This is a genomic window from Streptomyces sp. NBC_01304 (assembly GCF_035975855.1).
Classification (GTDB): domain Bacteria; phylum Actinomycetota; class Actinomycetes; order Streptomycetales; family Streptomycetaceae; genus Streptomyces.
In genome coordinates this window covers 7563268-8018327 of the sequence record NZ_CP109055.1, presented here as the reverse complement: position 1 = coordinate 8018327, position 455060 = coordinate 7563268, and the positions used below count along the sequence as shown (strand labels likewise).

Here is a 455060-nt window from a genome sequence, read left to right as displayed (position 1 = left end):
ACGGCGGCGGTGGGGCCTGCCAGGGGTCCTGCGGCTGGTTCGGCGGCGGCTGGTGGGGCGGCGTATGCGGTGCGGTCACTCTGCCATCGTGCCAGGCCTGCCCGGCGGGCCCTGGGGTGGGACCGCCGATCGGGTCTGTCAGCGCACGGCCGCTCGGCGGTACGCCCAGGTCGCGACGGCCAGCGAGGCCACGCCGACCCCCGCGCAGATGGCGAGGTCGAGCGCCACGGCCGACCAGTCCGGGTGGGCGTCGAAGGTGCGGGCGAAGGCCTCGACGCCGTACGTGGAGGGCAGCAGATCGCGCGCGTACCCGATGGCCTGCGGCATCCGGTCGGCCGGCAGCACGCCGAGCAGCAGCGCCGCGGACATGCCCAACTGGCCGAGCAGCGTGGCCAGTTCGGGCCGCGGCGCAAGCAGCCCGAGCGCGGCACCGAGCCCGGCGAGGGCGGCGCCGGCGAGCGGGACGACGGCGAGAAGGACCCACAGATGCGTCAGCGGCAGCCCGAACAGCACGCTGCCGAAGACGGCGGTCACGAACGTCCCCGGCACGGTGAAGGAGGCGTACGCGCCCGCCGCACCGAGCACCACGGCCGCGGGCGGCACGGGAAGCGTCGCGTAGTGATCGAGCCCGCCGCTGCCGCGCAGCTGTCCGAAGTACTGGGCCAGCAGATTGAGCGCCACGAAGGCCACGACGAGGACGGACGACCCGGCGACGACGGCCCGCGCCTCGCCACCGCCGTCGACGACGCCGCGCATCAGGACCATGATCCCGACGGACTGGAAGGTCGCGACGAACAGCAGCGGAATCCGGGCGACCCGGGCCCGCGACAGCTGGGCCCGGTAGACGGCGCCGAGCGAGGGCAGCAGCCGGGCACGGGGAGCCAGGGGCGCCGCCGCGACGTCGTCCGCGGGGCGCGGGACGGCACCGCGTCCGCTCACGGCCGCCTCGGCAGGTACGTAGCTCGTCACGCCTTGACCAGTCCCTTCGCCCGCCCGCCCAGCGCGAGGTATACGTCTTCCAGGCTGGGCGTGGCCAACGTGAAGTCGTCCAGCGCGGCGAACGCCGCGCCCCCGGTGACCGCTCCCACCGCGGCCCGCGCCTCGTCGGGCGGCAGCCGGAGCACCCAGCGCCGCCCGGACTCCTCCGCGGACGTCCGCAGCGCCGCCACCTCGGGCACACCCAGCGGCGCCCGCTCGCGCCACACCAGCTCGAGCCGCACCTCGGACGCGACCTGGCTCTTCAGCCCGGCCGGCGTATCGCAGGCGATGACCCGCCCGCACTCCAGGACGGCGACCCGGTCGAGGACGGTCTCGGCCTCGATGACGTTGTGCGTGACGAGCAGCACGGTCGTGCCGCGCTCGGCCCGGCGCCGGTCGACCGCGGCCCACACGGCGCGCCGCGCCACGGGGTCCATGCCGGTCGTCGGCTCGTCGAGGACGAGCAACGGCCGCTCCCCGACCAGCGCGGTCGCGAAGCAGGCGAGCCGCCGCTGACCGCCGGAAAGCTTCTTGAGGGGCCGCCCGGCCAGCTCGACGAGCCCCAGTTCTTCGAGTACGTCGTCCCGCTCGGCCCGTGCCTGTCGCACGTCGAGCCCGCGCAGCCGCCCTGTGGTCTCCACCGCGAGCGAAACGGTCAGCTCGTCGAGGGCGGTCGACTCCTGCCCCAGATAGGCAAGCAGCCGCGCGGCCCGCTCGGGATGGCGCACGATGTCGTGCCCGAGAATCTCTACGTGCCCGGAGTCGGGCCGAAGGAGCCCGGTGAGCTGACGTACGAGCGTGGACTTGCCCGCACCGTTCGGCCCGAGCAGCCCGAAGATCTCCCCGCGCCGCACCTGCAGCGCAAGCCCGTCGGTGGCCCGCACGGCGGGCGTCCCGGGCGCACCGCGCCTGCCGCGCGCCGCCGGATAGGTCTTGACCAGATCACGCACCACACACACGACGTCGTCGCCGTGTACCGCTTGTCCCGTGCGCGTACTCACGAGGGAGGAGCCTACGGGGTTCCGCAGAGCGAAATGCCGCCGGGGCCGTTCTTTCAGTCGTCCGCATCTCTCCCCGGCCGTCGGGCATCCTCATTCAGCCCGTCCGGCGTTTGAGGACACCGCCCGGAGGGCGGAAAGCTCCGCAGGATTTGGGGAAGGGGCGGGGAGGGGCAAAAGACAGCCCGTCCGGCGAGGACCGGGGGCCCGGGGGCAGCGCCCCCGCGACCCCAGCCACGTCATGGCCGGCCGAGCTCACTCACTCGCCGACAGGCGCATGCTCCGCAGCCGTACGCACATCGATCTCCCGCCAGAACCCGGCCCGAATCGCATACCGATCATGCTCATCGATCTGGTCGTCCTTATGGGCCAGCAGCCCAAAGCGTGCGGCGTACCGCAAGAGCTCACCATCGATCCGATGCGGCACCCGCGGATACAGCGTGGACAACTTCTGCAACCCCGCAGGGTCCGGCAACCGAGCCATCCACCGCCGAGCGAAAACCTGCCCCACCTCGTACGGATCCCCACCCACCGTGGTGATGTCCTCCTCACGGTCGGCCCACCGCTGCTCGGCCGTGGTCAGCTGGGCAAGCGTCGGCAGGGAGGCGGCCTCGGTGGGCTCCGCCGTGGCCCCGGGCCGCTCGATCCACCCCTTGTCGGACGACCAGCGCAGGGTCGCATTGGTGTGCTCCTTGCCGACAGCACCGGCACCGGCCTGCACTCCAGGGGCCCGCAGCGCGGCAAGGTCCTTGGGGGTGGGCACCCCCTTCGCGGCGGCCCGCTCGGCCCCGCTGTGCTCGTCCCGATCCCCGGCAGAGCCGTTCTGCGCCCCGATGGCCGGCTCGCGGGCCGCCTCGCGGGACTCCTCGTCGGCCCGCTCGACCGCCGCCGCGGCCATCGCGGACTCGGGCAGCGGCGCGGAGAGGATCGCGGCGATCTCGGGCCGCGGCACGGGCTGCGGCGCACAGGGACCGCCGAGCTCCTTGGCGCGTACCGACTGGGTGATCCACGCGCGGTCGAGTACGCGGCGCTCGTCGGCCTCGGCGACCAGGTCCTCGGACTGGTTGTAGTCCCCGTCGGCGGCCTGCACGGCCCACAGGTGGACGGCGACGCCGTGCTCCTTCGCGGACATCAGACCCGGCAGCAGATCGCCGTCACCCGTCACCAGGACCACGTCCGAACAGGCGCGGTTGCGGGCGAGTTCGGTGAGCTCGGCGTGCATCGCGGCGTCCACACCCTTCTGCGCCCAGCGTCCGTCGCTGCGGGTCAGGGCGCCGAGCCGGACGGTGACGCGGGGCATCACGCGCAGCCTTCGGTGTTCCGGCTGCGGTACGCGGTCGGGGGCGCCGTCGAACCAGTAGATCCGCAGAAGTGGTTGCTCGGTGTCCGACTCGGCGAGGGCTCGCAGGCCGTGGATGAGTGCGGTGTGATCGACGGCGATCCGCGACCGGGAGGGTTCTCCGGCGAGCAGGCTCGCGGCGGCGCCCAGCAGATAGCCGGCGTCCACCAGGACGACGCAGCGGTCCACGGTTCCACCCTCTTTCCCTATGGCTCCCCGAAATCAGAAATCGGGGGCGGGTTTGCTTCGGGTTACCTTCGAGTCTGCCCGAAGCGACGGGGGTTAACGGCCGGAACTCGATCTTCGGCGTGGCGTATCGAAACATCACTCCTCGACGGGTCGGCGCATCACTCCCCGACAGCCCTTATTACGCACGGTAATTCTCCAAAATGCGGCATTTGCCCCAATGTGTGAATCTGGTCGCGGCCCTGGCCCCTAGACACCCCTCAGGAGGCAGTCACCATGGCCAAGAACAAGAACCGCCAGAACCGCGACCAGCAGCAGCGCGGCCAGCAGCAGGAGTCGCAGCGCGGCGCCGAGCAGGCCGAGCAGGCGGGCGAGGTCCAGAACGAGGCCCCGAGCAACTCCGGCTTCTCGCCCTCCGGCGGCAAGCGGCAGAAGAAGTTCGGCCACAACTAGGCGGCCTGGCACCCCTATTGGGCACACGCGAGGGGCGCGCCCTGTTCGGGCGCGCCCCTCGGCGTATCTCCTGCGAAGGCTCTCCTGTGAAGGTCAGCCCGCCAGGCAGGACGGCCCGAGCAGCACCTTCAAGTCTCCGAAGAGCGCCGGGTCCGGCTGTACGCGATGCCGGTCGAGGCGCAGCACCGTGGTCTTGCGGGCGCCCTGAAGCTTGATCCGTACCTCGGAGTTGCCCTTGTGGTGGCCGAGGATCTCACCGAGCCTGCTGACCATCGGCGGCGTCACCTTGACGGTCGGGATCGTGATGATCACCGGGGCGTTGGTGCCCGCGTTGGACAGGTCGGGGACCTGCAGTTCCATGGCGACGAGCCGCGGCACGTCCTCGCGCTTGTCGAGGCGTCCCTTGACGAACACCACGGCGTCCTCGACGAGTTGGGTGGACACCAGCTGGTACGTCGCCGGGAAGAACATGCACTCGATGGAGCCCGCGAGGTCCTCCACCGTGGCGATCGCCCAGGCGTTGCCCTGCTTGGTCATCTTGCGCTGCAGGCCGGAGATGATGCCGCCGATGGTGACGATCGAACCGTCCGAGTAGTCACCGCCGGTGAGCTGACCGATGCCCGCGTCGGCCTTGTCGGAGAGCACGTGCTCCAGGCCGAACAGCGGGTGGTCGGACACGTACAGACCGAGCATCTCCCGCTCCTGGGCAAGGAGATAGGTCTTCTCCCACTCGTCGGTGGAGAACTCGACGTCGAGCCCGAAGCCCGGCTCGTCGCTGCCGCCCTCGTCGCCCATGCCGCCGAAGAGGTCGAACTGCCCCTCGGCCTCCTTGCGCTTGACCGCCACCACGTTGTCGATCATCGGCTCGTACTGCGCGGTGAGGCCCTTGCGGGTGTGGCCCATCGTGTCGAAGGCGCCCGCCTTGATGAGCGATTCGGTGGTGCGCTTGTTGCAGGCGGCGGCCTCGACCTTGTCGAGGTAGTCGGGGAAGGAGGCGTACTTCCCCTTGGCCTTGCGGCTGCGGATGATCGACTCGACCACGTTCGTACCGACGTTGCGCACCGCGGAGAGGCCGAAGAGGATCACGTCGTCGCCCTGCGCGGCGAAGTTCTGCTCGGACTCGTTCACATTCGGCGGGAGCACCTTGATGCCCATGCGCCGGCACTCGTTCAGATAGACGGCCGACTTGTCCTTGTCGTCCTTGACCGAGGTGAGCAGCGCCGCCATGTACTCGGCCGGGTAGTTGGCCTTGAGGTACGCGGTCCAGTAGGTGACCAGGCCGTACGCGGAGGAGTGGGCCTTGTTGAACGCGTAGCCGGCGAACGGCACCAGGACGTCCCACAGGGCCTGGATCGCGGCGTCCGAGAAGCCGTTCTTCTTCGCGCCCGCCTGGAAGATGGTGAAGTTCTTCTCCAGCTCCTCGGGCTTCTTCTTGCCCATCACGCGGCGCAGGATGTCGGCCTCGCCGAGCGAGTAACCGGCAATGATCTGGGCGGCCTTCTGCACCTGCTCCTGGTACACGATGAGGCCGTAGGTGAGGCCGAGGGTCTCCTTCAGGGGCTCCTCGAGCTCGGGGTGGATCGGGGTGATCTCCTGCCGGCCGTTCTTGCGCTCGGCGTAGTTCGTGTGCGAGTTCATGCCCATCGGGCCCGGCCGATACAGGGCCGAAACGGCGGAAATGTCCTCGAAGTTGTCGGGCTGCATCTGGCGGAGCAGCGAGCGCATCGGGCCGCCGTCGAACTGGAAGACGCCCAACGTGTCACCGCGGCAGAGCAGTTCGTACGTCGTGGGGTCGTCGAGCGGCAGCGCGAGCATCTCCAGGTCGACGCCCTTGTTGGCCTTCACCATCTTGACGGCGTCGTCCATGATCGTCAGGTTCCTGAGGCCCAGGAAGTCCATCTTGATCAGGCCGAGCGACTCGCACTGCGGGTAGTCCCACTGCGTGATGGTGACGCCGTCGGTGTGCCGCACCCAGATCGGGGCGTGGTCGATGATCGGCTCGCTGGACATGATGACGCCGGCGGCGTGCACGCCCATCTGCCGGACCAGGCCCTCGACGCCCTTGGCGGTGTCGATGACCTTCTTCACGTCCGGCTCGTTCTCGTACATCCCCCGGATCTCGCCCGCCTCGCTGTAGCGCGGGTGCTTGGGGTCGGTGATGCCGGAGAGGTCGATGCCCTTGCCGAGGACGTCGGCGGGCATGGCCTTGGTGAGGCGGTCGCCCATCGCGTACGGATATCCGAGCACGCGCGCGGAGTCCTTGATGGCGTTCTTCGCCTTGATCTTTCCGTACGTGCCGATCATGGCGACCTTGTCGGCGCCGTACTTCTCGGTCACGTACCGGATCACTTCGACGCGCCTGCGCTCGTCGAAGTCGATGTCGACATCGGGCATGGAGACGCGCTCGGGGTTGAGGAACCGCTCGAAGATCAGGCCGTGCGTGATCGGGTCGAGGTCGGTGATGCCCATCGCGTACGCGACGATCGAGCCGGCCGCGGAACCTCGGCCCGGGCCCACCGCGATGCCGTTGTTCTTGGCCCACATGATGAAGTCGGCGACGACGAGGAAGTACCCCGGGAACCCCATCTGGATGATGATGTCCATCTCGTACTCGGCCTGCTTCTGCCGGTCCTCGGGGACACCTCCGGGATAGCGGCGGTCCATGCCGCGCCGCACTTCCTCCTTGAACCAGGTGGTGTTGGTGTAGCCGTCCGGGATCTCGAACTTCGGCATGAGGTCCTTGGCCTCGAACATGCCGGTGGTGTCGATCTGTTCGGCCACCAGGAGGGTGTTGGCGCAGCCTTCCTGCCAGGCGTCCGACGAGTCGATGGCGTACATCTCGTCGGTCGTCTTCAGGTAGTAACCGGTGCCGTCGAAGCGGAAGCGGTCGGGGTCGCTCAGGTTCTTGCCGGTCTGGATGCAGAGCAGGGCGTCGTGCGCGGTCGACTCGTGCGCGTACGTGTAGTGCGAGTCGTTGGTGACCAGGGGCGGGATCCCCAGCTCCTTGCCGATCTTCAGGAGGTCGTCACGGACCCGGCGCTCGATGTCGATGCCGTGGTCCATCAGCTCCAGGAAGTACCGGTCCTTGCCGAAGATGTCCTGGTACTCGCCCGCCGCCTTGCGCGCTTCCTCGTACTGGCCGAGGCGAAGGCGGGTCTGCAGCTCGCCGGAGGGGCAGCCGGTGGAGGCGATGAGCCCCTCCGACCACTGGGAGATCGTCTCCTTGTCCATGCGCGGCCACTTCGTCAGCCAGCCCTCGGCGTACGCGTCCGAGGAGAGCTTGAAGAGGTTGTGCAGTCCGGTGCTGTTCGACGCCCAGATCGTCTTGTGGGTATAACCACCCGAACCGGACACGTCGTCGCGCTTCTGGTGCGGCTGACCCCACTGGATCTTGCGCTTGTTGCGCCGCGACTCCGGGGCGACGTACGCCTCGATGCCGATGATCGGCGTGACGCCCGCCTTCTTCGCCGTGTGGAAGAAGTCGTACGCCCCGTGGAGGTTGCCGTGGTCGGACATCGCGATGTGCGTCATGCCCATCTCATTGCAGGCATTGAACATGTCCTTGAGCCGCGCGGCACCGTCCAGCAGCGAGTACTGGGTGTGGACGTGAAGGTGCGTAAAGGGCGGCTTGGTCACGACGAAAGACCTCCGGGGAACACGCGGCGACAGGATGGGGGGACAGCGTGGAAGTCTACGTCGCACGACTGACAGCCGTCGGGCACTCACGGGTACGGTCGGGCGTTGGTAGGGACGGAACACCTGTCCCAAATGTCATGCACCAGGAGGCACCCAGCGATGTCGGTCCCGCAGCCCAGCGCTGATGAGCGTGGCGAGCAGATCCTCGCCGTCTTCGACACCGCGTTCGGCGAGCTCCTCGCCGCCGACCCGGCCGCGTTCCGCGTGAAATTCCGGAAGATGGCCGCCTCGGCCTTCGCCTTCTACCGCGGCACGGCCTGCCTCTTCTACCACGACCTGGAGCGCGAGCAGCACGGCGGACCGTACCTGGACGACCGGACCGGCCGGGTGTGGATCCACGGCGATCTGCACGCCGAGAACTTCGGCACGTACATGGACGCCCAGGGCCGGCTGATCTTCAACGTGAACGACTTCGACGAGGCCTACGTCGGCCCCTTCACCTGGGACCTCAAGCGCTTCGCCGCCTCCGTGGCCCTGATCGGTTACTCGAAGGCGCTCAGCGACGGACAGATCAGCGACCTTGTACGGACGTACGCGGCCGCCTACCGCGAGCGCGTCCACGCCCTGGCGACGGGCGCCAAGGACGACGAGGTGCCGCCCTTCACGCTGGACACCGCCGACGGCCCGCTGATGGACGCACTTCGCTCGGCACGCGCGCGTACCCGCTTCTCGCTGCTCGACTCCATGACGGAGATCCGCGACTTCGAGCGCCGTTTCGCGCCGGGCGGCGGCTCCATCGAGCTGGACGCGGCCACCCGGTACAAGGTCCTGGCGGCCTTCGACGGCTACCTGGAGACCCTGCCCGAGTCGTCGCTGACCCGCCCGGACTCGTACCGCGTGAAGGACGTCGTGGGCCGTCGGGGCATCGGCATCGGCTCCGCGGGCCTGCCCTCGTACAACATCCTTCTGGAGGGCAACAGCGACGCCCTGGAGAACGACGTCGTGATCTACATGAAGCAGGCGCAGACCCCGGCGGTCTCCCGGCACATCACGGACGGCGCGATCCGCGACTACTTCCAGCACGAGGGCCACCGCACGGTCATCTCGCAGCGCGCGCTGCAGGCGCACGCGGACCCGTGGCTGGGCTGGACCGAGCTGGACGGCTCCGGGCAGCTGGTCGCCGAGGTCTCGCCGTACGCCGTCGACCTGGACTGGTCGGACATCGACGACACCGAGGAGATCGCGGCCGTGGTCGCCGATCTGGGCCGGGCGACCGCGGCCATGCACGCGGCGGCGGACGACGAGAGCGGCTACTCGGGCCTGGTGCCGTTCTCCACCGAGCGCGCCATCGACGCCGCCATCGCGGCCGACGAGGACGGCTTCGCGGGCCTCCTTGTGGACTTCGCGCATGAATACGGCGCGCGGGCCCGCCAGGACCACCAGATCTTTGTGGACCTTTTCCGTAACGGTCGCATTCCGGGTCTATAGCGGGTCTGCAGCGGGTGCGCTGTTCATAGGAACCCTTGAGGGGGCCCTTACTTATCCCCGTGGCACACTCTCGGACGATGGGTATATCCGGGACGCAGCTGAGGATGTTGCGGGCGGCGCTTTTCACGGCTCTGGTCGTGACGCTGTCCGCCGCGTCCCATGTGCTGCTCTCGCAGGTTCCGCTGCCCCTGGCGACCATGGCCCCGGTCGCCGCGGGCGTCTTCCTCATCGCCTTCGCGCTCGCCGGGCGTGAGCGCGGGTTCTGGCGGATCTCCTCGCTCCTGATCCCCCTGGAGCTGGCCGCCGACACGGTCTTCACCACCGGCCAGCACGTCTGTTACGGACAGGCGGGCGGCCCGGTCGCCGGTACGTTGCGCTCCTTCGGCTTCGACGTCCTGTGTGGCGGTACGAGCGTGGGGGCGCCCCTGGTCCGCGCGGCCGGCGGTGACCAAGGCGCCGCCGACCTCCTCGACGCCTCGGGACCCGGCACGGCCTGGCTGCTGCTCGCCTCGCACGTCGTGGTCGGTCTGCTCGCCGCCGCCTGGCTGCGGCGCGGCGAGCGCGCCCTGGCCCAGCTTCTTCGCGCGGTGGCCGCGCTCGCCTTCCGGCCGCTGCTGATCGCGGTCGCGTCGGTGACGGCGCATCCGAAGCCGGTCCGGAGTGCGGCGCTTCCCACGCTCCGGATACGTACGACCCGCACCCGGCTCTTCGCCCACTCCGTGGGACGGCGTGGACCGCCGTGCTCAGCCCTCGTCTGAGCACGTACGTCCCCCACAGCCTTTTCACACGGAGAAGAAGACCATCATGAGCAAGCGGAACAGCCAGCAGGCGAAGTCGGCAGCGCGCGAGCGGCTGCGCATCGAGCGGGAGCGGCAGGCCAAGAAGGACCGGGCCAGGCGGCAGATAGTCGTCGCGGCGGCGGTCGTCGGCGTGCTCGCGGCGGCCGGCGGCATCGGGTACTGGGTGGTGCAGGCCAACAAGCCCAAGGAGCCCACGCAGTGGGAGAAGGCCGCCAAGGCGAAGGTGGTCACCCCGGCGAACTCCTCGGGCAAGAACGGCACCACCGTCACGATCGGCAAGTCCACCGGCAAGAACACGGTCCACCTGTACGAGGACCCGCGCTGCCCCGGTTGCGCGGCCATGGAGCAGTCCATCGGCGAGGCGGTCAACAAGGGCATGGAGGACGGCGACTACAAGCTGACCTTCACCATCGGCACCTTCCTCGACGGCAACCTCAAGGGCGAGGGCTCGAAGAACGCCCTCAGCGCGCTCGGCGCCGCCCTGAACGTCAGCCCCGAGGCGTTCGTCGAGTACAAGACCGCGCTGTACTCGTCGAAGTACCACCCCTCGGAGTCCACCGACGACTTCGCCAAAGACGACTACCTGATCAAGGTGGCCGACACCGTGGACGCCCTCAAGGGCAACACCAAGTTCCAGAACGCCGTCAAGAAGGGCACCTTCGACCCCTGGGCCATGAAGATGAGCGACTCCTTCAACTCGGCCGAGGGCGTGGACTCCACTCCCACCATCAAGATCAACGACAAGGTGGTCGAGACTCCGAAGACCGCCGACGCCTGGAAGGCTGCGCTGAAGACGGCGGGCGTCACGAAGTAGCGCACCTGATACCTCTTGCCGAAGAGCGGGCGAACTTTTCCGAGTTCGCCCGCTCTTCGTTCGTACTGGTCAGTAATGTGATCGCTTGTGACCAGTCATCTCCCTGCCGCACCTTCAGGTGCCTCAACTCCCAGCCGCCGCACGGTCGTCAAGGCCGCTGCCGCCACCGCGGCCCTCGCCGCCCCGCTCGCCGCCATGCCCCTCGCTCACGCCGCCGAGGGCCCCGCATTCCTGCACGGCGTCGCGTCCGGCGACCCGCTGCCCGACGGCGTCCTGCTGTGGACCCGGATCACGCCGACCGCCGAGGCGATACCCGGATCCGGCAAGGGGCCGGACGTGACGGTGAGTTGGGAGGTCGCCGAGGACAAGGACTTCGCCAAGGTCGTCGGCAAGGGCAGCACCACCGCCAAGGCCGCCTCCGACCACACGGTCAAGGCCGACGTAAGGGGCCTTCGCCAGGCGACCGACTATTACTTCCGGTTCACCGCCGGCGATGCGGCCTCGCCCGTCGGCCGCACCCGGACCACCCCGGCGCACGACGCCGCCGCCCCGGGCGTCCGCTTCGGCGTGGTCTCCTGCGCCAACTGGGAGTCCGGCTACTTCGCCGCGTACCGCCATCTCGCCGCCCGCGCGGACCTCGACGCGATCCTCCATCTCGGCGACTACATCTACGAGTACGCGACCGGCGGCTACCCGGCCGAGAAGTACGTCGTACGGCAGCACGAGCCGAAGAACGAGATCGTCACGCTCGCCGACTACCGCACCCGGCACGGCAAGTACAAGACGGACGCCGATCTGCAGTCCCTGCACGCCCGGCACCCCGTGATCGCCATCTGGGACGACCATGAGATAGCCAACGACACCTGGTCGGGCGGCGCCGAGAACCACACCCCGGGCGCCGAGGGCGACTGGGCGGCCCGCCAAACGGCCGCCAAGCAGGCCTACTTCGAGTGGATGCCGGTCCGCCCCGCCACCGAGGGCACCGTCTACCGCCGCATCCGCTACGGCAAGCTGGCCGATCTGCACCTGCTCGACCTGCGCTCCTTCCGCGACCAGCAGGCGGGCGTCGGCAGCGGCAAGGTGGACGACCCGAACCGATCGATCACGGGCCGCGCCCAGCTGGACTGGCTGAAGCAGGGCCTCACCCAGTCCCAGGCGCAGTGGAAGCTGGTCGGCACCTCGGTGATGATCTCGCCGGTCGCCTTCGGCTCCGTACCGGCCGAATTCCTCGCCCCCCTCGCGGAGTTGCTGGGCCTGCCCAAGGAGGGCATCGCGATCAACGTCGACCAGTGGGACGGCTACACGGACGACCGCAAGGAACTCCTCGCCCACCTCACCGGCAACGGCATCAAGGACACCGTCTTCCTCACCGGCGACATCCACATGGCCTGGGCCAATGACGTACCGGTGAAGGCGGCGACGTACCCCTTCTCGCAGTCCGCGGCGACGGAGTTCGTGGTCACGTCCGTCACCTCGGACAACATCGACGACATCCTGCATGTCGCGCCCGGCACGCTCTCGCTGGTCGCGGCCGGCGCCATCAGGGCCGCCAACCGCCATGTGAAGTGGGTCGACATGGACAACCACGGCTACGGCGTCCTGGACGTCACGGCCGAGCGCTCGCAGATGGACTACTACGTCCTGTCGGACAAGGCAGACGCCGACGCCAGCGCCAAGTGGGCGCGTTCGTACCGCACGGCCAGCGGCACGCAGAAGGTCGAGCGGGTGGACCGGCCGGTGCGCTAGGCCGACGCCCTGGGCCGAGGGGCCGGCCGGTGCGCCAGGCCATGCGGCCAGGGTCGAATTCCGGCCACCGCACGGCGCGTTAAGAACAGATCACGCCGTCACGGCGGGTGGTGAGGGCCGGGGACTTAACCCGGACACACCACCCGCCCCGGTGACGCCTCTCGTTACATCCGTCTCCCAAACCTCATGCGGGACCGCAGCATTTCCCCCCGTTGACCCGATTCACCAGACGATTGATTGGGCCTGATCGACTCTCCTCGGCATCTGACATGGCCACGTAATCTCCCCGCGGTGGCGGGGAAGTTGCTCCCCGCCCATGTCCGCGAGGAGTCCTCCATGCGTGCCCTTGCCCGAATATCGCCGCGTCTGCGCACCCGCTTCCTCGGCGCCGCCGTGGTGGCCGGAACTCTGGCCTTCGCTCCGCTCTCCGCTCCCACCGGTGTGGCCTCCGCCGCACCGAAGGACACCAAATGCGCTGAAACCGACGCCAGTTCGGCCCGGGTGAGCCGTGCGGGCGCGGGGCACACCGACGAGCCCAACGCGATCAGCGCGACCAAGGCCAAGGCCATGGACGCGGACCTCAAGCAGAGACTCGACCGGCTGCGCGCGAGCGGCAGAGGGCTGGGCACGCAGGCCGTGACGACCGTCCCGGTCTACTTCCACATCGTCCACGACGGCGCGACCGGCAAGCTGACCAGCACCGACATCAGCAAGCAGATGGCGGTCCTGAACGCCGCGTACAGCGGCCAGGGCACCGGGAACAACGACTCCGGCTTCCAGTTCTCGCTGGCCGGCACGGACTACACCGACAACGCCTCCTGGTACAACGGCGTCTCCCCCGGCTCCAGCGCGGAGAAGGCCATGAAGTCCACCCTGCGCAAGGGCGGCGCGAACGCGCTCAACTTCTACACCGCGAGCCTCGGCCAGGACCTGCTCGGCTGGGCCACCTTCCCGTCGTCGTACAACTCGAACCCGAAGGACGACGGCGTGGTCGTCCTCGACACCTCGCTGCCCGGCGGCTCCGCCACCAACTACAACGAGGGCGACACCGGCACCCACGAGGTCGGCCACTGGATGGGGCTGTACCACACCTTCCAGGGCGGCTGTAACGGCAAGGGCGACTACGTCGACGACACCCCTGCCGAGAAGAGCGCGGCCTTCCAGTGCCCCACCGGCCGTGACACCTGCGCCAGCAAGCCGGGCGTCGACCCGATCCACAATTTTATGGACTACACGTACGACAACTGCATGACGCAGTTCAGCGCGGGCCAGGCCAAGCGCATGCAGGACAGCTGGGCCGCCTACCGCGGCTGATCAGCCCTGCGAGACCTCTGCACTCGATGCCGTCCCCCCTCTACCCTGCTCCTCAACGCCCGCAGGGTGGAGGGGGATCGGCGACATGAGCACGCCCGGCGACATCATCGACGGCCGCTTCGAGCTGCTCGCGCGGCTCGGCAGCGGCGGCATGGGCACCGTGTGGCGGGCCCGTGACACCGCCCTGCACCGCGAGGTCGCCCTCAAGGAAGTGCGGCCCCCCGACCCGGCCCTGACCGGCGCCTGTGGGGACGTGCTGCGCGAGCGGGTACTGCGCGAGGCCCGCGCGCTGGCACGGCTCAGCCACCCGCACGTGGTCACCGTCCACCACATCGTGGACGTGGGCCCGCACCCGTGGATCGTCATGGAGCTGCTGGCAGGACCGACGCTCCAGGACCGCCTGAACCAGGGCCCGTTGAACGCCCGGGACACCGCCCGCATGGGCCGCCAGATCCTCTCCGCCCTGAGCGCCGCGCACGCCGCGGGCATCCAGCACCGCGACGTCAAGCCGGCCAACGTCATGCTGCGGGCGGACGGCAGCGCGGTCCTCACCGACTTCGGCATCGCCGCCCTGCAGGGCTCCACCTCGCTCACCGCGACGGGCGATCTCATCGGCTCCCCCGAGTACATCGCGCCGGAACGCATCCGCGGCACCGACGACGATCCGGCCTCCGACCTGTGGTCGCTCGGGCTCGTCCTGTACGTCGCCGTGGAGGGCGTCAGCCCGCTGCGCCGGGCCACGACCCTGGCCACGCTCGCGGCGGTGCTCGACGATCCGGTACCCCCGCCGGTGCGTTCGGGCCCGCTCGCCCCGGTGCTCGGCGCGCTCCTCGTGCGGGACCCGGCGGCGCGGCCCGACGCGGTCCGCCTGGACGCGATGCTGGCGCAGGTGGAGGCGGGCACCTCGCCCCAGTGGGCGCAGCCGACACAGACGGCGCATGGACCGTCGCTGCCGCCACCGCCGCCCCGGCCGGACGAGCCGCGCCCGGGGGTGCCGCCCATGCCACGCGCCTCGTCGGAGACCCGGCCGCAGCATCAAGGCCACCCCGAGCCCCGGAACCGTACGCCGGTGATCGTCGCCGTGATCGCGGTGGCCGTCGCGATCGTGGCGGCCACCGCCCTGGTGTTCGTCCTGCGGAACCCGGACGGCGACGGCAAGGAGGCGGGCAGCAACGGCGACAAGGGCAACGCGGCCTGCCCGAGCGGCCCGGACTGCACGACCGGTCCGCCGCAGGACCCGCCCACCACTCCGCCACCCACCACTCCCCCGACGACCACGCCGCCGACGACCACACCGCCGGAGTCGAGCCCGCCGCCCGTCGACGAGGTGGCGAACACCTGGGTCGCCCAGCTGGGCTCCTTCCCCAAGGCCTCGGGCACCGGCCCCCGGGACCGGGCAGCTGCGGCACTGCGCGCCAAGGGAGCCGAGAACGTCCGGCACCTGGACAGCAGCGCCTACGGCTCACTGCAGCCGGGGTACTGGGTGCTGTACTCCCCCGGCTTCGGCAACGGCGAAGAGGCCGTCTCGTACTGCCAGGGCATCGGCCTGACGAGCCGTGACCAGTGCGTGGGCCGCTTCATCAGCAAGAGCGGCACCGACTTCAAGTACCAGTGCTACCCGACCCCGTCCGGCGGCACGACGGGCCGCTGCACCCGGCCCTGAAGCTCCGCGCGCGCCTGGGGCGTGTGTCGAAAGTCCTCCTGCCCCGCGACTTCCGACGTACTCCCTTCCGACGTACTCCCTTCCGACGTACTCCCTAGTCCAGCGAGTCCAGGAACCCGAGCGCCTGCTTCCAGGTCGCCTCGGCCGCCTCCTCGTCGTAGTCCTCCGTGTCCGGGTCGGTGAACAGATGGCCGGCCCCGCGATAGCGGAAGATCTCCACATCTGCGCCCGCGCGCTGCATCCGCAGATACCAGGTGTCCAGCCAGTCGCCCGGCTCGAAGGCGTCCGGGTCGGCGACGTGCACCTGCACGGGCAGGTCGTCGACCTTCGCGTCCTCGTCAACATCCGACGTGGCGTGCAGCAGGAGCAGCCCGCGCGCCTTCACGTCCGCGAGGGCGAGATTGCCCGCGAGGAAGCCGCCGAGCGAGAACCCCGCGTACACCAGTCCGCTGTCCGAGAGCGGTGCCGCGGCGGCGATGGCCCGCCGGTGCAGCTCGTCCATGCCGATCTCGTCCCGGATCGCCAGGCTCTCGTCGACGTCGTCGGTGGTGCGGCCGTCGTAGAGATCGGGCACGTGCACCACATGGCCGGCGGCGCGCAACCGGTCGGCCGCCGCGTGCACCGCGGGGCGCAAACCCCGGGACGAATGAAGCAGGAGAATATTCATGGGGCCATGGTGCCAGCAGCCACTGACAACGTTACGGTCGAACGCATGGAGACCGTTCTGCGCCCGCTGATCGTCGTCGGCAGCGCGGTCGTGCTCACCCTGGTCATCGGCTGGCTGGTGGACCGACTGCTGCGGCGCGCCGACGCACGGCACCGCGAGACCCCGCTCTGGGGCCTGCTGCGCCGCTGCCGCCTCCCGCTCCAACTCGTGCTCTGCACCGCCCTGCTGAGAGGTTCGTACGAGCAGGCGAAGGTCCTGGAGGACCACTCGGAGGTCGTCGGTCAGGTCCTCACCCTGATCCTGATCGCGTCCGTCGCCTGGCTGATCGTGCGGATCGCCGCGGCCGTCGTCGAGGCGTCGTACGCGCGGTACGCGGCCACGAATCGCGATCCCGCGCGGGTGCGCAGAGTGCGTACGCAAGTCACGCTCATCCAGCGCGTGGTGACGGCGATCGTGGGCGCGGTGGCGGTGGCCGCCATGCTCCTGACGTTCCCCGCGATGCGCACGGTCGGCACCTCGATGCTCGCCTCGGCCGGACTGCTCGGCATCGTCGCCGGTATCGCCGCCCAGTCGACCCTTGGCAATCTCTTCGCCGGCATGCAGATCGCGTTCGGCGACATGGTGCGGCTCGGGGACACCGTCGTGGTGGACGGCGAGTGGGGCAAGGTCGACGAGATCACGCTGACCTTCCTGACCGTCCGCACCTGGGACGAGCGGCGGATCACCATGCCGGTCTCGTACTTCACGTCGAAGCCGTTCGAGAACTGGTCGCGCGGCGGCGCCCAGATGACCGGCACGATCTTCCTGCACCTGGACCACAGCGCGCCCGTGCACGAGATGCGCGAGAAGCTGCGCGACATCCTGCGCGAGTGCCCGGCCTGGGACGGCCGCGACTGGGGCCTCGCCGTCACGGACACCACACCGAGCACGATGCAGGTCAGGGCGTTGGTCACGGCGAAGGACGCGGACGACATCTGGACGGTGCGGGTGACGGTCCGCGAGCAGCTGATCGGCTGGCTCGCCGACCACCATCCGTACGCACTGCCCAAGGTGAGCACCGCGACCGCGCCCCCGCCTCCGGACGGCTTCCACCCCTCGGCCCCCGACGGGACGGCACCCAAGACGGGGCGCGGCTAGCCCCCGTCAGCAGCGGTCAGCTGCGATCAGCGAAGGCTGCGCACATCGAGCTGCCGCAGCACCCGGTCCACGATCTCCGGATCGGCCCCCGGCTCGCTGCGCGCCGCGAGGACCTCGTGCCGGGCCGCGGACATCATCTCGCTCTGGATGCGCCGGACCCGCTTGAGCATCGCGGCCCGCTTCCCGAAGAGCGCCCGCCGTTCGTCGTCGGCCAGTTCGGGGCTGATCCGCAGCCCGATGTCGTACGCCCTGCGCATCAGCTGCTCCATCAGTTCCTCCGGCAACTCCTCGACCTGCTCGATCTCCTTGAGCCGCGCCTTGGCGGCCTTGGCGGCGCGGATCGCCAGCGCCTTCTCGAAGGCCTCCTCGATCTCCGCGTCGGCCTCCACGCCGAGCATCTTCACCAGCCACGGCAGGGTCAGCCCCTGCACCACGAGCGTCGCCATGATGACCCCGAAGGCGATGAAGACGATCTCGTCGCGGTCGGGAAACGGAGACCCGTCCTCCATCTTCAGCGGAATGGCGAGGGCAAGGGCGACGGACGCCACGCCCCGCATCCCGGACCACCACATGACGACGGTCTCGCGCCAGGTGGTGGGGATCTCCTCGTCGTAGTCGCGCTTGCTGTGCAGCCGCTTGGCCAACCATGTCGCCGGCAGCAGCCACAGCAGTCGTACGAGCACGACGACGGCCACGATCGCCGCCGACCAGCCGAGCAGCTCGCCCCAGCGGCCCGACGCGGTCTTGATCGCGTTGTGCAGCTCGAGTCCGATCAGGCCGAAGGCCACACCGGTGACCAGGGTGTCGACGATCTCCCAGAAGGTCCGGTTGGCGATCCGCCCCATGACGTCGTCCGCGTCGCTGGCGTACTCGGCGAGGAAGAGCGCGGTGGTGAGCACGGCGAGCACCCCCGACCCCATGAGCTCCTCGGCGAGTACGTACGACACGAAGGGCACCAGGACGGTCAGCCCGACCTGCAGCGTGGCATCGCCGAGCAGCCCGATCAGCTTGTTGGCGGCCCAGCCGAGCGCGAGCCCGACGACGACGGCCACGACCGCGGACAGCACGAGCTCGATCGCGGCCTGCCCCACCGAGAAGGTCCCGCTCACCGCTGCCGCGATGGCCACGTGGTAGAGCACGATCGCGGTGACGTCGTTGAACAGCCCCTCGCCCTCGAGGATCGACACCAGCCGTCTGGGCAGCCCCAGTTGACCCGCCACCGCGGTCGCGGCCACCGGGTCGGGCGGCGCGACGAGCGCCCCGAGCGCGATGGCTGCGGCGATCGGCAGCCCCGGCACGATCGCATTGGCGACCACCGCGACGGCAACAGTAGTAACAAGCACCAGCGCCACCGCGAGCAGCAGAATCGGCCGCACGTTGGCGGTGAACTGCCGCCAGGAGGTCCGCTGCACGGAGGCGTAGAGCAGGGGCGGCAGCACGAGCGGAAGAATGTAGTCGGGCGGAATATCCACGTTCGGCACGAACGGCAGCAGCGCCAGCACGATCCCGGCAAGCGTCATCAACACCGGCGCGGGCAGCCCCAGCCGCTCCCCCACGGGCACACTCAGCACGGCCCCCAGCAACAGCACGAACAGCAGGGCCAACTGATCCACGGGACGCCTCCGGCAGCTCACAAAGCAAGATCACCGCAAGAGTGCCACGCAAACCTAAGAAACCACCCAAAACTCCCTTATGGGACCGACGGGGGTTCGTCCGTGCAGCCCGGCCACACCTCTCGGCCCGCGCGGATCTCTCTCCCCACCCGCACCTCTCGGCTGACCGGATCTCTCTCCTCGCCCGCACCTCTCGGCCCGCCCGGATCTCTCGGCCCGCCCACATCTCTCCAGCCCGTCCGGCGTTTGAGGACGAGCGCGAAGCGCGAAAGGGGGCCCGGGGGCGGCAGCCCCCGACCTCTGCCCCATCCACCCCGGGCCGGCCCTTCAAAGCCGGCCGCAGGCCTTAAGGGAAGGGGCGGGGAGGGGAAAAAACCCACCCACCCACAGAACCGCCCCCACAACCTCAAACAGAACGGCGCATGGCCCGATGCGCAATCCCCGCATCATCGAACTCGGGCCCATAAGCCACATATCCCAGCCGCTCATAAAACCGCAGCGCATGGGTCTGCGCCCCGAGAACAACCTCCGCACACCCCAGCCGAGCCGCCTCCGCCTCGAGCCCCCGCACCAGAGCCACCCCCACACCCAGCCCCCGCGCAGCGGAACGCACGGCCAACCGCCCAAGCTTCCCGACGGAGTCCCCGTACCCCTCGGCCCCCACCACCAGCCGCCCCGTGCCGAGCGCCCCGTCGGGCCCGACCGCAAGCACATGCACAGCAGACGAGTCGTACGCGTCGTACTCGAGCTCCTCGGGCACACCCTGCTCGGCGACGAAGACCTCCTTGCGCACAAGGAAGCACGCCTCGAGATCGGCGGCCGACTCCACCGCCCTCACCTCGAACCCAGCAGACCCAGAGGACCCGGCAGACCCGGCGGACCCGGGAGACCCAGCGGAGCTCACCCGTACGTCTCCGCCGCAATCGCATCCAGCGCCTTCTGGAGATCGGCCGGATAGGTGCTCGAGAACTCCACCCACTGCCCGTCCGCAGGATGCTCGAACCCGAGCCGCACCGCATGCAGCCACTGCCGGGTCAGCCCGAGCCGCTTGGCCAGCGTCGGATCGGCGCCGTACGTCAGGTCGCCCACGCACGGGTGCCGATGAGCCGACATGTGCACGCGGATCTGATGCGTACGCCCGGTCTCCAGCTTCACGTCGAGCAGCGAGGCGGCCCGATAGGCCTCGATCAGGTCGTAGTGCGTGACGGACGCCTTGCCGTCGGCGGTGACCGCCCACTTGTAGTCATGCTGCGGATGCCGCCCGATGGGGGCGTCGATCGTCCCGCTCATCGGATCCGGGTGGCCCTGCACCAGCGTGTGGTAGCGCTTGTCGACGACGCGCTCCTTGAACTGCCGCTTGAGCGAGGTGTACGCGCGCTCCGACTTGGCGACGGCCATCAGCCCGGACGTACCCACGTCGAGGCGGTGCACGATGCCCTGCCGCTCGGCGGCACCCGAAGTCGAGATCCGGTATCCGGCGGCGGCGAGCCCGCCGATCACCGTGGTCCCGGTCCAGCCGGGCGACGGATGCGCGGCCACGCCCACCGGCTTCACGATCACGACGATGTCGTCGTCGTCGTGCACGATCTCCATGCCCTCGACGGGCTCGGCCACGATCTGCACGGGCGCAGCGGCCTGTGGCATCTCGACCTCGAGCCAGGCCCCGCCGTGCACGCGCTCGGACTTGCCGACCACCGCGCCGTCGACCTGAACCTTCCCCGCCGCGGCCAGCTCGGCGGCCTTCGTACGGGAGAAGCCGAACATCCGGGAGATGGCGGCGTCGACGCGCTCGCCCTCCAGGCCGTCGGGCACGGGCAGGGTTCGGATCTCGGGAACTGTGCTCACTCAATGAGTATGCCGGACCGGTCGGACACCGCCCGACCCGAGCCCTCCCGCGCAGCCCCGCAGCGAACCGCTCAGTCCTTGTGGACGGTCCCGTCCGGGTCCAGGCCGCGGAAGGAAAGGATCACGATCAGGATGCCGCCGCAGACGATCGCCGAGTCCGCCAGATTGAACACGGCGAAGCCCTTGGGCGCGATGAAGTCGACCACGGCGCCCTCGAAGACGCCGGGCGCCCGGAAGATCCGGTCCGTGAGGTTGCCGAGCGCACCGCCGAGCAGCATGCCGAGCGCGATGGCCCACGGCAGGCTGTAGAGCTTGCGCGCGAGGCGGGCGATCACCACGATCACGGTCGCGGCGATACACGTGAAGATCACGGTGAAGGCCTCGCCGATCCCGAACGCGGCACCCGCGTTCCGGATCGCCTCGAACCGCAGCAGGTCACCGATGACCTGAATCGGCTCATGGTGCTCGAGCTTGGCGACCACGATCATCTTGCTGACGAGGTCGAGGAGGTACGCGAAGACGGCGACCGCGAACAGCACGGCGATCTTCCGCTTGCCCTTGGGCTGCTCGGCGTCGGCCGCGGCCGAGTCCGTCGCGTCCGAGGCCTCGACGGCCTCCGAGGTACCGGCCGCGGCCGCCCCGGACGCGCCTTCGTCGCTCTGCTCCGGTTCCGCGTCCGCAGCTCCGGGGATATCCGGCGTACCGATGATCCGCTCCGCCTCTGCCACGTGAGTCCCTCAACCTAGATGCCTGACTGAGGATGAGGGTACGGCACACCCGTACGGGCACCGACGGCAAGGACCGCCCGGTGGCGCCGTCGTCGCTTCCTAGTAGCGCCGTTCCTGCTTCTGCTTGCACTCGACGCACAGGGTGGCCCGCGGGAAGGCCTGCACCCGCGCCTTCCCGATCGGCTGTCCGCAGTTCTCACACAGTCCGTACGTCCCCGCGTCGAGCCGTTCCAGGGCCCGTTCGGTCTGCTCGAGCATCTCCCGGGCGTTGGCGGCGAGCGACATCTCGTGCTCGCGCGTGATGTTCTTCGTGCCGGTGTCGGCCTCGTCGTCGCCGGCACCGCTTCCCGAGTCCCGCAGCAGGCCCGCGAGGGTCTCCTCGGACGTGACGATCTCGGTACGCAGCTTCTCCGCCTCGTCCTTCAGACCTGCGCGGGCTTCCTTAATCTCGGCGGGGGTCCAGGGGTCCTCACCGGGGCGGACCGCCAGCTCGCCGGGGGCCGTCGCCGCGACCGCACGTGCCTTGGGTACCGCGTGGGCGGCCGTCTCTGCCGTCGCCGCCGTGCCCCGAGTCTTCTTCGCAACCACCGACTTGGCTCCCGTCGTCTTCTTCGCGGAATTGCCCGCGCCGTCGGCCGCCGCAGCGGCCGTCTCCTTGGTTGCGCCGTTCTCCTCGACGGGGGCCGCGGCACTGTGTGCGCCGCCGACCTCGGCCTCCGCCATCGCCTCTTCCCACTGCCGGTCGGCCTCCAGGGCCTCCTCGGCAGCGGTCTCGGCGGCCGTCTTCTTCGCCGCGCTCTTCGTCGCGGCGGCCTTCTTCGCCGCCGTCTTCTTCGCCACCGTCTTCTTGGCCGGAGCCGTCCCGGCAGGCGCGGCCTTCTTCGCGGCCGACTTGCCGGCCGCCTTCTTCGTGGTCTTCGCAGCGCCCTTGGCGGCGGTCTTCGCGGTGGCGGGCTCGGCCGCCGCCGTCGTCTCGCCCGGCTCGGCCGTCTCCTCCTCGGGTGCCGCCGCGGCCTTGGCTGCCGTCTTCTTCGCCGCGGCCTTCTTCGCCGGGGCCTTCTTGGCAGCCGCCTTCTTCGCGCCGGCCGCCGTGCCGGGTCTCTCGGCCGCGGCGGACTCCGCCGCCTTCGCGGCCTTCACTGCCTTCTCGGACCCCGCGGATCCACCGACGGTGCTCTTCTTGCCGTTCACTTCCTTGGCCGCCGCACCAGTGGATCCAGCGGACGCCGACTTCTGTACGGCGGTCTTCTTCGCCACCATGGCCGCGGCCCCTTCACATATCGTGATCTTGCTCGCGAATCGTGCTGGGACGATAAATCGACTCCAGGCCCGCGGCAACGGGGCACGCCGCCCTTTCCACCCGCCCCGCGGGCACGGCACGGCGGGCTTGCATCCGTTGTGCCCAGCTCCCCGCCGGGTAATCCGCCGCATGGGGCGAGCCCCAAGTCCGACCGAGCGCGTATGCCCATTCGGGTCACTCCGCGCACCCTCGCCCCCGCCCCGCCCGGGCCCCGGAAAACCGGTCGGCCGGGCTCGCCCGGGCGCCGTACACTGGGCGCAGCGAAGAGGCTTGGATGGGGACGAGTAGCGTCCGTACGCAGCCATGAGCGACCCGGGGACGGTGAGAGCCCGGGGGCGAGCGCGAACGTGAAGATCACCCCGGAGCCGCCGGAAGAAAGCCGCGTGCGAGCGCGGGCCAGTAGACCCGGCATCGCGACCCCAATGAGGGGGCTCACCGGCGCACACCCCGCGCCGAGGGGCCAAGGAGGGTGGTACCGCGGGAGCGCGCCGCACACGGCGCGGCAGTCTCTCGTCCCTCCGACGGAACCAGCTGTGTCCGCCGGAGGAAGTTCGTTGAATACGCAGCCGCAGTACCGCCAGGTGCCCGCGCAGGTCGATCTGCCCGCCCTCGAGCACGCCGTGCTCCAGTTCTGGGACGACCAGAAGATCTTCGCCAAGACCCTCGACCAGTCCGAGGGCCGCCCCGAGTGGGTCTTCTACGAGGGCCCGCCCACCGCCAACGGCATGCCGGGCGCCCACCACATCGAAGCCCGCGTCTTCAAGGACGTCTTCCCCCGCTTCCGCACCATGCGCGGCTACCACGTGGCCCGCAAGGCCGGCTGGGACTGCCACGGCCTGCCCGTGGAGCTCGCGGTCGAGAAGGAGCTCGGGTTCAACGGCAAGAAGGACATCGAGGCGTACGGCATCGCCGAGTTCAACGCCAAGTGCCGCGAGTCCGTGACCCGCCACACCGACGCCTTCGCCGATCTCACGACCCGCATGGGTTACTGGGTCGACCTGGACGACGCGTACCGGACGATGGACCCGTCGTACGTGGAATCGGTCTGGTGGTCCCTGAAGGAGATCTTCAACAAGGACCTCCTGGTCCAGGACCACCGCGTCGCCCCGTGGTGCCCGCGCTGCGGCACCGGCCTCTCCGACCACGAGCTGGCGCAGGGGTACGAGACGGTCGTCGACCCCTCGGTCTTCGTCCGCTTCCCGCTAACCTCCGGTCCCCTCGCGGGCGAGGCCGCCCTCCTGGTCTGGACGACTACGCCCTGGACGCTGGTGTCCAACACCGCGGTCGCCGCGCACCCCGACGTGACGTACGTCGTCGCCACGGACGGCACCGAGAAGCTCGTCGTCGCCCAGCCGCTGCTCGAAAAGGCACTGGGCGAGGGCTGGGAGGCCACCGGCCAGACCTTCACGGGCGCCGAGATGGAGCGCTGGACCTACCAGCGCCCCTTCGAGCTCGTGGAGTTCCCCGCCCCGGCGCACTTCGTGGTCAACGCCGAGTACGTCACCACCGAGGACGGCACCGGTCTGGTCCACCAGTCCCCCGCGTTCGGCGCCGACGACCTCCTGGTCTGCAAGGCGTACGACCTGCCGGTCGTGAACCCGGTCCGCCCCGACGGCACCTTCGAGGAGGACGTCCCCCTCGTCGGCGGCGTCTTCTTCAAGAAGGCCGACGAAAAGCTGACGGCGGACCTCCAGGACCGCGGCCTGCTCTTCAGGCACATCGCGTACGAGCACAGCTATCCGCACTGCTGGCGCTGTCACACGGCGCTGCTCTACTACGCGCAGCCGTCCTGGTACATCCGTACAACTGCCGTCAAGGACCGCCTCCTTGAGGAGAACGAGAAGACCAACTGGTTCCCGGAGTCCGTCAAGCACGGCCGCTTCGGTGACTGGCTGACCAACAACATCGACTGGGCCCTGTCCCGCAACCGCTACTGGGGCACCCCGCTGCCGATCTGGCGCTGCGAGGAGAACCACCTCACCTGCGTCGGCTCCCGCGCGGAGCTCACCGACCTGACCGGCACCGACCAGTCGGCGCTCGACCCGCACCGCCCGTACATCGACGACGTGACCTTCACCTGCACCCACGAGGGCTGTGAACTCACCGCCGTCCGCGTGCCGGAAGTCATCGACGCCTGGTACGACTCGGGCTCGATGCCGTTCGCGCAGTGGGGCTACCCGCACAAGAACAAGGAGCTCTTCGAGTCGCGCTACCCGGCGCAGTTCATCTCGGAGGCCATCGACCAGACCCGCGGCTGGTTCTACACGCTGATGGCCGTCGGCACCCTGGTCTTCGACAAGTCCAGTTACGAGAACGTCGTGTGCCTCGGCCACATCCTCGCCGAGGACGGCCGCAAGATGTCCAAGCACCTGGGCAACACCCTGGAGCCGATCTCGCTGATGGACCAGCACGGCGCGGACGCGGTGCGCTGGTTCATGGCGGCCGGCGGCTCCCCGTGGGCGGCCCGCCGCGTCGGGCACGGCACCATCCAGGAGGTCGTCCGCAAGACGCTCCTCACGTACTGGAACACGGTCGCCTTCCAGGCCCTGTACGCCCGCACCTCCAACTGGGCGCCCAGCGCGGCCGATCCGGCCCCGGCCGACCGCCCGCTGCTCGACCGCTGGCTGCTCAGCGAGCTGAACGCACTGGTCGACCAGGCCACCGAGGCCCTGGAGTCGTACGACACCCAGCGCGCCGGCAAGCTGCTCTCCGGCTTCGTCGACAACCTCTCCAACTGGTACGTCCGCCGCTCCCGCCGCCGCTTCTGGCAGGGCGACAAGGCGGCGCTGCGCACCCTGCACGAGGTCGTCGAGACGGTCACGCGCCTGATGGCCCCGCTGACCCCGTTCATCACCGAGCGGGTCTGGCAGGACCTGATCACGCCGGTCACGCCGGACGCCCCCGAGTCGGTCCACTTGTCGACCTGGCCGGAAGCCGACATGTCGCTCGTCGACCCGGAGCTCTCCCGTCAGATGGCGCTGGTACGCCGCCTCGTCGAGCTCGGCCGTGCCACGCGCGCCGAGTCCGGCGTGAAGACCCGCCAGCCGCTGTCCCGCGCACTGGTCGCGGCGGCAGGCTTCGAATCGCTCGGCGAGGAGCTGCGGGCCCAGATCACGGAGGAGCTGAACGTCTCCTCCCTGGCGTCCCTCTCCGAGGTGGGCGGCTCGCTGGTGGACACCACCGCCAAGGCCAACTTCCGCGCCCTGGGCAAGCGCTTCGGCAAGGGCGTCCAGGCGGTCGCCAAGGCCGTCGCGAACGCGGACGCGGCCGCGCTGTCCCTGGCCCTGCGCGAGGGCACGGCCACGGTCGAGGTCGAGGGTGAGACGGTGACCCTGGCCCCGGACGAGGTGATCATCACAGAGACCCCGCGCGAGGGCTGGTCGGTCGCCTCCGACTCGGGCGCCACGGTCGCGCTCGACCTGGAGATCACCGACGAGCTCCGCCTGGCCGGCCTGGCCCGCGACGCCATCCGCCTGATCCAGGAGGCCCGCAAGAACAGCGGCCTGGACGTGGCGGACCGGATCGCGGTCCGCTGGACGGCCACGGCAAAGGACACGGTCTCGGCCCTGACCGAGCACGCCCCGCTGATCGCGGACGAGGTCCTCGCCCTGGACTTCGCCACGGGCGCCCCGGACGCCACGTACGGCGACGCCTTCACGGACGAGGGCCTGGCCCTGACCTTCCACCTCCGCAAGACCGAGGCGTAAGCCTCACCGGCAACACGAAGGCCCGGCGTCGCCCGATCCAGTGGATCGGGCGACGCCGGGCCTTCGGCGTTGTGTACAGGCGCACAACTGACCGCCACCGCCGCTACCGCTGTGGGCAATCGTTCCGCAGGGCGGAACGGGTGGGCACAGCCGAAGGCGCCGAGTGCGCTGAACGCAGGGCTATCCCCACCCCGGCACCGCATGCCGTAAACCCGGGCCCTGGCCCAAGCCCAAGCACCGCACACGCCACAACAAAGGGCCGGGCCCCGGGGACGTATCCCCAGGGCCCGGCCCTACAAGCCGCCGACGGCTACGCGCTCAGCGCGCAATACCGCCTCAGTTGTCGTCCTCGTCAATGAGGAACCCGCGCATCGGCGAGGGAGCCTGCTGCATCGGCGAAGGCCCCTGCGGCCGCACCGGCGCCATCGGCTGAGTCATCGCCGGCGACATCTGCTGCTGGCCACCGTACGAGGGCGCTCCGCCCATCGACTGCTGACCGCCCATGGACTGCTGGCCACCCATGGTGTGCCCGCCCATCGAGGGCGCGCCCGCACCAGCGGGCTGCATCGAGGGCGACGGCGGCAGCGAAGCGGTCGCCGGGGTCCGCGGCGGAGCCAGCGAGTCGTCGGCCTGGGTCTCCAGCTGACGCAGCTGCGACTCCAGGTAGGACTTCAGACGCGTGCGGTACTCGCGCTCGAAGCCACGCAGGTCCTCGACCTTGCGCTCCAGCGTGGCGCGGGCGGACTCCAGGGAGCCCATCGCGACGCGGTGCTTCTCCTGCGCGTCCCGCTCCAGGGCGTCGGCCTTGGCACGGGCGTCACGCTCGAGGCCCTCGGCACGCGAACGCGCCTCGCCCACGATCTTGTTGGCCTCGGAACGGGCCTCCGCGATCGCCTGGTCGGCGGTCTGCTGAGCCAGCGAGAGCACACGCGCGGCGCTGTCGCCGCCGGGGCCCTGACCGGGCTGCTGCATCTGCGGGCCGTGGCCGCCCATGGGGCCGCCCATCGGGCCGCCCTGCATCGGGCCGGGACCCTGCGGGCCGTGCCCACCGGGGCCGGGGGGCAGCTGCGGTGCGCCGCCGGGCAGCTGGGGCGGACCGCCCAACTGGTGCTGCTGCGGCGGGACCGGCTGCGGGCCCGATATTGCGGCGGGCACCGGGGCGCCCGGACCGCGCTGGTCCTGCGGCTCCGGCTTGCGCATGCCGCCCTGCTGCTGGTTCTGAGCAGCGGCACGGGTGGCAGCGGCGAGCTTCGCGCGCAGGTCCTCGTTCTCGCGGAGAAGGCGGGTCAGTTCAGACTCGACCTCATCGAGAAAGGCATCGACCTCGTCCTCGTCATAGCCTTCTCGGAGGCGGACGGTCGTGAACTGCTTGTTCCGCACATCCTCGGGGGTCAACGGCATCTCTTCACCTCAACGTAGTCGTCGGCATTCGGCAAGACCGTATCGTTCACAAGCCGCTCACGACGGTGATCAGGATGTAGACGATGATCATCAGTACGAAGAAGGACAGGTCGAGCGCCACGCCCCCGAGACGCAGCGGCGGAATGAACCGCCGCAGAAGCTTGAGCGGTGGATCAGTGACAGTGTAGGTGGCCTCCAGAACGACCACCATCGCCTTGCCGGGTTGCCATGAGCGGGCGAACTGGAAGACGTAGTCCATGACCAACCGGAAGATCAGCACGATGAGAAAACAGAACAACGCGATGTAGAGCACATCCCAGACAACGCTCATGACTCGCGCTTCCCTCTCCCCATGTCTCGTGCTTTGTTCTCGGTGTTGCGTCTCAGCTCTGGTTGAAGAACCCGCCCTCTGCGATGCGAGCCTTGTCCTCCGCCGTGACATCGACGTTAGCAGGCGACAACAGGAACACCTTCTGTGTCACCCGCTCAATGCTGCCGTGCAGTCCGAAGACCAGACCGGCCGCGAAGTCGACAAGTCGCTTCGCGTCCGTGTCGTCCATCTCCGTCAGATTCATGATCACCGGAGTGCCTTCGCGGAAGTGTTCCCCGATGGTACGGGCCTCGTTGTAGGTCCGGGGGTGCAACGTCGTAATGCGGTAGGGCTCCCGCTCGGACACAACCTTGGGCATGATCACCGGTGAGTTCTTCTCCAGGCTCTGACGTTCAGGTGTGATGGATGCCACGGGGGCGATACGCGCCGGACGTCCAATTTCAGCGGGTAGCGAAGCCGACGCGGCCAGCGGCTCTCGAGGCGCGGGCGTCTGTACCTTTCGTGCAGGTTCGTCCTGCTGCAACTGATGTGACGGTTCGTGCCGTCGGCGGTCCCGCTCGGGTTCCGGGTCCAGCTCGGGCTCGAACTCGTCGTCGGGGTCGAACCCCCGGCCGTCGTAACCGTCGTCCTCCACGAGGCCGAGGTAGACCGCCATCTTGCGCATCGCGCCGGCCATGCTCTGAGTCCTCCGCTCTGTGGTGGATCCGCTGACGCCAAACAAGTGCCCGCGATCCACTCGGCACCCCCGCTGAACTGCGGGAATGACCATATTTTGTGCTGTGGTCCGACTTGCTTGGCGACGTTACCCGAGCCGGGGTCGGACTCCGAGTACCGCAGTGCCGACGCGCACATGTGTCGCCCCTGCAGCCACGGCCTGTTCGAGGTCCGCACTCATCCCCGCCGACACCATGTTCGCAGCCGGATGGGCCACGCGCAGGGCAGTCGACAAATCCATCAGCCGCTCGAACGCCGCCAGTTGCCGTCCCGCGTACGGTCCCGTGAGCGGTGCGACGGTCATCAGCCCGTCGAGCCGAAGCCCCTCGGTTCCGGCCACGAGTGCGGCCAACTCCTCGATTCCGTCAGGTGCCACGCCACCCCGGTCACCCCGTCCGCCTTCCGCGGCATCGAGGGCGACCTGGATCAGACAGCCCAACTCACGCTCCGCCCGTACCGCCTGGGCGGAGAGAGCGGTGATGAGCTTCGGGCGGTCCACAGACTGCACCAGATCGGCATAACTGACCACAGACCGCACCTTGTTGGTCTGCAGCTGGCCGACAAAGTGCCAAGTGAGCGGCAGATCCGCACATTCGGCAGCCTTGGGGGCCGCATCCTGATCACGGTTCTCGGCAACGTCGCGTACACCGAGTTCCGACAGGATCCTCACATCGCTCGCCGGATAGGTCTTGGTGACCACGATGAGGGTCACCTCGTCCCGCTCACGGCCCGCCGCGGCGCATGCCTTGGCGATACGTTCCTCAACCTTCGCCAGATTGGCGGAGAGTTCAGCCCTACGGTCCGTCATGCCCTATCAGTCCAGCCAGACATAGCCCGCCAGCCGACCCGTGATGCGGTCGCGGCGGTAGGAGAAGTGGTCCTGCGACTCCAGCGTGCACACCGGCGACTGCTCCCGGTCACGCACCCCGAGCCGCTCCAGCTGGGCGTGCACCCCCGCGGTCACATCGACCGCCGGCGTACCCCAGCTCGTCTCGGCGTACGCCGCAGGCTCGACCGCCGCCACGTCGGCCCGCATGTCCGCCGGGACTTCGTAGCAGCGCCCGCAGACCGCCGGGCCGGTGCGGGCCACGATCCGGCCGGGCTCGGCACCCAGGCCCACCATCGCCTCGACGGCGGCCGGGACGACCCCGGCCACCATGCCCGGTCGTCCGGCGTGTGCGGCGGCAACAACTCCCGCCACCGGATCGGCGAGCAGCACCGGCGTGCAGTCGGCGGTGAGCACGGCGAGGGCGATGCCCCGACGGGCGGTGACCACCGCGTCCACGGCCGGCACTTCGGCGCCGGGCCCCCAGGGCCCGTCCACCACCGCGACATCGCGCCCGTGCACTTGGTTCATCCAGACGACGAGGGCCGGGTCGATGCCCAGCTCCTTGGCCGCGAGTTCGCGATTGCGTCGTACGGCGTCCGGGTCGTCGCCGACCGCGCCGCCGAGGTTGAGCTCCGCATACGGAACGGCGCTCACTCCGCCCCACCTGTCGGTGAAGGCGAAGTGCGCGCCATTCGCTGAGCCCGTCACAGAGCCCTTCGCAGACAACACAGTGTCGTGCTCGGCTATCACTTCAGGAACGTCACTTCAGGAAGTCCGGGACGTCGAGCTCCTCGGCCTGGCTGTCCTGGTAGGGACGGGCCGGCGGAACCTGCGGCGGCGAGACCGGCGCGGACGGGATCTCGCCGGCCGGGGCGGATTCCGCGACCGGCTCCGGGGCGTCCTCGCGTGAGGTGACGCTGCCGAGCGATCCGAAGGCGGGGCGCGACTCGCTGCGTACCGGCGTCGGCTCCTCGCGCTTGCTGGAGGAGGCGCCGATCACGTTGTCCCGCTTGGCCGGTGGCTGGCCACCGTCGAAGCCGGCCGCGATGACCGTGACCCGGACCTCGTCGCCGAGGGCGTCGTCGATGACCGCACCGAAGATGATGTTCGCCTCGGGGTGCGCGGCCTCGCTCACCAGCTGGGCGGCCTCGTTGATCTCGAAGAGACCGAGGTCGCTGCCGCCGGAGATGGAGAGCAGCACACCGCGGGCGCCGTCGATGGACGCCTCGAGGAGCGGCGAGGAGATCGCCATCTCCGCGGCGGCCACCGCGCGGTCGTCGCCGCGGGCCGAGCCGATGCCCATGAGGGCCGAACCGGCCTCGGACATGACCGACTTCACGTCGGCGAAGTCGAGGTTGATCAGGCCGGGCGTGGTGATGAGGTCGGTGATGCCCTGGACACCCGAAAGCAGCACCTGATCCGCGGACTTGAACGCGTCCAGGACGCTGACCTGACGGTCCGAGATGGACAGCAGGCGGTCGTTGGGGATGACGATGAGGGTGTCGACCTCTTCGCGGAGTTCCGCGATGCCGTCCTCGGCCTGGTTGGCGCGGCGGCGGCCTTCGAAGGTGAAGGGCCGGGTGACCACGCCGATGGTGAGCGCGCCGAGTTGGCGCGCGATGTTGGCGACCACGGGGGCGCCGCCGGTACCGGTGCCGCCGCCTTCACCGGCGGTGACGAAGACCATGTCGGCCCCCTTGAGGACCTCCTCGATCTCCTCGCGGTGGTCCTCTGCCGCCTTGCGGCCGACTGCCGGGTTGGCGCCTGCGCCGAGGCCGCGAGTGAGTTCGCGGCCGACGTCGAGCTTGACGTCGGCGTCGCTCATCAACAGAGCTTGCGCATCCGTGTTGATCGCGATGAACTCGACGCCCTTGAGGCCAACCTCGATCATCCGGTTGATGGCATTGACACCACCGCCGCCGACACCGATGACTTTGATGACTGCGAGGTAGTTCTGCGGTGCTGCCACGTCGAAGGCCTCTCGCCTCGAGTTACGTGTCGCCGCCTCGCCGTGCGTGCGCTGCGACGACTGATGCCGAATGGGACGGTCCGAACGCCGACCCGAACCCTAACGCTGAAGTTTAGGGTTACCAGTGTGTCTGTTCCCTGGACTCTTCCGAACAGGACACTAAGTCGACAAGTGGCGCACGTTCAACGAACACGCCGAACCTCCCGTTTTTCTTTTCACCCTATGTGATCAGCCGTTGCGCTGACCAACCAGGGTGCTGGCCAGGAAGGATGCGCGTCAACTCCCTGACGCGGCAGGGGCGGTGGGCGCGCTCACATCGAAGTGGCTGGACTTCGACGCGGCTTTCATCAGGGCGGCAAGTGCCGCGGCCTTCGCGTCACCCTTCTCGCCGCTTCCCCAGTCGACGGTGCGACCGCCGCTCAACTCCAGGGAGATGGAGTCATATGAACGCACTTCGATGACGCGGGCGTCCCGGGCGACCGCATCGGGAAGGTCACCGGCCACGCGCACCGCCTCGTGCAGCAGACGATCGGCGCCGAAACGGCTGAGACTCGGCGACGAGCCGGCGTTCAATTCGAGGAGCGGAACGCCCTTCGGCGCACGGGCGACAGTGGCGAACCGCACTCCCCCGGCGTCGACTTCGGTGAACTTCCCGCCCTTTTCAATGAGGAGGACCGGCTTCCGCTCGGTCACCTTCAGGCCGATTCCGTGCGGCCAGGAACGTACGACATCAACGGAGTCGATACGCGGCAGCCGCTGCCTGAGTCGTTCCTCAATCCCGTCCGTGTCGACGGAAATCAGCGGTGCGCCGACCGGAACCTCGGCCGCCGTGCGGACCTCGTCGGGGGTCAGCACCTCGGTGCCCGAGGTGCTGACGCGCTCCACGCGCAGCCACTGCGAGCCGTAGAGCACCCACACGGCACCCGAGCCGAGGAGCACGGCCAGGACCAGACACAGGATCAGCGTGCGCCGCTGGGGCAGCTTCAGGCGTCGCCCGGACTGCGCGGGGCGGGGTGGGCGGGCCGGTGCGTTCCCGCGTTGACGTTCGCCGCTCTTGACGGCGCCGGGACCGGCCACGCTCCCCTGCCTTCTCACGCCCTGTGGCGTGCCGCAATCGCCTCGTAGACCATGCCGACGAGGAGGTCGTCGGCGTCCCGGCGGCCGAACTCGGAGGCGGCGCGGGACATCTCGTACAGCCGGTGCGGATCGGCGAGCACCGGCAGCACGTTGTGCTGGACCCACTCCGGGGTCAGTTCGGCGTCGTCGACCAGCAGTCCGCCGCCGGCCTTGACCACCGGCTGGGCGTTCAGCCGCTGTTCACCGTTGCCGATGGGCAGCGGGACGTAGGCGGCCGGCAGTCCGACGGCGGAGAGTTCGGCGACGGTCATCGCGCCCGCGCGGCACAGCATCATGTCGGCCGCGGCGTAAGCGAGGTCCATCCGGTCCACGTACGGTACCGGGATGTACGGCGGCATCCCGGGCATCTGCTGCACCTGCGGCAGTTCGTTCTTCGGGCCGACCACGTGCAGGATCTGGATGCCGGACTGCTGCAGCAGCGGCGCGACGCGCTGGACGACCTCGTTGAGGTGCCTGGCGCCCTGCGAACCGCCGGAGACCAGCAGCGTCGGCAAGTTGGGGTCGAGGCCGAACGCGGCGCGCGCCTCGGGGCGTACGCGAGCCCGGTCCAGGGTGGCGATGGTGCGGCGCAGCGGGATGCCGATGTAGCGGGAGTTGCGCAGCTTGCTGTCGGGCGTGGAGACCGCGACGGCGGCGGCGTACCGCGAACCGATCTTGTTGGCGAGCCCTGGGCGGGCGTTGGCCTCGTGCACGATGATCGGCACGCCGAGCCGCTTGGCGGCCAGGTAGCCGGGCAGCGCGACATAGCCGCCGAAGCCGACGACCGCGTCCGCCTTGGTGCGCTCGAGGATCTGCTCCGCCGCCTTGATGGTGCCGCGCAGCCGTCCGGGGACGGTGATCAGCTCAGGGGTGGGCTTGCGGGGCAGGGGTACGGCGGGGATCAGCGCGAGTTCGTAGCCACGCTCGGGGACGAGCCTGGTCTCCAGGCCCTTCTCCGTGCCAAGGGCCGTGATGCCCACGGTCGGGTCCTGCCTGCGCAGGGCGTCCGCGAGGGCAAGCGCGGGCTCGATGTGGCCGGCGGTCCCCCCACCGGCGAGTACGACATGCACCGAAATTCACCGCTCTCCGGACGGTCGCGCCTTGACGCGCCGCCTCATCGTGTTCCATCTCACCGCAGCCCGCTTCCTACCAGATGCGGATGACCGCAAGGCAAGAGCCGCTCGCGCCCCGGGCTCCTCACGCGCGAACGCGATGAGCAGCCCGATGGCGAACATGGTCGGCAGCAGGGCGGAGCCTCCGTAGGAGAACAGCGGGAGGGGGACACCGGCGATCGGCAGCAGGCCGAGCACCGCACCGATGTTGACCACGGCCTGGGCCGTGATCCAGGTGGTCACACCTCCCGCGGCGTACCTCACGAAGGGGTCCTCCGTGCGTCCGGCCACGCGGATACCCGCATAGCCTAGAGCCGCGAACAGGGCGAGCACCGACAGCGTCCCCGCCAGGCCCAGTTCCTCCCCGGTGATGGCGAAGATGAAGTCGGTGTGCGGTTCAGGGAGTTGGCCCCATTTTTCCACACTTGCGCCCAGACCGGAACCGAAGAGTCCGCCTGAGGCGAGGGCGTAGATCCCGTGCAGTGCCTGCCAGCACTGGTCGCCGGGACCGGGGTCGGAGGCCCCCATGCACGCGAGGCGGGCCATGCGGTTGGGACTTGTCCTGATCAGGATGAAGCCGATGACCCCGGCGACGGCGAGCACACCGCCGAAGAGCCGCGTCGGCGCTCCCGCGAGCCAGAGCAGGCCGAAGAGGATGGCCGTGAGAATAATCGCGGTTCCCATGTCGCCGCCGAGCATGATCAGGCCGAGCAGCATGAAGGCGACGGGCACGAGCGGCACCAGCATGTGCTTCCACTGGGTCAGCAGCCGCTTGTCCTGCTTGCGGGCCAGCAGGTCCGCGCCCCAGAGCACGAGCGCCAGCTTGCCGAACTCGCTCGGCTGGAGCTGGAACGGGCCGCCGAGCGAGATCCAGTTCTGGTTGCCGTTGACCGCATGCCCTATCCCCGGCACCTGTACGAGGACCATCAGGAAGACGCTGCCGACCAGGATCGGATAGGCCATCGCGCGGTGCAGCTTCACCGGCATCCGCATCGCGACGATCAGCAGGATGGTGCCGAGCACGGCCGCGAGGAACTGCTTGCGGAAGAAGTACGAGGCGGGCAGGGCGTACTTGAGCGCCGTGATCTGCGAGGCGGAGTACACCATCACCAGGCCGAGCGTGGTGATGAGCAGGCTGCCGCCGAGGATCAGGTAGTACGCGGTGAGGGGCCGGTCCCAGGCGCGGCGGGCGCGGGCGTAGAGCCGCCGCACCGGGTTGTCGCCGGGCGGGCGCGCCCCTGGTGTCGGTCGCGCCCGGCCGGAGGGCCGCCGCGCCGTGCTGATACGGCTCGCACCCATCTCGTGTCCCCTCCAGTCGTGCCCACCGCCACTGGCCGTGGTGCCCGGCCGGTGGACTAGGGGCGTTCCGCGCCGAGTGCGCGGACCGCGTCCGCGAAGGCCTCGCCGCGCTTGTTGTAGTTGGTGAACATGTCCATCGAGGCACAGGCCGGGGCCATCAGGACCGTGTCGCCCGGCTCCGCGAGCCGAGCCGCCTCCTGGACCGCCGCGGACATCGCCCCAGTGTCGGTCCGCTCGAGGTCGACCACGGGCACCTCGGGCGCGTGTCGCGCGAGGGCTTCGCGGATCAGGGCGCGGTCGGCGCCGATGAGGACGGCACCGCGAAGTCGCTTTGCCGACTTCTGCACCAGTTCGTCGAAGGTCGCACCCTTGGCGAGACCGCCGGCGATCCACACGATCGATTCGTACGCCGCCAACGATGCCTCTGCGGCATGGGTGTTGGTGGCCTTGGAGTCGTCGATGTACGCGACTCCGGCGACATCCGCGACGTGCGCGATGCGGTGCGCGTCGGGCTGGAAGTTGCGCAGACCGTCGCGCACGGCGGCCGGTTCGACGCCATACGCGCGCGCGAGGGCCGCCGCCGCAAGGGCGTTGGCGATGTTGTGCGGCGCGGGCGGGTTGACGTCGGAGACCTCGGCGAGCTCCTGGGCCTGCTTCTGCCGGTCGGCCACGAAGGCGCGGTCGACCAGGATGCCGTCCACGACGCCGAGTTCGGAGGGGCCGGGCGTACCGAGGGTGAAGCCGATGGCGCGGCAGCCCTCCTCGACGTCGGCCTCGCGAACCAGGTTCTCGGTGGCCCGGTCGGCGACGTTGTAGACGCAGGCGACCTGATTGCCCTCGTAGATGCGGCCCTTGTCGGCGGCGTACGCCTCCATGGAGCCGTGCCAGTCGAGGTGGTCGGGCGCCAGGTTGAGGACGGCGGCCGAGTGGGCCCGCAAGGAGGGCGCCCAGTGCAGCTGGTAGCTGGAGAGTTCCACGGCGAGGACGTCGTGCGTCTCCTCGCCGAGGATCACGTCGATGATCGGGGTGCCGATGTTGCCGACGGCGGCGGTACGCAGCCCGGCAGCCCGAAGGATCGAGGCGAGCATCTGCGTGGTCGTGGTCTTGCCGTTGGTGCCGGTGATGGCGAGCCAGGCCGCCGCGTCCGGGCCGCGCAGGCGCCAGGCGATCTCCACGTCGCCGACCACGTCGACGCCCGCCTGTGCGGCGGCGGCGAACAGCGGTGACTCGGGCTTCCAGCCCGGCGACGTGACGACGAGATCGGTGCCTTCCGGGAGCGTGACCGCGTCCCCGAGACGTACCGAAATGCCGTCCTTCTCGAGCGGGACGGCACGCTCGCGGTGCGCCTCGCTGTCCCCGCCGTCGACGACGGTCACCGAAGCGCCGAGGCCGGCCAGGGCGCGGGCGGCGCTGATGCCGCTCACGCCGAGACCGGCGACGGTGATGTGCTTGCCCTGGAACTCCGAAGGCTCAGCGGAGGTCACTTGTCAGCTGCCCATCCTGCGTAGAAGAGACCGAGACCGACGATCACGCACATGCCCTGGATGATCCAGAAGCGGACCACGACAAGGACTTCGGACCACCCCTTGAGTTCGAAGTGGTGCTGCAGCGGCGCCATGCGGAAGACGCGCTTCCCGGTGAGCCGGAAGGAGCCGACCTGGATGACGACCGACATGGTGATCAGGACGAAGAGGCCGCCGAGGAGCGCGAGGAGCAGCTCCGTGCGGGAGCAGATCGCGAGGCCGGCGAGTGCGCCGCCGAGGGCCAGCGATCCGGTGTCGCCCATGAAGATCTTGGCCGGCGAGGTGTTCCACCACAGGAAGCCGAAGCAGGCGCCCATCAGGGCGGCGGCCACGATGGCGAGGTCGAGCGGATCGCGCACTTCGAAGCAGGCCGACGGGTTGGTCAGCGTCGCCGCGTTGGCGCAGGACTCCTGGAACTGCCAGACGCCGATGAACGTATAGGCGCCGAAGACCATCACGGAGGCGCCGGTCGCGAGACCGTCCAGGCCGTCCGTGAGGTTCACGCCGTTCGACATGGCGAGGATCATGAAGAGCGCCCAGACCACGAACAGCACCGGGCCGATCGACCAGCCGAAGTCCGTGACGAACGACAGCTTGGTGGAGGCCGGGGTGTTGCCGCGGGCGTCCGCGAACTGCAGCGCGAGCACCGCGAAGGTGATGCCGACGATCAGCTGACCGGCCATCTTGGCCTTGGCCCGCAGACCGAGCGAGCGCCGCTTGATGATCTTGATGTAGTCGTCCAGGAAGCCGACCACGCCCATGCCCGCCATGAGGAAGAGCACGAGCAGACCGGAGAACGTCGTCGGCGCTCCGGTGATCAGCTTCGTCGCGAAGTACGCGATGATCGTCGCCAGGATGAAGGCGATGCCACCCATGGTCGGCGTACCGCGCTTGCTGGCGTGCTCGCGCGGGCCGTCGTCCCGGATGTACTGGCCATAACCCTTCTTGGCCAGGAACTTGATGAGCAGCGGGGTTCCGACCAGGGTCAGGAAGAGCCCGATCACACCCGCGAAGAGGATCTGCCTCATCGGCCGGAGACCTCACCCTCGAGCAGCGCGAGCGCGACCTGTTCCAGGCCCACCGACCTGGAAGCCTTCACGAGCACGACGTCTCCCTCGCGCAGCTCGCTGCGCAGCAGGTCGACAGCCGCCTGTGTGTCGGACACGTGCACCGACTCCTCACCCCACGAACCCTCGTTGTATGCGCCCAGTTGCAGCCAGGACGCTTCCCTGCCCCCGACCGCGACGAGCTTGCTCACATTGAGCCGGACGGCAAGGCGTCCGACCGCGTCGTGCTCGACGAGCGCCTCGTCCCCGAGCTCGGCCATCTGTCCGAGCACCGCCCAGGTCCGCCGCCCCTTGCCCATCGCGGCGAGCGCACGGAGCGCGGCACGCATGGACTCGGGGTTCGCGTTGTAGGCGTCGTTGACGATCGTCACGCCGTCCGCGCGCTCGGTGACCTCCATCCGCCAGCGGGACAGGTTCCCCGCCTCGGAGAGCGCCACGGCGATCTCGTCCACGGACATCCCGATCTCATGGGCGACGGCGGCCGCGGCGAGCGCGTTCGACACGTGGTGCTCACCGTACAGGCGCAAGGTCACGTCACTGCACCCGGAGGGTGTGTGCAACGTGAAGGCCGGGCAGCCCTGTTCGGTGAGACGGACGTTCGTGGCGCGTACGTCGGCGTCCTCGGCCTCTCCGAAGAGGGTCACGCGGGCCTTCGTACGGGAGGACATGGCGCGGACGAGCGGGTCGTCGGCGTTGAGCACCGCAACCCCGCCGAGGTCAGCTGCCGGCAGGGCCTCGACCAGCTCGCCCTTGGCCTGCGCGATCTGCTCGCGGCCGCCGAACTCGCCGATGTGCGCGGTGCCGACGTTCAGCACCAGGCCGATCTTCGGCGGGGTCAGGTCGGTGAGGTAGCGGATGTGGCCGATGCCGCGGGCGCCCATCTCGAGGACCAGGTGCCGGGTGTCCTCGGTGGCGCGCAGCGCGGTGATCGGCAGGCCGATCTCGTTGTTGAGCGAGCCCGGCGTCCACACCGTGGGCGCCTTGCGCTGCAGGATCTGCGCGATCAGGTCCTTGGTGGACGTCTTGCCCGCCGAGCCGGTGAGCGCGACGAGGGTCGTGCCGAGGCGGGCCACGACGGCGCGGGCCAGCGCGCCGAGGGCGACCTCGACGTTGTCGACCACGATCGCGGGCACGCCGACGGGCCGGGTGGCCAGGACGGCCACGGCGCCGGACGCGACGGCGCGCTCGGCGTAGTCGTGACCGTCCACGTGCTCGCCCGCGAACGCGGCGAACAGGCCGCCGGGCTCGACCTGGCGGGAGTCGATGACGACGGACCCGGTGACCTGCTGTCCGGTGTCCGGTATGTCATGGGGCTGCCCGCCGACGACGGTGGCGATCTCGGCAAGGGAGAGGGCGATCACTGCTTCATCCCTGGGTGGTCTCAGTGGCGGTGCGGCGGCTGTGCTCGATGGCGGCCCGCAGCACGGCACGGTCGTCGAAGGGGCGTACCACTCCGTTGATGTCCTGTCCCTGTTCGTGGCCCTTGCCCGCGACGAGCACGGTGTCGCCGGGCTCGGCGCGTGCGACGACCGAGGCGATGGCGGCGGCCCGGTCCTCGAAGAGCACGACGTCGCCGCGCTCGTGGACCGGCACCTCGGCGGCGCCCGCGATCATCGTGGCGAGGATCGCGAGGGGGTCCTCGGAGCGCGGGTTGTCGGAGGTGAGCACGGCGGTGTCGGCGAGCCGGGCGGCCGCGGCGCCCATCGGGGCCCGCTTGGTGGTGTCGCGGTCGCCGCCGCAGCCGAGCACGATGTGCAGCTTGCCCTCGGTGACCTTGCGCAGGGCGCGCAGGACCGATTCGACGGCGTCGGTCTTGTGGGCGTAGTCGACGACGGCCAGGTAGGGCTGGCCCGCGTCGATGCGCTCCAGGCGGCCCGGGACGCCGGGGACCGCCGCGATGCCGTCGGCCGCGGTCTGCGGGTCGATGCCGGCGGTGGCGAGGGCGACGATCGCCGCGAGGGTGTTGGCGACGTTGAAGGGGCCGGCCAGCGGGGACTTCGCGGAGATCCGCTCCCCCTTGGGACCGACCGCCGTGAAGGTGGAGTCCATCGGGCCGACCACGACGTCCGAGGCGCGCCAGTCGGCGTCCGGGTGGCCCTCGGCCGAGAAGGAGATCACCGGCACGGTGGCCTCCTTCACCAGGCGGCGGCCGTACTCGTCGTCGAAGTTGACGACCCCGAGCTTCGACCGCTCCGGCGTGAAGAGCTGCGCCTTCGCCCGGAAGTAGTCCTCCATGTCGGAGTGGAACTCCATGTGCTCCGGGCTGAGGTTGTTGAAGACGGCGATGTCGAAGACGCAGCCGTCCACCCGCCCGAGCACCAGGGCGTGGCTGGAGACCTCCATGGCGACCGACTCGACGCCGCGCTCGCGCATCACCGCGAACAGGGCCTGCAGGTCGGTGGCTTCGGGGGTGGTGCGCTCCGACTTGATGCGCTCGTCGCCGATGCGCATCTCCACGGTGCCGATCAGACCGGTCTTGCGTCCGGCGGCCTGCAGCCCGCCCTCGACGAGGTACGCCGTGGTGGTCTTGCCGGACGTGCCGGTGATGCCGATCTGCAGCAGGGCCCGGCCCGGCCGCCCGTAGATACGTGCCGCGAGTTCGCCCATGCGGCCGCGCGGGTCGCCCACCACGAGGACCGGCAGGCCCGTCGCGTTGGCCCGGTCGCGGCCGGCCGGGTCGGTGAGGATCGCGGCGGCACCGAGGTCGGCTGCCTGCGCGGCGAAGTCGGCGCCGTGCAGCCGGGCTCCGGGCAGGGCGGCGTAGACGTCGCCGGGGCGTACCGCGCGGGAGTCATGGGTGATCCCCGTGACCTCTGCGCTGCCTGGGGCGTCGACACCCAGCTGCTCGGCGAGGGCCGCGAGCGGCGTCGCCTCGACCTGGTCCGGCCGGGGCGGTCCCGGATAGGTCACGGGAACGCCCTTCTGGGTGGTTTGGGACTGATCAGCTTGTGGCACGGCGGTGAGCGTACCCGCCGACCCCGGCGTGTTGCGAAATCCGGTACCGGGGTTCCCGGGCGGGGGGATGTTCATTGTCACTGCCTTACCTGCTCAGTCTTCCGGTTCGAAGGTGACCGGCAGCCCGGGGGCCTTGCTGCCGGTGGGGGCCACCTGCAGGGTCTTCAGGGCGAATTCCATGACCTGCTTGTAGATGGGGGCGCAGATCTGGCCGCCGAAGTAGTTGCCCTTGGTCGGGTTCTGGATCGCGCAGTAGACGGCGATACGAGGCTTGTCGGCGGGCGCGAAGCCGGCGAAGGACGAGGTGTAGCCCTTGTAGCGGCCGGTCTTCGGGTCCACCCGGTTGGCCGTGCCGGTCTTGCCCGCGACCCGGTAGCCCTCGATCTGCGCCTTGTTGCCGGTGCCCTCGGGGTCGTCCACGACCGACTGCAGCATCTCGGAGACCGACTTGGCCGTCTCCTCGCTGACGACCCTGCTCTTCTTCGGCGCGGGCGTCGGGGTGAAGCGTCCGTCGGGGCCCTTGGTGCCGCGTACGAGACTGGGCTCCACGCGTACGCCGCCGTTGGCGATCGTCGAATAGAGGGACACGGCCTGCACCGCGTTCAGCGAATATCCCTGGCCGAAAGGCACCGTGTACTGCGTCGATGTCGACCAGGTCTCGGGCTTGTGCAGGATGCCGTCGTTGTCGCCGGGGAAGTCGAGGCCGGTGGGACTGCCGAGGCCGAACTTGCGCATGTACGAGTAGAGGACCTGATTGGCCTCCGCCTGCGTCTTGCCCAGCTGCTGGGTGGCGAGGATCGTCCCGATGTTGCTGGACTTCGCGAGTACGCCGCTGAGCGTGAGGTACCAGGTGCGGTGGTCGATGTCGTCCTTGAAGAGCCGGTCGCCGCGGTGCAGCCGGTTGGGCACCGTCACATGGGTGTCCGGCGTGGCGGCCTTCTCCTCGAGGACCGCGGCCATCGGGACGATCTTGCTGGTGGAGCCGGGCTCGTACGCGTCGTGCAGCGCGGGGTTGCCCAGGGCCGCGGGGTCGGCCTGCGACAGGTCGTTGGGGTCGAAGCCCGGGGCGCCCGCGAGGGCGAGGATCTCGCCGGTCTTCGTGTCCTGGACGACCACGTAGCCGCGGTCCGCCTTGGACTTCTGGACCTGCGCGGTCATGGCCTTCTGGGCGACCCACTGGATGTCACGGTCGATGGTGAGCTCGATGTCGGAGCCGGGCGTCGCGGGGTTCTCCCGGCCACCTGCCGTGGGCACCCTGCGGCCGCCGGACTGGGCGTAGGTGATCTTGCCGTCCTTGCCGGCGAGATCCTTGTTGAACTGGTACTCGATTCCGCCGCCGCCCTTGCCGTCGGCGTTGACCCAGCCCAGTATCCCGGCGGCCAGATCGGCGTTCGGGTAGATCCGCTTACTGCTGGGCTCCTGGAAGATCCCGGCGAGGACGTTGGCGCCGCCGGTCTTGTTGGCCTTCTCGCCGAGCGTGGCCTTGAGGTCCTTGATCTCCTTCCAGACCTGCGGCGTCTGCCGGCGGGCGAGGAGCGCATAGCGGCTGTCCGGCTTCTTCAGCTTCTTGGCGAGCTCCGCCGCGTCCTGGTCGACGATGGGGGCGAGCAGGGCCGCCGCCTGTTCGGGCGCGTCCTTGGTCTTGCTCTCCTTCGCCGTGAACATCGACGGGTCGGCCGTGATGTCGTACGCGTCGACGCTGATCGCCAGCTCGGAGCCGTTGCGGTCGGTGATCCCGCCCCGCTCTGCGGTCAGGGTGTGGCTGAAGTAGCGGTTCTTCTCGGCCTTGGCGGCGTACGTACTCGCATCGACGGCCTGCACCTGCAGCAGCCGTACGACGAAGGCCAGCATCACCAGGGTCAGGCCCAGACTCACCAGGCGTAGCCGCGGGCGCGGGGAGCCGAGGCGGATGGTGCGCGCCGGGCCCGCGGGCCGCGGACGCTTGGCGGCGGGCCGCCCGGAGGGGCCGGAGCCGGGCCTGCGCGGGGCGCCGGGGCGGGCGGAGCGCTCGGGCTTCGCGGGGCCGGGCACGCGGCGGCGCGGCGGTTGCCTGTCGGTCACGGCGTCACCTCGCGGGGGTCGAGGGGGCGGGCGCCGACGCCGGCTTCGGCGAGGGGCGCACCGGTTGCGGGGCGAGCGGGGTCCGGGCTGCCTGCGGGGTGGCCGAGGCGGGTGTGGAGTCGAGTGCTGAAGCGGGGGCCGACGCCTTGGTGAGCGGCTTCGCCGAGGCGGGCGGGGCCGACGCGATCGGAGCCGCAGCGGGGGCCGAGGGCGTACGCATCGCGGAGGGGTCGGCCTGGGCCGCGCCCGGCGCTCCACGGACCGTGCCGTCGGGGTTCAGGAAGGCCGGGCTGCCGCCGGGCACCATGCCGAGCTCGCGGGCCCGGCGCTCGAGGGCGTCGGGCGCGGAGTAGCCGTCGACCTCACGCTCCAGCTCCTGCTGGGTGTCGGTGAGTTCGGTGGTCTCCTTCTTGAGCTTGCTGAGCCGGAACGACCCCTCGTTCAGGGCGGAGTTCAGCACGAGCAGCGCGATCAGGCCGCCGCCGAGCAGCAGCACGACCAGGAGCACGAAGGGCGTCCGCGCGGCAGTCGCGGGCCCGGCCGGGAACAGCCGCGCGAGCCGCGCCGCTCTCCCCCGCATCGGCGGGTTGCCGCTCACGAGTTCTCCTCCCGGCGCAGGCTCACGCGCTGTCCTCCTGGCTCACGCAGTGCACTTCCGGCTTGTACGTCCTCGGCTCACGCGGCCCGTACGTCCTCGGCTCACGCTGTGTGTCTCGCTCACACGAGGGCCTCCCTGATGCGCTGCGCCCCGCGCAACCGGGCCGGGGCCGCCCTGCGGTTCTCGGCGACCTCCTCCTCGGTGGGGAGTTCGGCGCCGCGGGTGAGCAAGGTCAGGCGCGGCTGGTAGCGCTCGGGCACGACCGGCAGTCCGGGCGGCGCGGTGGTGGCCGCGCCGGCCGCGAAGACCTGCTTGACCAGGCGGTCCTCGAGCGAGTGGTACGACAGGACGGCGATCCGGCCGCCGACCGCGAGGGACTTCACGGCTGCGGGGATCGCCCGCTCCAGGACGGTGAGTTCGCCGTTCACCTCGATGCGCAGGGCCTGGAAGGTGCGCTTGGCCGGGTTGCCGCCGGTGCGCTTGGCCGCCTGCGGCAGCGCGTCACGGATGAGCTCGACGAGCCGGGCGCTGTTGCTGAACGGCTCCTTGTCGCGCTCGCGCACGACGGCCGAGACGATCCGCTTGGCCTGCTTCTCCTCGCCGTACGCCCGCAGGATCCGCACCAGTTCGCCCGGCGGATAGGTGTTGAGCACCTCGGCGGCGCTCATCCCGGTCGTCTGGTCCATGCGCATGTCCAGCGGCGCGTCCTGCGCGTAGGCGAACCCCCGGTCCGCCTCGTCGAGTTGCATCGAGGAGACGCCGAGGTCGAAGAGGATGCCCTGGACGCTCGGGATGCCGAGGCGGTCCAGTACGTCGGGGAGTTCGTCGTAGACCGCGTGCACCAGGGTGGCCCGCTCGCCGAAGGGCGCGAGGCGCTCGCCGGACAGACGGAGCGCTTCCTTGTCGCGGTCGAGGGCGACGAGGCGGGCCTCGGGGAAGCGGGAGAGCAGGGCCTCGCTGTGTCCGCCGAGGCCGAGGGTGCAGTCGACGACCACCGCTCCGGGCTTCGCGAGTGCCGGGGCCAGCAGGTCCAGGCACCGGTGGAGCATCACCGGAACGTGTCGGGTCTCGCTCAATGCACCCTCTCAGGTCCGGCGCGGGCGCGTACGCGACGGCCGGGTCCCCGCCCGCTCGAAGGGGAGGCCTGCCGGCGCCGGGAAAGTGGCGTCAGCCGACCGGGAGCGGGAGGAGGCCGAGCCGTACGTACGCCTCGCGCACGTGGCGGAGATCCGCTGAGAATCTCCGGGATTTCGCGTCACTTTAGTCCACGCTGTCCCCCGGTCAACGTCCGGCCGTCGATCGGAAGCGCGCGTCGCGCGAGCGCCGGTTCACCCGACCGGACGAGTCCGAACCAGGCCTGTGCGTTACCTCACAACAACGCTTGTTGACGTTCTTTGTCCGCTCTCACAGCAGGCTGTGGGCCTGTGTGCGCACTACCGTCGGAGTCATGACGACTTCCGCTTCGCTGCCCACGGAGCCCACGGACCCCGCCGGCGCCATATCCACCGGTGGCACCGTCACGGATCGCCTCGTAGACGCGAACCATCGGTACGCCGCCGGCTTCTCCGACCCCGGCATGGATGCCCGCCCCGTACTGAAGGTCGCCGTCGTCGCGTGCATGGACGCGCGCCTCGACCTGCACGACGCGCTCGGCCTGGAACTGGGCGACTGCCACACCATCCGCAACGCGGGCGGCGTGGTCACCGACGACGTGATCCGCTCCCTGACCATCAGCCAGCGCGCGCTCGGCACCCGCAGCGTCGTGCTCATCCACCACACCGGCTGCGGTCTGCTCACCCTGACCGAGGACTTCCGGCACGAGCTGGAGGACGAGGTCGGTCAGCGGCCGGCCTGGGCCGTCGAGGCCTTCCGGGACGTCGACCAGGACGTACGGCAGTCCATGCAGCGCGTGCGGACCTCGCCGTTCCTGCTGAACCGGGACGACGTACGCGGCTTCGTCTTCGATGTGAAGACCGGTCTGCTGCATGAGATCGATCCCGCCTAGCAACCCGCCCAGCACCCGGAAAACCCCCTAAGACCCGACATATCGCCGCCAGTTATCCACAGGCGAGTGACACAACGCGGTGGCGGCAACAAGAATGCGGGTGGGACATCCCGTCGGAACCATTCGGCGGTGGTGTCCGTGTTTCGGGGTGGGCCGGGTCGAACGGATGGCGTCGGCCTGGATGGAAAGGGCCGAGGAGGGCCGGGTGACGACCTATGAAGATCGAGCGAGCCTCACTGATCTGACCACCACTGTGGAGCGAGTGCGCAGGTCGGTGGAGGGTGTGATCGAGGGCAAGCCGGAGGTCGTACGGCTTTCGCTGACGGTGCTCCTCGCCGAGGGACATCTGCTGATCGAGGACGTGCCGGGCGTCGGCAAGACCATGCTGGCCAAGGCGCTGGCACGGTCCATCGACTGCTCGGTGCGGCGTATTCAGTTCACGCCGGACCTGCTGCCGTCGGACATCACCGGTGTGTCCATTTTCGACCAGCAGCGCCGGGACTTCGAGTTCAAGCCGGGCGCGATCTTCGCGCAGATCGTGATCGGCGACGAGATCAACAGAGCCTCGCCGAAGACCCAGTCGGCGCTGCTCGAGTCGATGGAGGAGCGCCAGGTCACCATCGACGGGCAGACGTACGAACTGCCCAATCCCTTCATGGTGGTGGCGACCCAGAACCCGGTCGAGATGGAGGGCACCTACCCGCTGCCGGAGGCACAGCGCGACCGTTTCATGGCGCGTGTCTCGATCGGCTACCCCAGCGCGGAGGCCGAGTTGCAGATGCTCGATGTGCACGGCGGGGTCTCGCCGCTGGACGACCTGCAGCCGGTGGCGCACGCGCACGAGATCGTGAAGCTGATCGACGCGGTGCGCTCGGTGCACGTCTCCGACGCGGTGCGCCGCTATGCGGTGGAGCTCGTCTCGGCCACCCGTAACCACCCCGACCTGCGGCTCGGCGCATCCCCGCGCGCGACGCTGCACCTGCTGCGTGCGGCCAAGGCCTCGGCGGCCCTGAGCGGGCGCGAGTACGCGCTGCCGGACGACATCCAGGCACTCGCCGTCGCCGTCCTCGCGCACCGGCTGCTGCCCACCGCGCAGGCGCAGTTGAACCGGCGTACGGCCGAGCAGGTCGTCCTGGAAATCCTGCAGCGCACCCCGGTGCCGGCCACCCAGGCCCCCGGCGGCGCCTACGGCACGGGCCGGCCCGCGGCTCCGTCGTACAACCACCAGCCGCCCGGCCCGCGAGGTCTGTGATGACGGCCGGGGGGCCGCCGCACCGACCCGCCACGGCGGACGGTGAGGGTGCGAAGGGCGGTCTGCGCACGGCGCTTTCGGGGCTGACCACGCGCGGACGCTCGTTCCTCGCGGCCGGGGTCGCGGCCGCCGTGTGTGCGTACGTCCTGGGCCAGAGCGATCTGCTCCGGGTGGGGCTGCTGCTCGCGGTCCTTCCGCTGGTCTGCGCCCTGGTGCTCTACCGCACCCGGTACCGGGTGGCCGGCAGTCGCCGGCTTGCGCCCGGCCGGGTGCCCGCGGGTTCCGAGTCCCGGGTCCATCTGCGGATCGACAACGTCTCGCGGCTGCACACGGGGCTGCTGATGCTGCAGGACCGGGTGCCGTACGTGCTCGGTCCCCGGCCGCGCTTCGTGCTCGACCGGGTGGAGGCGGGCGGGCGTCGCGAGGTGTCCTATCGCGTACGTTCCGACCTGCGCGGACGCTATCCACTGGGGCCTCTCCAGCTGCGCCTGACCGATCCGTTCGGCATGTGCGAACTGACCCGGTCCTTCAGCGCGTACGACACCCTGACGGTCATCCCGCGCGTGACGCCGCTGCCCGCGGTGCGGCTGTCCGGCGAGTCCCTCGGGTACGGCGACGGACGGCAGCGTTCGCTCGCCCTGGCCGGCGAGGACGATGTGATCCCGCGCGGCTACCGGCACGGCGACGATCTGCGCCGGGTGCACTGGCGCTCCACCGCGCGGTACGGCGAGCTGATGGTGCGCCGCGAGGAGCAGCCGCAGCGCGCCCGCTGCACGGTGTTGCTCGACACCCGGCGGGCCGCCCATCAGGGCGCAGGACCGGACTCGGGCTTCGAGTGGGCCGTCTCGGGGACCGCCTCCGCGCTGGTGCACATGCTCGAACGGGGTTATTCGGTACGGCTGTTGACCGACACGGGCAACTCCGTGCCGGGTGAGGGCTCCGACGGTTTCGCGGGCGCCAGCCAGGAGTCGGCGGACGCGGCGGGGCTGATGATGGACACCCTCGCGGTGATCGACCACTCGGACGGCGGGCCCGGCCTTTCACCTGCGTACGACCTGCTGCGCAGCGGGAACGAGGGGCTGTTGATCGCCTTCCTGGGCGATCTGGACGAGGAGCAGGCGGCCGTGGTCGCGCGGATGCGGCAGCGCAGCGGGGCGGCCGTCGCCTTCGTGCTCGACAGCGATGCGTGGGGCGGCGCCCTCGGTACCTCGGCCCGGCTCGAGGAGCGGTTGCGGCTGCTGCGCGAGGCGGGCTGGACCGCCGTCGGGGTGCAGCCGGGGGACACGCTGCCCGAGCTGTGGCAGCTGGCCGACCGGCAGCGCACGAGTGCCGGTCCCGCACCGGTGGGCGGAACGACAACAGGGGGATGGACATGAGCGGTCGCGCGCGCCTCGCGCTGTGCGCGATGGTCGCCACGATGCTGGCGGCGTGCGCGATGCTGCCGCTGGTCGACAAGGGCACCTGGATCCTGCAGGCCGCGTTTCTGCTCGCGATCCAGACCGGGGTCGGGGCGGCCGCCCGGCGGGTGCCGCTGGCCCGGCCGCTGACCGTGGTCGTGCAGGCCGTGGTCACGTTGCTGCTGCTCACGCTGGTGTTCGCGCGCGAGCAGGCGATCGCCGGCCTGGTGCCCACGCCGGACGTCATCGAGCGGTTCGGCACGCTGTTGCAGGCCGGGACCGACGATGTGAGCCGGTATGCGATTCCGGCGCCGCTCGTGGACGGCATCCGGTTGATGCTGGTCGGGGGGGTCCTGGTGATCGGGCTCGCGGTGGACGCCCTCGCGGTGACGTTCCGGACCGCGGCCCCGGCGGGGCTGCCGCTGCTCGCGCTGTACTCGGTGGCCGCGGGGCTTTCCGACGGCGGGGCGGGCTGGCTGTGGTTCGTGCTCGCCGCGGCGGGCTATCTGCTGCTGCTCCTCGCCGAGGGCCGGGACCGGCTCTCGCAGTGGGGGCGGGTCTTCGGCGGAGCCCCGCGCAAACCGAGCGCGGTGGCCGCGTCGATGGAGACGCCGAGCGGGTCGGCGATCGCACCGGTCCGCACGGGCCGGCGCATCGGCGTCGTGGCCCTCGGCATCGCGCTCGCGGTGCCCGCCCTGCTGCCCGCCATGGACGGCGGCCTGCTCGACAGCACCGGGAACGGCTCCGGCACGGGCCCGGGCGGCGGCACCATCTCGGCGGTCAACCCGCTGGTCTCGCTGCAGAACAGCCTGACCCAGCCGGAGGACCGCGAGGTGCTCTCGTACCGCACCAACTCCAAGGACACGCAGGACCTTTATCTGCGGATCGTCTCGCTCGACCAGTTCGACGGCACGTCCTGGAAGCCGGCCGAACGACGCATCGAGGGTGTGCCGTCGCCGTTCCCGGACCCGGTGGGCCTCAGCCCCCAGGTGCGCAGGGCCGAGGTCAAGAGCCGGATCACCGCGGACGACCAGTACGCCCAGGACTGGCTGCCCATGCCCTATCCGGCAACCCGGGTCGCCATCGACGGGCGCTGGCGGTTCGAGCCGATCGGGCGGGCCCTCGTGGGTGACCGCGGGGAGACCACGAAGGGCAAGACGTACGAGGTCGAGAGCCTGCTCGTGCAGCCGACCGCGGAGCAGCTGGCGGCGGCCCCGCCCGCGCGCTCCGCGATCGCCAAGGAGTTCACCCAGGTCCCCGACTCTCTGCCGCGCGACGTGTACACGGCAGCCCAGAACGTGACCGAGGGCGCGTCGAACGACTACGAGCGCGCGATGAAACTCCAGGAGTGGTTCACCAACACGGGTGGCTTCACCTACAAGACCGACGTGGACGCGGGCAGCGGTTCGGCGGCGATCAGCAGCTTCCTCAAGCAGAAGGAGGGCTTCTGCGTCCACTTCTCGTTCTCCATGGCGGCGATGGCCAGGACCTTGGGCATTCCGGCCCGCGTCGCGGTGGGCTTCACGCCCGGCACGTCGCAGTCGGACGGCAGCATGTCGGTGGGGCTGCGGGATGCGCACGCCTGGCCGGAGCTGTACTTCGAGGGCGTGGGCTGGACCCGCTTCGAGCCGACGCCCGGCCGTGGCAACCTGCCCGACTACACGGCGGTGGACACCCCCACCGACAACCCGAGCGACGGCGTCGTCCGGCCGCAGCCCTCGGAGTCGGCCGCGCCGTCCGGTGAGCCCTCGGCGCAGCCTTCGCAGAGCTGCAGCCCGCAGCAGCGGAAGCTCGACGGCTGCCCGGCTGCCGCCGACCCGAACGCGGGGGCGGGTGGCGGCGACGACGGGTTGCCGTGGGGCACGATCACGGCGGCGACGCTGGGCGGTCTGGTGCTGCTCCTCGTGCCGCTGCTGCCGCTGTTGTGGCGCACGCGGGTACGGGCGGTGCGCCTCGGCTCGGGCGGTCGTACGCCGGATGAGGTGTCCGGGCGGACCCTTGCGGCCTGGCTCGAGGTGACCGATACGGCGTGGGACCACGGCATCCTGCCGGACGAGTCGCTGACGCCCCGGAAGTCGGCCGCGCGGATCGTGCGGATCGGCCGCCTTGACCCGGCCTCGGCGGAGGCCGTGCATCGGGTGGCGGCGGCGGTCGAGCAGGTGCTGTACGCGCCCGAGCCGCGTCCCACGTCCGGACTGGCCGAGGATGCCCGGCGGGTGCGGGCCGGACTGCGGGCCGACTTGAACGGTGGCGGACGGCTGAGGGCGTCGCTGCTGCCTCGTTCGGCTGTCCGGGTGGCGTGGGCCTGCTCGGCCCGGTGGGCGGAGCTGACCGGCGGTCTCGGTGACCGGCTGGCGGGGATGGTGCGGCGGCCCGGCAAGCAGGAAGGCTGATCCCCCCGCTCGGCCCCCGCGGGGGCCGAGCGGGACAGCACATGGGTGAGGGGCGAACACCTTGCGGTGTTCGCCCCTCACCCATGTGCTTGGAGTGTGAGCGCCGGTCGGCCGGCCATCGCGTGTGCGTGCCGGCTGTCGTGGCGTGTGAGCGCCGGTCAGCCTGGTTCTACCCGGGCTGTACCGGATCTGTCTCGACTTTGGTGCTCGGCCCTGGTGCTACTGGCCTTGCTCGTCCCGGCGGCGCTGCCAGCGCTGCTCGATCCGGTCCATCATCGAGCGGCGCTGCCGGCCCTGGCGACGGGTCTGAGTGGTGCCGGGCGCCGCAGCACCCGGGGCCTGCTCGCCCGGCTTCGGGGACTTGCGCCAGCCGGTGACCGCAAGCACGGCGCAGCCCAGCATGACGAGGAATCCCACGACGCTGATCCACCACTGCTTACCGCCGTCGGCGATCATTCCTGCCATGAGGAGCGTGATACCCACCAGAAAGCCCGCGACCGCTTGGTAGACCCGCTTCCGGGTGTACGTACGCAGCCCGCTTCCCTCAAGCGCTGTCGCGAACTTGGGATCTTCGGCGTACAGCGCTCGCTCCATCTGCTCGAGCATTCGCTGCTCGTGCTCCGAGAGCGGCACGGAGTCCTCCTCATCGTGCAGTCGCCGGGGCGACCGGGGGTCCCCTTCAGGATAGGCAGGGAATCGCCCCCGTGAAACCCGCCCCTCTACGCCAATTCGCCATTCCGAGCCGCCATGGAGGTCCGGAGTGCTGAGGCGTGCATTCCCCAGTCGCCGATCCGTCATGCCGGACGGTGCCCCTCGATCATACGGGGAGTGGCGGCTGATCGGGGGGCCTGTGGCGTACTCCATCTGCGGCTGCGGGCCTGATCAGGGGGACCACACAGGATCCGGGGCTTCCGGATCCCCCCGTCTCGTACTTATCGCTGAACTTCGCCGAACTTCTCGCCCAGTACGTGCAGCTGGGTGGCGACGGAGTGGAACGCGGGCAGTTCGGCGGCCGCGGCCTCGAGCTTGATGAGTGCGTCCAGGGCGCCCGGCTCGGTGTCCACGAGGACGCCGGGGACCAGGTCGGCGAAGACGCGCACGCCGTGTATGGCGGCGATCCGCAGGCCACGGGCCGTGACCAGCTCGGTCAGTTGCTCGGCGGTGAAGCGGTGCGGCACCGGGTCACTCTCGCCCCAGCGGCCGTCCGGGTCACTGAGCGCCTGCCGGGCCTCGGTGAAGTGGCCGGCCAGGGCCCTGGCGAGCACCGCGCCGCCGAGACCCGCGGCGAGCAGGCTGAGGGTGCCGGCTTCGCGCAGCGCGTCGACGACGTTGCGTACGCCGTCGGCCGGGTCGTCCACGTACTCGAGGACGCCGTGGCAGAGCACCACGTCGTACGCACCGCGCTCGACCACGTCGAACAGGCCGTGGGCATCGCCCTGGACGCCTCGCACCCGGTCGGCGACCCCGGCCTCGGCGGCGCGGCGCTCGAGAGCGAACAGCGCGTTCGGGCTCGGGTCGACGACGGTGACGCGGTGGCCGAGACGGGCGACGGGCACGGCGAAGTTGCCGCTGCCGCCGCCCGTGTCGAGTACGTCGAGGGAGCCTGACTCCTGCCCCGTCGCCTTGACCTGACGGTCCAGGGCGTCCTTGAGGACCTCCCAGACCACGGCGGTCCGGAGAGAAGCGCGGGGGCGCATCGGGTCCGACACGGCAGTTGACTCCTCGGGCAAGGCGGAAAGTGCGGCCGTTCCCACCCTAATGGGCGCTGGACGGTGCTCAGCCATCCTTCACTTCCGGCTCGATCACACCTGTCCCGGCCGTGGCTGCGGCAGGACCGGCTGCAGGACCAGCATCCGCTCGACCAGGCGCAGGAACATCGCCACGTCCCGCACCAGATCGTCGGCGTCCCGGGTGGTCGCGGCGCCCTGGATGCCGGCTTCGGCCCGGGCCCTGCGGCGGGCTCCCGAGGCGAACAGGGCGCTCCACTCGGTCAGTTCGGGCGCTATCTCGGGGAGCACTTCCCAGGCGCTCCGGATGCGCTGGCGCCTGCGCTCGCTGGTCTCCGGGCGGCCGCGGGCGGCGAGCACCGCCGCGGCGGTGCGCAGGGCGGCGAGGTGGGCGGCGGCATACCGCTCGTTCGGCGTCTCGAGGACCGCCGCCTCGTCCAGGCCCGCGCGGGCCTGGGCGAGCAGGTCGAGGGCGGCCGGCGGGGCCGTGGCCCGGCGCAGGACCGGGTGGATGTCGCTCGCCGGGCCGGTCAGTGAGGGGGCAGGGCCGGTGGCGCGGTGCCGACGTGCGGCTGCTGCGGACGAACTGGCCATGACGAACCTCCTGTCGTCGTGTGACGGCGCAGTGGCCGTATGACACCCATCGTGAAGTACGCCACTGACAATCGGCCCTGACCTGCACTTTCGCTTCGATCAGGGGTTCGGATCAGGCGCACGGGCGTCGCGAGTGGGTTGCGGGCGAAGGGAGTTGAGGGGGCGCCTGTAGCGGCCGTCGAGGGGCACGGCATACTTTTGAACTGACCAGTCAGTTCAAAAGGGAAGAGGGGGGTCGGGCTGTGGGCACATCCGTCACGGCCGAAGGCTTCGGGCTCAAGGGGCCGCGCGGCTGGGCGTTCCGGGGCGTCGGCATCAACGCCGAGGCCGGTGCGCTGATCGCCGTCGAGGGCCCGTCCGGATCGGGGCGCACCTGTCTGCTGCTCGCGCTCACCGGCCGGATGCGCGCCACCGAGGGCCACGCGAGCATCGGCCGGCTCCGGCTGCCCAAGCAGTTGGCCGCCGTACGCAGGATCAGCGCGCTCGGCCCGGTGTCGGGCGTGACCGACCTCGATCCGGCGCTGACCGTCGGGGAGCACCTACATGAACGCGCCCTGCTGCAGCGGCGGTTCGGGGGTTCCCTGCGCGCACTGCTGCGGCCCCGGGCCGAGCGGGTGGCGGCGGCCAAGGAGCGGATCGACGCGGCACTGCGGGCCGCCGGGCTCGACACGGGTGACCTCCCGAAGGGGCGACGCACGGCGGTACGGGATCTGGAGCGGCTCGAGGCGCTGCGCCTCTCGGTGGCGCTCGCGTTGATCGGGGAGCCGCGTCTGCTCGGCGTGGACGACGTGGACCTCAAGCTCTCGGACGCGGAACGGGCCGAGGCCTGGGCGCTGCTCAGGTCGGTCGCCGCGAGCGGCACCACGGTGATCGCGGTGTGCACGGATGCGCCCTCGGGGTCGGTCGTGGTGTCCACCAAGTCCCGGAACGACGACAGCGAGAACAACGACAAGAAGGGGGCGGCGAATGCGCTCGCCGAAACTGGCCGCGCTTGAGCTGAAGCGGTTCGGCAGGGGCAAGCTCCCGCGGGCCGCCCTCGTCGCGCTCCTCCTGCTGCCGCTGCTCTACGGGGCCCTGTACCTGTGGTCGTTCTGGGATCCGTACGGCCGTCTCGACAAGATCCCCGTCGCGCTGGTCAATGACGACAAGGGCGCCCAGGCGTCCGGCAAGAAGATCGCGGCGGGCGACAGCATCGCCCAGGGGCTGCGGGACAGCCGCACCTTCCAGTGGCACGAGGTGAGCGCCGAGGACGCGCGCAAGGGCGTCGAGGACGGCACGTACTACCTGTCGCTGACGATGCCGTCCGACTTCAGCAAGCGCATCGCGTCCAGTTCGGGCGACTCCCCCGAGACGAGCGCACTTCAGGTGCGTACGAACGACGCGAACAACTACATCGTGGGGCAGATCTCGCGGACGGTGTTCTCGGAGGTGCGGTCCGCCGCGTCCACGAAGGCGTCGCGAGGCTTCTACGACAAGATCTTCATCTCCTTCTCGGACATCCACGGCAAGACCCAGGAAGCCGCCGATGGCGCCGACAAGCTCAAGGACGGGGTCGGCAAGGCCAAGAAGGGCTCCAAGGACCTCGCCGACGGCCTGAAGAGCGCCAAGAAGGGCAGCGGGGACCTCGCGGGCGGCATGAAGAAGCTGGACAAGGGCGCCGGTGACCTCGAGAAGGGCGCCGGGCAGGTCGCCGATGGCACCCAGACGCTCGCCGACAAGGTCAACGGAGCCGCGGGCAAGGTCCGTCCGTTCCTGAAGGACAACGAGCAGGCGATCGGCGACACCGCGCGGCTGGTCTCCGACTCGACCTCGGTGATCCGCGATCACCTCGGCACGCTGGTCGAGCGGGCGCCGGTCGCGGCCTCCGGGGCGCGTACGGCCTCGGACACCCTGAACACCGTGTACACGGCGCGCTGCGAGGAATCCCCGCTGCCCGACCGGCACTGCCCCCAGTTGAAGAAGGCGAAGGACGCGGCGGCCGACGTGTCCAAGATCGCCGATGACCTCAATGAGGTGATCAAGGACTACGACGGGGACGTCGCCAAACTCGACGGTCACCTCGCGAAGCTGCAGAAGCAGGCCGACGCGCTGGCCAAGCAAGCGCCGCACCTGAGCGAGGACCTGGACGCCGCCGTCGCCAAGATCAACAAGCTCAACAAGGGCGCCCACCAGGTCGCCAAGGGCGCGGACCAGCTGCACACCGGGCTGACGACCGCCAAGGGCGGCTCCTCGGAACTCGACTCGGGCGTCGGCCGGCTCAAGGACGGCGCGAACGAACTCGACGGCGGGATGTTCAAGATCGCCGACGGCTCGGTCAAGCTGGCCGGCGGCCTGCACGACGGTGTCGACAAGATCCCCGATTACAACAAGGAGGATCGCGATCAGCGCACCGACGTGATGGCCGACCCGGTCCAGCTCGCCGCCAAGTCGCTGCACAAGGCGCCCAATTACGGCACCGGCTTCGCCCCGTACTTCATCCCGCTGTCCCTCTGGGTCGGCGCGATGGTCGCGTACATGCTGATCCAGCCCCTCAACCGGCGGGCCCTCGCCGCTGGTGCCTCGGCCTGGCGGATCGCGCTCGCGGGCTGGCTGCCGGTGGCGGCGCTCGGGGCGCTGCAGACCGCCGCCCTGATGTCGGTGCTGCACTGGGGGCTCGGCCTGCAGATGGCGCACGCGGCCGGGACGGTCGCCTTCCTGCTCCTGGTCACCGGTTGTTTCGCGGCGATCGTGCAGTGGCTGAACGCCCGCTTCGGGGCCGCGGGCCGCATCCTGGTCCTGGCGTTCCTGATGCTGCAGCTGACGTCCGCGGGCGGCACGTATCCGGTGCAGACGAGCCCCGGGTTCTTCGAGGCCATCCACCCCTTCCTGCCGATGAGTTACATCGTCGAGGCACTGCGCCGGCTCATCAGCGGCGGCGGTCTCGGGCCCGTCTGGCAGGCCTGCGCGGTCCTCGCGGCCTTCACCCTGGGGGCACTCGCGCTCACCGCGGTATCCGCCCGGCGCAAGCAGGTGTGGACCCTGGACCGGCTGCACCCCGAGCTGAGCCTGTGAGCGGCGCGACCGGTTCCGGTTCCCGTGCGGCGGCCGGTTCCGGATCGGGTGCCGTGGCCAAAGCCGGACCTGTGAGAATCAAGGCCATGGACAGCAGCAGCACCCGCCGCCAGGCCACCCGGCAGAAGCTCTACGAGGCGGCCGTGACCCTGATCGCCGAACAGGGCTTCTCGGCCACGACCGTGGACGAGATCGCCGAACGCGCCGGGGTCGCCAAGGGCACCGTCTACTACAACTTCGCGAGCAAGACGGTCCTCTTCGAGGAGCTGCTGCGGCACGGCGTGGGGCTGCTGACCGCCTCCTTGCGGGAGGCGGCCGAAGGGACCGAGGAACGCGGCGGCTCCAAGGTCGACGCCCTGGACGCGATGATCCGCGCCGGACTGGTCTTCATCGACCGCTATCCGGCCTTCACGCAGCTGTACGTCGCCGAGCTGTGGCGCACCAATCGCGCCTGGCAGTCCACTCTCCTGGTGGTACGCCAGGAGGCCGTCGCCGTGGTCGAAGGGGTACTGCGCGAGGGCGTCGAGGCGGGCGAGCTCAGCGAGGAGATCGACATCCCGCTGACCGCGGCCGCACTGGTCGGGATGGTCCTGGTGGCCGCCCTGGACTGGCAGGCCTTCCAGCCGGAGCGGTCGATCGACGACGTCCACTCGGCGCTGTCCCGACTGCTCCAGGGACGGGTGAGCGGCACGCGCGCGTAGCGGCCGATGCACGGCACGCGCGCGTAGCCGCCATCGGGCACCAGGGGATGCCCATCCCCCCGTACGCAAAAACGCACCGGGTCCGGCACGGTTCGATCCCCTCGAACCGCACCGGACCCGGTGCTCATTCCCCCGTGGGCTCCCTGGTCGTCGGGAGCTCCCCGTTCCGTCGGGGGAGCCGCACCGTTCCGCCGCCCCGTGTCGTCGGTGCCGGTGCCGCGCCCCTTCCGTGGTGCCCACTCTTCCGTCTACGCGGGTTGCGGCCCATCCGCTCGCCTACTCATCTCACCCTCTAGGTACGGATACTCAGTCGTACGCACTCATGCCCAGGCCGAACCGGGCCCGTCTGGTTACGATCGCGTCCGTGTCCGTACTCCCCCTGGTGTTCACCAGCGGCTGGGCCAGCGGGGTCAACGCCTACGCGGTGATCCTGCTCCTCGGCATCTTCGGCAGGACCGGGCTGACCGATGAGGTGCCCGCGTCGATGGAACGCACGGACGTCCTCGTGGCGGCCGGTGCGCTCTTCCTCTGCGAGGCGGTGGCCGACAAGATCCCGTACGTGGACTCGGTGTGGGATGCCGTGCACACGTTCATCCGGCCGGTCTCCGGTGCGGCGGTCGGTGCGCTGCTCGCGGGGCAGAGCGGCGACTCGATGTCCGACCTGACGGCGGGCGCCGTGGGCGGTTCCACCGCGCTGGCGAGCCATTTCGTGAAGGCCGGGACTCGGATGGCGATCAACACGTCGCCCGAGCCGTTCAGCAACTTCATCATGAGCACGGCCGAGGATCTCGGGGTCGGCGGCCTCGTCTCCTTCGCGATGTTCTATCCGGAGGCGGCCGCGATCATCGCGGGCGTACTGCTGCTCCTCGGCCTGGCGCTGATCGTGTTCCTCGCCCATCGCATCCGGCGCTTCCGCCGCCGCAGAGCCCAACGCCGCGAGGAGAAGCGGCTCGCCGCAATGGCCAGGCGACCACCGGACTGAGTGGTCGACGCACCGGACCGGGAGCACCTGACCGGGTGCCCGCCGAGGCCGCGGGCGGGCCTGTCAGTGGGGGCGGATAAGGTCCCTGACATGGCACGGATTGCGGTGATCGGCGCCGGGATGGGCGCGATGGCGGCCGGTGCCCGGCTGGCCGTGGCAGGCCACCGGGTGACGGTGTTCGAGCGCGCTGAGACATATGGCGGGGCTCTGGGTCGCTTCGAGCGGGACGGGTTCGCGTTCGACACGGGTCCGGGACTGCTGCCACTGCCCGCGGTCTACCGCGACCTGTTCATCAAGACCGGCAAGCAGCCCCTCGAAGAGTGCGTGGAGCTGGTTCAGGTCGATCCGGCGGTACGCCACGTCCTCGCGGACGGCACCACGGTCACGTTGCCCAACGCCTCCCGCGCGGGCTGCGTCGACGCCTTCGAGGAGGCGCTCGGCCAGGGCGCGGGCGAGCGCTGGAGCGCGTTCCTGAACCGTGCCCGGGAGGCCTGGGACCGCACCCGTCGGCCGCTGCTCGAGGAACCCTTGTGGCCGAACTGGGAGGTTCTCGCCGACCGCGACCCCTACCCCGCCGTGCGCCGCAGCGGGCTGCTCCGGCGCAGGCCCCCGACGTTCGCCGAGGCGGCGCGGCGCGAGCTGGTCGATCCCCGGCTGATCGCGATCGTCGAGAGCTCCGTGCGCGCGTACGGCCTGGATCCGCACACCGCACCCGCGAGCGCGGCCGTACTGCCGTACATGGAGCAGGCCTTCGGCACCTGGTATGTCCGGGGCGGCATGCGGCAGTTGGCGCAGGCGGTGTACGAGCGGTGCCTGGCCCGGAAGGTGGAGTTTCGCTTCGGCGCCGAGGTGACGGGCATCGCCGAGAAGGACGGCCGGGCTGCCGGGATCGTCCTGTCGGACGGGACGCAGGAGGAGGCCGACCACGTCGTGGCAGGCGTCGACCCGGCCCGGCTGCGGAGCCTCACCGGCGACCTGGTGCAGGGAGACGTCCGAGTCGGACCCGAGGCACCGGTCCTGCCCAGCCGGTGCACGGTACTGCTCGCGCTGCGCGGCGGACCCGAGGAGGGGGCGCCGCACCACACGGTGGTGCATCTGCCCGGCGGACGCACGGTCGGCGTGCTGCGGCCCGGCGACCCGGCGCTGCGGCCGGACGACGCGCACGACTCGATGGTGCTCACGACGGTCGTACCGGCCGGGGATTCCTCTTTTCCGCCCCTGGGAGACGACCGGGTGCGGGAGCCGGCGGACGAGATGCTGTCGGCCGCCGCGTCCGCGATCCCGGGACTGCGCGAGCGCCTCTTGTGGCGCGAGGTCCGCACCCCGGCGCACATCGAGGCGGCGACCGGCGCGACGGGCGGCGCCGTGCCCGCACCTGCCCTGGCCGGAGCGGGCGGGCAGCTCTTGTACCCGTCGAACGGCACCGGACTGCCGGGCCTCTACTCGGTGGGCGGCTGGTCCCACCCCGGCGGCGGGCTGCCGCACGCGGGGATGTCCGGCGCGCTGGTGGCGGGGCTGATCGTGGAGGGGCCGGGGTTCCGGGGCTCGCAGTGAGCTGGGGCGGGGGCCGGGAGGCGGGGCCGGGGGGCGGGGCCGGAGGCCGGGGAGCGGGAGGCGGGGCAGCCGGAGGCCGGGGAGCGGGGAGGCGGCACCGGGGAGCGGCGGCTCGCAAGTGGGGGAAACGGGGCACTGGAACCAGGACAAAACCGGCGCGATTCCGCCCCTTTCCCCCCACTTGCACTGCACTCGCTCGCCGGCCGCCCTCGCCGCCGACCCGCCGCCGCGACCCCCGGCCCCACGCCCAGACCCAGCCCCAAGGCCCCCCGAACCGGCCCCGAGCCTCAGTACCGGTACTGCTGCTGCTCCCCGCTGTACCCCGCGTCGTACCCGCCGTTCTGGTACGGGTACTGCTGCTGCTCGGGCGGGAGTTCGCCGCCGAGCAGGTCGTCGCCGGAGCGCTGCTGCGGGACCCAGACGCCGCCGGCCGGGGTCTCTCCCGGGGGGTACTGGGCCGCGTACGGATCCTGGTAGCCCTGGTCGTAGCCCGGCTGCTGCCCGCCGTACGTCGCGTACTGGCCGGTGTCGTACGGCTGCGCGCCCTGCTGCCCGATGTACGGGTCGGAGTATGCCGCGTACTGCTGCGGGGCGGGCTCGTACCCGTACGACTGCTGGTCGTAGCCCGGGTTCGCGTAAGCGTCGTAGCCGTACTCGCCGGAGGGTGCGGCGGCGGGCTGGGGCGGGACCGCGCCCGCGCCGTACACGCCGTACTGGCCGGTGTCGTCCGGCATCGGCTCCGGCGCGTAGACCGGGGAGCCGACGGGTTCCGGACCGGCGAAGTCGGCGGGGTAGCCGGAGTCGTGCCCGGCGTCGTACTCCCGGCCGTACTCGGCGTCGTACTCCAGATCCGAGACCTGCAGCGTCGGGTCCTGCTCGACCGGCTCAACGCCCTTGCGGCGCCGGCTCTCCCCCGGGTTGCCGCCGAGCGCCCAGCCGGTGGAGAAGCCGCGGCGGAACGACAGCGTGACGTACGTCTGCCCGACGGCGAAGAGGATCGCGCCGAAGCCGATGACCACAACGCTGGGCATCAGCACGCCGATCACCACGCCGACGAACCCGACGAAGGCCAGCATCCGCCAGCGCAACCGCGCCTTGTACTGCAGCAGTACCTCGCCGAGCAGCCACAGCGCGACGATGCCGAACGCGGCATACAGGAGCCACCAGCCCATGTCCGCCCCTCTCGTACGGCCGCCGCGCTCAAGCGAACGCAGCTATGCCGATCAGGCCTGCGGTGGGTGATGCAGGCCTAGATTTTCGTAGATTTCCAGCGTCGCCGTGGAGTTGTTCAGCGTGATGAAGTGCAGTCCGGGCACTCCCTCGGCCAGCAGCCTCGCGCAGAACTCCGTCGCGAACTCGATGCCAATGGAGCGTACAGCGGCGGGATCGTCTTTGGATGTGAGGATCCGCTCTTTCAGCTCCGCAGGGAACGAGGCGTTGCTGAGCTCGGCGAAGCGCGTGAGCTGCTTGACGCTGGTCACGGGCATGACCTCGGGGATGATCGGGGTCTCGCAGCCCGCCGCCTCGACCCGGTCACGAAGACGCAGATAGTCGTCGGCGTCGAAGAACATCTGCGTGATCGCGTAGTCCGCGCCTGCGCGGCACTTGTCCACGAAGTGCTGGATGTCCGTGTCCCAGTCGGTGGAGCGCGGGTGCTTCTCCGGGAACGCCGCGACGCCCACGCAGAAGTCGCCCGACTCCTTGATGAGTTGCACCAGTTCGGCCGCGTACGTCACACCCTGCGGGTGCGGGACCCACTCGCCCATGGGGTCGCCGGGCGGGTCGCCGCGGACCGCGAGCATGTTCCTGATCCCGGCGTCCGCGTACTGCCCGATGATGTTGCGCAGTTCGGCGATGGAGTGGTTGACCGCGGTGAGGTGGGCGACCGGGGTCAGGGTGAAGTCGGCGACGATCTGCTGGGTCGCCTTCACCGTGCCCGCACGGGTGGAGCCGCCCGCGCCGTACGTCACGGAGACGAAGCTCGGCGTGACCGCTTCAACTCTGCGCAGGGCGTTCCACAGGTTCTGCTCGCCCTTCGGGGTCTTCGGCGCGTAGAACTCGAACGAGTACGAGGTCTTGCCGGTCGCGAGCATGTCGCGCACGGTGCGTGCGCGGTCAGTCCTGGTGGACGCAGTCCCAGTGGCCATACCGGCAGGTTAGCCAGGGCTCCCCCGCACCCCAACCAGGCCTTGCCCTTATGCCGGTTATGCCCGTTTCTTGTCCACCCTTCGGACAAAAGTGCCGACCATGGAAGTCAACGAGCGAGTACGCCCGCCACTCAGGCCCCGCGCACCCGCCTGGCCAGATCAACCGCCGCGGCCGCCGGGTCGTCGGCCTCCGTGATGGCCCGGACGACGACCACGCGGCGGGCGCCCGCATCGAGCACCTCGTCCAGGTTCTTGGCGTCGATCCCGCCGATCGCGAACCAGGGGCGGTCGGTGCCGAGCGAGGCGGTGTAGCGCACCAGGTCGAGCCCGGGCGCGTACCGGCCCGGCTTGGTGGGGGTGGGCCAGCAGGGGCCCGTGCAGAAGTAGTCCACGCCCTCCTGGACGGCGGCCGCGGCGGCCTCCGACTCCGCATGCGTGGAGCGGCCGATCAGCACGTCCTCGCCGAGGACGGCGCGGGCGGCGGGGACCGGGAGGTCGCCCTGGCCGAGGTGGAGGACCTCGGCGCCGATGGCGTGCGCGACGTCCGCGCGGTCGTTCACCGAGAGCAGCTTGCCGTGCCGCTTGCAGGCGTCGGCGAAGACGGCGAGGTGCTCGAGCTCCTCGCCGGCCTCCATGCCCTTGTCGCGCAGCTGGACGATGTCGACACCGTGCGCGGGAGCGAGCACCGCGTCGAGGAACTCCGGCAGGTCGCCCTGGCGCTTGCGCGCATCGGTGCACAGGTACAGCCGGGCGTCGGCGAGCTGGGCGCGAGACATGGAGCATTCCCCCGTGGTGCGGTGGTGTGCGGGGCCACGGCCTGCGCCGGGCCCCGTACACCGTCGGTTGTCGTCGGGCGGCTGCCGTCGGACGGGTGTCGTCAGGTCAGACGGCGAGCGCCTGGGCGCGGCGCTTCACCTCCGTGCCGCGATTCTCGCTCAGGGCCTGCGCGGGGGTGCCGGGCAGGGTCGGGTCGGGAGTGAAGAGCCACTCCAGCATCTCTTCGTCGGAGAAGCCGTCGTCCCGCAGGAGGGTCAGGAGCCCGGGCAGGCCCTTGACGATCTTGTATCCCTCTTCGGCGTCGCCGTCGATGAAGGCGGACGGCACGTGCAGCGCCCGGTTCTCACCACGGCGCACGGCGATCAGCCGGCCTTCCTTGACATGCTGTCGCACACGCGTCACCTCGACGCCGAACATTTCGGCGATCTCGGGGAGGTTCAGCCACGCGGGGACGAGAGCATCGGTCTTTGCGTCAATCTCGGTCACATGGACAAGACTGCCATCCCGGACTGACAGTCGGTACCTGGCAGCCGTCCACAGGCCGTACGACAGCCACCCGACCCGGCTCCCCGAAGGCCCGAAGGCCGTGCCGCCTAGCTTTCCAACGCGCTCTTGAGCGGCACCGAAGGATCGGCCAACCGCTCCGCCGACAGCTTCGCCCCCGACTCGATCAGCCGACGCCCCTGCGCCAGGTCCCGCGGTCGCCCCACCGCAAGGACGCCGACCAGGGCGCCCTCGCGCAGCCAGCACACCGACCAGGCGGGGGTCGCGGGGTCGCCGCGCCACACCTGGGTGTCGGCGGCCCCGTGATGCCCTGCGTACTGGACGAAGCGGCCGAACTGCTCCGACCAGAAGTACGGGACCGGGTCGTACGTCTCCGGCTCGGGCCCCGTGGCGCCGACGATGTTCGCCGCGACCGTGCGCGGCCCCTGCAGGGCGTTGTCCCAGTGGTGGACGAGCAGCCGCTCGCCGTAACGGGCCGAGGGGAACGAGGCGCAGTCGCCGACCGCGTAGACGTCGGGGGCCGAGGTGGCCAGGGAGGCGTCGGCGACGATCGCTCCGTCGGGGCCCAGCTCGATGCCCGAGCCGTCGAGCCAGCCGGTGGCGGGGCGGGCGCCGATGCCGACGACCACCGCGCCGGCGGGCAGCCGGGTGCCGTCGTCGAGGATCACGGCGCCGGGCTCGATGCCCTGCACGCGCGCGAGAGTGCGCAGTTCGGCTCCCGCCCCCGCGTACCAGGCCGCCATCGGAGCTGCGACCTCCGCGGGCAGCGCCCCGGCGAGCGGCCGGTCCGCGGCCTCGACGACCGTGACGGCACACCCCGCCTCGCGCGCCGCGGTGGCGAATTCGGCGCCGATCCAGCCCGCCCCGACGACCACGATGTCGTGCTGCTCGGCGAGCACGGGCTTCAGCCGCTCCGCGTCGTCGAGGGTGCGCAGCAGGTGCACCCCCGGCACACCCTCCGTGCCCGGCAGCCGCAGGGGCTCGGCCCCGGTGGCGGCGACAAGGACGTCGTAGTCGACCGGGCCCTCAGGGGTGTCCAGCTGATGCGCGGCGGGGCGTACGCCCGTCACCTCGCGCCCCAGCCGCAGCTCCACGCCGAGCTGCTCGAAGTCGACGTCGAAGGCGGACCCCTCGGCCTTGCCGAGCAGCACCGCCTTGGACAGCGGGGGCCGGTCGTAGGGCTGGTGCGGTTCGGCGCCGATCAGCGTGACCGCGCCGGTGAAGCCCCGTTCGCGCAGGGCCACCGCGGTCTGTACGCCGGCCATGCCCGCGCCGACGATGACCACGTGCCGCGCGTCCTGCCGCTCGCCTTGCTGCGTCTGCTCGCTCACCCGATCACCATAAACAACTGACGGTCCGTCAGGTAGGGGAGTTGCCCGAGGTCGGGGCGTGACCTCCTGCACACCACCCGGCGATCGCCCCCGGCGACCGTCATCAGCTCGGCAGCTCCTCCACGACACTCGTGCCGCTGCCCTGCCGCGACTCCCACTCCCAGGTCTCGTCGAGCCGGATCCGCCCGTCGGGAAGCTCCACCACCTCGGAGACGCAGTGCCCGGACGCGGTCTCGCCGTCGCGCTTCAACTGGACGTACCGGAAGTCGATCCGGTCCCCCGCGCGCGTGCCGACGAGATGGCCGCGTACGACGTCACCACCCGCGTACTCGGCCCAGATCGCGCCGTCCAGCTCGTGGTACGTGAACCGTGTCCGCGTACCCACCTGACCAGGCGCTTGGTCGGCGACCGGGGCCAGGACGAGTCCGTCCAGCGAGCGGGCCATAGGGGCTGGCTCCCTTCAAGGGGGCAAGGGCGACGGGCTAGGGTGGCCAACGTAGACCACACGCGGGAGCCCGGAAGCACCGGGCTGAGAGGGAGGCTCGGTCGCCTCCGACCGTACGAACCTGATCCGGGTCATGCCGGCGAAGGGAGGGGCTGGACACCCATGCATCCACGCACCACGACAGAACGCACCACGACGGACGCCCTCGTGCTCGGGGGCGGCATCATCGGCCTGGTCACGGCCTGGCGGGCGGCGCAGCACGGGCTGCGCACCGCGATCGTCGACCCGGAGCCCGGCGGCGGTGCCGCACAGGTCGCGGCGGGCATGCTCGCCGCCGTCACCGAACTCCACTACGGCGAGCAGACGCTGCTCGCCCTCAACATCGCCTCCGCCGAGCGCTATCCGGCCTTCGCGGCCGAGCTCGAAGAGGCCAGCGGCCAGGAGATCGGCTACCGCGCGTGCGGCACATTGGCCGTCGCCCTGGACGCCGACGACCGCGCCCACCTGCGCGAACTACACGCCCTGCAGCGGCAGTCGGGCCTCGAGTCGGAGTGGCTGTCGGGGCGCGAGTGCCGACGCCTGGAGCCGATGCTCGCTCCGGGTGTACGCGGTGGTCTGCGGGTCGACGGCGACCATCAGGTCGACCCGAGGCGGCTCGCGAAGGCCCTGGTCATCGCGTGCGAGCGGGCCGGTGTCACCTTCCACCGGCAGTGGGCGGACCGGCTGACGGTCGTGGGCGACCGGGCCCGCGGCGCCGTTCTCGCGGACGGCACCGAGCTGAGCGCGGACCAGGTCGTCCTCGCGGGCGGCAGCCTCAGCGGCAAGCTCGCCGGGGTGCCGGCCGAAGTCGTCCCGCCCGTGCGCCCGGTCAAGGGCCAGGTGCTCCGCCTGACCGTGCCGCCGTCGTACGCGCCCTTCCTGAGCCGGACCGTGCGGGCCGTGGTCCGCGGCAGCGATGTCTATCTGGTGCCGCGCGAGAACGGCGAGCTGGTCGTCGGCGCCACCAGCGAGGAGCTCGGCTGGGATACCACGGTGACCGCGGGCGGCGTCTACGAGCTCCTTCGCGACGCCCACGAGCTGCTTCCGGGCCTCACCGAACTCCCGCTCACCGAGACCCGCGCGGGCCTGCGCCCCGCTTCCCCCGACAATGCCCCCCTCCTCGGCCCGACCGCGCTCCCCGGACTCCACCTGGCCACCGGCCACTACCGCAACGGCGTGCTGCTCACGCCGGTCACCGGGGACGCGATGGCCCACGCCCTGACGACGGGCGAACTCCCCGACGCCGTACGCCCGTTCACACCGCGGCGTTTCAGCGCTCTCGAGGTCCTCCAGGAGCAGACCGCATGAACACCGACACCACAGCCGTACACACCGGCTCCACAGCCGCCGCGACCGTCTCGGTCAACGGCGAACCCCGCGCCCTCACCGAGGGCTGCACGCTCGACGCCCTCGTCACCACATTGACCGCCGCGGCCGCCGGAGTGGCCGCGGCCGTCAACGAAACCGTCGTCCCGCGCGGGGCGTGGTCGCGCACCACGCTGCGCGACGGCGACCGCGTCGAAATCCTCACAGCGGTCCAGGGAGGCTGATCCCCATGGCAGACGATCCCCTGGTCATCGGCGGTACGACGTACTCCTCGCGGCTCATCATGGGCACGGGCGGCGCGCCCAGCCTGGACGTCCTGGAGCGTTCCCTGACCGCGTCCGGCACCGAGCTGACGACGGTCGCGATGCGCCGGGTCGACCCCGGCGTGAAGGGCTCCGTGCTGTCCGTCCTCGACAAGCTCGGCATCCAGCTGCTGCCCAACACGGCGGGCTGTTTCACCGCCGGGGAGGCCGTGCTCACCGCCCGTCTGGCGCGCGAGGCGCTCGGCACCGACCTGGTCAAGCTGGAGGTCATCGCCGACGAGCGGACCCTGCTGCCGGACCCGGTCGAGACGCTGGACGCCGCCGAGACCCTGGTCGACGACGGCTTCACCGTCCTTCCCTATACGAACGACGACCCCGTCCTCGCCCGGAAGCTGGAGGACGTGGGCTGCGCGGCGATCATGCCGCTCGGCTCCCCCATCGGCTCCGGGCTGGGGATCCGCAACCCGCACAACTTCCAGCTGATCGTCGAGCACGCGCGCGTGCCCGTCATTCTGGACGCGGGCGCGGGTACGGCCTCGGACGTCGCCCTCGCGATGGAGCTGGGCTGCGCCGCGGTGATGCTCGCCTCGGCGGTGACCCGGGCGCAGGAGCCGGTCCTGATGGCCGAGGCCATGCGGCACGGGGTCGAGGCCGGCCGGCTCGCGTACCGCGCGGGACGCATCCCGCGCCGGCACTTCGCGGAGGCCTCGTCGCCCACGGAGGGGCTCGCCCGCCTCGATCCGGAGCGGCCCGCGTTCTGAGCACGGCCGTGCGACCGGATACGGGAGTAGGGACCGGGTACAGGAGTAGGGACCGGGTGCAGGGGGTGGGGCAGGTCACAGCTCTGCTTCAGTCCTGCCCCGGATTCCCCCGGCCGGTAAGGGGTGTCAGCGCTCGCTCGTAGAATCTGCGCGTGGACACGACCCTTCAGGACCCGCTCGTCGGCCAGATACTGGACGGCCGCTACCGCGTCGACGCGCGCGTAGCCGTCGGCGGCATGGCCACGGTCTACCGGGCCGTGGACACCCGCCTCGACCGGGTGCTCGCCCTCAAGGTGATGCACCCGACGCTCGCCGCTGACGTCTCCTTCGTGGAGCGCTTCATCCGCGAGGCCAAGTCGGTGGCGCACCTCGCGCACCCCAATGTGGTCGGGGTGTACGACCAGGGCGCGGACGGCGCGTACGTCTATCTGGCGATGGAGTACATCGCCGGCTGCACCCTGCGCGACGTGCTCCGCGAGCGCGGCGCCCTGCAGCCGCGGGCCGCCCTGGACATCCTGGAGCCGGTGCTCGCCGCGCTCGGCGCCGCCCACCGCGCGGGCTTCGTGCACCGCGACATGAAGCCGGAGAACGTCCTGATAGGGGACGACGGCCGGGTCAAGGTCGCCGACTTCGGTCTCGTACGCGCCGTGGACACGGTCACCAACACCACCGGCGCCATCCTCGGCACGGTCTCCTACCTGGCGCCCGAGCAGATCGAGCACGGCGTCGCCGACCCGCGCGTGGACGTGTACGCGTGCGGTGTCGTCCTCTACGAGATGCTGACCGGCGCCAAGCCGCACTCCGGCGACTCCCCCGCGCAGGTCCTCTACCGGCACCTTCATGAGGACGTCGCCCCGCCGTCGGCCTCCGTGCCCGGCCTCCCGTACGAGCTGGACGAGCTCGTCGCGAGCGCCACCGCGCGCAATGCCGAGCTGCGCCCGCACGACGCGGTGGCGCTGCTCGGCCAGGCCAGGCAGGCCCGCGCCGCCCTGACCGACGAGCAGTTGGACGCCATACCGCCGGGCGCCGTCGCCGACGACCACAGCAATGCCGAGGACCGTACGAGCGTGATCCCGCGCGTGGGCGCCACCACCGTGCCGCGCCCGCTCCCCGGCGAGCAGCCCGCACAGTCGGCTCATGCCCAGGCCCAGGCCCAGGAGCAGCAGCTCAACCGCACCAGCCGCCTGGAGATGCCGCCCACCGCGCCGCCCGGAGCCCCCACCGCCGCGCACGGCGCACCCACGCGACGCGGCCCCCGTCGGTCCGTGCTCGCGATCATCGCGGCGGTCGTCCTGGCGCTCGGGATCGGCACCGGCGTCTGGTACATCAACTCCGGCCAGTTCACCCAGGTCCCGTACCTGCTCAGCAAGAGTGAGGCCCAGGCCAGGCAGCAGTTGGAGAAGGCCGGCCTCGACGTGCGCGAGGTGAAAGAGGCGTTCAGCGACACCTACAAGCCCGGCACCGTCATGGACAGCGACCCCGGCCAGGGCGCCCGCATCCGGGACAACGGCAAGGTGACACTGACGCTCTCCAAGGGCCCGGAGATCGTGCCCGTGCCGGAGCTGAAGAACGTCCCGCTGGACAAGGCCAGGAAACAGCTCAAGAGCAAGGGACTCGCACCCGGGAAGGTGACCCGCGCGTTCAGCGAGGAGATCCCGCAGGGCTCCGTGATCAGCACGGACCCGCCGGTCGGCACCAAGCTCAAGGGCGGCGCCGCGATCGCTCTGGTCGTCAGCAAGGGCGCCCCGATCGAGGTGCCGGACGTGATCGGCGAATCCGTGGAGGACGCGAAGGCGGCCCTTCAGGAGGAGGGCCTGAAGGCCGAGGTCGAGACCGAGCGGGTCTTCTCCGAGGAGGAGGCCGGCACCATCGCGCGCCAGCACCCCGGTGAGGCCGCCCAGTTGGCCCGTGGCGACAAGGTCACGCTGACCGTCTCCAAGGGCCCGCGGATGATCGAGGTCCCGGACGTGGTCGGCAAGTCCAAGGACGACGCCACGGCCGAGTTGACCGCCGCGGGCTTCAAGGTCGACATCGACCAGAGCTTCCCGTTCCTCGGTGACGAGGTCACCGGCCAGTCCGTCGAGGGCGGCGAGGAGGCCCCGGAAGGCAGCACGATCACCCTGAAGATCAAGGGCATTTAGCGAGGTCAGGGGGCGCGGCGCGGGCACGTCCGGCGCCGTGCCACCCTTGGCGGCGTGAGCAGCAAGAGAACCCGTAACCCCGTCGGCGGCCATGTCCCCGTGGCCGGCGGACTGTCCAAGGTCGGTCTGTCGTACGCGCGTGAAATGGGCGCCGAGACCGTCCAGGTCTTCGTCGCCAACCCGCGCGGCTGGGCCACACCCGTGGGCAGTCCCCAGCAGGACGAGGAGTTCCGCGCGGCCTGCGCCGCCGAACAGATCCCGGCCTGGGTGCACGCCCCGTATCTGATCAACTTCGGTTCGCACACCGAGGCCACCGTCGAGAAGTCCGTGGAATCGCTGCGCCATTCGCTGCGCCGAGGCCGGGAGATCGGCGCACTTGGGGTAGTCGTGCACACCGGCTCGGCGACCGGCGGCCGCGACCGTAGTATCGCGTTCCAGCAGGTACGCGACCACATGCTGCCCCTGCTGGATGAGCTGACGCACGACGACGATCCGTTCCTGCTGCTCGAGTCGACCGCCGGGCAGGGCTTCTCGCTCTGCTCCCGCACCTGGGACTTCGGCCCGTACTTCGAGGCGCTCGACTCCCACCCGAAGCTCGGCATCTGCCTCGACACCTGCCACATCTACGCGGCGGGCCACGACCTGGCCGGGCCCGGCGGGATGAAGCAGACCCTCGACCTGCTGGTGGACACGGTCGGCGAGGGACGCCTCAAGCTGATCCACGCCAATGACTCCAAGGACGTGGTCGGCGCGCACAAGGACCGCCACGAGAACATCGGCTCCGGCCACATCGGCGAGGCGCCCTTCCGCGAGCTCTTCGAGCACCCCGCGACCGTCGGCGTACCGCTGATCATCGAGACGCCCGGCGGCAAGGCCGGGCATGCGGCGGACGTGGCCCGGCTGAAGGAGCTCCGCGATCACTGAAGGCCGTCGGGCCAGCCCTTGATAGGTACCCCCAGGGGGTATATGGTTCTTGCTGTCGGCAGGAACCGCTACCTGACGTTGGGGGCTTTCTCATGCAGCACGAAACGCACACCGAGCACACGAACCACGCGGGCCACGGAGACCACACCGCTCACGAGGGCCACGAGCACCACGGCCACGAAGGTCACGAGGGCCACCACGCCCACCACGGGGCGGAAGGCGGCAAGGTCAGCTGGCGCATGGCCGCCCAGGCGACCCTGCACTGCCTCACCGGGTGCGCCATCGGCGAGGTGCTCGGCATGATCATCGGCACCGCGCTCGGCTGGAGCAACATGCAGACGATGATCCTCGCGATCATCCTGGCCTTCTTCTTCGGCTACGCCCTCACCCTGCGCGGCATCCTCAGCGCAGGCGTCGACTTCAAGACCGCGTTCCGGGTCGCGCTCGCCGCGGACACCCTGTCGATCGCGGTGATGGAGCTGATCGACAACGGGGTGATCGCGCTGTGGCCGGGCGCCATGGACGCCCACCTCGCGGACGCCAAGTTCTGGATCGTCCTGGCCATCGCACTGGCCGCGGCGTTCGTGATCACGACCCCGGTCAACAAGTGGATGATCGGCCGCGGCAAGGGTCACGCGGTGGTCCACCAGTACCACCACTGAGGAACCGCCAGGAAGACAGCTTCACCGGCGTGCCGACCAAGGCCCGGGGCCACTACGGCTCCGGGCCTTCGCCATGCCTACAGCTCGGGGCCGTCGCCCGGCTCCTCCTGATAGGAGTACCGCTGCTCACGCCAGGGGTCGCCGATGTTGTGATAGCCGCGCTCCTCCCAGAAGCCCCGGCGGTCGGCGGTCATGTACTCGATGCCGCGCACCCACTTGGGGCCCTTCCAGGCGTACAGGTGCGGCACCACGAGCCGCAGCGGAAAGCCGTGCTCCGCGGTGAGCAGCTCACCGTCCCGATGGGTGGCGAAGATCGTGTGCTCGGCCGCGAAGTCGGCGAGGCGCAGGTTGGAGCTGAAGCCGTACTCGGCCCAGACCATCACATGGGTGACATCGGGAGCGGGCGGCGCCAGGTCGAGCAGTGCGGCGGCCGGTACGCCGCCCCATTCGGCGCCAAGCATGGAGAACTTGGTGACGCAGTGGAGATCGGCTAGAACCGTGGCGTACGGCAGGGTCGAGAACTCCTCGTGCGTCCAGCAGCGCTTGTCCCCGTCGGCGGTCGCGCCGAAAACCCTGAACTCCCAGCGCTCCGGGCGGAACTTGGGCACCGGGCCGTAGTGGGTGACCGGCCAGCCCCGCTGGATCCGCTGTCCCGGAGGAAGCTCCGACTGCTCCGATTCGCGGCTTTCCGGCTGACCCATGTCTCCATGATGACAGCCCCCGGAGGGTGGACGTGACCAGGTCTGCACCGATTCGGGCAACTCCTACTAAGCGTGCACTTACTGGACGCCTCTTGGGGCCGGTGCAAAGATTCGGCGCACCTGCCCCCGTTACGTACTTGGAAGGAGCCTCTGCGATGCAGGGCGACCCCGAGATCATCGAATTCCTCAACGAGCAGCTCACGGGCGAGCTCACAGCCATCAATCAGTACTGGCTGCATTACCGGATCCAGGACAACAACGGCTGGACCAAGCTGGCGAAGTACACCAAGGCCGAGTCCATCGATGAGATGAAGCACGCGGACCGCCTCATGGAACGCATCCTGTTCCTCGACGGCCTGCCGAACGTTCAGCGGCTGTTCCACGTGCGCGTCGGGCAGACGGTCACCGAGATGTTCCAGGCGGACCGACAGGTCGAGGTCGAGGCCATCGACCGGCTGAAGCGCGGCATCGATGTGATGCGCGGCAAGGGCGACGTGACGTCGGCCCGGATCTTCGAGGACATCCTGGAAGACGAAGAGCACCACATCGACTATCTCGACACCCAGCTGGAGCTGATCGAGAAGCTCGGTGAGCCGCTGTACATCGCCCAGCTGATCGAGCAGCCGGAGAGCTAGGCCGCGCCTTCCAGCGCTTCGAGTTCTTCGAGTTCTTCGAGCTCCACGGCCGCGGCCAGCGCGGGCTTGCCCTGGTCAAGGAGCTCACGGCGCGGGCACGTGCCCCTGCCGAGCAGGGCCTGGATGCTGCGTACGCAAGAGCCGCAGTCGGTGCCGGCCTTGGAGGCGGACGCTATCTGCCGCGGAGTGCAGGCTCCGTCAGCCGCGTGCTGCTTGATCTGCTGGTCGGTGACCCCGAAGCAAGAGCAGACGTACACGCGGTTCACCTCCCGGCAAGGCAGATCAGGGCAGATCAGGAACGCCGTCCCCGATGTTTCGGTGAGGCTAACCTAACCTTACCCGGCGCAGCCGGAGTACAAAAGCAGTGTGGGGCGCGGATCACATCGATCCGCGCCCCACAGCTGCGTACGAACTCATCAAGAAGTCATGCGGACCTACTGGTCCCGGTACATCTCCGCCACCAGGAACGCCAGGTCGAGCGACTGGCTGCGGTTCAGGCGCGGGTCGCAGGCCGTCTCGTAGCGCTGGTGCAGGTCGTCGACGAAGATCTCGTCGCCGCCGCCCACGCACTCGGTGACATCGTCACCGGTGAGCTCGACGTGGATGCCGCCCGGGTGGGTGCCGAGGCCCTTGTGGACCTCGAAGAAGCCCTTGACCTCGTCGAGCACGTCGTCGAAGCGGCGGGTTTTGTGGCCCGAGGCCGCCTCGTAGGTGTTTCCGTGCATCGGGTCGGTGATCCAGGCGACCTGGGCGCCGGAGGCGGTGACCTTCTCGACCAGCGTCGGCAGCTTGTCGCGGACCTTGTCCGCGCCCATCCGCACGATGAAGGTGAGACGGCCGGGCTCCCGGTCCGGGTCGAGGCGCTCGATGTAGGTGAGCGCCTCCTCCGGGGTGGTGGTCGGGCCGAGCTTGATGCCGATCGGGTTGCGGATCTTCGAGGCGAACTCGATGTGCGCGCCGTCCAGTTGACGGGTGCGCTCGCCGATCCAGACCATGTGCCCGGAGACGTCGTAGAGCTCGCCGCTGCGGGAGTCGACCCGGGTGAGCGCCGACTCGTAGTCGAGCAGCAGCGCCTCGTGGGAGGCGTAGAACTCGACCGTCCGGAACTCGGCAGGGTCGGTGCCACAGGCGCGCATGAACTTCAGCGCGTTGTCGATCTCGCGGGCGAGCTGCTCGTAGCGCTGGCCGGACGGGGACGACTTCACGAAGTCCTGGTTCCAGGCGTGCACCTGGTGCAGGTCGGCGTAGCCGCCGGTGGTGAAGGCGCGCACCAGGTTCAGCGTCGAGGCGGAGGCGTGGTACATCCGCTTCAGGCGCTCGGGGTCCGGGATGCGGGCCTTCTCGTTGAAGTCGAAGCCGTTGACGGAGTCGCCGCGGTACGTCGGCAGGGTCACGCCGTCGCGGGTCTCGGTGTCCTTGGAGCGCGGCTTGGAGTACTGCCCCGCGATGCGGCCCACCTTCACGACGGGCACGGACGCGGCGTACGTGAGTACGGCACCCATCTGGAGCAGCGTCTTCAGCTTGTTCCGGATGTGGTCGGCCGAGACGGCGTCGAAGGCTTCGGCGCAGTCGCCGCCCTGGAGCAGGAACGCCTCGCCCCTGGCGACGGCTCCCAGTCGGTTACGCAGCTGGTCGCACTCGCCGGCAAACACGAGAGGCGGATAGGACGCGAGCTCTGCCACGACATCGCGCAGGGCCTCGGCATCGGGGTACTGGGGCTGCTGCGCCGCGGGAAGGTCTCGCCAGGTGTTGCCACCGTGATCGGTGGTCTTAGCGTTGACGGTCACGTCGTCAACATTACGGGGTCATTGCCCCGGTCCATTACGCGGCCCATTTGCTGAGACGGCCCTCCCCGCCACCGATCCGGCCCGCTCTCCCGCGCTCGCGACGGCCAGCGCGAGGCGGCGATGGGTGCGCCGCAGCATGGCCTTGGCCATGACGGGGTGACCCCGCCGGACCACCCCCCAGTAGAGCCGTCCGCGCAGGCTGTCCGCCCGGACGACCGTGCTGAGCGTGACGTATCGCTCATCCACCAGGATCGATGCCCGTGCCGTGAGCCCCGCCGTGTCCACGGCGAGCAGCAGTTCGCCGTCCTCCTCGGCGAGCACGGGGAAGGCATCGCGCAGGATCCCGGTCCAGGCGGCCGGCTCGCGGGGCATTCCCGGTCGCAGCTCCATGCGGTACGCGTCCGCGTAGCCGGGGCTCTCGATCGCGGCCGCGATCAGCCGGGCACTGGACGGGGTCTCGACCGTTTCCGTACGGTCCCAGGTCAGCCTGTTGAGCAGCCGCACCCAGCGTGACCACCGGACGGGCCGCGCGCAGCTGCCGGTGGCGGCCCGCTCGGCGTTGTCGAAGATCTCCTCGACCATCGTCCGGTGCACGGGCATCACGGCGACGGCCCACAACAGGCGCTCCCACCCGCCCACTTCCACTGCGAGTTCGTGCCGCACCAGGCACGCCTCCCCGCGCGGCTCGACCGTCAGCTGGTGGAACCCGACGAGCGGCGGCGTCCCGCCGAAGCGGACGCGGCGGCCGGGCTCGTACTCCGTGACCGCGTACCGCACGGACCCGTGCCCGCCACCGGCGCCCACGCCGAGCGGCCGGTCGAGCCGCATCGGCCCCCAGGCCGGCGTCGGAAACAGCGGGTCGTCGGCGCCCGCGATGCGGTCGAGCAAGGCCCCCACGACGTCGGCCGGAGCCTCGACGATCCGCTCGTGAACGTCCCGTATCGCACTCATGACGCACCTCCATACGCTGGCGTATTGTCAACCGTACGGTACCGTACGGTCATGGCGCAACGGCAGCAGAAGAGCCCCTCGGGCAAGCCCCGACTGACCGCCCAGGACTGGGCCGACGCGGCGCTCGCCGCGATCGCCGAGGGCGGCCTCGCGGCCGTCGCGGTGGAGCCCCTGGCCAAGCGGCTTGGCACCACGAAGGGCAGCTTCTACTGGCACTTCAGCAATCGGGACGCGCTGATCGAGGCGGCCCTGGAGCGCTGGGCGGAGACCAACACCGAGGAGATGATCACCGGCGTCGAGGCCGAGCCCGACCCCGGGCAACGCGTCCGGCGGCTCTTCGCGGACGCCATCAGATCCGCCGCGTCCGACCCCCTGGAGGTCACCCTCCTCGCCACCGCCGCCCACCCCCAGGTGGCCTCGGCCATGCGCCGGGTCACCGAACGCCGGGTGGAGTACGTCGCGAAGCTCTTCGCCGACCTCGGCTTCCCCGCACCGGAGGCCCACCGGCGCGGACTGCTCGCCTACACCGTCTACCTCGGGCATGCCCAACTGGCGCACGCGGTGCCGTCGGTCCTGCCCGCCGAGGGCGAGTTCGGCGCGTATCTCGACGAAGCCCTTGACGTGCTGATGATGCGCTAGGGTCGACGGCATGTTCACGCAGACGACCCAGATCCAGAACTGGTGGTGGCCCGCTCATCCGGCGGCCCACTGACTGCGCGTACTCACTGAAGAACTCGCGAAGGCCGCCCGAGGGGCGGCCTTCAGTGTTTTCCGGACCAGGTTCCGGACCGGGCCGTTCCTCCCTCTCGTACTCGTACGACTCCACGGGAAGGAACCACCCGATGAACCCGATGAACCACTCGACGCTCGTCCAGCGACTCCTCGAAGCCGACTGCCCGCCCTTCGCCCTGCTCCGCCGCCGCACGCCCGGCCGTTCCGCCGAAGAGGGCGACACGGTCGAGGTCCTGATCGGCGAGGTGCACGAGGCGGAGCGGCTCGCCGACATCCCGGACCGGGAGCTTCCGGTGCTGGCCCTGGTGCCCTTCCGGCAGATCAGGGAGCGCGGTTTCGACGTACGCGACGACGGCACTCCCCTGACGGTCCTGGCCGCCGAGGAGACGTATCAACTACCGCTCCAACAAGCCCTGTCGGAGCTTCCTTCCCATGACGTACGGGTCGAGGGCGGGGGCTTCGACGTCGACGAAGAGGCGTACGAGGGCATCGTCGAGCGCGTGATCCGGGACGAGATCGGGCGCGGCGAGGGTGCCAACTTCGTGATCCGCAGGACGTACACGGGTGAGATCCCCGGCTTCGACAAGGCGGACGCGCTGGCCCTGTTCCGGCGGCTGCTCGACGGTGAGCGCGGGGCGTACTGGACGTATGTCGTGCACACCGGGGACCGGACGCTGGTCGGGGCGAGCCCCGAGGTGCATGTGCGGATGTCCGGCGGGACCGTCGTCATGAACCCGATCAGCGGGACGTACCGCTACCCGGCCGAGGGCCCGACCCCCGAGAGTCTGCTCGACTTCCTCGGCGACGGGAAGGAGATCGCGGAGCTCTCGATGGTCGTCGACGAGGAGCTCAAGATGATGTGCACCGTCGGCGACATGGGCGGTGTGGTGGTCGGGCCGCGGCTCAAGGAGATGGCCCATCTCGCGCACACCGAGTACGAGTTGAGGGGGAAGTCGACCCTCGACGTGCGCGAGGTGCTGCGCGAGACCATGTTCGCGGCGACCGTCACCGGGTCGCCGGTGCAGAACGCCTGCCGGGTCATCGAGCGGTACGAGCCCGAGGGGCGCGGCTATTACGCGGGGGCCCTCGCGCTGATCGGCCGGGACGCGGGCGGCGCGCAGACGCTGGACTCCCCCATCCTGATCCGGACCGCGGACATCGACGCGCACGGGCGGCTGAAGGTGCCGGTCGGGGCGACGCTGGTGCGTGACTCGACGCCGGCGAGCGAGGTCGCCGAGACGCATGCGAAGGCGGCGGGGGTGCTGGCGGCTCTGGGCGTACGTCCCGGACGTCCGCGGCGCGAGGAGGCGCGGCCCCGCCTCGCGGACGATCCGCGCGTGCGGGCGGCGCTGGATGCCCGGCGGGCGGACCTCGCGCCGTTCTGGCTGCGGATGCAGGAGCAGCACGCCGTGGTCGAGGGGCATGCCCTGGTGATCGACGGCGAGGACACCTTCACGGCGATGCTGGCGCATCTGCTGCGCTCGTCGGGGCTTGAGGTGACGGTGCGGCGCTATGACGAGGCGGGGCTGCGGGAGGCGGCGCTCGGGCATGACGGGCCGATCGTGCTCGGCCCCGGTCCCGGCGATCCGTCCGACGCCGAGGACCCGAAGATGCGGTTCCTGCGCTCCCTCGCCGCCGAGCTGGTACGCGGCCACCGGGGCGGTCTGCTCGGAGTGTGCCTGGGCCACGAACTCCTCGCGGCGGAGCTCGGGTTGGACATCGTGCGCAAGCAGGTCCCGTACCAGGGAGCCCAGACGGCGATCGAGCTCTTCGGGCGCGCGGAGACCGTCGGGTTCTACAACAGCTTCACCGCGGTCTGCGACGACGACGCGGCCGTCGAACTGGCCGCGCACGACGTGGAGATCAGCCGCGATGCGGCGACCGGCGAGGTGCACGCCCTGCGTGGTCCTGGCTTCGCGGGCGTGCAGTTCCACCCGGAGTCGGTGCTCACCCTGCGCGGCACCGCGATCGTCGGGGAGCTCCTGGCTCAGCTGGCCTTGGGCTCCGCCGGGACCAGCACGTTCTCGCTGCGGCGGCCCTCGGTGTAGTCGATGACGTTCTTGAGGGTCGTATCGATGATCGTGCCGACCGCGTCCACCGTGTAGTACGCCTGGTGGGACGTGACAAGGACGTTCGGGAAGGTCATGAGCCGGGCCAGGGTGTCGTCCTCGACGCCCTGGATCGACTTGTCGAGGAAGAAGAGCCCGGCTTCGGCCTCGTACACATCGAGGCCGACGCCGGCGAACCGGCCCAGGCGCAGCTCGGCGACCAGGGCCTCCGCGTCGACGAGGGCGCCGCGGCTGGAGTTCACCAGGATCGCGTCGTCCTTCATCATCTTCAGCGCCGCCGCGTTGACGATGTGCTTCGTCTCCTCGAACAGCGGCACATGCAGGCTGATCACGTCGGACTCGGCGAAGAGCTGGTCCTTCTCCACGTACTTCATGCCGAGCTCGACGCAGGCCGGGTTCGGGTAGGGGTCCCAGCCGAGCAGATTCATGCCGAAGCCATGGGCGATCCGGGTGAACGCCTCGCCGATCTTGCCGGTGCCGAGCACGCCGACGGTGCGGCCGTGCATGTCGCGGCCCATCAGGCCGTCCAGGCGGAAGTCGAAGTCGCGGGTGCGGTTGGAGGCGCGGACGATGCGGCGGTTCGCGGCCATCAGCAGGGTCCAGGCGAATTCGGCCACCGAGTACGGCGAGTAGTACGAGACGCGGGCGACGGTGAAACCGAGGCGCTCGGCGACCTGCAGATCGATGTTGTTGAAGCCGGTGGAGCGCTGGGCGATCATCTGCGTGCCGCCCGCCGCCAGGGTCTGCAGGACCCGGTTGTTCAGGTTGGCGTTGACGCTGGTGGAGATGATCTCGTAGCCGGCCGCGATGGGGGCCGTGTCCTCCGTCAGGAAGACGTCGAGGCAGCGGACGTCGTGGTGTCCCTCGAAGGCCTTCTCGATCAACGGCTTCTCGTCGGCCTGCACGCCGAATGCCAGGATTTCCACGACTTTCCCCTAAAGAACAGAAAAGAGCTATGGGCCGGATATCGCGAATATACGGCCCACAGCTCACGACTGCCCGGCAGGAGACCCGGGGGCTCAGCCGAAGAAGACCCCGACCTCCTTGTACAGCTCCGGGTCGACCGTCTTCAGCTTCGCGGTGGCCTCGCCGATCGGGACGCGCACGATGTCCGTGCCGTGCAGGGCGACCATCTTGCCGAAGTCGCGGTCCCGCACCGCGTCGATGGCGTGCAGTCCGAAGCGGGTGGCCAGCCAGCGGTCGAAGGCGCTCGGGGTGCCGCCGCGCTGGATGTGGCCGAGCACGGTGGTGCGGGCCTCCTTGCCGGTGCGGGACTCGATCTCCTTGGCCAGCCACTCGCCGACGCCGGAGAGCCGGACGTGCCCGAAGGAGTCCTGGGTGCCGTCCTTCAGGACCATCTGGCCGTCCTTGGGCATGGCGCCCTCGGCGACGACCACGATCGGCGCGTACGAGGCCTTGAAGCGGGAGGTGATCCAGCCGCAGACCTGGTCGACGTCGAAGCGCTGCTCGGGGATGAGGATGACGTTGGCACCGCCCGCGAGCCCGGAGTGCAGGGCGATCCAGCCCGCGTGCCGGCCCATGACCTCCACGACGAGGACGCGCATGTGCGACTCGGCGGTGGTGTGCAGGCGGTCGATCGCCTCGGTGGCGATGCCGACCGCGGTGTCGAAGCCGAAGGTGTAGTCGGTGGCCGACAGGTCGTTGTCGATGGTCTTCGGTACGCCGACGCAGGGCACGCCGTACTCGTCGGAGAGCTTGGCCGCGACGCCGAGGGTGTCCTCGCCGCCGATCGCGATCAGGGCCTCGACCTCGTACTTGGCGAGGTTCTCCTTGATCCGGCGGACGCCGTGCTCCTCCTTGAACGGATTGGTGCGCGAGGAGCCGAGGATGGTGCCGCCGCGCGGCAGGATCCCCCGCACCTGCGGAATCCCCAGCTCGACGGTGTCGCCCTCGAGCGGCCCGCGCCAGCCGTCCCGGAAGCCGACGAAGTCGTACCCGTACTCCTGCACGCCCTTGCGGACGACGCCCCGGATGACGGCATTGAGTCCGGGGCAGTCGCCGCCTCCGGTCAGTACTCCGACCCGCATGGAATCTTCCCTTCACCACATGGTCCTTGTGACCGCCACGCTAATGGTGATCCAGGTCACTCAGGGATGGGTGAAGCGTCAATTCCGGTGAATTACAGGGGAGTTGATCAAGTCCGTTCACTCTTAAGGGGGTTATTGAGGCAGTTATTACGGGAGTCGGGCGGCCCCGGGCGCCGGCCTGGACGTCGTCGAGGCCGAGCCTGGGCGTCGTCGAAGCCGAGCCCTAGGCGTCGTCGAGGCCGCGCTCTATCGCGTACCGCACGAGCTCCACGCGGTTGTGCAGCTGGAGCTTGCCGAGGGTGTTCTGCACGTGGTTCTGCACGGTGCGGTGCGAGATGACCAGGCGCTCGGCGATCTGCTTGTAGCTCAGGCCCTTGGCGACGAGCCGCAGGACCTCGGTCTCGCGGTCGGTGAGCTGCGGCGCGCTCGGCTCGTCCGGCGTACTGGGCGCCGGCTCGGAGGCCAGACGGCGGTACTCGCCGAGGACCAGGCCGGCGAGGCCCGGCGTGAAGACGGGGTCGCCCACGGCCGTACGACGGACCGCGTCGATCAGCTCCTCCGTGGAGGCCGACTTCAGCAGATAGCCGGTCGCGCCGGACTTCACCGCCTCCAGTACGTCGGCGTGCTCGCCGCTCGCCGAGAGGACGAGGACGCGCAGCTTGGGGTTGGCGCCGACGAGCTCCTTGCAGACCTGGACGCCGGGCTTGAGCGGCAGGTTGAGGTCGAGCACCAGGACGTCCGGGGCCGCGGCCTTGGCGCGGCGGACCGCCTGCTCGCCGTCGCCCGCGGTGGCGATCACGTCCAGGCCGCCGGCCTCGGCGAGGTCGCGGGCCACGGCGTCGCGCCACATGGGGTGGTCGTCGACGACCATCACCTTGATGGACTGCTGCTCGGCCGGCTGCTGTCCGGTTGCTTCTTCGGTCACTTCTTCTCCGCCTTCCCCCGTGGGACTTTCAGTTCTACTTCCGTGCCCTGGCCCGGCACCGAGATCAGCTCGGCCGTGCCCCCGATGTCCCGCAGCCGGCCGCGGATCGACAGGGCGACCCCGAGCCGCCCCTCCCCCTCGGCCTGGGCGAGCCGGCCCTCGGGGATGCCGGGGCCGTCGTCCCGCACCGTCACGATCACTTCGTCCGGCCAGTCCTCGATCAGGATCCAGGCCTGGGCGTCTTCTCCCGCGTGTCTGCGGACATTGTCCAGGGCGGCACTGACAGCGGCGGCCAGCTCGCGTGCGGCGGCCGGCAGGAGCAGCACCGGGGCGCCCGGCTCGGAGAGCGTCACCTTGGACCCGGCATGCGGCGACAGGAGCGTGCGCAGGTCGCGCGGGCCCCGGTCGTCGGGGTCCGAGTCGGGCTCGTCGACCTCGCGGACCAGGGCGCCGAGCGAGGCGTCCTCCGAGGCGCGGGACGCGGGCACCAGGCCTCCGGCCACCAGGGTGCGCAGCGCGACCTCCTGCTCGCCCGCCATCCGGCCGAGCTCGGCCGCCTCGCCGCCGATCGCGGTGCCGCGCCGCTGGACCATGGCGAGGACCTGCAGGACGGAGTCGTGGATGTCGCGGGCCAGGCGTTCGCGCTCGCGGGTCGCCGCCTCGATCTCGAGGGCCCGGGCGAGGGTCGCCTCCGAGGCGCGGGCCACTTCGACGACGTACCCGATCGCTATCGACGCGACCCATACGAGCAGCACGTTGTGCAGCGTGTCCTGGCTGGGCGCGCCGCGCTGGACGATGTTGGCGACGCCGACGAGCGCGGACGCGACCGCGGCCCAGCGCCAGCCGCCCTTGAGCGCGTAGGCGAGGACGGCGCCGGCGGTCCAGATGGACGGCAGGGTCGGGCCGTCGCCGTGGCCCGGGTCGGCGACCGGGGTGAGCAGGATGCCGGTGAGGGCCACCGCGAGGTCGACGGTGAGGAAGCGCTTGGTGCAGGTGGCTGCGCCGGCGACCCGAGGGAGCGTGGCCAGGGTCCATATGGCCAGGACCGCGAAGTAGGCGATCGCCACCCAGGGGCGCAGGTATTCGTCCCTGGCCTTCACGAAGAGGCCTATGGCGTAGAGGAGGGTCAGTACGCGGTACCCCGTCAGAGCGCGCCAGAGGGGCTGTTCGACGGACATGCGCATCACACGTTCGCGTTTGGGCATTGCTTCTCCCCCACCCCGCCCCTTCCCGAAAGTCTTGCAGACAGCTTCGGGGCTCCGCCCCGGACCCCGGATCGGCCTTCGGCCTCTGTCCTCAAACGCCGGACGGGCTGATTGATCCCCGGCACGGGCTGAAGATTACGCGGCCTTCTTCTTCCCCTCGGCCGCCTTCTTCTCCGCATCCGCGATCTGCCGCTTCGCGGCGGTCGCGTAGATGTCGACGTACTCCTGGCCCGAAAGCTTCATGATTTCGTACATGACCTCGTCGGTCACCGAGCGCAGGATGAAGCGGTCGCCCTCCATGCCCTGATAGCGGCTGAAGTCGAGCGGCTTGCCGATCCGGATCCCGGGGCGCATCAGCTTGGGGAGGACCTTGCCGGGGGGCTGGATCTTCTCCGTGTTGATCATCGCGACGGGGATGACCGGGGCGCCGGTGGCGAGCGCCACGCGCGCGAGGCCGCCGGGCTTGCCGCGGTACAGGCGGCCGTCCGGGGAGCGGGTGCCCTCCGGGTAGATGCCGAAGAGCTCGCCGCGCTCGATGACGTCGATGCCGCTCTTGATGGCCGCCTCACCCGCGCCGCGCGCGCCCGAGCGGTCCACGGGGAGCTGGCCGACGCCCTTGAAGAACGCGGCCGTCAGCTTGCCCTTCACGCCCGGCGAGGTGAAGTACTCGGCCTTGGCGATAAAGGTGACCTTGCGGTCGAGGACGGCCGGCAGGAAGAAGGAGTCCGAGAACGAAAGGTGATTGCTCGCGAGGATCGCCGGTCCCTCGGCGGGAATGTTCTCCAGCCCCTCGACCCAGGGCCGGAAGACTGTCTTCAGGCTCCCGCCGACGGTGAGCTTCATGACGCCGTAGATCAACGCGGTGCCTTTCTCTTCAGTCGAACAGACCTTAACCCGTGCCGGGCGCGCGCTCTCTCCGGGCGCCCTGCACCGGCGGCATACGACCCTGGTCGGTGTCAGTCCGGTCGCGTACGGTGAACGCATCCCGTTCGGCCGAGCCCCGAGCCCTGTCCGAGCCCCGTGTCCCAGCCCCTTGAAGGAGACCGAAGGTGCCGGTACTCCCCGGAGCCGAGCCGTACCGCCACGAGGGCGGCGAGGTCGGCGTCCTCCTCTGCCATGGCTTCACCGGATCCCCGCAGTCGCTGCGCCCCTGGGCGGAGTTTCTGGCCGACCGCGGTCTCACCGTCTCCCTGCCGCTCCTGCCGGGGCACGGCACCCGCTGGCAGGACCTGCAGGTCACGACCTGGCAGGACTGGTACGCGGAGGTGGACCGGGAGCTGCGCGCCCTCCTGGACAGCTGCTCCCAGGTCTTCGTCTTCGGCCTCTCCATGGGCGGGGCGCTCGCCCTGCGGCTCGCCGCCAAGCACGGGGACGCCGTAAAGGGCCTCGTCCTTGTGAACCCGGGGAACAAGGTGCACGGCCTCGCCGCGCACGCCCTGCCGGTCGCACGTCACTTCGTCCGCACCACCGGCGGCATCGCGAGCGACATCGCCAAGGAGGGCAGTGACGAGATCGGCTACGACCGGGTGCCGCTGCACGCCGCGCACTCGCTGCGGAAGTTCTTCCAGCTGGTCGACTCCGAACTGCCGCAGGTGACCCAGCCGTTGCTGCTCCTGCACAGCCCCCAGGACCATGTGGTGCCGCCCGCCGACTCGGCCCGTGTCCTCAGCCGGGTGTCGTCCACGGACGTCACCGAGCTCCTGCTGGAACAGAGCTACCACGTCGCGACGTTGGACCACGACGCGGACCGCATCTTCGAGGAGAGCCACGCCTTCGTCGGGCGGCTCGCCAAGGTCGGCGAAGGCATCGGTGAAAGCACCGGCAAAGAGGGGACGTCCAGCGGTGACTGAGCAGGGGCAGCAGGATCAGCAGGAGCCCGAGCAGGAGCCCGACCGCGACAAGAGCCGGGACGCGGAGGCGGACGCGGCGGGCGCCGACACGGGCCGCGCCGGCGAGCCGGGCCCCGGCAAGCCCCTCGACGAGGACGCGGCCTGGGCCGCGATCGTCGCCGGGTACGGCGAGCAGCCCGTGGACCCGCCGGGCGCCAAGCCCTTCAAGTCGGTGGAGGACCTGGCGGGACTCGTCGCCGAGGCCAACGGCGTGAAGGAAGCGGTCAACGACGCCCCGGAGCCGGAGCCCGCCCCCGACGACGACGCCTCCAAGCCGGTGGCCGGCTCGATCACCTTCGCGCCGGGCGTCGGCCCGCGCGACTACGAGGCGCCCGAGGCCTCCGACGACGACCTCGGCTCGGACGACGAGGGGCACTTCGTACCGCCGGAGCCGCCCCCGCTGCCGCCCACCGACGCCACGGCCAGGTTCGCCTGGCTCGCGGTCATCGGCGGCCCGCTGCTGCTCCTGCTGGCCGTGCTGCTCGGCTGGGAGATGACCTGGTGGCTGACCACGCTCGGCATCGGCGGCTTCGTCGGCGGCTTCGCGACGCTGGTCATGCGGATGCAGGGAGACGACGAGGACGACGACGACCCGGGGCGCGGCGCGGTGGTCTGACCGACCGCGAACCGGCCGCTCTTGATCGGAGTTGACCGAGTTGCTTCGACCCAGGGCCGGGTGGGGTGGGCCGTACGGGCGACGGGTAGTGCTCGCCCGTACATGATCGCCTGCGCGCGATCGACCACCCCTGAAAGGCCTGGTGCGCATGGCGCAGCCCTTCGAACTCCCGGACTTCTACGTGCCCTACCCGGCACGCCTCAACCCTCATGTCGACGATGCGAGAACGCACACCACACAGTGGGCGCGCACCATGGGGATGCTCGAGGGATCCGGGGTCTGGGACGAGCGCGACCTCGAATCCCATGACTACGCGCTGCTGTGCGCGTACACCCACCCCGACTGCGGCAGCGAGGCCCTTTCGCTGGTCACCGACTGGTACGTGTGGGTCTTCTTCTTCGACGACCACTTCCTGGAACTGTTCAAGCGCACCCAGGACCGCCAGGGCGCCAAGGCCTACCTCGACCGGCTGCCCGCCTTCATGCCGATGGACCTGGCGGACGGTTTCCCCGAGCCCACCAACCCCGTCGAGGCGGGCCTCGCAGACCTGTGGGCGCGCACGGTCCCGAGCATGACGGAGGGCTGGCGGGCCCGCTTCAGGGAGAACACCGAGCACCTCCTCAACGAGTCGATGTGGGAGCTCTCGAACATCAACGAGGGCCGCATCGCCAACCCCGTCGAGTACATCGAGATGCGCCGCAAGGTCGGCGGCGCCCCCTGGTCCGCGGGTCTCGTCGAGTACGCGGCGAACGCCGAAGTCCCGGACGCCGTCGCCCACTCCAGGCCGCTGCGCGTCCTGCGCGACGCCTTCTCGGACGCCGTGCATCTGCGCAACGACCTGTTCTCGTATCAGCGCGAGGTCGAGGACGAGGGCGAGAACAGCAACGGCGTCCTGGTCATGGAGCGCTTCCTGAACTGCACCACCCAGGAAGCCGCGGACGCCGTCAACGACCTGCTGACCTCGCGACTGCACCAGTTCGACAACACCGCCCTCACCGAAGTCCCGTCCCTGTGCGTGGAGAAGGGCCTCGATCCGGCGGGAACCGCCGCGGTGGCCGCGTACGCCAAGGGACTTCAGGACTGGCAGTCCGGCGGTCACGAGTGGCACATGCGCTCCAGCCGCTACATGAACAAGCGCGCGGCCGGCCAGGAGGCGGGCGGCTTCTCCGTCCCGCAGCTCGGCCTGCGCTTCACCCGCCGCGCCGAGCAGGCCCGGGTGCGCAGCCACACCCATGAGCCGTACCGGCACGTCGGGCCGTCCCTGCTCCCCGAGTTCAAGCTGCCGTACGCGCTGAAGCTGAGCCCGCACCTGGAGGGCGCCCGGCGCCGCTGTGTGGAGTGGGGGCACCGGATGGGCATCCTGCAGCCGCAGCCCGGGAAGCCGCACTCCGACGTCTGGGACGAGCAGCGCCTCATCGGCTACGACCTGCCGCTCTGCTCGGCGGGACTCGACCCGGACGCCACGCCGGAGGAGCTGGACCTCTCCTCGCACTGGCTGACCTGGGGGACGTACGGCGACGATCTCTGGCCGGTGCTCTACGGCCGCACCCGCGACCTGGCCGGTGCCCGCGCCGCCAACGAACGGCTCTCGCTCTTCATGCCGCTCGACGGCGCGGAGCCGCCCGAGCCCGCCGATGCCTTGGAGCGCGGCCTCGACGATCTCTGGAAGCGCACCGCAGGGCCGATGACCGAGCGCGACCGGGCCGTCTTCCGCAAGTCGGTCGAGGACATGACGGCGAGCTGGCTGTGGGAGCTGGCCAACCAGGCGCAGCACCGCGTCCCCGACCCGGTGGACTACATCGAGATGCGCCGCTTCACCTTCGGCGCGGACATGACGATGCGGCTGTGCCGGATCCGCAACGGCGACCAGGTGCCGGAGGAGATCTACCGGAGCGGGCCCATCCGTTCGCTGGAGAACTCGGCGGTCGACTACGCCTGCCTCCTGAACGACCTCTTCTCGTACCAGAAGGAGATCGAGTACGAGGGCGAGGTGCACAACGCCGTCCTCGTCGTGCAGAACTTCTTCGACGTCGACTACCCGACCGGCGTGGCGATCGTGGACGACCTGATGAACTCCCGGCTGCGCGAGTTCCAGCACGTCGTCAAGCACGAACTGCCGCAGCTGTACGAGGACTTCGCGCTCGACGGCCCGACCCGGAAGGTCCTCGACGGCTATGTCGAGGAGCTCCAGGACTGGATGACCGGCATCCTCAACTGGCACCGCAAGGTCCGCCGGTACCGCGAGGAGGACCTCAAGGGCGGCACCGGCGGCTCTCCTTGGCGGCTCGGCGGACCCGTCGGCATCGGCACCTCCGCGGCCCGCATCACGGAGCTGCTCGCCGGCTAGCGGCAAGCTCGGCCGGGCGGCAGGCTCAGCCGGCGGCAGGCACCCTGAGGGCGGCAAGGAGCGGAAGGTGATCCGTGGCCGCCCTCAGGTCCGCGTCCACCACGCCGGGATGGTTCATCGGGACGCCGCAGCCCAGGACTTCGATCCCGGAGGTCGCGAACAGAGCGTCGATGCGCTGGTAGGGGTTCTCGGGCACCGAGGTGTACTCGCCGCCCCACGGCTTGGCCGCCCAGCAGTCCTGGAGGTTCTTCGCGAGCAGCCGGAAGGTCCGCCCGCCCGGGTTGTCGTTCAGGTCGCCGCCGCCGACCGCGTGCTCCACGCCCATTCCCGCGAGCCGGTCAAGGAGCATCCCGCCCTGCTCGTACCGCTCGGCCGCCTGCAGGCTCAAGTGGCAGCTGAGGACGCCGAGCCGGGCCCCGCCGAAGCGCACCACCGCGGTCGCGAAGCCCCGCCGGTGAAGGCCGGGGGTCAGCGGCAGCAGGACGTCCTCCGTACGCTCGACGGTGGCCCGCAGCGAGCAGAGCAGCGCGGGCCCCGAAGCGGTCCCGCCGCCCGACAGGATCACCAGATCCGAGGCGGCGGCCAGCCTCGCCAGCTTCTTGCGCCAGCGGAAGAAGCGCGGTGCCTCCTGGATGAGCACCAGGTCGGGGGCGCACGCGGTGATCACGCGGGCCAGCGCGTCGGTGTCGTCGCGCATGGAGCGGATGTTGTAGCTGAGGACCCGGATCACGGCCGAACCGTCCGGCTCCGTGCGGGAGTTGGGAAGCGTGTCCATCGCCATGACGATCAAGATACGGCAGCGCCCGCCGTCCCCCGAGGGGGCGCGGCGGGCGCGATGCGCGACGTACGGAAGTGCTACATCGGCGGGTCGGGCTGGCGCGCCAGGTCGGCCGCTCCGACCAGCCCCGCCTTGTTTCCCAGCTGGGCGGCGATCACATCGGCCACCGGGCGCCAGTTCCCGCCCACCAGCCAGCGCTTGTACGACTTGCGGATGGGGTCGAGGACCAGCTCGCCCTCGTCCGAGAGGCCGCCGCCGACGATGAACGCCGACGGGTCGAAGAGCGAGGCCAGGTCGGCGAGGCCGGCACCGGCCCAACGGGCCAGCTCGCGGTAGGAGTCCACGGCGACCGGGTCGCCCTGGCGGGCGGCCATCGAGATGTGCTTGCCCTCGATGCCGTCCGGGGTGCCGTCGCCGTAGCCGAGCAGGATCTCGGCGTTCTCCGGCGTCGCGTTGGCGCGCTGCTTGGCGTAGCGCACGAGGGCGGAGCCGGAGGCGTACTGCTCCCAGCAGCCCTGGCTGCCGCAGCCGCACAGCAGGCCGTCCGGGACCATCCGGATGTGCCCGAACTCGGCGGCCACGCCGAAGTGTCCGCGGCGCAGCTTGTTCCCGATGATGATGCCGCCGCCGAGGCCGGTGCCGAGCGTGATGCAGATGACGTTGCGATGGCCCTTGCCGGCGCCGAACCTGTACTCGCCCCAGGCGGCCGCGTTCGCGTCGTTCTCGACGACGACCGGCAGGCCCACGCGCTTTTCGACCTTTTCCTTCAGCGGCTCCTGCCGCCAGTCGATGTTCGGCGCGAAGTAGACCTTGGAGCGCTGGCGGTTGACGTAACCGGCCGCTCCGATGCCCACGCCGACGATCTCGTGTCCCACCCGGGCGCCATCGACGGCCGTCGCGATGGCATCGACGATGCCATCGGGCGTGTGGGGGGTCGGCACCTTGTGGGTGGAGAGGATGGCGCCTTCCTCGTCGACCACGCCGGCCGCAATCTTGGTGCCGCCGATGTCGACGCCGATGGTGAGTCCCATGTGTCCCTCAGTTTCGGTCGAGCCCCGCTGCCGCCCAGCCTAACCGAGGGGGGCGTCAGTCCAGGTCGATGTGCTCGCCGCTGCCGGGGCCTTCGCCCTTGTCGTCCTTCGGCTTCTGCTCGCCGTTCGTCCAGCGCTGCTCGTGGCCCTGGACCACCGAGCGGTAGGCGGCGAGCAGTTCGGAGCCGGCGTTGGCGAGGTGGTCGAAGACCTCGGGGTTGCGCTGGATGACCGGCTCGACGGCGGACTTCGCCTGGTTGATCAGCTGGTTGACGGCGCCCTGGGCGGCCATGCCCGCGAGCGGCGTGTTCAGCCCGGACAGCTTGTCGGCGACGGCGTCCATCAGTTTGCGCAGTTCCTCGGCGGCGCTGCCGGGCGGCGTGCCGTACTCGGCCCGGCGGCGGGCCTGCTCCGCGGCGAGGTCCTCGGCGCAGGCTTTCTCCCAGGCGTCGGAGTCCGTGGCCTTGGGGGCCTCGGGCTCGGGGCGCTCGGGGCGCTCGGTGTCGCTCATGGGGGCTCCTGCGGAGTGCTGGCGCGGTGTGTAGGTGTACCTACGACGGTACCCGAACGGCGGTACGGGATTCACTGTGTGGGCTCGCGTCGGCATGCGGCTCGACCGACCGCGAGGTCATGGGGCGCAGCCCCGGTCCCCCTGGCCCTCTGGCCCCCAGACCTCAAACGCCGCACGGGTTGGATTCGGCCCCGCCCGTCACACGGACTTCGGCCACAGCCCGGGATCCGGCGCGAACCTGACGCGCAGCTCGCCCTCCTTCAGCCCCGCCCCCGCCACCGTGCAGCGCCGCAGCGCCGAGGGCAGCGGCACGATGCGCCTGAACTTGCCCGCCGCGACGACCAGTTCGTCGTCCCGCCGGATCAGGTCCAGCTCTTCGCGTACGGCCCCCGGCAGCGGAATGTGCCAGACCAGCACGCCGTCCTCGGCGAGGCGGTCCTCGACGGGCCACCGCACGGCCCGCCCGGCGCCCGGTTCGGCGACCGCGAGCTCCGCCAGATCGTCCGCACCGCGCGGGTCGCGCCCGAGGTGCCGGACCTCGTGGATGTCGTACGTACCCGCCGCGGCCCACTCCCCCAGGGCCTTGCCCTGCTGGGCGGCGAGCGTGGTGAGCCAGGGGTCGGCCGAGTCGCCCGGCAGCACCCGGTTCGCGGTCAGGGACTCCAGGCGGAGGCCCTGCAGGGCAAGGCCGGTGACGGCGCTGCGGACGGCGTCGGCGCCCGCCGGTCCCGGCTCGGCGACCAGGCGTACGACGGTGCTGTCGGCCTCGATCACGGCCTGGACGGCGGCCAGGTGCTCGTCCCAGTGCACGGCACTCTCGTACAGCCACTGCGCGGGCATCGGGACCCCGGCGAGCTGGGCCAGCATCGGGCGCAGCGCACGGGCGGCCTGGCGCTCGGGCGGGAGCAGGCGGCGGACGTAGCGGCGCAGTTGCTCGGGGAGGGCGAGGAGGGCCAGGGCCTGTGGGGCGGGCGGGAGGTCGACGACCACGAGGTCGTGGCCGGCCGTGTCCCGCAGTGCCTTGAGGAGGGCCAGTTGTTCGGCGCCGGGCAGTTCGGTGAGCTCCTCGCCGTCCAGGCGCTGGGCGCCGAACAGGTCGAGGGCGGTGGAGGCACGTTCCTGCAGGGCGAGCAGCTCGTCCCGGAAGTGCGCCGCCGGGTCGACCCGACGGACGGTGAGCCCGGCCGGGACCGCGCCGAGGACGGCGTCCAGGGCCGGGTCCGCGGAGAGCAGCAGCGTGCTGCGCCCGGCGCGGACCGCGGCGAGGGCGGTGGCGGCGGCCACGGTGGTGCGGCCGGAGCCGCCCGGCCCGGTGACGAGGAGCGTACGCATGAAGGGTCTGCGCCTAGAGGGTCTTCTCGGGCCCGGCCGCGGAGTCCTTCGGGCCGGACTCGACGCGCTTCTTCAGGCCGGCCAGGGCGCGGTCGATGATGACCTTCTCGGCCTTGCGCTTGATCATGCCGAGCATCGGGATCTTGACGTCGACGGTCAGGCGGTACGTGACCTCGGTGCCGCCGCCCTTGGGCGCGAGCAGGTACGAGCCGTCGAGGGCGCGCAGCATCTGGGACTTGACCAGGGTCCAGCTGACCTCGTTGTCGCCGGTCCAGGTGTACCCGAGGGTCTGGTCGTCCTTGATCGCGCCCGCGTCCATGACGAGCCTGACCTGCTCGGCGCGGCCCTGGGAGTCGGTGGCCAGGACCTCGGCCTCCTTCACCTCGCCGGTCCAGTCCGGGTAGCGGGCGAAGTCGGCGATCACCCCCATGACATCGGCCGGCGCCGCCTCGATCGTGATGCTCGAGCTGGTGTGTTCCGCCATCGCCGTGGCTCCTCCAGTACAGACCGGTCGGGGGGTGACTGTGGCGTAGGACCGCCGCTGGAAGGCTACCGCGCGTCAGGTCGCTACCACTCCAGGGCCCAAGGCCTGGACGTACCGGCGAAGTGCCCGACATTCACGCATTCCGTGGCGCCGATGCGCATGCGGGCCGCCAGCGGCTGGTGGACATGGCCGAAGAGCGAGTAACGCGGCCGGGTGCGGCGTATCGCCTCCAGGAGCGCGCGGCTGCCGCGCTCGAAGCGGCGCGCGACCGTGTCGTAGACCAGCTCCGGGACCTCCGGCGGGATGTGCGAGCAGAGCACGTCGACCTCGCCGATGGCCTCGATCTTGGCGGCGTACTCCTCGTCCGAGATTTCATACGGCGTATTCATGGGCGACTTGAGCCCGCCACCGACGAAGCCGAAGACGAGGCCGCCGATCTCGGCGCGCTCGCCGTCCAGGACGGTGGTGCCCTCTCCCGCGTACTCCGCCCACAGGGCCGGGATGTCGACATTGCCGTAGGTGGCGTACGTCGGTGTCGGGAAGGCGGCGAACAGCTCGGCGTATTGCTTGCGCACGGCCTTCTCGATCGCGGCGCCCCGGTCCATGCCGACACCGGCCCAGAGCGAGGCGCCGAAGGTCCGCGCCTCCTCGTAGCGGCGTGCGGTGCGCAGCTCGACGATCTTCGAGGCGTTCTCCGTCCCGAACAGGTCCGGGAAGATGCCGCGCGAGTGGTCCGCGTAGTCGAGGAAGAGCACCAGGTCACCGAGGCAGATCAGCGCGTCGGCGCCCTCGCCCGCCCGGGCGAGACCCTCCGTATTGCCGTGCACGTCGCTGACCACATGAACCCGCATGGCGATCACCCTAGGACGCCCTGCGCAAAGTGGGTAGATCGCGGCCAGATCCTGCCGGACCTGCGGTTACTTCCGAGTCGCCCAAAGCGTGGATTACTGTGCGTGAAGCAACGCCCGCCCGTCTCCCGCCACCGCCCTCAATCGAAGGCCCTTCGGGCCACCCCTCCCGTTCTTGACGTGTGACGCAGCGAACATCTGGCCCGGCCCCCCTATCGAAGAAGCAGTACCGGTGGGTAACGTCCGAGCAGTCCATAGTGCTCAGCCCTGTTTCGGGAAGCGGTTCAGGGAGCCTGAGTACCTGCCCGATCTTGGACCGCACCGTCGCATCACACAGAGTCGTGGCGCCGGCGCCCTATGAGGAGCAGCAGTCTTGCGCGAGTTCAGCCTTCCGGCCCTGTACGAGGTCCCCGCGGACGGCAATCTGACCGACATCGTCCGCCGCAATGCCGCGCACCACCCGGAAGTGGCCGTGATCGGCCGCAAGGTGAACGGCACTTGGCAGGACGTCTCCGCCAAGGCCTTCCTCGCCGAGGTGCATGCCGCGGCCAAGGGCCTGATCGCCTCCGGTGTCCAGCCGGGCGACCGGATCGGCCTGATGTCCCGCACCCGCTACGAGTGGACGCTGCTCGACTTCGCGATCTGGAGTGCGGGCGCGGTCACGGTTCCGGTGTACGAGACCAGCTCGGCGGAGCAGGTCCAGTGGATCCTCGGCGACTCGGGCGCGGTGGCCTGCCTGGTGGAGCTGGACGCGCACGCCGCGGCGGTCGCCTCGGTGCACGACCGGCTGCCCGCACTGAAGAACGTCTGGCAGATCGAGACGCACGACGGCCCCGGCGCGATCGAGGAGCTGCGGCGCCTCGGCGCGGACGTCGGCGACGAGACGGTCGAGGAGCGCGGCTCCCTCGCGAAGGCCGACGACCCGGCGACGATCGTCTACACCTCGGGCACCACGGGCCGCCCCAAGGGCTGTGTGCTGACCCACCGCAGCTTCTTCGCGGAGTGCGGCAACATCGTGGAGCGCCTGCGCCCGCTGTTCCGTACTGGCGAGTGCTCGGTGCTGCTCTTCCTGCCGCTCGCGCACGTCTTCGGCCGCCTGGTGCAGGTGGCTCCGATGATGGCGCCGATCAAGCTCGGGCACGTACCGGACATCAAGAACCTCACCGATGAACTGGCCTCCTTCCGGCCGACGTTGATCCTCGGTGTGCCGCGCGTCTTCGAGAAGGTCTACAACTCGGCGCGCGCCAAGGCGCAGGCCGACGGCAAGGGCAAGATCTTCGACAAGGCGGCGGACACGGCGATCGCGTACAGCCGCGCGCTCGACACCCCCTCGGGCCCGTCCTTCGGCCTGAAGCTCAAGTACAAGACGTTCGACAAGCTCGTCTACAGCAAGCTGCGCGCGGTGCTCGGCGGCCGTGGCGAGTACGCGATCTCCGGTGGTGCGCCGCTGGGTGAGCGGCTCGGGCACTTCTTCCGCGGCATCGGCTTCACCGTCCTGGAGGGCTACGGCCTGACCGAGTCCTGTGCGGCCACGGCGTTCAACCCGTGGGACCGGCAGAAGATCGGCACGGTCGGGCAGCCGCTGCCCGGCTCCGTGGTGCGGATCGCCGACGACGGCGAGGTGCTGCTGCACGGCGAGCACCTGTTCAAGGGCTACTGGAACAACGAGGCGGCGACGGCGGAAGCGCTGGCCGACGGCTGGTTCCACACCGGGGACATCGGCACGCTCGACGAGGACGGCTACCTCGCGATCACCGGCCGCAAGAAGGAGATCATCGTCACCGCCGGCGGCAAGAACGTCGCCCCCGCGGTGATCGAGGACCGCATCCGCGCGCACGCGCTGGTCGCCGAGTGCATGGTGGTCGGCGACGGACGGCCGTTCGTCGGCGCCCTGGTCACCCTGGACGAGGAGTTCCTGGAGCGCTGGGCCGCCGAGCACGGCAAGTCGGGGACCACGGCGGTCGAGCTGCGCGACGACCCGGAGCTGCTTGCCACCGTCCAGAGCGCGATCGACGACGGGAACGCCGCGGTGTCCAAGGCGGAGTCGGTACGCAAATTCCGCATCCTGGCCTCGCAGTTCACGGAGGAGTCCGGCCACCTCACACCGTCTCTGAAGCTCAAGCGGAATGTGGTGGCGAAGGATTACGCGGATGAGGTCGAGGCGCTCTACCGCGGCTGATCCCCCGATACCGAGGCTGATCCCCCAGTACCGAGGCTGAACGCAGTAAGGGGCTCACGCCATTGGCGTGAGCCCCTTACGCATGGCTGAGGCAGCGCCTCGCACAGGGCTAAAGCAGCTCCTTCAAGCGCTCGGCCAGCAGATCCCAGCGCCACTTCTCCTCGACCCACTCCCGGCCCCGCTCCCCCATCCGCTTGCGCAGCTCCGGGTCCCCCAGCAGGGCCACGATCCGCTCCGCGGACTCCTCGGGGTGTCCGCCGCGCACCACCCAGCCGGTCTCCCCGTCGAGCACCGCGTCCGGCGCCCCGCCCGAGTCACCGGCGACCACGGGCAGCCCGGTCGCGGACGCCTCCAGGTAGACGATGCCGAGCCCCTCGACGTCGAGCCCGCCACGGCGCGTACGGCAGGGCATGGCGAAGACGTCACCGGCGCCGTAGTGCGCGGGCAGCTCCGCCCAGGGCACCGACCCGGTGAAGCGGACCGAGTCGGCGACTCCCGTCTCGGCGGCCAGCTTGCGCAGGTCGTTCTCGTACGGCCCGCCGCCGACGATCAAGAGCACCGCGTCCGGCACCTCGGCAAGGATCGCCGGCATCGCCTCGATCAACGTGTCCTGCCCCTTGCGCGGCACAAGGCGGGACACACACACCACCACGGGCCGGTCGCTGAGCCCGAGCCGCTCCCGCACCTCGGCGCCGCCCGACCCCGGGTGGAAGGTCTTCTCGTCCACGCCGGGCGGCAGTTGGGCCATCCGCGCGGCAGCCTCAGGGCTGAGTGCCGAGGCGATCCGGGACCGCGTGTACTCGCCGAGATAGGTGATGGTGTCGGTCGACTCGCCGATCCGGCGCAGGAGTTGCCGGGCCGCGGGCAGCTGCGCCCAGCCCGCCTCGTGCCCGTGCGTGGTGGCGACGAGCCGCGTCGCGCCCGCCTTGCGCAGCGCGGGCGCCATCAGGCCGAGCGGCGCGGCCGCCCCGAACCACACCGACGTACAGCCGTGTTCCTTGAGCAGCCCCACGGCCCGACGCGTGACACGGGGCGTCGGAAGCAGCATGGTCGTGCGGTCGCGCACGACGGTGAAGGGCTGCTCCGCGTCGAAGGCACGGGTCGCCTCGACGCCCTCGCGGCTGCGCTTCCAGGTGGAGGCGTAGACGACGAACTGCTCGGGGTCCAGGCGCAGCGCCATGTTGTGCAGGAAGGCCTGGATGCCGCCGGGGCGGGGCGGGAAGTCGTTGGTCACGATCAGGGTCTTGTGCATCGCCACCGACAGTACCGGGCGGCAGCGGACGGCACCCAACGGCCGCGCCTCACGCCGACGCCGAGGGGTCCCCGGCATCATGACGTCCGCCAAGCGCGTACTAATCGGACGAGGTAACTCATGGCGGGCGCAAGGGGCGTAAGGCTCGATACAGCGGACAGCGGGATCCTCGCGACGTGGGTCGCCACCAGAGCCCTGTTGCTGCTCTGCGTCTTCAAGGTGTTCACGCTCCCGGGCCCGGACGTCACCAGCGATGTCGAGGTCATCTACCAGGGCTGGTTCGAGATCCTGCGCACAGGAACGTTCCCGCTCGACGACGTCACCTGGCAGTACCCGCCGGCGGCCGCGCTCGCCGTGCTCGCCCCGGGCGCGCTGCCGTTCCTCGCCTACACGTCCGCCTTCTTCGTCCTCACCCTCCTGTGCGACGCCGCCGTCCTCGGCTTCCTCCGGTACGCGGGCGGGCGCCCCGGCAAGCAGCGGACGGGCGCCTGGGTCTGGGTCGGGGGCGTGCCGCTGCTCGGGCCGACGGCCTATGCGCGGTACGACCTGCTGGTCACGGCGGTCGCGGTCCTGGGCCTGCTCGCGGGCGCCCGCCGGGCCCGCACGATGGGGGCGCTCGCGGGGTTCGGGGCGCTGCTCAAGATGTGGCCGGTGCTGCTCCTGATCGGCACGCCACAGGGGCGGGCCACGCGCCGGTCCTGGGTGGTGGCGGCCGCGACGGCGGGTGGCCTGCTCGTCGCCTTCACGGCGGCGATGCCGGGGGCGCTCGCCTTCCTGGACTTCCAGCGGGACCGGGGCACCGAGGTCGAGTCCCTGGGCGCCCTGGTGTTCCACGTCGCGCGGCACTTCGGCTGGCAGGGCTGGATGCAGCTCAACTACGGCTCGGTGGAATTCCTCGGCCCGTACGTCCCGTTGGTGAGCGCCCTCGCCCAGGGCCTTTCGGTGCTCGCCTTCGGCTGGCTGCTGCTGTGGCGGCTCAGGGCGCGGGCGTGGGCGCCGAGCACGCCGTGCGACGCGGCGTTCGCGGCGGTGCTGCTGTTCACCGCCACGAGCCGGGTGATCAGCCCGCAGTACCTGCTGTGGCTGGTGGGGCTCGCGGCGGTGTGCCTGACGTTCCGGGCCGGGCGGATGACGCGGCCGGCGGTCCTGGTCCTGGGTGCCACCGCGGTGACGTTCCTGGAGTTCCCGCTCTTCTTCTCGCACGTGGCGGTCAGCGATCCGCTGGGCGTCACGCTTCTGCTCGTACGCAACGGGCTCCTGGCCGCCGCGGCCCTGATCGCCTGCCGCACCCTGTGGCGGCAGACGGTCACCGAGCCGCGCCTGAGCGAGCGCCGGGTGCCCGCTCAGGCCGCCCGGGACAGCGCCCTGCTCGGCTCCTGACGCGGGACGCGCCGCAGCAGGAGCCCCAGTGCGGCGCACTGGACGGCCATCGCGAGCGCCATCGCCAGGCACACCCCGGGCAGCCCGAGCCCCGACAGGGCGTACGCGAGCGGGAGTTGGAGCACCGCCCCGAGCACGGTGATCCGCAGCAGCGCCGGACCCCTGCCGCTGCCCTCGAAGACGCCGCCGAGCGCGATGAAGCAGGACAGCAGGATCAGGTACGGGCCCAGGCAGCGCAGGAACACCGCCCCCGCCCCGGCCACTTCGGGCGCCGCCCCGAAGGCCCGCAGCACCACGGGCGCGCCCACCAGTAGCAGCCCCGCCGCTCCGACACCCAGCGCGCCGGACACCGTCAGGACCTGTCGCCCGATGGCCCGCCGCTCGTCGCGGCCGGCCCCGAGTGTGTGCGCGGTGTGGAGGGACGCCGCCTGCCGCACCGCGTAGAACGCCATCGTGGCGACGTACATCGCCTTGGTCGCGATCCCGTACGCGGCCAAGGACGTGGCCCCGAGCCGCCCCACGACCCCGACCAGCGCGAGCGTCGCCGCCATCCGCACCAGGAAGTCGGCCCCCAGCAGCAGCCCGGTCCGCAGCGTCCGGCGCGCCGCCGCGAAGCCCCCGCGCCCCACCCGCAGCAGCCCCCGCCTGCGCAGCACCAGGATCCCCGCGCACAGCGCCACCGCCCGGCCGATCACGGTGGCGAGGGCCGCGCCCCGGATGCCGTACGCCTGGATCAGCAGCGGATCGAGCACCAGGATCAGCCCGTTGGCCAGGAACGCGAGCCGCATCGGCGTCCGGGTGTCGCCCGCCCCCTTGAGCACGCCGTCGAGCTGGATCTGCGCGAAGTACACGGCCATGCCCGGCAGCGAGATCGCGAAGTACCCGGCCACGAGCGCCACTTCGGGCCCCGCCGATCCCCCGAGCACGAGCCGGGCGAGCGGCTCCCGCACCAGGAACCCGCCGCAGGCCACGACCGGCGCGAGCACGCCGCACAGCACCCAGCCGCCGCGCACCGCCGAGCGCAGCGCCCCGGGATCGCCCGCCCCGCGCGCCCGCGCGACCAGCACGGTCGTGCCCGAGGCGGCGATCAGGGCCACCCCGAGCAGCAGGTTCTCCACGTTCGTCGCGACCGCCACCGCGGCGACGGACGGGCCGCCGAGCCGGGCCACCCAGACCATGTTGATGATCCCGGCGGCGACCCCCGCGAGGAGCTCGAAGTAGACCGGATACGCCAGCGCGACAAGCCGCTTGCGGTGCTCGGCACCTGTCATGACTCCCCCTCGTCACCCGATACCTCGATTCGAGGTACCACGAACAGAGGTATCATGCCGGTACGCCGCCGACAAGGCCGAGAAGAGGGAGGCGCGACGAGTGCTGGAGCTGACGATCCTGGGCTTCCTGTACGAACACCCCCTGCACGGATACGAGTTGAAGGCCCGCATCCAAGGCCTCAGCGGCCACGTCCGCCCGGTCAGCGACGGCGCCCTCTACCCGGCCCTGACCCGCCTGGTGAAGGCGGGCAAGCTCGACCAGCGCACCGAGCCGGGCACCGGCGCGGCGCCCCGCCGCATCCTCTCCCTCACCGATGCCGGCAGGGCCGCCCTCCTCGACCACCTGCGCCACCCCAAGGACGCCGACATCACCGACGGCCAGCGCTTCTTCACGCTGCTCGCCTTCCTCGGCCACCTCCCGTCACGGGCCGAGCAGGCCGCGGTCCTGCGCCGCCGCCAGGAGTTCCTGAACGCGCCGGCCAGCTTCTTCTACGAGGAGGGCAGGCCGGTACGCGCCGAGGACGAGCCCGACCTCTTCCGGCAGGGCATGCTGCGGATCGCCAGAGCGACCGGGAACGCCGAGAAGAAGTGGCTCACCGAAGCGATCGCCACGCTGGAATCCTGAGACCCGGGCCTCAGCCGATCCCCGACCCCAACTCCGCCCGCAGATAGGCCTGCCAGCGCGCCCGGAACTTCTCCGGCGACGTCTTCAGCACGTCCCGCAGCGCACCCTCGACCGCGCCCGCCCGCCGCTTGTGCCCGCCGACCGCCCGGTAGAAGTCGATCAACTGCCGCTCGCCCCACTGCTCGGCGATCATCCGGCAGGCCAGCCAGCCGCCCTCGTAGGCCTGCGCGAGCTTCCCCGCGTCCCCGGCGAACCCGAAGTCGTCGTCCCCCGGCAGCGCGTCCGGTGCCTCCCCGCGCTGCACCGCGCGCCGCAGCTCGGGCGCCGCCTGCACGGCCGTGCGGCCCGAACCCCGGTAGCCCACCCAGTCCGCGAAGCCCTCCGAGAGCCACAGCGGCGTCGCGGCGGAGGTCGCGGCCCGGGTCGCCACATGGGTCGTCTCATGGGTGAGCACGACCTGCTTGCCGAAGTCGCCGAGCACGTCGTACGCGTCCGGGTTGACGATGATCCGGTCCGCGGGGGCCTTGTTCGAACCGCCCGCCTCCCCCGTGGTCACCGCGGCGATGCCCTGGTAACTCGCGGCCGACGCCCCGAGCAGCCCCGCCATCCCGTCCACCGAACCGGGCACGAGCACCACCACGCGCCGCGCCCAGTCCGGCCCCCAGGCGTCCTGCACGGCGGGCACCGCACGGTCGGCCAGATCCGCATAGCCGCGCAGCTGCTCCGCGGAACGGCCGACGCCGAGGACGAGGCTGCGTTCACCGCGTACCGCCGTCACCTCGCCCTGCTCCCACAGCTGCTGCGTGGCCTTGTCGGCGGGGCGCTCGGCGGCCACGTACCAGCGGCCGCCACGGCGCTCCAGATCGAGGGTGCGCGACGCGACGACGGGGGCACGGTCGTAGCCGTCGAGGCGGTAGCGGAGCTGGACCGCGGCCGTCGCCCTGGTGCCCTTACGCGTCAGGTGGTCCAGCTGGTAGTCCCACGAACTCAGCGGGACCTGCTCGAGGTTCTCGAAGGCCTCGTCGCGGCGGGCCAGGGGTCCCGAGTCGGTGGCCCGGTAGGCCGCCCCGTCCCGGTCGAGCACCGCGTCGGCGCGCCGGTCGAGCAGCCGCTGGACGGCGGTGGAATCGCGGTCCGGGGGCTTCTCGGCGGAACAGGAGGTGCCGAGCAGCAGGACGCTCAGACAGAGCCCTGCTGCTCCTGCACGCACCCGCCACCGGCCAGACATGTGCTCGATCGTACGAGGTCCGGGCCGGGGTTCGACCCGATCGGCGGGGGACTCGCGATCAGACGCGGGTGACCGAGGAGATCGGCATCATGCCCACCGGGTCGTAGCGCACCGGCGCCCCGGGGTAGGGCGCGTGGACCACTTGGCCGTTGCCCATGTACATCCCGATGTGGCTGGCGTCGTCGCGGTACGCCACGAGGTCGCCGGGCTGCGCCTCGGAGAGGGACACCTGCTGCCCGGCGTACCGCTGCGCCTGCGAGGTGCGCGGCAGGCCGACGCCCGCCTGGCCGTAGGCCCACTGGGTCAGGCCCGAACAGTCGAAGCCGGAGGGCCCGCTCGCGCCCCACACGTAGGGCCGCCCGACCGCCTGCCGCGCCGCGGCGATGGCCGCCGCGGCCCGCGCCGAGGAGGGCACTCCGCCGATCGCGGGCATGTCAGGGCGGCCGGAGCGCGAGGCCCGGTCGTAGGCCGCGCGGGCCTCGGAGGGCAGCGAGTTGAGCAGCCGCTGGGCCTCGGCGAGCTTGCGCTCCACGGACCGCTTCTGGGTCGCGACCATGGTGCGGGACCGCTCCAGCTCGGCGAGCTTGCGGGTCGCCTCGGCGCGCTCCTGGTCGAGCATGCGCTGGGCCTGCTGCAGACCGGCCAGTTCACCGGCGTGCCGGGAGCTGATCCGGTCCAGGGTCGAGGCCTTGGCCAGGTAGCTGTCCGGGTTCTCGGAGAGCATCAGGGCGAGCGTCGGGTCGATGCCGCCCGAGCGGTACTGGGCCCCGGCGAGCGAACCGAGCGCGCCCCGCATGGTGTTGAGGCGCTCCTGCCCGCGGGCCACGCTGTCCTTGGCCGCGGAGACCTGGCGGCGCAGCTGGTCGGCGCGCTCGTCGGCCTTGTTGTACGTCTCGGTCGCGCGCTCCGCCTGCTCGTAGAGCCGGTCCACCTTGGACCGGGTCTCGGACGCGGTGTCACCCGGGTCCGCGGTGGCCGGTGCGGCGCCGAGCGCGGCCGCGGCGGTGGCCGCCGCGGCGGACAGGACGGTGACGCGGGTGCTCCGGTCGGATCCGATGAGGCCGATCAGACCGGCGGACTGCGAAGGACGGCGATGGGACGCCACGGGCAGCCGCTCCCTTCCGCTGACAGGTCCCCCGACAGCTCGGGGGAATCAGCGGCAGACAGTAGCCGTACGACTACGAGGCGACCAAAGACCCCGGCATGCGTACAAACGGCCGCCCCGCCGTCGACGCAGGTCGGCAGCGGCCCCGGGGGTCAGCACACGATCCTCGAATTCGCCCGTTCGGAGGGCATGTTGACGGGCATACGAAACCCCCTCGACGGGGAAGCCGAGGGGGTTCGTACGCACTCCGGTGGGTCCGTCAGACGCGGACGCCGAACTGGAACGGCATGTTGTTGATCGACTCATAGCGCACGCTGGCACCGGGCTTGGGGGCGTGCAGCACCTGGCCGTTGCCCGCGTAGAGGCCGACGTGGTGCAGGTCGCCGTAGAAGAGCACCAGGTCGCCGACCTGGAGTTGGCTCTGCGATATGCGGGTGCCGTAGTTGGCCTGGGCCTGCGAGGTCCGCGGTATGGAGGCGCCGGCCTGGCCGTACGCCCACGAGGTGAGGCCGGAGCAGTCGAAGGAGCCGGGGCCGGTGGCGCCGTAGACGTACGGCGTACCTATCTTGCTCTGGGCAGCGGCGAAGGCGTCACCCGCGACACCCTTGCCCGTGCCCACCTTGCCGAGGTCGGCCCGGTCGCCCGCGTCGCGGCTTGCGCGGTCCTCGGCGGCGGCCATGGCCGCGCGCTCCTTGGCGGTCAGGGTGTTGAGCAGCTTCTGCGCCTCGGCGAGCTTGCCCTGGACTTCCTTCTTCTTGTCGCCCAGTTCCTTGCGGGTGTCCTCGAGGTCCTTGAGCTTGTCCGCGGCCTCGGCGCGCTGCTGTGCGAGCGTGCGCTGCTTGGACTGGATCTTCTTCAGGGACTCGGCCTGCTTGCCCGTCAGCTGGTCGAGCGAGGAGGCCTTGTCGAGGAAGGTGTCCGGGTCCGAGGAGAGGAAGAGCTGCACGGAGGGGTCGATGCCGCCGGTCCGGTACTGGGCGCTGGCCAGCGAACCGATGCTGTCGCGCAGGGTGTTGAGCTCGTCCTGGCCGCGGGCGACCTTGTCCTGCAGGTTGCCGACCTGGTCCTCGAGCTTGTCCTGCTGCTCCTTGGCCCCGTTGTACTTCTCGGTGGCCTGCTCCGCCTCTTCGTAGAGCTTGTCGACCTTCGCCTTCACTTCCTTCTTGGAAGGCTTCGGGTCCGCGTGCGCGGCCTGCGAGGTGAGGGCCACGGCAGCGGCGGCAGTCGCGGTGAGCACGGTCACGCGGGTGCGGCTCGGCTGCTTCGGTCGACGGTGGGACGCCACGAAGGCGGCTCCTTCTTCCTCGGCCGCCTACCGAGCCCCGGTCTGCTGAGCTGGTGGGCGGGACCCTCGCCGCCACCCCTAATGGGTGATCAACCGAGCGAAGGTTCGAGCCCAGACATTAGTGACCGAGTTGTGATCGTTCAAATCTCGGCGGGAAAAATCTCGCCGCCGGGCGCATCTTTTACCAACAACGCACAGGCCGTGATGACCACTTGACGCTACGTCGCGTGAAGGTCTCGCGAAATCGGGCATACCGCCCAGGAGTTGACTACTTGCCCATTAGCGTCACGGAAGCTACCTGATCAGCCGCGCGTGAGCCGCTTGATCAGCCGCGCGTGAGCCGCTTCAGGAGCACGGCGGACGCCACCGGTCGCGCCCCCGCCTTCGCGATCCCGTCGGCGACCTCGCGGTCGGTCGAGACGACCGTGACGGGCCGGCCCGGCGGCTCGGCGCGGACCAGCTGACGGATCAACTCGTCGGCCGTGACACCCGCCTTGGAGAACAGCACCCGCACCCCGCGCGGCGGGGCGAGCAGCACCGGGGCGGCCAGCTCCGCGCCGTCGAAGACACAGGTGACCTCGGCGCCCGTCTGGGCCGCGAGGGCGGACAGCGAGCCGAGCAGGCGCAGCCGCTGCTTCTCCAACGGCATGGTCGGATAACCGGTCTTGGTGACGTTGTAGCCGTCCACGACGAGATGGGCCTGCGGCAGCGCGAGCAGCTGGTCCAGGATCGCCGGGTCGTTCTCGGACAGGGCGCGGGCCGCGATGTCCTTGGGGCTCATCCGCCCCGGCTCGACCGCGTCCACCGTCTCGGCGGGCCGCACCGACACAGGCGGCAGGGCGAGTTCGCGGCGCAGCCCCTGGGCCGACTCGAGCACCGTGTCGAGCAGCAGCCGGACCCGCATGTCCTCGATCGAGCGGCCCTCGCGCACCGCCTTGCGGCTGGCCTCGAGCGCCGCCTCGGCCTCGCTGAGGCGGGCCTTGAGCCGTCGTGTCTCGCTGTCGGCGGCCGACAGCTGGGTCTGGCTCTCGGCGCGCACGGCCTCGACCTCGGCGAGGGCCTTCCGGGCGGCCGCCTCGCCGCGCTTGGCGTCGCTGAGGGCCCCGCGCAGCTTGCGGTGAAGCGATTCGGCTTCCTTCTTCACCGACTCCAGCTCCGCGCGCAGCCGTTCGGTCTCGGTACGGGTCTGACCGCGCGCCTCGGCCAGTTCGGCGCGCAGCCGCTCCAGCTCGACCTTGGTCTCCTCGCCGACCCGCTCGGCGTCGGCACGCTGAGCCTCCTCGCCCGCGGCGGTCACGAGCTTGACCCAGCCGGCCGGGCGCAGCACATAGGCCGCGGCCGCCACATCGAGCGGATCCGCGGCCGGCGGCGGCGCACCGGAGTCGAGGGCCCCGGTCAGCTCCGACTGGGCCGCTCTGAGGCGTTCGCCGATGCGCTGACGGAAGAGCGGGTCGGTCTCCAGGGCCGCCGCCATGGCGTTGCCGGCGAACTTCAGGCGCCTGGTGGGGGTGAACCGTGCGTACTGGCGCAGCTGCGCGGGCAGTTCGGACACCGTCAGCCCGCCGAAGCCGTCCGAGACGATCTGCACGACCCGGCGGCGTACGCCTTCGGGCAGCGGGCGGTCGAGTGCCTCGGCCGCGTCGGACGCCTCGTGCGCCTCTGCGACCTCGGACGCCTCCGCGGCATCGGACACCTCTGCGGCGCCAGGGGCCGCTACGGCATCGCGCGTCCCGGCGGAGCCGTCGGCCGCACCGGCGGCCGGCTCACCGCTGCCACCTTGTGGAACCGCCTCCACAATCGGTCACCCCTTGCTGTGCGGGCCGGCTCCCTCAGGAGCCCGCGCCCGGCCTGTCCACGAGTTCCACCTGGTCCATGGCGTTGCACCAGCGGCAGCGCACCGACTCGATGGTCTCACTGACCACCTCGCGCTCCTCGACCTTCGGGTCTCCGGCCAGGTCGAGATGGACGTACTCCACCACCTTGGAGGACCGCGTCACGTCGAAACGCGTGAGATTGCCACACAGCGTGCAGCGCCACCGGGTCTCGGCGGTCGGCAGGGGAACCGTCATGGTCGCAGTGCGCCTTTCTCGTATTCCGTACCCGCTGTGTCGCGTATTCCGTACCCGCTGTATATCGGGTTTCCAGCGCTGGTACTCCCCGTAACCCTACGGCCTGCCGAAGCGCCTCATGGACGCCACCGGCACGGCGAGGCGGTCTATACGGATGGGTCCCGTTACGTCAGGATCTGTTCATGATCGATAAGCCGCGCCCCCTGGTGACGTACGGCCTGATCGTCCTGTGCTGTGCCGCCTTCCTGCTCTCCCCCGCCGCCGGCTTCAACCCCGTGTACGGCACGGGCGAGCACCTCGTGGCCGCCCAGCGCGCCTACTTCGAGCGCTGGGGCGTGATCCCCGCCGAACTGCTCGCCGGCTCACCGCGCGCGGCCCTCACCCCGGTCACCGCCCTGTTCGTGCACGGCAGCTGGCTGCATCTGCTCGGCAACATGCTCTTTCTGTACGTCTTCGGGGCGATGACCGAGCAGCGCATGGGCCACGTCGAATTCGCCCTCTTCTACCTGGGCTGCGGCGCGCTGGCCCTTCTGGTGTACGCCATCGCCAACGCGGACTCCGAACAGACCCTGGTCGGCGCCTCGGGCGCGATCTCGGCGGTGCTCGGCGCGTTCCTCTACCTCTTCCCGAAGGCCCGCGTCACGAGCCTGTTCCCCTTCCTCTTCTTTCTGCCGCTGCGCTTTCCCGCGTGGCTGGTGCTGCCCTTCTGGGTCGCCCTGCAGTGGCTGGCGGCGCAGCGGGCCACGAGCGGCCCGGGTGTCGCCTATCTGGCCCACCTGGCGGGCTTCTCGCTCGGCTTCCTCTACGCATGGGGGCGGTATCTGCGTACGGCTAAAGTGAAAGTCCAAGGGACGGCCACCGAGGGAGACAGCCAGCCGTGATCACCGCGATCGTGCTCATCAAGACCAGCGTCGACCGGATCCCGGAGATCGCCGAGTCGATCTCCTCGCTGGAAAGCGTCAGCGAGGTGTTCTCCGTGACCGGTACGTACGACCTGATCGCCATGGTCCGCGTCACGGCCCACGACGACCTGGCGGACGTCATCCCGGGTCAGATCAGCAAGATCCCCGGCGTCCAGGCCACGGACACCCATGTCTCGTTCCGGACCTACTCGCAGCACGACCTGGAGGCCGCGTTCGCGATCGGCCTCGACTCCTGACCTCTGCGCACTGATGCCCCAACGAGTCGTACTCGTTGGGGCATCCGTGCGTTGAGGCCGGTTCGGGTCCGTCAGGCGGAGGTGTCCGGGACGCAACGGCCGTCCTCGGTGCGGTAGTTCCAGCGGGCGCCGTCGCGGACGAGCTCACCGACGGCGCGCACGAAACGCTCGACGTGCTCGTCGGGGGTGCCCGCGCCGAAGCTCACGCGGATCGCGTTCAGCGACTTCTCGCCGGGCGCGGCCTCCGGGGCGCCGCACTCGCCCTGCTCCTGCGGGTCGCTGCCGAGCAGGGTGCGCACCAGCGGGTGGGCGCAGAACAGGCCGTCGCGTACGCCGATGCCGTACTCCGCGGAGAGCGCGGCAGCGAAGTGCGAGCTGTTCCAGCCCTCGACGACGAAGGAGATGACGCCGACGCGCGGCGCGTCGTCGCCGAAGAGCGAGAGCACCTTGACCTCGGGCACCTCGGCGAGCCCCGCCCGGACCTTCGCGATGAGCTGCTGCTCGCGCGCCACGAGCGAGTCGAAGCCGGCCTCGGTGAGGGCCTTGCAGGCGGAGGCGATGGAGTACGCGCCGATGACGTTCGGCGAACCGGCCTCGTGGCGGGCCGCGGTGGTGTGCCACTCGACGTCCACGCCGCCGTCGGTGCGGCGCGCCACGGCCTTGGAGGCGCCGCCGCCCGCGAGGTACGGCTCGGCCTCCTGCAGCCAGTCGGCACGGCCCGCGAGGACGCCGGAGCCGAAGGGCGCGTAGATCTTGTGGCCGGAGAAGGCGACCCAGTCGACGTCCAACTCGCTTACCGAGACCGGGTGGTGGGGCGCGAGCTGCGCGGCGTCGAGCACGATCCGGGCGCCGTGCGCGTGCGCGGCGGCGGCCAGTTCCTTGACGGGCCACAGCTCGCCGGTGACGTTCGAGGCGCCGGTGACGCACACGAGCGCCGGGCCGTACGGGTCGCGGTCGGCGAGCGCGCGCTCCAACGTCTCGACGGCCTGCTGCGGGGTGCGCGGCGCGTTCAGGTAGGTGACGCGGGCGTCCTGCCAGGGCAGCAGCGAGGCGTGGTGCTCGGTCTCGAAGACGAAGACCTGGCAGTCGGCGGGCAGCGCGGCGGCGAGCAGGTTGAGCGAGTCGGTGGTGGAGCGGGTGAAGACGAGCTGGTCGCCGGGGCGGCAGCCGAGGAACTCCTCGATCGTCTTGCGGGCGTTCTCGAAGAGGTCGGTGGAGAGCTGCGAGAGGTAGCCGGCGCCGCGGTGCACGCTGCCGTAGTAGGGCGCGTACGCCGCCACGTCGTCCCACACCCGCTGCAGGGCCGGCGCGCTGGCCGCGTAGTCGAGCGCCGCGTAGGTCACTTCGCCGCCGGTGACAAGCGGGACGGTGACATCGCGGCCGAGGACCGCGAGCGGCTCGCCACAGGCGGGCTCCGCGGAGTCGACGCAGGCGGCAGCGGAGGTGGCAGAGGTGGAAACAGACATGGCGAACTCCCGTGTGAGGCAGGCGAATTCGCTGCACCGGGGGCTGCGGAGCCACGCGCCGGCGCAGGAACTGAAGAGAGAAAAGGGTGTGCGGAAAAGGGGCTTTGAAAGCCCTATCGCATTCGCTTGCTCACGAGACTGCTCCCTTGAGGACCAGGACCCCAGGGTGTGCAGGGGTCCGCGCTTGCCGCAGACCTCGCTGCCTACGGCCTGGTCTTCACCCGGGGCACCCCGCCACGGACGGAGGGTTGCCGGACAGCGGGCCGGGGCCTTAACCGCTGTCACTCATGACCTGTGCAGCATCTTGCCAGAAGATCTTGCACGCGCAAGGCGCAGTCCATAATCCGGACTGCGCCCTGCGTCACACGGTGCTGAGGTTTCAGGCGTTGCTGGCCGCCACCCACCGGTCCAGCGCCCGCTTGGCAGCCCCCGAGTCGATGGCCTCGGCGGCCTTGGCGATACCGGCCCTGATCTGCTCGGCCAGCGGCGCGTCGGTCGGCGCCAGGGCGACGAGCGCCGCCGCCGAGTTGAGCAGCACCGCCTCACGCACCGGCCCGGTCTCCCCCGCGAGCAACCGCCGGGCCACGTCCGCGTTGTACGAGGCGTCCGCGCCCCGAAGCGCGTCCACGGGCACGATGTCGAGCCCCACGTCCCGCGGGTCGAAGGCCTCCTCGCGCACCGCCCCGTCCCGCACGACCCATACCCGCGACGTCGCGGTCGTGGTCAGCTCGTCCAGGCCGTCGTCGCCGCGGAACACCAGCGCGCTGGAGCCGCGTTCGGCGAGCACTCCGGCGACGATGGGCGCCATCCGGGCGTCGGCGACGCCGGTCGCCTGCGCCTTGACGCGGGCCGGATTGGTCAGCGGGCCGAGGAAGTTGAAGGTCGTCCGGATCCCCAACTCCTTGCGGGCCGCGGCCACATGACGCAGCGCGGGGTGGAACTTCACCGCGAAGCAGAAGGTGATCCCGGCTTCCTCTGCGACCTCGGCGACGCGCTGCGGGGTGAGCTCCAGATTGACGCCGAGCTTCTCCAGGACGTCGGAGGCACCGCTCGCGCTGGAGGCCGCGCGGTTGCCGTGCTTGACGACCTTGGCTCCGGTGCCGGCCACGACGATCGCGGACATGGTGGAGATGTTGACGGTCTTGGCGCCGTCCCCGCCGGTGCCGACGATGTCGACGCTCGGCCCGGGCACCTCGATGGTCCGGGCGTGCGCGTACATGGTGCGTACGAGACCGGAAATCTCCTGCACCGTCTCGCCCTTGGCCCTGAGCGCCACCGCGAACCCGGCGATCTGGGCGTCGGTCGCCTCGCCGCGCATGATGCGGTCCATCGCCCAGGCGGTGTCGTCGGCGCTCTGGTCCCGGCCGTCGAGCAGGCCGTTGAGTACGTCGGGCCAGGTACGGCCCGCCGCGTGGTCGCCTCCAGCGGGGGTCGCAGCGCTCATGGCAGCTCCTGGTCTCGTACGGCATGAAGTGTCCCGCTCAGCCTAGCCGCGCCCGGCGACAGCAAAGGGCCCCGTCCAACGAATGGACGGGGCCCCGAGCTGTGGCGAACAGGTACTGCGGGTGACGCAGGTGCTGCTAGCGGCGATCAGTGGTGGCCGTGGCCACTGGTGATCTCCTTGTACTCCTCGGTGGTGGGCTTGGGGATCTGGTTGTCCTCCCCGTAGTAGCCCTGCGAGAGCTTGGCACGCAGCTTCTCCGTGCCCTTCACCTTGCGCTCGACACCGTTCTCGTCGACCGTCGGGCCGATCTCGACCGGCTTGTACTGCTCGTGCGCCGTGAGGGTGTGCAGCTTCTCCGCGTCGAGCGGCTCGTGCACCTCGATGAACTCACCGTGCGGCAGGCGCTTGATGATGCCGGACTCGCGTCCGTGCAGCACCTTGTCCTTGTCGCGCCGCTGCAGACCCATGCAGATCCGCTTGGTGGCGATGAACGCGATGACCGGTCCGACGAAGAAGAAGATCCGGACGAACCAGGTGATCGAGTTCAGCGACAGGTGGAAGTGCGTGGCCCAGAGGTCGTTTCCACCACCGACGAGCATGATCATGTACGCCGTGATCCAGGCGACGCCGAACGCGGTACGCGTCGGGGCGTTGCGCGGACGGTCCAGGATGTGGTGCTCGCGCTTGTCCCCGGTGACCCAGGACTCGATGAACGGGTAGACCGCGAGCGCGACCAGGACCAGCGGGAAGATCGCCAGCGGGATCATCACGCCAAGGACCAGCGTGTGGCCCCAGGCGTTGATCTCCCAGCCCGGCATCACACGGATCAGGCCTTCGGCGAAGCCCATGTACCAGTCGGGCTGGGCGCCGGTGGACACCTGGTCCGGGCGGTACGGGCCGAGCGCCCAGATCGGGTTGATCGAGGCGATCGCCGCGATGACCGCGATGACACCGAAGACCAGGAAGAAGAAGCCTCCGGCCTTGGCCATGTAGACGGGGAGCAGCGGCATGCCGACGACGTTCTTGTTCGACTTGCCGGGGCCCGCGAACTGCGTGTGCTTGTGGTAGAAGACCAGGATCAGGTGCGCCACCAGCAGGCCGAGCATGATGCCCGGCAGCAGCAGGATGTGGACCGAGTAGAACCGGGCCACGAAGTCGCCGCCCGGGAACTCTCCGCCGAACAGGAACATCGACAGGTACGTACCCACGACGGGCACGGACAGGATCGCGCCCTGCATGAAGCGGACACCGGTGCCGGAGAGCAGGTCGTCCGGGAGCGAGTAACCGGTGAAGCCGGTGAACATGCCGAGGACGAACAGCAGGAAGCCGAACAGCCAGTTGATCTCACGCGGCTTGCGGAACGCGCCCGTGAAGAACACGCGCATCATGTGCACGAACATGCCCGCGAGGAAGATCAGCGCCGCCCAGTGGTGGATCTGCCGGATCAGCAGACCACCGCGCACATCGAAGGAGATGTGCATGGTCGAGTTGAACGCCTCGGACATCAGCTGTCCCTGCAGCGGGACGTAGCTGCCGTGGTACTCCACCTCGTTCATCGACGGGTGGAAGAACAGCGTCAGATACACACCCGTGAGGATGATGATGATGAAGCTGTAGAGGCAGATCTCGCCCAGCATGAAGGACCAGTGGTCCGGGAAGATCTTGCGCATGTTGGCCTTGGCCAGGCCGTAGATGCCGAGCCGGCCGTCCGCCCAGTCGGCCACGCGCTCGCCGGCTGGTGCTTTGCGCTTGCTGTTCTCGTTCTCGTTGGTGCTCATCCGCGCTCCCAGAAGGCAGGACCGACGGGCTCTTCGAAGTCGCCGTGCGCCTCGAGGTAGCCCTCCTCGTTCACGCCGATCTTCAGCTGCGGAAGAGCGTGACCGGCGGGGCCGAAGATGACTCGGGCGCCGTCGGAGAGGTCGAAGGTGGACTGGTGGCACGGGCAGAGGACGTGGTGCGTCTGCTGCTCGTACAGGGAGATCGGGCAGCCCACGTGGGTGCAGATCTTGGAGTACGCGACGATGCCCTCGTGCGACCACTCGAGCTCGCGCTTGTCCTTGATGTCCTCCGGCTGAATGCGGACGATCATCAGGGCGGCCTTGGCGATCTGCGTCTGGAAGTCGTGGTCGTGCTCCGACATGCCCTCGGGCATGGCGAACGTCAGCGAACCGACCGCGACGTCGGACGGGCGAAGCGGCTCATTCGTGTTCATGTTCATGAGCATCTTGCCCTTGGCCCAACGGGTGTGCCGGAGCTTGTCCTCCGGCAGCGGGCCCAGGTCGCGCAGCAGGACGACGGCGGAGAGCGGCAGCAGGGCCATCGCTCCGAACATCGTGTTGCGGATCAGCTTGCGCCGGCCGAAGCCGGACTCCTCGGCACCCGCCTTGAAGTCGGCCATGACCTTGGCCTTGACCTCGGGCTCGGCCGCGATCGCGTGCCGCTCGTCGGTCATCTCCACGTCGGACATCAGGGTGCGGGCCCAGTGGACCGCGCCCGCGCCGATGCAGAACAGCGCGATGCCCAGGGTCAGACCCAGGAAGAAGTTCAGCGCGCTGATGTGACCGATCGGCCACACGTAGATGATCTTGTCTACCGGGAAGGCCACGTAGCTGGCGATGAAGCCAACGGTGGCCAGCATGGACAGCGTGAACAGGAACGCGACCGTGCGCTCGGAGCGCTTGGCGGCCTGCTCGTCGATGTCCTGGATACGGTGCTCGTGGGGCGGCAGCCCGGGGTCGGCGAACGGGTTCTCCGCGCGCTTCTCCAGGTCGTGCGCCTGGTCCTGCTCGCTCGGCAGGTTCTCTTCTGGAATGTCTTGGCTACTCATGACTTCTTGGCCTTTGCGGTCCGAGCGGCTACCCACACGGCTACTGCGATCAGCGTGCCGAGACCGAAGATCCAGGCGAACAGACCCTCACTGACGGGCCCGAGGCCACCCAGCTTCAGCCCGCCCTGACTCGCGGTCTTCTCGCCATTGACCGCGTCAAGGTACGCGATGATGTCCCGCTTCTCCTTCTCCGGCATCGTCGTGTCGGGGAAGGACGGCATGTTCTGCGGGCCCGTCTGCATGGCCTCGTAGATGTGCTTGGGGTCCACACCCTCGAGGCTGGGCGCGAACTTGCCGTTCGTCAGCGCGCCACCTTCACCGGTGAAGTTGTGGCACTGCGCGCAGTTGCTGCGGAACAGCTCGCCACCCTTGCCGATGTCGGCGCCGTCGGGGCTGTACTGCTTCTCCTCGGGAACGGCCGGACCGGCACCGAGCGACGCGATGTACGCCGCGAGCTGGTCGATCTGGGCCTGCGAGTAGATGTTCTTCTTCTTCGGCACCTGGGCGCCGGGCTGCTGGGCCGGCATCCGGCCGGTGGCAACCTGGAAGTCGACGGCGGCTGCGCCGACGCCTGCCAGGCTCGGGCCGTCACTGGTTCCCTGACCACCGGTGCCGTGGCAGCTGGCGCAGCCGACGGCGAAGAGCTTCTTGCCCTCGTCGATGGCAAGGGACTGGGAAGTTTCTTCGGCCTGCGCCTTGTCCGCCGGCGCGAACGCGGCGTACAGCCCCCCGGTGGCCGCCAGCGCGAGGAGTAGGACGACGACCGCCGCCAGCGGATGGCGTCGTCGTGCGGAGAGCTTTTTCACGGATTACCCCGGTGTCAGGATCTTCTGCGTCGATGCTTCTGGACTGTGTTCGGAACGATTGCCCGGTGTCCGGGCGGACGGCCCGATTACTTGATCATGTAGATCGTGGCGAAGAGGCCGATCCAGACGACATCGACGAAGTGCCAGTAGTAGGACACGACGATGGCGGCAGTTGCCTGGTCATGGGTGAACCTCTTGGCCGCGTATGTCCTGCCGAGAACCAGCAGGAAGGCGATCAGACCGCCCGTCACATGCAAGCCGTGGAAGCCGGTCGTCAGATAGAACACCGAGCCGTACGGGTCGGACGAGAGCGAGAGACCCTCGTGCTTGACCAGCTCGGTGTACTCGAAGACCTGACCTCCGATGAAGATCGAACCCATGATGAAGGTCACGATGAACCACATCCGGAGCTTCTTCACGTCCCCGCGCTCGGCGGCGAAGACGCCGAGCTGGCAGGTGAGCGAGGAGAGCACCAGGATCGTGGTGTTCGTCGCCGAGAACGGGAAGTTCAGGCTCGAGGCCATTTCCTTCCAGTGATCGGGACCCGTAACCGATCGCAGGGTGAAGTACATCGCGAAGAGGGCCGCGAAGAACATCAGCTCGGAGCTCAACCAGATGATGGTTCCGACGCTGGTGAGGTTCGGTCGATTGACCGACGGGTGCGCGTGACCCTTGTCTACTGTCATTGCTGTCGCCACGACCGACATTATGTCGGTCGCTTATCCCGCCCTCACTCCGGGGGGTGCCGTTCGGAGTGTTCGTGCCCCATGTCCAGCCCGGATGGCCCATCGAAGGCCTGTCCATACCGGTGTTGACGGGGTGTCGGACGGAGTAGCATCCGGCCAGCGGTTCAAGACCCAGCACGCCCCGATAGACAGCGCAGTCACGGAGGAACCATGCAGCCGACCGCCACGGTCCTGGTCTACAGCGACGACGCCAACACCCGCGAGCAGGTACGGCTTGCGACGGGGCGCAGGCCGGCCGCGGACGTCCCCCAGGTCGAGTTCATCGAGTGCGCGACTCCGGCGGCGGTGTTCAAGGAACTCGACCAGGGCGGCATCGACGTCTGCGTACTGGACGGCGAGGCCGTGCCCATGGGCGGCATGGGCGTGTGCCGGCAGCTCAAGGACGAGATCTTCCAGGCCCCGCCGGTGCTGCTGCTCATCGGGCGCCCGCAGGACGCCTGGCTGGCCACCTGGAGCCGCGCCGAGGCCGCGGTGACGCTGCCCGTCGAGCCCGTGGAGTTCGCGGCCGCGCTCGCCGCTCTGCTGCGCAGCAGGCTGTCCGTGGAGGCCTGAGCCCCCAGCCGCCCGCGTACCGGACTCACCGAAGTCCTTTGGGATGTTGACCACACCTCTGAGCCCGTACCGCCTCCTCGGCGCGTACGGGCTCAGTGGCGAACGCGGTGGGCTCAGATCTGCGGGCGGAGCCGCGCCATGTCGACGGGGCTCTGGCCCTCCCGGGTGCCGGCGAGCAGGGTGCTGCCCTCGCGCCACTCCTTCCAGGGCATGTTCCAGTCGCCGAGCCCGTTGCCGAAGGCCGGCATGTCCTCGCCGTAGCTGTTGATGACCTTCACCAAGTCGCCCTGCTTGACCGTCTCGTAGAACCAGGCGGCGTCGCCCGTGCTCATGCCGGTGCAGCCGTGGCTGACGTTCTCGTAGCCCTGCGAGCCGACCGACCAGGGCGCGGCGTGCACGTACTCGCCGCTGTCGGTGAGCCGGGTCGCGTAGTAGACCTGCTTGTCGTAGAACTCCGCGGCGCCGATGGCGGAGCTGGTCATCCGGACCACGTACTCCAGGCCGAGGACCACCTTGACGCCGTTGCGCGTCTCCCAGCCGGGCTTGCCGGTGGTCACCGGCATGGAGTTGATCTCCTCGCCGTTGCGGTAGACGGTCATGTAGTGCGAAGAGGCATCCGTCACAGCCTCGATCCGGTCACCGGTCTTCAGCTGCAAGGGCTTCGACTCGCCGCCCCACAGCTTGTCGTTGACCTTGATGCCGTCGAGGTGCGAGCTCACATTGATGCTGGCGTTGGCCGGCCAGTAGTCCTTGGGCCGGTAGTGCAGCGTCTCGCTGTCCACCCAGTGCCAGGCGCCCTGCGTCGCGGGCTCCGAACGCACCGTCAGGGAGCGCTCGACGATGGCCCTCGCCTCCTTGCCCTTGACGGGCTTGGAGAGCTTCGCCGTGACGGGCTGTCCGACGCCGTACGTGCCCGACTCAGGGCCGAACTCGACCTTCAGGGCCTTCTTGGCCGCCGTGGTCTCGAAGTTCAGGAGCTTGCGGCCCGGGGAGCCCTCCTCGTCCTCGGTGGAGACCTTCACCGTGTAGTGGGCGCCCGCGGCGAGCGGGGACGTGGTGTGCCACCGCTTGCCGTCGGCGGACAGCTCGCCCGCCACGTAGCGGCCGAGGGTGTCGGTGGCCGTGACATCGGTGATGCGCCCGTGCTTGCCCTGGGCGGTCACCTCCAGGGGCTTCTCCGGATCCGCCTTCTGTGTCCCGGCAGGGCCGTTGAAGGCGATCTGGCCGGCCGCGTCGTACGGCTTCGCCGAGAGCGGGTGGCCGTCGGAGCTGCCGCAGGCCGTGGCCCCCGCACCGAGGGCGACCACCAGCGAGGTGCAACTCACAACCGTGCGGATTCGCGGTGAGTGATTCATGATCACACGGTATGAACGCCCGTCAGTTCCAGCGCGGCGAGTGACCCGTACGAGGGGCATCGAGTGCGGCAAAAGAGGGACCCGGACACATCTGACGGTGTGTCCGGGTCCCTCTTCGATACTGCGTGTTAACGGGTCAGCGGCTCACTGCGTCTGGTTCTCGCCGCGGTAGTACTCGAAGACCCAGCCCCACAGGCCGATCAGGATGATCGGCGCCGAGAAGTACATCAGCCACCAGCCGAAGATGACGCCCATGAAGGCGAGCGCGCCACCGATGGCCAGCGCGAGCGGCTGCCAGCTGTGCGGGCTGAAGAAGCCCACCTCGCCGGCCTCGTCCGCGACCTCGGCCTCCTTGTTGTCCTGCGCCATGGCGTCCACGCGCCGGGCCGTGAAGGCCAGGTAGTAGCCGATCATGATGCAGAGACCGAAGGCGAGGAAGAGCGCCGTGGTGCCTACCGGCTCCTTCGACCAGACGCCGTAGACGATGGCCATGGCCAGCACGAAGACGGCCAGCCAGATGAACATCTTGCCTTGGACCTTCACTTGCCGGCCTCCTTGCCACCGGCGAGCGCCTTGTCACCGTGACCGGCGTCGAGCTGGTCGATCGCCGAGATCTCAGGGTGATGCAGGTCGAACGCGGGGGATTCGGAACGGATCCGCGGCAGCGTGAGGAAGTTGTGCCGCGGCGGCGGGCAGGACGTCGCCCACTCGAGCGAGCGGCCGTAGCCCCACGGGTCGTCGACCTCGACCTTCTTGCCGTACTTCGCCGTCTTCCAGACGTTGTACATGAAGGGGAGCATCGACAGACCGAGCAGGAACGAGCTGATCGTCGAGATCGTGTTCAGCGCGGTGAAGCCGTCCGCCGCGAGGTAGTCCGCGTACCGACGCGGCATGCCCTCGGCGCCCAGCCAGTGCTGCACCAGGAACGTGCCGTGGAAGCCCACGAACAGCGTCCAGAACGTGATCTTGCCGAGCCGCTCGTCCAGCATCTTGCCGGTGAACTTCGGCCACCAGAAGTGGAATCCGGAGAACATCGCGAACACCACGGTGCCGAAGATGACGTAGTGGAAGTGCGCGACCACGAAGTACGAGTCCGAGACGTGGAAGTCCATCGGCGGCGAGGCCAGGATGACGCCGGTCAGACCACCGAAGGTGAAGGTGATCAGGAAGCCGACGGCCCAGAGCATCGGTGTCTCGAAGGACAACGAGCCCTTCCACATCGTTCCGATCCAGTTGAAGAACTTCACGCCCGTCGGCACGGCGATGAGGAACGTCATGAAGGAGAAGAACGGCAGGAGCACGCCGCCGGTGACGTACATGTGGTGCGCCCACACCGTCACGGACAGACCGGCGATCGCGATCGTCGCGCCGACCAGACCGATGTAGCCGAACATCGGCTTCCGGGAGAAGACCGGGATGACTTCGGAAATGATTCCGAAGAATGGTAGGGCGATGATGTACACCTCTGGATGGCCGAAGAACCAGAAGAGGTGTTGCCATAGCAAGGCCCCGCCATTGGCGGCGTCGAAGACATGCGCACCGAACTTGCGGTCCGCCTCCAGGGCGAACAGCGCGGCCGCCAGGACCGGGAAGGCGAGCAGGACCAGCACACCGGTCAGCAGCACGTTCCAGGTGAAGATCGGCATCCGGAACATCGTCATGCCGGGAGCGCGCATGCAGATGATGGTCGTGATGAAGTTGACCGAGCCGAGGATCGTGCCGAAGCCGGAGAAGGCCAGACCCATGATCCACATGTCGGCGCCGATGCCCGGCGAGCGGACGGCGTCCGACAGCGGGGAGTAGGCGAACCAGCCGAAGTCGGCCGCACCCTGCGGGGTGAGGAAGCCGGCCACCGCGATGATCGAGCCGAACAGGTAGAGCCAGTAGGCGAACATGTTCAGCCGCGGGAACGCCACGTCGGGCGCACCGATCTGCAGCGGCATGATCCAGTTCGCGAATCCGGCGAACAGCGGCGTCGCGAACATCAGCAGCATGATCGTGCCGTGCATCGTGAACGCCTGGTTGAACTGCTCGTTCGACATGATCTGCGTGCCGGGACGGGCCAGTTCGGCGCGCATGAAGAGCGCCATCAGACCGCCGATGCAGAAGAACACGAACGACGTGACCAGGTACATCGTGCCGATGGTCTTGTGGTCAGTGGTGGTCATCCACTTGATCACGGCAATACCGGGCTGCCTGCGCCGAACCGGGAGCTCGTTCTCGTACGAGTCGTCAGCTGCGGCTACACCCTTGGGTTCATTGAGGATGCTCACAGTTGGTTCTTCTCCGCATTCCTGGCCGGGTCCGTCTGCTCAATGCCGGACGGGATGTACCCGGTCTGACCCTTCTTCGCCAGGTCCTCGAGGTGCTTCTGGTACTCCTCGGGGGAAACGACCTTCACGTTGAAGAGCATCCGGGAGTGGTCCACACCGCAGAGCTCGGCGCACTTGCCCATGAAGGTGCCCTCCTGGTTCGGAGTCACCTCGAAGACATTGGTGTGGCCGGGGATGACGTCCTGCTTCATCAGGAACGGCACCACCCAGAAGGAGTGGATGACGTCGCGCGAGGTCAGGACGAACCGGACCTTCTCGCCCTTGGGCAGCCACAGCGTCGGACCGGGGCTCTTGGCGCCCGTTTCCTTGCTGCCGCGGGTGTCCGTGCCGGGCGTGCCGACCTCGTAGACGCCGCCGGCGTTGGCCGGGAAGTCCTTCTTGAACTTGTCCGGGATCGCTCCCAGATCCTTGTTCGTCTTGGCGTCACCCTCGGAACCGGGGACGTCCTCGACGTAGTTGAAGCCCCAGCTCCACTGGAAGCCCACCACGTTGACCGTGTGTGCGGGCTTCTCGGAGAGGCCGAGGAGCTTCGATTCGTCTCGTGCGGTGAAGTAGAACAACACCGAGACGATGATGAGCGGAACCACCGTGTACAAGGCCTCGATGGGCATGTTGTACCGGGTCTGCGGAGGTACCTCGACCTTGGTGCGGCTGCGCCGGTGGAAAATGACACTCCACAGGATCAGGCCCCACACGAGCACGCCCGTGGCGAGCGCGGCGGCCCAGGAGCCCTGCCACAGCGAGAGGATCCGAGGAGCCTCTTCCGTGACGGGGGTGGGCATTCCAAGGCGGGGGAAGTCCTTGTATGCGCAACCGGTAGCGGTCGCAAGGATCAGGCCCGCAGTCAGCACCTGCGGCAGCTTCCGCCGCATCGGGCGCCGCGACGAGCGGTCGGAGCCGTTGGGACTCACGTAGCGCCTTCCCGAGAGTCTCGCCCGATCGGCCGGGCTCGGCCGTTGGCGGGTCGGGCTCCGGTCCCTGTACGGGCAGGGGTTTGGATGTTTATGCGGACCAAACCCTACTGGACGCTATTTGGGGTCGCGCGGGGAGGGTGCCCAACGCGCCGAGCAGCGACCCGAAGGGGTGGAATCCGGCCTGAATCCCGCGCTTGAGCAGGCAACTGACGGTCCCTTGATTGATACCGACAGTAAGTCGGCGAAGGCCTTCGGGCGGCCCGGGCCGGCGCTCCGCGACGCCCGGTAGCGTGACGGCGTGCCCTACTTCGACGTCGCTTCCTCCGCTCCCCTGCACCCCGTTGCCCGCCAGGCGCTGCTCGCCTCGCTGGACGAGGGATGGGCCGATCCGGCCCGGCTGTACAAGGAGGGACGGCGGGCACGGCTGCTGCTCGACGCCGCCCGGGAGGCCGCCGCACAGGCGGTGGGATGCCGCCCGGACGAGCTCGTCTTCACCTCTTCGGGGACGCGCGCGGTGCACTCCGGGATCGCGGGCGCGCTCGCGGGACGGCGGCGTGTCGGGCGGCATGTGGTGGTGTCTGCGGTCGAACACTCGGCAGTGCTCCATTCGGCCGCCGACCATGAGAGCCGGGACGGCGCGGCGACACAGGTGCCGGTGGACCGGTCGGGCCGCGTCAACGTGGCCGCGTACGCCGAAGCCCTGCGCGCGGACACCGCGCTGGCGTGCCTGCAGAGCGCCAACCACGAGGTGGGCACGGTGCAGCCGGTCGCGGAGGTCGCCGAGGCGTGCCGGGCGGCGGGGGTGCCGCTCCTGGTGGACGGGGCGCAGTCGCTGCCGTGGGGGCCGGTGGCCGGTGACTGGTCGCTGCTTGCCGGGAGTGCCCACAAATGGGGCGGGCCCGCGGGCGTCGGGCTGCTGGCCGTACGCAAGGGAGTGCGGTTCGCCGCTCAAGGGCCGCTCGACGAGCGGGAGTCGGGGCGCGCGGCCGGGTTCGAGAACCTGCCGGCGATCGTGGCCGCCGCGGCCTCGCTGCGGGCGGTGCATGCCGAGGCCGCTCAGGAGGCGGTGCGGCTGCGGGAGTTGACGGAGCGGATCCGGGCGCGGGTGCCGCAGCTGGTGCCGGACGTGGCGGTCGTGGGCGATCCCGAGCGGCGGCTGCCGCACCTGGTGACCTTCTCGTGTCTCTATGTCGACGGGGAGACCCTGCTGCACGAGCTGGACCGGGCGGGTTTCTCCGTGTCGTCCGGTTCTTCCTGTACGAGTTCGACGCTGACCCCGAGCCATGTGCTGAAGGCGATGGGGGTGCTGAGCGAGGGGAATGTCCGCGTTTCGCTGCCCGTGGGGACCTCGGCCGAAGTGGTCGAGGAGTTTCTGGCCGTACTTCCGGGAGTTGTCGGGTCCGTACGGGAGAAGCTCGGGGCGCCGGTGGCGGCTGTCCGGCCGGCGCGGGCCCAGTCGCTGGTCGTGGACGCGCTCGGGGAGCGGTGTCCGATTCCGGTGATCGAGCTGGCGAAGGTCATCGGTGACGTGCCGGTCGGCGGCACGGTGACGGTCCTGTCCGACGACGAGGTCGCCGAGCTCGACATCCGGGCCTGGTGCCATCTGCAGAACCAGGAGTACGTCGGCGAGGAGCCGGCGGACCAGGGGTGGGCCTATGTGGTCCGCCGGCTCTCGTAGTCACGCCGGTTACGCCAGGTGCTCCTGGACCTCGGTGGCGGCCTCGAAGCCGTACGCCTTGGTGAAGCGGTCCATGAAGTGGGCGCGGCGCAGGGTGTACTCCTGGGTGCCCAGGGTCTCGATGACCAGCGTGGCCAGCATGCAGCCGAGCTGGGCGGCGCGCTCCAGGCCGACGCCCCAGCCGAGGCCGGTGAGGAAGCCCGCGCGGAACGCGTCGCCGACGCCGGTCGGGTCGACCTTGGCGTCCTCCTCGGGCACGCCGACCTCGATCGGGTCCTGGCCGACGCGCTCGATGCGCACGCCGCGGGAGCCGAGGGTGGTGACGCGGTGGCCGACCTTGCCGAGGATCTCCTTGTCGGTCCAGCCGGTCTTGGACTCGATGAGGCCCTTCTCGTACTCGTTGGAGAAGAGGTACTCGGCGCCGTCCAGGAGGATGCGGATCTCCTCGCCGTCCATGCGCGCGATCTGCTGCGAGAAGTCGGCGGCGAACGGGATGTTCCTCGAGCGGCACTCCTCGGTATGGCGGAGCATCGCCTCCGGGTCGTCGGCGCCGATCAGGACGAGGTCGAGGCCGCCGACGCGCTCGGCGACGGTCTGCAGCTCGATCTGGCGGGCCTCGCTCATGGCGCCCGTGTAGAAGGAGCCGATCTGGTTGTGGTCGGCGTCCGTGGTGCACACGAAGCGGGCCGTGTGCAGGGTCTCGGAGATCCGGACCGAGGTGGTGTCGACGCCGTGCCGGTCGAGCCAGGCGCGGTACTCGTCGAAGTCGTAACCTGCGGCACCCACCAGGATCGGCTTGCCGCCGAGCTGGCCCATGCCGAAGCAGATGTTCGGGGCGACGCCTCCCCTGCGGACGTCGAGGTTGTCGACCAGGAAGGAGAGCGAGACCGTGTGCAGCTGATCGGCGACCAGTTGGTCGGCGAATCGGCCGGGGAAGGTCATGAGGTGGTCGGTGGCGATGGAGCCGGTGACTGCGATACGCATCGCGGAGGTCTCCTGCGGAGAGGCTGCGGGGGAGATTGACACTCCACGCTACCGGGTCGGGCCAGTATCGCTGAACTGGCAAAACTACCCGATAGTAGACCTTTTTTATCTTGGTGAGGCGTGCGTACGGTGCGTACATGTCGAAGCACATCGCGCTGCCCGAGCCCGCTCTGACCGCTGATTTCACGCTGAAGCAGCTGCAGGGGGACTGCGCCCGGATGGTGCCGCACTGGACGCCCGCTCGAGAGGCCACGCCCGGCCCCGTCTCCCCGTCGCGCATCCACGGTGTCGTCGTCCCGCCGACGTCGGCGCGGATCGTGGACGGCATGAACGACTTCGGGAACTGAGGGGCGCAGAAGAAGGGAACCGCACGCTCCCCCGGTTCGTCCCATGGCCAGTCCCCCCGAAAGGGGATAGGACATACGGCAGGACGACCGTCGTTGGTGAAGGAGTGACGCGGTGACTAGCGAGCAGACCCCAGAGGAACCCCGCAGGCGGCGTTCCCCGCTGGCTGTCGCCTCCGTCGCGGCCGCGGTGCTGATCGCGGGCGGCGGGGGCGCGTACTTCGCGGCGAACGCCGCCGGCGGTGGCGGACGGCCGGACTCCGGTGCCCCGGCGGGCGACGGCACCCCTCCCCCGCTGGTGCTGGACGGCCACACGGAGGGCATCGCGCCCGGCGAGCCCGACCCGAGCGGGGCGCGCTACCGGGCGGACGGCGAGCTGCCGGACGGGCCGGACTCCGCCGCCGTGTACCGGCCACAGGGTGAGGTGACCGCCGAGCAGGTGTCGGCGCTGGCCAAGGCCCTGAAGGTGTCGGGCACGCCGCGCTCGGACGGGACCAACTGGACGGTGGGCAAGCCGCAGGACGGGCCGGTGCTCACCGTGACCCGGCAGGCGCCCGGGAGCTGGACGTTCAGCGCGTTCAAGGGCGGCGCATCCGACAACTGCAAGCTGGGCGACGAGCGGTGCTATCGCCCGTCCATTGCTCTGGGCGCCGGCCAGAACCCGGTGAGCGAGGCGGTCGCGAAGGCCGCGGCGGCACCCGTGCTCAAGGCCGTCGGCCAGGACGACGCGAAGCTGGACGCGACGCAGACCACCGTCGCGATGCGGGTGGTGAACGCCGACCCGAAGGTGGGCGGGCTGCCCACGTACGGCTGGTCGACCGGGATCCAGGTCGGCCCGGACGGGCAACTCGCGGGTGGCAGCGGCCAGTTGACGAAGCCGGTGAAGGGGGCGACGTACCCCGTCATCAGCGCGGAGAAGACGCTGGAGCTCCTGAACAAGTCGGCGACGGGTGACGGGCGCGTGGGCATCGGCGGCTGCGCGAGCGCCGTGCCGCACGACGATCCGGCGATCGCGCCCGGCGAGGGCAAGGACGAGGCCTGCCCGCCCGATACGGGTACCACGGCGCCCAAGCCGGAGCCGGTGACCGTGTCCGGTGCGACGTTCGGGCTCGCGGTGCACTTCGAGGAGGGGCGGCAGACCCTGGTGCCGTCGTGGCTGTTCGAGGTGAAGCCGGCCGGGGCCGAGAAGGCGTTCACCATCACTCACCCGGCGGTGGACCCCAAGTTCCTTGCCGCGCCCCAGAGTTCGACCACGGGGCCCTCCCAGCCGCCGACGAGCGGGCAGCCGGGTGACACCCCGCCGGATACCCCGCAGCACCGCAGCGTCAAGGTCGAGTCGTACGGCACGAGCGAGAAGTCGGACGGGAAGTCGCTGACCGTGAAGTTCTGGGGCGGCGCGTGCAACGAATACACCGCGAGCGCCAAGGAGAGCGCGGACGAGGTCCAGGTCATGGTGGACGAGGCCCCGATGAAGAAGGGCACCTACTGCATCATGATCGCGAAGGAGCACACCAAGACGGTGTCGCTCGAAAAGCCGCTGGGCGACCGCAAGGTGGTCGGCTCCGACGGAGCTGTGGTGCCTCGCAAGTGAGGCCGTAGAGGGACGCGAGGCATACGCGAAAGCGGCGGCCACCCGGTGCACGGGGGCCGCCGCTTTCGTGCGTACGCGGCCGCCGTGGGCCGCGTACGCGAAAAGGCTTAGCTGAACGAGTCGCCGCAGGCGCAGGAGCCCGTGGCGTTGGGGTTGTCGATGGTGAAGCCCTGCTTCTCGATGGTGTCGACGAAGTCGATCGAGGCGCCGCCGAGGTACGGGGCGCTCATGCGGTCGGTGACGACCTTGACGCCGTCGAAGTCCTTGACGACGTCGCCGTCGAGCGAGCGCTCGTCGAAGAAGAGCTGGTAGCGGAGGCCGGAGCAGCCGCCGGGCTGGACGGCGACGCGCAGCGCGAGGTCGTCACGGCCTTCCTGGTCGAGCAGGGCCTTGACCTTGCCCGCGGCGGCCTCGGACAGGAGGATGCCGTCGCTGACAGTGGTCTTCTCGTCCGATACGGACATCTGCTTGTCTCCCGGGTTGTTCGGACTGCTTGCCGACTGGTTGAACCGTCGGGGCCACGGATTCATTCCGGGCCTGGCGCGCTGATTCTGCTGCAGCTTTTCCTGCACCTTCATGCTCGCACACTGCGCCGCCGGAACGTCCAGGCCGGTGCGCCGGGGAATGCGTCACATCGACACGATGGCCATCGTCAAACTGACGTGAAGCAGTTATGATAGATAACGTCAATTCGACGAAAAGCATGCCCAGACCATGGGTGTGCCCGCGGAAGAAGAAGAAAGGGTGCGTGTCGTGACCACCGCCCAATCCCCCGTAGAGCTTGACGTCCAGCCGACTCCGCTCGCCCTGCTCCTGCTCGGTCGCGAGGCCGACCCGAAGAGCGAGCGCGGTGTCGACTGCCCTGGTGACCTGCCCGCCGCATCCGACCCGGACCTGGTGGAGCGCGCCCGCGCGGCCAAGGAGAAGCTCGGGGACAAGGTCTTCGTGCTCGGCCACCACTACCAGCGCGACGAGGTCATCCAGTTCGCCGACGTCACCGGGGACTCCTTCAAGCTCGCGCGTGACGCGGCCGCCAAGCCGGAGGCCGAGTACATCGTCTTCTGCGGTGTGCACTTCATGGCCGAGTCCGCGGACATCCTGACGACGGACGACCAGAAGGTAGTGCTCCCGGACCTCGCCGCCGGCTGTTCCATGGCCGACATGGCGACGGCCGAGCAGGTCGCCGAGTGCTGGGACGTGCTGACCGAGGCCGGCGTGGCCGAGCAGGTCGTGCCCGTCTCGTACATGAACTCCTCCGCCGACATCAAGGCCTTCACCGGCAAGCACGGCGGCACCATCTGCACCTCCTCCAACGCCAAGAAGGCCCTGGAGTGGGCCTTCGAGCAGGGCGAGAAGGTGCTCTTCCTGCCGGACCAGCACCTCGGCCGCAACACCGCCGTACGGGACATGGGGATGTCGCTCGACGACTGCGTCCTCTACAACCCGCACAAGCCGAACGGCGGGCTCACCGCCGAGCAGCTGCGCGACGCGAAGATGATCCTGTGGCGCGGGCACTGCTCGGTGCACGGCCGGTTCTCGCTGGACTCCGTGGCTGACGTGCGGACGCGGATCCCCGGCGTGAACGTCCTCGTGCACCCCGAGTGCAAGCACGAGGTCGTGGCGGCCGCGGACTACGTCGGGTCGACGGAGTACATCATCAAGACCCTGGAGGCGGCCCCGGCCGGCTCCAAGTGGGCCATCGGCACCGAGCTCAACCTGGTTCGCCGCCTCGCCAACCGCTTCGCCGCCGAGGACAAGGAGGTCGTCTTCCTCGACAAGACGGTCTGCTTCTGCTCGACCATGAACCGGATCGACCTGCCGCACCTGGTGTGGACCCTTGAGTCCCTGGCCGAGGGGAACCTGGTCAACCGGATCGAGGTCGACCGGGAGACGGAGCAGTTCGCGAAGCTGGCCCTTGAGCGGATGCTGGCGCTGCCGTAGGGACGTAGGGACGTAGGGACGTACGAAATTACGTTTCGGGGCTTCGGCGTTGTCCGTAGCTTGAGGGCATGATCCTCAGGCCCATGCGGGACACCGCCGAAGACCTCGAAGCCGTACGACTGATCGCCACGGCCGCTTTCGAGTCCCTGAGGGCCTCGCTCGGCGAGCCACCGGATCCCGAGCCGGCTCCGGAGAGCATCGCCCGTGAGGTCGCCCTGAACCGGCACTTCGTCCGCACGGACCCCGGCGGCTGCTGGCTCGCCTTCGACGAGGAGGGAGAGCCCCTCGGTGCCGCGCTCGCCTCGAAGCGCGAGGGCACCTGGGGGCTCTCCCTCCTCGTCGTGTCACCGGCCGCGCAGGGCAAGGGAGTTGGGCGGGCACTACTGGGGCGGGCCGTGGCGTACGGCGCCGACTGTCCGCGCGGGATCATCTCCGGGTCCCCCGATCCCCGGGCCGCGCGCGCCTACCGGGGTGCCGGGTTCACGCTGCATCCGGCGATGCGCTTCAAAGGGACCCTCGATCCGGCGGGACTCGCCGCTCCGGACGGGCCGGTGCTGGTGGGCGGTCCCGAGCACCGGGAGCTCATGGACGGCGTCGACCGGCTCAAGCGGGGCGGGGCGCACGGCCCCGACCACGACGAACTCCTGCGCCGCGCCGGCCTGTTGGTCGCGGACGACGAGGCGGGCAGTGGCTACTGCTACTTCGACAGGGCCGACGGGAAGGTCCTCACCGTCGTCGCGACCACCGAGCAGGTCGGCGCCCGGCTGCTCACCTCGGCGCTCCTTCGTCTCGACGCGGGCACCACGGTGACGGTCGCCAATGTCACCGCCGAGCAGGAGTGGGCGGTGGACGTGCTGTTCGCCGCCCGCCTCGAGGTGACCGCCGGGGCCTATGTGTGTCTGCGCGGGATGCGGCCGCCGACCGCGTTCGTGCCGTCGGGCATGTTCCTGTAGGGGCCGTTTTGCGGATACGTCGATGGGGCGTCCCCCTCTCCAAGAGGGGGACGCCCCATCGACGTACTGCCCACTAGACCTGCGCGGGCTCCGCCTCGGTCTGCTGGGCCGGGATGCCCAGCTTCTTGGCGCGCTTGGCCGCCTTCTTCTTGGCCCGGCGCTCCTTGCGGAGCTCGAGCATCGCGTACAGCGTCGGCACCAGGAGGAGCGTCAGCAGGGTCGAGCTGATCAGGCCGCCGATCACGACCACCGCCAGGGGCTGGCCGATGAAGCCGCCCTCGCCGGTGATGCCCGCCGCCATCGGGAGCAGGGCGAAGATCGTCGCCAGGGCCGTCATCAGGATCGGGCGCAGGCGGTGCCGGCCGCCCTCGATGACCGCCTCGACCACGCCGTAACCCTTGGCCCGGTACTGGTTGATCAGGTCGATCAGGACGATCGCGTTGGTGACCACGATGCCGATGAGCATCAGCATGCCGATCATCGACGGCACACCCATCGGCGTACCGGTGGCGACAAGCAGGCCGATCGCACCGGTGGCCGCGAACGGGATGGAGACCAGCAGGATCAGCGGCTGGAGGAGGGAGCGGAACGTCGCCACGAGCAGCATGAAGACGATCGCGATCGCCGCCAGCATGGCGAGGCCGAGCGAGGCGAAGGCCTCGTCCTGGTCGGAGGAGACGCCGCCGATGGAGACCGTGGCGCCCTCGGGCAGCTTCTTCTCCAGCTCGTTGATCTTCGTCTGGAGCTTGGCGCTGACCGCGCCCGTGTTGTCGCCGGTCGGCTTCGCCGTGATGGTGGCGGCCCGGGAGCCGTCGATCCGGGTCATGGAGACCGGGCCGTCGACGAGCTTGACGGTCGCGATGTCGCCCAGCTTCACCGGGCCGAGCTTCAGGTCCTTCAGCTCGTCCAGCGTCTTGGCGGGCTTCGCCGACTTCACCAGGACGTCGCGCTCGGTGTCGTCGAGGATCGCCTTGGCGCTCGTGGTGCCGCGGACCGCCTGGGTGACGGCCTGGCCGAGGGTGGTGTCGTTGAAGCCGGCGGCGGCCGCCTTGTCGTTGGCCCGGACCGAGATCCGGGGCACGGACTGGGCCAGGTCGCTCTGCACGTCGGTGACGTCGTCGAGCTTCGCGATCTCGTCGCGGACCTGCTCGGCGGCCTTGTTCAGTACGTCGGCGTCGGCGGCCTTGACCACCACGCTGAGGTCCTGGTTGCCGAAGCCGTCGCCGGCCGCGATGCGGGTGTCGCCGATGCCGTCGAGCTTGGCCAGCTCGTCGTCGATCTTGTCGCGGGTGTCCTCGTACGACGCCGAGTCGGCGAGCGTGATCTGGTACGAGGCCTGGTTGGTGTCGGTGCCGCCGCCGAAGGCCGCGAGCCAGCCGGAGGAGCCGATGGTGACCTGGTAGTCCTTGACCTCGTCGAGGCCGGAGAGGACCTTCTCGATCTTCTTGGTGGACTCGTCGGTCGCGGCCAGGCTGGTGCCCGGCTTCAACTCCTGCTTGATGGAAAGGACTTCCTGCTCGCCCTGGTCGAAGAAGTTGGTCTTCAGCAGGGGGGCCATGCCGAACGTGCCGACCAGGACGACGATCGCCAGGGCCACGCTGGTCAGGCGACGCCGGGTGGCGAAGCGCAGGACGGGAACGTAGATCCGCTGCAGCCTGGAGCGGTTCTCCTTCTCCTCCGCGAGGCGGCGGGCCTCGTCGGCGTCCTCGGGGGTGCCCTTGGGAGCCCGCAGGAACCAGTACGAGAGCACCGGGACCACGGTCAGCGAGACGAGCAGCGACGCAAGGAGCGCTGCCGTCACGGTGAGGGAGAAGGAGCCGAAGAGCTCGCCCACCATGCCGCCGACCAGGCCGATCGGCAGGAACACCGCGACCGTGGTGAGCGTCGAGGAGGTGACCGCGCCCGCGACTTCCCGGACCGCGGTGAGGATCGCGGACTCGCGCTCCTCGCCGTAGGAGAGGTGGCGCTTGATGTTCTCCAGGACCACGATCGAGTCGTCGACGACCCGGCCGATCGCGATCGTCAGCGCGCCGAGGGTGAGCATGTTGAGGGAGAGGTCGCGGGTCCACAGGACGATCAGGGCCAGCACGACCGAGAGCGGGATGGAGACCGCGGTGACCAGGGTCGAGCGGATCGACGCCAGGAAGACCAGGATCACCAGGACCGCGAAGGCCAGGCCGAGGGCGCCCTCGGTGGTCAGGCCGGAGATCGACTTGGAGACGGCCGGGCCCTGGTCGGAGACCACGGTCAGGTCGGCGCCCTTGCCCAAGTCCTTGCGGAGGTCGGGCAGTTGGTCCTTGACCCCGTCGGAGATCGCGACCGCGGAGCCGTCCTTGTCCATGGTGACGACCACGGCGAGGCTGGGCTCGCCGTTGGTGCGGGTCAGGGAGTCGGCCTTGGCCTCCTCCTGCTCGACCTTCGCGACGTCACCGAGGCGGACGGGCTTCGCGGGCTTGCCCTTCGCGGCCCCCGGCTTGGCCTCGGGGGTGATGCGGAGGTCCTCGATCTGCTGGAGCGAGGTGAAGCCGCCGCCGACCTGGACGGTGCGGTTGTTGCCGTCCTCGTCGAAGGAGCCGGCCGGCATGGTCCCGCCGCCCGCCTGCAGGGCCTGGCCGAGCGCGGCCGAAGTCAGGCCCGCCTTGGCCAGCTTGGCGTCGTCCGGGGTGACCGCGACCTGGAGGTCACGGACGCCGTCGACGGTGACCTGGGCGACGCCGTCGATGTCCTCGAGCGCGGGGACGACGGTGCGGTCCAGCTTGTCGGCGAGCGCCTGCTGGTCCTTGCCCTCGGTGGACGCGGCGAGCACGACGGTCGGGATGTCGTCCGTGGAGCCGGCCACGACCTGCGGGTCGACGTCCTCGGGGAGCTGGGCGCGGGCCCGGTTCACGGCCTGCTGGACGTCGGCGACGAGCTGCTTGGAGCCGGGGCCGTAGTCGAACTGGGCCATGATCACGGCGTTGCCCTCGCTCGCCGTGGAGGTCATGCCGGTGATGCCGTCGACCGCGTCGAGGGTGGATTCGAGGGGCTCGACGACCTGCTTCTCGACCACGTCGGGGGAGGCACCCTGGTACGGCGCGATGATCGACACCATCGGAAGCTCGATGGAGGGGAGCAGCTGCTGCTTGAGCTGCGGGATGGCGATCGCGCCGAAGACGAGCGCGACGATCGACATCAGTCCGACCAGGGCCCGTTGGGCGAGGCTGAATCTGGACAGCCAGGACATGGGTGGGGGTCTCTCTTCTGTGGCATGAGCGGCAGGAGGCGCCGTCCGGTGCGAAGTCCGGTGCGGAGTTCGGCGCCCCTACACCCTCAGCCATGCGCGAGGCACAATCCCTAGCTCCCAGGTGCCTTTCCTTATCCGGCGCATACTGCGGACGCAGTACGCAGGGTTCGGGATCGGTCCACCCTTCGGTGTACGCAGACCGCGCGGGGGCGTTCGGTCCACGCCGGGGCGGGTGGCGTTCAGTCCGCTCGCGGGTGAACAAGGCCCGATTCGTAGGCAATCACCACGAGTTGCGCCCGGTCGCGGGCGCCCAGCTTCGCCATCGCGCGGTTCACATGGGTCTTCACGGTGAGCGGGCTGACCGTGAGCCGCTCGGCGATCTCGTCGTTGGACAGGCCTCCGGCGACCTGGACCAGGACCTCGCGCTCCCTGCCGGTGAGCGCCGCGAGCCGCTCCGCGTGCGCCCCGCTTTCGCCACTGCCGTCCGAACTGTCGCCCTGGGCGAGGAACTTGGCGATCAGCCCTTTGGTCGCGGTCGGCGAGAGCAGCGCCTCGCCCGCGGCGGCCACCCGGATGGCGTTCAGCAACTCCTCGGGCTCCGAGCCCTTGCCGAGGAATCCGGAGGCGCCGGCCCGCAGCGACTGCACCACGTACTCGTCGACCTCGAACGTCGTCAGCATCACCACGTGCACCTGCCCGAGCGCCGGGTCCTCGCTGATCATGCGGGTCGCGGCGAGGCCGTCCGTGCCGGGCATCCGGATGTCCATCAGGACGACATCGGCGCGCTCGTCCTTCGCGAGCCGGACCGCCTCGGCGCCGTCCGAGGCCTCGCCGACGACCTCCATGTCGGGCTCGGAGTCGACCAGGACCCTGAAAGCGCTGCGCAGCAGGGCCTGGTCGTCCGCGAGCAGCACCCGGATCGTCATGTCTTCTCCCCTGTACGCGGCTGGAGGGGCAGGATCGCATGCACCCGGAAACCGCCGCCGTACCGGGGGCCGACCGCGATGCTGCCGCCGAGCGCGGTGGCGCGCTCGCGCATGCCGAGGAGGCCGTGGCCGCCGCCGGGCTCGGGCTCCGCTTCGGCCTTGGCGTCGGACTTGGCGTCGCTCTTGGCTCTGGCCTTCGGATCCGGTTGCGGGCCGTCGTCGAGGATCGTGACTTCTACGTTCGGTCCTACGCGTATGACGCTGACCTCGGCCTTCGCATCCTGGCCCGCGTGCTTCTGCACGTTCGTCAGCGCTTCCTGGATGACGCGGTACGCCGCCAGGTCGACGGCCGCCGGAAGCGTCATGCCGTCGTCGGCGCGTACGACCTCCACAGGGAGCCCGGCGTGTCGGAAGGTGTCCACCAGGTCGGCGAGGCGGGCGAGGCCGGGAGCGGGCTCGGTGGGGGCCTCCGGGTCTCCGGACTGGCGCAACAGGCCGACGGTGGCGCGCAGTTCGTTGAGCGCGGACCGGCTCGCCTCGCGTACGTGCGCGAGCGCTTCCTTGGCCTGGTCGGGGCGCTTGTCCATCACGTGCGAGGCGACGCCGGCCTGGACGTTGACCAGGGCGATGTGGTGGGCGACCACGTCGTGAAGATCGCGGGCGATCCGCAGCCGCTCCTCGGCGACGCGGCGCCTGGCCTCCTCGTCGCGGGTCTGCTCGGCCCGCTCGGCGCGCTCCCTTATGGCGTCGACGAAGGCCCGGCGGCTGCGGACCGCGTCGCCCGCGGCGGCGGCCATGCCGGTCCAGGCGAAGACGCCCAGGTTCTCCTGCGAGTACCAGGGCAGCGGGCCCGCCAGCATGGCGACGGCGGTGAGCACGGCCATGGTGGCGAGGCCGACCCGCCAGGTGGTGGGCCGGTCGGTGGAGGCGGCGACGGTGTAGAGCGCGATGACCGCGGACATGGCGACCGGGGCTCGGGGCTCGCCGGTGATCAGCTCGATGACGGTGACCGCGCTGGTCGCGGCGAGTACGAGCATCGGGGCGCGGCGGCGGTAGACCAGGGCGAGCGAGCCCAGCGCCATCAGGACGAGGCTGAGGCGGTCGGGGGCGCGGCCGAAGTAGGGGCCGTTCGGGCCGTGCGGCTCCACGAAGGAGCCGGTGACCATGCAGGCGAGTACGCAGGCCGCGAGGGTGGCGTCCAGGGCGAGGGGGTGTGCCTTGAGCCAGCTCTGGGGTCTCGCGAGGGTGGTCACGGTGTGCAACGTTAGCCTCCGGCTGGTGGCTGGACTGTGCCGGCTTGGGTCGCGGGGGCGCCGCCCCCGGGCCCCCGGTCCTCGCCGGACGGGCTGATTTTGCCCCTCCCCGCCCCTTCCCGTAAGGCTGCCGCCGGCTCGAAAAGATTGTCCTCAAACGCCGGACGGGCTGAAAGGAAAGATGTGTGCCCCGCTCTCCCTGTCGGGAGAGCGGGGCACACGGTGCTGGTGTGGGTCAGCCCGGGATCAGGCCGTCGTCGTTCAGCAGGGCACGGACCTCTTCGATCGTCGCGTCCGGGGACGGGAGGATCAGTTCCGACGGCTCAAGCGCGTCGTCGGGCAGTGGAGCGCCGAGCTCGCGGACCTTGTCGAGGAGTTGGGTCAGCGTGCGGCGGAAGCCTGGCCCGTCGCCGTTCTCCATCTCCTCGAGAAGCTCGTCGTCCAGCTTGTTCAGTTCGGCGAAGTGGCTGTCCGCCAGCTTCACCTGCCCCTCCCCCATGATCCGTACGATCACGACGCTCTCCTCAGAGTCAGGGACGTGCAAGAACCTTCAGGGACTACTGCTTGTCGAAGCGCGGGGTGTCCTGCTGCGGCTGAGCCTGAGTCTGGCCCGCGCCGCCCTCGATCGCCTGCTGGCCACCGGTCGGGCCACCCGCCAGCTCGGCCTTCATGCGCTGCAGTTCCAGCTCGACGTCCGTACCACCGGAGAGGCGGTCCAGCTCGGCCTGGATGTCGTCCTTGGCCATGCCCGACTGGTCGTCGAGCGCGCCGGAGGCGAGGAGCTCGTCGATGGCGCCGGCCCGGGCCTGCAGCTGCGCCGTCTTGTCCTCGGCACGCTGGATCGCCATGCCGACGTCGCCCATCTCCTCGGAGATGCCGGAGAAGGCCTCGCCGATTCGGGTCTGGGCCTGGGCGGCGGTGTACGTGGCCTTGATCGTTTCCTTCTTGGTGCGGAAGGCGTCGACCTTGGCCTGCAGTCGCTGGGCCGCCAGAGTGAGCTTCTCCTCCTCGCCCTGCAGCGTCTGGTGCTGCGTCTCCAGGTCGCTGACCTGCTGCTGCAGCGCGGCACGGCGGGACAGGGCCTCGCGGGCCAGGTCCTCACGGCCGAGCGCGAGCGCCTTGCGGCCCTGGTCCTCCAGGGTCGAGGACTGCTTGTTCAGCTGCGTGAGCTGCAGCTCCAGGCGCTTGCGGGAGGTCGCCACATCGGCGACGCCGCGGCGCACCTTCTGCAGCAGCTCCAGCTGCTTCTGGTACGAGTAATCGAGGGTCTCGCGCGGGTCCTCGGCCCGGTCAAGGGCCTTGTTCGCCTTCGCGCGGAAGATCATCCCCATACGCTTCATGACACCGCTCATGGGCTTCGCGCGCCCCCTTCTGACAGTTCCCGACGACGTTCCAGCTCCAGCACTGCAACAGAACCCAGCGTACGGGCCCTGCCTCTATTACCGCACTGTTCGAGCGCCGATGCGCTCCTCCCCAAGGACGACTGGCGTCCCGGCGGCTAGGGCCCAGGGTGTAGATGACCATCGGGGAGACCCTGGGGGGAAACCCGCGATCCCTTGGGAACAACCGCGACAACCACCCTTGTGTCCCGTTAAGGACACCCCTGTGTCCCTGTAAGGACGACTGCCGTTGCGGGATCGTTCCCCCGTGGGCTGCAGTCCACACCCCGCACCCCGTACCCTTGGGTTTTGTGTTCAGTAGCCGTTCCAAGGACGAGAAGGCCCAGGCCGCCAAGGCGCCGGTGACCGACTCCACTCAGCCCCGCGACCCCGAGGCTCCCAAGGGCCGCCCCACCCCCAAGCGCAGCGAGGCCCAGTCTCAGCGCCGCAGTGTGGCCAGCACGCCGACCAACCGCAAGGAGGCGGCGAAGCGGCAGCGCGACGCCCGCCGTGCGGACATGGCCAAGCAGCGTGAGGCCCTCGCCAGCGGTGACGAGCGCTATCTGCCGAACCGGGACAAGGGCAAGGTCCGCAAGTTCGCGCGCGACTTCGTCGACTCGCGGTTCTGCATCGCCGAGTACTTCCTGCCGCTGGCCGTGATCATCCTCGTGCTGAGCATGGTCCGGATTCCCCAGCTGCAGAACATCGCGCTGCTGCTCTGGCTCTTCGTGATCGTGCTGATCGTCGTCGACTCGATCGGCATCGCGATCCGCCTGAAGAAGCAGCTCCGTGAGCGCTTCCCGGACGAGCCCAAGCGCGGCGCCGTCGCCTACGCCCTGATGCGGACGCTCCAGATGCGTCGACTTCGCCTGCCCAAGCCGCAGGTCAAGCGCGGAGAGCGGCCCTGACCGCAAGCGGCTTCACGGGGGGTGCGGACAGCTGGCTGCGTGGCCTCGGAGGGCTGCGTAACGTCGTACGCCAGGAGCTGGTGGCCCGGCAGCTGGACGAGCAGATCGCGGGCCGCTTCCCGTTCGGGCAGCGGCTCCGCGTCCTCGACGTCGGGGCCGGGCAGGGCACGCAGGCGCTGCGGCTCGCGCGGGCCGGGCACCAGGTCACCGGGATCGAATCGGATGCGGAGATGCTGGCCGCGGCCCGTTCCGCGCTGGCCGGCGAGCCCGAGGGCATCCGCAAGCGGGTCCGGCTCGTGCTCGGTGACGGGCGTGAGACGGGTGTGCACTTCCTGCCCGGATCCTTCGATGTCGTGTTGTGCCACGGCGTACTGATGTACGTCGAGGAGCCGGACGCGATGCTGGCGGGGCTGGCGCGGATGCTGGCCCCCGGCGGGCTGCTTTCGCTGCTCGTACGGAACGGGGATGCCCTGGCCATGCGGCCGGGGCTGTCCGGGGACTGGGCCGGTGCGCTCTCCTCGTTCGACTCCGTCGCGTACACGAATCGGCTCGGGCTGCCGGCCCGGGCCGATCGGATCGAGGCGCTGATCTCGACGCTCGCGGGGATCGGGGCGCCGCTTGCCGTTTGGTACGGAGTGCGGGTCTTTTCGGACCTGGCTCCGGACTCGGCGGAGCTTCCGCCTTCCGGTGAGCTGGAGGTGCTGCTTGCGGCTGAGGAGCGGGCGGGGCGGATCGAGCCTTATCGGCGGGTTGCCGCGTTGATGCATCTTTGTGGGGTTCGGGGCTGATTTCGCGCCCCGGACCCCCGTCGGCCTTCGGCCTCGTCCTCAAACGCCGGACAGGCTGAAGAGATGCGGACGGGCCGCAGATGTCAGGCAGATCCCCCGCTTTCCGCGTCCTGTCCCACGTGACCCCCGACTCCCCCGAAAAGCCCCCGAAGCTCTCCGCCCGCGAGACCTGGCGGGCCCTGTACCGGCACTTTCGGCCCCATCGGGGTGTCGTCGCGCTCGGGGCCCTGTTCACTCTGGTCGGTGCCGCCACCGGGCTCGCTCAGCCGTTGGCCGCCAAGGCGTTGGTGGATCGGCTCGGTGGGGGTGATTCCGTTGCCGGGATTCTGGTGGTGCTGACCGGGCTCGTGGTGCTCGGTACCGCGATCGAGTCGGTCGGCGCGTACATCCTGGAGCGCACCGCGGAGTCCGTCGTGCTTGCCGCGCGGCGGTCCCTGATCGGGCGGTTGCTGCGGCTGCGGCTGCCGGAGGTGGAGCGGACCCAGCCGGGCGATCTGATGTCCCGGGTCACCTCGGACACCACGCTCCTGCGGGCGGTCACCACGCAGTCCGTGGTGTCGGCGGTCTCCGGTGGGCTCACCTTCCTCGCGACGGTCGTACTGATGGGGCTGATGGACGCCGTGCTCCTCGGCGTCACCCTCGGGGTGATCGTCCTGATCGGGGGTGCGGTGACCCTGGTGATGCCGAAGATCGCGCAGGCCACCGCGCGGTCACAGGAGGCGGTCGGCACCATCTCGACCGCCCTGGAGCGGGCGTTCGGCGCCTTCCGCACGGTGAAGGCCTCCGGCGCCGAGCAGCGCGAGGCCGCCGTGGTGCAGGACGCGGCGCAAGAGGCGTGGCGGCACGGGGTGCGGTCCGCCAAGTGGCAGGCGGTGGCGTGGAGTTCGGTCGGGCTCGCCGTGCAGGTGTCGTTCCTGGCGGTCCTGGGGATCGGCGGGGCCCGGGTCGCGTCGGGGGCGATTTCGATCTCGACGCTGGTCGCCTTTCTTCTCTTTCTCTTCTACTTGATCGATCCGGTGTCCCGGCTCGTGGAGGCGGCCTCGCAGTATCAGGTGGGGTCCGCCGCCATCGCCCGGATCGTGCAGGCCGAGCGGCTGGAGATCGAGGACACGCAGGACGGCGATGAGGTCCCCAAGGGTGAGGCGGCTGCCTCCGTCGTCTTCGAGGACGTGACCTTCCGGTATCGCGAAGGCCTTCCGTACGTCCATCACGGGGTGAGCTTCGAGGTGCCGGGGCCCGGGATGACCGCCTTCGTCGGCCCTTCGGGCGCGGGCAAGACCACCGTGTTCGGCCTGATCGAGCGGTTCTACGAGGCGACGGGCGGGCGCGTACTGGTCGACGGCAAGGACGTGCTGGAGTGGCCGCTCGCCAACCTCCGGGGCGCCATCGGCTACGTCGAGCAGGACGCGCCCGTGCTCGCCGGCACCCTGCGCGAGAACCTGCTCTTCGCGGCGCCGGACGCGACCGAGGCCGACATCGAGGACGTTCTCGTACGGGCCAGACTCGATGCCCTGGTCGAGCGGCTGCCCGACGGACTGGAGACGGTGGTCGGGCATCGCGGGTCCAAGCTGTCCGGCGGGGAGCGGCAGCGCGTGGCGATAGCCAGGGCACTGCTCAGGAAGCCCCGGCTGCTGCTGCTCGACGAGGCGACCTCGCAGCTGGACGCGGTCAATGAGCTGGCGCTGCGCGATGTGGTGGCCGAGGTGTCCCGGGAGGTGACGGTCCTGGTGGTGGCGCACCGGCTCTCGACGGTGACGCTCGCGGACCGGATCGTGGTGATGGACGCGGGGCGGGTACGCGCGGTGGGGACCCATGCCGAGCTGGTGGCCGGCGACCCGCTGTACGGGGAGCTGGCGGCGACGCAGTTCCTGGCCACGGCACCCGCCGCGACCGGCATCCGAGCCGCCGTCACCGGCACCTGAGCCCTCGTCACCCGCACCCTGACCGGCACCTGATCGGCCCCTCACCGCAGGCCGACCCCGGGGCGCGAAAGTGATACTCCGGACATGGATCGATCTCGCGCGCGTCATGTCCGCATGCTGGCCTCCCTCACCGCAGCCGCCCTCGCCACGGCCCTGCTCGGCGGCTGCTCGGACTCCGGTTCGGGCTCCTCGGCGACCAAGGCCACCACCCAGGCCGCCGCGGCGCGCAAGGACGCGAGCGATGTCCAGAGCGACTACCAGAGGGTGATCAAGGACGTGCTGCCGTCGGTCGTCCAGATCGATGCCGCCGACAGCCTCGGCTCCGGGATCGTCTTCGACGACAAGGGCCACATCGTCACCAACGCCCATGTGGTCGGCGAGGAGAAGGCCTTCAAGGTCACCGCCGCCACCGGCGAGCAGGCCCTCACCGCCAAGCTGGTGTCGAGCTATCCGGAGCAGGACCTGGCCGTCATCAAGCTGGACGAGCCGCCGAGCGGGCTGAAGGCCGCGAAGTTCGGCGATTCCTCGAAGGTCGAGGTCGGCCAGCTGGTCCTGGCGATGGGCTCGCCGCTCGGGCTGTCGTCCAGCGTCACCCAGGGCATCGTCTCGGCGACGGGCCGGACCGTGAGCGAGGGCCGGGCCGGCGGGGGTACGGGGGCGACCATCGGCAACATGGTGCAGACCTCCGCCGCGATCAACCCGGGCAACAGCGGCGGCGCCCTGGTGAACATGGACAGCGAGGTCGTAGGCATCCCCACCCTCGCGGCCACCGACCCCGAGATGGGTGACAGCGCGGCGCCCGGCATCGGCTTCGCGATCCCCGCCTCGATGGTGAAGACGATCGCCGACCAGATCGTCAAGGACGGCAAGGTCACCGACTCGGGCCGGGCCGCGCTCGGCATCACCGGACGCACCGTGCTCGGTGGCGACGACTACCGGGCCGCCGGCGTCGCGGTGGTCGACGTCGTCTCGGGCGGGGCCGCGGACAAGGCGGGCATCAAGGCCGGCGACATCATCACCAAGCTCGGCGACACCACCATCACCACGATCACTTCCCTGTCGGAGGCGCTCGCCGCCGACCAGCCGGGCCAGCAGGTCCAGGTCGGCTACTCCCGGGACGGCAGCGGCAAGACCGCCGAGGTCACGCTCGGCGAGATGTAACCCGTTCGGCTTCTCGGCAGAACAGGACGACCGGCGCCCATGGCGGGCGCCGGTCGTCCTGTTCTGCTGGGGCCGCTCGGTGCGGGCGCTATACGTCCGCGGCGGCGCGCAGACTCATCTTGTAGATCTCGTTGTCGTCCTCGAAGAGGCGGACCTGCTCCGCGCCGCCCTCGAGAAGTTCCTTCCACTGCTCACCGATCCAGGACTCCGCGTCGCCCTGGGTGGTCCAGTCCTCGGGCTGCACCGCGGGCTGGACCTCCGTCCCGTCGGAGTTCTCGAACCGCCACGTCCACGCCGCCATGTCCGCCTCCCAAAGATCCGCAAGATCCACCCGAAGCCGCGAGCCAGGCCCCGGCCGGAGCCGCGATCTGGATCAACCTGCCGGTTGCAGCCTATCCGGGCGCGCAAGACCTGCGCCGACGCGGGAGGATCGTCCCCGTGGAACTGACTCTGCTCGGCACCGGCGCCCCCGCGGGCCTGCCCCGCCCCGACTGCCCCTGCGCCACCTGCGCCGCCTGCCTCGGCGAGGCCGTACGGGCGGCGACCGCGCTGCTCGTGGACGGCGTGCTGCTGCTCGACCTGACCCCGGGCGCCGCGTTCGCCGCCGCGCGCGCGGGGCACACCCTGGGCGGCGTACGGCAGGTGCTCCTCACGCATCCGCACGACGGGCCCGCCCTCGAGCACCCCGTCGGGCTGCCCCCGGCCGGGCGGGTGCCGGACGGGCGGGAGTTGGCGCTGCTCGGCGGGCACCGGGTGCGGGCGGTGGCGATGGACCATCCCGGCACGGGCTATGCGGTGACCGGGCCGGACGGGGAGCGGCTGCTCTATCTGCCGCCGGGGGCGGCGCCGGCCGGGCTCGAGGACTCGGAGCCGTACGACATGGTGGTCGTCGACGTCGTCGGACGGCCCGACGCGCTGGCCCGGCTGCGCTCCGTGGGCGCGGTGACCGCGACGACGGACGTGGTGGCGGTGCACCTGGACCACGACGTGCCCGCGGGCCCCGAACTGCACCGCAGGCTCGCCGCGGTGGGCGCCCGCGCGGTGCCCGACGGGACGACCCTCGTGGTCGGCGAGTACCACGAGGTGCCCGATGTGCCGCGCCGCACCCTGGTGCTCGGCGGCGCCCGCTCGGGCAAGTCCGTCGAGGCCGAGCGGCGCCTGGAGGCGTTCCCCCAGGTGCTGTACGTCGCCACCGGCGGCAGCCGCGACGGCGACGCGGAGTGGGCGGCGCGGGTCCACCTGCACCGCGAACGCCGGCCCTCGTCGTGGCGTACGACCGAGACCTGCGACCTCGTGCCGCTCCTGGAGGACAGCGGGCCCCCGCTGCTCGTGGACTGCCTCGCGCTCTGGCTGACCGACGCGATGGACCAGGTCTCCGCGTGGGACGACGACAAGTGGGCGGCGGGTGGCGAGCGGGCGCTGCGGGAGCGGGTGGAGCAGCTGGTCGGCGCGGTCCGGCAGACCCGGCGCACGGTCGTCGCGGTGTCGAACGAGGTCGGCTCGGGGGTGGTCCCGCCGACGGCGGCCGGGCGGCGCTTCCGCGATGAACTGGGCCGACTGAACGCGGCATTCGCCTCGGAGTGCGAGCACGTCCTGCTCGTGGTGGCGGGCCAGGCGCTCGCCCTGCGGGGCTGAGGTGGGCGAGCTCGAAGTTCCGGCGAGCACCGACGTGGTGGCGTACGCGGCCGAGTACGGCGCGGCGCTGCGCGCGGACGTCGCGGAGTTCGGGCGCGAACTGCGCGCGGGGACGGCCGAGTACGGGCACGAGGTGCGGACGTACGCCGCGGAGTTCAGGCTGCAGCTGCAGACCGAGGTGGCGGCGTACGCGTACGAGCTCGTCCACGGCGAACGGGCGGCCCTCGAAGCCTGAGCCGCGCGGCTGACACCCTCCCCCGCCTGCTCGTGTCGGCTTGCCCGGTGGGCGCCCTTGGCATGGGCTGCTCTGCATGACACTCACCGAGGAACGCGTACGGCCCCAGCTGGACGGCGTGCCGGAGACCCTGCTGTGGACCCTGTGGAACCGGGCGTGCGAGGCGCGCAGGCCCGATGCCGTGCTGCGCGATCCGCTCGCCGTGCAGCTGGTGGACAGCCTCGACTACCCCTTCGAGGAGAAGCTGGGCCCGCCCCATCCGCTCTTCGCGCAGACCCAGGGCCTGCGCTCGCTCTGCTTCGACCGGTCCGTGGCCAACTACACGGCCCGCCGCCCGGAAGCGACCGTCGTCGCGCTCGGCGAGGGCCTGGAGACCAGCTTCTGGCGCGTCGACAACGGGACGCTCGACTGGCTGAGCGTGGAGCTCCCGGACGGCGCCGAGCTGCGCCGCCGGCTGCTGCCCGCCGACCCCCGGCACCGCGTGGTGGCGCGTTCGGCGACCGACCTGTCGTGGCTCGACGAGATCGAGGACCCCTCGCGCGGCACGATCGTCACCGCGCAGGGCCTGATGATGTATCTGAAGCCCGCCGAGGTACGGGAGATCATCGCGGCCTGCGCCGAGCGGCTGCCCGGCGGTGTGCTCGTCCTCGACTCGATGCCCCGCTGGGTCACCTCGCTCGCCCGCGAGGGCAAGCTGCGCATCGGCAGCCTGACCATCCCGCCGATGCACTGGTCGATGGCGCCCGACGAGCGACAGAAGCTGCACTCGGCGCACCCGGGCATCGCCGAGGTGCGCGCCCTGCACATGCCACCGGGACGCGGCACGCTGGGCCGGCTCATCCAGCACCAGCACCGCGTCCCGGTGTACCGCTCGTTCTCGCCGGCGGTGACCCTGATCAGGTTCCGGTAGGGGCCTGGCGGCGGTTCTTGCGCGCGATCACCCGGTACGCGTTCGAGAAGCCCATGCGGGTGATGAGGGGCGGCAGGACCATGTCGAGGCCGTAGGTGACCGCGAGCAGCGGCAGGGCGGCCCACCAGGCCACCTTGCGCACCTTGAGCTGGGAGGCCGTGGCCGCCTTCGCCCGCCAGGGCAGGTCCGCCTTGGGGAAGCGGCAGTTGAGCCAGAGGGCGACCGCGGTGGTCAGGTCGAACGGGATGTGCGGCTCGCGGCGCTCCACCCCGACGACCGTGAAGCCCGACTTCTCCAGCTCCTTGCGGAGGTTGGCGAGCGGTACGAAGTGCAGGTGCTGCGGCTGGAAGTACGAGCACCACCACTTGCCGAGGAGCTTGGCGTAGCGGCTCTCGGGGTCCGGCACCTCGATCATCAGGTGGCCGCCGGGGCGCAGCACCGTCTTGGCGGCCTCGAGTTCGGCGCGCGGGTCCCGGCTGTGCTCCAGGTAGTGGAACATGCTGACCGCGTCGTAGCGCCCGGCGAGCGAGGCCGCGAGCTCGGGGAAGAAGCCGCGGTGTCCCTCGCGGATCCGGCCCTCCGTGACGGCCTCCTCCACGCCGTCGCTCAGGTCGAGGCCGTCGAAGTTGGTGTGCCGCAGGAGCGTCTTGGCCACCGAGGGGAAGTGCCCGTGTCCGGTGCCCACGTCGAGCCAGCTCTGCGGCTCCATGTGGGTCCGCATCGCGCGGGTGCTGGACAGGTACCGCTTGGTGCTGGACTCGGCGCCGAACAGCTTCTCGGCCTCCTTGCCGCCGAGGCCGTCGTAGAAGTCCCGGTAGTAGAAGTCCAGGCCCTCCGGGGTGAGCCGGGGGTTCTGGAAGGAGTGGTCGCAGTCGGCGCACCGGTCGACCGTGAACGTGCCCGGCTTGTGCTGGATCAGATCGGTGGTGCGCAGCCGGACACCGAGCCGGTGCGAGCCGCACCAGGGGCAGTCGGCGCGGCGCGGCTCGTGGAAGCGGTCGGTGCCGCGGGCCAGTTCGCTGAGGTAGGCGGGGCGCTTCCTGGCGACGTCCTGGGGCGCGGGGGCCGCGGACGCGGGGGCGGCCTGCTCGGTCTGTGCCATGGCGGGGGTCTCCTGTCGCTGTACTTGGCTGGGTGGCGGGTCGTCCGTGGCTGATCGGCCGGTCGTACGCGGCCGGCTGGTGGGCCGGCCCGGTTCAGAGGGCGAGCTTTTCGAGGTGGGAGGCCGCCGCGGCGGCCCCGCCGGCCCCGCGGAAGGAGTCCCCGATGCGCCGGGCGGCGGCGCGGTAGCCGTCCTCGTCGAGTACGGCGTCGAGCGCGGCCCCCACCGTGCGCCGGTCGCCCCGCCCGAACCGGACCCGGACGCCCGCCCCCGCCGCGACGACCTGCCCGGCGATGAGCGGCTGGTCGTCGCGGATGGGCGCGACCACCAGCGGTACGCCGTGCCACAGGGATTCGGCGACGGTGTTGTGGCCGGCGTGGCTGATGACCGCCGACGCCCTTTCCAGCAAGGCGAGTTGGGGGATCAGGGGCAGCACCAGGACATCGGTGTCGGACTCGTCGGTGAGTACGCCGCCGGGGTCGGCGATCACCGCCTGGATCCGCCTGCCCCGTGCGCGTACGGCCGCGGCGCACTCGGTCAGGAAGCGGGCCCCGACGTCGGTGTTGGCCGTGCCGAGCGAGACGAGGACCGTGGCGCGGGACTCGTCCAGCCAGGCCCAGGGGAAGTCGGGTGGCGCCGGCCGGTGGGTGAGGGCCGGGCCGACGAAGTGCACCTGCGGCGGGATCTCGCAGTCGCCCGCCAGCTCCTCGCTGGTGAAGGCGAGGACGAGGTCGGGCGAGAGCCGGGGGTCGTGGCTGCGGGCGGGATCGCCGAAGCGGCGGCGCAGGTCCGCGGTGAGGCCCGCGATCCACTCCCCGATCTTCGGCATGCTCGCCAGGGCCTGGCTGAACTCCGCCGACGTGGTCGACGACGTGGCCAGCGGGATCCCGAGCCGCTCCGCGACCAGCGCGCCCGCGAGGGTCTGCTGGTCGGCGACGATCACATCGGGCCGGAACTCCCGCGCCGCCAGCTCCACTCCGGGCACCATCGCCTCGGCCAGCGGCACGAAGAACTCCTGCCACAGGAACTGCAGCGCCCCGGCCCCGCGCAGCTCGGCCGGCCGCTCCACCACACCCGGGATGTCACAGGGGAAGACCTCGGCCTCGGGCCCCGCCAACTCCTCGACCAAACGCGGCAGTCCGGCCCAGGCGACCCGATGCCCACGCGCCACGAGCTCGGCGGCGACGCTGACGGCGGGGTTGATGTGCCCGACGAGGGGCGGCACGACGAAGAGGAAGCGACTCATCGGACGCCCCTTTCCGCCGCGCCCACCAGCTCCTTGTGGGAGTCGCGGACCCAGTCGAGGAGCAGCGGCCCCACCGTCTGCGGCGTGCCGACGAGGACCGAGTGGCCATGGCCCTCGACTTCGAGCGTGCGGCAGCGTGGCAGCAGCGATTCCAGCCAGGGGGCCATCTCGGCGAGGTCCGACTCGGCGCCGTACACCGCGAGCACCGGCACGTCGAGCGCGCGCCAGCGGTCCTCGTCGGGGATGCGGCTGGCCGCGATGTCCTCGGCGACGCTGGTGCCGTGCAGGAGCCGCATCGCCCAGCGGACGAGGCGCGCCTCGTGGCGGCCGTACGTCTCCTCGATCCAGGGCAGCGTGCGCTCGTCGTGCAGCTTGTACGCGGACCCGGCGAGCAGGCCGCTCATCTTCTGCGCCCAGGCCGCGGTGGGTGGCTCCGACTCGACCATGAGGACGCTGGCGACGCGGTCCGGGTGGTCGAGGGCGTAGTCGAGGGCGACGGTGCCGCCGAAGGAGTTGCCGACGAGGTGGACGGGCCGCTGGATGCCCAACTCGTCGAGCAGCGCGCGGAGATCGCCGCTGAAGGCCTCGATCGTGTAGCCGTGCGGCGGGCGGGCGCTGCGGCCGTGGCCGCGCTGGTCGTACATCACGACGTCGTAGCCGGCCTCGGCGAAGTGCGGGGCGACGGTGAAGTAGTAGCTGGTGAGGTTGTCGGTGGCGATGCCGTGGACGAAGACGACGGTCTCGGCGCCCGGCCCCGCGTCCCCGAGGCGTTCGACGTTGAGCCGGGTGCCGCCCGCGTCGACCTTCGTCACTGCAGGCGCCCCGCGATGTAGCGGACCAGCTGCCCGACGGTCAGGCCGATGATCTCGGACAGGTCGAGCGAGGCGAACCAGCCGGGGAAGTCGACGCGTTCGCCGTAGCGCTGCCTGAGCTCGCCAGTGAGGGTGACGAGGTCGATGGACTCCAGGTCCAGGTCCTCGACGAAGCGGGTGTCGAGGGTGATGGGGAAGTCCTCGTCGATCTCGACGTCGTCGAGGACCGCACGCAGGGCCTCGGTGATCTCGGCGAGTACGGCGTCTTCGCCGACGACGGAGTGGGTGGTGCGGGTCGCGGGGCTGGTCATGGGGCGGTGTTCTCCTCGGAGTCGGCGGAGTCGGCGGAGTCGGCGGGATCGGTGGGGGCATCCGGGGCGGTGGTACCGACCGTCCAGGCGACGGCGTACGTCCTGGCGGGCAGGCCGGGCGGGTTGGCGGTCACCGTGTGCCGTACGCGGCGTACGCGGCCGGAGGGCGTACGGACATCGAGGGCGTCCCCGGTCACCGCGACGACGGTGAAGTCCCGGGGCCGGCCGCCCATCCCGGTGCCCTCGGCCTTGGCCGCGGCCTCCTTGGCGGCCCAGAACCGGGTCAGCCACTCGGGCCCGCCGCCGAACTCGCGGAACAGGGCGCGTTCGGCGGGCGCGAGCACGGCGTCGTACGTCGACTCCGGGCGCTCCACGATCTCCTCGATGTCGATGCCGACACCGACGCCGTTCCCGGCGGCGTCGTGCGGCCGCGCCAGGGCGACGGCGGCCTCGCCGCAGTGCGCCAACGAGAGTTCCAGCGGCGGCAGTTGCCGCCGGTGCACGCCCTCGGGGCGCGGCCGGCCGCTGGGCTCGTTGACGACCCGGACCTCGGAGGGGTAGATCGGCCCCGGCTCGCCGTGGGCCCACAGGTGGCGGCGTACCGCGTCCTTGGCGGCGATCCGGCCGAGCAGCCACTGGCGCTTGCCGCGCGGGGGGTGCTGGGCGTACTGGGTGCGCTCGTCGCCGGCCAGCTGGTTGCGCATGAACAGCTCGCGCGAGGCCGGGTCGGGCCAGTACTCGAAGACGAGCTGCCAGTCGCCGGGCTGCGTCTCGGACAGGGTGTGCTCGGCGGGCTTCCGCTTGACCGCCTCGGTCTGCTCCGGCGAGTCGAAGCGCCGGTCCTGCCAGCCGCGGATCTCGGCCCAGACCTGGCCGTCGCGGACGAGCTGGACGTCCGCCTCAAGGACGGTCTCGGTGAGCGCGGTGACCCGGATGTGGCAGTCGAGCGCGGTGCCGGGGGCGGGGTGCGGGCCGTGCAGGCGGAGCTCCTTGATGCCGACCGGGAAGACGACGGTGCGGTCGCTGCGGGAGGCCATCAGCCAGTACCCGAGCAGCTGGCCCACGTTGTCGAGGAGTGCGCCGGGCGCCGGGGGCGCGGTGAGCACGCCGCGGACGTGGCGGTCGCCGAGGGCGGTGATCCGGGTGACGCCGCGGAAGAGCGGGCCGTGGAACATCCAGCGCTCGTCGTACATCTCCTCGGCGGAGACGGTGGGTTGCCGCTCGTCGCCGGGGACCGGCCAGGGGGCGCCGGCCGGTTGCTGCTCGTACGTTGCCGCCGTACGCAGCGTGGCGCGGGCGTGGCGGCCGAACTCGACGGTGTGCCTGCCGGGGCCGGCGGGGTGCGTCTTGATCTCTACGTCGACGGCGGGTTCGGCGACGACCCACTCCAGGAACCGCGCGTCCTCGACGGCGACGGTGACGCCCTCGCGCCCGCCCTGTCCGGGCACGGCGTCGATCATGAGCTGGACCATCGTGGTCGCGGGGAGGACCGGCCAGCGGTCGGCGAGGTCGGGCCAGTCGGGGGGCTGCTGGAAGAAGCAGTGGTCGAGGAGGTAGGGCATGGTCGTGGTGGAGATGTGGAGGGGGCCGGCGGGCCGGGGCCGGCTTTCGGGGCGGGGCGCCGGTGGGGCCGGCGGGGCCGCGAGCACGGCTGGGGGCCGGCCCTGATCCTGGCCCTGGCCCTGGCCCGCGGCGAAGAGGGCCGCTGCGGTCTGGGCCGTCTCCGTGAGCAGTGCGTGCAGTTCCGCCGCGGCCGGGAACTTGGCCGCCACGGCGGCGAGTTCGCCCTGGGCGCGGTCTGCGGGGGCGCTCCTCGCGAGTGCGCCGCGCAGGTTGTCGCGGGTCGCCGTGTCGAGGGAGACGAGGCTGGAGCCCAGGGTGATCGGTACCGCGCGGGTCGGGTCGGGCCTTCTTGTTCCCCTCCCCGCCCCTTCCCGAGATTCTGCGAAGCCTTCCGCCCTTCGGGCGGTGTCCTCAAACGCCGGACAGGCTGAGTGAGGAGCCGGACGGGCTGAATCAAAGGTCGGATCGAGCGCGTCGAAGTCCGGGGCCTCGCCGTACGTCCACAGGCCCGCCGCCACCCGGAGAAGTTGCGAAAGCCCGCTGTGGCGGGGCGAGTTCGCGGTCAGGGACAGGTGGGGCGCGTCGGCGAGGGTGTCGCCGACGAGGGCCGGGAGCTGGCCCGTGCCCAGTTGGACGAAGGCCCTGAAGCCGGCGTCGTACAGGGACCTGGTGAGGCCGCGGAAGCGGACCGGTTCCAGGAGGTGGCGCAGGAACAGGGCCCGCACGGCGGCGTCGCCCTCCGGGAAGGGGGCCGCGGTCGTGCCCGACCAGACCGGCACCCGCGAACGGCTCAGTGTGAAGCCGAGCGAGGCCTGCTCGATCGGGCCCAGGTACGGGGCCAGCATCGGCGTGTGGAAGCCCGACTCGAAGGGCAGCACCTGGCCCAGGACGCCCTCGCCGCGCAGCCGTTCCGCGAGGGCCTCGACCTGGTCGCGGGGGCCGCAGGCGATGGACTGGCGCGGGGCGTTGTCGTGGGACAGGACGGCTCCGGGGAACGCGGGCAGCGCCGCCTCGACCTGCTCGGCGGGCGCGCCGAACGCGGCGAAGGCGAGGCCCGGTACGCGCAGCACGGAGGGGTCGAAGTCCCTCAGGAACGCGTCCACTTCGGCGTCGTCGAACATCCCGCCGACCACCATCGCGGTCCACTCCCCCACGCTGTGCCCGGCCACGGCGTCCGGGGCGATGCCCGTCCGGGCGAGCGCGTCGGCGAGCAGCCGCCCGAGGCCGACGACGGCCGCACCGTGCTCGGCCACATCGCCGACGCGGGCGTCCTGCCAGTCGGGCCGGGCCAGCCCGAAGTGGGCGGCGATGTCGTCCGCGCGCGGCTCGAAGTCGGCCTCCAGGCCGGGGAAGAGGAAGGCGGTCTTCCCTCCGCCGGGTCCGAGCAGGGGCTCGGGCGCCAGCCATACGTCACTGCGCCCACCCCAGGCACGGGATTGCGCTGCCGCTTTCCGGGCCAGGGCCAGGCGGCGGGGGGTGGGGTCCAGGATGGCGACCCGAGAGGGGCCCGCGTCGGCGCCGGGAGCGGGCATGGCCCGCAGCGCGGCATCGTCCGCGTCGAGGAGCCGGGCGAGCTCCTGCGGGGTGGCTGCCGCCAGGCGCAGAAGAGCCGGAGGCTCGGCCACCTCCATGGGCTTTGTCTGCCTCAGCGTCACGGGGCTCCGCCCCGGACCCCGCTCCTCAAACGCCGGAGGGGCTGATTTTCCCCCTGCCACCCCCTCCAGCACGACGTGAGCATTGATCCCGCCGAAGCCGAATGCATTCACCGCCGCCCTGCGGACCTCCCCCTCCCAGGGCCGCGCCTGCGCAGCAGGCCTGAACCTTGTCTCCAGCAGCGCCGGATGCGGATCCTCACAGTGCAAGGTGGGCAGCAGTACGCCCCGATGGATCGCAAGGGCCGCCTTGACCAGACCCGCCACGCCCGCCGCAGGCATCGTGTGGCCGATCATCGACTTGACCGAGCCGATCACCGCGTCCGGGGACGAGGAGCGCCCGAACACCTCGGCCAGCGTGGCCATTTCGGCCCCGTCCCCGCTGGGCGTACCCGTGCCGTGCGCCTCCAGGAGGCCCAGCGAACCGGGCGCCGAAGGGTCGAGGCCCGCCGCCGCCCAGGCGAGGCGGACCGCGCGGGCCTGGCCGCCTGGGTCGGGGTTGACCAGGGAGGCCGCGCGCCCGTCACCGGCGACGCCGACACCGCGTACGACCGCGTACACCCGGTCCCCGTCGCGCTCCGCGTCCGCGAGCCGCTTGAGGACGACCACGCCCGTGCCCTCACCCATCAACACGCCGTCCGCGTCCCGATGGAAGGGGCGGCTGCGCCCGGAGGGCGAGAGGGCTCGGAGCTGGCTGAAGACCGACCACAGGGTGATGTCGTGGCAGTGGTGGACACCGCCCGCGAGCATCACGTCGCAGCGGCCCGCGGCCAGCTCCGCGATGGCCTGGTCGAGGGCGACCAGGGACGAGGCGCAGGCCGCGTCGACCGTGTAGGCGGGGCCGCGCAGGTCGAGGCGGTTGGCGATGCGGGATGCGGCGAAGTTGGGCACGAGGCCGATCACCGACTCGGGGCTGTCCGCCCCGCCGAGCGCCGCCGAGAAGGCCGTACGGACCTGGTCGAGCCGCTCCTCGCCGAGCTCGGGCAGCAACTCCCGGAGCGTACGCACCAGTTGGCCGGACGTACGGACCCTCTGATCGAGCCGCGCGAGCCCGTCGGTGAGATAGCCGCCTCGGCCGAGGACCACACCCACCCGGGAGCGGTCGTCGGGCAGCGAGCCACCCGCGTCGGCGAGCGCGGCCGCGGCGGTGCGCAGGGCGATCAGCTGGTCGGGTTCGGTCCCGGGGACCGAGTCCGGCATCACGCCGAAGGCCGTCGGGTCGAAGTCGGCGAGGCCGTCGACGAAACCGCCGCGCCGGCAGTAGATCGCGTCGGGCCGCCCGCCCGCCGGGTCGTAGTACGTGTCCGCGTCCCAACGGGCCTTCGGCACCTCGGAGATGGCGTCCACGCCGTCCACGAGATTGCGCCAGTACGTCTCCAGGTCACCGGCGCCGGGCAGCGTCACCGCCATCCCGACGATGGCGACGGGTTCTTGAGGTCTCACGTCGACAGGTCCCTATCGGCAGGTCTCGCATCGGCAGGTGTCATCGCGGCGGCTCACCAACCCGAAGCGGTGTAGACGACCTCGTCCTCGTACCCCTCGCCCCAGGCGAGCTCCCGCAGCAGGGCGAGCACGCCCTCCTCGGGGTCGATCAGCTCGATGCCGCGGCGCGCGTACTCGCGGCCCAGCTCCGGGCTGACCATGCCGCCGTGCGCGCCGGTCGGCGCCCAGGGCCCCCAGTGGACGGTGAGCGTCCGGCTCCCGGTGGCCTCGCGCCAGCGGCGGCCCAGACGGGCGAGCGCGTCGTTGGCGGCGGCGTAGTCGATCTGGCCGCGGTTGCCGTAGACGGCCGAGATGGAGCCGAACAGGACCGCGAAACGCGGGAGTTGGGGCAGTCGGTGCAGGGCGGCGAGGAGGGTGCGGGCGCCGTCGACCTTGGTGCCGTAGACCCGCTCGAAGGAGTCGGGGTCCTTGTCGGCCACCAGGCGGTCCTCGATGACGCCGGCCGCGTGGACGACTCCGTCGATGCGCCCGTACGTCGCGTACGTCTCCTTGACCGCCTGCTGGACGGCCTCCGCGTCGCGCAGGTCGACCGCGCGGTAGCCGGCCTGGCCGCCCACGTCGTGGATCTCGGCGAGGGTGGAGGCGACCTCGCGCTGGGCGAGGATGCGGGACGCGGTGCGCTCGATCTCGGCGGGGCGCATGCCGCCGCGGGCGGCGAGGGCGGCGCGGAGTTCGGGCTTGGTGCGGGCGTCGGCGAATTCTTCGGGTCCGTCCGGGAGTTCCGTACGCCCGAGGAGTTCGATGCGGCAGCGGGCCGCGGCCGCGAGGGTGATCGCGAAGCGGGCGGTGATGCCGCGGGCGCCACCGGCGAGGACGACGACAGACTCCGGGCCGAGCCCGAGGACGGCGGCCTCCGCGATGCCGGTGCCGGCCGGTCCCGAGCCCGCGGTGGCGAGCAGTCCGAGGTGCGTCTCGTACGGCTGAAGACCGCGCCTCGTGCCGTCCGTGCGCAGGACGACCGGCTCGCGGTCGGGCGCCAGGAGCTCCTCGACGAGGGCCTCGGCCTGGTCGGCGGGGCTCCGGGCGGGGTCGAGTTCGACGGTGCGGGCGACGGTGTCCGGGTACTCGCGGGCGACCGTACGGAAGAACCCGGCGAGGCCGCTGGTGTCCCCGGTGTGCGTGGCGGCGAGCAGCCAGCGGGGGCTGCGCCGCAGCGCGTCCTTGAACACGGGGAAGGCGGCGGGCAGGGCGGGCTCCTGACCGGAGAGCGCGCCGAGGTGGATCAGCCCGTCGAGGGCGCCTTCGTCGGGCTCTCCTTCGCCGCGCCTGGCGAGCGCCCCGAGGACGGTCAGCCGGGTGACGACGGCCTGCGCGACGGGGGTGCCGTCCCCGACCACGAGGAACCGCTTGCCGCGCAGATCGCGGGCGGCGTGGGCGCCGGGGGCGGGGGCCGGGTCGAGGGGGACGGGGCGAAGGAGGAAGCGCTTGGGGGCCCGGCCGTAGAGGGGTTCGGGGGCGGGCTCGGGCTCCGGCTCGAACGCGGGGGCCTCCGGCTGGGCGTCGACCACCGGGGCCGGGGCCGGGGTGAGCGTCGTCGGCCGGAGGAGCTCGCCTGCGACGGGCGTGTCCGCGACCGGTGGCAGTTCAGCGTCCAGCGGCGGCTGCAGCGCGAAGTCCGTGTCCTGCTCCGGGGCATCCGCGAAGATCGCCTCCGGGACGATCTCGACGGGCTCGTCCGGCTCGAACCCGATGTGCTCCTCCGGCTCGACCAAGTCGGCCTCGAACTCGAAGAGTTCGTCCCGCTCGACCGGGTCCGACGCGAACCCGCCGGACTCGGCCCGCTCGAACCCGCCGGGCTCGGCCGGCTCGACCACGGCCGGGGCCGCGACCTCGGGGAGCCCCTGCACCGGGATGCTTTCGGGCTCCCCCGAGCCACGTACGACCTCGACAGCGGGAGCACCACCGCCCGGCACCCGGGCCCGCAGCCACTCCGTGATCCCCGCAGCCGTACGCGCCCGGGTCAGCTCCTCCAGCTCCGCGTCCGGCAACGACCGAAGGTCCACCCCCGACCCGAGCAGCCGCCGCCCCAACTCCCCCGCGATCTCGGTCCGCTTGATGGAGTCGACACTCAGATCCGCCTCCAGGTCCAGATCCGGCTCGATCATCTCCACCGGATAGCCCGTACGCTCCGCGATCACCGCGAGCACGGTCTGCGCCACATCGACGGGCGCATCGGCCGGGGGGACCTCGGGTGCCGCCAGGGCCACCGGGCTCGACTGCCCTGCCCCCGCGTGCTGCGCGAGCACCGCGAGGACGGTCTGAGCCTCACCCGAGACCGAGCCCGAGACCGGTACAGGAGCCGGAGCCCCGACCGGCGCCGCGACCGGGGCGGAAGCCCCGCCCACCCGAGGCCGCAGCCACTGGGCGATCCCCTCCGCGGTACGCGCCCGGGTCAGCTCCTCCAGTTCCGCGTCCGGCAACGACCGAAGGTCCACCCCCGACCCGAGCAGCCGCCGCCCCAACTCCCCGGCAATCTCCGTCCGCTTGATGGAGTCGACACTCAGATCCGCCTCCAGGTCCAGATCCGGCTCGATCATCTCCACCGGATAGCCCGTACGCTCCGCGATCACCGCGAGGACCGTGGGCAGCACGTCGACCCGGGCCGGCTCCGGCGCCGCGACCACGGCCTCGACCACCGCGGGAGCCACCGGCGCGGCCTCGACGACCGTCGCCACCAGCTCGGGCATGACCGGCGCAACCGTTACGGCCGACACCACCTGCCCCGGCGGAGCCACCCCCGCCGACCCCCCGAAGTACGAGATGAGCACGTCCCGCTGCGCCGCCACCATCTCGCGGCTGTTGCGCAGGAACTCGTGGAGCAGGGCGTCCCGTTCGTCGACCGGGCCTCCGCTCGGGGTCGTACCTTGGCCGTTCCCGTTCGTACTGTTCACAGTCGTCTCCGGAGTGCGCATGAGGGACGGATTGATGCGTCGGGCGGGTTGCAGCGCGCCGGGCAGCGGGGCGCCGTCGGCGGTGCGTACGAGATGGCCGTCGACCGTCCAGCCCGGCAGCTTCGGCACCGCGTTCGGGTCGGCGAGGACCGCGTCGCGCCCGGCGAAGAGCCGGCCCGCGGCGACCGGGACCCCGGCCGCCACCAGGCGGGCGAGGGCCTCCAGATGGCCGCGAAGACCGGCGTCGGGGCGCGGCTCGAACGGGATCGCGGTGTAGGGGCGGTCGCCCAGGACCTGTCCGACCAGGCCGGTCAGGACGGTGCCGGGCCCGGCCTCGACGAAGACCCGCGCCCCGGCGTCGTACATCGCCTCGATCTGCTCGGTGAAGCGGACCGGGGACCCGATCTGCTCGGCGAGGTGGACGCGTACGCCGGCGGGGTCCGAGGGGTAGCGGGTGCCGGTGAGGTTGGCCCAGACCGGGAATTCGGGGCTTCGGACGGTGTACGTCGACAGGGCGCCGGCGAAGCGCGGTACCGCCCCGGCGACGAGCGGACTGTGGAAGGCACAGGCCACGGGGAGCGGGCGGGTCGAGAATCCTGCGTCGCCCAGCGCGTCGACGGCTCGGGCGACCGCTTCCGTGGGGCCCGAAATGACCGTCTGGGCAGGCGCGTTGTGGTTGGCGGGGACCACTTGGTCGGCGAGGCCGGTCTCAGCGAGGACCCGGGACACCTCCTCGGCGGAGGCGAGGACGGCGGCCATGGTGCCGGGGTCCGCGCCTTCGGGACCGGTCGCCGCGAGGATCGATTCGGCGCGTTCCCGGCTCAGGCCGCCGAGCGCGGCGGGGTCGAGGGCGCCCGCCGCGCAGAGGGCGACCAGCTCGCCGTAGGAGTGGCCGGCCGCCATGTCGGGGCGTACGCCGAACCCGGTGAGCACGTCGTACGCCGCCAACGAGACTGCGCCGATGGCGGGTTGGGCGCACCGGGTGTCGGTGAGCCGGACCCGCTGGGCGAGGCGCTGGGCGTCGTTGAAGGCCATGGGCGGGAACAGCGCGTCGGCCGGGATCCCGCGCAGGTGCCGCTGTGTCTCGGGGAAGGCGGCGAACAGCTCGGCGAGCATCCCGGGCCGCTGGCTGCCCTGGCCGGGGAAGAGGAAGGCGACCTTGTTCTCGCCCTGCTCCGGTGCGGGCTCACCGGCCGGGAAGACCCCGGCCGCCTGCTCGCCGTCGATCAACTTGCGTACGAGGACGGGGAGTTCGTCGAGCGAGTCGGCGACCACCGCGCCGAGCATGCCCGGTCCGCCGGGCCCTTCGGCCCGTCGTGCCGCAGTGAGCGCCAGGTCGCGCAGGCGCCAGGGGCGGCCCGCCTGGTCGTTCTTCGCGCACAGCTTGAGGAGCTCCTCGGCGGCGGCGCCGGTGCGGAGCACGAACAGCTCGGCGGGCCAGGCGTCCGCGCCCTGGCGGGGCGGCGCCCCGGCCTCGTACCCGCGAAGCACCACGTGGAAGTTGGCGCCGCCGAACCCGAAGGCGCTGACCCCGGCGATGCGCTGCCCGGCGGGCTCGGCCCAGGGCAGGGCCCGCTGGTGGAAGGCGAAGGGGCTGCTGGTGGCGGACCAGGCGGTGTTGGGCTCGCGGACGTGCAGGGTGGGCGGGCGGACGCCGGTGTGCAGGGCCAGGGCCGTCTTGATGAGCCCGGCGAGTCCGGCGGCGCACTTGGTGTGCCCGATCTGCGACTTGACCGAGCCGACGACGCACTTGCCGGGCTCGGCGCCCGCGTCCTCGAACACCTGGGAGAGCGTGCCGAGTTCGGTGCGGTCGCCGACGACGGTGCCGGTGCCGTGCGCCTCGATGAGGCCGACCTCGGCGGGCGAGATGCGGGCCTGTGCGTAGGCGCGTTCCACTGCGGCGCGCTGGCCCTCGGGGCGGGGCGCGGTGAGGCCGAGGGAGCGGCCGTCGCTGGCGGCGCCGACGCCCTTGATGACGGCGTAGACGCGGTCGCCGTCGCGCTCGGCGTCGGAGAGACGTTTCAGCACCACGCAGGCGACGCCCTCGCCGAGCGCGATGCCGTCGGCGGAGGAGTCGAAGGTGCGGCAGCGGCCGGTCGGGGACAGGGCGTGCACGGAGGAGAAGAGCAGGTAGTCGTTGATGCCGTTGTGCAGGTCGGCCCCGCCGCACAGCGCCACGTCGGCGGCGCCGCTCATCAGCTCCTTGCAGGCCACGTCGACGGCGGTGAGCGAGGAGGCGCAGGCCGCGTCGACGGTGTAGTTGGCGCCGCCGAGGTCGAGGCGGTTGGCGATGCGCCCGGAGATGACGTTGGCGAGCATCCCGGGGAAGGAGTCCTCGGTGAGCTTGGGGAGCTGGGCGGCGATCTCCTCGGGGAGGCGGCCGACGTAGGAGGGCAGGACGGTCCGCAGCGTGGTGGCGTTGGAGGTGTCGCTGCCCGCTTCGGCACCGAAGACGACGCAGGTGCGCTCGCGCGGGAAGTCCCGCTTGTCGAGCCCGGCATCGGCGAGGGCCCGGCGGGCGGCTTCGAGGGCCAGCAGCTGTACGGGTTCGATGCTGGCCAGGGAGGTCGGCGGGATGCCGTAGGCCAGCGGGTCGAAGGGGATGCGGGGCAGGAAGCCGCCCCACTTGGAGGCCGAGATGTCGTGGGCCTCGGCGTCGTCGCCGTAGTGGAGCGTGGCGTCCCAGCGGCTGTCGGGGACCTCGGTGACGGCGTCGGCGCCGCTGAGGATCTGCTGCCAGTACGCGGGCAGGTCGGGGGCGCCGGGGAACATGCAGGCCATGCCGACGACGGCGATGTCGAGCGACTCCGGGGTCGCGGGAACCTCGGCCTCGACGGCCTGCTCGGCCTCGGCACGGAGCACCAGGGCGGTCCGCCGCTTGTAGAAGTCGGCTGCCCGGTCGGCGACTTGGTGGTGCAGATCCGCGATGGTCGTGGTCTCGGAGCGGAGCACGGCGACCTCGCCGGCCATGAACATGCCCTCGCTGAGCTGGCGTTGCTCGTCGACGTCGACGAGTTCGTCGCCGACGCGCTCGATGCCCTTGCTGGCGATGCGCAGGCGTCCGACGTTGAGCCGCTCCAGCTCCTCCCAGGCCTGCCGCTCGGGCACGCCCTGCTCCCGGAGTTCGTCCTTGAGCTGCTGGTACGCGTCGCTGAAGGCGCTCGGCACACAGCGGGTGGCGTGGCCGGGCGCGGTGTGCAGCAGAGCGGTGCTCTCGGCGGCAAGGACCGCTCGCTGGAAGAGCGGCCGGATCGCACCGCAGTCGACGGCCTCCTCGGTGAAGAGGTACGCGGTCCCCATCAGGACGCCGACCGCGACGCCCCGCCCGGTCAGCGAGGTGGCGAGGGCGGCCACCATCGCGGCCGAGCGCTCGTCGTGGATGCCGCCGGCGAAGAGGACCTGCAGGTCCTGCGGGTCGACGTCCGGCGTGGCATCGAGGAAGTCCTCGAGGACGGCGAGCTGCGCCTCCCACAGCGGGAAGCTGTTGCGCGGCCCGATGTGCCCGCCGCACTCGGCCCCTTCGAAGACGAAGCGCCGCGCCCCCGCCGACAGGAACTGCCCGAGCAGTCCGGGCGAGGGCACGTGCAGGAACGTACGGATGCCGTCGGCTTCGAGATCGGCCGCCTGCGAGGGCCGCCCGCCCGCGATGATCACGTGCGTGGGCCGCAGTTCGCGTACGGCTTCGAGCTGGGCGGTACGCACCTCCTCGGGCGCGAAGCCCAGGATGCCCACGCCCCAGGGGCGTTCGCCGAGCGCGGCCCGGGTCTGCTCCAGGACGGTCCGGGTCTGCGGGGCCCCGGCCAGGGCGAGCGCGATGAACGGCAGTCCCCCGCCGTCCGCGACGGCCGAGGCGAACCGCGCCTGGTCGCTGACCCGGGTCATCGGGCCCTGAGCGACGGGCAGCGCGGTGCCGAGCGCGCGGCACATGGCCGAACCGCCGCGCAGGGCCGAGCCGTCGGACCGTACGGCCGCGTCGATCCCCGCCTCGACGGCGGCGAGCGCCCGGCCCACCGTGCCGTACCGGTCGGCGAACCGGGCGGCGAGGAACGCGTCCTGACCGAGCGGCAGGCGGGCCTCGCGGAGTTCGGCGGCGAGGCCGGGGCGGCGCCGGTCGAGCTGGCGGCGGCCGTCCACGACGACCGTCTCGGAGCCGTCCGCGGTCCGCAGGAGCGCGCCGACCGCGGGCTTGACCTGCGCCTCGTCGAGGAGCGCGAGCTGCACGTCGAGGACGACGCCCCGCGCGCCCGCGACGACGGCCGCGGCCGCGGTGTGCGGGCCGATGCCGCCGCAGGCCCAGGCCGGGATGTCGGGCACGGCGTGCAGCACCCGCTGCAGGAGCACGAAGGTCGACAGCTCGCCGCACGGGCCGCCGCACTCGCTGCCGCGCACCACGAGTCCGACGGCGCCCTCGCGGGCCGCGGCAAGGGCCTCGGCGGAGCTGCGTACCTCCGCGAACACCCGTACGTCCGGGAGCTCGGCCTTGATCTGGCCGATCGGCCAGGGTGCGTCGGGGGCGAGCAGGACGGTGTGCGGTCCGTCGGGCGAGGCCAGCTCGGCGGGCGGCAGGGCGCAATGGGCGGGGACGCGGACGCCGAACGCTCCGGGCGCCCACTGGCGGGCCAGGGCGAGCGCCTCGCGGGCACGGCGGTCACCGGCGCCCAGGTCGAGGAGGCCGAGCCCGCCGGCCCGGCTGACGGCGGTGGCAAGGCGTGCGTCGGGTTCGCCGAACGGGCTGACGCCGATGACGGTGTGCGTCACGGAAGGTGGCTCCTCTGAGTGCGACACGGGCAGCTAGGCGCAATTCACGCAGTACGACAATCCGATACAAACCGGAACGTAAGGGATCGCCGAGCGAGGTGCAATGACGCTCCGGAGTCAGTGCATCGCATGGCGTAACACTCCGTCAGATTTCACCGACCCTTGACTGACGACCCGTCAGATCCCTAGTTCGATTCACCCCGGTACTGTTCGGCGAATGAGCTCGCTGAATCTCGACGACTTCTCCGATCTGATCGAGCGCCCCGACGGCGGCGTTCGCCGTGACGCCGAAGCCCGCAGGGAGCGCCTGGCCGTGCCGCCCGGCGCGCTCGGCCGGCTCGACGAGCTGGGCGAGTGGCTTGCGGCCGCGCAGTCGTCAGTTCCGGTCAAGCCGATCGCGCGCCCGCGCGTGCTGCTGTTCGCCGGCGATCACGGGGTGGCGGAGCTCGGGGTGTCGGCGCGGCCGCAGGGCAGCGCGCACGAACTGGTCCGGGCGGTCCTGGAGGGCGAGAGCCCCGTCGCGGTCCTGGCCCGCAGAATCGATGCGCCCGTACGCGTCGTGGACATGGCCCTCGACTGCGAGCCGGACGCACTGCCCGCCGAGGTGGTCTCCCACCGGGTGCGGCGCGGCTCCGGGCGCATCGACATCGAGGACGCGCTGACCCGCGAGGAGACCGAGCAGGCCTTCCAGGCAGGCATGGCGATCGCGGACGAGGAGGCGGACTCCGGCACCGATCTGGTCGTCCTCGGCGATCTCAGCGTGGGCGGCACGACGCCCGCGGCGACCCTGATCGCCGCCCTGTGCGGCACCGACGCCTCGGTGGTCACCGGGCGCGGCGGGCGGCCCATCGACGACCTGGCCTGGATGCGCAAGTGCGCGGCGGTCCGCGACGCGCTGCGCCGGGCCCGCCCGGTGCTCGGCGACCAGCTGGAGCTCCTGCAGACCGTGGGCGGCGCCGACCTCGCGGCCATCACCGGCTTCCTGCTGCAGAGCGCGGTGCGCCGGACCCCGGTGATCCTCGACGGCGTGGTCTCCGCGGCCTGCGCCCTGGTCGCCCAGCGCGTCGCCTTCCGGTCGCCCGACTGGTGGCTGGCCGGGCACACCAGCGGCGAGCCCGCACAGGCCAAGGCCTTCGACCGGCTCGCGCTCGAACCGCTGCTCACCCAGGGCGTCACCGCGGGCGAGGGCACGGGCGCGCTGCTCGCGTTGCCCCTGGTGCAGTCGGCGGCGGCCCTGGCGGCGGAGCTTCCCGAGGCGCCCGCCGCCGAGCCGGAAGCCGAACCTGGGGATGAGTCGGAGCCCGAGGTAGACCCTGAGGCTGACCCGGAAATCGCCCCCTAGGCGGAAGGCGGCCCGCGCCGGGCCGCCATAGGATCCCATTTCATGGGAGACGTCGGATTTGCGGCCGGGGAAACCGACAAGCGCGAGCAGCAGGACCGTCACGACAAGGACGTCCGGCGCGAGAAGCACGCCGTGGCGAGCAGACGCGGCGCCGCCTTCGCCGTCTGGTACTTGCGGGCCGTCGCGTTCATCAATTTCCTCAGCGCCGTCTGGGTCTCCCTGGGCCAGGATCTGCGCCGCCACAACACGGAGAACTACTTCACGCCGTACATGCTGACGGCGGGCTTCGCGTCGGGTCTGTTCACGCTGTTCCTGGCGATCACCATGCGGCGCCGCAAACGCGCCGCATGGATCCTCAACTTCGTGCTCGGCGGCCTGTTCCTGCTGCTCTTCACCTTCGCCATGTTCTTCGCGGAGATCCGGCAGTACGCCCAGAACTGGATCTCGCTGGGACTCACCGCGGCCTTCGTGGCGGCCCTCCTGATCGGCCGTCACGAGTTCTACGCGAAGGGCGACCGGTCCAACCCGAAGCTCGCCGCCGCGGTCGCGGCCGGCGGGCTCCTTGCGACCTCCTTGTTCGCCGCGTTCCTGGTGACGGTCACCAACCACGCGCACGACGGCCACCACTCCACGTTCCTGGACCGCTGGCGCTACGGCACCATGCGCCTCGTCTCGCTCGCCACGAACGACAAGCACTTCGCGGGCATCACCACCCCCGGCTGGGTGAACGTCGTCATCAACGTGCTCAGCACGCTGCTCCTGCTCGCCGTCCTGTACGCCGCCTTCCGGTCCCGCAAGGCCGTCGACCCGCTCACCGAGCAGGACGAGCAACAGCTGCGCGCCCTGCTCGACAAGCAGGGCGACCGGGACTCGCTCGGCTACTTCGCGCTGCGCCGCGAGAAGAGCGTCGTCTGGTCCCCGACCGGGAAGGCCGCGGTCACCTACCGCGTGGTCGGCGGCGTCTCGCTCGCCTCGGGCGACCCGATCGGCGACCCCGAGGCCTGGCCCGGCGCCATCGAGCCCTGGCTGGCCGAGGCCCGCGAGCACGGCTGGGCGCCGGCCGTGATGGGCGCGAGCGAGGAGGCCGGCACGGTCTACGCCCGGCACGGCCTGGACGCCCTGGAGCTCGGCGACGAAGCGATCGTGGAGACCGCCGAGTTCACGCTGGACGGGCGGGCCATGCGCACCGTCCGCCAGGCCTACAACCGGGTCAAGCGGGCCGGGTACGAGGTGCGGATCCGGCGCCACGAGGACATCCCCGCCGACGAGATGACGTACCTCCTGAAGAAGGCGGACGACTGGCGCGACGGTGCCACCGAGCGCGGCTTCTCGATGGCCCTGGGAAGGCTCGGCGACCCCGGCGACGGGCGCTGTGTGATGCTCGAATGCACCGACGGCGACGGCGAGTTGAGAGCGGTGCTCTCCTTCGTGCCGTGGGGCCCCAAGGGGCTCTCCCTCGATCTGATGCGGCGTGACCGGGACTCCGAGAACGGCCTGATGGAGTACATGGTCATCGAACTCCTGCAGCGCGCCGAAGAGATCGGGATCACTCAGGTCTCACTGAACTTCGCGATGTTCAGGTCGGTCTTCGAACGTGGCTCGCGGCTCGGCGCGGGCCCCGTGCTCCGGCTCTGGCGCTCCCTGCTCAGCTTCTTCTCCCGTTGGTGGCAGATCGAGTCGCTGTATCGCGCCAACGCCAAGTACCGGCCCATCTGGGAGCCGCGGTTCCTGCTCTTCGAGAAGAGCGGCGATCTGCTGCGCATCGGAATCGCCTCCGCCAGGGCCGAGGGCTTCCTCGAAGCCCCCGGCCTGCCGAAATGGCTGCACCGCAGACACCTGGAGTCACAGAGATGAGCACGCTGGTCAGGCTGGCCAGGGCGGAGTGGGGGCCGCTCTTCAGAGCCGTACGGAACGGACTCGTCGCCAAGAAGTGGCGGGCGATCCCGATGACGATCGGCGCGGTCTGCCTGACCTCGCTCTTCCAGTTCATCCAGAACCAGCAGTGGGGCTACCAGTTCATCCAGAACATCGGCTCCGTCCGCGCCGAGGACCCCCTCTGGCTGGCCCTGCTCCGCACCCCGCTGTCCCTCTTCGTGCCCGCACTCGACCTCCCGGTGATCGGCGCCCTCGCCCAGATCCTGCTTGTCTTCGGCATCGCGGAGATCTGCCTCGGCTGGTGGCGCACGCTTCTCATCGGGTACGTCGCCACGCTGGCCGGCACCCTGTACGCGCGCTTCGGCATCTGGCTGGGCTTCGACAACCCGCTCGGCCTGCCCGCCTCCGACGCCCAGGTCATCGACACCGGCCCGTCGGCGGCGGTGGTCGGGCTCGCGGTCTACGTCTGCTGGAAGTACCGGGCCTGGTTCACCGGGGCCCTGGTCGTGATCGTGATGGTGATCGAGGTCCTGTTCAAGGACAACCTCGCGGGCAAGGAGCACCTGGCGGCGATCGCGTCGGTGCTCGTGCTGTGCGGGCTCGCGGCGCTGCGGCACCGGCGCTCGGGCACGCGGTCCGGGGGCGAGCCGGTCAGCGGGAGTCCGGCCGGGTGAGCTCGGGGTCGGGCTTGCCCCCGATCAGGTCCTCGAGCTTGCGCCGCGGACGGGCCCAGCGCTTGTCGTGGTGGTACGCCCGCAGGCCCGACTTGGCCCTGGCCCGGGCACGGTTCTTGTAGAACATCCGCCACCAGGGCGAGCCGGGCCGGGCAAGGCGGATCGCGCCGAACATCGCCACGAACGGCACCACCGTGCCGAGCAGCGCCATCCGCCCCTTGCCCTTTGCCAGCGCGACCAGGGCGAAGAAGAAGTTCAGGGCGGTGTTCATGACGACGATGCCGCGGTTGTGCCGCTCGGACTCGGTCAGTTCATTGACCCCGAAGGGCAGGAAGCCGCCGAGCACCAGGGCCACCAGAGCCGTGGTGAGCACCACGAGCTCCACGCTCTGGCGGCCCTGCTCGGTCCAGTAGACGTCGTCGAGGTGCAGGACGAGCGCGAACTCGTCGAGCACCAGGCCCGCGCCCAGGCCGAAGATGACCGCGGAGAGCATCGAGGCGAAGCTGTGCCGGCCGCTGCCCACCGCCCCGAAGCCGCCGATGATGGTCAGCACGATGCCCGGCACCACGTGGTGGATGTGCATCCCGCCGGGCGTGATGTTCCTGAACGGTCCCCTGCCCGCCCGGATGAGCCGGGTGATGGTGCGGGTGACCAGGAACGACGTCACGAAGGAGAGCAGGGCGAGCAGCAGCGGCAGCTTGCCCGGCTCGACGATGTTGCGGTACCACCAGTCACCCATGCCCGCGCTCCCGAAATGTGGGTTATGCGTAATTTACCGGGTAGGCGGCCGGGATAGCCTGCGCACGATGACCACGAAGACTCCGTCGGGCGGCCTGGCGCACGGCATACGTTTCGCCTTCGGCACCCTCACCGTCCTGCCGGTCCGGGTGACCCGCTGGGACCGGGACGCCGCCCGCGCCGGCATGCTCTGCGCCCCGCTCGCGGGCCTGGTCGTGGGCCTCTTCGCCGCCGCACTCGGCGGACTCCTCCTGCTGCTCGGCGCGGGCCCGCTGCTCGCGGCCGCCGCGACCGCCGCGGTGCCCGCCGTGCTCACGCGCGGGCTTCACCTGGACGGCATCGCGGACACCGCGGACGGCCTCGGCAGCGCCAAGCCCGCCGAGGACGCGCTGCAGATCATGAAGCGCTCGGACATCGGCCCGTTCGGCGTCATCACCCTCCTGTTCGTCCTGCTCGCGCAGGTGGCGGTCCTCTTCCAGCTGTACGAGGAGAGCTGGGCGCTCGGCGCGGTCGCGGCCGCGATCTCCGCGGTGGCCGCCCGCACCGCCCTCACCCTGGCCTCGCGCCACGGAGTCCCGGCGGCCCGCCCGGAGGGCCTGGGCAAGGCGGTCGCGGAGACGGTGCCGGTCCGGGCGGCACTGCTCGTACTGCTCGCCGCGACCGGGGCGGCGGCCGCTTCGGGGGCGCTGTTCGGAACGTACGACGTGATCCGTTGCGCAGTCGCGGTCCTGGCCGGCGTCGGGGTGGCGGAGCTGCTGCTCCGGCACTGCGTGCGGCGGTTCGGCGGGGTCACGGGCGACGTGTTCGGGGCACTGGCCGAGACGGCGGCGACTGCCGCGCTCGTCGTGCTGGCGCTGGGCTGACGTGCCCGGCTTCAAGAGGCTGGCCCTGTGGGCCGGGCTCGTGCTCTGCATCGCCTTCACGGCCTGGGTGGTCTGGGGGTTCCTCCAGTTCGACGAGGACATCGAGCGCCCGCGCGAAGGCGGCTTCTCCGGCTGGCAGTGCGACGCCGGCCCGGACTGCCAGGACCGCTAGACCCGCCAGACCCGCCAGACCCGCCAGACCCGCCAGACCCGCCCTAGGGCTTCCCGCAGGGCGAGCGCCACGCGTCCAGTTCGTACCGCTTCAGCATCGAGCTCAGGCCCAGCCGCTTCGCCTGGCCGCAGAAGCGCCGGGTCGGCAGTTCGTACTCGACGTGGAAGACCGCCTTCCCGGCCGCGATGAACGGCTTGAGCAGGTGGCACTCGCCGAACTCGGCGCACTGCTCGTTCACCGCGAAATCGAAGTCCCGCACCAGGGTGGGGATCTGCTCCAGGTCGTTCTTGAGGCCGACCGCCAGGCCGCGTTCATGGGCGAGGCGGGCGATGAGGCGGTTGTAGCGGAGCTGGTCGGCGGCCTTGAGCGGGAAGCCGGTGCGGTTGAGGTGGCCGTCCATGTTGTCCGGCTCGACCGCGTCGAAGCCCTTCTCGCGGCACATGTCGATGCGCTCGGCCATCAGGGGTTCCAGGACGTCGGTGCGGCGGATGTCGAGCCAGCGCTCGCCGGGCCAGCCGTTGGACCGGCCGATGACCGCGCGCGGGAAGCGGCCGGCGTCCGGGCGGAACTCCTCCCAGGCCCCCGTGGACAGGTAGCAGATCACCTTGCGGCCGCGCCGGTGCAGGTCGGCGACCGTGCCGGCCGAGTGGTCGAAGCCGTCGATGTCGTAGACCGGGACGTCGACGGCCGGGTCCAGCTTTCCTCTGAGCTGCCACTGCCAGGGGGTGCCGGGGCGGGGCTGCCAGCGCTTGCCGGTGGGCTGCGCGGGGCCCGGATCATCCTGGCGGGCCGAGGTACAGCCCGCGAGGAGCAGGGCCAGGAGCAGCACGAGTACACGTCTCACCGGGCCACCGTACGCAGCGCGTGCGGGAGCGTCCCCCACGGGTGCGCACCCGCGCCCGGCACCGCGCAGTGCAGGTCCGCCGTGACGAGGGCGTCGGCCGGGGCGTCGTACACGAGGTGGCACAGGAGCGTGCCCGGCCGGGTGCCCGGTGGGCGTTGTCGGGTGTACGTCTCCCAGGTGCCCTCGAACGTGACCAGTACGTCGGCGAGTTCGGCGTACTCCGGGTGCGGGGCCGTGCCGTGGTTGAGCACGAGCGTGCGGGCCCCTGCCGCGCGCGCGGCCAGGGCGAGGCGGCGGTAGTGCGGCAACCGGTGGTGTTCCGTGGCCACTTGATCGAGGAACGCACCGTCGGCGCCGTACCACTCCTGGTGCCGCAGCAGGTCGGCGACGACTTCGGCGTGCGGGCGGCGGGCGTAGTCCGTGTCGGTGTAGCCGAGCACCCGGACGCCGGCCCGCCGCAGCTCGGCCGCGACCTCGGCGAAGGCCGGGTCGGGGGCGCGGCCCGGGCCGCTCGCGGGGTTGAGGACGACGCCGTACAGGTGGGGGGCGGCCTCGATGAGCGCGGCCCACTCGGCGGGGCGGTGGGCCGGGTGCTCGTAGTACGGGACCAGGAGGTTGGTCATGAGCGGTGTGCCGTGGCCCTTCCTAGGAGGAGGCACACCAGGGTGGCGAGCACGAGCGCGGTGGCACCGGGGACGATCAGGGCCACTTGTCGGGGGGTGCCGGTGTCCGTGAGGACGGCGGCGGTCTGGACTGCGGCGGCTGTGGCGCAGACGGCTGCGGCGCGGTGTGCTTCGCCGAATGCCTGCAGGAGAAGGCCGGTCCACATCGTCGTGCCGAGCAGGAGCAGGGCGGCGGTGCGGGTGGGGCTCATCTCTGGGGAGTTGGGCCAGGCTGCCGTGCCGGCGGCGTACAACAGGCCCAGGATCAGGACGTACGCCGTCAGGCATTGCACCAGAGTGCCCGTGGTGGACCGCCAGAAGGCTCCTGGGGTGCCGGTCCTTCGCAGGCCTGTGAGGCTCTGGCTGCGGAAGCGGTACAGGAGCCATTCGGCTGGGCCCATGCTGATGGTCAGGGCTACTGCTGCCGGTGCGGCGATGGCTGCCGCTGCCCCTTCTGTGAACACTTCGCCCAGTGCTGCGTGCAGGACAAGGGCGCCTGTGGCGAGGCCGAATACTGCGTACGGAATCGACGCGGTGATCCAACTGCCCACAGAGGTGGGGGTAGCGGTGGAGGGAGCTGAAGCAGCGCGGCGGCTCGCAGGGGTGGCGGGCAGCTCCCGTGCTGCCAACACCACCACCGCCCCCAACGACCCCACCAGCAGCCCCACCCGTACCCACCCCGCCAGGTCCGCCCCCAGCGCCAGCACCGCCCCCGCCGTCATCGGCAACAGCGCGTACAGCAGGGCCCGTTCGCGGCCCAGGACCAGCAGGACCGTCGCCGCACCCAGATAGATCGCCTGGCCCGTGGCGAAGAGGACCGCCGGGAGATCGCCCGACCGGGAAGCCGCCAGGGATACGAGCGCGCCGAGGCCCGCGCCCACCGGAGCGCCGAGCAGGAGCGCACGCCCCGCCGCGGCGCGGTCGCCCAAGCCGAGCCAGGTGTAGGCGCGGTGGGCCACGCCCTGGTTCCAGGACCAGCCCACCAAAGCGCCCGCGAGCAGCGGCACCGTGCCCGCGGGCAGGCCCCAGGGGCCGGGGGCCGTGGCGAGCAGGGGTGCGCCGAGGACGTAGGCGAGTCCGGGCAGGGCGAAGACCAGGCCCCGCAGGAGGCAGCCGAGCAGGCCGGTCCGCCAGGGGTCCGGGGCCCGCTCCGGCTCGGGGAAAGCGCGCTCCACGCGCGCGTAGAGGTCTTCGGCGAGCGAGAAGGAATCGTCACGGCCGAAGCGGAGCCGGATCTGTTCGTCGGTCAGGCCGTCCGATTCCAGGAGGGCCGCGATCTCGTCGGGGTGCACTGCGGCGCCGATGAACTCGCGCAGCCGCTCGGCGAGTTCGTCGAGCGGGTCGACGGCCCAGGTAGGGCTCTGTCGCGGGATCGCGGGGAGGGCGCCGCTCGCCGGGCCGGAGGGCGGCGGCAGCCAGAGGGAACCGCTCACCAGGCGGCCCCGTCCAGGGCGGAGTCGTGGTGCCAGGGGTCGCGGTACCAGGGGTCGCGCAGCTCGACGGTCCAGTCGGCGACGGTCTCGACGTGCGGCTCGTACACGACGTCGTCGATCCCGGCGAGCTCCAGGTAGATCTGCCGGAAGCCGTCGACGGAGCGGCGCAGCGTGAAGCGGTCGATGACGCGCTGGCGCGCCAACCGGCCGAGCTCCGCCCGGCGCTCGGCGTCCGCAAGGAGCGACAGCGCGGCCGCCGCCATCTTCTCCGGCTCGCGCGGCGGCACCACCAGACCGGTGTCGCCGACCGCCTCCCGCACCCCGCCGACGTCCGTGGAGACCGTGGGCCGGCCGCAGGACATGGCCTCGATGAGGGAGAACGGGAAGCCCTCGCTGATGGAGGAGAGCATCACCACGCTGCCCGCCGCATAGGCGCGCGCCACATCACTGATGCGCCCCTCGTAGCTGATGCCGTCGGCGACTCCGAGCTCGGCCGCTAGCTTCTCGAGCCGCGTCCGGTAGCCCTCTCCCCCGGCGGGCACGCCGCCGTACAACCGCAGCCGGGTCTCCGGGAGTTCGGCCCGCACGCACGCGTAGGCGCGGATGAGCGTCTCCAGGTCCTTGATCGGGTCGATCCGCCCGGCCCAGCTGAGGGTGGGCGTGGCGGGTTCGGGTCCGGCGTGCGGGAAGGCGTACGGGTCGACGCCGTTGTAGACCGTGCGGATCCGCTCGGCCGGGGCGCCGCCGCGCTCCTCCCAGCGGCGGTTGTACTGGTTGCAGGGCGTGATCAGGTCGGCCTTGCGGTAGCCGAGCGTGTTCAGCTCCCGGTAGAAGCCGAGCATGAAGGCCTTCACCGGCCAGCGCTGGGCCTCGGTCCGGTAGCCGAGGTAGCGCTCGCGCAGATAGATGCCGTGCTCGGTGAGGAGGAAGGGCACGCCGTCCAACTCCCGTGCCGCGAGCGCCGGAAGGGTCGCAAGGCCGCTGCTCACCGCGTGCGCCACCGAGTCCTCGGGGATGCGCACGCCCAGCGGGCGCAGCGCGTGTTCGAGGAGGTCGGTGGCGGTGAGCGCGTCGTGCACGGTGGGCCGGGCGGCGGCCGTCGTCAGATGCGGCATGGTCCAGATCCACATCAGGGTCCGCAGCGCCGACTCCGTACGCAGCGCCGCGGAAAGCTTTCCCTGCCGGGCAAGGAGGGCCAGCTCCCGCAGCCCCGTCCCGAAGTCGCAGTGCGCCTGCGGGTCCAGGAAGGAGAGGAGGAACTTCTCGTACGTGTGGAGGAATCGGCGCCGCGAAGTCCCGAGCGGGGCCCGCCCGCGCGGGCGCGGGCCCCACAGCGGCACCGAGGTGTGCCGGTAGGCGTTGGGCGGCAGCTCCCAGGTGACGGGCTCGCGGCCGCTGCCGGTGAGGGCGACCACGTTGAAGGACACCTCGGGCATCCCTCGTACCAACTGGTCGCACCAGGTGCTCACGCCGCCGTGGGCATGGGGATACGTCCCCTCGGTGAGCAGCGTGACATGGCGTCCTGAACCAGGCATGACTTCGTCCCCCCTGGACACGTACAGATGCGGAGAGTTGCTGGTGGTGCTCAGCTCGGCAGGCGCAGCACGACGGCCGTCTGCAGCGCTTCCGGCTGGGTCCAGTCCGAGCGCCGGCCCGCGTACGGCGTCCCGAACACGGCTGTTCCCAGGAGGAGTTGCTTGCGGGTGCCTTCGGGCGCGGTGACCGGGATCTCCACGCCCGAGGGGGCCTTGACGGTGACGGTGGTGCCGATCCGGTAGGCGCTGACGGTGCCGTCGGCCACGGCCTTGGTCCAGCTCGCCCGGCGCTTCAGCTCCTGGCCGGCCGCGCTCTGGCGCGGGTTGACGAGCGGGGTGTTGTCGGCGAACAGGGCCCGGTAGCCGTCGAGCACCCGGTCGAGGACCGGGTACAGGAGCCGCTCCTCGGCGAGGTTGGACTGGTGGACGTAGTGCGGGCGCGGGTCGTTCGCCAGCACGTGGCCGAGTGCGGTGCGCGCTTCCCGCGGGACGATGTACGAGCCGTACCCGGTGGTCACGTCGAGCGGCTCGTCGAGGCAGGTGGAGGTGGAGGCGTTGTCCTCGCAGACGCCGCTGCCGCCGTCCCCCTTCGCCGTGTAGATCCAGTTGTACTCGTCGGTCATCTCGGCGGCCGTGCCGACGTTGTAGTACACGTTCATCGGGTGCCGCGGCACCGTGCGGGAGGTGCCGACCGTCCGCTGGGCGGGCTCGCGGGAGTTGTCGCTCGCGAGCCACTGCACGCCGTTGTCGGCGAGGGCCGGGCCGAGGTTCGGGTTGTCGTCGGGCTGCTGGGGGAGCCTCTTGAGGCCCGAGTGCTCGCCCGTGACGAGTTCGGCCCGGTTGACCGGGAAGCCGCGCTGCGCCGCCCAGTTGTGGTTGTTGCCGATCTCCGCGGAGATCGTGGCCCGGCTGACCCAGACCACGGCGTTCGTGGCGGTGCGCTGACAGCTCCACGGCACGGTCGAGGTGTTCTGGGCGCAGCCGAGGAACGGGTGCGTATAGGTGTGGTTGACCCACCGGTACTGGGCCCGGTCGGCGGTGAGCCGGTCGGTCAGCGGGTCCGTGCCGCCGTGCTCCTGCTTCCACAGTTCGCCCTGGCCGGCGTTGTAGACCATGTCGAGCTGGAAGCCGGCGGCCGTCGGGGACTTCTGCCACTGGGCGGCGTACGCCGCGTCGGCCGCGGTCATCCGGACGGGGGCGGCGCCCCCTTGGTCGCCGTCGGGGCAGTCGAAGTCGCCGGGGGTGCAGTTGCGTGCGCTGTCCCAGCGGGCGTCCGGGGCGAACACGTCGTCGACGTGCACGGAGAAGTACTGCCTGCTCTGCCCGAGATGGACGCCCTGGGTGAGCCATTCCACGATGCCGCGGGCGAGCACCCGGAACTGCTGCTGGTACTGGTTGGCGGCGAAGGTCACCACCAGCTCGCGCCGCCCGTCATGCGCGTACTCCCCGAGCAGACTGGCCCGCCCGCCGTCGGGCACGGCCAGGTCCAGATAGGGCGTGAACCCTTCGCGGGGCCGGCCCGCGTAGCCGTAACTCTCGCCCACCGTGGGGTCGTTGTCCTCGAACTTCACCGGCCCGTCCAGATACCCGAAGGGCCCGGCCTTCCCCGCGGCGGTCAGCGCGGACTCCTTGCCGTCGAGGGTCCCGGTCCAGCCGCCGTTGTTCGTGTAGTCGAGCCCGACCCCGGGGTGCGCCCAGGTGTACGCGTCGACCTGGCGGATCCCGAATGCCTTCTCGTACGCCACCAGGGCGGCCTGTTCCGCGAGGCCGGGGGCGTCCGTGCCGAAGGGCGCCTCGTGCGGCAGCACCACGCCCTGGAACTTGGCACGGGGTGTCCCGGACACCGTGTCGCTCAGGTAGGCGGCGTCGACGCGCGGGCGCCCCGCGTCGCCGAGCTTCAGCGTGCTGTAGGGAATCCCGGTGTTCTTCAGCTCGGCGGTGACGGCCTCGACGCTGCTGCCCCCGTCGTCGACCACCAGGACCTTCAGGTCGATCCGGGGCTCCGCCGCCGCGTCGGCCGACGGCACCGCTCCCCAGGGCGTGCCCAGCGCCAGGAGTCCGGTCGCCGCCGCGAGCACGGCGGCGTTCCTGAAGGTTCTGGTCGTGAAGGTTCTTGTCGTGCGGAATTCCAGCGCCATACAGCGCCCTCCCCCTCGGAGACCCTCGCGTCGGGCATTTCCGAGGAGGATGTGTGGAAGATCTGCGAAAACGGTCGCACTCCGGCGTCCGATTCAGCCGATTCTGGCCGACGGCCCACCCGACACACCGGGTGGTGGACAAAGACTCCACGGACGAGTGAATGGCCGCTGACGCGGGCGAAACCCCTGACCCCGCGTAGGCTCACTGATGGCGCTCCTCCGGCCTGGCACACCGAGCCTGGACCCGGTCGACCCACCCACAATCGGCCACGTACAAACGGAAGAGGGAACTCACCACCGTGACTGCTCTGACTCTCAGCACCGCCGCGGCTGCCGGCCTGCGCGCCGACGTCGTCGTCGTCGGTGTCGCGAAGGGCGACAAGGGCCCCGTCGTCGCGCCGGGCGCCGAAGCCGTGGACCAGGCGTTCGACGCCAAGCTCGGCTCCGTCCTCGAGACCCTGGGTGCCTCCGGCGGTGACGGCGAGGTGACGAAGCTGCCCTCGCCGGCCGGCGTCAAGGCCCCGGTCGTGCTGGCGGTCGGACTCGGCGCGCTCCCCGAGAAGGACGAGACGTTCGCCACGGACACCCTGCGCCGCGCGGCGGGCGTCGCCGCCCGTGCGCTGAACGGCACGAAGAAGGCCGCGTTCGCGCTGCCCGTCGAGGACGCCGAGGACGTCGCCGCGATCGCGGAGGGCGCCGCCCTTGGTGCGTACGCGTTCGTCGCGTACAAGGAGAACGGCAAGGACGCCAAGGCCAAGAAGGACGCCAAGGGTCCGCTCGCCGAGGCCGTGATCCTGGGCGGCAAGCCGCGCGACAAGGAATACAAGGCCGCGATCGAGCGCGCCACCGCGCTGGCCGAGGAGATGAACCGCGCCCGCGACCTCATCAACACCCCGCCGAACGACCTCGACCCCGAGGCCTTCGCCGCGGTCGCGCAGGCCGCGGCCAAGGAGCACGGCATCAAGGTGCAGGTGCTCGACGAGAAGGCGCTCGCCAAGGGCGGCTTCGGCGGCATCCTCGGCGTCGGCGTGGGCTCGGACGCCCCGCCGCGCCTGGTGAAGCTGACCTACACGAGCTCCAAGGCCAAGAAGTCTCTGGCATTTGTCGGCAAGGGCATCACCTACGACTCGGGCGGCATCTCGCTGAAGCCGGCCGGGCACAACGAGACGATGAAGTGCGACATGGCCGGCGCCGCCGCCGTGTTCGCCGCCGTCGTCACCGCGGCCCGCCTCGGCCTCGAGGTGAACGTCACCGGCTGGCTCGCGCTCGCCGAGAACATGCCGTCCGGTTCGGCCACCCGCCCCGGCGACGTCCTGCGGATGTACAGCGGCAAGACCGTCGAGGTCCTCAACACCGACGCCGAGGGCCGCCTGGTCCTGGCCGACGCGCTCGCCAAGGCCTCCGAGGACAAGCCGGACGCGATCGTGGACGTGGCCACCCTGACCGGCGCCATGATGCTGGCGCTCGGCAGCCGCACCTTCGGGATCATGGCCAACGACGACGCCTTCCGTACGTCGGTGCACGAGATCGCCGAAGAGGTCGGCGAGCCCGCCTGGCCGATGCCGCTGCCCGAGCACCTGAAGAAGGGCATGGACTCCCCGACCGCCGACATCGCCAACATGGGCGAGCGGATGGGCGGCGGCCTGGTGGCCGGCCTGTTCCTGCAGGAGTTCGTGGGCGAGGGCATCGCCTGGGCGCACCTGGACATCGCGGGCCCGGCCTTCAACGACGGCGGCCCCTTCGGCTACACCCCCAAGGGCGGCACCGGCACGGCGGTCCGCACCCTGGTCCGCCTCGCCGAGCGCACGGCCGCGGGCGACCTCGGCTGACCGTTCCCTGTGGACGGGCGGGACCCTGAATGACTTACGGCCCCGGGCTTGCCGCCCGGGGCCGTACGCATGCGCCGGGACCTCGATCCCACCCGTCCCGGGGATTTCGCCCTGGACGAAATCCGTACGTACATACGCAGCACTGATCCCGTCCTGTGATCGATCAGACGTCTCACAGCCCGGCCCGACGTCCCGCTCCCCGCCGACAAGTGCGAAGATGGCCTGTGGCAGGACAGGGCCCCCACCAAAGGGCCGAAGGACACAGCGGCCGTACACCAGCCGACCGGGCGGTCACACCCCCACGAAGTGGGAAAGCCGGCCCGGCGACCGGCGCACATGCATGGAGGACGTGACGTGGCGAACGACGCCAGCACCGTTTTCGACCTAGTGATTCTCGGCGGCGGTAGCGGCGGGTACGCCGCGGCGCTGCGCGCGTCGCAGCTGGGTCTGGACGTCGCTCTGATCGAGAAGAACAAGCTGGGCGGCACCTGCCTGCACAACGGCTGCATCCCCACCAAGGCGCTTTTGCACGCCGGTGAGGTCGCCGACCAGGCGCGCGAGAGCGAGCAGTTCGGTGTCAAGGCCACCTTCGAGGGCATCGACATCGCGGCCGTCCACAAGTACAAGGACGACGTGATCTCCGGCCTCTACAAGGGCCTGCAGGGCCTGGTGGCCTCGCGCAAGGTGACGTACATCGAGGGCGAGGGCCGCCTGTCGTCCCCGACCTCCGTCGACGTGAACGGCCAGCGCATCCAGGGCCGCCACATCCTGCTGGCGACCGGCTCCGTGCCGAAGTCGCTGCCGGGTCTGAACATCGACGGCAACCGCATCATCTCCTCGGACCACGCGCTGGTCCTGGACCGGGTCCCGGAGTCGGCGATCATCCTGGGCGGCGGCGTCATCGGCGTCGAGTTCGCCTCGGCGTGGAAGTCCTTCGGCTCGGACATCACGATCATCGAGGGCCTCAAGCACCTCGTCCCGGTCGAGGACGAGAACAGCTCCAAGCTTCTTGAGCGCGCCTTCCGCAAGCGCGGCATCAAGTTCAACCTGGGCACCTTCTTCCAGAGCGCCGAGTACACCGAGAACGGCGTCAAGGTCACCCTGGCCGACGGCAAGACCTTCGAGGCCGAGGTCCTCCTGGTCGCCATCGGCCGTGGCCCGGTCTCGCAGGGTCTCGGGTACGAGGAGCAGGGCGTCGCGATGGACCGCGGCTACGTCCTCGTCGACGAGTACATGCAGACCAACGTGCCGACCGTCTCGGCCGTCGGTGACCTCGTCCCGACGCTCCAGCTCGCGCACGTCGGCTTCGCCGAGGGCATCCTGGTGGCGGAGCGTCTGGCCGGTCTCAAGACCGTTCCGATCGACTACGACGGCGTGCCGAAGGTGACGTACTGCCACCCCGAGGTCGCCTCCGTGGGCCTCTCCGAGGCGAAGGCCAAGGAGATCTACGGCGCGGACAAGGTCGTCGCTCTGAAGTACAACCTCGGTGGCAACGGCAAGAGCAAGATCCTGAAGACCTCGGGCGAGATCAAGCTCGTCCAGGTCAAGGACGGCGCTGTCGTCGGTGTCCACATGGTCGGTGACCGCATGGGCGAGCAGGTCGGCGAGGCGCAGCTCATCTACAACTGGGAGGCGCTGCCCGCCGAGGTCGCGCAGCTCATCCACGCGCACCCGACGCAGAACGAGGCGCTGGGCGAGGCCCACCTGGCTCTGGCCGGCAAGCCGCTGCACTCCCACGACTAGTAAGCCCTCGGGCCCGTATGGCCCCCCTGAACTTTCCGCACTTTCGTAAGGAGCAACTGAAACCATGGCGGTTTCCGTATCCCTTCCGGCGCTCGGCGAGAGCGTCACCGAGGGCACTGTCACCCGCTGGCTCAAGGCCGAGGGCGAGCGCGTCGAGGCCGACGAGCCGCTGCTCGAGGTGTCGACCGACAAGGTCGACACCGAGATCCCCTCCCCTGCTGCCGGCATCCTCGCGTCCATCAAGGTCGCCGAGGACGAGACCGTTGAGGTCGGCGCCGAGCTGGCCATCATCGACGACGGCTCCGGCGCTCCTGCCGCTGCCGCCCCCGCCCCGGCTGCCGCCGAGGCCCCTGCCGCTCCGGCCGCTCCGGCTCCGGTCGCCGAGGCCCCCGCGGCCCCGGCTCCCGCCGCTGCTCCGGCCGCCCCGGCCGGTGGCGCCACGGGCACCGACGTGACGCTGCCCGCCCTGGGCGAGTCCGTCACCGAGGGCACCGTGACGCGCTGGCTCAAGGAGGTCGGCGAGTCCGTCGAGGCCGACGAGCCGCTGCTCGAGGTCTCCACGGACAAGGTCGACACCGAGATCCCGTCGCCGGTCTCCGGCGTGCTGCTCGAGATCGTGGTCGCCGAGGACGAGACCGCCGAGGTCGGCGCCAAGCTGGCCGTCGTCGGCGCTGCGGGTGCGGCTCCGGCCGCTGCCCCGGCTCCCGCCGCCCCGGCCCCGGCTGCCGCTCCGGCTCCGGCTCCGGCCGCGCCTGCTGCTCCGGCTCCCGTTGCCCCGGCTCCGGCCGCCCCCGCGGTCCAGGCTCCGGCCCCGGTCGCGCCTGCCGCTCCGGCTCCGGCCGCGCCCGCTGCTTCGTCCCCCGCGGACGACGGCGCGTACGTGACCCCGCTGGTCCGCAAGCTGGCCTCCGAGTCCGGCGTGAACCTCGCGGACGTCAAGGGCACCGGCGTCGGTGGCCGCATCCGCAAGCAGGACGTCATCGCCGCCGCCGAGGCCGCGAAGGCCGCCGCTCCGGCGCCGGCCGCCGCTGCCGCCGCCCCGGCTGCCGCTTCGAAGGCTCCGGCCCTCGAGGTGTCCCCGCTGCGCGGTCAGACGGTCAAGATGACCCGCATGCGCAAGGTCATCGGCGACAACATGATGAAGGCGCTGCACTCGCAGGCCCAGCTGACCTCGGTCGTCGAGGTCGACATCACCAAGCTGATGAAGCTGCGCAACAAGGCGAAGGACGCCTTTGCCGCCCGTGAGGGCGTCAAGCTGTCCCCGATGCCGTTCTTCGTCAAGGCCGCTGCCCAGGCGCTGAAGGCCCACCCGGTCGTCAACGCCCGGATCAACGACGACGAAGGCACCATCACGTACTTCGACTCGGAGAACATCGGCATCGCCGTTGACGCCGAGAAGGGTCTGATGACGCCGGTCATCAAGGGTGCGGGCGACCTGAACATCGCCGGTATCTCCAAGAAGACCGCCGAGCTGGCCGGCAAGGCCCGTGGCGGTGGCCTCACCCCGGACGACATGTCGGGTGCCACCTTCACGATCTCCAACACCGGCTCCCGCGGCGCCCTGTTCGACACGGTCATCGTGCCGCCGAACCAGGCCGCCATCCTGGGCATCGGTGCCACCGTCAAGCGTCCCGTGGTCATCAACCACCCGGACCTCGGCGAGACGATCGCGGTGCGCGACATGACCTTCCTGTCGCTCTCCTACGACCACCGTCTGGTGGACGGCGCGGACGCCGCCCGCTACCTGACCACGGTCAAGGCGATCCTGGAGGCCGGCGAGTTCGAGGTCGAGCTCGGCCTGTAGTCCGTCTTTCGGTGAGGCTGTAACGCTCGTCTCATCAGCGCATACGCCCCTGTCCGGTCTCCACCGGGCGGGGGCGTAGCCGTATTGTCTAGTGGTCACAGCCCTGCCTGAGGAGCCTCCATGACCGCGCCCGTCATCCACTCGCTGCGCGAACAGATCCGCGAGCACATCGTGGAAGGGATCGTCAGCGGCCGCTGGAAGCCGGGCGAGCGCATCGTGGAGCGCCGGATCGCCGTGGAGCTGGAGGTCAGCCAGACCCCCGTCCGGGAGGCGCTGCGCGAGCTGGAGTCGCTGCGGCTGATCGAGTCGGCGCCCAACAAGGGTGTGCGGGTACGGAACTTGACCGCGGCCGATCTGGAGGAGAGCTATCCCGTTCGGGCGGGGCTTGAGCAGATCGCGGCGGAGCTGGCGGCGGACCGGCTGGCTGATGACTGCTCGGCTCTAGAGCCGCACGTTGCCGCCCTTTACGAGGCCGACCGCGAGTCGGACGGCACGGGGCAGGTACGGCACACCGTGGGCTTCCATCGGGAGATGGTGCGGGCCGCCGGGAACTCCGTGCTGCTGCACACGTGGGAGGGGCTCGGGATCGAGGTCTTCACCGCGCTGTCGATCCGGTGGCTCGGGACACAGCAGCAGTCGTACGCGGAGGAGCACGAGGAGCTCGTGGCGGCGTTCCGGCGGCGCGATCCGCAGATCGGGCAGCTGGTCAAGGAGCACGTGCTCGGGTGCGCGCCGCGGGCTTCTTAGTCCTGATCGATCAGGGCTGAAAAACCAGTCAACACCCGCCCAAATTGCCCGTTTTGCCCCGGCACGGGGTGCCTGCGACAAAGGCACGCCGTGCCAATTTCTCGATATCGAGAAGTTTTTCGCTTCAACCCTTTGATCGATCATCGATCAATTGCTTACAGTCGACGACGGGCTGCACCCAGCCCCCGCCCTGTCCTGCCAGTCAGGGACCATCTCCACCCCCTCTCCCCACGCCGGGAGATCCTGTCCGGAAGGCGTCGATCATGACCGACCCCGTAGGCAAGCTCCCGAGCCAGCTCGACCAGCTGCCGGACCGCGACCCCGAAGAGACCGCCGAGTGGGCGGCCTCGCTGGACGCCGTGAGCGAGCACGCCGGTGCGCACCGCGCCGAGTACCTGCTCCGTCGCACGCTGCACCACGCCGAGCAGGCGGGCCTCGCCCTGCCCCGGCTCCTTGAGACCGACTACGTCAACACCATCCCGACCTCCGCCGAGACCCCGGTCGACGGCGACGAGGAGCTGGAGCGCAAGATCACCGCGTGGAACCGCTGGAATGCGGCCGCGATGGTCACCCGGGGCTCCAAGCACGGCGTCGGCGGCCACATAGCCACCTTCGCCTCCGCCGCCTGGCTCTACGAGACGGGCTTCAACCACTTCTTCCGCGGCAAGGAGCAGGACGGCTCCGGCGACCAGCTCTACATCCAGGGCCACGCATCGCCGGGCATCTACGCCCGCGCATTCCTGGACGGCCGCATCTCCGAGCAGCAGCTCGACAACTTCCGCCAGGAGTCCGGCGGCAACGGTCTCCCGTCGTACCCGCACCCGCGCCGCCTGCCGTGGCTCTGGGAGTTCCCGACGGTCTCCATGGGCCTCGGCCCGCTCTCCGCGATCTACCAGGCACGGTTCAACCGCTACCTGACCAACCGCGGCATCAAGGACGTCTCCCAGTCCCACGTGTGGGCCTTCCTGGGCGACGGCGAGATGGACGAGCCCGAGTCGACCGCCGCCCTCGCACTGGCATCGCGCGAGGGTCTGGACAACCTGACCTTCGTCATCAACTGCAACCTGCAGCGCCTCGACGGCCCGGTCCGCGCCAACTTCAAGATCGTGCAGGAGCTGGAGGCCCAGTTCCGCGGCGCCGGCTGGAACGTCGTGAAGTCGCTGTGGGGCAACGCCTGGGACGAGCTGCTCCAGCTCGACACCACCGGCGCCCTGGTCCGCCGCATCCGCGAAGTGCCGGACGCGCAGATCCAGACGTACCAGACGCGTGACGCCGCCTACATCCGCGGCCACTTCTTCGCGGGCGACCCGGCGCTGGTCCAGCTCGGCGCGCAGCTGAGCGACGACAAGATCATCGAGTGCTTCCAGCTCTCCCGCGGCGGCCACGAGCCCCGCAAGGTCTACGCCGCATACAAGGCCGCGCTCGCCCACAAGGGCGCGCCGACCGTGATCCTCGCGCAGACCGTCAAGGGCTTCACCCTCGGTGAGGGCTTCGCGTCGAAGAACGCGAACCACCAGATGAAGAAGCTGACCACGGACGAGTTCAAGCAGATGCGTGACCTGCTCGAACTGCCCATCAAGGACAGCGACTTCGTCGACGGCCAGGTGCCCTACGGCCACCCCGGCGCCGACTCCCCCGAGGTCCGCTACCTCCAGGAGCGCCGCGCGGCCCTCGGCGGCCCGGCCCCGACCCGTCGCGTGCACCCGGTCGAGCCCCTGCCGGCCGCGGCGGACAAGACCTTCGCGGCCTTCGACAAGGGCTCCGGCTCGCAGTCGATGGCGACGACGATGGCGTTCGTCCGGCTCGCCAAGGACCTGATGCGGGACAAGACCACCGGCAAGCGCTGGGTCCCGATCGTCCCCGACGAGGCCCGTACCTTCGGTATGGAGTCCCTCTTCCCCTCGCTCGGCATCTACTCGCCGAAGGGCCAGACGTACGAGCCGGTCGACCGCGACCAGCTCATGTACTACCGCGAGGCCAAGGACGGCCAGATCCTCAACGAGGGCATCACCGAGGCCGGCTCCATGGCCGACTTCATCGCTGCCGCGTCGGCGTACTCGACGCACGGCGAGACGATGATCCCGTTCTACATCTTCTACTCGATGTTCGGCTGGCAGCGCACGGCCGACCAGATGTGGCAGCTCGCCGACCAGCTCGGCAAGGGCTTCCTCATCGGCGCCACCGCCGGTCGTACGACGCTGACCGGTGAGGGGCTGCAGCACGCCGACGGCCACTCGCCGGTGATCGCGGCGACGAACCCGGCGGCGCTGACGTACGACCCGGCGTTCGCGTACGAGGTCGCGGCGATCGTCAAGGACGGTCTGAAGCGGATGTACGGCGAGCAGCCGGAAGACGTCTTCTACTACCTGACCGTCTACAACGAGCCGATGCCGCAGCCCGCGAAGCCCGAGGGCGTCGACGAGGGCATCGTCAAGGGCCTGTACCGCTTCAACACGGCGGAGTCCGCGGGCGTTTCGGTCGCCGCCGATGCCGCCCGTACGCAGCTGATCTCGTCCGGCACCGCGATCCACTGGGCCCTCAAGGCCCAGCAGCTGCTCGCCGCCGACTGGGGCGTGGCCGCCGACGTATGGTCCGCGACCTCCTGGACCGAGCTGCGCCGCGACGCGCTGGAGGCCGACGAGGCGCTCCTGCGCGGCGAGCAGCGCACTCCGTACATCCGCAAGGCCCTGGAAGGCGCCGCCGGCCCGGTCCTCGCGGTCAGCGACTACATGCGTCAGGTCCCGGACCAGATCGCGCAGTGGGTCGAGCAGGACTACACCTCGCTCGGCGCGGACGGCTTCGGCCTGTCCGACACGCGTGACGCGGCCCGCCGTCACTTCGGCATCGACGCGGAGTCGATCGTCGTCGCGACGCTGGCGCAGCTCGCGCGTCGGGGTGAGGTTTCGGCTTCCGCGGTGAAGGAAGCCCGGGACAAGTACGGGCTCTGATCGTCCGTACGGCCTTGCACGGCGGCCCGCACCTCCTTCGAGGTGCGGGCCGCCGTCGCTATTGCTGGAACGACCCCTGTGACCGGACGTCGTCGTTGCCCGCGGTGAGGACGGTCAACATCTCGTGGATCCCGATCAGTTGGGACACGGTGCGCGCCGCCTGCCGCTCGCCCGCCGGGGTGAGCGGCGTTCCCAGGACCGCTCCCAGCGCATCGCGTACGTGCGCCAACTGGGCCTGGATCGAGCCGCGCCGGCCGCTCAGCTCGGCCAGTTCCTGCTGCGACTCCTCGTACTCCTGGTCGGCCTTGGCGTTCGCGTCGGCCACGATGTCCGCGGCCTGCTGCTGGGCGGCCCCCACCGTCTGCCGGGCCCGGCCCTCCGCGTCCACCCGCAGTTTCTGGGCCTCCAGGCGCAGTTGCTCGGCCCGGTGCTCGATCTCCGTGAGGCGCTTCTCGGCCAAGGCCTGGCGCTCGGCCAGGTGCCGCTCGGCCTGCACGCGGCGCTTGTGGATGTTCGTCTCGAAGTCGGCCGCGGCCTGGGCGGCCTTGCTGCGGGTCTCCTCGAACAGGGCGTCCGCCGCGTCTCGCTGCGAGCGGACGTACTCCTGCGCCTGCGCGACGATCCGGTCGGCCTCCGCCCTGCGCTCACTGACGTAGGCGTCGACCGGACCGGGCAGCTGCCGCTCCAGGGCCCGCAGCCGGAACCCGACCTCCGCCGCCGACTCCGGGCGGCGCCCCGGTTCGTGCTCCAGGAGCGCCAGGACGAGCTCTTCCAGGGCCGCCGGGATTCCCTCGGCCAACTCGCTGGGCGGAACGACCGGTTGGGCCTGCCGGTAGTGGAACGTCACCACGTTGTCCGCCTCGAACGGCGACTCCCCGGTGAGCATGAAGTACAGCACACAGCCCAGCGAGTACAGGTCGGCCCGGTGATCGATGGTCCGCTCACCGCGCGCCTGCTCCGGCGACATGTAGAGAGGGGTGCCCACCTGCTTCCCGGTGCGGGTGATGCTGCCCCCGAGCACCGTGTCGCCGAGGAACTTGGCGATGCCGAAGTCGAGCACCTTGAGCTCGCCGTCGGCCGAGAACATCACGTTGTGCGGCTTGATGTCGCGGTGCACGATGCGCCGTGCGTGCGCGGCCGTGAGCGCGGTGGCCATCTGCCCCGCCCAGGCCACCGCCTCGGCCGGGGACGGCCGCCGCTCCCTGACCGTCTCCAGGAGCGTGCGGCCGGTGAGCAGTTCCATCACCAGATACGGCTGCCGCGCCCCGTCGACCGTCGCCTCGCCGCAGTCGTGCGCGATCACGGTGTGCCGTCCGGGCAGGTCGGCCGCGAGACGGATCTCCCTGCGGAAGCGTGCGAACAGCTCGGCCTCGTCGGCCCCGTACAGCCCGGTGACCACCTTGACCGCCACCTCGCGCTGCATCCGCTCGTCCCAGGCGCTCCACACCTGCCCCATGCCGCCGTCGCCGATCAGCCGGTCCAGCGCATACCGGCCGTCCAGCCGCTCCCCCCGCCTCATCCACCCCTCCAAGCCGCGTTTCGGCCCAGTATGGGCCGCCGCGGCCGCCGTACGGCAGGGCAGCGCGAACTCCCTTACGGATCAGTCGCTTTCGCACTCGTACGTCCCCGGCCACGCCCCGCCGTCCAGGGCGCGGCGGCCCGGCCACGGTCGGCCGGCACGCCCGCCATGGCACGCTGAGAGCCATGCGCGCAGCCCGCCTCATCAAGCTGGTCCTCCTCCTCCAGTCCCGCCCCTCCATGACCGCAGCCGAGCTCGCCCAGGAGCTGGAGGTCTCCGAGCGCACCATCACCCGCGACGCCCAGGCCCTCTCCGAGGCGGGCATCCCGGTCTACGCGGACCGGGGCAGGCTCGGCGGGTACCGGCTCATCGGGGGGTATCGCACCCGGCTCACCGGCCTCGGACGGAGCGAGGCCGAGGCGCTGTTCCTGTCCGGAGTGCCGGGCGCGCTGCGCGAGATGGGGCTGGAGGACACCGCCTCGGCCGCCCGGCTCAAGGTCTCGGCCGCCCTGCTGCCGTCGCTGCGGGGCGCCCAGGAGAGTGCCGCCCAGCGCTTCCACCTCGACGCGCCCGGCTGGTTCGTGGAGCCCGAGACGCCCGAGCTGCTGCCCGCGATCGCCGACGCGGTGTGGGACGACCGGGTGATCGAAGCACGGTACGGCCGCGAAGGGGCCGAGGTGGAGCGGGAGTTGGAGCCGTACGGGCTGATCCTCAAGGCCGGCGTCTGGTACCTGTGCGCCCGCGTGGCGAAGGACCCGCCCCGGGCGCCGGACGCCGACTTCCGGGTCTACCGCCTGGACCGGTTCGCCGCCGTGTCCGTCGGCGAGGACCGCTTCGTGCGCGAGGAGGCGTTCGACCTGCCGGGCTTCTGGGCCGAGCGCGCCGAGGAATTCGCGCGGTCGATCCTGCGCGCCGAGGTCGTCGTGCGGCTCTCCCCTTCCGGGGTGCGCCGGCTGCCGCACGTCACCGACGGTGCGGCCGCCCGTGCGGCACTGGATGCCGCGGGCGAGCCGGACGGCGAGGGATGGGTGACGGTCACGCTCGCGGTCGAGGCCGCGGAGGTGGCGTACACCCAACTCCTCGGCCTCGGACCGGAGGTGGAGGTGCTTGAGCCCACGGGCCTGCGCGAACAGTTCGCGCAGGCCACGGCCCGGATGGCCGACCGCTACCGGTAGTCCGCGAACGCGGGGTCCTCCCCCGCCTGCTCCGCCGCCATGAAGCCCCAGATGTCCGGCCGGCTGCCGTCCGCGTCCGTGAAGCCGTACTCCTTCGCCAACTGGCCGCTGGAGAGCGACTTTCCGTTCCAGCGGGCCCGCTCGGGGTCGCCCGCGACGGCCGCGACCGCCCGGCCCGTGTAGACGGGTGACTCGGCGAGCGCCCAGTGGTGCGGCGCCTTCCCGATGCCCTCGCGCCAGGTCTCCTCGGTGAGCTGGAAGGCGTCCAGCATCTCCTCGGAGCGGATGAAGCCGGGAGTGACCGCCACGGCCGTGGCCCCCACCGTCTTCAGCTCCTCGCCCAAGGTGAACGCCATCCGGATCGGGCCGTTCTTGGCGAGGTCGTAGTAGAAGTTCTCGCGGAACCCCTTGTTGGACTCGGCCGTGCCGTCCGTGACCTCCACGACCAGGCCGCCCGGCTGCCGCACGAGCAGCGGCAGGGCGATGCTCGCCGTGATGATGTGGGTCTTCACGCCGAGCTCCAGCATGCGCAGGCCGCGCTCCAGGTCGACGTCCCACATCTTGGTGTCGAAGTCGAGGAGGTAGTTGCCGCCCCAGATGTCGTTGACCAGGACGTCGAGGCGCCCGTGGTCGCGGTCGATGCGCTCGACCAGCTCCCTGACCTGCGCGATCTCCAGGTGGTCCGTCGGGACCGCGATCCCGTTGCCGCCCGCCGCCGTCACCAGCTCCGCGGTCTCCTCGATCGTCTCGCCGGCCCGTCCGACCTCGCTGATCCGCGTACGAGTCGTACGTCCCGTCACATAGACCGTGGCCCCGGCCCGCCCCAGCTCCACCGCGATGGCCCGGCCCGCGCCCCGGGTGGCGCCCGCGACCAGGGCGATCTTGTCCGTCAGCGGTCCGTGCCGCACCGTGTTCTCATCCATGAATCGAGCGTCCCAGCCAATCCGGACATCTGCTGTCGGGTATGCCGGGTAACAAGAGCGCCACTCCGCGTGCGTCTCTCCCCGCCAGGACCGATGCTTGACCCGTGATGGACGAGACGGAGTTCTGGGAGATCATCGACAGCACCCGCGCGGCCGCCGAGGGCGACCCCGAGGACCACGCCGACCTGCTCGTGGAACGACTGCTCCAGTCCGATCCGGACTCCGTCCTGGACTTCGCCAGGCACTTCGAGGCCCGGTACAACCGCTCCTACCGCTGGGACCTGTGGGGCGCCGCGTACGTCCTGCTCGACGGGGCCAGCGACGACGCCTTCGACTACTTCCGGTGCTGGCTGATCGGCCAGGGCCGGGAGGTCTTCGAGGGGGCCCTGCACGAGCCGGACTCCCTCGCCGAGCTCCTCGACTCCTTCGACGACGAGATCGACGGGGACGGCGAGGAGCTCGGCTTTGCCGCCGACGAGGCGTACGAGCAGCTCACCGGGGTCGTCGCCCCCGACCTGGGCATCCCGGCCGCGCCCGCCGAGCCGGAGGGGACCCCGATCGACTTCGAGGACGACGCGAAGCTGGCGATGTACTACCCGAGGCTGTGGGACCGGTTCGGGGACGACGGCTGAGCGGAGCGCCGGACGTCTGCAGGCCGCCGAAGGTCAGTAGTGCGTGCCGCCGTCGATGCGGATCTCCGTACCGGTGATGAACTTCCCGTCCTCGGACGCCAGCATCGCCACCACCCCCGCCACCGTCTCCGGCGCCGCGAAGCCCTGGCCGAGCGCCGGGGCCAGCTTGGCGAACAGGCTCCAGTCGGTGTCCTCGGGCAGGCCCGGGCCCGAGCCGTCCGTCATGTCGGACGAGATCGAGCCGGGCGCCACGCACACGGCCCGCAGGCCCTGCTTGCTGTACTCGGCGGCGATGGTGTGGGTCATGGACTGGATGCCGCCCTTGCTGGCGGCGTACGCGGCCATGTACGGGTGCGCGAAACTCGCCGACGTGGAGCTGAAGTTGACGATCACCGGCGACTCGCCTTCGAGGAGCGCGGGCAGTGCCTCGCGGATCATCAGGAAGGTGCCGGTGAGGTTGACGCCGATGACCTGGTTGAACAGGTCGAGCGAGGTCTCGTGGGTGTGCGCGGAGCGCAGGATGCCGGCCGCGTTGACCAGGACGTCCAGGCCGCCGAGGGTCTCGCGTGCGGAGGCGACGCCGGCCTGAACGGCCGCCTCACCGGATATGTCGAGCGTGAGGGTGGTCAGCCGCTCCCCGTGGCCGGCCTCCTTCGCCGTCCGTGCGGTGGCCGCGAGGCCCGGCTCGCTGACGTCGGCCGCGACGACCCGGCCGCCCTCGGCGAGGATGCGGTGGACGGTGGCCTGCCCGATGCCGGAGCCGGCTCCGGTGACCAGGGCGCGGCGTCCTTCGAAGCGGTTCATGGTCCCCTCCAGGTGCCCGGCGGCCCTTGCGGGGCGGGCTAGATGATCACTCCGGCACAGACGGTACGCAGCCGTCCCCGCCGGTACGCCATCGCCCTCGCCCTCGCCCGTACGCAGCCGCCCTCGCTCAGTCCTGAGAGGGGCCCTCCAGGGCCAGGACGAGGAGTGCCACATCGTCCTTGAGCTCCGGCGAGAACCGCTCCAGGTCGGACCAGACCGCCTCGATGAGGGCGGCCGGCTCCCCCGTCGGCATCCCCACGGTCCGCTCGCCCAGCGGGTAGTACGCGCCCGCCTCGTCCCGCGCCTCGATCACACCGTCGGTGTACGCGAGCAGCAGGTCCGCCGGGTCCAGGGCGACGGTCAGCACCTCGGGCGCCGCGCCGCCCGCCAGGCCGAGCCCCAGCGGCTGCCCCGGCTGCACCGCCGGCTCCACCACGGAGCCCGCGTGGAAGAGCAGCGGCGGCGGATGGCCGCAGGAGACGACCCGTACGACCCGGGCGCCCGGCGGGAACTCGAACAGCAGGGCCGTCGCGAACATCTCGGCGTGCTCGACCGGCGAGGAGTCGATGACCAGGCGGCGGTCCAGGCGGGCCGCCACCGCTTCCAGGTCCGGATCGTCCAGCGCCCCCTCCCGGAACGCCCCGAGCAGCGCGGCCACCGTGCCCACGGCTTCCAGGCCGTGCCCCTGCACATCGCCCACCAACGCGCGTACGCCATAAGGCCCTTGCTGCACGTCGTACAGATCGCCGCCGACCAGCGCGTCCCGCTCGGCCGCCTGGTAGAGCCCCGCACAGCGCACCTGCCCGACCCGCTCCGGCAGCGGCGGAAGGACCGCGAGCTGCGCCGCCTCGGCGACGGTGCGGACCGTGACGAGCTGGGCGTCGCGGCGGGTGCGTACCCAGGAGATGACCACGCTGAGGGCCACGACGAAGGAGATCGTCAGGAGGTCGCCGTTGCCCGGGTGGTTCCAGCTCATGCCGGGCACGGAGAGCAGGATGATCACCGCCGCACCGAAGACCGCGGTGAGCGCGGGCCGGTACGAGAGCGCGGCCAGCGGCGGCATCGCCGCGAGCAGGAAGCTGACCTCGATGTCCTTCGGGGTGGCCAGCTGCAACACGGAGAGCGTGACCAGGAGGACGAACGGCAGCACGCGCAGCCAGGCGGCCGGCGGGGCACCGGGCAGCCATGCCCCTTCCCAGCCGTTCCGGCGTCCGCCGTCCCGTCGGGTCACCCTCTGCGGCATATCCCTCAGCCTGCGCCGGGGACCGCCCGGCCGCACTCCGGGCGGTGCGTACGGCGGTTTCGCGGGCGGACTGCGGGCAGGATGGGCCCATGAAGCGCTCACGAATCGCCGTAGCGGGAGCGTCGGGCCTGATCGGCTCGGCGCTGGCGCGTTCCCTGGTCGCGGACGGACACGAGGTGGTGCGTCTCGTACGGCGCCCAGCGCAGGGCAAGGACGAGATCGAGTGGGACCCGCGGCGCCAGTACGTCCACACCGCGGCCCTCGCCGGCTGTGACGCGGTGGTCAATCTGGCCGCTGCCGGGATCGGCGACCACCGCTGGACGGACGCGTACAAGAAGGAACTGCGCGACAGCAGGATCCTGGGCACGGCGGCCCTCGCGGAGGCGGTGGCCGCCCTGGACGAGCCGCCCCGGGTGTTCCTCAACGGCAGCGCGATCGGCTACTACGGCGACACCGGGGACCGCGCGGTGGACGAGTCGGCACCGGCCGGGGACGGCTTCCTGCCCTCCATGTGCGTGGAGTGGGAGGAGGCGGCGGGCGCGGCGGTCGAGTCCGGGGTGCGTACGGTCTTCGCGCGCTCGGGCCTGGTGGTGGCGCGCGAGGGCGGCGCGTGGGCGCGGCTGTTCCCGCTGTTCAAGGCGGGGCTCGGCGGCCGGCTCGGCAGTGGCCGGCAGTACTGGAGCTTCATCGCGCTGCACGACGAGGTGGCCGCGCTGCGTCATCTGCTCGACTCGGCGGACCTGTCGGGTCCGGTGAACCTCACGGCCCCGCACCCGGTGACCAACCGCGAGGTGACGGCGGCGATGGGCCGGGCCCTGCACCGCCCGACCCTGTTCCCGGCCCCCGCGCCGGCGCTGCGGGTCGCCCTCGGCGAGATGGCGGGGGATGTGCTGGTGAGCCAACGGGTGCTGCCTGCGCGGCTGTTGGAGTCGGGGTTCGGGTTTGCGTTTCCGGGGATCGATGAGGCGATCGGGGCGGCGCTGGGCTGAGCTCCTCCCCTTTTGGCCGCTGTGGGCAGGCGTGCCGCAGGGCGAGGGGGGTCCCCCCTGCTCGAGCGAAGCCGAGAGCTTGGGGGAGGGTGGGCACAGCCCGAAGGTGCCGCACACGGCTGAATCGGGGCCTGGGCCAAGACGACCCGAAGCCCGACCCCGGCGCCGCACGCCAAAAATCCGTGCCGCCGCGCAAGCCCTGGCACTGCGTGCCGCAATCGTGCGACCACCGTGCCCCCGTGTCCGTCGGCACGCGACTCCCCCCACTCGACCATACGTTCATACGCTCGACCCGAACTCGGGTATTCCCAGCGCCCGTTGGGGGCATCAGCACTCCACCGGCCGCGCAACCTCGGGGAGGGGCACGTGCTTGAGTCCGCGGATCATGCGGAAGCGGAAGTCGTCATCGTGGGAGCGGGCATCGCCGGGCTCTCCGCGGCGCACCAGCTGACCAGCGCAGGGGTAACAACCGTCGTCCTGGAGGCCGCCCCTTACGTCGGGGGCCGCATGTCCACCGAGGAGCTGGACGGCTTCCGGCTCGACCGGATCGGGCAACTGCTCTCCACCTCGTACCCCGAACTCCGTCGCACCCCGGGCCTCGGCGCACTCGTGCTGCACCCGCTGTCGCCGGGCATCCTCGTGCACAGCGAGGGCCGCGTCCGCCGGATCTGGGAGCCGGGCGGTGGCTGGGGTTCCGCCCGGGGCCCGGCCCGGAGCGCGAGGGGCGCACTCACTGCGGCACGCGCCCTCGCGAGCGCCCCCTCGGGGTCGGGCCGCCCCGCGATGGGCGCCGCCCTCGACCAGGCCCGCCTCGGCGCGGCCCTGGCCCGGCTCGCGGCGACCCCGGCGCGGCGCGTCCTCGCCCGCCCCGAACTCCCCGCAGCCCAGGCCCTGTCGACGCGCGGGCTGCCGCCGCGGACCGTCGACGGATTCCTGCGCCCTCTCCTGTCGGCGCTGCTCTGCGACCCGGATCTGACGGCCACCTCCAGCCGCGTCGCGGACCTGGTGCTGCGCGGCTTCGCCCGGGGCCGGCTGTGCTTACCGGAGGGCGGCGCCGCCTCGCTGCCCACCCTGCTCGCCTCGGCGTTGCCGCCCGGGACGGTGCGTACCGGAGTCAAGGCCGTGGAGGTCTCCACCTCCGCGGTGCGGACCGCCGACCATGGTGAACTGCGGTGCCGCGCCGTGCTGTTGGCGACGGGGGCGCGGCAGGCCGCCGAGCTGCTGCCCGGGCTGCGGATGCCGTCGTTCCACCCGGTGACGGTGGTCCACCACACCGCGCCCTCCTCGCCGCTCGCCTCGCCCGCGCTGGTGCTTGACGCGGACCGGGTCGGGCCCGTCTCGCACACGGCCGTGATCAGCGAGGTCGATCCCTCGCGCGCCCCTTCCGGCCGCCCCCTGATCTCTTCGGTGATCCTGGGGCCGCCGCCCTCGGAACCCGCGATCCGTTCGCACCTCGCGCGCCTGTACGGAACGTCCACCGCCGACTGGGAGTTGCTCGCGGTCCACCACGACCCGGAGGCCGTCCCCGCCATGCCTGCGCCGCATGACCTTCGGCGGGCTGTGCGGCTCCTCGCCGGGTTGTACGTGTGTGGCGATCACCGGGATACGAGCACGGTGCAGGGTGCTCTGCACTCGGGGCGGCGGGCCGGGCGGGCGGTGCTGCGGGATTTCGGGGTTGAGGTGGCGGGCGGCGCGGATCTGCTGGTGCCGGTGGCGGCTTAGATTTCCCCCACCCCGCCCCTTCCCGAAAGTCCTCAAGCGCCGGACGGGCTGATAAATCAGCCCGTCCGGCGCTTGAGGACAGTCTTTGAAGCCGTCCACAGGACTTTCGGGAAGGGGCGGGGTGGGGAAAAGAACCCGCCTCACCCCAGCGCAGCCACCCGATCCCGATACCCCCGCACAGGCCCCGCATCCCGATACGGCTCGAGCCGCCGCTCGAAGTCCCGCACATACTCCAGCGCCCGCGCAGACCGCATCTCAGAAGCCTGCTGCGCAGCCTCCGCCCCCAGGGCGCAGGCCTGGTCCAGCTCGCCAAGGCCGAGCCGGGCAGAGGCAAGCACGACCCGGCAGAACAGCCGGGACCGGGCGAAGGCCGGCGCCCGCAACTGCAGCGAGCGCTCCGCGTGCTGTGCCGCGGCCCGGTACTGCTGCAGATCCCGGTGGCAGTGCCCGAACTCGTCCGCCAGCTGCGCCTCGTCGAAGAACCGCGCCCAGTACGGCACATCGTCCCCGGGCCGCGCGGTCTCCAGCGCCCGCTCGGCCCGCACCAGCGAGGCGGTGCACGCCCGGACCTCGCCGAGCACCCCGTGCCCACGCGCCTCGACGGAGTGCAGGAGCGACTGCACCAGCGGCGGCGCCGCCGAGCCGACGCCCTGCTGGGCGACCCGCGCCAGCTGGACCGCCTCGCGGCCGTGGCCCAGATAGACGGCCTGGCGGCTCATCGTGACCAGGACGTACGAACCGTAGGCCCGGTCCCCCGCCGCCTGGGACAGCCGCAGGGCCTGCACGAAGTAGCGCTGGGCGAGGCCGTGCGCCGCGATGTCGTACGACGTCCAGCCGGCCAGCCGCGTCAGATCGGCGGCGGCACCGAAGAGCCGCCGCCCGGTCGTCTCGCCGTACGTGCCGCGGAGCATCGGCTCGGCCTCGTGCTCGAGGTAGCGGACGAGCGCCTGGCGGGCGTGCCCGCCGCCGTAGGCGTGGTCGAGGGCGCGGAAGAGCTCCCCGACGGAGCGGAGCGCCGCGATGTCGCCCGCGCTGACCTTCTGGCCGGGGCCGCGCTCGGTCTGGGTGCGCTGGCGTGGCACCGCGGGCCGTCCCTGCACGGGCACGCGCGCGCCGGCCGCCGGTTCGCCGTGGCCCACCCGCTCGTCGGCCCGGCCGATCAGCCAGTCCCGGCTCGGCACGACGAGCCCGGCCGGGGTGAAGGCGATCTTGCGGAGTTCGGCATGGCTGCCGGAGTCCTTGCGCCACAGGCCGCTGACGATGTCGACGGCCTCCTCGGGGCCCGCCGCGAATTCCAGGCCCGCGTAGACCGGGGCGCACGCGTCGAGCCCCAGGTCCTGCGCGGACAGCCGCCGCCCCAGGCGGCGGGTGAAGACCTCGGCGATCAGGGCGGGGGTGGTGCCCCGTGGCTGCTGGCCGCGCAGCCAGCGGGTCACGGAGGTCTTGTCGTAGCGGAGGTCGAGACCGTGCTCCAGTCCCAGCTGGTCCACCCGGCGGGCCAGCCCCGCATTGGAGAAGCCGGCCTCTGCGATGAGCGCGGCGAGCTGGCGGTTGGGCGTGCGCTGGGGAGGTCGTTCCGTCATCAGCTCTGCGGTCTCCTGCCGTTCCGGGCCCGGGAGCAGCCCTCATGTCCTGCCGCCGAACGGCGCGAATGTAGCGGCCACAACTGCCCCCAAAGCCACCTTCGCCCCCTATTCATCCGATCGTGTGAGGGAACGTGTGAGGATTGGGCGGAGAGATGACGCACGCGGCTGCCGACGCGGACGTCAGAGGGGCCCCGTACAGTTGCGTACGGCGTGAAACATGCACTGTGAACGTGTTTTCAGGGAGGACCGCCGTGAGTGACCTGCAGTTCGTCCATCTGGGCTTCGGCCCGGACCAGGTCGAGTACCAGCAGGCGTGGGACGAGCAGCGCCGGGTGCACGCGGCCCGCTTCGCGGACGAGCTCCCCGACACCTGCCTGCTCCTGGAACACCCGCCGGTGTACACGGCGGGGCGGCGTACCGCCGACAGCGAGCGCCCGCTGGACGGCACCCCGGTCGTGGACGTGGACCGCGGCGGCAAGATCACCTGGCACGGCCCCGGCCAGCTGGTGGGCTACCCGATCCTGAAGCTCCCGCGCCCCGTCGATGTCGTCGCGCATGTACGCCGCCTCGAGGACGCCCTGATCCGCACGTGTGCCGAGTTCGGCGTGGAGACGAGCCGGGTCGAGGGCCGCAGCGGGGTGTGGGTCCTCGGCGATCCCGTCGAGCAGCGGCCGTCGATCGGCGGCCTCTCCCTCGACTTCGACCCCCGCCTGCAGGACGAGGAGTTCGACCCCCGGCTCAACGGCCCGGAGTACGCGCCCTCCAACGCCGGCCAGCGCCGCGAGGACCGCAAGCTCGCCGCGATCGGCATCCGCGTCGCCAAGGGCGTCACCATGCACGGCTTCGCGCTGAACGTGAACCCGGACAACACCTACTTCGACCGCATCGTCCCGTGCGGCATCCGGGACGCGGGCGTCGCCTCGCTCGCGGGCGAGCTGGGCCGGGACATCACGATCGCCGAAGTCCTGCCGGTGATCGAGCGCCATCTCAAGGACGTACTCGAAAATGCAGAACTGAAGCCGCGCGAGGTCGAGAAGTCCTCCGTCTGAGGGAATGCGGACCTTCGGCCAGAGGTTGGCTGGTCGTAAGGCCGTGCAAAGAACGGGCGTACCCTGGTGGACGCCGACGAATCGAAGCTGTAGGGAGCCCGACGTGTCCGCTGTCGCACCCGACGGACGCAAGATGCTGCGCCTGGAGGTCCGGAACGCCCAGACCCCCATCGAGCGCAAGCCCGAGTGGATCAAGACCCGGGCGAAGATGGGTCCCGAGTACTCGAAGATGCAGAGCCTCGTGAAGAGCGAAGGCCTGCACACCGTGTGCCAGGAAGCGGGCTGTCCCAACATCTACGAATGCTGGGAGGACCGCGAGGCGACCTTCCTCATCGGTGGCGACCAGTGCACCCGGCGCTGCGACTTCTGCCAGATCGACACCGGCAAGCCCGAGGCGCTGGACCGCGACGAGCCGCGCCGCGTCGGTGAGTCCGTGGTCACCATGGACCTGAACTACGCCACCATCACCGGCGTCGCCCGCGACGACCTGGAGGACGGCGGCGCCTGGCTGTACGCCGAGACGGTGCGCCAGATCCACGCGATGACGGCGGAGCGCGCCGAGGGCTACACCAAGGTCGAGCTCCTCATCCCCGACTTCAACGCGGACCCGGACCAGCTGGCCGAGGTCTTCTCGTCCCGCCCCGAGGTCCTCGGGCACAACGTCGAGACGGTGCCGCGCATCTTCAAGCGCATCCGCCCCGGTTTCCGCTACGAGCGCTCCCTCGAGGTCATCACCAAGGCCCGCGAGGCCGGCCTGGTCACCAAGTCCAACCTGATCCTGGGCATGGGCGAGGAGCGCGAAGAGGTCAGCGAGGCGCTGCGCCAGCTGCACGAGGCGGGCTGCGAGCTCATCACGATCACCCAGTACCTGCGCCCCACGCCGCGCCACCACCCCGTCGAGCGCTGGGTGAAGCCGGCCGAGTTCGTGGAGCTCAAGGAGGAGGCCGAGCAGATCGGCTTCTCCGGCGTGATGTCGGGCCCGCTGGTCCGCTCCTCGTACCGCGCGGGCCGGCTGTACCAGATGGCGATCGAGAAGCGTGGCGCGTACGTCGCCTCGCAGGCGGTCTGAGCTCTCGCGGGCCAGGACCGTGTGAATTCACGCACAAGTACTTACTGATCGGTAACAGCTGCGACGACGCGGCCCGTACGGTCCCCGCAGGTCGGGGTGCCCGTACGGGCCGCGTCAGGTTTTTACGGCCTCGCGCCAAGGGTTCATCAGGCTTCATCGGCGTTTGACCGGCCGGTCACGCGCTGGTAACACCATTCAGTGACGCTGGCTTTACGCCACGTCGTCACTTCGTCCAGAGGGGGACCACGACCATGCAGGCCGCGCCCGTACGCGCCACCGCCATCCCGTCCGTCACCGACGCACTGCGCGCTGTCGAGTCGCTCCTGATGAGCAGCGGCCAGCGCACCGCACGCCGCAACGCCTGGTCGTCCGTGCTCGAGGACCGGCGCCGCGCGAAGGACCGGGTCGAGGCTCAGCGGGTCATCGAGGCGGTTGGTCCGGCCCGCACGTCGTAGTCCGTTCGAAGGGCACGTAAACTTCCAGTCATGGCGAGGAAGGACAACGCAGCAAGCGCTGCGAACCCAGGGCGACTCAAGCAGATTGCCCTCACGTACAAGATGACCAGCAAGGCCGACCCCAAAATCGGTCTTGTCATCGCCGCTGTGGGAATCGTCACCTTCGGTGTCTTCCTCGCGATCGGCTTCCTGATCGGTCACCCGGTCTATCTCGGAATTCTCGGCTTCCTGCTCGCCTTCCTTGCGATGGCGATCATCTTCGGGCGCCGGGCCGAGCGAGCGGCGTTCGGACAGATGGAGGGGCAGCCGGGAGCTGCGGCCGCCGTTCTGGACAACGTCGGCAAGGGCTGGACGACGACCCCCGCAGTCGCGATGAACCGCAACCAGGATGTCGTGCACCGCGCGGTCGGCAAGGCCGGCATCGTGCTGATCGGCGAAGGCAACCCGAACCGGGTGAAGACCCTGCTCGCGGCCGAGAAGAAGAAGATGGCCCGCATCGTCATCGATGTCCCGGTCAACGACTTCATCGTCGGCAACGACGAGGGCCAGATCCCCCTCAAGAAGCTCCGCACCACCATGCTGAAGCTCCCGCGCACCCTCACCGGCCCGCAGGTCACGGCGACCAACGACCGGCTGCGCGCGCTCGGCGACCTCATGAGCAACATGCCGCTTCCCAAGGGCCCGATGCCCAAGGGCATGCGGATGCCGCGCGGCGGCCAGAAGGGCTGAGCCCCCGGCTCCCGCTTTCTTCCTTCTGCGTCTTTCTCCTTCTACGTCGATGGGGCGTCCCGAACCGAGAGGTTCGGGACGCCCCATTCGCGTACGTACGAAAAAGAGAGCCGCGCCAGAGCTGCTGGAGCTAGATGCGGACCTGGACGGCGCGGGCGAGGCGGTCGTGCAGGCCCCGGCCGTCGCGGTCCCAGATCAGGGCGGGGATGGCGAGGCAGAGCAGCACGCTGCGGACCAGGACCCGGCCGATGCCGAGGCGGCCGCCGCCCTCGGCGACGACGCGGAGGCGGAAGAGGCGCTTGCCCGGGGTCGAGCCGATCGTTCCGACCGTCAGGACATTCAGGACGAGCAGCAGCAGAAGGGCCCAATTGCCCATCGCCTGACGGTCACCCTGGGCGAGGAGTCCGTATGCGATGAGCATGCAGAGCGCCCAGTCCACGGCGAGCGCGCCGAAGCGGCGGCCGGTCGGGGCGATCGCGCCGGGGCCGTCCTGCGGCAGGCCGAGCTGCTTGCCGCGGTAGCCGAAGTCGGCACCCATGTCCTCGGCGGCCTGCTTGGGGCCGGAGAGCCACGATCCGATTGCTTGTCGGTTGTCCACCCGAACACGGTACTGCGCCCCTTGCCCGGACCCACAGGCCGGGGCGTGCCCGGGAACGTACGAGAGGCGCATTGAGACGGCTGTCACGCCCGGGGCGGTTAACTTCCGCGAAACAAATGGGTCATGCTTGAGAAATCCCCCGTCCCTATGGTCGGGTCCAGCGTGTGCCACCGCACTGGCCGCACCGAGAGCGACACGTCCCCGGCTCCACCCCGGACCGGGAGTAGGAGGAGCTGGATGTTCCAGAACGCCGATGACGCCAAGAAGTACCTCGCGGATGAGGACGTCAAGTTCGTCGACGTCCGCTTCTGCGACCTGCCGGGAGTAATGCAGCACTTCACGGTGCCGGCGGCGGCGTTCGACCCGGACGAGGAGCTCGCCTTCGACGGTTCGTCGATCCGTGGCTTCCAGGCGATCCACGAGTCGGACATGGCGCTCCGTGCGGACCTGTCGACCGCTCGTCTCGACCCGTTCCGGCGCGACAAGACGCTGAACGTCAACTTCTTCATCCACGACCCGATCACGGGCGAGCAGTACTCCCGTGACCCGCGCAACGTGGCCAAGAAGGCCGAGGCGTACCTCGCCTCCACCGGCATCGCCGACACCGCGTACTTCGGCCCCGAGGCCGAGTTCTACGTCTTCGACTCGGTGCGCTTCGAGACCTCCGCCAACCGCTCGATCTACGAGATCGACTCCGAGGCGGGCGCCTGGAACACCGGTTCGGAAGAGAACAACCGCGGCTACAAGGTCCGTTACAAGGGCGGCTACTTCCCGACCCCGCCGGTCGACCACTTCGCCGACCTGCGCGCCGAGATCTCCCTCGAGCTGGACAAGCAGGGTCTGCAGGTCGAGCGCCAGCACCACGAGGTGGGCACCGCCGGCCAGGCCGAGATCAACTACAAGTTCAACACGCTGCTCGCCGCGGCCGACGACCTGATGCTCTTCAAGTACATCGTGAAGAACGTCGCCTGGCGCAACAACAAGACCGCGACCTTCATGCCGAAGCCGATCTTCGGTGACAACGGCTCGGGCATGCACGTCCACCAGTCGCTGTGGCAGGGCGGCATCCCGCTCTTCTACGACGAGCAGGGTTACGCGGGCCTCTCGGACATCGCCCGCTACTACATCGGCGGCATCCTCAAGCACGCCCCTTCCCTCCTCGCCTTCACCAACCCGACGGTGAACTCGTACCACCGCCTGGTGCCCGGCTTCGAGGCCCCGGTCAACATGGTCTACTCGCAGCGCAACCGCTCCGCGGCCATGCGCATCCCGATCACGGGCTCCAACCCGAAGGCCAAGCGCGTCGAGTTCCGCGCGCCGGACCCGTCCTCGAACCCGTACCTCGCCTTCTCGGCGCTCCTGATGGCGGGCCTCGACGGCGTCAAGAACAAGATCGAGCCGGCCGAGCCGATCGACAAGGACCTCTACGAGCTGGCTCCCGAGGAGCACGCCAACGTCCAGCAGGTCCCGACCTCGCTCCCGGCCGTCCTGGACGCGCTCGAGGCGGACCACGAGTACCTGCTCGCCGGCGGGGTCTTCACGCCCGACCTGATCGAGACGTGGATCGACTACAAGCGCACGAACGAGATCGCACCGATCCAGCTGCGGCCGCACCCGCACGAGTTCGAGCTGTACTTCGACATCTAAAGATCAGGTCCGGGTGATCTGGGCGGATTCCTGGAAGCATGCGTTGACCTGCGAAAACACTGTTCAGCAGTGCTCGTTGTTGCCGCTTGCTTTCCGCCCTCTTGTGCACCGTGTGTGCACCGCTCGGCCGATTCTCTGACGTAGCGTCAGTAGCAGTGAGGCCGCCACTCCCCCTTGGGGTGGCGGCCTCACTCGTTATGGGGCGGCCCACTCGAGACGTACGTATTGCGAGGGTCTGCAAGATCGTGCTTCCCTGTCCGCTCACGCACGGCGTGGACCGGTGAGTTCGGAAACCCGGTGTTCAGGCGGGCGCCTGCGATCATCACTGCACTGATGAGCAGTCCCTACCCGTGTCCGTGCTGTGGGCATCGTGTCCTTCCGTCTGCTTCTGGGAAGACGACCTGCACCCGTAGGCGATCGCTGGTCAGGGCGTCTCGTTCGGATCATCGTGCGGACCGGGCGGTGTGCGCTTCGATAGTGTCGCCGCATGCAGGTTCGATTGATCGGCGCCAATCCGTTTCTGACCCTCTACCGCGAGGGGCAGCCGGTCGCGTATGCGTCTGTCTGGCGGGTGGATTGGTCGGAACGGGGCTCTGGCCGTGCCCTCGTGTACGGCGACGCCGAGCGGGTTCAGGTGATCGGCCCGGATCCGGACCTGGGTCGGTGGCTGGCGACGTCGTTCAACCGCCATTTCGCAGATGTGACGGCTGGCTTGCCCTGGCGTGAGCCTCAGGTGACGTCGGCATCCCTCGACTGGAGCCTGGACCTGCGAACCGGTCTGCGGGCGGCGGCAGGGGGCATTGAGGTCGTGGTGGCCGATCCCCTGGACCGCCAACTGACCCGCAACGACACGTATGACCTGGGCGGCGAGCCGAACGTGCTGTCCACGGTGTGGATACCGTGCCGCACCGGTTCAATCTCGGTCGACGGACGCCGTGTCGAGGGCCTGCCACGGATCACTCAGGATCCCCTGTACTCATCGGCCGCGATTGCAGAGGCCGAGGTCTGGTGCCGACCGGACGGACCCTAAGATCTGGCCGGCCCAGACCCGCACAGGCCCGTCCGGCATGAACTCGTAAGCCATGCATGCCAGTTGATCGCTCTACCTACCCGTGTTAGAAACGGATCGGTGCGATTCCAAGGTGCGGCGGTGACAGCCCGCCGGTTCTGCCGGTTGCGGTAGGACGATCCGGTGTGATTCCGGGGCCACGCGGTGATACCCCGCCACCTCTCGGGCCTGACGTGGGCCCCTGTTTTCTCCGTGCGGTCAGGGTCGTCCTGCCGTCGTTGAGAGGGGTGGAAGATGTTCACCGGACATATCCATGAGATCGGCACGGTCATGGCCGTCGACCAGCACCAACTCACCATCGGAGCCCCCGAAACCACCCTGCGCGCGCCTGGTGTGATCTGCGTGAACGGTGTGGGGCTCACCGTCGCCCGGGGCGCCAGGGAAAGCGGTGTCGTCCTGGAGGCAGGCATGTCGGCCGACACCCGCCGCAGGTCGACGCTTGGCCAGATCCAGCCGGGGACACGCGTCAACGTCGAGACTCCGTTGCGCGTCGGTGATCCGTGCGCCGGGCATCTGGTGCAGGGAGATGTCGAGGCCGTGGGGAAGATCGTACGGATCGACGACGAAGGATCCATGCGGCGGATGTGGATCAAGCCGCCCGAGCGCTTTCACCCGTTGATCGTGGCCAAGGCGCAGATCGCGGTGGACGGAGTCAGCCTCACCGTCGCCGAAGTGGCCCGTGACCGGTTCGCCGTCGCGCTCGTCCCGCTGACCCTGCGCGCCACCACCCTGGCGGACCTGTCCGTCGGGGACCGGGTGAACCTGGAACCCGACCTGGTCACCCGTCTCGCGCGCCGCTGGCCATCCGATCCGGGCCAGGCGGTGACCGAGGTGGTTGCGGCGCTGCCCTGGGCAGGACGGTTGACCGGCGCCCGAGGCGTGCAGCAGGCAGTGGCGCAGATCGCGGCCGGCGGAGCCGTCGTCGTCTGGGACCCCGACAGGGAGGGCGAGGGCGACGTGGTCTTCGCGGGGGCACGGCTGCGGCCGGAGGCCTTCACCTTCATGCTCACCCAGGTCTGCGGGCACCCCACCGTGCCGTGCGCGCCCGAGGTCCTTCGGCGGCTGGACCTGGAGCGCGTTCCCGGTGCAGGCGACCGGCACGGCACCCGGCCGCACGTCCCGGTGGACCTCACGGCCGGTACCGGTACCGGGGTCTCGGCGGCCGAACGAGCAGCCACCGTACGCCGGTTGGCGCATCCTGATGCCCGCCCGACAGACTTCCTGCGGCCAGGGCACGTCTTCCCGCTGGCCGCTCGCCCCGGAGGTCTGGCCGAGCGGGCCGGTCACACCGAGGCGACCGTGGCCCTGTGCGTCGCGGCCGGGCTGCCTCCCGTGGGGGTGTGCTGCGAAGTCATGAACCCCGACGGCACGATGGCCAAGGCTGCGGACCTGGAGCTTGCCGCACTGCGCTGGGGCCTGCCCCTGGTTGACGTAGCCGACCTGGCAAAGCACCTGTGATGCCGGTCAGCGGCCGGGACCTCTACGACGACCCGCGCTTCTTCGAGGGCTATCACCGCCTCCGGCAGACCGGGACAGGAATCAACGACGCCATCGAGATCCCCGCCCTGGCCCGGTTGCTTCCTCCGGTCGAGGGCGCATCGGTCATCGACCTGGGCTGCGGCGCGGGGGCACTCGCCCGCCGCCTGGCCGCCGCGGGAGCCGAGGACGTCGTGGCCGTCGACGCTTCCGAGCGGATGCTGGAGGCCGCCGCACCGCACCCCAAGGTCCGCTACGTTCGAGCGGACCTGGAGACACTCACCCTGCCCTCCAGCTGCGCCGACCTGGCCGTCAGCAGCATGGCCCTGCACTACGTCGCCGACTATCCCGGCCTGGTGCGGCGCATCGCCGACTGGCTGCGCCCCGGCGGAAGGCTGGTCTTCTCCCACGAGCACCCCGTCTGCACGGCCCACCGGCTGATGCCCGGGTGGATCCCGACCGGCGACGGCACCATCTGGCCACTCGACGACTATGCCGCCGAAGGGCCACGGACCCAGAACTGGATCATCGAGGGGGTCGTGAAGTACCACAGACACACGGCCACGTTGATCAACGCTCTGCTCGATGCCGGCCTGGAACTGACCGGCATCAGCGAACCCGCCCCCGACGCAGCCGCGCTCGCGGCCCGCCCTGCACTGGCCGAACACCTCAGACGCCCTCCGATCCTGGTACTCGCTGCCCAGCGGGCGGCGCCGTGACTCCCGAGGATCAGGTCAACCCGGAAGTACGGGCCCGCATTCAGGCGAGCTTCGACCGACAGGGCCTCATGCGTCATCGCTACGGAGGCATACGGGGAGTCCCAGGGCTACGCGTCCATGGGGACAGCAGGCGGTTGATACTCAACGACGCTCTCAGCCCCGCACGTGTCAACCCTCGTACGCGCCGATCTGGGCCCTATGCGCCTACCTTCCGCACGCGATGGCGAGGCGCTTGTGTGGAAGCAAGCACCTGGCAACCTCACTCACGACGAGGGACAGAACGCTGAGAAGTGGGTGAGCTCAAGAGGGATTCGGGACTTACAAGTACGCGGCGTGCTGTTGAGCCGCATTCTGCGCCGTCCGCGGCTGGTCAACAGGACAGCGGAGCCTCACGGGTTCGCCAACTGCTACACACACCACTCTGGCGACCTTGTGATCGAGTGGTGCTGCGGTGACACAGCAAAAGCCCTCTGCGCCAACCTCTTGTCTCACGGCTTCATCGACGGATTGCCGCGGGATAAGGCAATCGAGCTGATCTCCGCTCGTTCCGCACATTTCGGCGATCGCACAGTGATGCTGTGTCAGCGTGCGCAGTCCTGGGTGTCGTCGTGCGCTACGGACGAGATTTAGCGGTGCTTCGCCGCCTGGAGCGGCTGCTCGAAGGTTGCGATGAAGGTCAGCGAGTCGAGGTGTGCCGGATCCTCGCCGCCTCGTTGCATACACCTGGCGCAGCGGAGACTCAGGGCTCGCCATCACCCCAAAGTCCAGCGGCGGAGTGAGGCCCCAACCTCAGGGCTGGGAAGGAGGTCTCCGTGTGCACCTATTGTGCACCGACTCCTCCTCGATCCTAGGAAGCTTGCAGTTCAGGGACCTTTCCCATCTCTATTTCGACATCTAGACCGCAGGGGGGCGGGCGACCTGGGACGAGGTTCCGGGAAAACCTGCTGTGACTTGCGGCGAGCTTGTGCTGTTGAGGGCCGCCGTCCCGAACCCCGGGGCGGCGGCCCTCAACGTTCTTGTGCACAGTTCGTCAGGCCCTTTGCTGATCAGGGTTCGAGTGAGGGTGCCCGTCCGTCAGAGGCACTCGGCGACGACCTGGTAGAGGCCAGGGCTGGCGACGGCGATTTGTTCGGCCTGGGAAACAGACGCGAGCACGGTGGGGTTGGCGCCGGCGGCCTCGCAGGCTTCGGCGCTGTCCCAGTGTGCGATGTTGACCAGCTGGAATCGCGCGTCCGGCAGCAGCGCGCGGTGCAGCCGGACGTCGCGAAACCCAGGCGCCGCACTCATCAGGGCCACGCGTTCGCGCCATTGCTCGATGAATTCGTCGACTTGGTCGGCGGATATTTCGATGACGTTGATGAAAGTAACGGCCTGATCAGTCATAGGAGGATGGATTCCTTTTCTGTGATGACGCCCTGCCGGCGCTGTCTGCTCACTGCTGCACGGATCCCCTCAGGCGGAGGATCTCGTCCGGCAAGATCCGTCGGGACCGCTACGCGGAGGAGGTCGTGCGGAATCGCGCGCGGTACGTCGCGGGCGGTGCCCCGAGCACGCGCAGGAACACCCGCCGCATCGTCTCGTCCGTGCCGAACCCGCAGGTGCGGGCAATGGTGTTCACACCGGCGTCGCAGGATTCGAGCATCGCCTGCGCCGCCTCCACGCGGACGCGTTCCACGTACTGCCCGGGGGTGCCGCCGACTTCGCGGCGGAAGAGCCGGGTGAGGTGCCGTTCGCTGACGGCGAGCCGCTCGGCCATGGCGGCGAGGGTGTGGTTTCCGCCGGGGTCGGCCACCACGGCATCCAGTACCCGCCGCAGCCCGGCGTTGCGGGGCGGGGTCACCGCGCTGCGCACGCTGAACTGCGACTGGCCGCCGGGGCGTTGGAGGAAGACGACGAGATGCTTGGCCGCGGTACGCGCCACCTCGGGGCCGTGGTCCTCCTCGACCAGCGCCAGTGCCAGGTCGATGCCCGCCGTCACCCCAGCGGAGGTGATGACCGGCCCGTCACGTACGTAGATGGCGTCGGGCTGCACCCGCACCCGCGGGAAGCGTCTCGCGAGGGTTTCACACTCGGCCCAGTGCGTCGTGGCCCGCCGGCCGTCGAGCAGCCCGGCCTCCGCAAGGAGATACGCGCCGGTGCAGGCCGACGTCGTACGCCGCGCGCCCGTGCCGAGGCGGCGTACGTGCGCTACCAGCTCCGGCGGATGCCCGTGGCCTTTCATTGTCGGATAGCCCGGCACCATCACCGTGTCCACGGTCTCGGAGACGTCCTCCAGCGCCAGTTCGACCCCCAGCGGGATCCCCGTGTCGCTCACCACCGCACGCCCGGAGGGCGAGGCGAGCCGGACCCGGTAGCCGGTCCCGTGCAGGACCTGCACCGGACCGGCCACATCGAGCAGCACCACTCCGTCGCCCACGACCACGACCACATCGCTCTCGGTCTTCACGCTCCTCAGTCTCGGTGCCCGGCCGGTACGTCCTCAAGGACAAGCGGCCCACACATCCGGACATCCCCTTCCACCCGCCTCCGGCCCGAGGGGACAGTCATCTGGCCCGCGTTCCGCAGCCCGGAACCAGCGCATTCCTGACGCTGAATGCCGGCCAGTTCACTCCGCCACCCCCCCGGCACCGACCGACCTACCGACCTACCTACCCAAGGAGCACACGACATGCAGCGCCGACACGTTCTCCGTACGGGCGCCGCGGCCACGGCCGCGACCGCGCTCGGCCTCGGCACCTCCTCCACCGCCGCTTCTGCCACCGCCCCCGCCGTCGAGCAAAAGCGCGATCGCACCCGCGAACTGCGCGTGCACACAGTTCTGTTCGACGCGGTCGAGGAGCAGGACTTCGCGGGCCCCATCGAGGTGCTCGGCATCCTCGCGGACGCCGACAAGCGCCCGATCAAGCAGAGCTTCGTCACCGCCGACGGCCCCCGCACCGTACGGACGTCGTCCGGAATGCACATCGACGTACGCGACCCCTGGGCCCCTCAGGACGCGGACGTCCTGCTCGTGCCGGGCGGGGGCTACGGGAAGGGGTCGGGGGTCGATGACGAGATCAAGCGCGGCGTACTGCCGCGCGCACTGGCCAAGGCCGAGCGGCCCGGGCTGATCATGGGCGGGATATGCACCGGCGTCATGGTCATGTCGGCGGCGAAGATCACTCGTGGCAGGCCGTGCACGACGCATTTCGCCGCCCGCGAGGATCTCGCCAAGGAGGGCGGGAAGCTCACGTACGGGCGTGTCGTGGACGACGGGGACCTGATCACCTGCGGCGGCATCACCTCGGGCCTCGACCTGGCCCTCTGGCTCGCCGAGCGCCTCTACGGCCCACAGGCCGCGTTGCGCGTCGAGATGATCCTGGAGTACGAACGCCGGGGCACCGTCTGGCGCGCGAAGAGCTGACCGCGGCGGGCAAGATTTCAGGAGAAGGCATGTCCGACGACTACTTCGGGATCGAGGGCTACGAGCCCGCTTGGCAGTGCGGTGTGCGGGCGGTCTCCGCCACGCACGGCGTTCGGCTGGCCTCGCTCGTGGGGCGGACGCTGACGCGGGCCGCGCTGCTGTGGGACGTCGAGGACGACGAGTGGTTCGCGGACGCTCCTGTGGTGCTCGACTTCGAGGGTGAGCAGGTGGAGCTCCAGCATCAGAAGTTCGACGATCTGTCGCTCACCTGGGGCTCGGTCGACCCCGGTCGGCCGGTCCGGTTCCTGGACTTCGCCCTGCGTTGGCGTGACGATGCGGTCGCGGAGCTGGCCGCGCTGCAGGGGCAGCCGCTGTGTGAGGTCGAGCTTCTTGAGTGGCGGGGCCAGGACGCGGCGTACGAGATGGTCGCGGTCGGGTTTCGCTTTCCGCAGGGGCGGGTGACCGTGCAGAACGGGCTCGACGAGAACGACCTCTCCTTCGCTCCGCCCGAGCCCGAGTACCGGCGGCATGCCTTGGGCTAGGCGCCGGCCCCGTTCAGGAGTTCCTCCGCCACCCGCGTACGCGCGTACAGCACCACCCGCCCGGCCCGGTGGGCCGTCACCAGGCCGCTCGCGCGTAGTGCGGTGAGGTGTTGGGAGGTTCCGCCCGGAGTGAGGCCCGTTCTTCTGGCCAGGTCCGTCGTCGTGGCCGGGGCGGCGAGTTCGGTCAGGAGGCGGGCCCGGGAGCGGCCGAGGACGCCTGCCAGGGCCGGGGAGGCCGGAGACGGGCGGGTCTCCCACAGAGTGCCTATGCCGCGCGGTGGGTAACGCAGGACGGGCAGGTCGGCGGGGTCGGTGGTGGAGAAGACGCGGGGCCAGACGAAGGCCGAGGGGACCAGGATGAGGCCGCGGCCGGCGAGGGTGTGCACGCCTCGGACATAGCGGTGGGCGATCTGCAAGGTGCCGTCGTCCCAGCCCAGTTGGGGGTCCAGGTCGTCGAAGAGGAGGCGAGTGCCGCCCTCGGCGAAGCGGCGGGCGCGGTAGAGGATGTCGCTCTCGAGGAGGGTGCGGATACGGGGCCAGTACGGGGCCATCGCGATCTCCCAGTACGCCTCGATCAGGTCCGCGAGCTCGCCGAGTCTGCGGTCCGGGTCCGCGAGGATCGCGTCGACGCCGGGCCGGGCGTGGGGCGAGAGCGCACGCAGGAGCTCGCGGGGGGTGCGGCGCAGAGCCGTGAGTTCCACCTCGAGGGAGGGCCAGGGTGTGGTCGGCGGCGGGCAGATGAAGCCCGGGACGGAGGGGCTGGGCGGCGGGACCAGGGCGGCCAGGGGTGTCAGGTCCAGCTTCGCGGCGGCGATCCTGGCGCGTACCGGCTCGGCCCAGCGGCGGTGCAGGCCCTGTTCGTCCGCGCCGAGGAGCACGCGCAGGCCGGCCACGACTTCCCAGAGCGGGGAGATGGCGAAGCGCGTACGGGCCATGTCCTCGGCCGTGAATTCGAGCTCCAGCATCGTCGTACGCCTCCCCCGGTGGATTTAGTTGAGGCTAAATCATTGGTGAGACTTCGGGGCGGCCGGGCACCGTTCTCGCCATGCCCACGCAATCACCTTGGCGGATACGCGAGTTCCGTACCCTTTTCTCCGCTTCGGCGGTGAGCATGCTCGCCACGAACATCAGCTATCTGGCCATGCCGCTGATCGCGATCCTGGCGCTGGGCGCGGGTGCGGGTGAGGTGGGGCTGCTCGCCACCCTGAGCACGGTCGCGTTTCTGCTGATCGGGCTGCCGGCCGGGGCGTGGGTCGACCGGCTGCGGCAGCGCGAGGTGCTGATCGTGGCCGATGTGGTGCGGGGGCTGCTGCTCGCGTCCGTGCCCGTGGCGTGGTGGCTCGACGTTCTCACGCTCGGGCAGCTGTACGCGGTGACGCTGCTCAACGGTGCCGCGACCGTCTTCTTCGATGTGGCCTCGCAGAGCGTGCTGCCCCAAATCGTCGGCAGGGACGGCCTGGTGCCGGCCAATGCGGCGATGGTCGGCATGATGGCCGGGGGCAATGTGGCGGGCCGGGGCGTGGGCGGCGGCCTCGCGCAACTGCTCGGGGCACCGTTGGCGGTGGCGTGTGCGGCGGTTGGATATCTGCTGTCGGGGCTGCAGTTGACTCGGATGCGGCGGGGTGGGGGCGGCGGGGACGTGGGGGCTCGGGCAGCTGCGGATCCCGTCGCAGAAGCGACAACGGCTGCAGGTCCAAGCCCGGAAGCAACAACGGCTGCAGGTACGAGCACGGAAGCAACAACGGCTGCAAGTACGAGCACGGAAGCGGCAGCGGCTGTAGGTACGAGCACGGAGGCAACAGCGAGCCCCGCCACAGCCGCGGCAGTCACCCCCACCGCGACGCCGGCCGATGACCCGCCGCCCGCCGAAGCCGCGACCCGCCCCGATCCCCTCCACGCCCAGATAGCCGAAGGCCTCCGCCATGTTCTCGGCCATCGTGAGCTGCGTGCGCTCGCGTTCAGTGGGGCGCTGGGGAATCTGGGGATGAGCTTGGTCAACACCCTGTTGCCCGTGCTCTTCGCCCAGGAACTCGGGCTCTCTCCCGTCGCGTTGGGGCTGTTCTGGGGGGCCGGCGGGCTGGGGATCCTTCTCGGGGCCACCTGCGCGCGGGGCATCGCGGCGCGGCTCGGGTTCGGGCGGGCCATCGATCAGCTGGGGCTCTGGGTGGCGCCCGGCGGGCTGCTCGTGCCGCTGATCGACCGGGGGGCGGGGCTGTGGCTCGCCGGGGTGGGGTGGTTTCTGTTCACGTTCCGGACCGGGCTCAACAACGTGCTCGGCGTGAGCCTGCGCCAGCGGCTCACGCCCGCGGCCATGCTCGGCCGCATGAACGCCACCTTCCGCTTCCTGCTGATGGGCGCCCTGGCCATCGGCGCCGCGCTGGCGGGTCTGATCGGCGAGTACGTCTCGCTCGACGCGGCCCTGTGGACCGGCGGGGTCCTGCTCTGTGTGGCGTTCCTGCCGGTGACCCTGTCGCCGATCCGCCGGCGGCAGAGCCTCTCCGAGGCATACGCGGCCCCGCATGCTCCGCTCGCCCCGACGGGACGTACCGTGGCCGCGGCACATGAGGGACTCCAGGACCAGCGGCAGCGGAAGGCGGGCAAGTGAGCGTCGCACTCTTCACCCTCGGCGGGACCATCGCCATGGCGGGTACGTCAACGGGCGGTCCGGGCGGGCCCGTTGTGGCCCGCCTCACCGGGGCGGACCTGGTCGCCGCCGTCCCCGGGCTCGACACCCTCGGCGTTCCCCTGGAGGTGCAGGACGCGCAGGCCGTGCCCAGCGCGAACCTCACCTTCGCCCAACTGCTCGACCTGGTGGACGCGGCGGCGAAGGCGGTGGCCGCGGGTGCGCACGGCGTCGTCGTCACGCAGGGCACCGACACGATCGAGGAGTCCGCCTATCTCGTCGACCTGGTCTGGCCGCACCCGGAGCCCTTCGTGCTCACCGGCGCCATGCGCAACCCGACCCTCGCGGGCCCGGACGGTCCGGCCAATCTGCTGGCCGCCGCCCGCGTCGCCGCGTCGCCCGCCGCCCGTGAGCTGGGCGCGCTCGTCGTCCTCAACGACGAGGTGCACGCGGCCCGTTGGGTGCGCAAGGCCCACGCCACGAGCACCGGCGCCTTCGCCTCCCCCGACACCGGCCCGCTCGGCCACGTCATCGAGGGCGAGGTCCGCATCCTCACCCGCCCGCCGCGGCGCACGCCCCTGCGCACCGACCGGTCAAGGGCGCCGCGCGTGGCCCTGCACACCGTCACCCTCGACGACGACGCGGCACTGCTCCCGCGCCTTGCCGACACCCACCAGGGCCTGGTCGTGGCGGGCTTCGGCGTCGGCCACGTGCCCTCCGAACTCGCGCCGGTTCTGGGTGATTTGGCGACCCGGATGCCCGTCGTCCTCACCTCCCGCACCGGCGGCGGCTCGGTGCTCCGGCACACCTATGGGGCGATCGGCTCCGAGACCGACCTGCAGCGGCGCGGCCTGATCAACGGCGGGTTGCTCGACCCGTACAAGGCCCGGATCCTGCTGCGGCTGCTCCTGGCGAGCGGGGCGGGACGGGACGAGATCGCGGCCGCCTTCGCCGAACACGCCTGATTCTGGCGGCAGTTCGGGCCACGGCTCGGGTTGCCGTTCCCTCACCGGTTCAGGCGGCGGTTCAGGCGGCGATTCAGGCGGCGATTCATCAAGGCCGTCCACCCGCCCGGGCCCGCGTACCGCTCGGCGGTGGCGCGCGCGGCGGTGAGGTCTGCGATGACCTCGTCCCGCCGGAGCCCCTTCAGCAGGGCGAAGGCCCGGGCGCGGCTGTCCTCGTCGTAGCCGAAGGCGGCGCGGCGGTCGTGGCGCCAGTAGAAGTCGGGGGCGAGGGCGGCGTAGCCCTCGGCGGCCAGGCGCTCGCAGATCGCCTTCAGGTGGGCCGGAACGCCGAACATCTCGCCGCCCACGACGGCGCCGCGCGACGCACGGTCCTCGGGGAGTACGAGGTAGCCCTCGGGGCCCTCGTCGTCGGTGAGGCGTATCCACTCGACGGTGGTCGAGTGCGGTGCGGGCTGTGCTGCGGACATGGTGTGCCGGTCCCCCTGCGATCGGTCCTGCTGTCGTCGTCGCGCCGCGCGGGACTACGGCGGCCGGCTGCTCGACGGCGGCCTCCCGCTCGCCGACCCCGAACCGCCCGTCACCAAGGGCGCGGCCATCGCCAAGAACGCCGGCTTCCTGCTCGCCTTCTTCGGCGCGGACGACTTCGTGATGTCCCTCGACGAGTGGCACCGCATCGGCGATGCCTTCCGCTCCGCGGGAGTGGTGCACGAGCAGGTGACGTACGACGGCGTCGGTCACGGCTTCTTCAACGACGAGCGGCCCGAGACCTACGTCGCCGAAGCGGCCGGGGACGCGTGGCAGCGGACCCTCGCCGCGCTGGCCACGCACGTGCGCGACAGCGGTTCCGCCGGGCGCGTCAGCCGTTCTGCGTGACGTTCTGCGTGAAGGAACGCGTGAAGGAACGCGTGAAGGAACGCCGGTAGTCGCGCGGCGGTACTCCCCGGCGGAGCACGAACTGCCCGCGGAGTACCGCCGCGCTGCCGTAGCCGACCCGTCGGGCGATCTCCTCGACGCTCAAGTCCGTGCTCTCCAGGAGCTGTTCGGCCAGGTCGAGGCGCCCGGCCAGGAGCCAGGCGTGCGGGGTGGTGCCGGTCGCGGACTTGAAGCGGCGGGCGAAGGTGCGCGGGCTCATCAGGGCCCGCTCGGCCAGTTCGTCGACGGTGATGCGGCGGTCCAGGCGGGTGCGGGCCCAGGTGAGGACGGCGGAGATGCGTTCGTCGTCGGCGTCGGCGGGGACCGGTGTAGCAACGTACTGGAGCTGTCCGCCGTCGCGGTGCGGGGCGGTGACCAGGTCGCGGGCGATGTCATTGGCGGCACTCGCGCCCAGTTCGCGCCGGATCAGATACAGGCAGAGGTCGAGGCCGGCGGCGGCGCCCGCGCCGGTCACGACAGGACCCTCGTCGATGTAGAGCGCCTCGGGGCGCAGCCGTATCTCCGGGTGGCGGACGGCCAGTTCGGCGGCGAAGCGCCAGTGGGTCGTCGCCTCCCGGCCGTCGAGGAGTCCGGTCGCGGCGAGGGCGTAGACGCCGACGCAGTGGGCGGCCACCAGGGCGCCCCGCTCGTGCGCGGCGCGTATCGCCTCGACGGTGTCCGGCGGGGGTGCGTCGCGGAAGTCGAGGCCGGGCAGGAGCAGGACCAGATCGGCCTCGGCCAGCTTGTCCAGGCCGTGCTCCGCCTGCAGGGGCAGGCCCAGGTCGGTGCGGAGCGGGCCCGGCCGGTCGGCGCAGAGGGCGAAGTCGAAGGAGGGGCGCGCGAAGACCTCGTTGACGATGCCGAGGCCCAGGCCGGTGGCGCCCTGGGGGATGTACGCGGCGACCTTGCTGATGCGGCTGGGAGGGCCGGGAGGACTGGGCATCGGGCCACGATAGTTCGGCGCCGCACGCCCGTCCTCGTACGAGTGGCAGAAAACCCGCGATGAGCGGCAGATCCGCCACTTTCCGCATGATCGCTGCAGCGCGAGGCTTGAGCCATGACGAACACCGAGAACACCACCACCGCAGCCGACACCGACACCCCGCGCGGTCGTTCCGCCGTCCACCACGTCCTGGCCACCGGCTACACCGGCTCGACCGGCCCCGGCGTCGCTGCCACGATCTCCCTCGTGATCGACGGCGACGCCCGGATCGTCTTCGACCCGGGGATGGTGTCCCACCGGTCCGTGATCACCGACGCGCTCGGCGAACTCGGCCTGAAGACCGACGACATCACCGATGTGGTGCTCAGCCACCACCACCCGGACAACGTCATGAACGCGGGCCTGTTCACCTCGGCCCGCGTCCACGATCACAAGGCGATCTACGACGGCCACGGCTGGACCACCCGCGACGCCGAGGGCCACGAGTTCACGCCCTCGCTCCGGCTGCTCGAGACCCCCGGGCACAGCCACGAGGACATCACCCTCCTCGTCGGCACCGCCGACGGCCTGGTGGCCCTCGTCGGTGACCTGTGGTGGCGCGCGGACGGGCCCGCGGAGGACCCGGTGACGGTCGACCGCGAGCTGCACCGGGCAAGCAGGGAGCGGGTGTTGGGCCTTGCCGACGTGATCGTGCCGGGGCACGGGGCGCCGTTCGTGCCGGATGCGACGACGCCTCGCTGACGGCCAGGGCCCTTCTGACGGATCTCCGCGGCACAAGGAGCGGCGTTCGGTGCGTGCGATCGGCGTGCGGCGGAAAGGGTCATGTGGCGGAGCCACCTGTCCCTTTCCGCCGTGCGGCGAGCGTGCGTGCCGGGCGTCGCGACGCCGCGGAGATCCGTCAGAAGGGCCCTAGTCCCCGCCGGTGACGGCCGTCCGCTCCGCCGAGAACGCCCCCCAGTTGCCGTCGGGCAGCCGTGCCCGCAGCTTCACCCGGTACGTCTCCCCCGCCTCCCGCGTGATGAAGAAGCTGTGCTTCGCCCGGCCCTCGGGCGCGCCGGAGCCCCACATCAGGGTCGTGGTCTGGCGTCCGTTGAGATAGATCTCGTACGCGGACACGTCGCCGCCCGTCTTCGGCGGGTCCCAGGACAGGTCCAGGTAGTACGCGCCGTCGTCGTCGTGCGTGCGCACCTGGAGGTCGGCGGGGGCGGTGGAGCCGGTGGCGTTGTCGTCGGGGGCGGAGGCGGTGGTGAGGTCGACGGCCCCGCTGGGCTTCGAGGAGTTGTCGGCGGCGTCGCGGGCCTTGACCGTGAAGGTGTAGGCGGTGGCGGGGCGAAGTCCCGTGATCAGGGCGCCGGTTGCGGTGCCCTCGACGCTGTGGATCTTCGTGTCGCGCTGGTAGATGTCGTACGAAGTGATGTCCTTGGCGCTCTTGGAGGCGTCCCAGGTCAGGGTGGCGGCACGCGGCCCCGACGCCTTGGCGCGCAGCCGGGTGGGGGCGGCCGGCGGGGTGCGGTCCTCGGGGGCCGGGGGCCGCATGGTGACGGACACCGGGCTGCCGACGGGTGAGCGATTGCCCGCGGCGTCCTTGGCCCGGACGCTGAAGCGGTAAGTGGCCTTTGGCGTGAGGCCGTTGAGATCGACCATGTACTGGGTGGCGGCCGCCTTCTTGACCAGCTTGTTGCCGCGGTAGATCTCGTAGCCGGTGATGGCCACGTTGTCGGTGGCCTTGTTCCACATGACGTGGACCGAAGTCGCGCTGGAGGCCTGGACGGTGAGGCCGCGCGGGACCGAAGGGGGTTCGCCGTCACCGGAGCCGGATTCGCCGGCGCCGCATCCCGTGAGGGCGAGGAGGGCGGCGGTCAGCAGGGCGGCGAGCGTGGGGGTGCGTCGCACGGTGGGGCCCTTCCACGGAGCCGGGAATGGTCTAGACATTGATGGCATCAGGTATGGCACAGGTGACGGGTCCACTTCAAGAGGCGCGCACCCGAGAGGCGCGTGCTCAAGAGGCGCGTACCCGTGAGGCGCGTACCCGTGAGGCGCGCACTCAAGAGGCGCGTACGGTCCGGGGCGTTGTCAGTGGGCTGCGTCATCATGGCCGCCATGAGCAGCCTGCGCAGGACCATCGACCACGCCGAGCGCCGGGCCCGGCTCGGTCTGCGGCACCGGCTCGCGGGCGAGGCCCGGGCGGACCGCGCCGAGGAGGTGGCGCGCTCCCTGGTGGCGCTGCACGGGACGGATCCGGCGAGCGTGTACCTGGCCGTGGGGGCCCGTCTCGCGGGCGGGGGCGGGCCGGTGGCGGGGCTCGAGCGGGCGCTGTACGAGGACCGGTCGCTGGTGCGGATGCACGGCATGCGGCACACCGTCTTCGTGTTCCCGGCCGGGCTCGCACCGGTCGTGGAGGCCTCCACCGCGCGGGCCGTTGCCGTGCGGGAGCGGGCCTCGCTCATCAAGAACCTGCGGGCCGGGAGCTCCTTCGACGCGGACTGGCTGGCGTCGGTGGAGGCGGGGACGCTGGCCGCGCTCGCCGCGCGCGGGGAGGCCACCGCCAATGAACTGGCCGAGGACGAGCCCCGATTGCGCGAGCAGTTCGTGTACGCGCCGGGCAAGAGCTACGAGACGCGGCAGTCGGTCTCGTCCCGGCTCCTTCGCGTGCTCGGCACGGAGGGGCGGGTGGTGCGGGGGCGGCCGCTGGGCTCGTGGACGTCCAGCCAGTTCCGCTGGGCGGTGGCGCCCCCGATGCCCGAACTGCCGCTCGCCGAGGCCCAGTCGGAGCTGGTACGCCACTGGCTGGGCGCCTGCGGTCCGGCCACGGAGGCCGACCTGAAGTGGTGGACGGGCTGGAAGGTCAGCGACGTACGCAAGGCGCTGGCCGCGGTCGGCGCGGAAGACGTCGCCCTGGAGGACGGCGGTGTGGGCTTCGTCCTGCCCGGGGACGCGGAGCCGGTCGGCGAGCCGCCCGAGCCTTGGGCGGCGCTGCTTCCCGCGCTCGATCCGACGGCGATGGGATGGCAGGGGCGGGACTGGTACGTGGCGCCCGGGCTGCGGGCCACGCTGTTCGACCGCAGCGGCAACATCGGGCCCACGGTGTGGTGGGACGGCCAGGTCGTGGGTGGCTGGGCGCAGCGCGGCGACGGCGAGATCGTCTGGCGGGCGCTGACCGACGTGGGGACCGAGGCGCGCGCGGGCGTCGAGGCGGAGGCGGCGCGGCTCGCGGGGTGGATGGGGCAGGTGCGGTGCACACCTCGGTTCCGGACACCGCTGGAGCGGGAGCTTGCGGGGTAGCCCGGCGCACCCCACATCGCCGCACCCGGGCTCGCGGTTCGCGGTTCGCGGTTCGCACCAAGGACCGTGCCGCCGGGCCGGGTTGAGCCCTCACGGAACCCGGCCCGGCGGCACGGGGCCGCCTCAGCGGCGCCGACGCATCGCCGTCGTCAATGCGTCGCCGTCGCCGATGCGTCAGTCACCACCCGCACCGCGTCACCGGCTGTAGCGCATCAGCGCGCGCACCATGTGGCAGGTGATGTCCGACGGCGGATGTACGCCGACGAGCTCGGCGGTGGTGCGTATCTTGCGGTTGTCCGCCTGGTCCGCACGCCAGACCCCGGAGTCGAGCAGGGCGATGGCGAGGCGCATGGCCTTCAGCCGGCGGTTGTGGATGATGTACCACTCGCGCGGCCGGCCTGCGGGCAGCGGCTTCTTCACCAGCGGCATGTACGGCAGGTCGATCGGCAGCGGTTTCATCGTGAAGGTGGCAGCGGCCATAAGCATCCTCCTGGGGTGATCGAAGGCTGCGCGACCCCCACGCAACCCGTCTCGAACACTGCTTCTATTCTACTGCCCACCACTGACAAAAGCCGCTGGCCAGAAGGGCGTTGAGTGGTTTTCAGGAGGGGCGTGAGCGGCCCCTGAGGCGCCCGGGACCTACGCTTGCGACATGGAGATCTGGATCAACCCGGCCTGCTCGAAGTGCCGCAGCGCACTCACCCTCCTCGACGCGGAGGGCGCCGACTACACGGTGCGCCGCTACCTGGAGGACGTACCGACGAAGGACGAGATCCGGGACGTGCTGCGGCGCCTCGGGCTCGAGCCGTGGGACATCACCCGCACCCAGGAGGCCGACGCCAAGGCCCTCGACCTCAAGGACCGCGAGGCGTGGCCGCGCGACGCGAGCGGGCGTGAGCGGTGGATCGCGGCGCTCGCCGAGCATCCGAAGCTGATCCAGCGCCCGATCATCACGGCGGACGACGGCACGGCCGTGGTGGGGCGCACGGAGGAGGCGGTACGGGACGCGCTGGGCCGGTGAGGTCGGGGCGCGGGGACTGGGTTGCGGGGGTCGGGGCGCGGAGGCTGGGCCGCGGGGGTCGGATCGCGAGGGCCGACGCGCCTACTTGATCAGCGCGTTGGCCCCCGCGATCAGCAGCCCGATCGCCGCGTCCGCGCTGCCGATGGCCACGGCCGAGCGGCGCCGATAGCCCTGGGACAGCGCCGCGAAGGTGCCCCAGCCGAGCAGCAGGCCCGCGTTCAGGCTGAGCGCGATGGTGGTCACGTCGCTCTCGGGCCAGTCGAAGAACCCGGCCGCGACCAGGAGCAGCACGGTCGGCAGGCACGCCACGACCATGGGCCACTCGGCGACCAGGGTGCGGCACAGCTGTCGCCAGCGGTGCCCCGCCGAGCCCTGCTCGTGCGTGGACATGTGGTGGGCGTAGCCGTGCGCGAGGGCCGCCGTGCCGGCCGTGACCATGATCCAGGCGGCGTCGTAGTACGGGGTGTAGCCGCCGCCGTCGCGCTGCAGCGCGGCGAGCAGGGCGCTGGCCAGGACCGTGCCGTACACGCCCCCGAACAGCCAGTTCTCTTTACGCACGACGCTCCTCCCGGCCTTTTGGCAGTAGATGAAGCACCCCACGTTATGGGCCGGTACGGGCCCATTTGCTCATCAATAGGGCCTATTTACCCTGGCCGAAAGTACGAGACGCCTCCGCCAGGATCTCCGTCACGCGCAGCCCGAACCGGACGTCACAGGGATGCGGAACCCCGGTCCGTGCCGAAGTGAGGAGCGCGTCGATCGCCCGCCCGTAGGCGTCCAGCGGGCCCTCGCCCCACACCTCGGGCAGCGTCGCGACCCCGCTCTCGCCACGCAGTTCGACGCTCACCCCGCCCGCCTTCTCGGGGGCGGTGAGGCTGAGTGTCGCCACGCTGGAGGCGCCGGAGGCGTGGCGAAGGAGCAGGTGGGTGGTGTCCTCGGGGCCGCGGGCCGCCGTGACCTCGGTGACATCGCCGAGCACCGGCAGCAGCACGGACAGGGCGTGCGGCCCCACGTCCCACAGCGCACCCTTCTCGTGCCGCCAGGGCGAGGCGGCGTACGGGCTGCTCCCGCCGGGAGCGTAGATCGTGCCGAGCCACTGGGCGCTCGCGGTGAACCAGCCGTCCACGCCCGCCTGTTCGTCGATCCAGGGGGCCGCGGCGCTCGAGAAGCGCAGGGTGAAGAAGACCACGGAGGCGACCTCACCGGCCGCCTCGGCCACCTCGCGCGCACCCTCCACGGTCGTCGCCACGGGCTTGTCGAGCAGCAAATGGCAACCCGCGCGTGCGGCCCGTACGGCCAGCGGCGCCTGCACGTCCGGCGGCAGCGCGACCGCGACGGCGTCCACCTCGGCGAAGAGCTCGTCCACATCGGCGTACGCGCGCGTGCCCAGCGTCTGCGCCAGCTCCCCGGCCGCCTCGGGCCGGCGCCCCCACACCCCCGCGAGCTCGACGCCGGGGTGCGCGGCGAGGGCGGGGCCGTGCACGCGCTGGGCCCAGGGGCCGGTGCCGAGGAGTCCGATGCGCGGCTGTGCTGTCCGAGTAGTCATGGAAAACCATGATGGGGCACACCGCGTCCGGTGTTACGTTCGACTGCCGGCCGCGGGACTCCGGTGCGACTTCCGACTCTTGCCTGTACAGCAATGCATTCGCTGCTCGCGCCCCCATTCCCCGGCCGGCTCCGACCACCTTCTGCAGCTGGAGCCCGGCATGGAGACGCCGTCATGGAGACGTACGCGGACCTGATCGCGGCCGAGGACGTGCTGCTCTTCGTGAACGCGGCGATCACCTCCACAGGACAGCGCGAGTTCCGCTCGGACGCGGACGAGCAGCGGATGTCGCTGGACTTCCTGCACGAGTACGTACGCGTCAACTACCGCCCGCTGTACGCCGCGACGCTCGCCCTCGACATCAACGACCACAACGCCGCCCGCATCATCGAGCAGCTCCTGGTCACCGCGCGTGAGGCCGACGCGGAGCAGCGCCGCGTCGAGGGCCGGCTGATCGCGGTGCGGCTCGCGGCGCTGCCGCCGCAGCGTGTGTACAAGGTGTTCGCGGCGCTGCGCCGCGCGGGCGTCAACAACCGTCGCACCCGGGCGATCGTCCGGGACTGGCTGGCGGGCCGGAAGGACCCCGGGTTCGACGCGGTGAAGTACCGCAGCGGCCTCAAGTCGGCGGTCCGGCACGCACACACGCGGGTCGACGACGAGCTCGGCGACTTCCTCTTCGCGCCCCGCGCGCGCGTGCGCTACGACCATCCGCTGCTCGACACCCACCGGCGGGCCCGCTACGAGCAGGCGGCGCTGTACGAGCTGCCGTTCACGGTCGCCGAGGGCTTCGCCGCGCAGCACGGCATTCCGCGTGCCCGCTTCCTGGAGCGGATCGCGCCCCGCATGACCCGCCTGGAGCGGCTGCGCCTGCAGGGGGCCGCCCAGACGCACAAGGCGCGCGTGGACATTGACCTGGCGACGATGCCGCTGACCCGGCTCGCCTCGTACGTGCTGTCCCTGGACCTCAGCGCCCGCTCCGCCCGTCGCACCGAGCTCACCGACGCGCTGCGGGCGGCCGCCCGCCGGATCGCGGGGCCGCACGCGGGGAGCTGGGGCAAGGTCGCGGCCGTCCTGGACGACAGCTTCTCCGCGTCCGGCTCCGCACAGAAGCGCCGCCGCCCGCTCGCAGTGGCTCTGGCCTGCCATTTCCTGCTGGCCGAACTGGCCGATGGGTACGTGCCGTTGTGGACGTCGGGCCGCCACGACGCCCTGCTCACCTACCCGTACGGCCCGACCCCGCTCGGCACCCGCGTGCTGGACGCGCTGGACCACTCCCCCGAGCGCCTGGTGATCGTCTCGGACGGCTGGGACAACGCCCCGCCGGGCCTGGCCGGCGAGGTCCTCCGGGTGTGGCGGACCCGCCTCGACCCGGGGCGCCGCACCAGCGTCGTGCACCTCAACCCCGTATACGACGCGGCCGACTTCGACGTGCGCCGGATCGCCCCGAGCGTGCCGACCGCGGGCATCCGCGACGCCGAGGACCTGCCGGCCCTGGTGGAGCTGGCGCAGTTCGCGGAGGGGCGCACGGGGCTCGCGGAACTGCGCGCCTATATGGACGACCGCATCAAGCTCTTCATCAACGGCGAGCCCTTCACCAAAGACGGCACCGAGGACTCCACCGAAGACTTCGCCAAGGAAGCGCCATGACCCGCCTCGACCTCACCGGGCTGACCACCCGGCCCGCACAGGTCTGGGGCGGCGTCCGGCTCGTACCCCTCGTGCGCGAGCAGCCGCTCACCGATCTGCGGCTGCGCCACGAGCTGTTCGAGGACGCCCTGCTCGCCGTGGAGGCGGACAAGAACAGTTACTACACCGCGTACATCCCGCACGGCTTCGTGGCCGACTGGACCAAGGACGGCTCCCCGGCGGCGGCGTACGGCACCCAGCTGTGCGACGACGAGCCCGTGCACGCCGTGCCGATGCGCAGGCTCGTCCAGCGCGCCGGCTCCCAGCGCCTGCGCTTCCTTCCGCTGCACCTCGCCCTGGAGGGCTATCTCGCCCTGCACTTCGGCGGCCCGTCCGTCCTGTGGGACGAGTGGTCCCGGCGGGCGATCCGCAAGGGCCTCACGCCGCGCGCGGAGATGGCGTACGCGGGCAGCCAGGTCCAGGGGCTCGACGACGCCCTGCGGATCTTCGAGATCCACCCCGGCCAGTGCGGACTGATGCTGTACGTCGCCGACGCGCTCGCCGCCGCGTTCGTCGTGCCGCACCCGGACGACTACCGGGCCCTGCACGCCACGCTGCTGCAGGACATGTACGGGGAGCTCGTGTACCAGCACGCCCACTACGGCGGCCCGGTGCCGGAGTTCACCGCGAAGATCCCCGACTCGCCGCAGCTGACCACACTGGCCGCACTGCGCGAGGCCGCGCGGGGCCAGGAGCGGGCCTGGGCGACGGCGCACGACACCCAGCTGGCGAACGGGCTGCTCGACGAGTCGTACGAGTTCGACCGGCTCCGGCGGATGGGCCGCTACCGGCTCGCCCGCTTCCTGCCGCCCTTCGAGCGGCAGCGCGAGCAGCACATCGGCGAGGTCATCACCGACCTCAAGGGCCGGGTCGCGTATCTGAAGACGATCCGGCTCACCGAGAACCAGATCAGGCGCGGCCACCTGCTCTCCCAGCTGGCCCGGCACGACTGGAACCTCGCCGACACCGCGCACGCCCTCGGGGCCACGCCCGTCGAGCTGGTGCGCCGGATCAGGGCCGCCGGATTCGACGGAATGCTGAAGCGGCACGTGGTCGAAGCGGCGCAGCGCGGGCACTGGGAGGGCTGACCGGGCGGGGCCTCATGGCTGGCCCGCCGGGCCTCATATACGAGTGAGGCCGCTGAGCGAGGTGCGTAACACGGGGTTCACAGACGGGCAACGGTCGGGAAATCGCGGATTGCCAAGCTGCGCGTACAGCAGGGAAGGCCCGCACAGCCCGCCCGCGCTCCACCCGCGTGACCGCCCGCATCGGCATGCAGAGCCCGCAAAGGATGACGCCCGTGACCTACAAGGCCGAATACATCTGGATCGACGGCACCGAGCCGACCGCCAAGCTCCGCTCGAAGACGAAGATACTGACGGGCGCTGTCGCGGGCGTGGCCGAGCTGCCCATCTGGGGCTTCGACGGTTCGAGCACCAACCAGGCCGAGGGACACGCCTCCGACTGCGTGCTGAAGCCGGTCGCGTCCTACCCGGACCCGATCCGTGGCGGCGACGACATCCTGGTGATGTGCGAGGTCCTCAACACGGACATGACGCCGCACGCCACCAACACGCGGGCGGAACTGGCCGAGGTGGCGACGAAGTTCGCGGCCCAGGAGCCGATCTTCGGCATCGAGCAGGAGTACACCTTCTTCAAGGGCGCGCGTCCGCTCGGTTTCCCCGAGGGCGGCTTCCCGGCGGCGCAGGGCGGCTACTACTGCGGTGTCGGCGCGGACGAGATCTTCGGCCGTGACGTCGTCGAGGCGCACCTGGAGAACTGTCTGAAGGCCGGTCTCGGCATCTCCGGCATCAACGCCGAGGTCATGCCCGGCCAGTGGGAGTTCCAGGTCGGCCCGCTGGCCCCGCTGGAGGTCTCCGACCAGCTGTGGGTCGCCCGCTGGCTGCTCTACCGCACCGCCGAGGACTTCGAGGTCTCCGCGACCCTCGACCCCAAGCCGGTGAAGGGCGACTGGAACGGCGCAGGTGCGCACACCAACTTCTCCACCAAGGCGATGCGCGAGGGCTACGACGCGATCATCACCGCCTGCGAGTCGCTCGGCGAGGGCTCCAAGCCGCTCGACCACGTGAAGAACTACGGCGCGGGCATCGACGACCGCCTGACGGGCCTGCACGAGACGGCCCCGTGGAACGAGTACTCGTACGGCGTCTCGAACCGCGGCGCCTCGGTCCGCATCCCTTGGCAGGTCGAGCAGGAGGGCAAGGGCTACATCGAGGACCGCCGTCCGAACGCGAACGTCGACCCGTACGTCGTCACCCGCCTGATGGTCGACACGTGCTGCGAGGCGCTGGAGAAGGCCGGGCAGGTCTGAGCCACGGCTCTCCCGCAGAATTCGTACGTTGCCCAGGGGGCGCCCGCCGAATCGGTGGGCGCCCCCTGGGCGTTGGGGCTTGGCGGCGTCGGAGGCTTGCGGCGTCGGGGGCTTGGCGGCGTTGTCAGTGGCGTGTGTCACGGTGGGGTCATGCTTGCGATCACGGTGAACACAGAGCGCGGGGAGCGCCTTGCCCGCGTTTCGGCGGACAGGCTCGGGGAGTTGGTGCGGCGCATCGGGGACGAAGGGGACCGGTTCCTGGTCGTCGAGCGGATACCCGAGCTGCCGGACGTCTTCGCCCAGGTGTGGCACGAGGTCGGCGGGGACTATCAGGTGGAGTACCGGGCCGGATCGGCCGACCGGCACTTCGGCGCGAGCGCTCCGGACCCCGGGCGGGTGGCGGAGTTCCTGCTGCGGTGGTCGCGCGAGGAGCGGGACTGGGACGCCGGGCTCGCCTGGGAGCGCGTCGACTTCGGGCCCGCGGCCGATCCCGCGCCGGAGCTGCCCGAGGACATCCGGGGCGAAATGGAGGAGTACGTCCGGGGGTTGATCGCCTGTGGCTACGACGGCCGGGCCGTGCTCGCCGAGTCCGCCGAGGAATGGCTCGTGGACGGGGACGTACGGCCGGTGTCCCCCGCACAGGCCCGGGCCCTGGTGGACCGGCTCTGGCTGGAGCGGCTCGACGAGCAGAAGCTCTGGGCGGGACGCACCGACCCGGAGCGGATCAGCGCGGCGTTCGCGGCGCTGGAGCAGCGGGGCATCACCGCCCGGGAGCACTTCACCTGCTGCCGGACCTGCGGCACGGCGGAGATCGCCGGCGAGGCGGCCGAGGGGGCGCGCGGCTTCGTCTTCTTCCACTCCCAGTGCACGGAATCCGCCGCGGCGGGGCACGGGCTGATGCTGCTGTTCGGCGCGTACGACGGGACGGATGCCGCAACGATCTCAGTGGGGTGGGACGTTGCCGGCGCCCTGGCGAAAGCCGGGTTGCAGCTGGAATGGGACGGTTCGGCCACGCAGGCGATCAAGGTCACACCGCTGGACTGGGCGAAGCGGCTCACGGGGTGAGGCGGGGACGGCATACCGGGTGCGGCGGGCCGGCCGGCGCACGGTTCGCGCCAAGAGCGCTCAAGAACGCGTATCAACCTGCGAGAGCACTCTGCTGCCGCGTGCGGACGTCTGCTTGAATAGGGACATGGACAGCCACCAGAACAACACGCCGGGTCGCCACGACCTCGAGCCGTTCTGGCCTTCCCGTCAGCACCACGACTTCGACCGGGTGTGTTGCCGCGCGCAGAACGCGCCGGCCCTCTAACGCCGTTCACTGAAGCAGACCTTCACTGAGCACGGCCTTCGGTCGACGCGGATCCGTACGTTCCCGAGTTCCCGAGCCTTCGAGCTTCCGAACTTGCGAGTTTCGAGACGCCCACTCCGCGCGAAAGAGCTGACCACTCATGGCACACATCGCCCATTCCCGTACATTCACCACCGCCGCCAACGCGACCGCGCCGCGCCCCGCGCACCCCTCCAGTACCGCCCGGCACCGACTGCGGGCCGTCGACCGGGACGAGGTCGTCGGGTTCCCCGAGGCCCCGGACTTCCTTCCGCCGGGCGCCACTTGGCTGCCCGCGCCGCAGCACACCCTGCCCAGCCTGCCGGGCCACCCGCCGATGGTCGGCTACCTCGTGCTTGTCCCCGCCGACCAGCAGCCGGTGCTCGTCCCCGATCCCGTACCGGCGGGCCGCGATGCCGATGACGCGCTCGTCAGCATCGACCCGGTGCAGCGCACCGCCGCGGTCGAAGGGCGGGCGCTCGATCTGACCTACCTGGAGTTCGAGCTGCTCGCGCATCTCGTCGCCCACCCCAACCGGGTGCACACCCGCGACCAACTGGTCACCACGGTGTGGGGCTACGGCCACGTGGGCGACGGCCGCACGGTCGACGTCCACATCGCCCGGCTGCGCCGCAAGCTGGGCGCCGAGCACCGCGGGACGATCCAGACGGTGCGGCGGGTGGGGTACAAGTACACGCCGCCGCAGGCGCGTTGAGCGATGCCGTCAGTACGCCGCCGGTTTCGGGCGTACGCAACTGAAAGGGGCCGCACCTTCGCAGGTGCGGCCCCTTCCGGCATCAGGCCGCCGTGCCGGCCCGCGCCCGTCCAATCAGCCCGGCCACCGCGTCGAGCACCAGGAACGCCACGAGGCTGATCCCGAGCAGCGGCACGAACCACGCCACCACGGCGCTCACCGCGAGCAGCGGAAGCAGCACCACGAGCGGCACCTTCCGCCAGGCCCCGCGCGGCATCGGCCGCCCGACACCGATCCGGCCCGACCTGGCCGGGCGGCGCTGCCACCACATGCGGTAGCCCCAGACGATCAGCAGGATCGTGCCGAGCATCAGCGCGGCGAGGGCGAGCTGGTTGACCAGGCCGAACAGGACGCCCATGTGGGCGTCGATGCCGACCCGGGTGAGCTTGGCGAGCAGCGGATAGTCGGCGAAGCTCACGTGGTCGAGGACCTTGCCGCTCGCCGGGTCGATCGCCACCGAGTCCAGATGGACCGGGAATTCGGCATCGGTCTGCTTGACCACATAGCCCTGGCCCTCGACCGGCAGGATCACCGAGACCTTGCCGTCGATGCCCTCGCCCCGGGCGATCTTGAGGACCCGGTCGAGGCCGATGTCCGCGCCCTGGTGCGCGCCGGAATGTCCGCCGCCGTGCCCCTCGTGCCCGCCGCCGCCTGAGCCGGCGCCTTCGCCGACCGTCGCGTCCACCACCGGAGTGGCGCCGCCCAGCTGGGACTTGAGCACGTCGATGTTCTCGCCCGCGTACTTCGACCAGGTCAGGCCGGTCGCCGAGAGCAGCACCAGGCCGAGCACGGCCCAAAGGCCGACCGAGCCGTGCCAGGACAGAGTGCGGCCGCGACCCTTCTTCTGGCCCTTGGCGGGCCGTACGAGGTCGCGCTTCCGCTTGCGCCGACGACCGAACCACAGCAGCAGCCCGCCGAGCGCGACGACCCAGAGCCAGCTGGCCGCCAGCTCGCTGTAATGGCGGCCGGTCTCACCGAGGTGCAGATCGCGGTGCAGTTCGTCGAGCCAGGTGCGCAGGGGCAGGGCGCCGGAGCTGCCGTAGCTGGTGAGTTCGCCGCGGACCTCGGCGTTGTACGGGTTCACGAAGACGGCGAGCGAGCGGTCCTCGGGAACTTCGGGGGTGGCTAGCAGGACGCGGGTGGTGGCCCCGTCCTCGAAGCTGGGCCACACGGCGGTGACGGTGGCGTCGGGGTGGGTCTTCCTGGCGGCGTCGACCTGCTCGCTCAGCGGGACGGTCGCGTCGCCGACGGGCACCTCCAGCTCGTGGCTGTAGACGACCTTCTCGGCCTGGAAGGACAGCGAGTAGAGCAGCCCGCTCACGGCGGCGACGAGCAGGAACGGGGCGATGAGCACGCCCGCGTAGAAGTGCAGGCGCAGCAGGAGGGGGCGCAGGGCCGACCAGGCGCCCGGCTTGGCTTCGGGGTCGGTTTCTGGTGCTGCTGGCGATTCTGGTGTTTCGGGTGTTTCGGGTGTTTCGGGTGTTTCGGGTGTCTCTTGTGCCTCTGACGTTACGGATTCTTCGTCTATGTCCGGCGTGGGCCGGTCGTCAATGGCCATGACGTCCTTCGGAGTTCAGTGCGTTGGCAGGGGTGAGCACACCCACGGCCACGCCTGATGTCGCGAAGGCTCAGGCCACGGTGGGTGCGTAACGACGGGGTCGTACCTGCCGGGGTGGTCCGCGCCGGGACACCGCGTGGGCGAGTTCGGCGGTACGCGGACGGGCCTGCCGGCGCCGTGGCGGCGGGCCCTGGCGGGGCGCGGCGGGCGGCTCGACGACGGCGTGCAGCAGCCGGAGCGGGGTGAAGGCCAGGGCGCCCAGGGCGCGCAGGAGTTGGAAGAAGGCCCGCTCGCCGCGGGCCAGCCACAGGGCACAGACGAGTGCGGCGAGGAGGTGGGCGGCGAGCATGCCGAGGGAGCTGTGCAGGAGGGAAGCCTCGTCCGCCATGGGCATGGACATGGGCATCGGCATGGACGTGGGCTCCGACCCGGGCATGGCCGCCGCGTCGGACATCGGCATGTCCATCGCGGCGTGGTCGTGCCCCGGGCCCCCCGATGAGCCGTGGCCCATCGCGCCCGCGAACATCAAGTGCAGGGCGCCCTGCACCCCGAGGAGCCCCGCCCCGATGGTCCAGACCCCACGACGACGGCCGCCTGCGAGCCAGGCGAGGGGGCCGGTGACGCCAAATGACCCCAGAAGGGCGGGGGTCGGGATGTCATGCGCAGACATGGACGAATGCCCCACCGCGGCCAAGGTGACGCACACCGCCGCGAAGAGCGCGGCCCGCAGGGCGCGCATCGGCGACCGGGCATGAGTCATGGCGGGCCATCGTGCCAGTTGCCGGCGGCGGTGGACAGGGCGGGGGTATGCCCGGCTGGGCTCGCTTGGTCGAGTCGTGGCAGGTCGCGGGGCTGCGCCCCGGGCCCCATCCGGTTCGGCTTCTCGCCGTTGCACGACTTCTCGCCGTTGCTGGGGGCGCTGCCCCCAGGCCCCCGCTCCTCAAACGCCGGAGAGGCTGGATTTGGCCTGATCTCCGGAGGGGCTGATTTCGGCCGGTCTCCGGAGGGGGCGAGTTGGAGCTGAACTCCGGATGGGCCGACTTTGGCCCCGCCTCCGGATGGGCCGAGTTGAGCCCGATGCCCAAAGGGGTTGATCTTGGCCTGTGTCCGGAGGGGTCGAGTCGAGACCGATCTCCCGAGGCTCTGATCATGGCCGGTCTCCGGAGGGGTCGAGCTGGGCCTGATCCTCGGTGGGGCTGGCTTTGGCCCGGTCTCAGGAGGGGCCGAGTTGAGCTCGATGCCCAGAAGGGCTGATCTTGGCCGGTCTCCGAAGGGGCCGAGTTGAGCCCGATCCGCAGAGGGGCTCGGCCTGGAACCTCAGATCGGGTGGCGGTAGCCAGGGTTCCGCTTCCCCTGGGAGCGGACGGATTCTCCCGGGAGCGGAATCGCGTTCCGTGAGTGGGCGTCGGGCGGGCAGAGTCCCTCGCATGAGACTTCTGCTTCTTGGTGGTACGGAATTCGCAGGTCGCGCGGTCACCGAGGCGGCCCTGGCCCGGGGTTGGGAGGTGACCGTCTTTCATCGCGGGCGGCATGAGGCGCCGGCCGGTGTCACCGCGCTGCACGGTGATCGCATGGCCGAGGGCGGGCTCGGCGCACTGGCCGACGGCGAGTGGGACGTGGTCGTCGACACCTGGTCGGCGGCACCCACCGCGATCCGGGACGCGGCACGGCTGCTCGCCGGGCGGGTCGGGCGCTATGTGTATGTGTCTAGCAACTCCGTGTACGCCTGGCCGCCCTCGCCCGGCTACGACGAGAGCGCGCCGGTGACCGAAGGGTCGGCCGACGCCGAGCAGGTCGCCTACGCCGAGGACAAGCGGGGCGGTGAGCTGGCCGTGCTGAGGGAGTCCGGCGAGGAGCGTTCGCTGCTCGTGCGGTCGGGGCTCATCATCGGGCCGTACGAGAACATCGGGCGGCTGCCGTGGTGGCTGAACCGCGTCGCCCGCGGTGGTCCGGTCCTCGCGCCCGGGCCGCGCGATCTGGCGCTGCAGTACATCGACGTCCGGGACCTCGCTGAGTGGATCCTGGACGCGTCCGAGGCCGGGCTGAGCGGCCCGTACAACCTGGCCGGCCCGCAGGGGCACACCACGATCGGCGAGCTCCTGGAGGCGTGCGTCCAGGTTGCGGGGGCGGCGGACGCGGAGCTGCGGTGGACCTCGCCGGAGGTGATCGCTGCCGCGGGGATCCAGCCTTGGATGCAGTTGCCGGTGTGGGTGCCGCCCGGGGGTGAGCTGTATGCGGCGCTGCACAGTGCGGACGTGGGCAAAGCGGTCGAGGCGGGGCTGGTCTGTCGGCCGGTGCGCGACACCGTGGCGGATACCTGGACCTGGCTCCAGGCCATCGGGGGTACGCCTCCGCAGCGGCCGGACCGGCCCGTCGTGGGGCTTCCGGCCGACCTTGAGGCGAAGGTTCTGGGTGGCTGAGGGCTTTTAGTTCCCCACGCCGGACGGGCTGATGAAATCAGCCCGTCCGGCGTTTGAGGACACAGCTCCGCAGGACTTCGGGAAGGGGCGGGGAGGGGAAATGGGGTGTACGTAGCACCACCCCCACCCCGGGTGCCGGACCCAATGCCCCTGCGCCCCCCGACCCGCGACACTGGTCACATCACAGCGGGACGTAGGAGGAACACCATGGCCGGGACGAAGTCGAGGGTGCGGGAGGCGGGCATCGCCGCCGCGCAAGGGCTTGCCCTGGGACTCATGGCGCTCGCAGGGTCGATCACCCTGTTCGTGCTGTCCGTGGTGTCGATCGCCCTGATCCCGATCGGGGTCGGGGTCGTCACCACGCCCTTGGTGACCCGGCTCGTACGGGCCCACGCGGGCCGGCGCCGCGAGCTCGCCGCCCAGTGGTCGGGGGTCGACATCCCCGTGCCCTACCGCCCGCTCCCGGCGGACGCCCGCACCGGCGTCACCGGCGTCGTCGAGCGCTGCGTCCATCTCCTCAAGGATCCGGCGACCTGGCGCGACCTGCAGTGGCTGCTGACCGACATGACGGCCGGCGCGATCACCGCCCTGCTCGCACCCGGCCTCATCGCCGAGGGCATCTTCGGGTTCGCGATCTTCGCCGGACTGTGGATCGTCCTGACCGCGGACGGCGGCGCCTGGTGGTACGCGTTCATCCCGGTGACGGGCTGGGCCTCCGCGTTCCTCGCCGCCCTGCTCGGCTGCGTATGGATCACGGTCGACCTGTACGCCGCCCGCCACCTGGTCCGCGCCCACTTCAAGGTCGCCGAGGCCTCCCTCGCGCCGACCAAGGAGGCCGCCCTCGCCCAGCGCATCGAGCGCCTCACCGAGACCCGGCACGACGCGGTGGACTCCTCGGCCGCCGAACTGCGCCGGATCGAGCGGGACCTGCACGACGGGGCGCAGGCCCGCATCGTCGCCATGGGCATGGACCTCGGCACCATCGAGGCGATGATCGAGAAGAACCCGGCCAAGGCCAAGCAGCTGATCGCCCAGGCCCGGCAGAACTCCGCGGAGGCCCTGACCGAGCTGCGCGACCTGGTCCGCGGCATCCACCCGCCGGTGCTCGCCGAGCGCGGCCTCGGGGATGCGGTGAAGGCCCTCGCGCTGCGGCTTCCGGTACGGACCGAGGTGGATGTGGAACTCCCCGGAAGGGCGGACGCGCCCGTCGAGTCGGCCGCGTACTTCGCGATCAGCGAGGTGCTGACCAATGCCGTCAAGCACGCGGGGGCCGACCGGATCTGGGTCGACATCCATCACAGCCCGGAGGCCGGGGGCATGCTGCGGATCGCGGTCACCGACGACGGCAGGGGCGGTGCGGCGATCGGCGCAGGCTCGGGGCTGAGCGGAGTCGAACGGCGGCTCGGTACATTCGACGGCGTACTTGCCGTCAGCAGCCCCGCGGGCGGCCCCACCATGGTGACCATGGAGATCCCTTGCGAGTGCTCCTAGCCGAAGATCTGTTCCTGCTGCGCGACGGCCTGGTGCGGATGCTGGAGGCGTACGACTTCGAGGTCGTGGCGGCCGTAGAGTCGGGCCCCGAACTCACCCGGGCCTTCGCCGAGTTGGAGCCGGATGTCGCCGTGTGCGACGTCCGCCTGCCGCCCTCGCACACCGACGAGGGCCTGCAATGCGCACTCGCCGCACGCCGTGCGCGGCCCGGCCTTCCGGTGCTCGTACTGTCGCAGCACGTGGAGCAGTTGTACGCGCGCGAGCTCCTCGCCGACGGGAACGGCGGGGTCGGGTATCTGCTCAAGGACCGGGTCTTCGACGCGGATCAGTTCATCGACGCGGTGCGGCGGGTGGCGGGTGGCGGTACCGCCATGGATCCGCAGGTCATCCAGCAGCTGCTGTCGCGGCGGGCGGACGACAAGCCGCTGGGCGGGCTCACCCCGCGTGAGCTGGAGGTGCTGGAGCTGATGGCGCAGGGGCGGTCCAACGCGGCGATCGCGGGGCAGCTGTTCGTGACCGAGCGGGCGATCGCGAAGCACACGTCCAATATCTTCGGAAAGCTGGATCTTCCGGTGTCCGATGACGACAATCGCCGGGTGCTCGCGGTCATTGCCTATCTGGACCAGGGACGTTGATGATTCTCGCGGGAATCCTCCGCCGGGATTGAACACGGCGGGCTCGTGTTGCGTACGTATCCCCATGGGACGCACCTCACGAAAACGATCAAAGTTGGCCGGCCGGGCGATCGCCGCTTCGGCGGCATTGATCCTGGGCGGCGGCGGTCTGGCTGTGGTGAATGTCTACGCTTCGGCGGAGGAAGGCATCGAGCAGCCACCCGCACCCCAGGAAAGCCCGGAGAATTCCGGGCAACAGCTGTCCACCATCGACTGCCCCGAAGTCGGCAATGAGCTGACGGATGTGCCCGAGGGGGCAAGGGCAGAAGTCGACCGCCAACTCGCGGCCCTGGACACGCAGATCAGCGAGGCGTACGAGAAGTTCGCGGAAGATCCGAATGCCGCGCAGGATGCCGTACTCGGGCCGCTGGAGGAACAGCGCCGGGCATCCATCGAGGGCATCACGGGCGCCATCGAGCAGGCGGGCGGCACCCCGCCCGAGGTGTTGGACGGCCTGGCCCCGTGCACCTTACGGGCCGACGGCAGCGGCAGCGGCAGCGGCGACGACGCCACCGCACCGCCCGTCGAGGGCAACGGCCCCGCCCCCGAAGACTTCGTCGACATCAAGTCCGTCCGGCCCAATGTCCAGCTCCCCCGCAATCAACGCGGCGCATCCCGCGGCAACTTCACCACGAAATGCGGCACGAACGAGAACGGAAAGCGCAACCCGGACAATGTCATCGTCGCGCCGGGCGTGAGCAACGGCGCCCACCATATGCACGATTACGTCGGCAATCAGGCCAATGACGCCTTCGCCAGCGACGACGATCTCGCGAACGGCCAGACCACCTGCCGCAATCGGGGCGACAGGTCGACGTACTACTGGCCGGTGCTCCGGGTCCGTACCGGTGAGGACGAAAGCGATGTCGGTGCGGACGGCGGTGGAAAGGACCAGAACACCGGGAAGATCCAGACCCCGGCCACCGTTTCGCTGAAGTTCGTCGGAAGTCCGGCCGGAAAGGTCACCGCCATGCCGCGGCTCCTTCGGATCATCACCGGGGACGCGAAGGCCTTCGTCAATGGAAACGCCAATGCGAATGCCTCCTGGAGCTGCACCGGATTCGAGAACCGCCAGCTCAAGGACAAATACCCGCTGTGCCCGGACGGCAGCAAGGTCGTACGGACCTTCCGCTTCCAGAGCTGCTGGGACGGCCGGAACACGGACAGCGCCAACCACCGCACGCATGTCGCGTTCGCCGATCCGCGCAGCGGGGCCTGCCCGCAGGGGTTCAAGGCGATTCCGCAGCTGGTGCAGCGGATCGTCTACGACGTGGACGCGGAGCCGAACTTCGCGCTCGACTCGTTCCCCGAGCAGCTGCACAAGCCGGTCACGGACCACGGTGACTTCATCAATGTCTTCGATGCGAGGCTCATGAACCGGATGGTGTCCTGCATCAACCGCGGCGACCGTTGCCGCTGAGCCGAAGAGAACCCCCTGAACCTGCGCGGTCAGCTCGCGTGGTGGCCGGAGTGGTCTTCCTCCTCGTTCCCCCCACCACTGCCCATGTGGTGCGAGGAGTGCTCCACGTCGCCACCGAGCTGGCCGCGCAGCGCCATGACCACCTTCTCGTCGCCGACCGCCACCCAGCGGGCACCGACGCCGACGAGGTACGTGCCGCCGTAGTCGTTCGCCTCGTCCAGCCACTCGCGCTGGCCCCTGGTCGTGCGGAAGGTGGCCAGGACGAAACGTCCGGCAGCCGTGGTGCAGTTCGCCTGGCGCAGCTCGTCCGCGTCCGTCTGGATGTTGGGCTCGCACGCGACCTTGGCGGCCAGCTGCTCCAGGCTGCCGCCGGCCGTGTCCGGCACGCCGTCGTCCGGTGTGCCGCCGTCCGGCGTCCCGCAGGACACGAGGGCCAGCAGCGCCGCCGTCCCGAGGGCAACTCCCGAGTACCTGAGCCTCATCGTTCTCCTTCGTTCCCACGGGGCCGACACGAACGCGCCAGCTCCGTAGGCACCATTGAGACCTGACGGCCTCTCCAGTTAGCGTGCGCCGCACCAGCCGACACAGGGGGGCACCCGCATGTCTGATCCGTCGCGACGCAGAGTCCTGGGCACCGCCGGTGCCCTCGGCCTCGGGACCGCCCTGGGGACGACCACCCCTTCATTCGCCGCCGAAGGAGCCCCGATGGCCCCCGCCTTCGATACGGATCCCGCGCGCCGCGCGCTCAACAGGCTGCTCCCCGATCACGCGGGGCAGTTCACGCTCACCGCCCTCGACGGCGGCAAGGAGCGCTTCCGGGTCACCGGGTCCACCGGCCGCATCACGGTCGCCGGCACCGGGCCCGCCACGATCCTGACCGGCGTCCACTGGTACCTGAAGTACGTCTGCGGGGCGCACATCTCCTGGTCGGGCACCCAACTCGACCTGCCCAAGCGGCTTTTGAAGCCCGGCAAGGCGATCGAGCGCACCGCGACCGTCCCGCACCGCTTCGCCTTCAACGACACGCACGACGGCTACACGGCACCGTACGCCGACTGGGCACGCTGGGAACGCCTCATCGACGTACTCGCCCTGCACGGCGTGAACGAGGTCCTGGTCACGGCCGGCCAGGAGGCCACGTACCACCGGCTGCTCCAGGACTTCGGCTACTCGGACACCGAGGCCCGCACCTGGCTGCCCGCGCCCTCGCACCAGCCGTGGTGGCTGCTGCAGAACATGAGCGCGTACGGCGGGCCGCTCAGCCCCGAACTGATCGCCAAGCGCGCCGAGTTGGGCCGGAAGATCGCCGACCGGCTGCGCGAGCTCGGCATGCACCCGGTGCTGCCCGGCTACTTCGGGACCGTCCCGGACGGCTTCGCCACGCGCAATCCGGGGGCCCGGACCGTCCCGCAGGGCACCTGGTCGGGCCTGAAGAGACCCGACTGGCTGGACCCGCGCACCGAGTCCTTCGGGCAGGTCGCCGCCGCGTTCTACCGGCACCAGGCCGAACTCTTCGGCGCCATCGGCCACTTCAAGATGGACCTCCTGCACGAGGGCGGCGACCCCGGCGACGTGCCCGTGCCGGATGCCGCCCGCGCCGTGGAGAAGGCCCTGCGGACCGCCCGCCCCGGCGCGACCTGGGAGATCCTCGGCTGGCAGGAGAACCCCCGCCGCGACCTGATCGACGCGCTCGACAAGAAGCATCTCCTGGTCGTCGACGGCCTGTCCGACCTGGAGACGGTCACCGACCGCGAGAAGGACTGGGGCGGCGTGCCCTACTGCTTCGGCACCATCCCCAACTTCGGCGGCCGCACCACGATCGGCGCCAAGACCCACATGTGGACCGAGCGGTTCACGGTCTGGCGCGACAAGCCGGGGTCCACGCTGGTGGGCACCGCGTACATGCCGGAGGCCGCCGAGCGCGACCCCGCCGCGCTGGAACTCTTCTCCGAACTGGCCTGGCGCAACGAGGCAGTTGACCGTACGGAGTGGTTCGAGGAGTACGCGGATCTGCGGTACGGCGGCCGGGACGGTCAGGCCCGCGCCGCCATGGCGGCCCTGCGCGACACCGCGTACAAGATCACCAGCAAGGACGGCCGCCCGCACGACTCGATCTTCGCGTCCCGGCCCAGCCTGACCGCCGCCTCCGGCACCGTCTACGCCACGCACACCCCCGCCTTCTCGCCCGGCGGCTTCGACAAGGCCTTCGCCGCGCTGCTCGGCGTGCGCGAGCCGCTGCGCCGCTCGGACGCGTACCGCCACGACCTCACCGATCTCGCCCGGCAGGCCGTGGCCAACCGCTCCTGGCAGCTGCTGCCGCAGATGAAAGCGGCGTACGCCCGGGGGGACCTGCCCGCCTTCAAGACGATGGCCACGCTGTGGCTGAAGCTGATGCAGCTCAGCGAGGACGTCACCGGCTCGCACCGCGCCTTCCAGCTCGGCCCCTGGCTCGACGACGCCAAGCGGATGGCGTCCTCGCCCGAGGAGTCGGCGCAGCTGGAGCGCACCGCGCGCGTGCTCGTCACCACCTGGGGCGACAAGGTCACCGCGGACGGCGGCCGTCTCGCCAACTACGCCAACCGCGACTGGCAGGGCCTCGTCGGCGACTTCCATCTGCCGCAGTGGAAGGCCTACTTGGAAGAGCTGGAGGACGCCCTCGCGGCCGGCCGGGAGCCGCGGACCTTCGACTGGTACGCCATCGAGGAGCCCTGGACCCGGGAGCGCAAGGAGTACCCGTTGCGGCCGGTGAACGACGCCCACCGCACCGCGCGCCGCGCCCACGACGTGCTCGCCGCCGCGCCCTACCAGGGCACGGTCACCGTCGCCGCCGAGCCGTCCGCCTTCCCGCCGGGCGGGCACGCGCGCGTGACGGCCGCTTTCACCAACGTCAACGGGCTGCGCGCGACGGGCCGCGTGGACTTCGCCCTGACCGGCCTGGACGTGTCACCGTCCGGCGAGGCATCCCTGCCCTCCGTGCCCGCCGCCGGGGCCGGGACCGTCTCCTGGCAGGCCAAGGCCCCCGACGAGCCGCTGACCGGCCCGCTCAAGGAGCTCCCGTACGAGCTGCGCACGCAGTACGGGCCCGCGGGTGCGGAGCGCGTCGCCACGGTGCTGCGGGACAGCCTGTACGTCGCCGGACCGCTGGACGCGGGCTGGAAGACGTACACGAACAGCGGGGCCGTCTTCGGGCAGCTCGGCCCGCGCCTCGCCATCAACGGCGGGGGCCAGGACCTGTGGCGGGCCACGACGGAGTTCGGTGCGGCCTATCGCGAGGGCGGGCTGCGGGACGGCGTCTCGGTGACGGTGAAGGTCGACGCCCAGGCGGTCACCGGGCCCTGGGCCCGGGCCGGGATCATCGCGCGCAACTCCCTTGCCACCGCCGGGTCTCAGGGCTTTGTGAATCTGTCCGTGACTCCGGCGAACGGAGTGGTCCTTTCGTACGACACGAACGGGGACGGGACGCTCGACACGTACAAGCGGATCACCGGGGTCAAGGCGCCGGTGCTGCTTCGGCTTTCGCGGGCGGGGGCGTCCGTGACGGGCTCGTGCTCCGTCGATGGCGGGGCTTCTTGGCAGACGGTCGCGACCGTGCCGCTCGTGGGGGCCGCGGCGTCGCAGGACGTGGGGCTGTTCATGTCGGCGACGCATGGGGGGAGCGGGGCTCGGGGGACGGTGGAGTTCAGCGGGTGGGTTCTGGGCTGAGGTCTTTCTCTTCCCCGCCCCGCCCCTTCCCGAAAGTCCTGCGGACGGCTTCAAAGACTGTCCTCAAACGCCGGACGGGCTGATTTATCAGCCCGTCCGGCGTTTGAGGACTTTCGGGAAGGGGCGGGGCGGGGAAGAAATCACTTGGGTGACCATCCGACGATTCGCTCGTTCTGCTGAATGTGAGTTCACCGGACGTAGCCACTCGCCCCGAGCCCAACCCCGTGGGCCCCGCAGTCGACTTGGAGCAGGCCGAAGCCGCCATCGTCGAGCACTACCCCCGACTCGTGCGGATCGGCTACCTGGTCCTGCCGCCCTCCCTGGGCCGCAACCGCAGGGTGCTGACCGCTCACTCGCTCACCCAGCGCGCCCTGCCGAGGGGCCGCACCCCCGGCGAGGTCACGGCCGTCCCCGCCCCCCGCGGCCAGCGGCAGGCCGACCCCGGGTACGCGTACGTGCGCATGCGCGTGCTGCGCAGCGCCCTGGAGGCCGGCCTCCCGCTGCAGCGCAAGGCCTGGCCCAAGCGGGCCCAGTTGCCGCCGCTGCTCCCCCAGGTGTGGGGGCTGCGGCTCTTCCCCCGCTCGGGCGGCGCCGATGAACTCGCCCTGGACCAGCGGCTTTCCGCGCTCAGCGGGCCGGCCCGCGCCGCGTACGTGCTGCGCGGCCTGGAGCGGCTCCCCGACGCCGACGTACGCAAGGTCCTGGAGGCCGCCGGGGTCGAGGACCCGCACGCCGCGCTCGCCGAGGCGGACGGCGTAGAGGCGATGTACGCCCTGCTCGACTCCCCCGAGTTCGACCCGTGCTCGCTGCAGGCCCGCCCCCCGGACCTGATGCGCCGCCGCCAGCACGCCAAGGCCGCCCTCGCCGCGGCCGCCGCCGCCCTCGTGTGCGGCGCGCTGCTCGGGCTGCCCGGTGACGGCTGGGGCCCGGACGGCGCGGCCGCCCCCGCCTACGCCAAGAACCCGGCGGCCGAAGCGGCCCTGGACCCCGGCCAGTTGGCGAAGGCCGGCCCGCAGGACTGGCGCCGCTCGGCCCGTACCGACTTCTCCGTCTGGCCCGCCCGCGGCGCCCTCACCGGCGACCAGGAGCTGCTGCGCCGCGCCCTCGCGGTCTGGGCCCGGCCCGGCGAGTCCGTCCAGGTCTCCGCGACCCCGGGCACCCCGGCGGGCGCCCCGCCCGGACCGGCCCGGCTCCTCTACGCGGGCGAGGTCGACCAGGCCCGCGTGGTCCTCCTCTACGACGGCCTGCGCATCGTGCGGTACGCCGAGCCCAAGGAGGGCACCAGCGGCGCCGCCCTCGACTTCGCCCGCGTGGACGGCGCCGACCCGGCCGGATCCGGGGCCCTGGTGGTGGGCCGTACCGACGGCAACGTCCGCTATCTGACGGCCCCTTGGGTGCAGGGCGCGACCGTGCGCGACCTTCTCAAGCCGGACGCCGAGCCGGTCGCCCTGCACCGCTCGGCCGACGGGGTCACCGACCCGTTCGCCAGTCCCGCCCAGGCCCGCGACTGCCGCACCTGGAAGGCCCTGGAGCTCCGCGACACCGCCACCACCCGGCTCATGGCCGACCTCGGCGAGCTCGCCCCCGCGCATCTGACCGCGGGCCGCCCCGAGGCGCCGCGCGAGGTCACCGGGGGCCCGGCGAGGGCGAGTTGGGCGCGTACGGCCTGTCTGCTGCCGGCCGTACGGGCACACGGCGTGCGGTCCGTGAACTCCTGGGCGTACGCGAACCAGCGCCTCCCCGAGGCCAACGGCACGGCCACCTGGGTCTGCACCCGGGCCGAGACCTGGCAGGGCTCCGGCAGCCGGGTGCTCGCCCAGTTCCAGGCGCCGGGGAAGGCGACCGGGGCGATCGCGGCGAAGGCGCAGGACTCGCCCGCTTGCGGAGTCCGCGATCCGCGCGTGGTCGCGGGCGTCCTGTGGAAGTCGCGGGGAGGGAACTGGTACGTGGTCGCGGCGGGCAGCCGCCAGATCACGTCGCTCGCCACGTCGGGCGGGGTCCAGGGCAAGGCGACGGGCAATCTGCTCGCCGTACGCGCGAAGAAGGGGGCACGCGCCGAGCTGACCGGACGGCTCGGGGACGGGGCGCGGGTGGACGCGCTGCACTAGCGCAGCGCGGTGGTCGGCCCTGGGACAGCACACCCGCCCAGGGCCTCCGCCACCCGCCTCCGCCGCCCGCCTCCCACGGCCTCCGCCGCGCGGGGGAGGCCGCCCGGCCCGGTCGGTACCCCCGGACGAGGACCCGCCCCGGCCGCCTGCCACATGCTCATGCCATGACCTCACAGACGCGCCCCACCACCGCCCGGACCCTCCCCACCACCGTCCGCCCGGCCACCACCCCGCTCGCCGCCGCTGCCGCGAAGGGCGCCGTCGCCTGGTCCCTCCTCTTCGGCGTCTTCCACTTCTACTGGGCCCTCGGCGGCAGCCTCGGCCTCGGTGACGGCGCGCAGGTGGAGGCCGGGCTCAGCGGCGGCATGCTCGCCTACGACCTGGTCGTGGCCGTGCTCTGCTTCGTCGGCGCCTGGGTCGCGTACGCGCTCGGCCGCGCCCCACAACTGCCCCTCCCGCGCTGGATGTTCCTCACCATGGCCTGGACCGCGGCCCTCGCCCTCGTCGCCCGCGGCGGCATCGGCGTCGTCGACGACATCCTGCGCTCCACGGACGTACTCGCGGGCGGCCTCAGCGGAATGCCCGTCGAGGACGTGTACGGCGAGCCGCACCCGTCCTCCTACACCATGTGGTCCATGCGCGTCGTCGACGGCTTCTTCGTCCTCGGCGGCCTGCTCTTCGCGACGGCCCTGCGCGGCTACCTCCGGAAGACGGCCACGTCCTGACGATGGCCACGTCCTGACGACGGCCACCTCCAGAAGACGGCCACCTCCGGAAGACGGCTACCTCCTGAAGACCAGGAAAGCCTGCTGAGTCGACTCGGACTCCAGCGGCTCCCGCACCAGGCGTGCCGTCTCCGTGAAGCCCGCCGCACCCGCCAGTTCCGCGATCCGCTCCGGCCGCAGCCGCCGGAAGTCCAGAGCCACCGGATGCCCGAACGGATCCACCAAGTGCAGTGGCTCGTCCCCCACTTGGAAGGCGACGAGCAGCTGCCCGCCCGGGGCCAGGACCCGGGCGAACTCCGCGAACACGTCGGGGAGCGACCCCGGCGGCGTATGGATGCAGGAGTACCAGGACACCAGGCCGCCCAGGGACCCGTCCGGCACGTCGAGCGCCAGCATCGAGCCTTCCTCGAACCGCAGCTCCGGATACTCCCGCCGGGCCACCGCCACCATCTCCGGCGACAGGTCGACCCCGGACACCGCGAGCCCGTGCCCGGCGAGCAGCGCCGTCACCCACCCCGGCCCGCTCCCCACTTCGAGCACCGGCCGCTCCCCCACCAGCTCCGCGAACCCGGCGAGGAGCGCCCGGTCCAGGGGCCGCTCCGCCCAGGAGTCGCGGAAATGGTCGAAGTAGTCGGCGGCGATGGCGTCGTAGAAGGTACGCGTGGTCCGCAGAAAGTCAGCCTCAGTCACGGCCAGCGACCCTACCCAGCCGCACCCGCGCCCGTACACGCACCCCGGAAGCCGTCGTAAGAACCCGCTGCACAGGGGTGTTGCGACCCGCGTACCCGTCAGTACATTGACACCATGTCTAATACGCAGGCCCGGCTTCCCCAGCCCGTCGCGTCCGAGCACATAGCGCTCAAGGCACGCAAGGTGTCCTTCGCCTGGGACCGGACACCGCTCCACTGGGTGCCGGACGATCCCTTCGCCACGCACACGATCAACGTGCTGCATCTGCTGCTTCCGGCCGGCGAGCGCTGGTTCGTGCACGTCTACAAGCAGGTCCTGCCGTACATCAAGGACGACAAGCTGCGCGAGGACGTGATCGGGTTCATCGGGCAGGAGGCCATGCACTCGCAGGCCCATGACGAGGTGCTGCCGCACCTGAGGGAGCAGGGCCTCGACCCGACCCCGTACACCGCGCAGGTCGACTGGCTCTTCGAGAAGATGCTCGGCGACCGGACGCTGCCGCCCGGCAAGGCCCGCAAGTGGTGGCTCCTGGAGCGGGTCGCGATCATCGCGGCGATCGAGCACTACACCGCCTTCCTCGGCAACTGGGTGCTGAACGCGGAGGAGTTGGACAAGCGAGGCGCGGATCCGACCATGCTGGATCTGCTGCGCTGGCACGGGGCGGAGGAGGTCGAGCACCGGTCGGTGGCCTTCGAGCTGTTCATGCACGTCGACGGGAGTTACGGGCGGCGGGTGCGGACCTGGGCGACGGCGTTCAGCGCGCTGGTCTTCCTGTGGCAGCGCGGGGCGCGCTTCTTCATGGAGAACGACCCGACGCTCGACGACGGCAAGGCCTCGTTCAAGGCCTTCTTCGACGCGGGCAAGCAGGGCGTGCTGCCGACCACGGGCGCCATGGTGAAGTCCATCCCGCGCTATCTGGCCCGCGCCTACCACCCCTCCCAGGAGGGGTCCACCGCACAGGCCATGGCCTATCTCGCGTCGTCGCCCGCCGCGAGCGCCGCCGAGGCCCGCGAGAAGGGTGCCGCCTGAGATGCCGCGGATCCGTACCGTCGTCGCCGTCGCCGGCGCGGCGCTGCTCGCCAAGCGGGCCCTGCACCGGCGCATCCGGCGCTCCCCGCTGTGGCCGCTGCCCGCCCTGGAGAAGCCGGTCTCGGGCCGCCCGCGCGGCCGGGCGATGCGCCTGCGTATCGCCGGGCGCACGGAGCTCGCCGACGGCGTCGTCCAACTCCGCCTGGAAGGCGCCCACTTGCCGGACTGGGAGCCGGGCGCGCACCTGGACGTGGTGCTCCCCTCCGGGCTCGTACGGCAGTACTCGCTGTGCGGGGACGTCGCGGACGCCTCCGCGTACACGATCGCGACCCGCCGTCACGAGGACGGCCGGGGTGGTTCGCGCGAGGTGCACGACGAGCTGCGCGAGGGCGTGGAGATCGAGGTCCGCGGCCCGCGCAACCGCTTCCCGCTCGTCTCCTCGCACGCGTACGTGTTCGTCGCGGGCGGCATCGGGATCACTCCGATCCTGCCGATGCTGTACGCGGCCGAGGCGTCCGGCGCCGAGTGGCGGCTGCTGTACGGCGGGCGGTCGCGGGCCTCGATGCCGTTCCTCGACGAGATCGAGAAGCTGGGCGGGTCCAGGGTCACGGTCGTGCCCGAGGACGAGGCGGGACTGCCGGACCTGGCGGCGCTGTTCGCGGGGGTGCCGGCGGCCGCCGCCGTGTACTGCTGCGGGCCCGAGCCGCTGATGGACGCGGTCGCCGGGGTACTGCCCGGAGGCTGCACCCTTCATCTGGAGCGGTTCACACCGGCCGCGTCCGTCGAGGGAAACACGGCCTTCGAGGTCGAACTGCGCCGCAGTGGGCGGACGTTGACCGTACCGGCCGACGAGTCGGTCCTCGAAGCCGTGCGCAAGGAACTGCCGAACACTCCGTACTCCTGCGAACAGGGCTTCTGCGGGACCTGCCAACACCGCGTCCTGGAGGGCGAGATCGACCACCGGGACGAACTCCTTGTGGACGCGGAGCGGGTGGACTCGATGCTCATCTGTGTCTCCCGCGCGCGCGGCGAGCGCCTCACCCTCGATCTGTGAGGGACCTGCCAGGTCAGGTTCGCAGCCTGGCCGGTTAGGGTGTTGGTATGACTACCGGGGTGCGCCGCAGGATGGGCGTCGAGGAGCGACGGCAGCAGTTGATCGCCGTCGCGCTCGAGCTGTTCAGCCATCGCTCCCCCGACGACGTCTCCATCGACGAGATAGCGGCGGCGGCGGGCATCTCGCGCCCGCTGGTCTACCACTACTTCCCGGGCAAGCTGAGTCTGTACGAGGCCGCCCTGCGCCGCGCCGCCGAGGACCTGGCCGAGCGGTTCGTGGAGCCGCGCGAAGGCCCGCTCGGGGCGCGGCTGCTGCGGGTGATGGGCCGCTTCTTCGACTTCGTTGACGAGCACGGTCCGGGCTTCTCCGCGCTGATGCGCGGCGGCCCGGCGGTGGGCTCGTCGGCGACCAACGCGCTGATCGATTCGGTCCGGCAGGCGGCGTACGACGAGATCCTCAAGCACCTGGGCAAGGCGGCCTTCGGCGACAAGGCACCGCCCGCCCGCCTTCAACTGGTCGTACGCTCCTGGGTCTCGCTCGCCGAGTCGACGGCCCTGATCTGGCTGGACGGCCGCCGCATCCCGCGCGCCGAGCTGGAGCTGCAGCTGGTGCACGACTTCGCGGCGCTGACCGCGGTGAGCGCCGCGTACGACCCGGAGATGGCGGCGATCCTCACCCGCGTCCTGGCCGACGAACCGGCGGACGGGCCGTTCGGCGACCTGGTGGAGCGGTTGATCGCGCTGGCGCCGCAAGGGGCCTGAGGGCCGGACCGCGGGAGCCGAGGCAGCCGCGCTAGGCCTTCGTGTAGGACGCGTCGAGGTCGCGGACCTCCGCGGAGAGGTGCAGCTGCTCGGCACTGTCGTCCAGGTACTTGGCGACGAGTTCGAGGACCGCGCCGGTCAGGGTGGCCTTGACCTCGGGCGTACGTCCGGCGAGCAGGCCGATCTCGATGTGCACGACGGCGTGGCCACGGTCGGCGCCGCCCGCCACGTTGTCCTCGGTGCGCCGGAAGCGGCTCTTGCAGGTATCCAGCTTGGCGTCGGCGAGCTCGACCACGAGCGGGTGCAGGGCACGGGCGAAGCCGCGGCGGTCGAAGGCGTCGGCAAGGGTGTCGGGGTAGTCGACGGTGATCTGCGGCATCGCTGGCTCCGGTTCGCTCGGCTCGGGCACCCCTGCCGGGGCGGCCACCAGCATCGCACTCGATAATCGGGCCATGAACATCACCTTCCGCACGGCCGTCGACTCGCCCGCCGACCTCGCCGCCCTCGTCGGCCTGTACGACGCGGCCGCCCGCTGGATGATCGAGCAGGGCATCGACCAGTGGAAGCCGGGCGAGAAGGACGAGGAGCACTTCCGGCGCTGGATCAAGGAGGGTGAGGTCTGGCTGGCCGAGGCCGAGGGGGACGAACAGCCCGTCGGCGCCTGGGAGTTGTGGTGGGACGACGTCCCGGCCTGGGGCGAGCAGCCGCCGGTGGCCGGCTATGTGCACCGCCTGATGGTGCGGCGCGGCGCCCCCGCGGGGACGGGCCGGGCGATGCTCGCGCAGGCCGAGCGGCGGATCGCCGAGGCGGGCCGCCAGTGGTGCCGCCTCGACTGTGTGTCGACCAACGCACGGCTGCGGGACTACTACGAGGGCTCCGGGTACACGGTGGTGGGCGAGCAGCCGTTCAAGGTCGGCGCGGGCGGCAGCAAGTACAGCGTGACGCTCCTTGAGAAGCGGTTGGCGTGACTCGGCAACGTAAGGCTGCCTGCACCCGAAGAGACTCCTCCTACGCCCGCATCTGCAGCGCGAGCAGCGCGATGTCGTCCTCGCGGCCGTGCCCGAAGCAGTCGAGGAGCGTGTCGCACAGCGGTCCCACACCGGTCGGCGCCTTGGCCGCGACCGACTGGAGATGTTCGAGGGACACCGCGAGGTCGGTGCCCCGCGTCTCGATCAGGCCGTCCGTGACCATGAGCAGCCGCTCGCCGGGCCCGAGCGTGACCTCGGTGGGCTCCGGATGGCCGAGCCCGATGCCGAGCAGCGGACCCGCGACCTCCGCATAGCGGGCGGTGTCCTCGCCGGTGACCAGGAGGGGCGGGAGGTGGCCCGCGTTGGCGATGCGGGTGTGTCCGGTGGCCGGGTCGACGAGGGCCAGGCAGACCGTGGCCGTGGCCTCCGGGTGGTAGTGCTGCAGCATCCGGTCGAGCCGCCGGACCAGGACGGCCGGGTCGGACTCCTCGACGGCGTACGCGCGCAGGGCGTGCCGGATCTCGACCATGACGGTGGCCGCGTCCAGGGAGTGCCCCACCACGTCACCGACCCCGACGAGCACCCCGTCGGGGGTGTTCAGCGCGGCGTAGAAGTCGCCGCCGATCTCGGTGTGCTGGGTCGCGGGCACATAGCGGACCGCGACGTCGAGGCCCGCGAGGTGCGGCAGCTTCTTCGGCAGGAAGCTGTGCTGCAGGGTCAGCGCCACGTGCCGCTCCATCTCGTACATCAGCAGGGGTTCGGCGGCCAGCGCGGTGGCGTGCGCCAGCCGGCCGACGAGGAGCCCCGACTCGGTGGGTCCGTCGAGGTAGGCGGGGGTGGCGAGGCACACCGGCGGTTTGCCGTCGCTGCCGCGGGCGAGGGTGACGCGGGCGCCGTGGCCGTCCCCGGCGCTGAAGTAGCCGCCCGGCCACATGGGGGCGGGCACCACGGAGCTCTGCACTCCGGAACGGCCCGACACCAGGCGCTGCATCAGCCGGACCACGGCCGCATGGGCGCTCGCGTCGGGCAGTGAGGCGGGGGCCCGCCGCTTGGAGTACCCGCACAGCGGCAGGCCCTCCGCGTCGATGACGAAGGCCGCGGCGGGACCACCGGTCAGCCGGGCGGCGCCCGCCGCGGCCGCGTTGGCCAGTTCCTGCGGGCAGCGGGCGGCCTGCACGGCGAGCACCGCCTCGCTGAGCACCGTGAGCCGGCCCGCCGTGGCCTCGGCGGAGTTGCGGTGGCGCGCCCCGCGCAGCGCGGCGCGCACCATGGCCTGGATCTCCTCGGGTTCGGCGGGCACGGTGAAGTACGAGTCGGCGCCCGCGTCGAGGCCGCGGGAGCGGTCGCCGGGTCCGGTCGCGTTCGCCGAGAAGTGCACGATGGGGATGCCCGCTATGGAGGGCATGGACTTGATGCGGCGGCAGAGTTCGTAGCCGCTCATGTCGGGCAGCCCGATGTCGACGAGGGCCACGTCGGGCAGGGCGCCGGTGCGCAGGCGCGCGTCCAGTTCGATCAGTGCCTCGCCGCCGCTGGCGACGGGGACGACCAGATGTCCGGCGCGGCGCAGCACCGCGCCCATGGCGTAACGGTTGGCAGCCACGTCGTCGACCACCAGTACCGTGGTGTCTTCCGTGACATTCACGAGTGGGCCCCCTCGACCGGGGCAGGCCCCGTCGGGCCTGCCCCCACCAAGTTAGCGCCCTACCGCGTGGCCTGGGTGAATACCGCGACGGTGCGACCCGGAACGGCGAACGTGCCCGAACTCGGCTCGCATCTGGCCGATTTGACGATAGGGTCTGTCCCTTCCCGCTGCACCGGATGCAGCGCGTACCCCTTCCCGGCGAGTGCGTCGATCCGCTGGTCCTGGGTCTTCGGTGTCGCGTTGAAGACCACGACCAGGTCGCCGAGGCGCATGGTGACGACGCCCGGCGTCTCGCCCTTGCCCGACAGCGGGAAGGACAGCGCCTCCTGCACTTCGGTGGCGGTGCGCAGACCGAAGGCGGGTTCGGTCGTACGTATCTTCAGCAGATCCCGGTAGGCGGCCGAGGCGCCCTCGATCTGCGCGCAGCCCGCCGTCGGCAGTGCGCTCAACAGGGGCTTGGCGTATGGCCACTTGGTCTTGTTGTCGGCGGCCGGGGGCAGCCCGCGGCCGAAGCCGTTGCCGTCGCGGCAGTCCCAGTGGATGGCGTTGAACCAGTCGCCGCTGTCGAAGGAGTTGCGGTCGAGCGACTTGGAGCGCAGCAGATCGCTGCCCGCCTGGGAGAGCGCGGGGCCCTGCGAGAGTGCCGCGGTGGCCATGGACAGGACCTGCATGCGGGCCCGGTCGTCGGCGCTCACGCGCTGCGGCAGTTTGAAGGCGAGGGCGTCGTACAGGGTTTCGTTGTCGTGGGCGTCCGCGTAGGCGAGGGCGTCGCCGGGGACGGCGGCGTATCCGGCGGGTGCGCCGTTGTAGTCGACCTCGGAGCCCTTGACCTCGCGGCCGCCGGAGTCGGTGAAGGTGTAGGAGGCGAGGTTGCCGCTGAGCCCGACCTTGATGAGGTCCTGGTAGTGGAGCAGGCGGGCCTTCTGCTCGGCCGGAGTCCCGTTCGCCTTCGAGGAGTTGGGGTCGGTGTAGAGCCCGGAGCCGAAGCCCTGGACGCCCGGGTCCTCGTCGAAGGGGCCGCCGCCGCGGACGGCGTCGCGGGCCCGGTCGGAGAAGGTGGCGATGCCGGTGCCGGCCATGTTCTTCTGGGTGGCCTGCTCGAAGCGGGCGTCGTCGGCGACTTCGCCGAAGTTCCAGCCCTCCCCGTAGAGCACGATCCTCTTGCCGTCGACGCCGTCCTTCTCGATCGTCAGGGCGTCGAGGGCCTTGCGTACGGCCAGGATGTTGGCCTTGGGGTGGTGGCCCATGAGGTCGAAGCGGAAGCCGTCGACCTTGTACTCGCGGGCCCAGGTGACCAGGGAGTCCACGACGAGCTTGCCCATCATGGCGTTCTCGGGTGCGGTGTTGGCGCAGCAGGTGGAGGAGGCGACGGTGCCGTCGGCGAGCAGGCGGTGGTAGTAGCCGGGCACGATCTTGTCGAGGACGGAGGTCTTGGCCTGGCCGCTGGCGGCGGTGTGGTTGTAGACGACGTCCATGACGACGCGCAGCCCGTCCTTGTTGAGGGCCTGCACCATCTCGCGGAACTCGACGGTGCGGCGCGTCCCTTCGGGGTCGGAGGCGTAGGAGCCCTCGGGGACCGTGTAGTGGTAGGGGTCGTAGCCCCAGTTGTAGGCGTCCTTGGCGGCGATCTTGCCCAGGCACTCCTGCTGCTTCTCGGAGTCGGCGGCGTACGACGCGAGATCGCAGCCGGGGCGCGCCTGGTCCTTGGCCTTCTCGGGGATGGTGGCGATGTCGAAGGCGGGCAGCAGATGTACGTACGACGTCCCGGCGGCGGCGAGCCTGCGCAGGTGCTGCGAGCCCTTGCTGGAACCCTCGGTGAAGGCGAGGTACTTGCCCTTTGACTTCGCCTTCGCCGTGCGGTCCTCGACCGAGAAGTCGCGGATGTGCAGCTCCTGGATCTGGGCCTGGCTCATGGGGACGGGGGCCGGCTTCTTGAGCTTCGACCAGCCGGACGGGGCAAGGGACTTGGCGGTCAGGTCGACGACCAGGGACTCCTTGGAGTCGGCGGTGAGGGCGACCGAGTAGGGGTCGGTGACCTTGTTGGTGACGACCTTCTGGACGCTGGGCGCCCAGACCTTCACCGCGTACCGGTACGGCTTTCCGGTCCAGGACTTCTTGCCGGTGACGGACCAGACGCCGGTCCTGTCGTCGCGCTTCATCTCCCTCGTACGTCCGTCGAGTTCGAGCGCCACGGACTGTGCGGTGGGCGCCCACACCCGCAGGGTCGGCACGCCCTTCGCGTCGAAGACGGCACCGAGCGAGGCGTCGTTGGCGTACAAGTCATCCAGCACACCGGCCAGTTGGACGCCGGTCCCGGCGACGACGGCGCCGTTGGCGGCGCGCTGGGTGGCGACGACCCGGCCGCGCAGGGCCTCCCGGACCCGGTCGCGGTCGCGCGGGTCGACCTTCCAGGCGGTGTACTTCGCGACGTGCGGGAACTTCTTCTTCTGCGCGTCGGTCAGCTCGGTCTTGCCGAGGCGCAGCCATCGGGCGTCGTCGAGGTCGCCGTTGCGCGCGTACAACAGCTGTGTGGAGGCAGCCGACTTGGCGCCGTGCCAGGCGACGGTCTCCGCGTCCAGCCACACCGCCTCCGCCTTGGTGAAGTCCACCTTGGCGGCCTTCGGCTGCGGCAGCAGGTGCTTCTCCTTGCCGCTCAACAGCCACACCTCGTGCCCGGCGGCGGCGAGGTCGAGGGACTGGTCGGACGGCAGGTCCTTCTCGTCGCCCTTGTGCAGGATGTAGCTGAGCGACGTGGCCCCGTCCGCGAGCGGCACCTCATAGACCGCACCATAGGCGTCGATCCGGGTGGGCTGAAGCGGCTTGGACCAGTCGGTGGGGTCCTTGGCGCCGGTCCAGGTGTGCAGTCCCCAGCCGTCGTAGTCGCCGTCGGGGCGCTGGAGGTGGAGGACGGCCTTGCTCTTGTCCTGCGGCGGATAGGCCCCGTCGGGTGCAGTGGCCGCCTGCCCGTCCTTGCCCTGCTCGATCCAGACCTCGCCGGTGGTGGCCAGGGGGATGGTGCGCTGCGGGCCGTCCGCGGTACCGCTCTTCTCGACGGTGTACGTGACTTCGGTGGCGCCTTCGTCGAGCTTGACCCAGGCGAAGGCGCCGTAGGCGTCCCGGCCGGTGAAGTCAGAAGTACCGGCGGGGGACTTGAGCTGCCAGCCGTCGTAGTCGCCGCCCGTGCGCCGGTAGTGGACGACGGCGTACTCGCGCTCGACGGCGCTCGGCGGCTGCTCCACGGGCGGGGCGCCGGAAGTGGTCGTGGCGAGGGCGCTCGACGTACGGCCGGACGCATCCACGACAACCGCCTTGTAGCGGAGGGGAGTTCCCGACTCGCTTGCGGTGATCTTGTGGGTGACCTTGTAGGGCGCGTGGTCCACCGAGCCGAGGGTCCGCCACTTGCCGTTGCCGGTCTGGGCGGCGAAGACGACCCGGTTGAGCTGCCCGCCCTCGACGTCGGCGGCGATCTCGACGGTGCCGGTGGCGCCCGCCGCCGGGGCCTTCAGCGTGATCGAGGGCTTGCTTGCCGGGGCGGGCAGGGGCTTCTCGGCCCTGAGGACGAGGGTGGACAGGGCCGGGACGGTGACCTTGACCTTCTTGTCGGACCCGCTGGTCACCTTGCCGCCTGCGTCGCCCGAACCGCCGTACAGGGTAAGGAAGTTCATGCCCACCGATCCCGTGGGGATCTCCACGGTCTTCGCCTCGGCGCCGTTGTTGGCGGCCACGACGTACTCGGTCTTCGCCTTGGCGTCCGTGCGCGAGAAGGCGTACACGGAATCCTTGGCGTACCGCTCGTCCTGGATGCCGTCGGCGAGCGCGGGGTGCGCCTTGCGGAGCGCCGCCAGGTCGGCGATCTGCCGGTACAGCGGGTGCTCGGTGTCGTACGCGTCGTCGGCGTGCGTACGGTCCGTGCCCAGCTGGTCGTCGTCCAGGTAGTCGGCGGTCTTCGAGGCGAAGAGCGTCTGCCGGGCGTCCTTGTCGCCGCCCGCGCCGGTGTAGCCCTGCTCGTCGCCGTAGTAGACGACGGGGTTGCCGCGACCGAAGAACATCAGCTCGTCGGCGAGGCGGTAGCGCTTCATGAGCTCGGCGTCGTCGGCCTTCGGGTTGTCCTGCTTGAGGAAGGCCCCGAAGCGGCCCATGTCGTGGTTGCCGAGGAAGGTGACCTGCTCGTACGCATTGGCCTTGTCGGTCGCGTACTTGTAGTCGTCCGCGAAGACCGAGGCCAGGCGCCCGGCGGAGCCGCCCTGGGAGGCGTACGCGCGTGCCGCGTCCTGGAAGGGGAAGTCGAGGGTCGAATCGAGGCGGCCCTCGGTGACGTACGACGAAGTGATGCTGGTGTCGGCGGAGTAGACCTCGCCGAACATGAAGAAGTCGTCGCGCCCCTGCTTCCGTGCGTACGCGTCGAGGGCGGTGGCCCACTGGGTCCAGAACTCGGTGTCGACGTGCTTGACCGTGTCGATGCGGAAGCCGTCGATGTCGAAGTCGCGGACCCACTTCTGATAGATCCGCTCCATGCCGCGCACGACCTCGGGACGCTCGGTCCACAGGTCGTCGAGGCCGGAGAAGTCGCCGTACGTCGACGACTCGCCGGCGAAGGTCGAGTCGCCCCGGTTGTGGTACATCGTCGGGTCGTTGAGCCAGGACGGGACCTTGCGCTCGCCCGGCTTGACCTTCGGGGTGTACGGGAAGGAGTCGGCGTCGACCTTGCCGATGCCCTTGGTGTCATTGAAGGGACGGCCGTCTGCGTCCAGGTAGGGATGGGCGCCCTTGGAGCGGTAGCCGTACTCCTTCTCCGCGTAGTCGACCGTGTCGGCGGTGTGGTTGGTGATGACGTCGAAGAAGACCTTCATGCCCTTGCCGTGGGCCTTGTCGATCAGCTTCTCCAGGTCGGCGTTGGTGCCGAAGTGCGGGTCCACCTGGGTGAAGTCGGTGATCCAGTAGCCGTGATAGCCGGCCGAGGCGTCCTTGCCCTCGCCCTGCACGGGCTTGTTCTTGAAGATCGGGGCGAGCCAGATCGCGGTGGTGCCGAGGCCCTTGATGTAGTCGAGCCGGTCGGTGAGGCCCTTGAGGTCGCCGCCCTGGTAGAAGCCCTTGTCGGTGGGGTCGAGGCCGGTGTCCATGCGGGTGCCGGTCAGGCCGCCCTTGTCGTTCTTCGGGTCCCCGTTGGCGAAGCGGTCGGGCAGCACGAAGTAGAACTGCTCCCGCGTGAGGTCGTGCCGCGCGGGCTGCGCCGCCAGCTTCGCGTCCGACGGGGGCGGGGGCGGCGCACCGGCGGCCGCCGGGACGGCGGGCACGAGCGCCGCGAGCAGGGCGGCCGTGATGACCGCGACCGCGGTTCTCGCGCGCGGGGAGGAACCGGACACCGGGACATCTCCTTGAGTAGGCGGTACAGAAGCGTGGATGCCGCCCCGCACGCGGCAGCGGGGCAAGAAGGTGCGTGCGGGGCGGCAGTCGAGGGGGCAGCTTGGTGTCAGCTGCGCCAGGTGTCGTTCAGCGTGACCTTGCCGGAGGCCGGGACGGTCGCCGTGCGGTTGGCGCCGGACTCCCAAGTCACCTGGCCCGAACCGTTCTTGCGCACGTACTTGTACGCGAACGACGTACCGGCGGGCAGGGCGACGTCGAGCTTCCAGACGGGGTAGCTCGCCGGGTCCAGCTTCAGCGCGCTGCCGGTGTTCCAGTTGCCGAGCCCGTCCTTGTCGCCGGTGACGTAGATGTTCTCGCCGAGCACGGTGGTGGCGTTGACGGCGAAGGAGGCCCCCGCCGTCACCGGGGCGGGGTCGGTGCCGCCTCCCCCGCCGCAGGTCCGGGCGTTCGCGTGCAGCGCGAGGGCGGTCCGGGCGGCGAGCGTGGCCGTGAACTGCCCGGCAGAGTCGACCGTCACGCCCTTGCCGCTCTGCACGTCGCAGTAGTCACCGGCTGGCAGCGACGTCTGGAAGGTGCGGGTCAGCGCGGAGCCCTCGTGGTTGATCGCGACGTACGCCTTGCTGCCGCGGCCGAAGGCGATCTGGTCGCCGCCGTTGTCCCACCAGTTCGTGACGGACTGACCGCGCGCCGCGTTCCGGAAGGCCACCATCGAGGAGATCTCGCGCCAGTCGTGCTGGCACTTCCAGCCGTCGCTGTAACAGGCGTTCACCGTCCCGCCGTTGGGCGGCCCGGCATCCTTCTCCGACCACTCGTAGCCGGAGTGCACGTCCGGGGAGCCGTACGGCCAGGCCAGCATGAAGACATTGGCCAGGGTGTAGTTGGCGCCGTCCTTGTAGCTGAGGGTGTCGCCGCCGCGCTCGGTGTCGTGGTTGTCGACGAAGACCGCGGACTTGCCGGACTCCATGAAGCCCCAGCCCTCGCCGTAGTTCTTCAGGTTGGCGAGGTTCTCGTTGTTGAAGACCTGCTTGAGGCCGCGCGCGTACCGGAATTCCTGTACGTCGCCGGTGCCGAGGTACTCGCTCGGCGAGACGGCCTCACCGCCGCCGTAGATCGCCTCCTGCTTCCAGTACACGCCCGAACTGCTCAGCCGCGACTTGATGTTGGCCAGGTCGGCGGCCGGTATGTGCTTGGCGGCATCGATGCGGAAGCCGTCGACGCCGAGCGAGAGCAGGTCGTTCAGATAGCCGGCGATCCTGCCGCGTACGGCGTCCTCGCCGGTGTCCAGGTCGGCGAGTCCGACGAGTTCGCAGTTCTGTACGTTGCCGCGGTCGCCGTAGTTGTTGATCTGCGAGCGGCAGTCGTCCATGTCCGAACCCGGGTAGGTGCCCGGGTAGTTGTACTTGGTGTACGCGGTGCCGCCGGTGCCGGTGCCGTCACCGGCCGCCATGTGGTTGATCACCGTGTCGGCGACCACCTTGACGCCCGCCGCGTGGCAGGTGTCGACCATGCTCTTGAAGGCGGCGCGGTCGCCGAGCCGGCCGGCGATCTTGTAGCTGACGGGCTGGTACGAGGTCCACCACTGGCTTCCCTGGATGTGCTCCTGGGGTGGTGAGACCTGGACGTATCCGTAGCCTGCCGGGCCGAGTTGACCGGTGCAGGCCTTGGCGACGGAGTCGAAGCGCCACTCGAAGAGGACGGCGGTGACGTCCTTCTCGCCGGGCGGGGCGGCCTGGCTGGTTCCGGCGGGTCCGGTGAGGGCGAATGCCGCGCCTGCGGCCAGGGCGAGGGCGGTTCTGGCTGTGCGGGTTCTGGCTGTGCGGGCCATGTTTCCTCCGGGTGGGGGGAGGCAGAGAGTGAGAGAACTTGCAGCAAACTTTGGCAAGTTCTTGCGGTCGTGACCGTAGAGTCGTGCCGGGTCACGGTCAACCCTCTAAACACAGAAGGGTTTTGGGCCCTCGACGCACATCAGTGAGTACCGGTGAAAGAAATTGCAGAGCCGGTGGACCCCCGTACCACCAGCTCCGGCTGGAACACGAACTCCGTCCGCTGGACGGGGTTCCCGTGGATCTCCTCCAGGAGCGCCCCCACCGCCGCGACGGCCATCGCCCGCACCGGCTGCCGCACGGTGGTGAGCGGCGGATCGGTGAACGCGATGAGCTGCGAGTCGTCGAAGCCGACCACGGACACGTCGCGGGGCACGTCGAGCCCCCGCTCCCGGGCGGCACGCACCGCCCCGAGCGCCATCAGGTCGCTGCCGCAGACGATGCCCGTGCAGCCCTGGTCGAGCAGCCGCCCGGCCGCTGCATGCCCGCCCTCGACGCTGAACAGCGTGCGCTCGACGAGCGGTTCGGGCCCGGTCGGCCCGAGGGCCTCACCCGGACCGAACGCCTCGCGCAGCGCGGCCGCGAACCCCTCGGCCTTGCGCCGCGAGGGCACATAGCGGGTCGGGCCGATCGCGAGCCCGATCCGCCGATGGCCCAGGTCGACGAGGTGACGTACCGCCATGCGGGCCGCCGCGTGGTCGTCGGGCGACACGAACGGCGCGGTGATGTGTTCATTGAAGCCGTTGATCAGCACGAACGGCACGCCCCGCTCGGCCAGTCGGTGATAGCGCTCCGGTCCGGCCAGGGTGTCGGCGTGCAGCCCGGACAGGAAGACGATGCCGTTGACGCCGCGCGCCTCCAGCTGCTCGACGAGCTCGTCCTCGGTGGCGCCGCCCGGCGTCTGGGTGCAGAGCACGGGCGTGTAGCCGTGCCCGGCCAGGACCTGCTCGATGACCTGGGCGAACGCCGGGAAGATCGGGTTGGTCAGCTCGGGGACCAGCAGTCCGATGAGCCCGGCGCTGCGCTGCCGCAGCCGCTGCGGCCGCTCGTACCCGAGGACGTCGAGCGCGGCGAGCACCCGCTGCCGGGTGTCGGCCGCCACGCCCGCCTTGCCGTTGAGTACGCGGCTGACGGTGGCCTCACTGACCTGTGCCTGGGCGGCGATGTCCGCGAGCCGCGGAGAGCCGCTCTCGGCAGCTCTCCGCGACAGGGGGGACAGCGTCACACGCCCCACCACACGGTGGAGTCCGGGGGCAGCACTGCCTCGCCGTCCTCGACCAACACCTGGTCGGTGCCGAGGAGTTGGCGTCCGGCGACGGGGATGCGTACGTCCTGATCCGTCGTGTTGGCGGTGCACACGAAGCCACCGGGCCGCTCGAAGGCGAGCACCCCCTCGGGCGCCTCCAGCCAGCTCACCGCGTCCCCCGCACCCAGCGCGGGATGCGCACGGCGCACGGCCAGCGCGCCGCGGTACAGCTCAAGGGTCGAGTCCGGGTCCCCGGTCTGCGCCGCGACGCTCAACTCGCCCCACCCCTCGGGTTGTGGCAGCCAGCTGCCGCCCGCGCCGAAGCCGTACGACTCGCCCTCGACGGTCCACGGGATCGGCACCCGGCACCCGTCGCGGAACCCGTCCTGGCCGCTGGCCCGCCAGAACGACGGGTCCTGGCGCACCTCGTCCGGCAGATCGGTGACGTCCGGCAGGCCCAGCTCCTCGCCCTGGTAGAGGTACGCGGATCCGGGCAGCGCCAGCATCAGCAACGTAGCGGCACGGGCCCTGCGCAGCCCCAACTCCCGGTCCCCTGCCGCGCGCAGCTGCGTGCCGAGCCCCGCCGGGTTGGCGAAGCGCGTCGCATGCCGCGTCACGTCGTGGTTGGACAGGACCCAGGTGGCCGGCGCTCCCACCGGCCGCATCGCCCCGAGCGACACGTCGATGACACCGCGCAGCTCTGCGGCGTCCCAATGGGTGCCCAGGTACTGGAAGTTGAAGGCCTGGTGCAGCTCGTCGGGCCGTACGTAATGAGCGGTGCGCTCGACCGTCGGCGTCCAGGCCTCGGCGACCGCGATCCGCTCCCCGGGGTACTCGTCGAGGATCCGCCGCCAGCTGCGGTAGATCTCGTGCACGCCGTCCTGGTCGAAGAACGGCATGACGTCGTTGCCCAGCAGCTTGAGCTGGTCGCCGTCCCCGCCGATGTCCGGCAGCCCTTCGGCCTTGACAAGACCGTGTGCGACGTCGACGCGGAAGCCGTCGACGCCGAGGTCCAGCCAGAACCGCAGGATGGAGCGGAACTCGTCGGCGACCGCCGGGTGTTCCCAGTTGAGGTCGGGCTGCTCGGGCGCGAACAGGTGCAGATACCAGTCGCCGGGCTGCCCGTCCGGGTCGGTGACCCGGGTCCAGGCGGGGCCGCCGAAGATGGACTCCCAGTCGTTGGGCGGCAGTTCACCGTCCGCGCCCTTGCCGGGCAGAAAGTGATAGCGCTCGCGCAGCGCCGACCCTGGGCCCTCCTTGAGTGCGCGCTTGAACCACTCGTGCTGGTCCGACGAATGGTTCGGCACCACGTCGACGATGACCCTGAGGCCCAGGTCATGGGCGTCGTGGACCAGCGCCTCGGCATCGGGGAGCGTGCCGAACATCGGGTCGATGGCCCGGTAGTCGGCGACGTCATAGCCGCCGTCGGCCTGCGGGGACGCATAGAACGGGCTGAGCCAGACGGCGTCGACGCCCAGGTCACGGAGGTACGGGAGGCGACTGCGGATGCCCGCCAGGTCTCCCATGCCGTCGCCGTTGCCGTCGGCGAAGCTGCGCGGATAGACCTGGTAGATCACCGCGTCGCGCCACCAGCCCGAGTGCTGCTGAGTCATGTTCTCCCTTTACTTCGTCGCGCCGGCGGTCAGACCGGAGACGAGATGACGCTGGGCGAATCCGAAGATCACCGCGGCGGGCACCGCGACGATCACGGCCGAGGCGGTCAACGAGCCCCAGTCGCTGGTGTATTGGTTGACGAAGGTCTGCAGCCCGCCGGCGAGCGTGAGGTTCTCCTCGCCGGTCATGAAGGCGGAGGCGTACGCCACTTCGGCCCATCCGGTGATGAAGCTGTAGAAGCCCGTCACCGCGAGGCCCGGCTTGGCGAGCGGCAGGATCAGCCGCCAGAAGATCCCGAACGGGTTGAGCCCGTCGACCCGCCCCGCCTCGTCGATCTGCACCGGGATGGTGTCGAAGTAGCCCTTCATCATCCAGGCGCAGAACGGCACCGCGATGGTGAGGTAGGTGACGACGAGGCCGGCCGGCTGGTTGAGCAGCCCGAGGTTGGCGAGCAGGTTGTACAGCGGCACGATCAGGATCGCGACCGGGAACATCTGCGTGATCAGCAGCAGCCACATCAGCGGCCGCATGCCCGGGAACCTGAAGCGGCTGACCGCGTACCCGGTGGTCGCGGAGATGAAGACACCGATGACGGTGGTCAGTCCGACGACGATCAGCGAGTTGCCGAGCCAGCTCAGGAACTCGGTGTCGTTGATGACGTGGTCGTAATTGCTGAAGGTGAAGTCCTTCACCAGATCGGTGTTGAAGGCCTCGTCCTTCGGCTTCAGCGAGGTGATGAGCAGCCACAGCGGCGGAAAGACCGCGATGACGCTCGCGAGGAGCAGCGTCAGATGCAGCCCGACGGAGGCGGCACGGGAACGCTCCCCGCGCTTGCGGATCTTGGACATGGTCACCACACCTCTCCCTGCTTGCGGAGGGCACGTCGGTAAGCCACCGCGATCGTCGAGAGCAGCAGCAGAATCAGCACGCCCCAGGCCGCGGAGCCCGCGAAGTCCCGTGGGCTGACGACGAAGGACAGCCGGTAGGCGTACGTCACCAGGATCTCGGTGGCGTCACCGGGCCCGCCCCGGGTGAGCAGGAAGATCACCGGGAACATGTTGAAGGTCCAGATCCCGCTGATCAGGATCACGGTCGAGCTCACCGACCGCAGCCCCGGCAGCGTGATGTGCCTAAAGCGCTGCCAGGCGCTCGCGCCGTCCATCTCGGCGGCCTCGTACAGCTCGGCCGGAATGGACTGCAGCCCGCCGAGCATGGCGACCAGCATGAAGGGGACGCCGAGCCAGACATTGACCGCGATCACCGAAAGCTTCGCCCAGGTCGGGTCGTTGAGCCACGGGACCGCGTCGATGCCGCCGCCCGCGAGGAGCTTGTTGAGCAGGCCGCTCTTCTCGTTGAGGAGCAGCTTCCAGGTGAACACGGAGACGAACGCCGGCACCGCCCACGGCAGGATCAGCGCCATCCGGTACACGGACCGCCCGGCCATCTTGCGGTTGAGCATGTTCGCGAGGATCAGCCCGAGGGTGAAGGACAGCGCGACACAGGACACCGTCCACACGATCGTCCAGCCGAGCCGGTCCCAGAAGACGCCGTCCTTGAGGATCGCGGTGTAGTTGTCGACACCGACCGACTTGTACGTCGCCGGGATGTGGTTGACCCCGATGGTGCGCTCGACGTTCGCCTCGTTGGCGTCGGTCGTCGACAGATACAGGCCGCGCACCAGCGGGTAGCCGATGATGACGCCGATCACGGTCACCACAGGGGCGACCATGGCCCAGGCGTACCAGTGCGTGGACAGGGCTCTGCGCACGCGCCCCGGGGGCCGGCCGGCCGCCTTGCGGGCGGCCGGCTTCCCTTGAGTCTGCTTCTCAGCCACTACGGACACGGTTACTTGTAGTCCTTGAGCAGCTTGCGGTACGCGTCACCGACGCCCTTGGCGGCGTCCTCGGGGCTGGCCTTGCCGCTGAGGACCTTCTCCATCTGCAGCCGGATCGGCTCGAAGAGGGCGTTGGCCTCGGGGATCCAGGGGCGCTGCACCGAGGCCTCGACGGCCGGCTTGAAGAACTGGACCATCTGGTTGTCCTTGACGGACTGCACGTCGTAGACGGAGGTGCGCGTCGGCAGCAGGCTGAGCTTCTCGGTGGTCTTCTGCTGGACCTCGGCGGAGCTCATGTACTTGGCGAACTCGTAGGAGGCGTCGAGGTTCCCGGAACCGGCGTACACCGACAGGTTCCAACCGCCCTGCGGGGAGGCCTGCTTGACGCTGCCGCCGGGGACGGCCGCGACGCCGAGGTTGTCCTTGTCGTCCTTGAACTGCTTGCCGGCCAGGGCGCCCTCGATCGACCACGGCCCGTCGAGGGCCATCGCGACCTCGCCGTCCTTGAAGGCGTTGAGCTGGTTGTTGTAGCCGTCCGAGGCGTCGGTGACGGCGGCCTTGGAGTCGACCAGGTCCTTCATCACGGCGAAGGCCTTGGCGCCGGGCTCGTCGTCGACGGTGACCTTCTTGGCCTTGGTGTCGAGCATGTCGCCGCCCTCGCCGTACAGGTACGGGAGGTAGAAGTACGGGTCGTCGCCGCGCAGGTAGAGGCCGGTCTTGCCGGACTTCGACTTGATCTTCTTCGCGGCGTCCTTCACCTCGTCGAAGGTGGTGGGCACCTCGACGCCGGCGGCCTTGAGCATCTTCTTGTTGTAGAAGAGCGCCAGGCTGTCGATGGTCTGCGGGACCGCGTAGGTCTTGCCGTTGAACTTGGTGGAGGCCGCGGCCTGCTTGAGGTAGTCCGACTCCTTGTCGAGCGCCGCGGTGCCGTCGAGCGGGGCGAGGTAGCCGAGGTTGGCGAAGTCCGCGACCCAGGCGACCTCGGTGCGCATCACGTCGGGGGCGCCGGAGTTGCCGCCCGCGGCGTTCTTGAACTTGGCGTTGGCCTCGCCGAAGGCGACCGAGACGACCTTGACGTCGACCTTCGGGTGCTTCTTCTCGAAGCCCTCGGCGAGCTCCTTGTACGTGGCCTTCTCGGCGTCGTTCGAGGTGTCCCAGAACGTCACGGTGCCCGAGAGCTCGCCGCCCGGGCTCTTCTTTCCGCTGTCGTCGCTGTCCCCACCACAGGCCGCCATGGTCACGGAAAGGGCCGCAACCAGTGCGGTGGCCGCTATGCCACGCCGCATGTGAACTCCTTCAACAGATCCGGGCCCCCTGACGGCGCCGGGTTCGGCAGGAACGTAACAAGGTTGAAAGGAGAGCGAAAGACTTTGCGGAAACTTCTTGCAAGAGTTGGCGATCGTTACATCGACGTGTCTGGAGTTGGCCGCCGGAACCCCTTCGTAACTCGGTGATACCTACCCGAAAGGGACTCAACCGCGGTCCGAAAGTCCTCTCGCAAGGTCTTGCAGCAGGGTTGACTGGACGGGTCCGCGCACCCGTAGCCTGCGTCGATCAACGTCGCATCACCGTCACCAGGCGCTCACACCCGCGTTGACCTCGTTAGTTGACGAGAGGTACCTCCATGAACCACGAGCTCGCCCGCACGGCCACCACCGCTGCAAGCCCTTCCAGCGCCACCGAAAGCGCCTCCGCAAGCACCGGCTGGTGGCGGGACGCCGTCATCTACCAGGTGTACGTACGCTCCTTCGCGGACAGCGACGGGGACGGCATCGGCGATCTGCGCGGGATCACCGGCCGGCTGCCGTATCTCGCCGAACTCGGCGTGGACGCGGTCTGGCTGACGCCGTTCTACGCCTCCCCGCAGGCCGACGGCGGCTACGACGTCGCCGACTACCGGGCCGTCGACCCGCTCTTCGGCGACCTCCAGGACGCGGACGACCTGGTGCGCGCCGCCCATGAGCTGGGCCTGCGGGTGATCGTGGACATCGTCCCGAACCACACCTCGGACCGGCACGAGTGGTTCGAGCGGGCCCTCAAGGAGGGCCCCGGCTCGGCGCTGCGCGAGCTCTACCACTTCAGGCCCGGCAAGGACGTGGACGGCAAGGGGTCGGACGGCTCGGGGGGTGAACTCCCGCCCAACGACTGGGAGTCGGTGTTCGGTGGCCCCGCGTGGACGCGTACGACGAACCCGGACGGCACGCCCGGCGACTGGTACCTGCACCTCTTCGCCCCCGAGCAGCCCGACCTCAACTGGGAACACCCCGAGGTGCACGCCGAGTTCGAAGCGGTCCTGCGCTTCTGGCTGGACCTCGGCGTCGACGGATTCCGCATCGACGTCGCGCACGGCATGGTCAAGGCGCCCGGCCTTCCGGACATCGGCCACCGCAAACAGGTCGAGCTGATCGGCGCCCAGGTGCTGCCCTTCTTCGACCAGGACGGGGTGCACGAGATCCACCGCTCCTGGCGCAAGATCCTCGACTCCTACCCGGGCGAGCGCATCGCCGTCGCCGAGGCCTCCACCCCCAACCCCGGCCGCCTCGCCCGCTACGTACGCCCCGACGAACTCCACCAGGCCTTCAACTTCCACTTCCTGAAGTGCCCTTGGGACCCGGCCCGGATGCGGGAGATCATCGACGCCTCCCTTGCCGCCACGGTCTCGGTCGGCGCCCCCACCACCTGGGTCCTGTCCAACCACGACGTGATCCGCCACCCCACCCGGTACGGCGGCGGCGCACAGGGCCTCGCCCGTGCCCGCGCGGCCGCGCTGCTGATGCTGGCGCTGCCCGGGTCCACCTACGTCTACCAGGGCGAGGAGCTCGGCCTGCCCGAGGTCTCCGACCTGCCCGACGAGGCCCGCCAGGACCCCGCCTTCTTCCGCAGCACCGGCCAGGAAGGGCTGCGCGACGGGTGCCGGGTGCCCCTGCCGTGGACCGCCGACGGGGACTCGTACGGCTTCGGACCGGCCGGCAGCTGGCTCCCGCAGCCCGCCTCCTGGGGCTCCCTGAGCGTCGAGGCGCAGACCGGCGACCCCGGCTCCACCCTCGAGCTGTACCGCACCGCCCTCGCCCTGCGCCGGGAACTGCCGGGCCTGGGCGACGGCCGGATGGAGTGGCTGCCGGGCCCCGACGGGGTGCTCGTCTTCTCCCGCCCGGGCCTCGTCTGCGTCTTCAACACCACGTCACAGGAGGTCCAACTCCCGACCCCCGGACGCCTGTTGCTGGCCTCCGCCACCACCGTCGAAGCGGAGGACACGGTCCCCATTCCCGCTGATTCCTGCACGTGGTGGGCAATCTGACGTGCGCCCGGTACAGTCCACCCCTGTGACCGCGAGGCTTGCCGACATCGCAGCCCAGGCGGGGGTCAGCGAAGCCACAGTCAGCCGCGTGCTCAACGGCAAGCCCGGTGTGGCCGCCGCCACCCGCGAATCAGTCCTGGCCGCTCTCGACGTCCTCGGCTACGAACGCCCCGTCCGGCTGCGCCGGCGCAGCGCGGGCCTCGTCGGACTGATCACCCCCGAGCTGGACAACCCGATCTTCCCGGCGCTCGCCCAGGTCATCGGTCAGGCACTGACCCGGCAGGGCTACACCCCGGTCCTCGCCACCCAGACGCCCGGCGGGTCCACGGAGGACGAGCTGACCGAGATGCTGGTGGACCGCGGCGTCGCCGGCATCATCTTCGTCTCGGGCCTGCACGCCGACACCACCGCCGACATGCAGCGCTACGACCAGCTGCGCGCCCAGGGCGTCCCGTACGTCCTCGTCGACGGCTTCTCGCCGAAGGTGCAGGCCCCGTTCATCTCGCCCGACGACCGGGCCGCGATGCAGCTCGCCGTCACCCACCTCGTCTCGCTCGGTCACACGGAGATCGGGCTCGCCCTGGGCCCGAAGCGCTTCGTGCCCGTACAGCGAAAGATCGAGGGCTTCGTACGCACGATGCAGGACCGCCTGGGACTGACTCCCGAGGACATCGAGGAGCGGTTCGTACAGCACTCGCTCTACACCCTCGAAGGCGGCCAGGCCGCGGCCTCCGCGCTCATGGACCGGCAGTGCACGGCGATCGTGTGCGCCAGCGACATGATGGCGCTCGGCGCCATACGCGCGGCACGGCAGCGCGGCCTGGAGGTCCCGGACGACATCTCGGTGGTCGGTTTCGACGACTCACCGCTGATCGCCTTCACCGACCCGCCGCTGACCACCATCCGCAAGCCGGTACCGGCGATGGGTCAGGCGGCCGTACGCACCCTGCTCGAGGAGATCGGTGGCACCCCTGCCCCGCACAGCGAATTCGTGTTCATGCCGGAGCTGGTCGTCCGGGGTTCAACCGCCTCAGGACCTAGGGCCAAGACTCCTCCGAAGGTCGGAGAAAATGCGGCCAGGAACCGACCAGGGGATGATCGGGCGTAGCTACGCATCTGGCAGACTCCTTCCTCATGGGTGAGACGACAGTGACTACAACCGAAGGCCGCCCCGCGGTCTCGTCGCCCACTGTCGAGGAGGCCGAGGGCCGCCCGGCGCCTACGTTGATGCAGCGCATGCGTGCCGTCCGCAGGCCGCGGATCTGGTACGAGCTGGCCCTGATCGGCGTCAGCTACTGGCTGTACTCGCTGGTCCGCAACGCCGTCCCGGAGCAGAAGACCGAGGCGATGCGCAATGCCGACTGGATCTGGCGGGCCGAGCACGCGATAGGCCTCGGCTTCGAGCAGACCGTCAACCACGCCGTCAATTCGGTGACATGGCTGATCGTCGGCATGAACTACTACTACGCGACGCTGCACTTCATCGTGACGATCGGCGTCCTCGTCTGGGTCTACCGCCGCCATCCCGGCCGCTACGCCGCCACCCGCACGGTCCTCTTCGTGACCACGGGGATCGCCCTGCTCGGCTTCTACTTCTTCCCGCTGGCCCCGCCGCGGCTGATGGAGGGCGGGCACGACTTCATCGACACGGTCCTGGTGCACCACACCTGGGGCTCGATGGCGTCGGGCGACCTCAAGCACATGACCAACCAGTACGCGGCCATGCCCTCGATGCACATCGGCTGGTCCACTTGGTGCGGCCTGACCATCTTCGCCATCGCCAAGGCGCCCTGGGCGCGCATCCTGGGCCTGCTCTACCCGGTGGCCACGCTGGTCGTGATCGTCGCCACGGCCAACCACTTCTGGCTGGACGCGGTGGGCGGGGTGCTGTGCCTCTCGGTGGGGTTCGCGGTGGCGGCTTGGTGGTACGGGGCGCTGCCTCATCGCTTGCCGCGATGGGTGCCGGATTCGCCTCCGCGGGGGTTGCGGCCGGTTCGGGCTTAGCTCACGGGGGCTCCGCCCCGGGCCCCGGTCCTTGCCGGACGGGCTGATTCATCAAGCTGATGAATCAGCCCGTCCGGCGCTTGAGGACATTGGTGACGGACGGGTGCCCACCCACCCCCACCCCCACAAGCCGGCGGCAGCCTTACGGGAAGGGGCGGGGAGGGGATCAAATCAAGCCCCGTAGAACAGCGCCTCCACCACGGCCCGAGCCCGGCGCGTCATACGCCGATAGTCATCGATCATCTCGCCCACCGTGCCCTCGCCATAGCCGAGATAGCGACCGACCGCAGCCAGCTCCCGCCCGTCCGAAGGGAACGTGTCCCCCGCCCGCCCACGCACGAGCATGACCGCATTACGCACCCGGGTAGCCAGCACCCAAGCCTCGTCCAACACCGCCGCGTCCTCGACAGAGACCAGCTCGGCCGCGCAAGCGGCAGCCAGCGCCGACCGGGTCCGGGTCGTACGAAGACCCGGCTCGACCCAGCCGTGCTGCAGCTGCAGAAGCTGGACGACCCACTCCACGTCGCTCAGCCCACCCCGCCCGAGCTTCGCGTGCAGCGTGGGGTCGGCCCCCCGGGGCAGCCGCTCCGCCTCCATCCGCGCCTTGAGCCGCCGAATCTCGCGCACCGCGTCATCGCCAAGACCTTCGGCCGGGTACCGCAGCGGATCGACCAGCTCGATGAAGCGCGCGCCCAGATCCGGGTCCCCGGCAACGGGCTCGGCCCGCAGCAGGGCCTGGCTCTCCCAGACGTGGGACCAGCGCCGGTAGTACGCGCCGTACGAGGCCAGGGTCCGCACCAGGGGCCCGCTCTTGCCCTCGGGCCGCAGATCGGCGTCGATCAGGAGCGGCGGGTCCGCGCTGGGCAGCTTGAGGAGGCGGCTCATCTCCGCCACCACCCCCGCCGCGGCCTTGGTCGCCTCGTGCTCGTCCACGCCTTCGCGCGGCTCGTGCACGAAGATCACGTCGGCGTCGGAGCCGTAGCCCAGCTCATGCCCGCCGAAGCGCCCCATCCCGATGACCGCGAACCGGGTGGGGAGCTCATCGCCCCAGCCCGCCCGTACGACCGCCCGCAACGTGCCCGCGAGGGTCGCCGCCGTCAGGTCGGACACGGCGCTGCCGACCCGGTCCACCAACGCTCCCGGGTCAGCCTCGGCGGGGCTGTCCTCGGTCCCGTACGAGCCGATGAGGTCCGCCGCCGCCGTGCGGAACAGCTCGCGCCGCCGCACCCCGCGCACCGCCGTCACCGCGGCCTCGGCGCCCGTTGCCCGGCCGACCGCCGAGAGGACCTCCTGCTCCAGGTGGGCCCGGTCGCGCGGTTCGAGCCCGCGCGGGTCGCCGAGCAGCGCCACCGCCTCGGGGGCACGCAGGAGCAGGTCCGGGGCCAGGCGGCCGGCGGAGAGGACCCGGGCGAGGTTCTCCGCCGCAGCCCCCTCGTCCCTGAGGAGCCGCAGGTACCAGGGCGTCTTGCCGAGCGCGTCGGACACCTTGCGGAAGCCGAGGAGGCCCGCGTCCGGGTCGGCGGAGTCCGCGAACCAGCCGAGCAGCACCGGAAGCAGCGTGCGCTGGATCGCGGCCTTGCGGGACACCCCGGAGGCCAGGGCCTCCAGGTGGCGCAGGGCCGAGGCGGGGTCGGCGTACCCGAGGGCGACCAGCCGTTCGCGGGCCGCGCCCGTGGACAGCCGGGTCTCGCCGGGGGCGAGCTGGGCGACGGCGTCGAGCAGCGGCCGGTAGAAAAGCTTCTCGTGCAGGCGCCGGACGACGGACGCGTGCCGCCGCCAGGCCCGGTTGAGCTCCGCCACCGGATCGGTGCGCAGGCCGAGCGAGCGGCCGAGCCTGCGCAGGTCCCGCTCGTCCTCCGGCATGAGGTGGGTGCGGCGCAGCCGGTGCAGCTGGATGCGGTGCTCCATGGCGCGCAGGAAGCGGTACGCCTCGTCGAGCTGCGCGGCATCCGCGCGGCCCACATAACCGCCCGCCGCGAGAGCGCCGAGCGCCTCCAGGGTCGACCCACTCCGCAGCGACGTATCGGATCGTCCGTGCACCAACTGCAGCAGCTGGACGGCGAATTCGACGTCCCGCAGACCGCCGGGACCGAGCTTGAGCTCGCGCTCCACCTCGGCGGCGGGGATGGTGGCGACGACGCGGCGGCGCATCTTCTGCACGTCGGGGACGAAGTTGTCGCGCTCGGCGGCCCCCCACACCAGGGGCGCGAGGGTCTCCACGTACTCCTCGCCGAGCTCCGGGTCGCCGGCCACCGGGCGGGCCTTGAGCAGGGCCTGGAACTCCCAGGTCTTGGCCCAGCGCTGGTAGTAGGCGAGGTGCGAGGAGAGCGTGCGCACCAGCGGTCCGTTGCGGCCCTCCGGCCGGAGGTTGGCGTCGACCGGCCAGATGGTGCCCTCGACCGTGGTCTCCGAGCAGATCCGCATCATGTGCGAGGCGAGCCGCGTCGCGGCCTGCATGGCCTTGTTCTCGTCGGCCCCGTCGACCGGCTCGCCGACGAAGATGACGTCCACGTCGGAGACGTAATTGAGCTCGTGGCCGCCGCACTTGCCCATCGCGATCACCGCGAGCCGGCACAGCGCGTCGTCGGCGGGCGCCGCGGCGCGCGCGAGGGCGAGCGCGGCCCGCAGCGTCGCGGTGGCGAGGTCGGCGAGCTCGGCGGCGGTCTCGGCGACATCGGTCGTGCCGCACACGTCGCGGGCCGCTATCGACAACAGGCAGCGCCGGTAGGCGACCCGCAACGACACCGGATCCGACGCCTCGGCGAGGCCCAGCTCGAACTCCTCGACGCCCGGGTGCAGATCGGACGGCTCGTACGTGACGAGGGCCTGCCAGTCCTGCGGATGCCGGGCCAGATGGTCGCCGAGCGCCTCGGACGCGCCGAGCACGCCGAGCAGCCGGTCCCGCAGCGGCTTCGAGGCGAGCAGGGTGTCCAGGAGGGTCCGCCGCTCGGCGTCGTCCGCCTGCGCTTCCGCGAGTCGTACGAGACCGAGCAGCGCCAGATCCGGATCGGCGCTCGCCCCGAGCGCGTCGAGCAGCACCGGGTCGGAGCGGACGGCGGCCAGCGCGGGGCTCTCCAGGAGCCGCCCGGCGGCGGAGGGATCGGTGAAGCCGTGCCGCAGCAGCCGCGTGAAGGTACTGCTCCTGCGCCCCGGCGACGTCATCCCTGGGCCTCCTGTGCTGCTCGCCCGCGATCAAGGTCCTGGCCAGAGCCTAGCCGGACTGACCGGAACGGGAGCCACCGATGAGTCCGGTGCCTGTGCACGGTCTGCCTTCGACAGGCACCATCGACTACAGGAGGATCCGCCATGCCGGACGAGGAACCCAGGGCCGAGCTCGACCCGGACTTCAGCGAAGAAGGCGCCACCGCGACCCCCTGGCCCGATGCGGTGTCCTTGCTCGCAGCCGCAGAGCTGTACTGGATCTCGACCGTACGTCCCGACGGCCGCCCGCACGTCACGCCGCTGCACGCGGTGTGGGCGGACGAGGCACTGCACTTCTGCACCGGCCCCGAGGAGCGCAAGGCCCTCAACCTGGCCGGCAATCCGCATGTCGCCCTGACGACCGGCACCAACACCTGGAACAAGGGGTACGACCTGGTCGTCGAGGGCACAGCCGTCCGCGTGACCGACGACGGCCGGCTCCGTGCGCTGGCGCGGGCGTGGGGCGCGAAGTACGGCGACGCCTGGAAGTACGAGGCGCGTGACGGAGCCTTCCGGCACGAGGGGGGCCACGCCCTGGTTTTCGAGGTTGCGCCGCGCAAGGTGCTGGGATTCGGCAAGGGTGGACCCTTCAGCCAGACCCGCTGGACGTTCTGAGCGCGCTGAGCCTTTCGAACCTGCCGACTTCGAACCATCCGACTTCGAACCATCCGACTGAGGAGTTTCCCGTCATGGACTACACCCTCGAAGTGATCGTCGTCCCCGTCACGGACGTGGACCGCGCCAAGGAGTTCTACCGCGACAAGGTCGGCTTCCACGTCGACTTCGACGGCGAGGTCATGCCCGGCGTCCGCATCGCCCAGCTCACCCCGCCCGGCTCGGGCTGTTCCGTAGCGATCACCAACAACGCCGCGGGCCTGAACCTCGACCCGATCCCGACCCCCGGCTCCTACCAGGGCCTGCAGCTGTGCGTCGCCGACATCAAGCAGGCCCACGCCGAGCTGACAGAGCGGGGCCTGGACGTCTCCGACCCGGTGGTGCACGCCGAGCAGGACGGCGGGACCTTCCTGTACTTCAAGGACCCGGACGGCAACGGCTGGGGCATCCAGGAGTACCGGGTGCGGGCGACCCGGCCGCTGCGCGACGCGATCTGAGGGAGCCGACTCATGGAACTCATGGAATGGACCCTCGAAGTCGTGGTCGTGCCCGTCTCCGACATGGACCGGGCGAAGACCTTCTACGAGAAGGGCTGCGGCTTCACCGTCGACCTCGACCAGGAAGTCGCCCCGGGCATCCGCATCATCCAGATCACCCCGCCGGGCTCCCGCTGTTCGCTCGCGCTGACCAGCGGCATGACCCCCGGCGGTGGCCAGAGCACCATGGCGCCCGGCTCGCTCCAGGGCGTCCAGCTCTGCGTCACCGACATCGCGGCGGCCCGCGCCACGCTGGCCGAGCGCGGCGTGGACGTCTCGCCGGTGCAGCACGTCGGCCCCGAAGGGTGGACGGACGGCCCCGGCGAGACGTGGAACTCCTTCTGCTTCTTCAAGGACCCGGACGGCAACGGGTGGACCGTGCAGCAGGCCCCGGCACCGCTCGCCGAGCGGTAGCGGGGGCTGCCGGGCAGTAACGGCCTTACAGAACCGGCAGGTTCTTCCGCAGCTCGAACGCGGTGACCTCGCTGCGGTACTCCTCCCACTCCTGCTTCTTGTTGCGCAGGAAGAAGTCGTAGACGTGCTCCCCCAGCGTCTCGGCGACCAGCTCGCTGCGCTCCATCAGCGCGATGGCCTCGCCGAGGTTCTGGGGCAGCGGCTCGATCCCCATGGCGCGGCGCTCGGCGTCGGAGAGCGCCCACACGTCGTCGTCGGCGCCGGGCGGGAGCTCGTAGCCCTCCTCGATGCCCTTGAGGCCGGCGGCGAGCAGGACGGCGTACGCGAGGTAGGGGTTGCAGCCGGAGTCGATCTGGCGGACCTCGACCCGGGCCGAGCCGGTCTTGCCGGGCTTGTACATCGGGACGCGGATCAGGGCCGAGCGGTTGTTGTGGCCCCAGCAGATGTACGAGGGGGCCTCGCCGCCGGCGCCCGCGGTGCGCTCGGAGCCGCCCCAGATGCGCTTGTAGGAGTTGACCCACTGGTTGGTCACGGCCGAGATCTCGGCGGCGTGCTTGAGCAGGCCCGCGATGAAGGACCGGCCGACCTTGGAGAGCTGGTACTCCGCGCCGGACTCGTAGAACGCGTTGCGGTCGCCCTCGAAGAGCGAGAGGTGGGTGTGCATGCCGGAGCCCGGGTATTCGGAGAACGGCTTCGGCATGAAGGTCGCCTGGACGCCCTGCTCAAGGGCGACCTGCTTCATGACCAGGCGGAACGTCATGATGTTGTCGGCCGTGGACAGCGCGTCCGCGTACCGCAGGTCGATCTCCTGCTGGCCCGGGGCGCCCTCGTGGTGGCTGAACTCGACCGAGATGCCCATGGATTCGAGCATGGTGATCGCCTGCCGGCGGAAGTCCATGCCCACGTTCTGCGGGGTGTGGTCGAAGTAGCCGGAGTTGTCGGCGGGGGTCGGCCGGGTGCCGTCGAGCGGCTTGTCCTTCAGCAGGAAGAACTCGATCTCGGGGTGGGTGTAGAAGGTGAAGCCCAGATCCGAGGTCTTGGCGAGTGCGCGCTTGAGGACGTAGCGCGGATCCGCGTAGGACGGGGAGCCGTCCGGCATGAGGATGTCGCAGAACATCCGGGCGGTGCCCGGGGCCTCCGCGCGCCACGGCAGGATCTGGAAGGTGCCCGGATCCGGCTTGGCGATCATGTCCGATTCGTATACGCGGGCGAAGCCCTCGATCGCCGATCCGTCGAAGCCGATGCCTTCGTCGAAGGCCTGCTCCAGCTCGGCCGGGGCCACCGCGACCGACTTGAGGAAGCCGAGCACATCGGTGAACCACAGGCGCACGAAGCGGATGTCGCGCTCTTCGAGAGTCCGAAGCACGAACTCCTGCTGCTTGTCCATAGCTACATCCTTGCAGTTCAGACGGCCTGGTCACCACCGCCTGGGCACGGTCGACGGGCTTCAGTATCACCGTCCGCGGTTTCCGCCAGATTACGCACCCCTTCTGGCGTACGACATCCCAGTGGCCACTACGATCAGCAGGCCGTCCACTGGTCGCCCAGCGGCCGCCACCGCTCGTCCGCCGTACCTTTCCGCAGAAGGACACGACATGGGTTCCAGCAAGTCCGCTTCGAACGCGCGCAAGGCCCGAATAGAGGAGATGCGCCGGGCCGAGCGCGTGCGTGAGCGCCGCAACCGCATCATCGCGATCGTGACCAGCACGGTCGTCGTCGCGGGGCTCGTCGGCTTCGGCTCCTACCTCCTCATCTCGAAGAAGGACGAGAAGGACAAGAAGGAGGAGCAGACCCAGGCCGCCGACGCGAAGGACAAGAAGGAGCGCGACCTGGCGGCCAAGCGGCCGATCTCGGACGAGAAGACCTGGGACGCGAAGAAGCTGGGCCGCAACCACGTCCAGAACGTCGGCAAGTACCCGATGACGCCTCCGGTCGGCGGCGACCACGACCAGGCCTGGATGAACTGCAACGGCGACGTGTACAAGCAGCCGATCCCCGACAAGCACGCGGTGCACTCCCTGGAGCACGGCGCCGTGTGGGTCACGTACAACGACAAGGCCCCGGCCGGCGAGGTGAAGAAGCTGGAGGCGCTGGTCGCCGCGACCCCCTACTCGCTGATGAGCCCGATCAAGGAGCAGAAGGGCGCGATCATGCTGAGCGCCTGGGGCAAGCAGGTCACCGTGGACAGCGCGAAGGACCCGCGCGTGGAGACCTTCTTCGCCAAGTACGTACAGGGCAAGCAGACCCCCGAGCCGGGCGCCGCCTGCACCAACGGGATCACGCAGTGAGGCACGCCGGCTTGCTCTCGGCCTGCGCGGCGGCGGTGCTCCTCGCCGCCGGCGGGGGCGTCGCCCTCGGCCTCGCGGACGACTCCGGGAGTAAGCCGGCGCCCGCCAAGTCCGCGTCTCCTGCTGCCGATTCGGTGGACGCGGGGTTCGCCCGGGACATGGCCGTGCACCATCAGCAGGCCGTCGAGATGTCCTTCGTCGTACGGGACCGTACGGACGACGAGGACGTACGCCGTCTCGCTTACGACATCGCCAATACGCAGGCCAACCAGCGCGGCATGCTGATCGGCTGGCTCGACCTGTGGGAGCTGCCGAAGGCGTCGCCCGCGCAGCCCCCGATGTCCTGGATGGGGATGGCCCCATCCGAGGATCCCGGGGGCAGCGGGGTGCTGATGCCGGGGATGGCCACGAAGGCGGAGATCGCCCGCCTTTCCAAGGCGCGGGGCAAGGAGGCCGAGATCCTCTACCTGCAGCTGATGACCGACCACCACAAGGGTGGGATCCACATGGCCGAGTACTGCGGGGAGCACTGCGAGGTGCCGACCGAGCGTCGCCTTGCGGCCGGGATGGCCGCGGCGCAGGAGTCGGAGCTCGGCCTCATGGCGGACCTGCTGAAGGAGCGGGGCGCCGCTCCTCGCTAGGCCTTGTGCCAGGTGATGTGGGGTGGGCGCTGTGCTGCGCACAGGGGCATGCCGTGCGCGTCGGTGAGGCCCAGCTCCAGGACGGCCGTGCCGCTCGCCGCGACCTCCTCCGGGATGTCGTCGAGGAAGAGCTTCGCCCGGCGGAACATCGCGAATTCCTTGCCCGGCGGGTGCTCGCCCCAGGTGAGGTACAGGAAGCGCTCGCCCTTCTTGCCCTGGACGTGCGGGCCCTTGAAATCCCCGGCCGGGCTTTCGACCCGCTCGACGGCGAACTCCCATACGGCCTCGGGGGCGTCCCCGGGGACCTCGCCCTCCGGGTCCTTGCCGCGCTGTACGGCGACGTGGATGTCGCGGTGCTCCCCGCAGGTCCGTCCCGGGAGGTGGTGGCCGTGGATGCGGATGTTCAGGTGGCTCATAACTACATTCTCCCCTCCCCGCCCCTTCCCGTAAGGCTGCCGCCGGCTTCAAAGACTGTCCTCAAGCGCCGGACGGGCTGATGAATCAGCCCGTCCGGCGCTTGAGGACACCGCCCGCAGGGCGGAAGGCTCCGCAGGATTTCGGGAAGGGGCGGGGAGGGGACAAATCAAGCCAGCCGAGCCAGATCCTCCCGCCGCAACCGCCCCCAAAGCTCAGCCCCGGCCGCATACCGCTCGACCTCCGCCACCGCATACTCCCCGAGCCGCCGCACCTCACTCCCCTGCGCCCCCGCAACATGCGGCGTGACCAGCACATTGGGCAACGACAACAGCTCATGCCCAGCGGGCAGAGGCTCGGGATCCGTCACGTCGAGGAACGCGTCCAGCCGCCCGGCCCGGCACTCCGCGGTCAGCGCCTCCGTGTCGACCAGCGCCCCCCGAGCCGTATTGACCACCACACCCCCATCCGGAATCAGCGCAAGCAAAGACGCACTCAACAACCCCCGGGTCTCCGGCAGTTGAGGCGCATGCACACTCACAATGCTGCTGCGCCGGCACAACTCGGAAAGCGACACCAGCTCGACGCCGAGCCCCGAGGCCTGCGCAGCCGACACGTACGGGTCGTACAGCAGCACCCGAAGCCCCGCATCCGCATGCGAAGACCGCAGCCCGGCGATCACCCCCCGCCCGATCCGCGACGCCCCGACGATCCCGATCGTCCGCCCGTCGAGCCCGGCCCGCAGGCCGAACGGCCCCCAGCCCGACCCGTACCGCGCGGCAGCGCCGAGCGCGCCCTTCGCGGCGAGGGTGATCGCGGCCAGCGTGAAAGCGACGACGGGGCCCGCGTTCGCGTCGGCCGCGGACGAGACGACGATGCCGCGCGACCACACCGCGTCCGTGACCAGCTGCTTGACCGTGCCGGCCGCGTGGACGACGGCCCCAAGGCGGGGCGCGTACGACAGCACCTCGGCGGTGAGCGGCGGGCACTCCCAGCCGGTGACCAGGACCTCCGTCTCGGCGAGGACGGCCCGCGCCCGGGCCGAGGTGAGCGACCCGGTCAGCGGCTCGGCCGCCAACTCGGTGCAGTGCGCGAGCCGTTCCCGCAGTGCGGGCGGGAGCACCAGGTCCACCACGTCGGCGCCCATGGCCAGGGCCGTGCTCGGTCGGTCTGCCACGCCAACGTCACCTTTCGCAGAGAGTCGTAGTAACCGGTTACCGTAGAGCGCTCAGCCGTTGCCGCCAAGACCCCGGATCACGCCAAGATCTCTTTGATTCCAGGGGGTTGACCGCCGACAGTAACCGCTTTAGGTTTCCCGGCACCTTGTACCGACGACGGAGGGGCTGCCGTGCCCACGGTGACGAAAGAGCGCACCGCCGACGAGGTGGTGAAGCGGCCGGGCAGGCGCAATAGGGGGCCCAAGGGGACAAAACCCCTTGCTGGCCAGTCGCATTCGGCCTGGAAACGGTTTCAGCGGACCCGCGTCCTGGTGCTGCTCATGCTGCCGGGACTCGCGTACTTCCTGGTCTTCCACTACGGCGCCTTCATCGGCAACGTCGTGGCGTTCAAGGAGTACGTGCCCTTCGACGGGCTGTGGGCCAGCCCCTGGGTCGGGCTCGACAACTTCGACCGGATGTTCAGCGACCCGGACTTCTGGCACGCGACCGGGAACACGCTCTTCCTGGCCGTCCTCCAGCTGATCTTCTACTTCCCGGTGCCGATCGCCCTGGCCCTGCTCCTGCACAGCCTGACCTCGGACCTGACGAAACGCTTCGTCCAGTCCGTGGTGTACCTGCCGCACTTCCTGTCGTGGGTGATCGTCGTCGCCCTGTTCCAGCAGGTGCTCGCCGACACCGGACTCCTCAACGAGGTACTGGGGCAGGCGGGTCTGCACACCGTCGACATCATCGGCAACCCGGACGCGTACCCCGGACTGGTCGTCGCGCAGGTGATCTGGAAGGACGCCGGCTGGGGCACGATCATCTTCCTCGCGGCGCTGATGCAGGTCGACGAGCAGCAGTACGAGGCCGCCGCGATCGACGGCGCGGGGCCCTGGCGGCGCTTCTGGCACGTGACGCTGCCCGGCATCCGGCCGGTGATCATCCTGCTGCTCGTGCTGCGCCTCGGCGACATCCTGACCACCGGGTTCGAGCAGATGCTGCTGCAGCGCCAGTCGGTCGGCCCGGAGGTCGGCGAGGTGCTCGACACCTTCGTCTTCTGGCAGGGCATCGTCGGCGGCGACACCGGATACGCCGCGGCTGCGGGCCTGTTCAAGGGTGTGGTCGGCGTGATCCTCGTCTTCGCGGCCAACAAGGTCGCCCACCGCCTCGGAGAGCAGGGGGTCTACAAGTGAGCGCACAGTCCCAAGCCGCCGTCCGGCCCGCCTGGATGGAGCGGCCGAAACCCGTCACCAAGGCGGCGAAGGCCGCGGCCATCGTGATCCTGCTCGGCCTGGTCCTGGTGCCGTTCCTGGTCATCGTCTCGACCTCGCTCGCCTCCAACCGCGAGGTGGTGGCGAACGGCGGCTGGGTCCTGTGGCCCAGCGACCCGACACTGCGCGCGTACGACCAGATCTTTTCGGGCGGCGTCGTCTCCAAGGCGCTCGGCGTCAGCGTGGGACTGACCGTCCTCGGCACCCTGGCCTCGCTCGCCTGCACCACCTTCCTCGCCTACGCGCTCAGCCGCCCCGGCGTCTTCGGCGGCAGGCCCGTGCTGGTCCTGGTCCTGTTCACCTTCCTCTTCCCGCCCGGCATGATCCCGGCATTTCTACTGGTCAAGGGCATGGGAATGGTGGACAGCTATCTGGCCCTGGTGCTGCCCGTCCTGATCAACGTCTTCAATCTGGTGGTGCTGCGCGGCTTCTTCCAGGGGATACCCGAGGAGCTGTACGAGGCCGCGCGGCTCGACGGGGCGAGTGACTGGGCGATCCTGTTCAAGATCGTGCTGCCGCTGTCCAAGGCCGCGCTCGCGGTGGTCGGGCTGTTCTACATGTGCAGCTACTGGAACGCCTGGTTCCATGCCTCGATCTACATGGAGTCCACGCACTGGCCGCTGCAGCAGGTGCTGCGTACGTACGTCATGGGCGGTGCCCAGATCGCCGACACGGGCCTGAGCGAGGCGGGCAACGTGTCGGCCCCGCAGACCATGCAGATGGCCGTCCTCGTGGTCGCGACCGTGCCGATCCTGCTCGTCTATCCCTTCCTGCAGAAGTACTTCACCAAGGGCGTGCTCACCGGCGCCATCAAGAGCTAGGCCTCCACCTCCTTCCTGAGCACTTCCCCCCTTCCGAAAGGCTTCGACGTGTCCGGTTCCGGTTCCGCTGGTTCGAATGGCCGCCCGATGGCTCGCCGCACCCTCATGCGCTCCATAGCCGTCGGCGGTGCCGCGATCGCCGCGCCCTCGCTGCTCACCGCCTGCGCGGGCGGCTCGAGCGACGGCTCGGTGAGCAACAAGGGCAAGAAGGTGGCGCCCTGGCCGACCTTCACCCCGGCCAAGGGCCCGACGCCCGACCTGGCCCCGACCACCGAGGGCGTACAGGCCGGCTTCACCAAGTACCCGGAGAAGCTCGTCCAGGCGATGGCCGAGAAGCCCGGCACCGGCAAGCAGAAGATCAAGGTCATGTCGATCACTTACGGCACCCCGCCGAAGCCGGTCGGCTCCAACAAGTACTGGCAGGCGATCAACGAAGCCCTGGGTGTCGAGGTCGAGTTCACCGTCGTGCCCGACCCCGACTTCCGGGCCAAGATGTCGACCATGATGTCCGGGGACGACCTGCCCGACATCATCAACATCGGCGGCGGCTACGTACTCCCGAGGGAGGCGCAGTTCGTGAAGTCCCGCTGCGCCGACCTGTCGGAGTACCTGTCCGGGGACGCCATCAAGGACTACCCGAATCTCGCCGCCATCCCGACGTACGCCTGGGAGGGCATGGGCCGGATCGCCGGAAAGATCTACGGCGTACCGGTGGAGCGCGCGAAGCCGCAGGGCGGGATGTTCATCAACCGGGAGGCCTTCGACAAGGCGGGCTACAAGCCGGGGTTGAGCGCGGACGACTTCCGGGCGGTCGCCAACGACGCCTCGCAGGGCAAGAAGTACGCGCTCGGCGCCTCTACGGTGTCGTACTTCGGCTACCTCTACCACGGCACGTGGCACGGTGCGCCGAACCAATACCAGTACAAGGACGGAAAGTTCACCGACATGTTCGGGACCGAGCAGTTCAAGGCGGCCCTGGAGTACATGCGGACGCTGCGCGGCGACGGTTCGTACAACTCGGACGCCACCTCGATCTCGCAGGTCGACCTGAAGACCCAGCTCTACAACGGCACGGTCCGCTCGATGACGGACGGCTGGGGTGCCGCGATCTCCAACCTGCAGGGCATCAAGGACGCCTACACCCTGGACATCGCCGAGCCGTACGCGGTCGATGGGGCGAGCGCGGTGTACGAGCAGAACCGCGGCTGTTTCGGCTACACGATCATCAAGAAGACGTCCAAGGACCGCATCAAGCTGATGCTGCGCGTACTGGACTGGCTTGCCTCGCCGTTCGGCTCCAAGGAGTACGAGCTGAGCCACTACGGCGTCGAGGGCACGCACTTCGCGTACAACAAGGACGGCGACCCGATCCCCACCGAGCTGGGGCTCGTCGAGTCCAGCACCAACCTGCCGTTCCGGTACCTCTCCGACGCCCCGCAGGTCCTCTACTTCCCCGGCTACCCCGCCTTCACCAAGCGGGCGCACGCCTGGGAGCAGAAGGTCGTGCCGCTGCTGCAGCCCAACGCGCGCTTCGGGCTGCAGTCGGAGACGTTCAACAAGCAGGGCGCGGCGATGCAGCAGGCGCTGGAGGACGGTGTCACGGCCGTCGTCTCGGGCCGCAAGAAGGTCGCGGACTGGGATTCGTACTACGCCAAGTGGCAGTCCCTCGGCGGCAAGAAGGCCCTCGATGAATTCCTGGAGGAGGCCGAGGCCGCGAAGTAGGTGCGGGCACGAAGTCGCCACGGGCGCGAAATCAGTACAGGCGCAAGGGCGGCATGATGGTCCGGGGCGGTGCGGCAAAACCGCTCCGGACAGGGCGAGTTGGGGGTAATCACTGTGGGCGAGCGGGTCACCATCCGGGATGTGGCGGCACGGGCCGGGGTCTCGGTAGCGACCGTGTCGCGCGTCCTGGCCGGCAACTATCCGACCTCGGCGGCCTCCCGGGCCAAGGTGCAGCGGGCCGCGAAGGACCTGGACTACGTGGTGAACGCGCATGCGCGGGCGCTCGCGGGGGCGGGCCGCAAGACGGTCGCGGTGCTCGTCCTGGACGTGGTCAGCTCGTTCTACGCCCATATCGCGCAGGGCGTGGAGCGGGAGGCGGCGAAGCGGGGCCGGCTCTGCATGATGTTCTCGACGGACGCCGATCCGGCCCGTGAGCTGGCCATCGTGGAGATGATGCGGGAACAGGCCGCGGAGGCGGTCCTGCTGGTCGGCGGCGTGATCGAGGACGAGGAGTACCGCCAGCGGATGTCCCGGTACGCGGAGTTGCTCGCGGCCGCCGGGTCCCGCCTGGTCCTGGTCGGGCGCCCGGCCCCCGCGCCCCATGTCCCTGCCCTCGTCGTCGAGTACGACAACGAGGCGGGCGCGTACGCCATCACCAGCCATCTCCTGGGCGCGGGCCACCGCCGGATAGCCCTGATCGGCTACCGCCCGGGCAACACCACGGGCGAGGCCCGGGTGCGCGGCTACCAGCGGGCCCTCACCGACCACGGCATCACGCCGGAACCGGCCCTTCAGGTGGGCGTCGGCTTCGGGGGCGAGCACGGCTATCACGCGATCCGCCAGCTGCTCGAACAGTGCGACGGCAAGCCCGAGTTCACGGCGATCTTCGCGGGTGACGACCAGGTGGCGGCCGCGGCGATCCGGGCGCTGTCCGAGTACGGGCTGCGGGTGCCGGACGACATCTCGGTGGCCGGCTACAACGACGACCCGGTCGCGTCCGACGTCACGCCGGGCCTGACCACGATCCACATTCCCGGCGAGGCGCTGGGCCGCACGGCGGTCCGGCTCGCCCTGGAGGGCACGACGCGGACTTCCCAGGAGCGGCATGTGCTGGGCACGCACATCGTGGTGCGGGACAGCGTGCGCCGGTTGCCGCCGGCATGAATCAGCCCGTCCGGCGTTTGAGGACACCGCCCACAGGGCGGAAGGCTGCGCAGCATTTCGGGAAGGGGCGGGGCGGGGAGAAAATCACCCGGCCCGAGGCCACAACACAGCAGAAGCCACATCCCCCGGCCGGTCAAACATGACCAAATGCCCCGACCCACTGGAAATCCGCAACTCCGCGCCGAGCGCAACGGCGAGCCGAGCCTGCCGCTCGAGCCACCGCCGCCCCTCCCCCGCCGCGATCACCGTCACCGGCACTCCACGAGGAAGCTCGAACTGCCGCCTGACATAGACGAGTTCCGCCGCCAGATCGCGATAGCGCGCGTTCTCCACCAGCAGAGCCCGCATCGACCGACTGGTCCCATACACCCTCCGCACCAGCTCGTACGGAGCCGGATCCCCACCCCCCGTACGGGAAGCCCGAACCGCGGCCCGACGCAGCAAAGGCCCGACCGCGCACGGCAACCCCGCAGCGCTCAACGCCCCGGCGGCCAGCCGAGCCGCACCGGTGCGCAGGGCCGGGGCAGGCCGGGGTCGCGCCCCCTCCTCGACGCTGGAGTCGACCAGCACAAGGGCGGCGACCCGCGAGGGATGCAGCCGGGCGAAGGCCTCGGCGTGGAAGCCGGCCAGGGAGTGCCCGACGACGGTCGCGGGCCCGGACACCCCGCACGCGTCCAGGACCCGCAGGATCCGGTCGGCCTCCCCGGTCAAAGAGGGCGCCACGCGCGCGTGCCCGCTGAGCCCGAGCCCGGGACGGTCGAAGCGGATCACCGTCCGGTGCGGAGCGAGGAGCGCGGCCACCGCGTCCCAGTCGAACCACGCCATGCCGAGCCCGCCGGACAGCACGCACGGGGGCCCGCTTCCCTCCAGCACCACGTGGTGCGGCACTCCACCGATGCGAACAAAGGAGGACGTCATCGCCGTTCCAGCACGGGGGACGGTTGGACCGGCGGCAGCACCCGCCGCCGCTCCCGCTTGAGCAGCGAGAACGCGAACAACGCGAGCCATAGGGCGATGAGCAGCACCTGCATGCGCTGCCCGAGGCCGAGCAGCATCGTGCCCTTGCCGGCCTGGAAGGCGGCGACGGACGCCAATGTCCAGGCGGTGACGGCCAGTTCGAGGCCCACTATCCAGGGCCCCAAGCGGGCCAACGGCTCCCACACGCGGTACCTGCGGGCCGCGACGGTGAGGGCCACTATGCCGATGAGCGCCCCGGTGACCGACAGCGAGCTGCTGACGGCGTGCGCGGTGTGGGTCGCGGGCACCAGGTCCGCGGTCTCGCGTATGGCGCACTCCGGGTCGGCGGTCGGTGTGCAGCTCAGCGGGAGCCGCGAGTCGGCCGCGGTGGCCGCGCCGAAGAGGATCAGGCCCGCCCAGCCGACCCGGGCCCAGGGCCGGTGCGGCCGCAGCCTGAGGACCGCCCACAGCGCCCCGGCGAGGACGAGCAGGCCTGCGGCCAGGTCGGTGGCCCGGAAGAGCCCGCCCAGCGGCTGGTCCTCGGCGGCCAGCTCACTCACGTACGTACGTATGGGATCGAGCCCGGTCGCCATGACGACCTCGAGCACCCAGGCGGTGTACGCGACGGCGCCCAGCCCGAGCAGGACGGCGACGGTACGTACATCACGAAAGGAGCCAGGAATGGACATAGTGGGATAAAGCTTACGGGTTCGGGTTCGGCATCACTGAACGTGATCCGGATGCACCCAGCTCGGCTTGCGGAACTTCAGGAAGGCGACCGGCGCCACGATGCCGATCAGCAGCAGCCCGCCGCCGACGATCAGCAGGTACCGCCACAGCGGCTGGTTGCCGAACTGGTCGGGCGGCACGAACCCGATGAAGAGCGCGGCGAGCGAGGCCACGAACCCGGTGCCCGCGACCAGCTTGACGGCCGGCGTCCAGAAGCCGCGCGGGTGGTCCGGGTGGGTCTTGCGGAGCTTCACCACGGTGATGAACATCAGCAGGTACGCGATCAGATAGATCTGCACGGTGATCACCGAGAACATCCAGTACGCGGACGACACATCGGAGCTGAACGCGTAGACGACGCCGATCAGGGTGGTGAGCACCCCCTGGGCGTACATCAGGTTCATCGGCACGCCGTTCTTGTTGAAGCGCTGCAGGAACGGCGGCAGATAGCCCTCCTGCCGGGCGAGCGTGACCAGGCCCTTGGCGGGCCCCGACAGCCAGGTCAGCATGCCGCCGAGCGCCGCCATCACCAGCATGATGCCGACGATCTTGGTCATCCAGCCGATGTGGAAGTGGTCGAAGAAGGCCTGGAAGGCCTGCATCAGTCCGGCCGTGAGGCTGAGCTCCTTCGACGGCATCACCCAGCTGATCGCCAGGGCCGGAAGGATGAAGATCAACAGCACCATGCCGGTGGCGAGGAACATCGAGCGCGGGTACTCGGACCGGGGGCGGCGCAGCGAGGCGACGTGGACGCCGTTCATCTCCATGCCGGCGTAGGAGAGGAAGTTGTTGACGATGAGGACCAGGCTGGCCAGGCCGGTCCACGGGGGCAGCCAGTGGTCGGGGCTCATCGGTGCGGCTGACGGGTTGCCCTGGCCGAGGAAGACGATGCCGAGGACGACGAGCAGCACGCCGGGCACGAGGGTGCCGACGACCAGGCCGATCGAGGAGAGCCCGGCGATGGACTTGGTGCCGCGGGAGGCGATCCAGACGCCGGTCCAGTAGACGGTGATGATGACGATGGCGACGTAGAGGCCGTTCTCGGCGAGGCTCGGGTGGACGACGTAGGCGAAGGTCGAGGCGACGTACGCGAGGAGGCTCGGGTAGTACGCGATGGTCAGCGCGAACTGGCACCACACCGCCAGGAACCCGAGCGGCTTGCCGAGCGCCTCGCTCACCCAGCGGTAGATGCCGCCGGTCCAGCCGGACGCGAGCTCGGCGCCGACCAGGGCGGTGGGCAGCAGGAAGACGATCGCGGGGATCAGGTAGAGGAAGATCGCCGCGAGGCCGTAGATGGCCATCGCGGGCGAGGGACGCAGGCTCGCCACCGAGGCGGTGGTCATCAGGGCGAGGGTCACCCAGGAGATGAACTGCCGCTTGGTGCCGGTGTCGGCGCCGGTGTCGGGCGACCCGGCCGCTGTTCCTTCGGGGGTTCCTTCGGACTCTGCGTCCGCGGTCGTCGTCATGCGCTCATGATCAGCTCGGTGGCGGGGGCCCGCATTTTGTCGGATACCCGTCGGGGGTAGGCTGCGGCGCATGACGACGCGACTCGGGGAACGGCGATGGGGACAGCTGCTGCTGTTCGCCGCGCTGCTCTTCGGGATCTTCGCGATGCATACGCTCGGGCATCCGGTGGGGCATGCGGGGGCGTCGTCGTCCTCCGGTCATGAGGTCGCGGCGGCTGCGGCGGGCGGGCACGAGGTCGTGCCGGCAGCGGCAGGGCACAGCAGCCGGGTGGCGGCGGGGCACGGCAGCCAGGTGGCGGCGGGGCACCAGCAGGTGCGGGTCACGACGAGCGGGCCTGACGCTCCCGCGATGAACATGCAGGACGCGCCCGCGACAGCCGGCTCCCCCGTGCACGGCGAGGCCGCCGGGCCGGTCGTCTCCGGGCCGGATGTGCCCGTGCACGGCATGGACCCGATGACGGTGTGCCTGGCCGTGCTCGGCGCGTTCACGCTGGCGCTGCTGGTCGCCGCGGCCCTGCTGCCGGGGACCGCGCCCGCTCCCTCGGCGCCGCGCGCCCCGCCGCTGCGGGCGCTGTGGCCTGCCGCTCCGCCGCCGAGATCCCGGCTCTCCCGTCTCTCCGTGCTGCGCATTTAGGCCGTCGTACGGCTGTTTCGCATCGCTCCGTCCAGAGGTGGAACCTCCGGGCGTCGAGCGGTGTATCAGAAGCAGCGGACGCGCCCCATGCACACAGCCGCCCCAGCCGTACGTGGCCGGGCGCGGCGCACACCACAGATGACGAGGTGTTGTTCCACCATGCGCAATCACACGCGCCGCACCGTGCTCGGTGCGTCGGTCGCCGTCGCCGGCACGGGAGTTCTGGCCGCCTGCTCGGGTTCCGGGTCCGGGCACGGAGGTCATGGGGGCCAGTCGGCCCCGAAGGGGTACGTCGACCCTGCGGGCCCCGAAGTCGCCGCCGCCGAGAAGAAGCGGGCGGGCGGCGGACAGGTCCGCGAGGTCAAGCTGACCGCCACGAGGACGCCGCTCGACCTGGGCGGACGGACCGTGACCTCCTGGGCGTACGGCGACACGCTGCCCGGCAAGGAGGTCAGGGTCACCGCGGGCGACACGCTCGCCCTGACGCTGGCCAACCACCTGCCCGAGGCCACGTCCCTGCACTGGCACGGCCTGTCCCTGCGCAACGACATGGACGGCGTCCCGGGCCTCACCCAGAAGGACATCAAGCCGGGAGCGGACTTCACCTACCGCTTCGCGGCCGCGCACCCGGGGACGTACTGGTTCCATCCGCACTCCGGCACCCAGCAGGACCGGGGGCTGTACGCGCCGCTGATCGTCGAGGACCCGAAGGAGCCGCTCAAGTACGACAAGGAGTGGGTGGTCGTCCTGGACGACTGGGTCGACGGCGTGGACGGCTCGACACCGGACGGGGTGCTCGCCGAGCTGAGGGCGGGCATGGACATGGGCGGTGACGACGGGGGCGGCAGCGGTAGCGGCGGCGGCGGCCACGGGGGGCACGACATGTCGAACATGTCGATGAGCGAGGGCAAGGCGCCCGCCGCGGCGTCCCCCTCACCGAAGCCGACGAAGCCGTCCGGCCCGTCCCGGATGATGATGGGCGCCAAGAGCGAACTGCTCGGCGGGGACGCGGGCGACGTGGCGTACCCGCGCTACCTCATCAACGGCCGTACGCCGGACGCCCCTTCGGACTTCCGCGCCAAGCCCGGCGAGCGGATCCGGATCCGGTTCATCAACGCCGGGGGCGACACGGCCTTCCGGGTCGCGCTCGGCGGCCACGAGATGACGGTGACGCACACGGACGGCTTCCCGGTGCGGCATGCGTCGGCCGATGCGCTGCTGCTCGGCATGGGCGAGCGCTATGACGTCCTGGTGACCGCGAAGGACGGGGTCTTCCCGCTCACCGCGCTGGCCGAGGGCAAGAAGGCGACGGGGCTCGCACTGTTGCGTACGGGGTCGGGGGCGGCGCCCGGGGCGAAGGTGCGGCCCGCCGAGCTGAACGGCAGGCTGCTGACCGCGGACCGCCTCAAGGCGGACGAGTCGGTGGCACTGCCCGCGGGCAAGCCGGACCGCACGATCAAGCTCCAACTCACGGGCGGCATGGCCAAGTACGACTGGGCCTTCGACAAGAAGCCGTACGACCCGTCCGTCAGGCACGCGGTGAAGGCGGGCGAGCGGGTCCGCCTGGAGTTCGCCAACTCGACCTCGATGTGGCATCCGCTGCATCTGCACGGGCACACGTTCGCCCTGGCCAATGTGGTGGGAGGGCCACGCAAGGACACCGCGGTGATCCTGCCCAACGGGCGGCTGACCGTGGACTTCGAGGCCGACAACCCGGGCCTGTGGATGATCCACTGCCACAACGTGTACCACTCGGAGGCGGGGATGATGACGGTGCTGGGGTACCGGGCGTAGCACCCGCCCCACACTCGCCTCAGCACCCGCCGTCGGTTGCGGACCGGCCCGTCCCGATCCCGGTCCAGGTCCCGGTCCCGGTCCGCAACCGCATCGTGAGGAAATTCCGTAAGGAATCGGTAAAGGGTTCGATTAAAGTGGGCCGATCTCTCATCACTGAAGGAATCCGCCCAACATGACCTTGCCCCCGCCCCCGAATGACTCCGCACCGGGCGACGCCGTACCGAACGGCGCCGCACCCGAGCAGTCCCCCTGGGCCACCCCCGCGCCCCACCAGCACGGCGGCGGCCCCGGCCCGTTGCCGATGGCACCGCCCCCGCCGCCCGGGTACGGAGGCTGGGCGCCGGGGCCGTACGCACCCCAGGCGCGCAACGGCCTGGGGATCGCCGCCCTGGTCTGCGGCATCGTGGGCCTGCTCACCGGGGTCATCCCGTTCCTGTTCTGGCTCGGCGGAGTGCTCGGCGTAGTCGCCCTGATATTGGGCCTGATAGGCCACAGCAACGCCCGCAAGGGCGTTGCGACGAACAAGGGCATGGCCCTCGCCGGCATCATCCTCGGCGCCCTCGCCATCGTGGCCGCGATCGTCTGGCTGATCCTCATCGTGGTGGTCATCAAGGACACGGCCGACGAGGTCAAGAAGGAGTCCGACAAGGCCCGCGGCGGAACCCACTCCACCGCACCGTCCGACCCCGGCGATTCCGAGACCGGGCCCGAGTCCGAGTCCGAGTTCGAGGAGCCCGAGGCCCCCGCCCCGCTGAAGTTCGGCGGCACCCACACCTATGACGACGGCGTCAAGGTCACCGTGGCGAAGCCCAAGCCCTACACGCCGGACGAGTTCGCGGCGGGCCACGAGAAGGGCAACGTCGCGATCCAGGTGACGATCACGATCAAGAACGGCAGCAAGAAGACGCTGGACATCAACACCGCGCTGCCGACCCTGCGCGACGGCAAGGGCTCGGACGCCGAAATGGTCTTCGACGGCAGCAACGGCACCAAGCCCTTCAACGGCAAGCTCCTCCCCGGCAAGCAGGCCGTCTCCCAGTTCGCCTTCTCCCTCCCGGCCAACGCGACGAAGGACCTCCAACTCGAGGTCGGCCCCGAGGTGGTCACGTACGAGGACGCCATCTGGACGGGCTCGGCGAAGTAGCGCCCGCGGGCGCAACCCCCTGAGGGCGGCACCACGCGTGTGACGCCCCACACCCGTCCGGCAGGACATCGCGTCTCTCTGACGATTACACTGGGCCCGTGCCTCAACTACGCCTCGCCTTGAATCAGATCGATTCGACCGTCGGCGATCTCGCCGGCAACGCCGAGTCGATCGTGCACTGGACCCGGCACTCCGCCGAGCAGGGCGCCCATCTGGTGGCGTTCCCCGAGATGGTGCTGACCGGATACCCCGTCGAGGACCTGGCGCTGCGCCCGTCCTTCGTCGAGGCCTCGCGGGCGGCGCTGCGTGCGCTTGCCGGGCGGCTCAGTGATGAGGGGTTCGGTGAACTCCCCGTCATCGTCGGGTACTTGGACCGCTCCGAGACCGCTCAGCCCAAGTACGGCCAGCCCGCCGGCTCTCCGCAGAATGCCGCGGCCGTGCTGCACCGCGGCCAGGTCGTGCTGACCTTCGCCAAGCACCACCTGCCCAACTACGGCGTCTTCGACGAGTTCCGGTACTTCGTGCCGGGCGACACCATGCCCGTCATCCGCGTGCACGGCGTCGATGTCGCGCTCGCCATCTGCGAGGACCTCTGGCAGGACGGCGGCCGTGTTCCCGCGACGCGCAGCGCGGGCGCCGGGCTGCTGATCTCCGTCAACGCCTCGCCGTACGAGCAGAACAAGGACGACACCCGCCTCGAACTGGTCCGCAAGCGCGCCCAGGAGGCCGGCTGCACCACCGCCTACCTCGCGATGATCGGCGGCCAGGACGAGCTGGTCTTCGACGGCGACTCGATCGTGGTCGACAGTGGTGGGGAAGTCGTCGCGCGGGCGCCGCAGTTCGCCGAGGGCAGTGTGGTTCTCGATCTGGAACTGCCCGCCGCCGCGGCCCAACCTCCGGCAGGCGTCGTGGACGACGGGCTGCGGATCGAGCACGTCGTACTGAGCGAGGAGCCGCTTCCCGCGTACGAGACCGAGCTCACCGGCGGCTACGCCGAGCGGCTCGACGACGACGAAGAGGTCTACTCGGCCCTCGTCGTGGGCCTGCGCGCCTACGCCGCGAAGAACGGATTCCGCTCCGTCGTCATCGGCCTCTCCGGCGGCATCGACTCCGCCCTCGTCGCCGCCATCGCCTGCGACGCGCTCGGTGCGCAGAACGTGTACGGCATCTCGATGCCCTCGAAGTACTCCTCCGACCACTCCAAGGGCGATGCCGCCGAGCTGGCACGTCGCACCGGGCTCAACTTCCGCACCGTGCCCGTTGAGCCGATGTTCGACGCGTACATGGGCTCGCTCGGCCTCACCGGCCTCGCCGAGGAGAACCTGCAGTCCCGGCTGCGCGGCACGATGCTGATGGCGGTCTCCAACCAGGAGGGCCACATCGTCCTCGCGCCGGGCAACAAGTCCGAGCTGGCGGTGGGCTATTCGACGCTGTACGGCGACTCGGTGGGCGCGTACGGCCCGATCAAGGACGTCTACAAGACGGCGGTCTTCCGTCTCGCGAAGTGGCGCAACCGCGCCGCCGAGGAGCGCGGCCAGACCCCGCCCATCCCCGAGAACTCGATCTCCAAGCCGCCGAGCGCCGAGCTGCGCCCGGGCCAGGTCGACACCGACTCGCTGCCCGACTACCCCGTCCTCGACGGCATCCTCGCGATGTACGTCGACCGGGACCGCGGCGCCGACGAGATCATCGCCGCCGGGTACGACGCCGAGCTGGTGCGCAAGACACTGCGCATGGTGGACACCGCCGAGTACAAGCGCCGCCAGTACCCGCCGGGCACCAAGATCTCGGCGAAGGGCTTCGGCAAGGACCGGCGGCTGCCCATCACCAACCGCTGGCGCGAGAACGGCTGACCACGCCGATACGCCACACGAAGGGGCCCGCACCGTACTGGTGCGGGCCCCTTCGGCAACGTAGAAGCTGCTGTCAAGAACGCTAGAGCGTGACCTTCGCCGCCACCGGCAGGTGATCGCTGCCCGTGTCCTGCAGCGCCCAGGACGACTCGGGCTCCACGCCGCGCACCATGATCTGGTCGATCCGCGCCATCGGGAACGCCGCCGGCCAGCTGAAGCCGAAGCCGTCGCCCGCCGCGCCCTGGGTGGAGCGCAGCTGCGAGGTGACCGGGGAGAGCGCGCGGTCGTTCATGGTGCCGTTGAGGTCGCCGAGCAGGACGACCTTCTTGATCGGCTCGTCGCGGATGGCGATGCCGAGGGCCTCGGCGCTGTTGTCGCGCTGGCCTGCGGTGAAGCCCGCGTTGAGCTTGACCCGGACCGACGGCAGATGCGCCACGTACACGGCGATCTTGCCCTTGGGCGTATCGACCGTCGAGCGCAGGGCGCGGGTCCAGCCCATCTTGATGTCGACGGGACGGTTGTCGGTCAGCGGGTACTTGCTCCACAGCCCGACCGTGCCGTCGGTGTAGCTGTACTTGTACGTCTCCGCCATGGCCTTCTTGTACGTGGGCAGCGCGTCCCCGGTGAGCTCTTCGAGCGCGACCACGTCGGCGCCGGACGCGGCGACCTTGCGGGCGGTGCCGGCCGGGTCGGGGTTCTCGGCGTTCACGTTGTGCGTGACGACCGTGAGGTCGCCGCCCGCGCCCGACTTGTCGCTGATCAGGCCGCCGAACAGGCTCACCCACACCACCGCGGGCAGCAGCACCGCGATCAGCGCGGTCGCCGACTTGCGGACCACGGCGAAGATCAGGACCAGGGGTACGAAGATGCCGAGCCAGGGCAGGAACGTCTCGATCAGCGAGCCGATGTTGCCGATGCGGTTCGGGATGTGTGCGTGCAGCAGCATCACCAGGGCGAGCAGGACGCTGAAGGCGGCGAGGACCAGGCCGCGGCGCCAGATCCCGGAGTCGTGGCGCCAGCTGTCGAGCAGACGCCGGAAGCGGGATCCCGAGTGCTCGGGCCCCGAGCGGTCGTTCCCCGTCTCCGTCATATACGTCTGCGCCATGCCGTTCGCCCTCACTGCCTGCCGTGCCCGTGCCGTGCCCACGGTCGTCCCCGACTGAAGACCCTAGGCGATGGACGGTGCCGTCCTTGCCCGTCCATGCCTTCTGTGACGGCCGTTCTGTCGGGAGGACGACGTTCCGGGGCACACAGTTCCGAATTTGCGCAGGCAGGTGGCTGCTGTGACGAAACGCGCATATTCCCTGGCCGGGGCGTACGGGTGCGGCCGGGGTTCGGTGGGCGTGCGGCCGGCCTCAGTCGCGAGGGCGCAGTCCGTCGAGCGCCCCGTCCACGATGCGTCGAGGGAGGTCCTCGTCGAGCGGGTCGTCGGGGCGCAGCACCGAGTGCAGCAGCATCGGTCCGGTGATCAGGTCGTGGGCGAGCTCCACGTCGATGTCCGCGCGGATCTCGCCGCTCGCGATGCCACGCCGTACCGCGTCGAGGCCCATCCGGCGGCGGGCCTCGATGACCGTCTCCTGGTACGCGGCCCAGAGCTTGGGAAGGGCTTTCATCTGAGCGAACACGTTGTGCAGCAGGGCGGAGCCCCGGGCGGCCAGGCCGCGCTGGCGCAGGGATTCCAGGAGCGCGATGAGGTCGTCCCTGGCGGAGGTGCCGGGGAGGACGGGCTCGGGAGGTTCGACGACGCGGATGACGTCGACCATGAGCTCTTCCTTGCCCTTCCATCTGCGGTAGATGGTGGCCTTGCCGACGCCGGCCGTGCGGGCGACTCGTTCGATGGAGAGGTCGGTGAGGGAGACGCCGTCCTCCAGGAGCTGCATGACGCCCTCGATGATGGCGTGCTCGACCGCCTCGCTTCGGGGTCGCCCCCGCTGCGGTTGCTCCTGGTGGTCGTTCAGGGTCATGCGCCTCTCCTGTGTCTGCGGGTGCGTTGCTGCTCAGGGGGATTGTCTCCCCCGCCCCGCCCCTTCCCGAAAGCCTGACGGCACCTCGGGGGCTGCCGCCCCCGGACCCCTGCCCGGATCACGGCCTTCGGCCTCGTCCTCAAACGCCGGACGGGCTGATGAAATCAGCCCGTCCGGCGTTTGAGGACTTTCGGGAAGGGGCGGGTAGGGGACTAGTCCTTGACCCCCACCGACTCCCGCTCGACCTCCGCCTCCGGGGCCGCCGGAGCCCGCCCCGGCAAGAACAGCGCGACCACAATCGCCCCGATCACCGCAACTCCCGCGCCCCACAACGCGGTTACGTGCATGGCGTGCAGGAACGCGTCCTGAGCCGGTACCACAAGCCCGGGCTGGTGCAGCTTCTCCGCGACGCCGAGGGTCGCCTCGATCGACTCGCCCGCGGTGTGCCGCAGCTCGGCCGGCACCCCGCCGAGGCTGGACTCGATGTCCGAGCGGTACGCCGTGGAGAGCACCGAGCCGAGCACCGCGATGCCCAGCGCCCCGCCCACCTGACGGAACGTATTGCTGAGGGCCGACGCCGAGCCCGCCTTCTCGCGCGGCAGCGCCTGCATGATGACCACGGAGGTCGGCGTCATGATGTGCGCCATGCCCGCGCCCATCAGGAAGAAGATGACCTCCAGGAGCCAGATCGGCGTGTCCGCGTCCAGCGTCGCGAACGCCGCGAGCGTCGCGGCGATGGTCACCATCCCCGCCGTGCACACCGCGCGGTTGCCGAAGCGGTCCACGACGAGTCGTGCCCGCGGCGAGAAGATCAGCTGGGCGACGGCGAGCGGCAGCATCAGCAGGCCGGTCTGCAGCGGGCTGTAGCCGCGCACGCTCTGCGTGTAGAAGACGGCGAAGAACGTCACGCCCATCAGCGCGAAGAAGACCAGCGAGATGGTGCTGATCGCCGCCGAGAACACCTTGTTCTTGAAGTACGTGACGTCGATGGACGGGTGGTCGCTGCGCTTCTCGTAGATCACGAAGGCGACGAGGACCGCGACGCCCGCCGCGATCGTGGCGAGCACCGTGGTGTCGGTGAAGTCGGCGAGCTGGCCGCCCTTGATGATGCCGTAGACCAGCAGGACCAGGCCGATCACCGAGACGACCACGCCGACCGGGTCGAGCCGGCCCGGCTTCGGGTCGCGGGAGTCGGGGACCAGCCAGATCATCAGCGCGATCGCGATCAGCACGATCGGCACGTTGATCAGGAAGACCGAGCCCCACCAGAAGTGGTCGAGCAGCACACCGCCGGTGATGGGCCCGATCGCGATGGCGAGGCCGACACCGCCCGCCCAGATGCCGATGGCCTTGGGCTGCTCCTCGCGCTCGAAGACGTGCATGAGCACGGCAAGCGTCGCGGGCATGACGAAGGCGGCGCCGAAGCCCATCACGGCGCGGAACACGATGAGTTGGACCGGTGAGCCGGACTCGGCGGCGAGCATCGAGCCGATGCCGAAGACGACCATTCCGGCGAGGAGCACCTTCTTGCGCCCCAGGCGGTCACCGAGGAGTCCGGCGGTGAAGAGCAGGCCGGCGAAGACCAGGGTGTAGGCGTTGATGGCCCACTCGAGCTCGCTCTGGGTGGCGCCCAGGCCGGTCGGCGCCGGGGTCGAGATCGTCTTGATGGCGACATTGAGGATCGAGTTGTCGAGGACGACGATCAGGAGGCTGAGCATCAGCACACCGAGGATCGCCCAGCGACGGCGATGCACGGCTTCGGGTATCCGCGGCGCGGCGGGCGCGGACGGGTTGGCAGGCGAAGTCATGGCTGAAACCCTAGCGAACTTTCGATACGAGACCGTCTCGTATTGGAAAGATGGGGAAGTCTTTACGGAGCCGGCAGGCGGGCCCCGAAGCGGGTCCACAGGCGGTCGACCTGCCGAGGTCGGGCCGGTCCAAGGGCCTCCCTAGCGTGGAGCAGGTGCGGGATGCCACCATGGACGTGATCCGGGGACGCCGTAAGGGTGCCTCGAGATGACCAGAAGGAGCCGTTGCAATGACGCAGATTTCGGCTGCCCAAAAGCCCGTCGACGGCAGCAAGGCGCTGTACGGCGGAAAGGGCACACGCCGCATCACCGTCCGCGACATCACCGCCGCCAAGGAGCGCGGCGAGAAGTGGCCCATGCTCACCGCGTACGACGCGATGACCGCCAATGTCTTCGACGAGTCCGGCATCCCCGTGATGCTGGTCGGCGACTCGGCGGGCAACTGCCACCTCGGGTACGAGACCACCGTGCCCGTCACCCTCGACCAGATGGTCATGATGTCGGCCGCCGTCGTGCGGGGCACCAGCCGTGCCCTGATCGTCGGCGACCTGCCGTTCGGCTCGTACCAGGAGGGCCCCGTGCAGGCCCTGCGCTCGGCGACCCGCCTGGTCAAGGAGGCCGGGGTCGGCGCCGTGAAGCTGGAGGGCGGCGAGCGCTCGCTGGCCCAGACCGAGCTGATCGTGCAGTCCGGCATCCCCGTCATGTCGCACCTGGGCCTGACCCCGCAGTCCGTGAACACCATGGGCTACCGGGTGCAGGGCCGCGGCGACGAGGACGCCCACCGCCTCCTCCGCGACGCCAAGGCCGCGCAGGACGCGGGCGCGTTCGCCGTCGTCCTGGAACTCGTACCGGAAGAGCTGGCCGCCGAGGTCACCCGCTCCCTGCAGATCCCCACCGTGGGTATCGGTGCGGGCGCCCAGTGCGACGCCCAGGTCCTGGTGTGGACCGACATGATGGGCCTGACCGACGGGAAGCTGCCGCGTTTCGTGAAGCAGTACGCGCAGCTGCGCAGCGTCATGGGCGACGCCGCCAAGGCCTTCGCCGAGGACGTTGTCGGCGGGGCGTTTCCGCAGGCAGAGCACGCCTTTCACTGACGTACACCCGCAGCGATAACTGAGCCATCGCGGCACAGAGGCGGCCCGTCGACACTCCCCCAGTCGGCGGGCCGTCGGCGATATATCGGGGGCTGTCGGTGGGAACGTAGGACCTGTCGGTGGCCTGTCGGTGGTTTGTCGGTGGCGTCCTTCACCTTGAGGACATGACGCGATTCGACAACAACCCCAGCCACGGCGACAACGCCGTAGAAGTACGGGGACTGGTCAAGCACTACGGCGAGACCAAGGCCCTCGACGGAGTCGACCTTGAGGTCAAGGAAGGCACCGTCCTCGGTGTCCTCGGCCCCAACGGCGCCGGCAAGACCACCCTCGTACGAGTCCTGTCCACCCTCATCCAGCCCGACGCGGGCTCGGCCTTCGTGGCCGGGTACGACGTCCTCACCCAGCCCCGCCAGCTGCGCCGCAAGATAGGGCTCACCGGCCAGTACGCCTCGGTCGACGAGAAGATCTCCGGCTTCGAGAACCTGTACATGATCGGGCGCCTGCTCGACCTGTCCCGGGCCGACTCCAGGCGCCGCGCCACCGAGCTCCTTGAGCGGTTCTCGCTCACCGACGCGGCCAAGCGCCCGGCGGGAACGTACTCCGGCGGTATGCGCCGCCGGCTCGACCTCGCGGCGTCCATGATCGGCCAGCCGGCCGTCCTCTACCTCGACGAGCCGACCACCGGTCTCGACCCGCGTACGCGGAACGAGGTGTGGAGCGAGGTCAAGCGCATGGTCGGCGAGGGCGTCACCGTCCTGCTCACCACCCAGTACATGGAGGAGGCCGAGCAGCTGGCCTCCGGCCTCACGGTCATCGACCGCGGCAAGATCATCGCCAGTGGCGGGATCGCCGAGCTCAAGGCCAAGGTCGGCGGCCGCACCCTGCGGATCCGCCCGGCCGACCCGCTGCAGCTCCGCGCGATCGCCACCGACCTGGACGACTCCGGTCTCACCGGGCTCGCCACGGCCACCGTGGACGCCGAGGCCGGCGCGGTCATCGTGCCCGTCCAGAGCGACGAACAGCTCACCGCCATCGTCGGCATGCTCGCCGCCCGCGGCTACGGCCTCGCCGACATCACCACCGAACTGCCCAGCCTGGACGAAGTGTTCCTGTCCATCACCGGCCAGAAGGCCAGTGCCCCGCAGGACGCCGCCCCCGTACTCGAGGAGGTCGCCGTATGAGCACCGCCACCCCCACGCTCGACGCGCCCGCCCTCCGCAAGGGCCAGGCCGACGGCAAGATCGGCCTGCGCGCCAACCTCCGGCACACCGGAGCCCTGGTCCGCCGCAATCTGCTGTGGATCAAGAACGACCCGGAGTCGATGTTCGACGCCATCCTGATGCCGGTCGTCTTCACCCTGCTGTTCGTGTACGTCTTCGGCGGGTCCATCGGCCAGTCGCTCGGCGGCGGCCAGGACCAGTACATCCAGTACGTGATCCCCGGCATGCTGGCGATGATGAGCATGAACATCGCCCAGGGAGTCGGCACCGGCTTCAACGAGGACTTCCACAAGGGCATCATGGACCGCTTCCGGTCCTTGCCGATCGGACGGGGCTCCGTACTGATCGCCAAGATCTCGGTGGAGCTCCTGCGGATGCTCATCGCCACCACGGTCCTGATGATCGTCGCCGCACTGGTCGGCTTCGACTTCACCAACTGGGCCGGTCTGTTCGCCGCGGTAGGCCTGTCCACCCTCTTCGGCTCGGCCGTGATGTGGATCTTCCTGGTGCTCGGTGTGACCATGAAGAACGCCCAGTCGGTGCAGGCCATGGGCTTCCTGGTGATGATGCCGCTGCAGTTCGGTTCGTCGATCTTCGCGCCGACCCAGTCGATGCCGGGCTGGCTGGAGTCCTTCACCAAGTACAACCCGATGTCGGGTCTCGCCGACGCGGCCCGCGGCCTGATGGTCGGCGGCCCGATCCAGCACGGCCTGATCGTGACGCTGGCCTGGACGGTCGGACTCACCGTGGTCATGGCGCCGATCGCCATCCGCAAGTTCACCAACAAGAGCTGATGGGCGCCAACCCCCAGACCTGATCCGGCGCCGAACGGATCGCGTCTGTGGCACCGGTCAGAACAACGCGGCGGCCTCTTCCAGGGAGAGGCCGCCGCCTTGTGCGTACGCACTGTCGTACGTCGCCTCGTCGAGCTCCGCGCGCACGGCCGCCTCGGCCATCGCGCGGTTCTCGCGTTCCTGCGGGGCGGCGAAGTGGCCCTCGGGCAGCAGCGTGTCGGCAGCACCCAGGCACCGGGCGCCGAGCAGGGCGCCTTCCGGCCCGCGGGATCCTGCCAACGCCCAGGCGGCATTGGTCAGTTGAACCGTCGGCAGATACGGCGCGATCATCAGGGACAGCGGATCGACAGCGCGCTCCACACCGGCCCGCACATGCTCGAGCGCCAGCTCGTGCTTGCCCTCCATGTTGTCCAGCCAGGCGAGCAGACCGAGGACGAAGCCCTCGAACATCACCGCGGGGCCGGAGCGGAACTGGTCCCGCATCTGCTCCAGTTGCTCCCGTGCCTCGGGTCCGCGATTGGTACGGCCGAGCCACAGCGCGAGATACATCCGGGCCGCCGGCAGCGCCTCGTTGGCGGCCGAGTCCTGGTCGGCGACCACCTCGCGGAGCAGACGCTCGCCCGTCTCGCCCTCGCCCGTCTCCAGGAGGATGCCCGCGTACCGCGCCTTGAGGACCGCTGCCTGAGTGGCCGCGCCGATCCGCTCCGCGTGGTCCATGCCCTGCCTGAAGTCCTCGCCCGCGCGCACGAATTCACCGCGCCGCTCCAGGGCCTCACCACGGGCGGACAGCGCCTCGGCCACGCCCCAGGCATCGCCGAGCTCGTGGAAGATCTCCAGCGCGGCGTCCGCGTCCCGGTCCGCCTCACCGGCCCAGTCGCTCCGGTTGGCCAGCACATTGGCCCGCATCTGCAGGGCTGCGGCCAGCTCCCAGCGGTAGCCGTACTCGCGGCAGGCGTCCACGGTCGCGTCGAGCATCGTCCGGATGTCGGTCGTACCACTGGTGAGCAGCACCGCGAAGAACCACAACGAGCCGGGCACCCAGCAGGTCTGCGGCAACCCGGGCCGGTAGGTGTCGACGATGCACTGCAGCCGCTCCATGCTCTTGGCCCCGGTCCAGTCGTCGCTCGTGTGGTCCATGGTGGCCAGCTGCATCAGGGCACAGCCGCGCCTGGCCTCCCACAGCTGGTCCTCGGCCATGGGCGGCGGCGCGTCCGTGCACCGCTCGCGCAGCGGCGGGGCCTGGCGGGCCGGGGGTGCGAAGGGGTCGGGGCCTAGCGCGGAGGCGGCGGTGGCCCAGTAGCGGGCCTCGGTGCGCTGGTCGCGCATCTGCCAGTACCAGCACAGCGACAGGACGAGGCAGAGCGCCTCGTGTTCGTCACGGGCGGCGGTGGCGCGGCGCAGGGCGGTGCGCAGGTTCTCGTACTCGACCTCGATCCGCTCGATCGCGGCCTGCTGCCCGGACCCGCGCAGCTCGGGGTCGGCGCGGCGGGCGAACTCCCGGTAGTGCACCAGGTGGGCGCGCTCGGCGGCGTCCCGGTCACCGGACTCGTCGAGCCGCTCCCCCGCGTATTCGGCGACGGTCTCCAGGAGCCGGTAGCGCATCTCGCCACCGGTCGAAGGCACGGCCACCGCAAGGGACTTGTCGATGAGGGAGCCGAGCAGGTCGGTGATGTCGCGGCGGTCGACGAACAGGTGGGCGTGGCAGGCGGGGTCGCCGTGCGGGGCGTGCGGGGCATCCGGGGCATCCGGGGCATCCGGGGCATCCGGGGCATCCGGGGCATCCGGGGCATCCGGGGCATCCGGGGCATCCGGGGCATCCGGGGCAGAATCAGCCCGTCCGGCGTTTGAGGACGAGCCCGAAGGGCGACTGGGGGGTCCGGGGCGGAGCCCCGTGAGCTCGGCAGCACGCCCTCCTCCTATCGGAGCACCCCCACATACCGCCTCCGCCGCCGCGAGGTCACTCCCGCCCGAGAAGACGGAGAGCCGGCGCAGCACCGCGCGCTCCGGCTCGTCGAGGAGGTCCCAGGACCAGTCGACGACGGCGCGCAGGGTCTGCTGGCGCGGCAGCAGGGTGCGGCTGCCGCTGGTGAGCAGGCGGAAGCGGTCGTCGAGGCGGTCGGCGATCTGGCGGGGGGTGAGCATCCGCAGCCGGGCCGCGGCCAGTTCGATGGCGAGCGGGAGTCCGTCGAGGCGGCTGCAGATCTCCGCGGCGGCCGCCGGGTCGTCCTCGATCCGGAAATCGGGGCGTGCGGCGGCGCCGCGCTCGGCGAACAGGCGCAGGGCCGCGGGCTCGGGCAGCGGGTCGAGGGGGCGGACCAACTCGCCCGGTACGCCCAGGGGTTCACGGCTCGTGGCCAGCACGGTGAGGCCGGGGCAGTGGGCCAGGAGGTGGTCGACGACGCGGGCGGCCGCCTCGACGACGTGCTCGCAGTTGTCGAGCAGGAGGAGCATGCGGCGGCGTGCGCAGTGCTCGGTGAGGCGTGTCATCGGGTCGTCGGCGCTGCGGTCGCCTGCCTGGCGGAGCTCTTCCGCGCCCGCGCCGAAGAGAACGGTCTGGCGGGCGCCCAGGGCGGTGAGGATCGCCTCCGGGATGGCCTCCGGGTCGGCGTCGGCGCTGACCGGGGCGAGTTCGGCGAGCCAGGCGCCGTCCGGCACCGGCAGTTCTTCCGCTGCCTCTTGCGAGAGCCTGGTCTTTCCAGCGCCGCCGGGGCCGAGGATCGTGACGAGCCTGGCGCGGCTCAGGTCTGCGCGGATGGCCTCGATGTCGGCCTCGCGACCCACGAAGCTGGTGAGGCGGGCTCGGAGGTTGCCGATCTTTTCCCCGCCCCGCCCCTTCCCGTAATCCTGCGGAGCTTTGCGCCCTCCGGGCGCGTCCTCAATCGCCGGACGGGCTGATTGATCAGGCCTCGCTTCTTCAGCCCGTCCGGCGATTGAGGACAAAGGGGGTCCGGGGGCGAAGCCCCCGAAGCCGTCCGCAGGACTTTCGGGAAGGGGCGGGGCGGGGGAAAGCAACTCGGCATGCAGAGAGCGGAGTTCGGGGCCAGGGTCCGCACCCAACCGGTCCGCGAGCAGAGCCCGTACCTCCTCGAACCCCGCCAACGCCTCGGCCGCACGGCCGGCGCCGCGCAGGGCCCGCAACCGCAACACCTGCAACGGCTCGTCCAGCGGGTGCGCATCGCACAGCGCCCCCAGCTCGGGCAGCACCTCCGAGGCCCGCCCCAGGGCGAGGAGCGCGGCGAGGCGGGTGCGGCGGGCGTCCAGGCGGCGGGTCTCCCAGCGCGCGGCCTCCGCGAGCCGGTCCGGCAGGTCGGCCAGGGCGGGCCCGTGCCACAGCGCGAGGGCCTCGTCCAGGACGGCCGAGGCCTTGACCGGATCGCCGTCCGCCAGCGCCCGCCCGCCCTCGGTGGCGAGGCGCTCGAAGCGGTGGACGTCCACGTCGTCCGGTGACGCGCACAGCCGGTAGCCGCCCTCGACGGAGTCCACCGCGCCATGCCCGAGCGAACGCCGCAGCCGCCCGATCAACGCCTGCAGCGCACCCGTCGCGTCGGCCGGCGGATCCCCGTCCCACACCTCGTCCACGAGCTGGGTGACCGGCACGGTCCGCCCGGCCCGCAGTGCGAGCACCGTGAGCAGCGCACGCAGCCGTGCCCCGCCGACGGGGACGGCCGTGCCGTCGGGTCGGAGGGCCTGGGTGGGGCCGAGCAAGCAGTAGCGCACCGGCCCATTGTCCCCGACACGGATGCGAGGGAACTCGCGCCCGAACACCCCACGTTCCCCCGATATGCCGGGTACGGTCGGGCACGCCCCCGCCGTACGACCGCCCCACCCCAGGAGCCCCGTCGCATGACCACCGCCATGAAGCGCAGCGACCGGCGTATCAGCCCCGTCTTCCTAGGGATCGTCGCCGTCGCGGCCGCGTCCGGCTGGGCCGCCTGGACCGGATTCGCGGACGACTGGAACACCTTCACGGACAACCCGGGTCTCGCCGTGTTCGTCTTCGTGACCGCGGCATGGATCGTCTCGCTCTGTCTGCACGAGTACGCGCACGCCGTCACGGCCCTGCACGGGGGTGACACCACGGTGGGGGCGAAGGGCTATCTGACCCTCAACCCGTTCAAGTACACCCATGTGCTGCTCAGCATCGTGCTGCCCGTCGCGTTCGTGATCATGGGCGGGATCGGTCTGCCGGGCGGCGCGGTCTTCATCGAGCGGGGCCGGATCAAGGGCCGCTGGCGGCACAGTCTGATCTCGGCGGCGGGGCCGCTGACCAACGTGCTGTTCGCGATCGCCTGCACCGCGCCGTTCTGGCTGGACGCGCTGGACGGGGTGCCGCCGATGTTCCGTTACGCCCTGGCGTTCCTCGCGCTGCTGCAGATCACGGCCGCGATCCTGAACTTCCTGCCGGTGCCGGGCCTGGACGGCTACGGCGTCATCGAGCCCTGGCTGTCGCCCCGGATCCGGCGCGAGCTGGCGCCGTTCGCCCCGTTCGGGCTGCTCGCGGTGTTCGGCGTGCTGTGGCTCGGGCCGGTGAACGAGGCGTTCTTCGACTGGGTCTACGCGATCCTCGAGCGCCTCGGCGTGGACGACTTCGACCAGTACTGCGGCAACAACTTCTACCGGTTCTGGAAGGACGCCAACCCGGTCTGCCTCAGGTAGCCCGCGAGGGAGTCCGCGTCAGGCGGTCGGCGCGGCGGTGGCCGCCGCCTTCTGGGCCTTCGCCCGCCGCACGTAGAACCACGTCATGTTCGACGAGAGCCCCGCGAGCAGCACCCACACGATGCCGAGGAAGCTGCCCTGGGCGAAGGACACCACGGCCGCGGCCACGGCGAGGACGCAGACGACGAGGGCGTACAGAGCGAGGCGGGGCATGGGGTCGGCTCCTGTCGGGGTACTGATGCGGTACGCCGTCCAGTGTCCCCCATGCCCCGATCGTGTTTATACGTCGGTCACCCGAAGCCCCGCATGGGCCTTGTAGCGGCGGTTCACCGAGATCAGGTTCGCCACCAGGGACTCGACCTGGTGGGCATTGCGCAGCCGGCCGGCGAAGACGCCCCGCATGCCGGGAATCCGCGCGGCCAGGGCCTGCACCAGGTCGGTGTCGGCGCGGGACTCGCCGAGGACCATGACGTCCGTGTCGATCTCCTCGACCGACTGGTCCTGGAGCAGCACCGCCGACAGGTGGTGGAAGGCGGCCGTGACGCGCGAGTCCGGGAGCAGGGCCGCGGCCTGCTCGGCGGCGCTGCCCTCCTCGGGCTTCAGGGCGTACGCGCCCTTCTTGTCGAAGCCGAGCGGGTTGACGCAGTCGACCACGAGCTTCCCGGCAAGGTCCTCGCGCAGGGATTCAAGGGTCTTGGCGTGCCCGTCCCACGGCACGGCGACGATCACGACGTCGCTGCGCCGCGCGCACTCGGCGTTGTCGGCGCCCTCGATGCCGAGGCCCAGCTCGTCGGCGGCACTCTGCGCGCGCTCGGCCGCGCGGGAGCCGATGATCACCTTCTGGCCGGCCCGGGCGAGCCGGTAGGCGAGGCCGCGGCCCTGGTCGCCGGTGCCGCCGAGCACGCCGACCACCAGGCCGGACACATCGGGGAGGTCCCAGGGGTCCTTCGCGGGGGCCTTGGCGGGAGCCTTCGTCACGTCATCATTCGCAGTCATACGGCGACGATACTTGCCGGTACGCCGCTGTTGAGTTCAGCCCAACTCTGCTAGCGGGATCCGGCGGAAGCTCACCGTCTCGTACGCGCCGAAGTCGCCGGTCTCGTACAGCAGGCCGACCGTCGAGGCGTCCAGGCGGACGAGATCGGAGTACGCGGCAGGCAGCCCGTCGACCGTGTGCGCGAGCCGCCACGTCGTCCCGCCGTCGGTGCTGGCCCGGATCGACATCAGCGCGCGGAAGTCTGGGTCCGCGGGGCCGGAGTACAGCAGCGGCCCGCCGTCCGGGAGCTGCAGCAGGGCGCCCTCCACCACCGGGCCGGTGAGGCCGGCCTGCGGGCGGAAGGGCTTGACCAGGCTCGCGCCGCCGTCGCGGGAGTGGGCGTCGGCGCGGGTGCCGGGTGCCGGGGAGTCGTTGCGGGCGTTGAAGTAGAGCCGCCCGTCGGGGAGTTCGGCGCCGGTGGTCTCGTTGACGTTGATGACGCCGTTGGTGTTGTCGTCGACGTAGCCGATCCGCCAGTTGGCGCCCCGGTCGTCGCTGAGCATGCTGTGGCCGCCGTTGTACTTGCCCTCGGTGCCGTTGTCCGTGCCGGTCGGCGGGAGCGAGTGGTTCGCCGGGACCACGACGCGGCCGCCGCCGCGCAGCTGCAGGGCGTGGCCCGGCGTCGTCGCGTACCAGCGCCAACTCGCCTTCTTCACCTGCCCGGTGATCTCGCGGGGGCTCGACCAGCTGAGGCCGTCGTCGTCGCTGTGGGTGAGCCAGACGCGGCGGCCGTCGGCGGCGGAAACCTGGCCGCGGCGGATCTTGTCCTCGGTGGCGGAGGCCGCGTTGCGGCAGTGGACGAGGAGGATGCGGCCGGTGTCGAGGACGACGGGGGCGGGGTTGCCCGCGAGGTGGTCGCCGTTGCGGGCGGCCACCTGGAGCGGGGACCAGGTGCGGCCGCCGTCCGTGGAGCGCTTGAGGACGATGTCGATGTTGCCGAAGTCCGCCTGGGAGCCGACCCGGCCCTCGCAGAAGGCGAGAACGGCGCCTTTCGCGCTGGTCACGACCGCAGGGATGCGGAAACTGGCGTATCCCTCGCGTCCCGCACGGAACGGCACGGACACTTCGCTCGTCATCGGATCCCCCAGAACCCCGTGAACGTACGCATCACACGTATGCATCAGTGGCCTCCACGGTCGCAAGGCGAACCGAACTCCAGGTGAACGGCGGGTCTCGGGCCTGCCGTCAACTCCCTTGCCCCGTAGCGCATTTGGTACAGATCCTTTTTGAATATGCCTTCGGCTTACCCGGCCCCCCGCCCTACTCTTGGAATTTCCGGGTCCGATGGGTGGCCCGGACACGGATGCCGGACGGGGGTGCGGCATGGCGAGTCCAGAGCTGCCCGACTCTGCGCTGAACACTGCGCGCAGGCTGCTCGCGAGCGGGCCTGGCGTGCTCGTCCTGTGGGGTGCGCCCGGGATCGGGAAGTTCACCCTCGCCGACCGGATCGCCAAGGCACTCATCGGCCCGGACGAGGACGAGAGTGACGCGCTGCGCCTGGAGATGCGACTGAACCCGGGGCGGACCGGGCACCGCTACGACTTCATGGAACTGCTGCGCGACCTGAAGGCCGATGTGGCCCAGCCGTGGAAGCTGGGCGACGAGGAACTGCAGCTGCTGTACCAGGAGTTGACCGAGGGCCCGCGGGTCGTGCTGCTGCTCGACGAGGTGGAGAGCTGGCGGCAGATTCCGCCGCTGCTTCCCGGCGGCCGGAACACCCTGGTGATCGCGTCCACCCGGCGGCCGCTGTCGGTGGACTCGGGGGATCTGCGGGTCGCGCAGTTCGCGGTGCAGGGCCCGGACCGCGCACAGAGCGAGGCGATCTTCCGCAGGGCCGCCACGCCGCGCTCCCCGGAACCCGGTCAGGTACGGGAACTCGTCGACGCCTGCGACGGACGGCCGCTCGCGCTCAAGCTGGCCGCCGGGATCTACGGCGCGCACCCGGAGTGGGACGCGAGCGAGGTCGCCCGGCGCATCGACCGGGCCGCCCCGCTCGGCGCCCGGCACGAGGACATCACCGGGAAACTGCTTCGCTGGGTGCACGAGGACCTGTCCGACGACGAGCGCGGCCTGTTCCAACTCCTCTCCCTGTCCACCCGGTCGACGGTGAACGCGCTGTTCGCCGCGACCCTGCGGGCCCTGCCCGGCAACGGCCGCGCCTCCTCCGAGCAGGTGGCGCGGGACGAGGCGGAGGGGCTGCTCCGCTCGCTGGCCCGACGCGGGCTGCTCGAACCGGAGGAGGACTGCCGGTACCGGCTGAGCCCGTCCGTGCAGCGCTTCTCGGCCCGCCAGCTGTCGCTGCACCAGGCGCACGGCGGGCCCTATCAAGGGGCCGCCGCCCAGCAGCAGTTGTTCAACGAGTTCCGCCGGCTCGTCGCCACCGTGCAGCCGCTGGTCGGCACCGAGGTGGCGACCGGTCCCGCGCGGGCCAACCCGGCGGATGTGGCGCAGTGGCTGCAGACCGAGAAGGGCACCCTCCTGGAGACCCTCCGGCGCGCGGGCCAGGACTCGCCGGAGCGGGTCGGCGAGGTCGCGGCGGATCTGTGCGACGCGCTGGTGCAGCTGCGGGAACGGCTCAGCCTCGCGATGCTCCACACCGTCGTCGACGACTTCGACGACGACGTACGGCGGATCGTGGAGCCCGCCGTGCAGATGTCACTCGGCATCCTCGACCGCAAGGAGGGGCATCTCGACGAGTCCCGGCGGCGGCTGCAGTGGGTCCGGGACCAATATGCCGAGAACGGGGACACCGTGGACGAGGCCAAGGCGCTGCGCCAGATAGGGGTGACGCTCTATCACAAGGGGGAACTCAGGACCGCGGTGCGCTATCTGCGGCGGTCGGCGGAGCTGCTCGAACAGGAGCAGCGGTGCGACGAACAGGCCTGGGTGTTACGGGTACTCGGCGCCGTGTACTGCGACAAGGGCAGACTCGGCGTGGCCGAGGAGACCCTGCGGCGCAGCGCCACGCTGCACCGCGAGCACGTCAATGTGCGGGGCGAGGCCTGGGCCCGGGTGTTCCTCGCCAACTGCCTGCTGTTGCGTGGCGAGTTGGACGGTGCGCGTACCGAGCTGGCCGTGGCGGAGCAGGGCTTCGACCGCACCGCCGACGCGTACGGCGCGGCGTGGGCGAAGCTGGTGCGGGGCCGGCTCCTTTGGCGCGGCGGCGACCGGACGGACGCCCTGACGCGGCTCCGGCTCAGCCGCGATGCCCACAACGGCCTGAACGAGCCGCTGGGGGCGGGCTGGGCGAGCCTGGAACTGGGGCGCTGCCACCGCGAGTTGGGCTCCGAGCAGACGGCCGGCGACGCACTGCGGCTCGCGGAGCAGCGCTTCACGGAGATGGGCAACCGCCTCGGGGTCGCCTGGGCGCAGTACGAGCGGTCGTTCCTGCCGGGCGCGACGGGGGTACGGGCGGTGCGGGAGCGGGCGGCCCGAGAGTTCGAGGTGTGCGGCGACCGGCTGGCGCACGCCGGGGCGATGCGTGAACTGGCGGCGCTCGATGGGGAGGCGGGGGCTGCGGGGACGGCAGGGGTAGCGGGGACTGCAGGGGTAACTGGGGCTCCAGCGACGGCAGGGACGGCCGGGGGCGCGGGGTCCTCAGGGATGGCGGGGACTCCAGGGTCCGCGGAGACGGCAGGGGTAGCTGGGGCTCCAGAGACGGCGGGGACGGCCGGGGCCTCGGGGACGGCCAGATCCGCAGGGCCCGCGGGGACTGCGGGGACGGCTGGGGCTCCTGAGACAGCGGGGACAGCCGGGGCCTCGGGGACGGCGACGCCTTCGGGGAGTTCCGGGAGTTCCGGGAGTTCCGGGAGCTCGGGGAGCTCGGGGAGCTCGGGGAGCTCGGGGAGCTCGGGGAGCTCGGGGAGCTCGGGGAGCTCGGGGAGCTCGGGGAGCTCGGGGAATGCCGGGAGCTCGGGGAATGCCGGGGCGTCGGCACCGAAGGGCATCCTCCCGATGGATCCCGGACCGGAGTCGCCCTGCCACGTGAGCGTGCACCTGGTGCCCTCGGCCAAGCCCGGCGAGCCGGTGCACGTCGGCACCAAGGCCAATCTGCGGGTCTCCGTCTACCTGGCGCTCCAGCTGCAGCGCACGCTCCAACAGGCGGGCGAGCAGGGCAAGTGCCGACTGCTCGCGATGGCCCCGCACGCACGGGTGATGCCGGACGCGCGGATCCTCGATCCGGCGTCCCTGGAGTGGCCGCTGCGCGCGGAGTTCAAGGTCGAGCGGGACGGGCCGGGCCTCCAGGAGCTGCGCTTCCTGGTGCTCAACGAGTCGGGCGGCACGCTGCTGCAGGAGGTCGAACTGCAGCTGGAAATGGGGGGCACCCATGAGTTACCAACATGACGACTTATCCGTCGACGAACTCCTCCTGCCGATCACGGAGCGCAAGGGTCCGCCGCCGCAGGACCTGCGGCCCGAGCACTTCGCGGTGGCCCAGCCGCGCGACCTGAACCTGGTGATCCGCGGCTGGAAGGACGACGACAGCGAGGAACCGCTCCGTTATACGTACGCACTCCTCGTCCCCGGCAAGGAGGCGCTGGTGGCCGACTCCGTCCTGGGCAGGCAAGTCCGGGGCGGCGCAGGCGAGTTGCGGAACACCTGGGACGAGACCGCCGCCGGTGACCTGCCGGCCAGCGTCTACAAGCCGGCGAACGGCAGCCCGGCCAAGCCGTTCCGCCTCGACACCCAGGTGGACCTCAGCCAGGTCGAGCCCTCGGTCATCTCGCGGATCTTCCAGAATCTGGTGTTCGCGGGCCGGGCCGCGTTCCGGACCATGTTCGCGCCGCACTTCGACCACATCAGGATGGGTCTCCTGGTCAAGGAGCTGGTGCGGCTGCTGCGCGAGCGCGAGTGCGTCATGACGATCTGGTCCAACCAACTGGCCGCCCCCTGGGCCCTGTTGTGCCTGCCGGACGCCGGGGACCTGGCGCGCACCCGGTACGACACCACGCCCGAGCAGTGGGGCGCCCGTTTCTGGGGCTACCGGCATCTCATCGAGCACCGTGGCGACGAGTGGTGCGAGTCGGTGTCCGCCAAGATCCAGGTGGCGCAGGAGCGGCCGCTCGCGGGAGCGGTCGTGGACACCGGCCTGCCGCAGTCCCACCGGGACTTCCTGGGCCGGCTCCAGGGCCTCACGGAGCTCACCACCTGTACCGACGCGGAGGCCTTCAAGCGGCTCCTGCACGCCGACACCTTCGACCGGCACGTCGTCTACATCTGCTGCCACGGCCGGGTGAACGGCTCGGGCACCGCCCAGTTCGTGATGCGCTCGGCGGAGCCGGACATGCACCACTTCCAGCTGTCCGACGTCTACGACGGCATCGCGGGCGGCCCCGGCGACGAGGCCGCCCTGCACGCCCTCTGCGGCCGGGCCCACCTCCTGGGCAGCCCGCTGCTGTATCTGAGCGTGTGCCGCAGCGGCGACTTCACCTCGCCGGGCGGCGGTTCGGTGGGCGAGGCACTGGTGGGGCTCGGCGCGTCCTGCGCGGTGGCTCCCGAGGTCGTCCTGCCCAAGGAGCTCGCGGCCTTCCACGCCGGGGAGTTCTTCCCGGCGTTCCTGTCCGGCGAGGTCACGGCGGGCTTCCAACTACGCGAGATAGGCCGCGAGTTGATACGTCGGATGTGGAACCCGTTCGGCCTGATCTACTCCGTCAAGGGCCGCTTCGACGCCCGCCTCTCGTACGCGGGTGTCCGCCGGGTACTCCCGGGACCGGGCCGCACCCACCCGGCGGAGGGCGACCTGACCAGCACCGAGGGCGGCTGACCATGCCGGACACGCCCGCACCGGGGCCGCAGGCACCCACGCCGGACCCGGCGGCACCCACGCCCGAGCCGGCGGCACCCATGCCCGAGGTGGTGACCCTCGACCTCGACGACGACGGGTTCCTCACCCACCCGGACCACGGCGGCCCGGTGCACGGCCGCGCCCTGCCCGGCGTCCTGGACTCCGCCCTGCACATCCCCCGTACGACGACGGACATCGTGGTCTTCGCGCACGGCTGGCGCACCCCGCCCGACCAGGCCCTGTCCGGTACCCGCCGCCTGGCCGCCGACTCCGAACGGCTCCTCGCCCGCAACCACCCGGGCAAGCTCTATCCCGCGCTGCCCGAGCACCACGGCGCGTACTGGATCGCCGTGCGCTGGAAGTCCGAGGCGGGCTACCGCAAGGCCCGCGCCCGCGCCCACTCCGCGGCCACCCAGGGTCATGCCGCCGATGTGCTGACGGCGCTGCTCGGCTACTTCGACCGGCACCGCACCAAGCCGGCCGGGGCGGAGGTCTGGCAGAACGCGGCCGGCCAGTACCTGCACTGCGTGGGCCACTCCTTCGGCGGCCGCTTCCTGTGCCAGGCCGTCCAGGAGGCCGGTCCCGACCGCGCGGCCAAGCACGTCTGGTACGGCCCGGTACGGCGCGACCCCCGCTACCCGCACACGGTCGACAGCCTCCTGGTCTTCCAGATGGCCGCCCGCCCCGACGTCTTCGCCCCCGGGGGCACCTTCGCCCCGCTCCTGGCCGACGCCCCGATCAGCGGCCCGGTCACCCTCACCCACTCGGGCCGGGACCGGGCGACGGGCCTCGCGCATCTGCTCGCCGAACGCCGGCGCGGCATCGGCACGGTGGGCGTACGCCGCGGCGAGGACGTACACCGCGTAGACCTGCACGCACCAGAAGTCCCTTACACGGAACAGGACTTGAAGCACGCCTTGGTGAACGTCGACGCGAGCAAGCTCTTCCGCGGCGACTTCTGGTCGGCGACGGGCGGCCACTCCGACATCTGGCACCCGCACTCCGCGCATCTGCTCCTGAGCCTGATGGACCACGCGCGAGAGGCGGTACGCGGCTGACGCATGGCCTCCGAAGTGGCCGATGTGGCGGTACCGGCCGGACGCGGCGCGGATTTGCGGCAAGATGCCGAGCCATGGACGCCGTACGGGTCGCGCTCCTTCGCGAAGTGCTCGCCGGAACCCAGTGGTTGGGGGCGACGCGGCGCTTCGCGGGCGCCCTGCGCGCCGGCGTGGTGCCGCACGGCGGGGGGCTGCTCCTGGTCGGCACCGAGGCGTACGAGCCGTGGCACCTGGCCGCGCACCTGGTGGACGAGGCCGCCTGGTCCGGCACCCCCGAGCTGACGCCCACGCTGGTCCGGCACCAGGTCCTGCCGGGCGAGCCCGCGCATCTGTCGGTCGGGCTCGGCCGCATCGAGGCGGCGCGGCGGGGCGAGACCCTGCTCGTCGTGGCGCCGGACGCGCCCGGGGCCGGGCTCCTTGAGCGGGTGCACGACGCCCGGCGGGCGGGGGCGACGGTGTTCGCGCTGGACGGCGGGGATCGCGACCTCGCGTCGCTGGCCCACGAGGCGCTGAGCGTGGCTCCGCCCGAGCCGGGGATGGCGGCGGAGCTGGACCTGGACACGGTCCAGCACCTGGTCAGTGCGGCGGCCGGGGAGAACACCCTGCCGGTCGCTCCGCGGGGGCGGGGGCGGCGGGGGTTTCGGGACCGGCTGTCCCGGCTCGCCGATCAGCTGACGGCGCCGCCGCCCGCGCGGTGGTGAATGCCCGCTAGCTGTTGGACTCGCCGTCCTTGTCATGCCACTTCGGGTCGTTCTCCCACTCCAGGTTCCGCACCTGCGCGGTCTCCATCGCCCGCTGGGCCTCCTCGCGGGAGGCGTACGGGCCGAATCTGTCCTTGCCGGGGCACTCGGGCCCCTCCTCGACCTTCTTGTGCTCCAGGCAGTAGAACCACTCGCCCGGCTTGCCGACCGTGCGCCGCTTGAACAGGGCCATCCCGGCCTCCCTCGCATAGAGCTTCACCTGGAGCTCTCGCACAGAGCTTCCGTCGCCATCGTGCCCCAGACCCGCTGGATACACTCACCCGTATGTCTGGCCAGTCGCTGCTCGTACCAGGGGAGCTCTCTCCCATCCGTTCCGTCCCCGGAAACATCCGGCGTCCCGAGTACGTGGGCAAGCCCGCGCCCACGCCGTACTCCGGACCCGAGGTGCAGACCCCCGAGACCATCGAGCTGATGCGGATCGCCGGGCGGATCGCGGCGCAGGCCATGGAGGAAGCCGCCAAGCACATCGCGCCCGGCGTCACCACCGACGAGCTGGACCGGGTCGCCCACGAGTTCATGTGCGACCACGGCGCCTACCCCTCGACGCTGGGCTACCGCGGCTTCCCGAAGTCGCTCTGCTCCTCCGTCAACGAGGTCATCTGCCACGGCATCCCCGACTCCACGGTGCTGCGGGACGGCGACATCGTGAACCTGGACGTCACCGCGTACATCAACGGCGTACACGGCGACAACAACGCCACCTACCTGTGCGGCGACGTGGACGACGAGTCCCGCCTCCTGGTCGAGCGGACCCGCGAGGCCACCACCCGCGCGATCAAGGCCGTGAAGCCGGGCCGCCAGATCAACATCATCGGCCGGGTCATCGAGTCGTACGCCAAGCGCTTCGGTTACGGCGTCGTCCGCGACTTCACCGGCCACGGCATCAACTCGTCCTTCCACTCCGGGCTGATCGTCCCGCACTACGACAGCCCGCACGCCACGACCATGATCCAGCCGGGCATGACCTTCACCATCGAGCCGATGCTGACGCTCGGTACCCACGAGTACGACATGTGGGAGGACGGCTGGACCGTGGTGACCAAGGACAGGAAGCGGACCGCGCAGTTCGAGCACACACTGGTGGTGACCGACACGGGGGCGGAGATCCTTACGCTCCCCTAAGCAGTCGGCGAGTTAGCGTTTTACCGACAGGACGTCGGGAACCCATTGACTTAGGCATGCCTAAGTAGCAAGATCAGTGGTGGTTTCCTGCCCGCTCGGCTTCGGAGGTCCCCGTGGACACCGCGCTCACCTCGTTCTCCACGCTCATTCGTACGGCGTCCCATGAACAGCACACCGAGGCCGAGACCTCGACGTTCATGAGCGACCTGCTCGGCGGCAAGCTCGGCGTGGACGCGTACGCGCGCTACACCGAGCAGCTGTGGTTCGTGTACCGGGCGCTGGAGGCCGGTGCCGCCTCGTTGAAGGACGACCCGGTCGCGGGTCCGTTCATACAGCCCGAGCTGATGCGGGTCGCGGAGCTGGAGCGCGATCTGGCGCATCTGCGCGGGCCGTCCTGGCAGGACGGGCTCACCCCGCTCCCCTCGACGGCGGCGTACGCGGCCCGCGTGGAGGAGTGCGTGCGGAGCTGGCCCGGCGGTTATGTGGCGCACCACTACACGCGCTACCTCGGGGACCTCTCCGGGGGCCAGATCATCCGGGACAAGGCCGAGAAGACGTGGGGGTTCTCTCGCAAGGGCGATGGTGTGCGCTTCTACGTCTTCGAGGGGATCGGCAATCCGGCGGCGTTCAAGCGGACCTATCGGGAGCTGCTGGACGCGGTGTCGGTGGACGACCTGGAGAAGCAGCGCATCGTGGACGAGTGCAAGAACGCTTTCGCTCTGAATACGGCCGTGTTCCGGGAGCTGGGGCAGGAGTTCCCGCTGTCGGCGTGAGGGACCTTTTCCCCCACCCCGCCCCTTCCCGAAATCCTGCGGAGCTTTCCGCCCTGCGGGCGGTGTCCTCAAGCGCCGGACGGGCTGACTTTGTCAGCCCGTCCGGCGCTTGAGGACAATCTTTGAAGCCGGCGGCAGCAGCCCCTACGCCAACACCACCCGACCACCGATCTCGATCAGCCCGTCCGGCCCGGGCGCCGTAAGAATCTGGGACCCCATCCCCTGGGTGATGTTGAGCGCCCGGCCCAGCTCATGGGTCAGGAGAAGCGCCGCCGCCCCGGTCGCCTCATCCTCGTCGATCCCGTCCCCCCGGCCAGGGAACCCCCGGGCCCGAACCCGCCCAGCGGCCTCGTCCTGCCAAGCCCAGGCATAGACCCACTCCCCCGGCGCCGGAACGGCAAGCGCGTCCACCTCCTCCGGCGAGCCGTACTGACGCAACGTACGAGCAGGAGCCCAAGAAGCGCGCGCGGCGATCCAGCTGAACTCTCCGTCCTGCCGGGCGGTCACCACCCCGGCGGGCGTGACCAGTTCGGGCAGATCGAGCAGCCACGCCGAACCCACACACGGATGTCCCGCGAAGGGCAGCCGGAGCCCCGGCGTGTAGATGTCGATGACCCCGCGCTCGTCGTCGTCCACGAACACGGTCTCGCTGAAGCCGAGTCGGCGGGCCACCTCCTGCCGGGCCGGGACGCCCGGCACCGTGGCACCGTCCCGGATCACGCCGAGCTTGTTGCCGTGCCGGCCGTCGGGGCCACAGAAGACGCGGAGTACATCAAGCCCCGCCACATTCGGAGAAGTCACCGGCGCATTCAAACACCAGGGGGCGGACCCGACCGGGCCCGCCCCCGAGGAATCAGCGCCCGGCCCTACTCGGCCGAAGCCGCACCCTGCCGCCGACGAGCCGCGAACACCACGCCCGCCCCGGCCGCGGCAACGATCCCCGCGGCACCGAGCAGCGCCCCGGTCGGCGCGCTCGATCCCGTCGAGGCGAGCGAGCCGGAGCCGCCCACCGAGCCGCCGACGGAGCCGCCACCCGTGGTGCCGGAGCCGCCCGTGGTGCCCGGACCGCCGGAGGAGGAGCCCGGCAGCTGCGCGTCCTCGGACAGGGAGAGCGCGACCGTCAGCGGGTCGATCGGGTCGCCCTCCTTGTACATGGACCCGGTCGTGTCATTGGCGAACTGCTCCGCGCCCTCGGCGGTGAAGGCGGCCGGCACCTTCTTGAGCAGGACCACGTCGTTCTTGGCGGTGTACGACGCCTTCGAGAGGTCGAGCGTGGCGAAGGTGACGTCGTCGTTGGTGCCCTTGGCCGTCGTGACGTCGGCGACCAGGATGCCCTTCTTGCCCGCCGCCTCGATCTTGAGGTCGCTCAGCTTGATGTCGATGCCGTGCGCCTTGTAGAGGAACCGCACGCTGCCGCCGAAGGAGGCGTCCAGCTCCTTGTCGGTGACGTTCAACTGACCCTTGGAGTAAGGGAATTCATAGCCGGCGCTGATCTTCTTGGCACCGCCCGCGGTCTTCACCTCGCCACCGCTCGCGATGTACTTGCGGAAGGACTCCTTCATGCCCCAGGAGAGCTTGCCGCTCAGGACCTTGACGTCCTTGCCGGGCGCGCCCGAAGGGTCCGACGTCGGCTTGTCGGTCGGCTCGTCGGTGGGCGTGGGGGTCGGCTTGTCCGTGGGCGTGGGCGTCGGGGTCGGCTTGTCCGTAGGGGTCGGATCCGGCGTCGGGGTGGTGGGCTTGCCCTGGACGGCGGTCAGCGGGTCGCCCGCGGCACCCTCGTAGCTCGGGCTGCCGAGCGTGTCGGCGGCCTCCTTGGTGAGCTTGGTCGCCATGTCCTTCATGTCGCGCGAGACGGTGACCTCGGCGAGCGGCACGTCCTGCGTGGCCGTGCCGTTCTTGACGACGTCCGCGGTGACCTTGCCCGCGGCGCTGTCGAACTGGACGTCCGACAGCGTGATGTCGAAGCGGTGCAGCGACGACTTGAAGTTCACGCCGCCCTTGAAGGCCAGGTCGACGGTGTGCTTCTCGCTGTCGTACGTTCCCGCGCCCGAGAAGAAGGTGAAGGCGCCGTTGTTCTCCGCCTGCTTGGCGCCGTCGCTCACAGCGACGGTGCCGGCCGCCATGCCGGTGACGTAGTCACGGAAGGACTTCTTGATGCCCCACGTCAACTCATAGTCCTTCAGCGGCACTTCGGCCGCCGAGGCGGGCCCGATGGCCACAGCGGTGGCGCCGAGGGCGACCGCCGTGGCGATGGCGGCGGCGAAGGTTATGGGGCGGCGGGCAGAAGACATCGTCGGGGATCTCCTAGACGGAAAAGTGAAATCGGATGGGGAAGTTCAAAGAACTCGGGGAAGTTCGAAGAACTCAGATCTGGGCGGTACGCCGCTTGCGCACGACCCCGAAGGCGACACCGGCCGCGAGCAGCACGGCGACGCCGATGCCGATGCCGATCGGCAGGGCAGGCGAGGACGAGGACGACGCGGCGGCCTCGGTCTTGGGCTCGGCCTTCTTCTCCGGCTCGGCGGCGGGCTCGGCGGCCGAGCCCAGGTCGGGCAGCGCCGGCAGCTTCGCGTCGCCGTCGAGGGCGACGGCGAGCGAGACGGGGTCCATCTCGGTGCCGGCCTTGTACATGTCGTTGAAGGCCTTCGCGCCTTGCTTCGTCAGCTCGGCCGGCGCCTCGGTGACGCTCACCAGGCCGTCGGCGGGCCCCAGCTGCTTCGCCGCGAAGGTGACGATCGGGGCCCGCTCCTCCTTGGTGCCGGGCGCGGTGACATCGGCGTACAGCGTGCCCTTGCCGGCCTCGACGACCACCGCGATCCTGCTCAGTGCGACATCGAGGCCGTGCTTGCCGGTGAAGCGGACGCTGCCCTTGAAGTCGGCGTCGAGCTGCTGCTTCTTTTCGTCGTACGTTCCCGAGCCCGCGGGGAAGCGGAAGAGTGCCCCGCCGTCCTGGGCCCCGGCGGACAGGGTCCACTTGCCCTTGGCGATGGATCCGGTGACGTACTCACGGAACGTACGCCGCACTCCCCAGTCCACGGCGGCGTCCTCGATCCGGCCGTCCGCCTTGTCCTTGGAGTCCTTGGAGTCCTTGCCGTCGGGCTTCTTGGACGGCTTGTCGTCCGGCTTCGAGGAGTCGGCCGCGAGGTCGGTGGAGAGGCTGACCGGGTCGAGCGGGGTGCCCGCCGCGTAGTACCCGGCGAAGGCCTTGGCGCCCTGCGAGGTGAGGGTTGCGGGGATGTTCGTGAGGGCGATCGGTCCCGAGCCGCCCTTCATGTTGATGCCGGAGAGGTTCAGCGCGGCGAGCGGCACCTGGGCGGTCGAGGTGACCTTGCCGGTGCCCTTGTCCTTGCTGACCATGTCCGCGTAGAGCGTCCCGGAGCCGCCGGAGATCTTGACGTGCGGGCGGCTGACGGTGAGGTCCAACTCGTTGGTGCCGTCGGCCTTCTTGTGCCCGGTGAAGCGCACCCCGCCCGAGAAGGCGGCGTCGAAGGCGCCGCTGTCCGGGCTGTACGAGCCGGTGGCCGAGTGGAAGCGGAAGAGGCTGCCGCCGGCCGTGGCGGCGCCGCCCTGGAGGGTGTAACTCCCCTTGGCTATGGGCCCGGTGACGTAACTCTGGAACGAGGACTTGATGCCCCAGTCGAGCCTGCCGCCCTGCACCGTACGGTCCGCGGCCGCGGCGGTGGCGGCCGGGAGGAGGGCCCCCACGAGCGCCGCGAAGCCGAGCACGACGCCTGCGCGGGTGGCCCGCCTCGACGAAGAAACGGACAGCATCGGTCCCCCTCCAAGGTCTGATCGACGGGTCTAGCTAATGAGGTAAGGCTAACCTAAACTATGCTCCGACCTGGGCGGAACCCCTCCGCCCCAGGAAGCCCCAGGAAGTCCCTGGAAGTGACCTCAGCCCCGCGCTGCGGCCTCAACTGCACGACAGGACGGTGGAATCGAGTGGCTCGGGTGCGCTTCTCTCATCGGGCCGGCGCACTGATCGCCGTGCTCTGCCTCTCGCTCACCGGCTGCGGAAGCGACTCGGGCGACTCGGGTGACTCGGGCAAGGGCGGACAGAACGCCGCGAACGGGAAGGAGGCGGTGGACCGGGTCGAACCCCTCGCGGCCTCGGCCCCGAAGCCGAAGCTCCCCGTGACGGTCGACTCCGCCGACGGCAAGAAGGTGACCGTCAAGTCGACCGACCGGATCGTGCCGCTCACCGGCAGCCTGAACGAGATCGTCTTCACCCTCGGTCTCGGCAAGCAGGTCGTGGCCCGCGACATCACCGCCACCTTCGAACAGGCCGACAGACTGCCGGTAGTGACACGTGGTCACGACGTCTCCGCCGAGAGCGTGCTGTCCCTGAAGCCGACGGTCGTCCTCGCCGACACCTCCACCGGTCCCGCCGAGGCCATCGACCAGATACGTGACGCGGGCATCCCGGTCGTCGTGGTCGAGCCCGCGAAGAGCCTCGACGACGTGGGCACCCGCATCGAAGAGGTGGCCCACACCCTGGGCGTCGACAAGGCGGGCGAAGAACTCGAGCAACGTACGCAGGAACGCATTTCGGCGGTCCAGAAGAACATCCCGAAGCCCAAGGACGGCAAGAAGCCGCGCGTCGCCTTCCTGTATCTGCGCGGCTCGGCCTCCGTCTACCTGCTCGGCGGCCGCGAATCCGGCGCGGGCTCCCTGCTCGAAGCGGCCGGCGCGATCGACGCGGGCGCCGAGTCGGGCCTGCAGAAGGACTTCACGGCGATCACCAGCGAGGCGCTCGCCAAGGCCGCGCCCGACGCGATCCTCGTGATGACCAAGGGACTTGACTCGGTCGAAGGGATCGACGGCCTGGCCAAGATCCCGGGCGTCGCGGAGACCCCGGCGGGCATGGACCGTCGCGTCGTGTCGATCGAGGACGGCATCCTCCTCAACTACGGGCCGCGCACCGACCAGGTGCTCGAGTCCCTGGTGGACCAGCTGTATCCGGGGGACAAGTGACCGTCCTGACCGAGAAGTCGGCGCCTTCGGACACCCGGCCCGCGCCTCCCTCCGCCAAGTCCCGCCGCAGCATCACCTGGCTCCTCACCGCGGGCATGCTGGCGGCACTGATCGTCCTGTGCCTCGTCTCCGCCTCCATCGGCGCGTACGAGATCCCGCTGGGCGACGTCCTGTCCTCCGTGCAGCACAAGATGGGCCTCGGGGGCGCCGCGCTCGACCGGGTCGGCGAGAGCGTGCTGTGGAACGTGCGTCTTCCCCGCGTCGTCCTCGCCCTGCTCGTCGGGGCCGCACTGTCCTGCGCCGGCGCCCTGATGCAGGGCGTGTTCGGCAACCCCCTCGCCGAGCCCGGCGTCATCGGGATCTCGGCGGGTGCGGCGGTCGGCGCGGTCGCCTCGATCGCGCTCGGGCTGAGCTTCTTCGGCAACTGGACGGTGACGTTCTGCGCGTTCGTCGCGGGCCTCGCGACCGTTCTCCTCGTCTACACGCTGTCCCGCTCGGGCGGCCGCACCGAAGTCGTCACCCTGATCCTCACGGGCATCGCGGTGAACGCCTTCGCCGGCGCCCTGATCGGCCTCTCCATCTTCTTCGCGGACAACTCCCAGATCACCCAGATCACCTTCTGGCAGCTCGGCTCGCTCTCCCAGGCGACCTGGCCCAAGGTCCTTGCCGTCCTGCCCTGCGCCGCCATCGGCCTGCTCGTCGCCCCGCTGCACGCCCGCAAGTTGGACCTGCTCTCGCTCGGCGAACGCCCGGCGCGGCACCTCGGCGTGGATGTCGAACGACTCCGCATCTCCATGGTCCTGGTCGTCGCGCTGCTCACCGCGGCGGCCGTCGCGGTCGCCGGAATCATCACCTTCATCGGACTCCTGGTCCCCCATCTGCTGCGCATGGCGGCGGGTCCCGGGCATCGCTTCCTCGTCCCCGGCAGTGCGCTCGGCGGGGCGCTCGTCCTGGTCGCGGCGGATCTCACGGCACGTACGGTGGCCGCGCCCGCGGAGCTCCCGCTGGGGGTCCTCACGGCTCTCTTCGGCAGCCCCTTCTTCTTCTGGCTGCTGCGCAGGACCCGCCGCAAGCAAGGGGGTTGGGCATGATCAGGTCGTTGTTCGCGGTACGCCGGCGGGCGCTGCCCGCACCTTCGGCGGCGGGCGACGTGGTGGCTTCGGCCTCCGATCTGCGGGTGCGGCTCGGTGGGCATGAGGTCCTTGGCGGGGTCTCGCTCGAAGCCCGTGCGGGTGAGGTCCTTGCCCTGGTCGGGCCCAACGGGGCCGGAAAGTCCACCTTGTTGGCCGCACTGGCGGCCGACCTTCCGGCCACTGCCGGTGTCGTACGCATCTGCGGCCGCCCCACGCAGGAGTGGGGCGCGGCCGAACTCGCCCTGCGGCGGGCCGTGTTGCCGCAGGCCGCCGCGCTGTCCTTCCCCTTCACGGTGGCGGAGGTCGTGCGGATGGGGCGGGCGCCCTGGGCCGGGACGCCGCTCGAAGACTCGGACGACGAGGCGGTCGCGGCCGCGCTCGCGGCCACAGAGGTCGCTTCCTTCGCCACTCGCCCCTTCTCCGCCCTGTCGGGCGGGGAGCGGGCCCGGGTCGCGCTGGCGCGGGTGTTGGCTCAGCGGGCGCCGCTGCTGCTCCTTGACGAGCCGACCGCTGCGCTCGATCTGCGGCATCAGGAGTTGGTGTTGCGCATTTGCCGGGAGCGGGCTGCCGCCGGGGATGCGGTGGTTGTGGTGCTTCACGACCTGGGGCTTGCGGGGGCTTACGCGGACCGGGTCGCGGTGCTGCACGCGGGGGTTGTGGCTGCTGACGGGCCGCCGTCGGAGGTTCTGGAGGAGTCGCTGCTGTCGCGGGTGTACCGGCAGCCGGTGGAGGTGCTGCCGCATCCTCGGACCGGGGTGCCGCTGGTTGTTCCGGTGCGGACCGTTTAGTTTTCCCCGCCCCGCCCCTTCCCGAAAGTCCTCAAGCGCCGGACGGGCTGATAAATCAGCCCGTCCGGCGCTTGAGGACATCTTTGAAGCCGTCCGCAGGACTTTCGGGAAGGGGCGGGGCGGGGAAATGATCACTTGACCCCAGCTTGACCCGCGCTTGAGGCCCCCGTGGCCAAGCCGTGATCACCGCGAATTACAGGTGTCCCAGTGAGAGCTGAATCACTGGACGTGGGGGTATCACGGAGGTAAGGCTCAGTTAAGTTAGGTCGGCCTCACCTAGGTCCACGTCCCCCTGGAGCCCGCATGCGTGCCGCCGTCCGTATTTCTCTCGCCTCCGCCACGGCAGTGGCCCTCGCCACGGTCGCCACGGGCTGCACCGAGAAGAGCGACGCCAAGTCCGGGGACGACCACCTCATCGAGGTGACCGCGACCGACGACCAGTGCGACGTGTCGAAGAAGGAATTCCCGGCCGGCCACATCGAGCTCGCCATCGAGAACAAGGGCTCCAAGGTCACCGAGGTCTACGTCCTGTACCCGGACGACCGCATCGTCACCGAGCGCGAGAACATCGGCCCCGGAACCAAGCAGAAGGTCACGGCCACCGTGAAGGCCGGCTCGTACCAGATCGCCTGCAAGCCGGGCATGAAGGGCAAGGGCATCCGCCAGCAGGTCAAGGCGACCGGCGGCGGCAAGACCGTCAAGCGCGACCCGAAGCTGGACGCCGCCGTGGCCGCGTACCGCACGTACGTGCAGCAGCAGGCCGACGAGACGCTGCCGCTGGCCGAGGAGTTCGCGAAGGCCGTGAAGGACGGCGACCTGGAGGCCGCGAAGAAGGCGTACGCCCCCTCGCGCATCGGCTGGGAGCGCACCGAGCCGGTCGCCGAGTCGTTCGGCGACATCGACCCGAAGGTCGACGTCCGCGAGGACGGCCTCGAAGAGGGCCAGGACCTGGAGAAGGACTGGACCGGCTGGCACCGCCTGGAGCGCTCGCTCTGGAAGGACAAGAAGATCACCGACCGCGACAAGAAGCTCGCGAACCTGCTGATCAAGGACCTCGAGGACTGGCAGAACCGCGTCGGCAAGGCCGAGATCGACCCGACCTCGATGGCCAACGGCGCCAAGGAACTCCTCGACGAGGTCGCCACCGGCAAGGTCACCGGCGAGGAGGAGCGCTACTCGCACACCGACCTGGTCGACTTCAAGGCCAACGTCGAGGGCGCCCAGAAGTCGTACGAGCTCCTGAAGCCCGTCGCCTCGAAGAACGACCCGGCCCTGACCAAGGAGCTGGACAAGCAGTTCAAGGCGCTGAACGACCTGCTCGACAAGTACCGCGAGGACAAGAGCTCCTACGAGTTCACCTCGTACGAAAAGGTCGGCAAGGCGGAGCAGAAGGAGCTCTCGGACGGCGTGAACGCGCTGGCCGAGCCGCTCTCCAAGCTCGCCGCCGCGGTCGTCGTCAAGTAGTCCCGGAGGGGGAAGCCGTCATGAGCGAAGAGACCCGCCCGCCCGCCACGGCCGATGAGGCCGCAGCGACCGAGGCCACAGGCACCACGGCAGCCACCGGTGATGTGAGCGCCAACGCCGCAGCTCCCTCGCGACGTTCGCTGCTCGCCCTCGGCGGCGCCGGGCTCGCGCTCGGTGCCGCCGCGGCCGGCGGTACGGCCCTCGCGCTCGGCGGCAAGGACGACGACATCGCGCCCGTCGCCGAGTCGGGCGCGGCCGTGCCGTTCCGCGGCGCCCACCAGGCGGGCATCGCGACGGCCGTCCAGGACCGGCTGCACTTCGCGTCGTTCGACGTGACGGCCACCGGAGAAGGAGCCCGTGCCGAGCTGATCGCCCTCCTCAAGGAGTGGACGAAGGCCGCCGAGCTGATGACCCAGGGCCACCCGGTCGGCGAGGGCGCGTACGGCGGCCTGGCCGAGGCACCGCCGGACGACACCGGCGAGGCGCTCGGCCTCAAGCCCGCGCGCCTCACGCTGACCATCGGGTTCGGGCCCTCGCTCTTCGACGAGCGGTTCGGCCTGAAGGGCAAGCGGCCCAAGGCACTTGTGGATCTGCCGAAGTTCCCCGGCGACAATCTGGACCCGGCCCGCAGCGGCGGCGACCTGTGCGTCCAGGCCTGCGCGGACGACCCCCAGGTCGCCGTGCACGCGATCCGCAACCTGGCCAGGATCGGCTTCGGCACGGTCGCGATGCGCTGGTCTCAGCTCGGCTTCGGCAAGACCTCGTCCACGACGCCGGACGCGCAGACGCCGCGCAACATGATGGGCTTCAAGGACGGCACCCGGAACGTCGCCGGCACCGACACCAAGAACCTCGGCAAGCACGTGTGGGTGAGCGAGAAGGACGGGCCCGACTGGATGGTCGGCGGCTCCTATCTGGTGGCCCGGCGGATCCGGATGAACATCGAGACCTGGGACCGTACGTCGCTCAAGGAGCAGGAGGACATCTTCGGCCGCTCCAAGGGCGAGGGTGCCCCCGTGGGCAAGAAGCGGGAGCGGGACGAGCCGAACCTGAAGGCGATGAAGCCCGAAGCGCACGTACGCCTCGCCCACCCGGACAACAACGGCGGCGCGCTGATGCTGCGCCGCGGCTACTCGTTCACGGACGGCACGGACGGCCTCGGCCGCCTGGACGCGGGGCTGTTCTTCCTCGCGTACCAGCGCGACGTGCGGGACGCCTTCATTCCGGTGCAGCGGCAGCTGGCGGGCAAGGACGTGCTCAACGAGTACATCCAGCACGTCGGTTCGGCGGTCTTCGCGGTGCCGCCGGGTGTGCACGGCGACAACAGCTGGTGGGGCAGTGCCCTGTTCGGCGAGAAGTAAGGGAGCGACCCGGTGTTCGCCAACTATCTGATCGGCCTGCGCGAAGGGCTGGAGGCGTCGCTCGTCGTCTGCATCCTCGTCGCGTATCTGGTCAAGACGGACAACCGCAAGGCGCTGACGCCGATCTGGATCGGTGTGGGCATAGCGGTGACCGTGAGTCTGGCCTTCGGGGCGGGCCTGCAGTTCGGCACCCAGGAACTCACCTTCGAGGCCCAGGAGTTGATCGGCGGCAGTCTGTCGATCGTGGCCGTGGGCCTGGTGACCTGGATGGTGTTCTGGATGCGGCGCACGGCGCGGCATCTGAAGGCCGAGCTGCAGGGCAAGCTGGACGCGGCGCTCACGATGGGCACGGGCGCGCTGGTGGCGACGGCCTTCCTGGCCGTGGGCCGCGAGGGCATCGAGACCTCGCTGTTCGTGTGGCGCTCGGTGGACGCGGCGGACGACGGCTGGAAGCCTCTGGCGGGCTGTCTGCTCGGCCTGCTGACGGCGGTCGTGATGGGCTGGCTGTTCTACCGGGGCGCGCTGAAGATCAACCTCGCCAAGTTCTTCACCTGGACCGGCGGCATGCTGGTCGTCGTCGCCGCGGGCGTCCTCGCGTACGGCGTGCACGACCTGCAGGAGGCCCGCTTCCTGGGCGGTCTGCAGAACAAGGCGTTCGACATCAGCTCGACGATCGATCCGTCCAGCTGGTACGGGACGCTCCTCAAGGGAATCTTCAACTTCCAGCCGGACCCGACGGTCCTCCAGGTCACGGTGTGGGCGCTGTATTTGATCCCCACGCTTCTCATCTTCCTCGCCCCGGTAGGGTTCCGAACGTCAGTGAGGGCGAAGGGGCAGAAGGCAACCGATGAGCAGGCTGAGTCGGCTGGCCACAGCGGCAGCGACAGTGACAGTGCTGGCCGTGACGGCGAGCGGGTGCGTGACGGTGCACGGGGAGCGGGAGATCGTCCCGTCGGCGACCAAGGCTGAGGCCGCCCGCGCGCTGAAGGACTTCACCACCGCGTACAACAAGGCCGACAAGGCCTACGACCCGGCCCTCGACGCGGGCCGGGTCACCGGCGCGCTCGGCCAGATCAACCAGGCGGGCCTCAAGGCCCGGCAGAAGAACCACAAGGACGGCAACCCGAAGCACCAGCCGATGGAGTGGACGGACGCCAAGTTCCACATCCCCAAGCAGGCGGGCTGGCCGCGCTGGTTCGTCGCCGACACCGACAACAAGGGCGACCGGTACGACACCCGCTGGATGTTCGTCTTCACGCGCGGCGGCCCGGACCAGCTGTGGGAGGTCTCGTACCTGTCCATCGTGACGCCGGACGAGATCCCCGAGTTCAAGACGGACGCCGACGGCTGGGCGGAGCCGGTCGCGGCGGACGGCCCCGGGCTCGCGACGGCGCCGAAGGACCTCAGCAAGAAGTACGCCGCGTATCTCCGGGGCGGCGGCGACGAGTTCGGCCCGGGCACGTACACCACGTCCGTCCGCGAGTACCGCAAGAAGTACGCGAAGCGCCCCGGCAAGACCCGGCAGTGGATCGACGAGGCCCTGAACTCGGGCGACTTCGCCCCGGTGGCGCTGCGTACGAAGGACGGCGGGGCGCTGGTGTTCTTCTCGGGCCGCTATTTCGAGAAGCAGACGGCGCGCGGGGTCCCGCTCGACCTCGACGAGGACGAGAAGGCCCTGATGACGGGCGAGGCCACGAACTCCGTGCTGAAGGAGCAGATCGGCTCGCAGTCGGTGAAGGTGGCGCCGAAGGGGAAGTCGGGCCCGATCGTCTTCCTGAACAGCATCAAGGGTCTGGTCAGCGCGAAGGGCGAGTAGCGCGAAGGGCGAGCAGTCAGGGCCGGACCCTCATGGGGCCGGCCCCTTCCCCTGGTCCCTAGTGACGGAGCGGCCAGGCCGCCGTCTCGTCCCCCGAGTACTCGGCGCACGCATCCTGCAACGGCTCAAGCAAGGTCAGCGGGTCCGGCAGCCCGTGCTCAAGGCCGCGCAGCCAGGTCACGGCCAGCTCGCCGGGAAGCCGCGCGGGTGGCACGAGTACATAGGACCCCCGGCAGTGCCAGCGCAGTCCGGGGTGCTCGTCCATCGTCTCGGGGTGGCAGTCCAGCTCGCAGGGCCACCACTCGTCCTCGTCCTCGGGGGTGCCCCGGGTCGCGGTGAAGAAGAGCATGCGGTCGCCGCCGGACTCGGCGACGGGGCCGACCTCGACGCCCGCGGCGAGCAGCCGCTCCAGGGCGCTGTGGCCCGCGTCGAGCGGTACGTCGAGCACGTCGTGCACCATGCCGGTGGCGGTGATGAAGTTGGCCTCCGGCTGGTGCCGGGCCCACCGCTCGATCTGGGCGCTGTCGGTCGTGGACTGGGTCTGCCAGGCGAAGGAGACGGGGTGCCTGGCGGGCGTCGGACAGCCGATGCGGTCGCAGGAACATCGGTACCCGGAGGGGTACGCGGCCGGCGCGAGCGGCAGTCCCGCCTTGGCGGCAGCGACAAGCAGGGCCTCTCGGCCGCCGTCGCCTTCCGCTTCCTTGGGACGTCGCGTACGCAGCCACTGGGAGAGCCTGCTCTGTCCGCCGGACCGGCGGCCGAACTCCGCGCCCATCAATCCCCTCACTCAGGGCCTGCCCGGCGGATCATGCCGGGGGCGGCCCACTTATTGGTCGTGGTCGGACTCATCCGGCCTGATCCGCCGGACAGGCCCTGCCCTCGTTCCGTCCCATGGTGCCACCATCCTGCTCCTCGGGTGGCCGCAGTCCACATCCGGGGTACCTGGGGTGATGCCAGCCGCCGGGTGTCATTGCCAGGCAAGTGGTGATTTGTCCCCCTACCTTGGTCGGCATGGTGACCACCACAGTGCCGGCGGCCGTGCTCACCGCACTGGCCCTCGCGGGACAGGCCGGATCGCTCACCCCGTTGGAATGGGGCGGCGGTCCGCTGACGGTCGACGCGCTCCCCCAAGTCGTCTACACGGCACACCGGGGCGGCGCCCTGGAGGTGCCGGAGAACTCGATGTCCGGCCTGATGGCGGCCCATGCGCGGGGCACCGCGCAGGTCCTGGACGTGGACACCCGGATACTGCGGGACGGCACGCTGGTCGCGATGCACGACGCGAAACTGGACCGTACGACGCACAGCAGGGGCCCGGTCCGGTCGCTGACCCGCGCCGACTGGGAGCAGGTGCGGCTGCGCCCCGACCGGGGGCTGCACGGCCAGTGGCGGTCCGAACGGCCGCCCACGGTGGCGGAGGTCCTGGAGCGGTTCGGCGGCAAGGTCGTACTGATGCTGGAGGCCAAGGACCCGCAGAGCCTCAGGACGCTGGCCGGGATGCTCAAGGTGCGCGGCCTGACCCGCTCGGTGTTCGTGAACTCCAACCGGCCCTCGGTCGCCCGCCGCGCCCACGGCCTGGGCCTGAACGCCCAGCTGTGGCGGTCGGCGAAGCAGATGAAGGGCGACCACCCGGAGCGCTGGGCCTCCTTCGTCGACGTACTCGATGTGGACTACAAAGCGCGTGACCGGGATCTCGTACGTGCCGTCCGCTCCGGCATTCCCCGGGTGTGGGCGCACACGGTGAACACTCCCGGGCAGCGCGACCGGGTCCTGCGCCTCGGCTGCAACGGCGTGATCACGGACGCGCCGGGCCTCCTCGCGCGCACGCCGATCAAGGGCGTGGCCAGGGCCGGGGCGCAGCCGCTGAGCGAGGGCTAGGGCCCTTTTGGCGGATCTCCGGGCGCGGGTCAGTCGCGCGGGGCCAGGCCGTGCAGGGCGTAGTCGACGAGCGTGTCGGTGTACTCGTGCGTGAGCGGTCCGGTGCCCTGCAGCCAGCGCTGGGCGACGGGTGAGACGAACAGCTCCAGGGCGATGCGTACGTCGATCCCGTCGCGCACCTGCCCGGCCTCCTGGGCCGCGCGCAGCCGGTCGGAGTAGAGGTCGAAGGCCGGCATCAGGAGCTTCTTTACGAAGTCCTCGCTCAGCTTGCGGTCGTCCATGCCGGCGGCGGCCAGCGCGCGGTAGGGGGCGTCGTACTTGGGGTCGAGGAGTTCGTCGACCGTGGTGCGCAGGACGTACTTGAGGTCGGTCGCGACATCCCCGGTGTCCGGAAGCGCGGCGATGACCGCGCCGGGCTGCTCGCCCGCGGCCTCGGCGGCCTGGGTCTCGGCCTGGTGGCCGAGGTCCACGAAGGCCTCTAGGAGCACCTCGGCCTTGGACGACCACCAGCGGTAGATCGTCTGCTTGCCCACGCCCGCGCGGGAGGCGATGGCCTCGATCGTGGTCTTGGTGTAGCCGACCTCGGTGACGAGGGCGAGGGCGGCGTCGTAGATCGCGCGGCGGGAACGGTCGCTGCGGCGCGATGAGTCAGGAGCGGTCTTTGTGGCCATGCCCTGAATCTAGCAGCGCATGAGCCGATACGTCTCGTCTCGAAACCCCTTGACAAGACGAACCGTCTCGTTCAGAGTAGGCACATCGAAGCGAGACGACCCGTCTCGTGGCCGATGTCAACGAGAGGAATCAGTCATGACCCGAGGTGGAGCAGGAGGCATGCTGGGCGTCGGCGGTACGCGCAGCAACATGTCGCGCAAGTCGATGCGGGGCGGCGGCAACGGCGGCCGGGCGGGCGGCGGACTCAGCCCGCAGGCACAGAAGAAGGAACTCCTGCGCAAGCTGCAGGAGGGCCGCGCGGAGAGCTCGGAGACGAGCAGGACGAACCCCGCGTCATGACGCGGAGAGGACGGCCGGGAAAACAACCCGTTCGCCACCGCGCATTAGGGCTCCTCACGTCGGACCATGGGCAGCACCGGAAGACATACCGGAACTCCGCTGCTCTGACGACCGTGAGGAGCCCTCTTTGCCTCGTCACGCCACACCCCGGCGTTACCTGATGTGCCCACCCGCGCACTTCAAGGTCACGTACTCCATCAATCCCTGGATGGATCCCGCCAAACCCGTCGACGTCCCGCTCGCGATCGCGCAGTGGGAGGACCTGGCCGGCCGCTACCGCGCCCTTGGCCACACCGTCGAGGAGCTCTCCCCCCGCCCCGACCTGCCCGACATGGTCTTCGCCGCGAACGGCGCGACCGTGATCGACGGCAGGGTCCTCGGTGCGCGCTTCGCCTACCGCGAGCGGGCCGCGGAGGCCGAGGCCCATCTCGACTGGTTCCACTCCCACGGCTTCGCCGAGATCCACGAGCCCGCCCATATCAACGAGGGCGAGGGCGACTTCGCGGTCACCGCATCCTGGATCCTGGCCGGGCGGGGGTTTCGGGCGAGCCCCTTGTCGCACGGGGAGGCGCAGGAATTCTTCGGGCGGCCGGTGGTGGGGCTCGACCTGGTCGATCCGCGCTACTACCACCTGGATACGGCGCTGGCCGTGCTCGACGACGCGGCGGACTCCGTCATGTACTACCCGGACGCGTTCTCGGCCGGGAGCCAGGCGGTGCTGCGTCGTCTGTTCCCGGATGCGCTCATCGCCTCCGAGGCGGATGCGGTTGCGCTGGGGCTGAACGCGGTGTCCGACGGCCTGCATGTGCTGCTGCCGCAGGCGGCGGTGGGGTTGTTCGAGCCCTTGCGGTCTCGCGGCTTCGAACCCATCGGGATGGACTTGGGTGAGCTGCTCAAGGGTGGCGGCAGCGTGAAGTGCTGCACCCAGGAGTTGAGGTAGGGAACTCAAGCGCCGGACGGGCTGATGAATCAGCCCGTCCGGCGCTTGAGGACACCGCCCGGAGGGCGGAAAGCTCCGCAGGATTTCGGGAAGGGGCGGGGAGCGGATGAATCAGTCGCCCTGCACCCACGGATCGCCCCAGTCCACATCCCGCGCCTCCCGGTAAAGGGCGCCATGGCGCTTCGTCACCGTGGCCCGGGCCAAGCCCGAATCCCGCGTGCACAGGTCAAGCAGCACCTGCCCCTTGCGGATCTGGGGCCGCCGCGTCACCCGGGCCGCAACCGGGGACACGGGGAACCGCGCGGCGGCGACATAGCTGAACTTCTCGTCCTCGTACGGCAAGGACCCGCCCTTGACCTTCCGGTGCAGGGACGACCTGCTGACCCGCGCCGAGAAGTGGCACCAGTCCGCGCCGGGCTCGATGGGGCAGGCCCCGTCGTGCGGGCACGGGGCCGCGATCGAGAAGCCCGCCGCGAGCAGCGCGTCGCGGGCCGCGAGCACGCGCGCGTAGCCGTCGGGGGTGCCCGGCTCGATCACCACCACGGCCTGCGCGGCCCGCGCGGCCGCCGCCACCACCGACCCGCGGTCCGCCTCCGTCAGCTCCCCCAGGACGTACGAGATCGTGACGAGATCAGCGCTCTCGATGCTGAGCGCCGATCCGATACGAGAGCGCCGCCAGTCCACCTCCGCCAACAGCGGGTTCGCGGCGGCCAGTTCACGCCCGAGGGTCAGCGCGGGTTCCGCCCAGTCGAGCACCGTCACCGGACGCCCGGACTCCCAGGTCGCGCTGACCGCCCAGGTCGCCGCGCCGGTGCCGCCGCCGACGTCGACGTGGCTGCCCGGACTCCACTCGGGCGCCGCGTCCGCGAGTCCGGCGAGCGCGGCGCGTACCGCCTCGAAGGTCGCCGGCATGCGGTACGCGGCGTACGCGGCCACGTCCGAGCGGTCGCGCAGGATGGGGGCGTCGGTCGGGGTGCGCCCCCGGTAGTTGGCGATCAGCCGGTCGACGGCCTGCGCGGCCTGCTTCGGCGGCAGCCCGTCGAGCAGCCCGGCGAGGGCGGAGCGCAGGGCGTCCGCGGGGGCGGGGGAAAAGGGGGCGTTCACCCGGAAATTCTAGGGCCGGTTCCAGGGCCGGCTCCGCGCCGCCCCGCGCACCGCTCCGCCCGGGCCGGTGACGCGAACCGTGAGGTGAACGGTGACCTGATTGAACTGCTGTGATGTCAGGGGGCGTTGCTACGCTGACGACCTTCAGTGACCACTGACTGTGCGGGTGGGGGGACCGGTGGCAGACAACATCGTGCGCAAGGCGCTGGTCGTCCTCGCGGGAGTCCTGGCCCTGCTGCTCCTCCTCGCCATGTGCGCCGGCGGCAAGGACGAGAAGGACGAGGGCGCGGACCAAGGCGGCAAGGCAGGCGGCAAGCCGCCCCAGCAGTCGCAGGCGAAGGGCGGTGGTCCGGACACCCGGCTGGAGGTCCCGGCGGCGTACGACACCGCGAAGGGCTGGGAGATCAGCGGCGTCTCGGAGCAGTTCGCGGTGGCCCAGGCGGCGGGCCGGATCGCGTATGCCGAGCAGGTCGGCAAGGACCGGTTCCGGATCAGGGCCGTCGACGCCCGGACCGGCAAGCGGATCTGGCAGGGCGAGCCGTGGCGCCCCCTGGCCGACCGGCCTGCGGGATTTCCGCGCCTGGTGGCCCTGGCCAAGGACGGGCGGCAGTACTTCGCGACCTGGTCGTTCGGAAAGTTCGCGGCCGATCCGCTGAGCGAGGCCGACAAGATCGTTTCGCTTGATCTGTACGACGCCGCGGACGGCACCCGGCAGCGCGTCGAGCTGCCCTGGTCCGAGGCGCCCGCGGTCAGCGGCTCGGGCCCCGGGCTGCTGATCGGCAAGGGCACCACGCGCGCGGCCGTGATCGATCCGGTCACCGGGCGGACGGCGAAGTACGGGCCCGCCGACCTCGCGTACCCCAAGGGCTGCAAGAACTGTCACCGGCTGACCGAGGTCCGCGCCCTCACCGGCAAGGGGCTGCTGATCAGCGGTGCCGGCGAGTTCTGGGTGCGCGGCGCGTGGCATGCCCGCAAGGTCGCACCGAAGGGCGCGGACCCGGGTTCGGGTACGCCGACGTCCGTGACCGGCGACCGGGTGCTCGCCAAGTGGGGCAAGAAGAAGGGCGGCAAGGGGGCCGCCGACTTCGACCTGTGGGCGGTGCACGACGCGGCGGACGGAAAGGTGCTCGCGTCGGTCCAGTGCCACAAGCCGGCGATAGAACCCGGGCGTTACCCGGATGCGGTGCTGTCCCCCGGCGGCCGGTATCTGGTCGCGGGCAATCTCGCCTTCGACCTGGCGGAGAAGGCCGGGCACTGTTTCGAGGAGGACGGCGTCGCCAAGTCGCTGACCCTGACCACGGTCACCGACCAGGGCCTTGCGTACGGGGCGACGGGTGCGCGCAGTGCGGACGACGCGCTCGCCGGTGGCGGGACCCCGGTGGAGGTTCCCCTGGACACCGCGGAGCCGAAGGCGCTGTCGCCGAGCCTGCGGCTGCCCGCGTACGACCTCGGGGAGACCGGGATCTTCCGGTGGGCGGACGGCACGGACGTACAGCACTTGATCGGGTACGCCCGGCGCCCGTAGGCGTCGATCAGCCGTCGTTCACGCGCGGGCCCGTGCCGCCCTCGCGAGGCGCGTGGCCGCCGCCGCTCTCGGGGTGCTGTCGGGCCGGGTCCGGCGGGGGTGGACCGTGTTGGCGAGCAGCACCAGGAAGGCGTCCGTGGCGCGGTCGATCACCAGGGAGGTGCCGGTGAAACCGGTGTGGCCCGCCGCGCCCGCGCCCGCCAACTCGCCCATGAACCAAGGCTGATCGACCCGGAAGCCGAGCCCGGGAGCGGCCAGCATCAGGTCGACGAAGTCGGGGCCGAGGATGCGGGCGGTGCCGTACGCGCCTCCGTTGAGCAGGGTCCGGCAGAACACGGCCAGGTCGTGCGCCGTCGAGAAGAGCCCGGCGTGGCCCGCGACCCCGCCGAGCGCATGGGCGTTCTCGTCGTGCACGGTGCCGCGCACCATGCCCCGGTCCAGCTTCGCCCAGGGCTTTCGCTGGTCCTCGGTCGCCGCGGCGAAGGCGCACGGGCCGAAGCCGGTGTGGGTCATGCCGAGCGGCCGGGTGATGCCCTCGCGGATCAACTGGTCCAGGCGCCGCCCGGTGAGGCGTTCCAGGACGTGCTGCATGAGCAGCATGTTCAGGTCCGAGTAGAGATACGTATCGCCTGGTGCGGTCAGCGGTGCCTCGGTGCGCAGCGCCGCGAGCCTGGCCTCGTCGTCCGGGCAGTCGTACAGCGGGAGTTCGGGGCGCAGGCCCGAGGTGTGGGTGAGCAGATGGCGGACGGTGATGCCGTGCTCGCGGGCGCCGGTGAACTCGGGAACGTACGCCCCGACGAGCGCGTCGATCCCGAGCGTCCCGCGTTCGATCTGCTGCACGGCGGCGACCGTGGTGAACAGCTTGGTCAGCGACGCCAGATCGAAGGGCGTGCCCACGGTCATCGGCACCCACCGGTGCTCGGGCAGTTCCTCGTCCGCCGACCGGTGGCGGACCGCCCAGCCGGCCGCCTCCTCGACGGCGACCACCGGTCCGCGCCCGGCGAGGACCACGGCCCCCGCGCACCAGTGCGCGGGCAGCCGGCGCACCTCGCGCACGAGCAGCTTCAGTTCCCCGGGGTCGAGACCGGCCCGTTCGGCGGGTCCTGGGCGCAGCCGTGGTGAGCTCAGTGCTCCGCTCCCTCCGCGCGCTTCGCCTGCCAGGGACGGCACAGTCCCACGAAACAGCCGATCGCGGCCAGTGCGCAGACCAGTTGGACCACGGCCATGGGTACGGCGGTGTCCTCGCCGGCGATGCCCACGAGCGGTGAGGCGATCGCTCCGACGAGGAAGGAGGAGGTGCCGATCAGGGCGGATGCGGAGCCGGCGGCGTGCGGGGTGCGCATCAGGGCGAGGGCGTTGGTGTTGGGCATCGCGAGGCCCATCGCGGACATCAGGACGAAGAGTCCGGCGGCGATCGGGACCAGTCCCACGTCGCCGAAGACGCCGCCCGCCATGAGCAGCAGGGCGGCCGCGGCCACGGTGATCACTGCGAGGCCGAAGCCGAGGGCCTTGTCGAGGCTGACGCGGCCGACCAGGACCTTGCCGTTGATCTGGCCGACGGCGATCAGGCCCACGGAGTTGAGGCCGAAGAGGAGGGAGAAGGTCTGCGGGGATGCCCCGTAGATCTCCTGGATCACGAAGGGCGAGGCGGAGATGTACGCGAACAGCGCGGCGAAGGCGAAGCCGCCGGAGAGCATGTAGCCGGTGAAGACGCGGTCGGCGAACAGGCCGCGCATGGTGTGCAGGGCCTGCCCCACTCCCCCGCTGTGCCGGTGCTCGGGGGCCAGGGTCTCGGGGAGCTGCCGCCAGACCAGTGCGGTGAGGGCGATGCCTATCGCGGTGAGGACCAGGAAGATGCCGCGCCAGTCGGTGAGGCGCAGGACCTGGCCGCCGATGAGGGGGGCGACGATCGGGGCGACGCCGGATATCAGCATCAGCGTGGAGAAGAATCTGGCCATCTCCACGCCGTCGTAGAGGTCGCGCACGACGGCCCGTGCGATGACGATCCCGGCGGATCCGGCGAGGCCCTGCAGCAGCCGGAACCCGATCAGCATCTCGGCGCTCGGGGCGAAGGCGCAGATCGCGGTGGCGGCGATGTAGATGAGCAGGCCGACGAGGAGGGGCCTGCGCCGGCCCCACTTGTCGCTCATCGGGCCGACCACGAGCTGGCCGAGCGCCATGCCGGCGAGGCAGGCGGTGAGGGTGAGCTGGACGGTGGCGGCGGGGGCGTTCAGTACGCGGGTCACCTCCGGCAGGGCCGGGAGGTACATGTCCATGGAGAGGGGTGGGACTGCGGTGAGGCCGCCGAGGACGAGGGTGGTGAGGATGCCGGTCTTTCGGGCCTTGGCCTTCTCCGCGTCCGCCGCCGGAGCCTCCGCCTTCGTCCGATCGATCTCGGCTATGTCCTTCGGCCCCATGCGTTGCGCCCTCCCGGCTGTTTACGTCCTTCCCATGTTCTCAGGTGGCTGGTTGTGGTCGGGACCATTTGTTTCCCCACCCCGCCCCTTCCCGAAAGTCCTCAAACGCCGGACGGGCTGATAAATCAGCCCGTCCGGCGTTTGAGGACACCGCCCGGAGGGCGGAAGGCTCCGCAGGATTTCGGGAAGGGGCGGGGTGGGGACTAAACCGGCTTCAGCCCCGGATCGCCCACCTCCGTCACGAACGACGCCGCGGTGGCGATCGGCGCCCCCGGCGACGTGATCGCCGAAACCGTCTTGAAGTCCGCCCGCGCCTGCTCGAGGCCCAGCGTGACGACCGCATAGCCGCGACGGCCGTTGTAGAACTTCATGTGCGGGTTGGCCCGCATGTACGTGTCCCAGTTGGCCGGCTTGTCCGCCCCGTCCTTCCCGGACGAGATCGACGTCGCCACGATCTCCGTGCCGACCGTCCGCGACGCCGGATCGTCGAAGTCCTGCTTGATGTCGAAGGCGTACCCGACGTGCACGTCCCCGGTGAGGACCATCAGGTTCTCGATGCCGATCGCCGCGGCCCCCGCGAGGATCCGGTCGCGCGAGGCCCGGTAGCCGTCCCAGGCGTCCATGCTGACCTTCGCCTGGGCGTTCAGGTCCAGGCGGCGCTGGGCGAAGGTGACCTGCTGCGGGACGACGTTCCACAGGGCCCGCGAGGAGTGCCAGCCGTCGAGGAGCCAGCGCTCCTGGGTCGCGCCGGTGAGGGTGCGCGCCGGGTCGTCGGACTCGGGCCCGGGTATGTGCGCACCGTCGCCGTACGCCTGGTCGGAGCGGTACTGGCGGGTGTCGAGGATGTCGAACTGGGCGAGCCTGCCCCAGTGCAGTCGGCGGTAGAGCTGCGCGTCCGCGCCCTCGGGCGCCTGCCGGCGGCGCAGCGGCTGGTTCTCCCAGTACGCGCGGTAGGCGGCGGCCCGGCGCAGCAGGAACTGCTCGGGCGGTACGTCGTTCTCGGGGATGCCGCTCGCGTAGTTGTTCTCGACCTCGTGGTCGTCCCAGGTGACGACGAAGGGGTGTGCGGCGTGCGCGGCCTTCAGGTCGGGGTCGGACTTGTAGAGGCCGTACCGCATCCGGTAGTCCTCCAGCGTCACCGTCTCCCGGTTGTAGTGCGCGGGCAGGGTGCGGTCCGTGTAGTTGCGGGCGCCGCCCACCGCGTTCACGGCGTACTCGTAGAGGTAGTCGCCGAGGTGGAAGACCACGTCGACGTCGTCACCGGCCAGGTGCTTGTACGCGGTGTAGTAGCCGTCGTGGTACGCCTGGCAGGAGACCGCGGCGAGCGTGAGTTCGCTGCTGTGGTCGCCGCGGCCGGGCGCGGTGCGGGTACGGCCGACCGGGCTGATCCAGCTGCCGGTGCGGAAGCGGTAGAAGTAGACGCGGTCCTCGCCGAGGTGGTCGACCTCGACGTGCACCGAGTGCGCGAACTCGGGGTGCGCGGTGACGGAGCCGCGTCTGGCGATGCGCCGGAAGCGCTCGTCGTGTGCGAGCTCCCATTGGACGGTGACCCGCTCGGCGGGCAGCCCGCCGTCGGGTGCGTAGGGCTGTGGGGCGAGTCGCGTCCACAGCAGCACGTTGCCGGGCAGCGGGTCCCCCGAGGCGACCCCGAGCGTGAAGGGGTCCTCGGCGATCCGGGCGGCATCCATTTCTGCGGCATGCGCCATACCTGGCAGGTTAGTGGCGAAGGCCAGCGCTGCCGCCGCTCCGGTCACGGTCAGAAAGCGCCGGCGCCCCAAATGGCGTGCGGCGGCCCGGAGTTCGGCGTCCCTGCGGTGGCCGGATGTGTGCGCTGCGGGTGTCATGTGCCCCTCCCCTGACGTCTGTTGTCAGGTGCATTGGAGTGGCGGGGGACGACCTCTGGCTGGCGCGTACACAACAATCACATGGCGGACGGATGAGCCTTGGATGGACGTACGTCCCGTACGCTGCGGCCCCATGAATGACGTGCAAACGAAGGTCGCGGTGGTCACGGGAGCGGGGTCCGGCATCGGCCGGGCGGTCGCGGTGGAGCTGGTGCGCGGTGGCTGGTCCGTGGCCCTCGCGGGGCGGCGGGTGGAGGCGCTGGAGGAGACCGCGTCCCTCGCCAAGTCCGCGGACGCGCTGATCGTGCGTACGGATGTGGCGCGCGAGGAGGATGTGGCCGCGCTCTTCGACGCGGTGCACTCGCGTTTCGGGCGGGTCGATCTGCTCTTCAACAACGCGGGGACGTTCGGGCCCGGTGGGGTGCCGCTGGAGGACCTTTCGTACGACGCGTGGCGTCACGTCGTCGACACGAATCTGAACGGGGCCTTCCTGTGTGCGCAGGCGGCGTTCCGGGCGATGAAGGCGCAGTCGCCGCAGGGGGGTCGGATCGTCAACAACGGGTCGATTTCCGCGCATGTGCCGCGGCCGCACTCGATTGCCTATACGGCGACGAAGCACGCCATGACGGGGCTGACTAAGTCGTTGTCCTTGGACGGACGGCCTTATCGGATCGCTGCGAGTCAGATCGACATCGGCAACGCGGCGACGGATATGACGGAGCGGATGCAGACCGGGATTCTGCAGGCCAATGGGGCCATGGCGGTTGAGCCGGTGATGGACGTGGCGGATGTGGCTCGTACCGTGCGGCACATGGCTGAGCTGCCGCTCGAGGCGAACGTCCAGTTCGCGACGGTTATGGCGACCAACATGCCTTATATCGGGCGCGGATAACTACTTTTCCCCCACCCCGCCCCTTCCCGTAGGACTGCCGTCGGCTTGAAAAGACTGTCCTCAAACGCCGGACGGGCTGATTCATCAGCGATGAATCAGCCCGTCCGGCGTTTGAGGACACAGCTCCGCAGGATTTCGGGAAGGGGCGGGGCGGGGGAAGAAGAGAGACCTCGCTGTAAGTTGCCGCCATGCCACTGACCAGCCAAATCCTCCGCTACACCGCCTTCTCCGCCGACCCCGCCGGAGGCAACCCCGCCGGGGTCGTCCTCGACGCATCCGCTCTCGACGACAGCGGCATGCTCGAAATCGCCGCCGACCTCGGCTACAGCGAGACCGCCTTCCTCACCCCGGACGGCACCCTCCGCTTCTTCTCCCCGAAGGCCGAGGTCGCCTTCTGCGGGCACGCCACCGTGGCGACGGCCGTGGCCCTGGCCGAGCACGGCGCAGGACCCGGCGACTACGTGTTCAAGACACCCGCCGGCGAGATCCCCGTGAGCGTCCGCGAGGTCGACGGTGAGCTGCGCGCCACCCTCACCAGCGTGCAGCCGCACGTGAAGGAGATCGCCGAGGCGGACCTCGCCGAGGCGCTGGCGGCGCTGGACTGGCCCGCCCGCGACCTGGACGAGAACCTGCCCCCGAGGATCGCCTTCGCGGGCAACAACCACCTGGTGATCGGCGCCGCCACCCGGGAGCGCCTGGCCGATCTGTCGTACGACTTCGACCGGCTCAAGCAGCTGATGGAGCGGCTGGAGCTGACCACCGTCCAACTGGCGTACCGGGCGGGCGAGTCCGTCTTCCACGTTCGTGACCCGTTCCCGATCGGCGGGGTCGTCGAGGACCCGGCGACCGGCGCCGCGGCGGTCGCGTTCGGTGCGTACGCGCGCGAACTCGGCTTGGTGGAGGAGGAGTCGGTGCTCACGCTCCACCAGGGCGAGGACATGGGCCGCCCAGGTGTGCTCACCGTGACGCTGAAGGCCGGAGACTCGCGGGTGCGGGTCTCCGGCACAGCGGTGGCGCTCAGCGCGTGAGGCGCGTCATCAGCGGGTGAAGCGCACCGGCAGGTGCTTGATCCCGTTGATGAAGTCCGAGCGCATCCGCCGCGGTTCACCCGCCGGCTCCACGTTCGGGAAGCGGCGCAGGAGCGCCCGGGTGAGGGCCTTGATCTCCGAGCGGGCGAGACCTGCGCCCAGACAGAAGTGCGGTCCGCCGCCCCCGAACGCGAGGTGGTCGTTCGGGGTGCGGCGGGGGTCGAAGGTGAACGGGTCGGGAAAGACGTCCTCGTCGCGGTTGGCCGAGGTGTAGAAGAGGACTGCCTTCTGGCCCGCCTTGACGGGGACGCCGCCGATCTCGGTGTCGCGGGTCGCGGTGCGCCGGAAGTTGTGGATCGAGCCGTTCCAGCGCAGGAACTCCTCGGTGGCCGACGACCACAGCGCGTCGTCGTCGATGCCCGCGACGAGTTCGGCCCGCACCTTCGGCTGGTCGATCAGCGTCAGCAGCGTATGGGCGAGGAGATTGCGAGTCGTCTCGTTGCCCGCGACGCACAGCGTCACGAAGAACATGTTGATCTCGTGCGCGGTGAGCTTGTCCCCGTCCACCTCGCCGTGGACGAGCGCGCTGGTGATGTCGTCGCGCGGGTCCACGAGGCGGGCGGCGGCCAGTCGGTCGCAGTAGCCGTAGATCTCGGCGGCCGCTATCTGGCCGTCCTCCTCGGTGTTGCGGAAGTCCGGGTCCTGGAAGCCGACCATGCGGTTGGACCAGTCGAAGATCCGCCCCTCGTCCTCCGCCGGGATGCCCATCATTTCGCAGATGACCTGCAGCGGGAGCAGGGCCGCCATCCGCTCCACGAACTCCAGCTCCACACCCTCCTCGACCTGGTCCGCGAGGACGGCCGCCCGTCGCTCGATGTCCTCGACCAGCTTGCGGATCATGCGGGGCGCGAACCCGGCGTTGACCAGGCGGCGGAAGCGGCTGTGCTTGGGCGGGTCCATGCCGACGAGGGTGAGCGCGAGGCTCTCCAGGGCCTCGGGGGTCTGGTCCCGGATGAAGAACGAGCCCTTCTCGACGGACCACACCTCCGGGTTGCGGCTCGCCTCGATGATGTCCGCGTGCCTGGTGATGGCGAAGAAGCCCTCGCCGACCGGGAGTTCGTGCCAGTGCACCGGGTCCTCGCGGCGCAGCAGCGCGAACTGGTCGTGCGGGACCTCTCGGGCCCAGGTGTCTTCCAGGAGGTTGATGGAGTTGAGTGCGGGTGCCGTCATGACTTACGTCCCTTCGGTGGTACGTCGAGACCGCGTGGCACGTCGAGGCCGCGTGGTACGTCGAGTCCGAGGAGCCCTGACAGGCCGCTGACGACCAGCTCCTCGGGGATGGCGCCCGGCTCCAGGCGGTGCTGCAGCGCGCAGCCGAGCAGCACGCCGAGCACCAACGCGCCCGTCTCGTCGGGCGGATGGGGCAGTACGGTCCCGGTCGCCTCGGCCCAGTCGGCAAGGCCCTCGCCGAGGTCGGCGCGGACCTGCGCATAGCGCTGCGCGAGGGGCGCGCCCACCTGCGGGTCGCGGGCGCCGTGCAGCCAGAGTTCGACCTCCAGGAGCAGCCAGGAGTCGCCGCGGTCCTCGGCGGGGCGGGTGAGGGCGGCCCACATGGCGGCGAAGTGCGTGCCGGACTCCGGGGCTTGGTGGATCTCGGCGGTGAGCTGTGCGGCCGTACGTTCCTTCCACACCTCCAGGAGCGCGAGCAACAGCCCCTCCTTGCCACCGAAGTGGCTGTAGAGCGCCCCGGTCGTGCGCTCGGCCGCGTCGGCGACGGCCTCCGCGGACACCGCGTGGAAGCCCTTGCGGGCGAAGAGTTCGGCGGCGGCGTCGATCAGGCGGGTACGGGTCTCGGACTTGCGCTGGGCCTGGGTGCGTCGGGCCATGGCCATGGGTCCCCCGGGGGTCGGCCAGATATATCGGGTCGGCGATATAAGTTGTGGTGGTTCGAGGAACCCATACATCTGATGGGTCGTCAAGAGTTCACACGGTTCCGCTTGTTGGGGACCGTGTAGCGATCCATGGGACCCTGCCGCCCATGAACAGCGACCTTCCGCCCTGGCCCACCATCGACCGCCTCACCGATTGGCTCGACGCCGCCAACGACCGGCCGCCCGAGGAGGAGCTGCTGTTGCGCATCCTCAAAGTTTCCGAGGAGGCGGGCGAGGTGGCGCAAGCGGTGATCGGGGCGAAGGGGCAGAACCCTCGCAAGGGGGTGAGCCACAGCTGGGACGACGTACAGGCGGAACTGTGCGACGTGATCATCACCGCGATGACGGCACTGCGCACGCTCACCCCGGAGGCGGAGAAGGTCTTCGGCGCGCACCTTCGCAAGGTCGCCGAGAGATGTCTCTGAGGCGCCTCCGAGGCGCCTCTAAGGTAGGGATCATGGCGATAGACATGACGGAACTGGTCGAGATCACCTCCGAGGCCGAACTACGCGAGCTGCTCGGTGAACCGACGGCGCGGGCGGCGAACAAGTCGCGGGACTCGCTGCACGAGCTCGCCAAGGAATGGCTGGCCCACTCGTCGTTCTGCGTGATCTCCACGGCGGACGGCGACGGCCGGTGCGACGCCTCGCCCAAGGGGGACCCGGCCGGGTTCGTACACGTCCTGGACGACACGACGATCGTGATCCCGGAGCGCCCCGGCAACCACCGCGCCGACTCCTTCCACAACATCCTGGCCAACCCCCGGGTCGGCCTGCTCTTCATCGTGCCCGGCCGGCCCGACACCCTGCGGATCAACGGGCGGGCCCGGCTCGTCCGCGAGGCCCCCTTCTTCGACGCCCTGACCGTCCAGGGGCACCGGCCGAAGCTCGCGCTGGTCGTGGAGATCGAAGAGGTCTATTTCCATTGCGCCAAGGCCTTCCTGCGCTCCAAGCTGTGGAAGCCGGAGACCTGGAACCCGGACGCCCTGCCGTCCCGGGCGCGCATCTCCAAGACCCTGGAGCGACCGGACGACTCCCTCGAGGAGCTGGAGCGCCACTACGGGCCGAGCTATGCCGACACCATCTACGAGGGCTGAGGACATGGCCATGGACATCCCCGACATCCGCATCGACCCGCCCCGCACAGGCGACGAGCGCGAGACGCTGCGCGCCTATCTCGACTACCACCGCGCGACGCTCGCCATGAAGACCGAGGGCCTCGGCGACGAGGAGCTCCGCAAACAAACCATGCCGCCGTCGACGCTCTCGCTGCTCGGCCTGGTGCGGCACATGGCCGAGGTGGAACGGCACTGGTTCCGCCGAGTGATCAACGGCGAGGACATCTCGCACGTGTGGTCGGACAGCGGGGACTTCCAAGCGGCGTACGACGCCTCGGAGTCGACCCGTGCGGAGGCGTTCGCGGCCTGGGAGGCGGAGGTCGAGCAGGCCCGCCGGATCGAGCAGGCGGCCGAGTCCCTCGATGCCACCGTGCACTTCCCCAAGTGGGGCGGGGACGTGTCCTTGCGCCTCATCATGCTGCACCTCATCCACGAGTACGCGCGGCACAACGGCCACGCCGACCTTCTGCGAGAAGGGGTGGACGGAACCGTCGGGGCCTAAGAGCCTGTTTCTGAACCCCCGCCTGCGCCCCGACGCCCGGCACGCACTCTCACCGCACGGCGCTGCGCCCGCGCTCCGCGCGGACGACGGGGGTTCAGAAACAGGCTCTAAGCGGGCCCGGCAAGCCCCTCGTAGGGGTCGAACAGCGCGAGTTCCGCCGCCGTCGGGCGCTCGAACCACCCGTCCCACTCGTCCAGTTCGGCCTCGGCGATACGGAAGGTGCCCGGCGGCAGCGCGGCGTTGCGCGCCGTCAGGCGCCGCACCAGTTCCGCGCGCGGCGGATCGAGTACGCACAGGACGACGCGGGCGCCGAGCTCGCGGGCCCCGGTGCGGTAGTGGTCCCGCTCCTCGCGGGACCACAGGCCCCAGTCGACGACCACGTTGCAGCCGAGCTCCAACACCCGCCTGGCGACGTCCCATTGGACCTGCTCGACCGGGTCGCGGTGCTTGTCGAGCTCCGGGCCGCGCTCCTTGGTGTGCAGCCGGAACAGCCACTCGTCGGCGGTCAACCGCAGCGCGTCCCGCTCACGCTCGATGCGGCGGGCCAGGGTCGTCTTGCCCGAGCCGGGAAGGCCGCAGGTCAGGTACAGGGTCGGCACGGTGGGACAGGCTATACCGATGGCGTCAGGGCTCCACTCCATCCGCGTACGGCATGAACTGCCGTCGCCTGTACGGCAACCGCCCGGTGAACGGCTACCATCGCGCACACCTTCCCCGAGTTTTCCCGAGGTCAGGAGTGCTCACCGTGTCCCTGCCGCCGCGCCTGGGCGTCGCCGTCGTGACCATGGGCAACCGCCCCAAGGAACTGGGCGAACTGCTCGATTCCGTGGCGAAACAGGTCGTGCCGCCCGCGCGGATCGTGATCATCGGCAACGGCAGCCCGCTGCCCGACTTCCCGGGTCTGCCGGGCGAGTTGACGGTGATCGAGCTGGACGAGAACCTCGGCTGCCCCGGCGGCCGCAATGTCGCCCTGCGCAGGCTGCGCGAGTACGGCGACGTGGATGTGGTGATCGAGCTGGACGACGACGGGCTGCTCGTCGATCACGACGTGTTCCGCACGGTCCAGGACCTCTTCGCGAGCGATCCGCGCCTCGGGATCGTCGGGTTCCGCATCGCCGACGAGACCGGCGAGACCCAGCGCCGCCACGTCCCGCGCCTGCGCGCCAAGGACCCGATGAAGCGGGGCCTCGTCACGGCGTTCCTCGGGGGCGGGCACGCCTTCTCCACGAAGATGCTGGCCGAGACCGGGGACTGGCCGGCCGACTTCTTCTTCACGCACGAGGAGTCGGACCTGGCCTGGCGGGCCCTGGATGCCGGCTGGAAGGTCCTGTACGAGCCGAAGCTGCTGCTCCAGCACCCGAAGACGTCCCCCGCCCGGCACGCGGTCTACTTCCGGATGACCGCCCGCAACCGCGTCTGGCTGGCCCGCCGCCGCCTGCCGCTCCCCCTGATCCCGGTCTACCTGGGCGTCTGGACGCTGCTCACGCTGGCCCGCACCAGGTCGCTCGGCGGGCTCAAGGCGTGGGCCGGCGGTTTCGTGGAGGGGCTCAGGACCTCGTGCGGCGAGCGGCGGCCGATGCGCTGGCGGACCGTGTGGCGCATGACGCGGCTCGGGCGCCCCCCGGTGATCTGAACGGGACCCCGGTGATCTGAACGGGAACGGGATCAGGCGCCGCGGGCGGGCTGCCCGTGGACCAGCAGGGTGGTGCCCGCGAGACGGAAGCCCAGCCGTGCGTAGAGCCGGGCCACGGTCTCCAGGGCGTACGCGAGGAACACGGTCTGCACCCCGTGCTCACGGGCATGCTCGGCGAGGGCCACCGTGAGAGCGGCGGCCAGGCCCTGCCGCCGCGCGGTGGGCAGCGTGCCGACACCGCCGAGCTCGGCGGCACCGACCGCCGGGTGGTACTGGCCCGCCGCGAGCGGAGTGCCGTCGGAGTCGAGGGCGGCGACAACGACCTTGTGGCCCGCCCTGATGCTGGGCAGAAGCGTCCCGACCGTCCCGTCGTCGGTCAACTTCCTCGCTGCGGCCGCGAGTTCGGCGGGCCCCGCGAGACCGACCGCGGTCCCCGGCTCGTCGAAGGCCAGGAGCGGGAGGGCGAGGGCAGCGGGCAGCGCCGGGTCGTCGGCGTCCAGCGCACGCAGCGTCACACCGCCGGGGAGCGGCTGCGGAGACAGCTCCACGTCCTGGTCGAGCACCATCAACGGCCGCTCGGCCACGGCCCGCCCTTCACTCTCGAAGAGCCCCCGCAGCTCGGGCCGCACCTCCTGCACCCACTCAAAGGCCTCCGGCACACCCCGCTCCCGCTGCCGGGCCCGCACCCGCTCCAGGTCGGCGAGCGTGAGGGGCCCGGTACCGACGGGCCGGGCGTGGTCGGGCCCTCCGTAGAAGGGGGCGCCGGGCTCCTTGCGTACGAACAGCTCCAGCGGCCCGAAGTCCTCCACCTCGGAGAAGAGGCGGGGCACGGCGGCGTAGTAGTGCTCGATACGGGCGCGCAGGGCCTGCGGCGAGAGCACGGGAAGGGGAGAACGGGAGTGCGATGTCACCGGCGCATCCCATCACGGGGAGGCGAGGGGCGGAAGAGTCGGCCTGTACGCCGGGTTCTGTCTCCCCAGGGTCTTGCGGCCCAGGGGGAGGCGGCCATCCATCTAGGGCCGGCATTGCTGCCGGCCTCGTGCGGTCTACCCGCGGACTCGGGCGGGCAGCCCTCAGTCATCCGCGCAGGGTCCTGTTTCCAGGGCCCCTCTTGACCTTGCTCCAGGTGGGGTTTACCTAGCCGCCTGAGTCACCTCAGGCGCTGGTGGTCTCTTACACCACCGTTTCACCCTTACCGAGAACCGAAGCTCTCGGCGGTCTGTTTTCTGTGGCACTGTCCCGCGAGTCACCCCGGGTGGCCGTTAGCCACCACCCTGCCCTGTGGAGCCCGGACGTTCCTCGCCCATCACCCGAAGGTCATGGCCGCGGCCGCCCGGCCGGCTCTTCCGCCGTGCCGCCATCGTACCCGCAACGATCAGGGGCCGAATGCGCTTGACCTTGTCGCAGCGGCAAGGTTTCTACTGAAGGCATGCGGATCGGAGAACTGGCCGCGCTCGCCGGGGTGACCTCGCGGGCCGTGCGGCACTACCACCACCTGGGCCTGCTGCCCGAGCCCGAGCGGCGGTCCAACGGCTATCGCGAGTACGGCCTGCGGCACGCCGTCGAGCTCGCCCGGATCAAGCGCCTCACCGAGCTGGGCCTCGGCCTCGGGGAGGTCCGGGACGTGCTCGCGGACGACGAGGGCAAGGAGCTCGCGGAGGTCCTTGAAGAGCTGGACGCGGATCTCGCGCGGCAGGAGGACGCGCTGCGGGAGCGGCGGGCCCGGCTCAAGGTGCTGCTCGCCCAGGCGCGGGCGGGCCGGCTGCCCGCGGAGGGGCCGGTCTCGCCCGGCCTCGCCGAGCTGCTCGGGGCGCTGGGCCCTGCGACCGGTTCGGGGACGGCCGCGAAGGACCGGGAGCATCTGGTGCTGCTCGACAGCATGGCCGACCCCGCGGAGCGCGACCGGCTCGTCGACGCCCTGCGCCCGCTGGCCGAGGATCCCGAACTCGCCTCGCGGTCAAAGGAGTTGTACGCGAGGCTCGACGAGCTGGCGGAGGCGGGCGTGGACGATCCCCGCATCGCGCCCCTCGCCGCCGAGTTCGCCGCGTATATGCCGGATGAGCTGGTGAAGCTCATGGGCGCGTCCGGGGAGCGGGACAGGCAACACCCCTTCGGCGAGGCCTTCATGGCCGACTTCGCGCCCGCTCAGGCCGAGGTGGTGCGCCGCATGATCGAGGCGTTGGTGGTACGCGCACGGGGGTTGGCATGACGGGGAAGCGGGCCCTGCAGATCCTGCGCCGGCTCACCGTGCACGAGTTCAAGGCGGCGTACAGCCTGGTCCTGTGGGTGGGGCGGCGTCGGCACGAGGTGCGGGAGGGCGATCACCCGGCCGCGTACACGGGTCCCCAGACCGCGATGCTGTACGGGCTGCTCTTCGTGGCCGTCGTCGAGACCGTCGTGCTCGCCGTGCTCATTCCCTGGCCGGTCGTGCACGCGATGCTGCTCTTCGTGGACGTGTACACCATCATCCAGGTGATCGGTCTGCATGCCGCCTGTGTGACCCGGCCCCATGTGGTGGGCGCGGACGGGGCGTTGAGGGTTCGGTACGGGGCCCTCTTCGACCTGCGGATACCGGCCGATGACATCGCGCACGCGCGCGTGGACCGGCGTTATCCCACGGGCAGGCACTTCGAGTTGAGCGAGGACGGGACGCTGGATGTGATCGTCGGGAGTCAGACGACGGTCACTGTCGAGCTGGCGCGGCCCACTCGTTTCGTACGTCCCCTCGGTGCCGTCGGGCACGCGCGCGTGCTCCGTATCAACGCGGACGATCCGGGGGCCCTTGTGGCCGCGCTCAGGCAGGCGCGAACTGGACCTTCGCCGATCCCGGATCGGCCTGCGTGAGCCGGACCCGCAGGCGCTCGCCGAGCGGGAGCTTCGACTCGCCGCCCTCGATGCGGGCGATGACCGCGGGGTCCCTCAAGTGGATGGTGCCGACGGCCGGTTCGTGGTCCTTCACGTCCACCACGTAGGCGTCGAAGACCTCGCCGATGCGGTCCTTGAGCAGGGCCGCCTCGACGATGTCGACGCATTCGCGCTCGACGCCGTTGGCGCGGCGGGTGCCGTCGGCCATCGTCTTCGGGAGGTCGGGGAGGGCGGACAGGACCCACTCGGGCGGTTCCTCGTTCGCGACCGCGGCCAGGCAGATCTCGCCGGCGTAGCGGTCGACGAGACGGCGCAGAGGGGCCGTGCAGTGCGTGTACGCGGCCGCCACGGCGGCGTGGATGTGCGGGTCGGGGACGTTGCCGCCGGTGAAGACGGTGTAGCCCGCACCGCGCAGCAGGGTCGTGCACTCCTGGAGGAAGGCCGCGTGGTGGGCCTGGCGCGGGTCGAGGGCGCGGACGACCTCCGAGTACGGCACGTGGTGCGGCCAGTCGATGCCCAACGCCTTTGCCGAGCGGCGAAGGCGGCGGACCGCGCCGTCCGGGGCGGCGGGCAGGGTGCGCAGGATGCCGGTGCCGTGCGCGGTCATCAGGTCGGCGGCCGCCTGGCCGGTGAGCAGGGAGATCTGGGCGTTCCAGCCGTCGGCGGGGAGCGGGGCGCGGTAGCCGAGTTCGAACACCCCGTCGTGCTCGACGATCTCCTGCTCGGGGACGTTGAGGGAGATGCCGCCGCGTTCGACCTCCAGGCGTTCGCGGAGCAGGCCGATGTCCTTGAGGAGGGCCAGGGGTTCGTCGGCGGTGCCCGCGTCGATGGCCTTCTGTACGCCGTCGTAGTCGAGCTTGGCGCGGCTGCGGACCAGGGCGCGGCGGACGTCGGTGTCCGTCCTGCGGCCGTCGCCGTCGAGGTCGATCGTCCAGAGCAGGGCGGGGCAGGTCTGGTCGGGGAGCAGGCTCGCGGCGCCGTCGGAGAGCGTCGGCGGGTGCAGCGGGACCTTCTCGTCGGGGAAGTAGAGGGTGGTCACGCGGGCGTGGGCCTCTTGGTCGAGGGGGCCGCCGGGGGTGACGTAGGCCGCTACGTCCGCGATCGCGTACTGGACCCGGTAGCCCTTGCCGCGGCGCTCCAGGTGCATCGCCTGGTCCAGGTCCGTGGACGTGGGCGGGTCGATCGTGAAGAAGGGGATGTCCGTGGCGTCGCTGGAGGGGAGGCGGGGGTTCTTGGCGGCGTGGGCCGCCTCCGCGAGGACCTCCGGTGGGAAGTCGCGGGGGATCTCGAGCTTGGTGCGTAGCTCGGTCAGGGCTGTGCGCAGCGTGGCCTCGGCTGCGCCTGTCACTCGCATGTGGCGGCTGGGCATGTTGCTGAGCGTAGGGGCATTTCCCCCAACCCGCCCCTTCCCGGCTGTGACATCAGCGGCTGCCGCCGCGGGCTGCCGCCGGCTTCCGCCCTGCGGGCGGTGTCCTCAAACGCCGGACGGGCTGAAGAGGGCAAGCAAGGTCAGCCGGATACCCTGCACTGGGGCCGCACCCCTCCCCCGTACCACCCGCTAAGGAGAACCCGTGCTCGTCCTTCTGCCGCCGTCCGAGGGAAAGGCCTCCTCCGGGCGCGGAGCGCCGCTGAAGCTTGAGGGGCTTTCCCTGCCCGGACTCACCGAGGCGCGGGCCGCCGTGCTCGACGAGTTGGTCGAGCTGTGTGCCGCGGACGAGGGCAAGGCGCGTGAGGTGCTCGGGCTGAGCGAGGGGCTGGCCGGGGAGGTCGGCAAGAACGCCGAGCTGCGGAACGCCGGGGCCCGGCCGGCCGGTGAGATCTACACCGGTGTGCTGTACGACGCACTGGGGCTCGCGGATCTCGACACCGCCGCGAAGAAGCGGGCCGTCAAGTCCCTGGTCGTCTTCTCGGGGCTCTGGGGTGCGGTGCGGATCGGCGACCGGATTCCCTCCTACCGCTGCTCGATGGGGGTCAAGCTGCCGGGGCTGGGCGCGCTCGGTGCGTACTGGCGCGCGCCGATGGCCGAGGTCATGCCCGAGGCGGCGGGCGACGGCCTTGTGCTCGACCTGCGTTCGTCCGCGTACGCCAACGCCTGGAAGCCCAAGGGCGAGGTCGCGGGACGTACGGCGACCGTGCGGGTGCTGCAGTCCCAGATCGTCAACGGGGTCGAGAAGCGGTCCGTGGTCAGCCACTTCAACAAGGCGACCAAGGGGCGGCTCGTACGCGATCTGCTGCAGGCCGGTGCCGCGCCGGCCGGGCCCGCCGAGCTGGTGGAGGCCCTCGGCGATCTCGGGTTCGCGGTGGAGGCGCAGGCTCCGGCGAAGGCCGGGAAGGCGTGGCAGCTCGACGTGATCGTGACCGAGATTCACTGACCCTCAGGCATGGCGTTGCAGCATGCGCAACGGTCTTTGCGCATGCTGCATAGGCCCAGGCAGGATGGGGGCATGACTTCCTCCTCCTCTGTCCTGGACCTCGCCCCCGTCGTGCCCGTCGTGGTCGTCGAGGAGCTGTCCGACGCCGTCCCGCTCGCGCGCGCCCTCGTCGCCGGTGGGCTGCCCGCCATCGAGGTCACGCTGCGTACGCCCGCGGCGCTCGACGCGATCCGGGCGATCGCGGCCGAGGTGCCGGACGCCGTGGTCGGCGCGGGGACCGTCATATCCCCCGTGAATGTCGAGGAGTCGGTTGCTGCGGGCGCCCGCTTCCTGGTCTCCCCCGGGTGGACGGACCAGCTGCTCGACTCGATGAAGGGCTCCGGCGTGCCCTTCCTGCCGGGCGTCTCGACCACCTCCGAGGTGGTCGCGCTGCTCGAACGCGGTGTGCGCGAGATGAAGTTCTTCCCGGCCGAGGCGGCCGGCGGCACGGCCTATCTGAAGTCCCTCGGGGGTCCGCTCCCGCAGGCCCGGTTCTGCCCGACGGGCGGGATCAGGCTGGCGTCCGCGCCGTCGTACCTGGCGCTGAAGAACGTCGGCTGCGTGGGCGGCAGTTGGATGCTGCCCGGCGACGCGATCGCGGCCAAGGACTGGGCCCGCGTGGAGAAGCTGGCCCGCGAGGCCGCCGCCCTGCGAGGCTGAACGCGCAGTGGAACGGCCCCTTCCCGCCTGGCGGGAAGGGGCCGTTCCGCTGCGTTCGGCGCGCGGTTCAGCGCAGGTGCGAGGTGTCGTTCAGGAGGCGGACGGAGGCGTTCCCGTCCGCGTAGTACGCCACCGCCGACAGCGACGCCGCCGAGAGCTCCATCCGGAACAGCGACTCCGGCGGGGCGCCGAGCGCGAGGCGGATCAGCGTCTTGACCGGTGTGACGTGGGTGACCAGGAGCACCGTGCGCCCCGCGTACCGCTCGGTGAGCTTGTCGCGGGCCGTCGAGACGCGCCGGGAGACCTGGGCGAACGACTCGCCACCGCCCGTGGGGGCCGCCTTCGGCGAGGCCAGCCAGGCGTCCAGGTCGTCGGGATACCGCTCGCGGACCTCGGCGAAGGTGAGACCCTCCCAGGCCCCGAAGTCCGTTTCGCGCAGGCCCTGTTCGACACTCACGTCGAGGCCCAGCTTGGCGGCGACCGCCTCGGCCGTCTCGCGGCAGCGCTTGAGCGGGGAGCTGACGATCGCCTGGATCGTGCCGCGCGCGGCGAGGGATGCGGCGACCGCGTCGGCCTGGCGGCGGCCCACCGCGGACAGCTCGGGGTCCGAGCCACCGCTGCCGGAGAACCGCTTCTCGGGCGTGAGCGCGGTCTCGCCGTGCCGCAGCAGGACGAAGGTGGCGGGGGTGCCGAGGTCTGCGGGGGCGGCCCAGCCGACCGGGGGCGTGCCGGGCTGTTCGGCAACCGCCGTCGACGTACCGGCAGAAGCCACACCCGTCGACGTATCTGCGGCATCAGAGCCGGAACCCCGCGCCCCCGACAGCGCGGCCCGTGCCTTCGCCGCGCCCGCCGCCTGGTCGCCCACCGGACCGGCAGCGGGAGCTGAGGCCACGTTGCGCGCGGCCCGGGCGTCCAGCTCCGCCGTGGAGTTCGACGGCGACCACTGCTTGCCCAACTTGCCCGCGTCCATGGCCTCGTTGGCGAGGCGGTCTGCGTACTTGTTCTTCTCGCGCGGGATCCACTCGTACGTCACCTGCGACGCAGGGAAGACCCGCCCGGCCTCGGCGGCGAGCGGCTTCATGTCCGGGTGCTTGATCTTCCAGCGGCCGGACATCTGCTCGACGACGAGCTTGGAGTCCATCCGGACGTGGATCTGCGCGTCCGGGTCGATGGCCTTGGCGGCCTTGAGCCCGGCGACGAGGCCCTTGTACTCGGCGACGTTGTTGGTGGCGACCCCGATGTACTCGGCGGCCTCGGCGAGCGCCTCGCCGGTCACCGCGTCGATGACGACGGCCCCATAGCCCGCGGGCCCCGGGTTGCCCCGGGACCCGCCGTCTGCCTCGATGACGAACTTCGGCATTACAGGCCGGACTCCGAGGTGCGGACCAGGATCCGGCGGCAGTTCTCGCAGCGCACGATCGCGTCGGGGGCGGCGGCCTTGACCTCGTTCACCTCGGTGATGTTGAGCTCCAGGCGGCAGCCCTCGCAGCGGCGCTGGTAGAGCTTCGCCGCACCCACGCCGCCCTCCTTCTCGCGGAGCTTGTCGTAGAGCTTCAGCAGGTCGGCCGGTACGGAGCCGGCGACGACCTCGCGCTCCTTGGTGACCGTGGTGTTCTCGCCGTCGATCTCCTCGAAGGAGGCGTCACGGCGGGCAGTGGCGTCGTCGATCTTCGACTGGACCGAGGAGACGCGCTCGGTCAGCTCGACGACCCGCTCCTGCGCGGACTCGCGGCGCTCCATCACCTCGAGGACGACGTCCTCCAGGTCGCCCTGGCGCTTGGCGAGTGAGGCGATCTCGCGCTGCAGGTTCTCCAGGTCCTTCGGCGAGGTGATCGCGCCGGAGTCCAGGCGCTGCTGGTCGCGGGCGGCGCGCTGGCGCACCTGGTCCACGTCCTGCTCGGCCTTGGTCTGCTCACGGGCGCAGTCGCCGTCCTCGGTCTGGGCGGCGACGAGGAGGTCACGCAGCTGCGTGAGGTCCTTGGTCAGCGACTCGATCTCGGCGTGCTCGGGCAGGGCCTTGCGCTTGTGCGCCAGCTGCTGCAGGCGTACGTCGAGGGCCTGGACGTCGAGGAGTCGGATCTGGTCGGCGGGCGCGGCGTTCAGTTGGGGGCTCCAGATGAATCGGTGGGAACTGCGAAGGCGGACGCCGCGTGGGCGGTCCATGGGTCCGTGACCGTCTTCGAGACATGGACCCGAAGGCCCCATCCGTGACGGTCGGAAATCTCGTCGAGCTGGGCTGCGGCCTGCTCGCACCAGGGCCATTCGGTCGCCCAGTGGGCGGCGTCGACCAGGCCGAGAGGTGAGTGCTGGGTGGCCTCGGAGACCGGGTGGTGGCGCAGGTCGGCGGTGAGGAAGGCGTCGACGCCCGCGGCGCGCACGGCGTCGAAGAGGCTGTCGCCCGAGCCGCCGCTCACCGCGACCGTACGTACGACCGCGTCCGGATCCCCTGCGGCGCGGATCCCCTGCGCGGTGGCCGGCAGGCGCTTCGCGGCGTGCGCGGCGAACTCGGCGAGGGTCAGCGGGTGGTCGAGCTCGCAGATCCGGCCGAGGCCGCGGCGGCCCGTCGGGTCGGAGGCGTCCGCGACGAGGGGACGTACGACCCGAAGATCCAGGGCGCCCGCGAGGGCGTCGGAGACTCCGGGGTCCGCGGTGTCGGCGTTGGTGTGGGCGACGTGCAGCGCGATGTCGTTCTTGATCAGGTCGTGCACGACCCGGCCCTTGAAGTGACCGGCCGCGACCGTGGTCGTCCCGCGCAGATACAGCGGGTGGTGCGTGACCAGGAGGTTCGCGCCGAGCTTGATCGCCTCGTCGACGATGTCCTGGACGGGGTCGACGGCGAACAGTACGCGCGTGACCTCGGCGTCCGGGTAGCCGACGACCGTGCCCACGGCGTCCCACTGCTCGGCCCGCTCGGGGGGCCACAGGGCGTCGAGCTCGGCGATGACTTCAGACAGACGGGGCACGGGTCAAGGCTACCTTCCCCCGTGCCCCGCCTGGGCTGCTGCGTTGTGCGGTTACTTGACCAGGAATCCGCGCAGGTCGTCCAGGACCGTGTCGGCCGACGTCACACCGAGGCCGAGGTACCAGGTCTCGTCCGGTACGTCCTTGGCCTGGCCCTTCTTGACCGCGCCGAGCTTCTTCCAGAGCGGGTTGTCCTCGGCGGTGTCCCGCTTGGTCTTGTGCACGTCGCCGTAGACGCCGGTGAAGATCCAGTCGGCGTCCGCCTCGTCGATCTTCTCGGGGCTGATCTCGGTGGCGAGGTCGTTGATCTGCTGGTTCTTCGGCCGCTCGATGCCGACGTCCTTGAGGATCGTGCCGATGAACGAGGCGCCCGCGTACAGGCGGATGCGGTCCGGCATGTAGCGCAGCATCGTGACGGTCGGCTTCTTCTCGCCGAGGTCGGCGCCGAGCTTCTTCGCCTTCTCCTCGTACGTCGCCAGCTTGGCCTTCGCCGCGGCCTGCTCGTCCAGCGCGGCGGCGTTCAGCAGGTAGTTCTCCTTCCAGGTGAAGCCCGGACGGATGGAGAAGACGGTCGGCGCGATCTTGGCGAGCTGCGGGTACATCTTGGCCGCGCGCAGCTCGCTGCCCAGGATCAGGTCGGGCTTGAGGGCGGCGATCGCCTCTAGGTTGAGGGAGTTGATCGTGCCCACGTTCTTGGGGCTGCCCGCGTCCTTCTTCAGGTACTCCGGGACGCCGTCGTCGCCCTCGGTGGGGGCGTAGCCGACCGGCTTGATGCCGAGCGAGGCGACGTTGTCGAGCTCGCCGACGTCCAGGACGACGACCCGCTCGGGCTTGGCCTTCAGCTCGGTCTTGCCCATCGCGTGCGCGATGGTGCGCGGGAACTCGCCGGGCTTCGCGGTGGTGCCCATCTTCGCGGTGTCCTCGGCGGCCTTCGCGAAGTCCTCGCCGCCCTGGGCGACGGACTTGCTGCCGTTGCCGGCGTCCTTGCCCTGGCCGGTGCCCTTGCCGCCCTCGTCGGCGGAGCAGGCGCCGAGAGCGAGTGCGGCGGCGACGGCTATGGCAACGGCTGCGGTGCCGCGGCGGCGTAGGGACATCAGGGCTCCATCAGGAAGACAGCTAGCACGGGACAGCTAAAAGTTAGGTACCCCTTACCTTAAGCCGCTTTGCCTCAGTGAACGCAATCGCCCCCGGCTCAGCACACCCGCCACCTCCCCCACAGGCGAATCAGGACATGGCCACCCTTATGTGTGAAGTGGGGGCGCCTGGTGCCACGGCAGGGCGTGCGAAAACTAGCTTCACCTCCGGAGGTGACGGCTGGACATGACGACCACGACGGTCACAACAGCCCCGTCCGTCGCGAGCTCGACGAGCCCGACGAGCCCGACGACACAGCTCACGATCGCCATGGACGGGTCCTACGCGGCACGGCTCGCCCCCGCCGGAGACACCGGCGAGGTCTGGGTCGCGGAGCGCTGGACCCTGGGCGGCCCCGAGCCGTACGCGGTGACCCTGCCGCTCGCCCAGCCGGAGGAGCCGGGCACCGGGGTGCTGCCGATGGCCGACGGCAGGGTTCTGGTGCACCGCCGGGTGGACGGGCGGCACCTGTTCTCGCTGCTGTATCCGACGGGTCCCGGCACGGGTGAACTCCCGTTGGGCGCCGTGGAATGCGGGTCGCTGGTGCTGCTGCCGCCGGCGCCGACAGGTGACTGTGCGTACGCCCTCGCGGTCGGTGAACTCTCCAGCTCCGTCTGGCAGGTGGCGGGCGGCGCCTTCGGGCCCGAGCACGTCGCCGAGGTGCCCGGGCGCTGCTCGGGCGGGGTCTGGCTGGACACCACCGGGCGGATGCTCGCGCTCGACCAGGAGGTGGACGGCCGCACGAAGACGGTCGCGATCGACCTGGAGCGGTGCGGCGAGGTGTCGCCGCTGCTGCAGATCGCGGACGACAGCAACGACCGGCTGCTGCTTGCCGATCCGGCCGGCGGTCTGATCCTGGTCCGCTCGGACGCGCCGGGGCACGACCTGCTCGGCTGGGGCGTGCTCGGCTCCACCCTGCCCATCCGCTTCCCGGAGTGCCTGCGGCTCGCGGACTGCGCGGTGACGCCCTTCGCCATACAGCCCGGGCAGATGCTGATGCCCGAGCAGTGCGCGGTGGCGCTGCGGATCGACGGGGCGGCGGGCACCTGGCTCGGGCTCTGGCGCCCGGCGGACCGGACGCTGCATCAGGTGGCGGGGCCCGAGGGGTGGCTCGCGGGGACGGGGCTGTGGGGGCGGGACGGCCTGCTTCAACTGCCGTACGTCGCCGGGGACGTGGCCTGCGGCGTGGCTCGGGTCACGCCGGCCGAGACCCCGCCTGCAGCGGCTTCGGCGGAGGGCGTGCCCGAGGTCGGGGCAACGCCGGATCCGCCCGCTGCCGCCGCCGCGCCGCGGCCCGTACCCCTGCAGCAGGCGCCGCTGAAGGGCCGCCCGTCGGGTGGTTAAACTCGGCGGGCTGAGTTTTAGCGATCTTCGTACGGGGTGACGTATCCGATGACCGAGAACAGCGCAGACGCCTTCGAGCAGGGGGCGGCGAAGAACGAGACGGGGCACGGCAAGCACCGCGGGCCGGCCTCCGCACAAGAAGAAGGCAGCGACCCACACGGCCGCCACCGCCGTCCGGCGGAGGAGACCCGGGCTGCTTAGCTTTCCTGCACATTGGCTTTCCTGCAAAAGGGGGTTCGGGGCCTGGGCCCCGAACCCCCTTTTCAGCTAGCCGTGCTTGAGACCGAGGACCTCCGACGCCGCGAACGTCTGGTTCGGCGGCTTGTCCTCGTAGTACGGAGTGATCAGCTCGTCCAGCTCGTCGAAGGTGAAGGCGTCCTTCGCCGTGTCGAACTTCGCCGCTACCTTGGGGCGTTCCACGACCGCGACCATGCCGCCGTGCACCACGAGCAGCTGGCCGTTGACCTTGGCGGCCGCCGGGGCGGCGAGATAGCCGACCAGCGGGGACACGTGCTCGGGGGCCAGCGGGTCCAGCTGGTCGCCCGAGGGCTCCTGGAATCCGGCGAAGACGTCCTCCGTCATCCGGGTGCGGGCCCGCGGGCAGATCGCGTTCGCCGTCACGCCGTACTTGCCGAGCGCGAGCGCCGTCGACGTCGTCAGGCCTACGATTCCGCCCTTCGCAGCCGCGTAGTTGGGCTGGCCTGCCGAGCCCGCCAGGAACGCCTCCGAGGAGGTGTTGATGACGCGGCCGTAGACCGGGGCGCCCGCCGCCTTGGAGCGTTCGCGCCAGTGGACCGAGGCGAAGTGGGTGGTGTTGAAGTGACCCTTGAGGTGGACATGGATCACCGTGTCCCACTCCGCCTCGGACATGGAGAAGATCATGCGGTCGCGCAGGATGCCCGCGTTGTTGACCAGGATGTCGAGCTTGCCGTAGGTGTCGATCGCCAACTGGACCAGGCCGCGGGCCTGTTCGTAGTCGGCGACGTCCCCCAGGTGCGCGACCGCCTGGCCGCCCGCCTCGCGGATCTCGGCCGCGACCTGCTCGGCCGGGGTCGCGTCGGCCTCGCCCGAGCCGTCACGGCCTGGCTGCCCGAAGTCGTTGACGACGACGCTCGCCCCGAGGCGGGCGAGCTCGAGCGCCTCGGCGCGGCCGAGTCCGCGGCCCGCGCCGGTGACGATTGCGGACAGACCCGCAAGCGGCTGTGACATGAATGTCCTCTCCGTTCCGATCAGTTGGCGTCAGACAGTTGAGGTCGGACGGCCGGGGTCAGATCTCGATGCAGGTGCGCAGGGCGACACCCGTACGCATCTGATCGAGGGCCTCGTTGATCTCGCCGAGCTGCACCCGGTGTGTGATCAGCCCGGCCAGGTCGATCCGGCCCGCCCGCCACAGCGCGATGGAGCGCTCGTACGAGGTGAGGACGTCCCCGCCGCCGTACATGGAGGGCAGGATCCGCTTCTCGTCGAAGAACAGCTCGAACATGTTGAGCTGCAGGAAGTCGTCGAGCGCGCCCGCGCCCACGACGCAGAGCGTGCCGCCGCGCCGGGTCGTCTCGTACGCCTTGCGGGCGGTGACGGACTTGCCGACGACCTCGAAGACGTAGTCGAAGCCCTCGCCCGCGGTGATCCGCTGCTTGGCGTCGTCGAGGTCGTCCGGCGAAACGGCCTCCGTGGCGCCGAACTTGAGGGCGGACTCGCGCCGCGACTCCACCGGGTCGACGGCGACGATCTGGGCCGCGCCCTTGAGCCGGGCGCCCTGGATCGCGGAGATGCCGACGCCGCCGCAGCCGATGACGGCGACGGACGAACCGGCCTCCACCTTCGCGGTGTTGACGGCCGCGCCGAGACCCGTGGTCACGCCGCAGCCGATGAGGGCCGCGATGTCGAAGGGCACGTCGTCGGGGATCGGCACGGCGCAGCGCGCGTCGACCACGACCTCCTCGGCGAAGGTGCCGGTGCCGGCGAAGCCGAAGATGTCGCTGCCGGCGCGCTTGAAGTTGGGGACGCCGGCGTTCATGAAGCCGGCGAGACAGAGCTGGGTCTGGCCGCGCTTGCAGGCCGCACACTCACCGCAGGCGGGCAGCCAGCAGATCAGCACGCGGTCGCCCGGCTTGACGCTGGTCACGCCGTCGCCGACGTCGATGATCTCGCCCGCGCCTTCGTGGCCGGGGACGAACGGGCCGGGCTGCGGCAGCACGCCGCTCATCGCGGAGAGGTCCGAGTGGCACAGGCCGGTGGCCCGTACCCGGATCTTGACCTTGCCGGGCCCGAAGCCCGTGGTCTCCATGTCGTCGAGGACTTCGAGCTTGTCCTGCCCTATCTCGTGCAGTACGGCTGCGCGCATGGTGCGGCTCCCTTCAGGGATTACTCAGGATGCGGAGACTGAAGTCATGTGTGGTGTGCGGGTGTTGCCGGTCAGGAGAACTCGACGACCGTGTCGGCCAGGACCGGAGCGTCTTCGCGCTCGACGGCGGTGACCGACACCTGGACCTGCCCCTCGGTCTCCCACATCCGGATCCGCAGCGTCTCGCCCGGGAAGACGATTCCGGCGAACCGCGTGCCGTACGACTTGACCCGGGAGACATCGCCGCCGAGCACCGTGTCGACGACGGCCTTCAGCGTGATGCCGTACGTGCACAGGCCGTGCAGGATCGGCTTGTCGAAGCCGGCCAGCTTGGCGAACTCGGGGTCGGCGTGCAGTGGGTTCCAGTCGCCGGAGAGGCGGTAGAGCAGGGCGAGTTCCTCACGGACCGGCCGCAGAGCCGTCCTGTCCGGGGCCCGCTCGGGCAGTTCGCTGCGCGTGGAGGGGCCGCGGTCGCCGCCGAAGCCGCCCTCGCCGCGTACGAAGATCTGGGTGTCGCAGGTCCACAGCGGGCCCTCGTCGTCCGCGACGTCGGAGCGCATCACGATCACCGCGGCCTTGCCCTTGTCGTACACGGCCGGGATCGTCGAGGTCTGAACCGCCTTGCCCTGCGCGGGAATCGGCCGGTGCAGGGTGACCTTCTGGCCGCCGTGCAGGACGTGCGCGAGGTTCACGTCGATGCCGGGGGCCGAGAGCCCGCCCGCCGCGGCCATGCCGCCGCCCGCCACCGTCGCGAAGCTGGGCAGCACATGCAGCTTGGACTCGAGGGTGTAGCGCAGCTCGTCCGGGTCGGTTGCCGGGATGCCCGCGCCGAGGCCGAGGTGGTAGAGCTGGATGTCCTTGTGATCCCAGGCGATGCTGGTGCTGCGGGGCTCGGAGGCTACGGCCTTTGCGGCATCAATGGGCATGTGGACGTGGCTCCTCGTTGCTCGGGACGTGCGGTGGTCGTACGTGGAAGACCTCGGTGCGGCCGTCCGCACCGTCGGCCGCACCGAGGTCGTTTTGTGACCGGCCCAACTCCCCGTTCCAGGACCGCTCCTGAACCGTTCTAGAACGCGTTCTAGGCCAGTGATCCCCATGTATAACGCAGGGCTTGGGACTTGTGAAGACGTCTGTCTGACGGAATGTCAGATTCGGTGACGGGCGGCCCGCCCGTGCCACCCATGACATTTGTCCTGCGCAAGACCTGACAGCCGAATCTGCCGCCACCGTGGGGATCTCCGTAGCGTCTTGGGCATGGAAACGACCACGGGCAAGACAGCGTCCCGACCCGACGGGGGAAGCTCGGGCAGCGCCATCGCTGTGCACCTCAGCGGCGTCGTCAAGACCTTCAACGCCGGCACCGTGCGTGCCGTCGACGGTATCGACCTGGACCTCCACCGCGGCGAGACCGTCGCACTGCTCGGCCGCAACGGCGCCGGCAAGTCCACCGCCATCTCCCTCCTCCTCGGCCTGAACCTGCCCGACACGGGCACGGTCCAGCTCTTCGGCACCAGCGCCGAAAAGGCCGTCCGCTCCGGGCGGGTGGGCGCCATGCTGCAGGACGGGCGGGTCATCCCCCGGGTGACGGTGCGCGAACTGGTGACCTTCGTGGCGCGTACGTACCCGAACCCGATGCCCGTCGCCGAGGCCCTCGAACTCGCCGGCATCAGCGAGCTCGCGGACCGCCGGGTCGACAGGCTCTCCGGCGGCCAGTCCCAGCGCGTCCGCTTCGCCGTGGCGCTCGCCGGAAACCCCGAACTGATCGTCCTCGACGAGCCGACCGCGGCACTCGACGTCGAGGCGCGGCACGCCTTCTGGGCCTCGATGCGGAGCTATGCGGCACGCGGCAACACCGTGCTGTTCTCCACGCATTACCTGGAGGAGGCCGACGACCACGCGGACCGCATCGTCGTCATCGACCACGGCCGGGTCGTCGCCGACGGCAGCGGCCAGGACCTCAAGCGCGCGAGCGGCGGCACCTTCGTCTCCTTCGACCTCGCCGGCCGCGGCTCGGCCTGGCTGAGCACGCTGCCCGGTGTGGTCGCCACGGAGATCAGGGGCGACCGCGCCCGCCTGAGCACGGACGACTCCGACGCCACGGTGATCGCCCTGGCCGAACTCGGCGCGATCCGCGGCCTCGAGGTCACCCCGGCCTCCCTCGACGACGCATTCCTGGCGCTCACCGCCGCCGCCGACGCGGAGCACGCCGCTCCCGCCCCCATGGACCTGGCCCGTACGAATCTGAAGGAGACGGTCTGATGTTGTTCGAATACACCAAGCTCGAAGTGCGCCGGACCCTGCGGGACTTCGGCTTCGTGTTCTTCGGTATCGGCATGCCGGTCCTGATGTACCTCCTGTTCACCAACCTCGGTTCGGTCGAGACCGAGTGGAAGACCGCATCGATGGTGGGCATGGCCGCGTACGGAGCCCTCGGTGCGGCCCTGAGCACCGGAGGCGCCGTCGCCGAGGACAAGACGGTCGGCTGGCTGCGGCAGCTGCGCGTCACTCCGATGTCTCCGCGCCAGGTGGTGGCGGGACGCGCACTCACCGGCTCGGTGATCGTGCTGCCCGCAATCGTGGCGGTGTTCACGGCGGGCGCTCTCGTCAACGGCGTCCGGCTCGAAGCCTGGCAGTGGATCGTCCTCACGCTCCTGCTGTGGCTGGGCGCCCTGCCGTTCACGATGCTCGGCCTGGGCAATGGGTACCGGCTGACCGGAGCGACCACCGGTGTCGTGAACACGGCCTGCAACCTGGGGCTTTCGATCGTGGGCGGACTGTGGTTCCCCATCGACATGTTCCCCGGCTGGCTGCGCTCGCTGTCCGACTTCACTCCGACCCACCGCTTCGCCGATCTGGGCTGGCAGACCACCAACGGCCACGCTCCCGGCCTCGGCACGGTGACGATCCTCATGGGATGGCTGCTTCTCTTCGGCTGGTACGCGGTGATGTCGTACCGTCGGGCCGCCAGGACTGTGTGAGCACGATGACGCGCCAGGGTGTGCCGGGCACGGAGAGGGCAGCGATGACGCAGGGGACGCCGGAGGCTCCGGAAGCCTCGAAGACCGGAAGGCCCCGCGGCTGGCGAGCGGCACGCCCCGGTCCGCGCAGCGCCTATGCCTTCCTGCCCTGGCTGCTGCTCGGCATGGGCGCCCTCTCCAACGTCGTCCGGGGCGAGACGCCCAACCCGTGGGTCGGCGGGGCCGGACTGCTGATCTTCAACTCCCTTTACGTCTCCGTGGTGTTCAGCGCCTTCGACCCGTACCGCCGGAACGGCTGGTGGACCTACGTCGCCCTGTCCGGGATGGCCGTCGTCACGGCGGGCCTCGGCATCGGCTACGGCGGGGCCTGGCTCGCGCTCTTCCCCCTCCTCTCGCTGGCCTGCGGCGCGGTGCTGCGAGGGCGGCGGCTCGGGGGGACGGTCCTCGTGCTGGCCTGCACCGCGGCCCTGACCGCCGCGCTGCGCGACCATGACGCGTGGGGCGCGATCGCCTCCGGCTACGGGACGCTCCTGTCCGGAATCGTCACCGCCGCGATCCTCGCCCTCTCCGAGAACGTCGTCGAACTCCGGGAAACCCGGCAGGAATTGGCCCGCGTGGCCGTCGAGAAGGAACGGCTTCGGTTCTCCCGCGATCTGCATGATCTGCTCGGTCACACCCTTTCCGTCATCGTCGTGAAGTCGGAGGCCGCCCGCCGGCTCGCCCCGCGCGACCTGGACGGAGCGCTCGCCCAGGTCACCGACATCGAGTCCATCGGCCGGCAGGCGCTCACCGAGATCCGCGAGGCGGTCACCGGCTACCGGGAGGGCAGCCTCGCCACAGAACTCGACCGTGCCCGGGACGCACTCGCGGCCGCCGGGATCGAATCGGTCGTCCGGCAATCGGGGCCGCCGCTCGCGCCGCAGGCCGCGGCGCTCCTCGGCTGGGTGGTGCGCGAGTCCGTGACCAACGCGGTCCGGCACAGCGGCGCGACCCAGTGCGAGATAGAGGTCGTGGGCACACCCGGCCGGGTCCGTCTGACGGTCACGGACGACGGACGCGGCGTAGGCTCGGCCCCGCCCGGCAACGGTCTGACGGGCCTGACCGAACGTCTCGTGGCAGCCGGCGGCACGCTGCAGTCGGGCGCCGCGCCACAACGGGGATTCCGGGTCACGGCCCAGCTGCCCATAGACGTGGTGGACTTGGACATGTCCGGGGCCGGCCGGGACCCCGCTCCCGTGACCGGCGACGCACCGGCCGAAGACCCGCGATGACCCAGGAGGAACGCCCGCGATGATCAGAGTCCTGCTCGCCGAGGATCAGGGCATGATGCGCGGCGCCCTCGCCCTGCTGCTCGGGATGGAGCACGACATCGAGGTCGTCGCCCAGGTCTCGGCAGGCGACAAGATCGTGGACGCCGCGCTCACCGCACGCCCCGACGTGGCCCTCCTCGACATCGAACTCCCCGGCCGCAGCGGCCTGGACGCGGCGGCCGACCTGCGCGAGGAGTGCCCCGACTGCCGCGTCCTGATCCTCACCACCTTCGGCCGCCCCGGCTATCTGCGCCGTGCCATGGACGCGGGCGCGGCGGGATTCCTGGTCAAGGACGGCCCGGTGGAGGACCTGGCCGAGGCGATCCGTCAGGTGCTGCGGGGCGAGACGGTGATCGACCCGGCGCTGGCGGCTGCCGCCCTGAGCGCGGGCCCCAACCCCCTCACCGAGCGCGAGTGCGACGTCCTGAAGGCCTCGGTGGACGGCGCGACCGTCGCCGACATCGCGGGCAAGCTGCACTTGTCGGAGTCGACGGTGCGGAACTATCTGTCGGCGGCCATCGGGAAGACGGGGACGCGGAACCGGATGGAGGCGGTGCGGGAGGCTCGGCAGCGGGGGTGGCTCTGAGCTGCCGGTCGTCCCGACGTCACTTCACCAGCACCTTGGACGTGCCGTCCCGCAGGAACACCCGGACCTGTCGAAGCTTTCCCTTGCTCTCCGGGCCGTCCTCGACCAGCGCGAACCAGCTCCTCTTGGAACCGGTGACCTTCTGCACCTTCGGCTCCACGTTTCCCCTCTCGTACTCGAACCGGATGCGCCGCACGTCGCTGGTGGCTCGTCCCATGGTCAGCCGGGACCCGTGCGACCGCAGCGTCGCACTCGTGTAGCCCTCGGTCCCCGACTCGGATTCCTTGTCCACGACACCGAACATCTGAGGCGTGCGCCCGCCCGTCTCGGCGTCGATGAGGACAGCGGAGGACCAGCCCTTCCCGATTCCGGATACCGGGTCGGCCTTGCGCTCGTCCCACACTCCGTACCGGACCATCCGGGCCTGCTGCTCACGGGCTTCGGCCTTGGTCCGCGGAGCGCCCCAGACCTCCGCGTACACACGGGCCTTGACGGTCCCCCGCTCGTCGCGCAGCTCCGTCAGCAGGGCGCGCGCCGGGTCGTACACATGCCGCTCCTCCGGCGAAGCCGGCTGCTCCGCCACCCGCCCCTGGTCCCGCCCCACCCCCTCGGCCAGCGCAAGCGACCCCGCGGACCCCGCGATCACCAGCGCCGCCGCGGCCCCCACCGCCCAACGCCGCCTCGCCCGGCGGCGCTTACCCCCGCGCACCACCGCCTGGTACGGCGCTATGCCGGGTTCGACCTCATCCGCCGCGTCCGCAAGGAGGAGGGCGATGTCCCGCTCCACCATCGTGTGCCGTTCCCCGCTCATCGCTTCTTCCCTCCGCTGGCCACCATCTCCGCGAGGCCGGGTATCGCCCGAAGTTTCGCGATCCCCTTCGCCGCATTGCTCTTCACCGAGCCCACGGAGCAGCCCATGGTGAGGGCCGTCTGGGACTCGGTCAGGTCCTCCCAGTAGCGCAGGACGACCGCTTGCCGCTGTCTGGGCGGCAGTTGGGCCAGGGCGCGCAGCAGCATCGAGCGGTCGTCGGCCTGGGTGATCCGGTCGGTCACTTCGGCGCTCTCGGACTGCTCCGCCAAGGACGGGGCGTCGCGCGCCGACAGGAATTCCTTGAGCTTTCTGCGGTGGCCGCGGGCATGGGTGTTGACCATGATGCGCCGGACGTACGAGTCCGGGTCGTCGGCCTTGATCACCTTGCGCCAGGACACATAGGCCCGCTCCAAGGACGACTGCACCAGGTCCTCGGCGGCGTGCCTGTCACCTGTCAGCAGGAACGCCGTGCGCATCAGCCGCGACCAGCGGCTGTTCACGAAGCCGTGGAACTCATCGTCCGCGGCTCCCAGTTGCTCCCCCATGAATACCTCCTTGCTTCAAAGAGTCCATGGGGGTCCGAAACCGTTGCCTCAGCTCTCGGCAGGTACCGCGTCAGCCTCTTCAGGCGTTCTCCGGCTGCTCTCCGGCGCTCGCTGCCCGGCCCGCGGCATCCACAGCAGCGTCACCAACACCCCGCCGAGCAGGATGAATCCACTCACCCGGAACGCCGCCGCATAGCCCTGAGTCAGCGCCTCGGTCCCGCCGGACTCCCCCGCCCGCGAGGCCGCCACGGTCGACAGGACCGCGAGCCCGAGCGCCCCGCCCATCGTCCGCGACGTATTGATGAGGCCGGACACCAGGCCGGCATCGCCCGGATCCGCGCCCGAAGTGGCAAGCGAGGCAAGCGGGGTCGAGGCGAGGCCCGCGCCGAGCATCATCAGCATGCCGGGCAGCATGATCGAAGTGATGTACGCGCCGTCGGAGGTGATCGTCGACTGCCAGCCGAAGCCGGCCGCGGAGATCACGATGCCGAGGACCGACACGTTCTTCGCGCCGATCCGCCGCATCATGCCCGGCGCCACCTTGGAGCCGATGACGACGCTGAGCGAGCTGGGGACGAGGGCGAGGCCGGCCTTCAGCGGCGAGTAGTGGAGCACGTTCTGCGCGTACAGCGTCATGAAGAACCACATGGCGAACATGGCCCCGCCGCAGATGAACATCGCCGCGTTGGCCGCCGAGACGGACCGTACGCGGAACAGCTTCAGCGGCATCAGCGGCGTCTTCGTCCGCGCCTCGACGAGCAGGAAGAGCAGGAGCAGCAGCAGTCCCGCGACCAGCGGTACCAGCGTGGCGGAGGCCGTCCAGCCCTCCGCCTCCGTCTGCACGATGCCGTACGCGAGCGTCGCCAGGCCCGCCGTGACCAGGACGGCGCCCGGCAGATCGAGCCTGCGGCCCTCACCGGCCCGGCTCTCGCTGAGCCACGCCACACCGGCCGCGATCACCAGCGCGCCGATCGGCACGTTGATGAGCAGGACCCAGCGCCACGACAGCAGGTCGGTCAGTACGCCGCCGACGAGTCCGCCCGCCGCGCCGCCGCCCGCGCCGACCGCCGCCCAGGTCCCGATCGCCCGCACCCGGGCGGGGCCCTCGGGCACCGCGGAAGTGAGGATGGTCAGGGTGGACGGCGCGAGCACGGCCGCGCCCAGGCCCTGCACTGCCCGTGCCACGAGCAGCTGCCAGTCCTCCTGCGCGAGACCGCCCGCGAGCGAGGCCGCGGTGAAGAGGCCGAGCCCCACCAGGAACATCCGCTTGCGCCCGAAGAGGTCGCCGGCCCGGCCGCCGAGCAGCATGAACCCGGCGAAGGCGATGGAGTAGGCGTTGACCACCCACTGCAGGCCGATCGCGCTGAGGCCGAGGTCCGACCGCATGGAGGGCAGTGCGGTGTTCACGACCGAGACGTCGAGGACGACCAGGAACTGGCCTGCGCAGGCGGCGAGGACCACGGCCCAGGTGGCGGGCCCCTTCCGGGGCGGGGCGGATATGTAAGTGCCGGAGGCGGCTTGAACCATGACAGGCATGCTCTCAGCTGCCACTGACAATGCGCATCGGGGTTTCGGTGTATGCGGCATACGTCAGGGGACCTAGGTCCCCTGACCTGCCGTATCCAGCCCCTGCCGTATCCGGCGGGAACTAGCGCCGCAGCAGCGTCACCACGGCCGCCCCGCCAAGACCGATGTTGTGCGCAAGCCCGATCTCGGCCCCCGGCACCTGCCTGGCCCCCGCCTCGCCGCGCAGCTGCCACGTCAGCTCGGCCGCCTGGGCCAGGCCCGTCGCGCCCAGGGGGTGGCCCTTGGAGATGAGGCCGCCCGACGGGTTCACCACCCAGCGGCCGCCGTACGTCGTCGCGCCCGACTCGACGAGCTTGCCGGACTCGCCGTCCGCACACATGCCGAGCGCCTCATAAGTAAGGAGCTCATTGATGGAGAAGCAGTCGTGCAGCTCGATGACGTCGACGTCCTCGATGCCGAGCCCGGCCGCCGCGAAGACCTGCTCGCCCGCCGCGCGTGACATCGGTTTGCCCACCACGTCTATGCAGGAGCCGGACGCGAAGGACTCCTCCGTGTCCGTGGTCATGGCCTGCGCGACGATCTCCACGGCCTTGTCCTGGAGCCCGTGCTGCTCGACGAAGCGCTCCGAGACGACCACGGCGGCCGCGGAGCCGTCGGACGTCGGCGAGCACTGCAGCTTGGTGAGCGGATCGTGGATGGTCTTGGCGGCGAGGATCTCCTCGACCGAGTAGACGTCCTGGAACTGCGCGTACGGATTGTTCGCGGAGTGCTTGTGGTTCTTGGCGCCGACGGCGGCGAGCTGGGCCTTCGTCGTCCCGTAGAGCTCCATGTGCTCACGTGCCGCGTCACCGAAGATCTGCGCCGTGGGAGGCGTCATCTCGAAGCCGTGCTTGGCGGCCATGATTCCGTAGTGGCGGGCGACGGGCGAGGTCTTGAAGTCCCCGCCGTCCGATCCCCCACCGAGCGCCCCGCGCGCCATCTTCTCGAAACCGAGCGCAAGTACGCAGTCGTTCAGCCCGCCCTCGACGAACTGCCGGGCCATCATCAGGGCGGTGGACGCGGTCGCGCAGTTGTTGTTCACGTTGTAGACCGGTACGCCGCTGAGCCCGAGCTCGTACGCGGCCCGCTGCCCGGCCGTCGAGGCCTGGAAGCAGTAGCCGACGGGCACCTGCTCGACCTGCTCGTACGAAATCCCCGCGTCCTCAAGGGCTTTGGTCCCGGCCTCCTTGGCCATGTCCCAGTACTGCCAGTCGCGGCTCTCGGGCTTCTCGAACTTGGTCATGCCCACGCCGACGATGTACGCCTTCATCTTCGCCTTCATCACCACTGATCTACGCCTTTCAGTCCCTGGGAAGGCCGAGAATGCGCTCGGCGACGACATTGAGCTGAACCTGGGTGGTGCCGCCCGCGATGGTCAGGCAGCGGGCCATCAGGAAGCCGTGCACGGCCCGCTCCCCGGCGCCCTCGCGGACGGCGCCCGCGGGGCCGAGGAGTTCGAGGGCGAGCTCGGCGACCTTCTGCTGGTGCGGGGTCTGGACGAGTTTGCGTACGGACGCGCCCGCGCCCGGCTCCGCGCCCGCGACCTGTTGCATGGTCGTGCGCAGCCCGATGCAGGCCAGGGCGTGCGCCTCGGCGGCGAGCGCGCCGATCCGGGCCCGGTAGGCGCCGTCCAGATCGGCCGCACGCGCGATGAGCGCTTCGAGGCCGGTGTCGAAGGTCAACTGGTCGGCCATGTGGACGCGTTCGTTGCCGAGGGTGTTGCGCGCGACCTTCCAGCCGCCGTCCACCTCGCCGACCACGGCGTCGGCCGGCAGCAACACATCATCGAAATAGACCTCGTTGAAGAGGGAGTCTCCCGTGATCTCCTTCAGCGGCCGGATGTCGATCCCTTCCGTCCGCTTCATGTCGATGACGAAGTACGTGAGCCCCTTGTGCTTGGGCGCGTCCGGGTTCGTACGGGCGAGCAGGATGCCGTAGTCGGCCCATTGGGCGGCGCTCGTCCACACCTTCTGGCCGTTGATGCGCCAGCCGCTGCCGTCTTCGGTCTTCTCCGCCTTCGTACGGAGGGAGGCGAGGTCGGATCCCGCGCCCGGCTCGCTGAACAGCTGGCACCACAGGACGTCGCCACGGAGGGTGGGCCCGAGGAAGCGTTCCTGCTGTTCTGCCGAGCCGTACGCGATCAGCGACGGCACGACCCAGGTGGCGATGCCCAGATCGCTGACCTTCACGCGCGCGTGCTTCAACTCCTGTTGCACGGCGAGCTGCTGGACCGGTCCCGCCCCGATGCCGTACGGCTCCGGGAGGTGCGGGGCGACGTATCCGGTGGATGCGAGGGCGCGCCGGGCGGCGGCCGGGTCGAGCCCGCGCGCGGCCTCGATGGCAGCACGCGCGTGTGCGCGATACGCCTCCGCCTCGGCCGGAAGTTCGAGCCGCAGCTCGCGCCGGGCGCCGCTCTCGGCGAGCCGGACGGCACGCATCCGGTGGCCGTCCCCGGAGCCGAGCAACTGCCGGGCCACGACGGCCCGTCGAAGGTAGAGATGGGCGTCGTGCTCCCAGGTGAAGCCGATGCCGCCGAGGATCTGGATGCAGTCCTTGGCGCAGGAGTACGCGGCGTCGAGTGCGTTGCCCGCGGCGAGGGCCGCGACCAGACCGCGCACGTCCTCGGTGTCGTCGACCGCGCGCGCCGCGTCCCAGACGAGCGCCCGCGCTTGCTCAACTCGCACCAACATGTCGGCGCACAGGTGCTTGATGCCCTGGAACTGTCCGATGGGCCGCCCGAACTGCTCGCGGACCTTGGCGTATTCGGCCGCGGTGTGCAGCGCCCAGGCCGCGGTACCGCAGGCGTCGGCGGCGTACAGGACGCCGGCGAGGTCGCGTACGAGGGCGGAGTCGACACCTTCGAGGACCCGCTCGCCGGGGATCCTGACCCCTTCCGCCGTGACCTCGGCGGTGGGCCTGGTCGGGTCGGTGCCCTCGTGGGCCCGGATGGTGAGCGCGTCGGCATCGGCGGCGACCCACACCGTCCCGGCCGCGGTCTCGGCCGCGAGGAGGACGAGGTCGGCCTCGGCCCCGGAGAGAACGGGCGGAGCCTGGCCGTCAAGCACATAGCCGCCATCGCCCTCCGCCACGGCCGTGAGCGTCCCGGCCCCGAGCGCCACGGCCCCGATCCGCGCGCCCTCGGCCAGCTCGGCCGTGAGCGGATGCCCGACCCGGGCCAGGACCGCGGAGGCCAGCGCGCTCGCCAGAAAGGGCCCCGGCAGCGCGGCCCGCCCGGCCTCTTCGAGGATGACGGCGAGGTCGAGCAACTCCCCGCCCCCACCCCCCTGTTCCTCGGCCAGGTGCACCCCTAGCAGCCCCTGCTCGGCGACCCCGTCCCAGTACCCGGGCCGCCCTGAGCCACTGGGCGCGTCGAGCAGCTTGCGGACCTCCTCCGGCGGGACGGCCCGGGCGAGCCAGCCGCGTACCGCATCGGCCAACTCACGTTGCTCTTGCGTGATTCCGATCCCCATGGCAGGGCAGACTAGAACACGTTTCAATCTGACGGAAGGTCAGATACGGCTCGCGTTTTCGGCGCGCGAAGGATCGACTCGCACCTCGACGGATGCTCAAGAAGGGGAATGCGTTTGACCGGTGAGGCCGGGGCGCTACGCGCCGAGGAACCCTTCGATCCCCTCCGAGATCCCCCGCGCGGCCTTCTCCCGCCACGCCCCGCTCGTCAGCAGCGCCGCGTCCTGCGCGTCGCGCATGTTGCCGCACTCGATGAAGACCTTCGGCACCTTGGAGAGGTTCAACCCGCCCAAGTCCCTGCGTACGTTGAGACCCGTGCCATCGCCCACATAGTTGGACGGCGCGCTCCCGGTGCTGTGGACGAAGGCCCCCGCGATCCGCTGCCCCAACTCCTTCGAGGGACCGACGATGGCCGACGTATCGGCGGCGCCCGCGTCCACCTTCGCGGGCATGATCACGTGCCAGCCGCGGTTGCCGGCGGCCGAGCCGTCCGCGTGGAGCGAGATCACCGCGTCCGCGTGCGCGTCGTTGCCGATGCGGGCGCGCTCGTCGACGCAGGGACCGAAGGAGCGGTTGCGGTCCTGGGTGAGCTTCACCGTCGCGCCCTGCTTCTCCAGCTGGTCGCGCAGGCGGTGGGCCACGTCCAGGGTGAACTCGGCTTCCGAGTAACCCGCGTTGGTGGACGTGCCGGTGGTGTCGCACTCCTTGCGGTTGGTGCCGATGTCGACGAGGCGGGCGATGTCGGCCGTGTGGTTCCGGTTGTTGGGGTTGTGGCCGGGGTCGATCACCACGACCTTGCCCTTGAGCGGACCGGAGAGGGGCTTGTCCGTCGACGACTTCGACGGCTTCGCGGACTTCGACGGGCTCGGCTTCCCGTCGCCGTCCTCGTCGGACTTCGACGGCGAGGGCGTACGACTCCCCTGCTCGCTCGGCGACGACTGACTCGGCAGCGGCAGCACCTTCGGCGGGTCCGCCTCACCGGGCCCGCTCATCGCCTGCCACAGCAGCCAGCCCGCAAGCCCGGTCGGCACCAGCGCGGCCACGGCCACCAGCGCCCCACCACGTCGGAAGGGGCGGCGGCCGCCGGGGTACGCACCACCGGGGGACGGATTGTCAGGATCGTCGTACGACACGCTTGCGAGCCTAATTCCTTTGCAACGGCCCCGGGACGTCAGGTCGAGTCCCGGGGGTGTTCGAGCAGTGAGGACCGTCACGCCCATTTCGAGCCCGGCTTGTGAAGCCTCTGGTTAGACCGTGCGGATGGCCCTGTTGCTCGTGGTGGTGGCTGCCGCGTGGGCACCGTACGGACGTCTATTGAGAACCAGGCGATCAACGTCTTCGCTGTAGAGCGGCGCCGTCCGGTGTCTTCGTGGCCGCCACCACCCCGTCCCGTGGATGTTGGCGCCCGTGGGCGCCGGGCGGATGCCCGAAGACGCCCCGGCCTTGATGCCTCTGGCTAGAGAGGCAACGCCCGGCACCTTCGGGCGTCAACACCTACCACCTTGATCACTCGTTGGTGCTGGTGGGGCGAGCCCATCGCACGGTGACCTCTCGATATGCCTGAGCTGTCTGAGCTCCCGCAATAGACCGAGGCCCGCGCGGTGCGCTGGTGCCACGAACACGGCTAGTGAGGCGTCGGACCGGATCTGTTGCGGCCGAGTCCTGGAATTAGGTCGCCGCGTGGCCCACACGCGCTCGTGAACAGCGCAAACACCTGCACCATGAGGAAGGAACTACCTTGATCTACTGCGGAATCGACTGGGCGGAACGGACACATGACGTCGCCCTGGTCAACGACACCGGCGAGTTACTGGCCAAGCGGCACATCACTGATGACGCCGCTGGCTACAAGATCTTGGTGGACCTGCTCGCCGAGTACGGCGACACCGAAGAGGAACCGATCCCGGTCGCCATCGAGACTTCCCGCGGCCTGCTGGTCGCAGTGCTGCGGCAGGGCAAGCGGCAGATCTTCGCGATCAACCCGATGGCCGCGGCCCGCTACCGCGACCGGCACAGCGTCTCGCGCAAGAAGTCCGACCCAGGCGACGCCCTCGTCCTCGCCAACGTGCTGCGGACCGACATGCACGCCCACCGCCCTCTGCCCAACGACAGCGACCTGGCCCGCGCCATCGCAGTCCTGGCCCGCGCCCAGCAGGACGCGACGTGGAACCGCCAGCAGATGGCGAACCAACTTCGCTCACTGCTCCGCGAGTACTACCCCGCCGCCCTGGACGCCTTCGCCACCTGGACCAACGGCCTCTGCCGCCCAGAGGCCCGCGAACTCCTCAAAGTCGCCCCCACTCCTGCCAGGGCTGCCCGGTTGAGCCGCTCACAGATCAGTGCGGCACTCAAGCGGGCCGGCCGCAAGCGTGGCATCGAGGCCGAGGCCGAGCGACTCCGTGAGGCCCTCCGCGCTGACTGGGCCCACCAGCCGCCGCTGGTCGAAGACGCACTCGGCAAGCAGACGCTCGCTCTCCTGGGCCAACTGGACGCCGCCTGCACGGCCGCCAATGACCTGGCGAAGGCGGTGGAGGAGGCTTTCCCTCAGCACCCGGACGCTGAAGTGATCTTGAGCTTCCCGGGTCTCGGCGTCCAGCTCGGCGCCCGGGTGCTGGCCGAGATCGGCGACGACCACAATCGGTTCGCCGATGCCCGCGGGCTGAAGGCGTACGCGGGTGCCTCACCCATCACCAGGGCCTCCGGCAAGAAGTCCAGCATCACCCGACGCCGGATCAAGAACGACCGCCTCAACCACGCTGGCTACCTCTGGGCCTTCGCGGCCCCGAACGGCTCCCCTGGCGCCAAGGCTCACTACCGTCGACGCCGCGACCACGGCGACTGGCACGCGTCGGCCCTCCGAAACCTCTTCAACCGCCTGCTCGGCCAGCTCTTCCACTGCCTGCAGAAGCACGAGCCGTTCGACGAACAAATGGCGTTCCCCACTCCACTTGCTGCTGCGGCTTGACTCTTAGCTTCGTGAGGCGTCTAACCGGGCCCTCAGATCCCCGCGCCAGTACGCCGCAGTACGCGGAGGGAGTCGGTTGCCGAGACCTCCGTGAACGCGCCGGACTCCAGCGCCCGCAGGTACACGCGGTACGGGGCCTGCCCCGTCCACTCGTCGACCGGGTCCGGGAACACGTCGTGGATCACGAGCAGTCCGCCCTCCGCGAGGTGCGGCGCCCAGCCCTCATAGTCGCCCGTCGCGTGCTCGTCCGTGTGCCCGCCGTCGATGAAGACCAGGCCGAGCCGCCCGCCCCACACCTTCGCCACCTGCGGCGAACGCCCCACGATCGCGACCACGTGCTCTTCCAGGCCCGCCTTGTGCAGCGTCCGGCGGAAGGTCGGCAACGTGTCCATCCGCCCGATCTCCGGGTCCACGGTCTCCGGATCGTGGTAATCCCAGCCGGGCTGCTGCTCCTCGCTGCCCCGGTGGTGATCCACCGTGATCGCCGTCACACCCGCCTCGCGCGCGGCGCCGGCCAGCAGGATCGTCGAGCGTCCGCAGTACGTCCCCACCTCGAGCAGCGGCAGCCCGAGCGCCCCGGCCTCGACCGCGGCCGCGTACAGGGCGAGGCCCTCGCCCTGCGGCATGAACCCCTTGGCGGCCTCGAAGGCGGCCAATATCTCCGGCTTTGGTACGGCCTGCGGTGCGGCGGCGGTCACTGGGCCTCCTGGGTGTACGCGGTGCTGCGCGCGGTTGCGGGCGCACCATGGTGCCGTACGCAGGTGTATTCCGGTTCCGCACCCCAGTTCTGTGGGGATTTGAGGGAACTGCTGGGTAGGAAGTCAGCGACTTTATACCGACCAGACACCCCGGCCGTTCGGGCGATAGTGTCATCCGTACGATGGGGGCCCACCCCCGCGCTTCGCACCGCGCGCGCGTATCGGCGACAGCGACGCCCCACCGACCTTACGACTGACTAAGGACCTGAAGTGAATATCCGCTCCCTCACGCGAGGCGACGCAGTGGTGATCGGAGCAGCGGTGTTGCTGTTCATCGCCTCGTTCCTGGATGTCTTCTCGCAGGACGGCACCCTCCCGGACGACTTCGACCTGACGAACGCCTGGAACAGCGGACCGCTGCTGCTCAGTGTCGTGCTCTCGGGCATCATCGCGGCCGTCTGCATCGTGGTAGGCCGCGCGCTGCCGCAGACGCCCAAGATCGTGGGCATCGACCTCATTCACTTCGGCACCGTGGTCGCCCTCTTTGCCGCATGGTCCGCGCTCGGCCAGATCTTCGACCCGCTGGGCGGCCTCAACAACTACGGCGGAGGCAACAGCGGCGATTCCAGCTTCCCGGACGCCGGTATCGGCCTCATCCTCATCCTGATCGCCACCCTGATCATGGCCGCAGGCGCCATCCTCACCCTCGCGATCCCCGCCTTCCAGGCCCCCCTGGTCGGCGCCCCCAAGCCCCCCCAGCCCTACGGCGGCCAGCCCGGCATGCCGCAGCAGGGTGGCTACGGCTACCCGGGTGCCCAGCAGGGTCAGCCCGCGCCGTACGGTGCGCAGCCCCCGCAGGGCCAGTCCTACGGCGGCCAGCCGCAGCAGGCGCAGGCCCCGGCTCCGGCCGCCCCGCAGCAGCAGAGCCAGGGTGGGGACTTCTCCCCGTTCTGGTTCGCCGTGCCGGTGCCCCGTCCGCTGTACGGCGAGGACGGCAACCCGACCCCGATCGCCGAGCTCGCGCCCGGCACCTGGTACCTCGCGGTCGAGCAGCGCGGTCCCGGCCTGGTGGCCCAGACGCAGGACGGCCGTCGCGGCGTGCTGCAGGACACCACCGGCATACAGCGCGGCTGAGCAGCGCCTGAGCAATAGGCACAGATAAGCAAGCAGTCACGGCCCTTCACCCCTCCCGGGGTGGGGGGCCGTTGCCATGTGCGCGCCCTGCCCTTACAGTCTGACGGTCCGTCAGGAACGTACGTACAGAAGCAGAATCACCGGGACACGGGGAGGGCGCATGCGGCTAGGGCTCGCACTCGGCTACTGGGGCCGCGGCCCCAACCCGGAGCACGTAAGCCTCGCGCAGGAGGCGGAGCGGCTCGGCTATGACTCAGTGTGGACCGCCGAGGCCTGGGGCTCGGACGCCTTCACCGCGCTGACCTGGATTGCCGCCCAGACCTCGACCATCAAGCTGGGCACGGCAGTTGTGCAGATGGCGGCCCGTACGCCGACCGCGACCGCCATGCACGCGCTGACGCTCGACCACCTCTCGGGCGGCCGGATGATGCTCGGGCTCGGGCTGTCCGGGCCGCAGGTGGTGGAGGGGTGGTACGGCCGGCCGTTCCCGAAGTCGCCGCTCACCGCCACCCGCGAGTACGTCGACGTCATTCGCCAGGCCCTGAAGCGCGAGGGCCCCGTCGCCCTCGACGGGCGCTTCCACTCCCACCCCTACAACGGCGCCGACGGCACCGGGCTCGGCAAGCCTCTGAAGTCGATCACCCATCCACTCCGCGCCGACCTGCCGATCTTCCTGGGCGCCGAGGGCCCGAAGAACATCGCGCAGACGACCCGGATCGCGGACGGCTGGCTGCCGCTGTACTGGTCGCCGACGCGGACCGACGTGTACGAGGCCTCGCTCACCGACCTCCGCGAGGGCTTCCGGATCGCGCCCATGGCCCGGGTGAAGGTCTGCGACGACGTCGCGGAGGGGCTGCTTCCGGTGAAGGCCATGCTCGGCTTCTACATCGGCGGCATGGGGCACGCGGCCAAGAACTTCCACGCCGACCTGATGGCCCGGATGGGGTTCGAGGAGGAGGCGCGGCGGATTCAGGAGCTGTTCGCGCAGGGGCGCAAGGAGGAGGCCGTCCTTGCCGTGCCCGATGCCTTCGCGGACGAGATCTCGCTGATCGGGCCGCGCGAACGCATCGCGGAACGGCTGGAGTTGTGGCGCAAGGGGCCGGTCACGGATCTGCTGGCGCTCGCTCCCGATCCGCATACGCTGCGGGTGCTGGCCGAGCTCAACAGTTGAGGAAGTTGGGGATCGACAACTGAGCCCGGCCCGACCCGCTCGCGTACGCCCGGAGCGTCAGCCCTTGCCGAGCTGCGACACCGACGGCACCTTGTCGACGACGGGGGCGCCCGCATCGTTGCCCGCGCCCTTCACCGAGTTGATCACCTTGTCGAAGATCCCGGCGGCCTCGTCCGCGCCGTCGCCCTTGCGCAGCTTGCCGGGCAGGTCCTTCAGGGACTCGATGCCGGTCGTGAGGGGTGCGATCGCCTTGGAGAGCAGCGGGTCGCCCTCGGCGTTCTTCGCGGCCGCCTTCAGCCGGTTGTAGGCGAAGGCGCCGGCCAGACCGGCCTTGACCAGGGTGAACTTCCGGCCGTCCGCGCCGCTCTTGAACTTGCCGTCCTTCGCGGGCTTGATCACCCACTGGTACGCGGCTCCGGCGGCCAGGCCCGCGTTGGCCACGAAGCGGGCCTTGGCGAACTTCTGCTTCTCGGCCGTGCTGGTGGGGTTCGCCGTCGCGTCCTTGTCGTCGCCGCTGGAGCAGGCGGTGGTGCCGACGAGCAGGGCACAACACAGCGTGAGGGCGACGAGCAGGCGACGTACGGATACAGAAGAGAGGGATATCGGTCCAGAGCTGAGCACGGCGGGCCTCCCGGGGCCTATGAGCTTGACGCTCACGCCAGCCTCGCCCCGCGCTCCGGGCTCCGCCACTCGGGCGAGCCCGTCCGGGTCCCGCCCCGGTGCATGGCTGGGTTTCACCCTGTGTGCTCGTCCAGGTTTCACCCTGTGTAAAGGGGCACTCGTGCGGCATGTCCCCGACTCGTACAGACTCGCGTAGCACTTTCCGGGCTGGCACGGTCATAGCGGTCGTCGCCGATGTCATGGCAGGGATCATTCTCCTGTGGATCCTGATGTACCTGCTGGACGCGAACCGCGCCAACGACCTGGTCCAGTTCCTGCACGACGTGGCCCGCTGGCTGGCCGGCTGGTCGCACGACCTGTTCACGTTCGACAAGGAATGGGCGCGCGTCGTCGCCGGCTACGGCCTGGCGGCCGTGGTGTACCTGTTCGTGGGCCATGCCGTGGCCAACCGCCTGCGCCGCTACTGAGGGACCCGCACCTGCCCCCGCAACGGAATGCCAGGGCCGCCGCAGGGAGAACCGCTCAGCGGCAGCAGTCGGGTTCGAGTCCCGCCGGGAGCCGGCCGGTGCCGAAGACCGCGCACGTCGCCTCGTCGCCGCCCAGTGCGGCGACGGCGAGGAGCAGCGCGCCCGCCGTCCAGGCGGTGAGCTCCTGGGGCCAGATCGCCCGGTCCCCGTACACGTAACCCGTCCAGTACAGGCCCGACTCCTCGTCGCGCAGGTGCTGGATGGACTGCAGGATCTCCAGGGCCCGGTCCGACTCCCCCATCACCCAGAGGGCGAGGGCGAGTTCGGCGCTCTCGCCGCCGGTGACCCAGGGGTTCGGGACGACGCAGCGCACGCCCAGGTCCGGCACGACGAAGCGGTCCCAGCCGTCCTCGATGCGGGACTTGGCCTCGGGGCCGGTCAGCGCGCCGCCGAGGACCGGGTAGTACCAGTCCATGGAGTAGCGGTCCTTGTCGAGGAACCGCTCGGGGTGACTGCGGATCGCATGGCCGAGCGCGCCGGTCGCCAACTCCCAGTCGGGCTGCGGCTCTTCGCGCTCCTCGGCGATGGCGAGGGCGCAGCGCAGGGCCTGGTGGATGGAGGAGCTGCCGGTGAGCAGGGCGTCGGTGACCGGCGTCCCGTCCTCCTCGCGCTTCCAGCCGATCTGGCCGCCGGACTGCTGCATGGTGAGGACGCACTCGATCGCCGCGTACACCGCCGGCCACATGCGGTCGAGGAAGGTGTCGTCGCCGGTGGCCAGGTAGTGGTGCCAGACGCCGACGGCGATGTACGCGCAGAAGTTGGACTCTATGCCCCGGTCGGTCGGCGCCTCGAAGTCCCCGTCGGCGTACGCCGCGTACCAGGAGCCGTCCGCGTTCTGGTGCCGGGCCAGCCAGTCGTAGGCGCGCTCGGCGGCCGCGTGCTCGCCCGCCGCGTCCAGCGCCATGGCGGCCTCGGTGTGGTCCCAGGGGTCGAGGTGGTGCCCGCGGAACCACGGTATGGCGCCGTCCGCGCGCTGCACCGCGAGGATGCCCCGTACGGTCTGGGCGGCCTGCTCCTGGTCGAGGACCCCGGGCAGCACCAGGTGTTCCGTCCGGGGTGTCGTCACTTGGCGCCCGCCACGGAGGCCTCGGCGGTCTCAGCGGCGGCCTTGGGCAGGTGCGGCTTGGTGGCGTAGGCGACGAAGCTCTTGCCGATGGCCGGGTTGAGGGCCCGCTCGGCGAGCTTGGTGACCTTGCTGATGCCGGGCGTCTTCATGATGTCCCAGACCAGGAGCTGGTGGTACGCGCGGACCGGCAGGGCCTTGTCGTTGTCGACGCCGAACGCGCACTTGAGCCACCAGTAGGGCGAGTGCAGGGCGTGGGCGTGATGGGTGCCGTACGGCTTCAGGCCCGCCTCCTTCATCTTGCCCAGGAGCTCTTCGGCCTTGTAGATGCGGATGTGCCCGCCCTCGACCTCGTGGTAAGCGTCGCTGAGCGCCCAGCAGACCTTCTCGGGTCCGTAGCGCGGGACGGTCACCGCTATGCGGCCGCCCGGCTTGAGGACGCGGACCATCTCGGCGAGGACGCCCTTGTCGTCCGGGATGTGCTCCATGACCTCGGAGATGATCACGACGTCGAAGGACTCGTCGGGGAAGGGGAGCGCCAGGGCGTCGCCCTCCATGGCGGTGGCGGTGGCTCCGGCGGGGGCCTCGCCCGCTTCCTTCATCGCCGCGAACCACTTGGCGACCTCTTTGATTTCCTCCGCGTTCTGGTCGAGCGCGACGACCTGGGCGCCTCTGCGGTAGCACTCGAAGGCGTGCCTTCCGGCTCCGCAGCCGAGGTCCAGGACGCGGTCGCCTGCGGCGAGCGGGAAGCGGGTGAAGTCGACGGTCAGCACGCGGGCCTGCCTTCGCGGATGGGTCGGGGCATTGTCAAAAGTGCGGGTCGGTGGTGGCTGAGGCCGTTTGTCTCCCCGCCCCGCCCCTTCCCGAAATCCTCCGGAGGCCGGGGGCTGCGCCCCCAGACCCCCCGCGTCCTCAAACGCCGGACGGGCTGATTCATGCCGGCGGCAGCCTTACGGGAAGGGGCGGGGTGGGGGAGAAAACTCATCGCGACCCCGCACCGCGCCGAGCCTGCGCGACGGCGATCGCCTCCCGGTACCGGTCGGCCGTGCCCTCCGCCGCCCGCGCCCAGGTGAACTTGGCCAGCACGCGCGAGCGCCCCGCGGCGCCGAGCCGTGCCCGGAGCTCGGGGTCGTCCAGCAAGCGGGCAAGAGCCGAGGCCAGCGCCCCCGCATCCCCGGTCGGCACAGCAAGACAGCTCTCCCCGTCGGGCCCGGCGACCTCCGGGATGGCCCCACCCGTCGTGGCCACCAGCGGCGTACCCGTCGCCATGGCCTCCGCGGCCGGCAGCGAGAAGCCCTCGTACAGCGACGGTACGCACGCGACCTGCGCCGACCGCACCAGATCGACCAGCTCGGCGTCGGTGATGCCCTTGACGAACTCGACCGCGCCCTCGAGGCCGTACCGCTCGATGGCCGTCGCGACCGGGCCGTCCTCGGCGCGCTTGCCGACGACGACCAGGTGCGCGGCCGGGTTCTCGGTACGCAGCTTCGCCAGCGCCTCGATCAGGTGGACCAGGCCCTTGAGCGGGACGTCCGCGCTCGACGTCGTCACGATCCGCCCCGGCACCTCGGGCACGGACGGATCCGGCGAGAACAGGTCGGTGTCGGCGCCGATGTGGACGACGTGGATGCGGTCGGCCCGCACCCCGAGGTGGTCGACGATCTCCTGACGCGACGTACCGGAGACGGTGAGCACCGACGGCAGCCGGCGTGCGACGCGCTTCTGCATGCGCGTGAAGCCGTACCAGCGCCGCACGGAGGCGCGCTTGCGCCAGTCCGGGGCGGCGTCCAGCTCCAGCCGACGGTCGACCGTGATCGGGTGGTGGATGGTGGTGACGAGCGGTGCGCCCAGCACACCGGGTCCGCCCAACAGGCCATAGCCCAGCGTCTGGTTGTCGTGCACGACGTCGAACTCGCCCTGCCGGGCGGCCAGATGGCGGCGCGCGCGCAGCGAGAAGCTGAGCGGCTCGGGGAAGCCGCCGGTGCGCATCGTGGCGAACTCGACGCCGTCGACCCAGTCGCGGAACTCGTCCCGCTTCGGGGTGCGGAACGGGTCGGGGCTGCGGTACAGGTCGAGGCTCGGCAGCTCGGTGAGCGTGACGCCCTCGCCGAGCGAGTCGAGCACCGGGTAGGGCTGGGCGCCGATCACCTCGACCTGGTGGCCGAGGCGGGCGAGTTCGCGGGAGAGATGGCGTACGTAGACGCCCTGGCCCCCGCAGAACGGGTTCCCTTTATAGGTGAGGAGCGCGATCCGCAGCGGCCGGCCGTCGTCGGCATCGGACCGCGCGGGCGACTCGGGCGATGGGACGCGCGACCCCTTGCGGGAGCTGCCCGTCTCTATGGCCTCAGCGGTCACTCGCGGCCCCCTTCTCCCAGCACTGTCCCGCGACATTACGCCGGGACGCTAACCTAGAACAAGTTTCAGACTTGATCGTTCAAGGAGCTTTGAATTTACCGGCAGGTAAGCAACCTGGAAGGCCTGGATCAGGTGATTCGCGCCACGACTTGCGCCCTGCCATGCTGTGCTGCTCGCGGGCCCGGTTCCCAGGCCCGCCGGATCTACACCGTGGAACGGGACATATGAGTGCGGAAGCGAAGGAATCCGGCGGCAGCGATCTTTCCGGCCTTGCCGGCCTTTCGGGCATGGCGCCTCCCGCCCTGACCGAACGCCAGGAAGCCCGCCGGCGCCGCATTCTGCACGCCAGCGCCCAGCTGGCCAGCCGGGGCGGATTCGACGCGGTGCAGATGCGCGAGGTCGCCGAGTCGTCGAGCGTCGCACTCGGGACGCTCTACCGGTACTTCCCGTCCAAGGTCCACCTGCTGGTCGCGACCATGCAGGATCAGCTGCAGCACATGCACACCACCATCCGCAAACGCCCGCCCGCCGGTGACTCCGCGGCCGAGCGGGTCGCCGAGACCCTGATGCGGGCCTTCCGCGCCCTGCAGCGCGAGCCGCACCTCGCGGACGCCATGGTCCGGGCCCTGACCTTCGCCGATCGTTCGGTGAGCCCCGAGGTCGACACGGTCTCGCGGCTGACCACGGCGATCATCCTGGACGCGATGGGCCTGGAGAATCCGACGCCGCAGCAGCTCTCCGCGGTCCGGGTGATCGAGCACACCTGGCACTCGGCGCTGATCACCTGGCTCTCGGGGCGTGCGTCGATCGCACAAGTGAAGATCGACATCGAGACGGTCTGCCGTCTGATCGACCTCACGACCGCCGAGTCCTGACCCACTGGCCGACCTCACGACCGCCGAGTCCTGACCCACTGGCCGACCTCACGACCGCCGAGTCCTGACCCACTGGCCGACCTCACGACCCCGCGCCCCCACGACCTCACGGCCTCCGGCGCCCACCCCTCCCCGGCCGTCTCTCCCGGCGCGCCGCTCGGTCCACAGTGTGGCCACCAGGTGTGCGCCAAGTGGCCGTTCCGCAAGGGCAGTTGCGCGCATGCTTCACCTGCGCGCGGGTGTGCGCCCCCGTGCCTCCCCTTGGCCGGTTCTCCCGCCCCTGCAGGGGCACTCGCCGCTCAGAATGGTGGGCGTGCCGACGTGAAGAACCGGTAAGCGGGGAGCTGGAGGGGCAAACGTGATCCGGGTACTTCTGGTGCACGAAGCACGATTATTGCGCTCGGCGTTAGCCGAACGCCTGGCCGGAGAGGAGGACTTGGAGGCTCATCACGCCTGTTGGCGCAGCGCCCCCGGCCGGGCCCGAGCCCTGCGTCCCGATGTGTGCGTCGCGGACCTGGACTGTTCGGACTCGTACGGCATCGCACCGCTGGGCGAGCTGCCGTACCGCTTTCCCGACGCCGGGGAGTGCCGGCTCCTGGTGATTGCGAGTGCGAGCCGTCCCGGCCTGCTGCGACGGGCCGCCGAGGCACACGCCCTCGGGTACATCGACGTGGACAGCTCACCGGAGGAACTGATCCATGGCATAAGGACGGTCGCCAAGGGACAGGCGTTCATCGACGAATCGCTCGGGTTCGGCTTCCTCAAGGCGGCCAAGATGCCGTTGACGCAACGGGAGTTGAGCGTGCTGTCACTGGCCGCGCAGGGGGCCTCGGTCGCCGAGATCGCGGGCAGTCTGCATCTGTCCCACGGCACGGTGCGCAACTACATGGCCGCCATCACGCGGAAGATCGGGGCGCGCAACCGGGTCGACGCGATCCGGATCTCGCAGGGCGAGGGCTGGCTCTGAACCCTCGCCCCGCGGGGCCTGCCCCTGCTGCGCCCCCTGCTGTGACCAGGTGCCGGCCAGATCCCGGTAGAGCGCCGAGCGGGTGAGCAGCTCGGTGTGGCTGCCGCAGACGGTGTGCGTCCCGTCCATCACCAGGGTCCGTTCGGCGCGATGGGCCGAGCTGATGCGGTGGGCGATCACCACGAGGGTGGTGCCGGGGCGGGCCGCGAAGGCGCGTTCCGCACGGGCCTCGGCGGCCGGGTCCAGGTGGCAGGTGGCCTCGTCGAGCAGGGCGAGGGGGGCGGGCGAGAGGTAGGCGCGGGTGAGCGCGACCAGTTGCCGCTCCCCCGCCGAGAGCGTCGCCGGGTCGAGGGGCGCGTCGGGCCCGCCGATCCGGTCCATGACCGGGGTGAGGCCGATCGCCCCGGCGGCGGCGAGCAGTTCGGCGTCGGGCACCGGGTCCGGTCGCAGATACCCGAGGTTGGCACGGAGCGTGCCGGTGAAGACGTACGCCTCCTGCGGGATCAACACCCTTCGCCGGACGGCCTTTTGGGACCGGGCCGGCTCCCCGCACACCCACGCCCCGCCCGCGTCCGGCACCAGGAGCCCCGCGACGAGCCCGGCCAGCGTGGACTTCCCGATGCCGCTGGGCCCCACCACCGCGAGATGCCCGCCCCGCGGAACGACCAGATCAAGCCCCTTCACCACGGGGTCCGCGCCCGGGCCGTACGCGAACGTGAGCGCGGAGACCTCCAGGGCGGGCGCGCCGGCCGACGGCGCCGGGACCGTGGCCCGCCGGTCCGGGAACCTCGGGGCCGGCGCCTCGGCCGTCAACCGGCGCAGCACGACCACGAGCCGTGAACCGCTCGCGCCCAGGCCGTGCACCAGGTTCTGCAGGGCGGGCAGCAAGGACTGGGCGACATAGGTCAGGGCGCCGACCAGGGCGCCGGGTGACACGCCCCGGCGCAGGAGCCAGGGGGCGGTCACGAGGAGGAGCAGGAGCGGGAGTTGGCCCCCGATGCCCAGGGCGAGGACCCGCAGGACCCCCCAGCGGGCCAGGCTCCGGGCCGCCCGGTACTCCGCCTCGACCAGCTCGCCCGCCGCTTCCCCGACGGCCCGCTCGGCGCCCGCCGCCGTGACGTCGCGCAGCCCCGGCGCCACCGTCGCGAGGTCGGCCGACACGGCCTCGTCGGCGACCAGGAACGCCTCCTGCCGCGCGGCGAGCGGCCGCAGTGTGGTGAGGAACAGGGCCACGCCCAGGACGAGCGGCGGCAGCACCACGAACAGCAGGGGCGGCGCGAGCGCGAACAGCCCGATCAGCGCCCCCGCGGCGGTGAAGAGGAAGGAACGCGACACCATGATCAGGCCGGCGAAGGTGTCGCGGGCGATCTCCACCTGCTGGGTGAGCCGCGAGACCGCGCCCCCGTCGGCGTCCCGCACCCCTCTGTCGACGACGCGCCGCACGAGCAAGTCCCGTACGGGTTCGACCAGTTCGGCCACGGCCAGATACACCCGGTTCGTGCCGTACGCACCAGCGAGGACCGCGAGCGCGGCGAGCCCGAGCCAGCCGAGTCCGGTGCTCTGCCGCCCCGCGAGGAACCCGTCGTCGAGGGCGCGCGCGAGGGCGTAGCCCATGAGGAAGGTCTGCCCGGTCTCCAGGACGGACCAGACCGTGAGCCGCAGGAGCACGCGGGGGCGGCGGCGCAGGAAGCGAAGACCTCGGCGGTACGTTCCCGGGCTCGGGCCACCCGCCCCGCTCTTGGCCTCTCCCGGGCCGGGCGCCGCACCCCCCTGAGCCGCCGGGCTCATGCGCCGCCCTCCCCTTCACTCTCAGCCGCGCCCGCGCCCGCGCCCGCGTCCCCGCCTTCCCCGTCCCCCGCAAACACCGCCCGATACGACGGATTGCGCCACAGCACCGCATGGGGCCCGAGCGCCCGGATCCGGCCGCCGTCGAGCCAGGCCACCGTGTCGGCGCGGGCCGCCGTGGTGGCGCGGTGGGCCACGACGAGGCGGGTGGTCGCCGGGGTGTGGCGGAGCAGGGCGTCGGCGATCTCGTGCTCGGTGATCATGTCGAGGCTGGACATCGCGTCGTCCAGGATCAGCAGTCGACCACCGTGCGTGAACGCCCTTGCCAGACCGAGCCGTTGGACCTCGCCGCCGGAGAGCGGGGCGTCCAGGCAGGCGGTGTCGTAGCCCTGGGGCAGTCGCCGTACGAAGCCGTCGGCGCGGGCCGCGCGGGCGGCGCGTACGACGTCGTCCCGGGAGGAGGTGTCGGAGCCGAGCGCGATGGTTCCGCCCAGGGTGCCCCCGAGCAGCGCCGGGCGCTCGAAGGCGTAGCCGATCTCGCGGCGCAGGGCGGCACGGGTCAGGTCGGGCAGCGGGACGCCGTCCAGCAGGACGGTTCCCGCGTCGGGGTCCGTGAGGCGCCCCGCGACCGCCGCGAGCAGGGACTTGCCCGCGCCCGACACACCGACCACCGCGAGCGTCGTACCGGCGGGGACGGTGAGGTCGAGTGCGTCGAGGACGGGGCGGCCGTCACGGTGGGCGGATATGCCGCGCAGCTTCAACTCGCCCTGCCCGTCCAGCACTTCGACGCTTCCGTGCCCCGGTGCGGGCTCGGACAGGACCTCGCCGAGGCGCTGTCCCGCGGCCCTCGCGCGGACGAGGCCCGCCAGGTGGCCGACGAGGACGCCGACGCCGGTGGCGAGCGCGGCATAGCGGGTGGTGGCCAGCAACTGCCCGACGGTGAGCCGGTGTTCCAGGACCAGGTGGCCCGCCGTCACCAGGATCGCGATCTGCAGCAGCGGGGCGAGCGCCACCGCGCCGCCGCTCGCGCGGCCCTGGATCCGCCACATCCGGCGGCCCTGCCGGGCCAGTTCGGGCAGGGGTTCAAGGATGCGCCCGGCTTCCTTCTCCTCCGTACGGGCGGCCGCGACGGTGCGGGCGCCGCCGATCGCCTCGGTCAGGCGGCCCGCGATGTCGCCCTGGATGCGCTGGTACTGCGCCACGCAGTCGGACGAGGCGCGGGCGAAGGAACGTAGGAGAAGGGCGAGAGCGGGTGCGCCGGCCAGGAACACGATGGCCAGCCAGGGGTGCAGCAGGGCCAGCGCCACGATCGCGCCGAGCGGCGCGACCAGCGCGGCGAGCAGCGCGGCGAAGGTCGCGGGGGCGGGCCCGGCCTGGGCGGTGTTGCCGACGAGCCGGGCCAGCAGTTCGCCGGCCGGGAAGCGGGCGGTGGTCCGGGGTCCGGCCGCGAGGACGTGGCGGAGCAGCCGCAGTCGCAGCCAGGCCGTGGTGCGGGCGTTGGTGGTGCCGGTCAGGATCTCCTCGCAAGAGTCCAGGACGGTCATCCCGCCGAGCAGGGCCGCGCTGATCAGCAGCCAGCGGCCGACCTCGCCGCCGACGGAGTCCATGACCCCGGCGGCGTACGCCGTGAAGATCGCGTCGAGCGTGCGGGCGAGCGCGTACGGCAGCAGCAGGGCGGCGCCGGCCGAGGCGACGGTCAGCAGCGCCAAGGCGGTGCAGCGCAGCGCGCTGTACCGGGTCGCCGCGCCGAGGAGCTCGTCACCGGATGCCTTCATGGGGCGTCAACTCCCTGCGTCGGGCGCGCGTGGGGGCGGGCCCTCCCGTTGAGGGGAGAGGGCCCGCCCGTCAGAGAACCGTCAGAGACAAAGGACGATGCTCGCCGCGCTCCAGCAGAGCAGCAGGCTCGCGCTGCTGCCGCCGCCACCGCCGCCGCCACCGGTCATCTCTTCGGCTTCCATGTCCTGCAGGTCCAGAAGTGCCATGGTTTCCCTCTCCTTCATGTGTGGGGACGGGGTTCGTCTTGCTACGGCTCCGCTACAGCGCGGAGCCGGCTTCAGGGCCGCCTGAGCGGCGGGAGGAACGGCAGGTGTACGCGGGTGGCCTCGCCCAGCGCCGCCCCCAGGGCGAGGAGGCAGCCGGCCGTTCCGGTGGCGAGGTCCATGGAGAGGCGCATCATCTGGTGGCCGGGGAAGGCGAGTTGGCCCTGGTAGGGCATCGCGAACCAGCCGAGCCCCGCGATCTGCGCGGCCAACAGGTCGGGGCTCGCCTCCGGCGTGGTGGTGCGGCCGAGGTGCAGGATCATTCCGGCGCGGCCCGCGAAGAGGCCGGGCTGGGCGTAGAAGCGGGCGGTCGCGGCGGCCAGGATGCCGGTGCGCGCCTGCGCGAAGGCCTCGACGGTCTCGTCCGGCGGCGAGCCGCCCGTGCGGGCCGCGAGCCAGTCGTCGAGCACCATGCCGATGCCCACGCTGCCGTCCGCGAGGTACGGCATGGTGCGCCAGCCCTCGTCGACCTGGAGGCTGCCGTCCTGCGGAACGACGCACTTGTCCAGGTCCAACCGGAGCGCGTCCGCGGCCCGTTCGAGCAGCTCGGGTGCGCCGGTGCGCTCGTACAGCCGCAGCAGGAACAGGGCGGGTCCCGCCATGCCGTGCATCAGTCCCGCGCGCCGTCGCGGCCCGCTCCCTGCGCGGTCGGCGTCGCGCAGGGCGACGATCCGGTCGGCGACGAGCTGCCCGGCCTCCAACGCCCGTTCGGCCAGGGCGGTTTCCCCGGTGGTGCGGGCGAGGTGGTCGAGGGTCAGGCCGAGTCCGGCGAGGCCGCCGTGCAGATCGTGGCCGAGGCGCTGCCACCGCTCGGCGAGGACCTGCTCGACGAGGTCGAGGGCGCGCTTCGGGTGGCCGAGCCGGTCCAGGGCGAAGGCGACGCCCGCGAGTCCGTCGTACAGGCCGGGCGGTGTGCCGAGCGGCACCTGGTCGGTGTGGCCGAGCAGCCAGCTCTCGCCCGCTTCGTAGCGTTCGGCGCCGGTCTCGGCGAGGGCGTACAGGACCCCGGCGGCACCATGGGCGAGGCCGAGTCCGCCGCCGTCGGTGAACTGGGCGATGTCGCCGGGGAAGAGCCGGTCGTCGCGCTCCGGTGTGGCGGAGGCGAGGATCGCCCCGACCATCGAGTCACGGCTGCGGGGCCAGTCGCCCGGCTCGACGAGGGGCGCGGCGGCGGCAGGTGCTCCGGCAAGTCCCGCCCGTGCGGTGCCGGTGGCCCCCGCCCGGGTCGTCGGCCCCCCTCCGGTCGCCGACCCGGCACCGGGTATCTCCGCGCCGACCGCCACCCCCGCGGCGGCCGGCACCTCTCGTGCGTCGCGGGTGATCTCGGCGACGGCTTCGTCCAGGAACTCCCTCGGCACAGCCGGGAATTCGGTCGAGATGATCTCGGCGAGATGGGCCGCCTTGCCGCGGTCCACGACGAACAGCGTGGTGATCGGCAGGAACAGCGCGAGCCGCAGACAGGCCAGCGCATAGCGGTCGACGTCGGTCCCGGTGCGATCCGGCGGGGCCATGAACGCCGGGCTGGCGACGAGCTGCCGGCCGCGTTCCTCGACGGGCGCGGCGGCCTCGAAGTCGAGGAGGGACACGGTCTGTTCGTCGGGCGCGACCATGATGTTGAACATGTGCAGGTCGTTGAAGACGATCCCGCGCCCGTGCACGGCCGCGACCGCCTCCTCGACGGCACGGTGGATGCGCAGCGCCCAGTCCGTGTACGAGGCCACCGCGTCCGGATCGGGCCGGTGCGTGATCAGCGGATGGCGCTCCGCGAAGAACGAGTTGAGGGTGCGCCCCTCCACGAAGTCCATGACGAGGAAGCGGTGGTCGCCGAGGGTGAACCAGTCCCGCACCTCGGGTGCGACCCCGAGCCCCGACAGCCGCTCCAGGGCGGCCTTCTCGCGCCCCAGGCGGGCCACCGCATCGGCCCCGTCGGCGGCCAGACCGGCGTGCGGACGGCCCTCCTTGAGGACGACCTTGCGGTCGTCGCGGGTGTCGCGGCCCCGGTAGACGCCGCCGCCGTTGGAGAAGTGCAGCGCCTTCTCGAAGCGGTAGGGCAGGTCGCCGACGGTCGTCTCGTTGCGCGCCGCGAGCTCGGGTTCGAGGAAGGCGGGCAGGGTCACCCAGGCCGGGACCTTGAAGGCCGGGTCCCTGGGGTCGGGCACCAGCTTGCCGGTGCCGTCCTCGATGGCGGGCACGAGGTTGCCGCGCTCATCGGCGACGAAGCGGCGGGTGAAGGCGCCGTACCGCACATAGAGCGGGCCGTCCTGCCAGCGCAGATCGGTGAGGATGTACGGCCCTTCCAGGCCGCGCAGCAGCTCCCCCAGCTCCTCCAGGACGGCGCGCAACTGCCCTTCGCCGTCCGGGTAGATGGTGGCGAACTTGCCGCTCTTGTCGCGTCCCGCGTACTTGCTGTTGCGCAGGTGCAGCAGATGCGCCGCCGGTACGAACTTGAAGGGGATGCCGCGCGATATGCAGTAGTCCCACACCAGCGCGGCGATCCGGTCCGCGTTCTGCCGGGTGGCGGAGGCGTGGATCTTCCAGCCCTGCTGGAGCCCGCGCCGGGAACCGTCGTCGGGTCCGGCCGGGACGAAGTTCAGCCAGTCGCCGACGCGTTCGGAGCGCCAGCCCGCGGGAACGTCACGGCGGGCGGTGGCGAAGGAGGGTGCGGCCTGCTGCTGTCCGCTCGCGGGGTGCGGAGCATTCGTGGACAGCCGGTCCGGGGTCTCGTAGAAATGCCGGTCGGCAAGCGCGTAGACCTCGTACCGCTTGTCCATGGTGTCCCCTCCCTGGCGGCGTGGCATCGAGATTTCCACGCCGCCGGGGAGGCGGACAGTAGCGCCTGTCATCAGATGACCATGCGGAACGCATGGGTCAACTGGTGTTCGGTTTGTTCGAGTTGAGCTGCCGCCCAGGCGGGTTCAGTTGCCGCCCAGGCGGGTTCAACTACCGCCCAGGCGGGTTCAACCGCTCCTCGGGCGGGTTCAGCTGCCCCTCGGGCCGGTTCGGCTACTCCTCGGGCGGAAAGACCGGCTCCCCGCTCCCGAGCAACGTGATGGTGATCGCCTCGACCGGGCAGCCCTCGGCCGCGGCGAGCACCTCCTCGTGGGCGTCCGTCTCGGCCTCGGTGGGGTGCGACTGGCGGGCCGAGTCGAGCGTGAAGCCGCCCGGCGCGCTGTTCACACACATCCCGGACCCGATGCAGACGCCCCGGTCGACCTCTACATGCCAGCGGTCTCCCATGCGGCGCTCACCCCTCGTACCCGTTCGGCAGGTGGATCATCTTGTGCTCGAAGTACTCGCCGTAGCCCTCGGGTCCGAACTCCCGGCCCACGCCGGAGTTCTTGTAGCCGCCGAACGGGCCGAGCATGTCGAGGCTGAAGGTGTTCACGGAGAAGGTTCCGGTGCGCACCTGGCGGGCGATGTCGATGCCGTGCTCGGTGTCCGCGGTCCATACGCTGCCGGAGAGGCCGTACTCCGAGTCGTTGGCGATCTTCAGGGCCTCGGCCTCGTCGCCGTACGGGATAAGGCAGATGACCGGTCCGAAGATCTCCTCCTGCGCGATCCGCATGGAGTTGTCGACGTCGCCGAAGAGCGTCGGCTCGACGTACCAGCCCTTGTCGAGCCCGGCCGGACGCCCGCCGCCGGTGAGGATCTTGGCGCCTTCCTCCTGGCCGATGCGGATGTAGTCGAGCGAGCGCTGCTGCTGGCGCTTGGCGACGAGGGGGCCGAGTTCGGTGGCCGGGTCGAGCGGGTCGCCGACCTTCAGGTTGCCCGCGTAGGCCGCGAAGGCCTCGGCGAACTCGTCGTAGCGGCTGCGCGGGACGAGGATGCGGGTCTGGGCCACACAGGCCTGGCCGTTGATCATCCAGGCGAAGGGCCCGATGCCGGCGACGGCGGTCGCCACGTCGGCGTCCGGCAGGATGATCGCGGCCGACTTGCCGCCCAACTCCAGGGTGACGGGCGTGAGGTTGCGGGCGCAGACCTCCATGACGCGCTTGCCCGCCGCGACCGAGCCGGTGAAGGAGACCTTGTCCACACCGGGGTGGGCGACCAGGTACTCACTGACCTCGCGGTCGGCCGGGATGACGGAGAGCACGCCCTCGGGCAGGCCGGCCTCCGCGCAGATCTCGGCGAGCAGATAGCCGTCGAGCGGGGTCTCGGGCGAGACCTTGAGGATCGCCGGGCAGCCCGCGAGCAGGGCGGGGGCGAGCTTGGCGGCAGCGGTGAACTGCGGGACGTTCCAAGGGACCACGGCCGCGACGACGCCGACCGGCTCGCGGCGGACCAGGATCTTGCCGAGGATGCCGTCGCGCTTCTCCTCGTACGTGAAGTTGCGTGCGGTGGTGATCGCCGCGTCCCACACCATCATCGAGGCGAGCGACTGCACCATCACGCTGGAGGTGTAGGGCGTGCCGTTCTGCGAGCTGATGGTGCGCGCTATCTCCTCGTGGCGCACGAGGAAGGCGTCCTTGATCTTGGTGACGACCTCGATGCGCTCCTCGAGCGACATCCGCGGCCAGGGGCCTTCCTCGAAGGCCTTGCGGGCGACGGCTACGGCGCGGTCCACATCGGCGGGCGCGGCGTGCGGGACGCGGCCGATGACCTCCTCGGTGTGCGGGGAGATCACTTCGATGACGTCTTTGCCCAGGGGATCGACCAACTCCCCGCCGATGAACAGCTTTCCGTGTTCCACGAGCTCGGTCATGAGCGACTGCCTCCTGCGGGCCTTGGCCGGGCGGTTCCTGACGCTGCGTTCGCTGCAGTTTCTGACACTGCCTCAGACTTTTGAGAACTGATACCAGTTCTAGTTCAAGTAGTCCACGGAGGGAACTCTTCGGACAGAAGCGGATGGTGGACCTGGGCTACTACTGAAACTAGTTCTAGTTATAGTGGCGGCAAGTCAAGCTCAGAGGGGGCGCTCCATGACGCAGGTGACCGAGCACGGCGGCGGCGTGTGGAGCATCAAGGTGCCGATCCCGAAGAACCCGCTCGGGAACACGCTGGTCCACCTCCTCGACACCGACCGCGGCCCGGTCCTGATCGACACCGGCTGGGACGACCCGGACTCCTGGGACATGCTGGTCGCCGGACTCGACGCGTGCGGCGTCGCGATCGGCGACGTACACGGCGTGGTGATCACCCACCACCACCCCGACCACCACGGTCTGTCGGGTCAGGTGCGCGAGGCCTCGGGCGCGTGGCTGGCGATGCACCCGGCGGACACCCATGTCGTACGGCGCACCCAGGAGCAGCGCCCGGGCGAGTGGGTTGACTACATCACCGCCAAGCTGACCGCGGCCGGCGCCTCCGAGGAGCACCTGGCGCCGCTGATCGCCGCCCGCGACTCGGGCCGGATGCGCACGGTGCCGGGGCTCAACTCCGCGCTCCCGGACCGGGAGATCACCCCCGGCGAGCTGCTCGACCTGGCCGGGCGCAAGTTGCGCGCGATCTGGACGCCCGGCCACACGCCCGGCCACGTCTGTCTGCACCTGGAGGAGGAGCACCCGGCGAACAAGCCGGGCCACGGCCGCCTCTTCTCCGGCGACCACCTGCTGCCCGAGATCACCCCGCACATCGGCCTGTACGAGGACCCGGACGACGCGACCGTCACTGATCCGCTCGGCGACTACCTGGCCTCCCTGGAACGCATCGCCCGCCTCGGCGTCGCCGAGGTCCTGCCCGCCCACCAGTACGCGTTCACCGACGCGGCCGGCCGCGTCCAGGAGCTGCTCGACCACCACGAGGAGCGCCTGCGCGACCTGCGCACCCTGCTCGCCACGCCGCTCACGCCGTGGCAGCTCGCGGTACAGATGGAGTGGAACCGGCCCTGGGACGAAATCCCCTACGGCTCCCGGAACATCGCCGTCTCGGAGGCGGAGGCCCATCTGCGCCGCCTGGTGAAACTGGGGCACGCGGAGGCCGTCCCGGGGAGCGATCCGGTGACGTACTGCGCGGTGTAGCTGATCTATCAGCCCGTCCGGCGTTTGAGGACATCTTTCGAAGCCGGCGGCAGCCTTACGGGAAGGGGCGGGGTGGGGAAAAAATCCTGCCCCTGACCGGCCGGTACAGTAGGCGGGTCATCCCACGCCCGTACGGGGGGAAGCCGGTGCAATCCCGGCGCTGTCCCGCAACCGTGAGCCGCCAGACGAAGGCGGCAAGCCGGAATGCCCCGCACGGCCGTGCTGGCTCCATCGCCGTCCAGGCGATCGGATCCCGTCGAGGTAAACGGATCCGGAGCCCGGTGCCCCAGCGGACCGTGCCCGGCCCCCGCAGGAGAGGCACCCGCCACATCATGAACATCAGCCGTAGCGCGGCAGCGCTTGCCGCCGCCACCGCCGTGCTCTTCGTGGCCGGAGCCCCGGCCGCCATGGCCGACGAGACCCCCTCGTCCTCGGCCCCGCCCGCCGCCCTCCCCTCCGGGCTCTACGGCAAGAAGGACCCGAAGTTCGACGGCGTCTTCCGCCAGTCGTACGCGCTGCTCGCCCAGGACACCGTCGGCGTGAAGCCGGCCGCCAAGGCCGTGGACTGGCTGACGGCCCAGCAGTGCGACAGCGGCGGCTTCGCGCCGTTCCGGGCCGACCCGTCCGAGCCCTGCGACTCCAAGGCCCCGGTCGAGGCCGACGCGACGGCCGCCGCCGTACAGGCGCTGAGCGCGCTCGGCGGCCAGGACAAGACCGTCAAGAAGGCCGTGGCCTGGCTGAAGTCCGTGCAGAACCAGGACGGCGGCTGGGGCTACAACCCGGGCCTGCCCAGCAGCGCCAACTCCACCGGCATCGTGGTCGGCGCGCTCGTCGCGGCCGGCGAGAAGCCCGCCGAGGTCAAGTCGCAGAAGGGCAAGTCGGCGTACGACGCGCTCCCGCAGCTCTCGATGGACTGCAAGGACGGCGAGGGCGCCTTCGGCCTCGCCGACTTCAAGACCGGCAAGCTCGCCCCCAACGCGGATGCCACCGCGGCCGGCGTACTCGGCAGCCTCGGCCAGGGCCTGGTCGTGAAGGCCGCCGACCAGCAGTCCGCCGCCAAGTGCGCCAAGGCCGACGACGTCGAGCAGGCCGCCAAGAACGGCGCCGCCTACCTCGCCAGCACCCTCGGCAAGGACGGCGACCACCTCATGTCGGCCATGCCGGGCGCCAAGGACCTGCCCGACTTCGGCAACACCGCCGACTCCGTCGTGGCCCTCGCCGCGGCCGGCCTGACCGACCAGGCCAAGAAGTCCTCGGACTGGCTCGCCAAGAACGCGGCGGACTGGGCCAAGGAGAGCGGCCCCGCCGCCTACTCCCAGCTGATCTTCGCCGCCCACGCCGCCGGCGCCGACCCGAAGAACTTCGGCGGCACCGACCTGGTGAAGGCCCTCAACGCGACCGGCCCGGCCCCCGAGAAGGCCGCCGCGTCCGAGGAGAAGAAGGACGAGAAGGACGACAGCGGCATCAGCGTCTGGTGGATCGTCGGCGTCGGCCTGGTCGCGGGCATCGGCATCGGCTTCCTGTTCAGCGGCCGCAACAAGAAGAACCAGCTGTGACGATCAGTCGCCGCCCCTGGACCGCCCTCTTCGTGGGGGCGGTCCTCGCCGCGTTCTGCGCCGTCCTGGTCGCGGCCCCCGCGCAGGCGGCCGGCTACCGCTACTGGTCGTTCTGGTACAAGGACGGCGACAAGTGGGCGTACGCCACCCAGGGCGCCTCGACCGCCCGCCCCTCCGACGGCGACGTCCAGGGCTTCCGCTTCTCCGTGAGCGAGGACTCCCAGGACGCGTCGAAGCCGCGCGGCACCGCCGGCTTCAAGGACATCTGCGCGAGTACGCCGCCCAAGGACGGCCAGAAGCGGGTGGCGCTGCTCATCGACTTCGGCACGCCCGAGGACGCCCCGGACGGCGAGACCCCGCCGAAGGCGCGTACCGCCTGTGCGCGGATCGCGGACGACGCGACCTCCGCCGACGCGCTCGCGGCGGTCGCCAAGCCCCTGCGCTACAACAACAGCGCCCTGCTCTGCGCGATCGCCGACTACCCGAGGAAGGGCTGCGGCGAACAGGTCGCGGCGGACGGCGGCAGCACCGGCAAGCAGGAGTCGAGCGCTCCTGACCAGGCCCAGGCGCAGGACAAGGACGACGACGGCCCCTCCGTGGGCCTGATCGCGGGCATCGCGGCTGTCCTGGTGCTGGGCGTCGCGGCCGTCTGGCAGGCCCGTCGACGGCGGGGCTGACCGCTGAACCGGGACCGCGTGATCGCGTGATGACATACGGCGGCAGCCTCGCCCCGAAGGCGCTGAGGGCTCTGACGACACCGAAGGCCCCCGAGGCCAACCGGTCCAACGCCCTGCACCCCGGCGCCTGGTGGGTCTGGGCGCTCGGCCTCGGCACCGCCGCGTCCCGCACCACCAACCCGCTGCTGCTCGGCCTGCTGGTCGGCGTCGCGGGGTACGTGGTCGCCGCGCGCCGCACCGAGGCGCCGTGGGCCCGCAGCTACGGCGCGTTCGTCAAGCTCGGCCTGCTCGTCCTCGCCATCCGCCTGGTCTTCGCGATCGTGCTCGGCTCCCCCATCCCCGGCAGCCAGCTCCTCTTCACACTCCCCGAAGTCCCGCTGCCCGACTGGGCGAAGGGCATCCGGATCGGCGGCCGGGTGACGGCCGAGGGTCTGGTCTTCGCGCTGTACGACGGGTTGAAGCTGGCCACGCTGCTCATCTGCGTCGGCGCCGCCAACGCCCTCGCCAACCCCGCGCGGCTCCTCAAGTCACTGCCGGGCGCGCTGTACGAGGCCGGGGTCGCGGTGGTCGTCGCGCTGACCTTCGCCCCTCAGCTGATCGCCGACCTGCAGCGCCTGCGCGCCGCCCGCCGGCTGCGCGGGCGCCCGGACCGCGGCGTACGCGGCCTCGTCCAGGTCGGACTGCCGGTCCTGGAGGGCGCGTTGGAGCGCTCGGTGTCCCTGGCGGCCGCGATGGACGCACGCGGGTACGGCCGTACCGCCGAGGTCCCTCTCTCCGTGCGGCGTACGACGGCCGTCCTCACGCTCGGCGGGTTGCTGGGCGTCTGCGCGGGAACGTACGGACTGCTGGCCGCTGCGGGCGCGGGCTACGGCCTGCCCCTCCTCCTCGTCTCGCTCGTGCTCGCCATGGCCGGGCTCTGGCTCGGCGGGCGGCGCAGCGTGCGCTCCCGGTACCGGCCCGACCGCTGGGGTGCGCGGGCGTGGCTGGTGTCGGGGTCGGGGGTCGCGGTGGCGGCCCTGATGATCTGGGCCGCCTCCTACGCCCCCGAGGCGCTGCACCCCGGCGTCGTCCCGCTCACCGCGCCCGAGCTGCCCCTGTGGCCGGCGGCGTGCGTCCTGCTCGGCCTGCTGCCCGCGTGGGTGGCTCCCGCACCGCCTCGGAAGGAAGCGCCATGATCCGGTTCGAGGATGTCTCGGTCACGTACGACGGCTGCGACGCCCCCACCGTCCAGGGCGTCGAACTGACGGTCCCCGAGGGCGAGTTGGTCTTGCTGGTCGGTCCCTCCGGGGTCGGAAAATCAACCCTCCTCGGTACGGTCAGCGGTCTGGTCCCGCACTTCACGGGCGGCACCCTGCGCGGCCGGGTGACCGTCGCGGGCCGCGACACCCGCACCCACAAGCCGCGCGAACTCGCCGACGTGGTGGGCACGGTGGGCCAGGACCCGCTCTCCCACTTCGTCACGGACACCGTCGAGGACGAGCTCGCCTACGGCATGGAGTCCCTGGGCCTCGCCCCCGACGTGATGCGCCGCCGCGTCGAGGAAACCCTCGACCTCCTGGGCCTCGCCGACCTCCGCGACCGCCCCATCAGCACCCTCTCCGGCGGCCAGCAACAACGCGTCGCCATCGGCTCGGTCCTCACCCCGCACCCCCGGGTCCTGATCCTCGACGAGCCGACCTCGGCCCTGGACCCGGCGGCGGCCGAGGAGGTCCTGGCCGTCCTCCAACGCCTGGTCCACGACCTGGGCACGACGGTCCTGATGGCCGAACACCGCCTGGAGCGTGTCGTCCAGTACGCGGACCAGGTCGCCCTCCTCCCCGGCCCCGGCGAGGCCCCGATCCTCGGCGCTCCCGCCGACATCATGGCGATCTCACCGGTGTATCCGCCGGTGGTGGGGCTGGGGCGCTTGGCGGGCTGGTCCCCGCTTCCTCTTACTGTGCGGGATGCGCGCCGGGGGGCGGGCGAGCTTCGGGAACGACTGTCCGGCATCGCAGCTCCCACTGCCCCCAGTGCGGCCGCCACCGCAATCCCCACCCACCCCGGTGCGGCCGACACCACCACTCCCACCCACCCCCAACCCTGTGGGCAGGCGTTCCGCAGGGCGAGTGGGGCCTCCCCTGCTCGAGCGAAGCCGAGAGCTTGGGGAAGGGTGGGCACAGCCGAAGGTGCCGGACATCCGGAAATGAAGGCGTCCAGGTGGACAACCTGGTTCAGCCAACGCAGGCGCAGGCCAACGGAAACTCCCGCAACCAAGACCACCGCTCCGGTCGCCCAGACCGAAAACCTGGCAGTACGACGAGGCCGGGTCGAAGCCCTGCAAGGGGTCGACCTCAAGGTCGAGAGGGGCGAAACCCTCGCCCTCATGGGCCGCAACGGCGCCGGAAAGTCGACCCTCCTCAACACCCTCGTAGGGATGATCCGACCCACTTCGGGCGAGGTGAGGGTCGGCGGGACGGTCCCGCACAGGACAACCCCCCGCGACCTCATCCGCCACGTAGGCCTGGTTCCCCAGGAACCAAGAGACCTTCTGTACGCAGACACGGTGCACGGCGAGTGCGAGGCGGCCGACCACGACGCGCGCGCCGAGCCCGGAACCTGCCGAGCCCTCCTCACCCGCCTCCTCCCCGGCATCCCCGACGAAACCCACCCCCGCGACCTCTCCGAGGGCCAGCGCCTCACCCTCGCCCTGTCCGTCGTCCTCACCGCGAAGCCCCCGCTGCTCCTGCTCGACGAGCCCACCCGAGGCCTCGACTACGCCGCGAAGGCCCGCCTCGTCACGGTCCTGCGCGACCTGGCCGCCGAGGGCCATGCCATCGTCCTGGCCACCCACGACGTGGAGCTCGCCGCCGAGCTGGCCCACCGCGTGGTGATCCTGGCCGACGGCGAGGTCGTGGCGGACGGCCCGACCGCCGACGTCGTGGTCTCGTCCCCCGCCTTCGCCCCACAGGTCAGCAAGATCCTGGCCCCGCAGCAGTGGCTGACCGTGCCGCAGGTCGAGGCCGCACTGGCGGAAGCCGAATGAACACCCCGCAGACCCGGCCCAAGGCCCGGGCCCGGGCCCGGGCCCAGGCGCAGGCCCGAGCCATCCGCCTGGGCCCCAAGTCCATCGCCGCGCTCCTCCTCGTGAGCGCCATCGGCGTCGCCGCCTTCGGCTGGCCGCTGCTCGCCGACGGCGACTCCGGGGTGACCGATCACGCCGCGGACGCGCCCTGGCTCTTCGCCGCGCTGCTCCCCCTTCTGGTGGGGGTCGTCACGGCGACCATCGCCGAGAGCGGCCTGGGCGCCAAGGCCGTGGCGATGCTGGGCGTGCTCGCGGCCGTGGGCGCCGCACTGCGCCCACTGGGCGCGGGCACGGCTGGCCTGGAGCCGATGTTCTTCCTGATGATCCTGGCCGGGCGGGTGCTCGGACCCGGCTTCGGCTTCGTCCTCGGCTCGGTCACGATGTTCGCGTCCGCCCTGCTCACGGGCGGGGTCGGCCCGTGGATGCCGTTCCAGATGCTGTCCATGGGCTGGGTGTCGATGGGCGCGGGCCTGCTGCCCGGGCCCGACCGGCTGCGCGGCCGCGCCGAGCTGGCGATGCTCGCGCTGTACGGGGCGGCGGCGTCGGTCGCGTACGGATTCGTGATGAATCTGTACGGCTGGACGATCGTGCCCGGCATGAGCTCGGGCCTCTCCTTCCAGGCCGGCGACCCGGTGCACGAGAACCTGGTCCGCTTCTTCGCCTACTGCCTGGCCACCTCGATGGGCTGGGACCTGGGCCGGGCCGCCGTCACGGTCGCCCTGACCCTGGCCGTCGGCGCGACCGTGCTGAAGGCGCTGCGCCGAGCCACCCGCCGCGCAGCTTTCGAGGCGCCCGTCACATTCCAGGACAAAAACCAGTAGGCCACCCATCGCCCTACGTAACGGCAGAGGCCCCCTAGGGGTGACCCCGCGCACAGGACCAAGGTCCTCAACGATCCCGGCTAGTAGTCCCTGAGCCATGATCCACAGACCCCCTCACGCCCGTCCTGACCTGCGGATACAAGGGGTCCATAAGAAGTGGGGCCGAACCGCCCCAGGTGCGAGCTCTCCTAGTAACAGGGGTCATTGCGGCGACGTAACAGCCCTGCTTCTCTGGAGGAGTCGCAGGGCGCCGCCCGGTCTCACGGCCGACGGCGCCTGTGCATTCCCCCACCTCTCCCCGAGCGGTACCGGCATGCCTCCTGCGCCTCCATGTCCCCTACGGAAGGTCTTCCGTGTCCGTCTCCCGCATCCGCCGCATCGCCACCCCGAAGAAGGCCCTCGCCACCTCCGTCGTGGCCCTTGCCGCCGCCGGCATGGTCTTCTCCGCCGCTCCGGCCCAGGCCGCCACCCCGGCGGCTGTCCCGGCCGCCGCCCCGGCGATGGCCGCGACGTCGGCGCAGGCGATCGCGAAGCAGATGATCCCGGACCCCGCGCAGTACAACGCGTTCAGCCAGATCGTCTCCCGCGAGAGCGGCTGGAACCACACCGCGTCGAACGCCTCCTCCGGCGCGTACGGCCTGGTCCAGGCCCTGCCCGGCTCGAAGATGGCGTCCGCGGGCGCGGACTGGAAGACCAACCCGGCCACCCAGATCAAGTGGGGCCTCGACTACATGAACTCCCGCTACGGCAGCCCGGCCGCCGCGTGGTCGTTCTGGCAGACCCACCACTGGTACTGAGCCGAACCGGCACTGAGCCAGCACTGACGAAAGCGCCGCCCACCCTCATCGCGAGGGAGGCGGCGCTTCGTCGTACCCGGCCCGGGTCAGCCCCGATAGGCCCTGAGCAGGGCGAGCGAGTCCTCATAGATCTGGCACTCGGCGATCTGCCCGTCCCGCACCCGCAGCCGCACCACGAAGCCGTCCTCGTACACGGCGCCCGTCGCCGGGAAGCGGAAGGCGAAGCTCCCCGTCACCAGGATCTGGTCCTCGCCCAGCTCGGCCAGCCGGCCGCTCGACGGCGCCACCACCGGCAACTCGCTGGTGTGGCGCCGCGATGCCGCGCATCCCGTGCTCGAACGCTTCCTCGACGTGGCCTCGACGGCCGGCGCCGCTACCGACCCTGCTGCAGCTCGCTGAACCAGCGCACGATCTTCGGACTCGCCGCCTTGAAGCTGCCGAAGTGGTCCACCGGCCCCTGGTCGAGGACCGGGGCCCGCACCCCGTGGTCCGCCAAGTCGGCGGCGCAGCTACGGGCGTTGGCGATCGGTACGTCGGTGTCGGCGGCCCCCGCGTACAGCCGTACCGGCGCCTTCGGTCCCCACCCGCAGCTGTCGCTGTTGCTGCGCAGGACGTCGAGGAGGACGCCCGTCGGGTGCTGCATCCGCTCGTAGAACTCGGGGGTCAGCAGCTCCTTCACCGTGCCCGGCAGCTGCTTGACGATGTCCTCCTCCTGGTGTTCACCGTCGAAGAGCGCCTCGACGCGGTCGGCGTACGGGGCCCGGAAGACCTCCGAGGGGTCCTGGTAGATGCCGTGCAGGCGGTTCTGCGCGACCAGGAAGTAGGAGACGTAGAAGATCGCGCTGATGTCGTTGACCCGGCCGTCGAACACCGCGGGCACCTCCTCGCCCTCCAGGTCGTACGGCCCGCCGACGGGCGCGAGGGCGCGCAGCCGGAAGTGCCGGTCGACGCCCCGCTCCAGCTCCTTCCCGAGCGCCATGGCGACCTGCCCGCCCTGCGAGAACCCGGTCGCGTACACGTCGCCGGTGAGCGTCCGCCCCTGCTGCCGCGCGGCGCTGCGGGCGGCCCGCAGCATGTCCACGGAGGCCGTGACGGCGGACTTCGTGTCCATGTACGGGTGCTTCCCCGGCCCCTTGCCGAGCCCGAGGTAGTCGGGGGCGGCCACGGCCCGGCCCGCCGAGGCGTGCAGATAGGGCGCGACGCGCCCGAAGTCCTCGCCCACGGAGGGCGCGTAGTCGCGGTGCACCATGGTGCCGTGCGTGTCCGACACGAGGTCGAGCCGCTGCCTCTTGCTGTCCGGGAGCACGAACAGGCCGGTGGCGGTGGTGGGTTGCCCCTGTGGGTCGACGGTCCGATAGGTGAGCCGGTACGCCCGTACACCGTGCCGGACCGTACTGGCGTCCATGTCGCGCCCTTCGAGGAACTTGGTGAGCTCGGCCGAGGTCAGCTTGCTCAGCGGGGTGCTGGCGATCAATTCGCCGCGCTGGGTGTGCTGTTGGGTGTACGTCGCCACGTGAGGCTGCGTGTCACCGGCGAGTGCGGGAGCGGCTGCGCCCAGGGCGAGGACGAGAGCGGTGCAGGCGGCGACGGTGCCGCGGCGAATGCGCGTGGTGTAGGTCATGCCACGATCGTGGCCCGGTATCAGGGTTCAACCCATCCGGCATGCCCCCGGGTTGGGGGGTGTCGCTGGCTACACCTCCGTGGGAGGGATTTCCCCCACCCCGCCCCTTCCCTTAAGGCTGCCGCCGGCACAATTCAGCCCGTCCGGCGCTTGAGGACACCGCCCGGAGGGCGGAAAGCTCCGCAGGATTTCGGGAAGGGGCGGGGTGGGGACAATTACAACCGCTGAATGATCGTCCCCGTGGCGAGAGCCCCACCCGCACACATCGTGATGAGCGCGAACTCCTTGTCCCGCCGCTCCAGCTCGTGCAACGCGGTCGTGATCAGCCGAGCCCCGGTCGCCCCCACCGGATGCCCGAGCGCGATCGCCCCGCCATTCACATTCACCTTCTCCAGATCCTGATCGAACACCTGGGCCCAGCTCAACACCACCGAGGCGAACGCCTCATTGATCTCGACCAGGTCGATGTCCTTCAGCGACATCCCCGCCTTGCCGAGCACCGCCCGAGTCGCATCGATCGGCCCGTCCAGGTGGTAGTGCGGGTCGGCCCCGACCAGCGCCTGGGCCACGATCCGGGCCCGGGGCTTGAGCTTCAGCGCCCGTGCCATCCGCTTGGACGCCCACATGATCGCGCAGGCCCCGTCCGAAATCTGCGATGAATTCCCCGCCGTGTGCACCGCGGTCGGCATGACCGGCTTGAGGCCCCCCAGCCCTTCCATGGTCGTGTCGCGCAGCCCCTCGTCCCGGTCCACGAGCCGCCACATGCCCTGCCCGGCGGCCTGTTCGGCCTCGGTGGTGGGCACCTGGACGGCGAAGGTCTCCCGTTTGAAGCGTTCCTCGGCCCAGGCGACGGCGGCCCGCTCCTGCGATATGAGACCCAGCGAGTCGACGTTCTCCCGGGTCAACCCCCGGTTGCGGGCGATGCGTTCGGCCGCCTCGAACTGGTTCGGCAGGTCGACGTTCCACTCGTCGGGGAACGGCTTGCCGGGACCGTGCTTGGAGCCCGACCCGAGCGGCACCCGCGACATGGCCTCCACGCCACAGCTGATGCCGACGTCGATGACCCCGCCCGCGATCATGTTGGCCACCATGTGGCTGGCCTGCTGCGAGGAGCCGCACTGACAGTCCACGGTGGTCGCCGCGGTCTCGTACGGCAGGCCCATCGCGAGCCACGCGTTGCGCGCCGGGTTCATGGACTGCTCGCCCGCGTGCGTGACCGTGCCGCCGACGATCTGCTCGACGCAGTCGGCGTGCATGCCGGTGCGGGCGAGGAGTTCGCGGTACGTCTCCCCCAGCAGATAGGCCGGGTGGAGGTTGGCGAGCGCTCCGTTGCGCTTGCCGATGGGGGTTCGTACGGCTTCGACGATGACGGGTTCCGCGGCCATGACCCTGATCCTCTCCTCGCACACCTTGCGCGTCTGGAGGGCGATCCCGGCGCCCGCCGACACAAGAACCGACCAGAACGGTCCAGAACTAGTACGCGTTCTAGTTCTCCCCGCAGTCTTACGAGTGCTACCCCCGGTACGCAAGGGTCTTGCACAGCTTGTGCACACCCCTTGCGCGCAACAGATCACGCAGAGACCCTTGCCACTTGTAGAACCCGTTACTACCTTTCGGACAACTTCTGATGGGCCGTCAGACACTTGCCGAGGCCCGCACGCGCACCGCCCTCAGGGCCCTGGCCGTACGACACTGGAGTTGACCGATGACCTGTCCCGCCCTGCCCGAAGGGTTCGACGCCACCGACCCCGACCTGCTCCAAAGCCGCGTACCGCACCCGGAGTTCGCCGAGCTGCGGCAGACCGCTCCGGTGTGGTGGTGCCCGCAGGAGCGGGGCGTCACGGGGTTCGACGACGAGGGGTACTGGGCCGTCACCCGGCACGCGGACGTCAAGTACGTCTCCACGCATCCCGAGCTGTTCTCGTCCACCCTGAACACCGCGGTCATCCGCTTCAACGAGCACATCCCGAGGGACTCGATCGACGCCCAGCGGCTGCTGATGCTCAACATGGACCCGCCCGAGCACAGCCGGGTCCGGCAGATCGTCCAGCGGGGCTTCACCCCGCGGGCGATACGCAGCCTGGAGGAGGCCCTGCGCAATCGCTCGCGCAAGATCGTCGAGGAGGCGGCCGCAGGGGCGGGCCCCGACGGCAGCTTCGACTTCGTCACCAACGTGGCCGTCGAACTCCCGCTGCAGGCCATCGCCGAACTCATCGGCGTCCCGCAGGAGGACCGGTCCCGGATCTTCCACTGGTCGAACCAGATGATCGCGTACGACGACCCGGAGTACGCCGTCACCGAGGAGACCGGCGCCAAGGCCGCCGCCGAGATCATCGGCTACTCCATGACGATGGCCGAGGCTCGCAAGGGCTGCCCCGCCAAGGACATCGTGAGCACGCTGGTGGCGGCGGAGGACGAGGGCAACCTCTCCTCCGACGAGTTCGGCTTCTTCGTGCTGCTCCTCGCGGTGGCCGGCAACGAGACGACGCGCAACGCCATCAGCCACGGCATGCACGCCTTCCTCACCCACCCCGAGCAGTGGGAGCTCTACAAGCGGGAGCGCCCGTCGACCACCGCCGAGGAGATCGTCCGCTGGGGCACGCCCGTGGTGTCGTTCCAGCGCACGGCGACGCAGGACACCGAACTCGGCGGCGTACAGATCAAGAAGGGTGACCGGGTCGGGCTGTTCTACTCGTCGGCCAACAACGACCCCGAGGTCTTCGAGCACCCCGAGCGGTTCGACGTCACCCGCGACCCGAACCCGCACCTCGGCTTCGGCGGCGGCGGGCCGCACTTCTGCCTCGGCAAGTCCCTGGCCATCATGGAGATCGACCTGATCTTCAACGCGCTGGCCGACGTCGTGCCGAACCTGAAGCTCGCGGGCGACCCGCGCCGGCTGCGGGCGGCCTGGCTGAACGGCATCAAGGAGCTTCAGGTCAGCCTGGGTTGAGGCACTTCAGCCTCGGTGGAGAGGCGTCAGAACGTCAGGCCGGCCTCGCTGCGACCGCGACCGGCCCTCCCCCGGGAGGCAGGGGCACTCCCATCCACGCCTGCCCCTGCCTCCCGCTCAGAGCCTGTCCTCGAACGCCCGGTCAGCACTTGCCGGGTCGTGCGTACACCGCCACCCGCGCGCCCTGCACCTCAGTGGCGCCGCACTCCTCGAAGGAGTCCTGCAACACCTCGCGCTTGGCCTTCTCCTCGGGGGTCCGGTCCAGGGGGTCCCCGGCCGGGTCCTGCAGGGCGACGATCCGCTCGGCGGTGCGCAGTTCGGCGGGCAGGTCCTCGACCGGGTGCTCCACGCCGTAGAGCGAGCGGGACGCGTCGGGGGTCTGCGCGAGCGCCAGGTCCCTCAGGCCGCGGAAGGCCTCGGGTTCGTCGGCGGCCCAGATGCGGCGCCGGGCGGGCATGAAGAGCAGGCCGTCGCCGGGCTTCGCGACCTTGCGCACCTCGTCGGCGATCGCCGTCATGTTGTCGACCCGGCTCTCCGGCGAGCGCACCATCAGGCCCACCGGAACCAGGGCCACCAGCGCGACCAGGCTCGCGCCCGCCGCGAGCGCGTGCCGGCGGTGCTTCGCCGGGTGCCGGGTCGCCGCCTGCCAGGCCCGCTCCAGCGCCGCGCCCGCGAGCAGCGCCAGGCCCGCCATGCCGTACAGCACATAGCGGTCGACGAAGAGCGCCTTCACCGGGCTCAGGGCGAGCAGGAGCACGGTCGGCAGGAGCATCAGGGGTAGCGCGAGGCCCTGCAGGGTGACCGGGCCCGGGGCCTGCGCCGAGTTTCCCGTCGTCCGCCCGGAGGGCGGGCCCTGCGCCCGCTGCGGAGCAGCTGATGTCTCGCGCCCCTGCTCGAAGAGCTTGAGGGAGCGTGCCAGGCGTCGCCGGGCAGACGGGAAACTCGGCGCAGGCCCTGACCTCGGCCGCACGGGGACCGCGGCGCGGGTGAAGCCGAGCACCGCCCCGATGCCGTACGCGATGAGCACGCCGGGCTGCGGCCCGCTGATCCAGTCGACCAGGGCGGACTGTCCGACGCTGAACACCGCGAGCGGGGCGAGGCCGACGACGACGCAGGCCGAGGCGACGAGCCAGGCCCGGCGCATCGGGCGGGGCGCGTTCGACCGCCACAGGGTCACCGCGTGCGCGAGGACCGCGAGCACCGCGAACTCGTGGAGCAGACAGGCGGTCAGGGCGAGCAGCGCGTACGCGCACCAGAGCAGTCGGGCCCTCGCGTCCAGGGCGGGACGGTCCAGGGCGCGTACGAAAATCCAGGTCGCCCAGACGACGAGCGCACACACCAACGCGTACGAACGTCCCTCCTGCGCATGCCACTGCACCAGCGGAAGCAGCACGAACACCCCGCCCGCGAGCAGCCCGGCGCGGAGTCCGGCGAGCCGGTGGCCGAGCAGCGCGACACCGGCCGTGGCGGCGGTGATCGCGAGGACGGACGGCAGCCGCAGGGCGAGCAGGGAGTCGCCGAAGAGGGCGAACACGCCGTGCATGAAGAGGTAGTAGAAGCCGTGCACGACGTCGTAGTGCTCGAGGGTGGCCAGGAGCGAGGACAGCGAGCGCTGCCCGAGGTCGACCGTGACCGCTTCGTCGCGCCACAGGGTGCCCTGCCGGGTGATCCCCCACAGTCCGAAGAGCAGCGCGAACAGGGGCGGCAGCGCGAGCAGCGCCCGCCGCGGCCGCGGGCCCGCGAGGCCACCGGCCGGGGCCGCTCCGCTCTGGGCCGGGATCCTGGCCCCGGTGGTCCGGGCACCGGCGGTGGTGGGCCGGCGGTCGGTGCTGGGCTGTGCCGTGTCGATGGGGTGCTCCGCGGTCGGTGCGGTGAGCCGGGGCTCGGTGGGCCGGGGGCCGGGGGCCTGCCCGTCGGGGGGTCGCAGCGCTGTCATGGTGCGGCTCGGCGGGTCGGGACGGAGGAGGCGCGGCGGTGTCGGGCCGGTATGTGGGGGTGGTCCGAGGACGGTGCGTGGGTGTGGTCCAACACCGGCACGTGGGCGTGGTCCGTTGCCATTGCCGTTGCCGTTGCCGTTGCCGGAAGGTGCGTCGTCCGGCCGGAGGGCCGGCCCTGCCTCCGCTGCGTGCGGGGTTCCCTGCTGGAGCCCGGCGCAGGACCTGGCCCCGGCAGGGGGTTGCGGGCGTCAAGGAACGGGTGGGCGCAGGATCCGGTCACCGGATACGCCGGGCAGCGCCCGGCCCCGCCCCCGTTGTGCTCCGCTGCCACCACGCCCCGTCGGCCTCCGCCCGCCTTGTCTCCCGATCCCGGCATCCTACGAGGGACGCGGCCGCCCCTGTAGCCGCAGGCGGGTCGGGCGCGGTCGGAGACCGGGGGCCGAGATGAGCCGGGCGCGCTGGAACCGCGTGCTCCGCCGTCCCGTCTGAGCTCGTGTTCGACGGCACGACGGGGGGAGCTGCCACATGTCCATGGGCACGGCGAAGACCGGCGGGGACGGTCAGGTCGAGGGTGGTCGACGGCGACCGGCACGGGGCCGCCGCGGGCGGGTCCTCGGCATCCTCCTGTCCCTGGCGGCGCTGCAACTGGGCTCCCTGGCCGCCCCGGCCCACGCCTGCGGCTGCGGCGCCATGGTCCCGAACGCCGACACCCGGATAGGCGTCGACCAGGAGACCTCCGCCGTCCGCTGGGACGGCCGGCGCGAACGCATCGACATGCGCCTCACCGTCCGGGGCACCGCCGACCAGGCAGCCTGGATCATGCCGGTGCCGCACCGCGCGGACGTCGAGCTGGGCGACCCGGCCCTCTTCGACCGGCTCAGCGAGGCCACGGCACCGGTCCCGCGCGACCGCTTCTACTTCTGGCCGCGCGGCGGCGACTGGCCCTTCGCCGACTCCGACGACGACGGCGCGGGGGCGCCGGCGCCGGGCGCGAGCGACGGCCGGGGTTCGGGCGTGGGCGTCGTCGACCGGCGCCGCCTCGGCGACTTCGAGGTGGCGCGCCTGACCGCCACCGACCCGGACGCGCTCAGCACGTGGCTGAGCACCAACGGCTTCCGCCTCCCCGACCGCCTGGAGGACGCGCTGCAGCCGTACGTCGCCCAGGGGTGGGAGTACGTGGCGATACGCCTCGTCCCCGGGGAGGCGGACGGTTCCGGCGCGAGCGGCACCCCTGACACCGGAGCCTCGCCCGGGACGAGCGGCACGCCGGGCGTGAACGGCAGCCCCGACGCGGGCAGCACGCCGGACGCGAGCGGACATCCCGGTTCGGGCAGTACCTCGGACGCGAGCGGCAGCCCGGACGCAGGACCCACGCCCGACGCAGTCGGAGGCCCCGATACCGGCGAATTCCCGGACGCGAGCAGCACTCCAGGCACGACCGGCACGTCAGGCACGACCGTCGCTCCAGGCGCAACCGGCACGACCGGCACCCCAGGCGCATCCGGCACCCCAGGCTCAAGCGAAACCCCCGCCCGGCCCCAGCCCCTCACCGGCGCCCTCGACCCCCTCCGGATCACCTTCGACAGCGACAGGCTCGTCTACCCGATGCGCCTGTCCCGCCTGGCCCGGACCCCGCAGTCCCTCGGCCTGTACGTCTTCGCCCCGCACCGCATGGAACCCCGGTCCGCCATCGGCGGGGCCGAACCCGAGGTGACCTTCGCCGGAAAGGTCGAGCCCACCGGGGCCCTCGCCGAACTCGCGGGCGGCGGCACGCCCTTCCTGACCGCGGTCGAGCAGGACTTCCCGCAGCCCGAGCGGATCAACGCCGACCACGAACTGCGCCGCTCGGCCTCGGACACCACCTTCCGGCGCACGTACGACCGGGACCGCCTGCTCCGCGTCGCGGGCATGCCGGCCTGGCTCCTGACCGTGGGCGGAGTCGCTCTGGTGGCCGTGCTCCTGATCGTCGTACGGGCCAGGGCACGGGCCCGCCGCGACGTGCTCCCGCCGGCCTGAGGATCGGGCCCTAGGGCCTGTCCGGCGGATCTTCGCGGGCCCACGACGCCTGGCACGCGCCCCCAGCCTCCGGCCGGGGGTGCCCCCGCTCGCCGCACGCCCGAATCACCCAAGTACGTCCAGTACGAGGGCGATCCGGGCGCACGCCGAGAGCACGCACCAGACGCCGCGGGCTCTTCCGCGAAGATCCGCCGGACACGCCCTAGACCTCGTGGAAGAACCCCACATGCACACTGCGCGGCCCCGCCCGGTCCTGGATGACCACCTCGCCGGACCCTCCCGCGGGCAGCGGCGCGCTCGCTCCGTACGCGACGGGGTGCGGCACGCCGCCCAGGACCACCCGCACCTCGGACGAGGGGTCGGGCTGCGAGCCCTTCAGCCAGAAGACCATCCACGACCCGTCCGGACCGCAGCGGAACTCCAGATGGACCCGCGACACGAACAGCCAGTCCTCGGGCGCCGCGAGCCGGCACACACCCCGGTCCCGCCCCACCCGCAGCACGGAGCCGGGCGCGCTCGGCGCATCCGCCATGAGCATGCCCGCCGTCGCACCCTCGCCCGCCGCGGACACCGCGGCCATGGTGAGCTCGAGCATGAGAAATCCTCCAAATCACGGAATGCGCAAGGAAGTTCACCGACGTACGCACATGCCGTACGCGCCGCCGCATGATAGATCTCCACGCCCCACCCGGTACGTGACTGAGCCCACACTTCCCTCACCGAGGCCCGTCCCACACCTCTTTGGGACAATGGGCACATGCCCGAGCGCAAGCCGAGCGGCGCGCCACCGAAGGCGACGCCTGACCGGCTCAGGCCTCGATGAGCAGTTCCCGGAAGGGCTCCGCCGACTGCGTACCCGACCTGCCGAAGGGCGCGTCGAAGTTCCAGACCAGGAACAGCAGGAACACGATCAGTCCGCTGAACACGCCGGCGAGGAGCAACTCCCGTGCGGATCGCCGGATTTGGAGGGTGAAGATGAGCCCGACGGTCACCACCCCGCCTCCCACGAGCCCGAACCACACCACCCCGGGCAGCGTCGACTCGGCGCCGGACACGCGTACGTGCCGTGCGTCGTCGGCGATGGCGATCTGGTCGAGCAGCGGCTGATAGGCCCCGGCCTGCAGCTCGTTGGCCGGTGCCTGCCGGGTGATGTCGCCGCGCACCTGATCGAGGAGGTGCGCGCCCTGCGCGGAGGGGGCCACGCCCTCGGTCATGCTCGCCCACTCGGTGGTCATCGCGTGGCTGGCGTAGGCGTCGATCTCGCCGCGGATCCGCTCGCGCACCTCGGGCGGATAGACCTCCACGCGCCGGCTCACCTCGTAGAGCGCCTGGGCCTCACGGCGTACGGAGTCCTCCGCGGCGCCCCGCGCCTCCCAGACCCCGGCGATCGCGAGGCCGAGGACGATGGCGTACACCACGCCGACCATCATCACCATGTACTCGATGACGTCCGGCGTCTCGGAGGTGTCCTCGTCGACGTCCGCCCGGCGGTGCCGCAGCACGGCGACGGTGACGACCAGGGCGCAGACCAGGGCCAGGGCGACGGCCAGGACGAGCCATTCGGACATGGGGCAACTCCTCGTACGGATAAGGGTGTTGAGGGCCGGCGCCGTCAGGTGCGGGCGGCGCCCCTGGAACGGGAACTGGAGTTGGGGCGCAGCGCGGCGGCGGCGAGCACGGCGGGGGTGGTGACCACCACCATCAAGGTGACCGTCGAGAACCCGTCCGGCGTGGGCCGCTTGAGCAGCGCGCTGCGGTAGGGACGTACCGGAAACCGCTCGGCAACGGGACCGGCCGCCGCCCGCATGCGCGGCGGATCGGGCGTGGGGGCCGGGTCCGCCGGAGGCGGCTCGGGGGTCGGCTCCGGGAGCACCGGGCGGTCCGGCGCGGGGCGCGCCGCGCGAGCGGCCGACGGGGCCGGGACGGGCGGCGCGGGCGCCGGTGCGGCGCGACCGGGCGGGGCCGCGACCGGAGGCGGCGCGGGCGAGGGGGCCGACGAGGGTTCCGGTGCGGGCAGCAGCCGTACGGTCGAACCGACCTCGACCGCCACCACCTCGGGCGCCTCCGGCCGGCACACCTCGAGCCGGGTGGAGAGCGCCGACTCCAGGACGTCGTCGACCGTGAGGTTGAGGCCGATGCCGACCGTGCCGGACAGCGGGCACAGGGTGGTCGCGACGGCGCCAAGGCCGGTGACGTACCACATGCTCATCCCCTCGCCTCCACTTGAGACGCCCACCGCAGCGCAGTGATCGCAAGAGAAGAAACGATCAAGGGACGGCCGCGACACGGCCCCCGGGCACGCAATATGACAGGCAGTCAGCGCCGACTCGGCGGCCGGACCTATGCGCTGCCGTGCCCGTTCATCGAGGAGAGCCCGGCGCCCCGCACGGTCCGGCCGTGTCCCGGCGCCGGGAGCTTCGCGAGGCTGCGCTCCAGGTCGTCCAGGGCCTGGCGGGTGGCGGCGATGCGCTGGTGCAGCAGCGGGGCGTCCTCGTGTCCGGCGGCGGGCACGAGGACCGCGACGCCGTGCAGGCCGCCCCCCTCCTGCTCCCGCGCCGCCCGCAACTCCTGCGCCTCCTTCTCCGCCTTCTCGGCCTTCTCCATCTCCCGTGCTTCCTCAAGGGAGTTGATGACCACACCGATGAGTACGTTGACGAGGACGAAGGACGCCATCAGGACGTACGCGCCGTAGTAGAAGACGCTCCACCGCGAGATCGCGAGCCCTCCGTGCACCGCGTCGCCGAGCCCGTCCAGGGTCATCAGGAGCAGCAGCGTGAGCACGGCCCGGCCGAGCGAGCCGAAGTGCTGGGGGTCGGAGTGCGCGAAGAAGATCCAGCCGACCATCGCGTAGACGTACAGGAGCAGCGCCCCCACGAGCAGGAAGCTCGCGGTGCCCGGCAGGCTGCGGCCGACCGCGACGAGCAGGATGCGCAGTTGGGGCAGGAAGCGGGCGGTGCGCAGGACCCGGGCGAGGCGCAGCAGTCGCAGCAGCGTGGTGTTCTCGCTGACGACGGGCAGGAAGGCGCACATCACGACGGCGAGGTCGAAGAGGTTCCACGGGTCGCGGAAGAAGTCCCGCGGGCGGTCCGCGTGGGCTCCGATGCGTACCGCCATCTCCACGGTGAAGCCGGCCAGGCAGAGGTGTTCGGCGGTCCGCAGCCAGGAGTGCCACTCGTGGACGACTCCCGTGTACGTCTCGACGCCGAGCAGGAGTGCGTTGACGAGGATCAGCACGATCACGGTGATCGCGAACCAGCGCGCCTCACTGACCGTGCGGCAGCGCCGCGCCACCACCTCGCGCGGGGACGGCGTGCCGGCCGCCGTGTGAACCGTCATTCGGGTCCTTCACATCCTTTGTGCTCATGGCTCGGCTCGATGACGGAACGACACTGCCCAACCGAAATGGATCTCATGGCCGTTGCATGGCCGATCGGCCTGCTCCTCACTCGTTGGAGTGACGGAGGAGGGGGTGAGGCAGGATGGGCGGCATGAGCATCGTGAAGATCAACGCGTTGACCGTCCCGGACGAGCAGCGGGAAGTCCTGGAGAAGCGCTTCGCCTCGCGCGCGGGCGCGGTGGAGAACTCCGACGGGTTCGAGTGGTTCGAGCTTCTCCGACCGATCGAGGGCACGGATCAGTACCTCGTCTACACCCGCTGGCGCGACGAGGCCGCCTTCCAGGCCTGGATGGAGGGGCCGATGAAGGCCGCTCACCAGGGTGGCGGTGAGCGGCCCAAGCCTGCGGCGTCGGGGTCGACGGTGTGGTCGTTCGAGGTCGTCCAGCAGGCTGCGCCCAAGCAGGGCTGACCGTCAGGGCCGAGGCACGCCCTAGGGCCTGTCTTCAAACTCCCGTCTGCCTCGCGACGCCTGGCACGCTCCCCCAAGCTCTTCGAGCAGGGGGGACCCCCTCTCGACGCACCGGGCGAAAGCCCAAGTACGTCCGGTCCATCGACGGGGCCTTCCGCCCGGCACGCCGAGAGCACGCACCAGACGCCGCAAGGCCGCCCTTCGGGCGACGACGGGAGTTTGAAGACAGGCCCTAAAGCGTGTTGCACAAGGCTGTGATCTGGGCATCTCCGCTGTATGGCTGGGGTGTTGAGGGCAGAACGGGTGTGGGTGGAGACGTTCACCGGGCTGCGGGTGACGCAGTTTGCGCGGCTGCTGAAGGCGGTGCGCGAGCGCGGCGGCAACGGCACGCTGCAGGGCCGGCCGTGGAGTCTGCCGCTGGCCGAACGGGTGCTGGTGGTGGCGGTGTACTACCGCACGAACCTCACGATGCGGCAGCTGGGACCGCTGTTCGGTATCTCCTCGTCCACGGTCTGCCGGGTGATCCAAAGGCTCGGGCCGCTGCTCGCGCTCGAGCCGGCCTCCCGCCCGGCGGACGCACCGGAGCGACTGTGGATCGTGGACGGAACGTTGATCCCGGTCCGCGACCGGCAGGTCGGTTCCTCCAGCCGCAACTATCGGTTCTCGGCGAACGTGCAGGTCATCGTCGATGCTGACACCCGCCTGGTGATCGCTGCGGCCCGCCCGGTGCCGGGCACCACCGCGGACGCCCACGCCTGGCGGGCCTCCGGCCTCGCCGAGCACTGCCAGGGCGTCACCGTCCTTGGCGACGGCGCCTACACCAACACCGGTCTGGTCATCCCGCACCGCAAACGTCCCCGACGGTCCCTGCTACCGGGCGAAGAAGCGGACAACGCCGCGCACCGCAAGGTCCGCGCCCGCGTGGAGCATGTGATCGGCCGGATGAAGAACTACAAGATCCTCCGCGACTGCCGACAACGCGGCAACGGCCTCCATCACGCCGTCCAGGCCGTCGCCCACATGCACAACCTCGCCCTCGCATCATGACCAGAAGACCGCGATCACAGGCCCTGACCTGCCCGAACACAGCCTTGTGCAACACGCTTTAGAGACGCAGCAGGCGCTCGGACAGGTCCCGGTACTGGCGCAGGGCGAGGCGCAGTTCCTCGGTCCCGGCGCTGGTCTTGCTGTCGCTCTCGGCGTCCTCGGCGCCGGCCGCGTCCGGGGTGTCCTGGGCGGCCGTGCGGATCGCGGTGCGGCGCTCCTGCAGGGCCCGGGTCACGTGGTCCACGGTCTCTTCCAGGACGCTCTCGGCGTCGGCCGTGGACCGGCGGGGGTCGTCGACGAAGCCGTTCAGGGCCTGCTGCAGCCGCAGGGCCAGCTTGTCGCGCTCGGCGGACGGGACGAGGGGCGAGGGCGAGGTGCCGCCCGGGAGGTCGGTCGTCGTCATCGGGCCTCTCCCTTCGTGCGGAACGCCCAGGGCTGGTGGGCGCGTTCACGGAACTTCCGGGAGGGCTTCGGCCGGGGATCCGTCGTCGATTTCGCCATCGGTTCGTTGGTCGACTTCGTCGTCGGTTCCTTGGCCGGTTGTGCCGTCGATTCGTCGGCCGGTTCCTTGGCCGGCTCTGCCGTCGGCGCCTTCGACTCCGTCACCCTCGCCCTCGGCCTTTCGGCGCGTCCGCCCCGTTCGGTGCCTTGGGCGGCGCCCTGCGTCGGCAGGAGTTCGTCGAAGAGGCTCCGCGCCTCCAGCAGCGCGCCGCGCAGTTCCTCGGTGCCGGCGTCGGCCGCCACGCGCGCGTGCAGCAGGCGGTATCCGTGGACCCGTGCCCCGTGATGTACGGAGAGCGCGTCGAGCTGTTCCTCGCGACGGTCGCCGTCCGGGTAGCCGCGCTCGGCCGCCAGCCTGGCGATGAGCCGCTCCGCGTCGGCCGTGGCCTGCCTCGGCGCGTCGACGAACCGCTCCTGGACCCCGGCCCATTGGGTGACGTAGGTCTCCCGCGCCTTTGCGGGCAGCGGCTTCGGCCGGAGGTCGCCGTGCCGCCGTACCCGCTCCTTCAGTTCCTGCTCGGCGGCCTTGGTGTCTCCGTCGTGGCGGGCGACGGTGCGGTCGTACTCCGGGCCGAAACGGCGCCGGAGCGAGCCGCCACCGCCTCGCCGCGTGGCGTACAGGAGTACGCCGCCGACGACGAGCAGCAGAACCACGGACAGCGCGACGACGATCACGATCTCGACAGTGGACATGGGCCGCTCCCAGGTTGTGTGGGGCTGTCGTCACACCGGGTAACCCGGCAGCACCGCATGAAACGGGCAGCGGGCGGCCGGGCGCCGGACGGGCCCTTTCTCGATTGCGCGCCACGGGCCCGCCGACGCATGATCGGTCCCATGAGCTCCTGGACCGTCGCCCCCGAACCGTTCGACTCGCCCGACGCGGCCGCGCTGTGGCGTGCGTACTACACGGAGGTGAGCGACCGCTGGTACGAGCTCAACCACGGGCACAAGACGGACCCCGAGGAGCTGGAGCGCGAGATCGCCGCGGAGAGCGGGGCCGAACTCGACCCGCCCAAGGGCGCGTTGGTCGTCGCACGGCACGACGGCGTCCTCGCCGGGTGTGCCGGGCTGCGCATGCTGGACGCCACCACGGGCGAACTGACCCGGGTCTTCGTGCTCGAGGACATGCGCGGCAAGGGCGGCAGCGGGGTGCTTTTGCGCGCCATCGAGGACGCGGCCCGCGGGCTCGGCGCCGAGCGCCTGGTCCTGGACACGCGGCTCGACCTGGTGGAGGCGCGGGCGCTGTACGCGCGCAGCGGCTACGCGGAGATCGAGGCGTACAACGACTCGATGTACGCCGAGGTCTGGTTCGAGAAGCACCTCGAAGCAGCGTGAACCACGCGTGAACCATGAGATGCAGGACGTGACGCAGGACGTGATGCAGGACCAACGGCGGCCCCTCTCGGTGACTTTCGGCCTTCTGTGACATTCGTCCACTTCGGCACGATCCGGCGCCATCTGCGCAAGGGTGCATTCCGCGTGTATTACACATAGGGGATGCACAACTCGCCCCAGGGTCCCCGCTCGGACTCCCCCGCCCCCGTCGCCGAGTCGGGCCCGCACCTCTCGCACGGCCTCAAGCAGCGCCATCTGTCGATGATCGCCCTCGGCGGTGTGATCGGCGCGGGCCTCTTCGTCGGCTCCGGCGCCGGTATCGCGGCCGCGGGTCCTTCGATCATCGTCGCGTACGTCCTGTCGGGCGCGCTCGTCATGCTCGTGATGCGCATGCTCGGCGAGATGTCGGCGGCGCATCCGGCGTCGGGTTCGTTCTCGGTGCATGCCGAGCGGGCGATGGGGCCGTGGGCCGGGTTCACGGTCGGCTGGGTGTTCTGGGTGCTGCTCAGCGTCGGCGTGGGCGCCGAGGCGATCGGTGCGGCGAGCGTGATGACGGGGTGGTTCCCGGACACGTCGGGCTGGATGTGGGCCGCGCTGTTCATGGTGATCTTCGCCGTCACCAACCTCACGGCGGTCGGCAACTTCGGCGAGTTCGAGTTCTGGTTCGCCACCCTGAAGGTCGTGGCGATCACGGTCTTCCTGCTGATCGGCGTCCTCGCGATCACCGGGCTGCTGCCGGGCACCGACGCTCCGGGGGCCACCAACCTGACCGGGCACGGCGGGTTCATGCCGAACGGCAGCGAGGGGCTGATCGTCGGACTGCTGACCTCGGTGTTCGCGTACGGCGGCCTGGAGACGGTGACGATCGCCGCGGCCGAGTCCGAGAACCCGGTGCAGGGCGTCGCCAAGGCCGTGAAGACCGCGATGTGGCGCATCGCGATCTTCTACATCGGCTCGATGGCGGTCATCGTCACGCTGGTGCCGTGGAACGACCCCGAGGTCAAGGAGAAGGGTCCGTACGTCGCCGTCCTGGACTGGCTGAACATCCCGGGCGCCGGCCGCGTCATGGACGTCGTCGTCCTGATCGCGCTGCTCTCCGCGATGAACGCCAACATCTACGGCGCCTCCCGCATCGCCTACTCCCTCGCGGGCCGCGGCGAGGGTCCGAAGGCGCTCGCCCGGACCTTCGGGCGGGGTGTGCCGCGTGCGGCGGTGCTTGCCACGGCCTTCTTCGGGTTCGTCACGACGCTGCTCAGCTACTGGTGGCCGGACACTGTCTTCGCCTGGCTCCTGAACATCATCGGTGCGGCCTTCCTGGTCGTCTGGATCTTCATCGCGGTGGCCCAGCTGCGGACGCGCCGGGTCCTGGAGCGCGAGTCGCCGGAGAAGCTGGTCGTACGGATGTGGCTGTTCCCGGTGCTGACCTGGGTCGCCCTGATCGGCATGTTCGCGATCCTGGTCCTGATGGCGAAGGAGCACGACACCCGGGTGCAGCTCTTCTCGACGGCCGGGCTGACGGTCGCGCTGGCCGCGATCGGGTACGTGCGGCAGCGGCGTCGGCAGGCCTGAGCCCTCGCGACGAGCGTCGGGCTCACACCGCCCGGTGGTCCCCCACGACCACGCCGTGGTTCGGGCGCTCGCCGTCCGACCCGCTCAGCTCCAGGCTCAGCTCCTCCACAAGGCGCACCAGGTCGGTGGGCCGGTCGGGGCCCCACCAGTCGCCGAGCAGCTCGGACAGGGACTCCTCGCGGGCCCTGCCGAGTCCGGCCGCAACCTCGCGGCCCTGCTCGGTGAGGACGAGGCCGAGGCCGTCGCGGGTGGCGAGGCGGCGCTCCTCGACCTGCCGGGCGGCGGCCTGGATGACGGACAGCGGCACCGTGGTGTTCTCGGCGAGCACGGCCGGCTCGACATGGCCGAAGCGCTGGATCCGGAGCAGCATCCAGCTGGCCGCGGGCAGCAGGTCGTAGCCCGCCTTGGCGGTGATCCGCTGGTAGATCTCCTTGCGCCCCTGCCGGGTGCCGAGCACCGACAGGGCCCGGCCGACCTCCTCCCGCGAGGACCGCTCGACGGGGTTGCTGGCCAGGGTCTGGCTGGCGTCCGGCGCCGTCACCGAGCCGCGCAGCTTGTCCTCGCGCAACAGGAAGGCGAGCACGAACGCGAGCAGCGCGACCGGGGCGGCGTACAGGAACACATCGGTGATCGACGTCGAGTACGCGTGCAGCGCCGACGGCCGCAGTTCGGGCGGCAGTTGGGCCATGGCGCGCGGGTCCGCCTCGATCATCTTGGCCGTCCCCGGCGGCGCCTTGCCCGCCAAGGCCTTCGCCAGCTTGTCGTCCAGACGGTTGGTGAAGATCGTGCCGAAGATCGCGACGCCGAAGGAGGCGCCGATGGAGCGGAAGAAGGTCGCGCCGGAGGTGGCGACGCCGAGGTCCTCGTAACTGACGGCGTTCTGCACGATCAGCACCAGGACCTGCATCACCAGGCCGAGGCCGAGCCCGAACACGAAGAAGAAGGCGCTCATCTCCCAGGTGCCGGTGGTCTCCTTCAGCTGGTGCAGCAGGAGCAGGCCGACGGCGGTGACGGCGGTGCCCGCGATGGGGAAGATCTTCCAGCGTCCGGTGCGGCTGACGATCTGCCCCGAGATGGTCGAGGACAGGAGTAGGCCGAAGACCATCGGCAGCATGTGGACGCCCGACATGGTGGGCGAGACACCGTGCACGACCTGCAGGAACGTCGGCAGATAGGTCATCGCGCCGAACATCGAGAAGCCGACGATGAAGCTGATGACGGCCGAGAGCGTGAAGGTGCGGATGCGGAACAGCTTCAGCGGAAGCACCGGTTCCGCGGCCTTGCGCTCCACCGCCACGAACGCCGCGAGCAGCACCACGCCGAGCACCGCGAGCCCGATGATCTGCGCCGAGCCCCAGGCCCAGGTGGTGCCGCCGAGCGAGGCGACGAGGACCAGACAGGTGGCGACCGACGCGATCAGGAACGTACCGAGATAGTCGATCGTGTGCTTCTGCGAGCGCTTGGGGATGTGCAGTACGGCGGCGATCACAGCGAGGGCCACGATGCCGATCGGCAAGTTGATGTAAAAGACCCAGCGCCAGCTCAGATTGTCCACGAAGACGCCGCCGAGCAGCGGTCCGAGCACGCTCGTCGCGCCGAAGACCGCGCCGAACAGGCCCTGGTACTTGCCGCGTTCGCGGGGCGAGACGATGTCGCCGACGATCGCCATCGACAGGACCATCAGGCCGCCGCCGCCCAGGCCCTGCAGCGCGCGGAAGCCGATGAGCTGGGGCATGTTCTGCGCCATGCCGCACAGCGCCGAGCCGATCAGGAAGATCACGATCGCAAGCTGGAAGAGCTTCTTGCGGCCGTACTGGTCACCGAGCTTGCCCCAGAGCGGGGTGACCGCGGTGGAGGCCAGCATGTAGGCCGTGACCACCCACGACAGGTGCTGCATGCCGCCGAGGTCGCTGACGATCGTCGGCAGCGCGGTCGACACGATGGTCTGGTCGAGCGCGGAGATGAACATGCCGAGCAGCAGCGCGCCGATGGACACCAGGACCGACTTCTGCGGCAGATCAGCTCCCGGAACGGCCGCCGGCGCGGCGCTCGGGCCGCTCAGGTCCTGGGCCATCGATGCCTCCACCGTGCCTCTCGGTGCCTCTCGGCGTCAGTCGACGTCTCGCGACGCCTCGCGGCGTCTGTCCGTACGGAGCTCTCCGTACCGAGCTCGTCACCCATCCTTCCCGTTCTGTCTGCTTATGGCCTGTCGAGTGGCCCCTGGGGGGCCTGGGCCTGAGGGGGGTGGGTCTGCATAATCTCTGGGAGCTCAAGGGAGGGGACCCATACGGTGAGCGGACGCAACTGTCCTGAATGCGGTACGCCCAGAGGTGCGGACGGCGCACCTGACTGCGCCTGCGCGCAGCGCGCCTCGGACGCGGCACGCGACGTCCGTTCGGCGGAGGCGGCGGCCGCGGAGGACTTCGATCCGCTGCGGATACGCCCGTACGTCTCGCTGCCGGACGCCGAGCCGGGGCCTGGCCCCGAGCCGGAGGAGCCGGGGGCGCCCGTTGTTCCCGCGGTGTACGCAGGGGAGGGCGAGCCGCCGCGTGAGGGGGATCTGGACCTGTTCGCGGGGGAGCCCGGCGCGGCTCCGGCGGGCCGGGACGGCCCGGACCACCAGGGCGACCATGCCGACCGAGGCAGCCACAGCGACCAAGGCGACCGGAACGCAGCGGCCGACGAGGAAACGTACGCGCCCCTGAGCCTCCAGCACCCACCCCTGCCCCTGCCCCTACCCGTGCCGGACGACGGCTACGACCCGGACGGCGGTCACGACCCGGAGCACGGCTTCGGCACGGACGCCGCCCCCGACCCCGACCCCGACGAGCGCGCCGGGCGTCGTCGCACCACCCTGCTCGCCGTCGCGGGCGCCGCGGTGGCCGTGGTCGCGGTCACGGCTTTCGCCAGTGGTCTCTTCTCCCGCGACACGAAGCCGGAGCGCGCCCTGCCGGACCGGACGACCGGCGCCCCCGTCTCGGTGGTGCCGTCCGCGTCCCCGTCGACGTCGAAGAGCGCGCGCCCCTCACCCTCGGCGTCACCGTCGAAGAGCGCGAGCCCGACGCCGTCGAAGTCCCCCACGCCCACGAGGTCGGCCTCGCCGACGGCCCGCCCGTCGACGGCGTCCGCCACCGGCACGGTCAGCACGCCCAGCCCGACCGCCCCGGCGGTGCTGCGGGAGGGCGACAGCGGGCCGGAGGTCCGCGAGCTGCAGCAGCGCCTCAAGGAGACGTACCTGTACTCGGGCCCGGCGAACGGGCAGTTCGACACCCAGGTGAAGAACGCGGTGCAGTACTTCCAGTGGTCGGAGGGCATCGAGTCGGACGAGCAGGGCGTGTACGGGCCGGCGACCCGGCAGGCGTTGGAGTCCCAGACGGAAGAGCCGTAGCCGTAGCGCCCGGGCTTCGTCAGGCGATGGCCGTCAGGCGACGGTGAGGCGCAGCCCGCCGTCGGGCAGGGCATCCACCCGGACCTGGTTCAGGTCGAGGACATGCACCGTCGGGTCGTACGCGGCCGCCCGGGGGCCGACTCCCACGACCCGCATGCCGGCCGCGCGGCCCGCCTGGATACCCGCCTCGGAGTCCTCGAAGACGAGGCAGTCCGCCGGGTCGATGCCCAGCTCGGCGGCCCCCTTGAGGAAGCCCTCCGGGTCCGGCTTGGACGCGCCCACGCTCTCGGCCGTGACCTGCACGAGCGGCATGTCGAGCCCGGCCGCGCCCATGCGGGCGCGGGCCAGGGCCCGGTCGGCCGAGGTCACCAGGGCGTGCGGCAGGTCGGCGATGGCGGCCATGAACGCGGGCGCGCCCCCGATCGGCACCACGCCGTCGACGTCCGAGGTCTCCGCCGCGAGCATCTCGCGGTTCTCGGCGTAGTTGTCCTCCATCGGGCGCCCGGGGAGGAGCACGGCCATCGAGGCATAGCCCTGACGCCCGTGCACGACCTTGATCACCTCGGTGAAGTCGAGGCCGTGCTTGTCGGCCCAGCGGCGCCAGCAGCGCTCCACCACGGCATCGGAGTTGACGAGCGTGCCGTCCATGTCGAGCAGGAGGGCGCGGGCGGTCAGGACGGCCGTCATGAGGACTCCTACGAGTAGACAAAAACAAGCGGTCCCGCCCGCCGGTCAGGGAAAACGGGCGAGGACCACTTTGTTCCTTCACGATACAAAACCGGGGACGATAACGCCAACAGCGCAGGCCGACCCCCGTCGACCAGGCGTCAGCCCGCCACGGCCTCGAACAGACTGAACCCCGCGAGCCCCAGCATCAGCACGGCCGCCACCTTCGTGATCAGCCGCAGCGGCACCCGCTTCATGAGCGCCTGCCCGCCGACGATGCCGAGCCCCGCCACCGCCCACAGCGCGAGCACCGCGCCCAGGCCGACCGAGACCGGGTCGTCGTAACGGGCCGCGAGGTTGGCCGTCATGATCTGCGTGAGGTCACCGAACTCGGCGACCAGGATGAGCATGAAGCCCGCACCGGAGACCTTCCAGAAGCTCTGGTCGGCGGGCTTGCGCACGTCCTCCTCGGTCTCGTCCTTCTTCATCAGGAGGACGAGCGCACCGGCCAGGAACAGCACACCGGTCAGGGCCTGCACAAGGCGGCTGGGCAGCAGCGTCAGCACGCTGCCGGCCGCGATGGCGAGCGCGACATGGACCGCGAAGGCGGCGGCGACTCCGGCGAAGACGTACGAGGCGCGGTAGCGGGTGCCCAGGACGAGGCCTGCCAGGGCGGTCTTGTCGGGGAGTTCGGCGAGGAAGACGACGCCGAAGACGAGCGCCGTGACGCTGAAGCTGATCAAGGGTCCTCAATCGGTCGGGGGCCGCCCCACCGAGAGTCACTGCGACACACCTCGGCATGGCAGCACTCGGTGCATGCGTACGGGTGCACGCATGCCTGGCACTGCTTGCCGAAGGTCTCGCTGGCCTGCCCCGAAAAAACGAGGCCTGCCTCCGGGCGCCGGCTCAGCATCTCCCTGGAGGGCGAGCTGAGCAGTATGTCGACGGTCCGGCGAAGAGCTACTCCCCTTCTGCGCCATCCATCGTACGTGACGTACGGACACCCCTGACCAGGGCCTTTCGGCCCTCCGCGAAGTGGCCTGCGCCACATTCGGCCAACTCCCGCACTCCCCATGCTTCATGACACTGCGACAGAACTCTTGATGTGTGCGTGCCAATGACGCGACCCTGTCACTCGGCGCTCACCCCACGGAAACCCCCGGGCGCCACCATGGCCGGGCCAACGCGGCCAACAGCCCCCACACCCAAGGGAGTTCCCATGTCCGGTGTCTACGCGCGTCGACGCCCACAGCTGCGTACAAATCGACGGCTGGGCGCGCTCGGCGCACTCACGGCGCTCATATCCGCGACCACCCTCCTGACCGGCACCCCCGCGCAGGCCTCTCCCCCCACCCCGGTCAGCGCGGCCACCGCCCGCACCTACCTCGGCGAGCTCACCGTGCGCGCCGAGGGCTCCTCCGACGGGTACAGCCGCGAGAAGTTCCCGCACTGGATCACCCAGTCCGGCGCCTGCAACACCCGCGAGGTCGTCCTCAAGCGGGACGGCACCAACGTCCAGCAGGACTCCAGCTGTGCGGCGGTCAGCGGCAGTTGGTTCTCCGAGTACGACGGCGCCACCTGGACCGCGGCGTCGGACGTGGACATCGACCACATGGTGCCGCTCTCCGAGGCCTGGAAGTCCGGGGCCAGCAGCTGGACGACCGCCCAGCGCCAGGGCTTCGCCAACGACCTCACCCGGCCGCAGCTGATCGCGGTCACGGACAACGTCAACCAGTCCAAGGGCGACCAGGACCCGGCCAAGTGGATGCCCTCGCGCACCTCGTACAAGTGCGTGTACGTACGGATGTGGGTGCACGTGAAGCACCACTACAACCTGACGGTGGACTCCGCGGAGAAGAGCGCCCTGCAGTCGGCCCTCAGCGGCTGCTGAACCGGGCACACAACGGTTGAAGATCAAGCGCTCCGGAACCTCCCCGCCGACCTCCGTCGTTCCGTACCGTACGGGGCGACGGAGGGAAGTGATCGGATGACCCGGCTGCGCCTTGGCCCCTTGCTGCGGTACGTCGACGAGTCGGCGGCGACCGTATGGGTGGAGGCCGACCGGCCGTGCACCGCCGAGGTGCGGTGCGCGGACGGCGCGCAGGGTGCCGCGCGCACCTTCCAGGTGGACGGGCATCACTACGCGCTGATACCGGTGGCGGGTCTGACACCGGGCACGGAGACGGCGTACGAGGTGCACCTCGACGACACACGCGTGTGGCCGCTCGCGGACTCCCGTTTCCCGGCGTCCACGATCCACACCCTCCCATCCCAATCGACCGGCGAGGAACGGGAGTTGAAGGTCGCCTTCGGCTCCTGCCGCTGGTCCGCGCCGCCCGCGGACGAGCACGACCCGAAGGGCCCGGACGCCCTTGACACCCTGGCCGCGCGCCTTGCCGCCGAGCCGGGGGCCGAGCGGCCGGACGTGCTGCTGCTCCTGGGCGACCAGGTGTACGCGGACATGGTGTCCAAGGCGACCCGCAGCTGGCTGGCGGCCCGGCGCGATCTGCGGGAGCCGCCGGGCGCGCAGGTCGCGGACTACGAGGAGTACACCCACCTCTACTACGAGTCCTGGCTCGACCCCGAGGTCCGCTGGCTGCTGTCCACCGTGCCCAGCTGCATGATCTTCGACGACCACGACGTCATAGACGACTGGAACACGAGCGCAGCCTGGCTGACGGAGATGCGGGACACCCCCTGGTGGCGGGAGCGGGTGCTGAGCGGGCTGATGTCGTACTGGGTCTATCAGCACCTGGGCAACCTCACCCCGGCCGAACTGGCCACCGACCCCCTCTACGCCGCCGTGCGCGCGACCCCCGACGGCACCTGCGCCCTGCGTACGTTCGCCGCCGAGGCCGACCAGGACCCGGGCGCCGCCCGCTGGAGCTACCGCCGCGACTTCGGCCGGGTGCGGCTCCTGATGGTCGACACCCGCGCGGCCCGCGTCCTGGACGAACAGCAGCGCGCCATGCTCGACGCGGGCGAGGCCGGCTGGGTGCGCGAGCAGGCGCTGGACGCTCCGGGGACGTACGACCACCTCCTGATCGGCTCGTCGCTGCCCTGGCTGCTCCCCCATCTGATCCACGACGCCGAAGGCTGGAACGCGGCGCTCGCGCGGGGCGAGCGGGGAGCCCGCTGGGCGCGGATCGCGGAGGACCTGCGGCGGCGCAGCGACCTGGAGCACTGGGCGGCGTTCCCGAAGTCGTTCGAGGAGCTCACGGCGCTGATCGCTGAGGCGGGCAGCGGGCCCGGGGCGCCGGCGACGGTCCTGGTGCTGTCGGGGGACGTCCATCACGCGTACGTCGCCGAGCCGAGCTGGCCGGCCGGTTCGGGCCCCGACGCCCGCGTGCTCCAGCTGACCTGCTCCCCCGTCCACAACTCGATCCACACCACGGTCAAGCTCGGCTTCCGCTTCGGCTGGAGCCGGGCCGGACGGGCCCTCGGTCGCCGCTTCGCACGGCACGGCCGGAGCGGCAAGCCCCTGATCAACTGGCGCAGGACGGGCGGCCCTTGGTTCGGCAACCACCTGATGACGCTGACCCTGCGGGGGCGCGGGGCGGGGTTGCGGCTGGATCAGGCGAAGGCCGTACGGGGTGGCGGTGCGCGGTTGCGCACCGTCGAGGAGGCCGAACTTTCCCCGCGACGTGATCCAGGCCACACCGGAAGCCCAACCTCCGCCTAGCCCTTCGCCTGCCGGTGACGCACGGGCATGATGAGGCGGACGATCCGCTTCCACCGCCCAGGAGTTACCCCTTTGTCCGCGAAGTCCCCGATATCTGGGTCCCCGATATCCGGGATCTCCGGCTCCGTCGCGATCGTGGGCGCGGGCCCTCGCGGCACCAGCGTCCTCGAACGCATCTGCGCGAGCGCGGACGAGCTCCTGGCTCCCGGCGCCCGCCTCACGGTCCACGTCATCGACCCGTCCCCGCCCGGCCCCGGCCGGGTCTGGCGGACCGCGCAGTCCGGCGAGCTGCTGATGAACACCGTGGCCTCGCAGGTCACCCTCTTCACCGACGAGAGCGTCGACTGCGCGGGTCCGGTGCGCCCGGGGCCGAGCCTGTACGAATGGGCCGCCGCGCGCTCCCTCGGCCTCGGCCCCGACGACTATCCGACCCGGGCCCGCTACGGCGCCTACCTGGAGTGGGTCTTCGCCGACGTGGTCCGGCGCGCCCCCGAGGCCGTACGGGTCGAGGTGCACCGGGCACGAGCGGTCCGCCTCACCGGCCGCGACACGGAGGCGGGGCTGCAGTCCCTCACCCTGTCCGACGGCCGCGAACTGTCCGGCCTCGCCGCGGTCGTGCTGGCCCAGGGCCACCTCCCGACCGTCCCCTGCACCGCCCAGGAACGACTCGCGGCCCACGCCGAGCGGCACGGCCTGCGCTACTTCCCGCCCGCCAACCCGGCCGACCTCGACCTGTCGGAGATCGCCCCGGACGAGCCGGTGCTGCTGCGCGGCCTCGGGCTCAACTTCTTCGATCACATGGCCCTGTTGACGTCGGGGCGCGGCGGCCGCTTCGTACGACAGCGGCGTGCAGGGCTGCGCTACCTGCCGTCCGGCCGGGAGCCGAAGCTGTACGCGGGCTCCCGCCGCGGTGTGCCGTACCAGGCGCGCGGCGACAACGCGAAGGGCGCGTACGGGCGGCACGAACCGCTCGCCCTGACCGGCGACGTCATCGAGGGCTTCCGCAAGCGCGCGGACGCGGGCGACCCGCCGGACTTCCTCGCCGAGATATGGCCGTTGGTGGCGAAGGAGGTGGAGACGGTCTACTACGAGGCGCTGCTCGGGCCGGGCGACCGGGACGGCCGGGTCCGTGCCGCGTTCCGCCGGGCCTTCCTCGCCACCGACCACCGGAGCGCCCAAGAGGCGGCGCTGCTCGGCGAGTTCGCGTTGGCCGACGCCGACCGCTGGTCCTGGGACCGCATCTCCCGCCCCCACGCGGGCCGCACCTTCGGCTCGCCCGCCGACTTCCGCGCCTGGCTCACCGGCCATCTGGGCCAGGACGCCGCCCAGGCCGCGCTCGGCAATGTCGAGGGCCCGCTCAAGGCCGCCCTCGACGTGCTGCGGGACCTGCGCAACGAGCTGCGCCAGGTCGTCGACCACGGCGGCCTGACCGGCGGCTCCCGCCGCGACCACCTCGACCGGTGGTACACCCCGCTGAACGCGTTCCTCTCGATCGGCCCGCCCCGCCGCCGCATCGAGGAGATGACGGCCCTGATCGAGGCGGGCGTGCTCGAGGTGGTGGGCCCGCGCATGGAGGTGCGGGCCGACGAGGGGACGTACGCCGCGCACTCCCCCGCCGTACCGGGTTCCGAGATACGTGCCGGGGTGCTGATCGAGGCGCGGCTGCCCGAGCCCGATCTGCGGCGCACCGCGGACGAGCTGCTCGCGCGGCTGTTGAAGACCGGCGCGTGCCGGCCGCATGTCGTCGACGGTTACGAAACCGGAGGGCTGGACGTAACACCGCGCCCGTACCGTCTCATCGACCGCCAAGGCCGCCCGCACGCACGGCGGTTCGCGCTCGGGGTGCCCACGGAGGGCGTGCACTGGGTGACCGCGGCGGGTGCCCGGCCCGGGGTCGACTCGGTGACCTTGTCGGACGCCGACGCGGTGGCTCGAGCCGCACTCAAGACTCTGGCCGGATCCTCTCCATTGTCACCGGACGGGCAAATGTTGAACTTGCAAGCACTGCTTAGGCTGACCTAACCTGTTCCCTTCCCGATCGGTCTCGTCCCCAGAAACGACCGAAACGAAGGAGTCCCTGTCATGACCGGACGCCTCAACAGCGCCCAGCCCTACGCTCTCGGCCTGTTCCGCATCGTCGTCGGCCTGCTCTTCGCCTGCCACGGCGCCGCCAGCCTCTTCGACTTCCCGAACGGCACCCAGATGGGCGGCCAGGCCCCCGAGATCGGCACCTGGCCCAGCTGGTACGCGGCCGTCATCCAGCTCGTGGGTGGCCTTCTCGTCATGGTCGGCCTGGGTACCCGGGCCGCCGCGTTCATCTCCTCGGGCTCGATGGCGTACGCCTACTTCAAGGTCCACCAGCCCGAGGGGCTGTGGCCGCTGCAGAACTCCGGCGAGGCCTCCGCGATGTTCTGCTGGGCCCTGCTGCTCCTGGTCTTCACCGGCTCCGGCGCGCTCGGCCTGGACCGGCTCTTCGCCCGCCGCGCCGCCGAGTCCGGGTCCGAGCCCGCAGCGCAGGAGGCCAAGGCCGCCGCGCCCGCCACGGCCTGACCCGAGGCCTGTTCCAAAGCACCGCTCAGGCGTGCGGCAGTGACCCGAACGGCACCGTGAAGCACGCCAACCGGTCGCCCGCACCGCCCGGTTCGCGGTGCAGCACCACCGAGGCCGCCTCGCCCGCACGGAATCCCCAACTGTGCCGGGCGACGGCGGCCCCGCTGCCTTCCTTGTCCGCGGTGAAGTCGAGCCACACCTCGTTCTCCGCGTTGAGGTACTTCGGGTCCTTCGAGGGCTGCACCGGGTCGACCCGGTTCTGATAGTGCGGGCCCGCGTCCTTGGGGTCGGCCCCGCACGGCTTCTGGTGCACGTGCACGCCGTACTTGTGGCCCGCCTTCAGCCCCTCCACCCGCAGCTTCACGGTCGTGGCCTGCTCGTCGCTGCGCTGGGCCACCTCGATCCAGGACGCCGCGGGCACCAGCTCCATGTCGTACGTCACCGCCGCCGACGGAATGAACGCCGTGGGCGGCGCGAACTGCGCCTCGGCCCGCATCCAGTAACAATCCGCAGCCGTGCCACCGCTCGCAAGGACCGCCGACGCCACGGCGCCCGCGAGCACTCCCGCCACTGCCACCATCACCCTGCTCCTCTCGTACGCCCCGTTCTTTCAGCCTTCTTGCCTCTCTTGCTTCGTACGGGACTCCCGCGCCGCCCGCCGCTCGGGCCGGGGCAGCCGGGTGAACGCGAGGAGGCGGCCCGCCGCACGGCCGGCCACGAACACTTGCACCCCAGTAGATCTCTGCGGTCACAGCAGGCGTACGCTGTACAGCTGTCCGTCAGGCCGATCGTGCAACAGGCCGATCGCGTCGGGGGAATGGCGGCAGACACAGGAGTTTTCGGGTGCTCGAGAGTGTGGGGTCGCTGACCGGCAGCCCATGGATCTACGCCGTCGTGGCGCTCTCCGTCCTGTTCGACGTGTTCCTGCCGGTGCTGCCCAGCGGCTTCCTGGTGATCACCGCGGCCACCGCCGCGGCGGCGGGCTCGGGCGCCGCAGGACAGATGGCACGGGAGGTGCCGGACATCATGGCCCTGCTGCTGTGCGCGGCCACCGCGTCCGTGCTCGGCGACCTGGTCGCGTACCGCCTCGCCTGGCGCGGCGGCGAACGCCTCTCCCGCGCCATCGCCCGCTCACGCCGGCTCACCTCCGCCCAGGAACGGCTCGGCGCGGCGCTCGCGCGGGGCGGCGGCATCCTCGTCGTCATCGCCCGGTTCGCCCCGGCGGGCCGCTCGGTCGTGTCCCTCGGCGCGGGTGCGGCGCACCGGAAGGTGCGCGAGTTCCTGCCCTGGTCGATCCTGGCGGGCGTCGCGTGGGCGGCGTACAGCGTGGGGCTCGGGTACTTCGGCGGGCAGTGGCTGGGGGCGACCTGGCTGGCCACGGGGGTGTCGCTCGTGGCGCTCTTCGGGGCAGGGGCCGGGGCGGCGTACCTCATGCGCCGGCCGCGTCCGGCGGGACCGCAGACGACGGGCTGAGCCGGGGCCGATCCGAGCTGAACCCGGGGTCGATCCGAACCGGTGGCCCCGGTGCACACCCTCGCGCCAGACTGAGGGCATGTGCCGCAGCATCAAGACCCTTCGCCCGCCCGTGCTCCCCGAGGAAGCCACCGAGGACGACATCCGGGCCGCCGCGCTCCAGTACGTCCGCAAGGTCTCGGGCTTCCGCGCCCCGGCCGCACACAACCGCGAGGTCTTCGACCGAGCCGTGGACGCGGTCGCGGAGGCCACCCGCGAGCTCCTGGAGAACCTAGAGGTCAGAGGCGCCGCACGCGGCTAGGCCCGCCCCCCTCTTCGGTCAGCCGTGCGCACTTTCGGCCACACGTTCGTGTGACGCGTGAGGAAACCCTCGCACATCGAATTCGAACAGACGTAGCATTGCGTGCGTGGCGGCAATCCAGGAATTCCCCAGTGATCTGCTGGCCGGTCAGCAAGAGCTGCACCAGGTCAGGGCCGAGCTGTTGACCCTGCTCAAGCGGCTCCCCTGGTCCGTCGTGCCGCTCGACGGGTTCAGCGACACGGGAGGCTGGCGCAAGGTGGAGCGCCCCGCCTCACCGGGCTGGAGCCCGGACGAGCAGGCCGAGGTGGAGAAGCTGCGCTCCCGGGAGCGGGAGCTGGCGGTGTTCGTCACCTGCCATCGGTTCTGGCGGGACTTCCCGGGGCCGGACGTGGTGGACACGCGTATGAAGCTGAAGCACGTGCATGAGGGCGAGCATGCGCATGGGGGCGGACCGGGTTAACCCTCGGGCATGCCTTCCACCTCGGCGAGGACCTCGGTGATCCAGCCGATCCAGAACCGCTCACTGTCGATCCCGCCGCGCAGCAGCAGATGCCGCAGCCGGTCCTCGGCCGGCACGTCCGCCGCGCGCTCGGCCGGGTAGTCCCGCTCCTCGAAGGCGAGGTACTGCGCCAACTGCTCCTGGTGCAGGGCGAGATGACGCCGCAGCTCGGCTGCGAGGCCCTGCACCCCGACCACCCCGGCCGCACGGATCCGTACGGCGAGGGGGTCCCTCAGCGGCTTGGGGTCATCCGTCTTCGCCACCCAGGAAACGAGCTCGGCGCGGCCCGCGGGCAGCACCTCGTACTCCTTCTTCTGCCCCCGCGTCGGCTGCGCGGCCGGCAGCACCCGGATCAGCCCGCCTTCCTCCAGCTTGGCCAGCTCGCGGTAGATCTGCTGATGCGTGGCCGACCAGAAGTAGCCGATCGACTTGTCGAACCGACGGGTCAGCTCAAGCCCCGAGGAGGGCTTTTCCAGCAGAGCGGTGAGGATGGCGTGCGGGAGGGACATGGCTTGATCCTATGGTCGCCAACCTGCGGGCAGTCGTGCCGCAGGGCGGCACGGGTGGGCGCGCACGAAGGTGCCGGACGCCGCTGAACTGAGGCTTGGCGGAGCCGACCTGAGGCAGGCCGGCCTCGCCACACGCCGAACCGCGCTCAGACCGCCGCGGCCAGCTCCGTACCCTGGCGCACCGCTCGCTTGGCGTCGAGCTCCGCCGCCACATCGGCGCCCCCGATGACATGCACGGTCTGCCCGGCCTCCGTCAGCGCGTCGAACAGCTCGCGCCTCGGCTCCTGGCCCGCACACAGCACCACCGTGTCCACGTCCAGCACTTCACTCTGCCCATCCACCGTGATGTGCAGCCCCGCATCGTCGATGCGGTCGTACGTGACTCCCGCCAGCATCCGCACGCCCCGGTGCTTGAGCTCGGTCCGGTGGATCCAGCCCGTCGTCTTGCCCAGGCCCTGCCCGACCTTGCTGGCCTTGCGCTGCAGCAGATGCACGGCACGCGGCGGCAGCGGCCGCTCGGGGGCGCGCAGCCCGCCGCGCCCCTCGTACGCGGTGTCCACACCCCACTGCCGGAAGTACGTCTCCGCGTCGAGGCTCGCCTTCTCGCCGCCGTCGGTGAGGAACTCGGCCACGTCGAAGCCGATCCCGCCAGCGCCCACGATCGCGACCTTCTCCCCCACCTCGGCGCCGTCGCGCAGCACATCGAGATAGCTGAGCACGCGCGGGTGGTGCACGCCCTCGATGTCCGGGGTGCGCGGGCTGACGCCGGTGGCGATGACGACCTCGTCGTACGTTCCGTACGCGCCGGACACGAACTCCCCCGCGTCGATACGGGTGTTGAGCCGCACCTCGACGCCCCGCTCACTCAGCTGCGTACGGAAGTAGCGGATCGTCTCGTCGAACTCCTCCTTGCCCGGCACCTTGCGGGCGATGTTCAACTGGCCGCCGATCTCGGCGGCGGCGTCGAAGAGGGTGACCAGGTGGCCGCGTTCGGCGGCGGACACGGCGAAGGCGAGCCCGGCCGGACCGGCGCCGACCACGGCGAGGCGCTTGCGCGCGCCGACCTCCGGGACCGGCATGAGCACCAGCTCGGTCTCGTGGCAGGCGCGCGGGTTCACCAGGCAGGAGGTGATCTGCAGGTTGAAGGTGTGGTCGAGGCAGGCCTGGTTGCAGCCGATGCAGGTGTTGATGGCATCGGGCCGGCCCGCCGCCGCCTTGGCGACGAACTCCGGGTCGGCGAGGAAGGGCCTGGCGAGCGAGACCAGGTCGGCACGGCCGTCGGCCAGCAACTCCTCGGCGATCTCAGGGGTGTTGATGCGGTTGCTGGTCACGAGCGGAACCGAGACCGCGCCCATGACCTTCTTCGTCACCCAGCTGTACGCACCGCGCGGCACGGAGGTCGCGATGGTGGGGATGCGGGCCTCGTGCCAGCCGATACCGGTGTTGATGATGGTGGCGCCGGCGGCCTCGATCTCCTTGGCGAGGGCGATGACCTCTTCGAGGGTCGAGCCGCCCGGCACCAGGTCCAGCATCGACAGCCGGTAGATGAGGATGAAGTCGTCCCCCACCCGCTCCCGCGTCCGGCGCACGATCTCGACGGGGAAGCGGATGCGGTTCTCGTACGAGCCGCCCCAGCGGTCGGTGCGCTCGTTGGTCTTGGCGGCGATGAACTCGTTGATCAGGTAGCCCTCGGAGCCCATGATCTCGACGCCGTCGTACCCGGCGGCCTTGGCCAGCTCCGCCGCCCGCACGAAGTCCTCGACGGTCTGCTCGACCTCGTCGTCGGTGAGGGCGTGCGGCGGGAAGGGGCTGATCGGGGCCTGGATCGCGCTCGGCGCCACCAGGTCCTCGTGGTACGCGTACCGCCCGAAGTGCAGGATCTGCATCGCGATCTTCCCGCCCTCGGCGTGCACCGCGGCGGTCACGACGGCGTGCTGGGCGACCTCGTCCTGCGTGGTCAGCTTGGCGCCGCCCTCGTACGGCCGCCCCTGGTCGTTGGGGGCGATCCCGCCGGTGACGATGAGTCCGGCCCCGCCCCGCGCACGCTCCGCGTAGAAGGCGGCCATCCGCTCGAAGCCACGCTCGGCCTCTTCGAGGCCGATGTGCATCGAGCCCATGATCACGCGGTTGGGCAGGGTGGTGAACCCGAGGTCGAGCGGGCTCAGCAGGTGGGGGTACGGAGGCAGGCTCATGGACCCATTATGCAACTAGTTGCATAACTGCGGGGCTGTGCCGTCAGTCACAGGTAGCCTGAGCCGCATGCCTCGATATGACTTCCGCTGCCGCACCTGCGGCGACACGTTCGAACTCAGCCGCCCGATGTCCGAAGCCTCCGACCCGGCGGCCTGCCCTGCCGGGCACGAGGACACCGTGAAGCTCCTCTCGACCGTGGCGGTCGGGGGTGCCGCAGCTGCGCCTGCCTCGGGGGGCGGGGGCGGGGGCGGGGGCGGGTGCTGCGGCGGCGGGTGCTGTGGCTGAACTTCGGCCGAGGTCGCGGGGCTGCGCCCCGGGCCCCATCGATTGCCCCTTCCCTAAATCCTGCGGAGCTGTGTTGCACCCGGGGGGTGGGGGGATCTGGGTCCGTGCGGGTGTGTTGTGGCTGGGGGCGCAGTTCCCCGCGCCCCTTCCGGGCGCGCTAGCGCACGACCGTGCCCGGCGCGGCCCTCAGCAGGCCGAGCTCCGCCCGCGTGGGCGCGCCCTCCCAGTCCCCCCGCGAGGCCACCGCGAACGCCCCCGTGGTCACCGCCCGATCGAGCCGCCCGGCGGAATCCGCTCCGTCGAGCAGCGCCGACAGATAGCCCGCGACGAACGCATCCCCCGCCCCCACCGCATCCACGGCCCGAACCTCCCGCGCCGGACAGTGCAACGGCTCCCCGGCTCCGGAGTACACGGTCGCGCCCTGCGCACCCAGCTTGACCACGACCTCCCCGACCCCGAGCGACAACAGCAGCTCGGCCTGGGCCGCGACCTCGCGCGGAGCGTCGTACGGGAGACACAGCGGCAACTCGTCGTCGGACGCGATGAGCACGTCGACGTACGGCATCCACTCCCGCAGCACGGCCGCGGCCTCCTCGTAACTCCACAGCCGTGAGCGGAAGTTGACGTCCAGGCAGACCAGCGCGGAGTGCTCCCGGGCGAGCCGCAGCGCCCGCCGGGCGGCGCACAGCGCGGACGAACCGAGCGCGGGCGTGATGCCCGTCAGGTGCAGCACCTTCGGCGGCTCGGCGAGGAAGGCCTTCTCGACGGCACAGGCCTTGATCCGCGAACCGGCCGACCCCGCGCGGTAGTAGTGCACCCGCGTGACCTCGGGAAGCCGCGGCTCGAAGAGGATCAGCCCGGTCGGCGCCTCGCCGTCCCGCACCGCCCCCGACACGTCGACGCCCTCGGCGCGCAGCGTACGCAGCACCAGCTCGCCGGCCTCGTCGTCACCGACCGCACCGGCCCAGCGGACCTCGTGCCCGAGCCGGGAAAGCCCGATCGCCACATTGGACTCGGCGCCCGCGACGGACACCTCCATGGACCCGCCCAGCTTCAGCGGCCCGCTGCCGCGCAGCGCGACCATGGACTCGCCGAAGGTGAAGACCTCGCTGCCACTCACGCGCACACCGCCTTGAACTCAGCCGCCCGCTTGCGCAGTTCGCCCAGGTCCCCACCGTCCGCCGCGTCCCCGATCAGCGGCGAGCCCACGCCCACCGCGACCGCGCCCAGCTGCAGATACTCGGCGGCCTCGACCACCCCGACCCCGCCGACCGGCACGAACGGCAGATCGGGGAACGGCGCGCGCAGGGCCTTGAGATAGGCGGGGCCGCCCATCGAGGCGGCGGGAAATATCTTGAGGGCGGTGGCCTCGGCGCCCGCCGCCGCGCACACCTCGGTGGGCGTGAGAACCCCGGCGAGCGTGGGCAGCCCCTGCCGCACCGAGGCCAGGAACCCGGGCCCGAGCCCCGGCGTCACGATCAGGTTGGCCCCGGCCTCGGAGGCCCGCTGGGCATCCTCCTCGGTGACCACGGTGCCCGCGCCGAGCCAGGCGGAGTCGCCCAGTTCGGCCCGCGCCCGCTCGATGACCTTGAGCGCGTCGATGCCGCTGAGGGACACCTCGACCAGCGGGATGCCCGCCTCGACCAGGGCCATGACGGTCCTGAAGGACGCCTCCGGGTCCTTGCCGCGGATGATGGCGACGAGCCGTTCCGCGCGCAGGGCGGTGCTGAAGTCCATGTTCTTTCTTTCCTCTTCGAAACCGTGGCAGGCGTGGAAGGTGTGCGGAATTGCGGGGTCAGTGGCGGGTGCGGGTGCGGGCCTGGTCACCACTCGGCGAACGAGCAGTCCTCGTACCGCCACACCGGATTGCGCCAGGCGTGCCCCGCCTTGTCGGCCGCGCGTACCGCGGCCTCGTCGACCTCGACGCCGAGCCCGGGACGCCCGGTCCGGACGAAGTGGCCCGCGTGGAAGCGGAAGGGCTCGGGGTCGGCGACGTAGTCGAGGAGCTCGGCGCCCTTGTTGTAGTGGATGCCGATCGACTGCTCCTGGATCAGGAAGTTCGGCGTGGTGAAGGCCACTTGGAGGCTCGCGGCGAGCGCGACCGGGCCGAGCGGGCAGTGCGGGGCGAGCTGGGCGCCGTACACCTCGGCGAGCGCGGCGATGCGGCGCAGCTCGGAGATGCCGCCGGCGTGCGAGATGTCTGGCTGCAGGATCGCCACGCCGGCCTGCAGCGGGGCGAGGAACTCCCGCCGCGAGAAGAGGCGTTCGCCGAGGGCGAGCGGGATGTTGGAGGCGTTCACCAGGTCGGGCACGGCGTGCATGTAGTCGGAGAGCACGGGCTCCTCGACGAACATCGGTGCGTACTCGGCGAGCAGCGGAAGGATCCGGCGGGCGTTGGCGGGCGAGACCCGGCCGTGGAAGTCGAGCCCGAAGTCCCGGTCGTCGCCGAGGACTTCGCGGGCGGTCTCGGCGCGCCGCAGACAGTCGCGGACCTCGGCGCGGGTGGCGAGCGGCGTCATCATGCCGGAGCCGTTCATCTTCACCGCGGTGAAGCCGGCCTCGATCTGCCGGGCGAGCGCGTCCCGGATCTCGGCCGGCTCGTCGCCGCCGACCCAGGCGTAAGCGCGGATCTTCGCCCGCACCGGACCGCCGAGCAGCTGGTGCACGGGCTGCCCGTACGCCTTGCCCTTGATGTCCCACAGCGCCTGGTCGAGGCCCGCGACCGCCGAGGACAGGACCGGGCCACCGCGGTAGAAGCCGCCCTTGGTCATGACCTGCCAGTGGTCCTCGATCCGCATCGGGTCCTGCCCGATCAGATACTCCGAGAGCACCTCGACCGCGGCCCGCACGGGCTCGGCCCGCCCTTCGACGACCGGCTCGCCCCAGCCGACCACCCCCTCGTCGGTCTCCACGCGGACGAACATCCAGCGCGGCGGCGCGAGGAACGTCTCGATGCGGGTGATCCTCATGACGGGGTGTCCTTCCTGGCTCAACGAGGCGGTGCGGTCTGAGAGTTGGGGCTTTTCCGCGTGCTAGTTGGGGCTTTTCCGTGTGCTACGGGTGGTCGCGCATGGACATGTCGAGCAGCTTCACCATGGCGTCGTGCGCGGCATCCGGATTGCCGTCGCGGACATGCTCCACGACGGCCTTGTGCACGGGGAGGGGGTCCTCGCGGTCGGCCGAGTGAACATGTCGGTCCCGGGCGACGAGCGCCGGGATGATCACCCGGCGCATCTGCGCGAAGAACCGGTTGCCCGACGCGGTGAGCAGCGCGGTGTGGAACGACGCGTCGGCACGTACGGCGAGAACCGGGTCCCTGTCGTACGCCGCCATCGCGTCCAGGGCCGCGTCGAGCGCGGCCAGGTCCTCGTCGGTGCGCCGGCATGCGGCGAGCTCGGCGGCAACGGGCTCGATGGAGCGGCGCAGTTCGAGCAGGTCCGCGAAGAAGTCGTGGGGGGCGCCGGCGGCCAGCTTCCAGCGCAGTACGTCGGTGTCGAGGAGGTTCCAGTCCTCCCGCGGCCGGACGAAGGTGCCGCGCCGCTGCCGGGCGTCGAGCAGGCCCTTGGTGGTCAGGACCTTGATCGATTCCCGGAGCACGGTCTGGCTGACGTCCAGCTCGGCCATCAGCTCGGGCAGGTCGAGGGTGTCGCCTTCGTCGTACGTGCCGTCGAAGATCCGCAAGGCGAGTGCCTCGACGGCGGCCTTGTGGACTCCTCGTCCCACGTAGGAGGCGTCCGTCCCTGACGGCCTCATGCCGGTCTCCCTCGGTCAGTCAATGGCTGGCAGAGGGTAAAGATTTGCACAAGTCATGCTTATTTATCAAATATCGTTCCCCGCTGTTCCCGAGCCGCCTGCTCGGGATGGCGGGCCTTCCAGTACGGGTTGTCGTGCGGCAGGGTCGCGCTGACCCGTCCGTACATGCCGAAGAACATCAGCATCACGCCGACCACAAAGCTGAACAGCACGTTCTGGATGCGGAAGGCGAGGAAGTTGAAGCCGGTGTCCAGGAGCGCCAGGTTCAGGAAGCCGCTGGCGATGAAGGCGACGCCGAGCACCATGTTGAGCGTCGAGGCGAAGTTGCCGCCGATCACCATGCCGGCGAGGAGCAGCAGTCCCACGAGGATCGACAACACGCTCAGCGCGCCATTGGTGTTGAGCCCGGCGACGGTGTCACCGCCGGTGTCGAAGAAGCCGACCTTGTCGATCAGGCCCAGGATGCCGAAGGCGAGCAGCACGAGCCCGGTGAGTCCGGCACCGATCCGGTAGACCTTGCTGAGGCGGTGGTCGACGGGCAGCTGCTCGTCGAGGGTGATGCGCCGTCTCGCGGCCGAGTGCAGTACGTGGGTGGCCATGTCGTCCGCCTCCCTCGGGGTCGCGGAGGCCGTACGTACGCGACGTACCGACATCCCGTACGTACTTCCAGGATCCGCCTCCCGTACCCGGCGGACAACCGGAACCGGCGAGAGGCCGCACCCGGGCGGTCAGGCCCCGGCGCCGCGCTCCTCGCGGATGTCCGAGACCACCCGGGCCACGGTCTGTCGCACGGCCTCCGTCTCGGTCAGGAAGTGCCAGTAGTCCGGGTGCCGGCCCTCAAGACCGGCCACCGCGCGCTCCAGACGGCCCACCGAGTCGTCGAGCGGGCGGGCGTGCCGGGGGTCGGGGGTGGCGCGGCCGGCCATGGCCAGGCGCTGGGCGTCGCGGATCGCGAAGCGGGTGCGGTCGATCTCCTGCTGGGGGTCCTTCGCCACCGCGTTCAGGCGCTGCAGCCGCTCGCCGGCCGCGGAGATCGCCTCGTCCGTGGAGTTCAGCAGGGCCCGCGCGGTGCTCAGCAGCGAGGTGGCGTCCGGCCAGCGCTGCTCGTCGCGGGCCTTTCGCGCCTCGGCGAGCTTCTGTTCGGCCTGCTTGACGGCCTCGGCGGCCTGCTCGGGGACGCGCTGCAGGTCCTGCCAGCAGTTGGTCGTGAAGCGGCGGCGCAGCTCGCTCAGGATCGGGTCGACCTGCGCGGACCGGGTGGTCAGGGCCTGGGCACGGGTGCGCAGCGAGACCAGGCGCCGGTCGGTCTCGGCGGCACGCTCGGGCAGCCGCTCGGCCTCCGCCCGCACCGCTTCGGCGTCCCGCAGCACCCGGTCGGCGCGCTGCAGTGTCTCCGCCACCCCGTGCTTGCCCGCCCCCTGGTTGAGCTTGGTCAGCTCCGGGGCGAGGGCGGCGAGGCGGGCCGCGAGATCGTCGGCCTTGAGCCCCGAAGCGCGGACCGCGTCGAGGGCGGTGCTCGCGGCGAGCAAGGTCTGCCGGGCCCGCTCGACTGCGGGGACGAGGCGGGCCAATTGCGTCTCGGCCTTGTCGAGCAGCGGCCCGAGGCCCTGACTGAACCGGTCCAGGTCCTGCTTGGCCCGGCCCAGCTCGTCCTTGGCCTGCGTCAGCTCGGTCCGGGCCCGGGCGGCCGCCGAGGCCTCCAGATCGTCGCGGTCCAGGTCATGGGCGTCGACGGCCGTGATGTAGTTCCCGCTGGCCTCGTCGATGCGCCGCCCGAGGGCCTCGAAGTCGGAGACGGCCCGGCGCGCGGCCGGCGAGTCGTCGACGGCGACGATGGTCTCTATGGAGATCCGCAGATCCCGCTGGGCGGTGTCCAGCTCGTAGAAGGCGGCGGCAGCGGCATCCTTCGCGGCCTGCGCATCGGCCCGCTGACTCTCCCCGCGCCCACCGAACCACCGGCGCGTACCGCCTCCGGCGAAGGCTCCGGGGAGCGTGGCCGCGATCAACGGCAGAGGCAGGATCAGCAACGTAAGAACATCGCGAACGCCACGGACACCACGAACACGGTGCTGTTGCTGCTGCGTGTACGGCCGCGATGGTGTCGCCGTCACATCCCTCTCCCGTGCTGCTGTCATCCGCCCTGCCCGATAGCCATTCTCCCACCGGTTAAGGACGAACACACGGGCCGTTTAGTTCGCGCTGACGGGCCTGACTGTGACCTTGCCGTCATGGCTGTGCGCGGCCACCCGGTGCGCGCTGTCCTTTCCGCGCGGAACGGTCACGTCCACGGCCGAGTCATTGCTGTCGGCGGCCACCTCGTACGTGGCGTCGGGGAGGGCGATCTCGATCGAGCCGTCATTGCTCTCGACGTCGACCCGGTCCGGCACCGCGGCGAGCTCGAGGTGCACCCGGCCGTCCTGCGAGCGGACCTTGACGTCCTTGCTCTCGACCCCGACGGCTTCCACGGAGCCGTCCTTGCTGTCGATGTCGAGCGCCCCGCCGGACTCCTCCACGACCACGCGGCCGTCGTGCGAGCGCACCTTGAGGGCGGTGTCGAACCCGCTCGCGTTCACCCGGCCGTCCCGGCTCAGCACGTCCACGGTCATCGCGCGCGGCACCTCGATGCGGTGCCGGGCGGAGCAGTCGCTGAGCATCCCGTCGCAGTTCACCCGCAGCTCCAGGCGGTTGCCGTCGACGAGCCGCCACGTCACCCCGGGATCCTCACCGAGCACGGTCTCCCCGTCGAACCACCGGGTGACCCGTACCCGCTCCACATCCGCGGCGACCACGTCGAGCGCCGAGTCGTCCGAGTCGATGCTCAACGCCTTGCCCCGCACCGCGAACTCCCGGGTCTCCGGGTCGGTGTCGTCTCCCGCGTCCGCACCGCACCCACCGACCAGAACGACGGCGGCCGCCACCGCACCGGTCACGAGCAGGGTGCGGGCGCGGCGGGCCGTGTGCAGGGTACGGACGTTCATGGTGGTCTCCCCCAGTGCTGCGGTCGCTGTCCCCCAGACGTTAGGGATCCAGGCCCTGTGCAGGGCATCCGGCCGCCCACCGCATTCGCGGTGGGGCTAACCCCCGCCTCTTACTGGTTTGCGGGACCCCGCCCACGGCAAGGTAGGCTGTCGATCGCTTCTGGGGCGCGTAGCTCAGGGGTAGAGCGCCTCCCTTACAAGGAGGATGTCGGCGGTTCGAAACCGTCCGCGCCCACGTCTGTGACCAGGCACGGAGCATCGAAATGCCCCCTCGGAGTGATCTCCGAGGGGGCTTTTTCATGGCCCGGGGGACAAACGGGGGACAGATTTTCAGGCGGCGTTCTCGGCCTCATCCGGGGGGACAGAAGGCAAGACAAGGTAGAGGTGGCGGCCGTCTTCGCCGCTCTGATCAGGCTCGACGGCCTCGGGCGTCACCTCCTCGATCACCCTCTCCTCCTTGATTGTTGAGCTAGCGGGAGGATCGGCCGCTTCCGCTGTGGACGGCGCCTCTGGATCAGTGGGCTGCTCAACTGCGTTGCGGCGCGGGACGAGGTCGACGGGTGCGTTGGCTGCTGCTTGCTCGAACTGCGGCATCAGTGAGGTGTAGGTGTCGGCGGTGAGCTGGTAGCTGCTGTGGCCGAGCAGGGCCTGGATGGCCTTCATGGACAGGCCGGCGGCGAGGCTGAGGGATGCGGCGCAGTGCCGTAGGTCGTGGAGTCGGATGGGCGGAAGGCCGAGGCGTTTGATGAACCGCTCGAAGGCTTGGGAGACGTTGTTGGGGTGCCAGGGGCTTCCGTCGGCCTGGGTGAAGACTTTCCCGGAGTCGGTGTAGGGGCCGTATTTGTCAGGGTCGTCTCGGTGTTTCTGTTCCCATTCGGCTCGTTGGGCTTTCTGTACGTCGCGCCAGGAGGTGAGTAGGGCGAAGGTCGCGTGGTCGAGGGTGAGGCTGCGTTTGCCTGCGCGGCTCTTGGGGGTGTCTTCCCACACCTCGTAGGCGGAGTTGGTGACCAGTTGCTCGACGATCTTGGCGACGCCGCGGGTCATGTCGACTTCGGTCCAGGGCAGGCCTGTTGCTTCGCCGCGGCGTGGTGCGCGGAAGACCATGAGGTGCCACATGATGTACATGGGGTGGGCGACCGCCGCGTCGAGGAACTCGCCGGTCTGTTCGGGGGTCCACACCATGACGGGGCTGGGCTTCTTGCCGGTGAGCTTCCAGCGGGCGACGCGTTCGTCGGTCCAGATGAGGGCTTCGGGGCGCTCGTACTTGGGGAGGGTGACGTTCTTCGCCCAGTTCTCGGTGATCAGTTTTTCGGTGACTGCGTCGCCGAGGGCTGCGGCGAGGGTGTTCTTGTACTTCTTCTGTGTGGCGGGGCCGGCGTCCTGGCGGGGCTTGGTGCGGGCTTCCTTGAGGGCGGCTTTGGCTGCGTCCCATCGCTGCCGGTAGTGGTGGGGCCGGGGCTTGGGGGCTTGCTTCCATGCGCGGTAGGCGTCGTCGCATTCGGCTTTGGCCTGCTGGGCGGCTAGGCGGTTGGCTTCCTTGACCTTGTTGAACGCCCAGACTTGTTTGAACATCTCCTGGATGTGGCGTTCGCGGAGTTCGCGCATGGTGAGGTGGCCGAGGGCGGGTATGAAGATGCGGTCGATGTAGTCGCGGTAGTCGTCGCGGGTGCCGCGCTTGAGGTCGACGCGCTTGTCCATCCAACGGTTGAGGTAGGCGGCGACGGTTTCCTTGGAGTCGACGTCGATGCCGTCGTGCGCCTCGTCCCAGATCTTTTGTGCTTCTTCCTTGGCCTTCTTGGAGGTGCTGTGGCCTCCTTTGCGGGGGCGGCGGCGTTCTCCTCCGGGGCCGTCGGGGAGGTTGAGGTAGTAGTACCAGGAGCCGTGGTCGCGCTTCGTCAACTGTGGGCATGCGGAGCCGAGTTCGCGGACTTTGGGTTTGCCTTTCGCGTCGAGGACTGGTTGTCCTTGGTCGTCGAGTTTCGGCTCGGTGCACTTGCATCGGCGGTAGATGCTGCCGTCGAACACGCTGGGCCCCCTGGTTTGGGCTGGATCATCCTTACGTGTCCCGATCTTGCTGTAGCGAAGGAGACGCTTCCTTGGGCGCCGTATGCTTCCGGTCAGGTGGCGCGGGGAAGAGGGATGTGACCACCTATGACCTCATCTGCGACTGCCGCCGATGTCCCGGTTCGTGCCCGGCGTGGGATGTCGGTTGAGGAGCTGCGGTCGTTGCCTGCGGCGGTGAGTGTGGCGACGGCGGCGCGGGCGTTCGGGATCGGGACGGACAGGGCGTATGCGTTGATCAAGGCGGAGCAGTTTCCGGCGAAGACGATTCCTGTGGGCGGTACGCGGAAGGTGGCGACGCTGAGCCTGTGGGAGGCGCTGGGCGTGGCTTGGTGAGGTGATGTGCTGCCACCTATGGGCTCGGCTTGCCGTCCTGGCGATGGGGTGGCTGGCCGGGCCTTTTCATGTTTCGTGGGAGCGCATGGGTTGCTCTTGCCTGATGTTGTTCAGGTCTCAACGGTTCCGTGACCCATGCCACATCTGGTCGGGGGTGCGGGCCTCTGACGTGTGTAAACGTGCTCCCATCTGCGCAATCAGGCCTATCGGAGCCTCTGCGCCTCCGAGGTCCAGATATCGTGACCTATTACGGAGCTATGCGGTCGCTAATGGGCAGGCGATCGGCTCGCGATGGGATGGAGACTCATGGCACGGCTGTCTGGCTATCTGAGCCGTCGGGGTGGTCTGCATCCCGAGGAGGCCAGCGCCCTGCGTCAGGCCACCTCGAGACTGTTCAACGGGCAGAACAAGGCAGAGACCTGCCGCTGGGTAAACGCACAGGGGTATCGCACGACGCTCGGTAACGAGTGGACCCCGGAGGTTCTGGTCCGTGTGCTCAGCCATCCCCGCATGGCCGGACTCGACGACGAGGGCAACCCGGTCGAGGACTTCGGCCCCACCGTTTTGACGCCGGACGAGTACTTCCGTCTCCAGGCCCTGTTTGTCGAGCAGAAGAGCCAACAGCCCCAAGCGCGCGAGGCGTTCGACTACCTGCTCACTCATGGCGGGGCCGAGTGCGGCAAGTGCAAGTACGACATGGTGGGGACGCGGGTGAGCGGCGACGCCGACCCGTCCTATCGGTGTCCGCCTCCGCGGGCGGGGCAGGCCTCGTGCGGGCGGGTAAGGATGAATGCCGACCGTTTGGAAGACACGGTCGCCGAGGCGGTTCTCGCTGAGCTGATGCGGCCGGGGGCACAGGAGCATCTGGCCCGGCTGCTGGCTGACATGCGGGCCGAGGCCAAGCGGCTCGAAGAGCACATTGCCGGGGCGGTGCGGCGGTTCGAGGAACTGCGGGGTATGCGGGACGCGCTCGTGCCGGCCGCGTACGCGGCTGCGGAGAAGGCCACGAAGGATGACTTGCGTGAATCCAGGAACCGTCTGCGGTTCCTGGAGCAGATGATCGACCTGCCGATTGACGGCGTCGCGAGCCTGGTGGAGTGGTGGAATTCGGCTCCGCGGGCGTCTCAGCGTGCGCTGGTGCGGCTCGAGATCGCCAAGGTTCGGGTGCTGGCAGCGGGACGCGGCAAGCTCCGCGATCCGAGGGAGCGGGTTCTCATCGACTGGCGCAGGCCGCCTGCCTGACCTCCGTGCACTACCTCCTCTAACGGTTTCCTATGATTTGGGTGCTTTGCGGCGTTTAGCCGTGTTTGCTCAACAGAACAGGAAGATCCGTGGTGTCCTGCCCCGCCCTGAAGCAGTTGTCCGACTCGGCGTGGGCGTGGGTGCATGACCGGCCCGACTGGGGCTACGGCAACAGCGGTGTAGTCGCGAGCGACCACCAAGGGGTGCTGGTCGATACCCAGTTCACGCTCGCCGCCACCCGTGATCTGCTGGATGCCGTAGCGGCAGAGCTCCCGGGCACGACGGTTTCCACGGTGGTGAACTCCCACGCCAATGGGGACCACACGTGGGGCAATCAGCTCCTTCCAGGTGCAGAGATCATCACCTCGGCTTCCTCCGCCCAGCACGCCTGCCATGAGATGGGGCCGGGGCAGCTGACCGCTCTGTGCCGGGCGGGCGGCTCAACTCCGGCGGGTTCATACATAGAAAGGCACTTCGGGCAGTTCAACTTCGCCGGGATCACGGTCACGGGCCCCACCCGGACCTTCGCCGGGCGATTGGAGGTCGAGGTGGGGCACACGCTGGCCGAGTTGATCGACCTGGGGGCGGGGCACAGTGCCGGGGATGTTGCGGTGCACATCCCCGAGGACGGGGTCGTCTTCGCCGGGGATGCCCTCTTCAACGGATCACACATGGTGGTGTGGTCACAGTCGCTGTCCGCGTGCGTAATGGCGTGCGAGCAGCTCCTTGCGACCGGCGCGGACACTTTCGTTCCGGGGCACGGCCCTGTGATCGGACGCAGCGGTGTCGCCGACATCAGGGACCGCCTCGCTGCGGTGGCGGAGGCGGCCGATCGTCACGCCCAGGCAGGGGTGCCGCTGGCCGATGCGGCCCGCCTGGTCATGGCGGATCACGCTGGCAACTGGGCGCATCCGGAGCGGCTGTTCACGCAGACCGCGGCCGCTTATGCGGAGGCCGGGGTGCCTGGGTTGCCGTCGGGCACGCTGGCCCTGGTGGAGGGCATGGCCGTGTTGGCGAGCGCATAGTCGCCGGCGGGCATGACGACCATGAGCTTGGTCTCGTTGCGCATGCGGGCGAGGGTGATGAACTCGACCTCGAACACCCCGTCACGGTGGGGAAGGTGCAGGCGCCTGATGTCACCGTCAGGGTGCGTGATGGCGGTGTGGTCCTCTTCGAGGATCTTCCGCGCAGTCTCGTCGCGTTCCTTGATTTCGTCGATGACGTCGGCCAGGCGCTGATTGTCCGGGTTGGCCTTGGCCGCGAGCCGCAGTTGGGATGCCATGGGCTTGGCCCACACTTCCTCCCAGTCGAGGAGCTGCAAGCGGGCTTCGGGGTAGGTGAGGGCCCAGATCATGACGTTGATGCCGTGGTGCATGAACGGAAAGTCCCGGCCAGCCTTTTCGTTGAAGACGCGGATGTCCCAGTCGAGGCCGAAGGTGTAGGCGGGCCACTGCTGTGCGTGGACGAGGTCGGTGATCGATGGGTCGAGGCGGCTGGCGTCCGGGCGTTGCAGGGGGGCGGGTTCGTGGCCGGTGGCGAAGAAGAAGAGGTGGGTGCGTTCGGCGTCGTTGAGGCCGAGTATGCGGGCGACGCGTTCGAGGAAGTCGTCGCTGTAGTTCTCTTCGACGCCGTTCTCCAGCTTGCGGTACCAGCCTTCGGAGACGCCGGTGAGCAGGGCTATATCGGCTTGGGTGAGGCACTTTCGGTGGCGTTGCCCGTACCGCTCGGTGAAGCCGGGTACGGCTTTGGCTTCTCGCCGCGTGCGCCAGGTGCGGAGCATGCGGGTGATCGGCGGCAGGGCAGTGGGCATGGTCTTTTGTCCCCCATTTGGTAACAAGCTCGAAAAGATTAACGAGACCTTAACGCACTTTTTGCCCTTGACTGACTTCACGGGCCATCGCCGGCCACTCATCCATATATGGACAAACAGGCAGATAGGCGACCTCGGTGGGTTGCTTCCGACAGTGCCAGTACCGGCAGTACCGCTACCGGCAGTGACAGGTCCGACCTAAGTAACCAAAAACCGGGCAAGGTGTCCGGCACGCAGGGCACCCCCTGCCGCCCGCCCCTCAGATACCGCTCCCGACCGGATGCGCCTGGGGGCGGCTTCACGTCAGCGTCGACCTGGAAGGTGACCCCCCTATGGGCCGCAGCGTCTTCATCACCGGAGGCAACCGAGGTATCGGTTTCGCGATAGCCAAAGCGATGGCCGAGAGCGGAGACCGGGTTGCGGTCACCTACCGCTCCGGCGAACCTCCGGCCGGCCACGGGCTGCTTGCGGTGCAGTGCGACATCACCGACCCGGAGCAGGTCGAATTGGCTTTCAAGCAGGTCGAGGCCGAACACGGGCCGGTCGAGGTCCTGGTGGCGAATGCGGGCATCACGCGGGACTCCCTGCTGCTGCGCATGACGGAGGATGACTTCACCTCGGTCGTCGACACGAACCTGACCGCCGCATACCGGGTCGCCAAGCGCGCCAGCCGCGGCATGCTGCGCGCCCGCTCCGGGCGCCTGATCTTCATCTCCTCCGCCGTCGCGATGCTCGGCGAGGCAGGCCAGTCCAACTACGCGGCCTCCAAGGCCGGGTTGATCGGATTCTCCCGGTCCCTCGCCCGCGAGCTCGGCTCGCGCGGCATCACCTCCAACGTCGTCGCACCGGGCCTCACCTCTACCGACATGATCGCGGCCCTGCCCGAGGAGCGGATCAAGGCCCTGCTGGCACAGATTCCGCTCGGTACCACGGCACGGCCCGAGGACATTGCCGCAGCTGTGCGCTTCCTGGCCAGCGAGGACGCCTCGTACATCACCGGCGCGGTGCTGCCCGTCGACGGCGGCGTGAGCATGGGGCACTGAGCCTGCCGCCCCATCCACCCGGAAGGTAAGCCGCCCGATGCGGCTGCGGGGGCCGGGCCTTGGGGCCGGCGGCTGCCCCTCACGCGAGGGGCAGCCGCCACAGCGGGAGCCGGACACGGGGTCGGCCCCGCCATTGCAAGGGGGCGAAGTGATTGACGCGCAGCGCATCGCGGCGCTCGTGAAGCTGCCCAGCCCGAAAGGGCCGGGCAGAAGCCATAACAACAGCACGAAGATCGTCCGCGTGCTCAGCGGTCTGCACCGCGAGCCGGACCGGGCCGCACAGCCCATCTCGTGGAGCAGTGGACTGTGCGCCCTACAGCCACTGGAGGCGGGGGAAAACGGGGAGCCGATGGCAGCCGAGACTGCAGCGCGCGCGTGCAGCATCTGCCCGATCCGCCAGGACTGCTACGGCGCCGTCGCGGCAAGCGCACCTGCCGAGGTCCAGAGGTGGCGTGCGCATGCATTCGGCGGCCACGCGCCCGCACGGTAGGGACAGATCCGCCTGTAGGCATCGGGAGTTGCCCGGTGCCTACAGGCACTTCCGCAGGCCAGGACTGCGAGTTGGGCGTGATCGAGGTCACTTCCGGGGGGGTTTGCCGGGGTTGGACACCCCCCTCGAAAAGAGTAGAATTCTATTACAAGGTGAGGGCAGGGAAACTCACCACCTATCTACTTGGAGCCACCGTGCAGCGCGTCCTCAAGATGAGCCAGATCCACCGCAACCCGCGCCAGCCGCGCGAGTACTTCAACGAGGACGCGCTCAACGAACTCGCCACGTCCATCGACAACTACGGGCTCATGCAGGCCATCGAGGTCCGCCCCGACAACGAGCAGGGCGGCTACGAGATCGTCGCCGGTGAACGCCGCTGGCGCGCCCACCAGATCCTCGGCCGCACCAAGATCCGCGCCAACATCACCTCAGAGAAGAACGAACTCCAGCGGTTCAAGCGGTCCATGTCCGAGAACGTCACTCGCGAGGACATGACCCCGTTCGAGGAGGCCCACGGCTACCAGCGCATCCTCGACGAGGAAGAGGGAGCGACCATCGAGTCGGTAGCCGCCGACTTCGCCAAGACCACCACCTACGTCAAGCTGCGCCTCGCCCTGCTCGACCTGCGCCTTGAGGTACAGCAGCTCGTTCAGGACGGGAAGATCGGCACGCAGGCGGCCGTGCAGATCGCCGCCCTCAACCTCGCCAACCAGGGCTCCGTCCTCAGCAAGTTCGTGCGCGGCGAGTTCAGCGGCGACAACGAGATCGTGCACTTCGCCTACGCGATGAAGCAGCAGCAGGACCAGGCCGTCCTCATGGTCGTCGAGGCGATGACCGAGGAGCAGCGCACCGAGCGCGCGGCCGCACAGAAGAAGACCCGCACGACGCTCGACAAGATCGAGCAGGTCCGTGAACTCCTCGACGAGATCGCCCGCACCGAACCGCTCAAGCTCGCCGAAAGCCTCGAAACGCAGGTCGGGGCACGCCTGGAGCAGCTCGACCGGGTCGCCGAGTCCCTGACCAAGGCACGGTTCCAGCTCAAGCAGGCCAAGGCGCACGCCGAAGCCCGCCAGATGGTCACCGTCAACCCGGAAGCCGAGGCGGAGAACGCCGAGGAGGCAGGCGGCGCCGAGGATGCGTGCGACACCGGGCGCGAGCCGGTCGCAGTCTGACCACCACAGGCTCCGGGGGGGGCGGGCAGCCGTGCCCGCACCCCGGCTGGCACAGCCGCAACCGCCGTGCCGCCCTCCTTCCGCATCCCGCTACTGCACAGGAGTCAGGTTCCTCATGCGCTACAGCGCGCCCCTCACCCCCGACCATGCTGACCAGCTCGGCAAAGACGTCGGCATGATCGTCGCCTTCGCCGCCAAGGCCCTGAGCCACACGCACGGCATAGACATCGATCGCCTCATCCAGAGCTTCACGTCCTCCAACGTCCTGGAGGTCACCGCGGCCCGCTACCTGAAGGCCCTTGAGGAGGGCCATACAGCCGCAGAGGCCGCAGGCCGGGCCGGTACCGCACTCGTGCGCGACTGGGCGGACGCCGTCCTGGAAACCCGCGACCGCCTCAACGAACAGACAACAGGCCGGGGCAAGAAGGCCGCCAAGTGAGCTCCGATACTTCGGCCGGCCGCGACTGGACGGCCATGCAGCACGCCGAGTTCGACCATGACGCACCCCTCGAACTGCCGGTCCCCACCGGCCCGGTACGCATCCCGGCCACCCCGGACCAGACCGGCACCCAAGCTCTCTTCGGCGAACCCGTACGGACACCGGCTGTCCGAGGCTCACGGCCTCACTCCCCCGCCGCCACAGACGGCCAGGACCAGCTCTTCTGACCACCCCACCCCGCCTGGAGAACCCTCATGTACGTGGTCACCATCGACACCGAGCACGGCGTCGTAGCCGCGCCACGCTCCGAAGCCGACCGCGACGAGGCAACCGAAGCCTCCCTGCTCGCGCACGGATTCGGCTGGAACAACCACATCGAGGCGTACGTCCACCAGTCGGCCACCGGCCGCGAGACGGCCATCCACACGTACGCCCTGCTCTCAGAGCTGCGCCACGCAGTCATCACAGCCTTCGGCCCTGGCGGCCGCCAGCCGTGAACACCCCTACCGCCACAGCCGGGGGACCGACGACTCCGTACGCCCGCCAACGAAAGCTAGGAGTTCGCATATGACGAATCAGGCCGAGGGCACCACCGAGCTGCAGGGCACCGACGTGGTGAGGGCATCAATCGAGATCACCCTGGCCTGCGGAACAACTGCCAGGTGGACTGCGCACACCGATGATCCTCGGATCGCGGATGTCGAAAGCATCCTCGGACCGCCGGACACGCTCAGAGCTTGAAGCCGGCACCGAAACGCGTACGTGACGTAAGTCCTCCGACAACGGGGGAAACAACCTCGCACAAGGGCGGATCCGCACCCTGTCACCTGGACAGCACCGTCACCAGCATCGAACCGGGTCACGACGCCTTGCCCGGCACGCAACCCGGACCTCACCGTCAGGCCGGGGCGAGTAGAAGCGCCATGTAGTACTCACTGACCGGCTTGCCATCGACCGTGAGCACGTCCCTGCGCAGTCCTTCGATCTGGTAGCCGCACGTCAAGTACAGGTTGAGAGCACGGCGGTTGTGCTCCATGACAGTCAGTTCCAGTCGGCGCAGCCCCCGGATCAGGGCTTGCTCGCGGGCGGCGACAAGCAGGGCCCGCCCGATTCCTTGGCCCGCATGCGTGGCAGCAACGCCGATGACCACATGCCCTGTTGCGCGGGCGCGGGCGTACGGAGCGGTCCCAACGTCTACGTAGCCAGCCGCCGCGCCGTTGCTGAACGCGATCAGCGTGTAGGACGGGTTCGCAGCATCGGACAGCCGCGTGCGAAGCCGCTCGGCATCGAGCTCGCGCTCGCCTGACTCCAGGAGCATGAACTGCGACTCCTGGTCCAAGGTGAGCTGTAGTTGGTGCAGGGCTTGAGCGTCGTGTGGTCCCGCGAGCCGGATATCGGTGTCCATGGCTGGGCATCATGGCTGCCGGTCGATTGCCGCGCCAGGTTGGCGCCGCTCTCGGCAAGTCGGCTGTGATCGAGGCCACTTCGGGGAGCTGGACACCCCCCAAATGAAGAGTAGAATTGGACTATAAGGCGAAGGGGGGGCCTCCCACCATCGACCAGGAAGGACCAGCATGCTCGCCACTCCGACCGTCGCGGACGCTTACGAAATCCTCGGCGTCACCGCCCCCGAGTGCGACGAGTGCGAAGGATCAGCCGTCGTGACGTACTACCACGGCCCGTACGAGCGGCAACGGGAATGCGGCCACTGCCACGGCACAGGCCGCCGCCTCCCCTGCCCACACTGCACCGACGGCACCCAGCCGGGATCAGGTGAGACCTGCTCGACCTGCGACGGGTTCGCCTCGCTCTGCTGACTCAAAATAGGTCGCAACCAATAGGAAGCCTTTTCATGAACCTCGGAGATGCCCTCGCCCACGAGGCACTCACCACCGGCACCCGCGTCACACCATCCGCAGCCCCACCAGGAGTGACCCGCCTGGCCATCACACTGCCCGAAGGCGGCATCCAGCACTTCGAACGCCCCACCTCCGGCACCCCCATGGACTGGCGTGCCACCGACTTCGAGGACACCGGCGCAGGCTGCTCATTCGATGAACCCCTGACCGCCGAATGGGGCCACGCACTCGACACCCTCGCGCACACCAACTGACCAGCAAGGAGCCCGCTCATGAGCCTCGCCATGCGTACCGCCGTCACCCCCGTCAAGTCCGCCCCCACCGGGGGGCTCCGAGTATGCGGGCACGTGGTCAACCACGCCCACGACCCGATCACCGGCGAGGAGCTCAACATGGTCCAGTGGGACGGCGCACCGAAGCCCCTCGCCTACCACGACGACGAACTCGCCATCACCGACTGAGCAAAACCCACCCGAAATAGGTCACGATAGAAACTCGTGCTAGGTTCGTGATCGTTGTCGAGCCCAGGCACGGCCCGACCACCCACCCGACTTCTGGACGGGCAGCGACCCCCCGCGCCCCGCCCGCCCAGAACGGCCCGTCAGATACGGGCCACCCCTCCGGCCGGGACCCGCAACCCCCATGCGGGTCCCGGCCCACCCACGGAGAACCCCGAACATGCCTGCCACGAACACCCGACACGACGAGGCCCTACGCAAAGACGTCGACGAAGCCGTGCACCGGGCCCTCATCGTCGAGCAGTACGGCCGCCCCCTCGAGGCGATCCTCCAGGAGACGACCCGCCAGCCACTGCGGGAACTCCTCAAGGAACAGCACCGGCGCCCCAACCTGCCGGACCCTTCGACCCTCCTCCGCATTCCGGGCAATCCCGATCCGGACGCTGCCGCACACCGCGCCGCACTCGAAGAGGCCATAGCCCCACGGCCACACCGGACGGCTGCCGCGTGACCGAGGAACAGTTCCGCCGGCACGTCCGCAACATCGCCGCACTCCGCGGCTGGACACTCGCCTACCACACGCACAACTCACAGCGCAGCGACGCCGGATGGCCCGACGAGGTCTACGGACACCCCAAGACCAGGCGCACGATCTTCGCCGAGTTCAAGTCGGACACCGGCCGCCTGCGCCCGGCCCAGCGCGACTGGCTCACACACCTGGCGGCGTGCGGCTTCGAGGCCGCTCTGTGGCGCCCCAAGGACCTCGACCACATAGTGACCGTCCTCGCCCCCAACGGGCCCCGCGCCCAACTCCCCGACAACCTCTGAAAAGGTGACCTGTCCTGTGATCGACCGCACCAAGCGACACTCTCAAGTACCGCCCACCCCTGGCGCCATGTGGTGCAACTCCTGCGACAGCTGGTTCAACACCATCACCAACACCTGCCGCTGCAACAACCGCTGACCTCATCAAGGACAACGCTCATGACGCACTCTGACCGCACCCTCAACTCGCCGCACCACACCCTCGATGCAGCGGCACACGGTCAGAGCGCGCCCACGGGCACGCCCTTCAATGCCGAGCAGGCACTGGAAGAGATCGCCCGCCTCGCCGACATGCTCTGTGAGCACCTGGCAGACGACCACTTCGCCATCGCCTCCAAGATCCGCCATCTCGCTGAGACCACCCGCATGAGCCCGGGAGACTCCTGATGCACGCCCGCTTCGAACCCCTGCCCGTCACCCGCGTCAACCAGGACGCGTACGACACCGCCGCAGCCCTCCGCGAGCACCTTGGCAAGTGGGCACACATAGCCAACGTCGGCAACCGGAACCGGGCCACCAACCTCAGCTACCGCATCCGCACCGGCAGGCACGCAGCATTCCGCCCGGGCGGTGCCTTCGAAGCCCAAGCCCGCACGGCAGAGGACGGCACAGCCGACGTCTACGCCCGCTACATCGGCGACCACCACCAGTAACCCCCCGAAAGTGATCAACGTGAATCCCCTCGCTCCCCTGCCGCCCCGAAAGTGCCCAGAACTTGGCGTCGTCCTGGCAACCGCTGCCCGGAACCTGCACAAGGGCGAAGACGTCTTCGATGTCGTACTCAGTACGGCTGTTCACGCCTGGATGGCGGGCCACATAGAAGGTGAGGACGGCTGCTGGGGCTGCGACGCACGCACCGACCACAGCCAAGACTGGGAAGCCCGCCAAAACGAGATCCGCACCTCAGCCCCAGCCGCCCTGTCGTTCCTCAAGCCGGAAACATGGCACGCAGCCACCCTCCACGGCCTTCCAGACGGCGCCATCCCGCAGCCGTAGGCAGCCCTCGGCGCCCTATCGAAGGTGTGCCTGCGAAGCGATGTCGACAACGGCCACGCCGTCGAGCGTGGTGATCGCGCACGAGGGGACTCCGTTGTGCAGCAGACTGTCCGGCAGCACCTCGTCCCCGACGAGGGTGCGAAGCAGATCCACCGTGACCCCTCCATGCGTCACCACAGCAACCGGCCCCCGCTCGACCGCCAGGTCGGTCAAGCACCCGAGTAAACGCGCGCCAGCATGCCGCGAGGAGTCTCCGGAGCGGGGAACATGATCCCGATCCCGGACCGTTGCCGCCCAGTCAGCAAGAAACGCTCCCACGGGCTGGTCATCGGACCAGTTCATCCGCTCGCGCAACCGGGCATCCTCCTGAACATCAAGTCCCGACGCCACCGCGATGAACTGCGCCGTCTCCCGCGCCCGCCGCAGCGGGCTGCTGAACACGGCACCAACCCTCATGTCCTGTAGCCACCTCGCCGTCCAAGTGGCTTGTCGCCGGCCCAGAGCAGTGAGGCCGGGATCCCCGAGTTGGTGTTCCTTCTCCGCATGCTGCACCAGATAGAAGATGGTCACAGTGGAGCGTGGCGTACGGCGCGCAGCCGCCGCCACTGGAATATCGGCAGCCCAACTGTGCGTCAGCCAAGGGGCGCCGATACGAAGTCTCACGAACCGAACGGGCCCCGCTCGAGGACCAGGCTACGGACCTCGGGTGATACCCACGGACGCTTCCGGAGCAGGCGGCCCCCGGAGGAGAACCATGACCGGGCAGGCCGCTCCGTCCCTTTCCCGCTCCATTCAAGCCCCCGGTTCGGTCCACTGCCCGCAAACGGGAGTCACGCTTCCTGCATGAGAAGCCGCCACAACCTCCATGACGTGGGCCGGGCGGTGTAAATGCCATCGAAAGCAAGGGCGGCGTCCCACGGCGCGAGCCCGGCCGCGCTACGCGATCAGAGGCGGTGCAGTGGAGCCGTGCTGTCGACCCAGTGCCAATTCACCGGCTGCCACTGCCTTTTGAGGGCAGTGCGCTCCCTGGCGTAGGAGCGCAGCGCATCCTCCACCGCCTGGCCGAGGTCACCGAGAGCATCAGGACACGCGATACGGAGCAGCAGGTGCTGCGTGCGGTGAACGAGGATCAGCTCGCCCGCGGGGGTGCAGTCCACGAGCGTGAAGTGCTTAAGCAACTTGTACCGCTTGTCTTCCAGGTCCAGGCGTTGGGCTCGGATTCCGGTGGCCGTCCAGGCGAACAGCCCGTACCGGTTGAGGTGGTAGATCCGCTCGCGTACCGGGTCGGCGGCAATCTCGAAGCAGAAGCCAGTGAAGGGGCTGTCGCGGTGCAAGTGCATGCCTCCGAGTTGGCCGACGAACTCGCCCTCATCGCTGACCAGGACGAAGGCGAACCGCTGGCCGCGACTGCCGCCCCGATAGATGTGCCCATAGACGGGGACGACGAACAAATCCTCACGCACCACCGCGGGCCGGCCGAGCCGGGCATCGTCCCAATCCCACTGCCGCGCAGTCTGCTCAAGCTCCGTGAGGTGCTCGGTCAGCGAGGGCCGCGGCCGATGATCCATGCCGACAGGCTTCCCATTGAACAGAACGCCCGGCCGCAGGTCGGCCTGGGTGTGCTTGACGGGTTCCGCCTCCATGGATGCCAGGGCCCGCAGCGATGGCTTCGAGGTCGGGGTAAGGGATTGGTCGGTGATCGCCACGATGTTGTCGAGCAGGTTGCCGTAGTTGTAGAGCCCGTACTCGCCGGTCGTGCACAGCAGCCGTCCGGCGGGGGTCGTGCTGATCCAGGAGGCGAACGGGTCACGCGGGCCGTCCTCGTGGCGGCGGCTGGGCATGTCGTGGTGCGCGGTCACCGCCGTGAGGTCTGCGGTGACCAGATGGGTCTGGTCACCCGGTCCGGTGGCCGCCAGTGTCCCGTCGGGCAGGACGCAGAGTCCCTTGGCCCACCACAGGCCCCGGCCCAGCCCTGTTGTGGGGCCACCGAACGTCGTGTCCTGGGGCAGGAACTCGTGCTGCCCGGAGACCGCAGTGGCCAGCAGGGTGCCGTCCGGGGCGTACTTGTTCACCAGCGAGTAGCCGAAGTCCGCCTTCGCCGGGTCGGCTTCGTCCTCGGCCGTGCCGTAGGTGTGGCGGTAGACGTTGGAGAGGGCGTAGATCTCGCCGGAGGGCGCGGTGGCGACGTCGTTGACGTTCATGCCCCAGCCGCTGGTGGGCTTGCGGCCCAGATCGACAGCGTGATGGTCGATGAGCGCGGACGGCAGCGGCACAGGTATGGCGTGAGTCATCACGCCATTCTCACCGGCCCCACTGACAACACACGTCCGCTGCTGTCCCTCACGCACCCTGCCATCGCAGTAGACGATGGGCGGGATGTGTTCGCGAAGCCCCCCAACGACTGGCAGGCGGTAAAGGCATGGTCGAGTTCTCTGCTTGTCCACCCCAAGCCCTCGCTGCAGCCGAAGCAGCTTGCGGCGGCCGTGCCGACCTGAAGGAGATCACTGACCGGCGAGGCTCCGCCGTGTGGAAGGCGACCGGCCCGACCGGCACGGTAGCGGTGAAGATCGGCTACGGCGAAGGACAAGCCGTCACCACACGGGAAGCCACGACACTCGAGGCCCTCGACCTGCCTGAGTACGAGGTCACATCCGGCAACTACGAGGGCGATTCGTGGCTCGTCACCCCATGGTTCAACGGGCCGTCAACATGGGAGGTCTTCACACCCGTGCGCAAGCACACGGAGGGCCAGGCGCAGGCCGTCGCCGCGGCTATCGAACTGTGCCAGGCTGTGGCCATCCTCCACGCCCGAGGATGGGTTCATACCGATCTCCAGCCCTCCCACAGCATCCACCCCCCACGCGGCGTCCGGCTGATCGACTTCGCATGGTCCTGGCAGATGGGACAAGCACCCGACCGGCGCAAGGCCTTCGCCAACGACCTGACCCACCCACAGCTGCTCGCCGTGTCCGCAGCCTTCTAACCGCTCCAAAGGCGATCAAGGCCCGGATGAATGGCAGCCGCCAGCCAAGGCGTACTGGTGCACGTACGGGCGGTCCTGGGTCTCGGTGAAGTCGACATACGAGCTGTCGGTCACCGACGCCGAGAAGGACATGCTCACCGAGATGCTGGAAACCTGCAGCGCATGAGTGACGACAACCAGACCGGTCACGAAGGGCAGCCGCAGCAGCTGGTGGACGAGGTGATCGCCGGGCGCGGCGGAGCGATGACCGACGAGGTCGGCGTCATCACCGGCGATCTCACTGTCGCCACCAGCCTGCGGCCCGACGGACGCGCGGACATCGCCATCCAGTACACCGGCGCCGAGGAGTGGTACACGCTAACCGGCAGCCCCGAACCAGTGCCGTCCGGAACCCTAGCCGCGCTGCATGACGACGCCCTGACGCGTGTGCGGCGTGGTGGAGGTTCGCAGGCCCCATGTTGAGCCCCCTTCCGGCCCGACCCCAGTCATCAACAGCAGTGTCTACCGTGGAGTTCGGCAGTGTGAGGGGCGTAGGTCCAGACCGGCTATCGACTCCGGCGGCCCTGTTGATGCCTCGGGAGAAGTGCCGCCGTAGTGTTCCGGCATGAGTGATCTGTTCGAGCTGCAACTGTCGTTGGACCTTCCCAAGTCTCTACCGCAAGACGATCTGAACTTCCTGCGGTGGCACCTGGGACAAGTCCCCGGCGAGGCCACAGCGGGCCTCGATTCGGAGGCGTACGGGCTGCTGTGCATACGAGAACCCGCATCGCGGATCGGCGGGCTGCTTCTCGCAGAGCTGTCGCGTGGACCGAGGGGTTGGGCACTGACCGCGCGCCAGGAGATACACCCCGACCAGTTCGATGCCCTGCAAACGTTGCTGGAGTGGCTGGCCACACACACCACCACTGCCGGCGCCGTCGGCTCACTACGCTTCCTTGAGGAGTTCGTTGCCGACGCCCTGGTCGTCGAGTCAGGAGTCATCCGCCGCTGGTCAGCTAGAAAACCTGCCGCCGCCGAGGCGGATCTGCTGCCCGGCGCGGAAATGTGAGCGGGACGGGTCGACACGTCCCAGCGTGAGGGCTCAGGACCTCAATCAACCTTGAGGCTCAAGTGGCTTACCGCCAGGCTCTCCCACCAGCCGCTCACATACGCCAACCGAACCCGTTCCACGCGGCTCAGCAGATGGACCTCGACCACCCGCAGTATCGACGCACCGCGCTACCCGAAGACCAGCAAGCAGAAGCTGTCGGAGACCTTTCAGGGGACGACGACAGCGATACCTCAGATTCTTGACGCGGCCACCGTGTGGGTGCGCCGGTCGGCGCACCCACACGGTGTCATGAGATTTCAGCTTGTCGGCCGGGGCACTGCACGCGGGGCGCAGGCGGCTGCCTGGCCAACATACTGAGTAGTTCGTCGATCCGCTGCGGCACCACACCTGCTTTCACCTGCAGTATTTAGTGAGGTATACCGGGAGCATGACGCACGAACTCGTAGCAGTGTGCGATCACTGCCTGGGCCTCGTTCAGGACGGTGACGGCGTGCTGGAGGTTGATACCGACGCGGCAGACCGGGCGCTACGCGCCTGGAGAGAATCCGGCAGCGCGGACTACGCCGTATTCCACGCCTCAGCCGGAACCCGGCCAGTGCAGTGGGCGGTCCGTCATCACACGTGCGGCACCGCCCCCGCGTTTGCCTGCGAGCTTGCGGTCGAACGCGTCCGTTCCTGGGTCGCGCTGTTGGACTGGAGCGTCCATCTGAGCAGCAAGCACTGGCTGGCCGGGACAGACTGGTTCGATGTGATCGACAGAGCTCTGCATCCTCAGCGGGCTGCTGTCAGCGGCATCCTGCCTGAGAGTCCGAGGGACACCCGCCGCGGATCCGTAGGCGACCTCACTTGAACGGCAGCCGGAGCGGAAGCTCGATCCCCCTTCCGTCTGCTCGCGTGAGGCCGGCAGGGGCCTCACGTCGTGCGCGCCCCGGGGGCCACCTGATCACTTAGGCTCGATCATGGGCGTGGGGCTGGAGCTTCATGTCCACACCCACTCGCATACCGGCCTCGCTCGCAGAGCTCGCAGTTCGTGTCGACGAGCTGAATCCGTATCACCGCAATCCACGTACGGGCGACCTCGACTCGATCACTGAGTCTCTGTCCGCCCACGGCCAGTATCGGCCGATCGTCGTCAACCGAGGGTCGCTGACTGGGCGTCCGAACGAGATCCTCGCCGGCAACCACACCTTCAAGGCCGCGAAGCATCTCGGCTGGAGCGACATCGCGGTCACCTGGCTCGACGTGGACGACGACGCCGCGGTGAAGATCGTCATCGTCGACAACCGCACCAGCGATCTCGCCGGGTACGACAGCGTTCTCCTGGCGGACATCCTCACCGAACTCCCGGACCTTCAGGGCACTGGCTACGACCAGGACCACCTCGACCGGCTCCTTGACGAGACCGCGCTGCCCGCGCCAATCGAATTGCCGTCTGACGGTGCCGACACGGGCGCAGCCGCCACGGTGGACTACCTGCAGTGGGGATACATGCAGTGGTCCTCCACGCGCGTGCGGATCACGCAGGCCGAGGTTGAGCTCCTGGACGCGCTCTACAAGCGGTTCGTCGACGACCACGACTCCGACATGGGATTCGGCTGGCACGTCCTCAACGACGAGCACCGCGCCGAAGAGGGAGCGGTCGCGTGAACCCTCTCGACGTACGGTTTGAGCCCGCCTATCCGCTGGAGAAGTTGCGGCCGGCGGACTACAACCCTCGGCGCCTGTCCGAGGAGTCGTTCGTGCGGCTGCAGGAGTCCCTGCGCCGTCACGGTGTCGTGAAGCCGGTGATCCTCAATGCGGACGGGACTCTGGTCGCGGGCCACCAGAGGACAAAGGGCTTGAAGGCGATCGGTGAGACCACGACGCCGGCGATGGTCCTGCCGCAGAAGGTTCGCCTGCAGGACGAGATCAAGTTCAACCTCCTGCACAACCGGGTCGAGACCGAATCTTCGGTTGTGTACGCGGAGCCAGGTCCGATAGGCCAGTGGTGCTGGATTCCATGGCAGACCATCGAAGTTGAGGAGTCGAAGAACCTGCCGTTCCAACAGGCGATCGGCTTCATGACCGCCGCCCACGGGCCGTGGGGGTCGGTGGTCATCGACGACCAGGGCCGCATCGTTCTGAACGCCGAGTACGCGGCCGTCGCGAAGGCCCAACGCTTCGACATCCTCGCCTGGACCTGCGCGTCCTTCGACGCCGGCCAGCTCGTTGAGGACCTCACCGGCGAGTACGGCGTCTACGACTGGACCGGCCTCGAAGAGCAGGCCCCTGTATGGAACCAGCACATCGTGCAGCCCAACCGGCTGCGCGAGCACTCCTCCAAGGCGAAGGCAGACAAGGTCCGCTACAAGTCCGAGGTGTGGGAGCGCCTCGTCCTGCCATGGCTGACCACCTCTGACCGAGTGGTGGACTTCGGTGCCGGGCACGGCGACTACGCCCGACACCTACGTAGCAAGGGCTACAAGATCCACGACTACGAGCCCTACCGAACCCTGAAGGGCAAGTACGCCGTCGACATCCGCACGATCGTCGGCCAGATCCGCAGCATCGAACGCGAGTTGAAGGAGAATGGCCTCTACGAGGTAGTGGTCCTCGACTCCGTCATCAACGCCACCACCAGCCTCGACTACCAGCACTGGGTCCTCACCACAGTCAACGCACTCTGCGCCGCCGACGGCCAAGTCCTGATCGGAACCCGCAACCTGGAACGCGAGATGGCGTACGAGAACTCCGAGCACTCCATCAGCCGCGACTCCACCCGCCTGTCCTTCCTGGACAGCGAGAACGTCGACATGCGGTTCGTACGCGGCAAGTGGCAGCGAATCCGCTACCACACCCCCGAATCCCTACTCGGCCTACTGTCCCGGTACTTCGAGGACGTACAGATCAGCGACACCACCAGGGCCACCGTCAAGGCCGTCTGTAAGCGCCCCCGCGCCCTACGGATCGAGGAATACGAGCGAGCATTTTCCGAAGAATTCAATATGCCCTACCCGAACGAATTCCGCCACAACAAGCACGAGGGAATTTCTTCAATTCTGATAGAATTGATCAAGGATAGGAATTCCAACCTGGAGGGGTAGAGTATGAATTTGGGGGCGGACTCGGAAAGGGTCCGTGTAGAAATAGAAGCACGAGACAGCTACCGCATCATGTGGCTGGCCGGCATCCGCGAACTCGACCTCACACAGCACTGCTTGAAGACCTTCGGCGAGTGCGACAGACCGCACATCAACACTCACCAGCGGCGGCAGACCATCCACCTGCCAACCGTCAATCCGCCGGCCGCCTGGTACTTGTGTGCGCTGCCGATCCCCTGGGACTGGTCGCGCAACGCGCACCTCGCCTTCGAGTACGCAGCGGGCGAGACATGGGAGGGTGACGCGCTCGTGCCCGGCCTCGGCGTGAAGCTCCAAAACGCTCGCCCCATCCTCGGCTGGGGCGAGCAGTCCATCCCGCCTGACGCACCCCAGCGGAACTCGAAGCTGTACCGCACCTGCCGCAACTGGCAGTTCGGATGGTGGCTGCGCCTCAACCGCGCTGTCCCAAAATCACCACCACTACCAGCAGTACGCAACGACAGGAACGGGCCGGAACAGCTGACACTGCAGTGACGTCCAGCCAGACAAGGGACTCCGAGCAGCCGACGACTCCCCCGCCTACGCCCACCACGTCTACGCTGGCGGCGAGGCTCCAACCTGACAGGATGAAGAGCGTGCGTGAACTACCCAGCGAGATCGACGACGTACTTGCCGAGCATCAAAAGGTGGTGGAGACATGGGACTACAGTGCAACCCGGCAGTCCCTCGTCTTCATGTACGAGCAAGACGGTGAGCAGGTTGAACTTGCCATCTTCCAAGGGCCCCTTCCTGTCCCGCACCCTGGGCAGACCATCACCCTCCACAACACGGCGCCCCTGGTCGTGGACCGCGTTGAGACTGATTACGGCCTCGGCGACAAGGGTGACCAGCACGCAAGCGTGAACGTGTACGTGAAGCTACCGCTGAACGCCAGCAGGAAGCGGTGACACATAGGCACCCGCCCTCCCTACGCGGACGGGTGCCCACACAGCTTCGTGACCGCCAGGAGAACCTCGAAGACCACTGACGATCCCGGTCGGCAAGCTGCAGACGAACGTCAACAACGCCTTCCACACTTCCGCCTACAACGGCTCCTTGTACGAGACGTCGTGGTCATCGTGGGAGCGGTTCCGTATCGAACTGCACGTCGATCTGACGCTTCCCACAAAACGGCCCGGAGCAGCTCACTCTGAGCTGACACAGTTCAATCGGCGCGGGGCCACCGCAGATCCGGTCCCCCGCGCCGACTCCCGGAGCGTAGAGACGCCTCCCGTCAGGGCGCAGTAGCCTCAGGCGGTGCCGCTGAGACACTGCCCAGGCGTGTCGTCCGCCGCTCCGAACGCCAGCGGCGCCACGCGAGCACGAAGCCAACTCCCGCTATCAGAGCGGGAACGGCCAACTCCACTGCCAGTGAAGCCACCCAATCCGGGTTGATCTTCCAGTTCTCGCCGCTGGCGTACTGGCAGGTCGCCTGAGGTGGAAAGAAGCTGTACTCCAGCGTCCTAGGCGGATGAAATCCCCAGTCCGCTCCTGCAGAGCAGACCGACGACGGGCCTGCGAATAGCTTCCATCCGGCCCATGCGTAGAACATGAGGAACCCAGAGCCGGTCACGAAGAACGCCGCCGCCGTGCGGCGGAGTTTCTCGACCCTGGACATTGGCGCCACGAGATCGCTGCCAAGGCGCGGTTCGAAACACTCCGCGATAAGCGCGACGAACAGGCAGATAACCAGGACCATCAAGCTGCCCCAGAGCAACACGCTGAGCAGTCCTGAACCACCGATCGAGGAGACCTCTCCCCGCTCGAACTCACAGATCGTCGCTGGCGGAAACGCCTGATCCCGCACCCGCAGCAGCCGGCCCGGCCCTTCAATCAGCCCCTGGCTGCACCGCTCGTCAAACTCGATCATGCCGAACTCGGCCCACCCCGAGCCCACCACCACCGCACCGAGCGAGATCCCAGCCGCGACCCATAGGCCGCCCGTCCGATAACCGCCATGACGGGGTTCCACACGCACGCCTTCAGCTCGCCTTGAGGTGCTCTGTGAGGATCTGAAGACGGCTCCAGGCTTCGGCGTCGCTGCCGTCTCCGAGCGGGTAATGCAGCGCGGGGTACCGCTCGGAACCGAGCTGGGTGGGCGTCAGGCTCACGGGCGGGCGCATCGCCCGGTCAAGGCCGACCTCTTCGACCTGGTCGGCGCCGATCGTGAAGGCGAGTGGCAGCGGCGGGGCCTCCAGGTGGGGCGGGGTGGTGAGGTCGCGGCGAGCCTTGCGCAGGTTCGTGAGCAGGGTGATCAGTCCATGCTCGGCGGCGAGGGTGGCAGCCAGGGGCTCAAGAGCGTCCAGGGGCAGTTCTTCGTCCGGGCCGTAGCCAAGGGCGAGGGTGATTTCCTCCTCGACGCCGGCTGAGGTTCTGCGGACGGTGAGGGTGGCGAGGGCGGGGCGGTCGGGGTGGCCGACCACGGCGAGCCAGCTGGGCTCGGGGGCCCGGCCACGGGCCAGCTCAGTCAACTTACGTGTGGACCAAGGCAGGTTGATGGGCTCCGCCGTGCCCCAGCCAGCCGGAGAGGTGCCGGTGAGACCCATCCAGCAGGCTTCAAGCGATGAGCCCAGGGTGAGGTCGTCAACGGCAGCATGGCAGGTGCGCAGAGAGAGAAGAAGTTGACGCTCCCCCGTGGCGAGCGCACCAGATCCCTTGAAGGCCTCGGCGACCTGGGCCTCCCCCTCCGGCGTACGCAACGGGCTGAACTGGCCTTGCTGCCAGCGCAGTACGGCGCCGGAGAGACCGTCGTAGTAGCCGCAGGCCTCATCGCGGACGACCCAGCGGTTGGGGTACCCGCCGAGCGCCACCCGAGTGGGCAGCGTGAGGCGGGCTTCGGGTGAGGTGACGATCTGCAGGGCGAGCTCGGCGTCGGCCGCACGGCGAAGGACGTCGGTGAGGTGGGTCGTCGCCGCGATGAGCGGGCGGTCGTCGATGATGACGGCAGCCTGCTCGGTGAGCACATCCACAGACAGCTGCGCCTCATCAAGGGCCGCGGCGGCGGCGGTGGCGGTTTCCAGAGTGAGCTCGACGGCCTCGACAGTGGCGGTGCCCAGCGGCCAAGTCGTCCCACCACGAAGGGCGTTGAGGCGCCCGGCGAAGGAGGCGGCCAGGCGTGCCGCCTCGGGAATTGCGGTGGAGGCTCGGACCTCGGTCCACCACACCGGCGCATCCGGCAGAGCGGTGTCGCCGCCCAGGAGGCGGGCGGTCTCGCCGGGTACGTGGATGAGCACGGGCGCGTCGACGGCCAGCAGGGGGCGCCCGGCGGGGGTGCTCAGTTGAATGACCGCGCCATCGTGGAGGGCCTCGGCGTCGAGGTCGGGGCCTCCCGCGTACAGGCCCATGAGGATCGCCTTGGGGTCGGGCATCTTCTCGGTGAGGGCGACGATGTCCTTGGTCACGAGCGCGGTGCTTCCTGCGTGTTGGGGGCGAGGGCGGTCTGGATGAGCTGGTGGCGGCGCCCGCGGCGGATGAGGGTGCCGCGGCCGGGCGGCTGCTGGCTGGCGTACAGGCCGGGGAAGAGCTGTCCTTCGGTGCGCTCGCCGGTCATGAGCAGGGCCGTGGTGCCGGATTCCCGCAGCGTGGTCAGGAACGGCTCGTACAGGGCGCGAGACAGGCCGGCGACGCGGCGGGCGAGGACGAAGTGCAGGCCGATGTCCTGGGCCGAGGAAATGTAGGGCAAGAAGGGCTGCAGGGGCTGCTGGTTCGCGGTGGTGAGGATGTCGTAGTCGTCGATGAGGATGACGATGCGCGGCCCGGTGAAGCCGATCGACAGGTCGGTGAGAGTGTCGTGGTTGACGCTCTCGTCCGGCATGCGCTTGGCCAGTTCAGTGGTGATGCCGGTGGCCAAGGCGCCTGCGAGGTTGGTGTTGTAGGCGTAGCCGCCGCGGTAGGGCTCGGGGACCAGGCCGCGCAGTCCGCGGCGCGGGTCGAAGACACCGAAGACCAGTTCCTCGTCGCTGTAGCGGGCGGTGAGCTGTTCGACGATCAGCTTGAGCAGGTTGGTCTTGCCGCACTCACTGTCGCCGAGGACCAGCAGGTGCTGGTCGACACCTTCCAGATCCAACGTGACCGAGGCGAGGACGTCCTGGTCGACGCCAATGGGGACACGGCGTGGTTCGGCCGCGAGGCCCGGCAGCCTGTCCGCAGCCAGCTGGGTGGGCAACACCCGTACCGGGGCCGCGAGATCGCCGTGCCAGGTAGCACGCACCGAGGCCGCCGCCGCCTCCAGGACCGCGGCAAGGTCGCCGGTGCTCGTTCGGCCGTCGATGCGAGGCAAGGCGACGTGCGCGAAGAGCTTGCCGTCAGTCAGGATCCGGCCGGGCTCGTCCGCGCTGAGGGTCTCCGAGAGCTTGCGGTCGATGGAGGAGTCGCCGGAGTCGTTGAGGCGTAGTTCGACGCGGGTGCCGAACAAAGCCTGAGTCGCGATGCGTACGTCATTCCAGCGGAGCATGCCGGCCACCACGTGGATGCCGTAGCCGCCGCCACGCTTGAGGAGATCGTTGATGTCGTCCTCAAGATCGGCGAACTCATCGCGCAGGGCGCCGAACCCGTCGATCAGCAAGACCACGTCCGTGGCAGTCAGCTCGGGGAGCTTGCCCTGGGTGCGCAGGTGGCGGAGCTGCTCGGCGGAGTCGATACCGTGCGTCCGGAAGAGTTCCTCGCGCTCATTCAGCATCGTGCGGACCTCAGCGACGGTGCGGGCTGCCCGCTCGTGGTTGGCGCGCCCGGCGATGCCACCCACGTGCGGCAGATTGGCGAGCGCGGCGAGTCCGCCGCCGGCCAAGTCGAGTCCGTAGAGGGCGACCTCGCGCGGGGTGTGCGTCAGAGCCAGAGACAAGGCGAGGGTGCGCAGGGTAGTGGTCTTGCCGGACTGAGGGCCACCGATGAGCGCCACATGCCCGCCGGAGACCGTCAGGTCCAGGCTGTAGAGGCCCTGCCACTGCTTGGCCGGATCATCCAGGATCCCGAGCGGCACTTGCAGGGGGCCGGGGCGCCGAGTGAGGTGGAGCCCGCGCGGAGACACATCCAGCGGACCCGCGGCGGCGTCCAAGGAGATCGCGTCGGGCAGTGGTGGCAGCCAGATGCGGCGCACCGGGTCGGCGGCCTTGGCGAGTTGGTCGACCATGACCGACATGACGCTCGGGCCGGTCTCCCGCTCCCGCATCGCCGGCTCGTCGGTCACCGCAGCATCGGCGCTGCCGAGGGTGTTGAAGGTGGGATAGGGCCAGGCCAGCGGCTCGTCCTTGGGTTTCTCGCGCAGGGCGGGGCCGCGGTAGGCGCCGGAGACGTATCCGGCCTTGAAGCGTTCGTATGTCGAGGTGTCGACCTTCAGATAGCCGAAGCCCGGCAGCGGCGGCAGGTTGAAGGCGTCGGTGGTGTCCAGCACGGTGCGCGACTCGTCCGCGGAGAAGGTGCGCAGGCCGAGCCGGTAGGAGAGGTAGGTCTCCAGGCCCTTGAGCTTGCCGGCCTCGATGCGCTGGCTGGACAGCAGCAGGTGCACGCCGATGGAACGCCCGATCCGGCCGATGGACAGGAACAGGTCGATGAAGTCGGGCTTGGCGGTGAGCAGTTCACCGAACTCGTCGATCACCACGAACAGATGCGGCAACGGGTCCAGAGCCAGTTCGGGCTTCTGCTCGCGCAGGGCGGTGTAGTGGCCGATGTCGGCGACGTTACCCGCGTCCTTGAGGACCTGCTGGCGTCGCTTGACCTCCCCGGCGAGGCTGGTGTGGACCCGTTCGACCAGGCCGGCCTGGTTCTCCAGGTTGGTGATCATCCCGGCGACGTGCGGGAGTTGGTTGAACGGCGCGAAGGTGGCGCCGCCCTTGTAGTCGACCAGCACCAGCGCCAGGTCCTTCGGCGCGTGCGTGGCGACCAGGGCCAGGACGAGAGTGCGTAGCAGTTCGCTCTTGCCGGAGCCGGTCGCCCCGACGCACAGGCCGTGCGGGCCCATGCCGAGCTCGGAGGATTCCTTCAGGTCGAGCAGGACGGGCTGATGGCGGTCGTCGACGCCGATCGGGACACGTAGAAAATCCCGCTCACCCCGCTGAGCCCACAGGCGGGCCAGGTCGAGAGCAGCCGGATCATCGACGTGCAGCAGCCCGGGGAAGTCCACCGCCCCGGCCACCGGCGTGCCGTCCTCGACCGACTCCGCCGACAGCCGCAGCGGCGCGAGCATCCGCGCCAGCCCGTCGGCGCCTGGGACGCTCACATCATCCGCGATGCCGTACGCCGAAGCCGCACCCGCAACCGGCGCCCGCAGGCCCTCCACCTGTACCCGGTCCCCGTCCACGGTGATACGCACCGAGACCTGGTCCGGCTCATGCACCTGCTGTTCAAGCAGGTGCAGCACGGTGACACCCATGTCTGCGAGCCCAACGGCCGCATCGGGGCGGGGCAGTTCGGCCGCAGTGTGGCCGTGCTCGTCGCTGACCACGAGGAGCCGGTCGGCGAGTTTCAGAGCGTGGTGGTCGGACAGACCGCGGCGCACTTCTGCGGCGTAGGAAGCGCGGCGTCGCAGATCCGTCCGCAGCAGGTCGGCCAGCTGGCCCATGCTTGGCGCGATCCGCCGCGCCGGGGCAGGCCCGTCCATCTGGTCCGTATCCAGCACGTGCGGCAGCCACTTGGCCCACTGCCATTCGCTGATCCTGTCGCCCGCGACGCCGAGAGCGAGGGCGACATCGCCGGGAGCGTGCAGCGCGGCGGTCTGCACCACCAAGGCGCGGGCCACGCGCAGCACGGCCTCGCGGTCCTGGCCGATGATGGTGACGTTCCCCGCGCGGTCCAGCGGCACGGTCAGTGGGAAGGCGCTGGTGGAGGTGTAGCGGGCGAGCAGCGCGTGGGCTTCGTTGAGCATGAACGGATCTGGTGGCGTCATGACGCTGCCGCCGCTCTGCCCGATCGTCAGCTGCTGCACCGGGACTTGCCCGGTGCCGAGACGGACGGCGAGGAAGTCCGCGTCCAGGCGGCGCCGCTCCCAGACTCGGGCTGGGTCACGCACGATGTCGTACAGGGCAGCCGGCGCGGGATTGAGCAGCCGGGCCTCTTCGCGCCGTTCGCGTTCGGCGGTGCTGAGCTCCTCGCGTATCTCCTCGAGGTACTCCAGGTACCGCTCTCGCTGGGTGCGGCGGGTGCGCTGCGCCTTGCCGCGCTGCGACACGAACAGCGCCACCGCGCCAAGCAGCGCGAAGACCAGCACGATCGCACCGATCGCGGCGAATTGACTGTTGCGGATGACGGTCATCATCACGACCGAACCCATGATTCCGGCCATCGGCAGCAGGGCGGTCGCCGCGTTGCCGATCTTTCCCTCGGGGAGGTTCGGCGGTGACTCGATGGTGCGCGCCTGCGTGGGGGCCGGTGGCCGGGTGGAGCGGGCCGGCCGATGCATGAGCTGCTGGGTCATGGTGTCCTCACCGCGAACTGCAAGGCTTCGGCGGCCAGTTGCGCGGCGGCCTGCCGACTCGCCTGGGAAAGCATCGAGTTGATGACCGGGCCGCCCGCGCCGAGATGCCGGTCGTAAGGCACATGCACCACGGACACCCCGGTCTCCCGCAGGTATCCGATGGCGGCCTTCACATCGAGGCGGATGTGCGGGGAGCTCTCCGACAGGGCGACGACGGTGTGGGCCAGCGTCGGCTCGGGCAGACGGGCCAGCCAGTCCAGGACCTGACGAGTGCCGTTGACGCCCTCCGCGGTGACCGGGGCGACCACCACGCGGGCGTGCGCGGTGGCCATCGCGGTGCGCGCCACATCACCGGGCAGCGACTCACAGTCCACCACGGTCACCCCGAAGTAGCGGCGAAGCGCGAGGCTCACAGTGCGATACGTCGCCACATCCAGCGGCGGCCCGATCCGCCCCTGCCCGGCGGGCAGCAACCATCCGCCGTCGGTGACCGGCACCAGATAGCCAGTCACATCCGTAAGCAACATCGAAGGTTCAAGGATCCCGGCCAGGTCGGTGCACGACCAGCGCACCGTCTCCGCGCCGAGACGCACCGGCAGGGTGCCCAGCGCGGCGTCCGCCTCAAGGGCGAGGACCGGGTCGTGCCGGTAGTGGTTGTAGGTACGGGCCAACAAAGCCGAGACCGTCGTCTTACCGACACCGCCACGGATCGAGGTCACCGCGATGACCCGGCCCGTGGTCACCGGCTGCTGCACCTCCCTAGCCAGCCGGGTCTGCTCGGCCACCTCCTGAGAGGCAGAGGCAGTCAGCTGGCGCAGAGAGCGCCCGGTGCGCCGGGCAGCCGAGTCGCCACGCACCGGGCGAGACAGGGCCGCGGCCAGGCGCGGGTCGACCGTGGGCACCGACTCCGGGGTCGGCATCGGCACACGCGGATCGCGGGGTGTGGGCCTGGCGGCCGGGCGTGCGGCCGTACGCGGCTGAGGGACCGGCGTGGCGGTGCGAGGGTCGACCTGCGCTGGAGGTTGCGGCACCGGAGCCTGCGCCGGAGACGGGGTTGTCCGCTCGACCGCCCGCGGATCGGATCCAGGTGCCGGTACGGGCGCGGGTGCAGCAGGCTGAGGGGCGGCGGGCGCCACATCAGGCATGCCCGACGGCTTCCGTACGAGCTGCACGGTCTTGGTCGGTTCGACCGGCTGCTGCTCATTGCCGGCCTGCTTCAACTCGCGCAGCACGTCTCGCTGCCAGTCGCCTCCAGCCATCGCCGCATTCCCCTCCAAGCCCAGCAGGGCCGCACGCTCACCCGATCAGAAACTGTCGAGCAAACGCCCGTACACACCAAACACACCGATGACCAGCGGGAACAGAGCAATCACGCCCACCGTCTCGAGCAGATCCCCGAACCGGCGCAAACGCACCCGTACATGCTCAGCAGGCTGCACCGCCAACACCACCATCGGGACTACCACCACAGCGGCCATCACCACCAGCGGCCCCAACGCGCTGCCCGCACGTTCCAGCCACACCTTGAGAAGCTCCAGGCCAACGACGCTCGCCGCGCCCAGCAGCACCACAACCTCGGCGATCAGAGGGAAGGCCCGCGCCCGCAGCCACAGCACCACCGCGACAATCACCGCCAGGGGCACCGTCCACGCCGTCGGCGTCCGCAGCAAGAAGACTCCGGCAGCGGCCGCTGAAACGGCGGCGACGATCGTGGCAAGTACCAGCCCGCGGTGGGTGGCCGTCAGCGCACTGCCCACGTCATGCCGGCTCACTGAAGTCCCGCCCAACCGGCGGTCATCCAGCCCGGATAGTCCGGAGGCCATCAGCGCCACCCTGGGCAGCAGTCCCAGTGCAACCAGCGAAACTGCAGCGAGCACCGCGCCCACGCGGGCCTGCTCACCCGCCGCAGAAGCTCCGGCCTGCAACGCCGCGATACCGCCCCAGCAGAGACTGACCGCGGCAACCGCTCCGGCGCCGATCAGCCCACCGCGCCCAAGCGGCGAGAACCAGCCCAGCAGCAACAACGCCATCGTCACCGCGCCGCAAATCCCGGCAAGCCGTGCCATGCCAGACCATGCCTGCGCATCGGCCAGCGTCCACGCCCCCAGCACCGCTAGGACCCCGCCGGTCACGATCAAGGTGGTGGCCAGCCCACGTTGTCCGGCCCGCCCGCACAGGGCACCGCCGACCGCTGCCACGGCAGCCACCACGAGCAGAACGGGTGCAACGGTCGCCAACGCGAACTCGCCGCGCGCCAGAACACCGGCGGCCAAAGCCCACAGAAGTACCGCGGCCCCCGCGGTCACCCGACGCGCTCCCGGCCGCCACCGCCAGGCACGCAGTCCCAGGTCCTCCGCCACCTCGTCGGTGACGTCATGCACCACAGGAGCAGACGGCGCATCCTCCACTCGCACTAGCCGCAGCACCGCACCGTCGGCCACCTCGGCCGACGCCAGCGTGCTGTCGTAGCGCAGAGCAGAGCCATCCGCAGTCACCAGATGCCGCGGCACGGGACGCGCCGCAACCTCGTCGTCCAGGAGCCGCAGCACTTCCGGCAACAGCCGGCCGATGGGTTCGTCCGAGGGCAGCACTAGATCAATTCGCCGACGCTCGCCAACAAGCGTGACCCGGCTCAATCCCACCCGGTCCGCCGGCCTCACTACCCCCATACTCACCACGCGTTCGAACCTATCATCGGGGAGAAGGGGAATCAGAGGACGGAGAAGTGGGCTGCTGCACAGACGGCCCGTACGGCGACTTCCCGATCAACCGTTCAGAAATGAACGACCACCCCACACACCCCGCACACAGCACTGCGGCAATCACAATCCCGGCAAACACCTTGCCGATGCGCTCATCAACAGACCGCCGCCCCCGCTCACTCCCGAACAGAAACGCATCACGCATCCGCCGACGCCGAACCGACACCGACTCCAGCAACTGACTGTCGTACTCCTGCGCACCCACAGCTAGCGCCTGCCCGTGAGGTTCACGGGGCTCACCATGTGTCGAGTTCGCCTGCCCAGGCGAACTCCAACAGAGCCTTAGGCAGGTACTCCGACTCGACCTCAATAGGAAAGCCAGCCTCGCGGGCGAGGCAGGCCAGAGCTAGTGGGCCAAGAGCGACGAGCCCTGCGCTGCTCATCTCGCGAGCTTCGTCGCCCGTCCAGTACTCCTTGTGCCACGTGAGTGCATCGACCAGTGCCTGGTTGAACTTCACGTGGTCCTGGCGCAGGTAGCGGTGGAACAGCTCAAGCGGGGGATACAAGATCTTCAGGAGCAGTTCATTATCGGCGACGTGAGCAGCTTGAGGATCAGTACCATCGAAGGCTTCCGCGAGCTTCTCCATCACCTCGGGCTCACCAAGCCAGTACCTCTGCAGCGCATCGACCCACGCATAGATGTACTCGTCAAAGACGGCCCCGGACTCTCGCAGCAGGGAGATCGGGACCCGCGCCAACTGATTGAGACGTTCCTGTTCGCGGCAAATCAAGGCGAGGTAGAAAGAGGTAACCCAGTTCCCAGCGTCCGTATAGGACTGTGGCCTCAAAGCGGGGATGGTCCGCGCTTCACCCGCGATGCGGCACTGCACATCTTCTTCCGTGGTAGTCACCGCAGCAAACAAGGACGACCCGGTCTGCATGGCGGCAACCCAAGCCTGCCAGCTCTCAATCTTCCCGGCCAACGGATCCAGTGCGCAGTGTGACTTCGCCCGGGTCACCATGGTGCTCAGAGCTTGGCCACGGGCAACGTCCGATCGCCCTAGGCGTTCAAGGATCCAATCGACTGTCTCATCGAGCACCTCCACACCTTCGGCCGCGTCGTCCGTAGGGAAGGCGTGGCGGGGAATATTCGTGGCCACTTACTCTCCTTCAAAGAGCTTTAGGTGTTCCAGCATAGCGCCCGAATACTTACCCGTATTCTCGTTGGCTTTGATCATAACGTAATGCAACTTCTTATTCTCAATGGCTTCTAGGATCCGAAGGGCAAGTCGTGCATCCCTGGGTGAACGAGCGGCCCGGTCAAGCATTTCCGCGCAAATAGTCTCGGCGTACTCCAAAGTCCCCTGCTTGACCATCTTGCCTGACGGCACTTTCACGCCATCCTTAATGACTTGCCCCTGCCGCCAGTCTAGGTCTGCCTTGGGACCCTTCGCCTCGGCAATGACAAGCTCGTCATTCTTTAGCTCCCAGAGTTGATCGAATGCATCTGCGCCGTTAGGCGTCTTGGGGAGTTCGATCCACTTTGGATCATCGAAGTGCTGCGGCACAACATGATACCTGGCGGCATCCTCTCCGAGCCTTTCGCCCAACTTGCTGTTATTTGCCCGGCCGCCCAAAGCCTCCCGGGCTCGCTGCACGGCGTCGAGATTCTCCGCAGAAGGGTTCTTCTTGTACGCCTTTTCCGCGGCAGTCAGTTCCATTCCCTGGCGACGGATTGTTGATACATCATCGAGGTGGGTCTGCACCTGATCTGGGGCTGACTCACGCGAGTAGGGGGTCGGATTGAAACGGGTCTCTGGCACCCCATATGCCATGTCATGCTTAGCGACCCATTTTCCGCTCGCATCCTTGGTCAACTCGGTGAGGTAGTCCCCTTCGTACTTCGCATAGATGTCCCGACGCCACGCTTTAGTCTGCTGCTCATTGGTGCGGTAGTAATCCTTGAACCAGTCCGGGTTCTCATTTGCCAGCCGGACATGTTCGTCACGGATCTCCCTCAACTCTTCGACGGTGAGCTGGCGGCCCCCGTCACGGCTTGGCCCGCTGCCTGCGTCTGCCTGATCAGCAGCACCATCGCCAGCGTCGCGTGCGGCATCGTCAGCCGGCCCAGCATTGCCCAGCGCGTCATCGCCGCCGTGCCCTGGACCATCGAGGCCACCGCCTGACCCACCCGAGCGAGTCGGAATACCGTTGTCTCCGCCTTGTCCACGTCCGGCCTGCTGCCCGGAGCTGGCATCGCCCGTGCGCCCAGAGGTCAGGTCACGGGCAGCGCCCGCGCCGTCGTCAGCCCCGCGGGCAGCTCCCGGCTCGAAGCCGTCTCCGGTGTGGGCAGAGGTTTCCCCGGCGCGTGCGGTCGCGCCCACCAGGGCAGGCTCTCGCGGCTTCGCCGCTTCATCCCCGGCCGCAGCCCGCTGGTCTGCGGACCTCTCCAGCGGCGCCGGTTTTTCCGTGTAGCGCGTGCCGTCCGGGTTGAACCACTCGCCCTTGTTCGCCTTGTCGGCGTAGATGGTGTTGCCGTCGAAGTCCTCCAGCCGCTCGAACCGCTCGGGCGGGAAGGCGGCGGCCTCGGCACGGGAGGCTGGGGTGTCGGGGAGACGGTAGGCGCCCTCGCCGATCCTCAGGTATTCGCCGGTGCGCAGCATCTTCAGGTTCGCGAGGGCGTCGCCGAGCTTGACCGCGCTGAATTTCACGCCGGCTCCGGCGCCCTTGACGACGTAGGTCATCGGGTCGATGAATCTGGCTGCCTTGCCCGTGACGGAGACGACTTTGGCGAAGGTGCCCGCCTTGGCCGCGGTGCCGGCTCCGCCAGTGAAGATGGTGGTGAGGACGTTGCCGGTGGTGCCGCCCAGGGCACGGGCGTTGTCCTTGCCCCACTGGTCGTAGGAGATCATCGCTTTGCCCGCCTCTTTGAGGGCGGTGCGGCTCTCTTGGAGGTACTTGGGCATGTACTTGTCCGGCACCGCGAGTGCGTGCGGCACGGCGATGAGCATGCCAAGGCCGGTGAGGACCTTGCCGAGGTTCGACCAGGCTTGACCGGCGCTCACGTCGTCGCTCAGGCCGACGAGTGCGCCCAGGCCCTTGACGGTGCCCACGCCGAAGTCCATGACCAGGCCGTCCCAGATGAAGTGCTTGGCCTGGCGGTGGACCTCGAACCAGCGGATGGACTCCACGGTCTTGTCGCCCCAGGGCAGGCCCTCGGCGTCCTCGAGCATGTCCGCGCTGTAGCCGTACTCGTTCTCTCCC

General features: G+C 70.5%; 405 protein-coding genes, 1 tRNA gene, 1 other RNA gene, 2 pseudogenes and 3 riboswitches (2 of these 412 only partly in view). Of the genes and pseudogenes, 203 read left to right on the top strand and 206 right to left on the bottom strand.

Annotation, left to right across the window (positions count from 1 at the left end):
• The 4 genes from OG430_RS35605 to OG430_RS35590 form a co-directional block, all read right to left on the bottom strand.
• Positions 1 to 79, bottom strand: the beginning of a protein-coding gene (locus OG430_RS35605; protein WP_327356768.1) for a DUF2567 domain-containing protein. The gene continues 617 nt to the left of window position 1, outside the view; the window shows 79 of its 696 coding nt (coding positions 1–79); the start codon lies at positions 77 to 79; the stop codon falls past the left edge of the window.
• A gap of 59 nt (positions 80 to 138) precedes the next feature.
• On the bottom strand, positions 139 to 969 hold the full coding sequence (locus OG430_RS35600) for an ABC transporter permease (protein ID WP_442816614.1): 831 nt from the start codon (positions 967 to 969) through the stop codon (positions 139 to 141).
• On the bottom strand, positions 966 to 1979 hold the full coding sequence (locus OG430_RS35595; RefSeq protein ID WP_327356767.1) for an ABC transporter ATP-binding protein: 1014 nt from the start codon (positions 1977 to 1979) through the stop codon (positions 966 to 968). The genes OG430_RS35600 and OG430_RS35595 overlap by 4 nt, the downstream gene beginning before the upstream one ends.
• Before the next feature lie 256 nt (positions 1980 to 2235).
• The gene (locus OG430_RS35590) at positions 2236 to 3504 is read right to left on the bottom strand and encodes an NYN domain-containing protein (RefSeq protein ID WP_327356766.1); all 1269 of its coding nucleotides are present in this window, start codon (positions 3502 to 3504) and stop codon (positions 2236 to 2238) included.
• A 273-nt stretch (positions 3505 to 3777) separates the two neighbouring features.
• Here OG430_RS35590 and OG430_RS35585 point away from each other — a divergent pair, with 273 nt between their 5' ends.
• Positions 3778 to 3954, top strand: a complete 177-nt coding sequence (locus OG430_RS35585; protein ID WP_327356765.1) for a hypothetical protein — start codon at positions 3778 to 3780, stop codon at positions 3952 to 3954.
• Between the two features lie 93 nt (positions 3955 to 4047).
• Here the strand turns inward: OG430_RS35585 and dnaE are convergent, their stop codons facing one another.
• Complete coding sequence (gene dnaE, locus OG430_RS35580; RefSeq protein WP_327356764.1) at positions 4048 to 7590, bottom strand: DNA polymerase III subunit alpha; 3543 nt, start codon at positions 7588 to 7590, stop codon at positions 4048 to 4050.
• Between the two features lie 159 nt (positions 7591 to 7749).
• Between dnaE and OG430_RS35575 the strand changes: the two genes are divergently transcribed.
• From OG430_RS35575 to OG430_RS35550, 6 genes are all read left to right on the top strand, one after another.
• Positions 7750 to 9078, top strand: a complete 1329-nt coding sequence (locus OG430_RS35575) for a DUF2252 domain-containing protein (protein WP_327356763.1) — start codon at positions 7750 to 7752, stop codon at positions 9076 to 9078.
• A 77-nt stretch (positions 9079 to 9155) separates the two neighbouring features.
• The gene (locus OG430_RS35570; protein ID WP_327356762.1) at positions 9156 to 9836 is read left to right on the top strand and encodes a hypothetical protein; all 681 of its coding nucleotides are present in this window, start codon (positions 9156 to 9158) and stop codon (positions 9834 to 9836) included.
• A 46-nt stretch (positions 9837 to 9882) separates the two neighbouring features.
• Positions 9883 to 10692 (top strand): DsbA family protein, encoded by an 810-nt coding sequence (locus tag OG430_RS35565; protein WP_327356761.1) that lies wholly within the window; start codon positions 9883 to 9885, stop codon positions 10690 to 10692.
• A gap of 87 nt (positions 10693 to 10779) precedes the next feature.
• On the top strand, positions 10780 to 12438 hold the full coding sequence (locus OG430_RS35560) for an alkaline phosphatase D family protein (RefSeq protein WP_327356760.1): 1659 nt from the start codon (positions 10780 to 10782) through the stop codon (positions 12436 to 12438).
• Between the two features lie 336 nt (positions 12439 to 12774).
• Positions 12775 to 13752, top strand: a complete 978-nt coding sequence (locus OG430_RS35555; protein ID WP_327356759.1) for a zinc metalloprotease — start codon at positions 12775 to 12777, stop codon at positions 13750 to 13752.
• Between the two features lie 85 nt (positions 13753 to 13837).
• On the top strand, positions 13838 to 15415 hold the full coding sequence (locus OG430_RS35550) for a serine/threonine-protein kinase (RefSeq protein WP_327356758.1): 1578 nt from the start codon (positions 13838 to 13840) through the stop codon (positions 15413 to 15415).
• A gap of 94 nt (positions 15416 to 15509) precedes the next feature.
• Here OG430_RS35550 and OG430_RS35545 read toward each other — a convergent pair whose 3' ends face one another.
• On the bottom strand, positions 15510 to 16082 hold the full coding sequence (locus OG430_RS35545) for a dienelactone hydrolase family protein (protein ID WP_327356757.1): 573 nt from the start codon (positions 16080 to 16082) through the stop codon (positions 15510 to 15512).
• A 45-nt stretch (positions 16083 to 16127) separates the two neighbouring features.
• Between OG430_RS35545 and OG430_RS35540 the strand changes: the two genes are divergently transcribed.
• Entirely contained in the window at positions 16128 to 17219 is a 1092-nt protein-coding gene (locus tag OG430_RS35540) for a mechanosensitive ion channel family protein (protein ID WP_327356756.1), read from the top strand.
• 26 nt (positions 17220 to 17245) lie between these two features.
• On the opposite strand, the gene OG430_RS35535 is transcribed toward OG430_RS35540, so the two are convergent.
• The 5 genes from OG430_RS35535 to OG430_RS35515 form a co-directional block, all read right to left on the bottom strand.
• Positions 17246 to 18832: a Na+/H+ antiporter gene (locus OG430_RS35535; protein WP_327356755.1), complete on the bottom strand. Its 1587-nt coding sequence runs from the start codon at positions 18830 to 18832 to the stop codon at positions 17246 to 17248.
• 406 nt (positions 18833 to 19238) lie between these two features.
• Positions 19239 to 19670 (bottom strand): GNAT family N-acetyltransferase, encoded by a 432-nt coding sequence (locus tag OG430_RS35530; RefSeq protein ID WP_442816613.1) that lies wholly within the window; start codon positions 19668 to 19670, stop codon positions 19239 to 19241.
• 62 nt (positions 19671 to 19732) lie between these two features.
• Positions 19733 to 20677, bottom strand: a complete 945-nt coding sequence (locus OG430_RS35525) for an RluA family pseudouridine synthase (protein ID WP_327356753.1) — start codon at positions 20675 to 20677, stop codon at positions 19733 to 19735.
• Positions 20678 to 20748: 71 nt separating this feature from the next.
• Positions 20749 to 21405 carry a signal peptidase II gene (gene lspA, locus OG430_RS35520; protein ID WP_327356752.1) on the bottom strand — a complete coding sequence of 219 codons (657 nt, stop codon included), beginning with the start codon at positions 21403 to 21405 and terminating at the stop codon, positions 20749 to 20751.
• A gap of 99 nt (positions 21406 to 21504) precedes the next feature.
• Entirely contained in the window at positions 21505 to 22665 is a 1161-nt protein-coding gene (locus OG430_RS35515; protein ID WP_327356751.1) for a TraR/DksA family transcriptional regulator, read from the bottom strand.
• Between the two features lie 594 nt (positions 22666 to 23259).
• Between OG430_RS35515 and ileS the strand changes: the two genes are divergently transcribed.
• On the top strand, positions 23260 to 26412 hold the full coding sequence (gene ileS / locus OG430_RS35510; RefSeq protein WP_327356750.1) for an isoleucine--tRNA ligase: 3153 nt from the start codon (positions 23260 to 23262) through the stop codon (positions 26410 to 26412).
• Between the two features lie 336 nt (positions 26413 to 26748).
• Here ileS and OG430_RS35505 read toward each other — a convergent pair whose 3' ends face one another.
• The 16 genes from OG430_RS35505 to rsmH form a co-directional block, all read right to left on the bottom strand.
• A complete protein-coding gene (locus OG430_RS35505) occupies positions 26749 to 27813 on the bottom strand; it encodes a DivIVA domain-containing protein (RefSeq protein WP_327356749.1) in 1065 nt (354 codons plus the stop codon).
• Between the two features lie 46 nt (positions 27814 to 27859).
• Positions 27860 to 28144 carry a YggT family protein gene (locus OG430_RS35500; protein ID WP_327356748.1) on the bottom strand — a complete coding sequence of 95 codons (285 nt, stop codon included), beginning with the start codon at positions 28142 to 28144 and terminating at the stop codon, positions 27860 to 27862.
• A 52-nt stretch (positions 28145 to 28196) separates the two neighbouring features.
• A complete protein-coding gene (locus OG430_RS35495; protein WP_327356747.1) occupies positions 28197 to 28820 on the bottom strand; it encodes a cell division protein SepF in 624 nt (207 codons plus the stop codon).
• Positions 28821 to 28946: 126 nt separating this feature from the next.
• Positions 28947 to 29666 (bottom strand): YggS family pyridoxal phosphate-dependent enzyme, encoded by a 720-nt coding sequence (locus tag OG430_RS35490; RefSeq protein WP_327356746.1) that lies wholly within the window; start codon positions 29664 to 29666, stop codon positions 28947 to 28949.
• A gap of 6 nt (positions 29667 to 29672) precedes the next feature.
• The gene (gene pgeF / locus OG430_RS35485; protein WP_442816612.1) at positions 29673 to 30395 is read right to left on the bottom strand and encodes a peptidoglycan editing factor PgeF; all 723 of its coding nucleotides are present in this window, start codon (positions 30393 to 30395) and stop codon (positions 29673 to 29675) included.
• Positions 30396 to 30447: 52 nt separating this feature from the next.
• Complete coding sequence (gene ftsZ / locus OG430_RS35480; protein ID WP_327356744.1) at positions 30448 to 31656, bottom strand: cell division protein FtsZ; 1209 nt, start codon at positions 31654 to 31656, stop codon at positions 30448 to 30450.
• A 276-nt stretch (positions 31657 to 31932) separates the two neighbouring features.
• Positions 31933 to 32733, bottom strand: a complete 801-nt coding sequence (locus OG430_RS35475) for a cell division protein FtsQ/DivIB (protein ID WP_327356743.1) — start codon at positions 32731 to 32733, stop codon at positions 31933 to 31935.
• Between the two features lie 14 nt (positions 32734 to 32747).
• Complete coding sequence (gene murG, locus OG430_RS35470; protein WP_327356742.1) at positions 32748 to 33842, bottom strand: undecaprenyldiphospho-muramoylpentapeptide beta-N-acetylglucosaminyltransferase; 1095 nt, start codon at positions 33840 to 33842, stop codon at positions 32748 to 32750.
• A 6-nt stretch (positions 33843 to 33848) separates the two neighbouring features.
• Positions 33849 to 35183, bottom strand: a complete 1335-nt coding sequence (ftsW, locus tag OG430_RS35465) for a putative lipid II flippase FtsW (RefSeq protein ID WP_327356741.1) — start codon at positions 35181 to 35183, stop codon at positions 33849 to 33851.
• 56 nt (positions 35184 to 35239) lie between these two features.
• On the bottom strand, positions 35240 to 36667 hold the full coding sequence (murD, locus tag OG430_RS35460; protein WP_327356740.1) for a UDP-N-acetylmuramoyl-L-alanine--D-glutamate ligase: 1428 nt from the start codon (positions 36665 to 36667) through the stop codon (positions 35240 to 35242).
• On the bottom strand, positions 36664 to 37734 hold the full coding sequence (gene mraY, locus OG430_RS35455) for a phospho-N-acetylmuramoyl-pentapeptide-transferase (protein ID WP_327356739.1): 1071 nt from the start codon (positions 37732 to 37734) through the stop codon (positions 36664 to 36666). The genes murD and mraY overlap by 4 nt, the downstream gene beginning before the upstream one ends.
• Complete coding sequence (locus OG430_RS35450) at positions 37731 to 39134, bottom strand: UDP-N-acetylmuramoyl-tripeptide--D-alanyl-D-alanine ligase (RefSeq protein WP_327356738.1); 1404 nt, start codon at positions 39132 to 39134, stop codon at positions 37731 to 37733. Before OG430_RS35450 ends, mraY begins: the two co-directional genes overlap by 4 nt.
• 4 nt (positions 39135 to 39138) lie before the next feature.
• On the bottom strand, positions 39139 to 40803 hold the full coding sequence (locus tag OG430_RS35445; RefSeq protein WP_327356737.1) for a UDP-N-acetylmuramoyl-L-alanyl-D-glutamate--2,6-diaminopimelate ligase: 1665 nt from the start codon (positions 40801 to 40803) through the stop codon (positions 39139 to 39141).
• A gap of 18 nt (positions 40804 to 40821) precedes the next feature.
• Positions 40822 to 42789: a peptidoglycan D,D-transpeptidase FtsI family protein gene (locus tag OG430_RS35440; RefSeq protein ID WP_327356736.1), complete on the bottom strand. Its 1968-nt coding sequence runs from the start codon at positions 42787 to 42789 to the stop codon at positions 40822 to 40824.
• Positions 42790 to 42793: 4 nt separating this feature from the next.
• Positions 42794 to 43369: an FtsB family cell division protein gene (locus OG430_RS35435; protein ID WP_327359364.1), complete on the bottom strand. Its 576-nt coding sequence runs from the start codon at positions 43367 to 43369 to the stop codon at positions 42794 to 42796.
• Positions 43370 to 43506: 137 nt separating this feature from the next.
• Positions 43507 to 44463, bottom strand: a complete 957-nt coding sequence (rsmH, locus tag OG430_RS35430; protein ID WP_327356735.1) for a 16S rRNA (cytosine(1402)-N(4))-methyltransferase RsmH — start codon at positions 44461 to 44463, stop codon at positions 43507 to 43509.
• A 371-nt stretch (positions 44464 to 44834) separates the two neighbouring features.
• Between rsmH and OG430_RS35425 the strand changes: the two genes are divergently transcribed.
• The 4 genes from OG430_RS35425 to OG430_RS35410 all read left to right on the top strand — a co-directional run bounded on the left by OG430_RS35425 (position 44835) and on the right by OG430_RS35410 (position 50434).
• Entirely contained in the window at positions 44835 to 45392 is a 558-nt protein-coding gene (locus OG430_RS35425; RefSeq protein WP_327356734.1) for a beta-class carbonic anhydrase, read from the top strand.
• A 205-nt stretch (positions 45393 to 45597) separates the two neighbouring features.
• Complete coding sequence (locus OG430_RS35420) at positions 45598 to 46644, top strand: AAA family ATPase (RefSeq protein ID WP_327356733.1); 1047 nt, start codon at positions 45598 to 45600, stop codon at positions 46642 to 46644.
• Positions 46644 to 48020: a DUF58 domain-containing protein gene (locus tag OG430_RS35415; RefSeq protein WP_327356732.1), complete on the top strand. Its 1377-nt coding sequence runs from the start codon at positions 46644 to 46646 to the stop codon at positions 48018 to 48020. Before OG430_RS35420 ends, OG430_RS35415 begins: the two co-directional genes overlap by 1 nt.
• The gene (locus tag OG430_RS35410; RefSeq protein WP_327356731.1) at positions 48017 to 50434 is read left to right on the top strand and encodes a transglutaminase TgpA family protein; all 2418 of its coding nucleotides are present in this window, start codon (positions 48017 to 48019) and stop codon (positions 50432 to 50434) included. Before OG430_RS35415 ends, OG430_RS35410 begins: the two co-directional genes overlap by 4 nt.
• Positions 50435 to 50653: 219 nt before the next feature.
• On the opposite strand, the gene OG430_RS35405 is transcribed toward OG430_RS35410, so the two are convergent.
• From OG430_RS35405 to OG430_RS35395, 3 genes are all read right to left on the bottom strand, one after another.
• Positions 50654 to 51067 (bottom strand): DUF3040 domain-containing protein, encoded by a 414-nt coding sequence (locus OG430_RS35405; RefSeq protein WP_327356730.1) that lies wholly within the window; start codon positions 51065 to 51067, stop codon positions 50654 to 50656.
• Positions 51068 to 51366: 299 nt separating this feature from the next.
• Complete coding sequence (locus OG430_RS35400) at positions 51367 to 52143, bottom strand: methyltransferase (protein WP_327356729.1); 777 nt, start codon at positions 52141 to 52143, stop codon at positions 51367 to 51369.
• A gap of 93 nt (positions 52144 to 52236) precedes the next feature.
• The gene (locus OG430_RS35395; protein ID WP_327356728.1) at positions 52237 to 52755 is read right to left on the bottom strand and encodes an SAV_6107 family HEPN domain-containing protein; all 519 of its coding nucleotides are present in this window, start codon (positions 52753 to 52755) and stop codon (positions 52237 to 52239) included.
• Positions 52756 to 52997: 242 nt separating this feature from the next.
• Here OG430_RS35395 and OG430_RS35390 point away from each other — a divergent pair, with 242 nt between their 5' ends.
• The 5 genes from OG430_RS35390 to OG430_RS35370 all read left to right on the top strand — a co-directional run bounded on the left by OG430_RS35390 (position 52998) and on the right by OG430_RS35370 (position 59043).
• Entirely contained in the window at positions 52998 to 53750 is a 753-nt protein-coding gene (locus OG430_RS35390; RefSeq protein ID WP_327356727.1) for an ATP-binding cassette domain-containing protein, read from the top strand.
• Positions 53722 to 55806 (top strand): YhgE/Pip domain-containing protein, encoded by a 2085-nt coding sequence (locus tag OG430_RS35385; RefSeq protein WP_327356726.1) that lies wholly within the window; start codon positions 53722 to 53724, stop codon positions 55804 to 55806. Before OG430_RS35390 ends, OG430_RS35385 begins: the two co-directional genes overlap by 29 nt.
• Before the next feature lie 86 nt (positions 55807 to 55892).
• Entirely contained in the window at positions 55893 to 56507 is a 615-nt protein-coding gene (locus OG430_RS35380; protein WP_327356725.1) for a TetR/AcrR family transcriptional regulator, read from the top strand.
• A gap of 364 nt (positions 56508 to 56871) precedes the next feature.
• A complete protein-coding gene (locus OG430_RS35375) occupies positions 56872 to 57489 on the top strand; it encodes a DUF4126 domain-containing protein (RefSeq protein WP_327356724.1) in 618 nt (205 codons plus the stop codon).
• A gap of 90 nt (positions 57490 to 57579) precedes the next feature.
• Entirely contained in the window at positions 57580 to 59043 is a 1464-nt protein-coding gene (locus tag OG430_RS35370) for a phytoene desaturase family protein (RefSeq protein WP_327356723.1), read from the top strand.
• Positions 59044 to 59330: 287 nt separating this feature from the next.
• On the opposite strand, the gene OG430_RS35365 is transcribed toward OG430_RS35370, so the two are convergent.
• From OG430_RS35365 to OG430_RS35340, 6 genes are all read right to left on the bottom strand, one after another.
• Positions 59331 to 60215, bottom strand: coding sequence for a hypothetical protein (locus tag OG430_RS35365; protein ID WP_327356722.1), 885 nt, complete (start codon positions 60213 to 60215; stop codon positions 59331 to 59333).
• 51 nt (positions 60216 to 60266) lie between these two features.
• A complete protein-coding gene (gene metF, locus OG430_RS35360) occupies positions 60267 to 61190 on the bottom strand; it encodes a methylenetetrahydrofolate reductase [NAD(P)H] (RefSeq protein ID WP_327356721.1) in 924 nt (307 codons plus the stop codon).
• A 131-nt stretch (positions 61191 to 61321) separates the two neighbouring features.
• On the bottom strand, positions 61322 to 61966 hold the full coding sequence (thiE, locus tag OG430_RS35355) for a thiamine phosphate synthase (RefSeq protein WP_327356720.1): 645 nt from the start codon (positions 61964 to 61966) through the stop codon (positions 61322 to 61324).
• Between the two features lie 106 nt (positions 61967 to 62072).
• The gene (locus tag OG430_RS35350; RefSeq protein ID WP_327356719.1) at positions 62073 to 62453 is read right to left on the bottom strand and encodes an Rv2175c family DNA-binding protein; all 381 of its coding nucleotides are present in this window, start codon (positions 62451 to 62453) and stop codon (positions 62073 to 62075) included.
• 107 nt (positions 62454 to 62560) lie between these two features.
• Positions 62561 to 63802, bottom strand: coding sequence for an NAD(P)/FAD-dependent oxidoreductase (locus OG430_RS35345; RefSeq protein WP_327356718.1), 1242 nt, complete (start codon positions 63800 to 63802; stop codon positions 62561 to 62563).
• A 103-nt stretch (positions 63803 to 63905) separates the two neighbouring features.
• Positions 63906 to 64247: a hypothetical protein gene (locus tag OG430_RS35340; protein WP_327356717.1), complete on the bottom strand. Its 342-nt coding sequence runs from the start codon at positions 64245 to 64247 to the stop codon at positions 63906 to 63908.
• A 52-nt stretch (positions 64248 to 64299) separates the two neighbouring features.
• Positions 64300 to 64412, top strand: a riboswitch (TPP riboswitch).
• On the opposite strand from OG430_RS35340, the gene thiO reads away from it, so the two are divergent.
• The 6 genes from thiO (at position 64410) to OG430_RS35310 (ending at position 70363) form a co-directional block, all read left to right on the top strand.
• Positions 64410 to 65594, top strand: a complete 1185-nt coding sequence (gene thiO / locus OG430_RS35335) for a glycine oxidase ThiO (RefSeq protein ID WP_327356716.1) — start codon at positions 64410 to 64412, stop codon at positions 65592 to 65594. (Overlaps the previous riboswitch by 3 nt.)
• A complete protein-coding gene (gene thiS / locus OG430_RS35330) occupies positions 65591 to 65836 on the top strand; it encodes a sulfur carrier protein ThiS (RefSeq protein WP_327356715.1) in 246 nt (81 codons plus the stop codon). Before thiO ends, thiS begins: the two co-directional genes overlap by 4 nt.
• A gap of 5 nt (positions 65837 to 65841) precedes the next feature.
• Complete coding sequence (locus OG430_RS35325) at positions 65842 to 66636, top strand: thiazole synthase (protein ID WP_327356714.1); 795 nt, start codon at positions 65842 to 65844, stop codon at positions 66634 to 66636.
• Positions 66637 to 66788: 152 nt separating this feature from the next.
• Entirely contained in the window at positions 66789 to 68777 is a 1989-nt protein-coding gene (gene pknB / locus OG430_RS35320) for a Stk1 family PASTA domain-containing Ser/Thr kinase (RefSeq protein WP_327356713.1), read from the top strand.
• A gap of 54 nt (positions 68778 to 68831) precedes the next feature.
• A complete protein-coding gene (locus OG430_RS35315) occupies positions 68832 to 69701 on the top strand; it encodes a deoxyribonuclease IV (RefSeq protein WP_327356712.1) in 870 nt (289 codons plus the stop codon).
• Between the two features lie 92 nt (positions 69702 to 69793).
• Positions 69794 to 70363, top strand: a complete 570-nt coding sequence (locus OG430_RS35310) for a DUF4396 domain-containing protein (RefSeq protein ID WP_327356711.1) — start codon at positions 69794 to 69796, stop codon at positions 70361 to 70363.
• 77 nt (positions 70364 to 70440) lie between these two features.
• Here OG430_RS35310 and OG430_RS35305 read toward each other — a convergent pair whose 3' ends face one another.
• Complete coding sequence (locus tag OG430_RS35305; protein WP_327356710.1) at positions 70441 to 71064, bottom strand: sulfite oxidase-like oxidoreductase; 624 nt, start codon at positions 71062 to 71064, stop codon at positions 70441 to 70443.
• Positions 71065 to 71219: 155 nt separating this feature from the next.
• Here OG430_RS35305 and bfr point away from each other — a divergent pair, with 155 nt between their 5' ends.
• Positions 71220 to 71699: a bacterioferritin gene (gene bfr, locus OG430_RS35300; RefSeq protein WP_327356709.1), complete on the top strand. Its 480-nt coding sequence runs from the start codon at positions 71220 to 71222 to the stop codon at positions 71697 to 71699.
• On the opposite strand, the gene OG430_RS35295 is transcribed toward bfr, so the two are convergent.
• The 3 genes from OG430_RS35295 to OG430_RS35285 all read right to left on the bottom strand — a co-directional run bounded on the left by OG430_RS35295 (position 71696) and on the right by OG430_RS35285 (position 74437).
• Positions 71696 to 71965 (bottom strand): (2Fe-2S)-binding protein, encoded by a 270-nt coding sequence (locus OG430_RS35295; RefSeq protein WP_327356708.1) that lies wholly within the window; start codon positions 71963 to 71965, stop codon positions 71696 to 71698. The two genes, bfr and OG430_RS35295, sit on opposite strands and share 4 nt — an antisense overlap.
• Positions 71966 to 72133: 168 nt before the next feature.
• Positions 72134 to 73486: a class II 3-deoxy-7-phosphoheptulonate synthase gene (locus OG430_RS35290; protein WP_327356707.1), complete on the bottom strand. Its 1353-nt coding sequence runs from the start codon at positions 73484 to 73486 to the stop codon at positions 72134 to 72136.
• A gap of 18 nt (positions 73487 to 73504) precedes the next feature.
• Positions 73505 to 74437, bottom strand: coding sequence for a DUF2867 domain-containing protein (locus tag OG430_RS35285; protein WP_327356706.1), 933 nt, complete (start codon positions 74435 to 74437; stop codon positions 73505 to 73507).
• 51 nt (positions 74438 to 74488) lie between these two features.
• On the opposite strand from OG430_RS35285, the gene OG430_RS35280 reads away from it, so the two are divergent.
• The 3 genes from OG430_RS35280 to OG430_RS35275 all read left to right on the top strand — a co-directional run bounded on the left by OG430_RS35280 (position 74489) and on the right by OG430_RS35275 (position 77217).
• On the top strand, positions 74489 to 75076 hold the full coding sequence (locus OG430_RS35280) for a TetR/AcrR family transcriptional regulator (RefSeq protein ID WP_327356705.1): 588 nt from the start codon (positions 74489 to 74491) through the stop codon (positions 75074 to 75076).
• A 10-nt stretch (positions 75077 to 75086) separates the two neighbouring features.
• Positions 75087 to 75149 carry a trp operon leader peptide gene (locus OG430_RS49545; RefSeq protein WP_442816753.1) on the top strand — a complete coding sequence of 21 codons (63 nt, stop codon included), beginning with the start codon at positions 75087 to 75089 and terminating at the stop codon, positions 75147 to 75149.
• Positions 75150 to 75279: 130 nt separating this feature from the next.
• The gene (locus OG430_RS35275) at positions 75280 to 77217 is read left to right on the top strand and encodes an anthranilate synthase family protein (RefSeq protein WP_327356704.1); all 1938 of its coding nucleotides are present in this window, start codon (positions 75280 to 75282) and stop codon (positions 77215 to 77217) included.
• Here OG430_RS35275 and OG430_RS35270 read toward each other — a convergent pair.
• From OG430_RS35270 to OG430_RS35250, 5 genes are all read right to left on the bottom strand, one after another.
• Positions 77157 to 78164: a 2-hydroxyacid dehydrogenase gene (locus OG430_RS35270; protein ID WP_327356703.1), complete on the bottom strand. Its 1008-nt coding sequence runs from the start codon at positions 78162 to 78164 to the stop codon at positions 77157 to 77159. The genes OG430_RS35275 and OG430_RS35270 overlap by 61 nt on opposite strands.
• Positions 78165 to 78257: 93 nt before the next feature.
• A complete protein-coding gene (locus OG430_RS35265; RefSeq protein WP_327356702.1) occupies positions 78258 to 79286 on the bottom strand; it encodes a 6-phosphofructokinase in 1029 nt (342 codons plus the stop codon).
• Positions 79287 to 79509: 223 nt separating this feature from the next.
• On the bottom strand, positions 79510 to 80157 hold the full coding sequence (locus OG430_RS35260; protein ID WP_327359363.1) for a response regulator transcription factor: 648 nt from the start codon (positions 80155 to 80157) through the stop codon (positions 79510 to 79512).
• A 50-nt stretch (positions 80158 to 80207) separates the two neighbouring features.
• Complete coding sequence (gene macS / locus OG430_RS35255) at positions 80208 to 81416, bottom strand: MacS family sensor histidine kinase (protein WP_327356701.1); 1209 nt, start codon at positions 81414 to 81416, stop codon at positions 80208 to 80210.
• Between the two features lie 135 nt (positions 81417 to 81551).
• On the bottom strand, positions 81552 to 82259 hold the full coding sequence (locus OG430_RS35250; protein WP_327356700.1) for a lysophospholipid acyltransferase family protein: 708 nt from the start codon (positions 82257 to 82259) through the stop codon (positions 81552 to 81554).
• Between the two features lie 206 nt (positions 82260 to 82465).
• Here OG430_RS35250 and OG430_RS35245 point away from each other — a divergent pair, with 206 nt between their 5' ends.
• The 3 genes from OG430_RS35245 (at position 82466) to OG430_RS35235 (ending at position 86268) form a co-directional block, all read left to right on the top strand.
• Entirely contained in the window at positions 82466 to 83266 is an 801-nt protein-coding gene (locus tag OG430_RS35245) for an alpha/beta hydrolase (protein ID WP_327356699.1), read from the top strand.
• Positions 83259 to 83921, top strand: coding sequence for a hypothetical protein (locus OG430_RS35240; RefSeq protein ID WP_327356698.1), 663 nt, complete (start codon positions 83259 to 83261; stop codon positions 83919 to 83921). Before OG430_RS35245 ends, OG430_RS35240 begins: the two co-directional genes overlap by 8 nt.
• A gap of 148 nt (positions 83922 to 84069) precedes the next feature.
• The gene (locus tag OG430_RS35235; RefSeq protein WP_327356697.1) at positions 84070 to 86268 is read left to right on the top strand and encodes a terpene synthase family protein; all 2199 of its coding nucleotides are present in this window, start codon (positions 84070 to 84072) and stop codon (positions 86266 to 86268) included.
• Positions 86269 to 86293: 25 nt separating this feature from the next.
• Here OG430_RS35235 and OG430_RS35230 read toward each other — a convergent pair whose 3' ends face one another.
• The 6 genes from OG430_RS35230 to OG430_RS35205 form a co-directional block, all read right to left on the bottom strand.
• Positions 86294 to 87043: an endonuclease/exonuclease/phosphatase family protein gene (locus OG430_RS35230; protein ID WP_327359362.1), complete on the bottom strand. Its 750-nt coding sequence runs from the start codon at positions 87041 to 87043 to the stop codon at positions 86294 to 86296.
• An 80-nt stretch (positions 87044 to 87123) separates the two neighbouring features.
• Positions 87124 to 88077 carry an ROK family glucokinase gene (locus OG430_RS35225; RefSeq protein ID WP_327356696.1) on the bottom strand — a complete coding sequence of 318 codons (954 nt, stop codon included), beginning with the start codon at positions 88075 to 88077 and terminating at the stop codon, positions 87124 to 87126.
• Positions 88078 to 88132: 55 nt separating this feature from the next.
• A complete protein-coding gene (locus OG430_RS35220) occupies positions 88133 to 88588 on the bottom strand; it encodes a DUF5304 domain-containing protein (RefSeq protein ID WP_327356695.1) in 456 nt (151 codons plus the stop codon).
• A gap of 198 nt (positions 88589 to 88786) precedes the next feature.
• Positions 88787 to 89920: an ArsA family ATPase gene (locus OG430_RS35215; RefSeq protein ID WP_327356694.1), complete on the bottom strand. Its 1134-nt coding sequence runs from the start codon at positions 89918 to 89920 to the stop codon at positions 88787 to 88789.
• A 13-nt stretch (positions 89921 to 89933) separates the two neighbouring features.
• The gene (locus tag OG430_RS35210) at positions 89934 to 90404 is read right to left on the bottom strand and encodes an SRPBCC family protein (protein WP_327356693.1); all 471 of its coding nucleotides are present in this window, start codon (positions 90402 to 90404) and stop codon (positions 89934 to 89936) included.
• An 83-nt stretch (positions 90405 to 90487) separates the two neighbouring features.
• On the bottom strand, positions 90488 to 91255 hold the full coding sequence (locus OG430_RS35205; RefSeq protein ID WP_327356692.1) for a metallophosphoesterase family protein: 768 nt from the start codon (positions 91253 to 91255) through the stop codon (positions 90488 to 90490).
• 370 nt (positions 91256 to 91625) lie between these two features.
• Here OG430_RS35205 and OG430_RS35200 point away from each other — a divergent pair, with 370 nt between their 5' ends.
• A complete protein-coding gene (locus OG430_RS35200) occupies positions 91626 to 93431 on the top strand; it encodes an AMP-dependent synthetase/ligase (protein ID WP_327356691.1) in 1806 nt (601 codons plus the stop codon).
• A 109-nt stretch (positions 93432 to 93540) separates the two neighbouring features.
• Here the strand turns inward: OG430_RS35200 and OG430_RS35195 are convergent, their stop codons facing one another.
• The gene (locus OG430_RS35195; protein WP_327356690.1) at positions 93541 to 94683 is read right to left on the bottom strand and encodes a glycosyltransferase family 4 protein; all 1143 of its coding nucleotides are present in this window, start codon (positions 94681 to 94683) and stop codon (positions 93541 to 93543) included.
• Positions 94684 to 94803: 120 nt separating this feature from the next.
• On the opposite strand from OG430_RS35195, the gene OG430_RS35190 reads away from it, so the two are divergent.
• Positions 94804 to 96063 (top strand): glycosyltransferase 87 family protein, encoded by a 1260-nt coding sequence (locus tag OG430_RS35190; RefSeq protein ID WP_327356689.1) that lies wholly within the window; start codon positions 94804 to 94806, stop codon positions 96061 to 96063.
• On the opposite strand, the gene OG430_RS35185 is transcribed toward OG430_RS35190, so the two are convergent.
• The gene (locus OG430_RS35185; protein WP_327356688.1) at positions 96027 to 97334 is read right to left on the bottom strand and encodes an MATE family efflux transporter; all 1308 of its coding nucleotides are present in this window, start codon (positions 97332 to 97334) and stop codon (positions 96027 to 96029) included. The genes OG430_RS35190 and OG430_RS35185 overlap by 37 nt on opposite strands.
• A gap of 100 nt (positions 97335 to 97434) precedes the next feature.
• On the opposite strand from OG430_RS35185, the gene OG430_RS35180 reads away from it, so the two are divergent.
• On the top strand, positions 97435 to 97959 hold the full coding sequence (locus OG430_RS35180; RefSeq protein ID WP_327356687.1) for a PadR family transcriptional regulator: 525 nt from the start codon (positions 97435 to 97437) through the stop codon (positions 97957 to 97959).
• Positions 97960 to 97969: 10 nt separating this feature from the next.
• On the opposite strand, the gene OG430_RS35175 is transcribed toward OG430_RS35180, so the two are convergent.
• The 5 genes from OG430_RS35175 to OG430_RS35155 form a co-directional block, all read right to left on the bottom strand.
• A complete protein-coding gene (locus OG430_RS35175; protein ID WP_327356686.1) occupies positions 97970 to 99187 on the bottom strand; it encodes a hypothetical protein in 1218 nt (405 codons plus the stop codon).
• 58 nt (positions 99188 to 99245) lie between these two features.
• Positions 99246 to 100292, bottom strand: coding sequence for an NlpC/P60 family protein (locus OG430_RS35170; protein WP_442816611.1), 1047 nt, complete (start codon positions 100290 to 100292; stop codon positions 99246 to 99248).
• A 259-nt stretch (positions 100293 to 100551) separates the two neighbouring features.
• Positions 100552 to 101577: a C40 family peptidase gene (locus OG430_RS35165; RefSeq protein ID WP_327356685.1), complete on the bottom strand. Its 1026-nt coding sequence runs from the start codon at positions 101575 to 101577 to the stop codon at positions 100552 to 100554.
• A gap of 325 nt (positions 101578 to 101902) precedes the next feature.
• The gene (locus tag OG430_RS35160; protein WP_327359358.1) at positions 101903 to 103270 is read right to left on the bottom strand and encodes an NYN domain-containing protein; all 1368 of its coding nucleotides are present in this window, start codon (positions 103268 to 103270) and stop codon (positions 101903 to 101905) included.
• Positions 103271 to 103406: 136 nt separating this feature from the next.
• The gene (locus OG430_RS35155) at positions 103407 to 103646 is read right to left on the bottom strand and encodes a hypothetical protein (RefSeq protein ID WP_327356684.1); all 240 of its coding nucleotides are present in this window, start codon (positions 103644 to 103646) and stop codon (positions 103407 to 103409) included.
• 182 nt (positions 103647 to 103828) lie between these two features.
• On the opposite strand from OG430_RS35155, the gene OG430_RS35150 reads away from it, so the two are divergent.
• Positions 103829 to 104527, top strand: a complete 699-nt coding sequence (locus OG430_RS35150; protein WP_327356683.1) for a rhomboid family intramembrane serine protease — start codon at positions 103829 to 103831, stop codon at positions 104525 to 104527.
• Positions 104524 to 104805 (top strand): Lrp/AsnC family transcriptional regulator, encoded by a 282-nt coding sequence (locus OG430_RS35145; protein WP_327356682.1) that lies wholly within the window; start codon positions 104524 to 104526, stop codon positions 104803 to 104805. Before OG430_RS35150 ends, OG430_RS35145 begins: the two co-directional genes overlap by 4 nt.
• Positions 104806 to 104876: 71 nt before the next feature.
• On the opposite strand, the gene OG430_RS35140 is transcribed toward OG430_RS35145, so the two are convergent.
• From OG430_RS35140 to ctaE, 6 genes are all read right to left on the bottom strand, one after another.
• Positions 104877 to 106271 (bottom strand): aminotransferase class V-fold PLP-dependent enzyme, encoded by a 1395-nt coding sequence (locus tag OG430_RS35140; RefSeq protein ID WP_327356681.1) that lies wholly within the window; start codon positions 106269 to 106271, stop codon positions 104877 to 104879.
• A 175-nt stretch (positions 106272 to 106446) separates the two neighbouring features.
• A riboswitch (SAM riboswitch) is annotated at positions 106447 to 106564 on the bottom strand.
• Positions 106565 to 106650: 86 nt separating this feature from the next.
• The gene (gene trpD / locus OG430_RS35135) at positions 106651 to 107715 is read right to left on the bottom strand and encodes an anthranilate phosphoribosyltransferase (protein WP_327356680.1); all 1065 of its coding nucleotides are present in this window, start codon (positions 107713 to 107715) and stop codon (positions 106651 to 106653) included.
• Between the two features lie 146 nt (positions 107716 to 107861).
• On the bottom strand, positions 107862 to 109493 hold the full coding sequence (qcrB, locus tag OG430_RS35130) for a cytochrome bc1 complex cytochrome b subunit (RefSeq protein WP_327356679.1): 1632 nt from the start codon (positions 109491 to 109493) through the stop codon (positions 107862 to 107864).
• The gene (qcrA, locus tag OG430_RS35125) at positions 109490 to 110542 is read right to left on the bottom strand and encodes a cytochrome bc1 complex Rieske iron-sulfur subunit (RefSeq protein ID WP_327356678.1); all 1053 of its coding nucleotides are present in this window, start codon (positions 110540 to 110542) and stop codon (positions 109490 to 109492) included. Before qcrA ends, qcrB begins: the two co-directional genes overlap by 4 nt.
• Positions 110539 to 111348: a cytochrome bc1 complex diheme cytochrome c subunit gene (gene qcrC / locus OG430_RS35120; RefSeq protein WP_327356677.1), complete on the bottom strand. Its 810-nt coding sequence runs from the start codon at positions 111346 to 111348 to the stop codon at positions 110539 to 110541. The genes qcrA and qcrC overlap by 4 nt, the downstream gene beginning before the upstream one ends.
• Positions 111349 to 111434: 86 nt before the next feature.
• Positions 111435 to 112055, bottom strand: a complete 621-nt coding sequence (ctaE, locus tag OG430_RS35115) for an aa3-type cytochrome oxidase subunit III (RefSeq protein WP_327356676.1) — start codon at positions 112053 to 112055, stop codon at positions 111435 to 111437.
• Positions 112056 to 112244: 189 nt separating this feature from the next.
• Here ctaE and OG430_RS35110 point away from each other — a divergent pair, with 189 nt between their 5' ends.
• Positions 112245 to 112646 (top strand): hypothetical protein, encoded by a 402-nt coding sequence (locus OG430_RS35110; RefSeq protein ID WP_327356675.1) that lies wholly within the window; start codon positions 112245 to 112247, stop codon positions 112644 to 112646.
• Between the two features lie 113 nt (positions 112647 to 112759).
• On the opposite strand, the gene OG430_RS35105 is transcribed toward OG430_RS35110, so the two are convergent.
• From OG430_RS35105 to ctaC, 4 genes are all read right to left on the bottom strand, one after another.
• Positions 112760 to 114001, bottom strand: coding sequence for a L,D-transpeptidase (locus OG430_RS35105; protein WP_327356674.1), 1242 nt, complete (start codon positions 113999 to 114001; stop codon positions 112760 to 112762).
• A 144-nt stretch (positions 114002 to 114145) separates the two neighbouring features.
• Positions 114146 to 114544, bottom strand: a complete 399-nt coding sequence (locus OG430_RS35100; protein ID WP_327356673.1) for a cytochrome c oxidase subunit 4 — start codon at positions 114542 to 114544, stop codon at positions 114146 to 114148.
• Positions 114541 to 116274, bottom strand: coding sequence for an aa3-type cytochrome oxidase subunit I (ctaD, locus tag OG430_RS35095; protein WP_327356672.1), 1734 nt, complete (start codon positions 116272 to 116274; stop codon positions 114541 to 114543). Before ctaD ends, OG430_RS35100 begins: the two co-directional genes overlap by 4 nt.
• On the bottom strand, positions 116271 to 117245 hold the full coding sequence (gene ctaC, locus OG430_RS35090) for an aa3-type cytochrome oxidase subunit II (RefSeq protein WP_327356671.1): 975 nt from the start codon (positions 117243 to 117245) through the stop codon (positions 116271 to 116273). Before ctaC ends, ctaD begins: the two co-directional genes overlap by 4 nt.
• 301 nt (positions 117246 to 117546) lie before the next feature.
• Here ctaC and OG430_RS35085 point away from each other — a divergent pair, with 301 nt between their 5' ends.
• Positions 117547 to 118926: a cysteine desulfurase/sulfurtransferase TusA family protein gene (locus tag OG430_RS35085; protein ID WP_327356670.1), complete on the top strand. Its 1380-nt coding sequence runs from the start codon at positions 117547 to 117549 to the stop codon at positions 118924 to 118926.
• Between the two features lie 9 nt (positions 118927 to 118935).
• Here the strand turns inward: OG430_RS35085 and OG430_RS35080 are convergent, their stop codons facing one another.
• Positions 118936 to 119910, bottom strand: a complete 975-nt coding sequence (locus tag OG430_RS35080; protein WP_327356669.1) for a carbohydrate kinase family protein — start codon at positions 119908 to 119910, stop codon at positions 118936 to 118938.
• A 137-nt stretch (positions 119911 to 120047) separates the two neighbouring features.
• Here OG430_RS35080 and OG430_RS35075 point away from each other — a divergent pair, with 137 nt between their 5' ends.
• Positions 120048 to 120257: a hypothetical protein gene (locus OG430_RS35075; RefSeq protein ID WP_327356668.1), complete on the top strand. Its 210-nt coding sequence runs from the start codon at positions 120048 to 120050 to the stop codon at positions 120255 to 120257.
• A gap of 112 nt (positions 120258 to 120369) precedes the next feature.
• Positions 120370 to 121845: a hypothetical protein gene (locus OG430_RS35070; protein ID WP_327356667.1), complete on the top strand. Its 1476-nt coding sequence runs from the start codon at positions 120370 to 120372 to the stop codon at positions 121843 to 121845.
• 107 nt (positions 121846 to 121952) lie between these two features.
• On the opposite strand, the gene OG430_RS35065 is transcribed toward OG430_RS35070, so the two are convergent.
• Entirely contained in the window at positions 121953 to 122309 is a 357-nt protein-coding gene (locus OG430_RS35065) for a HesB/IscA family protein (RefSeq protein ID WP_327359356.1), read from the bottom strand.
• A 289-nt stretch (positions 122310 to 122598) separates the two neighbouring features.
• Between OG430_RS35065 and nadA the strand changes: the two genes are divergently transcribed.
• Positions 122599 to 123786, top strand: a complete 1188-nt coding sequence (nadA, locus tag OG430_RS35060; protein WP_327356666.1) for a quinolinate synthase NadA — start codon at positions 122599 to 122601, stop codon at positions 123784 to 123786.
• Between the two features lie 68 nt (positions 123787 to 123854).
• Entirely contained in the window at positions 123855 to 124739 is an 885-nt protein-coding gene (locus tag OG430_RS35055; RefSeq protein WP_327356665.1) for a GNAT family N-acetyltransferase, read from the top strand.
• A gap of 73 nt (positions 124740 to 124812) precedes the next feature.
• Here OG430_RS35055 and OG430_RS35050 read toward each other — a convergent pair whose 3' ends face one another.
• The 5 genes from OG430_RS35050 to OG430_RS35030 all read right to left on the bottom strand — a co-directional run bounded on the left by OG430_RS35050 (position 124813) and on the right by OG430_RS35030 (position 131493).
• On the bottom strand, positions 124813 to 127962 hold the full coding sequence (locus OG430_RS35050) for an efflux RND transporter permease subunit (protein ID WP_327356664.1): 3150 nt from the start codon (positions 127960 to 127962) through the stop codon (positions 124813 to 124815).
• A 239-nt stretch (positions 127963 to 128201) separates the two neighbouring features.
• A complete protein-coding gene (locus tag OG430_RS35045; RefSeq protein ID WP_327356663.1) occupies positions 128202 to 128888 on the bottom strand; it encodes a response regulator transcription factor in 687 nt (228 codons plus the stop codon).
• Entirely contained in the window at positions 128885 to 130141 is a 1257-nt protein-coding gene (locus OG430_RS35040; RefSeq protein ID WP_327356662.1) for a sensor histidine kinase, read from the bottom strand. The genes OG430_RS35045 and OG430_RS35040 overlap by 4 nt, the downstream gene beginning before the upstream one ends.
• Positions 130142 to 130376: 235 nt before the next feature.
• Positions 130377 to 130655 carry a PspA-associated protein PspAA gene (gene pspAA, locus OG430_RS35035; RefSeq protein WP_327356661.1) on the bottom strand — a complete coding sequence of 93 codons (279 nt, stop codon included), beginning with the start codon at positions 130653 to 130655 and terminating at the stop codon, positions 130377 to 130379.
• 43 nt (positions 130656 to 130698) lie between these two features.
• Positions 130699 to 131493: a PspA/IM30 family protein gene (locus tag OG430_RS35030; protein WP_327356660.1), complete on the bottom strand. Its 795-nt coding sequence runs from the start codon at positions 131491 to 131493 to the stop codon at positions 130699 to 130701.
• A 284-nt stretch (positions 131494 to 131777) separates the two neighbouring features.
• Between OG430_RS35030 and OG430_RS35025 the strand changes: the two genes are divergently transcribed.
• From OG430_RS35025 to OG430_RS35010, 4 genes are all read left to right on the top strand, one after another.
• Complete coding sequence (locus OG430_RS35025; protein WP_327359355.1) at positions 131778 to 132428, top strand: DUF3043 domain-containing protein; 651 nt, start codon at positions 131778 to 131780, stop codon at positions 132426 to 132428.
• A gap of 80 nt (positions 132429 to 132508) precedes the next feature.
• Entirely contained in the window at positions 132509 to 133216 is a 708-nt protein-coding gene (locus OG430_RS35020) for a class I SAM-dependent methyltransferase (protein ID WP_327356659.1), read from the top strand.
• 80 nt (positions 133217 to 133296) lie between these two features.
• Positions 133297 to 135138 carry an ABC transporter ATP-binding protein gene (locus OG430_RS35015; RefSeq protein ID WP_442816610.1) on the top strand — a complete coding sequence of 614 codons (1842 nt, stop codon included), beginning with the start codon at positions 133297 to 133299 and terminating at the stop codon, positions 135136 to 135138.
• Between the two features lie 84 nt (positions 135139 to 135222).
• Positions 135223 to 136299, top strand: coding sequence for a S1C family serine protease (locus tag OG430_RS35010; RefSeq protein WP_327356658.1), 1077 nt, complete (start codon positions 135223 to 135225; stop codon positions 136297 to 136299).
• Positions 136300 to 136387: 88 nt separating this feature from the next.
• Here OG430_RS35010 and OG430_RS35005 read toward each other — a convergent pair whose 3' ends face one another.
• A complete protein-coding gene (locus tag OG430_RS35005) occupies positions 136388 to 136600 on the bottom strand; it encodes a hypothetical protein (RefSeq protein ID WP_327356657.1) in 213 nt (70 codons plus the stop codon).
• A gap of 137 nt (positions 136601 to 136737) precedes the next feature.
• On the opposite strand from OG430_RS35005, the gene OG430_RS35000 reads away from it, so the two are divergent.
• The 3 genes from OG430_RS35000 (at position 136738) to OG430_RS34990 (ending at position 139079) form a co-directional block, all read left to right on the top strand.
• The gene (locus OG430_RS35000; RefSeq protein WP_327356656.1) at positions 136738 to 137934 is read left to right on the top strand and encodes a bifunctional adenosylcobinamide kinase/adenosylcobinamide-phosphate guanylyltransferase; all 1197 of its coding nucleotides are present in this window, start codon (positions 136738 to 136740) and stop codon (positions 137932 to 137934) included.
• 1 nt (position 137935) lies between these two features.
• Positions 137936 to 138169: a hypothetical protein gene (locus OG430_RS34995; protein WP_327356655.1), complete on the top strand. Its 234-nt coding sequence runs from the start codon at positions 137936 to 137938 to the stop codon at positions 138167 to 138169.
• A 76-nt stretch (positions 138170 to 138245) separates the two neighbouring features.
• Entirely contained in the window at positions 138246 to 139079 is an 834-nt protein-coding gene (locus OG430_RS34990) for a class I SAM-dependent methyltransferase (RefSeq protein WP_327356654.1), read from the top strand.
• Here the strand turns inward: OG430_RS34990 and OG430_RS34985 are convergent.
• The 6 genes from OG430_RS34985 to OG430_RS34960 all read right to left on the bottom strand — a co-directional run bounded on the left by OG430_RS34985 (position 139066) and on the right by OG430_RS34960 (position 154917).
• A complete protein-coding gene (locus tag OG430_RS34985) occupies positions 139066 to 140181 on the bottom strand; it encodes a class I SAM-dependent methyltransferase (protein ID WP_327356653.1) in 1116 nt (371 codons plus the stop codon). The genes OG430_RS34990 and OG430_RS34985 overlap by 14 nt on opposite strands.
• Before the next feature lie 94 nt (positions 140182 to 140275).
• Positions 140276 to 141427 (bottom strand): glycosyltransferase, encoded by a 1152-nt coding sequence (locus OG430_RS34980; RefSeq protein ID WP_327356652.1) that lies wholly within the window; start codon positions 141425 to 141427, stop codon positions 140276 to 140278.
• A complete protein-coding gene (locus tag OG430_RS34975; protein WP_327356651.1) occupies positions 141424 to 142239 on the bottom strand; it encodes an alpha/beta fold hydrolase in 816 nt (271 codons plus the stop codon). Before OG430_RS34975 ends, OG430_RS34980 begins: the two co-directional genes overlap by 4 nt.
• On the bottom strand, positions 142236 to 142550 hold the full coding sequence (locus OG430_RS34970; RefSeq protein WP_327356650.1) for an acyl carrier protein: 315 nt from the start codon (positions 142548 to 142550) through the stop codon (positions 142236 to 142238). Before OG430_RS34970 ends, OG430_RS34975 begins: the two co-directional genes overlap by 4 nt.
• Positions 142547 to 147208, bottom strand: coding sequence for a polyketide synthase (locus OG430_RS34965; RefSeq protein ID WP_327356649.1), 4662 nt, complete (start codon positions 147206 to 147208; stop codon positions 142547 to 142549). The genes OG430_RS34970 and OG430_RS34965 overlap by 4 nt, the downstream gene beginning before the upstream one ends.
• Positions 147209 to 147261: 53 nt before the next feature.
• Positions 147262 to 154917: an SDR family NAD(P)-dependent oxidoreductase gene (locus OG430_RS34960; RefSeq protein ID WP_327356648.1), complete on the bottom strand. Its 7656-nt coding sequence runs from the start codon at positions 154915 to 154917 to the stop codon at positions 147262 to 147264.
• A 217-nt stretch (positions 154918 to 155134) separates the two neighbouring features.
• On the opposite strand from OG430_RS34960, the gene cobT reads away from it, so the two are divergent.
• The 3 genes from cobT to OG430_RS34945 are packed head-to-tail and all read left to right on the top strand — an operon-like array spanning position 155135 to position 158808.
• A complete protein-coding gene (gene cobT / locus OG430_RS34955) occupies positions 155135 to 156259 on the top strand; it encodes a nicotinate-nucleotide--dimethylbenzimidazole phosphoribosyltransferase (protein WP_327356647.1) in 1125 nt (374 codons plus the stop codon).
• Between the two features lie 42 nt (positions 156260 to 156301).
• Positions 156302 to 158113 carry a phosphatidylglycerol lysyltransferase domain-containing protein gene (locus OG430_RS34950; RefSeq protein ID WP_327356646.1) on the top strand — a complete coding sequence of 604 codons (1812 nt, stop codon included), beginning with the start codon at positions 156302 to 156304 and terminating at the stop codon, positions 158111 to 158113.
• The gene (locus tag OG430_RS34945) at positions 158110 to 158808 is read left to right on the top strand and encodes a hypothetical protein (protein ID WP_327356645.1); all 699 of its coding nucleotides are present in this window, start codon (positions 158110 to 158112) and stop codon (positions 158806 to 158808) included. Before OG430_RS34950 ends, OG430_RS34945 begins: the two co-directional genes overlap by 4 nt.
• Here OG430_RS34945 and OG430_RS34940 read toward each other — a convergent pair.
• Positions 158786 to 159547 (bottom strand): hypothetical protein, encoded by a 762-nt coding sequence (locus OG430_RS34940; protein WP_327356644.1) that lies wholly within the window; start codon positions 159545 to 159547, stop codon positions 158786 to 158788. The two genes, OG430_RS34945 and OG430_RS34940, sit on opposite strands and share 23 nt — an antisense overlap.
• Positions 159548 to 159614: 67 nt before the next feature.
• Here OG430_RS34940 and OG430_RS34935 point away from each other — a divergent pair, with 67 nt between their 5' ends.
• Positions 159615 to 160409: an adenosylcobinamide-GDP ribazoletransferase gene (locus OG430_RS34935; RefSeq protein WP_327356643.1), complete on the top strand. Its 795-nt coding sequence runs from the start codon at positions 159615 to 159617 to the stop codon at positions 160407 to 160409.
• A 1-nt stretch (position 160410) separates the two neighbouring features.
• Positions 160411 to 160581 carry a hypothetical protein gene (locus tag OG430_RS34930; protein WP_327356642.1) on the top strand — a complete coding sequence of 57 codons (171 nt, stop codon included), beginning with the start codon at positions 160411 to 160413 and terminating at the stop codon, positions 160579 to 160581.
• A gap of 43 nt (positions 160582 to 160624) precedes the next feature.
• On the opposite strand, the gene OG430_RS34925 is transcribed toward OG430_RS34930, so the two are convergent.
• Genes OG430_RS34925 through OG430_RS34905 form a run of 5 tightly spaced genes read right to left on the bottom strand, consistent with a single transcriptional unit; the run spans position 160625 to position 167193 of the window.
• Positions 160625 to 161425: an endo alpha-1,4 polygalactosaminidase gene (locus tag OG430_RS34925; protein ID WP_327356641.1), complete on the bottom strand. Its 801-nt coding sequence runs from the start codon at positions 161423 to 161425 to the stop codon at positions 160625 to 160627.
• On the bottom strand, positions 161422 to 162048 hold the full coding sequence (locus OG430_RS34920) for a spherulation-specific family 4 protein (protein ID WP_327356640.1): 627 nt from the start codon (positions 162046 to 162048) through the stop codon (positions 161422 to 161424). The genes OG430_RS34925 and OG430_RS34920 overlap by 4 nt, the downstream gene beginning before the upstream one ends.
• Entirely contained in the window at positions 162045 to 163520 is a 1476-nt protein-coding gene (locus tag OG430_RS34915) for a hypothetical protein (protein ID WP_327356639.1), read from the bottom strand. Before OG430_RS34915 ends, OG430_RS34920 begins: the two co-directional genes overlap by 4 nt.
• The gene (pelF, locus tag OG430_RS34910; RefSeq protein WP_327356638.1) at positions 163517 to 165055 is read right to left on the bottom strand and encodes a GT4 family glycosyltransferase PelF; all 1539 of its coding nucleotides are present in this window, start codon (positions 165053 to 165055) and stop codon (positions 163517 to 163519) included. The genes OG430_RS34915 and pelF overlap by 4 nt, the downstream gene beginning before the upstream one ends.
• A gap of 50 nt (positions 165056 to 165105) precedes the next feature.
• Positions 165106 to 167193 carry a hypothetical protein gene (locus tag OG430_RS34905; RefSeq protein ID WP_327356637.1) on the bottom strand — a complete coding sequence of 696 codons (2088 nt, stop codon included), beginning with the start codon at positions 167191 to 167193 and terminating at the stop codon, positions 165106 to 165108.
• A 299-nt stretch (positions 167194 to 167492) separates the two neighbouring features.
• Here OG430_RS34905 and OG430_RS34900 point away from each other — a divergent pair, with 299 nt between their 5' ends.
• The 5 genes from OG430_RS34900 to aceE all read left to right on the top strand — a co-directional run bounded on the left by OG430_RS34900 (position 167493) and on the right by aceE (position 176264).
• Entirely contained in the window at positions 167493 to 169022 is a 1530-nt protein-coding gene (locus OG430_RS34900) for a leucyl aminopeptidase (protein WP_327356636.1), read from the top strand.
• A 354-nt stretch (positions 169023 to 169376) separates the two neighbouring features.
• Entirely contained in the window at positions 169377 to 170765 is a 1389-nt protein-coding gene (gene lpdA / locus OG430_RS34895) for a dihydrolipoyl dehydrogenase (RefSeq protein WP_327356635.1), read from the top strand.
• Positions 170766 to 170829: 64 nt separating this feature from the next.
• Positions 170830 to 172569, top strand: a complete 1740-nt coding sequence (sucB, locus tag OG430_RS34890) for a 2-oxoglutarate dehydrogenase, E2 component, dihydrolipoamide succinyltransferase (RefSeq protein WP_327356634.1) — start codon at positions 170830 to 170832, stop codon at positions 172567 to 172569.
• A 120-nt stretch (positions 172570 to 172689) separates the two neighbouring features.
• Entirely contained in the window at positions 172690 to 173316 is a 627-nt protein-coding gene (locus OG430_RS34885; RefSeq protein ID WP_327356633.1) for a GntR family transcriptional regulator, read from the top strand.
• A 263-nt stretch (positions 173317 to 173579) separates the two neighbouring features.
• Positions 173580 to 176264, top strand: coding sequence for a pyruvate dehydrogenase (acetyl-transferring), homodimeric type (aceE, locus tag OG430_RS34880; RefSeq protein ID WP_327356632.1), 2685 nt, complete (start codon positions 173580 to 173582; stop codon positions 176262 to 176264).
• A gap of 58 nt (positions 176265 to 176322) precedes the next feature.
• On the opposite strand, the gene OG430_RS49540 is transcribed toward aceE, so the two are convergent.
• Positions 176323 to 177783 (bottom strand): protein kinase domain-containing protein, encoded by a 1461-nt coding sequence (locus tag OG430_RS49540; protein ID WP_442816609.1) that lies wholly within the window; start codon positions 177781 to 177783, stop codon positions 176323 to 176325.
• A 185-nt stretch (positions 177784 to 177968) separates the two neighbouring features.
• Between OG430_RS49540 and OG430_RS34865 the strand changes: the two genes are divergently transcribed.
• Positions 177969 to 178958 (top strand): helix-turn-helix transcriptional regulator, encoded by a 990-nt coding sequence (locus OG430_RS34865; protein ID WP_327356631.1) that lies wholly within the window; start codon positions 177969 to 177971, stop codon positions 178956 to 178958.
• On the opposite strand, the gene OG430_RS34860 is transcribed toward OG430_RS34865, so the two are convergent.
• Positions 178949 to 179881 (bottom strand): SDR family oxidoreductase, encoded by a 933-nt coding sequence (locus OG430_RS34860; RefSeq protein ID WP_327356630.1) that lies wholly within the window; start codon positions 179879 to 179881, stop codon positions 178949 to 178951. The two genes, OG430_RS34865 and OG430_RS34860, sit on opposite strands and share 10 nt — an antisense overlap.
• Positions 179882 to 179988: 107 nt before the next feature.
• Between OG430_RS34860 and OG430_RS34855 the strand changes: the two genes are divergently transcribed.
• Positions 179989 to 180513, top strand: a complete 525-nt coding sequence (locus OG430_RS34855; protein WP_327359353.1) for a DUF4240 domain-containing protein — start codon at positions 179989 to 179991, stop codon at positions 180511 to 180513.
• A gap of 33 nt (positions 180514 to 180546) precedes the next feature.
• On the opposite strand, the gene OG430_RS34850 is transcribed toward OG430_RS34855, so the two are convergent.
• Both OG430_RS34850 and OG430_RS34845 read right to left on the bottom strand, forming a co-directional pair.
• On the bottom strand, positions 180547 to 181317 hold the full coding sequence (locus OG430_RS34850; protein ID WP_327356629.1) for an SDR family NAD(P)-dependent oxidoreductase: 771 nt from the start codon (positions 181315 to 181317) through the stop codon (positions 180547 to 180549).
• 127 nt (positions 181318 to 181444) lie between these two features.
• Positions 181445 to 182560 carry a PP2C family protein-serine/threonine phosphatase gene (locus tag OG430_RS34845; RefSeq protein ID WP_327356628.1) on the bottom strand — a complete coding sequence of 372 codons (1116 nt, stop codon included), beginning with the start codon at positions 182558 to 182560 and terminating at the stop codon, positions 181445 to 181447.
• An 89-nt stretch (positions 182561 to 182649) separates the two neighbouring features.
• Between OG430_RS34845 and OG430_RS34840 the strand changes: the two genes are divergently transcribed.
• Positions 182650 to 183549 (top strand): TIGR01777 family oxidoreductase, encoded by a 900-nt coding sequence (locus tag OG430_RS34840; RefSeq protein WP_327356627.1) that lies wholly within the window; start codon positions 182650 to 182652, stop codon positions 183547 to 183549.
• A gap of 366 nt (positions 183550 to 183915) precedes the next feature.
• Positions 183916 to 185271 (top strand): NAD(P)/FAD-dependent oxidoreductase, encoded by a 1356-nt coding sequence (locus tag OG430_RS34835; RefSeq protein WP_327356626.1) that lies wholly within the window; start codon positions 183916 to 183918, stop codon positions 185269 to 185271.
• A 140-nt stretch (positions 185272 to 185411) separates the two neighbouring features.
• Here OG430_RS34835 and OG430_RS34830 read toward each other — a convergent pair whose 3' ends face one another.
• Positions 185412 to 186854, bottom strand: a complete 1443-nt coding sequence (locus OG430_RS34830; protein ID WP_327356625.1) for a regulator — start codon at positions 186852 to 186854, stop codon at positions 185412 to 185414.
• A gap of 254 nt (positions 186855 to 187108) precedes the next feature.
• Here OG430_RS34830 and lipB point away from each other — a divergent pair, with 254 nt between their 5' ends.
• The 4 genes from lipB (at position 187109) to OG430_RS34810 (ending at position 190159) form a co-directional block, all read left to right on the top strand.
• Positions 187109 to 187906 (top strand): lipoyl(octanoyl) transferase LipB, encoded by a 798-nt coding sequence (lipB, locus tag OG430_RS34825; RefSeq protein WP_327356624.1) that lies wholly within the window; start codon positions 187109 to 187111, stop codon positions 187904 to 187906.
• Positions 187907 to 188009: 103 nt separating this feature from the next.
• A complete protein-coding gene (locus OG430_RS34820) occupies positions 188010 to 188975 on the top strand; it encodes a lipoyl synthase (protein WP_327356623.1) in 966 nt (321 codons plus the stop codon).
• A 251-nt stretch (positions 188976 to 189226) separates the two neighbouring features.
• A complete protein-coding gene (locus OG430_RS34815; RefSeq protein WP_327356622.1) occupies positions 189227 to 189430 on the top strand; it encodes an SCO2195 family GlnR-regulated protein in 204 nt (67 codons plus the stop codon).
• A 30-nt stretch (positions 189431 to 189460) separates the two neighbouring features.
• Positions 189461 to 190159, top strand: a complete 699-nt coding sequence (locus OG430_RS34810) for a DUF4191 domain-containing protein (protein ID WP_327356621.1) — start codon at positions 189461 to 189463, stop codon at positions 190157 to 190159.
• 130 nt (positions 190160 to 190289) lie between these two features.
• Here OG430_RS34810 and OG430_RS34805 read toward each other — a convergent pair whose 3' ends face one another.
• Positions 190290 to 190757: an RDD family protein gene (locus OG430_RS34805; RefSeq protein WP_327356620.1), complete on the bottom strand. Its 468-nt coding sequence runs from the start codon at positions 190755 to 190757 to the stop codon at positions 190290 to 190292.
• Positions 190758 to 190994: 237 nt separating this feature from the next.
• Here OG430_RS34805 and glnA point away from each other — a divergent pair, with 237 nt between their 5' ends.
• The 4 genes from glnA to OG430_RS34785 all read left to right on the top strand — a co-directional run bounded on the left by glnA (position 190995) and on the right by OG430_RS34785 (position 195668).
• Entirely contained in the window at positions 190995 to 192404 is a 1410-nt protein-coding gene (gene glnA / locus OG430_RS34800) for a type I glutamate--ammonia ligase (protein WP_327356619.1), read from the top strand.
• A 487-nt stretch (positions 192405 to 192891) separates the two neighbouring features.
• Positions 192892 to 193434: a hypothetical protein gene (locus OG430_RS34795; protein WP_327356618.1), complete on the top strand. Its 543-nt coding sequence runs from the start codon at positions 192892 to 192894 to the stop codon at positions 193432 to 193434.
• A 273-nt stretch (positions 193435 to 193707) separates the two neighbouring features.
• The gene (locus OG430_RS34790; protein WP_327356617.1) at positions 193708 to 194931 is read left to right on the top strand and encodes a 3,4-dihydroxy-2-butanone-4-phosphate synthase; all 1224 of its coding nucleotides are present in this window, start codon (positions 193708 to 193710) and stop codon (positions 194929 to 194931) included.
• Positions 194931 to 195668 (top strand): class I SAM-dependent methyltransferase, encoded by a 738-nt coding sequence (locus OG430_RS34785; protein WP_327356616.1) that lies wholly within the window; start codon positions 194931 to 194933, stop codon positions 195666 to 195668. The genes OG430_RS34790 and OG430_RS34785 overlap by 1 nt, the downstream gene beginning before the upstream one ends.
• A gap of 1074 nt (positions 195669 to 196742) precedes the next feature.
• Here the strand turns inward: OG430_RS34785 and OG430_RS34780 are convergent.
• Together OG430_RS34780 and OG430_RS34775 are read right to left on the bottom strand one after the other, a co-directional pair.
• The gene (locus OG430_RS34780) at positions 196743 to 197051 is read right to left on the bottom strand and encodes an antibiotic biosynthesis monooxygenase family protein (protein ID WP_327356615.1); all 309 of its coding nucleotides are present in this window, start codon (positions 197049 to 197051) and stop codon (positions 196743 to 196745) included.
• 109 nt (positions 197052 to 197160) lie between these two features.
• Complete coding sequence (locus tag OG430_RS34775) at positions 197161 to 198114, bottom strand: GlxA family transcriptional regulator (RefSeq protein ID WP_327356614.1); 954 nt, start codon at positions 198112 to 198114, stop codon at positions 197161 to 197163.
• Positions 198115 to 198336: 222 nt separating this feature from the next.
• Between OG430_RS34775 and OG430_RS34770 the strand changes: the two genes are divergently transcribed.
• Together OG430_RS34770 and OG430_RS34765 are read left to right on the top strand one after the other, a co-directional pair.
• The gene (locus OG430_RS34770; protein WP_327356613.1) at positions 198337 to 199071 is read left to right on the top strand and encodes a DJ-1/PfpI family protein; all 735 of its coding nucleotides are present in this window, start codon (positions 198337 to 198339) and stop codon (positions 199069 to 199071) included.
• 29 nt (positions 199072 to 199100) lie between these two features.
• On the top strand, positions 199101 to 199613 hold the full coding sequence (locus tag OG430_RS34765; protein WP_327356612.1) for a hypothetical protein: 513 nt from the start codon (positions 199101 to 199103) through the stop codon (positions 199611 to 199613).
• On the opposite strand, the gene OG430_RS34760 is transcribed toward OG430_RS34765, so the two are convergent.
• Positions 199610 to 200578 carry an ArsR/SmtB family transcription factor gene (locus tag OG430_RS34760; RefSeq protein ID WP_327356611.1) on the bottom strand — a complete coding sequence of 323 codons (969 nt, stop codon included), beginning with the start codon at positions 200576 to 200578 and terminating at the stop codon, positions 199610 to 199612. The genes OG430_RS34765 and OG430_RS34760 overlap by 4 nt on opposite strands.
• Positions 200579 to 200658: 80 nt before the next feature.
• On the opposite strand from OG430_RS34760, the gene OG430_RS34755 reads away from it, so the two are divergent.
• Complete coding sequence (locus OG430_RS34755) at positions 200659 to 202218, top strand: MFS transporter (protein WP_327356610.1); 1560 nt, start codon at positions 200659 to 200661, stop codon at positions 202216 to 202218.
• Positions 202215 to 203201, top strand: a complete 987-nt coding sequence (locus tag OG430_RS34750; protein ID WP_327356609.1) for an asparaginase — start codon at positions 202215 to 202217, stop codon at positions 203199 to 203201. The genes OG430_RS34755 and OG430_RS34750 overlap by 4 nt, the downstream gene beginning before the upstream one ends.
• A gap of 41 nt (positions 203202 to 203242) precedes the next feature.
• Here the strand turns inward: OG430_RS34750 and OG430_RS34745 are convergent, their stop codons facing one another.
• On the bottom strand, positions 203243 to 203668 hold the full coding sequence (locus OG430_RS34745) for a dienelactone hydrolase family protein (RefSeq protein WP_327356608.1): 426 nt from the start codon (positions 203666 to 203668) through the stop codon (positions 203243 to 203245).
• Between OG430_RS34745 and OG430_RS34740 the strand changes: the two genes are divergently transcribed.
• The gene (locus tag OG430_RS34740; protein WP_327356607.1) at positions 203667 to 204074 is read left to right on the top strand and encodes a dienelactone hydrolase family protein; all 408 of its coding nucleotides are present in this window, start codon (positions 203667 to 203669) and stop codon (positions 204072 to 204074) included. The two genes, OG430_RS34745 and OG430_RS34740, sit on opposite strands and share 2 nt — an antisense overlap.
• Here OG430_RS34740 and OG430_RS34735 read toward each other — a convergent pair.
• A complete protein-coding gene (locus OG430_RS34735) occupies positions 204058 to 205056 on the bottom strand; it encodes a GlxA family transcriptional regulator (protein WP_327356606.1) in 999 nt (332 codons plus the stop codon). The two genes, OG430_RS34740 and OG430_RS34735, sit on opposite strands and share 17 nt — an antisense overlap.
• A gap of 114 nt (positions 205057 to 205170) precedes the next feature.
• Here OG430_RS34735 and OG430_RS34730 point away from each other — a divergent pair, with 114 nt between their 5' ends.
• A complete protein-coding gene (locus OG430_RS34730; RefSeq protein ID WP_327356605.1) occupies positions 205171 to 205797 on the top strand; it encodes an MBL fold metallo-hydrolase in 627 nt (208 codons plus the stop codon).
• A 168-nt stretch (positions 205798 to 205965) separates the two neighbouring features.
• Here the strand turns inward: OG430_RS34730 and OG430_RS34725 are convergent, their stop codons facing one another.
• Complete coding sequence (locus tag OG430_RS34725) at positions 205966 to 206988, bottom strand: fibronectin type III domain-containing protein (protein ID WP_442816608.1); 1023 nt, start codon at positions 206986 to 206988, stop codon at positions 205966 to 205968.
• Between the two features lie 168 nt (positions 206989 to 207156).
• Here OG430_RS34725 and OG430_RS34720 point away from each other — a divergent pair, with 168 nt between their 5' ends.
• Entirely contained in the window at positions 207157 to 208338 is a 1182-nt protein-coding gene (locus OG430_RS34720; RefSeq protein ID WP_327356603.1) for a winged helix DNA-binding domain-containing protein, read from the top strand.
• A 195-nt stretch (positions 208339 to 208533) separates the two neighbouring features.
• On the opposite strand, the gene OG430_RS34715 is transcribed toward OG430_RS34720, so the two are convergent.
• Positions 208534 to 208818, bottom strand: coding sequence for a hypothetical protein (locus OG430_RS34715; RefSeq protein WP_327356602.1), 285 nt, complete (start codon positions 208816 to 208818; stop codon positions 208534 to 208536).
• Positions 208819 to 208990: 172 nt separating this feature from the next.
• Between OG430_RS34715 and OG430_RS34710 the strand changes: the two genes are divergently transcribed.
• Positions 208991 to 209359 carry an arsenate reductase family protein gene (locus OG430_RS34710; RefSeq protein WP_327356601.1) on the top strand — a complete coding sequence of 123 codons (369 nt, stop codon included), beginning with the start codon at positions 208991 to 208993 and terminating at the stop codon, positions 209357 to 209359.
• 81 nt (positions 209360 to 209440) lie between these two features.
• On the opposite strand, the gene OG430_RS34705 is transcribed toward OG430_RS34710, so the two are convergent.
• Both OG430_RS34705 and OG430_RS34700 read right to left on the bottom strand, forming a co-directional pair.
• On the bottom strand, positions 209441 to 209917 hold the full coding sequence (locus OG430_RS34705; RefSeq protein ID WP_327356600.1) for a hypothetical protein: 477 nt from the start codon (positions 209915 to 209917) through the stop codon (positions 209441 to 209443).
• Between the two features lie 82 nt (positions 209918 to 209999).
• Positions 210000 to 210905, bottom strand: coding sequence for a Gfo/Idh/MocA family protein (locus OG430_RS34700; protein WP_327356599.1), 906 nt, complete (start codon positions 210903 to 210905; stop codon positions 210000 to 210002).
• A 174-nt stretch (positions 210906 to 211079) separates the two neighbouring features.
• On the opposite strand from OG430_RS34700, the gene OG430_RS34695 reads away from it, so the two are divergent.
• The 5 genes from OG430_RS34695 (at position 211080) to OG430_RS34675 (ending at position 216968) form a co-directional block, all read left to right on the top strand.
• Positions 211080 to 212552: a hypothetical protein gene (locus OG430_RS34695; protein ID WP_327356598.1), complete on the top strand. Its 1473-nt coding sequence runs from the start codon at positions 211080 to 211082 to the stop codon at positions 212550 to 212552.
• Entirely contained in the window at positions 212549 to 213679 is a 1131-nt protein-coding gene (locus OG430_RS34690; protein WP_327356597.1) for an ARPP-2 domain-containing protein, read from the top strand. Before OG430_RS34695 ends, OG430_RS34690 begins: the two co-directional genes overlap by 4 nt.
• 212 nt (positions 213680 to 213891) lie before the next feature.
• Complete coding sequence (gene glnII, locus OG430_RS34685; protein WP_327356596.1) at positions 213892 to 214923, top strand: glutamine synthetase; 1032 nt, start codon at positions 213892 to 213894, stop codon at positions 214921 to 214923.
• Between the two features lie 150 nt (positions 214924 to 215073).
• Entirely contained in the window at positions 215074 to 215988 is a 915-nt protein-coding gene (locus tag OG430_RS34680; protein ID WP_327356595.1) for a DUF6891 domain-containing protein, read from the top strand.
• A 395-nt stretch (positions 215989 to 216383) separates the two neighbouring features.
• The gene (locus OG430_RS34675; protein ID WP_327359352.1) at positions 216384 to 216968 is read left to right on the top strand and encodes a winged helix-turn-helix domain-containing protein; all 585 of its coding nucleotides are present in this window, start codon (positions 216384 to 216386) and stop codon (positions 216966 to 216968) included.
• A gap of 82 nt (positions 216969 to 217050) precedes the next feature.
• Here the strand turns inward: OG430_RS34675 and OG430_RS34670 are convergent, their stop codons facing one another.
• Positions 217051 to 218565, bottom strand: coding sequence for a PepSY-associated TM helix domain-containing protein (locus OG430_RS34670; RefSeq protein WP_327356594.1), 1515 nt, complete (start codon positions 218563 to 218565; stop codon positions 217051 to 217053).
• A gap of 70 nt (positions 218566 to 218635) precedes the next feature.
• On the bottom strand, positions 218636 to 219325 hold the full coding sequence (locus tag OG430_RS34665; RefSeq protein ID WP_327356593.1) for a hypothetical protein: 690 nt from the start codon (positions 219323 to 219325) through the stop codon (positions 218636 to 218638).
• 667 nt (positions 219326 to 219992) lie between these two features.
• On the opposite strand from OG430_RS34665, the gene OG430_RS34660 reads away from it, so the two are divergent.
• The 4 genes from OG430_RS34660 to OG430_RS34645 all read left to right on the top strand — a co-directional run bounded on the left by OG430_RS34660 (position 219993) and on the right by OG430_RS34645 (position 224570).
• On the top strand, positions 219993 to 220985 hold the full coding sequence (locus OG430_RS34660) for an NAD-dependent epimerase/dehydratase family protein (RefSeq protein WP_327356592.1): 993 nt from the start codon (positions 219993 to 219995) through the stop codon (positions 220983 to 220985).
• Positions 220986 to 221192: 207 nt separating this feature from the next.
• Complete coding sequence (locus tag OG430_RS34655) at positions 221193 to 222476, top strand: sensor histidine kinase (RefSeq protein ID WP_327356591.1); 1284 nt, start codon at positions 221193 to 221195, stop codon at positions 222474 to 222476.
• Complete coding sequence (locus OG430_RS34650) at positions 222461 to 223111, top strand: response regulator transcription factor (RefSeq protein ID WP_327356590.1); 651 nt, start codon at positions 222461 to 222463, stop codon at positions 223109 to 223111. The genes OG430_RS34655 and OG430_RS34650 overlap by 16 nt, the downstream gene beginning before the upstream one ends.
• 64 nt (positions 223112 to 223175) lie before the next feature.
• On the top strand, positions 223176 to 224570 hold the full coding sequence (locus OG430_RS34645; protein WP_327356589.1) for a DUF1996 domain-containing protein: 1395 nt from the start codon (positions 223176 to 223178) through the stop codon (positions 224568 to 224570).
• A 29-nt stretch (positions 224571 to 224599) separates the two neighbouring features.
• Here OG430_RS34645 and OG430_RS34640 read toward each other — a convergent pair whose 3' ends face one another.
• On the bottom strand, positions 224600 to 225052 hold the full coding sequence (locus tag OG430_RS34640) for a hypothetical protein (RefSeq protein WP_327356588.1): 453 nt from the start codon (positions 225050 to 225052) through the stop codon (positions 224600 to 224602).
• A 118-nt stretch (positions 225053 to 225170) separates the two neighbouring features.
• Between OG430_RS34640 and OG430_RS34635 the strand changes: the two genes are divergently transcribed.
• From OG430_RS34635 to OG430_RS34625, 3 genes are all read left to right on the top strand, one after another.
• Complete coding sequence (locus OG430_RS34635; RefSeq protein ID WP_327356587.1) at positions 225171 to 228272, top strand: alpha-N-acetylglucosaminidase; 3102 nt, start codon at positions 225171 to 225173, stop codon at positions 228270 to 228272.
• Between the two features lie 182 nt (positions 228273 to 228454).
• Positions 228455 to 230380 (top strand): hypothetical protein, encoded by a 1926-nt coding sequence (locus OG430_RS34630; RefSeq protein WP_442816607.1) that lies wholly within the window; start codon positions 228455 to 228457, stop codon positions 230378 to 230380.
• Positions 230381 to 230544: 164 nt separating this feature from the next.
• Positions 230545 to 231105 carry a DUF3995 domain-containing protein gene (locus OG430_RS34625; protein WP_327356585.1) on the top strand — a complete coding sequence of 187 codons (561 nt, stop codon included), beginning with the start codon at positions 230545 to 230547 and terminating at the stop codon, positions 231103 to 231105.
• Between the two features lie 57 nt (positions 231106 to 231162).
• Here the strand turns inward: OG430_RS34625 and OG430_RS34620 are convergent, their stop codons facing one another.
• Entirely contained in the window at positions 231163 to 231795 is a 633-nt protein-coding gene (locus OG430_RS34620; protein ID WP_327356584.1) for a class I SAM-dependent DNA methyltransferase, read from the bottom strand.
• Between the two features lie 114 nt (positions 231796 to 231909).
• Here OG430_RS34620 and OG430_RS34615 point away from each other — a divergent pair, with 114 nt between their 5' ends.
• Genes OG430_RS34615 through OG430_RS34605 form a run of 3 tightly spaced genes read left to right on the top strand, consistent with a single transcriptional unit; the run spans position 231910 to position 234639 of the window.
• Complete coding sequence (locus tag OG430_RS34615) at positions 231910 to 232824, top strand: metal-dependent hydrolase (protein ID WP_327356583.1); 915 nt, start codon at positions 231910 to 231912, stop codon at positions 232822 to 232824.
• Between the two features lies 1 nt (position 232825).
• Entirely contained in the window at positions 232826 to 233878 is a 1053-nt protein-coding gene (locus OG430_RS34610; RefSeq protein WP_327356582.1) for a PDR/VanB family oxidoreductase, read from the top strand.
• Between the two features lie 47 nt (positions 233879 to 233925).
• Complete coding sequence (locus OG430_RS34605; RefSeq protein WP_327356581.1) at positions 233926 to 234639, top strand: TetR/AcrR family transcriptional regulator; 714 nt, start codon at positions 233926 to 233928, stop codon at positions 234637 to 234639.
• A gap of 31 nt (positions 234640 to 234670) precedes the next feature.
• On the opposite strand, the gene OG430_RS34600 is transcribed toward OG430_RS34605, so the two are convergent.
• A complete protein-coding gene (locus OG430_RS34600; protein WP_327359351.1) occupies positions 234671 to 235018 on the bottom strand; it encodes a 5-carboxymethyl-2-hydroxymuconate Delta-isomerase in 348 nt (115 codons plus the stop codon).
• A gap of 73 nt (positions 235019 to 235091) precedes the next feature.
• Between OG430_RS34600 and OG430_RS34595 the strand changes: the two genes are divergently transcribed.
• Positions 235092 to 235607 carry a GNAT family N-acetyltransferase gene (locus OG430_RS34595; protein WP_327356580.1) on the top strand — a complete coding sequence of 172 codons (516 nt, stop codon included), beginning with the start codon at positions 235092 to 235094 and terminating at the stop codon, positions 235605 to 235607.
• A gap of 40 nt (positions 235608 to 235647) precedes the next feature.
• Here OG430_RS34595 and OG430_RS34590 read toward each other — a convergent pair whose 3' ends face one another.
• From OG430_RS34590 to OG430_RS34555, 8 genes are all read right to left on the bottom strand, one after another.
• A complete protein-coding gene (locus tag OG430_RS34590) occupies positions 235648 to 237249 on the bottom strand; it encodes a fused response regulator/phosphatase (protein WP_327356579.1) in 1602 nt (533 codons plus the stop codon).
• Positions 237250 to 237308: 59 nt separating this feature from the next.
• The gene (gene pulA, locus OG430_RS34585) at positions 237309 to 242612 is read right to left on the bottom strand and encodes a pullulanase-type alpha-1,6-glucosidase (RefSeq protein ID WP_327356578.1); all 5304 of its coding nucleotides are present in this window, start codon (positions 242610 to 242612) and stop codon (positions 237309 to 237311) included.
• 107 nt (positions 242613 to 242719) lie between these two features.
• Positions 242720 to 244438: a carbohydrate-binding module family 20 domain-containing protein gene (locus OG430_RS34580; RefSeq protein WP_327356577.1), complete on the bottom strand. Its 1719-nt coding sequence runs from the start codon at positions 244436 to 244438 to the stop codon at positions 242720 to 242722.
• A 140-nt stretch (positions 244439 to 244578) separates the two neighbouring features.
• The gene (locus tag OG430_RS34575; protein WP_442816606.1) at positions 244579 to 245673 is read right to left on the bottom strand and encodes a LacI family DNA-binding transcriptional regulator; all 1095 of its coding nucleotides are present in this window, start codon (positions 245671 to 245673) and stop codon (positions 244579 to 244581) included.
• Entirely contained in the window at positions 245658 to 247295 is a 1638-nt protein-coding gene (locus tag OG430_RS34570; RefSeq protein WP_327356576.1) for a glycoside hydrolase family 13 protein, read from the bottom strand. The genes OG430_RS34575 and OG430_RS34570 overlap by 16 nt, the downstream gene beginning before the upstream one ends.
• Positions 247296 to 247304: 9 nt before the next feature.
• Positions 247305 to 248144, bottom strand: a complete 840-nt coding sequence (locus OG430_RS34565) for a sugar ABC transporter permease (RefSeq protein WP_327359349.1) — start codon at positions 248142 to 248144, stop codon at positions 247305 to 247307.
• A gap of 2 nt (positions 248145 to 248146) precedes the next feature.
• Entirely contained in the window at positions 248147 to 249025 is an 879-nt protein-coding gene (locus OG430_RS34560; RefSeq protein ID WP_327359348.1) for a carbohydrate ABC transporter permease, read from the bottom strand.
• A gap of 116 nt (positions 249026 to 249141) precedes the next feature.
• Positions 249142 to 250416, bottom strand: coding sequence for an extracellular solute-binding protein (locus tag OG430_RS34555; RefSeq protein WP_327356575.1), 1275 nt, complete (start codon positions 250414 to 250416; stop codon positions 249142 to 249144).
• A 338-nt stretch (positions 250417 to 250754) separates the two neighbouring features.
• Between OG430_RS34555 and OG430_RS34550 the strand changes: the two genes are divergently transcribed.
• Genes OG430_RS34550 through OG430_RS34540 form a run of 3 tightly spaced genes read left to right on the top strand, consistent with a single transcriptional unit; the run spans position 250755 to position 254432 of the window.
• Complete coding sequence (locus OG430_RS34550; protein WP_327356574.1) at positions 250755 to 252428, top strand: glycoside hydrolase family 13 protein; 1674 nt, start codon at positions 250755 to 250757, stop codon at positions 252426 to 252428.
• 25 nt (positions 252429 to 252453) lie between these two features.
• Entirely contained in the window at positions 252454 to 253536 is a 1083-nt protein-coding gene (locus OG430_RS34545; protein ID WP_327356573.1) for a LacI family DNA-binding transcriptional regulator, read from the top strand.
• A gap of 26 nt (positions 253537 to 253562) precedes the next feature.
• Positions 253563 to 254432: a phosphatase PAP2 family protein gene (locus OG430_RS34540; RefSeq protein WP_327356572.1), complete on the top strand. Its 870-nt coding sequence runs from the start codon at positions 253563 to 253565 to the stop codon at positions 254430 to 254432.
• Positions 254433 to 254603: 171 nt separating this feature from the next.
• On the opposite strand, the gene OG430_RS34535 is transcribed toward OG430_RS34540, so the two are convergent.
• Positions 254604 to 257594, bottom strand: a complete 2991-nt coding sequence (locus tag OG430_RS34535) for a bifunctional [glutamine synthetase] adenylyltransferase/[glutamine synthetase]-adenylyl-L-tyrosine phosphorylase (RefSeq protein WP_327356571.1) — start codon at positions 257592 to 257594, stop codon at positions 254604 to 254606.
• A 144-nt stretch (positions 257595 to 257738) separates the two neighbouring features.
• Between OG430_RS34535 and OG430_RS34530 the strand changes: the two genes are divergently transcribed.
• The 3 genes from OG430_RS34530 (at position 257739) to OG430_RS34520 (ending at position 259198) form a co-directional block, all read left to right on the top strand.
• Positions 257739 to 258248 carry a pyridoxamine 5'-phosphate oxidase family protein gene (locus OG430_RS34530; RefSeq protein ID WP_327356570.1) on the top strand — a complete coding sequence of 170 codons (510 nt, stop codon included), beginning with the start codon at positions 257739 to 257741 and terminating at the stop codon, positions 258246 to 258248.
• Between the two features lie 74 nt (positions 258249 to 258322).
• Entirely contained in the window at positions 258323 to 258745 is a 423-nt protein-coding gene (locus OG430_RS34525; RefSeq protein ID WP_327356569.1) for a VOC family protein, read from the top strand.
• Positions 258746 to 258766: 21 nt separating this feature from the next.
• Entirely contained in the window at positions 258767 to 259198 is a 432-nt protein-coding gene (locus OG430_RS34520; protein ID WP_327359347.1) for a VOC family protein, read from the top strand.
• Between the two features lie 25 nt (positions 259199 to 259223).
• Here OG430_RS34520 and OG430_RS34515 read toward each other — a convergent pair whose 3' ends face one another.
• Entirely contained in the window at positions 259224 to 260585 is a 1362-nt protein-coding gene (locus tag OG430_RS34515; RefSeq protein WP_327356568.1) for a glutamine synthetase family protein, read from the bottom strand.
• Between the two features lie 208 nt (positions 260586 to 260793).
• Between OG430_RS34515 and OG430_RS34510 the strand changes: the two genes are divergently transcribed.
• Both OG430_RS34510 and OG430_RS34505 read left to right on the top strand, forming a co-directional pair.
• Entirely contained in the window at positions 260794 to 261486 is a 693-nt protein-coding gene (locus OG430_RS34510; RefSeq protein ID WP_327356567.1) for a DUF3105 domain-containing protein, read from the top strand.
• Complete coding sequence (locus tag OG430_RS34505) at positions 261483 to 262127, top strand: DUF305 domain-containing protein (RefSeq protein ID WP_327356566.1); 645 nt, start codon at positions 261483 to 261485, stop codon at positions 262125 to 262127. Before OG430_RS34510 ends, OG430_RS34505 begins: the two co-directional genes overlap by 4 nt.
• On the opposite strand, the gene OG430_RS34500 is transcribed toward OG430_RS34505, so the two are convergent.
• The gene (locus OG430_RS34500; RefSeq protein ID WP_327356565.1) at positions 262124 to 262543 is read right to left on the bottom strand and encodes a DUF5990 family protein; all 420 of its coding nucleotides are present in this window, start codon (positions 262541 to 262543) and stop codon (positions 262124 to 262126) included. The two genes, OG430_RS34505 and OG430_RS34500, sit on opposite strands and share 4 nt — an antisense overlap.
• 167 nt (positions 262544 to 262710) lie before the next feature.
• Entirely contained in the window at positions 262711 to 263688 is a 978-nt protein-coding gene (locus OG430_RS34495) for a hydroxyacid dehydrogenase (RefSeq protein ID WP_327359346.1), read from the bottom strand.
• Positions 263689 to 264039: 351 nt separating this feature from the next.
• Between OG430_RS34495 and OG430_RS34490 the strand changes: the two genes are divergently transcribed.
• From OG430_RS34490 to OG430_RS34475, 4 genes are all read left to right on the top strand, one after another.
• A complete protein-coding gene (locus OG430_RS34490; RefSeq protein ID WP_327356564.1) occupies positions 264040 to 264894 on the top strand; it encodes an ABC transporter permease in 855 nt (284 codons plus the stop codon).
• Positions 264895 to 264929: 35 nt separating this feature from the next.
• Positions 264930 to 265793 (top strand): carbohydrate ABC transporter permease, encoded by an 864-nt coding sequence (locus tag OG430_RS34485; RefSeq protein ID WP_327359345.1) that lies wholly within the window; start codon positions 264930 to 264932, stop codon positions 265791 to 265793.
• Between the two features lie 87 nt (positions 265794 to 265880).
• Positions 265881 to 267515 carry an extracellular solute-binding protein gene (locus OG430_RS34480; RefSeq protein ID WP_327356563.1) on the top strand — a complete coding sequence of 545 codons (1635 nt, stop codon included), beginning with the start codon at positions 265881 to 265883 and terminating at the stop codon, positions 267513 to 267515.
• Between the two features lie 69 nt (positions 267516 to 267584).
• Entirely contained in the window at positions 267585 to 268679 is a 1095-nt protein-coding gene (locus OG430_RS34475) for a LacI family DNA-binding transcriptional regulator (protein ID WP_327356562.1), read from the top strand.
• Between the two features lie 84 nt (positions 268680 to 268763).
• On the opposite strand, the gene OG430_RS34470 is transcribed toward OG430_RS34475, so the two are convergent.
• Genes OG430_RS34470 through OG430_RS34460 form a run of 3 tightly spaced genes read right to left on the bottom strand, consistent with a single transcriptional unit; the run spans position 268764 to position 271831 of the window.
• Positions 268764 to 269597 carry an alpha/beta fold hydrolase gene (locus tag OG430_RS34470; protein ID WP_327356561.1) on the bottom strand — a complete coding sequence of 278 codons (834 nt, stop codon included), beginning with the start codon at positions 269595 to 269597 and terminating at the stop codon, positions 268764 to 268766.
• Positions 269594 to 270325 carry a DUF998 domain-containing protein gene (locus OG430_RS34465; protein ID WP_327356560.1) on the bottom strand — a complete coding sequence of 244 codons (732 nt, stop codon included), beginning with the start codon at positions 270323 to 270325 and terminating at the stop codon, positions 269594 to 269596. The genes OG430_RS34470 and OG430_RS34465 overlap by 4 nt, the downstream gene beginning before the upstream one ends.
• Before the next feature lie 33 nt (positions 270326 to 270358).
• Positions 270359 to 271831 (bottom strand): APC family permease, encoded by a 1473-nt coding sequence (locus tag OG430_RS34460; protein ID WP_327356559.1) that lies wholly within the window; start codon positions 271829 to 271831, stop codon positions 270359 to 270361.
• A 70-nt stretch (positions 271832 to 271901) separates the two neighbouring features.
• Between OG430_RS34460 and OG430_RS34455 the strand changes: the two genes are divergently transcribed.
• From OG430_RS34455 to OG430_RS34440, 4 genes are all read left to right on the top strand, one after another.
• Positions 271902 to 272465, top strand: a complete 564-nt coding sequence (locus OG430_RS34455; protein WP_327356558.1) for a hypothetical protein — start codon at positions 271902 to 271904, stop codon at positions 272463 to 272465.
• Positions 272466 to 272624: 159 nt separating this feature from the next.
• Entirely contained in the window at positions 272625 to 274259 is a 1635-nt protein-coding gene (locus OG430_RS34450; protein WP_327356557.1) for a multicopper oxidase family protein, read from the top strand.
• A 175-nt stretch (positions 274260 to 274434) separates the two neighbouring features.
• The gene (locus OG430_RS34445) at positions 274435 to 275406 is read left to right on the top strand and encodes a DUF4190 domain-containing protein (RefSeq protein WP_327356556.1); all 972 of its coding nucleotides are present in this window, start codon (positions 274435 to 274437) and stop codon (positions 275404 to 275406) included.
• Positions 275407 to 275504: 98 nt separating this feature from the next.
• Positions 275505 to 277259, top strand: a complete 1755-nt coding sequence (locus OG430_RS34440) for an NAD+ synthase (protein WP_327356555.1) — start codon at positions 275505 to 275507, stop codon at positions 277257 to 277259.
• An 82-nt stretch (positions 277260 to 277341) separates the two neighbouring features.
• Here OG430_RS34440 and OG430_RS34435 read toward each other — a convergent pair whose 3' ends face one another.
• The 3 genes from OG430_RS34435 to OG430_RS34425 form a co-directional block, all read right to left on the bottom strand.
• Positions 277342 to 278364: an endonuclease/exonuclease/phosphatase family protein gene (locus OG430_RS34435; RefSeq protein WP_327356554.1), complete on the bottom strand. Its 1023-nt coding sequence runs from the start codon at positions 278362 to 278364 to the stop codon at positions 277342 to 277344.
• A gap of 250 nt (positions 278365 to 278614) precedes the next feature.
• Positions 278615 to 279223: a TetR/AcrR family transcriptional regulator gene (locus tag OG430_RS34430; protein ID WP_327356553.1), complete on the bottom strand. Its 609-nt coding sequence runs from the start codon at positions 279221 to 279223 to the stop codon at positions 278615 to 278617.
• A gap of 212 nt (positions 279224 to 279435) precedes the next feature.
• On the bottom strand, positions 279436 to 281031 hold the full coding sequence (locus OG430_RS34425; RefSeq protein ID WP_327356552.1) for an MFS transporter: 1596 nt from the start codon (positions 281029 to 281031) through the stop codon (positions 279436 to 279438).
• Positions 281032 to 281261: 230 nt separating this feature from the next.
• Between OG430_RS34425 and panB the strand changes: the two genes are divergently transcribed.
• From panB to OG430_RS34410, 3 genes are all read left to right on the top strand, one after another.
• On the top strand, positions 281262 to 282125 hold the full coding sequence (panB, locus tag OG430_RS34420; RefSeq protein ID WP_327356551.1) for a 3-methyl-2-oxobutanoate hydroxymethyltransferase: 864 nt from the start codon (positions 281262 to 281264) through the stop codon (positions 282123 to 282125).
• Between the two features lie 164 nt (positions 282126 to 282289).
• The gene (locus OG430_RS34415; RefSeq protein WP_327356550.1) at positions 282290 to 283309 is read left to right on the top strand and encodes an ATP-binding cassette domain-containing protein; all 1020 of its coding nucleotides are present in this window, start codon (positions 282290 to 282292) and stop codon (positions 283307 to 283309) included.
• Entirely contained in the window at positions 283306 to 284142 is an 837-nt protein-coding gene (locus OG430_RS34410; RefSeq protein ID WP_327356549.1) for an ABC transporter permease, read from the top strand. The genes OG430_RS34415 and OG430_RS34410 overlap by 4 nt, the downstream gene beginning before the upstream one ends.
• Before the next feature lie 57 nt (positions 284143 to 284199).
• Here the strand turns inward: OG430_RS34410 and OG430_RS34405 are convergent, their stop codons facing one another.
• Positions 284200 to 287859 (bottom strand): AfsR/SARP family transcriptional regulator, encoded by a 3660-nt coding sequence (locus OG430_RS34405; protein WP_327356548.1) that lies wholly within the window; start codon positions 287857 to 287859, stop codon positions 284200 to 284202.
• 126 nt (positions 287860 to 287985) lie between these two features.
• On the opposite strand from OG430_RS34405, the gene OG430_RS34400 reads away from it, so the two are divergent.
• Entirely contained in the window at positions 287986 to 288798 is an 813-nt protein-coding gene (locus OG430_RS34400; RefSeq protein WP_327356547.1) for a site-2 protease family protein, read from the top strand.
• An 18-nt stretch (positions 288799 to 288816) separates the two neighbouring features.
• Here the strand turns inward: OG430_RS34400 and OG430_RS34395 are convergent, their stop codons facing one another.
• The 3 genes from OG430_RS34395 to OG430_RS34385 all read right to left on the bottom strand — a co-directional run bounded on the left by OG430_RS34395 (position 288817) and on the right by OG430_RS34385 (position 290910).
• On the bottom strand, positions 288817 to 289011 hold the full coding sequence (locus tag OG430_RS34395) for a hypothetical protein (protein WP_327356546.1): 195 nt from the start codon (positions 289009 to 289011) through the stop codon (positions 288817 to 288819).
• A 66-nt stretch (positions 289012 to 289077) separates the two neighbouring features.
• Positions 289078 to 289794 carry an NADPH-dependent F420 reductase gene (npdG, locus tag OG430_RS34390; protein WP_327356545.1) on the bottom strand — a complete coding sequence of 239 codons (717 nt, stop codon included), beginning with the start codon at positions 289792 to 289794 and terminating at the stop codon, positions 289078 to 289080.
• A 36-nt stretch (positions 289795 to 289830) separates the two neighbouring features.
• On the bottom strand, positions 289831 to 290910 hold the full coding sequence (locus OG430_RS34385; protein ID WP_327356544.1) for a sialidase family protein: 1080 nt from the start codon (positions 290908 to 290910) through the stop codon (positions 289831 to 289833).
• A 247-nt stretch (positions 290911 to 291157) separates the two neighbouring features.
• Here OG430_RS34385 and OG430_RS34380 point away from each other — a divergent pair, with 247 nt between their 5' ends.
• The 4 genes from OG430_RS34380 to OG430_RS34365 all read left to right on the top strand — a co-directional run bounded on the left by OG430_RS34380 (position 291158) and on the right by OG430_RS34365 (position 297378).
• Positions 291158 to 294178 (top strand): tetratricopeptide repeat protein, encoded by a 3021-nt coding sequence (locus OG430_RS34380; RefSeq protein WP_327356543.1) that lies wholly within the window; start codon positions 291158 to 291160, stop codon positions 294176 to 294178.
• Positions 294162 to 295598: a hypothetical protein gene (locus OG430_RS34375; RefSeq protein WP_327356542.1), complete on the top strand. Its 1437-nt coding sequence runs from the start codon at positions 294162 to 294164 to the stop codon at positions 295596 to 295598. Before OG430_RS34380 ends, OG430_RS34375 begins: the two co-directional genes overlap by 17 nt.
• 2 nt (positions 295599 to 295600) lie before the next feature.
• Positions 295601 to 296677 (top strand): hypothetical protein, encoded by a 1077-nt coding sequence (locus OG430_RS34370; protein ID WP_327356541.1) that lies wholly within the window; start codon positions 295601 to 295603, stop codon positions 296675 to 296677.
• 74 nt (positions 296678 to 296751) lie between these two features.
• A complete protein-coding gene (locus tag OG430_RS34365) occupies positions 296752 to 297378 on the top strand; it encodes a hypothetical protein (protein ID WP_327356540.1) in 627 nt (208 codons plus the stop codon).
• 7 nt (positions 297379 to 297385) lie between these two features.
• Here OG430_RS34365 and OG430_RS34360 read toward each other — a convergent pair whose 3' ends face one another.
• The gene (locus OG430_RS34360; protein ID WP_327359344.1) at positions 297386 to 297610 is read right to left on the bottom strand and encodes a hypothetical protein; all 225 of its coding nucleotides are present in this window, start codon (positions 297608 to 297610) and stop codon (positions 297386 to 297388) included.
• A gap of 92 nt (positions 297611 to 297702) precedes the next feature.
• Here OG430_RS34360 and map point away from each other — a divergent pair, with 92 nt between their 5' ends.
• Positions 297703 to 298560: a type I methionyl aminopeptidase gene (gene map / locus OG430_RS34355; RefSeq protein WP_327356539.1), complete on the top strand. Its 858-nt coding sequence runs from the start codon at positions 297703 to 297705 to the stop codon at positions 298558 to 298560.
• Positions 298561 to 298673: 113 nt separating this feature from the next.
• Positions 298674 to 299333 (top strand): biliverdin-producing heme oxygenase, encoded by a 660-nt coding sequence (locus tag OG430_RS34350; RefSeq protein WP_327356538.1) that lies wholly within the window; start codon positions 298674 to 298676, stop codon positions 299331 to 299333.
• 144 nt (positions 299334 to 299477) lie between these two features.
• Here the strand turns inward: OG430_RS34350 and OG430_RS34345 are convergent, their stop codons facing one another.
• The 3 genes from OG430_RS34345 to OG430_RS34335 all read right to left on the bottom strand — a co-directional run bounded on the left by OG430_RS34345 (position 299478) and on the right by OG430_RS34335 (position 303104).
• Positions 299478 to 300119, bottom strand: a complete 642-nt coding sequence (locus OG430_RS34345) for a PhzF family phenazine biosynthesis protein (RefSeq protein WP_327359343.1) — start codon at positions 300117 to 300119, stop codon at positions 299478 to 299480.
• Positions 300120 to 300199: 80 nt separating this feature from the next.
• Positions 300200 to 301624: an HtaA domain-containing protein gene (locus OG430_RS34340; protein WP_327356537.1), complete on the bottom strand. Its 1425-nt coding sequence runs from the start codon at positions 301622 to 301624 to the stop codon at positions 300200 to 300202.
• 73 nt (positions 301625 to 301697) lie between these two features.
• On the bottom strand, positions 301698 to 303104 hold the full coding sequence (locus OG430_RS34335) for an HtaA domain-containing protein (protein ID WP_327356536.1): 1407 nt from the start codon (positions 303102 to 303104) through the stop codon (positions 301698 to 301700).
• 180 nt (positions 303105 to 303284) lie between these two features.
• Here OG430_RS34335 and OG430_RS34330 point away from each other — a divergent pair, with 180 nt between their 5' ends.
• The 7 genes from OG430_RS34330 to OG430_RS34300 all read left to right on the top strand — a co-directional run bounded on the left by OG430_RS34330 (position 303285) and on the right by OG430_RS34300 (position 310869).
• The gene (locus tag OG430_RS34330) at positions 303285 to 304307 is read left to right on the top strand and encodes a heme/hemin ABC transporter substrate-binding protein (protein ID WP_327356535.1); all 1023 of its coding nucleotides are present in this window, start codon (positions 303285 to 303287) and stop codon (positions 304305 to 304307) included.
• Positions 304308 to 304312: 5 nt separating this feature from the next.
• Positions 304313 to 305398 carry a FecCD family ABC transporter permease gene (locus tag OG430_RS34325; RefSeq protein WP_327359342.1) on the top strand — a complete coding sequence of 362 codons (1086 nt, stop codon included), beginning with the start codon at positions 304313 to 304315 and terminating at the stop codon, positions 305396 to 305398.
• The gene (locus tag OG430_RS34320) at positions 305395 to 306228 is read left to right on the top strand and encodes a heme ABC transporter ATP-binding protein (protein WP_442816605.1); all 834 of its coding nucleotides are present in this window, start codon (positions 305395 to 305397) and stop codon (positions 306226 to 306228) included. Before OG430_RS34325 ends, OG430_RS34320 begins: the two co-directional genes overlap by 4 nt.
• A 303-nt stretch (positions 306229 to 306531) precedes the next feature.
• A complete protein-coding gene (efeO, locus tag OG430_RS34315; protein WP_327356533.1) occupies positions 306532 to 307692 on the top strand; it encodes an iron uptake system protein EfeO in 1161 nt (386 codons plus the stop codon).
• A 20-nt stretch (positions 307693 to 307712) separates the two neighbouring features.
• A complete protein-coding gene (efeB, locus tag OG430_RS34310) occupies positions 307713 to 309053 on the top strand; it encodes an iron uptake transporter deferrochelatase/peroxidase subunit (RefSeq protein ID WP_327356532.1) in 1341 nt (446 codons plus the stop codon).
• 12 nt (positions 309054 to 309065) lie between these two features.
• The gene (efeU, locus tag OG430_RS34305; protein WP_327356531.1) at positions 309066 to 310022 is read left to right on the top strand and encodes an iron uptake transporter permease EfeU; all 957 of its coding nucleotides are present in this window, start codon (positions 309066 to 309068) and stop codon (positions 310020 to 310022) included.
• A complete protein-coding gene (locus OG430_RS34300) occupies positions 309955 to 310869 on the top strand; it encodes a hypothetical protein (protein ID WP_327356530.1) in 915 nt (304 codons plus the stop codon). Before efeU ends, OG430_RS34300 begins: the two co-directional genes overlap by 68 nt.
• 58 nt (positions 310870 to 310927) lie before the next feature.
• Here OG430_RS34300 and OG430_RS34295 read toward each other — a convergent pair whose 3' ends face one another.
• Positions 310928 to 311644, bottom strand: coding sequence for a bifunctional DNA primase/polymerase (locus tag OG430_RS34295; protein ID WP_327356529.1), 717 nt, complete (start codon positions 311642 to 311644; stop codon positions 310928 to 310930).
• A 236-nt stretch (positions 311645 to 311880) separates the two neighbouring features.
• On the opposite strand from OG430_RS34295, the gene OG430_RS34290 reads away from it, so the two are divergent.
• Positions 311881 to 312747: a glycerophosphodiester phosphodiesterase gene (locus OG430_RS34290; protein WP_327356528.1), complete on the top strand. Its 867-nt coding sequence runs from the start codon at positions 311881 to 311883 to the stop codon at positions 312745 to 312747.
• A gap of 29 nt (positions 312748 to 312776) precedes the next feature.
• On the opposite strand, the gene OG430_RS34285 is transcribed toward OG430_RS34290, so the two are convergent.
• Positions 312777 to 313418 (bottom strand): TetR/AcrR family transcriptional regulator, encoded by a 642-nt coding sequence (locus tag OG430_RS34285; RefSeq protein WP_327356527.1) that lies wholly within the window; start codon positions 313416 to 313418, stop codon positions 312777 to 312779.
• Positions 313419 to 313554: 136 nt separating this feature from the next.
• Here OG430_RS34285 and OG430_RS34280 point away from each other — a divergent pair, with 136 nt between their 5' ends.
• Complete coding sequence (locus OG430_RS34280) at positions 313555 to 313758, top strand: DUF6243 family protein (RefSeq protein ID WP_327356526.1); 204 nt, start codon at positions 313555 to 313557, stop codon at positions 313756 to 313758.
• 127 nt (positions 313759 to 313885) lie between these two features.
• Positions 313886 to 314698: a dimethylargininase gene (gene ddaH / locus OG430_RS34275; protein ID WP_327356525.1), complete on the top strand. Its 813-nt coding sequence runs from the start codon at positions 313886 to 313888 to the stop codon at positions 314696 to 314698.
• Positions 314699 to 314809: 111 nt separating this feature from the next.
• On the opposite strand, the gene OG430_RS34270 is transcribed toward ddaH, so the two are convergent.
• Entirely contained in the window at positions 314810 to 315802 is a 993-nt protein-coding gene (locus OG430_RS34270; RefSeq protein ID WP_327356524.1) for a small ribosomal subunit Rsm22 family protein, read from the bottom strand.
• Positions 315803 to 315980: 178 nt separating this feature from the next.
• On the opposite strand from OG430_RS34270, the gene OG430_RS34265 reads away from it, so the two are divergent.
• Positions 315981 to 317327 carry a hypothetical protein gene (locus tag OG430_RS34265; protein ID WP_327356523.1) on the top strand — a complete coding sequence of 449 codons (1347 nt, stop codon included), beginning with the start codon at positions 315981 to 315983 and terminating at the stop codon, positions 317325 to 317327.
• A gap of 18 nt (positions 317328 to 317345) precedes the next feature.
• Here the strand turns inward: OG430_RS34265 and OG430_RS34260 are convergent, their stop codons facing one another.
• From OG430_RS34260 to OG430_RS34250, 3 genes are all read right to left on the bottom strand, one after another.
• A complete protein-coding gene (locus tag OG430_RS34260; protein ID WP_327356522.1) occupies positions 317346 to 318497 on the bottom strand; it encodes a serine hydrolase domain-containing protein in 1152 nt (383 codons plus the stop codon).
• Positions 318452 to 319744 carry a Bcr/CflA family multidrug efflux MFS transporter gene (locus tag OG430_RS34255; RefSeq protein ID WP_327356520.1) on the bottom strand — a complete coding sequence of 431 codons (1293 nt, stop codon included), beginning with the start codon at positions 319742 to 319744 and terminating at the stop codon, positions 318452 to 318454. The genes OG430_RS34260 and OG430_RS34255 overlap by 46 nt, the downstream gene beginning before the upstream one ends.
• A gap of 203 nt (positions 319745 to 319947) precedes the next feature.
• Complete coding sequence (locus OG430_RS34250) at positions 319948 to 321588, bottom strand: alkaline phosphatase D family protein (RefSeq protein ID WP_327356519.1); 1641 nt, start codon at positions 321586 to 321588, stop codon at positions 319948 to 319950.
• A 133-nt stretch (positions 321589 to 321721) separates the two neighbouring features.
• Here OG430_RS34250 and OG430_RS34245 point away from each other — a divergent pair, with 133 nt between their 5' ends.
• Together OG430_RS34245 and OG430_RS34240 are read left to right on the top strand one after the other, a co-directional pair.
• Positions 321722 to 322480 carry an SDR family oxidoreductase gene (locus OG430_RS34245; RefSeq protein WP_327356518.1) on the top strand — a complete coding sequence of 253 codons (759 nt, stop codon included), beginning with the start codon at positions 321722 to 321724 and terminating at the stop codon, positions 322478 to 322480.
• A 188-nt stretch (positions 322481 to 322668) separates the two neighbouring features.
• Positions 322669 to 323508: a PhzF family phenazine biosynthesis protein gene (locus OG430_RS34240; RefSeq protein WP_327356517.1), complete on the top strand. Its 840-nt coding sequence runs from the start codon at positions 322669 to 322671 to the stop codon at positions 323506 to 323508.
• 9 nt (positions 323509 to 323517) lie between these two features.
• Here the strand turns inward: OG430_RS34240 and OG430_RS34235 are convergent, their stop codons facing one another.
• Together OG430_RS34235 and OG430_RS34230 are read right to left on the bottom strand one after the other, a co-directional pair.
• Positions 323518 to 324738: a cytochrome P450 gene (locus OG430_RS34235; protein WP_327356516.1), complete on the bottom strand. Its 1221-nt coding sequence runs from the start codon at positions 324736 to 324738 to the stop codon at positions 323518 to 323520.
• Positions 324735 to 325394: a TetR/AcrR family transcriptional regulator gene (locus OG430_RS34230; RefSeq protein ID WP_327356515.1), complete on the bottom strand. Its 660-nt coding sequence runs from the start codon at positions 325392 to 325394 to the stop codon at positions 324735 to 324737. Before OG430_RS34230 ends, OG430_RS34235 begins: the two co-directional genes overlap by 4 nt.
• Before the next feature lie 152 nt (positions 325395 to 325546).
• On the opposite strand from OG430_RS34230, the gene OG430_RS34225 reads away from it, so the two are divergent.
• From OG430_RS34225 to OG430_RS34215, 3 genes are read left to right on the top strand one after another with little or no spacing between them, the layout of a single operon-like run.
• Complete coding sequence (locus tag OG430_RS34225) at positions 325547 to 325864, top strand: MazG-like family protein (RefSeq protein WP_327356514.1); 318 nt, start codon at positions 325547 to 325549, stop codon at positions 325862 to 325864.
• A gap of 32 nt (positions 325865 to 325896) precedes the next feature.
• A complete protein-coding gene (locus tag OG430_RS34220) occupies positions 325897 to 326535 on the top strand; it encodes a pyridoxamine 5'-phosphate oxidase family protein (protein WP_327356513.1) in 639 nt (212 codons plus the stop codon).
• 10 nt (positions 326536 to 326545) lie between these two features.
• Positions 326546 to 327058 carry a DinB family protein gene (locus OG430_RS34215; RefSeq protein WP_327356512.1) on the top strand — a complete coding sequence of 171 codons (513 nt, stop codon included), beginning with the start codon at positions 326546 to 326548 and terminating at the stop codon, positions 327056 to 327058.
• Between the two features lie 107 nt (positions 327059 to 327165).
• On the opposite strand, the gene OG430_RS34210 is transcribed toward OG430_RS34215, so the two are convergent.
• Positions 327166 to 327657, bottom strand: coding sequence for an AAA family ATPase (locus tag OG430_RS34210; RefSeq protein ID WP_327356511.1), 492 nt, complete (start codon positions 327655 to 327657; stop codon positions 327166 to 327168).
• 146 nt (positions 327658 to 327803) lie between these two features.
• Between OG430_RS34210 and OG430_RS34205 the strand changes: the two genes are divergently transcribed.
• Positions 327804 to 328691, top strand: coding sequence for a glycosyltransferase family 2 protein (locus OG430_RS34205; RefSeq protein WP_442816604.1), 888 nt, complete (start codon positions 327804 to 327806; stop codon positions 328689 to 328691).
• A gap of 32 nt (positions 328692 to 328723) precedes the next feature.
• Here the strand turns inward: OG430_RS34205 and OG430_RS34200 are convergent, their stop codons facing one another.
• Together OG430_RS34200 and rnpB are read right to left on the bottom strand one after the other, a co-directional pair.
• The gene (locus OG430_RS34200) at positions 328724 to 329602 is read right to left on the bottom strand and encodes a GNAT family N-acetyltransferase (protein WP_327356510.1); all 879 of its coding nucleotides are present in this window, start codon (positions 329600 to 329602) and stop codon (positions 328724 to 328726) included.
• Between the two features lie 30 nt (positions 329603 to 329632).
• Positions 329633 to 330036: RNase P RNA component class A (rnpB, locus tag OG430_RS34195), an RNA gene on the bottom strand.
• Between the two features lie 84 nt (positions 330037 to 330120).
• Here rnpB and OG430_RS34190 point away from each other — a divergent pair.
• Positions 330121 to 330900, top strand: a complete 780-nt coding sequence (locus OG430_RS34190; RefSeq protein WP_327356509.1) for a MerR family transcriptional regulator — start codon at positions 330121 to 330123, stop codon at positions 330898 to 330900.
• Positions 330897 to 331535 (top strand): hypothetical protein, encoded by a 639-nt coding sequence (locus tag OG430_RS34185; protein WP_327356508.1) that lies wholly within the window; start codon positions 330897 to 330899, stop codon positions 331533 to 331535. The genes OG430_RS34190 and OG430_RS34185 overlap by 4 nt, the downstream gene beginning before the upstream one ends.
• Here OG430_RS34185 and OG430_RS34180 read toward each other — a convergent pair.
• On the bottom strand, positions 331486 to 332925 hold the full coding sequence (locus OG430_RS34180) for an RNB domain-containing ribonuclease (RefSeq protein ID WP_327356507.1): 1440 nt from the start codon (positions 332923 to 332925) through the stop codon (positions 331486 to 331488). The genes OG430_RS34185 and OG430_RS34180 overlap by 50 nt on opposite strands.
• 202 nt (positions 332926 to 333127) lie before the next feature.
• On the opposite strand from OG430_RS34180, the gene yaaA reads away from it, so the two are divergent.
• Positions 333128 to 333928: a peroxide stress protein YaaA gene (gene yaaA / locus OG430_RS34175; RefSeq protein WP_327356506.1), complete on the top strand. Its 801-nt coding sequence runs from the start codon at positions 333128 to 333130 to the stop codon at positions 333926 to 333928.
• 72 nt (positions 333929 to 334000) lie between these two features.
• Positions 334001 to 334627, top strand: coding sequence for a bifunctional 4-hydroxy-2-oxoglutarate aldolase/2-dehydro-3-deoxy-phosphogluconate aldolase (gene eda / locus OG430_RS34170; protein ID WP_327356505.1), 627 nt, complete (start codon positions 334001 to 334003; stop codon positions 334625 to 334627).
• Between the two features lie 67 nt (positions 334628 to 334694).
• Here the strand turns inward: eda and OG430_RS34165 are convergent, their stop codons facing one another.
• Genes OG430_RS34165 through OG430_RS34150 form a run of 4 tightly spaced genes read right to left on the bottom strand, consistent with a single transcriptional unit; the run spans position 334695 to position 338682 of the window.
• Positions 334695 to 335987 carry a bifunctional RNase H/acid phosphatase gene (locus OG430_RS34165; RefSeq protein ID WP_327356504.1) on the bottom strand — a complete coding sequence of 431 codons (1293 nt, stop codon included), beginning with the start codon at positions 335985 to 335987 and terminating at the stop codon, positions 334695 to 334697.
• Complete coding sequence (locus tag OG430_RS34160; protein WP_327359339.1) at positions 335987 to 336730, bottom strand: zinc ribbon domain-containing protein; 744 nt, start codon at positions 336728 to 336730, stop codon at positions 335987 to 335989. The genes OG430_RS34165 and OG430_RS34160 overlap by 1 nt, the downstream gene beginning before the upstream one ends.
• Positions 336727 to 337590 carry a Nif3-like dinuclear metal center hexameric protein gene (locus OG430_RS34155; RefSeq protein WP_327356503.1) on the bottom strand — a complete coding sequence of 288 codons (864 nt, stop codon included), beginning with the start codon at positions 337588 to 337590 and terminating at the stop codon, positions 336727 to 336729. Before OG430_RS34155 ends, OG430_RS34160 begins: the two co-directional genes overlap by 4 nt.
• 51 nt (positions 337591 to 337641) lie before the next feature.
• Entirely contained in the window at positions 337642 to 338682 is a 1041-nt protein-coding gene (locus OG430_RS34150; RefSeq protein ID WP_327356502.1) for an ABC transporter substrate-binding protein, read from the bottom strand.
• A gap of 226 nt (positions 338683 to 338908) precedes the next feature.
• On the opposite strand from OG430_RS34150, the gene OG430_RS34145 reads away from it, so the two are divergent.
• Entirely contained in the window at positions 338909 to 340066 is a 1158-nt protein-coding gene (locus OG430_RS34145) for a hypothetical protein (RefSeq protein WP_327356501.1), read from the top strand.
• 48 nt (positions 340067 to 340114) lie between these two features.
• Positions 340115 to 340267, top strand: coding sequence for a hypothetical protein (locus OG430_RS34140; protein WP_327356500.1), 153 nt, complete (start codon positions 340115 to 340117; stop codon positions 340265 to 340267).
• Positions 340268 to 340333: 66 nt separating this feature from the next.
• Here OG430_RS34140 and OG430_RS34135 read toward each other — a convergent pair whose 3' ends face one another.
• From OG430_RS34135 to OG430_RS34125, 3 genes are all read right to left on the bottom strand, one after another.
• Entirely contained in the window at positions 340334 to 341275 is a 942-nt protein-coding gene (locus OG430_RS34135; protein ID WP_327356499.1) for a 3-oxoacyl-ACP reductase, read from the bottom strand.
• 58 nt (positions 341276 to 341333) lie between these two features.
• Entirely contained in the window at positions 341334 to 342410 is a 1077-nt protein-coding gene (locus tag OG430_RS34130; protein ID WP_327356498.1) for a Zn-dependent alcohol dehydrogenase, read from the bottom strand.
• A 71-nt stretch (positions 342411 to 342481) separates the two neighbouring features.
• The gene (locus OG430_RS34125) at positions 342482 to 343336 is read right to left on the bottom strand and encodes a MaoC/PaaZ C-terminal domain-containing protein (protein WP_327356497.1); all 855 of its coding nucleotides are present in this window, start codon (positions 343334 to 343336) and stop codon (positions 342482 to 342484) included.
• 328 nt (positions 343337 to 343664) lie between these two features.
• On the opposite strand from OG430_RS34125, the gene OG430_RS34120 reads away from it, so the two are divergent.
• The 4 genes from OG430_RS34120 to OG430_RS34105 are packed head-to-tail and all read left to right on the top strand — an operon-like array spanning position 343665 to position 347284.
• Positions 343665 to 344669 (top strand): ABC transporter ATP-binding protein, encoded by a 1005-nt coding sequence (locus OG430_RS34120; protein ID WP_442816603.1) that lies wholly within the window; start codon positions 343665 to 343667, stop codon positions 344667 to 344669.
• Positions 344669 to 345388 carry an ABC transporter permease gene (locus OG430_RS34115; RefSeq protein ID WP_442816602.1) on the top strand — a complete coding sequence of 240 codons (720 nt, stop codon included), beginning with the start codon at positions 344669 to 344671 and terminating at the stop codon, positions 345386 to 345388. Before OG430_RS34120 ends, OG430_RS34115 begins: the two co-directional genes overlap by 1 nt.
• A gap of 44 nt (positions 345389 to 345432) precedes the next feature.
• On the top strand, positions 345433 to 346659 hold the full coding sequence (locus tag OG430_RS34110) for a sensor histidine kinase (protein ID WP_327356496.1): 1227 nt from the start codon (positions 345433 to 345435) through the stop codon (positions 346657 to 346659).
• A gap of 19 nt (positions 346660 to 346678) precedes the next feature.
• Positions 346679 to 347284, top strand: coding sequence for a response regulator transcription factor (locus tag OG430_RS34105; RefSeq protein ID WP_327356495.1), 606 nt, complete (start codon positions 346679 to 346681; stop codon positions 347282 to 347284).
• Between the two features lie 19 nt (positions 347285 to 347303).
• Here OG430_RS34105 and OG430_RS34100 read toward each other — a convergent pair whose 3' ends face one another.
• From OG430_RS34100 to OG430_RS34075, 6 genes are all read right to left on the bottom strand, one after another.
• Positions 347304 to 348095, bottom strand: coding sequence for a hypothetical protein (locus OG430_RS34100; RefSeq protein ID WP_327356494.1), 792 nt, complete (start codon positions 348093 to 348095; stop codon positions 347304 to 347306).
• Complete coding sequence (locus OG430_RS34095; RefSeq protein WP_327356493.1) at positions 348092 to 348640, bottom strand: SigE family RNA polymerase sigma factor; 549 nt, start codon at positions 348638 to 348640, stop codon at positions 348092 to 348094. Before OG430_RS34095 ends, OG430_RS34100 begins: the two co-directional genes overlap by 4 nt.
• Before the next feature lie 48 nt (positions 348641 to 348688).
• On the bottom strand, positions 348689 to 350167 hold the full coding sequence (locus OG430_RS34090) for an MFS transporter (RefSeq protein ID WP_327356492.1): 1479 nt from the start codon (positions 350165 to 350167) through the stop codon (positions 348689 to 348691).
• Positions 350168 to 350288: 121 nt separating this feature from the next.
• Positions 350289 to 351476, bottom strand: a complete 1188-nt coding sequence (locus tag OG430_RS34085; protein WP_327359336.1) for a lipid-transfer protein — start codon at positions 351474 to 351476, stop codon at positions 350289 to 350291.
• A 31-nt stretch (positions 351477 to 351507) separates the two neighbouring features.
• Positions 351508 to 353676 (bottom strand): acyl-CoA dehydrogenase, encoded by a 2169-nt coding sequence (locus tag OG430_RS34080; RefSeq protein WP_327356491.1) that lies wholly within the window; start codon positions 353674 to 353676, stop codon positions 351508 to 351510.
• A gap of 135 nt (positions 353677 to 353811) precedes the next feature.
• Positions 353812 to 354807, bottom strand: coding sequence for an N-acetylmuramoyl-L-alanine amidase (locus OG430_RS34075; RefSeq protein WP_442816601.1), 996 nt, complete (start codon positions 354805 to 354807; stop codon positions 353812 to 353814).
• A gap of 605 nt (positions 354808 to 355412) precedes the next feature.
• Between OG430_RS34075 and OG430_RS34070 the strand changes: the two genes are divergently transcribed.
• Positions 355413 to 356639: an IS110 family transposase gene (locus OG430_RS34070; RefSeq protein WP_327350391.1), complete on the top strand. Its 1227-nt coding sequence runs from the start codon at positions 355413 to 355415 to the stop codon at positions 356637 to 356639.
• A gap of 32 nt (positions 356640 to 356671) precedes the next feature.
• On the opposite strand, the gene OG430_RS34065 is transcribed toward OG430_RS34070, so the two are convergent.
• Positions 356672 to 357265 carry a class I SAM-dependent methyltransferase gene (locus OG430_RS34065; protein ID WP_327359334.1) on the bottom strand — a complete coding sequence of 198 codons (594 nt, stop codon included), beginning with the start codon at positions 357263 to 357265 and terminating at the stop codon, positions 356672 to 356674.
• 342 nt (positions 357266 to 357607) lie between these two features.
• Between OG430_RS34065 and OG430_RS34060 the strand changes: the two genes are divergently transcribed.
• Positions 357608 to 358471 (top strand): hypothetical protein, encoded by an 864-nt coding sequence (locus tag OG430_RS34060; protein ID WP_327356490.1) that lies wholly within the window; start codon positions 357608 to 357610, stop codon positions 358469 to 358471.
• 160 nt (positions 358472 to 358631) lie between these two features.
• Positions 358632 to 359642, top strand: coding sequence for an LLM class F420-dependent oxidoreductase (locus OG430_RS34055; protein WP_327356489.1), 1011 nt, complete (start codon positions 358632 to 358634; stop codon positions 359640 to 359642).
• Positions 359643 to 359699: 57 nt separating this feature from the next.
• Here the strand turns inward: OG430_RS34055 and OG430_RS34050 are convergent, their stop codons facing one another.
• On the bottom strand, positions 359700 to 360263 hold the full coding sequence (locus tag OG430_RS34050; protein ID WP_327356488.1) for a hypothetical protein: 564 nt from the start codon (positions 360261 to 360263) through the stop codon (positions 359700 to 359702).
• Positions 360264 to 360430: 167 nt separating this feature from the next.
• Here OG430_RS34050 and OG430_RS34045 point away from each other — a divergent pair, with 167 nt between their 5' ends.
• Positions 360431 to 360730 carry a hypothetical protein gene (locus tag OG430_RS34045; protein WP_327356487.1) on the top strand — a complete coding sequence of 100 codons (300 nt, stop codon included), beginning with the start codon at positions 360431 to 360433 and terminating at the stop codon, positions 360728 to 360730.
• Between the two features lie 55 nt (positions 360731 to 360785).
• On the opposite strand, the gene OG430_RS34040 is transcribed toward OG430_RS34045, so the two are convergent.
• The 3 genes from OG430_RS34040 to OG430_RS34030 form a co-directional block, all read right to left on the bottom strand.
• Complete coding sequence (locus OG430_RS34040; protein ID WP_327356486.1) at positions 360786 to 361856, bottom strand: prenyltransferase; 1071 nt, start codon at positions 361854 to 361856, stop codon at positions 360786 to 360788.
• Positions 361853 to 362626, bottom strand: a complete 774-nt coding sequence (locus OG430_RS34035; protein ID WP_327356485.1) for a class I SAM-dependent methyltransferase — start codon at positions 362624 to 362626, stop codon at positions 361853 to 361855. The genes OG430_RS34040 and OG430_RS34035 overlap by 4 nt, the downstream gene beginning before the upstream one ends.
• 208 nt (positions 362627 to 362834) lie before the next feature.
• On the bottom strand, positions 362835 to 364208 hold the full coding sequence (locus tag OG430_RS34030) for a glycosyltransferase family 4 protein (protein WP_327356484.1): 1374 nt from the start codon (positions 364206 to 364208) through the stop codon (positions 362835 to 362837).
• Between the two features lie 287 nt (positions 364209 to 364495).
• Between OG430_RS34030 and OG430_RS34025 the strand changes: the two genes are divergently transcribed.
• Both OG430_RS34025 and OG430_RS34020 read left to right on the top strand, forming a co-directional pair.
• A complete protein-coding gene (locus OG430_RS34025) occupies positions 364496 to 365083 on the top strand; it encodes a TetR family transcriptional regulator (protein WP_327359333.1) in 588 nt (195 codons plus the stop codon).
• Positions 365084 to 365441: 358 nt separating this feature from the next.
• A complete protein-coding gene (locus tag OG430_RS34020) occupies positions 365442 to 366050 on the top strand; it encodes a response regulator transcription factor (protein ID WP_327356483.1) in 609 nt (202 codons plus the stop codon).
• Positions 366051 to 366362: 312 nt separating this feature from the next.
• Here OG430_RS34020 and OG430_RS34015 read toward each other — a convergent pair.
• From OG430_RS34015 to OG430_RS33990, 6 genes and pseudogenes are all read right to left on the bottom strand, one after another.
• Positions 366363 to 367388 (bottom strand): annotated as a pseudogene (locus OG430_RS34015) (ATP-binding cassette domain-containing protein); the annotation flags it as partial.
• A 446-nt stretch (positions 367389 to 367834) separates the two neighbouring features.
• Complete coding sequence (locus OG430_RS34010) at positions 367835 to 369610, bottom strand: ABC transporter ATP-binding protein (RefSeq protein ID WP_327356482.1); 1776 nt, start codon at positions 369608 to 369610, stop codon at positions 367835 to 367837.
• An 81-nt stretch (positions 369611 to 369691) separates the two neighbouring features.
• The gene (locus OG430_RS34005) at positions 369692 to 369817 is read right to left on the bottom strand and encodes a SapB/AmfS family lanthipeptide (protein WP_327356481.1); all 126 of its coding nucleotides are present in this window, start codon (positions 369815 to 369817) and stop codon (positions 369692 to 369694) included.
• A 71-nt stretch (positions 369818 to 369888) separates the two neighbouring features.
• Positions 369889 to 372645, bottom strand: a complete 2757-nt coding sequence (gene lanKC / locus OG430_RS34000) for a class III lanthionine synthetase LanKC (RefSeq protein ID WP_327356480.1) — start codon at positions 372643 to 372645, stop codon at positions 369889 to 369891.
• Between the two features lie 232 nt (positions 372646 to 372877).
• Positions 372878 to 373111, bottom strand: coding sequence for a ferredoxin (locus OG430_RS33995; RefSeq protein ID WP_327356479.1), 234 nt, complete (start codon positions 373109 to 373111; stop codon positions 372878 to 372880).
• A gap of 7 nt (positions 373112 to 373118) precedes the next feature.
• Complete coding sequence (locus OG430_RS33990) at positions 373119 to 374576, bottom strand: aldehyde dehydrogenase (protein ID WP_327356478.1); 1458 nt, start codon at positions 374574 to 374576, stop codon at positions 373119 to 373121.
• 217 nt (positions 374577 to 374793) lie between these two features.
• Here OG430_RS33990 and OG430_RS33985 point away from each other — a divergent pair, with 217 nt between their 5' ends.
• The 7 genes from OG430_RS33985 to OG430_RS33955 all read left to right on the top strand — a co-directional run bounded on the left by OG430_RS33985 (position 374794) and on the right by OG430_RS33955 (position 382743).
• Complete coding sequence (locus OG430_RS33985) at positions 374794 to 375831, top strand: MBL fold metallo-hydrolase (protein ID WP_327356477.1); 1038 nt, start codon at positions 374794 to 374796, stop codon at positions 375829 to 375831.
• A gap of 136 nt (positions 375832 to 375967) precedes the next feature.
• A riboswitch (cobalamin riboswitch) is annotated at positions 375968 to 376041 on the top strand.
• Positions 376042 to 376163: 122 nt separating this feature from the next.
• Complete coding sequence (locus OG430_RS33980; protein ID WP_327356476.1) at positions 376164 to 377387, top strand: prenyltransferase/squalene oxidase repeat-containing protein; 1224 nt, start codon at positions 376164 to 376166, stop codon at positions 377385 to 377387.
• 2 nt (positions 377388 to 377389) lie between these two features.
• Positions 377390 to 378064 (top strand): SCO2322 family protein, encoded by a 675-nt coding sequence (locus OG430_RS33975; protein WP_442816752.1) that lies wholly within the window; start codon positions 377390 to 377392, stop codon positions 378062 to 378064.
• A gap of 29 nt (positions 378065 to 378093) precedes the next feature.
• Positions 378094 to 379239 carry an energy-coupling factor transporter transmembrane component T gene (locus OG430_RS33970; RefSeq protein WP_327359331.1) on the top strand — a complete coding sequence of 382 codons (1146 nt, stop codon included), beginning with the start codon at positions 378094 to 378096 and terminating at the stop codon, positions 379237 to 379239.
• Positions 379236 to 381086, top strand: a complete 1851-nt coding sequence (locus tag OG430_RS33965; protein WP_327356475.1) for an ABC transporter ATP-binding protein — start codon at positions 379236 to 379238, stop codon at positions 381084 to 381086. The genes OG430_RS33970 and OG430_RS33965 overlap by 4 nt, the downstream gene beginning before the upstream one ends.
• On the top strand, positions 381083 to 381946 hold the full coding sequence (locus OG430_RS33960; RefSeq protein ID WP_327356474.1) for an ECF transporter S component: 864 nt from the start codon (positions 381083 to 381085) through the stop codon (positions 381944 to 381946). Before OG430_RS33965 ends, OG430_RS33960 begins: the two co-directional genes overlap by 4 nt.
• Before the next feature lie 353 nt (positions 381947 to 382299).
• Positions 382300 to 382743 carry a transglycosylase SLT domain-containing protein gene (locus OG430_RS33955; RefSeq protein ID WP_327356473.1) on the top strand — a complete coding sequence of 148 codons (444 nt, stop codon included), beginning with the start codon at positions 382300 to 382302 and terminating at the stop codon, positions 382741 to 382743.
• An 86-nt stretch (positions 382744 to 382829) separates the two neighbouring features.
• On the opposite strand, the gene OG430_RS33950 is transcribed toward OG430_RS33955, so the two are convergent.
• The 3 genes from OG430_RS33950 to OG430_RS33940 all read right to left on the bottom strand — a co-directional run bounded on the left by OG430_RS33950 (position 382830) and on the right by OG430_RS33940 (position 385749).
• Positions 382830 to 383033, bottom strand: coding sequence for a nuclear transport factor 2 family protein (locus OG430_RS33950; protein ID WP_327356472.1), 204 nt, complete (start codon positions 383031 to 383033; stop codon positions 382830 to 382832).
• Between the two features lie 83 nt (positions 383034 to 383116).
• The gene (locus tag OG430_RS33945) at positions 383117 to 384364 is read right to left on the bottom strand and encodes an alpha/beta hydrolase family protein (RefSeq protein WP_327356471.1); all 1248 of its coding nucleotides are present in this window, start codon (positions 384362 to 384364) and stop codon (positions 383117 to 383119) included.
• 215 nt (positions 384365 to 384579) lie between these two features.
• Entirely contained in the window at positions 384580 to 385749 is a 1170-nt protein-coding gene (locus tag OG430_RS33940; RefSeq protein ID WP_327356470.1) for a steroid 3-ketoacyl-CoA thiolase, read from the bottom strand.
• A 320-nt stretch (positions 385750 to 386069) separates the two neighbouring features.
• Here OG430_RS33940 and OG430_RS33935 point away from each other — a divergent pair, with 320 nt between their 5' ends.
• On the top strand, positions 386070 to 387314 hold the full coding sequence (locus tag OG430_RS33935) for a cytochrome P450 (protein ID WP_327356469.1): 1245 nt from the start codon (positions 386070 to 386072) through the stop codon (positions 387312 to 387314).
• Between the two features lie 142 nt (positions 387315 to 387456).
• Here OG430_RS33935 and OG430_RS33930 read toward each other — a convergent pair whose 3' ends face one another.
• Entirely contained in the window at positions 387457 to 389250 is a 1794-nt protein-coding gene (locus OG430_RS33930; protein WP_327356468.1) for a glycosyltransferase family 39 protein, read from the bottom strand.
• Between the two features lie 526 nt (positions 389251 to 389776).
• Between OG430_RS33930 and OG430_RS49535 the strand changes: the two genes are divergently transcribed.
• Positions 389777 to 391267 (top strand): DUF2330 domain-containing protein, encoded by a 1491-nt coding sequence (locus OG430_RS49535; RefSeq protein ID WP_442816600.1) that lies wholly within the window; start codon positions 389777 to 389779, stop codon positions 391265 to 391267.
• Between the two features lie 202 nt (positions 391268 to 391469).
• Here OG430_RS49535 and OG430_RS33915 read toward each other — a convergent pair whose 3' ends face one another.
• The 4 genes from OG430_RS33915 to OG430_RS33900 form a co-directional block, all read right to left on the bottom strand.
• The gene (locus OG430_RS33915) at positions 391470 to 391862 is read right to left on the bottom strand and encodes a hypothetical protein (RefSeq protein WP_327356467.1); all 393 of its coding nucleotides are present in this window, start codon (positions 391860 to 391862) and stop codon (positions 391470 to 391472) included.
• A 214-nt stretch (positions 391863 to 392076) separates the two neighbouring features.
• A complete protein-coding gene (locus OG430_RS33910; protein WP_327356466.1) occupies positions 392077 to 392835 on the bottom strand; it encodes a bestrophin-like domain in 759 nt (252 codons plus the stop codon).
• Positions 392836 to 392879: 44 nt separating this feature from the next.
• Positions 392880 to 393476, bottom strand: coding sequence for a hypothetical protein (locus tag OG430_RS33905; RefSeq protein WP_327356465.1), 597 nt, complete (start codon positions 393474 to 393476; stop codon positions 392880 to 392882).
• 131 nt (positions 393477 to 393607) lie between these two features.
• Positions 393608 to 394603, bottom strand: a complete 996-nt coding sequence (locus OG430_RS33900; RefSeq protein ID WP_327356464.1) for an ion transporter — start codon at positions 394601 to 394603, stop codon at positions 393608 to 393610.
• A 152-nt stretch (positions 394604 to 394755) separates the two neighbouring features.
• Between OG430_RS33900 and OG430_RS33895 the strand changes: the two genes are divergently transcribed.
• Positions 394756 to 395073, top strand: coding sequence for an antibiotic biosynthesis monooxygenase family protein (locus tag OG430_RS33895; protein ID WP_327356463.1), 318 nt, complete (start codon positions 394756 to 394758; stop codon positions 395071 to 395073).
• A 276-nt stretch (positions 395074 to 395349) separates the two neighbouring features.
• Complete coding sequence (locus tag OG430_RS33890) at positions 395350 to 396120, top strand: transposase family protein (RefSeq protein WP_327351289.1); 771 nt, start codon at positions 395350 to 395352, stop codon at positions 396118 to 396120.
• Between the two features lie 58 nt (positions 396121 to 396178).
• On the opposite strand, the gene OG430_RS33885 is transcribed toward OG430_RS33890, so the two are convergent.
• On the bottom strand, positions 396179 to 396523 hold the full coding sequence (locus OG430_RS33885; RefSeq protein ID WP_327356462.1) for a hypothetical protein: 345 nt from the start codon (positions 396521 to 396523) through the stop codon (positions 396179 to 396181).
• Positions 396520 to 397314 carry a hypothetical protein gene (locus tag OG430_RS33880; RefSeq protein ID WP_327356461.1) on the bottom strand — a complete coding sequence of 265 codons (795 nt, stop codon included), beginning with the start codon at positions 397312 to 397314 and terminating at the stop codon, positions 396520 to 396522. The genes OG430_RS33885 and OG430_RS33880 overlap by 4 nt, the downstream gene beginning before the upstream one ends.
• A 141-nt stretch (positions 397315 to 397455) precedes the next feature.
• Between OG430_RS33880 and OG430_RS33875 the strand changes: the two genes are divergently transcribed.
• Entirely contained in the window at positions 397456 to 397956 is a 501-nt protein-coding gene (locus OG430_RS33875) for a GNAT family N-acetyltransferase (RefSeq protein WP_327356460.1), read from the top strand.
• Between the two features lie 162 nt (positions 397957 to 398118).
• Complete coding sequence (locus OG430_RS33870; protein ID WP_327356459.1) at positions 398119 to 399525, top strand: amino acid permease; 1407 nt, start codon at positions 398119 to 398121, stop codon at positions 399523 to 399525.
• 22 nt (positions 399526 to 399547) lie between these two features.
• Here the strand turns inward: OG430_RS33870 and OG430_RS33865 are convergent, their stop codons facing one another.
• Positions 399548 to 401599, bottom strand: coding sequence for an MDR family MFS transporter (locus tag OG430_RS33865; RefSeq protein WP_327356458.1), 2052 nt, complete (start codon positions 401597 to 401599; stop codon positions 399548 to 399550).
• A 216-nt stretch (positions 401600 to 401815) separates the two neighbouring features.
• On the opposite strand from OG430_RS33865, the gene OG430_RS33860 reads away from it, so the two are divergent.
• Complete coding sequence (locus tag OG430_RS33860) at positions 401816 to 402913, top strand: peptidoglycan-binding domain-containing protein (protein ID WP_327356457.1); 1098 nt, start codon at positions 401816 to 401818, stop codon at positions 402911 to 402913.
• A gap of 33 nt (positions 402914 to 402946) precedes the next feature.
• Here the strand turns inward: OG430_RS33860 and OG430_RS33855 are convergent, their stop codons facing one another.
• Both OG430_RS33855 and OG430_RS33850 read right to left on the bottom strand, forming a co-directional pair.
• On the bottom strand, positions 402947 to 403600 hold the full coding sequence (locus OG430_RS33855; protein ID WP_327356456.1) for an HAD-IA family hydrolase: 654 nt from the start codon (positions 403598 to 403600) through the stop codon (positions 402947 to 402949).
• Positions 403601 to 403740: 140 nt separating this feature from the next.
• Positions 403741 to 404322, bottom strand: coding sequence for a TMEM165/GDT1 family protein (locus tag OG430_RS33850; protein ID WP_327356455.1), 582 nt, complete (start codon positions 404320 to 404322; stop codon positions 403741 to 403743).
• Between the two features lie 476 nt (positions 404323 to 404798).
• Here OG430_RS33850 and OG430_RS33845 point away from each other — a divergent pair, with 476 nt between their 5' ends.
• The 4 genes from OG430_RS33845 (at position 404799) to OG430_RS33830 (ending at position 409811) form a co-directional block, all read left to right on the top strand.
• The gene (locus tag OG430_RS33845; RefSeq protein ID WP_327356454.1) at positions 404799 to 405470 is read left to right on the top strand and encodes an HNH endonuclease family protein; all 672 of its coding nucleotides are present in this window, start codon (positions 404799 to 404801) and stop codon (positions 405468 to 405470) included.
• A gap of 96 nt (positions 405471 to 405566) precedes the next feature.
• A complete protein-coding gene (locus OG430_RS33840; RefSeq protein ID WP_327356453.1) occupies positions 405567 to 407261 on the top strand; it encodes an alkaline phosphatase D family protein in 1695 nt (564 codons plus the stop codon).
• 30 nt (positions 407262 to 407291) lie between these two features.
• A complete protein-coding gene (locus tag OG430_RS33835; protein ID WP_442816751.1) occupies positions 407292 to 409283 on the top strand; it encodes an FAD/NAD(P)-binding protein in 1992 nt (663 codons plus the stop codon).
• 60 nt (positions 409284 to 409343) lie between these two features.
• Positions 409344 to 409811: a DoxX family protein gene (locus OG430_RS33830; RefSeq protein WP_327356451.1), complete on the top strand. Its 468-nt coding sequence runs from the start codon at positions 409344 to 409346 to the stop codon at positions 409809 to 409811.
• Positions 409812 to 409836: 25 nt separating this feature from the next.
• On the opposite strand, the gene OG430_RS33825 is transcribed toward OG430_RS33830, so the two are convergent.
• On the bottom strand, positions 409837 to 410391 hold the full coding sequence (locus OG430_RS33825) for a superoxide dismutase family protein (RefSeq protein WP_327356450.1): 555 nt from the start codon (positions 410389 to 410391) through the stop codon (positions 409837 to 409839).
• Positions 410392 to 410654: 263 nt separating this feature from the next.
• Between OG430_RS33825 and OG430_RS33820 the strand changes: the two genes are divergently transcribed.
• The 3 genes from OG430_RS33820 (at position 410655) to OG430_RS33810 (ending at position 412045) form a co-directional block, all read left to right on the top strand.
• Complete coding sequence (locus tag OG430_RS33820) at positions 410655 to 411284, top strand: DedA family protein (RefSeq protein WP_327356449.1); 630 nt, start codon at positions 410655 to 410657, stop codon at positions 411282 to 411284.
• Between the two features lie 79 nt (positions 411285 to 411363).
• On the top strand, positions 411364 to 411585 hold the full coding sequence (locus tag OG430_RS33815) for a DUF2277 domain-containing protein (protein WP_327356448.1): 222 nt from the start codon (positions 411364 to 411366) through the stop codon (positions 411583 to 411585).
• Between the two features lie 106 nt (positions 411586 to 411691).
• The gene (locus OG430_RS33810; RefSeq protein ID WP_327356447.1) at positions 411692 to 412045 is read left to right on the top strand and encodes a hypothetical protein; all 354 of its coding nucleotides are present in this window, start codon (positions 411692 to 411694) and stop codon (positions 412043 to 412045) included.
• On the opposite strand, the gene OG430_RS33805 is transcribed toward OG430_RS33810, so the two are convergent.
• Together OG430_RS33805 and OG430_RS33800 are read right to left on the bottom strand one after the other, a co-directional pair.
• A complete protein-coding gene (locus OG430_RS33805; RefSeq protein WP_327356446.1) occupies positions 412042 to 412593 on the bottom strand; it encodes a PadR family transcriptional regulator in 552 nt (183 codons plus the stop codon). The two genes, OG430_RS33810 and OG430_RS33805, sit on opposite strands and share 4 nt — an antisense overlap.
• 146 nt (positions 412594 to 412739) lie before the next feature.
• Positions 412740 to 414779 (bottom strand): NADPH-dependent 2,4-dienoyl-CoA reductase, encoded by a 2040-nt coding sequence (locus tag OG430_RS33800; protein ID WP_327359329.1) that lies wholly within the window; start codon positions 414777 to 414779, stop codon positions 412740 to 412742.
• 73 nt (positions 414780 to 414852) lie between these two features.
• Between OG430_RS33800 and OG430_RS33795 the strand changes: the two genes are divergently transcribed.
• Positions 414853 to 415071, top strand: coding sequence for an FmdB family zinc ribbon protein (locus tag OG430_RS33795; protein ID WP_327356445.1), 219 nt, complete (start codon positions 414853 to 414855; stop codon positions 415069 to 415071).
• A gap of 157 nt (positions 415072 to 415228) precedes the next feature.
• On the opposite strand, the gene OG430_RS33790 is transcribed toward OG430_RS33795, so the two are convergent.
• The 7 genes from OG430_RS33790 to OG430_RS33760 form a co-directional block, all read right to left on the bottom strand.
• The gene (locus OG430_RS33790; protein ID WP_442816750.1) at positions 415229 to 416155 is read right to left on the bottom strand and encodes a sugar kinase; all 927 of its coding nucleotides are present in this window, start codon (positions 416153 to 416155) and stop codon (positions 415229 to 415231) included.
• A 32-nt stretch (positions 416156 to 416187) separates the two neighbouring features.
• Positions 416188 to 416808: a bifunctional 4-hydroxy-2-oxoglutarate aldolase/2-dehydro-3-deoxy-phosphogluconate aldolase gene (locus OG430_RS33785; RefSeq protein ID WP_327356443.1), complete on the bottom strand. Its 621-nt coding sequence runs from the start codon at positions 416806 to 416808 to the stop codon at positions 416188 to 416190.
• Positions 416809 to 416894: 86 nt separating this feature from the next.
• A complete protein-coding gene (gene dgoD, locus OG430_RS33780; RefSeq protein ID WP_327356442.1) occupies positions 416895 to 418040 on the bottom strand; it encodes a galactonate dehydratase in 1146 nt (381 codons plus the stop codon).
• 85 nt (positions 418041 to 418125) lie between these two features.
• Complete coding sequence (locus OG430_RS33775; protein WP_327356441.1) at positions 418126 to 418824, bottom strand: FadR/GntR family transcriptional regulator; 699 nt, start codon at positions 418822 to 418824, stop codon at positions 418126 to 418128.
• Between the two features lie 59 nt (positions 418825 to 418883).
• On the bottom strand, positions 418884 to 419423 hold the full coding sequence (locus tag OG430_RS33770; RefSeq protein ID WP_327356440.1) for a DUF4383 domain-containing protein: 540 nt from the start codon (positions 419421 to 419423) through the stop codon (positions 418884 to 418886).
• A 129-nt stretch (positions 419424 to 419552) separates the two neighbouring features.
• On the bottom strand, positions 419553 to 420935 hold the full coding sequence (locus tag OG430_RS33765) for a hypothetical protein (protein WP_442816599.1): 1383 nt from the start codon (positions 420933 to 420935) through the stop codon (positions 419553 to 419555).
• Positions 420936 to 421013: 78 nt separating this feature from the next.
• Positions 421014 to 421802: a DUF4097 family beta strand repeat-containing protein gene (locus OG430_RS33760; RefSeq protein ID WP_327356438.1), complete on the bottom strand. Its 789-nt coding sequence runs from the start codon at positions 421800 to 421802 to the stop codon at positions 421014 to 421016.
• Between the two features lie 163 nt (positions 421803 to 421965).
• Between OG430_RS33760 and OG430_RS33755 the strand changes: the two genes are divergently transcribed.
• Positions 421966 to 422037 (top strand) — tRNA-Val (locus OG430_RS33755).
• A gap of 95 nt (positions 422038 to 422132) precedes the next feature.
• Here OG430_RS33755 and OG430_RS33750 read toward each other — a convergent pair.
• Positions 422133 to 423827, bottom strand: a complete 1695-nt coding sequence (locus OG430_RS33750; protein ID WP_327356437.1) for a tyrosine-type recombinase/integrase — start codon at positions 423825 to 423827, stop codon at positions 422133 to 422135.
• 213 nt (positions 423828 to 424040) lie between these two features.
• On the opposite strand from OG430_RS33750, the gene OG430_RS33745 reads away from it, so the two are divergent.
• The 3 genes from OG430_RS33745 (at position 424041) to OG430_RS33735 (ending at position 426466) form a co-directional block, all read left to right on the top strand.
• Positions 424041 to 424199 carry a DNA-binding protein gene (locus OG430_RS33745; RefSeq protein WP_327356436.1) on the top strand — a complete coding sequence of 53 codons (159 nt, stop codon included), beginning with the start codon at positions 424041 to 424043 and terminating at the stop codon, positions 424197 to 424199.
• Positions 424200 to 424505: 306 nt separating this feature from the next.
• The gene (locus OG430_RS33740; RefSeq protein ID WP_327356435.1) at positions 424506 to 425441 is read left to right on the top strand and encodes a recombinase zinc beta ribbon domain-containing protein; all 936 of its coding nucleotides are present in this window, start codon (positions 424506 to 424508) and stop codon (positions 425439 to 425441) included.
• Between the two features lie 89 nt (positions 425442 to 425530).
• Positions 425531 to 426466 (top strand): MBL fold metallo-hydrolase, encoded by a 936-nt coding sequence (locus OG430_RS33735; RefSeq protein WP_327356434.1) that lies wholly within the window; start codon positions 425531 to 425533, stop codon positions 426464 to 426466.
• Here the strand turns inward: OG430_RS33735 and OG430_RS33730 are convergent.
• Positions 426385 to 427251 (bottom strand): MmyB family transcriptional regulator, encoded by an 867-nt coding sequence (locus OG430_RS33730; RefSeq protein ID WP_327356433.1) that lies wholly within the window; start codon positions 427249 to 427251, stop codon positions 426385 to 426387. The two genes, OG430_RS33735 and OG430_RS33730, sit on opposite strands and share 82 nt — an antisense overlap.
• 332 nt (positions 427252 to 427583) lie before the next feature.
• On the opposite strand from OG430_RS33730, the gene OG430_RS33725 reads away from it, so the two are divergent.
• The 7 genes from OG430_RS33725 to OG430_RS33695 all read left to right on the top strand — a co-directional run bounded on the left by OG430_RS33725 (position 427584) and on the right by OG430_RS33695 (position 431136).
• Positions 427584 to 428294 (top strand): beta-ketoacyl-ACP reductase, encoded by a 711-nt coding sequence (locus tag OG430_RS33725; RefSeq protein ID WP_327356432.1) that lies wholly within the window; start codon positions 427584 to 427586, stop codon positions 428292 to 428294.
• Positions 428295 to 428442: 148 nt separating this feature from the next.
• Entirely contained in the window at positions 428443 to 428784 is a 342-nt protein-coding gene (locus OG430_RS33720; RefSeq protein WP_327356431.1) for a hypothetical protein, read from the top strand.
• 152 nt (positions 428785 to 428936) lie between these two features.
• Complete coding sequence (locus tag OG430_RS33715) at positions 428937 to 429956, top strand: ParB/RepB/Spo0J family partition protein (RefSeq protein ID WP_327356430.1); 1020 nt, start codon at positions 428937 to 428939, stop codon at positions 429954 to 429956.
• Between the two features lie 115 nt (positions 429957 to 430071).
• A complete protein-coding gene (locus OG430_RS33710; protein ID WP_327356429.1) occupies positions 430072 to 430395 on the top strand; it encodes a hypothetical protein in 324 nt (107 codons plus the stop codon).
• The gene (locus tag OG430_RS33705; RefSeq protein ID WP_327356428.1) at positions 430392 to 430622 is read left to right on the top strand and encodes a hypothetical protein; all 231 of its coding nucleotides are present in this window, start codon (positions 430392 to 430394) and stop codon (positions 430620 to 430622) included. The genes OG430_RS33710 and OG430_RS33705 overlap by 4 nt, the downstream gene beginning before the upstream one ends.
• A gap of 27 nt (positions 430623 to 430649) precedes the next feature.
• Positions 430650 to 430892, top strand: a complete 243-nt coding sequence (locus tag OG430_RS33700) for a hypothetical protein (protein WP_327356427.1) — start codon at positions 430650 to 430652, stop codon at positions 430890 to 430892.
• A 70-nt stretch (positions 430893 to 430962) separates the two neighbouring features.
• A complete protein-coding gene (locus OG430_RS33695; RefSeq protein WP_327356426.1) occupies positions 430963 to 431136 on the top strand; it encodes a hypothetical protein in 174 nt (57 codons plus the stop codon).
• A gap of 157 nt (positions 431137 to 431293) precedes the next feature.
• Here OG430_RS33695 and OG430_RS33690 read toward each other — a convergent pair whose 3' ends face one another.
• Entirely contained in the window at positions 431294 to 431800 is a 507-nt protein-coding gene (locus OG430_RS33690; RefSeq protein WP_327356425.1) for a GNAT family N-acetyltransferase, read from the bottom strand.
• Between the two features lie 169 nt (positions 431801 to 431969).
• Between OG430_RS33690 and OG430_RS33685 the strand changes: the two genes are divergently transcribed.
• From OG430_RS33685 to OG430_RS33650, 8 genes are all read left to right on the top strand, one after another.
• Entirely contained in the window at positions 431970 to 432212 is a 243-nt protein-coding gene (locus tag OG430_RS33685; RefSeq protein ID WP_327356424.1) for a hypothetical protein, read from the top strand.
• Positions 432213 to 432247: 35 nt separating this feature from the next.
• A complete protein-coding gene (locus tag OG430_RS33680) occupies positions 432248 to 432508 on the top strand; it encodes a hypothetical protein (RefSeq protein ID WP_327356423.1) in 261 nt (86 codons plus the stop codon).
• 18 nt (positions 432509 to 432526) lie between these two features.
• Positions 432527 to 432715: a hypothetical protein gene (locus tag OG430_RS33675; RefSeq protein ID WP_327356422.1), complete on the top strand. Its 189-nt coding sequence runs from the start codon at positions 432527 to 432529 to the stop codon at positions 432713 to 432715.
• Positions 432716 to 432932: 217 nt separating this feature from the next.
• Positions 432933 to 433223 carry a hypothetical protein gene (locus OG430_RS33670; protein WP_327356421.1) on the top strand — a complete coding sequence of 97 codons (291 nt, stop codon included), beginning with the start codon at positions 432933 to 432935 and terminating at the stop codon, positions 433221 to 433223.
• Positions 433220 to 433540, top strand: coding sequence for a VRR-NUC domain-containing protein (locus OG430_RS33665; protein WP_327356420.1), 321 nt, complete (start codon positions 433220 to 433222; stop codon positions 433538 to 433540). The genes OG430_RS33670 and OG430_RS33665 overlap by 4 nt, the downstream gene beginning before the upstream one ends.
• A gap of 156 nt (positions 433541 to 433696) precedes the next feature.
• Positions 433697 to 433924 carry a hypothetical protein gene (locus OG430_RS33660; RefSeq protein ID WP_327356419.1) on the top strand — a complete coding sequence of 76 codons (228 nt, stop codon included), beginning with the start codon at positions 433697 to 433699 and terminating at the stop codon, positions 433922 to 433924.
• The gene (locus OG430_RS33655; RefSeq protein ID WP_327356417.1) at positions 433924 to 434190 is read left to right on the top strand and encodes a hypothetical protein; all 267 of its coding nucleotides are present in this window, start codon (positions 433924 to 433926) and stop codon (positions 434188 to 434190) included. The genes OG430_RS33660 and OG430_RS33655 overlap by 1 nt, the downstream gene beginning before the upstream one ends.
• 10 nt (positions 434191 to 434200) lie before the next feature.
• On the top strand, positions 434201 to 434533 hold the full coding sequence (locus OG430_RS33650; RefSeq protein WP_327356416.1) for a hypothetical protein: 333 nt from the start codon (positions 434201 to 434203) through the stop codon (positions 434531 to 434533).
• Between the two features lie 15 nt (positions 434534 to 434548).
• Here OG430_RS33650 and OG430_RS33645 read toward each other — a convergent pair whose 3' ends face one another.
• Positions 434549 to 435103 carry a histidine phosphatase family protein gene (locus OG430_RS33645; RefSeq protein WP_327356415.1) on the bottom strand — a complete coding sequence of 185 codons (555 nt, stop codon included), beginning with the start codon at positions 435101 to 435103 and terminating at the stop codon, positions 434549 to 434551.
• Between the two features lie 374 nt (positions 435104 to 435477).
• On the bottom strand, positions 435478 to 436824 hold the full coding sequence (locus OG430_RS33640) for a hypothetical protein (protein WP_327356414.1): 1347 nt from the start codon (positions 436822 to 436824) through the stop codon (positions 435478 to 435480).
• A 626-nt stretch (positions 436825 to 437450) separates the two neighbouring features.
• Here OG430_RS33640 and OG430_RS33635 point away from each other — a divergent pair.
• The 8 genes and pseudogenes from OG430_RS33635 to OG430_RS33600 all read left to right on the top strand — a co-directional run.
• Positions 437451 to 437682 (top strand): annotated as a pseudogene (locus OG430_RS33635) (HNH endonuclease); the annotation flags it as partial.
• The gene (locus OG430_RS33630) at positions 437679 to 437978 is read left to right on the top strand and encodes a hypothetical protein (protein WP_327356413.1); all 300 of its coding nucleotides are present in this window, start codon (positions 437679 to 437681) and stop codon (positions 437976 to 437978) included. The pseudogene OG430_RS33635 and the gene OG430_RS33630, both read left to right, overlap by 4 nt.
• Positions 437979 to 438120: 142 nt before the next feature.
• Positions 438121 to 438564, top strand: a complete 444-nt coding sequence (locus tag OG430_RS33625; protein WP_327356412.1) for a hypothetical protein — start codon at positions 438121 to 438123, stop codon at positions 438562 to 438564.
• A gap of 430 nt (positions 438565 to 438994) precedes the next feature.
• Entirely contained in the window at positions 438995 to 439417 is a 423-nt protein-coding gene (locus OG430_RS33620; RefSeq protein WP_327356411.1) for a hypothetical protein, read from the top strand.
• Between the two features lie 131 nt (positions 439418 to 439548).
• Complete coding sequence (locus OG430_RS33615) at positions 439549 to 440214, top strand: ParB/RepB/Spo0J family partition protein (protein ID WP_327356410.1); 666 nt, start codon at positions 439549 to 439551, stop codon at positions 440212 to 440214.
• Positions 440211 to 441650, top strand: coding sequence for a methyltransferase domain-containing protein (locus tag OG430_RS33610; RefSeq protein WP_327356409.1), 1440 nt, complete (start codon positions 440211 to 440213; stop codon positions 441648 to 441650). The genes OG430_RS33615 and OG430_RS33610 overlap by 4 nt, the downstream gene beginning before the upstream one ends.
• Positions 441651 to 441653: 3 nt before the next feature.
• Positions 441654 to 442181, top strand: a complete 528-nt coding sequence (locus OG430_RS33605) for a hypothetical protein (RefSeq protein ID WP_327356408.1) — start codon at positions 441654 to 441656, stop codon at positions 442179 to 442181.
• Positions 442182 to 442282: 101 nt separating this feature from the next.
• Positions 442283 to 442594 carry a hypothetical protein gene (locus OG430_RS33600; protein ID WP_327356407.1) on the top strand — a complete coding sequence of 104 codons (312 nt, stop codon included), beginning with the start codon at positions 442283 to 442285 and terminating at the stop codon, positions 442592 to 442594.
• 326 nt (positions 442595 to 442920) lie between these two features.
• Here OG430_RS33600 and OG430_RS33595 read toward each other — a convergent pair whose 3' ends face one another.
• The 8 genes from OG430_RS33595 to OG430_RS33560 all read right to left on the bottom strand — a co-directional run.
• Complete coding sequence (locus tag OG430_RS33595; protein ID WP_327356406.1) at positions 442921 to 443658, bottom strand: hypothetical protein; 738 nt, start codon at positions 443656 to 443658, stop codon at positions 442921 to 442923.
• 10 nt (positions 443659 to 443668) lie between these two features.
• A complete protein-coding gene (locus tag OG430_RS33590) occupies positions 443669 to 445087 on the bottom strand; it encodes a DUF6177 family protein (RefSeq protein ID WP_327356405.1) in 1419 nt (472 codons plus the stop codon).
• Positions 445084 to 449094: a type VII secretion protein EccCa gene (eccCa, locus tag OG430_RS33585; protein ID WP_327356404.1), complete on the bottom strand. Its 4011-nt coding sequence runs from the start codon at positions 449092 to 449094 to the stop codon at positions 445084 to 445086. Before eccCa ends, OG430_RS33590 begins: the two co-directional genes overlap by 4 nt.
• Positions 449091 to 450353 carry a hypothetical protein gene (locus tag OG430_RS33580; RefSeq protein ID WP_327356403.1) on the bottom strand — a complete coding sequence of 421 codons (1263 nt, stop codon included), beginning with the start codon at positions 450351 to 450353 and terminating at the stop codon, positions 449091 to 449093. Before OG430_RS33580 ends, eccCa begins: the two co-directional genes overlap by 4 nt.
• Positions 450354 to 450398: 45 nt before the next feature.
• Positions 450399 to 451763: a type VII secretion integral membrane protein EccD gene (gene eccD, locus OG430_RS33575; RefSeq protein WP_327359328.1), complete on the bottom strand. Its 1365-nt coding sequence runs from the start codon at positions 451761 to 451763 to the stop codon at positions 450399 to 450401.
• A 22-nt stretch (positions 451764 to 451785) separates the two neighbouring features.
• On the bottom strand, positions 451786 to 452001 hold the full coding sequence (locus OG430_RS33570) for a hypothetical protein (protein ID WP_442816749.1): 216 nt from the start codon (positions 451999 to 452001) through the stop codon (positions 451786 to 451788).
• 91 nt (positions 452002 to 452092) lie between these two features.
• Positions 452093 to 452956 carry an immunity 49 family protein gene (locus OG430_RS33565; protein ID WP_327356401.1) on the bottom strand — a complete coding sequence of 288 codons (864 nt, stop codon included), beginning with the start codon at positions 452954 to 452956 and terminating at the stop codon, positions 452093 to 452095.
• Positions 452957 to 455060, bottom strand: partial view of a hypothetical protein gene (locus tag OG430_RS33560; protein WP_327356400.1) — the 3' portion only. Its footprint extends 491 nt past the window's final position; the window shows 2104 of its 2595 coding nt (coding positions 492–2595); its start codon lies off the right edge, out of view — the gene reads right to left on this strand; it ends in the stop codon at positions 452957 to 452959. It abuts the gene before it with no gap.

Bases quoted from the DNA above. Each gene is read 5' to 3' on its own strand.
- OG430_RS35585 (WP_327356765.1), top strand. From the start codon at position 3,778: ATGGCCAAGAACAAGAACCGCCAGAACCGCGACCAGCAGCAGCGCGGC.
- OG430_RS35575 (WP_327356763.1), top strand. From the start codon at position 7,750: ATGTCGGTCCCGCAGCCCAGCGCTGATGAGCGTGGCGAGCAGATCCTC.
- OG430_RS35570 (WP_327356762.1), top strand. From the start codon at position 9,156: ATGGGTATATCCGGGACGCAGCTGAGGATGTTGCGGGCGGCGCTTTTC.
- OG430_RS35565 (WP_327356761.1), top strand. From the start codon at position 9,883: ATGAGCAAGCGGAACAGCCAGCAGGCGAAGTCGGCAGCGCGCGAGCGG.
- OG430_RS35555 (WP_327356759.1), top strand. From the start codon at position 12,775: ATGCGTGCCCTTGCCCGAATATCGCCGCGTCTGCGCACCCGCTTCCTC.
- OG430_RS35550 (WP_327356758.1), top strand. From the start codon at position 13,838: ATGAGCACGCCCGGCGACATCATCGACGGCCGCTTCGAGCTGCTCGCG.
- OG430_RS35545 (WP_327356757.1), bottom strand. From the start codon at position 16,082: ATGAATATTCTCCTGCTTCATTCGTCCCGGGGTTTGCGCCCCGCGGTG.
- OG430_RS35540 (WP_327356756.1), top strand. From the start codon at position 16,128: ATGGAGACCGTTCTGCGCCCGCTGATCGTCGTCGGCAGCGCGGTCGTG.
- OG430_RS35515 (WP_327356751.1), bottom strand. From the start codon at position 22,665: ATGGTGGCGAAGAAGACCGCCGTACAGAAGTCGGCGTCCGCTGGATCC.
- OG430_RS35505 (WP_327356749.1), bottom strand. From the start codon at position 27,813: ATGCCGTTGACCCCCGAGGATGTGCGGAACAAGCAGTTCACGACCGTC.
- OG430_RS35500 (WP_327356748.1), bottom strand. From the start codon at position 28,144: ATGAGCGTTGTCTGGGATGTGCTCTACATCGCGTTGTTCTGTTTTCTC.
- OG430_RS35495 (WP_327356747.1), bottom strand. From the start codon at position 28,820: ATGGCCGGCGCGATGCGCAAGATGGCGGTCTACCTCGGCCTCGTGGAG.
- OG430_RS35490 (WP_327356746.1), bottom strand. From the start codon at position 29,666: ATGACGGACCGTAGGGCTGAACTCTCCGCCAATCTGGCGAAGGTTGAG.
- ftsW (WP_327356741.1), bottom strand. From the start codon at position 35,183: ATGGGTGCGAGCCGTATCAGCACGGCGCGGCGGCCCTCCGGCCGGGCG.
- mraY (WP_327356739.1), bottom strand. From the start codon at position 37,734: ATGAGGCAGATCCTCTTCGCGGGTGTGATCGGGCTCTTCCTGACCCTG.
- OG430_RS35445 (WP_327356737.1), bottom strand. From the start codon at position 40,803: ATGAACATCCCCCCGCCCGGGAACCCCGGTACCGGATTTCGCAACACG.
- OG430_RS35435 (WP_327359364.1), bottom strand. From the start codon at position 43,369: ATGCGGGGGAGAGCGGCGCGGCTCGCGCGGCTGTTCCCGGCCGGGCCC.
- OG430_RS35425 (WP_327356734.1), top strand. From the start codon at position 44,835: ATGACGACTTCCGCTTCGCTGCCCACGGAGCCCACGGACCCCGCCGGC.
- OG430_RS35415 (WP_327356732.1), top strand. From the start codon at position 46,644: ATGACGGCCGGGGGGCCGCCGCACCGACCCGCCACGGCGGACGGTGAG.
- OG430_RS35410 (WP_327356731.1), top strand. From the start codon at position 48,017: ATGAGCGGTCGCGCGCGCCTCGCGCTGTGCGCGATGGTCGCCACGATG.
- OG430_RS35395 (WP_327356728.1), bottom strand. From the start codon at position 52,755: ATGGCCAGTTCGTCCGCAGCAGCCGCACGTCGGCACCGCGCCACCGGC.
- OG430_RS35385 (WP_327356726.1), top strand. From the start codon at position 53,722: ATGCGCTCGCCGAAACTGGCCGCGCTTGAGCTGAAGCGGTTCGGCAGG.
- OG430_RS35380 (WP_327356725.1), top strand. From the start codon at position 55,893: ATGGACAGCAGCAGCACCCGCCGCCAGGCCACCCGGCAGAAGCTCTAC.
- OG430_RS35370 (WP_327356723.1), top strand. From the start codon at position 57,580: ATGGCACGGATTGCGGTGATCGGCGCCGGGATGGGCGCGATGGCGGCC.
- OG430_RS35365 (WP_327356722.1), bottom strand. From the start codon at position 60,215: ATGGGCTGGTGGCTCCTGTATGCCGCGTTCGGCATCGTCGCGCTGTGG.
- metF (WP_327356721.1), bottom strand. From the start codon at position 61,190: ATGGCCACTGGGACTGCGTCCACCAGGACTGACCGCGCACGCACCGTG.
- thiE (WP_327356720.1), bottom strand. From the start codon at position 61,966: ATGTCTCGCGCCCAGCTCGCCGACGCCCGGCTGTACCTGTGCACCGAT.
- OG430_RS35340 (WP_327356717.1), bottom strand. From the start codon at position 64,247: ATGGCCCGCTCGCTGGACGGACTCGTCCTGGCCCCGGTCGCCGACCAA.
- thiO (WP_327356716.1), top strand. From the start codon at position 64,410: ATGCATCCACGCACCACGACAGAACGCACCACGACGGACGCCCTCGTG.
- thiS (WP_327356715.1), top strand. From the start codon at position 65,591: ATGAACACCGACACCACAGCCGTACACACCGGCTCCACAGCCGCCGCG.
- OG430_RS35325 (WP_327356714.1), top strand. From the start codon at position 65,842: ATGGCAGACGATCCCCTGGTCATCGGCGGTACGACGTACTCCTCGCGG.
- OG430_RS35310 (WP_327356711.1), top strand. From the start codon at position 69,794: ATGCAGCACGAAACGCACACCGAGCACACGAACCACGCGGGCCACGGA.
- OG430_RS35305 (WP_327356710.1), bottom strand. From the start codon at position 71,064: ATGGGTCAGCCGGAAAGCCGCGAATCGGAGCAGTCGGAGCTTCCTCCG.
- bfr (WP_327356709.1), top strand. From the start codon at position 71,220: ATGCAGGGCGACCCCGAGATCATCGAATTCCTCAACGAGCAGCTCACG.
- OG430_RS35285 (WP_327356706.1), bottom strand. From the start codon at position 74,437: ATGAGTGCGATACGGGACGTTCACGAGCGGATCGTCGAGGCTCCGGCC.
- OG430_RS35280 (WP_327356705.1), top strand. From the start codon at position 74,489: ATGGCGCAACGGCAGCAGAAGAGCCCCTCGGGCAAGCCCCGACTGACC.
- OG430_RS35275 (WP_327356704.1), top strand. From the start codon at position 75,280: ATGAACCCGATGAACCACTCGACGCTCGTCCAGCGACTCCTCGAAGCC.
- OG430_RS35265 (WP_327356702.1), bottom strand. From the start codon at position 79,286: ATGCGGGTCGGAGTACTGACCGGAGGCGGCGACTGCCCCGGACTCAAT.
- OG430_RS35260 (WP_327359363.1), bottom strand. From the start codon at position 80,157: ATGGTCGTCGACGACCACCCCATGTGGCGCGACGCCGTGGCCCGCGAC.
- macS (WP_327356701.1), bottom strand. From the start codon at position 81,416: ATGCCCAAACGCGAACGTGTGATGCGCATGTCCGTCGAACAGCCCCTC.
- OG430_RS35250 (WP_327356700.1), bottom strand. From the start codon at position 82,259: ATGAAGCTCACCGTCGGCGGGAGCCTGAAGACAGTCTTCCGGCCCTGG.
- OG430_RS35235 (WP_327356697.1), top strand. From the start codon at position 84,070: ATGGCGCAGCCCTTCGAACTCCCGGACTTCTACGTGCCCTACCCGGCA.
- OG430_RS35230 (WP_327359362.1), bottom strand. From the start codon at position 87,043: ATGGACACGCTTCCCAACTCCCGCACGGAGCCGGACGGTTCGGCCGTG.
- OG430_RS35225 (WP_327356696.1), bottom strand. From the start codon at position 88,077: ATGGGACTCACCATCGGCGTCGACATCGGCGGCACCAAGATTGCGGCC.
- OG430_RS35220 (WP_327356695.1), bottom strand. From the start codon at position 88,588: ATGAGCGACACCGAGCGCCCCGAGCGCCCCGAGCCCGAGGCCCCCAAG.
- OG430_RS35215 (WP_327356694.1), bottom strand. From the start codon at position 89,920: ATGCGTACGCTCCTCGTCACCGGGCCGGGCGGCTCCGGCCGCACCACC.
- OG430_RS35210 (WP_327356693.1), bottom strand. From the start codon at position 90,404: ATGGCGGAACACACCAGCTCGAGCATCACGATCGAGGCGGCGCCGGCC.
- OG430_RS35205 (WP_327356692.1), bottom strand. From the start codon at position 91,255: ATGCGGGTTCATGTGGTCAGCGACGTGCACGGCAATACGGAGGGTCTC.
- OG430_RS35195 (WP_327356690.1), bottom strand. From the start codon at position 94,683: ATGCACAAGACCCTGATCGTGACCAACGACTTCCCGCCCCGCCCCGGC.
- OG430_RS35190 (WP_327356689.1), top strand. From the start codon at position 94,804: ATGGCGGGCGCAAGGGGCGTAAGGCTCGATACAGCGGACAGCGGGATC.
- OG430_RS35185 (WP_327356688.1), bottom strand. From the start codon at position 97,334: ATGACAGGTGCCGAGCACCGCAAGCGGCTTGTCGCGCTGGCGTATCCG.
- OG430_RS35175 (WP_327356686.1), bottom strand. From the start codon at position 99,187: ATGTCTGGCCGGTGGCGGGTGCGTGCAGGAGCAGCAGGGCTCTGTCTG.
- OG430_RS35155 (WP_327356684.1), bottom strand. From the start codon at position 103,646: ATGACGGTTCCCCTGCCGACCGCCGAGACCCGGTGGCGCTGCACGCTG.
- OG430_RS35150 (WP_327356683.1), top strand. From the start codon at position 103,829: ATGATCGATAAGCCGCGCCCCCTGGTGACGTACGGCCTGATCGTCCTG.
- OG430_RS35140 (WP_327356681.1), bottom strand. From the start codon at position 106,271: ATGTCTGTTTCCACCTCTGCCACCTCCGCTGCCGCCTGCGTCGACTCC.
- trpD (WP_327356680.1), bottom strand. From the start codon at position 107,715: ATGAGCGCTGCGACCCCCGCTGGAGGCGACCACGCGGCGGGCCGTACC.
- qcrB (WP_327356679.1), bottom strand. From the start codon at position 109,493: ATGAGCACCAACGAGAACGAGAACAGCAAGCGCAAAGCACCAGCCGGC.
- qcrA (WP_327356678.1), bottom strand. From the start codon at position 110,542: ATGAGTAGCCAAGACATTCCAGAAGAGAACCTGCCGAGCGAGCAGGAC.
- ctaE (WP_327356676.1), bottom strand. From the start codon at position 112,055: ATGTCGGTCGTGGCGACAGCAATGACAGTAGACAAGGGTCACGCGCAC.
- OG430_RS35110 (WP_327356675.1), top strand. From the start codon at position 112,245: ATGCAGCCGACCGCCACGGTCCTGGTCTACAGCGACGACGCCAACACC.
- OG430_RS35105 (WP_327356674.1), bottom strand. From the start codon at position 114,001: ATGAATCACTCACCGCGAATCCGCACGGTTGTGAGTTGCACCTCGCTG.
- OG430_RS35080 (WP_327356669.1), bottom strand. From the start codon at position 119,910: ATGCGTATCGCAGTCACCGGCTCCATCGCCACCGACCACCTCATGACC.
- OG430_RS35075 (WP_327356668.1), top strand. From the start codon at position 120,048: ATGTCGAAGCACATCGCGCTGCCCGAGCCCGCTCTGACCGCTGATTTC.
- OG430_RS35065 (WP_327359356.1), bottom strand. From the start codon at position 122,309: ATGTCCGTATCGGACGAGAAGACCACTGTCAGCGACGGCATCCTCCTG.
- OG430_RS35055 (WP_327356665.1), top strand. From the start codon at position 123,855: ATGATCCTCAGGCCCATGCGGGACACCGCCGAAGACCTCGAAGCCGTA.
- OG430_RS35050 (WP_327356664.1), bottom strand. From the start codon at position 127,962: ATGTCCTGGCTGTCCAGATTCAGCCTCGCCCAACGGGCCCTGGTCGGA.
- OG430_RS35045 (WP_327356663.1), bottom strand. From the start codon at position 128,888: ATGACGATCCGGGTGCTGCTCGCGGACGACCAGGCCCTGCTGCGCAGC.
- OG430_RS35030 (WP_327356660.1), bottom strand. From the start codon at position 131,493: ATGAGCGGTGTCATGAAGCGTATGGGGATGATCTTCCGCGCGAAGGCG.
- OG430_RS35015 (WP_442816610.1), top strand. From the start codon at position 133,297: ATGTCAGGCAGATCCCCCGCTTTCCGCGTCCTGTCCCACGTGACCCCC.
- OG430_RS35010 (WP_327356658.1), top strand. From the start codon at position 135,223: ATGGATCGATCTCGCGCGCGTCATGTCCGCATGCTGGCCTCCCTCACC.
- OG430_RS35005 (WP_327356657.1), bottom strand. From the start codon at position 136,600: ATGGCGGCGTGGACGTGGCGGTTCGAGAACTCCGACGGGACGGAGGTC.
- OG430_RS34990 (WP_327356654.1), top strand. From the start codon at position 138,246: ATGACACTCACCGAGGAACGCGTACGGCCCCAGCTGGACGGCGTGCCG.
- OG430_RS34985 (WP_327356653.1), bottom strand. From the start codon at position 140,181: ATGGCACAGACCGAGCAGGCCGCCCCCGCGTCCGCGGCCCCCGCGCCC.
- OG430_RS34980 (WP_327356652.1), bottom strand. From the start codon at position 141,427: ATGAGTCGCTTCCTCTTCGTCGTGCCGCCCCTCGTCGGGCACATCAAC.
- OG430_RS34970 (WP_327356650.1), bottom strand. From the start codon at position 142,550: ATGACCAGCCCCGCGACCCGCACCACCCACTCCGTCGTCGGCGAAGAC.
- cobT (WP_327356647.1), top strand. From the start codon at position 155,135: ATGAGCTCGCTGAATCTCGACGACTTCTCCGATCTGATCGAGCGCCCC.
- OG430_RS34950 (WP_327356646.1), top strand. From the start codon at position 156,302: ATGGGAGACGTCGGATTTGCGGCCGGGGAAACCGACAAGCGCGAGCAG.
- OG430_RS34945 (WP_327356645.1), top strand. From the start codon at position 158,110: ATGAGCACGCTGGTCAGGCTGGCCAGGGCGGAGTGGGGGCCGCTCTTC.
- OG430_RS34940 (WP_327356644.1), bottom strand. From the start codon at position 159,547: ATGGGTGACTGGTGGTACCGCAACATCGTCGAGCCGGGCAAGCTGCCG.
- OG430_RS34935 (WP_327356643.1), top strand. From the start codon at position 159,615: ATGACCACGAAGACTCCGTCGGGCGGCCTGGCGCACGGCATACGTTTC.
- OG430_RS34920 (WP_327356640.1), bottom strand. From the start codon at position 162,048: ATGACCAACCTCCTGGTCCCGTACTACGAGCACCCGGCCCACCGCCCC.
- pelF (WP_327356638.1), bottom strand. From the start codon at position 165,055: ATGCCTGGTTCAGGACGCCATGTCACGCTGCTCACCGAGGGGACGTAT.
- OG430_RS34905 (WP_327356637.1), bottom strand. From the start codon at position 167,193: ATGGCGCTGGAATTCCGCACGACAAGAACCTTCACGACCAGAACCTTC.
- sucB (WP_327356634.1), top strand. From the start codon at position 170,830: ATGGCGGTTTCCGTATCCCTTCCGGCGCTCGGCGAGAGCGTCACCGAG.
- OG430_RS34885 (WP_327356633.1), top strand. From the start codon at position 172,690: ATGACCGCGCCCGTCATCCACTCGCTGCGCGAACAGATCCGCGAGCAC.
- aceE (WP_327356632.1), top strand. From the start codon at position 173,580: ATGACCGACCCCGTAGGCAAGCTCCCGAGCCAGCTCGACCAGCTGCCG.
- OG430_RS49540 (WP_442816609.1), bottom strand. From the start codon at position 177,783: ATGAGGCGGGGGGAGCGGCTGGACGGCCGGTATGCGCTGGACCGGCTG.
- OG430_RS34865 (WP_327356631.1), top strand. From the start codon at position 177,969: ATGCGCGCAGCCCGCCTCATCAAGCTGGTCCTCCTCCTCCAGTCCCGC.
- OG430_RS34860 (WP_327356630.1), bottom strand. From the start codon at position 179,881: ATGGATGAGAACACGGTGCGGCACGGACCGCTGACGGACAAGATCGCC.
- OG430_RS34855 (WP_327359353.1), top strand. From the start codon at position 179,989: ATGGACGAGACGGAGTTCTGGGAGATCATCGACAGCACCCGCGCGGCC.
- OG430_RS34850 (WP_327356629.1), bottom strand. From the start codon at position 181,317: ATGAACCGCTTCGAAGGACGCCGCGCCCTGGTCACCGGAGCCGGCTCC.
- OG430_RS34845 (WP_327356628.1), bottom strand. From the start codon at position 182,560: ATGCCGCAGAGGGTGACCCGACGGGACGGCGGACGCCGGAACGGCTGG.
- OG430_RS34840 (WP_327356627.1), top strand. From the start codon at position 182,650: ATGAAGCGCTCACGAATCGCCGTAGCGGGAGCGTCGGGCCTGATCGGC.
- OG430_RS34830 (WP_327356625.1), bottom strand. From the start codon at position 186,854: ATGACGGAACGACCTCCCCAGCGCACGCCCAACCGCCAGCTCGCCGCG.
- OG430_RS34815 (WP_327356622.1), top strand. From the start codon at position 189,227: ATGCAGGCCGCGCCCGTACGCGCCACCGCCATCCCGTCCGTCACCGAC.
- OG430_RS34810 (WP_327356621.1), top strand. From the start codon at position 189,461: ATGGCGAGGAAGGACAACGCAGCAAGCGCTGCGAACCCAGGGCGACTC.
- glnA (WP_327356619.1), top strand. From the start codon at position 190,995: ATGTTCCAGAACGCCGATGACGCCAAGAAGTACCTCGCGGATGAGGAC.
- OG430_RS34795 (WP_327356618.1), top strand. From the start codon at position 192,892: ATGCAGGTTCGATTGATCGGCGCCAATCCGTTTCTGACCCTCTACCGC.
- OG430_RS34790 (WP_327356617.1), top strand. From the start codon at position 193,708: ATGTTCACCGGACATATCCATGAGATCGGCACGGTCATGGCCGTCGAC.
- OG430_RS34785 (WP_327356616.1), top strand. From the start codon at position 194,931: ATGCCGGTCAGCGGCCGGGACCTCTACGACGACCCGCGCTTCTTCGAG.
- OG430_RS34780 (WP_327356615.1), bottom strand. From the start codon at position 197,051: ATGACTGATCAGGCCGTTACTTTCATCAACGTCATCGAAATATCCGCC.
- OG430_RS34770 (WP_327356613.1), top strand. From the start codon at position 198,337: ATGCAGCGCCGACACGTTCTCCGTACGGGCGCCGCGGCCACGGCCGCG.
- OG430_RS34765 (WP_327356612.1), top strand. From the start codon at position 199,101: ATGTCCGACGACTACTTCGGGATCGAGGGCTACGAGCCCGCTTGGCAG.
- OG430_RS34760 (WP_327356611.1), bottom strand. From the start codon at position 200,578: ATGCTGGAGCTCGAATTCACGGCCGAGGACATGGCCCGTACGCGCTTC.
- OG430_RS34755 (WP_327356610.1), top strand. From the start codon at position 200,659: ATGCCCACGCAATCACCTTGGCGGATACGCGAGTTCCGTACCCTTTTC.
- OG430_RS34740 (WP_327356607.1), top strand. From the start codon at position 203,667: ATGGTGTGCCGGTCCCCCTGCGATCGGTCCTGCTGTCGTCGTCGCGCC.
- OG430_RS34745 (WP_327356608.1), bottom strand. From the start codon at position 203,668: ATGTCCGCAGCACAGCCCGCACCGCACTCGACCACCGTCGAGTGGATA.
- OG430_RS34735 (WP_327356606.1), bottom strand. From the start codon at position 205,056: ATGCCCAGTCCTCCCGGCCCTCCCAGCCGCATCAGCAAGGTCGCCGCG.
- OG430_RS34730 (WP_327356605.1), top strand. From the start codon at position 205,171: ATGACGAACACCGAGAACACCACCACCGCAGCCGACACCGACACCCCG.
- OG430_RS34725 (WP_442816608.1), bottom strand. From the start codon at position 206,988: ATGTCTAGACCATTCCCGGCTCCGTGGAAGGGCCCCACCGTGCGACGC.
- OG430_RS34720 (WP_327356603.1), top strand. From the start codon at position 207,157: ATGAGCAGCCTGCGCAGGACCATCGACCACGCCGAGCGCCGGGCCCGG.
- OG430_RS34715 (WP_327356602.1), bottom strand. From the start codon at position 208,818: ATGGCCGCTGCCACCTTCACGATGAAACCGCTGCCGATCGACCTGCCG.
- OG430_RS34710 (WP_327356601.1), top strand. From the start codon at position 208,991: ATGGAGATCTGGATCAACCCGGCCTGCTCGAAGTGCCGCAGCGCACTC.
- OG430_RS34700 (WP_327356599.1), bottom strand. From the start codon at position 210,905: ATGACTACTCGGACAGCACAGCCGCGCATCGGACTCCTCGGCACCGGC.
- OG430_RS34695 (WP_327356598.1), top strand. From the start codon at position 211,080: ATGGAGACGTACGCGGACCTGATCGCGGCCGAGGACGTGCTGCTCTTC.
- OG430_RS34690 (WP_327356597.1), top strand. From the start codon at position 212,549: ATGACCCGCCTCGACCTCACCGGGCTGACCACCCGGCCCGCACAGGTC.
- OG430_RS34680 (WP_327356595.1), top strand. From the start codon at position 215,074: ATGCTTGCGATCACGGTGAACACAGAGCGCGGGGAGCGCCTTGCCCGC.
- OG430_RS34670 (WP_327356594.1), bottom strand. From the start codon at position 218,565: ATGGCCATTGACGACCGGCCCACGCCGGACATAGACGAAGAATCCGTA.
- OG430_RS34665 (WP_327356593.1), bottom strand. From the start codon at position 219,325: ATGACTCATGCCCGGTCGCCGATGCGCGCCCTGCGGGCCGCGCTCTTC.
- OG430_RS34660 (WP_327356592.1), top strand. From the start codon at position 219,993: ATGAGACTTCTGCTTCTTGGTGGTACGGAATTCGCAGGTCGCGCGGTC.
- OG430_RS34655 (WP_327356591.1), top strand. From the start codon at position 221,193: ATGGCCGGGACGAAGTCGAGGGTGCGGGAGGCGGGCATCGCCGCCGCG.
- OG430_RS34645 (WP_327356589.1), top strand. From the start codon at position 223,176: ATGGGACGCACCTCACGAAAACGATCAAAGTTGGCCGGCCGGGCGATC.
- OG430_RS34640 (WP_327356588.1), bottom strand. From the start codon at position 225,052: ATGAGGCTCAGGTACTCGGGAGTTGCCCTCGGGACGGCGGCGCTGCTG.
- OG430_RS34635 (WP_327356587.1), top strand. From the start codon at position 225,171: ATGTCTGATCCGTCGCGACGCAGAGTCCTGGGCACCGCCGGTGCCCTC.
- OG430_RS34625 (WP_327356585.1), top strand. From the start codon at position 230,545: ATGACCTCACAGACGCGCCCCACCACCGCCCGGACCCTCCCCACCACC.
- OG430_RS34615 (WP_327356583.1), top strand. From the start codon at position 231,910: ATGTCTAATACGCAGGCCCGGCTTCCCCAGCCCGTCGCGTCCGAGCAC.
- OG430_RS34610 (WP_327356582.1), top strand. From the start codon at position 232,826: ATGCCGCGGATCCGTACCGTCGTCGCCGTCGCCGGCGCGGCGCTGCTC.
- OG430_RS34605 (WP_327356581.1), top strand. From the start codon at position 233,926: ATGACTACCGGGGTGCGCCGCAGGATGGGCGTCGAGGAGCGACGGCAG.
- OG430_RS34600 (WP_327359351.1), bottom strand. From the start codon at position 235,018: ATGCCGCAGATCACCGTCGACTACCCCGACACCCTTGCCGACGCCTTC.
- OG430_RS34595 (WP_327356580.1), top strand. From the start codon at position 235,092: ATGAACATCACCTTCCGCACGGCCGTCGACTCGCCCGCCGACCTCGCC.
- OG430_RS34580 (WP_327356577.1), bottom strand. From the start codon at position 244,438: ATGGCCCGCACAGCCAGAACCCGCACAGCCAGAACCGCCCTCGCCCTG.
- OG430_RS34570 (WP_327356576.1), bottom strand. From the start codon at position 247,295: ATGACTCAGCAGCACTCGGGCTGGTGGCGCGACGCGGTGATCTACCAG.
- OG430_RS34565 (WP_327359349.1), bottom strand. From the start codon at position 248,144: ATGTCCAAGATCCGCAAGCGCGGGGAGCGTTCCCGTGCCGCCTCCGTC.
- OG430_RS34560 (WP_327359348.1), bottom strand. From the start codon at position 249,025: ATGGTCGCCCCTGTGGTGACCGTGATCGGCGTCATCATCGGCTACCCG.
- OG430_RS34555 (WP_327356575.1), bottom strand. From the start codon at position 250,416: ATGCGGCGTGGCATAGCGGCCACCGCACTGGTTGCGGCCCTTTCCGTG.
- OG430_RS34550 (WP_327356574.1), top strand. From the start codon at position 250,755: ATGAACCACGAGCTCGCCCGCACGGCCACCACCGCTGCAAGCCCTTCC.
- OG430_RS34540 (WP_327356572.1), top strand. From the start codon at position 253,563: ATGGGTGAGACGACAGTGACTACAACCGAAGGCCGCCCCGCGGTCTCG.
- OG430_RS34535 (WP_327356571.1), bottom strand. From the start codon at position 257,594: ATGACGTCGCCGGGGCGCAGGAGCAGTACCTTCACGCGGCTGCTGCGG.
- OG430_RS34530 (WP_327356570.1), top strand. From the start codon at position 257,739: ATGCCGGACGAGGAACCCAGGGCCGAGCTCGACCCGGACTTCAGCGAA.
- OG430_RS34525 (WP_327356569.1), top strand. From the start codon at position 258,323: ATGGACTACACCCTCGAAGTGATCGTCGTCCCCGTCACGGACGTGGAC.
- OG430_RS34520 (WP_327359347.1), top strand. From the start codon at position 258,767: ATGGAATGGACCCTCGAAGTCGTGGTCGTGCCCGTCTCCGACATGGAC.
- OG430_RS34515 (WP_327356568.1), bottom strand. From the start codon at position 260,585: ATGGACAAGCAGCAGGAGTTCGTGCTTCGGACTCTCGAAGAGCGCGAC.
- OG430_RS34510 (WP_327356567.1), top strand. From the start codon at position 260,794: ATGGGTTCCAGCAAGTCCGCTTCGAACGCGCGCAAGGCCCGAATAGAG.
- OG430_RS34500 (WP_327356565.1), bottom strand. From the start codon at position 262,543: ATGAGCCACCTGAACATCCGCATCCACGGCCACCACCTCCCGGGACGG.
- OG430_RS34495 (WP_327359346.1), bottom strand. From the start codon at position 263,688: ATGGGCGCCGACGTGGTGGACCTGGTGCTCCCGCCCGCACTGCGGGAA.
- OG430_RS34490 (WP_327356564.1), top strand. From the start codon at position 264,040: ATGCTGCCGGGACTCGCGTACTTCCTGGTCTTCCACTACGGCGCCTTC.
- OG430_RS34485 (WP_327359345.1), top strand. From the start codon at position 264,930: ATGGAGCGGCCGAAACCCGTCACCAAGGCGGCGAAGGCCGCGGCCATC.
- OG430_RS34480 (WP_327356563.1), top strand. From the start codon at position 265,881: ATGGCTCGCCGCACCCTCATGCGCTCCATAGCCGTCGGCGGTGCCGCG.
- OG430_RS34470 (WP_327356561.1), bottom strand. From the start codon at position 269,597: ATGACGTCCTCCTTTGTTCGCATCGGTGGAGTGCCGCACCACGTGGTG.
- OG430_RS34465 (WP_327356560.1), bottom strand. From the start codon at position 270,325: ATGTCCATTCCTGGCTCCTTTCGTGATGTACGTACCGTCGCCGTCCTG.
- OG430_RS34460 (WP_327356559.1), bottom strand. From the start codon at position 271,831: ATGACGACGACCGCGGACGCAGAGTCCGAAGGAACCCCCGAAGGAACA.
- OG430_RS34455 (WP_327356558.1), top strand. From the start codon at position 271,902: ATGACGACGCGACTCGGGGAACGGCGATGGGGACAGCTGCTGCTGTTC.
- OG430_RS34450 (WP_327356557.1), top strand. From the start codon at position 272,625: ATGCGCAATCACACGCGCCGCACCGTGCTCGGTGCGTCGGTCGCCGTC.
- OG430_RS34445 (WP_327356556.1), top strand. From the start codon at position 274,435: ATGACCTTGCCCCCGCCCCCGAATGACTCCGCACCGGGCGACGCCGTA.
- OG430_RS34435 (WP_327356554.1), bottom strand. From the start codon at position 278,364: ATGGCGCAGACGTATATGACGGAGACGGGGAACGACCGCTCGGGGCCC.
- OG430_RS34430 (WP_327356553.1), bottom strand. From the start codon at position 279,223: ATGACCCTGAACGACCACCAGGAGCAACCGCAGCGGGGGCGACCCCGA.
- OG430_RS34425 (WP_327356552.1), bottom strand. From the start codon at position 281,031: ATGACTTCGCCTGCCAACCCGTCCGCGCCCGCCGCGCCGCGGATACCC.
- panB (WP_327356551.1), top strand. From the start codon at position 281,262: ATGACGCAGATTTCGGCTGCCCAAAAGCCCGTCGACGGCAGCAAGGCG.
- OG430_RS34415 (WP_327356550.1), top strand. From the start codon at position 282,290: ATGACGCGATTCGACAACAACCCCAGCCACGGCGACAACGCCGTAGAA.
- OG430_RS34410 (WP_327356549.1), top strand. From the start codon at position 283,306: ATGAGCACCGCCACCCCCACGCTCGACGCGCCCGCCCTCCGCAAGGGC.
- OG430_RS34400 (WP_327356547.1), top strand. From the start codon at position 287,986: ATGACCACCGCCATGAAGCGCAGCGACCGGCGTATCAGCCCCGTCTTC.
- OG430_RS34395 (WP_327356546.1), bottom strand. From the start codon at position 289,011: ATGCCCCGCCTCGCTCTGTACGCCCTCGTCGTCTGCGTCCTCGCCGTG.
- npdG (WP_327356545.1), bottom strand. From the start codon at position 289,794: ATGACTGCGAATGATGACGTGACGAAGGCTCCCGCCAAGGCCCCCGCG.
- OG430_RS34385 (WP_327356544.1), bottom strand. From the start codon at position 290,910: ATGACGAGCGAAGTGTCCGTGCCGTTCCGTGCGGGACGCGAGGGATAC.
- OG430_RS34380 (WP_327356543.1), top strand. From the start codon at position 291,158: ATGGCGAGTCCAGAGCTGCCCGACTCTGCGCTGAACACTGCGCGCAGG.
- OG430_RS34375 (WP_327356542.1), top strand. From the start codon at position 294,162: ATGAGTTACCAACATGACGACTTATCCGTCGACGAACTCCTCCTGCCG.
- OG430_RS34370 (WP_327356541.1), top strand. From the start codon at position 295,601: ATGCCGGACACGCCCGCACCGGGGCCGCAGGCACCCACGCCGGACCCG.
- OG430_RS34365 (WP_327356540.1), top strand. From the start codon at position 296,752: ATGGACGCCGTACGGGTCGCGCTCCTTCGCGAAGTGCTCGCCGGAACC.
- OG430_RS34360 (WP_327359344.1), bottom strand. From the start codon at position 297,610: ATGGCCCTGTTCAAGCGGCGCACGGTCGGCAAGCCGGGCGAGTGGTTC.
- map (WP_327356539.1), top strand. From the start codon at position 297,703: ATGTCTGGCCAGTCGCTGCTCGTACCAGGGGAGCTCTCTCCCATCCGT.
- OG430_RS34340 (WP_327356537.1), bottom strand. From the start codon at position 301,624: ATGTCTTCTGCCCGCCGCCCCATAACCTTCGCCGCCGCCATCGCCACG.
- OG430_RS34335 (WP_327356536.1), bottom strand. From the start codon at position 303,104: ATGCTGTCCGTTTCTTCGTCGAGGCGGGCCACCCGCGCAGGCGTCGTG.
- OG430_RS34320 (WP_442816605.1), top strand. From the start codon at position 305,395: ATGATCAGGTCGTTGTTCGCGGTACGCCGGCGGGCGCTGCCCGCACCT.
- efeO (WP_327356533.1), top strand. From the start codon at position 306,532: ATGCGTGCCGCCGTCCGTATTTCTCTCGCCTCCGCCACGGCAGTGGCC.
- efeB (WP_327356532.1), top strand. From the start codon at position 307,713: ATGAGCGAAGAGACCCGCCCGCCCGCCACGGCCGATGAGGCCGCAGCG.
- OG430_RS34295 (WP_327356529.1), bottom strand. From the start codon at position 311,644: ATGGGCGCGGAGTTCGGCCGCCGGTCCGGCGGACAGAGCAGGCTCTCC.
- OG430_RS34290 (WP_327356528.1), top strand. From the start codon at position 311,881: ATGGTGACCACCACAGTGCCGGCGGCCGTGCTCACCGCACTGGCCCTC.
- OG430_RS34285 (WP_327356527.1), bottom strand. From the start codon at position 313,418: ATGGCCACAAAGACCGCTCCTGACTCATCGCGCCGCAGCGACCGTTCC.
- OG430_RS34280 (WP_327356526.1), top strand. From the start codon at position 313,555: ATGACCCGAGGTGGAGCAGGAGGCATGCTGGGCGTCGGCGGTACGCGC.
- OG430_RS34255 (WP_327356520.1), bottom strand. From the start codon at position 319,744: ATGGGGCCGAAGGACATAGCCGAGATCGATCGGACGAAGGCGGAGGCT.
- OG430_RS34250 (WP_327356519.1), bottom strand. From the start codon at position 321,588: ATGACACCCGCAGCGCACACATCCGGCCACCGCAGGGACGCCGAACTC.
- OG430_RS34245 (WP_327356518.1), top strand. From the start codon at position 321,722: ATGAATGACGTGCAAACGAAGGTCGCGGTGGTCACGGGAGCGGGGTCC.
- OG430_RS34240 (WP_327356517.1), top strand. From the start codon at position 322,669: ATGCCACTGACCAGCCAAATCCTCCGCTACACCGCCTTCTCCGCCGAC.
- OG430_RS34235 (WP_327356516.1), bottom strand. From the start codon at position 324,738: ATGACGGCACCCGCACTCAACTCCATCAACCTCCTGGAAGACACCTGG.
- OG430_RS34230 (WP_327356515.1), bottom strand. From the start codon at position 325,394: ATGGCCCGACGCACCCAGGCCCAGCGCAAGTCCGAGACCCGTACCCGC.
- OG430_RS34225 (WP_327356514.1), top strand. From the start codon at position 325,547: ATGAACAGCGACCTTCCGCCCTGGCCCACCATCGACCGCCTCACCGAT.
- OG430_RS34220 (WP_327356513.1), top strand. From the start codon at position 325,897: ATGGCGATAGACATGACGGAACTGGTCGAGATCACCTCCGAGGCCGAA.
- OG430_RS34215 (WP_327356512.1), top strand. From the start codon at position 326,546: ATGGACATCCCCGACATCCGCATCGACCCGCCCCGCACAGGCGACGAG.
- OG430_RS34190 (WP_327356509.1), top strand. From the start codon at position 330,121: ATGCGGATCGGAGAACTGGCCGCGCTCGCCGGGGTGACCTCGCGGGCC.
- OG430_RS34185 (WP_327356508.1), top strand. From the start codon at position 330,897: ATGACGGGGAAGCGGGCCCTGCAGATCCTGCGCCGGCTCACCGTGCAC.
- OG430_RS34180 (WP_327356507.1), bottom strand. From the start codon at position 332,925: ATGCCCAGCCGCCACATGCGAGTGACAGGCGCAGCCGAGGCCACGCTG.
- eda (WP_327356505.1), top strand. From the start codon at position 334,001: ATGACTTCCTCCTCCTCTGTCCTGGACCTCGCCCCCGTCGTGCCCGTC.
- OG430_RS34165 (WP_327356504.1), bottom strand. From the start codon at position 335,987: ATGCCGAAGTTCGTCATCGAGGCAGACGGCGGGTCCCGGGGCAACCCG.
- OG430_RS34150 (WP_327356502.1), bottom strand. From the start codon at position 338,682: ATGTCCCTACGCCGCCGCGGCACCGCAGCCGTTGCCATAGCCGTCGCC.
- OG430_RS34145 (WP_327356501.1), top strand. From the start codon at position 338,909: ATGACGACCACGACGGTCACAACAGCCCCGTCCGTCGCGAGCTCGACG.
- OG430_RS34140 (WP_327356500.1), top strand. From the start codon at position 340,115: ATGACCGAGAACAGCGCAGACGCCTTCGAGCAGGGGGCGGCGAAGAAC.
- OG430_RS34135 (WP_327356499.1), bottom strand. From the start codon at position 341,275: ATGTCACAGCCGCTTGCGGGTCTGTCCGCAATCGTCACCGGCGCGGGC.
- OG430_RS34130 (WP_327356498.1), bottom strand. From the start codon at position 342,410: ATGCGCGCAGCCGTACTGCACGAGATAGGGCAGGACAAGCTCGAAGTC.
- OG430_RS34125 (WP_327356497.1), bottom strand. From the start codon at position 343,336: ATGCCCATTGATGCCGCAAAGGCCGTAGCCTCCGAGCCCCGCAGCACC.
- OG430_RS34120 (WP_442816603.1), top strand. From the start codon at position 343,665: ATGGAAACGACCACGGGCAAGACAGCGTCCCGACCCGACGGGGGAAGC.
- OG430_RS34115 (WP_442816602.1), top strand. From the start codon at position 344,669: ATGTTGTTCGAATACACCAAGCTCGAAGTGCGCCGGACCCTGCGGGAC.
- OG430_RS34110 (WP_327356496.1), top strand. From the start codon at position 345,433: ATGACGCAGGGGACGCCGGAGGCTCCGGAAGCCTCGAAGACCGGAAGG.
- OG430_RS34105 (WP_327356495.1), top strand. From the start codon at position 346,679: ATGATCAGAGTCCTGCTCGCCGAGGATCAGGGCATGATGCGCGGCGCC.
- OG430_RS34100 (WP_327356494.1), bottom strand. From the start codon at position 348,095: ATGAGCGGGGAACGGCACACGATGGTGGAGCGGGACATCGCCCTCCTC.
- OG430_RS34095 (WP_327356493.1), bottom strand. From the start codon at position 348,640: ATGGGGGAGCAACTGGGAGCCGCGGACGATGAGTTCCACGGCTTCGTG.
- OG430_RS34090 (WP_327356492.1), bottom strand. From the start codon at position 350,167: ATGGTTCAAGCCGCCTCCGGCACTTACATATCCGCCCCGCCCCGGAAG.
- OG430_RS34085 (WP_327359336.1), bottom strand. From the start codon at position 351,476: ATGAAGGCGTACATCGTCGGCGTGGGCATGACCAAGTTCGAGAAGCCC.
- OG430_RS34080 (WP_327356491.1), bottom strand. From the start codon at position 353,676: ATGGGGATCGGAATCACGCAAGAGCAACGTGAGTTGGCCGATGCGGTA.
- OG430_RS34065 (WP_327359334.1), bottom strand. From the start codon at position 357,265: ATGCCGCAGGGCGAGGGCCTCGCCCTGTACGCGGCCGCGGTCGAGGCC.
- OG430_RS34055 (WP_327356489.1), top strand. From the start codon at position 358,632: ATGCGGCTAGGGCTCGCACTCGGCTACTGGGGCCGCGGCCCCAACCCG.
- OG430_RS34045 (WP_327356487.1), top strand. From the start codon at position 360,431: ATGTCCCCGACTCGTACAGACTCGCGTAGCACTTTCCGGGCTGGCACG.
- OG430_RS34025 (WP_327359333.1), top strand. From the start codon at position 364,496: ATGGCGCCTCCCGCCCTGACCGAACGCCAGGAAGCCCGCCGGCGCCGC.
- OG430_RS34010 (WP_327356482.1), bottom strand. From the start codon at position 369,610: ATGAAGGCATCCGGTGACGAGCTCCTCGGCGCGGCGACCCGGTACAGC.
- OG430_RS34005 (WP_327356481.1), bottom strand. From the start codon at position 369,817: ATGGCACTTCTGGACCTGCAGGACATGGAAGCCGAAGAGATGACCGGT.
- lanKC (WP_327356480.1), bottom strand. From the start codon at position 372,645: ATGGACAAGCGGTACGAGGTCTACGCGCTTGCCGACCGGCATTTCTAC.
- OG430_RS33995 (WP_327356479.1), bottom strand. From the start codon at position 373,111: ATGGGAGACCGCTGGCATGTAGAGGTCGACCGGGGCGTCTGCATCGGG.
- OG430_RS33990 (WP_327356478.1), bottom strand. From the start codon at position 374,576: ATGACCGAGCTCGTGGAACACGGAAAGCTGTTCATCGGCGGGGAGTTG.
- OG430_RS33985 (WP_327356477.1), top strand. From the start codon at position 374,794: ATGACGCAGGTGACCGAGCACGGCGGCGGCGTGTGGAGCATCAAGGTG.
- OG430_RS33980 (WP_327356476.1), top strand. From the start codon at position 376,164: ATGAACATCAGCCGTAGCGCGGCAGCGCTTGCCGCCGCCACCGCCGTG.
- OG430_RS33970 (WP_327359331.1), top strand. From the start codon at position 378,094: ATGACATACGGCGGCAGCCTCGCCCCGAAGGCGCTGAGGGCTCTGACG.
- OG430_RS33965 (WP_327356475.1), top strand. From the start codon at position 379,236: ATGATCCGGTTCGAGGATGTCTCGGTCACGTACGACGGCTGCGACGCC.
- OG430_RS33960 (WP_327356474.1), top strand. From the start codon at position 381,083: ATGAACACCCCGCAGACCCGGCCCAAGGCCCGGGCCCGGGCCCGGGCC.
- OG430_RS33945 (WP_327356471.1), bottom strand. From the start codon at position 384,364: ATGACCTACACCACGCGCATTCGCCGCGGCACCGTCGCCGCCTGCACC.
- OG430_RS33940 (WP_327356470.1), bottom strand. From the start codon at position 385,749: ATGGCCGCGGAACCCGTCATCGTCGAAGCCGTACGAACCCCCATCGGC.
- OG430_RS33935 (WP_327356469.1), top strand. From the start codon at position 386,070: ATGACCTGTCCCGCCCTGCCCGAAGGGTTCGACGCCACCGACCCCGAC.
- OG430_RS33930 (WP_327356468.1), bottom strand. From the start codon at position 389,250: ATGACAGCGCTGCGACCCCCCGACGGGCAGGCCCCCGGCCCCCGGCCC.
- OG430_RS49535 (WP_442816600.1), top strand. From the start codon at position 389,777: ATGTCCATGGGCACGGCGAAGACCGGCGGGGACGGTCAGGTCGAGGGT.
- OG430_RS33915 (WP_327356467.1), bottom strand. From the start codon at position 391,862: ATGCTCGAGCTCACCATGGCCGCGGTGTCCGCGGCGGGCGAGGGTGCG.
- OG430_RS33910 (WP_327356466.1), bottom strand. From the start codon at position 392,835: ATGTCCGAATGGCTCGTCCTGGCCGTCGCCCTGGCCCTGGTCTGCGCC.
- OG430_RS33905 (WP_327356465.1), bottom strand. From the start codon at position 393,476: ATGAGCATGTGGTACGTCACCGGCCTTGGCGCCGTCGCGACCACCCTG.
- OG430_RS33900 (WP_327356464.1), bottom strand. From the start codon at position 394,603: ATGACGGTTCACACGGCGGCCGGCACGCCGTCCCCGCGCGAGGTGGTG.
- OG430_RS33895 (WP_327356463.1), top strand. From the start codon at position 394,756: ATGAGCATCGTGAAGATCAACGCGTTGACCGTCCCGGACGAGCAGCGG.
- OG430_RS33890 (WP_327351289.1), top strand. From the start codon at position 395,350: ATGGCTGGGGTGTTGAGGGCAGAACGGGTGTGGGTGGAGACGTTCACC.
- OG430_RS33885 (WP_327356462.1), bottom strand. From the start codon at position 396,523: ATGACGACGACCGACCTCCCGGGCGGCACCTCGCCCTCGCCCCTCGTC.
- OG430_RS33880 (WP_327356461.1), bottom strand. From the start codon at position 397,314: ATGTCCACTGTCGAGATCGTGATCGTCGTCGCGCTGTCCGTGGTTCTG.
- OG430_RS33875 (WP_327356460.1), top strand. From the start codon at position 397,456: ATGAGCTCCTGGACCGTCGCCCCCGAACCGTTCGACTCGCCCGACGCG.
- OG430_RS33870 (WP_327356459.1), top strand. From the start codon at position 398,119: ATGCACAACTCGCCCCAGGGTCCCCGCTCGGACTCCCCCGCCCCCGTC.
- OG430_RS33865 (WP_327356458.1), bottom strand. From the start codon at position 401,599: ATGGCCCAGGACCTGAGCGGCCCGAGCGCCGCGCCGGCGGCCGTTCCG.
- OG430_RS33855 (WP_327356456.1), bottom strand. From the start codon at position 403,600: ATGACGGCCGTCCTGACCGCCCGCGCCCTCCTGCTCGACATGGACGGC.
- OG430_RS33845 (WP_327356454.1), top strand. From the start codon at position 404,799: ATGTCCGGTGTCTACGCGCGTCGACGCCCACAGCTGCGTACAAATCGA.
- OG430_RS33840 (WP_327356453.1), top strand. From the start codon at position 405,567: ATGACCCGGCTGCGCCTTGGCCCCTTGCTGCGGTACGTCGACGAGTCG.
- OG430_RS33835 (WP_442816751.1), top strand. From the start codon at position 407,292: ATGAGGCGGACGATCCGCTTCCACCGCCCAGGAGTTACCCCTTTGTCC.
- OG430_RS33830 (WP_327356451.1), top strand. From the start codon at position 409,344: ATGACCGGACGCCTCAACAGCGCCCAGCCCTACGCTCTCGGCCTGTTC.
- OG430_RS33825 (WP_327356450.1), bottom strand. From the start codon at position 410,391: ATGGTGGCAGTGGCGGGAGTGCTCGCGGGCGCCGTGGCGTCGGCGGTC.
- OG430_RS33815 (WP_327356448.1), top strand. From the start codon at position 411,364: ATGTGCCGCAGCATCAAGACCCTTCGCCCGCCCGTGCTCCCCGAGGAA.
- OG430_RS33805 (WP_327356446.1), bottom strand. From the start codon at position 412,593: ATGTCCCTCCCGCACGCCATCCTCACCGCTCTGCTGGAAAAGCCCTCC.
- OG430_RS33795 (WP_327356445.1), top strand. From the start codon at position 414,853: ATGCCTCGATATGACTTCCGCTGCCGCACCTGCGGCGACACGTTCGAA.
- OG430_RS33790 (WP_442816750.1), bottom strand. From the start codon at position 416,155: ATGGTCGCGCTGCGCGGCAGCGGGCCGCTGAAGCTGGGCGGGTCCATG.
- OG430_RS33785 (WP_327356443.1), bottom strand. From the start codon at position 416,808: ATGGACTTCAGCACCGCCCTGCGCGCGGAACGGCTCGTCGCCATCATC.
- dgoD (WP_327356442.1), bottom strand. From the start codon at position 418,040: ATGAGGATCACCCGCATCGAGACGTTCCTCGCGCCGCCGCGCTGGATG.
- OG430_RS33775 (WP_327356441.1), bottom strand. From the start codon at position 418,824: ATGAGGCCGTCAGGGACGGACGCCTCCTACGTGGGACGAGGAGTCCAC.
- OG430_RS33770 (WP_327356440.1), bottom strand. From the start codon at position 419,423: ATGGCCACCCACGTACTGCACTCGGCCGCGAGACGGCGCATCACCCTC.
- OG430_RS33760 (WP_327356438.1), bottom strand. From the start codon at position 421,802: ATGAACGTCCGTACCCTGCACACGGCCCGCCGCGCCCGCACCCTGCTC.
- OG430_RS33740 (WP_327356435.1), top strand. From the start codon at position 424,506: ATGGCACGGCTGTCTGGCTATCTGAGCCGTCGGGGTGGTCTGCATCCC.
- OG430_RS33730 (WP_327356433.1), bottom strand. From the start codon at position 427,251: ATGCCCACTGCCCTGCCGCCGATCACCCGCATGCTCCGCACCTGGCGC.
- OG430_RS33725 (WP_327356432.1), top strand. From the start codon at position 427,584: ATGGGCCGCAGCGTCTTCATCACCGGAGGCAACCGAGGTATCGGTTTC.
- OG430_RS33710 (WP_327356429.1), top strand. From the start codon at position 430,072: ATGCGCTACAGCGCGCCCCTCACCCCCGACCATGCTGACCAGCTCGGC.
- OG430_RS33700 (WP_327356427.1), top strand. From the start codon at position 430,650: ATGTACGTGGTCACCATCGACACCGAGCACGGCGTCGTAGCCGCGCCA.
- OG430_RS33695 (WP_327356426.1), top strand. From the start codon at position 430,963: ATGACGAATCAGGCCGAGGGCACCACCGAGCTGCAGGGCACCGACGTG.
- OG430_RS33690 (WP_327356425.1), bottom strand. From the start codon at position 431,800: ATGGACACCGATATCCGGCTCGCGGGACCACACGACGCTCAAGCCCTG.
- OG430_RS33685 (WP_327356424.1), top strand. From the start codon at position 431,970: ATGCTCGCCACTCCGACCGTCGCGGACGCTTACGAAATCCTCGGCGTC.
- OG430_RS33680 (WP_327356423.1), top strand. From the start codon at position 432,248: ATGAACCTCGGAGATGCCCTCGCCCACGAGGCACTCACCACCGGCACC.
- OG430_RS33675 (WP_327356422.1), top strand. From the start codon at position 432,527: ATGAGCCTCGCCATGCGTACCGCCGTCACCCCCGTCAAGTCCGCCCCC.
- OG430_RS33670 (WP_327356421.1), top strand. From the start codon at position 432,933: ATGCCTGCCACGAACACCCGACACGACGAGGCCCTACGCAAAGACGTC.
- OG430_RS33660 (WP_327356419.1), top strand. From the start codon at position 433,697: ATGACGCACTCTGACCGCACCCTCAACTCGCCGCACCACACCCTCGAT.
- OG430_RS33655 (WP_327356417.1), top strand. From the start codon at position 433,924: ATGCACGCCCGCTTCGAACCCCTGCCCGTCACCCGCGTCAACCAGGAC.
- OG430_RS33640 (WP_327356414.1), bottom strand. From the start codon at position 436,824: ATGACTCACGCCATACCTGTGCCGCTGCCGTCCGCGCTCATCGACCAT.
- OG430_RS33630 (WP_327356413.1), top strand. From the start codon at position 437,679: ATGAGTGACGACAACCAGACCGGTCACGAAGGGCAGCCGCAGCAGCTG.
- OG430_RS33625 (WP_327356412.1), top strand. From the start codon at position 438,121: ATGAGTGATCTGTTCGAGCTGCAACTGTCGTTGGACCTTCCCAAGTCT.
- OG430_RS33620 (WP_327356411.1), top strand. From the start codon at position 438,995: ATGACGCACGAACTCGTAGCAGTGTGCGATCACTGCCTGGGCCTCGTT.
- OG430_RS33615 (WP_327356410.1), top strand. From the start codon at position 439,549: ATGTCCACACCCACTCGCATACCGGCCTCGCTCGCAGAGCTCGCAGTT.
- OG430_RS33605 (WP_327356408.1), top strand. From the start codon at position 441,654: ATGAATTTGGGGGCGGACTCGGAAAGGGTCCGTGTAGAAATAGAAGCA.
- eccCa (WP_327356404.1), bottom strand. From the start codon at position 449,094: ATGACCCAGCAGCTCATGCATCGGCCGGCCCGCTCCACCCGGCCACCG.
- OG430_RS33580 (WP_327356403.1), bottom strand. From the start codon at position 450,353: ATGGCTGGAGGCGACTGGCAGCGAGACGTGCTGCGCGAGTTGAAGCAG.
- eccD (WP_327359328.1), bottom strand. From the start codon at position 451,763: ATGGGGGTAGTGAGGCCGGCGGACCGGGTGGGATTGAGCCGGGTCACG.
- OG430_RS33570 (WP_442816749.1), bottom strand. From the start codon at position 452,001: ATGCGTGATGCGTTTCTGTTCGGGAGTGAGCGGGGGCGGCGGTCTGTT.